This is a genomic window from Sporichthya polymorpha DSM 43042, from assembly GCF_000384115.1.
Lineage (GTDB): Bacteria > Actinomycetota > Actinomycetes > Sporichthyales > Sporichthyaceae > Sporichthya > Sporichthya polymorpha.
This window is the reverse complement of the sequence record NZ_KB913029.1, coordinates 2,092,945-2,516,956: the sequence shown is the minus strand read 5'-3', so window position 1 is coordinate 2,516,956 and position 424,012 is coordinate 2,092,945. Positions and strand designations below refer to the sequence as shown.

Annotated in this window: 400 protein-coding genes, 1 tRNA gene, 3 pseudogenes and 1 riboswitch (1 of these 405 cut by a window edge); of the genes and pseudogenes, 162 read left to right on the top strand and 242 right to left on the bottom strand. The window is 71.7% G+C overall.

Annotated elements, in window-relative coordinates:
- The 3 genes from SPOPO_RS29270 to SPOPO_RS0112400 all read right to left on the bottom strand — a co-directional run.
- The coding region (locus SPOPO_RS29270; protein ID WP_019875107.1) for a phytoene desaturase family protein at positions 1-1,258 on the bottom strand (1,258 nt) is incomplete at its 3' end.
- Positions 1,258-2,463 carry a cytochrome P450 gene (locus SPOPO_RS0112405; protein ID WP_019875106.1) on the bottom strand — a complete coding sequence of 402 codons (1,206 nt, stop codon included), beginning with the start codon at positions 2,461-2,463 and terminating at the stop codon, positions 1,258-1,260. The genes SPOPO_RS0112405 and SPOPO_RS29270, both read right to left, overlap by 1 nt.
- Entirely contained in the window at positions 2,460-3,563 is a 1,104-nt protein-coding gene (locus tag SPOPO_RS0112400; RefSeq protein ID WP_019875104.1) for a homogentisate 1,2-dioxygenase, read from the bottom strand. The genes SPOPO_RS0112405 and SPOPO_RS0112400 overlap by 4 nt, the downstream gene beginning before the upstream one ends.
- An 80-nt stretch (positions 3,564-3,643) precedes the next feature.
- Here SPOPO_RS0112400 and SPOPO_RS0112395 point away from each other — a divergent pair, with 80 nt between their 5' ends.
- Complete coding sequence (locus SPOPO_RS0112395; RefSeq protein WP_019875103.1) at positions 3,644-4,777, top strand: CaiB/BaiF CoA transferase family protein; 1,134 nt, start codon at positions 3,644-3,646, stop codon at positions 4,775-4,777.
- A gap of 55 nt (positions 4,778-4,832) precedes the next feature.
- Here SPOPO_RS0112395 and SPOPO_RS0112390 read toward each other — a convergent pair whose 3' ends face one another.
- The gene (locus tag SPOPO_RS0112390) at positions 4,833-6,095 is read right to left on the bottom strand and encodes a cytochrome P450 (protein ID WP_019875102.1); all 1,263 of its coding nucleotides are present in this window, start codon (positions 6,093-6,095) and stop codon (positions 4,833-4,835) included.
- A 4-nt stretch (positions 6,096-6,099) separates the two neighbouring features.
- Positions 6,100-6,291: a ferredoxin gene (locus SPOPO_RS0112385; protein WP_019875101.1), complete on the bottom strand. Its 192-nt coding sequence runs from the start codon at positions 6,289-6,291 to the stop codon at positions 6,100-6,102.
- Between the two features lie 91 nt (positions 6,292-6,382).
- Between SPOPO_RS0112385 and SPOPO_RS0112380 the strand changes: the two genes are divergently transcribed.
- The 10 genes from SPOPO_RS0112380 (at position 6,383) to SPOPO_RS0112335 (ending at position 17,606) form a co-directional block, all read left to right on the top strand.
- Entirely contained in the window at positions 6,383-6,802 is a 420-nt protein-coding gene (locus SPOPO_RS0112380) for an SCP2 sterol-binding domain-containing protein (protein WP_019875100.1), read from the top strand.
- 24 nt (positions 6,803-6,826) lie between these two features.
- The gene (locus SPOPO_RS0112375; RefSeq protein ID WP_019875099.1) at positions 6,827-8,353 is read left to right on the top strand and encodes an AMP-binding protein; all 1,527 of its coding nucleotides are present in this window, start codon (positions 6,827-6,829) and stop codon (positions 8,351-8,353) included.
- 18 nt (positions 8,354-8,371) lie between these two features.
- Entirely contained in the window at positions 8,372-9,163 is a 792-nt protein-coding gene (locus SPOPO_RS0112370; RefSeq protein ID WP_019875098.1) for an enoyl-CoA hydratase-related protein, read from the top strand.
- Positions 9,160-11,508 carry an acyl-CoA dehydrogenase family protein gene (locus SPOPO_RS33760; protein ID WP_019875097.1) on the top strand — a complete coding sequence of 783 codons (2,349 nt, stop codon included), beginning with the start codon at positions 9,160-9,162 and terminating at the stop codon, positions 11,506-11,508. The genes SPOPO_RS0112370 and SPOPO_RS33760 overlap by 4 nt, the downstream gene beginning before the upstream one ends.
- Before the next feature lie 40 nt (positions 11,509-11,548).
- Positions 11,549-12,211 carry a TetR/AcrR family transcriptional regulator gene (locus SPOPO_RS0112360; protein ID WP_019875095.1) on the top strand — a complete coding sequence of 221 codons (663 nt, stop codon included), beginning with the start codon at positions 11,549-11,551 and terminating at the stop codon, positions 12,209-12,211.
- A gap of 145 nt (positions 12,212-12,356) precedes the next feature.
- Positions 12,357-13,550, top strand: a complete 1,194-nt coding sequence (locus SPOPO_RS0112355; protein WP_019875093.1) for an alpha/beta hydrolase family protein — start codon at positions 12,357-12,359, stop codon at positions 13,548-13,550.
- On the top strand, positions 13,547-14,584 hold the full coding sequence (locus tag SPOPO_RS0112350) for an LLM class flavin-dependent oxidoreductase (RefSeq protein ID WP_019875090.1): 1,038 nt from the start codon (positions 13,547-13,549) through the stop codon (positions 14,582-14,584). The genes SPOPO_RS0112355 and SPOPO_RS0112350 overlap by 4 nt, the downstream gene beginning before the upstream one ends.
- A 459-nt stretch (positions 14,585-15,043) precedes the next feature.
- Positions 15,044-16,165: an o-succinylbenzoate--CoA ligase gene (gene menE, locus SPOPO_RS0112345; protein ID WP_028984734.1), complete on the top strand. Its 1,122-nt coding sequence runs from the start codon at positions 15,044-15,046 to the stop codon at positions 16,163-16,165.
- Between the two features lie 16 nt (positions 16,166-16,181).
- On the top strand, positions 16,182-16,616 hold the full coding sequence (locus tag SPOPO_RS0112340; protein WP_019875088.1) for a VOC family protein: 435 nt from the start codon (positions 16,182-16,184) through the stop codon (positions 16,614-16,616).
- Between the two features lie 117 nt (positions 16,617-16,733).
- Positions 16,734-17,606 carry a 1,4-dihydroxy-2-naphthoate polyprenyltransferase gene (locus SPOPO_RS0112335; RefSeq protein ID WP_019875087.1) on the top strand — a complete coding sequence of 291 codons (873 nt, stop codon included), beginning with the start codon at positions 16,734-16,736 and terminating at the stop codon, positions 17,604-17,606.
- Between the two features lies 1 nt (position 17,607).
- On the opposite strand, the gene SPOPO_RS0112330 is transcribed toward SPOPO_RS0112335, so the two are convergent.
- Positions 17,608-18,303: a hypothetical protein gene (locus tag SPOPO_RS0112330; protein WP_028984733.1), complete on the bottom strand. Its 696-nt coding sequence runs from the start codon at positions 18,301-18,303 to the stop codon at positions 17,608-17,610.
- 145 nt (positions 18,304-18,448) lie between these two features.
- On the bottom strand, positions 18,449-18,754 hold the full coding sequence (locus tag SPOPO_RS29265) for a DUF4229 domain-containing protein (protein ID WP_245541783.1): 306 nt from the start codon (positions 18,752-18,754) through the stop codon (positions 18,449-18,451).
- Between the two features lie 132 nt (positions 18,755-18,886).
- Between SPOPO_RS29265 and SPOPO_RS0112320 the strand changes: the two genes are divergently transcribed.
- Positions 18,887-19,297 (top strand): PLD nuclease N-terminal domain-containing protein, encoded by a 411-nt coding sequence (locus SPOPO_RS0112320; protein WP_019875085.1) that lies wholly within the window; start codon positions 18,887-18,889, stop codon positions 19,295-19,297.
- A gap of 9 nt (positions 19,298-19,306) precedes the next feature.
- Here SPOPO_RS0112320 and ccsB read toward each other — a convergent pair whose 3' ends face one another.
- The 7 genes from ccsB to SPOPO_RS0112285 all read right to left on the bottom strand — a co-directional run bounded on the left by ccsB (position 19,307) and on the right by SPOPO_RS0112285 (position 26,147).
- Positions 19,307-20,254, bottom strand: coding sequence for a c-type cytochrome biogenesis protein CcsB (ccsB, locus tag SPOPO_RS0112315; protein WP_019875084.1), 948 nt, complete (start codon positions 20,252-20,254; stop codon positions 19,307-19,309).
- Positions 20,251-21,888: a cytochrome c biogenesis protein ResB gene (resB, locus tag SPOPO_RS29260; RefSeq protein WP_019875083.1), complete on the bottom strand. Its 1,638-nt coding sequence runs from the start codon at positions 21,886-21,888 to the stop codon at positions 20,251-20,253. The genes ccsB and resB overlap by 4 nt, the downstream gene beginning before the upstream one ends.
- 4 nt (positions 21,889-21,892) lie before the next feature.
- A complete protein-coding gene (locus SPOPO_RS0112305; protein WP_019875082.1) occupies positions 21,893-22,672 on the bottom strand; it encodes a cytochrome c biogenesis CcdA family protein in 780 nt (259 codons plus the stop codon).
- Positions 22,672-23,322, bottom strand: coding sequence for a histidine phosphatase family protein (locus tag SPOPO_RS29255; protein ID WP_019875081.1), 651 nt, complete (start codon positions 23,320-23,322; stop codon positions 22,672-22,674). Before SPOPO_RS29255 ends, SPOPO_RS0112305 begins: the two co-directional genes overlap by 1 nt.
- Positions 23,319-24,641: a glutamate-1-semialdehyde 2,1-aminomutase gene (hemL, locus tag SPOPO_RS0112295; protein ID WP_019875080.1), complete on the bottom strand. Its 1,323-nt coding sequence runs from the start codon at positions 24,639-24,641 to the stop codon at positions 23,319-23,321. Before hemL ends, SPOPO_RS29255 begins: the two co-directional genes overlap by 4 nt.
- Before the next feature lie 126 nt (positions 24,642-24,767).
- The gene (locus SPOPO_RS0112290) at positions 24,768-25,226 is read right to left on the bottom strand and encodes an Hsp20/alpha crystallin family protein (RefSeq protein WP_019875079.1); all 459 of its coding nucleotides are present in this window, start codon (positions 25,224-25,226) and stop codon (positions 24,768-24,770) included.
- A 210-nt stretch (positions 25,227-25,436) separates the two neighbouring features.
- Positions 25,437-26,147, bottom strand: coding sequence for a hypothetical protein (locus SPOPO_RS0112285; protein ID WP_019875078.1), 711 nt, complete (start codon positions 26,145-26,147; stop codon positions 25,437-25,439).
- Positions 26,148-26,451: 304 nt separating this feature from the next.
- Between SPOPO_RS0112285 and SPOPO_RS0112280 the strand changes: the two genes are divergently transcribed.
- Genes SPOPO_RS0112280 through SPOPO_RS0112270 form a run of 3 tightly spaced genes read left to right on the top strand, consistent with a single transcriptional unit; the run spans position 26,452 to position 29,263 of the window.
- Positions 26,452-27,228: a hypothetical protein gene (locus SPOPO_RS0112280; protein WP_019875077.1), complete on the top strand. Its 777-nt coding sequence runs from the start codon at positions 26,452-26,454 to the stop codon at positions 27,226-27,228.
- 8 nt (positions 27,229-27,236) lie between these two features.
- Positions 27,237-28,631, top strand: coding sequence for an MFS transporter (locus SPOPO_RS0112275; RefSeq protein ID WP_019875076.1), 1,395 nt, complete (start codon positions 27,237-27,239; stop codon positions 28,629-28,631).
- Positions 28,628-29,263: a hypothetical protein gene (locus SPOPO_RS0112270; RefSeq protein ID WP_019875075.1), complete on the top strand. Its 636-nt coding sequence runs from the start codon at positions 28,628-28,630 to the stop codon at positions 29,261-29,263. The genes SPOPO_RS0112275 and SPOPO_RS0112270 overlap by 4 nt, the downstream gene beginning before the upstream one ends.
- Positions 29,264-29,357: 94 nt before the next feature.
- On the opposite strand, the gene SPOPO_RS32760 is transcribed toward SPOPO_RS0112270, so the two are convergent.
- The 8 genes from SPOPO_RS32760 to SPOPO_RS29245 all read right to left on the bottom strand — a co-directional run bounded on the left by SPOPO_RS32760 (position 29,358) and on the right by SPOPO_RS29245 (position 37,735).
- Positions 29,358-29,963, bottom strand: coding sequence for a hypothetical protein (locus SPOPO_RS32760; RefSeq protein WP_019875074.1), 606 nt, complete (start codon positions 29,961-29,963; stop codon positions 29,358-29,360).
- Between the two features lie 166 nt (positions 29,964-30,129).
- Positions 30,130-31,095 (bottom strand): porphobilinogen synthase, encoded by a 966-nt coding sequence (gene hemB / locus SPOPO_RS0112260; RefSeq protein WP_019875073.1) that lies wholly within the window; start codon positions 31,093-31,095, stop codon positions 30,130-30,132.
- A gap of 14 nt (positions 31,096-31,109) precedes the next feature.
- Positions 31,110-32,828: a bifunctional uroporphyrinogen-III C-methyltransferase/uroporphyrinogen-III synthase gene (locus SPOPO_RS0112255; protein ID WP_019875072.1), complete on the bottom strand. Its 1,719-nt coding sequence runs from the start codon at positions 32,826-32,828 to the stop codon at positions 31,110-31,112.
- Positions 32,825-33,778 carry a hydroxymethylbilane synthase gene (gene hemC, locus SPOPO_RS0112250; protein ID WP_019875071.1) on the bottom strand — a complete coding sequence of 318 codons (954 nt, stop codon included), beginning with the start codon at positions 33,776-33,778 and terminating at the stop codon, positions 32,825-32,827. The genes SPOPO_RS0112255 and hemC overlap by 4 nt, the downstream gene beginning before the upstream one ends.
- Positions 33,775-35,106 carry a glutamyl-tRNA reductase gene (locus SPOPO_RS0112245; RefSeq protein WP_019875070.1) on the bottom strand — a complete coding sequence of 444 codons (1,332 nt, stop codon included), beginning with the start codon at positions 35,104-35,106 and terminating at the stop codon, positions 33,775-33,777. Before SPOPO_RS0112245 ends, hemC begins: the two co-directional genes overlap by 4 nt.
- On the bottom strand, positions 35,103-35,879 hold the full coding sequence (locus SPOPO_RS0112240) for a redox-sensing transcriptional repressor Rex (RefSeq protein ID WP_019875069.1): 777 nt from the start codon (positions 35,877-35,879) through the stop codon (positions 35,103-35,105). Before SPOPO_RS0112240 ends, SPOPO_RS0112245 begins: the two co-directional genes overlap by 4 nt.
- A gap of 135 nt (positions 35,880-36,014) precedes the next feature.
- Positions 36,015-36,272 carry a glutaredoxin family protein gene (locus tag SPOPO_RS0112235; protein WP_019875068.1) on the bottom strand — a complete coding sequence of 86 codons (258 nt, stop codon included), beginning with the start codon at positions 36,270-36,272 and terminating at the stop codon, positions 36,015-36,017.
- On the bottom strand, positions 36,269-37,735 hold the full coding sequence (locus SPOPO_RS29245) for a class I adenylate-forming enzyme family protein (RefSeq protein ID WP_019875067.1): 1,467 nt from the start codon (positions 37,733-37,735) through the stop codon (positions 36,269-36,271). Before SPOPO_RS29245 ends, SPOPO_RS0112235 begins: the two co-directional genes overlap by 4 nt.
- Before the next feature lie 57 nt (positions 37,736-37,792).
- Here SPOPO_RS29245 and SPOPO_RS0112225 point away from each other — a divergent pair, with 57 nt between their 5' ends.
- The 3 genes from SPOPO_RS0112225 (at position 37,793) to SPOPO_RS0112215 (ending at position 41,061) form a co-directional block, all read left to right on the top strand.
- Positions 37,793-38,596, top strand: coding sequence for an HAD family hydrolase (locus SPOPO_RS0112225; protein WP_019875066.1), 804 nt, complete (start codon positions 37,793-37,795; stop codon positions 38,594-38,596).
- A gap of 280 nt (positions 38,597-38,876) precedes the next feature.
- Entirely contained in the window at positions 38,877-39,671 is a 795-nt protein-coding gene (locus SPOPO_RS0112220) for an ECF subfamily RNA polymerase sigma factor, BldN family (RefSeq protein ID WP_019875065.1), read from the top strand.
- Positions 39,672-39,807: 136 nt separating this feature from the next.
- Positions 39,808-41,061: a DUF5667 domain-containing protein gene (locus SPOPO_RS0112215; RefSeq protein ID WP_211210891.1), complete on the top strand. Its 1,254-nt coding sequence runs from the start codon at positions 39,808-39,810 to the stop codon at positions 41,059-41,061.
- A 666-nt stretch (positions 41,062-41,727) separates the two neighbouring features.
- Here SPOPO_RS0112215 and SPOPO_RS0112210 read toward each other — a convergent pair.
- From SPOPO_RS0112210 to SPOPO_RS29240, 7 genes are all read right to left on the bottom strand, one after another.
- On the bottom strand, positions 41,728-42,699 hold the full coding sequence (locus SPOPO_RS0112210; RefSeq protein ID WP_019875064.1) for a lysophospholipid acyltransferase family protein: 972 nt from the start codon (positions 42,697-42,699) through the stop codon (positions 41,728-41,730).
- A complete protein-coding gene (locus SPOPO_RS0112205; RefSeq protein ID WP_019875063.1) occupies positions 42,692-43,726 on the bottom strand; it encodes an NAD-dependent epimerase/dehydratase family protein in 1,035 nt (344 codons plus the stop codon). The genes SPOPO_RS0112210 and SPOPO_RS0112205 overlap by 8 nt, the downstream gene beginning before the upstream one ends.
- Positions 43,727-43,756: 30 nt before the next feature.
- Positions 43,757-43,855 carry a 30S ribosomal protein bS22 gene (locus SPOPO_RS33750; protein ID WP_003948845.1) on the bottom strand — a complete coding sequence of 33 codons (99 nt, stop codon included), beginning with the start codon at positions 43,853-43,855 and terminating at the stop codon, positions 43,757-43,759.
- A 175-nt stretch (positions 43,856-44,030) separates the two neighbouring features.
- Positions 44,031-44,240 carry a helix-turn-helix domain-containing protein gene (locus tag SPOPO_RS0112195; RefSeq protein ID WP_019875062.1) on the bottom strand — a complete coding sequence of 70 codons (210 nt, stop codon included), beginning with the start codon at positions 44,238-44,240 and terminating at the stop codon, positions 44,031-44,033.
- Between the two features lie 235 nt (positions 44,241-44,475).
- Positions 44,476-45,273 carry a phosphatase gene (locus SPOPO_RS0112190; protein ID WP_019875061.1) on the bottom strand — a complete coding sequence of 266 codons (798 nt, stop codon included), beginning with the start codon at positions 45,271-45,273 and terminating at the stop codon, positions 44,476-44,478.
- The gene (locus SPOPO_RS0112185) at positions 45,270-46,445 is read right to left on the bottom strand and encodes an acetoin utilization protein AcuC (RefSeq protein WP_028984730.1); all 1,176 of its coding nucleotides are present in this window, start codon (positions 46,443-46,445) and stop codon (positions 45,270-45,272) included. The genes SPOPO_RS0112190 and SPOPO_RS0112185 overlap by 4 nt, the downstream gene beginning before the upstream one ends.
- A gap of 10 nt (positions 46,446-46,455) precedes the next feature.
- Positions 46,456-46,983 carry a hypothetical protein gene (locus SPOPO_RS29240; protein WP_019875058.1) on the bottom strand — a complete coding sequence of 176 codons (528 nt, stop codon included), beginning with the start codon at positions 46,981-46,983 and terminating at the stop codon, positions 46,456-46,458.
- 116 nt (positions 46,984-47,099) lie between these two features.
- Here SPOPO_RS29240 and SPOPO_RS0112175 point away from each other — a divergent pair, with 116 nt between their 5' ends.
- Positions 47,100-48,380: a DUF445 domain-containing protein gene (locus SPOPO_RS0112175; RefSeq protein WP_019875057.1), complete on the top strand. Its 1,281-nt coding sequence runs from the start codon at positions 47,100-47,102 to the stop codon at positions 48,378-48,380.
- A gap of 153 nt (positions 48,381-48,533) precedes the next feature.
- Here the strand turns inward: SPOPO_RS0112175 and SPOPO_RS0112170 are convergent, their stop codons facing one another.
- From SPOPO_RS0112170 to SPOPO_RS0112150, 5 genes are all read right to left on the bottom strand, one after another.
- A complete protein-coding gene (locus SPOPO_RS0112170) occupies positions 48,534-49,718 on the bottom strand; it encodes an ABC transporter permease (protein WP_019875056.1) in 1,185 nt (394 codons plus the stop codon).
- Positions 49,715-50,431, bottom strand: a complete 717-nt coding sequence (locus tag SPOPO_RS0112165) for an ABC transporter ATP-binding protein (RefSeq protein WP_019875055.1) — start codon at positions 50,429-50,431, stop codon at positions 49,715-49,717. Before SPOPO_RS0112165 ends, SPOPO_RS0112170 begins: the two co-directional genes overlap by 4 nt.
- 9 nt (positions 50,432-50,440) lie before the next feature.
- A complete protein-coding gene (locus SPOPO_RS0112160; protein WP_028984729.1) occupies positions 50,441-51,799 on the bottom strand; it encodes an efflux RND transporter periplasmic adaptor subunit in 1,359 nt (452 codons plus the stop codon).
- 158 nt (positions 51,800-51,957) lie between these two features.
- A complete protein-coding gene (proC, locus tag SPOPO_RS0112155; RefSeq protein ID WP_028984728.1) occupies positions 51,958-52,767 on the bottom strand; it encodes a pyrroline-5-carboxylate reductase in 810 nt (269 codons plus the stop codon).
- Between the two features lie 5 nt (positions 52,768-52,772).
- Entirely contained in the window at positions 52,773-53,702 is a 930-nt protein-coding gene (locus SPOPO_RS0112150; RefSeq protein ID WP_019875052.1) for a proline dehydrogenase family protein, read from the bottom strand.
- 158 nt (positions 53,703-53,860) lie between these two features.
- Between SPOPO_RS0112150 and SPOPO_RS32755 the strand changes: the two genes are divergently transcribed.
- On the top strand, positions 53,861-54,829 hold the full coding sequence (locus SPOPO_RS32755) for a transglycosylase SLT domain-containing protein (RefSeq protein ID WP_019875051.1): 969 nt from the start codon (positions 53,861-53,863) through the stop codon (positions 54,827-54,829).
- A gap of 2 nt (positions 54,830-54,831) precedes the next feature.
- On the opposite strand, the gene SPOPO_RS0112140 is transcribed toward SPOPO_RS32755, so the two are convergent.
- Positions 54,832-55,683, bottom strand: coding sequence for a sugar phosphate isomerase/epimerase family protein (locus tag SPOPO_RS0112140; RefSeq protein WP_019875050.1), 852 nt, complete (start codon positions 55,681-55,683; stop codon positions 54,832-54,834).
- A gap of 120 nt (positions 55,684-55,803) precedes the next feature.
- Between SPOPO_RS0112140 and SPOPO_RS0112135 the strand changes: the two genes are divergently transcribed.
- The 4 genes from SPOPO_RS0112135 to SPOPO_RS0112120 are packed head-to-tail and all read left to right on the top strand — an operon-like array spanning position 55,804 to position 59,376.
- Positions 55,804-56,754, top strand: a complete 951-nt coding sequence (locus SPOPO_RS0112135) for an ABC transporter ATP-binding protein (protein ID WP_019875049.1) — start codon at positions 55,804-55,806, stop codon at positions 56,752-56,754.
- Entirely contained in the window at positions 56,751-57,530 is a 780-nt protein-coding gene (locus tag SPOPO_RS0112130; protein WP_019875048.1) for an ABC transporter permease, read from the top strand. Before SPOPO_RS0112135 ends, SPOPO_RS0112130 begins: the two co-directional genes overlap by 4 nt.
- Before the next feature lie 56 nt (positions 57,531-57,586).
- Entirely contained in the window at positions 57,587-58,726 is a 1,140-nt protein-coding gene (locus tag SPOPO_RS0112125) for a sensor histidine kinase (RefSeq protein WP_028984726.1), read from the top strand.
- Entirely contained in the window at positions 58,723-59,376 is a 654-nt protein-coding gene (locus SPOPO_RS0112120) for a response regulator transcription factor (protein WP_019875045.1), read from the top strand. Before SPOPO_RS0112125 ends, SPOPO_RS0112120 begins: the two co-directional genes overlap by 4 nt.
- Positions 59,377-59,383: 7 nt before the next feature.
- Here the strand turns inward: SPOPO_RS0112120 and SPOPO_RS0112115 are convergent, their stop codons facing one another.
- Complete coding sequence (locus SPOPO_RS0112115) at positions 59,384-60,283, bottom strand: DUF3109 family protein (RefSeq protein ID WP_019875044.1); 900 nt, start codon at positions 60,281-60,283, stop codon at positions 59,384-59,386.
- Between the two features lie 59 nt (positions 60,284-60,342).
- Between SPOPO_RS0112115 and SPOPO_RS0112110 the strand changes: the two genes are divergently transcribed.
- Positions 60,343-61,314 (top strand): Ppx/GppA family phosphatase, encoded by a 972-nt coding sequence (locus SPOPO_RS0112110; protein ID WP_033385004.1) that lies wholly within the window; start codon positions 60,343-60,345, stop codon positions 61,312-61,314.
- Positions 61,315-61,320: 6 nt separating this feature from the next.
- Here the strand turns inward: SPOPO_RS0112110 and SPOPO_RS0112105 are convergent, their stop codons facing one another.
- Together SPOPO_RS0112105 and SPOPO_RS0112100 are read right to left on the bottom strand one after the other, a co-directional pair.
- Positions 61,321-62,064, bottom strand: a complete 744-nt coding sequence (locus tag SPOPO_RS0112105; RefSeq protein WP_019875042.1) for a class I SAM-dependent methyltransferase — start codon at positions 62,062-62,064, stop codon at positions 61,321-61,323.
- Positions 62,061-62,900 carry a phosphoribosylaminoimidazolesuccinocarboxamide synthase gene (locus tag SPOPO_RS0112100; protein ID WP_019875041.1) on the bottom strand — a complete coding sequence of 280 codons (840 nt, stop codon included), beginning with the start codon at positions 62,898-62,900 and terminating at the stop codon, positions 62,061-62,063. The genes SPOPO_RS0112105 and SPOPO_RS0112100 overlap by 4 nt, the downstream gene beginning before the upstream one ends.
- Before the next feature lie 382 nt (positions 62,901-63,282).
- Here SPOPO_RS0112100 and radA point away from each other — a divergent pair, with 382 nt between their 5' ends.
- Both radA and disA read left to right on the top strand, forming a co-directional pair.
- Positions 63,283-64,689, top strand: coding sequence for a DNA repair protein RadA (gene radA / locus SPOPO_RS0112095; RefSeq protein ID WP_019875040.1), 1,407 nt, complete (start codon positions 63,283-63,285; stop codon positions 64,687-64,689).
- A gap of 226 nt (positions 64,690-64,915) precedes the next feature.
- Complete coding sequence (disA, locus tag SPOPO_RS0112090) at positions 64,916-65,974, top strand: DNA integrity scanning diadenylate cyclase DisA (protein ID WP_028984725.1); 1,059 nt, start codon at positions 64,916-64,918, stop codon at positions 65,972-65,974.
- 88 nt (positions 65,975-66,062) lie between these two features.
- On the opposite strand, the gene SPOPO_RS0112085 is transcribed toward disA, so the two are convergent.
- Positions 66,063-66,950 (bottom strand): hypothetical protein, encoded by an 888-nt coding sequence (locus SPOPO_RS0112085; protein ID WP_156869839.1) that lies wholly within the window; start codon positions 66,948-66,950, stop codon positions 66,063-66,065.
- On the opposite strand from SPOPO_RS0112085, the gene SPOPO_RS0112080 reads away from it, so the two are divergent.
- Complete coding sequence (locus tag SPOPO_RS0112080; RefSeq protein ID WP_019875038.1) at positions 66,940-67,887, top strand: HhH-GPD family protein; 948 nt, start codon at positions 66,940-66,942, stop codon at positions 67,885-67,887. The genes SPOPO_RS0112085 and SPOPO_RS0112080 overlap by 11 nt on opposite strands.
- Here the strand turns inward: SPOPO_RS0112080 and SPOPO_RS0112075 are convergent.
- The 11 genes from SPOPO_RS0112075 to SPOPO_RS35890 form a co-directional block, all read right to left on the bottom strand.
- Positions 67,877-70,378, bottom strand: coding sequence for an ATP-dependent Clp protease ATP-binding subunit (locus tag SPOPO_RS0112075; RefSeq protein ID WP_028984722.1), 2,502 nt, complete (start codon positions 70,376-70,378; stop codon positions 67,877-67,879). The two genes, SPOPO_RS0112080 and SPOPO_RS0112075, sit on opposite strands and share 11 nt — an antisense overlap.
- A 213-nt stretch (positions 70,379-70,591) precedes the next feature.
- Positions 70,592-70,918, bottom strand: a complete 327-nt coding sequence (locus SPOPO_RS0112070; protein ID WP_019875036.1) for an Lsr2 dimerization domain-containing protein — start codon at positions 70,916-70,918, stop codon at positions 70,592-70,594.
- Between the two features lie 100 nt (positions 70,919-71,018).
- A complete protein-coding gene (locus SPOPO_RS35165; protein ID WP_019875035.1) occupies positions 71,019-71,522 on the bottom strand; it encodes an amino-acid N-acetyltransferase in 504 nt (167 codons plus the stop codon).
- Between the two features lie 2 nt (positions 71,523-71,524).
- Positions 71,525-72,976, bottom strand: a complete 1,452-nt coding sequence (gene lysX, locus SPOPO_RS35160; protein WP_033386361.1) for a bifunctional lysylphosphatidylglycerol synthetase/lysine--tRNA ligase LysX — start codon at positions 72,974-72,976, stop codon at positions 71,525-71,527.
- Between the two features lie 60 nt (positions 72,977-73,036).
- The gene (locus tag SPOPO_RS0112055) at positions 73,037-73,834 is read right to left on the bottom strand and encodes a type III pantothenate kinase (RefSeq protein WP_019875033.1); all 798 of its coding nucleotides are present in this window, start codon (positions 73,832-73,834) and stop codon (positions 73,037-73,039) included.
- Positions 73,834-76,380 carry an L-aspartate oxidase gene (locus SPOPO_RS0112050; protein ID WP_019875032.1) on the bottom strand — a complete coding sequence of 849 codons (2,547 nt, stop codon included), beginning with the start codon at positions 76,378-76,380 and terminating at the stop codon, positions 73,834-73,836. Before SPOPO_RS0112050 ends, SPOPO_RS0112055 begins: the two co-directional genes overlap by 1 nt.
- Positions 76,381-76,399: 19 nt before the next feature.
- Complete coding sequence (gene panD / locus SPOPO_RS0112045) at positions 76,400-76,861, bottom strand: aspartate 1-decarboxylase (RefSeq protein ID WP_019875031.1); 462 nt, start codon at positions 76,859-76,861, stop codon at positions 76,400-76,402.
- Between the two features lie 15 nt (positions 76,862-76,876).
- Complete coding sequence (gene panC / locus SPOPO_RS0112040; protein ID WP_019875030.1) at positions 76,877-77,788, bottom strand: pantoate--beta-alanine ligase; 912 nt, start codon at positions 77,786-77,788, stop codon at positions 76,877-76,879.
- Between the two features lie 362 nt (positions 77,789-78,150).
- Positions 78,151-79,074: a Rossmann-like and DUF2520 domain-containing protein gene (locus SPOPO_RS0112035; RefSeq protein ID WP_019875029.1), complete on the bottom strand. Its 924-nt coding sequence runs from the start codon at positions 79,072-79,074 to the stop codon at positions 78,151-78,153.
- A 95-nt stretch (positions 79,075-79,169) separates the two neighbouring features.
- On the bottom strand, positions 79,170-79,670 hold the full coding sequence (locus SPOPO_RS0112030; protein WP_019875028.1) for a hypothetical protein: 501 nt from the start codon (positions 79,668-79,670) through the stop codon (positions 79,170-79,172).
- 181 nt (positions 79,671-79,851) lie between these two features.
- Entirely contained in the window at positions 79,852-80,532 is a 681-nt protein-coding gene (locus tag SPOPO_RS35890) for a collagen-like protein (RefSeq protein WP_019875027.1), read from the bottom strand.
- A gap of 414 nt (positions 80,533-80,946) precedes the next feature.
- Between SPOPO_RS35890 and SPOPO_RS0112020 the strand changes: the two genes are divergently transcribed.
- The gene (locus SPOPO_RS0112020) at positions 80,947-82,470 is read left to right on the top strand and encodes a hypothetical protein (protein ID WP_156869837.1); all 1,524 of its coding nucleotides are present in this window, start codon (positions 80,947-80,949) and stop codon (positions 82,468-82,470) included.
- 7 nt (positions 82,471-82,477) lie between these two features.
- Here the strand turns inward: SPOPO_RS0112020 and SPOPO_RS0112015 are convergent, their stop codons facing one another.
- Positions 82,478-83,878, bottom strand: a complete 1,401-nt coding sequence (locus tag SPOPO_RS0112015; protein ID WP_019875025.1) for a PH domain-containing protein — start codon at positions 83,876-83,878, stop codon at positions 82,478-82,480.
- On the bottom strand, positions 83,875-84,378 hold the full coding sequence (locus tag SPOPO_RS0112010) for a PH domain-containing protein (protein WP_019875024.1): 504 nt from the start codon (positions 84,376-84,378) through the stop codon (positions 83,875-83,877). Before SPOPO_RS0112010 ends, SPOPO_RS0112015 begins: the two co-directional genes overlap by 4 nt.
- Before the next feature lie 201 nt (positions 84,379-84,579).
- Here SPOPO_RS0112010 and SPOPO_RS29230 point away from each other — a divergent pair, with 201 nt between their 5' ends.
- The gene (locus SPOPO_RS29230; protein ID WP_019875023.1) at positions 84,580-87,297 is read left to right on the top strand and encodes a LuxR C-terminal-related transcriptional regulator; all 2,718 of its coding nucleotides are present in this window, start codon (positions 84,580-84,582) and stop codon (positions 87,295-87,297) included.
- Positions 87,298-87,345: 48 nt separating this feature from the next.
- Here the strand turns inward: SPOPO_RS29230 and SPOPO_RS0112000 are convergent, their stop codons facing one another.
- The 4 genes from SPOPO_RS0112000 to SPOPO_RS0111985 form a co-directional block, all read right to left on the bottom strand.
- Entirely contained in the window at positions 87,346-89,052 is a 1,707-nt protein-coding gene (locus tag SPOPO_RS0112000; protein ID WP_019875022.1) for a dynamin family protein, read from the bottom strand.
- Complete coding sequence (locus SPOPO_RS0111995) at positions 89,049-90,893, bottom strand: dynamin family protein (RefSeq protein ID WP_211210890.1); 1,845 nt, start codon at positions 90,891-90,893, stop codon at positions 89,049-89,051. Before SPOPO_RS0111995 ends, SPOPO_RS0112000 begins: the two co-directional genes overlap by 4 nt.
- A 210-nt stretch (positions 90,894-91,103) precedes the next feature.
- Positions 91,104-91,799 carry a hypothetical protein gene (locus SPOPO_RS0111990; protein WP_028984719.1) on the bottom strand — a complete coding sequence of 232 codons (696 nt, stop codon included), beginning with the start codon at positions 91,797-91,799 and terminating at the stop codon, positions 91,104-91,106.
- A 49-nt stretch (positions 91,800-91,848) separates the two neighbouring features.
- The gene (locus tag SPOPO_RS0111985) at positions 91,849-92,550 is read right to left on the bottom strand and encodes an IniB N-terminal domain-containing protein (RefSeq protein WP_019875020.1); all 702 of its coding nucleotides are present in this window, start codon (positions 92,548-92,550) and stop codon (positions 91,849-91,851) included.
- A gap of 425 nt (positions 92,551-92,975) precedes the next feature.
- Between SPOPO_RS0111985 and SPOPO_RS32750 the strand changes: the two genes are divergently transcribed.
- Positions 92,976-94,931 (top strand): Hsp70 family protein, encoded by a 1,956-nt coding sequence (locus SPOPO_RS32750; RefSeq protein WP_019875019.1) that lies wholly within the window; start codon positions 92,976-92,978, stop codon positions 94,929-94,931.
- A 129-nt stretch (positions 94,932-95,060) separates the two neighbouring features.
- Here SPOPO_RS32750 and SPOPO_RS32745 read toward each other — a convergent pair whose 3' ends face one another.
- From SPOPO_RS32745 to SPOPO_RS0111955, 5 genes are all read right to left on the bottom strand, one after another.
- A complete protein-coding gene (locus SPOPO_RS32745) occupies positions 95,061-96,779 on the bottom strand; it encodes a hypothetical protein (protein ID WP_019875018.1) in 1,719 nt (572 codons plus the stop codon).
- A 468-nt stretch (positions 96,780-97,247) separates the two neighbouring features.
- Complete coding sequence (locus tag SPOPO_RS0111970) at positions 97,248-98,960, bottom strand: NEL-type E3 ubiquitin ligase domain-containing protein (RefSeq protein WP_019875017.1); 1,713 nt, start codon at positions 98,958-98,960, stop codon at positions 97,248-97,250.
- A gap of 181 nt (positions 98,961-99,141) precedes the next feature.
- The gene (locus tag SPOPO_RS34355; protein ID WP_211210889.1) at positions 99,142-99,303 is read right to left on the bottom strand and encodes a hypothetical protein; all 162 of its coding nucleotides are present in this window, start codon (positions 99,301-99,303) and stop codon (positions 99,142-99,144) included.
- Positions 99,291-100,091 carry a hypothetical protein gene (locus SPOPO_RS0111960; RefSeq protein ID WP_028984718.1) on the bottom strand — a complete coding sequence of 267 codons (801 nt, stop codon included), beginning with the start codon at positions 100,089-100,091 and terminating at the stop codon, positions 99,291-99,293. Before SPOPO_RS0111960 ends, SPOPO_RS34355 begins: the two co-directional genes overlap by 13 nt.
- Positions 100,092-100,283: 192 nt before the next feature.
- A complete protein-coding gene (locus SPOPO_RS0111955) occupies positions 100,284-104,930 on the bottom strand; it encodes a beta strand repeat-containing protein (RefSeq protein ID WP_156869835.1) in 4,647 nt (1,548 codons plus the stop codon).
- A 555-nt stretch (positions 104,931-105,485) separates the two neighbouring features.
- Here SPOPO_RS0111955 and SPOPO_RS29215 point away from each other — a divergent pair.
- Positions 105,486-107,126: an Hsp70 family protein gene (locus SPOPO_RS29215; RefSeq protein ID WP_051098355.1), complete on the top strand. Its 1,641-nt coding sequence runs from the start codon at positions 105,486-105,488 to the stop codon at positions 107,124-107,126.
- Positions 107,127-107,129: 3 nt separating this feature from the next.
- On the opposite strand, the gene SPOPO_RS29210 is transcribed toward SPOPO_RS29215, so the two are convergent.
- A complete protein-coding gene (locus SPOPO_RS29210; protein WP_019875014.1) occupies positions 107,130-107,858 on the bottom strand; it encodes a DUF4184 family protein in 729 nt (242 codons plus the stop codon).
- 267 nt (positions 107,859-108,125) lie between these two features.
- On the bottom strand, positions 108,126-108,638 hold the full coding sequence (locus SPOPO_RS0111940; RefSeq protein WP_084671033.1) for an LPXTG cell wall anchor domain-containing protein: 513 nt from the start codon (positions 108,636-108,638) through the stop codon (positions 108,126-108,128).
- 364 nt (positions 108,639-109,002) lie between these two features.
- Here SPOPO_RS0111940 and SPOPO_RS0111935 point away from each other — a divergent pair, with 364 nt between their 5' ends.
- Both SPOPO_RS0111935 and SPOPO_RS0111930 read left to right on the top strand, forming a co-directional pair.
- A complete protein-coding gene (locus SPOPO_RS0111935; protein ID WP_019875012.1) occupies positions 109,003-109,635 on the top strand; it encodes a pentapeptide repeat-containing protein in 633 nt (210 codons plus the stop codon).
- A 237-nt stretch (positions 109,636-109,872) separates the two neighbouring features.
- Positions 109,873-110,412, top strand: coding sequence for a hypothetical protein (locus SPOPO_RS0111930; RefSeq protein WP_019875011.1), 540 nt, complete (start codon positions 109,873-109,875; stop codon positions 110,410-110,412).
- A 189-nt stretch (positions 110,413-110,601) separates the two neighbouring features.
- Here SPOPO_RS0111930 and SPOPO_RS0111925 read toward each other — a convergent pair whose 3' ends face one another.
- Complete coding sequence (locus SPOPO_RS0111925; protein ID WP_033384999.1) at positions 110,602-112,323, bottom strand: DUF4012 domain-containing protein; 1,722 nt, start codon at positions 112,321-112,323, stop codon at positions 110,602-110,604.
- 177 nt (positions 112,324-112,500) lie between these two features.
- On the opposite strand from SPOPO_RS0111925, the gene SPOPO_RS0111920 reads away from it, so the two are divergent.
- Positions 112,501-112,884 (top strand): hypothetical protein, encoded by a 384-nt coding sequence (locus SPOPO_RS0111920; protein WP_019875009.1) that lies wholly within the window; start codon positions 112,501-112,503, stop codon positions 112,882-112,884.
- Between the two features lie 105 nt (positions 112,885-112,989).
- Here SPOPO_RS0111920 and SPOPO_RS29205 read toward each other — a convergent pair whose 3' ends face one another.
- Complete coding sequence (locus tag SPOPO_RS29205) at positions 112,990-114,627, bottom strand: Hsp70 family protein (RefSeq protein WP_019875008.1); 1,638 nt, start codon at positions 114,625-114,627, stop codon at positions 112,990-112,992.
- A 385-nt stretch (positions 114,628-115,012) separates the two neighbouring features.
- Between SPOPO_RS29205 and SPOPO_RS29200 the strand changes: the two genes are divergently transcribed.
- From SPOPO_RS29200 to SPOPO_RS33730, 7 genes are all read left to right on the top strand, one after another.
- The gene (locus SPOPO_RS29200; protein ID WP_051098353.1) at positions 115,013-116,680 is read left to right on the top strand and encodes a tyrosine-protein kinase domain-containing protein; all 1,668 of its coding nucleotides are present in this window, start codon (positions 115,013-115,015) and stop codon (positions 116,678-116,680) included.
- A 51-nt stretch (positions 116,681-116,731) separates the two neighbouring features.
- Positions 116,732-117,880: a glycosyltransferase family protein gene (locus tag SPOPO_RS0111905; RefSeq protein WP_156869833.1), complete on the top strand. Its 1,149-nt coding sequence runs from the start codon at positions 116,732-116,734 to the stop codon at positions 117,878-117,880.
- Positions 117,822-119,024 (top strand): glycosyltransferase, encoded by a 1,203-nt coding sequence (locus SPOPO_RS29195; protein ID WP_084671032.1) that lies wholly within the window; start codon positions 117,822-117,824, stop codon positions 119,022-119,024. The genes SPOPO_RS0111905 and SPOPO_RS29195 overlap by 59 nt, the downstream gene beginning before the upstream one ends.
- A gap of 197 nt (positions 119,025-119,221) precedes the next feature.
- Positions 119,222-120,175 carry a glycosyltransferase family 4 protein gene (locus SPOPO_RS33745; RefSeq protein WP_169577192.1) on the top strand — a complete coding sequence of 318 codons (954 nt, stop codon included), beginning with the start codon at positions 119,222-119,224 and terminating at the stop codon, positions 120,173-120,175.
- A complete protein-coding gene (locus tag SPOPO_RS33740; protein WP_084671029.1) occupies positions 120,172-121,635 on the top strand; it encodes a lipid II flippase MurJ in 1,464 nt (487 codons plus the stop codon). Before SPOPO_RS33745 ends, SPOPO_RS33740 begins: the two co-directional genes overlap by 4 nt.
- An 84-nt stretch (positions 121,636-121,719) precedes the next feature.
- Positions 121,720-122,910, top strand: coding sequence for an O-antigen ligase family protein (locus SPOPO_RS33735; protein WP_169577191.1), 1,191 nt, complete (start codon positions 121,720-121,722; stop codon positions 122,908-122,910).
- Positions 122,911-123,025: 115 nt separating this feature from the next.
- Positions 123,026-123,805 carry an FkbM family methyltransferase gene (locus SPOPO_RS33730; protein ID WP_156869831.1) on the top strand — a complete coding sequence of 260 codons (780 nt, stop codon included), beginning with the start codon at positions 123,026-123,028 and terminating at the stop codon, positions 123,803-123,805.
- Between the two features lie 48 nt (positions 123,806-123,853).
- Here SPOPO_RS33730 and SPOPO_RS33725 read toward each other — a convergent pair whose 3' ends face one another.
- From SPOPO_RS33725 to folE, 11 genes are all read right to left on the bottom strand, one after another.
- Positions 123,854-124,933 carry a glycosyltransferase gene (locus SPOPO_RS33725; RefSeq protein WP_084671023.1) on the bottom strand — a complete coding sequence of 360 codons (1,080 nt, stop codon included), beginning with the start codon at positions 124,931-124,933 and terminating at the stop codon, positions 123,854-123,856.
- A 71-nt stretch (positions 124,934-125,004) separates the two neighbouring features.
- On the bottom strand, positions 125,005-126,486 hold the full coding sequence (locus tag SPOPO_RS0111880; RefSeq protein WP_019875002.1) for a sugar transferase: 1,482 nt from the start codon (positions 126,484-126,486) through the stop codon (positions 125,005-125,007).
- A gap of 451 nt (positions 126,487-126,937) precedes the next feature.
- Positions 126,938-127,558, bottom strand: coding sequence for an arsenate reductase/protein-tyrosine-phosphatase family protein (locus SPOPO_RS29185; protein ID WP_169577190.1), 621 nt, complete (start codon positions 127,556-127,558; stop codon positions 126,938-126,940).
- 65 nt (positions 127,559-127,623) lie between these two features.
- Positions 127,624-129,042, bottom strand: a complete 1,419-nt coding sequence (locus SPOPO_RS0111870; protein ID WP_211210887.1) for an ATP-binding protein — start codon at positions 129,040-129,042, stop codon at positions 127,624-127,626.
- A gap of 126 nt (positions 129,043-129,168) precedes the next feature.
- Positions 129,169-129,792: a hypothetical protein gene (locus tag SPOPO_RS0111865; RefSeq protein ID WP_156869827.1), complete on the bottom strand. Its 624-nt coding sequence runs from the start codon at positions 129,790-129,792 to the stop codon at positions 129,169-129,171.
- Between the two features lie 440 nt (positions 129,793-130,232).
- Positions 130,233-130,748: a DUF3180 family protein gene (locus SPOPO_RS29180; RefSeq protein ID WP_019874998.1), complete on the bottom strand. Its 516-nt coding sequence runs from the start codon at positions 130,746-130,748 to the stop codon at positions 130,233-130,235.
- Between the two features lie 7 nt (positions 130,749-130,755).
- The gene (gene folK / locus SPOPO_RS0111855; protein WP_019874997.1) at positions 130,756-131,316 is read right to left on the bottom strand and encodes a 2-amino-4-hydroxy-6-hydroxymethyldihydropteridine diphosphokinase; all 561 of its coding nucleotides are present in this window, start codon (positions 131,314-131,316) and stop codon (positions 130,756-130,758) included.
- Positions 131,313-131,681, bottom strand: coding sequence for a dihydroneopterin aldolase (gene folB, locus SPOPO_RS0111850; RefSeq protein WP_019874996.1), 369 nt, complete (start codon positions 131,679-131,681; stop codon positions 131,313-131,315). The genes folK and folB overlap by 4 nt, the downstream gene beginning before the upstream one ends.
- Positions 131,682-131,794: 113 nt before the next feature.
- Positions 131,795-132,226, bottom strand: coding sequence for a nuclear transport factor 2 family protein (locus SPOPO_RS0111845; RefSeq protein WP_019874995.1), 432 nt, complete (start codon positions 132,224-132,226; stop codon positions 131,795-131,797).
- Entirely contained in the window at positions 132,223-133,020 is a 798-nt protein-coding gene (gene folP, locus SPOPO_RS0111840; RefSeq protein ID WP_019874994.1) for a dihydropteroate synthase, read from the bottom strand. Before folP ends, SPOPO_RS0111845 begins: the two co-directional genes overlap by 4 nt.
- A 52-nt stretch (positions 133,021-133,072) precedes the next feature.
- Positions 133,073-133,696: a GTP cyclohydrolase I FolE gene (gene folE / locus SPOPO_RS0111835; protein ID WP_019874993.1), complete on the bottom strand. Its 624-nt coding sequence runs from the start codon at positions 133,694-133,696 to the stop codon at positions 133,073-133,075.
- Between the two features lie 283 nt (positions 133,697-133,979).
- Between folE and SPOPO_RS0111830 the strand changes: the two genes are divergently transcribed.
- A complete protein-coding gene (locus tag SPOPO_RS0111830) occupies positions 133,980-134,900 on the top strand; it encodes a hypothetical protein (protein ID WP_156869825.1) in 921 nt (306 codons plus the stop codon).
- A 114-nt stretch (positions 134,901-135,014) separates the two neighbouring features.
- Here SPOPO_RS0111830 and ftsH read toward each other — a convergent pair whose 3' ends face one another.
- From ftsH to dacB, 5 genes are all read right to left on the bottom strand, one after another.
- Positions 135,015-137,066, bottom strand: coding sequence for an ATP-dependent zinc metalloprotease FtsH (gene ftsH / locus SPOPO_RS0111825; protein WP_019874991.1), 2,052 nt, complete (start codon positions 137,064-137,066; stop codon positions 135,015-135,017).
- A gap of 61 nt (positions 137,067-137,127) precedes the next feature.
- A complete protein-coding gene (gene hpt / locus SPOPO_RS0111820) occupies positions 137,128-137,679 on the bottom strand; it encodes a hypoxanthine phosphoribosyltransferase (RefSeq protein ID WP_019874990.1) in 552 nt (183 codons plus the stop codon).
- Between the two features lie 16 nt (positions 137,680-137,695).
- Positions 137,696-138,727: a tRNA lysidine(34) synthetase TilS gene (tilS, locus tag SPOPO_RS0111815; RefSeq protein ID WP_028984712.1), complete on the bottom strand. Its 1,032-nt coding sequence runs from the start codon at positions 138,725-138,727 to the stop codon at positions 137,696-137,698.
- A 132-nt stretch (positions 138,728-138,859) separates the two neighbouring features.
- The gene (locus tag SPOPO_RS0111810) at positions 138,860-139,924 is read right to left on the bottom strand and encodes a zinc-dependent metalloprotease (RefSeq protein WP_028984711.1); all 1,065 of its coding nucleotides are present in this window, start codon (positions 139,922-139,924) and stop codon (positions 138,860-138,862) included.
- 47 nt (positions 139,925-139,971) lie between these two features.
- On the bottom strand, positions 139,972-141,417 hold the full coding sequence (gene dacB, locus SPOPO_RS0111805) for a D-alanyl-D-alanine carboxypeptidase/D-alanyl-D-alanine endopeptidase (RefSeq protein WP_019874987.1): 1,446 nt from the start codon (positions 141,415-141,417) through the stop codon (positions 139,972-139,974).
- A gap of 130 nt (positions 141,418-141,547) precedes the next feature.
- Here dacB and SPOPO_RS0111800 point away from each other — a divergent pair, with 130 nt between their 5' ends.
- From SPOPO_RS0111800 to SPOPO_RS29175, 7 genes are all read left to right on the top strand, one after another.
- Positions 141,548-142,045: an inorganic diphosphatase gene (locus SPOPO_RS0111800; RefSeq protein WP_028984710.1), complete on the top strand. Its 498-nt coding sequence runs from the start codon at positions 141,548-141,550 to the stop codon at positions 142,043-142,045.
- 158 nt (positions 142,046-142,203) lie between these two features.
- Complete coding sequence (locus SPOPO_RS0111795; protein WP_019874985.1) at positions 142,204-143,580, top strand: nitrate/nitrite transporter; 1,377 nt, start codon at positions 142,204-142,206, stop codon at positions 143,578-143,580.
- A gap of 115 nt (positions 143,581-143,695) precedes the next feature.
- Positions 143,696-144,085, top strand: coding sequence for a VOC family protein (locus tag SPOPO_RS0111790; RefSeq protein WP_019874984.1), 390 nt, complete (start codon positions 143,696-143,698; stop codon positions 144,083-144,085).
- Between the two features lie 46 nt (positions 144,086-144,131).
- Complete coding sequence (locus SPOPO_RS0111785; RefSeq protein ID WP_019874983.1) at positions 144,132-144,377, top strand: hypothetical protein; 246 nt, start codon at positions 144,132-144,134, stop codon at positions 144,375-144,377.
- A 186-nt stretch (positions 144,378-144,563) separates the two neighbouring features.
- Positions 144,564-145,016: a hypothetical protein gene (locus tag SPOPO_RS0111780; RefSeq protein ID WP_019874982.1), complete on the top strand. Its 453-nt coding sequence runs from the start codon at positions 144,564-144,566 to the stop codon at positions 145,014-145,016.
- A 96-nt stretch (positions 145,017-145,112) separates the two neighbouring features.
- Positions 145,113-145,571, top strand: a complete 459-nt coding sequence (locus tag SPOPO_RS0111775; protein WP_019874981.1) for an SRPBCC family protein — start codon at positions 145,113-145,115, stop codon at positions 145,569-145,571.
- A 43-nt stretch (positions 145,572-145,614) separates the two neighbouring features.
- Positions 145,615-145,821, top strand: coding sequence for a hypothetical protein (locus SPOPO_RS29175; protein WP_019874980.1), 207 nt, complete (start codon positions 145,615-145,617; stop codon positions 145,819-145,821).
- Positions 145,822-145,883: 62 nt separating this feature from the next.
- Here the strand turns inward: SPOPO_RS29175 and SPOPO_RS0111765 are convergent, their stop codons facing one another.
- A complete protein-coding gene (locus SPOPO_RS0111765; RefSeq protein ID WP_019874979.1) occupies positions 145,884-146,606 on the bottom strand; it encodes a PIG-L deacetylase family protein in 723 nt (240 codons plus the stop codon).
- Positions 146,607-146,685: 79 nt separating this feature from the next.
- Here SPOPO_RS0111765 and SPOPO_RS0111760 point away from each other — a divergent pair, with 79 nt between their 5' ends.
- The 4 genes from SPOPO_RS0111760 to SPOPO_RS32735 all read left to right on the top strand — a co-directional run bounded on the left by SPOPO_RS0111760 (position 146,686) and on the right by SPOPO_RS32735 (position 150,710).
- Positions 146,686-146,937 (top strand): hypothetical protein, encoded by a 252-nt coding sequence (locus SPOPO_RS0111760; RefSeq protein WP_019874978.1) that lies wholly within the window; start codon positions 146,686-146,688, stop codon positions 146,935-146,937.
- A 13-nt stretch (positions 146,938-146,950) separates the two neighbouring features.
- Complete coding sequence (locus tag SPOPO_RS0111755; protein ID WP_019874977.1) at positions 146,951-147,217, top strand: ANTAR domain-containing protein; 267 nt, start codon at positions 146,951-146,953, stop codon at positions 147,215-147,217.
- A 68-nt stretch (positions 147,218-147,285) separates the two neighbouring features.
- Positions 147,286-147,849: a DUF5709 domain-containing protein gene (locus tag SPOPO_RS0111750; protein WP_019874976.1), complete on the top strand. Its 564-nt coding sequence runs from the start codon at positions 147,286-147,288 to the stop codon at positions 147,847-147,849.
- A 137-nt stretch (positions 147,850-147,986) separates the two neighbouring features.
- Entirely contained in the window at positions 147,987-150,710 is a 2,724-nt protein-coding gene (locus tag SPOPO_RS32735; protein WP_019874975.1) for a SpoIIE family protein phosphatase, read from the top strand.
- Between the two features lie 134 nt (positions 150,711-150,844).
- Here SPOPO_RS32735 and SPOPO_RS29165 read toward each other — a convergent pair whose 3' ends face one another.
- From SPOPO_RS29165 to SPOPO_RS0111720, 5 genes are all read right to left on the bottom strand, one after another.
- Positions 150,845-151,660: a hypothetical protein gene (locus SPOPO_RS29165; RefSeq protein WP_019874974.1), complete on the bottom strand. Its 816-nt coding sequence runs from the start codon at positions 151,658-151,660 to the stop codon at positions 150,845-150,847.
- 11 nt (positions 151,661-151,671) lie between these two features.
- Complete coding sequence (locus SPOPO_RS0111735; protein ID WP_019874973.1) at positions 151,672-152,397, bottom strand: metallophosphoesterase family protein; 726 nt, start codon at positions 152,395-152,397, stop codon at positions 151,672-151,674.
- Entirely contained in the window at positions 152,394-152,648 is a 255-nt protein-coding gene (locus SPOPO_RS35150) for a BON domain-containing protein (protein WP_019874972.1), read from the bottom strand. The genes SPOPO_RS0111735 and SPOPO_RS35150 overlap by 4 nt, the downstream gene beginning before the upstream one ends.
- Positions 152,641-153,261 (bottom strand): nucleotidyltransferase family protein, encoded by a 621-nt coding sequence (locus SPOPO_RS34350; RefSeq protein ID WP_019874971.1) that lies wholly within the window; start codon positions 153,259-153,261, stop codon positions 152,641-152,643. The genes SPOPO_RS35150 and SPOPO_RS34350 overlap by 8 nt, the downstream gene beginning before the upstream one ends.
- Positions 153,262-153,497: 236 nt before the next feature.
- On the bottom strand, positions 153,498-154,739 hold the full coding sequence (locus SPOPO_RS0111720) for a hypothetical protein (protein ID WP_019874970.1): 1,242 nt from the start codon (positions 154,737-154,739) through the stop codon (positions 153,498-153,500).
- Between the two features lie 56 nt (positions 154,740-154,795).
- On the opposite strand from SPOPO_RS0111720, the gene SPOPO_RS29160 reads away from it, so the two are divergent.
- Together SPOPO_RS29160 and SPOPO_RS29155 are read left to right on the top strand one after the other, a co-directional pair.
- On the top strand, positions 154,796-155,734 hold the full coding sequence (locus SPOPO_RS29160) for a patatin-like phospholipase family protein (RefSeq protein WP_084671016.1): 939 nt from the start codon (positions 154,796-154,798) through the stop codon (positions 155,732-155,734).
- 1 nt (position 155,735) lies between these two features.
- Entirely contained in the window at positions 155,736-157,367 is a 1,632-nt protein-coding gene (locus tag SPOPO_RS29155; RefSeq protein ID WP_019874968.1) for a RecQ family ATP-dependent DNA helicase, read from the top strand.
- A 24-nt stretch (positions 157,368-157,391) separates the two neighbouring features.
- Here the strand turns inward: SPOPO_RS29155 and SPOPO_RS32730 are convergent, their stop codons facing one another.
- Positions 157,392-157,724, bottom strand: a complete 333-nt coding sequence (locus SPOPO_RS32730; protein WP_019874967.1) for a cytochrome P450 — start codon at positions 157,722-157,724, stop codon at positions 157,392-157,394.
- Between the two features lie 230 nt (positions 157,725-157,954).
- On the opposite strand from SPOPO_RS32730, the gene SPOPO_RS29145 reads away from it, so the two are divergent.
- Positions 157,955-158,518 (top strand): PP2C family protein-serine/threonine phosphatase, encoded by a 564-nt coding sequence (locus tag SPOPO_RS29145; RefSeq protein WP_019874966.1) that lies wholly within the window; start codon positions 157,955-157,957, stop codon positions 158,516-158,518.
- A 7-nt stretch (positions 158,519-158,525) separates the two neighbouring features.
- Here the strand turns inward: SPOPO_RS29145 and SPOPO_RS29140 are convergent, their stop codons facing one another.
- The 3 genes from SPOPO_RS29140 to SPOPO_RS35145 are packed head-to-tail and all read right to left on the bottom strand — an operon-like array spanning position 158,526 to position 161,187.
- Positions 158,526-159,026, bottom strand: coding sequence for a hypothetical protein (locus SPOPO_RS29140; protein WP_019874965.1), 501 nt, complete (start codon positions 159,024-159,026; stop codon positions 158,526-158,528).
- A 24-nt stretch (positions 159,027-159,050) separates the two neighbouring features.
- Complete coding sequence (locus tag SPOPO_RS0111690) at positions 159,051-159,566, bottom strand: DUF4383 domain-containing protein (protein WP_156869819.1); 516 nt, start codon at positions 159,564-159,566, stop codon at positions 159,051-159,053.
- A gap of 49 nt (positions 159,567-159,615) precedes the next feature.
- Positions 159,616-161,187, bottom strand: a complete 1,572-nt coding sequence (locus tag SPOPO_RS35145; protein WP_211210886.1) for an MSMEG_6728 family protein — start codon at positions 161,185-161,187, stop codon at positions 159,616-159,618.
- On the opposite strand from SPOPO_RS35145, the gene SPOPO_RS0111680 reads away from it, so the two are divergent.
- The gene (locus tag SPOPO_RS0111680) at positions 161,173-161,946 is read left to right on the top strand and encodes an Fpg/Nei family DNA glycosylase (RefSeq protein ID WP_019874962.1); all 774 of its coding nucleotides are present in this window, start codon (positions 161,173-161,175) and stop codon (positions 161,944-161,946) included. The two genes, SPOPO_RS35145 and SPOPO_RS0111680, sit on opposite strands and share 15 nt — an antisense overlap.
- 23 nt (positions 161,947-161,969) lie before the next feature.
- The gene (locus SPOPO_RS0111675) at positions 161,970-162,806 is read left to right on the top strand and encodes an MBL fold metallo-hydrolase (RefSeq protein ID WP_019874961.1); all 837 of its coding nucleotides are present in this window, start codon (positions 161,970-161,972) and stop codon (positions 162,804-162,806) included.
- On the opposite strand, the gene SPOPO_RS0111670 is transcribed toward SPOPO_RS0111675, so the two are convergent.
- The 6 genes and pseudogenes from SPOPO_RS0111670 to SPOPO_RS0111645 form a co-directional block, all read right to left on the bottom strand.
- Positions 162,767-163,288: a DUF1360 domain-containing protein gene (locus tag SPOPO_RS0111670; RefSeq protein WP_019874960.1), complete on the bottom strand. Its 522-nt coding sequence runs from the start codon at positions 163,286-163,288 to the stop codon at positions 162,767-162,769. The two genes, SPOPO_RS0111675 and SPOPO_RS0111670, sit on opposite strands and share 40 nt — an antisense overlap.
- Positions 163,285-163,854 carry a hypothetical protein gene (locus SPOPO_RS0111665; protein WP_019874959.1) on the bottom strand — a complete coding sequence of 190 codons (570 nt, stop codon included), beginning with the start codon at positions 163,852-163,854 and terminating at the stop codon, positions 163,285-163,287. Before SPOPO_RS0111665 ends, SPOPO_RS0111670 begins: the two co-directional genes overlap by 4 nt.
- 10 nt (positions 163,855-163,864) lie before the next feature.
- Positions 163,865-165,013 (bottom strand): alcohol dehydrogenase catalytic domain-containing protein, encoded by a 1,149-nt coding sequence (locus tag SPOPO_RS0111660; RefSeq protein WP_028984708.1) that lies wholly within the window; start codon positions 165,011-165,013, stop codon positions 163,865-163,867.
- 9 nt (positions 165,014-165,022) lie between these two features.
- Positions 165,023-165,678: pseudogene (locus SPOPO_RS35640) on the bottom strand (SDR family NAD(P)-dependent oxidoreductase).
- Positions 165,675-166,187, bottom strand: coding sequence for a hypothetical protein (locus SPOPO_RS0111650; protein WP_019874956.1), 513 nt, complete (start codon positions 166,185-166,187; stop codon positions 165,675-165,677). The pseudogene SPOPO_RS35640 and the gene SPOPO_RS0111650 overlap by 4 nt, the downstream one beginning before the upstream one ends.
- A gap of 89 nt (positions 166,188-166,276) precedes the next feature.
- Positions 166,277-166,648, bottom strand: a complete 372-nt coding sequence (locus tag SPOPO_RS0111645; protein ID WP_156869817.1) for an ATP-binding protein — start codon at positions 166,646-166,648, stop codon at positions 166,277-166,279.
- A 393-nt stretch (positions 166,649-167,041) separates the two neighbouring features.
- Here SPOPO_RS0111645 and SPOPO_RS0111640 point away from each other — a divergent pair, with 393 nt between their 5' ends.
- Together SPOPO_RS0111640 and SPOPO_RS0111635 are read left to right on the top strand one after the other, a co-directional pair.
- A complete protein-coding gene (locus tag SPOPO_RS0111640; RefSeq protein WP_019874954.1) occupies positions 167,042-167,308 on the top strand; it encodes a GlsB/YeaQ/YmgE family stress response membrane protein in 267 nt (88 codons plus the stop codon).
- 225 nt (positions 167,309-167,533) lie between these two features.
- Positions 167,534-169,102, top strand: a complete 1,569-nt coding sequence (locus tag SPOPO_RS0111635; protein WP_019874953.1) for a long-chain-fatty-acid--CoA ligase — start codon at positions 167,534-167,536, stop codon at positions 169,100-169,102.
- 90 nt (positions 169,103-169,192) lie between these two features.
- On the opposite strand, the gene SPOPO_RS29125 is transcribed toward SPOPO_RS0111635, so the two are convergent.
- Positions 169,193-170,869 carry an MFS transporter gene (locus SPOPO_RS29125; RefSeq protein ID WP_019874952.1) on the bottom strand — a complete coding sequence of 559 codons (1,677 nt, stop codon included), beginning with the start codon at positions 170,867-170,869 and terminating at the stop codon, positions 169,193-169,195.
- A gap of 136 nt (positions 170,870-171,005) precedes the next feature.
- Between SPOPO_RS29125 and SPOPO_RS0111625 the strand changes: the two genes are divergently transcribed.
- Genes SPOPO_RS0111625 through SPOPO_RS0111610 form a run of 4 tightly spaced genes read left to right on the top strand, consistent with a single transcriptional unit; the run spans position 171,006 to position 174,947 of the window.
- Positions 171,006-171,914, top strand: coding sequence for a metal ABC transporter permease (locus SPOPO_RS0111625; RefSeq protein ID WP_019874951.1), 909 nt, complete (start codon positions 171,006-171,008; stop codon positions 171,912-171,914).
- Between the two features lie 52 nt (positions 171,915-171,966).
- Positions 171,967-173,061, top strand: a complete 1,095-nt coding sequence (locus SPOPO_RS0111620; RefSeq protein WP_019874950.1) for a metal ABC transporter solute-binding protein, Zn/Mn family — start codon at positions 171,967-171,969, stop codon at positions 173,059-173,061.
- A complete protein-coding gene (locus tag SPOPO_RS0111615; protein WP_019874949.1) occupies positions 173,058-173,879 on the top strand; it encodes a metal ABC transporter ATP-binding protein in 822 nt (273 codons plus the stop codon). The genes SPOPO_RS0111620 and SPOPO_RS0111615 overlap by 4 nt, the downstream gene beginning before the upstream one ends.
- 45 nt (positions 173,880-173,924) lie before the next feature.
- Positions 173,925-174,947, top strand: a complete 1,023-nt coding sequence (locus SPOPO_RS0111610; RefSeq protein WP_019874948.1) for a cation diffusion facilitator family transporter — start codon at positions 173,925-173,927, stop codon at positions 174,945-174,947.
- A 35-nt stretch (positions 174,948-174,982) separates the two neighbouring features.
- Here the strand turns inward: SPOPO_RS0111610 and SPOPO_RS0111605 are convergent, their stop codons facing one another.
- The gene (locus tag SPOPO_RS0111605) at positions 174,983-175,825 is read right to left on the bottom strand and encodes a hypothetical protein (protein WP_156869813.1); all 843 of its coding nucleotides are present in this window, start codon (positions 175,823-175,825) and stop codon (positions 174,983-174,985) included.
- Between the two features lie 139 nt (positions 175,826-175,964).
- On the opposite strand from SPOPO_RS0111605, the gene SPOPO_RS0111600 reads away from it, so the two are divergent.
- From SPOPO_RS0111600 to meaB, 4 genes are all read left to right on the top strand, one after another.
- On the top strand, positions 175,965-176,840 hold the full coding sequence (locus SPOPO_RS0111600) for an exodeoxyribonuclease III (RefSeq protein WP_019874947.1): 876 nt from the start codon (positions 175,965-175,967) through the stop codon (positions 176,838-176,840).
- Between the two features lie 134 nt (positions 176,841-176,974).
- Entirely contained in the window at positions 176,975-178,456 is a 1,482-nt protein-coding gene (locus SPOPO_RS29120) for a methylmalonyl-CoA mutase subunit beta (RefSeq protein WP_019874946.1), read from the top strand.
- The gene (gene scpA / locus SPOPO_RS31985) at positions 178,443-180,695 is read left to right on the top strand and encodes a methylmalonyl-CoA mutase (protein ID WP_019874945.1); all 2,253 of its coding nucleotides are present in this window, start codon (positions 178,443-178,445) and stop codon (positions 180,693-180,695) included. The genes SPOPO_RS29120 and scpA overlap by 14 nt, the downstream gene beginning before the upstream one ends.
- A 19-nt stretch (positions 180,696-180,714) precedes the next feature.
- Positions 180,715-181,695: a methylmalonyl Co-A mutase-associated GTPase MeaB gene (meaB, locus tag SPOPO_RS0111585; protein ID WP_019874944.1), complete on the top strand. Its 981-nt coding sequence runs from the start codon at positions 180,715-180,717 to the stop codon at positions 181,693-181,695.
- 87 nt (positions 181,696-181,782) lie between these two features.
- Here meaB and SPOPO_RS0111580 read toward each other — a convergent pair whose 3' ends face one another.
- Positions 181,783-183,429 (bottom strand): CocE/NonD family hydrolase, encoded by a 1,647-nt coding sequence (locus SPOPO_RS0111580; RefSeq protein ID WP_019874943.1) that lies wholly within the window; start codon positions 183,427-183,429, stop codon positions 181,783-181,785.
- A gap of 183 nt (positions 183,430-183,612) precedes the next feature.
- Between SPOPO_RS0111580 and SPOPO_RS0111575 the strand changes: the two genes are divergently transcribed.
- The gene (locus SPOPO_RS0111575; protein ID WP_019874942.1) at positions 183,613-183,918 is read left to right on the top strand and encodes an EthD family reductase; all 306 of its coding nucleotides are present in this window, start codon (positions 183,613-183,615) and stop codon (positions 183,916-183,918) included.
- 300 nt (positions 183,919-184,218) lie between these two features.
- The gene (locus SPOPO_RS32725; protein ID WP_019874941.1) at positions 184,219-184,932 is read left to right on the top strand and encodes a hypothetical protein; all 714 of its coding nucleotides are present in this window, start codon (positions 184,219-184,221) and stop codon (positions 184,930-184,932) included.
- Positions 184,933-184,946: 14 nt separating this feature from the next.
- Here SPOPO_RS32725 and SPOPO_RS0111565 read toward each other — a convergent pair whose 3' ends face one another.
- A complete protein-coding gene (locus tag SPOPO_RS0111565) occupies positions 184,947-185,735 on the bottom strand; it encodes an enoyl-CoA hydratase/isomerase family protein (RefSeq protein ID WP_019874940.1) in 789 nt (262 codons plus the stop codon).
- Positions 185,736-185,945: 210 nt separating this feature from the next.
- Here SPOPO_RS0111565 and SPOPO_RS0111560 point away from each other — a divergent pair, with 210 nt between their 5' ends.
- Positions 185,946-186,278, top strand: a complete 333-nt coding sequence (locus tag SPOPO_RS0111560) for a MerR family transcriptional regulator (RefSeq protein WP_019874939.1) — start codon at positions 185,946-185,948, stop codon at positions 186,276-186,278.
- A 361-nt stretch (positions 186,279-186,639) separates the two neighbouring features.
- Here the strand turns inward: SPOPO_RS0111560 and SPOPO_RS0111555 are convergent, their stop codons facing one another.
- Both SPOPO_RS0111555 and SPOPO_RS29110 read right to left on the bottom strand, forming a co-directional pair.
- Positions 186,640-187,086, bottom strand: a complete 447-nt coding sequence (locus SPOPO_RS0111555) for an Hsp20 family protein (RefSeq protein WP_019874938.1) — start codon at positions 187,084-187,086, stop codon at positions 186,640-186,642.
- A gap of 196 nt (positions 187,087-187,282) precedes the next feature.
- Positions 187,283-188,089, bottom strand: a complete 807-nt coding sequence (locus tag SPOPO_RS29110; protein ID WP_019874937.1) for a SigB/SigF/SigG family RNA polymerase sigma factor — start codon at positions 188,087-188,089, stop codon at positions 187,283-187,285.
- A gap of 119 nt (positions 188,090-188,208) precedes the next feature.
- Here SPOPO_RS29110 and SPOPO_RS0111545 point away from each other — a divergent pair, with 119 nt between their 5' ends.
- Entirely contained in the window at positions 188,209-189,078 is an 870-nt protein-coding gene (locus SPOPO_RS0111545; protein WP_019874936.1) for an LLM class F420-dependent oxidoreductase, read from the top strand.
- Positions 189,079-189,204: 126 nt separating this feature from the next.
- Here SPOPO_RS0111545 and SPOPO_RS0111540 read toward each other — a convergent pair whose 3' ends face one another.
- Positions 189,205-190,770, bottom strand: a complete 1,566-nt coding sequence (locus SPOPO_RS0111540) for an AMP-binding protein (protein WP_019874935.1) — start codon at positions 190,768-190,770, stop codon at positions 189,205-189,207.
- Positions 190,771-190,923: 153 nt separating this feature from the next.
- On the opposite strand from SPOPO_RS0111540, the gene SPOPO_RS0111535 reads away from it, so the two are divergent.
- Both SPOPO_RS0111535 and SPOPO_RS0111530 read left to right on the top strand, forming a co-directional pair.
- Positions 190,924-191,682, top strand: coding sequence for a glucose 1-dehydrogenase (locus tag SPOPO_RS0111535; protein ID WP_028984703.1), 759 nt, complete (start codon positions 190,924-190,926; stop codon positions 191,680-191,682).
- Positions 191,679-192,449 carry an SDR family oxidoreductase gene (locus SPOPO_RS0111530; protein WP_019874933.1) on the top strand — a complete coding sequence of 257 codons (771 nt, stop codon included), beginning with the start codon at positions 191,679-191,681 and terminating at the stop codon, positions 192,447-192,449. The genes SPOPO_RS0111535 and SPOPO_RS0111530 overlap by 4 nt, the downstream gene beginning before the upstream one ends.
- A gap of 78 nt (positions 192,450-192,527) precedes the next feature.
- Here SPOPO_RS0111530 and SPOPO_RS0111525 read toward each other — a convergent pair whose 3' ends face one another.
- Complete coding sequence (locus SPOPO_RS0111525) at positions 192,528-193,754, bottom strand: PucR family transcriptional regulator (RefSeq protein WP_019874932.1); 1,227 nt, start codon at positions 193,752-193,754, stop codon at positions 192,528-192,530.
- 65 nt (positions 193,755-193,819) lie between these two features.
- Between SPOPO_RS0111525 and SPOPO_RS0111520 the strand changes: the two genes are divergently transcribed.
- The 6 genes from SPOPO_RS0111520 to SPOPO_RS0111495 all read left to right on the top strand — a co-directional run bounded on the left by SPOPO_RS0111520 (position 193,820) and on the right by SPOPO_RS0111495 (position 198,638).
- Positions 193,820-194,869 (top strand): alpha-hydroxy acid oxidase, encoded by a 1,050-nt coding sequence (locus SPOPO_RS0111520; protein ID WP_019874931.1) that lies wholly within the window; start codon positions 193,820-193,822, stop codon positions 194,867-194,869.
- A gap of 9 nt (positions 194,870-194,878) precedes the next feature.
- A complete protein-coding gene (locus SPOPO_RS32720) occupies positions 194,879-195,544 on the top strand; it encodes a phytanoyl-CoA dioxygenase family protein (RefSeq protein WP_019874930.1) in 666 nt (221 codons plus the stop codon).
- Positions 195,545-195,633: 89 nt separating this feature from the next.
- Positions 195,634-197,133, top strand: a complete 1,500-nt coding sequence (locus tag SPOPO_RS0111510; protein WP_019874929.1) for an AlkA N-terminal domain-containing protein — start codon at positions 195,634-195,636, stop codon at positions 197,131-197,133.
- A complete protein-coding gene (locus SPOPO_RS0111505) occupies positions 197,130-197,627 on the top strand; it encodes a methylated-DNA--[protein]-cysteine S-methyltransferase (RefSeq protein ID WP_019874928.1) in 498 nt (165 codons plus the stop codon). The genes SPOPO_RS0111510 and SPOPO_RS0111505 overlap by 4 nt, the downstream gene beginning before the upstream one ends.
- A gap of 98 nt (positions 197,628-197,725) precedes the next feature.
- Positions 197,726-198,163, top strand: coding sequence for a hypothetical protein (locus tag SPOPO_RS0111500; protein ID WP_019874927.1), 438 nt, complete (start codon positions 197,726-197,728; stop codon positions 198,161-198,163).
- A 22-nt stretch (positions 198,164-198,185) separates the two neighbouring features.
- Positions 198,186-198,638: a flavodoxin family protein gene (locus SPOPO_RS0111495; protein ID WP_019874926.1), complete on the top strand. Its 453-nt coding sequence runs from the start codon at positions 198,186-198,188 to the stop codon at positions 198,636-198,638.
- Between the two features lie 77 nt (positions 198,639-198,715).
- Here the strand turns inward: SPOPO_RS0111495 and SPOPO_RS0111490 are convergent, their stop codons facing one another.
- The 14 genes from SPOPO_RS0111490 to SPOPO_RS0111425 all read right to left on the bottom strand — a co-directional run bounded on the left by SPOPO_RS0111490 (position 198,716) and on the right by SPOPO_RS0111425 (position 213,957).
- Positions 198,716-199,450: an SDR family oxidoreductase gene (locus SPOPO_RS0111490; RefSeq protein ID WP_019874925.1), complete on the bottom strand. Its 735-nt coding sequence runs from the start codon at positions 199,448-199,450 to the stop codon at positions 198,716-198,718.
- Positions 199,447-200,088 carry a class I SAM-dependent methyltransferase gene (locus tag SPOPO_RS0111485; protein WP_019874924.1) on the bottom strand — a complete coding sequence of 214 codons (642 nt, stop codon included), beginning with the start codon at positions 200,086-200,088 and terminating at the stop codon, positions 199,447-199,449. Before SPOPO_RS0111485 ends, SPOPO_RS0111490 begins: the two co-directional genes overlap by 4 nt.
- Positions 200,089-200,091: 3 nt before the next feature.
- The gene (locus SPOPO_RS0111480; protein ID WP_019874923.1) at positions 200,092-200,856 is read right to left on the bottom strand and encodes an SDR family NAD(P)-dependent oxidoreductase; all 765 of its coding nucleotides are present in this window, start codon (positions 200,854-200,856) and stop codon (positions 200,092-200,094) included.
- Positions 200,857-200,919: 63 nt separating this feature from the next.
- The gene (locus SPOPO_RS32715; RefSeq protein WP_019874922.1) at positions 200,920-201,420 is read right to left on the bottom strand and encodes a hypothetical protein; all 501 of its coding nucleotides are present in this window, start codon (positions 201,418-201,420) and stop codon (positions 200,920-200,922) included.
- 19 nt (positions 201,421-201,439) lie between these two features.
- Complete coding sequence (gene gcvP / locus SPOPO_RS0111470; RefSeq protein ID WP_019874921.1) at positions 201,440-204,304, bottom strand: aminomethyl-transferring glycine dehydrogenase; 2,865 nt, start codon at positions 204,302-204,304, stop codon at positions 201,440-201,442.
- A 28-nt stretch (positions 204,305-204,332) separates the two neighbouring features.
- Positions 204,333-204,932, bottom strand: coding sequence for a DUF6318 family protein (locus SPOPO_RS0111465; RefSeq protein WP_019874920.1), 600 nt, complete (start codon positions 204,930-204,932; stop codon positions 204,333-204,335).
- Positions 204,933-204,942: 10 nt separating this feature from the next.
- Complete coding sequence (locus SPOPO_RS29095; protein ID WP_019874919.1) at positions 204,943-205,560, bottom strand: class II aldolase/adducin family protein; 618 nt, start codon at positions 205,558-205,560, stop codon at positions 204,943-204,945.
- A gap of 23 nt (positions 205,561-205,583) precedes the next feature.
- Entirely contained in the window at positions 205,584-206,285 is a 702-nt protein-coding gene (locus tag SPOPO_RS0111455) for an iron-dependent transcriptional repressor DtxR (protein ID WP_019874918.1), read from the bottom strand.
- Positions 206,286-206,334: 49 nt separating this feature from the next.
- Entirely contained in the window at positions 206,335-207,339 is a 1,005-nt protein-coding gene (locus tag SPOPO_RS0111450) for an ABC transporter ATP-binding protein (protein WP_019874917.1), read from the bottom strand.
- Positions 207,336-208,409 carry an ABC transporter ATP-binding protein gene (locus SPOPO_RS0111445; RefSeq protein WP_019874916.1) on the bottom strand — a complete coding sequence of 358 codons (1,074 nt, stop codon included), beginning with the start codon at positions 208,407-208,409 and terminating at the stop codon, positions 207,336-207,338. The genes SPOPO_RS0111450 and SPOPO_RS0111445 overlap by 4 nt, the downstream gene beginning before the upstream one ends.
- Positions 208,406-209,395, bottom strand: a complete 990-nt coding sequence (locus SPOPO_RS0111440; RefSeq protein ID WP_019874915.1) for an ABC transporter permease — start codon at positions 209,393-209,395, stop codon at positions 208,406-208,408. The genes SPOPO_RS0111445 and SPOPO_RS0111440 overlap by 4 nt, the downstream gene beginning before the upstream one ends.
- Positions 209,396-209,440: 45 nt before the next feature.
- Positions 209,441-211,201 (bottom strand): ABC transporter substrate-binding protein, encoded by a 1,761-nt coding sequence (locus tag SPOPO_RS0111435; RefSeq protein ID WP_156869811.1) that lies wholly within the window; start codon positions 211,199-211,201, stop codon positions 209,441-209,443.
- Entirely contained in the window at positions 211,198-212,199 is a 1,002-nt protein-coding gene (locus tag SPOPO_RS0111430) for an ABC transporter permease (protein WP_019874913.1), read from the bottom strand. Before SPOPO_RS0111430 ends, SPOPO_RS0111435 begins: the two co-directional genes overlap by 4 nt.
- 6 nt (positions 212,200-212,205) lie before the next feature.
- The gene (locus SPOPO_RS0111425; RefSeq protein WP_019874912.1) at positions 212,206-213,957 is read right to left on the bottom strand and encodes an ABC transporter substrate-binding protein; all 1,752 of its coding nucleotides are present in this window, start codon (positions 213,955-213,957) and stop codon (positions 212,206-212,208) included.
- 136 nt (positions 213,958-214,093) lie between these two features.
- On the opposite strand from SPOPO_RS0111425, the gene SPOPO_RS0111420 reads away from it, so the two are divergent.
- The 4 genes from SPOPO_RS0111420 to SPOPO_RS0111405 all read left to right on the top strand — a co-directional run bounded on the left by SPOPO_RS0111420 (position 214,094) and on the right by SPOPO_RS0111405 (position 217,402).
- Complete coding sequence (locus SPOPO_RS0111420; protein WP_019874911.1) at positions 214,094-215,467, top strand: cryptochrome/photolyase family protein; 1,374 nt, start codon at positions 214,094-214,096, stop codon at positions 215,465-215,467.
- A 131-nt stretch (positions 215,468-215,598) separates the two neighbouring features.
- Complete coding sequence (locus SPOPO_RS0111415) at positions 215,599-216,279, top strand: UdgX family uracil-DNA binding protein (RefSeq protein ID WP_019874910.1); 681 nt, start codon at positions 215,599-215,601, stop codon at positions 216,277-216,279.
- A gap of 558 nt (positions 216,280-216,837) precedes the next feature.
- Positions 216,838-217,068 (top strand): ribbon-helix-helix domain-containing protein, encoded by a 231-nt coding sequence (locus tag SPOPO_RS0111410; protein ID WP_019874909.1) that lies wholly within the window; start codon positions 216,838-216,840, stop codon positions 217,066-217,068.
- Complete coding sequence (locus SPOPO_RS0111405) at positions 217,055-217,402, top strand: type II toxin-antitoxin system PemK/MazF family toxin (protein WP_019874908.1); 348 nt, start codon at positions 217,055-217,057, stop codon at positions 217,400-217,402. The genes SPOPO_RS0111410 and SPOPO_RS0111405 overlap by 14 nt, the downstream gene beginning before the upstream one ends.
- A gap of 11 nt (positions 217,403-217,413) precedes the next feature.
- On the opposite strand, the gene pdxH is transcribed toward SPOPO_RS0111405, so the two are convergent.
- Both pdxH and SPOPO_RS0111395 read right to left on the bottom strand, forming a co-directional pair.
- The gene (gene pdxH, locus SPOPO_RS0111400; protein ID WP_028984701.1) at positions 217,414-218,049 is read right to left on the bottom strand and encodes a pyridoxamine 5'-phosphate oxidase; all 636 of its coding nucleotides are present in this window, start codon (positions 218,047-218,049) and stop codon (positions 217,414-217,416) included.
- A gap of 8 nt (positions 218,050-218,057) precedes the next feature.
- Entirely contained in the window at positions 218,058-218,759 is a 702-nt protein-coding gene (locus SPOPO_RS0111395) for a dienelactone hydrolase family protein (RefSeq protein WP_019874906.1), read from the bottom strand.
- A 190-nt stretch (positions 218,760-218,949) separates the two neighbouring features.
- Between SPOPO_RS0111395 and SPOPO_RS0111390 the strand changes: the two genes are divergently transcribed.
- From SPOPO_RS0111390 to SPOPO_RS0111375, 4 genes are all read left to right on the top strand, one after another.
- Positions 218,950-220,065: a citrate synthase 2 gene (locus SPOPO_RS0111390; protein WP_019874905.1), complete on the top strand. Its 1,116-nt coding sequence runs from the start codon at positions 218,950-218,952 to the stop codon at positions 220,063-220,065.
- A gap of 124 nt (positions 220,066-220,189) precedes the next feature.
- Positions 220,190-221,308, top strand: coding sequence for a phosphoserine transaminase (gene serC / locus SPOPO_RS0111385; protein ID WP_019874904.1), 1,119 nt, complete (start codon positions 220,190-220,192; stop codon positions 221,306-221,308).
- A 77-nt stretch (positions 221,309-221,385) separates the two neighbouring features.
- Positions 221,386-222,534: an MFS transporter gene (locus SPOPO_RS29090; RefSeq protein WP_019874903.1), complete on the top strand. Its 1,149-nt coding sequence runs from the start codon at positions 221,386-221,388 to the stop codon at positions 222,532-222,534.
- Between the two features lie 38 nt (positions 222,535-222,572).
- Positions 222,573-223,496, top strand: coding sequence for a cation diffusion facilitator family transporter (locus SPOPO_RS0111375; RefSeq protein ID WP_019874902.1), 924 nt, complete (start codon positions 222,573-222,575; stop codon positions 223,494-223,496).
- 70 nt (positions 223,497-223,566) lie between these two features.
- Here the strand turns inward: SPOPO_RS0111375 and SPOPO_RS29085 are convergent, their stop codons facing one another.
- Together SPOPO_RS29085 and SPOPO_RS29080 are read right to left on the bottom strand one after the other, a co-directional pair.
- Positions 223,567-224,637, bottom strand: coding sequence for a hypothetical protein (locus SPOPO_RS29085; RefSeq protein ID WP_156869809.1), 1,071 nt, complete (start codon positions 224,635-224,637; stop codon positions 223,567-223,569).
- Positions 224,634-225,809, bottom strand: a complete 1,176-nt coding sequence (locus tag SPOPO_RS29080; RefSeq protein ID WP_019874900.1) for an SAM-dependent methyltransferase — start codon at positions 225,807-225,809, stop codon at positions 224,634-224,636. Before SPOPO_RS29080 ends, SPOPO_RS29085 begins: the two co-directional genes overlap by 4 nt.
- A 66-nt stretch (positions 225,810-225,875) precedes the next feature.
- On the opposite strand from SPOPO_RS29080, the gene SPOPO_RS29075 reads away from it, so the two are divergent.
- The 3 genes from SPOPO_RS29075 to SPOPO_RS0111350 are packed head-to-tail and all read left to right on the top strand — an operon-like array spanning position 225,876 to position 229,752.
- Entirely contained in the window at positions 225,876-226,412 is a 537-nt protein-coding gene (locus tag SPOPO_RS29075; RefSeq protein WP_051098550.1) for a PadR family transcriptional regulator, read from the top strand.
- Positions 226,409-227,128 carry an ABC transporter ATP-binding protein gene (locus SPOPO_RS0111355; RefSeq protein WP_019874898.1) on the top strand — a complete coding sequence of 240 codons (720 nt, stop codon included), beginning with the start codon at positions 226,409-226,411 and terminating at the stop codon, positions 227,126-227,128. Before SPOPO_RS29075 ends, SPOPO_RS0111355 begins: the two co-directional genes overlap by 4 nt.
- On the top strand, positions 227,125-229,752 hold the full coding sequence (locus tag SPOPO_RS0111350; RefSeq protein ID WP_019874897.1) for an ABC transporter permease: 2,628 nt from the start codon (positions 227,125-227,127) through the stop codon (positions 229,750-229,752). The genes SPOPO_RS0111355 and SPOPO_RS0111350 overlap by 4 nt, the downstream gene beginning before the upstream one ends.
- 145 nt (positions 229,753-229,897) lie before the next feature.
- On the opposite strand, the gene thpR is transcribed toward SPOPO_RS0111350, so the two are convergent.
- From thpR to SPOPO_RS0111325, 4 genes are all read right to left on the bottom strand, one after another.
- On the bottom strand, positions 229,898-230,461 hold the full coding sequence (gene thpR, locus SPOPO_RS29070) for an RNA 2',3'-cyclic phosphodiesterase (protein WP_019874895.1): 564 nt from the start codon (positions 230,459-230,461) through the stop codon (positions 229,898-229,900).
- A gap of 69 nt (positions 230,462-230,530) precedes the next feature.
- Positions 230,531-231,808, bottom strand: coding sequence for an MFS transporter (locus tag SPOPO_RS0111335; protein WP_019874894.1), 1,278 nt, complete (start codon positions 231,806-231,808; stop codon positions 230,531-230,533).
- Positions 231,805-232,239, bottom strand: a complete 435-nt coding sequence (locus SPOPO_RS0111330) for a MarR family winged helix-turn-helix transcriptional regulator (RefSeq protein ID WP_019874893.1) — start codon at positions 232,237-232,239, stop codon at positions 231,805-231,807. Before SPOPO_RS0111330 ends, SPOPO_RS0111335 begins: the two co-directional genes overlap by 4 nt.
- 222 nt (positions 232,240-232,461) lie before the next feature.
- Positions 232,462-233,031 carry a phosphoribosyltransferase family protein gene (locus SPOPO_RS0111325; protein WP_019874892.1) on the bottom strand — a complete coding sequence of 190 codons (570 nt, stop codon included), beginning with the start codon at positions 233,029-233,031 and terminating at the stop codon, positions 232,462-232,464.
- A gap of 73 nt (positions 233,032-233,104) precedes the next feature.
- On the opposite strand from SPOPO_RS0111325, the gene SPOPO_RS29065 reads away from it, so the two are divergent.
- The gene (locus SPOPO_RS29065) at positions 233,105-233,392 is read left to right on the top strand and encodes a DUF2530 domain-containing protein (protein WP_019874891.1); all 288 of its coding nucleotides are present in this window, start codon (positions 233,105-233,107) and stop codon (positions 233,390-233,392) included.
- A 3-nt stretch (positions 233,393-233,395) separates the two neighbouring features.
- Here SPOPO_RS29065 and SPOPO_RS29060 read toward each other — a convergent pair whose 3' ends face one another.
- Complete coding sequence (locus SPOPO_RS29060) at positions 233,396-234,253, bottom strand: DUF3027 domain-containing protein (RefSeq protein WP_019874890.1); 858 nt, start codon at positions 234,251-234,253, stop codon at positions 233,396-233,398.
- 82 nt (positions 234,254-234,335) lie between these two features.
- Between SPOPO_RS29060 and SPOPO_RS29055 the strand changes: the two genes are divergently transcribed.
- A complete protein-coding gene (locus tag SPOPO_RS29055; RefSeq protein WP_156869805.1) occupies positions 234,336-235,901 on the top strand; it encodes an MFS transporter in 1,566 nt (521 codons plus the stop codon).
- Positions 235,902-235,910: 9 nt separating this feature from the next.
- Here the strand turns inward: SPOPO_RS29055 and SPOPO_RS36045 are convergent, their stop codons facing one another.
- Positions 235,911-236,294, bottom strand: coding sequence for a cold shock domain-containing protein (locus SPOPO_RS36045; protein ID WP_019874888.1), 384 nt, complete (start codon positions 236,292-236,294; stop codon positions 235,911-235,913).
- A gap of 204 nt (positions 236,295-236,498) precedes the next feature.
- Between SPOPO_RS36045 and SPOPO_RS29050 the strand changes: the two genes are divergently transcribed.
- On the top strand, positions 236,499-237,398 hold the full coding sequence (locus SPOPO_RS29050; protein ID WP_051098352.1) for a sucrase ferredoxin: 900 nt from the start codon (positions 236,499-236,501) through the stop codon (positions 237,396-237,398).
- Positions 237,399-237,413: 15 nt separating this feature from the next.
- Here the strand turns inward: SPOPO_RS29050 and SPOPO_RS0111295 are convergent, their stop codons facing one another.
- The gene (locus tag SPOPO_RS0111295) at positions 237,414-238,280 is read right to left on the bottom strand and encodes a hypothetical protein (RefSeq protein WP_019874886.1); all 867 of its coding nucleotides are present in this window, start codon (positions 238,278-238,280) and stop codon (positions 237,414-237,416) included.
- A gap of 88 nt (positions 238,281-238,368) precedes the next feature.
- Here SPOPO_RS0111295 and SPOPO_RS0111290 point away from each other — a divergent pair, with 88 nt between their 5' ends.
- A complete protein-coding gene (locus SPOPO_RS0111290; protein WP_019874885.1) occupies positions 238,369-240,768 on the top strand; it encodes a helicase-associated domain-containing protein in 2,400 nt (799 codons plus the stop codon).
- Positions 240,769-240,973: 205 nt separating this feature from the next.
- Here SPOPO_RS0111290 and SPOPO_RS0111285 read toward each other — a convergent pair whose 3' ends face one another.
- Positions 240,974-242,095 (bottom strand): epoxide hydrolase family protein, encoded by a 1,122-nt coding sequence (locus SPOPO_RS0111285; RefSeq protein WP_019874884.1) that lies wholly within the window; start codon positions 242,093-242,095, stop codon positions 240,974-240,976.
- A gap of 35 nt (positions 242,096-242,130) precedes the next feature.
- Positions 242,131-242,307 carry a hypothetical protein gene (locus SPOPO_RS34345; protein ID WP_019874883.1) on the bottom strand — a complete coding sequence of 59 codons (177 nt, stop codon included), beginning with the start codon at positions 242,305-242,307 and terminating at the stop codon, positions 242,131-242,133.
- A gap of 112 nt (positions 242,308-242,419) precedes the next feature.
- Here SPOPO_RS34345 and SPOPO_RS0111275 point away from each other — a divergent pair, with 112 nt between their 5' ends.
- Positions 242,420-244,084: a DNA repair helicase XPB gene (locus SPOPO_RS0111275; RefSeq protein ID WP_028984699.1), complete on the top strand. Its 1,665-nt coding sequence runs from the start codon at positions 242,420-242,422 to the stop codon at positions 244,082-244,084.
- Between the two features lie 4 nt (positions 244,085-244,088).
- Positions 244,089-244,718: an HD domain-containing protein gene (locus SPOPO_RS0111270; RefSeq protein WP_019874881.1), complete on the top strand. Its 630-nt coding sequence runs from the start codon at positions 244,089-244,091 to the stop codon at positions 244,716-244,718.
- On the opposite strand, the gene SPOPO_RS0111265 is transcribed toward SPOPO_RS0111270, so the two are convergent.
- Complete coding sequence (locus SPOPO_RS0111265) at positions 244,706-244,987, bottom strand: DUF4031 domain-containing protein (protein WP_019874880.1); 282 nt, start codon at positions 244,985-244,987, stop codon at positions 244,706-244,708. The genes SPOPO_RS0111270 and SPOPO_RS0111265 overlap by 13 nt on opposite strands.
- Before the next feature lie 238 nt (positions 244,988-245,225).
- Here SPOPO_RS0111265 and SPOPO_RS0111260 point away from each other — a divergent pair, with 238 nt between their 5' ends.
- Entirely contained in the window at positions 245,226-245,585 is a 360-nt protein-coding gene (locus SPOPO_RS0111260; protein WP_019874879.1) for a hypothetical protein, read from the top strand.
- 36 nt (positions 245,586-245,621) lie between these two features.
- Here the strand turns inward: SPOPO_RS0111260 and SPOPO_RS0111255 are convergent, their stop codons facing one another.
- Together SPOPO_RS0111255 and SPOPO_RS0111250 are read right to left on the bottom strand one after the other, a co-directional pair.
- Positions 245,622-247,013 carry an alkaline phosphatase PhoX gene (locus SPOPO_RS0111255; RefSeq protein ID WP_028984698.1) on the bottom strand — a complete coding sequence of 464 codons (1,392 nt, stop codon included), beginning with the start codon at positions 247,011-247,013 and terminating at the stop codon, positions 245,622-245,624.
- Positions 247,014-247,148: 135 nt separating this feature from the next.
- Positions 247,149-247,649, bottom strand: coding sequence for an SRPBCC family protein (locus SPOPO_RS0111250; protein WP_019874877.1), 501 nt, complete (start codon positions 247,647-247,649; stop codon positions 247,149-247,151).
- Positions 247,650-247,735: 86 nt separating this feature from the next.
- On the opposite strand from SPOPO_RS0111250, the gene SPOPO_RS29045 reads away from it, so the two are divergent.
- Together SPOPO_RS29045 and SPOPO_RS0111240 are read left to right on the top strand one after the other, a co-directional pair.
- Complete coding sequence (locus SPOPO_RS29045; protein ID WP_019874876.1) at positions 247,736-248,395, top strand: TetR/AcrR family transcriptional regulator; 660 nt, start codon at positions 247,736-247,738, stop codon at positions 248,393-248,395.
- Positions 248,396-248,645: 250 nt separating this feature from the next.
- Entirely contained in the window at positions 248,646-249,629 is a 984-nt protein-coding gene (locus SPOPO_RS0111240) for an NAD(P)H-dependent flavin oxidoreductase (RefSeq protein WP_019874875.1), read from the top strand.
- 86 nt (positions 249,630-249,715) lie between these two features.
- Here SPOPO_RS0111240 and groL read toward each other — a convergent pair whose 3' ends face one another.
- Complete coding sequence (groL, locus tag SPOPO_RS0111235; protein ID WP_019874874.1) at positions 249,716-251,350, bottom strand: chaperonin GroEL; 1,635 nt, start codon at positions 251,348-251,350, stop codon at positions 249,716-249,718.
- A gap of 247 nt (positions 251,351-251,597) precedes the next feature.
- Between groL and SPOPO_RS0111230 the strand changes: the two genes are divergently transcribed.
- Positions 251,598-252,089, top strand: a complete 492-nt coding sequence (locus tag SPOPO_RS0111230) for a hypothetical protein (protein ID WP_019874873.1) — start codon at positions 251,598-251,600, stop codon at positions 252,087-252,089.
- A gap of 82 nt (positions 252,090-252,171) precedes the next feature.
- On the opposite strand, the gene SPOPO_RS0111220 is transcribed toward SPOPO_RS0111230, so the two are convergent.
- A complete protein-coding gene (locus SPOPO_RS0111220; RefSeq protein WP_019874872.1) occupies positions 252,172-253,023 on the bottom strand; it encodes a class I SAM-dependent methyltransferase in 852 nt (283 codons plus the stop codon).
- A 133-nt stretch (positions 253,024-253,156) separates the two neighbouring features.
- On the opposite strand from SPOPO_RS0111220, the gene SPOPO_RS0111215 reads away from it, so the two are divergent.
- On the top strand, positions 253,157-255,970 hold the full coding sequence (locus SPOPO_RS0111215; RefSeq protein WP_019874871.1) for an AfsR/SARP family transcriptional regulator: 2,814 nt from the start codon (positions 253,157-253,159) through the stop codon (positions 255,968-255,970).
- A 22-nt stretch (positions 255,971-255,992) separates the two neighbouring features.
- On the opposite strand, the gene SPOPO_RS0111210 is transcribed toward SPOPO_RS0111215, so the two are convergent.
- The 3 genes from SPOPO_RS0111210 to thrC form a co-directional block, all read right to left on the bottom strand.
- Positions 255,993-256,643 carry a pyridoxamine 5'-phosphate oxidase family protein gene (locus SPOPO_RS0111210; RefSeq protein WP_019874870.1) on the bottom strand — a complete coding sequence of 217 codons (651 nt, stop codon included), beginning with the start codon at positions 256,641-256,643 and terminating at the stop codon, positions 255,993-255,995.
- A gap of 61 nt (positions 256,644-256,704) precedes the next feature.
- Complete coding sequence (locus tag SPOPO_RS0111205; protein WP_019874869.1) at positions 256,705-256,908, bottom strand: cold-shock protein; 204 nt, start codon at positions 256,906-256,908, stop codon at positions 256,705-256,707.
- A 132-nt stretch (positions 256,909-257,040) separates the two neighbouring features.
- Positions 257,041-258,288 (bottom strand): threonine synthase, encoded by a 1,248-nt coding sequence (gene thrC, locus SPOPO_RS0111200; RefSeq protein WP_019874868.1) that lies wholly within the window; start codon positions 258,286-258,288, stop codon positions 257,041-257,043.
- A gap of 16 nt (positions 258,289-258,304) precedes the next feature.
- Positions 258,305-258,450, bottom strand: a riboswitch (SAM riboswitch).
- Positions 258,451-258,543: 93 nt separating this feature from the next.
- Here thrC and SPOPO_RS0111195 point away from each other — a divergent pair.
- Both SPOPO_RS0111195 and SPOPO_RS0111190 read left to right on the top strand, forming a co-directional pair.
- Positions 258,544-259,542 carry a glucosyl-3-phosphoglycerate synthase gene (locus tag SPOPO_RS0111195; RefSeq protein ID WP_019874867.1) on the top strand — a complete coding sequence of 333 codons (999 nt, stop codon included), beginning with the start codon at positions 258,544-258,546 and terminating at the stop codon, positions 259,540-259,542.
- A complete protein-coding gene (locus SPOPO_RS0111190) occupies positions 259,539-260,345 on the top strand; it encodes an HAD family hydrolase (protein ID WP_019874866.1) in 807 nt (268 codons plus the stop codon). The genes SPOPO_RS0111195 and SPOPO_RS0111190 overlap by 4 nt, the downstream gene beginning before the upstream one ends.
- 148 nt (positions 260,346-260,493) lie before the next feature.
- On the opposite strand, the gene SPOPO_RS0111185 is transcribed toward SPOPO_RS0111190, so the two are convergent.
- From SPOPO_RS0111185 to SPOPO_RS29030, 7 genes are all read right to left on the bottom strand, one after another.
- The gene (locus SPOPO_RS0111185; protein WP_019874865.1) at positions 260,494-261,135 is read right to left on the bottom strand and encodes an SRPBCC family protein; all 642 of its coding nucleotides are present in this window, start codon (positions 261,133-261,135) and stop codon (positions 260,494-260,496) included.
- A complete protein-coding gene (locus SPOPO_RS0111180; RefSeq protein WP_019874864.1) occupies positions 261,132-261,479 on the bottom strand; it encodes an ArsR/SmtB family transcription factor in 348 nt (115 codons plus the stop codon). The genes SPOPO_RS0111185 and SPOPO_RS0111180 overlap by 4 nt, the downstream gene beginning before the upstream one ends.
- Positions 261,480-261,521: 42 nt before the next feature.
- Positions 261,522-263,807, bottom strand: coding sequence for a molybdopterin-dependent oxidoreductase (locus SPOPO_RS29040; RefSeq protein WP_084671009.1), 2,286 nt, complete (start codon positions 263,805-263,807; stop codon positions 261,522-261,524).
- A gap of 64 nt (positions 263,808-263,871) precedes the next feature.
- The gene (locus tag SPOPO_RS29035) at positions 263,872-264,399 is read right to left on the bottom strand and encodes a LytR C-terminal domain-containing protein (protein WP_019874862.1); all 528 of its coding nucleotides are present in this window, start codon (positions 264,397-264,399) and stop codon (positions 263,872-263,874) included.
- Positions 264,400-264,417: 18 nt separating this feature from the next.
- Positions 264,418-264,765 carry a DUF3263 domain-containing protein gene (locus SPOPO_RS0111165; protein WP_028984696.1) on the bottom strand — a complete coding sequence of 116 codons (348 nt, stop codon included), beginning with the start codon at positions 264,763-264,765 and terminating at the stop codon, positions 264,418-264,420.
- 249 nt (positions 264,766-265,014) lie between these two features.
- Positions 265,015-265,710, bottom strand: coding sequence for a hypothetical protein (locus SPOPO_RS0111160; RefSeq protein ID WP_156869801.1), 696 nt, complete (start codon positions 265,708-265,710; stop codon positions 265,015-265,017).
- Between the two features lie 292 nt (positions 265,711-266,002).
- Positions 266,003-266,584, bottom strand: coding sequence for a TlpA family protein disulfide reductase (locus tag SPOPO_RS29030; RefSeq protein ID WP_033384988.1), 582 nt, complete (start codon positions 266,582-266,584; stop codon positions 266,003-266,005).
- Positions 266,585-266,921: 337 nt separating this feature from the next.
- On the opposite strand from SPOPO_RS29030, the gene SPOPO_RS33720 reads away from it, so the two are divergent.
- The 3 genes from SPOPO_RS33720 to SPOPO_RS0111135 all read left to right on the top strand — a co-directional run bounded on the left by SPOPO_RS33720 (position 266,922) and on the right by SPOPO_RS0111135 (position 269,217).
- The gene (locus SPOPO_RS33720) at positions 266,922-267,371 is read left to right on the top strand and encodes an SRPBCC family protein (protein ID WP_028984695.1); all 450 of its coding nucleotides are present in this window, start codon (positions 266,922-266,924) and stop codon (positions 267,369-267,371) included.
- A 150-nt stretch (positions 267,372-267,521) separates the two neighbouring features.
- Positions 267,522-267,959 carry a DUF4234 domain-containing protein gene (locus SPOPO_RS29025; protein ID WP_019874856.1) on the top strand — a complete coding sequence of 146 codons (438 nt, stop codon included), beginning with the start codon at positions 267,522-267,524 and terminating at the stop codon, positions 267,957-267,959.
- Between the two features lie 52 nt (positions 267,960-268,011).
- The gene (locus tag SPOPO_RS0111135; RefSeq protein WP_019874855.1) at positions 268,012-269,217 is read left to right on the top strand and encodes a DUF1015 family protein; all 1,206 of its coding nucleotides are present in this window, start codon (positions 268,012-268,014) and stop codon (positions 269,215-269,217) included.
- Between the two features lie 268 nt (positions 269,218-269,485).
- Here the strand turns inward: SPOPO_RS0111135 and SPOPO_RS0111130 are convergent, their stop codons facing one another.
- A complete protein-coding gene (locus SPOPO_RS0111130) occupies positions 269,486-270,301 on the bottom strand; it encodes a helix-turn-helix transcriptional regulator (protein ID WP_019874854.1) in 816 nt (271 codons plus the stop codon).
- Between the two features lie 136 nt (positions 270,302-270,437).
- Here SPOPO_RS0111130 and SPOPO_RS0111125 point away from each other — a divergent pair, with 136 nt between their 5' ends.
- A complete protein-coding gene (locus SPOPO_RS0111125; RefSeq protein WP_019874853.1) occupies positions 270,438-270,818 on the top strand; it encodes a nuclear transport factor 2 family protein in 381 nt (126 codons plus the stop codon).
- Between the two features lie 231 nt (positions 270,819-271,049).
- Here the strand turns inward: SPOPO_RS0111125 and SPOPO_RS0111120 are convergent, their stop codons facing one another.
- Both SPOPO_RS0111120 and SPOPO_RS0111115 read right to left on the bottom strand, forming a co-directional pair.
- Positions 271,050-272,174, bottom strand: coding sequence for a magnesium and cobalt transport protein CorA (locus SPOPO_RS0111120; protein WP_019874852.1), 1,125 nt, complete (start codon positions 272,172-272,174; stop codon positions 271,050-271,052).
- Positions 272,175-272,202: 28 nt separating this feature from the next.
- Positions 272,203-272,652 (bottom strand): ArsI/CadI family heavy metal resistance metalloenzyme, encoded by a 450-nt coding sequence (locus SPOPO_RS0111115; RefSeq protein WP_019874851.1) that lies wholly within the window; start codon positions 272,650-272,652, stop codon positions 272,203-272,205.
- A 94-nt stretch (positions 272,653-272,746) separates the two neighbouring features.
- Here SPOPO_RS0111115 and SPOPO_RS0111110 point away from each other — a divergent pair, with 94 nt between their 5' ends.
- From SPOPO_RS0111110 to SPOPO_RS0111095, 4 genes are read left to right on the top strand one after another with little or no spacing between them, the layout of a single operon-like run.
- Positions 272,747-273,082, top strand: coding sequence for an ArsR/SmtB family transcription factor (locus tag SPOPO_RS0111110; protein ID WP_019874850.1), 336 nt, complete (start codon positions 272,747-272,749; stop codon positions 273,080-273,082).
- Positions 273,079-273,771 carry an aquaporin gene (locus tag SPOPO_RS0111105; protein WP_019874849.1) on the top strand — a complete coding sequence of 231 codons (693 nt, stop codon included), beginning with the start codon at positions 273,079-273,081 and terminating at the stop codon, positions 273,769-273,771. The genes SPOPO_RS0111110 and SPOPO_RS0111105 overlap by 4 nt, the downstream gene beginning before the upstream one ends.
- A gap of 44 nt (positions 273,772-273,815) precedes the next feature.
- Positions 273,816-274,991 carry a sulfotransferase family protein gene (locus SPOPO_RS0111100; protein ID WP_019874848.1) on the top strand — a complete coding sequence of 392 codons (1,176 nt, stop codon included), beginning with the start codon at positions 273,816-273,818 and terminating at the stop codon, positions 274,989-274,991.
- Between the two features lie 2 nt (positions 274,992-274,993).
- Positions 274,994-275,659, top strand: a complete 666-nt coding sequence (locus SPOPO_RS0111095; RefSeq protein ID WP_019874847.1) for a GNAT family protein — start codon at positions 274,994-274,996, stop codon at positions 275,657-275,659.
- Between the two features lie 20 nt (positions 275,660-275,679).
- Here the strand turns inward: SPOPO_RS0111095 and nhaA are convergent, their stop codons facing one another.
- Together nhaA and paaZ are read right to left on the bottom strand one after the other, a co-directional pair.
- Positions 275,680-277,491 (bottom strand): Na+/H+ antiporter NhaA, encoded by a 1,812-nt coding sequence (gene nhaA, locus SPOPO_RS0111090; protein ID WP_084671718.1) that lies wholly within the window; start codon positions 277,489-277,491, stop codon positions 275,680-275,682.
- A gap of 96 nt (positions 277,492-277,587) precedes the next feature.
- Positions 277,588-279,132, bottom strand: a pseudogene (paaZ, locus tag SPOPO_RS0111085) (phenylacetic acid degradation bifunctional protein PaaZ); the annotation flags it as partial.
- A 133-nt stretch (positions 279,133-279,265) separates the two neighbouring features.
- Here paaZ and SPOPO_RS29020 point away from each other — a divergent pair.
- Together SPOPO_RS29020 and SPOPO_RS0111075 are read left to right on the top strand one after the other, a co-directional pair.
- A complete protein-coding gene (locus SPOPO_RS29020; RefSeq protein WP_019874844.1) occupies positions 279,266-279,616 on the top strand; it encodes a hypothetical protein in 351 nt (116 codons plus the stop codon).
- A gap of 20 nt (positions 279,617-279,636) precedes the next feature.
- The gene (locus tag SPOPO_RS0111075) at positions 279,637-280,518 is read left to right on the top strand and encodes a TroA family protein (RefSeq protein ID WP_019874843.1); all 882 of its coding nucleotides are present in this window, start codon (positions 279,637-279,639) and stop codon (positions 280,516-280,518) included.
- 38 nt (positions 280,519-280,556) lie between these two features.
- On the opposite strand, the gene SPOPO_RS29015 is transcribed toward SPOPO_RS0111075, so the two are convergent.
- The 13 genes from SPOPO_RS29015 to SPOPO_RS0111010 all read right to left on the bottom strand — a co-directional run bounded on the left by SPOPO_RS29015 (position 280,557) and on the right by SPOPO_RS0111010 (position 296,573).
- Positions 280,557-280,958 (bottom strand): nitroreductase family deazaflavin-dependent oxidoreductase, encoded by a 402-nt coding sequence (locus SPOPO_RS29015; protein ID WP_019874842.1) that lies wholly within the window; start codon positions 280,956-280,958, stop codon positions 280,557-280,559.
- A 10-nt stretch (positions 280,959-280,968) separates the two neighbouring features.
- On the bottom strand, positions 280,969-282,171 hold the full coding sequence (locus SPOPO_RS0111065) for an acetoin utilization protein AcuC (protein ID WP_019874841.1): 1,203 nt from the start codon (positions 282,169-282,171) through the stop codon (positions 280,969-280,971).
- A 16-nt stretch (positions 282,172-282,187) separates the two neighbouring features.
- Positions 282,188-284,896, bottom strand: coding sequence for a bifunctional acetate--CoA ligase family protein/GNAT family N-acetyltransferase (locus SPOPO_RS0111060; protein ID WP_211210884.1), 2,709 nt, complete (start codon positions 284,894-284,896; stop codon positions 282,188-282,190).
- A gap of 75 nt (positions 284,897-284,971) precedes the next feature.
- Entirely contained in the window at positions 284,972-285,430 is a 459-nt protein-coding gene (locus tag SPOPO_RS0111055) for a universal stress protein (RefSeq protein ID WP_019874839.1), read from the bottom strand.
- 192 nt (positions 285,431-285,622) lie between these two features.
- Complete coding sequence (gene glgX / locus SPOPO_RS0111050; RefSeq protein WP_019874838.1) at positions 285,623-287,683, bottom strand: glycogen debranching protein GlgX; 2,061 nt, start codon at positions 287,681-287,683, stop codon at positions 285,623-285,625.
- 220 nt (positions 287,684-287,903) lie between these two features.
- A complete protein-coding gene (locus tag SPOPO_RS29010; RefSeq protein ID WP_281168192.1) occupies positions 287,904-288,284 on the bottom strand; it encodes an HAD family hydrolase in 381 nt (126 codons plus the stop codon).
- Positions 288,285-288,357: 73 nt separating this feature from the next.
- Positions 288,358-290,637, bottom strand: coding sequence for a heavy metal translocating P-type ATPase (locus SPOPO_RS0111040; RefSeq protein WP_019874836.1), 2,280 nt, complete (start codon positions 290,635-290,637; stop codon positions 288,358-288,360).
- A gap of 22 nt (positions 290,638-290,659) precedes the next feature.
- Positions 290,660-291,604 (bottom strand): hypothetical protein, encoded by a 945-nt coding sequence (locus SPOPO_RS0111035; RefSeq protein ID WP_019874835.1) that lies wholly within the window; start codon positions 291,602-291,604, stop codon positions 290,660-290,662.
- 19 nt (positions 291,605-291,623) lie between these two features.
- Entirely contained in the window at positions 291,624-291,908 is a 285-nt protein-coding gene (locus SPOPO_RS0111030; RefSeq protein ID WP_019874834.1) for a metal-sensitive transcriptional regulator, read from the bottom strand.
- Positions 291,905-292,114: a heavy-metal-associated domain-containing protein gene (locus SPOPO_RS0111025; protein WP_019874833.1), complete on the bottom strand. Its 210-nt coding sequence runs from the start codon at positions 292,112-292,114 to the stop codon at positions 291,905-291,907. Before SPOPO_RS0111025 ends, SPOPO_RS0111030 begins: the two co-directional genes overlap by 4 nt.
- Positions 292,115-292,192: 78 nt before the next feature.
- Entirely contained in the window at positions 292,193-292,981 is a 789-nt protein-coding gene (locus SPOPO_RS0111020) for a methyltransferase domain-containing protein (RefSeq protein WP_019874832.1), read from the bottom strand.
- Positions 292,982-292,991: 10 nt separating this feature from the next.
- On the bottom strand, positions 292,992-295,694 hold the full coding sequence (locus SPOPO_RS32705) for a SpoIIE family protein phosphatase (RefSeq protein ID WP_019874831.1): 2,703 nt from the start codon (positions 295,692-295,694) through the stop codon (positions 292,992-292,994).
- A gap of 126 nt (positions 295,695-295,820) precedes the next feature.
- Positions 295,821-296,573, bottom strand: a complete 753-nt coding sequence (locus SPOPO_RS0111010) for an SDR family NAD(P)-dependent oxidoreductase (protein ID WP_019874830.1) — start codon at positions 296,571-296,573, stop codon at positions 295,821-295,823.
- Positions 296,574-296,766: 193 nt separating this feature from the next.
- Here SPOPO_RS0111010 and SPOPO_RS0111005 point away from each other — a divergent pair, with 193 nt between their 5' ends.
- Positions 296,767-297,774 carry a hypothetical protein gene (locus SPOPO_RS0111005; protein ID WP_019874829.1) on the top strand — a complete coding sequence of 336 codons (1,008 nt, stop codon included), beginning with the start codon at positions 296,767-296,769 and terminating at the stop codon, positions 297,772-297,774.
- A gap of 14 nt (positions 297,775-297,788) precedes the next feature.
- On the opposite strand, the gene SPOPO_RS0111000 is transcribed toward SPOPO_RS0111005, so the two are convergent.
- Positions 297,789-298,391: a TetR/AcrR family transcriptional regulator gene (locus SPOPO_RS0111000; RefSeq protein WP_019874828.1), complete on the bottom strand. Its 603-nt coding sequence runs from the start codon at positions 298,389-298,391 to the stop codon at positions 297,789-297,791.
- Between the two features lie 48 nt (positions 298,392-298,439).
- On the opposite strand from SPOPO_RS0111000, the gene SPOPO_RS0110995 reads away from it, so the two are divergent.
- Positions 298,440-299,048 carry a TetR/AcrR family transcriptional regulator gene (locus SPOPO_RS0110995; protein ID WP_028984689.1) on the top strand — a complete coding sequence of 203 codons (609 nt, stop codon included), beginning with the start codon at positions 298,440-298,442 and terminating at the stop codon, positions 299,046-299,048.
- Between the two features lie 9 nt (positions 299,049-299,057).
- Here SPOPO_RS0110995 and SPOPO_RS29000 read toward each other — a convergent pair whose 3' ends face one another.
- Entirely contained in the window at positions 299,058-299,588 is a 531-nt protein-coding gene (locus SPOPO_RS29000; protein WP_019874826.1) for a sortase domain-containing protein, read from the bottom strand.
- Between the two features lie 185 nt (positions 299,589-299,773).
- Entirely contained in the window at positions 299,774-300,052 is a 279-nt protein-coding gene (locus SPOPO_RS0110985; protein ID WP_019874825.1) for a hypothetical protein, read from the bottom strand.
- Between the two features lie 326 nt (positions 300,053-300,378).
- Here SPOPO_RS0110985 and SPOPO_RS0110980 point away from each other — a divergent pair, with 326 nt between their 5' ends.
- Positions 300,379-300,579 (top strand): cold-shock protein, encoded by a 201-nt coding sequence (locus SPOPO_RS0110980; protein ID WP_019874824.1) that lies wholly within the window; start codon positions 300,379-300,381, stop codon positions 300,577-300,579.
- Positions 300,580-300,586: 7 nt separating this feature from the next.
- Here SPOPO_RS0110980 and SPOPO_RS0110975 read toward each other — a convergent pair whose 3' ends face one another.
- Both SPOPO_RS0110975 and SPOPO_RS0110970 read right to left on the bottom strand, forming a co-directional pair.
- A complete protein-coding gene (locus SPOPO_RS0110975; RefSeq protein WP_084670996.1) occupies positions 300,587-301,669 on the bottom strand; it encodes an alpha/beta fold hydrolase in 1,083 nt (360 codons plus the stop codon).
- Complete coding sequence (locus SPOPO_RS0110970; RefSeq protein WP_169577189.1) at positions 301,666-301,953, bottom strand: tetratricopeptide repeat protein; 288 nt, start codon at positions 301,951-301,953, stop codon at positions 301,666-301,668. Before SPOPO_RS0110970 ends, SPOPO_RS0110975 begins: the two co-directional genes overlap by 4 nt.
- A gap of 65 nt (positions 301,954-302,018) precedes the next feature.
- Here SPOPO_RS0110970 and SPOPO_RS33715 point away from each other — a divergent pair, with 65 nt between their 5' ends.
- Positions 302,019-302,573, top strand: coding sequence for a CHRD domain-containing protein (locus SPOPO_RS33715; protein ID WP_084670994.1), 555 nt, complete (start codon positions 302,019-302,021; stop codon positions 302,571-302,573).
- A gap of 511 nt (positions 302,574-303,084) precedes the next feature.
- Here SPOPO_RS33715 and SPOPO_RS0110960 read toward each other — a convergent pair.
- From SPOPO_RS0110960 to SPOPO_RS0110930, 8 genes are all read right to left on the bottom strand, one after another.
- Entirely contained in the window at positions 303,085-305,538 is a 2,454-nt protein-coding gene (locus SPOPO_RS0110960) for a choice-of-anchor D domain-containing protein (RefSeq protein ID WP_156869799.1), read from the bottom strand.
- An 875-nt stretch (positions 305,539-306,413) separates the two neighbouring features.
- Positions 306,414-307,733: a hypothetical protein gene (locus SPOPO_RS0110955; RefSeq protein ID WP_084670993.1), complete on the bottom strand. Its 1,320-nt coding sequence runs from the start codon at positions 307,731-307,733 to the stop codon at positions 306,414-306,416.
- Positions 307,730-308,431, bottom strand: coding sequence for an ABC transporter ATP-binding protein (locus tag SPOPO_RS0110950; RefSeq protein WP_019874818.1), 702 nt, complete (start codon positions 308,429-308,431; stop codon positions 307,730-307,732). Before SPOPO_RS0110950 ends, SPOPO_RS0110955 begins: the two co-directional genes overlap by 4 nt.
- A complete protein-coding gene (locus SPOPO_RS32700) occupies positions 308,424-309,206 on the bottom strand; it encodes an ABC transporter ATP-binding protein (RefSeq protein ID WP_051098350.1) in 783 nt (260 codons plus the stop codon). Before SPOPO_RS32700 ends, SPOPO_RS0110950 begins: the two co-directional genes overlap by 8 nt.
- A 2-nt stretch (positions 309,207-309,208) precedes the next feature.
- The gene (locus SPOPO_RS31980; RefSeq protein ID WP_156869797.1) at positions 309,209-311,263 is read right to left on the bottom strand and encodes a branched-chain amino acid ABC transporter permease; all 2,055 of its coding nucleotides are present in this window, start codon (positions 311,261-311,263) and stop codon (positions 309,209-309,211) included.
- Positions 311,260-311,643: a hypothetical protein gene (locus SPOPO_RS0110940; protein ID WP_019874817.1), complete on the bottom strand. Its 384-nt coding sequence runs from the start codon at positions 311,641-311,643 to the stop codon at positions 311,260-311,262. The genes SPOPO_RS31980 and SPOPO_RS0110940 overlap by 4 nt, the downstream gene beginning before the upstream one ends.
- Positions 311,644-311,687: 44 nt before the next feature.
- The gene (locus SPOPO_RS32695; RefSeq protein ID WP_019874816.1) at positions 311,688-312,068 is read right to left on the bottom strand and encodes a hypothetical protein; all 381 of its coding nucleotides are present in this window, start codon (positions 312,066-312,068) and stop codon (positions 311,688-311,690) included.
- Between the two features lie 95 nt (positions 312,069-312,163).
- Positions 312,164-313,204, bottom strand: coding sequence for a phosphotransferase family protein (locus SPOPO_RS0110930; RefSeq protein WP_019874815.1), 1,041 nt, complete (start codon positions 313,202-313,204; stop codon positions 312,164-312,166).
- Between the two features lie 86 nt (positions 313,205-313,290).
- On the opposite strand from SPOPO_RS0110930, the gene SPOPO_RS0110925 reads away from it, so the two are divergent.
- Both SPOPO_RS0110925 and SPOPO_RS0110920 read left to right on the top strand, forming a co-directional pair.
- Positions 313,291-313,914, top strand: a complete 624-nt coding sequence (locus SPOPO_RS0110925) for a histidine phosphatase family protein (protein ID WP_028984688.1) — start codon at positions 313,291-313,293, stop codon at positions 313,912-313,914.
- A complete protein-coding gene (locus tag SPOPO_RS0110920; protein WP_028984687.1) occupies positions 313,911-314,633 on the top strand; it encodes an SDR family NAD(P)-dependent oxidoreductase in 723 nt (240 codons plus the stop codon). The genes SPOPO_RS0110925 and SPOPO_RS0110920 overlap by 4 nt, the downstream gene beginning before the upstream one ends.
- A gap of 12 nt (positions 314,634-314,645) precedes the next feature.
- Here SPOPO_RS0110920 and SPOPO_RS0110915 read toward each other — a convergent pair whose 3' ends face one another.
- Positions 314,646-315,392 (bottom strand): SDR family NAD(P)-dependent oxidoreductase, encoded by a 747-nt coding sequence (locus tag SPOPO_RS0110915; RefSeq protein ID WP_019874812.1) that lies wholly within the window; start codon positions 315,390-315,392, stop codon positions 314,646-314,648.
- Positions 315,383-315,679 carry a putative quinol monooxygenase gene (locus SPOPO_RS0110910; protein WP_019874811.1) on the bottom strand — a complete coding sequence of 99 codons (297 nt, stop codon included), beginning with the start codon at positions 315,677-315,679 and terminating at the stop codon, positions 315,383-315,385. The genes SPOPO_RS0110915 and SPOPO_RS0110910 overlap by 10 nt, the downstream gene beginning before the upstream one ends.
- A gap of 120 nt (positions 315,680-315,799) precedes the next feature.
- On the opposite strand from SPOPO_RS0110910, the gene SPOPO_RS0110900 reads away from it, so the two are divergent.
- Positions 315,800-316,750 (top strand): hypothetical protein, encoded by a 951-nt coding sequence (locus SPOPO_RS0110900; RefSeq protein ID WP_156869795.1) that lies wholly within the window; start codon positions 315,800-315,802, stop codon positions 316,748-316,750.
- 78 nt (positions 316,751-316,828) lie between these two features.
- Positions 316,829-319,546, top strand: coding sequence for a PEP/pyruvate-binding domain-containing protein (locus tag SPOPO_RS0110895; RefSeq protein WP_156869793.1), 2,718 nt, complete (start codon positions 316,829-316,831; stop codon positions 319,544-319,546).
- An 8-nt stretch (positions 319,547-319,554) separates the two neighbouring features.
- Here SPOPO_RS0110895 and SPOPO_RS0110890 read toward each other — a convergent pair whose 3' ends face one another.
- From SPOPO_RS0110890 to SPOPO_RS28980, 5 genes are all read right to left on the bottom strand, one after another.
- Entirely contained in the window at positions 319,555-322,197 is a 2,643-nt protein-coding gene (locus SPOPO_RS0110890; protein WP_156869791.1) for an AAA family ATPase, read from the bottom strand.
- 58 nt (positions 322,198-322,255) lie between these two features.
- Positions 322,256-323,692 (bottom strand): ABC transporter substrate-binding protein, encoded by a 1,437-nt coding sequence (locus SPOPO_RS0110885; RefSeq protein WP_019874806.1) that lies wholly within the window; start codon positions 323,690-323,692, stop codon positions 322,256-322,258.
- Between the two features lie 77 nt (positions 323,693-323,769).
- Positions 323,770-324,210, bottom strand: coding sequence for a hypothetical protein (locus SPOPO_RS0110880; RefSeq protein WP_019874805.1), 441 nt, complete (start codon positions 324,208-324,210; stop codon positions 323,770-323,772).
- A complete protein-coding gene (locus tag SPOPO_RS0110875; RefSeq protein WP_084670985.1) occupies positions 324,207-325,259 on the bottom strand; it encodes a phosphotransferase family protein in 1,053 nt (350 codons plus the stop codon). The genes SPOPO_RS0110880 and SPOPO_RS0110875 overlap by 4 nt, the downstream gene beginning before the upstream one ends.
- Positions 325,260-325,304: 45 nt before the next feature.
- Complete coding sequence (locus SPOPO_RS28980) at positions 325,305-327,944, bottom strand: AAA family ATPase (RefSeq protein ID WP_019874803.1); 2,640 nt, start codon at positions 327,942-327,944, stop codon at positions 325,305-325,307.
- Positions 327,945-328,047: 103 nt separating this feature from the next.
- On the opposite strand from SPOPO_RS28980, the gene SPOPO_RS0110865 reads away from it, so the two are divergent.
- Together SPOPO_RS0110865 and SPOPO_RS0110860 are read left to right on the top strand one after the other, a co-directional pair.
- Positions 328,048-329,535: an aldehyde dehydrogenase gene (locus tag SPOPO_RS0110865; RefSeq protein ID WP_028984686.1), complete on the top strand. Its 1,488-nt coding sequence runs from the start codon at positions 328,048-328,050 to the stop codon at positions 329,533-329,535.
- Between the two features lie 7 nt (positions 329,536-329,542).
- Positions 329,543-331,204 carry a flavin-containing monooxygenase gene (locus tag SPOPO_RS0110860; protein ID WP_019874801.1) on the top strand — a complete coding sequence of 554 codons (1,662 nt, stop codon included), beginning with the start codon at positions 329,543-329,545 and terminating at the stop codon, positions 331,202-331,204.
- 3 nt (positions 331,205-331,207) lie between these two features.
- On the opposite strand, the gene SPOPO_RS0110855 is transcribed toward SPOPO_RS0110860, so the two are convergent.
- Positions 331,208-332,674: an AMP-binding protein gene (locus tag SPOPO_RS0110855; protein WP_033386261.1), complete on the bottom strand. Its 1,467-nt coding sequence runs from the start codon at positions 332,672-332,674 to the stop codon at positions 331,208-331,210.
- 147 nt (positions 332,675-332,821) lie between these two features.
- On the opposite strand from SPOPO_RS0110855, the gene SPOPO_RS0110850 reads away from it, so the two are divergent.
- The 5 genes from SPOPO_RS0110850 to SPOPO_RS0110830 are packed head-to-tail and all read left to right on the top strand — an operon-like array spanning position 332,822 to position 336,940.
- A complete protein-coding gene (locus SPOPO_RS0110850) occupies positions 332,822-334,039 on the top strand; it encodes an acyl-CoA dehydrogenase family protein (RefSeq protein ID WP_019874799.1) in 1,218 nt (405 codons plus the stop codon).
- A complete protein-coding gene (locus tag SPOPO_RS0110845; RefSeq protein WP_019874798.1) occupies positions 334,032-335,222 on the top strand; it encodes a lipid-transfer protein in 1,191 nt (396 codons plus the stop codon). The genes SPOPO_RS0110850 and SPOPO_RS0110845 overlap by 8 nt, the downstream gene beginning before the upstream one ends.
- Positions 335,219-335,680, top strand: coding sequence for a MaoC family dehydratase N-terminal domain-containing protein (locus SPOPO_RS0110840; RefSeq protein ID WP_019874797.1), 462 nt, complete (start codon positions 335,219-335,221; stop codon positions 335,678-335,680). Before SPOPO_RS0110845 ends, SPOPO_RS0110840 begins: the two co-directional genes overlap by 4 nt.
- A complete protein-coding gene (locus SPOPO_RS0110835; protein ID WP_019874796.1) occupies positions 335,677-336,087 on the top strand; it encodes a MaoC/PaaZ C-terminal domain-containing protein in 411 nt (136 codons plus the stop codon). Before SPOPO_RS0110840 ends, SPOPO_RS0110835 begins: the two co-directional genes overlap by 4 nt.
- A 25-nt stretch (positions 336,088-336,112) precedes the next feature.
- Positions 336,113-336,940: an SDR family NAD(P)-dependent oxidoreductase gene (locus SPOPO_RS0110830; RefSeq protein WP_019874795.1), complete on the top strand. Its 828-nt coding sequence runs from the start codon at positions 336,113-336,115 to the stop codon at positions 336,938-336,940.
- 323 nt (positions 336,941-337,263) lie between these two features.
- On the opposite strand, the gene SPOPO_RS0110825 is transcribed toward SPOPO_RS0110830, so the two are convergent.
- The 5 genes from SPOPO_RS0110825 to cysS form a co-directional block, all read right to left on the bottom strand.
- Positions 337,264-338,439: a Fic family protein gene (locus SPOPO_RS0110825; RefSeq protein WP_019874794.1), complete on the bottom strand. Its 1,176-nt coding sequence runs from the start codon at positions 338,437-338,439 to the stop codon at positions 337,264-337,266.
- A 244-nt stretch (positions 338,440-338,683) separates the two neighbouring features.
- Positions 338,684-338,756 (bottom strand) — tRNA-Thr (locus tag SPOPO_RS0110820).
- Between the two features lie 28 nt (positions 338,757-338,784).
- Positions 338,785-339,219, bottom strand: a complete 435-nt coding sequence (locus SPOPO_RS0110815; protein ID WP_019874793.1) for a CBS domain-containing protein — start codon at positions 339,217-339,219, stop codon at positions 338,785-338,787.
- Between the two features lie 127 nt (positions 339,220-339,346).
- On the bottom strand, positions 339,347-340,330 hold the full coding sequence (gene rlmB, locus SPOPO_RS0110810; protein ID WP_019874792.1) for a 23S rRNA (guanosine(2251)-2'-O)-methyltransferase RlmB: 984 nt from the start codon (positions 340,328-340,330) through the stop codon (positions 339,347-339,349).
- Complete coding sequence (gene cysS, locus SPOPO_RS0110805) at positions 340,330-341,721, bottom strand: cysteine--tRNA ligase (protein WP_028984683.1); 1,392 nt, start codon at positions 341,719-341,721, stop codon at positions 340,330-340,332. The genes rlmB and cysS overlap by 1 nt, the downstream gene beginning before the upstream one ends.
- Before the next feature lie 86 nt (positions 341,722-341,807).
- Here cysS and SPOPO_RS36155 point away from each other — a divergent pair.
- From SPOPO_RS36155 to SPOPO_RS28975, 3 genes and pseudogenes are all read left to right on the top strand, one after another.
- Positions 341,808-341,978, top strand: a pseudogene (locus tag SPOPO_RS36155) (winged helix-turn-helix domain-containing protein); the annotation flags it as partial.
- 262 nt (positions 341,979-342,240) lie between these two features.
- Positions 342,241-342,435, top strand: coding sequence for a hypothetical protein (locus tag SPOPO_RS34810; protein ID WP_019874790.1), 195 nt, complete (start codon positions 342,241-342,243; stop codon positions 342,433-342,435).
- Positions 342,436-342,438: 3 nt separating this feature from the next.
- A complete protein-coding gene (locus tag SPOPO_RS28975) occupies positions 342,439-343,746 on the top strand; it encodes an MFS transporter (protein WP_019874789.1) in 1,308 nt (435 codons plus the stop codon).
- Here SPOPO_RS28975 and SPOPO_RS0110790 read toward each other — a convergent pair.
- Positions 343,654-344,616: a helix-turn-helix transcriptional regulator gene (locus SPOPO_RS0110790; RefSeq protein ID WP_028984682.1), complete on the bottom strand. Its 963-nt coding sequence runs from the start codon at positions 344,614-344,616 to the stop codon at positions 343,654-343,656. The two genes, SPOPO_RS28975 and SPOPO_RS0110790, sit on opposite strands and share 93 nt — an antisense overlap.
- Positions 344,617-344,716: 100 nt before the next feature.
- Between SPOPO_RS0110790 and SPOPO_RS0110785 the strand changes: the two genes are divergently transcribed.
- Positions 344,717-345,271: a DinB family protein gene (locus SPOPO_RS0110785; protein WP_019874787.1), complete on the top strand. Its 555-nt coding sequence runs from the start codon at positions 344,717-344,719 to the stop codon at positions 345,269-345,271.
- Here SPOPO_RS0110785 and SPOPO_RS28970 read toward each other — a convergent pair.
- The 9 genes from SPOPO_RS28970 to SPOPO_RS0110740 all read right to left on the bottom strand — a co-directional run bounded on the left by SPOPO_RS28970 (position 345,231) and on the right by SPOPO_RS0110740 (position 354,018).
- Complete coding sequence (locus SPOPO_RS28970) at positions 345,231-346,025, bottom strand: sirohydrochlorin chelatase (protein ID WP_084670984.1); 795 nt, start codon at positions 346,023-346,025, stop codon at positions 345,231-345,233. The two genes, SPOPO_RS0110785 and SPOPO_RS28970, sit on opposite strands and share 41 nt — an antisense overlap.
- Entirely contained in the window at positions 346,022-347,173 is a 1,152-nt protein-coding gene (locus SPOPO_RS0110775; RefSeq protein WP_019874785.1) for a uroporphyrinogen-III synthase, read from the bottom strand. The genes SPOPO_RS28970 and SPOPO_RS0110775 overlap by 4 nt, the downstream gene beginning before the upstream one ends.
- Positions 347,170-347,550 (bottom strand): nitrite reductase small subunit NirD, encoded by a 381-nt coding sequence (nirD, locus tag SPOPO_RS0110770; protein ID WP_019874784.1) that lies wholly within the window; start codon positions 347,548-347,550, stop codon positions 347,170-347,172. Before nirD ends, SPOPO_RS0110775 begins: the two co-directional genes overlap by 4 nt.
- On the bottom strand, positions 347,547-350,141 hold the full coding sequence (nirB, locus tag SPOPO_RS0110765; RefSeq protein WP_245541708.1) for a nitrite reductase large subunit NirB: 2,595 nt from the start codon (positions 350,139-350,141) through the stop codon (positions 347,547-347,549). Before nirB ends, nirD begins: the two co-directional genes overlap by 4 nt.
- Before the next feature lie 141 nt (positions 350,142-350,282).
- Positions 350,283-350,759: a 2-C-methyl-D-erythritol 2,4-cyclodiphosphate synthase gene (gene ispF / locus SPOPO_RS0110760; RefSeq protein ID WP_019874782.1), complete on the bottom strand. Its 477-nt coding sequence runs from the start codon at positions 350,757-350,759 to the stop codon at positions 350,283-350,285.
- Positions 350,756-351,466: a 2-C-methyl-D-erythritol 4-phosphate cytidylyltransferase gene (gene ispD, locus SPOPO_RS0110755; protein WP_028984679.1), complete on the bottom strand. Its 711-nt coding sequence runs from the start codon at positions 351,464-351,466 to the stop codon at positions 350,756-350,758. The genes ispF and ispD overlap by 4 nt, the downstream gene beginning before the upstream one ends.
- 22 nt (positions 351,467-351,488) lie before the next feature.
- A complete protein-coding gene (locus tag SPOPO_RS0110750) occupies positions 351,489-351,971 on the bottom strand; it encodes a CarD family transcriptional regulator (RefSeq protein WP_019874780.1) in 483 nt (160 codons plus the stop codon).
- 206 nt (positions 351,972-352,177) lie between these two features.
- Complete coding sequence (locus SPOPO_RS0110745; RefSeq protein WP_019874779.1) at positions 352,178-352,858, bottom strand: response regulator transcription factor; 681 nt, start codon at positions 352,856-352,858, stop codon at positions 352,178-352,180.
- Positions 352,855-354,018, bottom strand: a complete 1,164-nt coding sequence (locus SPOPO_RS0110740; RefSeq protein ID WP_019874778.1) for a sensor histidine kinase — start codon at positions 354,016-354,018, stop codon at positions 352,855-352,857. The genes SPOPO_RS0110745 and SPOPO_RS0110740 overlap by 4 nt, the downstream gene beginning before the upstream one ends.
- A 150-nt stretch (positions 354,019-354,168) precedes the next feature.
- Between SPOPO_RS0110740 and phoU the strand changes: the two genes are divergently transcribed.
- Positions 354,169-354,864: a phosphate signaling complex protein PhoU gene (phoU, locus tag SPOPO_RS0110735; RefSeq protein WP_019874777.1), complete on the top strand. Its 696-nt coding sequence runs from the start codon at positions 354,169-354,171 to the stop codon at positions 354,862-354,864.
- A gap of 33 nt (positions 354,865-354,897) precedes the next feature.
- Here phoU and SPOPO_RS0110730 read toward each other — a convergent pair whose 3' ends face one another.
- The 3 genes from SPOPO_RS0110730 to mshA are packed head-to-tail and all read right to left on the bottom strand — an operon-like array spanning position 354,898 to position 357,450.
- Positions 354,898-355,653 (bottom strand): phosphoglyceromutase, encoded by a 756-nt coding sequence (locus SPOPO_RS0110730; RefSeq protein WP_019874776.1) that lies wholly within the window; start codon positions 355,651-355,653, stop codon positions 354,898-354,900.
- 10 nt (positions 355,654-355,663) lie between these two features.
- Positions 355,664-356,185, bottom strand: a complete 522-nt coding sequence (locus SPOPO_RS0110725; protein ID WP_019874775.1) for a type III secretion system chaperone family protein — start codon at positions 356,183-356,185, stop codon at positions 355,664-355,666.
- Complete coding sequence (gene mshA / locus SPOPO_RS0110720) at positions 356,182-357,450, bottom strand: D-inositol-3-phosphate glycosyltransferase (protein ID WP_033386249.1); 1,269 nt, start codon at positions 357,448-357,450, stop codon at positions 356,182-356,184. The genes SPOPO_RS0110725 and mshA overlap by 4 nt, the downstream gene beginning before the upstream one ends.
- A gap of 233 nt (positions 357,451-357,683) precedes the next feature.
- Here mshA and SPOPO_RS28965 point away from each other — a divergent pair, with 233 nt between their 5' ends.
- The 3 genes from SPOPO_RS28965 to SPOPO_RS28955 all read left to right on the top strand — a co-directional run bounded on the left by SPOPO_RS28965 (position 357,684) and on the right by SPOPO_RS28955 (position 359,781).
- The gene (locus SPOPO_RS28965) at positions 357,684-358,148 is read left to right on the top strand and encodes a L,D-transpeptidase (RefSeq protein WP_019874773.1); all 465 of its coding nucleotides are present in this window, start codon (positions 357,684-357,686) and stop codon (positions 358,146-358,148) included.
- A gap of 134 nt (positions 358,149-358,282) precedes the next feature.
- On the top strand, positions 358,283-358,753 hold the full coding sequence (locus tag SPOPO_RS28960) for a L,D-transpeptidase (RefSeq protein ID WP_019874772.1): 471 nt from the start codon (positions 358,283-358,285) through the stop codon (positions 358,751-358,753).
- A 146-nt stretch (positions 358,754-358,899) separates the two neighbouring features.
- Entirely contained in the window at positions 358,900-359,781 is an 882-nt protein-coding gene (locus SPOPO_RS28955; RefSeq protein WP_019874771.1) for a L,D-transpeptidase family protein, read from the top strand.
- On the opposite strand, the gene SPOPO_RS28950 is transcribed toward SPOPO_RS28955, so the two are convergent.
- From SPOPO_RS28950 to SPOPO_RS0110685, 4 genes are all read right to left on the bottom strand, one after another.
- The gene (locus tag SPOPO_RS28950) at positions 359,782-360,114 is read right to left on the bottom strand and encodes a DUF2516 family protein (RefSeq protein WP_019874770.1); all 333 of its coding nucleotides are present in this window, start codon (positions 360,112-360,114) and stop codon (positions 359,782-359,784) included.
- Positions 360,115-360,290: 176 nt separating this feature from the next.
- Entirely contained in the window at positions 360,291-360,812 is a 522-nt protein-coding gene (locus SPOPO_RS0110695) for a hypothetical protein (protein WP_019874769.1), read from the bottom strand.
- Between the two features lie 13 nt (positions 360,813-360,825).
- A complete protein-coding gene (locus SPOPO_RS0110690; RefSeq protein WP_019874768.1) occupies positions 360,826-361,224 on the bottom strand; it encodes a helix-turn-helix domain-containing protein in 399 nt (132 codons plus the stop codon).
- A 105-nt stretch (positions 361,225-361,329) separates the two neighbouring features.
- A complete protein-coding gene (locus SPOPO_RS0110685; protein WP_019874767.1) occupies positions 361,330-362,190 on the bottom strand; it encodes a beta-keto acid cleavage family enzyme in 861 nt (286 codons plus the stop codon).
- An 18-nt stretch (positions 362,191-362,208) separates the two neighbouring features.
- On the opposite strand from SPOPO_RS0110685, the gene dtd reads away from it, so the two are divergent.
- Positions 362,209-362,634, top strand: coding sequence for a D-aminoacyl-tRNA deacylase (gene dtd, locus SPOPO_RS0110680; RefSeq protein ID WP_028984675.1), 426 nt, complete (start codon positions 362,209-362,211; stop codon positions 362,632-362,634).
- 63 nt (positions 362,635-362,697) lie between these two features.
- Here the strand turns inward: dtd and SPOPO_RS0110675 are convergent, their stop codons facing one another.
- The 5 genes from SPOPO_RS0110675 to SPOPO_RS0110655 are packed head-to-tail and all read right to left on the bottom strand — an operon-like array spanning position 362,698 to position 366,651.
- Complete coding sequence (locus SPOPO_RS0110675) at positions 362,698-364,164, bottom strand: RNB domain-containing ribonuclease (protein WP_019874765.1); 1,467 nt, start codon at positions 364,162-364,164, stop codon at positions 362,698-362,700.
- Between the two features lie 18 nt (positions 364,165-364,182).
- Positions 364,183-365,163, bottom strand: coding sequence for a CAF17-like 4Fe-4S cluster assembly/insertion protein YgfZ (gene ygfZ / locus SPOPO_RS0110670; protein WP_019874764.1), 981 nt, complete (start codon positions 365,161-365,163; stop codon positions 364,183-364,185).
- A gap of 43 nt (positions 365,164-365,206) precedes the next feature.
- On the bottom strand, positions 365,207-365,689 hold the full coding sequence (locus tag SPOPO_RS28945; protein WP_051098346.1) for a GNAT family N-acetyltransferase: 483 nt from the start codon (positions 365,687-365,689) through the stop codon (positions 365,207-365,209).
- Complete coding sequence (locus tag SPOPO_RS0110660; RefSeq protein ID WP_019874762.1) at positions 365,682-366,122, bottom strand: Fur family transcriptional regulator; 441 nt, start codon at positions 366,120-366,122, stop codon at positions 365,682-365,684. Before SPOPO_RS0110660 ends, SPOPO_RS28945 begins: the two co-directional genes overlap by 8 nt.
- Before the next feature lie 4 nt (positions 366,123-366,126).
- Positions 366,127-366,651: a heme-binding beta-barrel domain-containing protein gene (locus tag SPOPO_RS0110655; protein ID WP_019874761.1), complete on the bottom strand. Its 525-nt coding sequence runs from the start codon at positions 366,649-366,651 to the stop codon at positions 366,127-366,129.
- 42 nt (positions 366,652-366,693) lie between these two features.
- On the opposite strand from SPOPO_RS0110655, the gene SPOPO_RS0110650 reads away from it, so the two are divergent.
- Both SPOPO_RS0110650 and SPOPO_RS28940 read left to right on the top strand, forming a co-directional pair.
- Positions 366,694-367,056 (top strand): DsrE family protein, encoded by a 363-nt coding sequence (locus tag SPOPO_RS0110650; protein ID WP_019874760.1) that lies wholly within the window; start codon positions 366,694-366,696, stop codon positions 367,054-367,056.
- A 182-nt stretch (positions 367,057-367,238) separates the two neighbouring features.
- Positions 367,239-368,144 carry a hypothetical protein gene (locus SPOPO_RS28940; RefSeq protein WP_156869789.1) on the top strand — a complete coding sequence of 302 codons (906 nt, stop codon included), beginning with the start codon at positions 367,239-367,241 and terminating at the stop codon, positions 368,142-368,144.
- Between the two features lie 116 nt (positions 368,145-368,260).
- Here the strand turns inward: SPOPO_RS28940 and SPOPO_RS0110640 are convergent, their stop codons facing one another.
- The 6 genes from SPOPO_RS0110640 to SPOPO_RS0110620 form a co-directional block, all read right to left on the bottom strand.
- On the bottom strand, positions 368,261-368,557 hold the full coding sequence (locus tag SPOPO_RS0110640) for a DUF1416 domain-containing protein (protein WP_019874758.1): 297 nt from the start codon (positions 368,555-368,557) through the stop codon (positions 368,261-368,263).
- Entirely contained in the window at positions 368,557-369,420 is an 864-nt protein-coding gene (locus tag SPOPO_RS0110635) for a sulfurtransferase (RefSeq protein ID WP_019874757.1), read from the bottom strand. Before SPOPO_RS0110635 ends, SPOPO_RS0110640 begins: the two co-directional genes overlap by 1 nt.
- 102 nt (positions 369,421-369,522) lie before the next feature.
- Positions 369,523-369,612 carry a putative leader peptide gene (locus tag SPOPO_RS36150; RefSeq protein WP_425424128.1) on the bottom strand — a complete coding sequence of 30 codons (90 nt, stop codon included), beginning with the start codon at positions 369,610-369,612 and terminating at the stop codon, positions 369,523-369,525.
- 1 nt (position 369,613) lies between these two features.
- Positions 369,614-370,345 carry an LmeA family phospholipid-binding protein gene (locus tag SPOPO_RS32690; protein ID WP_019874756.1) on the bottom strand — a complete coding sequence of 244 codons (732 nt, stop codon included), beginning with the start codon at positions 370,343-370,345 and terminating at the stop codon, positions 369,614-369,616.
- A gap of 4 nt (positions 370,346-370,349) precedes the next feature.
- The gene (locus SPOPO_RS0110625) at positions 370,350-371,177 is read right to left on the bottom strand and encodes a hypothetical protein (RefSeq protein WP_019874755.1); all 828 of its coding nucleotides are present in this window, start codon (positions 371,175-371,177) and stop codon (positions 370,350-370,352) included.
- Positions 371,174-371,428 carry a MoaD/ThiS family protein gene (locus SPOPO_RS0110620; protein ID WP_019874754.1) on the bottom strand — a complete coding sequence of 85 codons (255 nt, stop codon included), beginning with the start codon at positions 371,426-371,428 and terminating at the stop codon, positions 371,174-371,176. The genes SPOPO_RS0110625 and SPOPO_RS0110620 overlap by 4 nt, the downstream gene beginning before the upstream one ends.
- A 204-nt stretch (positions 371,429-371,632) precedes the next feature.
- On the opposite strand from SPOPO_RS0110620, the gene SPOPO_RS0110615 reads away from it, so the two are divergent.
- From SPOPO_RS0110615 to pstB, 7 genes are all read left to right on the top strand, one after another.
- Positions 371,633-372,454 carry a winged helix-turn-helix transcriptional regulator gene (locus SPOPO_RS0110615; protein WP_019874753.1) on the top strand — a complete coding sequence of 274 codons (822 nt, stop codon included), beginning with the start codon at positions 371,633-371,635 and terminating at the stop codon, positions 372,452-372,454.
- A 46-nt stretch (positions 372,455-372,500) separates the two neighbouring features.
- Complete coding sequence (gene mshD, locus SPOPO_RS0110610) at positions 372,501-373,460, top strand: mycothiol synthase (protein ID WP_019874752.1); 960 nt, start codon at positions 372,501-372,503, stop codon at positions 373,458-373,460.
- An 80-nt stretch (positions 373,461-373,540) separates the two neighbouring features.
- Positions 373,541-375,688, top strand: a complete 2,148-nt coding sequence (locus SPOPO_RS0110605) for an RNA degradosome polyphosphate kinase (RefSeq protein ID WP_019874751.1) — start codon at positions 373,541-373,543, stop codon at positions 375,686-375,688.
- A gap of 179 nt (positions 375,689-375,867) precedes the next feature.
- Positions 375,868-376,995 (top strand): phosphate ABC transporter substrate-binding protein PstS, encoded by a 1,128-nt coding sequence (pstS, locus tag SPOPO_RS0110600; RefSeq protein WP_019874750.1) that lies wholly within the window; start codon positions 375,868-375,870, stop codon positions 376,993-376,995.
- A 7-nt stretch (positions 376,996-377,002) separates the two neighbouring features.
- Positions 377,003-377,965: a phosphate ABC transporter permease subunit PstC gene (pstC, locus tag SPOPO_RS0110595; protein WP_019874749.1), complete on the top strand. Its 963-nt coding sequence runs from the start codon at positions 377,003-377,005 to the stop codon at positions 377,963-377,965.
- Positions 377,965-379,170, top strand: a complete 1,206-nt coding sequence (gene pstA, locus SPOPO_RS0110590) for a phosphate ABC transporter permease PstA (protein ID WP_019874748.1) — start codon at positions 377,965-377,967, stop codon at positions 379,168-379,170. The genes pstC and pstA overlap by 1 nt, the downstream gene beginning before the upstream one ends.
- Before the next feature lie 11 nt (positions 379,171-379,181).
- Positions 379,182-379,961, top strand: a complete 780-nt coding sequence (pstB, locus tag SPOPO_RS0110585) for a phosphate ABC transporter ATP-binding protein PstB (protein WP_019874747.1) — start codon at positions 379,182-379,184, stop codon at positions 379,959-379,961.
- Here the strand turns inward: pstB and SPOPO_RS0110580 are convergent.
- Together SPOPO_RS0110580 and SPOPO_RS0110575 are read right to left on the bottom strand one after the other, a co-directional pair.
- Positions 379,958-380,956 (bottom strand): inorganic phosphate transporter, encoded by a 999-nt coding sequence (locus SPOPO_RS0110580; RefSeq protein ID WP_019874746.1) that lies wholly within the window; start codon positions 380,954-380,956, stop codon positions 379,958-379,960. The genes pstB and SPOPO_RS0110580 overlap by 4 nt on opposite strands.
- A 4-nt stretch (positions 380,957-380,960) precedes the next feature.
- Positions 380,961-381,581, bottom strand: coding sequence for a DUF47 domain-containing protein (locus SPOPO_RS0110575; RefSeq protein ID WP_019874745.1), 621 nt, complete (start codon positions 381,579-381,581; stop codon positions 380,961-380,963).
- 387 nt (positions 381,582-381,968) lie between these two features.
- On the opposite strand from SPOPO_RS0110575, the gene SPOPO_RS0110570 reads away from it, so the two are divergent.
- Positions 381,969-383,027 carry a hypothetical protein gene (locus SPOPO_RS0110570; RefSeq protein WP_156869787.1) on the top strand — a complete coding sequence of 353 codons (1,059 nt, stop codon included), beginning with the start codon at positions 381,969-381,971 and terminating at the stop codon, positions 383,025-383,027.
- A gap of 122 nt (positions 383,028-383,149) precedes the next feature.
- On the opposite strand, the gene SPOPO_RS0110565 is transcribed toward SPOPO_RS0110570, so the two are convergent.
- Positions 383,150-384,268, bottom strand: coding sequence for a globin domain-containing protein (locus tag SPOPO_RS0110565; protein WP_019874743.1), 1,119 nt, complete (start codon positions 384,266-384,268; stop codon positions 383,150-383,152).
- Positions 384,269-384,385: 117 nt separating this feature from the next.
- The gene (locus tag SPOPO_RS0110560) at positions 384,386-385,258 is read right to left on the bottom strand and encodes an alpha/beta fold hydrolase (RefSeq protein ID WP_019874742.1); all 873 of its coding nucleotides are present in this window, start codon (positions 385,256-385,258) and stop codon (positions 384,386-384,388) included.
- Between the two features lie 193 nt (positions 385,259-385,451).
- Here SPOPO_RS0110560 and SPOPO_RS28930 point away from each other — a divergent pair, with 193 nt between their 5' ends.
- Together SPOPO_RS28930 and SPOPO_RS0110550 are read left to right on the top strand one after the other, a co-directional pair.
- Positions 385,452-386,273 carry a PGAP1-like alpha/beta domain-containing protein gene (locus SPOPO_RS28930; RefSeq protein WP_019874741.1) on the top strand — a complete coding sequence of 274 codons (822 nt, stop codon included), beginning with the start codon at positions 385,452-385,454 and terminating at the stop codon, positions 386,271-386,273.
- A 251-nt stretch (positions 386,274-386,524) separates the two neighbouring features.
- A complete protein-coding gene (locus SPOPO_RS0110550) occupies positions 386,525-388,135 on the top strand; it encodes a M4 family metallopeptidase (protein WP_019874740.1) in 1,611 nt (536 codons plus the stop codon).
- A gap of 5 nt (positions 388,136-388,140) precedes the next feature.
- Here SPOPO_RS0110550 and SPOPO_RS0110545 read toward each other — a convergent pair whose 3' ends face one another.
- Positions 388,141-389,268, bottom strand: coding sequence for an XdhC family protein (locus tag SPOPO_RS0110545; RefSeq protein ID WP_019874739.1), 1,128 nt, complete (start codon positions 389,266-389,268; stop codon positions 388,141-388,143).
- Between the two features lie 131 nt (positions 389,269-389,399).
- Here SPOPO_RS0110545 and SPOPO_RS0110540 point away from each other — a divergent pair, with 131 nt between their 5' ends.
- Together SPOPO_RS0110540 and SPOPO_RS0110535 are read left to right on the top strand one after the other, a co-directional pair.
- Positions 389,400-390,104, top strand: coding sequence for a response regulator transcription factor (locus SPOPO_RS0110540; RefSeq protein WP_019874738.1), 705 nt, complete (start codon positions 389,400-389,402; stop codon positions 390,102-390,104).
- Positions 390,105-390,174: 70 nt separating this feature from the next.
- The gene (locus SPOPO_RS0110535; protein ID WP_245541706.1) at positions 390,175-391,653 is read left to right on the top strand and encodes a sensor histidine kinase; all 1,479 of its coding nucleotides are present in this window, start codon (positions 390,175-390,177) and stop codon (positions 391,651-391,653) included.
- Positions 391,654-391,665: 12 nt separating this feature from the next.
- Here the strand turns inward: SPOPO_RS0110535 and SPOPO_RS0110530 are convergent, their stop codons facing one another.
- From SPOPO_RS0110530 to SPOPO_RS32685, 3 genes are read right to left on the bottom strand one after another with little or no spacing between them, the layout of a single operon-like run.
- On the bottom strand, positions 391,666-392,448 hold the full coding sequence (locus tag SPOPO_RS0110530; RefSeq protein WP_019874736.1) for a YcnI family copper-binding membrane protein: 783 nt from the start codon (positions 392,446-392,448) through the stop codon (positions 391,666-391,668).
- 31 nt (positions 392,449-392,479) lie between these two features.
- Entirely contained in the window at positions 392,480-394,276 is a 1,797-nt protein-coding gene (locus SPOPO_RS0110525; RefSeq protein WP_084670982.1) for a copper resistance CopC/CopD family protein, read from the bottom strand.
- Positions 394,273-394,914: a zf-HC2 domain-containing protein gene (locus tag SPOPO_RS32685; protein ID WP_019874734.1), complete on the bottom strand. Its 642-nt coding sequence runs from the start codon at positions 394,912-394,914 to the stop codon at positions 394,273-394,275. Before SPOPO_RS32685 ends, SPOPO_RS0110525 begins: the two co-directional genes overlap by 4 nt.
- Positions 394,915-395,098: 184 nt before the next feature.
- Between SPOPO_RS32685 and SPOPO_RS0110515 the strand changes: the two genes are divergently transcribed.
- Positions 395,099-395,686, top strand: coding sequence for a sigma-70 family RNA polymerase sigma factor (locus SPOPO_RS0110515; RefSeq protein WP_019874733.1), 588 nt, complete (start codon positions 395,099-395,101; stop codon positions 395,684-395,686).
- 88 nt (positions 395,687-395,774) lie between these two features.
- On the opposite strand, the gene SPOPO_RS0110510 is transcribed toward SPOPO_RS0110515, so the two are convergent.
- The 4 genes from SPOPO_RS0110510 to SPOPO_RS0110495 all read right to left on the bottom strand — a co-directional run bounded on the left by SPOPO_RS0110510 (position 395,775) and on the right by SPOPO_RS0110495 (position 399,406).
- Positions 395,775-397,121: a hypothetical protein gene (locus SPOPO_RS0110510; protein ID WP_019874732.1), complete on the bottom strand. Its 1,347-nt coding sequence runs from the start codon at positions 397,119-397,121 to the stop codon at positions 395,775-395,777.
- Between the two features lie 6 nt (positions 397,122-397,127).
- Positions 397,128-397,604: a hypothetical protein gene (locus SPOPO_RS28920; protein WP_019874731.1), complete on the bottom strand. Its 477-nt coding sequence runs from the start codon at positions 397,602-397,604 to the stop codon at positions 397,128-397,130.
- Between the two features lie 123 nt (positions 397,605-397,727).
- The gene (locus SPOPO_RS28915) at positions 397,728-398,393 is read right to left on the bottom strand and encodes a TetR/AcrR family transcriptional regulator (RefSeq protein ID WP_019874730.1); all 666 of its coding nucleotides are present in this window, start codon (positions 398,391-398,393) and stop codon (positions 397,728-397,730) included.
- 143 nt (positions 398,394-398,536) lie between these two features.
- Complete coding sequence (locus SPOPO_RS0110495) at positions 398,537-399,406, bottom strand: hypothetical protein (protein WP_156869785.1); 870 nt, start codon at positions 399,404-399,406, stop codon at positions 398,537-398,539.
- Positions 399,407-399,577: 171 nt separating this feature from the next.
- Here SPOPO_RS0110495 and SPOPO_RS35885 point away from each other — a divergent pair, with 171 nt between their 5' ends.
- Positions 399,578-400,870: a serine/threonine-protein kinase gene (locus SPOPO_RS35885; protein ID WP_019874728.1), complete on the top strand. Its 1,293-nt coding sequence runs from the start codon at positions 399,578-399,580 to the stop codon at positions 400,868-400,870.
- A gap of 67 nt (positions 400,871-400,937) precedes the next feature.
- Here SPOPO_RS35885 and SPOPO_RS0110485 read toward each other — a convergent pair whose 3' ends face one another.
- Both SPOPO_RS0110485 and SPOPO_RS0110480 read right to left on the bottom strand, forming a co-directional pair.
- Positions 400,938-401,567 carry an MBL fold metallo-hydrolase gene (locus SPOPO_RS0110485; protein WP_019874727.1) on the bottom strand — a complete coding sequence of 210 codons (630 nt, stop codon included), beginning with the start codon at positions 401,565-401,567 and terminating at the stop codon, positions 400,938-400,940.
- Positions 401,568-401,608: 41 nt separating this feature from the next.
- Positions 401,609-402,691: an S-(hydroxymethyl)mycothiol dehydrogenase gene (locus SPOPO_RS0110480; RefSeq protein WP_019874726.1), complete on the bottom strand. Its 1,083-nt coding sequence runs from the start codon at positions 402,689-402,691 to the stop codon at positions 401,609-401,611.
- A 248-nt stretch (positions 402,692-402,939) separates the two neighbouring features.
- Between SPOPO_RS0110480 and SPOPO_RS32675 the strand changes: the two genes are divergently transcribed.
- Complete coding sequence (locus SPOPO_RS32675; protein ID WP_019874725.1) at positions 402,940-404,391, top strand: calcium-binding protein; 1,452 nt, start codon at positions 402,940-402,942, stop codon at positions 404,389-404,391.
- Between the two features lie 99 nt (positions 404,392-404,490).
- Here the strand turns inward: SPOPO_RS32675 and SPOPO_RS0110470 are convergent, their stop codons facing one another.
- Positions 404,491-407,469: a glycine--tRNA ligase gene (locus SPOPO_RS0110470; protein WP_028984669.1), complete on the bottom strand. Its 2,979-nt coding sequence runs from the start codon at positions 407,467-407,469 to the stop codon at positions 404,491-404,493.
- Between the two features lie 157 nt (positions 407,470-407,626).
- Between SPOPO_RS0110470 and SPOPO_RS32670 the strand changes: the two genes are divergently transcribed.
- Positions 407,627-408,469: a calcium-binding protein gene (locus SPOPO_RS32670; protein ID WP_019874723.1), complete on the top strand. Its 843-nt coding sequence runs from the start codon at positions 407,627-407,629 to the stop codon at positions 408,467-408,469.
- 225 nt (positions 408,470-408,694) lie between these two features.
- Positions 408,695-409,750 carry a calcium-binding protein gene (locus tag SPOPO_RS35880; RefSeq protein WP_019874722.1) on the top strand — a complete coding sequence of 352 codons (1,056 nt, stop codon included), beginning with the start codon at positions 408,695-408,697 and terminating at the stop codon, positions 409,748-409,750.
- Between the two features lie 131 nt (positions 409,751-409,881).
- On the opposite strand, the gene SPOPO_RS32665 is transcribed toward SPOPO_RS35880, so the two are convergent.
- Positions 409,882-410,301 (bottom strand): DUF2470 domain-containing protein, encoded by a 420-nt coding sequence (locus tag SPOPO_RS32665; RefSeq protein ID WP_019874721.1) that lies wholly within the window; start codon positions 410,299-410,301, stop codon positions 409,882-409,884.
- 365 nt (positions 410,302-410,666) lie between these two features.
- On the opposite strand from SPOPO_RS32665, the gene rpsD reads away from it, so the two are divergent.
- The 3 genes from rpsD to asnS all read left to right on the top strand — a co-directional run bounded on the left by rpsD (position 410,667) and on the right by asnS (position 413,894).
- On the top strand, positions 410,667-411,275 hold the full coding sequence (gene rpsD / locus SPOPO_RS0110450; RefSeq protein ID WP_019874720.1) for a 30S ribosomal protein S4: 609 nt from the start codon (positions 410,667-410,669) through the stop codon (positions 411,273-411,275).
- A gap of 177 nt (positions 411,276-411,452) precedes the next feature.
- Complete coding sequence (locus tag SPOPO_RS0110445; protein ID WP_019874719.1) at positions 411,453-412,484, top strand: WD40 repeat domain-containing protein; 1,032 nt, start codon at positions 411,453-411,455, stop codon at positions 412,482-412,484.
- A 9-nt stretch (positions 412,485-412,493) separates the two neighbouring features.
- On the top strand, positions 412,494-413,894 hold the full coding sequence (gene asnS, locus SPOPO_RS0110440) for an asparagine--tRNA ligase (protein WP_019874718.1): 1,401 nt from the start codon (positions 412,494-412,496) through the stop codon (positions 413,892-413,894).
- A gap of 27 nt (positions 413,895-413,921) precedes the next feature.
- Here asnS and SPOPO_RS0110435 read toward each other — a convergent pair whose 3' ends face one another.
- Positions 413,922-414,146 carry a helix-turn-helix domain-containing protein gene (locus tag SPOPO_RS0110435; RefSeq protein WP_019874717.1) on the bottom strand — a complete coding sequence of 75 codons (225 nt, stop codon included), beginning with the start codon at positions 414,144-414,146 and terminating at the stop codon, positions 413,922-413,924.
- On the bottom strand, positions 414,147-414,626 hold the full coding sequence (locus tag SPOPO_RS0110430) for a DUF2975 domain-containing protein (RefSeq protein ID WP_019874716.1): 480 nt from the start codon (positions 414,624-414,626) through the stop codon (positions 414,147-414,149).
- A gap of 120 nt (positions 414,627-414,746) precedes the next feature.
- Here SPOPO_RS0110430 and SPOPO_RS0110425 point away from each other — a divergent pair, with 120 nt between their 5' ends.
- On the top strand, positions 414,747-415,346 hold the full coding sequence (locus SPOPO_RS0110425) for a TIGR00645 family protein (protein WP_019874715.1): 600 nt from the start codon (positions 414,747-414,749) through the stop codon (positions 415,344-415,346).
- A gap of 18 nt (positions 415,347-415,364) precedes the next feature.
- Here the strand turns inward: SPOPO_RS0110425 and SPOPO_RS0110420 are convergent, their stop codons facing one another.
- From SPOPO_RS0110420 to SPOPO_RS28885, 5 genes are all read right to left on the bottom strand, one after another.
- Positions 415,365-416,231 carry a crotonase/enoyl-CoA hydratase family protein gene (locus tag SPOPO_RS0110420; protein ID WP_019874714.1) on the bottom strand — a complete coding sequence of 289 codons (867 nt, stop codon included), beginning with the start codon at positions 416,229-416,231 and terminating at the stop codon, positions 415,365-415,367.
- Positions 416,231-420,034 carry an ATP-binding cassette domain-containing protein gene (locus SPOPO_RS0110415; RefSeq protein ID WP_019874713.1) on the bottom strand — a complete coding sequence of 1,268 codons (3,804 nt, stop codon included), beginning with the start codon at positions 420,032-420,034 and terminating at the stop codon, positions 416,231-416,233. Before SPOPO_RS0110415 ends, SPOPO_RS0110420 begins: the two co-directional genes overlap by 1 nt.
- Positions 420,031-421,767, bottom strand: coding sequence for a type 1 periplasmic-binding domain-containing protein (locus SPOPO_RS0110410; RefSeq protein WP_019874712.1), 1,737 nt, complete (start codon positions 421,765-421,767; stop codon positions 420,031-420,033). Before SPOPO_RS0110410 ends, SPOPO_RS0110415 begins: the two co-directional genes overlap by 4 nt.
- 80 nt (positions 421,768-421,847) lie before the next feature.
- On the bottom strand, positions 421,848-423,149 hold the full coding sequence (locus SPOPO_RS0110405) for a hypothetical protein (RefSeq protein ID WP_019874711.1): 1,302 nt from the start codon (positions 423,147-423,149) through the stop codon (positions 421,848-421,850).
- Positions 423,150-423,265: 116 nt separating this feature from the next.
- Positions 423,266-424,012 carry the end of an ABC1 kinase family protein gene (locus SPOPO_RS28885; protein ID WP_019874710.1) on the bottom strand. Its footprint extends 864 nt past the window's final position, so only the last 747 of its 1,611 coding nucleotides appear in the window; its start codon lies beyond the right edge, outside the window; its stop codon occupies positions 423,266-423,268.

Below are 424,012 nucleotides of genomic sequence, written 5' to 3'. Positions count from 1 at the left end.
GACGGGCGGACTCGACGCAGCCGCTCTGGCCGGCGCCGGCCCAGGGGCGGGCGCCGTCGCCGACGTTCCAGAGATTCGCCACCGGGGTCGACTGCGGTTCGTCCTTGCCCGGGACGGCGCGCTGGGCGGGCCAGTCCTTCCCGGCGCAGACCTCGACGGAGAGTTCGCGAGCGCCGTCGAAGCCGGGGAAGTGCTCGCGGAGGTCGGCGCGGAGCAGGGCGAGTTCGGCGTCGAGGTCGAACTCCCCCGTCGCGGGGCTCGGAGCGCAGGCACCGACGTAGAGGTGCCAGCCCGGCGGGGCCATCTCCGGGCACGTGCCCGTCACCTCGCAGGCGTAGGCAAGCCGGCGCGTGGTCGAGAAGAAGAACAACCCGTCGATCGGGCCCAGGCGCGTCCGGCTCGCGAAGTTGATCGTGATCAGGGCACCAGTTCTCGACCACGTCCGCAGCCGGTCGAGATACCCCGCCGGCAGGGCGTCCGGCGGGCACAATTCGGCGGTCTGCAGCGGGCCGGCGTTGCTGATCACGGCGCGGACGTCGATGTCGACGACCTCGGCATCTTCGCCGGAGCCGCGCCGCACGGTCGCCCCGCTCACGCGACCGTCGGTGAAGCTCAGGCCCTGCACGTCGCTGCTGGACCACAACGTCCCGCCGCGGCGGACGAAGTCGTCGGCGACGACGCGCCACGGGCCGATCGCCCCCTCCGGGTGGATCGCGTACGGCGACATTCCACCGGGCTTCGTCAGGTAGTCCCAGAACAGCACGAGCTCGACGTCCGCGGGCTCCGCCGCGTACAGCGCCGACGTGAGGTTCCGCGCGAGGCTGCGCAGCGCGGGCTTGGCCTTGCGCCGGTCCAGCCAGTCGGCGAGCGTCGGACCCGGCGCGGGTCGCTTGCCCGTCCGCCGCGAGACCGCCCCCACCGCCGACAGCAACCGCTGCGCGACGAACCCGGTCGGTCCGCTCATCAGCGGGACGTCCCGCTTGCCCAGCCGCAGCACCACCGGACGGCGCGGCATCCGCAGCCCCGGGTCGACGCCGAGGTCCGCGAACAGCCGACCGTTCTCCCCGCCGGTCTCGGTGACGAGCGCCCCGGTGTTCACGCGGAACCCGTCGATCTCGACCGTGGACGCCCGGCCGCCGACGCGGTCGCACCGCTCGACCAGCAGCGTCCGGTACCCGAGCAGCTGCAACCGCGCAGCCGCGGCCATCCCGCCGGCGCCGGCGCCGATCACCAGCGCGTCGAACTCCTGACGCTCCATCACAGCACCCGGTCGAAGCGGAGCGGGACGGCGTGCGGGCAGTTCGCGATGCCCGGCGCCCAGCTGATCTCCTCCGGTGCCACCGCGAGCTTGAAGTTCGTGACGCGGGCGAAGATCTCCTCCATCGCGACCGCGATCTGCACCCGCGCCAGGTGCATGCCGATGCAGCGGTGGATGCCGAGGCCGAAGCCGGCGGTGCCGGTCCGCGGCGGCTCGAACTGCAGCTGGTCGGCGTTCGGGAACTTGGTCTCGTCCCGGTTCGCGGAGTCGAAGCGGAGCAGCAGGTGCTCTCCCTGCTTCACGGGGCACCCGCCGACCTCGGTGTCCCTCGTCGCGATGCGGCCCAACGACGCGACCGGCGAGATCAGGCGGATGAACTCGTCCATGTCGTTGCGGATCCAGCGCGGGTCGCGGACCCGCGCCTCGAGCTCGGGCTGCTGCGCGATCAACAGGCAGATCGCCGCGATCGCCGACCGCGACGTGTCGAGCCCACCGAGGAACGTCGAGGCGATGGCGCCCATCGCCTGATCCTCCGTCATCGGCTTCCCGTCGAGGAACTCGCCGGTGACGAGCTGGCGCAGCATCCCCTCGCGCTCCGGCGGGTTGTCGATCGCGGCGGCGAGGTACTCCGCGGAGAGCACCGCGAGGTCGAAGAACCCCTCGTCGTCCGGGCGCTCCGCGACGCGGATGACGACCTGCTTCGCCCGCTCCATCTTGGCCATGTCGGTCTCGTCGAAGACCATCCGCGCGAGGATGCGCGCGACGTAGGGGCTCGCGAACTCGCCGAGCATCTCGACCTCGCCGCGGTCGACCCACGCGTCGATCAGCTCGCGGGCGTAGGCGCGCATGTCCGGCTCGAACTGCAGCGCGAACTGCCGGGTGAACACCGGGTTGAGCAGGCGGCGGAACGCCGTGTGCTCCGGCGGATCCGCGTCGAGGGCCCCGAGGCGGATGGGGGCCGGGACCGGCGGCGACCCGGCGGAGGAGAAGGTCTCGGGGTCCTCGAGGATCTGCCGGACGTCGGCGTACCGCGTGACGATCGACCGCGGACCGGTCGAGGGCGGGCTGCCGTGGATGACCGGGCAGTGCTCCCGCGCCCAGGCGAAGCCTTCGTACTTCCAGTCCTCGTGCTCCGGGTCGAACATGTCGAACGTCGGCACGAGTGACGCCCAGTCACGTTCGACGCCGTCACCCCCGGCGCTCATGCCGGCGACCCCAGGAGCACCGGGTCCAGCTTCAGCGGCCGCGCCGCCTCGACCATGATGATCTCCCACTCGATCCGGGCGTGCTCGTCCCACTCCCGGCGGGCCTTGATCCGCGCCCGGTCCGGGAAGCCGTGGTGAATGCCCTGGGGGTCGTGACTGATCAGGCCCGCCTTCATCGGCCGCCCCAGCGACTTCCCGCCGTGGATCAGCGCGACCTCGTCGTAGTCGGCGTTGCGGTGGTACCAGGGGATGCGCTCGACCCCCTCGACGGTCTCGAACGGCCGCGGCAGCAGGTTGATGATGTTCACGCCCTCGGCCACGAGAAACACGTGCATCGACGGCGGCAGGTGCAGGCTGTCGCTCATGATGACGTTCCAGTCGCGGATGTGAAACGCGAACGGGAAGTAGTCGCCCTTCCAGCCCTCGACGTCGCACGGGTGGTGGTCGACGAAGATCGCCGAGTACTCGCCGTCGTACTTCACCGCGATCTCGTACTCGGCCGCGGACGAGTCGACCGGCTGTGGTTCCGGCACCCGAATCACGTCGGGGTCGAACGGCGCGTGCCGGCCGAGCCCGACGTAGGTCGGCGCGCGCAGCTCGCCGACCGTCTCGATGCCGAACAGGTACGTCTCGCCGGGGTCGACGACGAACCGGTGCGTGATCGCCTTCGGGATGACGACGTAGTCACCCGGCTCATAGGCGATCGGGCCGAACTCGGTCTCGACGGTCCCGGTGCCGCGGTGGACGAACCAGCACTCGTCGCCGTCGACGTTGCGCCGGAAGAACGGCATCGGCTCGGAGCGACGCGAGAGCCAGGTCGTCACGTCGCCGTTGTAGTGCAGGCGTTGCGCCTGCCCCCGGGGGTCGGTGAGGTCCGACGGTTTGAGATCGCTCAGCAGCGCGGTCGTCGACCGGAACCGGCCCTCGGCGCGGAAGACCGTCGGGTCGTTCGCGCGGTAGAGCACGGCCTCGCGGCCGTCGAACCCACCCCGCGTCAGTTCGTCGTCCTTGAGCGGGGACCCGTCGGGTGCCGGGCCGGGCAGGTCGCGGTGCGCCTGCCTGCTCGTCCGGCCCTTGCTGAACTGGATGAGCGACCTCATGGCGCCGACCGTACACCGGCGAGACTGCCGATACCTAACGTTGATTGGTAATATCCGGGTCCGACCTTCCGAGGAGCACCGTGGACGACGCGCCGAGCCACCGCCCCCTGCACGGCATCCGCGTCCTCGACCTGTCGACGCTCGGCCCCGGACCCTTCTGCTCGATGCTGCTGGCCGACTTCGGCGCCGACGTGCTGCACGTCGAGCGCCCCTCGGTGGCACCGTTCGACCCGGCCGCCCACCTGAGCCGGGGCAAGCGCTCCGCCGTCGTCGACCTGCGCAGCCCTCGCGGCGCCGAGGTGATCGCCCGGCTCGCGGACCGCGCCGACGTCCTGCTCGAGTCGAACCGGCCGGGGACGATGGAGCGCCGCGGCCTCGGCCCCGACGTGCTGTGCGAACGCAACCCGCGGCTGATCTACGCCCGCCTCACCGGCTGGGGCCAGGACGGTCCGTACGCCGACCGCGCCGGACACGACATCAACTACCTCGCGATCTCCGGCGCGCTCGGCGTGATCGGGGAAGACCGGCCCGTCCCCCCGCTCGCGATGCTCGGTGACCTCGCTGCGGGATCGGTGCTCACCGCGTTCGGCATTGTGACGGCGTTGCTGGAACGCGCGAGCACCGGTCGCGGCCAGGTTCTCGACGCCGCGATCGCCGACGGTGCCGCCCTGTTGAGCAGCGCGTGGCTCGCCGAGCTGAACGCGGGGATGTGGGCCGGCCGGGGCCGGCATCTGCTCTCCGGCGTCGCGCCGTTCTACGGCGTCTACGCCTGCTCGGACGGCCGCTGGTTCGCGGTCGGCGCGATCGAGGAGAAGTTCTACGCGCAGTTCCTCGACGTCCTCGGCCTCGCCGACGTCGACCGCTCCACGCAGCTGAACCCGAAGACCTGGCCGGCCCTGCGCGCCCGCGTCGCCGGCGCGTTCGCCACGCACCCCCGCGCGCACTGGGAGAGCGTCTTCGCCGGCGTCGACGGCTGCGGCACCCCCGTCCTCGACCTCGACGAGCTCCCCGACGACCCCCACCTCGCCGCGCGCGGCACCGTCGTCCGCGACGGCGACCGGATCTGGGCCGCCCCCGCCCCGCGGCTGTCCCGCACCCCCGCGAGCGCCGGCTCCCCCGCCGTCCGCGGCGCCGACACCGCCGGCGCCCTCGCGGACGCCGGCTACACCGAGACCGAGATCGCCGCCCTCCTCGCCGACGGGACGGTCGCCTGACTTCTTGCGTCCGACGATGTGGTCGCTATTGCAGCCATATCGTCGGACGTCAGCACTACACGGCTGCGGGAGCGCGCACCGGCAGGGTCGGGTCGAAGCCCTTCAGCACCCGAGGGCCCGGGGGAAACGTGGCGGGCATCGCGATCCAGCCGTTGATCAGCGGGATCGTCGGGTAGTGGACGACGGCGCTGACGTCGATCTCGTAGTCCGGCAGCCGGCGCAGGACCGCCTCGAGGAGCAGCCGCATCTCGGCCGGGGCGAGGAAGGCACCGAGGCACCGGTGCAGCCCGTGGCCGAAGGCGAGGTGCTTGCCGGCGTTGTCGCGGTCGAGGCGGACGGACTCCGGGTCGTCGAAGACCTCCTCGTCGTGGTTCGCCGAGCCCAGCGCGAGGAGCAGCCGGTCCCCCGGCCGCAACGACACTCCGCCGAGCTCGACGGGCCGCGTCACCGTGCGCGCGACGCCCGGACCGGGCGTGAAGTACCGCAGCATCTCGTCGACCGCGGCCGGTATCCGGGACGGGTCGGCGGCGAGGGCGGTGCGGTCGTCCGGGTGCTGCGCGAGGTGCAGGAACATCGACGCGATCAGCGCCGTCGAGGTGTCGATCCCGCCGTTGAGCAGCATGAAGACCTGGTTGACGACGTCCTCGTCGGGCAGCGGGGCGCCGTTCACCTCGGCGGTCAGCAACCGGTCGAGGACGTCGCCACCCCGCGGCCCGGACGCCTTGCGCTCCGCCACCACCGCGCGAACGTCGTCGACCAGCGCCAGCACGGCCCGCGCCGAGCCCTTCTCCCGGTACGCCGCGCGGTGCAGGGCAGTCGCGTACTCGTCCCACTTCTGCAGCGGCAGCCCGAAGTAGTCGAGAGAGACCAGCGCCGGCAGCGGATTCGCGAGGTCGTCGACGAAGTCGAGGTGCCCGCGCTCGATGACCCGGTCGACGACCCAGGTCACGATCTCCGCCATCCGCGGCTCGTAGGCCGCAACCGCCTTCGCGGTGAACAGGTTCGCCAGCGGCCGCCGGTACGCCTGCGACAACGGCGGGTCCGTCTCCATCATCCCCATGCGCACGGGGTTGATCGGGATCGTCACCCCACCCGTCGTGATCGGCCCGTCCGCGCCGTCGAACGTCAGGTCCCGCCCGCACGCGAACGTCTCCGGGTCCGACATCACCCGCTTGACGTCGGCGTACCGCGTGACGACCTGGTAGCCGCCGTGCGCCTCGGTGTGCGCGACGGGGCACGTCGCCCGCAGTTCGGCGTAGATCTGCGGCCACCGCGCGGCGAAGTCCTCGGAGTGGTGGTCGAACACCGGCGCACTCACGCGGTCACTCCCCCACCGCGATCGCCTGCTCCGGGCAACAGAACCGCGCCTCGTCGACGTCGGCCCGGTCCGCGTCGGCGACCTCGGGGCGCAGCACCTGACCCACCCCGGCGTCGTCGACGAAGAAGTAGTCCGGCGCAATCAACTCGCACCGCCCGTGACCCTGACAGCGGTCGACGTCGATCCGCACCCGCACGCCCCGCCTCCCTCGTACCGTTGCGCCGCACCCTCCGTCTCACTAACCTAACGCTGTTTGGTGCAGGCCACAACGGCGAAGGGACCCGCCCGTGCCCGTCTTCGACTCCGCCGACGAGGCCGAGAAGGTCTACGCCGCCTTCTTCACCCACATCACCACGCACCCGGACCTGCGGCCGAAGTTCGTCGAGGCCGGCGCGTCTTTCCGCGCGAACTACACCGACCCCGACTCCGCGGTCAGCATCGACGCCTCGGTGGACCCGCCCGAGGTGAAGGTCGGCGACGAGGCCCGCGCCGCGCGCGTCGACGTCCAGTTGTTCATGTCCGCCGACGACGGGCACAAGTTCTGGCTCGGTGACCTGAACATCCCGATGGCGATGGCCCGCCGCAAGGTGAAGATCGACGGATCCGTCGGGACCCTCCTCAAGCTCCTGCCCGCGATGCAGCCCGCGTTCGGGATGTACCGCGAGTTCCTCACCCAGCAGGGCATGGCCGACAAACTGGCCGACTGACCGACCGAACTGAGAGGCCGTCAGATGGATGTCGCCGCCCACGACTGGGTCGCCTACTCGGCGCAGCACCGCCCCGCCGCCCCCGCCCTGCGCCGCGGCGAGGACGGCTGGACCACCACCTGGGCCGAACTGGAGACGCGCGTCGCCCGGGCCGCCGGCGCCCTGCAGGCCCGCGGCGTTGGGCGGGGCGACCGGGTCGCACTGCTCGCGGAGAACGACCCGCGGGTCTTCGAGGTCCAGTTCGCAGCGATGCGGCTCGGGGCGCTGTTCGTCCCGCTGAACTGGCGTCTGACGGTCCATGAGCTCGCCGAGATCTGTCTCGACGCCGAACCCACGGTGCTGGTGCACGACGACGTCTGGGCCGAGGCGGCCGGGCAGGTCGCGGAGAAGGCGCAGGTCCCGCAGCGGCTGGCCTGGACCGTCGAGGGCCCGGTCGCCGAGACCGACGGCGACCTCGCCGCCGGGGAGCCCGTCGCCCCGCGCACCGACGCCACCCACGCCGACCCGACGCACATCCTCTACACCTCCGGCACGACCGGCCGCCCGAAGGGCGCACTCTCGACCCACGGCACGCTGGTCTGGCAGGCGCTGAACACCGCGCACACCACCGGCTACAGCGCGCCTGGTTGCCACCACCTGAACCCGATGCCGCTGTTCCACGCGGGCGGGCTGAACGTGATGGCGAACCCAATCCTCTACTTCGGTGGCATGGTCACGACCCTGCGCCGCTTCGACCCCGCGGCGATCCTCGCCGCGATGACCGACAGCACCCCGCCGGTCACGCACTTCGCCGCGATCCCACTGATGTACCAGGCGATCGCGGCCCAGCCGGGTTTCGCGGACGCGGACCTGTCGCACCTGCGGCACCTGATCGTCGCCGGCGCGATCGGGACTCCGGAACTCTTCCGCACGTGGTCCGGACGCGGCCTGCCGCTGCAGCCCCAGTACGGCGGGACCGAGATGGGACCAATGGCGTTCGCGCTCGACCACGAGGCGGACCATCAGAATCTCGCCGAGACGGGCTCGGCCGGCCGGGGTGCGATGCACACGCAGATCCGCCTGGTCGATCCCGAGGGCACCGACGTCCCCGACGGCGAGGTCGGGGAGATCTGGCTGCGCGGGCCCAGCGTCACCGTCGGGTACTGGCGCAAGGACCGGGCGGACTTCTTCACGGGCGACTGGTTCCGCACGGGCGACGCCGCCCGCCGCGACCCGGACGGGTTCTACTTCCTCGCCGGCCGGACGAAGGAGATGTACAAGTCCGGCGGCGAGAACGTGTACCCGGCCGAGGTCGAGAACGTGCTGACGCTGCATCCGGCGGTCGCGGACGTCGCGGTCGTCGGGGTGCCGGACTCCACGTGGGGCGAGGTCGGGATGGCCGTCGTCGTCGCCGCTCCCGGCACCGAGCCGACGCTGGAGGACCTCACCGCGTTCGCCGCCGACCGCCTCGCGCGGTTCAAGCTGCCGAAGCGGCTCGCGGTCGTCGACGAGCTGCCGCGCAACGTCACCGGCAAGGTCAACCGGGACGCCTTGCGGGAGCAGTACGCGTGACGCGGGGATGATCGACGGGTGATCACCGAATCCGTCGACGACGCCGGCATCGCGGAACTGGTCCTCGACGCCCCGCCGGTCAACGCGCTGAACCTCAAGGACATTGCGACCCTCGCCGGGCACCTGCGCTCCTACGCCGACGACGAGCGGGTGCGCGTCGTCGTGCTCCGCGGGGCCGGGCACGGGTTCTGCGGGGGCGGGGACGTCAAGGAGGTGCAGTCGCTCCCCGGCTTCGAGGGCATCCTCGGCCAGACCCACGGGTCGATGGAGCTCACGACCGCGATCGCGGAGTGCGCGGTGCCCGTGATCGGCGCGGTGCACGGCTGGTGCATCGGGCTCGGGGTGCTGGTCGCGGGCGTCTGCGACGTCCTGCTCGCCGCGCCGGGAACGCCGTTCGTCCTCGCGGAGGCCGACAACGGCGCCGCCAGCGGGATGATCCAGGCGATCGGCCTGATGCCCGAGAAGCGGCTGCGCGCGGCGCTGTTCACCGCCGAGCCGGTGACCGCGGAGGAGCTGCACCACTTCGGGTCGGTGCTGCGGCTCGTGCCGGCCGAGGAGCTCCCCGCTTCGGCCCGCGACCTGGCCGGCCGGGTCGCGGCGAAGAACCCCGCCGTGCTCCGCGCCCTCAAGGCCGCGACCGACGAGAGCATCGGCCGCGACATCCGCGGCGTCTTCCGCCGGGAGCTCGCCCACACCCTCGACCTGAACCTGCGCGGTGAATCGGCACCGCTACGGGAGAACTTCGTGCGTGGCACGCGGGGTAGTTACCTGCAGACTGGTCGCACCGCCGACGAACAGGACGCGCCATGACCTTCGCACCGGGTCGGGACGCCGAGGACCTCCGCGCCGTGGTCCGCGACTTCCTGGACAAGCACTGCACGGAGCACGACGTCCGCCGCTGGATGGAGACCGACCCCGGCTGGGACCGGGCGGTCTGGAACCAACTGGCGACCGAGCTGGGGCTGCACGGCCTCGCGGTGCCGGAGCACTTCGGGGGCAGCGGAGCGGGGCTGGTCGAGCTCGGCGTCGTGTTCGAGGAACTGGGCGCCGCGCTCTACGGCGGTCCGTTTCTCGCCTCGGTCGGGCTCGCGACCTCGGCCCTGCTGGCGGTCGGCGGCCCGGACGCCGACGCCCTCGTCCCCCGCCTGGCCGACGGCAGCACCGTCGCGACGCTCGCGTGGGCCGGCCGCGAGCCGGCGGAGTCCACCCTCACGGCCACCGACAGCGGCGGGTGGCGCATCTCCGGCGACGCGGACGTGGTCGTCGACGGCGTCGCCGCGGACCTCGTCCTCGTCGCCGCGGCGACGCCCGGCGGTCCGGCGCTGTTCGCCGTCCCGGGCGACGCCCCTGGCCTGACGCGTCATCAGCTGACGGCGCTGGACTCGACCCGGCGCCTGGCCGCACTGCACTTCGACGGCGTCCCCGCGCGCCTGCTCGGAACTGGCGCGGATCCGTTGCGCCGGGCCTGGCAGGCCGGGCTGCTCTACCTCGCCGCCGAACAACTCGGGGGCGCGGCGCGCATGCTCGCGCTCACCGTCGAGTACGCGCGGACCCGGATCCAGTTCGGCCGCGCGATCGGCTCGTTCTCGGTCATCAAGCACCGCTGCGCCGACCTGCTCGTCGAGGTGGAGTCGGCGCGGTCCGTGGTCTGGCACGGGCTGTGGAGCGCCGTCCACGACCCCGACACGCTGCCCGCCGCCGCGGGGCTCGCACGGGCCGTCGCGTCGGACGCGTACCGAACGGTGACCACCGCCGCCGTCCAGATCCACGGCGGCATCGGCTTCACCTGGGAGCACCCGACGCACCTGTACCTCAAGCGCGCGAAGAGCACGCAGCTGCTGCTCGGCTCGCCCGCGTCGCACCGGGCCGACCTGGCCGCGCTGATCGGCGTCACCGGGCCGGCGGTCGTGCCGCTGCCCGCCGAGGTGCCGGCGGAGGATCGGGGTCCCGAGGTCGCGGAGCTCGACGCCGCCATCGACGAGTTCCTCGCCGCGCACCCGGTCCCCGACCCCGACGACGTCGAGGCGGACCGGGCCTTCCGCGAGGCGCGGTTCGACGCCGGGCTCACGAAGGTCGACTTCCCCGTCGGACACGGCGGACGCGGTCTGGACTCCTCGCTGCAGCCGCACGTCGAGGCGCGCTTCCTGGCCGCGGGCGCCGCCGACCACTCCGCGCGCAACGTCATCGGGCTGGGCATGGCGATGGCCACGATCCTCGTCCACGGCACCGAGGAGCAGCGGCGCCGCTACCTGCGGCCGTGCTTCTCCGGCGAGGAGATCTACTGCCAGCTGTTCTCCGAACCCGGCGCCGGCTCCGACCTCGCCGCGCTCGCGACCCGCGCCGTGCGTGACGGCTCCGAACCCGACGCCGACTGGATCGTCAACGGGCAGAAGGTCTGGACCTCCCTCGCGCACACTGCACGCCGCGGGATCCTCGTCACGCGCACCGACCCGGACGTGCCCAAGCACAAGGGGCTGTCGTACTTCGTGCTCGACATGACCTCCCCCGGCGTCGAGGTGCGCCCGCTGCGACAGATCACCGGCGAGGACGAGTTCAACGAGGTCTACCTGACCGACGTCCGCGTCCCGGCCGACTGCCTGCTCGGCGACGTCGGCGACGGCTGGAAGGTCGCGATGACGACACTGGCGAACGAACGCGTCGCGCTCGGCCGCAAGTTCGTCCGGCGTGGGGACGGGGCGATCGGACGGGCCGTCGAGACCTACCGGGCGGCCGCGGCGGAGGGCCGCGCCGACGCGGCGACGCTCGAGCGGTTGATGCTGCTGTGGACCCGCGCGGAGGCGGCGCGTCTGACCAGTCTGCGCGCCGCGGCCGCGGACCGCGGCGGACCCGGGCCCGAGGGCTCGATCGCCAAGCTGCAGATGGCCGAGCTCAACCAGGCCGTGTTCGAGTTCTGCGTCGACCTGCTCGGAACCGAGGGCCTCCTCATCGACACCTACGAACGCTTCGCCCCGACCGGCACCGCGCTCGACGGCAGCCGCGACCCGCGCAAGTCGTGGCTGCGGTCGTTGGCGAACTCGATCGAGGGCGGGACGTCTGAGGTGCAGCGCACCATCCTCGGCGAGCGGGTGCTCGGCCTGCCCGGCGAACCACGGGTCGACAAGGACGTGCCGTGGAGGGACGTGCGCCGCTCCTGACGCGCGTCCCTACGATCGACCTCAGGAAGAGGGGGAGTACGTGGCACGACCGAAGGTTCCGTTGATCTCCAAGCGCGCCGCGCTCGAGGCGGCGCTCGACATCATCGACACCGAGGGCATCGACGCGCTCAGCATCCGGCGCCTCGCCGACCGGCTCGGCGTCAACGGGGCCTCGCTGTACCACCACTTCCAGAACAAGGACGAGATCGTCGTCGGCGCCGCGAAGCTCGCGCTCGAGGAGGTCCGCGTTCCCCAGGGGCACGAGGAGCCCTGGCAGGTCTGGCTGCTGCGCAACGCCCGCCGGCTGCGCGCCGCGTTCCGCGACCACCCCGACCTCGTGCCGGTCATGCTCCGCCGGGAGCCGCTCGGCATCGGCACCTCGCAGCTCGAGCAGACCTTCGCGATGCTCGCCGAGGAGGGCGTCCCCCTCGGCGCCATCGCCCCGATGATGGAGGCCCTCGAGCTCTACGCGATCGGCAGCGCCCTCCACGAGTCCGCCGCCGGGTCCACGAAGCCCGACCGCAAACGCGCCCCCCACATGGCCGAGGCCGACGCCGCCCGCGCCCTCACCCCCGACGAGATCTTCGACCTCGTCTGCGAACAGATCGTCGCCACCACCGTCGCGGTCGCGACCGAGAAGTCCGGCGCGAAGCCCAACAGCCAGAAGAAGCCCCCGGCCAAGCGCACCCGCCGCTCCGCCTGACCCGCCGCCGCCCCTGTCAAGAAAGAAAGGGTGACACCCCTTACTGCGCAGTAAGGGGTGTCACCCTTTCTTGACAAACACGGTGTCCGGACGGCGACTCCGGCGGGGATCGACGAAACCAAACACCATTTGGTATGGTCCGGGCATGGCCGGCGCGGAGGTTCCTCGGGTCCGGTACCGGCGCACGCCGCTGCTCGTCGTGACGCAGGAATCGTCGGTACGCAAGGACGTCTACGGCTCGGTCGGGGACTCCGTCGTGCGGCAGGCGCAACTGCTGCGCGGGGACGCGGACTCGGACACCGTGATCGTCTGCATGCACCCGATCGGGTCGCCTGCGTACCTGCCGCTGTTCCCCGAACTGGCGCGGACAGGGCTGCACGTGCTCGGCTCCACGAGCCGCTACACGGTCGGGGACGCGGCGCTGCAGATGGAGAACGTGCTGCTCGACATCGCCGCCTGCGTGCGCGACGCCCGGGAGCGCCTGGGCTACCGCCGGGTGGTCCTCGCCGGCTGGAGCGGCGGGGGCTCGCCGATGATGGGGTATCAGGCCGAGGCGGAGAAACCGACGATCACCCAGACCGCGGCCGGTGAGCCCACACTTCTGACGGAGAATCAGCTTCTGCCCGCCGACGCCGTGATGCTGCTCGCCGCCCCGCGGAGCCGGCACCGGCTGCTGACCGACTTCCTCGACGCCTCGGTCACCGACGAGCTCGACCCGGACCGCAACCGGGACCGCGAGTTCGACCTCTACGACCCCGCGAACCCGAACCAGCCGCCGTACTCGGCGGACTTCGTGGCGGCGTACCGCGAGCGGCAACGTCGACGGAACGAGCGGATCACCGACTTCGCGGTGGAGAAGCTCGCCGCGTTCCGCGCCGCGGGTCGGCCGCACGACGAGCACGGCTTCGTCGTCCACGGCACGATGGCCGACCCGCGCTGGCTGGACCCGACGATCGACCCCAACGGGCGCCGCCCCCGCTGGAGCTATCTCGGCGACCCGGCGATCGCCAACAACAGCCCCGGTGCGTTGCTGCGGTTCACCACGACACGGAGCTGGCTCTCGCAGTGGTCGCTGCGCACCGCGCAGGTCGACGCGGCCGACGCGGCTCCGCGCGTCGGCGTCCCCGTCCTCGTGCTGCAGAACGGGTGCGACGACGCCGTACCCGTCCCCCACCCGCACCAGGTGTTCGACGCCGTCGCGCACCCGGACAAGCGCCTGGTCGAACTGCCCGGCGCGAACCACTACTTCAGCGGCGCGGACCAGAGCTCGCACCTGGCCGCAGCCGCCGATCTCGTCCACTCCTGGCTGGCCGAGCACGACCTCGGAGGCGCCGCATGAACGTCGGACTGATGTCGCTGGGCGACCAGGTCACCGACCCCGTCACCGGCACGCGGCAGACCGCCGCCGAACGGCACCGCGCGATCGTCGAGGCCGCCGCGGTCGCCGACGAGGTCGGCTTCTCCGGGGTCTACGTCGGGGAGCACCACGGGCTGGAGTACACGACGTCCGCCCCGCCGGTCGTGCTCGCCGCGATCGGGGAGCGCACGCGACGGCTGACGCTCTCGACGGCCGTCACGCTCGCCGCCAACCTCGACCCGGTGCGGGTGGCCGAGGACTACGCGACCGTCGACGCCCTCTCCGGCGGCCGCTGCGAGATCGTCGTCGGCCGCGGCAACTTCTTCGTCTCGACCTACGACCTGTTCGGCCGCGACATCGAGGACTCGCACGAGCTGTTCGGCGAGAACGTCGAGCTCCTCGTCCAGCTGTGCAGCGGCAAGTCGGTGACGTGGCCGGGCTCGGAGTTCCGCGCCCCGATCGTCGACTTCACCGTCCAACCGCCGCCGGTCGGGCCGATGCCGATCTGGATCGGCGGCGGCGCCTCCCCGTCGAGTCTCGAGCTCGCCGCGCGCCTCGGCCTGGACCTGATGCTCCCCAGCGCCTTCGGCAACCCCGCGCAGTTCGGGCCCATTGTCGAGCAGTACCGCGAGCGGTACGCCTCCTACGGCCACTCGCGGACGCCGCGCATCGGCGCGTGCTGGCACGTCAACGTCGCCGAGACCTCGCAGGCCGCGCGCACCCGCTGGGAACCGCGGTACCGCGCGTACTTCGAGCTGATGAAGGAAATCATCCCGCGGGTGAACCCCGACCCCCCGCCGTTCATCCGCAAGCCCTTCAACTTCGAGCTCCTGACGACCAAGGGCCCCGCCCTCGTCGGCAGCCCCGCCGAGGTCACCGAGCGCCTCGCCGTCAGCGCCGCGATGCTCTCCGCCGACACCAACCTCCTCTACCTCGACATGGGCGGCCAGCCGGCGGCCGAGTTCCTCGAGATGGTCGAACTGATCGGGGAACAGGTTCTCCCCTGCCTCCCCTGACGCCACGCCCAGCCCCGCCGTCACCCCCCCGCTTCACCAGCTCCCCCGCGCGCTTCACCAGCTGAGCCCTCTCTTCACTCGCCCCGCCCGGCTGGTGAAGGTGGCCTCAGCCGGTGAAGGCGTGCCCAGCGCCTCACTTGCGCGGCGAGGACGAGCCGAGGCGCGGATCCCCCAGCCCGCCGGCCCTCCAGCCCGACGGACCACCCCGTCGCGCTTCACCAGCTCCCCGTCGCGCTTCACCAGCTCCCGTCGCGCTCCACCAGCTCCCGTCGCGCTCCACCAGCTCCCGTCGCGCTCCACCAGCCCCGTCGCGCTTCACCAGTCGAGCCCACCTTCACCGGCCCGGCCCGGCTGGTGAAGCGAGGGCTCGGCGAGTGAAGGCGTCCGGGGCCCGTCGGCACAGCTGGTGAAGGTGGCCTCAGCCGGTGAAGACGTCGGCGCGTCCGTACGCTGACGGGGGTGAGCCACGACCTGATCCCCGTCCCGGTGCCGGTGGGGAGCGCGGAGATCCCTGGGCTTCAGGCGGCAATGGACGGCAGCGGACCCGCGCTGCTGCTCGTGCCCCCGGGGTCGGAGGGGGCGCGGCTGGTCGGGGCGCTCGGGCCCGCGGCCGCGACGGGGGTGCCGAAGGGGACGGCGGTCGTGATCGCGACGTCGGGATCGACGGGGACACCGAAGGGCGTCCGGATCTCCGCGAAGGCGCTGCGCCACTCGGCCCGGGCGACGCATGCCCACCTCGGCGGGCCGGGGCAGTGGTTGCTCGCGATGTCGGCGGCGCGCATCGCGGGGCTGCAGGTCGTGCTCCGCTCCCGCGCGGCGGGCGAGACCCCGGTCGTCCTCGAGACCACCGGCGGCTTCCGGCCCGACGCCTTCGCGGCGGCGCTCGCGACGATGACCGGCGAACGCCGCTACGTCTCCCTCGTGCCGACCCAGTTGATCCGGCTCCTCGACGCGGACGTCGACCTCACGAGCCTCGACGCGATCCTGCTCGGCGGCGGGCCGATCCCCGGGGGGCTGGTCGAACGCGCGGCGACGGTGGGGGCGAACGTCGTCCGCACCTACGGCATGACCGAGACCTGCGGCGGCTGCGTCTACGACGGCCGGCCACTCGACCGCGTCGGGGTGCGGATCACCGACGACGGCCTGGTCGCGATCACCGGCCCGGTCCTCGCCCGCGGCTACCTCGGCGGGCCGGACTTCGGCGGCGAGTTCGTCAGCTCCGACCTCGGGCGCCTCGACGACGACGGCGTCCTGACCGTCCTCGGCCGCGCCGACGACGTGATCCTCTCCGGCGGCGTGAACGTCCCCGCGCAGAGCGTCGAGCAGGTGCTCGCCGGCCACCCCGGCGTCGCGGAGGTCGTGGTCGTCGGCCGTCCCGATCCCGAGTGGGGCGAGGCGGTCGTCGCCGTCGTCGTCCCGTCGGGGCCGGTGCCGCTCGCCGAGCTGCGCGACCTCGCCGCCGGCGCTCTCGACAAGGCCTGGGCCCCGCGCGACGTCGTCACCGTCGACCGCTTTCCGTCACTGCCGTCCGGCAAGGTGGACCGCGACGCCCTGCGCGCGCTCGTGCGGGGCACGGACTGACGCCCGGAGGAGCCCCATGCGCGGCGCGATCAACTTCATCACCCTCGCCGTCGAGGACCTGAACCGCTCGCTCGCCTTCTACCGCGACGGGCTCGGCTGGAAGACCGACGGCATCGTCGGCACCGAGTTCCGGGACGAGGAGGCCGGCGTCGACTACAGCGTCGTGATCTTCGAGCTCGAGCAGGGCGTCGGGCTCGCGTTGTGGGAGCGCCGCAACCTCGCCGCCGACGCGCGGGTGGAGCCCGGTGTCCCCGGCGGCGCGGGCTTCAGCCTCGGCGTCCCCGCCGCCTCGCCGGAGGAGGTCGACGCGATGCTCGCCGAGGCCGCCGCGGCCGGGGCCCGCATCACCGCCCCCGCGAAGCTGGCGCCCTTCGGCGTCTACTCCGGCTACTTCACCGACCCGGACGGCCACCTCTGGGAGGTCGCCTGGAACCCCGCCCGCACCGGCTGACACCCCACCCCTGCGGGATGACGTCCCGCAGACACCCCTGTCAGCCCGCACCAGGGCCGACACGGGGGGCGTGGGGGACGTCATCCCGCAGGAGAGGGGTTTGGGAGACTGCCCCCCGTGGCGACTCCGGGACAGTGGCTGGCCGGCGCGCGGCCCCGGACCCTGCCGGCAGCCGTGGTGCCGGTCGCGGTCGGCACGGGCGTCGCGGTCGAGGCTGGCGACGCGGTGTGGTGGAAGGCGCTGCTCGCCCTGGTGGTCTCCCTCGCGATGCAGGTCGGCGTCAACTACGCCAACGACTACTCCGACGGCGTGCGCGGGACGGACGACGTCCGCGTCGGACCTCTGCGCCTCGTCGGCTCGAAGGTGGCCGCCCCGCAGCAGGTGAAGCTCGCGGCGTTCGCGGCTCTCGGGGTCGGCGGCGCGGCCGGTCTCGTCCTGGCCGCGACCACGACGTGGTGGCTGCTCACCGTCGGCATCGCCGCGATGGCGGCCGCCTGGGGCTACACCGGCGGGAAGAAGCCGTACGGCTACCGCGCCCTCGGCGAGGTGTCGGTGTTCGTCTTCTTCGGCCTGGTCGCGGTCGTCGGCACGGCCTACGTGCAGATGGAGAAGGTCACCGGGCTCGCGCTCGCGGCGTCAATCCCGATCGGGATGCTGGCCTGCGCCCTGCTCGTCGTGAACAACCTGCGCGACGCCCCCGCGGACGCCGAGGTCGGCAAGCGCACCCTCGCCGTCGTGCTCGGAGACTCGCGCACCCGCTGGCTCTACACCGTCCTGCTCTTCGGCCCGCTGCTGATCGCCCTCGGGCTCGCGGTCGCCCACCCGTGGACGGTGCTCGCGTTCGCCGCCCTGCCCGTCGCGGCGCCGGCGGTCCGCGCCGTTCGCAACCACGCGGCCGGCCCGGCGTTGATCCCGGTCCTCGGCCGGACGGGGATGACCCAGCTCGCCTACGGCGCCCTGCTCACCCTCGCCCTCTGCCTGCCGGCCTGACTCAGCTCGTCGCGGCCGGCGTCGTCGTCGGAGTCGGGGTCGGCGTGGCCGGCGGGGTCGGAGTCGGCGTGGCCGGAGGCGTCGGAGTGGGCGTCGGCGTGACCGTCGGGGTCGGCGTCGGCGTCGGAGGCGCCGGCTCGTCGTCACCGCAGCCGGGCTGAGCCGGGTCGGAGCACGGCGCCTTGGGCGTCGGCTTCGGCTTCGGCGTCTTGTCGGGCTTCGGGGTCGCCTTGGGAGTCGGGTCCGGCCGGTTCGGCTGCGAGGGCTGGTTCGGCTGCGACGGCTCGGAGACCACCGGGGTCGGGGTGGGAGTCGTGGTCGCGTCCGGCGTGGGAGCCGGGAGGTCGACACCGGCGACCTCGGGACTCGGGGTCGGGGTCTCGTCCGCGGCGCCGCCGAGGGGGTCCCCGGCGCCCGCGGGCTCGGCCTCGACGTAGCCGGGCGGCTGGCCACCGAGGCTGGACGGGTCGCCGTTGTGGGCCGAGGGCGCGGTCAGCGCGCTCACGACGGCCCAGGTCGGGACGGTCACGAGCAGCAGGAGGCCCGCGAGGACGACGCCGGCCTTACGCCGGGACGCCGCCCGCGTGGCGGCGGCCCGTTCCTCGGCCCGCCGCTGTTGCTCCACCTCCGCCGAGGCGAGCCGGCCCATCTCCCGACGCTGCTGCAGCTGCCGGAAGGAGCCCCCCAGGGCCTGCATCCAGAGATCGAACTCCGACCGCAGGCGAGATGTCCTTTTTCCACCATTCATCGCGTCGTCCCCCTCCACCCCACGTTCCACCGTAGGGCGTCTGTCATGCCCGGGTCGTGCGTTTTGCGGAACCCGGGTGAACAAGTCCCAGGGGTCACTCTGGTTTCGGAGCACCCGTTTCTGGGTAGCGACGGGCCTGCTCAGCGGCATCCAACGCCGCATCCTCGGCGGTCGCACCGGCGTCCAGACGCTCCCCCAGACGCTGCATCCGACCGGCGACCCGAGCCGCCATCTGCTCCCGCGACCTCGCCAGGACGAAGTAGGAGAGCACCCCCGAGATCACCGTCGCGATCGCCAGCACCAGCAGGAACGAGGTGCCGCGCAGGATCGCCGCGCAGAGCACGAGCGTTCCGAGGAACAACGCGAGCCGCTGCAGCGTGTACGTCAGCGTCGGGGACATCTTCACCGGACCAGTCAAACATCGCCCGGCCCGAGGTCGGACGCCCGGGTACATAACGGCTTGGCCGTCCGGGCACACGTCCAAGAGTCCGCAGCTACTCTGAAGCGAGATCGTTTTCGAGGGAGAGGGTCCGTGCGCGTGCCTATCACGCTCATCGTCCTGACGGTGATGATCGTCGTCTGGGCCCTCGTCGAGGTCGTGCAGGCCGACAAGGCCCAGATCCGGCGACTGCCCAAGTGGGCATGGCTGGTGCTGTGCGTCTTCCCCCTGCCGCCGACGGGCGCGATCGCCTGGTTCTTCCTCGGCCGCCCGAAGGCCGGCGTCGCCGGCGTGGGCAACGCCGGCAGCCTGAACCTGCCGAACCTCCCCCGCCGGACGCGCTACGTCTCCCGCCCCGCGCCGGACGACGACCCCGACTTCCTGCGCCGGCTGAACGAGGAGGCCGAGCGCCAGCGCATGCTCCGGCGCCTGGAGGACGACCTCAAGTCGCCCAACCCCTCCGAGCCCAACGACAAGCCCGGCGAGTCGGCGCCCCGCGACTGATCAGATCCGTCAGGTCCCCGCATAACTGTGGAGGCCGGTGACGACGAGGTTGATCACGAAGTAGTTGATCAGGATCGTGCTGTAGCCGACGAGCGCGACGGTGGCGGCGCGGCGGCCCTTCCAGCCGGCGGTGGCGCGGGCGTGGAGGTAGGCGGCGTAGCAGACCCAGGTGATGAACGCCCAGGTCTCCTTGGGGTCCCAGCCCCAGTAGCGGCCCCAGGCGTTCTCGGCCCAGATGGCGCCGGCAATGACGGCGAACGTCCACAGCGGGAACACGAACGCGTGGACGCGGTACGCGAGCCGGTCGACGGCGTCCGCGGACGGCAGGCGGCTCGGGGCGCCCGGCCGCAGCCGCTCGGCGCGCTCGCGGACCAGGTACAAAACGCTCAGCGCGGCGCCGACGGTGAAGATGCCCATCGAGACGGCCGCGGCGATGACGTGGATGACCAGCCAGTACGACTGCAGCGCGGGCTGCAGCTGCTGGGCGTCGGTGTACAGGACGGTGACGGCGAGGCCGAGCGTGAGCAGCACCGGGGTGACGACGAAGACGCCGAGCCAGCGGATGTCGTACTTGCGGGTCAGCGCGAGGTACACGCCCATCGTCGCGAGCGCCGACGTGGCGGAGAACTCGTACATGTTCCCCCACGGCACGCGCTCGACGGCGAGGCCGCGGCAGGTCATGCCGGCGAGGTGGAGCAGGAACGCCAGCGTCGCGAGCGAGAGGCCGACGCGGCCGAAGCGCTCGGCGCGGTCCCGGGTCGGCGGCGGGGCGTCCGTGGTGGCGACGGGCGCGCCGGCGCCGACGAGTGCGCGCTCGGAGACGGTCGCGCCGGTGAAGCGGCGGCTCCCGAACGCCCACTCGGCCCCCAGCGCCAGCATCGCCAGCGAATAGACGGCCATGGCGGCGTAGACCAGCCGGTCGCTGGTCTCGGCCAGGCTCTCGTGGACCACGGTCACTCCCTCGCGGATGCTGGATCGGCAGGTCCAGCGGGTTTCTCAGCACTGTCGTCGGCGGCGCTGTCGTCGGAGTCCGCAGCCAGCGCGGCGCGGACCCGCTCGACGTCGGCGGCCAGGTCCGGCCCCTCGGATCGGGCCAGCGCGGCTACCTCGACCACGGTACGTCCCGCCTCGTCGGCCCTCGCACGCACCCACACCCGACGGGGACGGACGAACAGCGAGGCCAGGAGCCCGGCGAGGGCGAGCGCGCCGCCGGCGAGCGCCGGGCCACGGCCCGGGTCCTCGGCGATCTGCAGCACGACCCACTCGCGGTAGCCCTCGAACGTGATGCTGCCGAGCCCGCCGGGGACCTTCATCGTGTCCCCCACGGCGAGCGACTGCGTGAACGGCGGGGCGTCCGCGCGGGAATTCGTCCGCACCTGCTCCATGTCGGTCGTGTCGAGGCGGTAGACCGACTGCGGGACGCCGTCGTCGAGCCCCAGGTCGCCGGACCAGACGTTGAGCACCAGCCGCGGCAGGCGCGGCTCGGGGAAGGTGGAGAACGGCCCGAGGTCGAGGTCGAACGCGGCGGTCGGGAGGAAGAAGCCCTGGAAGCCGAGCTGGGTCGGCGCGGCGTCGGGCACCTTCACGACCCCGCGCGAGGACAGCCCGACGGGGTCGACGGGGAGGAACGGCACCGCGCCGGAGAAGACGAGGTCGCCCCGGCCGTCCCGCACCGTGACGACCGGCGCGTACCCGTGCGGGCCGAGAAAGACCTTCGATCCGCCGAGCTTGAGCGGGTGGTTGACGCGGATGCTCTCCGGCCGCGGATCGGCGCCCGGCTCGTCGCGGATGCTGACGCGCGCCTCGAACTCGCGGGCCGCGCCGCGCTGGCTGCCGGTCTCCTCGTAGCGGGCGTTGAAGTCGTCGAGCGTGATCGTGAACGGCGCGAGGTCGTCGACGTCGAACCGCGCGCCGGTGCGCAGGTTGTCGTACTGCGTGACGGTGTTGGCGAAGCCCTCGCCCTCGACGACCAGCGCGCTGCCGCGCATCCCGTTCAGGTGCCCGACCGCGATGCCGACCAGCACGACCACCAAGGAGAGGTGGAAGACGAGGTTGCCGGTGTCGCGCAGGTAGCCGCGCTCGGCGGAGACCGAGTTCTCGTAGGCCTGGACGCGGAACCGGCCACGGCGCAGGGCGGCGGTCGCCTTCCCCAACGCGACGTCGGGGGCGTCGTCGACGACGAACTGCGCGTGCTCGGGCAACCGGTTCAGGTTGCGCGGCGTCGCCGGCGGCCGCGCGCGCACGGCCTTGAGGTAGACCTTCGACCGCGGGACCAGGCAGCCGATGAGCGAGATCATCAGCAGGATGTAGACCGCAGAGAACCACGGCGAGGAGAAGACCTCGAACAGCGAGAGCTTGTCGTACCACTTCGAGAGTTCGGGGTGCCGGTTGCGGAAGTCCGCGACCGCGACCGGGTCGACGCCCTGCTGCGGGACCAGCGAGCCCGGGATCGCCGCCACCGCCAGCAGGAAGAGCAGCAGCAGCGCGGTCCGCATACTCGTCAGTTGCCGCCACGCCCAGCGGGCCATCCCGATCGGGCCCAGGGGCGGGGGAACCGGCGCGGCGTCGACGTCGGACTCGGTGACGGTCATCGACTCAGATCGCCGTCTCGAAGTTGGACGTCCAGATCCGCATCTGGATCGACATCTCCGTCCACGCGCCCGTGACGAGCAGGACGCCGAGCAGGCAGAGCATCGCGCCGCCGACCCGCGTGACCAACAGGTGATGCGCCTTCACCCACTCGACGGTGCCGAGCAGCCGCCGCAGACCGAGCGCGATGCCGATGAACGGCAGCCCCAGCCCGAGGCAGTAGACGAAGGTCAGCAGCGCCCCGCGCTCCTCGCTCGCCGAGGAGAACGCGAGCGCCTGCACCGCACCGAGCGTCGGGCCGATGCACGGCGCCCAGCCGATGCCGAACAGGACGCCGAGCATCGGCGCGGCCAGCAACCCGGCCGACGGCGCGTGGCGCAGCAGGCGGTACTCGCGCTGCAGGAACGGCAGAAAGCCGAGGAAGCCCAGGCCCAGCAGGATCGTCATCACGCCGAGGACGCGGTTGATCGTCGACTCGTGCTCGACCAGCTCCGCGCCGAAGTAGCCGAACAATGCACCGAACGAGACGAACACCGCGGTGAAGCCGAGGACGAACAACGTCGTGCCGAGCAGCACGCGGCCGCGCTTGGCCTCGGCGAGGTCGGTGCCGGTCAGCCCGGTGACGTAGGCGAGGTAGCCCGGCACCAGCGGGAGCACGCACGGCGAGGCGAACGCGACCAGCCCGGCAAGCAGCGCGACCGGGATCGCGAGCAGCAGCGACCCGTCGGTCACCGTTCCCGAGAACGAGTCACCGGACGCCGCGAGCCAGACCTCGGCAGTACGCATCACGCGCCTGCGCTGAAACCCTTGCCCGGCTTGGTCGGCACGAGGTCGGCCGCCGGCTCGGAGTAGGAGAGCCCGCGGATCTTCTCGCCCTCGTAGCGGATCGACGTCACGCTCGCGAGCCCGCACTGCCGCTTGCGCGGGTCGTGCCAGAGGCGCCTGCCCTCGATGCGCGAACGCGCGATCCAGATCGGCAACTGGTGGCTGACGCAGACGATCTCGCGGCCGGGCGCGAGGTCCCGCGCGGCCGCCGCGGCGTCGAGCATCCGCTGCGCGACCTGGACGTACGGCTCGCCCCACGACGGCCGGAACGGGTTCCACAGCCGCGGCCAGTGCTCGGGGCGGCGCAGCGACCCGTCGCCGACGCCGAACGTCTTGCCCTCGAAGTAGTTCTCGGTCTCGATGAGCCGCTCGTCGATGTGAATCGGCAGGTCGAACGCCGCGGCGATGGGTGCAGCCGTCTCCTGCGCGCGCTCGAGCGGCGAGCTCACGACGGCCGCAATGTCCTTGCCCGCAAAGGATTCCGCCACCCGCTCGGCCATCTTGCGGCCAAGGTCGGAGAGGTGGAAGTCCGGCAGCCGGCCGTAGAGCACGCCGTCGGGGTTGTGGACCTCCCCGTGGCGGACGAGATGAACGATGGTGTGCGTGCTCATGCCGGTGCGACCTCCGCGGCGGCCCGCGCGGCGTGCGGCAGCGCGTCGAGAATGCGGTTGACGGCCTCGTCGTCGTGGGCCGCGGACAGGAACCATGCCTCGAACGCCGACGGCGGCAGGTACACACCACGGTCGAGCATCGCGTGGAAGAACGCGTTGAACGCCGGCACGTTCTGCGCGCGGGCGTCGTCGTAGTTGCGGACCGGCGCATCGGTGAAGAAGACGGAGAACATCGTCCCCGCGAACTGGACGCGGTGCGGGACACCCGCCGCGGACAGGGCGTCGGACGCCGCGGACGCGACGGCCTCGCCGGCCTTCGTCAGGTGCTCGTAGACCTCGGGAGTGCAGCCGCGCAGCGTCGCGAGCCCGGCCGCGACGGCGACGGGATTTCCCGACAGCGTCCCGGCCTGGTAGACCGGCCCGGCCGGCGCGAGGTGCCCCATCACGTCGGCGCGACCGCCGAACGCCGCGGCCGGGAAGCCGCCGCCCATGACCTTGCCGAAGGTGAACAGGTCGGCGTCGACGCCCTCGAGGCCCCACCAACCGGCGGGCCCGGCGCGGAAGCCGGTCATCACCTCGTCGGAGATCAGCAGCGCGCCGTGCGCCTGGCACAGCCGCTTCAGACCGGCGGTGAACCCCGGCGCCGGCGGGACGACGCCCATGTTGCCGGGCGCGGCCTCGGTGATCACGGCGGCGATCTGGCCCTCGTTGGCGGCGAACGCGCCGGCGACCTCGTCGAGGTCGTTGTAGGGCAGCACGATCGTGTCGCCGGTCTGAGCCCCCGTCACTCCGGGGGTGTCCGGCAGCGCGAACGTCGCGAGCCCGGAGCCGGCCGCAGCGAGCAGCGCGTCGACGTGACCGTGGTAGCAGCCCGCGAACTTGATCACCTTCGGGCGGCCGGTGACCCCGCGCGCGAGGCGAACCGCGGACATCGTCGCCTCGGTGCCCGACGACACGAGCCGGACCTGCTCGACCGGCGCGACCCGCGCGACGATCTCCTCCGCGAGCAGCACCTCACCCTCGGTGGGGGCGCCGAACGAGGTTCCGGTCGCGGCCGCGGCCTGCACGGCGGCGAGGACGTCCGGGTGCGCGTGACCCAGGATCAGCGGACCCCACGAGCAGATCAGGTCGACGTAGTCCCGGCCGTCCGCGTCGATCAGGTACGGCCCACGGCCGGCGGCCATGAACCGGGGCGTCCCGCCGACCGCGCCGAACGCGCGCACCGGCGAGTTCACGCCGCCCGGAATCACCGCGCGGGCGCGCTCGAACAGCGCTGCTGACGCGGGTGCGGTGGTGGCGTCGTCCTTCGGGGCACTCACCCCGGCATCGTTTCAGACGTCCCTTGGTGCCCCGACCCCGCAGCCGCGCAGGTAACCGAGGCCACACACGCGTACGTCCGACGATGTGGCCGCTATCGCAGCCACATCGTCGGACGCAACGGACGGTCAGGCCTCGACAGCGGCCGGGGCCGTGCCCGTGACCGGGATCCGGACCGGCTCGGAGCCGGCGTAGACCCCGGCGACCCTCACGGTCAGGACGCCCGCGTCGTACGAGGCGCTGATCGCGCTCTCGGAGATCCGCGCCGGGAGCGCGAAGCTCCGCCGGAAGGTGCCGTACCGGATCTCGCGGACGGTCCGCCCGTCCTGCTCCTCGGCGCGCTCGTCGCGCCGTTCCCCGGAGACGACGAGGCGGCCGTCGGCCACCTCGACGGTGATGTCCTCGGGCGTCAGGCCCGGGACCTCGAGACGGACCAGCGCGTCGTCACCCTCGCGCACGACCTCGGCCGACGGCGACCACGTCGCGCTCGGACGGGCAGTCGGGACGGCCGGGAAGACCGTGCGGAACGGGGCGTTGAACCACTCCGAGAGCGGATCGCGGCGACGGGAAGCAACCAGGTAACTCATCGACTCACTCCTCCTGCGACCGCCGATGTCCGGCGGAACTTCACTGTCTGTACCGCAGAAAACTTGAGTCGAAGGCGCTCTATTCCGGACAGTCGAAACCCCCGGTGGAGATGACATCTCCACCGGGGGTCCCGGGGCGGCGCGCCGGGTGCACGGGCGCCGGTGCTGCGACGGGAAGCTGCGGGAAGTCGGTGAGGTGCGTGCCCGGGACTACAGCGCCTGGCGGAGCGCGGTGGCGCCGGCGGTCGTGAACTTGCCGACCGGGGCCTTGGCCTTGCCGCCGGGGACGCCGAGGTGGAGGACGACGACCATCGCGCCGTCGCGGCCGACCGCGTAGAGGTGGGTGGTCTTCACGAACCCCTTCGGGGGGACGGTGAAGACGCCGATGATGGTCATCCCGTCCTCGACGGCGTAGGTGCCGTAGCGCTTCCAGGAGGCGCTGCGCTTGCCGTCGCGGTACTGCGGGATGTCCGCGTCGAGCCACGCGGAGTAGCAGCCCTGGATCTGGCTGCGGAGCTTCGAGACCAACGCCGCGGCGGCGGCGTCGTTGTCGGCGATCGTCACGAACTCCTCGGCGGCGACGTTCTTCTTCCCGCGGTAGGTGCGGTAGCGGGTCTCAGCGGCCGGGAGCACGTCGTTCCCGAGGCAGAACTTGGGGTTCCGGGGCGTGCCCGTGTAGACGCCGCCCGCCTTCCACGTGCCGTAGCGGCTGCCCTGCGGGAGCTGCGAGGTCTTGAGGAACGACGGCAGGCGCGAGACGCCGACGCCGATCTCCTGCTTCTCCGACGGCGCCGGAGCCGCGACGTCGGTCGCGGCGGCCGGGACACCGAGGCCGGCCACGAGTCCACCGAACGCGGTGCCGGCGGCGCAGAGCGCGAGCGCGGCGGTCGCGATCCGGCCTCGGATTCGCAGCGTCGTCATTTGTGTCTCACTCCTGGCGGTGGTGCGGCGGGCGGTGGTTCGGCGGGCGGTGGATCGGCGGGCGCGGAACCCGAATGCGGGGTCAGACGCATCGTGCGCCGGGTCCGGTTGCCCGTGTGCGCCGTTCGGGAACACCTGCTCGGCAAAATCGGCGGACCGTAACGGTGCGGATACCGCGCGTCGAACACCCAAGTCGGGACGATACGCCAGCACCCCGCCCCGGGCGGGCATATCGGGCGGCACCTTTTCCTCACCGTCCGGGTCGGTCGATCGGACGATGTCGCCACCTCACTACCGTTGCCGGATGCGCACCCTGATCGGCCTGCTCTCCGTGCTCACCGGGTCCTTCCTGGCGATCATCGGCCTGCTGGGCGCCATGGGCTCGGCGCTGACGCTCAAGCTGCTTCCCGGCCGCGGCGTGGAGGAGATCGCCAAGCTCCCGGAGCGGGCCGCCCGGTCGGCGAAATCCAAGTACGGGGCGCCGCGGGTCGTCGTCCGCGGAACGGTCGCCGCCGGCCCCGACGGGCTGTACCGCGCGCCGCTGTCGGAGTCCGAATGCGTCTGGTTCCTCGCGACGCAGACGGTCTCCGCCAACGGCCGCCGCGCGACCGTCGACCGCTACGCCCCCGCCCCGTTCGCGCTGCAGGACGCCGAGGGCAACCGGGTCCTGATCGGGCCCGAGTGCCCGGCGCTGGAGCAGATCCCGCCCTCGTTCCGGGAGACCCGTGCCGAGTCGCACCCGTGGTTCGACGAGAGCCCCCAGCTCCCCGGCACCAACACGGCCGGGGAGATCGACGTCTTCGAGTTCGTCCTCACCGAGGGCTCGGACCTGCTCGCCGCCGGCGACCTGACGCAGACCCCGGACGGCACTCCCGCCCTCGCGGGGGAGGTCACCCTCTCGGCCGGCGGTGACGCTGCGGCCTCCGGCGACCCGGCCCGCCGTCGCCTCCCGCGGGACGTCGCGATGGCCGTCGCCGGGATCGCGCTCTGCGTGATGGGGGCGATCATCCTGTCCTACGTGGACGAGGACGACTTCGCGCCCGACCGCAACATCCGACCCGGCTTCGTCACCCCGCAGTAGCGCCGCAGATGCCGACCCTGGCCCGGCGCGCCGTCGTCCCGCTGCTGGCGTTCACGGTCGGGACCGTCCTCGCCGACTCGGCGATCGTCACCCTCGCGCTGCCGGAGATCCTGCGCGAACTCGACGGCACGGTCTCCGAGGTCGCGTGGGTGCTGATCGCCTACAACCTCGTCCTCGCGATCGCCGCCGTCCCCGCCGCGTGGGTCCTCAGCCACCGCAACCCGACGCCGCTGACGGCCGTCGGCATCGCCGTCTTCGCCCTCGCCTCCGCCGCCTGCGCGCTCGCGTCGACGATGGAGGTCCTGATCGCCGCGCGCTCGATCCAGGCCCTCGGCGGCGCGTTCGCGCTGGTGGGATGCCTGGAGCTGCTGGTCGCGGCGCTCGACGAATCCCGCGGCCTGGCCCGCTGGACCGCGGCGGGCGTGGTCGGGACGGCGGCCGGGCCGTTCGCCGGTGGCCTGCTCACCGAGGCGATCTCGTGGCAGTCGATCTTCGTCGTCCAGGTGCCGATCGCGGTGCTCGCGGTACCGGCGGCGCTGACGATCCGCGCGCCCCGGGCTCCCTCCCCGACCCGGGAACGCCCGGCCGGGGCGCCGAACGTCGCACTGATCCTGCTCTCCGCGGCGCTGACCGCCGCCCTGTTCCTCGTCGTGCTGCTGCTGGTCGAGGGCTGGCGCCGCTCCCCCGCGACCGCCGCGCTCGCGGTCTCGGTGGTGCCGGTCGCCGCGTTCGTCGCCCCGCCGCTCGCGCGGTTCGTCCGCGGCGGGCCCCGGTCGGAGACCGCCGCCGGGTGCGTCCTGGTCGCCGGCGGGCTGGCCGCGCTCGCCTGGCCGCCGTCCGCGCACCTGGGCTGGACGATCGCGCCGCAGGCCCTGATCGGCCTCGGTCTCGGGCTGACCGTCGACTCCCTCACCTTCGCCGCGATGCGCGACCGCTTCCCCCGCGCCCTGCACGGCGGCTGGACGATCGGTGCCCGGCACGCCGGCGTCGTCCTCGGCCTCGTGTTGCTCACGCCCGTGTTCACCGCCGACCTGCGTGACGCCGAGCAACCGGCGACCGAGGCCATCACCGGGTTGATCCTCGACGCGCCCCTGCAGCCCGACGACAAGATCGCGCTCGCGAGCAGCCTCGGTGAGCGGCTGCAGGCCGAGCGCGGCCGGGTGCCCGACCTCCACCCCGCGTTCGCCGAGCTGCGGCTCACCGACGCCGAGCGCGCGGAGGCCGACCGGCTCGAGGCGGCCCTGAACAACCAGCTCGAGCGCGCCGCCACCCGGGCGTTCCGCGACTCGTTCCTGATCGCCGCCGGCCTCGCCCTCGCCGCCCTGCTGGCGCTGATCCCGCTCCCGCGCCGCCGCCCGGCAGTGGAGATGACATCTCTTGTGCAGCAAGGGGGCGGACGGTGAACCAGCGCGCGCTGGTCCTGCCCGCGGTCTCGCTCGCCCTGGTCGCCGGACTGCTCGGGGTGCAGACCGCGAACGGGGGCGGGGACTTCGTCCCGGCCCGGGCGGCGGACCCCTGCGTCCCGCGGGTGGTCACCGCGGCGTCGACGACCTCGATCGACGCGCTCGGCGAGGTCCTGGTGCTCTACGGGATCGACGCCACCGCCTGCCGGATCGGCGTCAGCCGCGAGCAGCTCGTGCTGACTCTCGGCATCGGCACCGACCACACCGAGGCGCTCTACTCCGAACTCCGGGCCGGGCTGCTCGACGCCGTCGAGCGGATGAAGCGCGAGAACCTGCTCCCGCCGGCGTCCGCCCTCGCGGACGAGGCCCTCGCGGACGCCGACCTCAACCGCTTCCTTCAGGCCGCGATCCGGGCGCTGCCCGACCGCGTCGTCGACGCCGCCCTGAAGACCGACGACGTCCTGCGGCGGGCGATCACCGACCTCGACCTACGCCGCCTGCTCGACGACCTCGACCAGCCGAACCAGCTTCAGCAGCAGATCAGCGCGGCCGTCACCCAGGCGGTCAAGGACTCCCTGACCGCCCGGCTCCGCTCGATCGTCCCCGACCTCCCCGACCTCCCCGGCTTCTGACCCGTCCCCCGCGGAAAGCACGCGAAAGCGCCCCGGGGGATTGGGGGTCCCGGGGCGCTTCGGTTCGCGGATCGCTCGACTCTCTGAGGAGGGGTCAGAAGGCCTTCTCGAGCGCCCGCTTGGCGGTGGTGGAGAACGCTGCGATCGGAGCGTCCTTCTTCTTGCCCATGTCGCCGAACGTGGTCACGACGACCTTCTTGCCGTCGCGGCCGATGCCGAAGAGCGTGAAGTTGTACTCCGACCCGGGAGGCGCGTAGTAGACGGCGTGCAGGGTCAGGCCGTCCTCGACCTGGTCCCACTTGCCGACGCGCTCGATGCCGGTGACGTCCGAGACCTTGTTGTCGCAGTCCCGGACGGCCGCGCGGAGCTTGTTGACGACCTTCTTGGCCGCCTTCGTGTTCTTCGTGATCGTGATGATCTCGCGCGCCTCGGCGCTGCCGTCCGAGGTGAACGACTGGTACGAGGACGAGCCGGCCGGGAGGATCCCCTTGATGCAGGTGTACATCGGGGTCGGCAGGCCGGCCTTGGGCTTGGCCGCCGCCCACGGCGTGTACTGCGAGGCCTGCGGCAGGTCGCTCTTCGGGATGAAGCGGCCGGTGTGGTCGGCGCTGGCCGAGGTGACCGCGACGCCGGTGAGGGCGACGCCGGCGATCACGGCACCGACGAGGGCGCGGCGGCGGGTCTTGGTGGAGAGGGTCATGGCCGTAAGTCCTTTGTGATGAGTCGTCGCCGGGAGGCTCCCGGCGGCGGCCCGTGCCCCGGTCCGCACGATGAAGACGCCATACCTGCTCCGGCGGTTTACGCCGATCGCCGAGAATTTTCGGCGGCCACCCGAACGGAGCAGCGCACGCCCCTGACCAGGGGAATCAGCGCAGGCGGCGCGCGGCCTCGACGGCCCAGTAGGTGAGGACGATGTCCGCGCCGGCCCGGCGGATCGAGGCGAGGGTCTCGTCGATGACCCGCTCCCGGTCGAGAACGCCGGCGGCGGCCGCGGCCTCGACCATCGCGTACTCACCGGACACCTGGTAGGCCGCGACGGGGACGTCGACCGCGTCGCGGACCTGGCGGAGCACGTCGAGGTAGCCGAGCGCCGGCTTCACCAGAACGATGTCGGCGCCCTCGGCGACGTCGAGCGCGACCTCGCGCAGGGCCTCCCGGCCGTTTCGCGGGTCCTGCTGGTAGCTCTTGCGGTCGCCGGTGAGGGAGGACTGCACGGCGTCCCGGAACGGCCCGTAGAAGGCCGAGGCGTACTTGGCGGCGTAGGCGAGCAGGACGGTGTCGGAGAAGCCCTCGGCGTCCAGAGCCCTTCGCACGTAAGCAATCTGACCGTCCATCATCCCGGACGGGCCGAGCACGTGCGCCCCGGCGCGAACCTGCGCCAGCGCCCCGGCGGCGTAGCGCTCCAGGGTCGCGTCGTTGTCCACCGCGCCGTCCGGGGTCAGCACCCCGCAGTGGCCGTGGTCGGTGAACTCGTCCAGGCACAGGTCGGCCATCAGGACGGTGGCGTCCCCGACCTCGGCCGCGAGCTCGCGCAGCGTGACGTTGAGGATCCCGTCCGGGTCGTCGATGCCGGAGCCGGTCGCGTCCTTCTCCAGCGGGACGCCGAACAGCATCAGCCCGCCGACGCCGGCCTCGACCGCCTCGACGGCGGCCTTGCGCAGCGAGTCCAGCGAGTGCTGGACGACGCCGGGCATGGACGCGATCGGCCGGGGCTCGGTCGCGCCCTCGGCGACGAACATCGGCAGCACCAGCTGCCGCGGCTCCACGGTGGTCTCGGCGACGAGTCGCCGGATGGCCGGGGTCCGCCGCAGCCGGCGCGGCCGGATGTCCATCGGTCCGTCCTGTCCTACCGCCGGCGACGTGCCGCGGTGCGCTTCTCGGAGGGTCGCAGCACGGGCTCGCCGGCCTCCTCGGCCGACGCCCGACGGGCCTCGCCGAAGTCGGCGAGGGCGTCCGCGAGCTCACGCGCCGACGGGGTCGGGGCGAGGACGTCGACGCGCAGGCCGTGCTCGGTCGCCTCGGCCGCGGTGGACGGGCCGATGCAGGCGATCACGGTCGAAGCGTGCGGCTTGCCCGCGATGCCGACGAGGTTGCGTACCGTCGAGGCCGAGGTGAAGACGACGGCGTCGAAGCCGCCACCCTTGATGGCCTCGCGCACCGGAGCGGGCGGCGGCGCGGCCCGCACGGTCCGGTAGGCGGTGACGTCGTCGACCTCCCAGCCCAGGTTCACCAGGCCGGCGACGAGGACGTCGGTCGCGATGTCCGCCCGCGGCAGGAAGACGCGGTTGATCGGGTCGAAGACCTCGTCGAACGGCGGCCAGTCCTCAAGGAGGCCCTTGGCCGACTGCTCGCCGGAGGGGACGAGGTCGGCGCGGATGCCCCACGCCGCGAGGTCCGCGGCGGTCTGCTCCCCGACCGCCGCGACCTTGATCCCGGAGAAGGCACGCGCGTCGAGGCCGTACTCCTCGAACTTCTCCCGCACCGCACGGACGGCGTTGCGCGAGGTGAACGCGACCCACTCGTAGCGGCCGGTGACCAGGCCCTTGATGGCCCGCTCCATCTGCTGCGGGGTCCGCGGCGGCTCGACGGAGATCGTGGGGACCTCCTCCGGCACCGCGCCGTAGGACCGCAGGCGCGCGGAGAGGGCGCCGGACTGCTCCTTGGTCCGCGGGACGAGGACGCGCCAGCCGAACAGCGGCCGCGTCTCGAACCAGGACAGCGTCTCGCGCAGGTTCACGACCTCACCGACGACGGTGACCGCGCTCGGCGCGAGCGTGCCGGCGGGCAGCGCGGCGGCGATGTCGGCGAGCGTCCCGGCGACGGTCCGCTGCTCGGTGGTCGTGCCGTTCCACGTCGTGATGACCGGGGTGGCGGGGTCGAGCCCGACCTCGATCAGCTTCGCGACGGCGCTGCCGACCAGCGAACGGTCGGTCGTGCCCGACAGCACGAGCGTCGCGTCCTTGCTGGCGAGGGACGCCCAGTCGATCTTGGTGTCCGCCACGTCGACGACGCGCACCTCGCGCACCGACTTGTTCGTCAGCGGGACGCCGGCGAACGCCGGGACCGCGGCGACCGGGGAGACACCGGGCACGACCTGGAACGGCCAGCCGGCCTTCACGCAGGCGGCGGCCTCGTCGGCCAGGTGACCGGTCATCGCACCGTCGCCGTCGACGAGGCGGACCACGCGCTTGCCGCCCTTGACGGCGTTGGTGATCGCCTTCGCGCGGCCGGCGGGGGTCAGCGGGGAACCTTCGGCGTCGAACGCACCGTCGACGACGGCGACGTCGGCCGGGCAGTGCGAGAGCAGCTGCTCGCGGCCGTTCTCGGAGAGCACGACGACCTCGGCGTCGCGCAGGAGCTCGAGCGCACGCACCGTCAGCAGGCCCGGGTCACCCGGGCCGATGCCGACGAAGGCCACGGACCCGGACACGCGCTTCGCCGGCTCGGCCGGCGTCGTCTTCGTCGGGGTCTTCACCGCCTTTACCTTCGCGGCGGGCTTCGCCGCGGGCTTCGCGGCGGTCGCAGCGGGGGCGGCCGGGGTGGTCGTCTTTCGCGTCGGGCTCATGCCGACTCCTCCTGCATCAACAAGTCGGCCCCGTCGGCGAGCATCTCGGCCGCAAGCTTGCGGCCGATCATCTCCGCCTCGACGAGGGGGCCGGTCGTGGACTGCCGCACGGCGGCAGTCCCATCGGTTGCGAGCACCGTCGCCCGCAGGTACAGCTCGTCTTCCTCGCCCGCCTCGGGGTCCCCCTCGACCGGCTCCCCGAGCGCCCCGACGGGCGCCGAGCAACCGGCCTCGAGGGTGGCGAGCAGGGCTCGTTCCGCGGCGACGGCGGCCCGGGTCCACGGGTCGTCGAGGCTCCGGAGCGCGGCGAACACGTCGGCCGCCGCGGGATCGGTGTCGGGGTCGCGGCACTCCACCGCGAGCGCCCCCTGCCCGGGAGCGGGCAGCATCTGGATCGGGTCGAGGGTCTCGGTGATCTCGTCCGCGCGGCCGAGCCGGACCAGGCCGGCGCGCGCCAGGACGACCGCGTCGAGCTCACCGTCAGCAACCTTGCGCAGGCGGGTGTCCACGTTGCCGCGGATCTCGACGATCTCGTGGCCGAGGCCGAGGGCGCGCAGCTGCGCGGCCCGCCGGGGCGAACCGGTGCCGACCTTCGACCCGGGCGGCAGCTCGCCGAGGACGAGGCCGTCGCGGGCGACGAGCGCGTCGCGCGGGTCCTCCCGCGGCGGGACGGCCGCGACGACCAGACCGGCGGCGTCCCCGGTCGGGAGGTCCTTGAGCGAGTGGACGGCGAAGTCGATCTCGCCGGCGAGCAGCGCCTCGCGCAGCGCACTGACGAACACGCCCACGCCACCCATCGACGCCAGCGGCGCTGTCGAGACGTCGCCGTCGGTGGTGATGCGGACCAGCTCGACCTGACGCCCCGTCAGTTCGGTGAGGCGGTCGGCGACCCACTGGGACTGACTGGTCGCCAGCTTGCTGGCCCGGGTGCCCAGACGCAGCGGAATCATGAGGCGCCCCCTTCGAGGTCGCCCATCACGTCGTCGGTCAAGTCGGCACTCATGACCGCCTCGACCGCGGTGCGGTCCAGGTTGAACAGCTCGCGGAGAGCGGCGGTGTAGGTCTCGCCGTCGGGGCCGCTGGCCAGTTCCTTCACCCGGACCGTCGGGCCGTGCATGAGCTTGTCGACGACCCGCTTGACGGTCTTCGCGATCTCGGCGCGCTCGCGGGCGTCCAGGCCGGGGAGCTTGCCCTCGAGCCGCAGCATCTCCGCATGGACGACGTCGTCCGCCATCGTCCGCAGCGCGACGACCGTCGGCGCTATCTGGTTCGCCCGCTGGCCGGCCGCGAACGCGGCGACCTCCGCGGCGACGATCCGCCGGACCGCCTCGACCTCGGCGGGCACCCCGTTCTCGGGGTCGGCGTCGGCGAGGGCCTCGAGGTCCACGAGGGTGACGCCGGGCAGCGCGGCCGCCGCCGGGTCGATGTCGCGCGGCAGCGCGAGGTCGAGCAGGAACTGAGCCCGCCCGCCGCGGGCGTCCGCGGCGGCGCTCAGCATCGCGGCGTCGAGCACGAGCTCGCTCGCCCCGGTGCAGGACACGACGAGGTCGGCGTCGGACAGCGCCGCGGCGACCTGCTCCATGCGGATCGCGCGGCCACCGAGGCCGGCCGCGAGACGCTGGGCCCGCGAGTAGGTGCGGTTGGCGACGACGAGCTCGCCGAGATCCTGGTCGGCGAGCACGGTCGCGGCGAGCGCGCTCATCGAGCCCGCGCCGACGACGAGCGCCGTGCGCCCGGCGAGACCGTCGAGCTCCGCGCGCGCCCGGTCGAGCCCGACGCTGACCAGCGAACGGCCGGCGCGGTCGATCCCGGTCTCGGTGCGGGCGCGCTTGCCCACGCGCAGCGCGCGCTGGACGAGCTCGTTGAGCACCCGCCCGGCGCCGCCCTGGTCCTGCGCCACCGCGAGCGCGGCGCGGACCTGACCGAGGATCTGGCTCTCGCCGACCACCATCGAGTCCAGGCCGCAGGCGACGGAGAACAGGTGCTGGACGGCCCGGTCCTCGTAGTGCACGTACAGGTGCGGACGCAGCTGCTCCAGGCCGATCGCGGTGTGCCGGCAGAGCACCTCCGACAGGTCCGCGAGACCGCCGTGGAACTTGTCGACCACCGCGTAGACCTCGACGCGGTTGCAGGTCGAGAGCACCGTCACCTCGGCGACGTGCTCCGAGGCGAGCGCGTCCGAGAGCAGCTTGTTCAGCGCGTCCCCGGTGAGGGCGACGCGCTCCAGCAGGCGGACCGGCGCGGTGCGGTGCGACAGTCCGATGACGAGGACGTTCATCCGGGCATCGCCCCCGTCAGGGCGGCGGCGTCACTCGTCGCGTCCGCAGCCCCGTTGGCGGAGCCGTTGGCCGCGACCCGGCGACGGCGGGGACGCGGGGTCCCGGTCTCGCGCGGCGACTTGCGCTGGGCGTGGAAGGCGAGGATCTGCAGCTCGACGGACAGGTCGACCTTGCGGACGTCGACACCGTCGGGGACGGTCAGCACGACCGGCGCGAAGTTCAGGATGCTGGTGACGCCGGCGGCCACGAGGCGGTCGCAGACCTCCTGCGCGGCGCTGCCGGGCGTCGCGATGACGCCGATCGTGACTCCCCGGGCGGCGATGATCGACTCGAGGTCGGAGAGCGGGTTGATGACGACGCCGGCGAGCGTCTCCCCGACGCGCGCCGGGTCGGCGTCGACGAGCGCGACGATGCGGAACCCACGGGAGGAGAAGCCCCCGTAGTTCGCGAGCGCGTGGCCGAGGGAACCGACACCGACGATCACGCAGGCCCAGTCCTGGGTCAGGCCGAGCTCACGGGAGATCTGGTAGACGAGGTACGCGACGTCGTACCCCACTCCGCGGGTCCCGTAGGAGCCGAGGTAGGAAAGGTCCTTGCGGAGTTTCGCGGAGTTCACGCCGGCCGCGGCCGCGAGTTCCTCGGACGAGACCGTGGCCGTGCCGCGCTCGGAGTACGCGAGCAGCGCGCGGAGATACACCGGGAGCCGTGCCACGGTGGCGTCCGGGATCCCGTCGCGGCTGCGGGCCGCGCGCGGTGATCGTGCAGCGCTCATGGCACTCCTGGGCGGGAAAAATGAGGCGCTTTTCTGGGGGCGTGCGCACCAGCGAGGGTAAGCGCTTGTGAACGCGCGAACAAACTCGGAGCGACGGTTCGTCTCACCTGGTGAGACCTGAGGGTTTCGTCTACCTCACCGGGTCAGCGCCGCACGCAGGCGGTCCGGGTCGACGCGCCAGAAGGTGTGCTGCACGCCATCCACCAGCGTGACGGGGATCTGCTCCCACCATTTCGCGAACAGATCCTCGTCCTTCGTGATGTCGATCTCGGTCCACCCGACGCCCAGGTCGGTGCAGACCTCCTCGATCACGACCATCGCCTTCTCGCACAGACCGCAGCCCGGCTTGGTCAGCACCGTCACGCGCGGCTGCGCCGGTCCCGGCTGGGTCACCGCGTCTCCTCCCGTTCGCCCGGGGCGGGCGGCCGCAACTGTCCGCGGGCGATCTTGCCCGACATCGAGCGCGGCAACCCCGGAACCAGCTCGACCTGCTGCGGAACCTTGAACCGCGCGAGCCGGCTCGCGCAGAACTCCCGCACCTGATCCTCCGTCAGCTCCGCGCCGGGGGCGGGAACGAGCAGCGCGCGGATCCCGCGCTCCCCCGCGGGCGCACCGACGACGACCGCCTCCGCGACGCCGGGCAGCGCGAGCAGCACCTCCTCGATCTCGTGCGGGTACACGGCGAAGCCGTCGACCTCAAGCACGTCGTGGCGGGTGCTGACCATGAACAGGTCCCCGTCCGGGTCGCGGATCGCGACGTCGCCGGTCGCGAACCAGCCCGCGGCGTCCGGGGCGTTGCGCCCGTCGGGCCAGTACCCGGAGAACAGGTTCGCCCCGCGGATCCACAGTTCCCCCGGGTCGCCGTCGTCGGCGTCGGAGCCGTCGCGGTCGACGACGCGGACGTCGATGCCCGGCAGCGGCCGGCCCACCGACCCCTCCCGGGCGCGCATCGACGCGGTGACGACCGGGCCGGCCTCGGTGAGCCCGTAGCCCTGCCAGACCCGGCGGCCGGTCGCCTCCCGGAACGCCGCCGCCTCCGCCGGCCGCAGCGGCGCGGAGCCGCTGACCAGCACGCGGACCGCGGCGAGGGCGTCCCGCGCGCCGGGGTTCGCCGTCCACGCGGCGTACATCTCCGGGGTGCCCGCGACGCTGGTGACGCCGGTGGACGCGACGAGGTCCAGGACCGCGGCGGGGTCCGGATCGAGGGCGAGAACCGTCGTCGCGCCGGCATTCAGGGCCTGGCCGAGGACGGCGTTGAGGCCGAAGACGTGGAACAGCGGCAGCGCGAGCAGGACGACGTCGCCGCGCTGGACCGGCGCCGGGTCGAGGGCGGCGAGCTGGGACAGGTTCGCGAGCAGCGCCCGGTGGGAGAGCATCGCCCGCTTCGGCGGGCCGCCGGTGCCCGCCGTCAGCAGCAGCGCGGCCAGGGCCTCCCCACCGGGGACCGGCCCCGGCGCCGGGGCGCCGCCGGCCGCGCGGCCCGCGACGATCAGGTCGTCCACGCCCGCCGCGTCGGTGACGTGCAGGCGGGCCCCGACCTCGGCGACGGCGGCCCCGGCCGACACGGGCGAGCCGGTCGGGTCCAGCGGCGCGACCACGAGACCGGCCCGCAGCGCGCCCAGGTAGGCGGCGACGAATTCGGCGCTGTTCGGCAGCGAGAGCGCCACCCGGTCGCCGAAGCGCAGGTCCCGGGCCTGCAGCCCGGCGGCGACGACGTCGACCTCGGCGTCCAGGTCGGCCCAGGTGCGGGCGGACCCCCCGGCGACCAGCGCGAGCCCGGCGGGGTCCCGGGCGGCGGCCGCGGCGACCAGGCCGGCGAGGTTCGCCGGGCCCGGCGCGGAGGTGGCGTTTCCCACGGCCCGGAGTCTGCCACGGCACGCCCCACAGCCTTCGCGCGTCGATAGGGTCGAGACATGTCGGCCGAGGCGGACACCGGGGGTGGTGCGGCGGCCTTTTTCGACGTCGACAACACGATCGTCCGCGGCGCCTCGATCTTCCATCTCGCGCGCGGCCTCTATGCGCGGAGATTCTTCTCGACCCGCGACATCGCCCGCTTCGCGGTGATGCAGCTGAAATTCGTGATCGGCGGGTCCGAGGACCTCAACGACATGGATTCGGCGAAAACCATGGCGCTGTCGTTCATCGACGGTCACTCCGTGGAGGAATTGGTCGCCGTCGGTGAAGAGATATTCGACGAATTGATCGCCCGGCGGATCTGGCCGGGCACCCGCGCGCTGACGCAAATGCACCTCTACGCCGGCCAGCAGGTGTGGCTGGTGACCGCGACGCCGGTCGAGCTCGCGACGACGATCGCCAACCGGCTCGGCCTCACCGGCGCGCTCGGGACGGTGGCCGAGGTCCGCAACGGCGTCTACACCGGACGCCTCGTCGGGGAGCCGCTGCACGGGCTCGCGAAGGCGCGCGCCGTCGAGGCGCTGGCCGAGCGCGAGAACCTCGATCTGGCACGGTGTTCGGCCTACAGCGACTCGGCGAACGACATCCCGTTGCTCTCCCTCGTCGGGCACCCGTGCGCGGTGAACCCGGACGCGAAACTGCGCGCGCACGCGAAGGCGCACGGCTGGCGGATCCGCGACTACCGGACCGGCCGCAAGGCCGCCAAGATCGGCGTCCCCACCGCCGCCGGGGCGGGCGCGATGGCGGGCGGGATCGCGGCCGCGATCTCGGTCCACCGGCGGCACCTGCGCGGGTCGGGCTGACGGCACAATCGCGCGATTTCGGACAAATGTGCGACAAATGCCGGACGCGTCGGCGACCGCGGTCCTTTGGCCGATTGCACAGACCTTGGACATCCGCACGAAACAGGCGCAGATCGGGTGCGGAGGTGGCTCCAGGTTCACCCGATCGGTGGTGTTGAGTGCGATGCAGGCGGGAAGGTCAAGGTTCGTCCACAACACCTGTCCTGTCCTGGTTTCCGTGTCTACGATTGCCACACCTTCGGAATAACGCCCCTCCCGTCCGCCGCCGCCCGGGGAGCCGATGTCCCGTCCGCCGTTCACCGACGTGTCAGGCCTCGCACGCCTGCGCGATGCCGTGCTGGCGCCACCCGCACTCGCGGTCGCCGGCGGGTTCGACGGTGCTGCGCCGCGCGGACCCTTCGCGGGCACCGGACGCCACCGTGCCGAGTCCTCGCCCCACACCCTGCTGAGTGTCGCGGCGAACGCGGCCGGCAATGTCCTCGGGCTCCCGGGCCAGGCCAGCGCGCCGGCCGAGCTCGACGACCCGGAGGCGCGCCGCCTCACCGCGCTGGTCAACCGCGCGAAGGACGGCGACACCGAGGCGTTCGCCCGGCTCTACGACCACTACGTCGACACGATCTACCGGTACGTCTACTACCGCGTCGGCTCCAAGCAGCTGGCCGAGGACCTCACCAGCGAGACGTTCCTGCGCGCGCTGCGCCGCATCGAGACCTTCACCTGGCAGGGCCGGGACTTCGGCGCGTGGCTCGTCACCATCTCCCGGAACCTGGTCGCGGACCACTTCAAGTCCAGCCGGTTCCGTCTCGAGGTCACCACGGCGGACATGGTCGACTCCGACCACGTCGAGGAGAGCCCCGAGGGCGAGGTCATGGCGACCTTCACCAACACCGCCCTGCTGGAGGCCCTGCAACGTCTGAACGCGCAGCAGCAGGAATGCCTCGTCCTGAGATTCCTTCAGGGTCTGTCGGTCGCCGAGACGGCGAAGGTCATGGGGAAGAACGAGGGCGCGATCAAGACGCTGCAGTACCGGGCGATCCGGGCCCTCGCCGCTCTGCTGCCGGAGGAGATCCGATGAGCGCGATTTCCCTCCTGCCCCTCTTCTCGGGAGTTTGGGCACGTTCCTCGCGCGAATGCGTAACTTCCTCGGCCAACCCTCGTTATGCCGGGCGACAACCCAACGCCGTGGAAAGGTATGGCCGGGGGTGGGATCGGTGACCGTGGGTCCGCGGAAGCGGCAGCGCGTGCGGCAGTTCGCCCTCGCGCTGGACGGCGCGGCTGTCGAGGAGACGGCCGCGGTCCCCCTGGCGCGCCTCGCGACCTCCCTGCAGGGCGTCGGCACCGCGCTGACCGCGGCCGCCCCCGCGGACGACTTCAAGGCCGCCCTCCGCAACCGCATCCTCGCCGTCGGGGCCGTCACGACCCCGCCGCCCGCGGTCGCCGCCCCGGCCCCGTGGCGCCGGCGCCTGGTCGCCGCGAGCGCCGTCCTCGCCGTCTCGACCGGCAGCGGCGCCGGCCTGGCCGTCGCCAGCGGCAACGCGCTGCCCGGCGATCGCCTCTACGAGGTCAAGCTCGCGATCGAGAACATGCGCCTCGCGCTCGCCCCGAACGACATCGCGAAGGCCGAGCGGTACCTTGCGATCGCGTCCACGCGTCTGAGCGAGATCAAGGCGATGCTCGCCGAGAACCCGAACGCCGCCGCCGACCCGGCGCTGGTGCAGGAGCTCCGCGAGACGATGCTCGCGATGGCCGAGGCCGTGAACGCCGGGAGCGCCCTGTTCTTCGAGGTCTTCGAGCGCACCGGCGACGCCGCCGTCCTCGCGACGCTGGAGCAGTTCCTCGCCGAGCGCGCCGAGGGCCTGTCCGCGGTCCGCGACCTGCTCCCGGTCGAGCTGCGGATGAACTCCGCCTCGCTGCTCGTCGAGCTCGAGGGCCTCGCCGCCAAGGTCGCGTATGTGACCGGCCGCTCGGCCGACCTCGCCCGTCCGATCGCCCTCGTCGGCGACACCGACCGCGACCGCGCCGACCGCCACGCGGACCGGACCGTCCTCGACAGCTCCGCCGCCGCGATCGCCCAGGCGCTCGAGGCCATGCGCGCCGCCGCCCAGGCCGCGCAGCAGCAGGCCGCTCCGGCCGCCGCCGAGACCGAGGCCGCCGCCGAGCAGCAGGAGCCCGCGACCGAGACCTTCAAGCGGGACGTCAGCAAGTACATCGAGGTCGACGTCGCCGGCAGCGACGGCAGCTTCGACCACGTCGCCGTCACGAGCATGCCCAACACCGACCGCGAGCGTCAGGTCACCACCGGCTCGCTCAAGGGCAGCCCCGTCCGCGAGGCCGGCAGCTCCGCCGACCACCTCCTCTGGAGCCTCCCGGTCCCGAGCAACGAGATCAACGCCTCGGTCCCCGGCAGCCTCTCCGCGAGCTTCAGCCCCTCCGGCGCCCGGTACGCCCACCTCGCCGCCGAGTAGCTCCCCGCCCCGCCCTTCCCTCGCCGCAGTGCGCCCTCCCTCACCGAACCGCGCGAGGAAGCTGACTTCTGCCGAGGGAAGCGACCCATCCGCGCGCAGCTTCACCAGCCACCCCGCGCACTTCACCAGGCGAGCACCCGCTTCACCAGCCAGGCAGACCCGGTGAGGACGGGCTCAGCTGGTGAAGCCGCAGTCCGCGCGGACCCGCCCACCCCGTCGCACCGCATCCCTCGCCCCGTCGCACCGCATCCCTCGCCCCGTCGCACGCTTCCCTCGCCCCAGCACGGCCTCCCCCGCCGGATCCCGCGAGGGAAGTGGGGTTCCGCCGAGGGAAGCCGGCCCCCGCAGGCACCTTCACCAGCCGAACCCACCTCCACCAGCCCGGCAGACCCGGTGAAGCACGGCCTCAGCTGGTGAAGCCTCAGCGCCCGCCGGCCCCCGCGGGCACCTTCACCAGCCGAACCCACCTCCACCAGCCCGGCAGGCCCGGTGAAGCAGGGCCTCAGCTGGTGAAGCCGCAACGCCCGCCGGCCCCCTCGCCGTCGCGCACAGCTTCACCAGCCACCCCGCCCACTTCACCAGCCGAGCACCCGCTTCACCAGCCAGGCAGGCCCGGTGAAGATGGCCCCGGCCAGTGAAGCCGCGGGGCGAGTCAGGGCGAGCGGGTCAGGTGAAGACGCTGCGGCGCTGCATGAGCAGGCGGTAGAGGGTCTGCTGGATGACCTCGCGGACCTGGTCGGCGACCTCGAAGACGAGGGCGGGGTCGTCGGCGGAGCCCTCGGGGTAGTGGTCGGTCGGGATGGGGCGGCCGAACTCGATGAGCCACTTCGACGGGAGCGGGACGAGGCCGAGGGGGCCGAGCCACGGGAACGTCGGGGTCAGCGGGAGGTACGGGACGCCGAGGACGCGGGCGAGGGTCCGGGAGTTGCCGATCACCGGGTAGGTCTCCTCGGCGCCGACGACGGCGGTCGGAAGAATCGGGGCGCCGGTACGCAGGGCGGCGGCGACGAACCCGCCCCGGCCGAAGCGCTGGAGCTTGTACCGGTCGCGGAACGGCTTGCCGATGCCCTTGTAGCCCTCGGGCCAGACGCCGACGAGCTCGCCGCCGGTGAGCAGGCGCTCGGCGTCGGGCGCGCAGGCGAGGGTGACGCCCGCCTTGCGGGCGTACTCGCCGACGAACGGGAGCCCGAAGACCAGATCGGCCCCCAGCGGACGCAGACGCCGCTGGGCGGGGTGGTGGTCGCGCAGGGCGAGCATGGTCATGATCGCGTCGAGCGGGATCGTGCCGGAGTGGTTGCCCACCACGAGCCCGGCACCCTCGGCGGGGACGTTCTCCTCGCCCCGCATCTCGACGCGGAACCAGTGGTCGTACAGCGGCCGGAACGGCGCGAGCAGGACGTGGTCGGTCAGGTCGGGGTCCGCGCCGAACTCGTCGACCTCGTACTCGCCGCTGACCCGCCGCCGCAGGAACGCCAGGGCCCCGGCGGCCTTGCGGTCCAGGTCCCGGCCGCGGGCTCCGATCGCGTCGCGCAGGGCGTCGGAGAGGCCAGGCTCCTCGGATCCCGAGGCGGCGGACTCGGCGCCGGCCGGGCCGGAGCGGTCCTCGGGCGGGAACGGGATCACGCGGGCGTCAGACATCGGCACCTCCGGGGGTCCCGCCGGCGCCCACAAGCCCGAGGCCGGCCGGCGGCAGGGGGTCGTCGTCCGGGCGGTCCGCGTCGACGGTGGCGCCCGCGAGGAACGCCTCGAACGCGGCGGCGGTCGAGTAACGCGGGGAGTACCCGAACTGCGCGCGGAGCTTGGTCGTGTCCACGACGCGGCCGTGGGTGAGCAGGCCGATCAGCTCCGGCGTCAGCGACACCCCGACGGCCTTGCGCAGGACCGGCGCCGCGAACTTCGCCGCAACCCCCGCGACCGGCACCGTCGGACGCCCCGCCCGCCGCGCGGCCTGGGACAACAGCAGGACGCCGTCGCCGGCCACGTTGTACGTCCCCCGGTGCTGCCCGGTCGCGGCCTCCCGGAGGACCGCCAGGGCGTCGGAGGGGTGCAGGAACTGCAGCCGGGCGTCGTAGCCGAGGATCGACGGGATCACCGGCAGCCGGAACAGCGACGCGACCGGCGACTCGATCCCCGGCCCGAGGATGTTCGCGAACCGCAGCACCGTGGTGTCGACGTCGCTGCGCCGGCGGACGAAGCCGCGCAGGTACGCCTCGACCTCGGAGGCGTCCTTCGCGAATCCGGACCGGGGCGCCACCTTGGGCTGCGTGCCCTCCGTGAACAGCGCGGGGTCGGCCGGCGACGCTCCGTAGACAGCTGTCGAAGATTTGACCACCAGACGACGCAAGCTGGGCGCCTTCTGACAGGCCGCGAGCAGCTGCATCGTCCCGATGACGTTGAGCTCCTTCATCGCCGCCCGGCCGCCGACCCCCGGCGCCGAGGTCACCGACAGGTGCACGACGGTGTCGACCTCCGCAGCCCCGATCACCTTGGCGATGATCGGGTTGCGGATGTCGGCCCGGACGAACTCGGCGCGGCCCAGATCGGACCGCGGCGGAACGACGTCAACGCCGATCACCCGGTCGACACCGGGTGCGGCGTTGAGTTCGTGGACGAGGGCACCCCCCAGGGTGCGGGCAACCCCGGTGACGAGAACGACTCGTCCCATGCCGGCCCCCGCCCTGGAAAGTCCCGCTGCCTACTTCTTGTTGCGACGCTGGACGCGCGTCCGCTTCAGCAGCTTGCGGTGCTTCTTCTTCGCCATGCGCTTACGGCGCTTCTTGATGACAGAGCCCACTGCAGACCTTTTTTCAGACGAGGGGGGCGGCCTGGAGACGGGCGCGCCTGACGGTGTTCAGGTGGGAAAGCCTACCCGGCGGCTCGGAGAGCCGAACCGCCCCCACAACCGGCCCTACAGACACCGAACGCCGGGTCCGCAGCAGCGGGCCCGGCGCAGGGGTTGCGACGGCAGGTCAGCCGGTGTCGGCGTCGAAGAACGACTGGCGCAGGTAGGTCTGCACCGCGTTCTCGGGGACACGGAAAGACCGGCCGACGCGCACGGCAGGGAGCTCGCCGTTGTGGACGAGCCGGTAGACCGTCATCTTCGACACCCTCATCTTGGTGGCGACTTCCGCCACCGTGAGGAACGAGACGTCGGAGAGCGGCTGCTCGTTCGAAGCCATGGGCGCACCGGACCTTTCAGCCCGCGTCGGTCACCGGAGAGGTCCGATGGACGAGTTCGGGGATGCTGCGTTTCGTTAAGTAGACACTAGTGGCGGGTGGTACGGGTGGGGAAGGGGCCGCATTGTGCCCGATCTTGATCTACCTGCGGGAACGCGACACACCTAAGCGTCTTTTGGCGGTTTCCGAGGGAAATGTCACCCGTCCGGGTGGTCAGAACTTTGCCCGAACGGACCATCAGATTCCGGACTTGTCCAGCAGGTAGGCCGTCATCGGCTCGTAGAGGTGCGGCGCGACGTTGTCGTCGAGGGGGACGACGACCGCCACCTTCCCCTCCTCGGCCCCCAGGAACAGCGCCGGGTCGTTGCTGTCGGCGAAGCCCACGACGGTCGCGCCGGCCCCCGCCCACCCGTGGTCGGCAACCACGAGATCGGGCGGCGGCTCCCCAGCCCGCTCGAGGTCGTCGAGCATCGCCCGCATCGGGTAGGCGGAGTGCGTGTGGCAGAGCTCCCCGCGGTTGGACACCATCGCGACGTCCGCGACGTACCGGATCTCCCGGTACTCCTCCCCGTGCCGGCGCCACTCCTCGTAGCGCCACCCCGCGGCCGGGGTCAGCACGGTGCAGCCGGCGGTCCGCAGCCCCGCGACGACGGCCAGGTGCACGGGCAGCAGCCCGGCGGGGTGGCCGGTCGCGACGATCACGCGGGCGCGGTCGGCCGCGGCGCGGGCGATCAGCTCGGCGGCGTCGTCGAGGGCGTCGATCGTGCGGTCGGGGTCGATGGTGTCCGGGCCGTGCGTGATCAGGTCGTCGGGCGAGACGCCGCAGCGCTCGGCCATGACCTCCAGGACCTGCGCGAACGTCCAGTCCGGGTCCAGGTCGAGACCGAACCCGGCGTACTCGTCGCCGGTGACCACGCGGCGGTAGCTGCGCAGGTTGTTGTCGCGCGGGGTCGCGACGTCTCCCGCGATGCGCGCCTCGCACAGGTGCTTGCGCAGCTCGTCGCGGGTCGGGACGGGGACGCTCGGCCGGGTCACGCCGTCAGTCCGTGCCGGGGGAAGACCGCGGCGCGGGTGGCGAGCACGGTGGAGTCGAGCGGGTCGTCGGGGTCGCCGCCGTCCCAGGGGACGAAGGCCGCGGCCGACCCGTCGGTCATACGCGCCGGCGGGGTGCCGCCGAGGCTCTTCACGTGCGCCTGCCAGCCGGGGGCGGTCGCGGTCTCCGGGTCGATCGGGACGCCGCACGCCTCGGCGAGCAGGTGCGTCCACGCCCGCGGGACGACGCCGACCAGGTCGTAGCCCCCGCCGCCGGTCGCGAGCCAGCGCCCGCCGGCGACCTCGTGGGCGAGCTCGTGCAGCCGGCGGTAGGACGTCCGCTGCCCGTCGACGGTGAGCGCGAGGTGCGCGAGCGGGTCGTTCACGTGGCTGTCGCAGCCGTGCTGGGTCACCAGCACCTCGGGCGAGAAGGCACGGAGCAGCGGCGGGACGACGGCGTCGAAGGCGCGCAGCCAGCGGGCGTCGTCGGTCGCGGGCGGGAGCGCGACGTTGACCGCCCGCCCCTCGGCGCCGGGGCCGCCGATCTCGTCCGGGAAGCCGGTGCCGGGAAACAGGTACCGGCCGGACTCGTGCAGCGAGATCGTGAGCACGCGCGGGTCGTCCCAGAACAGGGCCTGGGTGCCGTCGCCGTGGTGGACGTCGACGTCGACGTACGCGACGCGGGTCGCGCCGAGCTCGAGCAGGCGCGCGATACCGAGCGCGACGTCGTTGAAGACGCAGAACCCGCTCGCGGTGTGGGCCATCGCGTGGTGGAGCCCGCCGGCGATGTTCACCGCGTGGGAGACCTCGCCGGACCAGACCACCTCCGCGGCGGCGACCGACTGCCCGACGACCAGCGCGGACGCGTCGTACATGCCCGCGAAGGTGGGGACGTCGCCGGTGCCGAGGCCCCGGTACAGGTCGACCTGGGACGGGTCCTCCCCCGCGCGGCGCACCGCGGCGAGGAACTCGGCCTGGTGCAGGAGCAGCAGCGTCCGCTCGTCGGCGGGGGCGGCGGCCGCGACGCGCACGTTCGGGGCGTCGAGGACGCCGAACTCGCGCGCGAGACGCATCGTGAGGTCGACGCGGATGGGAGCGAGCGGGTGGTCGCGGCCGAAGTCGTAGCCGATCAGCTTCGGGTCCCACATCACCTGGATCGGACCCGAACACTCCACGTCGATCACGCTACCCCGCGGCGCCGCCGGCGGACGTGAGCGCACCGATGGGGGCGACCTCGTGCGGGCCGTTGCGGCAGACCCAGGCCGGCCGCGACCGGGCCTCGGCCATCAGCGCGCGGTCGTGCTCGGGGCACTGGGGCCAGGCGACCCACAGGCCGGTGAGGAGGTCCTGGACGGTCGTCGCGACCTCGAGCAGCGCCTGGTCCGCGCCGAAGGCGAGCATCCGCCCGCCGTCGTGGTCGGAGAACTTGCCGTCGCAGCTGATGCGCACGACGTACCCGACGATCTCCGGCGCGATGACCAGCGACCGGTCGGTGAGGGTGGCGTTGAGGTCGGCGTAGATCGCGAGGACGGCGTCCTTGGCCAACTCGAACTGGTGGGTGGCGGCCGCGCGCCAGAGGTCCTCGCCGGTGAGCGGACCGGCCTTCGCGTACAGCTGGGAGAACCAGGCGCGCGCGGTGTCGTCGTAGACCACCTGGGGCCCGAAGTCCGGCAGGACGGTGTCGGACAGCCAGGCCTCGACCTCAGCGTCCATCTGGTCAGGTTAGGTCGGGGGCCGACGGTGCGACGGCGGTGTCACCGGAACCGCCGTGCGCTCGCACGCAGCGTGACGGGCGTTTCCGCCGCGCCCGGGCCGGATAGCGTGACGCCGTGGTGATCACCGGGGTTCTCGCCGGCTACGACGACCCGGTGTCCCGACGCCGGTTGCGTCGGATGAAGCTCGCGGCGACGGGGCTGCTCGCTCTCGCGGCGGGGCTGTTCCTGCTGACGTTCGCGCTGCCGGACAACACCGCGACCGGCTACCTGCGCGCCGCGGCCGAGGCGGGCATGGTCGGCGGGCTCGCGGACTGGTTCGCCGTCACCGCGCTGTTCCGGCACCCGCTCGGGCTGCCGATCCCCCACACCGCGCTGGTCCCGAAGAAGAAGGACGACCTCGCGACCAAGCTCGGCGAGTTCGTCTCGGGCAACTTCCTCACCCCCGACGCCGTGGCCGAGCGGGTCCGCGCCGCCGACCCCGTCCGCAAGGTCGGCGAGCGGCTGCTGGAGCCGGCGACCGCCGACGCCGTCGGCCGCGAGCTCTCGCGGGCGATCGCCGCGGTGGTCGGGACCCTCGACGAGCGACTGGTCTCCTCGATGGTGCTGGAGCACGTCCGGCGCGACCTGGACCGGCGCTCCTACGCCCGCGAGGTCGGGCAGCTGCTGACGACGGCTGTGCAGAACCGCGCCCAGGACCCGATCATCGAACTGAGCCTCCCGCGCCTGCGCGCGCAGATCGTCGCGAACCGCGACACCGTGCACCGGGAGCTCTCGCGCTTCCTCGACAGCCTCGGGGTGTTCGCGCGGCTGTGGTCCACCGACCGGCGCGTGGACAAGATCATCGACCGGGTTATCGACCTCTCGTTCGAGATCGAGCGCGTCGGCCGGGACCACCCGCTGCGCCGGCAGTTCGACGAGGTCCTCGCCCGCCTCGCCGACGGCCTCGCGAACGACCCGCGCGCCGCCGATGGCATCGACGAGGTCCTCCGCGACATCGCCGCGAACCCCGCCGTGGAGTCCTGGCTGCGCGACGTCGTCGCCCGCTACCTCGGCTCCGCCCGAGAACTGCTCGACAACCCGACCGTCAGCCTCGAGCAGCAGCTCGGCCGATTCGTCCAGGACCTCGGCCGCCGCGTCGTCACCGACGACGAGTTCGCCGCCAAGCTCGACCGCGGCCTCGACCAGGCCGTCCGCTACGCCGTCACCCACTACGCGGACCAGGTCGTCGCCCTCATCCGCGACCAGGTCGCCCGCTGGCCCGCCGCCGAGGCCGCGGAGAAGATCGAGACCGCCGTCGGCCGCGACCTCCAGTTCATCCGGATCAACGGCACCGTCGTCGGCGCCCTCGCCGGCGTCGTCATCTACACCGTCGCCGTCGCCGCCGGCCACGGCTGACCCGCCGCCCCGCGCCGTCCGCGCCGTCCCACGGGACGCGCTTCACTCGCTGCAGCCAGGCCTCACTCGCCAGGCCGGGCGAGTAAGGGCTGTTCCCAACGAGTGAAGCGCGATTCCTGGGGCGGCGGGGCGGCTGCGGGGGCGGCAGAACGGCTAGTCGGTGCGGAGGGCGACGACGGGGTCGAGGCGGGCGGCGCGGCGGGCGGGGGCGACGCCGAAGAAGACGCCGACGCCGGCGGAGACGGCGAAGGCCATCGCCGGGGACCACCAGGTGATGACGGCGGGGACGGGGGAAAGCAGGTCGATCAGCAGGGAGCCGCCGATCCCGATCGCGATGCCGATGCAACCGCCGACGGCGGTGAGCAGGACGGCCTCGATGAGGAACTGGAGCAGGACGTCGCGCTGGCGGGCGCCGAGGGCCTTGCGCAGGCCGATCTCCTTGGTCCGTTCGCGGACGCTGACGAGCATGATGTTCGAGACGCCGACGCCGCCGACGAGCAGCGAGATCGCCGCGATGGCGGCGAGCACGAGGGTGAGCAGCCCGAGGATCTTGCCGATCGTCCCGAGGATCTCGGACTGGGTGACGGCGGAGAACTCCTCGCCGGGGTACCGGTCGACGAGCGCCTCGACGAGCTTGGGCTGCAACTCGTCGACGCGGTCGGAGCTCGGGGCCTTGACGACGATCGCGTCGATCCGGTCGGTGCCGAGCATGCGCTGGGCCGTGGTGACCGGGACGTGGATCTCCCCGTCACGGCTGACGCCGAACGCCGACCCCCGCTCGTCGTACACGCCGATGACGCGGAACCGGACACCGGCCAGCGTGAGCTGACGGCCGATCGGGTCGACGTCGCCGAACAGGTTCTCCGCCGCCTGCGACCCGAGCACGGCGACCCGGCGTCGGGTGTCGACGTCGGTCTTCGAGATCGCCTGCCCGCGGGCCAGGGGGCGCTCGAAGACCTTCGTCAGCGACTCGGTGACGCCCTGCATCGACGTGAAGGTCTCGCGGGTGCCGACGCGGGCGCTCTCGCCCGAGGTGAGCGACGCGGTGACGGCCTCGCGGTTGCCGACGACCCGCCCGAGCAGGTCGACGTCGTCGAGCGAGAGCCGGCTGACGGTGGGCGCCGATCCGAGCTCGAACTTGCCGGGGACGACGACGAGCAGGTTCGACCCCAGACCCTCGACCTGGCCGGTGACCTCCTTCTTCGCCCCGCCGCCGATGCCGACGAGCAGCACGACGGCCGCGACGCCGATGATGACGCCGAGCATCGTCAGCAGGCTGCGGAGCCGGTTCGCGCGCAGCGCCTCGAACGCGACGCGGAAGCCCTCGAGGAAGGTCATGCCGCCTCGCCCGGGGCCGCGGAGTCGAACGCGATCCGGCCGTCGCGGATCGTGATCTGCCGCGCGGCGTGGGCGGCGATGTCGGGCTCGTGGGTGACGAGCACGATCGCGACGCCGGACGCGTTGAGCTCGCCGAGCAGCTTCATCACCTCGTCGCCGTTGCGGGTGTCGAGGTTGCCGGTGGGCTCGTCGGCGAAGACGACGGTCGGCTGCCCGACCAGCGCCCGCGCGATCGCGACGCGCTGCTGCTCACCGCCGGAGAGCTGGTTCGGCCGGTGGTCGAGCCGGTGCCCGAGCCCGACGCGGCCGAGCGCCTCCTCGGCCAGCTTGCGTCGCGCGGACTTGCGCATCCCCCGGTACAGCAACGGCATCGCGACGTTGTCGACCGCGGACGTCCGCGCCAGCAGCGCGAACGACTGGAAGACAAACCCGATCGTCGCGTTGCGGAGCTCCGCGAGCTCCCCGTCGTTGAGCGTGTTCACGTCGCGGCCGGCGATGCGGACGATCCCGGCGGTCGGCCGGTCCAGCGCTCCGAGGACGTGCATCAGCGTCGACTTGCCCGAGCCCGACGGCCCGGTCACCGCGACGTAGTCCCCCGCCGCGACGGTCAACGAGACGCCGCGCAGCGCACCGACGTCGCTGTCCCCCAGCGTGTAGGTCCGCTGGAGGTCGACGGCCTCGATGAGGGGCGGCGGAGATCCGGAGGCTGACATGACGGCCCGTCAGACCTTGTCGCCCTCGCGGATCTCGTCGGCGCCGCGGACGACCACGGTGCTTCCGACCGAGACTCCGCTGAGGACCTCCACGTACTCCTCGCCCTCGGCGCCGAGCTTCACCTCACGCCGGACGGCCTTGCCGTTCTCGACCACCCAGACGGTGTCGCGGTCCCCGTCGCGGACGAGGGCGGAGGCGGGCACCGACATCGTGTTCGCGGCCTCGGCGACCTTGAGCCCGACGACCGCGCTCATGCCCGGCCGCGGCCGCGGGGCCTCCTCGCCGCCCGCGAAGCGGCCGGTCTCCAGCGCGAGCGTGACGGCGTAGCTGACGCCGCCGCGGGCGGAGGTCGTCGGCGCGAGGTCGATGAACGTCACCGACGCCGGGTAGACCGCGCCGGGGACGGCGTCGAGCTCGATCTCGGCCCCGATGCCCTCGGTGACCGTGAGGATGTCGGTCTCGTCGACCTCCGCCCGGAGCGTGAGCTCGGAGTCGTCGATGATCGTCGCGAGCAGACCCCCGGCCTCGACCGGCGACCCGACGCCGACCGGCCCGCCGGCGGCCGATCCCCCGCCGCCACCACCGGCCGCGCCGAGCAGCGCCGAGGCCTGCCCCGCCGCCTCGGGCGGGAGCGCACCGAGCAGCGCGGACGGGTCGGCGCCGCCGCCCCCGCCGTTGCCGGAGCCGAGCGTGACGATGCCGTCGGCCGGCGCCTTGATCGTGAGCGCCTCGACCGTGCGCCGCGCGGCCGCGACCGCGGCCTGGGTCTGCAGCCGGCCCGCGGCGGAGATCGAGGACAGCGCCTCGCCGAGGCTGCCGAGCCCGGCGGTGAAGCGGTCGATCGCGGCCTGGGCCTGCGCCTGCGCGGCGGTGAACGAGGCGCGGAGGCTGGCGGTCTGGGCGAGGGCGGCGTCGCGCGCCGGGCCCTCGGGCAGCAGGCGGGCGACGGCCTCGGCGTCGTCGAACGCCTTCATCGCGGCCTGCGCCGACTCGCCGTCGGACAGGTTGCCCCCGGCCGGGATCTCGATCCTGGCGTCGCCCACCTCGGCGGCCGCGGCCTGCGCGGCGGCGAGGGCGTCCTCGGCGGCGGGCGAGTCGAGCGTGAGGAGGATGTCGCCCTTCTTCACCTTCTCGCCGGACTTCACGAGCAGGGTGTCGACGGTCGCCGTGGCGGGCGCGCGCAGCGTCACCTGCGTCCGCGCGACGACGGAACCCGCGGCCTCGACGACCTCCGCCACCGACCGGCGTTCGACCGTGCCGAGCTCGACGTTCTTCCCGTCACCCCCGCACGCGGACAGGCCGGTCAAGCACAGGCCCGCAGCCAGCACCGCCCCGGCGGCCCGCCCCCGCCCGGACCAAGATCGCATGTCGCCATGCTAGGAACGGTTCGCCCCCGCGTCAGGCGATTAATAGAACCCGAGGTCGGATTAATCCGCCCGGACCCCGACCCTGTCGACAAGGGGTGACACCCTTTATCGACACAACCCCACCCGCCACAGTGGGGGTGACACCCCTTGTCGACGGGTCAGCCGAGGCCGGAGGCGAGTTCGCGGGACCGGTCCCGAGCCGCCTCGAGGGCCCCGATCATCGCGGCCCGGACGCCGTGGTTCTCCATCTCCCGGATGGCGGCGATGGTGGTCCCCGCCGGGGACATCACGGCCTCGCGGAGCTTGACCGGGTGCTCACCGGTCTCCTTGAGCATGGTGGCCGCGCCGATCGCGGTCTGGACGATCAGCCGGTGCGCGACCTCGCGCGGGAGGCCGAGCAGGATCCCGGCGTCGGTCATGGCCTCGACGAGGTAGAAAAAGTAGGCCGGACCGGACCCGGACAGCGCGGTGACGGCGTCGAGCTGCGACTCCGGGACCCGGATCACCTCGCCGACCGGGGAGAGCAGGTCCTCGGCGAGCTTCATGTGGTCGGCCGTCGCGTGGGTGCCCGGCGAGATCGCGCTCATCGCCTGGTCGACGAACACGGCGGTGTTCGACATGACGCGGACGACGGGGACGTCACCCGACAGGTGCCGCTCCAGGAAAGCGGCCGGGATGCCGGCGGCGACCGAGATGACCAGCTGGCCCGGGTGCACGGCGGGGCCGATCTCGGTCAGCAGCGCCCCCATGTCCTGCGGCTTCACCGCGACGATGAGGACGTCCGCGGACTTCACCGCGTCACCGGCGTCCGGCGTCGCGACCCCGTACCGGTCGCGCAGTTCGGCCGCGCGCTCCGGGTGGCGCTCGGTGACGACGACGTCGGCCGCCGTCCGCCCCGCGCGCAGCATCCCGGCGAGGAGCGCCTCACCCATCTTGCCGCCGCCGAGCAGGGCCACCCGCTGGCTCATGTGCTTCACCCTCTCGTCAGCAGCGCCCGTGCGAAGAAGGCCACGTTGGCCGGGCGCTCGGCGAGCCTACGCATGAGGTAGCCGTACCACTCCTCGCCGAACGGGACGTACACGCGCACGGCCTGGCCGGACGCGGCCAGGCGACGCTGCTCGTCCGGGCGCACACCGTAGAGCATCTGGTACTCGAAGTCGCCCGGGTTCCGGCCGGCGCGGGCGGCGAGCTCGGCGGCGATGGCGATCATCCGCGGGTCGTGGGACGCCACCATCGGGTAGCCCTCACCCGCCATCAGGACCTTCAGACAGCGGACGTAGGACCGGTCGACCTCGTGCGGGTCCTGGTACGCCACGCTCGCGGGCTCCCGGTACGCGCCCTTGCACAGCCGCACCCGGGATCCGGCGGTCGCGAGGACCCGGCAGTCGCCTTCGGTCCGGCGCAGGTAGGCCTGCAGGACCGCCCCGACCCACGGGAAGTCCGCGCGCAGGTCACGCAGCACCTCCAGCGTCGCGTCGGTGGTGGTGTGGTCCTCCATGTCGAGCGTGACGGTCGTGCCGTGGGACGCCGCGGCCGCGCACACCTTGGCCGCGTTCTCGTAGGCGATCCGGTTCCCGTCGGCGCCGAGCGCCTGCCCCAGCGAGGAGAGCTTCAGCGAGATCTCCGCCCCGCCGGTCAGCCCGGCCGTGCCGAGCGCATCGAGGGCCTGCAGGCAGACGTCACGCATGTGGTCGGCCTGGACGCGGTCGAGGGTGTCCTCGCCGAGGTGGTCGAGGGAGACCCGCAGACCCGACCCGACGAGATCCCCGGCGACCCGAATGGCGGCGTCCAGGCTGCGGCCCGCGACGAACCGCCGGACGACCTCACGGGTGCCGGGGGCGGAGGTGATCAGGTCCCGGACCCGGTCCGACCGGGAGGCGGCGAGAAGCGCGGTGCGCAGCACGAGCCCATCGTGACGGACAGTCGGGGGCTCCGCCCCCGACGACCCCCGAAAGACAGACTTTGACCTGCGTAAAACCGGAAACCCCGCACGATCATGAGACCGATTCGTACGATTTCGCCCTCTGCAGGCCCGCGGTACGACCCAGCAAGGAGCCCGTCATGCGCTACCGGCGCGTTGCCGCCGTTGTCGGAGGTGCGGTGCTGCCGCTGATCGCCGGGGTCCTCGGCGTCGCGTCCTCCGCGCCCGCCGCGACGAGTGCCACCGGCGCTCCGGCGCGCTTCCACGCGGCTCTCGCGGACGCGTCCTACACGTGCCCGCACTTTCCGGCCGGGATGCAGGCGGCGCTCATCGACGTCGAGAGCGGCTGGGACGCCGTCAAGGAGGGTCCGAACGGCACGCTCGGCCTCGCGCAACTCTCCCCGCGCATGTGGGAGGCCTGGGGCCGGGACGCGGACGGCGACGGCACCAACAGCCCGCTGGACTCCTGGGACGCGATCGACACCCAGGCCCGGATGCTCTGCAGCTTCTACTCCCAGGCCGTGCAGTCCAACCTCCCCGGCGACCGGCTCTCCCTGGCGCTGGCCGCGTACCGGCTCGGCTGGAAGCGCCTGAACCAGGTCGGCGGGCTCGCGCAGCTGCCCGTCACCCGCGAGTACATCGCCGAGATCAAGGCGCGCACGCCGAAGTACGCGAAGGGTCTCGGCGTCGCGAACTCCTCGCGCTCGCTGTACACGCCGGTGCCGAACCCGCGCACCCCGGCGTCCGCGGTGAAGTGGGCCCGATCGATGGCCGGCGACTACGGCTGGCTGAACCTGTGCCTGAACTTCACCGCCCAGGCGTACGGCTGGGACCACTCGGGCACCCGCTACGCGATCGACCACTGGCTGTTCACCCCCGGCGGCCTGCGCCACCACCGCGAGCGCAACGCCCCCGCCGGCGCGCTGATGTTCTGGGACACCGGCAAGCGCGCGGGCCACGTCGCCCTCTCGCTCGGCAACGGCTACGTCGCCAGCAACGACATCGTCACGCCGGGCCGGATCAGCATCGTCCCCGCGTGGACGATCGACGAGCGCTGGAACGCCCGCTACCTCGGCTGGACCGCCCCCTACTTCCCCGACGGGGTCTGACCTCAGCGGTCGCGGTCGAGCTCGACGGCGGCGGCGAGGTGAAGGCGGGTGAAGGCGAGGGCCTCGGCGAGGTCGGCCTCGCGCTCGCGGCGGTTGGAGCAGCGGCGGGTGTTCACCTCGAGGACGACGTTGCCGGTGAACCCGCGGCGGGCGAGGGACTCGAGGACCTCGGCGCACGGCTGGCTGCCGCGGCCCGGGATGAGGTGCTCGTCCTTGTTCGACCCCGACCCGTCGGCCATGTGCAGGTGGCGCAGGCGGTCGCCGAGGGCGTCGATCATCGCCAGCGGGTCCGAGCCCGAGACCGCGGTGTGCGAGAGGTCCAGGGTGACCTGGGGGTAGTCGCGGTCGACGATGTCCCAGTCCGGCGCGTAGGCCTTGACCTCGCGACCGCGGGCGCGCCAGGGGTACATGTTCTCGACCGCGAACGCGATGTCGGTCTCCTCGGCCAGTGACGCGAGGCCGGCCTCGAACGCCTTCGCGTAGTCGCGCTGCCAGCGGAACGGCGGGTGGACGACGACGGTCTCCGCGCCGAGACGCTCAGCCACCTCGCGGGCCCGGTCGAGCTTCACCCACGGCTCGGTCCCCCACACCCGCTGCGTGATCAGCAGGCACGGGGCGTGGATCGCGATGATCGGCATCTGGTGGTAGTCCGACAGGTGGCGCAGGGCGTCGGCGTCCTGGCTGACCGGGTCGACGCCGACCATGACCTCGATGCCGTCGAAGCCCAGGTTGGCGGCCATCTCGAACGCCGCCCCGGTCGACTCGGGGTAGGTCGAGGACGTGGACAGGCAGACCTTGGCGTCGGGTACCTGGACGCCTCGGATCGGGGGAACTGCGGTTTCCCCAGCGGTCATGGGACAAGCGTAGGCGGCATCTCCGGACCGTGCCGGAGTGACGGGTACGTCGGATTGCGTAGCCGCGAAGCCGCTTCTCCGCGGACGCCGGAGACGCCCGAGATCGCGACCGTTGGATCCATGACGACGACTGTTTCCGGCACCCCGGCCGTGAGCGTGGCCGGGCTGACCAAGACCTACGGGCACGGCTCCGCCGCACGGACCGTGGTCGACGCCCTGTCCTTCGAGATCCCGCGCGGGGTGGTGGCCGGCTTCGTCGGCCCGAACGGCGCGGGCAAGACGACGACGATGGCGATGTTGCTCGGCCTGGTCCGCCCGTCCGCGGGGACGGGGACCGTGCTGGGCGCGCCGCTGGCCGACCCCAGCGCGTACCTCGGCCGGGTCGGCGCGCTGATCGACGGGCCGGCGCTGTGGCCGGGCCTGACCGGCGAGCAGAACCTCCGGGCGCTCGCGGCCCTCGGCGGGCACGACGCCGCCGCGGTGCCGGGCCTGCTCGAGCTCGTCGGCCTCGGCGACCGCGGCCGCGACCGGTTCCGCAGCTACTCGCTCGGCATGAAGCAGCGCCTCGCGATCGCCGCCACGCTGCTCGGCGACCCCCGGCTGCTGATCCTCGACGAGCCGTCCAACGGCCTCGACCCGGTCGGCATGCGGGACATGCGCGAGCTCGTCGCCCGCGTCGCCGACGGCGGGCGGACGGTGTTCGTCTCCTCGCACCTGCTCGGCGACCTGGAGCAGATCTGCGACTGGCTGCTCGTTCTCGACCGCGGCGTCCTGCTGTACCAGGGCCCGACGGCGGGCTTCCTCGCCCAGGCCGTCCCGCAGGTGTTCGCCACCCCCGAGGACGTCACCGACCTGGCCCGGCTCGTCGAGCTGGCGAAGCGCAGCGGCGAGGACGTCACCGCGACGACCGACGGGGTCCTGATCCCGGTGCCGCGCGGGGACGCGCGGGCCGTCGCGGTGGCCGTCAACCGGGCCGCCATCGGTGAGGGGATCGTCCTCGCCGAACTCGCCGTTCGCCGTCCCGACCTCGAGGCGCACTACCTCGCCCAGGTGGAAGGAATCTCCCGATGACCCGCGCACTGCGCTTCGAACTGGTCAAGCTCTGGCGGCGCCGGACGGTGCTGCTCGCGCTGGCCGTCACCGCCGTCTTCGCCGTCGGGGCGACGGCGCTGCTGGTCGCCGCCGCCGAACCCGGACCGGCCCGCGGCCCGGGGCTGAGCGTCGACGAACTCGCCGCCGCCGGCGGCGGGACGCAGGCGTTCGCGACCGCCCTCGCGTTCGCGGGGTTCTTCGTCCTCGTGCTGTTCACCGGCGCGATGGCGGCGGAGTTCTCCCGCGGCAACGTGCGCACGATGGTGCTGCGTCAGCCCGACCGGCTGCGGCTGCTCGCGGGCAAGTTCGCGGCGCTGCTGGCGTCGGCGGCGGTGCTGCTCGCGATCGCGGAGGTCCTCGGGTGGACGACCGCGCGGCTGCTCGCCGACGGTCAGGGCATCGACGCCTCGGCGTGGACCAGCGGCGCCGCGCTCACGGCCGCGCTCGGCGACTACGGCACCGTGCTGGTCTGGGTGACCGGCTACGCGCTGCTCGGGACCGCCCTGGCGGTCGTCATCCGGTCGGTGCCGATCGCGCTCGCGGTGGGCATCGCGTGGGCCGGCCCGTTCGAGCACATCCTCGCCGACGCGTGGAACGGCGCCAACGCCGTCTTCCCCGGCCTGCTGCTCGAGGCGTTCGTCGCCGGCGGTCGGGAGGACGTCTCCGCGACGCAGGCCCTCGCGACCAGCGCGGTCTACGGCGTCCTCGCCGCGACCGTCGCCGGCACCGTCTTCACCCGCCGGGACGTCGCGTGACGCCGTCGAACAGCGCGGCCGTGACGGCACCGCGCTCCGGCGCCTACGGTCGGGGCGTGGACCAGTGCAGGAGGCGGCCGCCGGGCCTCGACATCCTGCTGACGGTGCCGCTGATGGTCTTCGTCCTCGTCGGCACCGCCGGCGCGGCCTCCGGGCAGGAGGACGCACTCCGGGACCTCGACTTCGGCGGTTTCCTGCTCGCCTCGCTGGCCGCGCTTCCGTTTATGTTCCGCCGCGTCGCGCCGGTCCCCGCCGCGGTGGTGTCGGCGACCGCGGTCGCGGTCTACACGGCCGCGGGGTACGCGTTCGGGCCGGTGCTGGTCGCCCTGGCGATCGTCACCGCGTCGATGGCGGCCTCGCTCCCGCTGTCGCGCTCGATCCCGCCCGGGGTCCTGCTGCTCGGGATCGTCACGACCGGTCTGGTCGTCCGCTTCGCCCGCGAGCCCGACGAGTCGGGGATGGTCGGCCTGATCGTCGGCCCGACGTGGTTGGTCGTGCCGTTCGCGATCGGCGTCGTCGTCGGGCAGCGGCACGAGGTCCGCATCCGCAACCGGCGCGCGGAGGCCGACCGGGCCACCCACGCCGAGCGGCTGCGCATCGCGGCCGAGGTGCACGACGTCGCCGGCCACGGGCTCGCGGTGATCGCGATGCAGGCCGGGGTCGCGCTGCACGTCCTCGACCGCAAGCCGGAGCAGGCGCGCATCGCCCTGGAGGAGATCCGCGCCGCGAGCACCGAGGCGCTCGACGGCCTGCGCGCGACGCTCGACACCCTGCGCGCCACCGACGCGCCGCTCACCCCCGGGCTGCCCGGGCTCGCGGACCTGCCGGCGCTCGCCGAGCGGATCGGCCGGGCCGGGGTCGCGGTGGATCTGACGACGACGGGGCAGGCTGGTGCCGTGAGCCCGGCCGTCGACCACGCCGCGTACCGGATCGTGCAGGAGTCGCTGACGAACGTTCTGCGCCATGCCGACGCCGCGCGCGTCCGCGTCACGACGACGTGGACGCCGGGCGGGCTGCGCCTCGACGTGACCGACGACGGCGCCGGCACCCCCGGCCCCGCGGGCGGCGGCATCGGCGGGATGCGCGCCCGCGCGACCGCGGTCGGCGGGACGCTGACGGCGGGCCCGGCCGCCGGGGGCGGGTTCACGGTGACGGCGGTGCTGCCCGCCGAGCTGCCGGCCCAGGGGCCGCAGTGATCCGGGTCGCGATCGCGGACGACCAGGCGCTGGTCCGGATGGGGCTGCGCGTCCTGCTCGACGACGCCGAGGACATCGAGCTCGTCGCCGAGGCCGAGGACGGCGTGGCCGCGCTGGAGGCGGTGCGGCGGACGCGGCCGGACGTCGTCCTGCTCGACATCCGGATGCCCGGGAAGGACGGGCTCTCCGTCCTCGCCGACATCACCGCGGACCCCGAGCTGGCCGCGACCCGCGTCGTGCTGCTGACGACGTTCTCCCTCGACCAGTACGTGTTCACCGCGCTCTCGTCGGGGGCGAGCGGGTTCCTGGTGAAGGACTCCGACCCGGCGGAGCTGCTGCGCGCGATCCGCGTCGTCGCCGACGGCGGGTCGCTGCTCTCGCCCGAGGTCACGCGCCGGGTGATCGAGGAGTTCGGCGTCCGCCGCTCGGGGGCCGGGACTCCGCACCCGCAGCTGCACCTGCTCACCGATCGGGAGAAGGAGATCGCCGGCTGGGTCGCGACCGGGGCGTCCAACGACGAGATCGCCGCGGCGCTGGTGGTCTCCCCCGCGACCGTCCGCACCCACGTCGGGCGGGCGATGATCAAGCTCGGCGCCCGGGACCGGGCTCAGCTCGTCGTGTTCGCCATGCAGTCAGGGCTCGCGCCCTGACGGACCGTCAGAGCCCTTCGATCTTCCTCGGCCGGCTCTTCGCCCTGGTCGCCTTGGCCGGCTTGTTCGGCTTCTTCACCCCGGGCTTGTCGGTCTTCTTCGCGCGCGGGCGCGGAACGGGCGCCGGTTCGGTCGTGTAGGGGTTCTTGGTGATCTGCAGCAGGAACGGCTCCGACGCCGGGTGCGGCGCGATCGGGTGCGCCTCGGCCTCACGGGCGCGACAGAGCTCGGCCAGGACCTCGTAGGCGGCGGCGCCCATCAGCTCGCGGAGCTCCGGCGCCGAGTGCACGTAGACCGGCTCGTGCGACTGGTGCGCCTCGGTGGCCGAGGTGCAGTACCAGTCCAGGTCGTGGCCGCCCGGGCCCCAGCCCCGGCGGTCGTACTCGGTGATCGTGATCTCGAGGTACCGGGTGTCGTCGACGCGGTCCACCCACCGGTAGGAGCGGCGGATCGGGAGCTGCCAGCAGACCTCGGGCTTGGTCTCCAGGGGCTCCATCCCGTTGCGGAGCGCGAGCCCGTGCAGGGAGCACCCCTCGCCCCCGGGGAAGCCGGGGCGGTTCAGCAGGACACAGGCGCCCTTGTGCCGCAGGGTGATCGGGTCGCCGTCGGGGCCCTTGCCGATGATCCCCTTCTTCAGCCCGACCTTGCGGAACTGCCAGGTCTCGTCGGTGAGCTGGTCCACGTACTTCTGGACCCGCTTGATGTCCTTCTTGTCGGCGAAGTGCGCACCCATCGAGCAGCAGCCGTCGGACGCGCGGCCCGCCTTGATCCCCTGGCAGCCGTTGCCGAAGATGCAGCGGTAGTTCGACGTCAACCAGGTCAGGTCGCAGCGAAAGATCTGGTCGGGGTTGTCGGGGTCGGGGAACTCCGCCCACGCACGCGGGAAATCAAGACCTACCTCGGGCATCCGCCCAGACTAGGTGCTTCCACCGCATCGCCATGCATTCGCCGCGATAGCGTCGGCACATGCGCTTGGGGGTGCTCGACGTCGGTTCGAACACTGTTCACCTGTTGGTCATGGACGCCCATCCCGGCGCTCGCCCGTCGGCCGCCCACTCGCACAAGTTCGAGCTGCGACTCGTCGACCATCTCGACGACGCCGGGCACATCACCGAGGTCGGCATCGACGCGCTCGCCGTCGCCGTCGCCGAGTGCGTGGCTGTCGCCTCCGACGCCGGCGTCGAGTCGGTGATGGCGTTCGCGACGTCCGCGATCCGCGAGGCGCCCAACGGGGAGACCGTGCTCGCCGAGGTGCACCGGCGCACCGGCGTCACGCTCGAGGTGCTCGACGGCGGGGCCGAGGCGCGGCTGACGTTCCTCGCGGTCCGGCGCTGGTTCGGCTGGTCCGCGGGGCGGTTGCTGCTGTTCGACATCGGCGGCGGTTCGCTCGAGCTCGCGACCGGCATCGACTCCGAGCCCGACACCGCGACCTCGCTCCCCCTCGGCGCTGCGCGCCTGACCCGGGACTGGTTTTCCGCCGACCCTCCTCCGGAGGAGGAGGTCACCGCGTTGCGCAAGCACGTCCGCGCGGAGATCGCGCGGGTGGCCGGGCCGTTGCTGCGCTTCGGGCCCCCCGACCTCGCCGTCGCGACGTCGAAGACGTTCAAGCAGCTGGCCCGCATCGCCGGCGCGGCCCCGTCGGCGGAAGGGCTCTACGTCCGGCGGACCCTCGCCCACGCCGATGTCGTGCGGTGGACGCAACAGATGGCGTCGATGACCGCCGCCGAGCGCGCCGAGCTGCCGGGGGTGTCGGTCGGCCGGGCCGAGCAGCTGCTCGCCGGCGCCGTCGTCGCCGAGGCGGCGATGGACCTGTTCTCGGTCCCCCAGCTGACGATCTGCCCGTGGGCCCTGCGCGAGGGGCTGATCCTGCGGTGGTTCGACCACCTCATCGACTCCGCGGACGGGGTGGCGTGGGCGGCTGGTAGCGGCGGTCAGTAGCGCCGGTCAGTAGCGCCGGAACCAGAGGTTGACGGCGGCCTGGAGCTCGAGGCGGTCGCCGATCTCGGCGAGGGCGCGGAGCACGGTCTCGGCCGGGAACTCGATGCGCAGCACGGCGGCGAGGTCCTCGGCGTTCTCGAACTGCCAGCGGATGTCGAGGGACCGGCGGGCGAACCCGTGCCGGACCCAGAACCGCTCGTAGGCGCCGACATCCCGCGGGATGCCGTCGAGGGCGAGGCCGTCGGTGAACCAGCGCCCGAGTTCGGAGCGCGTCGAGTCGTGGTCGAGGAAGACCGCGAGCCCGCCACGACGGACGACGCGATCGATCTCCCGCAGGCCCGGTTCGCAGCCAGGGCCGAAGAAGTAGGCCCAGCGCGCGTGGGCGAGGTCGACGGAGCCGGAGGGCACGGGGAGGTCCTGCGCCACGCCCTGACGGATCGTCACATTGCTCAGGTGCCGGGTGCGGTGCTGGGCCGCGGCGGCGAGGGAGGCGCGGGGCTCGACGCCGGTGACGCGCTCCGCGACCTCGGCCAGCCGGGGCAGGTGGAACCCGTTGCCGCAGCCGACGTCGAGGACGTGCCCCCAGGTGGTGTCGCCCCCGAGCAGCCCGGCGCGGGACTCCGCGACCAGCTCGGCGATCGCGGCCTCGATGACCCGGTCGGGGTCGACGGCCCGGTTCTCGACCTCGTAGATCTCGGGGAAGTCCCAGATGTTCGGGCTGGGGATCGCGCCGGGGTAGGCCCCGCTCACGCCCAGGGCTTCCCCGTCAGCCGCTCGTAGACCTCGACGTAGCGGGCCCGCGTCGCGGCGACGACGTCGTCGGGGACCGGCGGTGCCGGCGGCTTCTTGTCCCAGCCCGTGCCGGCCGCCCAGTCGCGGACGAACTGCTTGTCGAGGCTGGGTTGCGCGCGCCCCGGCTCCCAGGTGTCGGCGGGCCAGAACCGCGACGAGTCCGGCGTCAGGAGCTCGTCGCCGAGCGTCAGTTTGCCGTGCTCGTCGAGGCCGAGCTCGATCTTGGTGTCGGCGATGATCACACCCCGCTCCGCGGCGAGGTCCCCCCCGCGGCGGTAGATCTGCATCGTCACGTCGACGAGTTCGTCGGCGAGGTGCGGCCCGACCTGCTCGCGGACCTGCTCCAGCGTCATCGGCTCGTCGTGGTCGCCGACCGCGGCCTTCGTCGTCGGCGTGAAGATCGGCTCGGGCAGCTTCGAGCCCTCGACCAGCCCCGGCGGCAGCGGCACCCCGCTGACGGCCCCGGTCTGTTGGTACTGCGTCGTCCCGGAGCCGGCGAGGTACCCGCGCGCCACGCACTCGACGGGGACCATCCGCAACCGCTTGCACCGGATCGCCCGCCCCGCCCACTCCGCCGGCACGTCCGTCGCCGAGACCACGTGGTCGGGCACGATCCCCGCCAGCTGCTCGAACCACCACAGCGACAGCTGCGTCAGGATCGCCCCCTTGTCGGGGATCGGCGTCGGCAACACCACGTCGTAGACCGAGATCCGGTCCGACGCCACCAGGATCAGCTCGTCCGTCCCCGGGTCGACGTAGACGTCACGCACCTTGCCCGAATGCAGAAGCTCCACCCGTCCATCCTCCCCCGCCCCCGCCGCCCCGCTTCACCAGGCACCCCGCGCTGCTTCACCAGGCACCCCGCTCTGCTCCACCAGGCACTCCCGCTGCTTCACCAGGCACCCCGCTCATGCATGACCGGGTGGTCGAAAATCGGGCGCGCCATGTCCGAATATCGACCCCCTGCTCATGCATGAGCAGTCGGACACGGCCGACGGGACGCGCACCCCGCTCATGCATGACCGGGTGGTCGAAAATCGGGCGCGCCATGTCCGAATTTCGACTCTCTGCTCATGCATGAGCGGAGCGACGGGGTCGGCGGACGGCGGCGGGGGGCGAGGGGGGCGAGGGCGCGCCTGCCGGGGATTGTCGGGGGTACGAACTAGTGTTCGAAGCATGGCGAAGGCGACAGGGTCCCGGGTGGCGTACCGGTGCGGCGAGTGCGGCTGGCAGACGGCGAAGTGGGTCGGCCGGTGCGGGGAGTGCCACGCGTGGAGCTCGATGAGCGAGGTCGTGGCCGCGCCGGGGACGACGCGGCGGACGGCCGGGCGGATCGTGCCGCGGTCGACGCCGCAGCCGATCGCCGAGATCAGCGCCGAGGACGCGAGGTCGACTCCCAGCGGCGTCGGTGAGCTCGACCGGGTGCTCGGCGGCGGGCTCGTCGCCGGAGCGGTCGTGCTGCTCGCCGGCGAGCCCGGCGTCGGCAAGTCGACGCTGCTGCTCGAGGTCGCGGCCCGGTTCGCCCGGACGGGCGCGAAGGTCCTCTACGTCACCGGCGAGGAGTCCGCGGCCCAGGTGCGCCTGCGCGCCGGCCGCGTGAACGCGCTGGAGCAGACCCTCTACCTCGCCGCCGAGACCGACCTCGGCGCGGTCGCGGAGCACGTCGCGGAGGTCGATCCGGCGCTGCTGATCGTCGACTCCGTCCAGACGATCGCGACCGCCGACGCCGAGGGCAGCGCGGGCGGCGTCACGCAGGTGCGCGAGGTCGCCGCCGGCCTGACGCGCCTGGCGAAGGACCGTGGGATGACGACGGTGCTCGTCGGCCACGTCACCAAGGACGGCAGCATCGCCGGGCCGCGGGTGCTGGAGCACCTCGTCGACGTCGTCCTGCACTTCGAGGGCGAGCGCACCGGCCGGCTGCGCATGGTGCGCGGCGTGAAGAACCGCTACGGCCCCTCCGACGAGGTCGGCTGCTTCGGCCTGCGCGACGACGGGATCGAGGAACTCCCCGACCCCAGCGGGCTGTTCCTCTCCCGCACCGCGGCGGGAATCCCTGGCCAGTGCGTCACCGTCACCGTCGAGGGCCGACGTCCGCTGGTCGCGGAGATCCAGGCGCTCGTCGGGCCGGCGATCGGCAACCACCCGCGCCGGACGAGCTCGGGGCTCGACTCCTCCCGCGTCGCTCTCGCGCTGGCGGTGCTCGAACGTCGCGGCGGGGTGCGGCTGAGCCAGAGCGACGTGTTCACCGCGACCGTCGGTGGGGTCCGGATCACCGACCCCACGGCGGATCTGGCGGTGTGTCTGGCGGTCGCGAGCGGCGCGACCGACGAGGCGCTCCCAGGTGACCTCGTCGCACTCGGGGAGGTCGGCCTGACCGGCGAGATCCGCCCCGTCACCGGCGTGGCGCGGCGCCTGGCCGAGGCGCAGCGGCTCGGGTTCAAGCGCGCGATCGTCCCGCCCGGGAATTCGGACGCGGCACCGAAGGGCATGGCCGTCATCGAGTGCTCGACACTCGCCCTGGCCTGGGCCGCCGCGGTCGCTCCGGAACCGCCCGTGCCGTTGCGAACCCTGCACCGCGCCTGACGCCCCGTGTGCGACGGAGCGTGAAAACGGCTCAGAAGCACCAGAAACCGTTGTGGTTCACGCAAAGGGTCGGTGACGAACCGGTCGCGTTCTGTTGCCAGGTCGTGCGAATCCGCAGGTTGCGGCGTTTACACTCGCTGGGACGACTGCAGCTGCGCAGGCCAGGTGGGGGAGTGTGACCACGATCGAGCGTCCCGATCGATCGGGAGCCGAACACGAGGCGCTTCTGCGCGCCACGCTGGCCGCCGTCGCCCCGGGGACGCAACTGCGCGAGGGCCTCGAACGCATCCTTCGCGGCCACACCGGCGCGCTGATCGTGTTCGGCCACGACAAGACCGTCGAGTCGATGTGCACCGGCGGGTTCGTGCTGGACGTCGAGTTCTCCGCGACGCGCCTGCGTGAGCTGGCGAAGATGGACGGCGCGATCGTCCTCGACCGCGACGCCACGAAGATTCTGCGCGCGGCCGTGCACCTGATGCCGGACTCGTCGATCCCCACCGAGGAGTCGGGTACCCGGCACCGCACCGCGGACCGCGTCTCACGCCAGGTCGGGCTGCCGGTCATCTCGGTCAGCCAGTCGATGAATCTGATTGCCCTTTACATCCAGGGGCAGCGGCACGTCCTCGAGGAGTCGCGCTCGATCCTCGACCGCGCGAACCAGGCCCTCGCCACGCTCGAGCGGTACAAGCTCCGCCTCGACGAGGTCTCCGGCACCCTGTCGGCGCTGGAGATCGAGGACCTCGTGACGATCCGCGACGTCGCCGCCGTCGCCCAGCGCCTGGAGATGGTGCGCCGCATCGCCCGCGAGATCGAGGGCTACGTCGTCGAACTCGGCACCGACGGCCGCCTGCTCGCGCTGCAGCTGGACGAGCTCATCTCCGGCGTCGAGCCGGACCGTCAGCAGGTCGCCCGCGACTACCTCCCGCCGATCACCGGCCGGAACCCGTACACGGTCGAGGACTCGCTCGAGGCGCTGAACTCCCTCACCGCGACCGACCTGCTCGACCTCCCGACCGTCGCCCGCGCCCTCGGCCACTCCGGCAGCCCGGAGGCCCTCGACGCCGCCGTCAGCCCCCGCGGCTTCCGGCTGCTCGCGAAGGTCCCGCGTCTGCCCTCGGCCGTCATCGACCGCCTCGTCGAGCACTTCGGCGGCCTGCAGAAGCTCCTCGCGGCGAGCATCGACGACCTCCAGCGCGTGGAAGGCGTGGGCGAGTCCCGCGCCCGCTCCGTCCGCGAAGGCCTCTCCCGCCTCGCCGAGTCCTCGATCCTCGAGCGCTACGTCTGACCCCGGCCCCGGTTGACAAAGGGTGACACCCCATATCAACGGCCAGCCCCCGGTCGACAAAGGGTGACACCCCTTATCAACGGGGGGGTCAGCGGAGGTCGATGACGGCGCGCTTGCGGGCCTGAACGCCGCCGGCGGAGCCCTCCACGACGTAGGTGCCGGGCTTCGCGGCGGCCATGCCCTTCGGGCAGCCGGGCTGGGAGCGGACCTTGCCCCAGATGGAGCGGGCCCAGAGGGTCTGACCCGGCTTCAGGAGACGGACGTCGCTGGTGCCCTTGCCCTGGCAGTCGTCGGAGGACCAGATGCGGTCCTTGCCGGAGATGATCGTGATCGACAGCGCCTTCGAGCCCATGTCGACCAGGCACGCGACGTCGCCGGTGTTCTGGACGCCGAGGTAGAGCTTCGGCTTCTGCTTGCCGGAGTACACGCGCTGGTCGGTCTTGAGCTTGACGGCGAGCGCGGACTTGGCGCACGAGTTCGGGCCCGCGGCCTCGCTGTCGGAGGTCGGGGTCGCGGTCACCGACGGGGTCGGCTTCGCGGTCTTCGTCGGCTTGGCTGTCGGACCGACCGTCGGACCCACGGTCGCGGCGGTGGCGGTCGGAGTCGCGGTCGCCGGGGTCACGGTCTCGTCGCAGAGCGGCTGACCGTCCTCGCCGACCATGTCCGCGACGTTCGGGTCGGAGCACGGGGCCGCGGGCGTACCGCCGGGCTCGTAGGGGTTGTTCGGGTCGTCAGCGACTCCGGGGTCGCTGGACGGCGCCTCGGTCGGGACTGGCGTCGCTTTCGGGGTCGGCGTGAAGGTCGAGACGAGCGGGACCTCCCGCTGCACCACGGTCTTCGACAGGTCGGGCCCATCCCCGCCGCAGGCCTTCGCCATCAGGAGCACCACGACCGCGAACGCAGCAAACACCATCGCCCGTCGACGCCAGTACACCGCCGAGGGCCGTTCACCGGCTGGATCGAGAATGGAGTTCATGACTGCTCGCCACGGTAGGCCGGACCCGTCGCCGGACCTGGAAGCCACGCCGGGAACGCGACTGGTCTCACAGGTCCTGCAGTGGTATGCCGCCAACGCGCGGGACCTGCCCTGGCGCGCGCCCGGCATCGACGGCTGGTCGGTCCTCGTCAGCGAAGTGATGCTCCAACAGACCCCGGTCGCGCGGGTCCGGCCCGTGTACGAGGCGTGGATGACGCGCTGGCCGACGCCGGACGCGCTCGCCGCCGACTCCCCCGGCGAGGCGGTGGCCGCCTGGGGCCGGCTCGGGTACCCGCGCCGGGCGCTGCGCCTGCACGAGGCGGCGGTCGCCATCACCGAACGCCACGACGGCGTCGTCCCCGCCGACTACGAGGCGCTGCGAGCCCTCCCCGGCATCGGCGACTACACGGCAGCCGCGGTCGCGTCCTTCGCCTACGGACGGCGCCACGTCGTCCTCGACACGAACGTGCGTCGCGTTCTCGCGCGCACCGTCGACGGGCGCGAGCTCCCGGGCACCTCGATCACCGCCGCCGAGCGCGCCCGGGCGACGGCACTGCTGCCCGAGGACCCCGCCACCGCCGCCCGCTGGGCCGTCGCGTCCATGGAGCTCGGGGCGCTGGTCTGCACCGCTCGCTCCCCCCGCTGCGAGCTCTGCCCCGTCGTCGCCAACTGCGCCTGGCACGCCGCGGGCCGGCCCGCCGACGACGGCCCGCCCCGCAGGGTCCAGACCTACGCCGGCACCGACCGCCAGGTCCGCGGCCGGCTGCTGGCCGTCCTGCGCGACGCGTTCCCGGACGCCGTCCCCGCCGACGTCCTCGCCGCCTGCTGGGACAGGGCCGAGCAGCGCGAACGGGCCTTTAACGGGCTCGTCGCCGACGGCCTCATCGAGGCCGCCGGCGACGAGATGTTCCGTCTACCGGGTGTGGCTACTCCGTAGAGCCGAGCTCCACCGGCGGGGAGTCGGGGACGGTGATCGGCTTCGGCTCACCGCGGAAGGTGAACTTGGCCGAGTCGCCCTCGCCCTCGACGTCCACGACGACGATCTGGCCCGGACGCAGCTCGGAGTAGAGGATCTTCTCCGAGAGGGCGTCCTCGACCTCGCGCTGAATCGCACGACGCAGGGGCCGGGCGCCGAGGACCGGGTCGAAGCCCCGCTTCGCGAGCAGCTGCTTCGCCGCCGGCGTGACCTCGACGGCCATGTCCTTGTCCTTCAGCCGCTCGTCGAGCTTGGCGACCATCAGATCCACGATCTGGATGATCTCCTCCTCGAACAGCTGGTGGAACACGACGATGTCGTCGACGCGGTTGAGGAACTCGGGCCGGAAGTGCTGCTTGAGCTCGTCCTGGACCTTGAGCTTCATCCGCTCGTAGCCGGTCTGCTGGTTGCCGTCGGCCGCGAAGCCCAGGTTGATGCCCTTGGAGATGTCCCGGGTACCCAGGTTCGTCGTCATGATGATGACGGTGTTCTTGAAGTCGACGACCCGACCCTGGGCGTCGGTCAGGCGACCGTCCTCCAGGATCTGCAGCAGCGAGTTGAAGATGTCCGGGTGGGCCTTCTCGACCTCGTCGAACAGGACCACCGAGAACGGCTTGCGCCGCACCTTCTCAGTCAGCTGGCCGCCCTCTTCGTAGCCCACGTAGCCGGGGGGCGAACCGAACAGGCGCGAGACCGTGTGCTTCTCGGAGAACTCGGACATGTCCAGGGCGATGAGGGCGTCCTCGTCGCCGAACAGGAACTCCGCGAGGGTCTTGGACAGCTCGGTCTTACCGACACCGGACGGGCCGGCGAAGATGAACGAACCACCCGGACGCTTCGGGTCCTTCAGACCGGCGCGGGTACGGCGGATCGCCTGCGAGAGGGCCTTGATGGCTTCCTTCTGACCGATGACGCGCTTGTGCAGCTCGTCCTCCATGCGGAGCAGTCGGGTCGACTCCTCCTCGGTCAGCTTGAAGACCGGGATGCCCGTCGCGGTCGCGAGGACCTCGGCGATGAGCTCCTCGTCCACCTCGGCGACGACGTCCATGTCGCCGGCCTTCCACTCCTTCTCGCGCGTCGACTTCTCGGCGAGGAGCTGCTTCTCCTTGTCGCGGAGCGAGGCAGCCTTCTCGAAGTCCTGCGCGTCGATCGCCGACTCCTTGTCCCGGCGGACCGAGGCGATGCGCTCGTCGAACTCGCGCAGGTCCGGCGGCGCGGTCATGCGACGGATGCGCATGCGCGAGCCGGCCTCGTCGATGAGGTCGATCGCCTTGTCCGGCAGGAACCGGTCGGAGATGTAGCGGTCGGCCAGGGTGGCGGCCGCGACCAGCGCGGAGTCGGTGATCGAGACGCGGTGGTGCGCCTCGTACCGGTCGCGCAGGCCCTTGAGGATCTCGATGGTGTGCGCCAGCGACGGCTCCGCGACCTGGATCGGCTGGAAGCGGCGCTCGAGCGCGGCGTCCTTCTCCAGGTGCTTGCGGTACTCGTCCAGCGTCGTCGCGCCGATGGTCTGCAGCTCACCGCGGGCGAGCATCGGCTTCAGGATCGACGCGGCGTCGATGGCTCCTTCAGCAGCGCCGGCACCGACCAGCGTGTGCAGCTCGTCGATGAACAGGATGATGTCGCCGCGGGTGCGGATCTCCTTGAGGACCTTCTTCAGCCGCTCCTCGAAGTCACCGCGGTAGCGGGAACCGGCGACCAGGGCGCCGAGGTCGAGGGTGTACAGCTGCTTGTCCTTGAGGGTCTCGGGGACCTCGCCGCGGACGATCTTCTGGGACAGGCCCTCGACGACGGCGGTCTTGCCGACGCCGGGCTCGCCGATCAGCACCGGGTTGTTCTTGGTGCGCCGCGAGAGGACCTGCATGACCCGCTCGATCTCCTTCTCGCGCCCGATGACCGGGTCGAGCTTGCCCTCCCGGGCGGCCTGCGTGAGGTTGCGGCCGAACTGGTCGAGCACGAGCGAGGTGGACGGCGTGCCTTCCTGGGGACCGCCGGCGGCCGCCGGCTCCTTGCCCTGGTAGCCGGACAGGAGCTGGATGACCTGCTGGCGGACACGGTTGAGGTCCGCGCCGAGCTTGACCAGCACCTGGGCGGCGACGCCCTCACCCTCGCGGATGAGACCGAGCAGGATGTGCTCGGTGCCGATGTAGTTGTGGCCGAGCTGCAGCGCCTCGCGCAGCGACAGCTCCAGGACCTTCTTGGCGCGCGGAGTGAAGGGGATGTGCCCGGACGGGGCCTGCTGGCCCTGGCCGATGATCTCCTCGACCTGCTGGCGGACGGCCTCCAGCGAAATGCCCAGGCTCTCCAGGGCCTTCGCAGCGACACCCTCGCCCTCGTGGATGAGGCCGAGCAGGATGTGCTCGGTCCCGATGTAGTTGTGGTTGAGCATCCGGGCCTCTTCCTGGGCCAGGACGACCACCCGACGGGCTCTGTCGGTGAATCTCTCGAACATGTTCTGCGCTCCCCTACGGCCTTTACGTGCGAGGGCCTAACGCCGTCCTTCGCCACTCTAGTCCCGGGGACCTGGTCATGACGGGCGAGGACCACAGCCGTTACCTGCCCTGAACAACGCCCAGAACGCTCCCGCAACAACGAGGGCCCCGCACCTCTCATCGGTGCGGGGCCGCTGCAGCTGAAGCGTTGTTCGGTTCGGGGACCGGATGTCCTATTTGTGAACCTTCTCGTACTGCTCGACGATCGACGCGGGAATACGACCGCGTTCGCTCACGTCGAGACCGTTCGTCCGCGCCCATTCCCGGATGTCGGCAGTGCGCGCGTTTCCGGTGCGGGCCTTCGCCTTACCGCGGGCGGCGCGGCCACCCACACGGCGGGCGGAGCCCACATAGAGGGCCATCGCGTCGCGCAACTTCGCGGCGTTCTTGGCGGAAAGATCGATCTCGTAGGCGACGCCGTCGAGCGAGAAGGAAACCGTCTCAGCGGCCTCACCGCCGTCCAGGTCGTCCTCAAGAATGACCAGCGTCTTTTGCGCCATGGTGGGCATTCCCCTGTCTGCAACGGTTCGATACGCGGAAAAGCAAAGCAGGAATTCCCCGGCCTCGCAATCCGGCTCAGTCGTTCCAGCTTAGAGGAATCTATAAGGTCAGCAGCATCCGGGAGTTACCCAAGGTGTTCGGCTTCACCCGTTCGAGATCCAGGAACTCGGCGACACCTTCGTCGTACGACTGCAGAATCTGCGCGTACACCTCTTGATCGACCGGGACGCCGTCGATCTGCTGGAATCCGTGCTTGGTGAAGAACTCGACCTCGAAGGTCAGGCAGAACACCCGCGCGACGCCGAGTTCCCGCGCGACTTCGATCAGCTTCGCCAGCAGCAGGTGCCCGACGCCGGTGCCGCGCTCGTCCGGGGTGACGGCCAGGGTGCGGACCTCGGCGAGGTCCTCCCACATCACGTGCAGCGCCCCGCAGCCGACGACCCGGGGGCCGGTCTCGGTCGTCCGCTCGGCGATCCAGAACTCCTGCACGTCCTCGTACAGCTGGACGGTCGGCTTCGAGAGCAGGATCTTGTCGTCGGCGTAGACGTCGATGAAGCGCTGGATCTCCCGCACGTCCGCGGTGCGAGCGCGCCGGATCTGCACGCTCACTCCGGACGGACGAACGGGAACAGCACGGTCTGCCGGATGCTGGCGCCGGTCATCATCATGAGCAGCCGGTCGACGCCCATGCCCATGCCGCCGGTCGGGGGCATCGCGTACTCGAGGGCGCGGAGGAAGTCCTCGTCGAGCTGCATCGCCTCCGCGTCGCCGCCGGCGGCCTGCAACGACTGCGCGGTGAGCCGGGCGCGCTGTTCCACCGGGTCGATGAGTTCGGAATAAGCAGTGCCGATCTCGGTGCCGAATGCGACGAGATCCCACCGTTCCGCCAATCGCGGATCCTCCCGGTGAGCCCGCGTCAGCGGCGAGACCTCGGTGGGGAAATCGCGGTAGAACGTCGGCAGAACCGTGCGTTCCTCCAGCAGGTGCTCGTACATCTCCAGAACAATCTGGCCGCGGTTCCAGTCGGGGTTGTACGGGATGTCCGCCTTCTGGCACAACGCGATCAGGTCCGCGACCGGAGTGTCGGCGGTGATCTCGGTTCCGAGGGCCTCGGACAATCCCTCGTTCACCGTGACCGTGCGCCATTCGCCGCCGATGTCGAATTCCTCGCCACCGCGGTTGATGACGGTGCTTCCGACGGCGTCGCGCGTCGCGTTCAGGATGAGACGTCGCGTCAGGTCGGCCATCGTGTTGTAGTCGCCGTAGGCCTCATACGCCTCGAGCATCGTGAACTCCGGATTGTGCGTCGCGTCGACGCCTTCGTTCCGGAAGTTGCGGTTGATCTCGAAAACCTTCTCGACACCGCCGACCGCAAGTCGCTTCAGATACAACTCGGGCGCGATACGCAGATACAGGTCCGCGTCGTAGGCATTGATGTGCGTGACGAACGGACGCGCATTCGCGCCGCCGTGAATGGCCTGGAGCATCGGCGTCTCGACCTCGAGAAAGCCCGCCTCGGCCAACGTGTTTCGCAGAGAGCGAACCATCTCCGAGCGCATCGTGAGCATCCGCCGGGCCTCGGGGTTCACGATCAGGTCGACGTAACGCTGTCGGACCAACGCCTCCGGGTCGGACAGACCCTTGTGCTTGTCCGGCAGCGGGCGCAGGCACTTGGCGGTCAGCGTCCAGGAGTCGGCGAGGACCGAGAGCTCACCCCGCTTGGAGGTGATGACCTCGCCGGTGATGCCGACGTGATCCCCGAGGTCGACGTCGGACTTCCAGGCCGCGAGCGCGTCCGGCCCGAGCTTGTCGAGGGAGAGCATCACCTGGATGTCGCCGCTGCCGTCCCGCAGCGTCGCGAAGCAGAGCTTGCCGCCGACCCGCGAGAGCAGGACCCGGCCGGTCACCCCGGCGGTTTCCCCCGTGTGGGTGTCGGGCTCGAGGCCCGTGTGCTTCGCCGCGAGCTCGGCCGCCGTCGCGGTCCGCTCGAAGGTCACCGGGTACGGGTCGACTCCCGTCGCCCGCAGCCGCTCCAACTTCTCCCGCCGGACCCGCATCTGCTCCGGCAGTTCGTTCTCCTCGATCACCCGCAGAGATTACTTCCCGCGGGAGGACGCCTACGCAGGCGTATTCCGCTCGAAGATGAGGCGCAGGCCGACGAGGGTGAGCCAGGGCTCGTGGACGTCGATGGTGGAGGCCTCGGCGAGGATGATCGTCGCGAGGCCGCCGGTGGCGACGACGGTGACGGTGTCGGGGTCGTCGGAGAGCTCGGCGGCCATGCGCTCGACGATCCCGTCGATCTGGCCGGCGAAGCCGTAGAGGATGCCGGCTTGCATGGCCTCGACGGTCGACTTGCCGATGACCGAGCGGGGGCGGGCGAGCTCGACCTTGCGGAGCTGGGCGCCGCGGGAGCCGAGGGCCTCGACGGAGATCTCGATGCCGGGGGCGATCGCGCCGCCGATGTACTCGCCGCGGGCGCTGACGGCGTCGAAGGTGGTCGCGGTGCCGAGGTCGACGACGATGCACGGGCCGCCGTAGAGGTGCGCGGCGGCCAGGGAGTTCACGACGCGGTCGGCGCCGACCTCCTTCGGGTTGTCCATGAGGACGGGGACGCCGGTGCGCACGCCGGGCTCGACGACGACGGACGGCACGTCGGGGTAGTACCGGCGGAACATCTCGCGCATCTCGTGCAGGACCGAGGGGACGGTCGAGCACATCGAGATGCCGGTGACGAGGTCGCCCTCGGGCGCACCGCCGGGCGGGACGTACCGCTCGAGCAGCGACCGGAACGTCACGGCGAGCTCGTCGGCGGTCCGGCGGGCGTCGGTGGCGATCCGCCAGTGCTCGACGATCTCCTTGTCGTCGAACAGCCCCAGGACGGTGTGGGTGTTGCCGACGTCGATGGTGAGCAGCATCAGCTGGACTCCTCGCGCAGGTCCAGAGCAATGTCGAGGATCGGCGCCGAGTGGGTGAGCGCGCCGACGGAGATGTAGTCAACACCGGTGGCCGCGACGGCGGCAGCGTCGGCGAACGTCAGCCCGCCGCTGGCCTCGAGCCGCGCCCGGCCGTTGTTCAGGGCAACCGCCTTCCGCATCTGATCGGGCGTGAAGTTGTCGAGCAGGACGAGCTCCGCACCGGCTTCGAGCACGGCCTGAAGCTGCGTCAGGGAGTCGACCTCGACCTCGACCGGGAGGTCCGGGTACCGGGAGCGCACGGCCTCGAACGCCTCGACGATCCCGCCCGCGGCGATGACGTGGTTGTCCTTGATCAGCGCCTCGTCCCACAGCGACAGGCGGTGGTTCACGCCGCCCCCGGCGCGGACGGCGTACTTCTCCAGCGCGCGCAGGCCGGGCGTGGTCTTGCGGGTGTCGCGGACGCGGGCGCGGGTGCCGGCGAGGGCGTCGGCCCAGGCGCGGGTCGCGGTCGCGATGCCGGAGAGGTGGCACAGGAAGTTCAGCGCGGTCCGCTCGGCGACGAGCAGGTCCACCGTCCGACCCGAGACCGACATCAGCACGTCGCCGCGACGGACGCGCTCGCCGTCCTTCGCCAGCAGGTCGACCAGCGCCGCGCCCCGCGTCACGGTCTCGAACACCGCGCGGGCGACGGAGAGGCCGGCGACGACCCCGTCCGCGCGGGCGACGACGTCGGCGGTGCTGCGCTGCTCGGCGGGGACGGTCGCGGTGCTGGTGACGTCCGCGCGGCCGGGGGCGAGATCCTCGGCCAAGGCGCGGGAGACGATGTCGAGCACCTCCGCGACCGGGAGCCCGGCCTCGCCGAGCTCGGCTGAGAGCAGCGCGGAGGGGACGCCGAGGTGCCCCGCGGTGTGCACCATCGAGACCCCCTCGTCGGTGAGGCGGCAGTCCAGATGACCGAGCCACTCGGCATCGTCGCGGTCGGGGTAGTCCTCGCGCCAGTGGGAGCCGCGGGTCTCGGCGCGCTCGGCGGCGGCCGCGACGAGGAACCGCGCGACCGTCAGCAGGTTCGTCGTCTCCCAGGACTCGACGCACGGCTCGCCGGGGTGCGAGCGGCCGAGGAAGATCAGCGCGCTCTCGGTCTCGCGCAGGCCGCGGTCGTTGCGGAGCACGCCGGCGCCGGCGCTCATCAGCTGCTGGATCTCCCGCCGGACGCTGCCCGCGATGACGCCGGGCTCCCGGCGGTCCTTGATCGGCTCGCGACGGGCGGGGCGGCCGGTGCGGAACGTGCGCTCGAGGTCCTCGGCGATCCGCTCGGCGAAGACCAGGCCCTCGAGGAGGGAGTTCGACGCGAGGCGGTTCGCCCCGTGCACGCCGGAGCACGCGGCCTCGCCGCAGGCGTACAGGCCGGGGACCGTCGAGCGGCCCGCGAGGTCCGTGCGGACCCCGCCGGAGGCGTAGTGGCACGCGGGCACGACCGGGATCAGGTCGGTCACCGGGTCGATGCCGTGCTCGCGGCACTTGGCGAGGATCGTCGGGAAGCGCGCCTCCCACGTCTGCGCGCCGAGGCCGCGGGCGTCGAGCCACACGTGCGGGACGCCGGTCGCGTTCATCCGGCGCAGGATCGCCTTGGCGACGACGCTGCGCGGCGCGAGGTCGCCGAGCTCGTGCTCGCCGGCCATGAACGGCTGGCCCTTCGCGTCGACGAGCACCGCGCCCTCGCCGCGGACCGCCTCAGAGATCAGCGGCTGCTGGCCGGCGGCGCCGGGGCCGAGCCAGAGGACGGTCGGGTGGAACTGGACGAACTCCAGGTCGCGCACGACCGCGCCGGCGCGCAGCGCCATCGCGGTGCCGTCGCCGGTGGAGACGAGCGGGTTCGTCGTCGCCTCGTAGACCTGGCCGAGGCCGCCGGTGGCGAGGACGACGATCGGGGCGTGCACCGCGCCGACACCGTCGCGCTGGCCCTCCCCCATCACGTGCAGCGTCAGGCCGGCGACGCCGCCGTCGGCCCCGAGCAGCAGGTCGAGACCGAGAGCGTGCTCGATGACCTCGATGCGCGAGTCGGCGCGGACGGCGTCGACGAGTGCGCGCTGGATCTCCGCGCCGGTGGCGTCCCCGCCGGCGTGGGCGATGCGGTCACGACGATGACCGCCCTCGCGGCCGAGGGCGAGTTCCCCGTCGGCCGCGAGGTCGAACACGGCGCCGCCCGCGATCAGGCGGCGAACAGCAGCCGGGCCCTCGTGGACGAGGAGCCGAACCGCATCGGGGTCGCACAAGCCGTCCCCCGCGAGGAGGGTGTCGCGCTCGTGCTCGGCGGGGCTGTCCTCCGGGCCGAGGGCGGCGGCGATGCCACCCTGCGCCCACTGGGTCGAGCCCGCCGCGAGGACGTCCTTGGTGACGAGCAGGACGCGGCCACCGAACTCCGCGAGGGAGTTCGCCGCGCGGAGCGCGATCGTCAGCCCGGCGATGCCGGACCCGACGACGACGACGTCGGCCTCCGCAACCCATCCGGGCTCCGGTGCAGCGAGCCGCCGCGGCAACCCGCTCATGGCCTGGTCGTCGCTCCGCTCAGCGGCCGACGTGCACGGGCGCAGCGGCGTGACGGTTCATCAGAACGTCGCCACGCAGGTCGCCGCGGTCCTCGCCGTCGCCGGGGACGGGAGCGGCCGGGTCGCCGTCGATGTGCACGATGTTGTTGCGGCCGTCGACGTGCACGACCTTCGGCTTCAGCTCGCGGGCCTCGGCGTCGGTGACGCCCATGTAGCTGATGATGATGACGAGGTCGCCGGGCTGGACCAGGCGCGCAGCGGCACCGTTGATGCCGATGATGCCGGTCCCACGCGGGCCCGGGATCACGTAGGTCTCGAGGCGGGCGCCGTTGTCGATGTCGACGATCGCGACCTGCTCGCCGGCGAGGAGATCGGCGGCGTCGAGGAGGTCCTCGTCGATGGTGATCGAGCCGACGTAGTGCAGGTCGGCCTGCGTCACGGTGGCGCGGTGGATCTTGGACTTCAGCATGGTGCGGAACACGGTGGCGGCGTCCCTTCAGTTCCGGGCGGTCTGCACGGTCGGACCGAGCAGCACGGGCAGGTTGTCGATCAGCCGCGTTGTTCCGGCTTTCGCAGCTACCAGCAGGCGGGTCTCGCCGGTGTCTGGTGCAGGGGCTAGTTCGGGGTCGCGCAGCGCAACGTAATCCACGACCAGGCCGGGTTCGGCAGCCAGGGTCGCCTTCGCGGCCGCGAGGACGGCGTCCGGGCCGTCGGGACCGGCCGCGGCTCCGGCGCGCAGCGCGCGGGAGATCGCGAGGGCCCCGGCGCGCTCGGCGTCGGAGAGGTAGCGGTTCCGGCTGGAGCGGGCGAGCCCGTCCGCCTCCCGCACCGTCGGGACGGGCGCGATCCGGACGTCGAGGTCGAGGTCGGTGACCATCTGCCGGATCAGGGTCAGCTGCTGGTAGTCCTTCTCGCCGAAATAAGCGATCTGAGGGCCAGTCAGGTGCAGCAGCTTCAGCACGACGGTGAGGACACCGTCGAAGTGGCCGGGCCGGGATGCACCCTCCAGGTCATCGCCGAGCGGGCCGGCGGTGACCACGGTGGCCGGGCGGCCGTGCGGGTACATCTCGGCCTCGCCCGGATGGAAGAGCACGTCCACCCCGGCCTCCGCGCACAGCGCGAGGTCGGCCTCGAAGGTGCGCGGGTACTTGTCGAGATCCTCGTTCGCCCCGAACTGCAGGGGGTTGACGAAGATCGTCGCGACGACGCTGGCGCACTCCCGACGGGCGGTGCGCATCAGCTCGGCGTGCCCGTCGTGCAGGGCACCCATCGTCATCACGACGCCGCGGGGCCCGGGCCTCGTGAGTTCGAGTTCGGCCAGGGCGGCGTTCAGTTCCGCACGGGTGCGCGCCACCACGGGGGTGGTCGTCGTCGGGCGTGCGGGATCGAGCAGGGCGGTTGAGGTCATTGCCTTCGTTCCAGTCCTCGTCGGGTACCGGACGTGCAGTGGCGCCACGAGTGTAAACGCCCCCGTCATCTCCGTGTAATCCCGATCCGCGGTGACGCAGGACTCACGAACCTGTGCGTTGGCTGGACGAGTTGAAAGAGGTGGGGCGCCTGAGGCGGCTCAGTTGCCCCAGGTGTTGCAACTCGTCCAACCAGTCCATGACCGCCGGTTCGGCCCGACCGCCGTGCCGGGAGGCCGCCGGGGCGGGGCTCCGGACGGGCGCCCCAGTCAGCGACAGGGTTGAAACGGGTGGGGCGACTGGCGGACGTCAGGGCACCCCACTGGTTGCAACTCTGTCGCTCACTGGGGCCGCGACGGCCGGCTCAGGGCTCGAACGGGTGGCGCTTGCCCAGGACCGCGAGCAGGGAGGACGCGGCGTCGGGGGTGAGCAGGCCCGCGACGAGCGCGCGGTCGGCGGTAAGGCGGGCCATCGCGACGTACGCAGCGGCGGCCTCCGGGGAGACCTTGGCGATCTCCTCGATGTGGACGGCCACGGTCCCGGCGTCCCCGCGGGCGACGGGGCCGGTGAGCGCGTGGTCGCCGGAGCGCAGGGCGTTGTCGAGGGCGGCGCCGAGCAGGGGCCCGAGCAGGCGGGACGGGTTCTCGACCCCGGCCTTCGCGAGCAGCGCGCCCGACTGCGCGACCAGCGTGACCAGGTGATTCGCGCCGTTGGCGAGGGCCGCGTGGTAGAGCCCGCGCTTGTCCTCCTCGACCCACTGAGGGTCCGACCCCATCTCGACGACGAGGGCCTCCGCGACGGGGCGCAGCGGCTCCGGGGCGGTGACACCGAAGCAGGCGCCGGCGAGCCGGGCAAGGTCGACGCGGGTCCCGGTGAAGGTCATGACGGGGTGCAGCGCGAGCGGCAGGCACCCGATCCGGGTCAGCGGCTCCAGGACGTCGGTGCCGTACCGGCCCGAGGTGTGCGCGACGAGGGTCCCGGCGGGGACGGCGTGCCCGTCCGCGAGGCCGGTGGTCAGCGGCGGGAGCGCGTCGTCGGGGACCGCGACCAGCAGCAGGTCCGCCTTGCCGGCGACGTCGAAGGGGTCGGTGAGCGCGACGCCGTCGAGAAGGTCGTGCGCGCGGTCCTGACTCTTACGGCTGACCCCGGAGGCCGCGACCACCCGGTGCCCGGCCTGCATCAGCGCGGCCCCGAGGACCGCCCCCACCTTCCCCGCCCCGATCACCCCGACCTTCAGCCGGGCGGGGCGGCCGGACTTCCCCGGGCGACCAGGTTCGAGCGCGCTCACGCGGTGATCGTCTCAGGGCTCGCCCCCGAGACGGCCGACCGGCCCGGCCCGCGAGGTCATACCGATCGCATCGAGCTGTTTCCGGTGTCAGCCGCCTACGAGGCGATGTAGTGCCACGTCGTACCTGAGGGGGCGAAGCTTGTCCCCAGCGGCTGGAACCAATAGAAGTTTCCGGCGGGGACGGCCAGGCTCTCGGGAGCCACGCACCTCGTCCCGGCGACCGGCACCTTGCAGGTGATCGAAGAGACCGGCCCTTGTGCCTTCCCGGTGTTCGGGTCGGTCGCCACGGTCGCCAGGGTGAATGAGAACCCGGAGATACGGGTGTCGCCGGCGACCCGGAAGTCCGACAGCGTCATGTCCTTGAGTGAGCGCACCGCAATCGGCGAACCGGTTAATCCGAACGGGCTGTAGGCGACGCCGCCCAAGTCGTCTCCGAGCATCTCCCTCGCCGAGGCGCCGACGAACAAGGTGGTGTCGATGCTCGACGGACCGGCTGTCTCGACGACGGGAGAGGCGACTGCGATCTGCATGCCGGCGACCCCGAGAACGGCAGCGGCACCGAAGAACATGAAACTCCGCAACGCGTTGTCACGCATTCGCTGTCACCTCTTTCGCGTGCCAACCGACTCGGCCGGGCACGCGGTATCAGTCATGTCGATTGACGGTGATCCACTCCTTTGGCTGCCGAGCCAACGGACCGGCCCGTGCGGCTCGAGCGCGCCAGGAACGGCCCGGCCCCGCAGGGCCGGGCCGTCCGAAGGGTCTCGCAGCGGTGCCTTACGAGACGTAGTAGCTGAACGTGCCGTTCTCGGGCAGGGCGCTGCCCCCATTGATTCCCTGGAACCAGTAGGCGGCCCCGGCCGGAACGTTGAGCGTTCCGGTCGAAAGACAACTGCGACCGTTCACGGGGACCTGACATTCGATGGACGTGACCGGACCGATGAGGTTCCCGGTGTTCGGGTCCACGTTCTGCCAGGCCAACGCGTAGGTGTCGCCACTGAGGGTGACGTTGTCGGCCGCCTGAACCCTGAAAGCGCTGATCGTCATGGAAGACGTCGCGAAGGCGTAATCGCCTCCCCCTCCCGCGACCGGACCGAACGGAATGACACCGTCGGTCGCGTTGAGCGGGAAACCGGGGATCGAAGCCGTCGCCGTGCCCACAACCAGGGTGACGCCCTGGCCGGGCGGGCCTTGAATGCCCTGCGGACCCATCGGACCTGTCGCACCACGCGGACCCGCCGGGCCGCGAGGACCGGTGAAACCACGCGGACCACGAGGACCACGCTTGCCGTGGGCGGCGACATTCTCGCCGGTGTCCGCCTGACTGAAACTGGAGCCGGTCTGGTTCGCCGCGCCGGCGTTGACGGAAGGTGCCGCGGTGGCGACCTGCATGCCCGCGACCCCGAGAACGGCAGCGGCACCGAAGAACGCGGCGCCGCGCAGGATTTGCTTGCTCATATGGGTTCCCCACTTCCTCCCGGCGCACCTATCCAGCGCTGCTGCTGGAGAGATCTCGGATATGCCGTGGGGAAACCGTCTTTGCTCTGACTTGACTAATCAATGGGACATAGGTGGTCTTGGGTCGCTTTGGTGTCGAAAGTCCCACCTGTCACAGGAGTTATTTCCGCAGGTCAGAGCCCTGTCGGTGCCACAAAAGGGACAAAGTGAATGGCACTCTGTTAACACCAGTCTCAGTGGTCGCTGTCAGCAGCCTCGAAACATAAGTCGCTCAATTCACCCGAGTGGATCACGTCACACGGCTCACATCTTGTTGAGCCCTGCTCGCTTGCGGTAGCCCCGCCCTTTCGGTTGAGGCCGATCTCCCCCATTGGTTGATGCGCAGACCGGGCAAACCGCACCAAACTGCCCTTCGTGACGACACGACGACTCCTGACGGTCCCGCTTCTCGCCGCCCTCGCGACCACGGGGCTGGTGGCGATGCCCGCGCAGGCGGCCTCGCACACGATCTCCCTCGGCGCGATCGCGCGGACGGGGGCGCCGATCGGGGTGACCGGGTCGCTGGTCAGCCTCTCCTCGACGAAGCGGTACACGGTCACAACCGGCCGACCGGCCACGGTGCCGGCCGGGAAGTACGCGCTGGTCGCGGCCATCACCGAGTCGCCGGCGAAGACGCTGGCGGCGCGGGTCCTGGACGTGAAGGCCAACAGCGCGGTCACGTTCGACGCGCGGCAGGGCAAGTCGGTGAGCTTCCGCGTCGACGATCCGACGGCCCGTCAGACCGCGCTGGCGGTGAAGATCAGCGCCGGGAAGAAGGCCGTGCTGAGCCCGGAGTTCCTGCCGGCCGACGCGACCTACGCGATCCCGACCGCGAGCAAGGATCTGAAGTTCGCGGTGCACTCGGTGCTCGCCAACACCGCGGCCGCGGAGACCTCCTACCGCTACGACCTCGTCAAGACCACGACCGGCATCCCGAGCAAGCTCCCGTTCTCCACCACGCGCAAGAAGCTCGCGAAGGTGACGATGAGCCTCGGGGTGCTCGACCCGGATCAGCAGGTCGCGCTCCGGCTCAGCCCGCGCAAGGCCGACAGCACCCTCGTCGTCACGCACGACGGGCCGTGGGTCGAGCACCCGCCCGCCGCGGCGCTGACCTCCTACCGGACGCCAGACCTGGTGTGGCGGACGGACCTGTTCGTCGCGGGCGCGCACGGCACGGCGTCGCTGTCGATGCAGGCGCCGGTGAAGAACAACCGGCTCGTCCGCTACGCCGCCGGCAAGAGCTACCGCGAGGACTGGGGCGGCGGGGTCTGGGCGGTCACCCCGGAGAGCGTGAACATCGCGGTCGACCGGCGCACCCTCGAGGTGGGCGGGCGCTCGCCGATCTGCGCGCCGTCCACGGGCGCCGTCCGCGTCGACTCCTGCGAGCTCACGCCGGTCAGCGTCACCTACTCGCTGTTCAGCGGCGGCAAGCTGCTCAAGAGCGGGACGAACATCAAGTACCGGATCCCGACGGCGCGCAAGACCTACGTCGTCGAGATGGTCGCGCGGCGACCGGAGGGTGCCGGGCGTTCGGCGGTCGTGACCGCGCGCTGGTCGTTCAAGGCCGACGGCACGTTCAACGGCGTGCGGCCGGCCGAGGCCGGGCGCATCCGGCTCGTCCCCGCGGGCATGGACCTGCGTGGCCTGGTCAAGCCCGGCGCGCTCACGAAGATCACGATGGGCGTGGAGGAGCTGGCCTCGGTCAAGTCGGTGAAGCTGGAGTACTCCACCGACGGTGGGGCGACCTGGCGGACCGTTCCGGTGACCAAGTCGGGCTCGTCGTGGCGCGCGAACGTGCCCGCGCCGGCGAGCGGTTGGTTGAGCCTGCGGGCGACGGCGAAGTCGAAGTCCGGAGCGAGCGTCGTCCAGACGGTGACCAACGCCTACGGCGTCCGCTGACGCGTCGTCAGGTTCCCGCCATCCAGCGCTCGGGGCCGGCGGAGCGGCGGCCCTCGCGGGCGCGGGCGGCCTGAGTCTCGGCGAGCTCGCGGGCCTCGGCGGCGTCGCGGTGCGCGACCTCGACCACGACCGGGCCGGGGACGCTGTCGAGCCGGACGGTCGCGAGACCGAGGCGTCGCTGCCACGGGCCCTGAGTCAGGCGGACGGACTGGGTCTTGCCGTGCGGGACGACGTCGAGGTTGCGGCGGAAAAGGCCGCTCGTCGCGACGAAGACGCGGTCGTCGGCGCCCCAGGCCAGGCCGCGCCACCAGAACGGGCGGGCGCGGCCGGCGCGACGCGGGGCGGGGTTGAGCGGGATCGTCCCCGGATCGACGCCGGGCAGGATGCGGCCGATCACCGCGAGCGCCGTGGCACGCGGGGCGACCGGGAGCAGGACCGACGTCGACTTCTGCGCGGCGTCGTTGCCGCCCGCGTAGCCGGCGACGTTGATGAGGACGCGGACCCAGTCGCGGTTGCGCCAGAACAGGGGCTGGATGATCCGCAGCGCCTGGACCCGGCCGGGCGGGACGGTCTGGCTGTGCCGGGCGAGGAGGCCGTGACGGAGCCTCAGACCGTCGGGTGACTCGGCGACGGTGAAGTCGAAGCCGCTCTCCAGCTCGCGCCAGGCGAGGGTGCCGAAGGCGAGCAGGACCGGGATCGCGGGGAAGATCAGCGCCGGCTCGCGCTGCCAGATCGCGACGCCGATCAGCACCGAGCCGCCGACCACGAGCAGCGGCACCCAGACCGTCAGCAGCAGCGACGTCATCAGCGCGGCGACCGGGACGCGGACCAGGACCTGCTCGGGCGCCTCGGGGGCGTCCGGGCGCACGCCCGCGGCCCGGGCGAGCAGCTCGGCCCGCAGCGTCCGGGCCTTGTCCTCGGAGAGGTAGGCCAGGCGTCCCTCGGCCGCTCCCCCGCCGGCGACCTCGAGACGGAGCTCGGCGAGGCCGAGGATCCGCGCCACCAACGGCTGGACGACGTCGATCGCCTGCAGCCGGGAGAGTCGGATGTGCCGGCTCTTGCGGAACAGCAGGCCGGAGTCGACGCGCAGGTCGTCGCCCTCGATGACGTAGCGGGTGAACCACCACGTCCAGAACCCGAACGCCAGCGCCGCGACCGTGACCGCGGCGAGGATCAGCAGGATCTGGACCACGTCCGCCTCGCGGACCGCGTCCTGGCCCGCGACCACCGTCGCCCCGATCATCGCCGCCCAGCCCCGGGCGAACGGGGTCAGCGGGTGCAGCCGGGCCGCGAGCCGGGGCTCCTCGGGCGGATCGACCGGGAGGGACGTCGGGTCGGGCGGAGGCTCCGGCGGCGGCGGGAACCCCGCGGGGGCGTAGGCGGGGTCGGGCGGATGGAACTCGGTCACAGGCCCGCCGACCGGGCCTCGCCGAGGCGGGCCAGGGTGTCGCGGAGGCGCTGGGCCTCGTCCGGGGGCAGCCCCGGGATCCGGGCGTCGGACGCCGCGGCGGCGGTGTGGAGCTGGACCGTCGCGAGGTTGAACCGGCGCTCCAGCGGCCCGGCCGTCACGTCGACGAACTGCATCCGCCCGTAGGGGACGACGACGAGCCGGCGGAACAGCCAGCCGCGGACGACGAGGAGGTCCTCGTCCCGCTCCGAGTACCCCCAGGCCTCGTAGTTGCGGCGGATCAGCCGCCGGCCGAGCGCGTAGAGCCCGCCGAGGACGACCAGCGCCACCCCGGCGCCGATCAGCCCCGGCGTCGGGTCGTCCAGGACGGCCGTCAGCGCCCCGACCCCCACCGCGAGCAGGGCGAACGTCCCGAGGACCCCCGTCAGCACCGTCAGCCGCAGCGACCGCAGCCGGGGCGAGACCGGGGTCCACCGGTCCTCGAGCGCGAACGGGTCCATGCCCCCACGCTAGGCGGCCCCGAGTGTCACCCCAACGGAGGCGGGTGGGGATGTCAGCGACGCAACGCAAAGCGAACGCGTGTCGTGTGGGTTTGGTGTTACTCGAGAGACAGAATCGTCGTGAGGCAGGTTCACGTCGGAACCAGTCTTCTTGATCCAGCGTCCGAACCCCTGGACGGTTGTCCCTACGGTGGTCGTGGGGTGACCGCGGGCGGGGTCGGCGACCGCCAACCAGGCAGCGACAACGGGGGCAAACGCGTGGTGCAGGCCAGCGCTCAATCGGCCCGGGTTCCCGGTCCCGGTTCGCGCGGCTCCGCGTCCGGCCTCACGGCCCCGCGGAACCCGAACTCGACGTTCTCGGGCTCGCACGCCGCCGTCGCGCTCTGCGCGGACGCCGCGGCCGACCCGTCCGGGCCGCTGGTCGGCGTCATCGTCGGGCGCGGGGGCACCGGCAAGACGGCGATGCTCGACGCGCTGGCCTCGATCTACTCCGCCGCCGGCGTGACGGTCCACCGCGACGCGTCGGCCTGGCCGCCGCCGGAGGACGCCGTCCTCCTCATCGACGACGCCCGCAACCTGCCCGACGAGGTCCTTCTCGACCTGCGCCGGATGGTCGAGGCGGGCCGGCAGCGGATCGTCGTCGCGACGCGGCCGGGTCCGGACCTCCCGAACGTGGACGCCCTCGCCGCGGCCCTCGGCCGCCAGCGGGCGCCGATCGTGCTCGGCCGGCTCTCGCGGGCCGAGGTGACGGCGCGCGTCGAGGGCCTGTGCTCCGGCTCGGGCAGCGCCGCGCTCGCCGCGTTCGTCCACGAGCAGACCGCCGGGACGCCGAAGCTGGTCGACGCCCTCGCCTCTGCGCTGTGCGCCGCCGGGCTCGTGCCCGACGGGCCGGGGCACGCGGGCTGGGCGCCGGCGAAGATCCCGACGAGCGTCCTCGAACTGCTGCGCCTGGACCTGAGCGCCCTCGGGCCGGAGCCGCTGAGCCTGCTGCTCGCGCTCGCCGTCGGGGCGGAGCTGAACCCGCAACTGCTGGCCGACGTCCTGAACTCCGAGCCCGCGTCCGTCGAGCACGCCGCCGAGGTGGCGCGCGCGAGCGGCCTGCTCACCGAGACCGGCGCGCTGCTGCCGCTGGCCCGGCACGCGCTGCTCACCCTCGCGCCGCCGATGCGCATCCAGGCGATGCGGACCGGTTGGGTCGCCGCCGTCCACCGGCGCGGCGGCTCGATGCTCGAGCACGCCCGCGCGCTCGCGGGGGCAGGGATGACCGGGCCCGAGGTCGGGGCCGTGCTCGCCGCCGGCGCCGCGGAGGCTCCGACGCCGACCGAGGCCGTCAAGCTCTACGCCGCCGCCGTGCAGGCGGGAACCCCGATCGCCTCCGTCGCCGCGAAGCTGGGCCGCGCGAGCGCGCTCGTCGGCGACCTGAACACCGCGCTGCGCCTGGCCGACATCGCGATCTCCGACGCGAACGCGCCCGACCGGGACGTTGCCGTCGCGGTCGCTGCGACCGTCCTCGCGACGCGCGGCATGCTCAGCCGAACCGCGCAGCTCTACCGCTGGTGGGCCAACACGACCGGCGAGCCGCCCGTGCTCGCGGTGCCGGCGCTGCTCGGCGTCGGCGACCTGCCCGGCGCGCGCGCCGCGCTGGAGCACGGCCTGCTGCCGGCGCCGACGCTGTCCGACGGCGTCGAGACGCTGCTCGCCGAGGGCGTGCTGGAGAGCGTGACGGGGACGCCGAGCCTCGCGCTCTCGCTCCTCGCCCGCGCCGCGATGCTGCTCGAACCCGCCGCCGAGCGGACCCTGATGCCCGACACCCCCGCCGCGCTCGCCGCGATCGTCGCGCTGAACTGCGGGGAGTTCGACGTCGCCGAGTCGGTGCTGACCCGCGCGGTGGCGTCCCGCCTCGGTGGCGAGCCTGCGATGTCGCGCTACCGGCTGCTGCAGGCCTGGACCGCGATGCAGCGCGGCGACCTCGAGACCGCCCGCGCCCTCGTCGGCTCCGCCGGCCCGGGTGGTGGCGCACTCGAGCCCCGCGAGGAACTGACCGCCGCCGCCATCGAGGTCGGGCTCGCCCGACGCGAGGGCGACCTCGGCGCGCTGAACACCGCGTGGCAGCGGGCCCGCCAGGCGATCGTCCGGCACCCCGTCGACCTGTTCGCGCTGCACGCGGTCGGCGAGCTCGCCGTCGCCGCCGCGCGGCTGCAGGAGGAGAGCTGGATCCGTCCGCACCTGTCCGAGGCGTGGGCGCTGCTCGACCGCCTCGGCCAGCCCGCGCTGTGGGCGACCCCGATGCACTGGTACGCCGTCCAGGCCGCTTCTCTGGCGGACCGTCCGGCTGACGCTGAGTCACATATTGCTGTACTCGAAGCCGCGGCACCCACCTACCCGCAGGCGGCGGTCCTCGCCGCGGCGGCGCGGTCCTGGCTGCGCGTGATGGCGGGTCAGGTCGACGCCACCGAGGTCGAGGCCGCGGCGCGGCGTCTGCACTCGATCGGCCACGCGTGGGACGCCTCCCGCCTCGCCGGCCAGGCCGCCGTCCGCACCGGTGACCGCCAGATGATGTCGGCGCTGATGAGCGTCGCCCGTTCGCTGCGTCCGGCCGCCGGGGGTTCGGTCTCCGCCGAGACCGCGGGCCTGGACCTCCCCGCCGAGACTCCGGCCTTCCCGTCCCCGACGCGTCCCGCGGACTCGGCGCCGGCCCCGTCGTCCTCGTCGTCGAGCGGGGTCAGCCTCTCCGAGCGCGAGCGCGAGGTCGCCGCTCTTCTCGTCACCGGCCTGACGTACAAGGAGATCGGCGAGCGGCTGTTCATCTCCGCGAAGACCGTCGAGCACCACGTCGCCCGCATGCGTCAGCGCCTCGGCGCCGGCAGCCGCGGCGAGCTGTTCTCCCAGCTCCGCGCCGCCCTCGACAACGACGCCTAACCGTCGTTGATAAGGGGTGACACCCCTTATCAACGCGGGGGTCGCAGGTCAGGGGAGCGAGGCGATGATGCCTTCGCAGGTGCGGACGATGACGCGGGCGGCGTCGGCGACGGGGCGGGTCGAGGCGGGGTTCTCGGCGCGGCGGCGCCAGCGGCCCATCGCGTCGGTGGCGGCGTCGCGGATCTCGTCGGGGGTCGCCTCGGGCGGGAGGCCGAGGCGGACGAACTGGGCCTGACCGGTCCCGCCGAGGAGGCGCTCGGCCTCGGCGCGCTGGTCGGCGGGGAGGACGACGGCGCCGGTGCGCAGCGACCCCAGCAGCCCGAGCTCGACGAACTCGTGCGCACCGGAGGAGATCTTCTCGACCTGCGCGAAGAGCATCTCCGACTCAGGCAGCGGCGTGGAACGCAGGATCGAGTCCAGCGCCATCAGCGCCGACCGCGCCTTCAGCAGGTCGCCGCGCTCGGTGAACAGTGCGGTCAGGGCCTCGCGCAGCTCCTCCAGCCCGGAGCGGCGGACGAGCTCGGCCGACAGCGCGGTCGAGTCCGTGATGCCCTGTCGGATCAGCGGCAGTGCGAGCCGGACGCCGAAGAGCCCGAACCGCTCGAGCAGCCGGCGGCGCACCTCGGCCGAGGGTAGGTCCGGCGACCCCTCGGGCAGCTCGCGCGCGAAGCGGTCGGCGGAGAGCAGCATCCCGTCGACGAACTCACGGTCCGCGGCGGCGATCTTCGCGAGCGCGTTGAACTCCGACTGACGGAGCGTCCGACCGGTCTCGGCCAGCAGACCCGCGACGGGGACGACGGTCTGACACAGCGACCGGATCTTCTCCTCGCCACGCAGCCGGGACGCGATCGCGCGCGCGGACTGCAGCGCGTCGACGCGGCCGGCGCCGATCTCGTCCGCCCGGGAGAGCACCGCGACGGTGTTCACCGGTGACGACCCGATCGCCGCGTGGGCGTGGAAGGCCTCGAGGAACCCGACGTCGTCGGCGTGCACGTGGCGCATCAGGTAGACGATCGCGTCGGCGGCGCCCTGCTCCTCGTCCGGGGTCAGCAGCGCCTCGGTCCGCGCGGACACCTCCGCCGACGCCGACGCGATACCCGGGGTGTCGATCAGCGTCATCGTCGCGAGGTCGCCGGAGGGCCAGTCGACGGTGAGGCGGTCGACGTCCTCGGGCGCCGCGCCGAGCAGGTCGAGCTCGAGCTTCCCGTTCTGCCGGACGATCGGGAGGTCCGCCGCGTCGCCGTCCTTGCGCCGCATCACGATCCGCGGCGCCTGAGCGTTGCGGTACCAGGTGACGATGCGGGTGCACTCCCCCGCGTCGGTCGGCGCGATGATCTCGCCGACGAGCGCGTTCAGCAGTGTCGACTTGCCCGCCTTCACCTTGCCGGCGATCGCGATCCGGACCGGGGAGTCGAGCCGGTCGAGGTGGGCCTCGATCCGCTCCGCCTCCTCGGGGTGGTCGGCGTAGACCTCCGCGGCCTGCTGCAGCACCGCCCGGACCTGGTCGCAGATGTCCGTCGACGCCGGCGTGATCCGTGACCGGGCCGCGGGGACCGGCGTCTCTCGGGCGACCGGGGCGGACGGAGCGACCGGCGCCGCCGGCGCTTCAACCGGAGCCGGGGCCGGAGCCGGCGGCTCCAGCGGAGCGGTGCCGGGCATCGGGCCGGAGCCCGGGGCGGACTGGGCGGGGACGGCGGAGGTCGCCGTCTCGTCCGTTTCCGCCGCGCCCTTCTTGTTCTTGCGGCGAAGGATCACACCGCACCCGCCTTCGCGGCGACGGCGACGAGGTCGCGAGCCTGCTTCTGCAGCGCGGCGACTCCGGCGAGCTCGCGCTTGAGCTCCCCGATCCGGGCCTCGCGGTCCTTGGCGTTGGTGCGGGCGCCGGCCTCGGCGACTTTCAGCGAGTCCTGCAGCGACGTCTCCAGCTCCGTAGCTACCTGCGTGAAGTGGTCGCGCAGCTGACGCTGGACCCGGCGCAGCATGTCGCGCGAGTCCTTCCCGACGTGGAAGGTCACATCGTCGGTGTAACGACGCACAGCGTTCTTCGCCTCCGCCTGACGGCGCTGCAGCAAGCGCTTCTTCTCCTCCCGCAGGGTACGTCCACCGAGGAGGAGACCGGCGCCGACCGAGAACGGGTTCAGCAGAGCCATCCCCGCGAAGGTGGAGAACATGCCGAACATGAGCGTCCCGATGTAACCGCCGCGGACGGCGATCAGCGCCTGCTCGCCGAGGCCCGGGTCGCCCTCGTCGTTCAGGTACATCGGACGGACGGCCTGCATCGACCCGCCGGCGTCGACGTCGAGGTCAGGCAGCGAGAGCTGACCGTCCTCCGCGAAGTGCTCGGCGACCAGCGCGGCCAGGTACCGCGCGCGCTCGTTCGCCCAGACGAAGTTCGCCGACGTCGCGCCCGCGACCTGCTCCTCGACCCACGGGGCGAACTCGACCCACACGACGGCGGGGTCGCCGAGGACGTCGATCTCCTCCTCGGCGTTGCGCTGGATGTCGCGCATGCGGTCGCGGAGGTCGTAGTCGATGTCGGCGGCGAGGTCCGCGACGCCGTCCGACAGCGTCTGCTGCCACCGCGCGGAGCGGTCGCGCAGGGCGGCCATGCGTTCCTTGGCCGCGCGCAGGTCGGTGACCGTCGACTGCACCGTCTCCGGGTGCTCCTGCACCCCGAGCTCGGACTGCAGCCCCCGCGCCAGCTGCTCGGCCACACCAGCGACGGTGTTCGCGACCGCGCGCCGCACCAGCAGCTCGGCCTGGCCGACGGTGTTCGTCAGCATCGTCGCGAGCACCGGGAAGCCGGACTCGATGTTGAGGTCGTTGTCGTTGCGGTCGAGCGCGTGCCAGCGCAGCACGGACGAGACGGGGATCAGCTGGGCCGTGATGCCCGCCTGGGTCAGGTGCGCCTGGTTCAGCTCGTAGATGCGCCGCCACTCGGGGTAGAGGTCGATCTTCGTCAGGATGCAGGCGATGTTCGGACACAGCTTCACCGCGTGCTTGAGGAACTCGAGCTCGGCGGCGGTGTACTCCTGCGCGGCGTCAGAAACGAGGAGGACGGCGTCGGCGCCGGGCAGCGCGGCGAGGGTCGCGGTGGCACGGACGGACCCGAGGCCACCGACGCCCGGAGTGTCCACGAGCTCAAGACCCGATTGGAGCAACGGCGTGGGCAGGCCGACCTCGACGTGGCTGAGCCCCTCACGGTTCGCGGGGTTGCCCATCTCGGTCACGAAGCGCTGGATGTCCTCCAGGCTCGCCTCGGTGCGTTCCGTGCGAACCGGACGTGACTCGTCGTCGGGATCCGCGCCCGGCTCCTCCTTCACCAGCGTCACGACCGGGTTCTCGGAGTAGTACACGGCGGTCGGGACGGAGGTGGCGATGTCGTCGTCGACGGGGCAGACGCGTGCCCGGACCAGGGCGTTCACCAGCTGGGACTTCCCCTGCTTGAACTCCCCGATCACCAGGACCCGCACGCGGTCGTCGTGGAGGCGGTCCTTGGTCTTGCGCAGACGTGCCGCGAGGTCGGTGCGGCCGCGCGCAGTGACCATGCGCAGCGCCTCGTCGACCGTCTGGATCACCGCTTCGGGTGCCGGCACGTACCTCTCCTGACCCTGGTGTTCGCGACCGCCCCCACAGGCGCCCTGAGCCACGGTAAGTCCGCAACCCGGTCCGCACAGGCAGCGGCCCCGCCCCGGTGTACCCGGGACGGGGCCGATCCTCTCACCTCGACGGGTGCGTGTCGGGGGATCTGGCGCGACACGACCGGCACGGAATCCGTCGAGATGTCCCCTCCTGAGGCGTTGCCGTCAGCCCAGGATGCTGATCAGGTCGTCGGCGTCATCGAGCAGGTTGTAGCCGACCTGGTTGAGGCTGTCGTCGACGAGCCGGTTCAGGCTCTCGTTGAGGATCGGCGACTCCTCGATGTCGACCACGTCCGCCAGCGTGATGACGTTGAGGTTGTCGCTGCCCGACATGCCCTCGCCGACGTCCTCGATGCCGCCCGCGATCTGGTTGCCGCCGGCCGAGTTGTCCCCGGTCACGACGTTGTCCGCGTCGCTGTCGGTGTTGGTGCTCGAGTCGGTCGTGGTGTCGTCGTCCGAGGAGCTCTGGTCGGTCGTGTTCTCCTGGTTGCTGCTGACGGTGTTCCCGTCGCCGTCGACGACGGTGTCCTGGTCCTCGACGTCGTTCGGGCCGGGGCTGTCGACGATCGACGTCGGGCCGGTGACGTTCGAGCCGGCGACGTCCGCCGCCTCGATCGTGTAGTTGTTGATGACGTACTCCACGCGGTCCGCGCTCTCGACGTCGCTGTCCGGGAGCGAGACGCCCTGGACCTCGCGGAAGCTGGTGTCGGCCGGGACGAACGCCGGCGAGACCTCCCCGGAGCCGCAGGACTGCGTGAAGCCGGCGGACGCCATGGCGAGCTGCGGCTGCGCGGCGAACGCCTCGCGGGCGCCGGCGTCACGCATCAGGTTGGCGATCCAGTCGAGCAGGGTGATGGCCATTTCCGTGACCCTTCCTCAGGTGATGGTGCTGGCTGGTGGTTGACGAGGGTCAGCCGAGAATGCTGATCAGGTTGTCCGCGTCCTGAAGGGCGTTGTAGGCGACCTCGTTCAGGCTGTCGTCGACGAGCCGGTTCAGGCTCTCGTTGAGGATCGGCGACTCCTCGATGTCGACCACGTCGGCCAGGGTGATGATGTTCGTGTTGTCGTCGCCCGACAGGCCCTCGCCGAGGTCGTCGATGCCACCGGCGATCTGGTTCTCACCGGCCGAGTTGTCACCGTTGACGACGTTGTCGGCGTCGCTGTCGGTGTTGGTGCTGGAGTCCTCGACCGTGTCGTCGTCCGACGAGGTCTGGTCGGTGGTGTTCGCCTGGTTGCTGCTGACGGTGTTCCCGTCGCCGTCGACGACGGTGTCCTGGTCGTCGACGTCGTTCGGGCCCGGGGTGTCGACGATCGTGGTGGGGCCGGTGACGTTGCTGCCGGCCGCGGCGGGCTGCTCGATCGTGTAGTTGTTGATGATGTAGCGGATCTGCTCCGCCGCGTCCGCGTCGTCGGTCGCCGGGCGGTCGACGCCGCCGACCTCGCGGATCGAGGGGTTGTCGAAGAGGAACGCGCGGGAGTCCGCCACGTCCGCGCCGCACACGTTGGTGAAGCCGGCGGACGCCATCGAGAGCTGCGGGTTCGTGTTGAACGCCTCGCGGGCGCCGCCGTCCCGCATCAGGTCCATGATCCAGTCGAGCAGGGAGGTAGCCATTGGGGTGACCCTTCGTCAGATTCGTCCGAGTGGTGGGCTCGGGGCCCCGCACCGGAGCCGCTGTGGTGCCGAACCTAGGCAGTCGGGCGAATCGGACGGATCGGGGAAAACCCCCAAATCACGATCACCGGATTGGGGGATTGCGATCTTGGTCCGCACCCCCGCGTTGGGGGATTCCCCGGCGTGTCGCGTGTGACTGGTGTTCAAGAAGTGGTAACAACCGTCACACCAGACATCACCAGTCACAGTGGTTCAAGCAGTGGTAAACCGCCTCCGACCTGCACGAACGGGCGAAATCGGACGTTCCCTCGGGTCCTTTGCTGCGCTCGCGGTCAAACGATCTTGTCCTCGTTTAGGGCGACCCGACGGGTGTCGCTCCGGTCGTATTGCCCCCGTTGAACCACGACCAAGGGGGCTGGCGCGCCATGGGTTACCGACTGAGTGTCGATCTCGGCACCACCAACACCGCGGCGGTGGTGCACCGTCCGGGCACCGGGTCCGCGCCGACCGTCGTCCGGCTGGGCGACCGGTCCGCGACCGTGCCCTCGGTCCTGTTCCTGGGCGCCGACGGCACCGTCCTGATGGGCGAGGCGGCTGAGCGCCGCGCGCTGACCGACCCGGACCGCGTGGTCCGTCGGTTCAAGCGCCGCATCGGGGACGAAACCCCGCTGCTCGTCGGCACCTCCGGCGACGGACTCACCGCCCACGCGCTCGCGGCGAAGATGATCGGCCTCGTCGCCGACCGCGTCGCCGAGCAGGAGGGCGGGGCACCCGACGCCGTCGCCGTCACCGTGCCGGCGGCGTGGGGTTCCCACAAGAAGGATCTGCTCGCCGGCGCGCTCGCCGGCGAGGGCCTGCTCGACGTGACGATGATCAGCGAGCCCGCCGCCGCGGCCCTGGCCTACGCGCAGGCCGGGAAGCTCGTGGCCGGTGCGACCGTCGCGGTCTACGACCTCGGGGGCGGGACGTTCGACGCGGCGGTCCTGCGCGCGGAGTCCGGCAACCGCTTCACCGCGCTCGGCACCCCGACGGGGATCCCGAACCTCGGTGGCGTCGACTTCGACGACGCGGTGCTCGCCTACGTGCTCGGCGTCGCCGGGCCGCAGACCCCGGGCGTCGAGGCCGACGACCCGATGCACCTGACGGCGATGGGCCGCCTCCGGCGCGAGTGCGTCGAGGCGAAGGAGGCGCTGTCCGCCGACACCGCGGCGACGGTGCCGGTCCTGCTCGGCGGCGCGCAGACCTCCGTCCGCGTCACCCGCGCCGACTTCGAGGCGATGATCGCCGGCGCGCTCGAGGAGACGTGCACCTTCGTCGAGGCGGCGCTGGTCTCGGCCAATCTGACGCGCAAGAACCTCGACCGCATCCTGCTCACCGGCGGGTCCTCGCGGATCCCGCTCGTGACGCAGCTGCTCTCCGCCCGGTACCCGGGCGTCCCGCTCGAGCGGGACATCGACCCCAAGCTCGCGGTCGCGATCGGCGGCGTCCTGGCCCTGGAGAAGTCCGGCCGCCACGCCCGCCCCGCGCTCGCCCTCATCGCCGGCCTGACCGCCGCCGCGGCCGTCGCTCCTTCGGCCGCGGCGGTGGCGGCCTCCCCCGCTCCGGCTGCGGGTGCTCCGGCCGCGGCTGTCGTCGACCGGCCCGCGCGCCCGGCACTCACGACCGAGAAGTTCGACGGCCGGGAGGCGGAGGTGCGCGAGGGGCGGCGGCTGAAGGACGAGCCCAAGCCGCAGCGGAAGGCGCACAAGGTCGTGACCGCTGCGGCGGGCGTGATCCTGCTCGGCGGGTTCGGACTCGCGTCGCTCGGTGTGCTCGACCTCGGCGACGCCGTCCCCGCCGGCTCGGTGCAGGAGGCGCGGGCCGGGGTCGGCGACGACGGCGCGCAGCTCCAGGTCGAGGAGACCGGCAAGGCCAAGGACAAGGCCCGCGGGGAGCGGGCCAAGGAGAAGGCCGCCGAGGAGGAGACGTCCACGTCGTCCTCCGACGCGACCACGGGCTCGGCGGGCGGGTCCGCGAGTGGGCACGTGGAGGGGAGTGCCGACTCGCGGTCCGCCTCGGCCGGGTCGTCGTCGTCGGAGTCATCTGACGGGGTGGCAGATTCTGCGCGCGAGGCCGAGGACGACGACGTCGTCGTCGAGCGGCCCGCGAAGACCGAGCGCAAGGCGACGGCGCGTCGCAGCACGGAGGCCGTCACGCCGACGAAGGCCACGACCCCCGAGGCGGCGCCGGTCGACGCCGTCGCTGCTCCGTCGGCCGTCGAGGCGGCTCCCGCCGAGGAGGCGGCACCCGCCCCGGCCGCCGAGGTCGAGGAGGACACCTCGACCGAGTCCGGTTCCGTCGAGTTCGGCGACGCTGGTGAGGAGTCTCCCCCCGCGCCGTAATTCCTCGCGGAACCTCCCCTGCGTCCGGCCAACTGTGGCCAATAGGCCACCCCTCGCCGGACGCAAGGAAGGGCCCCACCGCCGGCGCGGTGGGGCCCTTCGTCTTCTTACTGTTTAGCTGACTATCCGTCAGGCAGCGCCGCCGAGGAGGCCGCCGAGCAGGCCACCCTCCTCGCCGCCGAGCACGCCACCGAGGAGGCCGCCGACCGGGTCGGTGCCCTCGGTGCCGCCCGTGAGGCCGCCCAGGATGTCGTTGACCGGAGCCAGCGGGTCGCTGCCCTCGGTGCCGCCGGTCAGGCCGCCGACGATGCTGGTGACCGGGGCCAGCAGGCCACCGTCCTCCGAGCCGCCGGTGACGCCGCCGAGCAGGCCACCCACGATGCCGTCCTCGCCGAGGATCCCGTCGACCGGGCTCTCCTCGCCGCCGGTGACACCGCCGAGGAGACCACCGACCAGGCCCTCCTCGCCGAGGATCCCGTCGACCGGGCTCTCCTCGCCGCCCGTGACCCCACCGAGCAGACCACCGACCAGGCCCTCCTCGCCGAGAATCCCGTCGAGCGGGCTCTCCGTGCCGCCCGTGACCCCACCGAGGAGGCCACCGACAACACCCTCCGGCCCGAGGAGCCCGCCGAGCAGGTCGCCCTCGCCACCGGTCGCGCCGCCGAGCAGGCCACCCACGATGCCCTCGGGGCCGAGGAGGCCGCCGAGGAGGTCGCCCTCTCCACCGGTCACGCCACCGAGCAGGCCACCGAGGAGGTCGCCCTCGCCACCGGTCACGCCGCCGAGCAGGCCACCGACCAGGCCCTCGGGTCCGAGGATCCCGCCGAGCAGGTCACCCTCGCCACCGGTGACGCCACCGAGCAGGTCGCCCAGGGGCAGGGTGTCGAGCAGCTCGGTGCCGGGCAGGCCACCGAGGCCGCCGAGGACACCGTCGGTCGCACCGGTCGCGCCGGTGACCACGCCGAGGACCGGGTCGACAACGCCGGTGGTGGCGCCGAGGACCTGGTTGACGAACCCGAGCGAGCTACCGGGCGCGAGGTAGTGCAGCGCGCCGGACGGGCCGAGCAGCAGCGGCGCGAGCCCGGAGCCGGGCAGGACGGCGGTGCCGATCGAGTTCACCAGGGTGTTGACGACGCCGAGCTCGGCCGTCGTGTTCGTGACCGCGTGGATCGCGCCGGCCAGCGCCGCGACCTCACCCAGCGGCAGGGCCGGGTTGACCGCGGTGCGGACCGCGTTCGCGATCTGGTTGACCGTGGTGAGCGGGCCCGAGTTGCTCAGGAGCCCACCGGCGAGGGTCGTCGTGTTGGTGTTGAAGACGACGTCCTGCAGGTTCTCGACAGCGTCGAACACGTCGCCCAGGGCGCCGGTCGCGTCGAGCGCGCCGGTCACCGAGCCCACGATGTCGCCGACGCCGGGGACCGGCGCCAGGCCGGTCGCCAGCGGGAGCGCGATGCCGGTGACGAGGCCGGCGGTGCCGAGCGCGCCCTGGACGGTGTCGACCACGTCGCTGATCGGGAGCTGGTTACCGGCGGTGACCACCGACGTGACCGCCGCGGTCAGCGGGGCCATCGCGAGCGAGGTGGTGGCGGCGTTGTACACGCCGGTGACCGCCGTGTTGACCGCGCCCAGCGGGCCGGTCGGGCTGGTGACGTTGGTGATGCCGCCGGCCACGGAGCCGACGGACTGCAGGGTGCCCTTGACGGTGTCGAACACGTCGGCAACCTGCGGGACGGCCGAAGCCTCGGCCAGCAGGGCCAGGGCCGGGACGGCAGAGACGATGCCGGCAACGCCTTCAACGGTGCCGATCACGTCCTCGACCGGCGCGAGGATGTCCTCAGGAAAAGCCATGGGTGGGTGCCTCCAGATATGGCGGGGAAGGGGTCCCGCGCAGGTGTCAGATCTCTGTGTCGATCAGGTCGAGCGTGCGAACCGAATCGCCCCGTAAATGCAGAGCAGACGAAGTCGTTCTCACCGGCGACGCAGCGGTGGTTGGTGGGCCCGTTGCGTCCCTGCATCGAAAGTAGGGACGTCGGCGCAAGATCCAATCGGGGTCGGCACCTAACGGATCTTGCTGTCATTAGGGAGATGTGACGGTCTCACTAGGGCCGCGCAGTGACATTCCCCATCCGCGGTCGTGATGGTCTTCATTCACCCTGACCGAAAGGAAAGGTGGACCTTTCCGCTATGAAGTTCCCACGTGCCGTTGCGGGCACAGGAAAGGGCCCCGTCCAGGTGGGGGGAGTGGACGGGGCCCTTTCGGCCGCACGGGCGGCCGGGACCTCGGGGGCCGGCGGACCGGTCCCCGAGGGGTCTGACTCAGAGCAGCCCGAGGCCGCTCACGGTGTCGAGTACGTCGGAGGTCACCGGCAGCAGTTCCTCGACGGGCTCAGTCAGACCGGTGGACTGCGTGGTGAACACCGGCTCGGCCAGTCCGAGGTTCGCCAGCGTGTTCTGGACGAATGCCTGCGGGTCGTCGAGGTCGTGGAGCGGGACGACGGTGCTGACCGTCGCCTGAGTCTGGGTCAGAACGTCGCTGACCATCGTCTCCGTGCCGAGCACCTTGTTCGTGACGTCGTCACCGAGCTCGCCGACCGCCGCGGTCGCCGCGGCGCCGGTCCCGGCCCCGGCCGTGGTGGCCTCGGCGCCGGCGATCTCGACGGTCTCCACGACACCGGCGACCAGGGTCCCCGTCGCGGTCAGGGTGCCGTCGACGATCCCCGCGATGCCCGGGGGCAGCGGCAGCTCGGGCACCGGCGTCGGCAGCGGCACCGGACCGCCGGGGAGGGGGAGCGGCAGCTGGCCGATGACGTCACCGAGGCCCGGGAGCCCAGGGACGCCGGGCGGCGGCCACGGGAGCACGAGCTCCGGGACCGACTCCAGAATGTCCGTCAGTTCCGGCAGCAGCGGCAGGTTCGGCAGGCCGGGAATGGGGCTCGGGTCCGGAGGCAGCGGGCCGGGGTTGGGGTTCGGCAGCTGGATCAGTCCGAGGACACCCTCGACCAGACCGAGCGCCGCGGTCGGGTCGCCCACGATCTCGGTCACCGCCGGCACGTGGTCGAGGAACTCCCCCGCCGAGGCGAAGGTCGTCTCGACCAGCGACTCCGCCGCCGCGACCGTCGTCGCCACGAATCCGCCGGCGGCGTTGAACGTCGTCCCGATCACCTGCTGGACCGGCGTGGTGTCCGGCAGCGCCGGGATCCCGGGCAGGCCGGGCAGGCCGGGCAGGATCTCGCCCAGCGCGGGGACGATCTGAGTGAGCGTCGGAATCACGGCGAGCAGGTCACCGAGCTCGGGCAGGCCCGGGGTCCCCGGATTCGGCTCGCCCGGCAGCACCGGGAGCGACGGCAGCGACGGGAGCACCAGCCCCGGCAGGATGTTCGCGACGACGTCCAGGGCGGCGGTGATGTCCGGCAGCGCCGGGAGCTCCGGCACGATCTCGCCGAGTGCGGGCAGCAGCTCGGGCAGGGCCGGGAGAATCTCCGGCAGCGCCGGCAGGAGCTCCGTCAGAACCGGGACGATCTCCCCCAACGCCGGCAGCACCGCGAGCAGGTCGCCGAGCTCGGGCAGGCCCGGGGTCCCCGGGTTCGGCTCCCCCGGCAGCACCGGCAGTGACGGCAGCGACGGGAGCACCAGCCCCGGCAGGATGTTCGCGACCACACCCAGCACCGCAGTGACGTCCGGCAGCGCGGGAAGTTCGGTCAGGTTCGGGAGGACGTTGACGTCCCCGACGAGGTCGGTCACCGTCACCGCGAGCTGGTTCACGATCTCGGGCGAGACGTCCGGCAGCGCGGGGATGGCGGGCAGGACCTCGCCGAGGTTCGGCAGGTCACCGAGGCCACCGCTGAGCGGGTTCGCGACCGCGATGCCGGCCCGGAGGAAGCCGGTGGCGTCGCCCAGCTGGGGCGTGCCGAGCCGAAGAGCGTCGGCGCCGGGCTCGTCACCGAGGCCGAACCCGAACTCGTACTCCTCGTCCGCGTCACCGGCCCCGAGGCCGATGCGGAAGCCGGGAACCCCGTCGAAAATGGACATGCCGGTAGAACCTCCCCGTCGTGCGCGGTCAGGTGTCGGTCACCGCGTCTGCTGTTCACGATCTCCGCGCGAAGCCCCTGTTCCATCGGGGATTTGGCGGGTGCGCCTCGTGATCACTAGGGGGACGTGAAGATCGCACTAGGGCCCGCAGTTCTCTCCATAACGTCAGCGAGATCGAGCGCTATAGCGCGCGCTTTCGCTGACGTTGTGAGGGTTTGTAGGCCCTTGCCGCCAAAACGGACTGGATCTGGTCGAGGAACGGGTCCGGGTTCGTCCGGACCGCGAAGTTGGTGATCTGGATGACGGCGCGTCCGGCCATCGAGGCCGCGTTCATCTTGAGCATGTCGCGCGTCGCCATCGCGGCGTCGAGGTGTTGGACTCCGTGGATCTCCACGACCAGGACGTCGCCCCAGTAGTTGTCGTAGCGGACTCGGCCCGTGGGGAGTTGGACCACGACCTGCCGGTCGGGCTTGGGGTCCCTCGTCTGCGGCAGGCCGCGGCGAAGGCGCGCTCATCAATGGACTCGATGCCATCGCTGACGTCGATCAGCAGGCCCTTCAAGAGTGCTCGGCGCTTGTCGCGCTTCACGAGAGCGACAGCATCCGCGAGCTCGGAAACCGCGACCAGACGCTGCTGGACGGAGGCGATGACGAAGAGGGCGGCCTCGCGGTTGGTGCGTGCCCACAGTGCCGCGTGCACGGCAGCCGTCGCGGGCTTCATGCGCGGGAGCCCGTTCCGGAGGACATCCACCTCGCGGAAGCGCCGCGTCTCGTGCACGCGGACCCGCTTGCACCGGCGGTACCAGGCCCCCTGCGGGACGGCGACGTGGATCTCGGCCGACGTGATCGTCCGCAGGCCGGCGAGGATCAGAGCGCTGGCGCCGTCGATCACCGCCGTCGGCCCGACCTCCAACACTGCGCGCCAGTAGGGAGTCGTCTCATCGGCGTCGCCGATCTGGACGCACTGGTAGCCGCGCTTCTTCCAGCGCCGCGCCTGCACCTCCGCGCGCACCTGGCTGCGCGTCACGCCCAGGGCGTAGAGCTGCCGTCGACCGATGAGATTGCCCTGCCGCCTCGCGGCGGCTTCGATGGCGGCGCGCCGCGAGATCCGGTCCCTTCGGGTGTGGCTCATGAGGCCGCATCGTCGGGGATCTTGCTGTGGGCCCCGCCCCGCCCTGTGGATAAGGCCCCAAAACCCCCGGGACGTCAGCGGGATCGAGCGCTATAGCGCTCGATCTCGCTGACGTTAGAGGGGTGTTGGGGCCCCAGGAATGCCGACGGCCCCACCCTCGCGAGGAGGGTGGGGCCGCCGGGTGTTGCGGAGTTACAGGATGACGTCGGTGACGTCAGCCGCGACCGTGCTGGTGATGGTGTCCAGCGAGTCGAGAACATCGACGTCGGTGCCGAGAACATCCTCGATCACCGGGTCCACCGTCGCGTCGACCACGGGGCTGACCGCGTCGCGCAGAGCGTTCGGGCCGGTCAGCGCGTCGACGGTGTCGTCCACCGTCGGGCTGATCGCGTCGCGCAGCGCGTTCGGGCCGGTGAGGGCGTCGACGGTGTCGGTCACGTTGCCGACGACGCTCGTGTCGCCGACGACGTTGTTCAGCAGGCCGTCGTCGCTGTTGAGGATGCCGCCGACGCCGTCGCCCAGGACGCCGTTGAGCACGCCGTCCTCGCCGTTGAGGACGCCACCCACGCCGCCACCGAGGACGTTGCCCACGATGCCGGTGTCGCCCACGACGTTGTTCAGCAGGCCGTCCTCGCTGTTGAGGATGCCGTCGTCGAGGACGCCGTTGAGGACGCCGTCCTCGCCGGTGAGGATCCCGCCGACACCGCCGGTGCCGAGGAGGCCACCGTCGCCGCCGAGCAGGTCGGCCACGACGTTGTTGTTGCCGCCCAGGATGTCGTTCAGCAGACCGCCGCCGTTGCCGACGCCGCCGAGACCGCCGTTCAGGATCCCGCCCTGGCCGAGGAGACCGTTGAGCAGGCCCCCGTTACCGGCGAGGACGTCGTCCACGAGCTGGTTGCCGACGATCGGAGCGAGGACACCCGTCTCCGGGTTCAGCAGCTCGTTGCCGACGATCGGAGCCAGGACACCGGTCTCCGGGTTCAGCAGCTCGTTGCCGACGATCGGAGCCACGACGTCCAGCGCGTTGTCCGACAGGCCGCCGGCGAGGGCGCCGCCGAGGATGTCCCCGGTCAGCAGGTCGTCGAGCTCGTTGCCGGTCAGCAGGTCGCCCACGGTGGTCGCCGGGTTCAGCGCCGCGAGCACGGTCGTGATCGCGGGGAGCGTGTTGCCCGACGCGACATCGCCGAGCGCGGTCCCGAGCACGTCGCCGATGGTGTTGTCGGCCAGCACGGCGCCCAGCGCGTTGTCCGTGAGCAGGTCACCCACGGTCGTGGCCGGGTCGAAGTCCGCGAGGATCGACGTGATCGCACCGAGCGTAAGCCCGTTCAGCACGTTCCCGACGTCGTTGCCGCCGAGCACGTCGCCGACCGCCGCACCCTCCAGGACGTCGCCGACGACCGCGAGAACGTCGTTGTCGGACAGCAGGTCGCCCGCCGCCGCAGCGATGCCCTCGTCGAGGATGTCCCCGGTCAGCGCGTCCACCGGAGCGAACACCCCGTCCTCCAGGATGTCCCCGGTCAGGGCGTCCACGCCGGCCGCGATGCCCTCGTCGAGGATGTCCCCGGTCAGCGCGTCCACCGGAGCGAACACCCCGTCCTCGAGGATGTCGCCGGTCAGGGCGTCGATCGGGGCGAACACGTCCGCGCTCTCGAGGATGTCGCCGGTCAGGGCGTCGATCGGGGCGAACACGTCCGCGCCCTCGAGGATGTCGCCGGTCAGGGCGTCGATCGGGGCGAACACGTCCGCGCCCTCGAGGATGTCGCCGGTCAGGGCGTCGATCGGCGCGAAGACGTCCGCACCGTTCAGGATGTCGCCGAGCACCGCGGTCACCGGGTTGCCGGAGAGGATCGCGGCGGTGAGGTCGTCGAGCACCTCGGCGCCGATGGCCCCGGTGGTGATGCCACCGATGACGTCGGACAGGACGTCCGCGTCCAGCGCACCGGTCGTCAGCCCGTTGAGCAGAGCCGGGATGACGGTGACCGGGGCCGTGATGGCACCCGCCGCGACGGTGTCGAGCAGGTCGGCGACGATCGCCGGGGACAGGACGTCACCGGTGACCGCGTCGACCAGGCCGCCGATGATCGCCGGCGAGAGGACGTCGCCGGTGGCGGCATCGACCAGGTCGGTGAGCAGCTCGGCCCCGATGGCGTTGCCTGTCACCCCGGCGACGATGTCGCTGAGGATCTCGGGCGAGATGGTGTTGCCCACGACGCCGTTGAGCAGGGTCGTGACCACCGCGGGCGAGATGGCGCCCGTGGTGATGCCGTCGATCAGGTCCGCGACCACCGTCGGGGCGACGCCGATGGCCCCGGCGTCGATCAGGTCGGTCAGCAGCTCCGGGGTGATGGCGCCGGTGCCGATCCCGCTGAGCAGGGTCGGAACGACGTCCACCGGAATGATGTTGCCGTTGAGCAGCGGTGCGATGACGTCGACCGGGATCACGTTGCCGCTGAGCAGCGCCGGGATGACGTCGACCGGAATGACGTTGCCGGTGAGCAGGTCCGCCAGGATGGCCGGCGAGAGGACGTCGCCGGTGGCGATGGCGTCGACCAGGTCGGCCGCGACGGCCGGCGAGATGTTCGTGACGCCACCGAGGAGGTCGGCCACGACCGCCGGGGTGATGGCCCCGGTGGTGATCAGGTCGGTCAGCACGTCCGGAGCGATGGCCCCGGTCGCGACGTCGACCAGGCCGTTCAGGATGTCGGCGTCGATGGCGCCGGCGGTGATCCCGTTCAGCAGGTTGGCCGCGAGCGCGGGCGACAGGGCGCCGGCCGCGATCCCGTTGAGCAGCGGCGCGATGACGTTGACCGGGATGACGTTGCCGTTGAGGACGTCAGCGACCGCCGCGGTCGGGTCGATGTCGGCCACGCTCGCGAAGATCGGCCCGAACGCGTCGTTGAGGATGCCCGCGTCGAGCACGTCGCCGACCAGGGCGGTCGGGTTCAGGACGTCGGTCAGGATCGCCGTGACGTCGGTGCCGTTGAGCAGGTCACCGATCGCGGCGTCCGGGTTCAGCACGCTCAGGAGCGGGGCCACGTTGGCGAGCACGTCGCCGGAGAGGATCCCGCCCTCGAGAAGCTCGCCGACCGTGGTGACGGGCGAGACGTCGTCGAGCACCGCAGTGATCGCGCCGATGTTCAGCGCGTTCAGGCCGCCACCGAGGATGTCGCCGTTGAGAACGCCCTCCTCGCCGGTCAGCGCGTCGAGGGCGAGACCGCCACCGAGCAGGCCGTTGAGCAGGCCCTCGTCGCCGGTCAGCAGGGCGAGACCGTTGAGGATGCCCTCCTCGCCGGTGAGCGCGTCGACGTCGAGGCCGTTGAGCAGGCCCTCCTCGCCGGTGAGCGCGTCGATGGCGAGGCCGTTGAGGACGCCCTCCTCGCCGGTCAGCGCGGCGAGGCCGTTGAGCACACCCTCGTCGCCGTTCAGGAGCCCGCCGAGCAGGGCCTGGCCAGCGAGGTTGTTGAGCAGGCCGCCCTCGTTGGCGAGGTTGAGGATGTCCGCCTGACCGAGGACGTTCGCGAGCGCGTTGTCGCCGGTGAGGATGCCGCCGACGCCCGCGCCGCCGAGCAGGTTGAGGGCCGTGTCGGGGTTCAGCGTCCCGTTGAGAATGCCGCCGGCGAGGCCGTTGAGGACCGCCGGTGCCACGCCGAGGACGGCGCCGTTGCCGATGCCGTTGAGGATGCCGTTGAGGACGGTGACGTCACCGATCTCGTCGATGCCGCCGCCGAGCAGACCGTTCAGCACACCCGCGTCGAGGCCGTTCAGCACACCGCCGACGACGTCCGCGTCGACGTCCGCGCCGCCGAGGAGCCCGCCGAGGGCGCCGTTCAGCACCGGGGCGAAGACGAACGGGTTGAGCTCGTTGATCAGACCGACGTCGAGGCCGTTCAGCAGCGGAGCGACGACGTCCGCGCCGTTCAGGCTGCCCGCGAGCAGGCCGCCGAGGACGTCGTTGCCGTTGAGCAGGCCGGCGCCGTTGAGGATGCCGCCGAGGCCGTTCGCGACGCCTCCGTCGATGACGTCGGTGACGTCGAGGCCGTTGAGCAGACCTCCGGCCAGCAGACCGTTGAGGGCACCGTTCAGGGTGCCGTTGGCTACGTCGGTGCCGTTGAGCAGGCCGCTGAGCACGTCGGCGCCGTTGGCGACGTCGGTGCCGTTGAGCAGGCCGCTGAGCACGTCGTTGCCGTTGAGCGCGCCGTTGAGAACGCCGTTCAGCAGGCCGCCGTTGACGAGGCCGCCGTTGAGCAGGCCGATGTTGTTCAGGATGCTCTGGTCCCCGTTCGGGCTGAGGATGCCGGAGAGGAGGTCGCCGCCGATCAGGTCGCCACCGATGACGTCCCCGCCGATGAGGCCACCGTTGTTCACGGTGTTGCCGTCGCCGTTGACGATGGTCCCGGTGTTGCCGTTCTGGTCGCCGTTGTTGATGACGTTGCCGTCACCGGTGTTCACGACGCCGCTGTTGTTCGGGGCGTTGACGTTGTCGTCACCGGTCTGCACCGCACCGTTGCCGGTGTTGGTGTTCGTGGTGTCGTTGTCCTCGGTCAGCTCGTAGTTGTTGATGATGTAGATGATCTGGCTGACGCCGTCCTCCGCGGGCGGAAGCGTGACGCCGCCCACCTGGCCGCCGGGGACGTCGATGTCAGGAATCGAGACCCCCGCGACCTCCCGGATGCACGGGTTGTCCGCCAGCGCGAGGCGCGCCTGCTGGACCTCCTCGCCGCAGCGGGCCGAGAAGCCGGCGGCCGCCAGGGCGGCTTCCGGGTTCCGACTGAAGGCGGTGCGCGCGTCGCTGTCGCGCAGCAGATCCATGATCCACTCGAGCATCGAAGGTGCTGCCATGCCGGGCTCCCCCACCAAAATTGGTCAGTGTGACCGATCCACATCGGACCGGTTCTTCTGATCACGTTAGAAATTCACTGGAGCCGTCCATCGGGCACCATCCCCAATGCTCGGCCGGGGCCTTAGGGGCTCTCACGACACCCCCCAATCGGCGATTAGGGGGTCCGCGGGTCACAGGCCACCATCGGCGATATCCCTTGTCAAGAACGCGCAAAGCCGCTGGTCGCAGGCCTGAAGGCACGATGCGGTCACCAAATCGGACGAAGCCGGGAACTAACCGCCCAAAGGCAAGTTCGCCCGTTCGGGTGACTCTCGGTAACGGCCTTTCCGTCCGGTCAGGGTGCCAATTCGGCGCCCTCCGGGAAACAAACGGACATTCCGCCACAACGGGCCGTTAGGCCCCGCGCCGGTGCTTTTGGCAGCGATTCCGGCGGTGTGCGAATACGCACGGTCTCCATTCAGCAAACCCCGGCAGGCAACCAAACGGGCCGTGGTCCCCTCTAAGGGGTAGCAGGGGGACAGCTGGGGGGCTGACGAGTGGGTTACCGACTGGGCGTGGACCTGGGCACGTCATACACAGCCGCGACGATCGCGCGCGACGGTGGAGCCGGCGGCTCCTCGCTCGGCGCCGACTCCGCGGTGGTGCCGTCCGTGGTCTACATCGGCACGGACGGGGCCCGGCTTTACGGCCACGCCGTGGCGGATGTCGCGACGGCGGAGGCCGATCGCGTCCTGCGCGGCTTCGTGCGCCGGATCGGCGACGAGACGCCGATGATCCCGGCCGTCGGGGCGGCCTCGGCCGCGCACCGCGTGGCCGCGGAGCTCGTCGCGTGGGTCGTCGACCAGGCGAGCGTGCAGGAGGGCCGTGCGCCCGACGCCGTCGCCGTCACGCACCCCGCGACCTGGGGCCCGCACAAGCGTGAGCTCTTCGCCGCCGCCCTCGCCGAGGCCGGCGTCGCCAACGCGACGCTCGTCGCCGAGCCCGTCGCCGCCGCTGCGCTCGGTGCGCAGGACGCGGCCTACGAGCCCGGCACGAAGCTCGCGATCTACGACCTCGGCGGCCGCACGTTCGACGCGGCGGTCGTCCAGCTCGACGCGGCGGGGCAGACCTGGTCCGTCCTCGGCCGGCCGGCCGAGCTCGCCGACTTCGGCGGCGCGGACTTCGACGACCTCGTCCTCGCGCACGTCGTCTCCGGTCTGACGCCGGATCAGCAGGCTGCCTTCGCCGCCCTCGACGCCGAGGACGCCGCGACCGGCGCCGCCCTGTCCGCGCTGCGCGCCTCGTGCGTCGCGGCCAAGGAGAAGTTGTCGACCGAGACCGCCGTGACCGTGAAGGTCGCCCTGCCCGGCATCGCCGGCTCGGTGCGCCTGACCCGGTCCGAGCTCGAGGGCCTGATCGCCGGGCCGCTCGAGACGACCGTCGACGTGCTCGACTCGGTGCTGGAGAACGCCGGCGTCGCGGCCGCGGACCTCGCCGCGGTGCTGACAATCGGCGGCTCGGCCCGGATCCCGTTCGTGACCCAGCTGGTCTCGCGTCAGTTCCAGCGCCCGGTCGTCCGCGCCGGTGGGGCCACCCCCGCCACCGCGATCGCCGCGGGTGCGGTCCTCGCGCTCGGCGAGACCCCGGCCGCCGCGCCGGCCCCAGTGCTCGCCGCCGCGAAGCAGGTCGTGAAGACCGCCCGGAAGATCAAGGCCGCCCCGGTCGCCGAGGCGCCCGTGGCCGAGGCGCCCGTGGCTCCGGCGCTCCCGCTCCCGGCCCCGAGTGGCCCGAGCAGCAAGCCGATCCGTCCCCGCCGGGGTGCCCGTCGCCCCGAGGTGGTCGGGCTGGAGGGGATCGCGGTCGCGACCCCCATCGCTCCGCGTCCGGCGGTGATCCCGGCCCGGGCGGTCCGGTCGGTCGAGGCGCTCCTCGTCGAGGACGCCCCCGCCCCGATCCGCGCCGCGGAGACGCTGCCCCCGCCGCGACCGGCGCTGGAGGACCAGCTGTTCTCCGCCGTCGACGACGTCGAGCTCGAGGCCCTGCAGGCGAGCTGGACGTGGCGCTCGCTGGTGAGCGTCCGCCGCTCGATGGCGCTGACGGTCCTGACCGCCGCGATCTTCGTCGGCGCGACGGCGTGGAACCCCGCGACCCCGGCCATCACCGACAAGCCGGTGAAGGATCTGAAGGTCGCCTCCGCCCCGCGCGCGGCGAAGTAACTCCTAGGCCGAGAGGCGGTCCGGCGGCGCGAACGCGCGGCGCAGGTGCCAGGCCGCGGCCAGGAGCAGGACGGCCGCGAGCAGGGCGGCGGACGCGCGGGTGACCGCGTAGTACGCGATCGTCCGCAGGTCGCCGGAGCTGACCGCGCCGTGGAGGCCGATCAGTCCGCCGACGGCGGCGGCGCTGGCGATCACGAGCGTCCAGGACTGGCCGGGGCCGCGCCACGCGCGCAGCAGCACCGCGCCGACGACGGCGAGCCCGAGCACGCTCCCGCCGTACTGGAGCCAGGAGTACCCGGCGTGCCCGGCGTAGGTCTCGTTCAGCGCCGGGACGAGCGAGGTCCCCCACCGGTCGACGTGGGTGAACGAGTCGAGCAGGACGTGCAGCGCGGAGCCGAGCAGCAGGGCGACGACGACGAGCCCGAGTTCACGGACGTCCCGGAGCCGGCAACCGAGCCCCAGCCGGACGCCGGCCGCGCGGGCCCGCACCGCCGCCGGCGCCCCGGCGAGGACGGGGGCCGCGAGCAGCCCGTGCCAGAGCGCCCAGCCGGCGAGGCCCATCGCGAGGTCCTGGCCGAACACTCCGCTCCAGGAGTGGGTGGTCTCCGTCGGCCGGTGCGCGAGGTGGACCGGCAGGTCCGGCACCGTCGACCCGATCACCAGCGCCGACGCCGGCAGCGGCGTCCGCATCAGCGGCAGCACGACGGCCACGTGGCTGACCGTGAACGGCACCGCGCGCTCCCTCCCGAGGCCGGGCGGGTCCCCGGCCGTTCGAGGTAAGCACGCGAATCGGACGTGATCGCCCAAATCAGGGCGCACAGATCGCAAAAGTCACCCCCGCCCCACTGGGGGTGACACCCCTTGTTGGCGCCACTGGGGTGACACCCTTTCTGGCGCCAGAAAGGGTGTCACCCCCTCTCGGCGGCGCAACGTCAGCGGGACCGGGCGCTATAGCGCTCGGTCCCGCTGACGTAAGGGGCTAAAGGTGGCGCTGGCTGCTCAGGAGGAGCGGCGGCGACGGACCAGGGCGACACCGCCGAGGGTCAGGAAAGCGCCGGCGGCGGCGAGGCCACCGACCGCGGCACCGGTCTTCGGGAGGTCGGTGCCGTCGTCCTCGCCGGGAGCGTCGGCGTCGCGGCAATCGGCCGGGTCGCCGATGACGATGTTCACCCGGGTCACCAGGCCACTGGTGAGCCCGGTGGACTCGATGTAGTGCTCGCAGGTGAAGCCGGCGGGCATCCGGACCGTGACGGTCGCGGCGCCCTGCGCGTCGGCGCGGACGGTCGCGACGCGGACGACCTTGGAGTGCACGTCGACGCCGATCTGCTCGAGCGGCTCGTAGCCGTCGAGGTTCAGCGTGACCGAACCGCCGACCTCGGGGTTGGTGTCACTGGCGGAGGCGACGGGCTCGTCGAGGTACGGCGCCGCGGTGGCGGCGGTCGCTCCGAACAGCAGCGCGCCGGCCGCGACGGCGGGCGCCAGCACAGCGGCTCCGCGCAGTGAAACAGACATGACAAGTCCTCCCCGGTTTCTCCCCTGCGAAGCAACCTAAGGGCCGAGATCGGCGCGCGTCCGGGGAATCTGAGATCTTGCGGGCCCCGATTACGTGATCTTGACGAGGCGCTCCGGACGAATCGCCCGTCGCCTCCCAAAACTCCTGACGACCCGTCAGCAGCAGGCGCGATGATTCGGCCATTCCGGTGATTTCCGGACGCAGACCGCCGGATGCCCCATCGCTCACCACACGCGTCGAAACCGGTCATACCGGGACACACCCGGACAGCGCCGCAGTCACAGGCGTCCCCCTGATCAACTAGCGTCCCGCGGCACCCGGGCAAAGCGGACCTCGCAGCCCTGAGCCCCCGAGGGAGGCCCCGTGTCACCGACGCGCTCCGCGTTCGCCGCCCTCGTGGCCGCGGCGACCCTGACCCTGACCGGCGCCGCGACCGCAGCGGCCGCCCCCTACACCGACGAGCCCGAGGTCGCGGCCGGCCCGTACAACCCGTCCGTCGGCGGGATCCTGCGGCTCGACCTGTTCGGGTTCGCGCCGCTCGAGCTCGTCGAACTGGAGCTGCACTCCGACCCGGTCGCGCTCGGCTCGGTCACGACCGACGACGACGGCGAGGCCACCAAGCGCGTCCAGCTGCCGCCGTCGGCGCGCTGCCTGCACGAGGTCGTCGCGACCGGCACGACGTCGGGGTTCGTCGCGACCACGCAGATCGTCATCGGCGGCCGGGACGCGTGCGACTCGGGCTCGGGCGGCAACCTCGGCTCCGGCAACACGGGCTCCGGGAACATCGGCGAGAACAACACCGGCAACGGGAACGTCGGCAGCAACAACACGGGCGACGGCAACGTAGGGGACGACAGCACCGGGTGGGGCAACGTGGCCCACAGCGCGACGCTGACCGGCGACGCCCCCGGCCAGGTCGCGGCGGCCCTGCTGCTCGGCCTGACCGTCACCGGCGGCGTCGGGTTCCTCTGCACGCGGGGACGCCGCAGAGCCTGACGCCCCGACAGATTCGGCGCGGGCGACAAAAGCGGGTTGGTCCGATTCGGTGATCTTTCGATCACGGGTTGTGGCCCGGAAGTGGCTGGACAACTCGGACATTTCCGCACGAAGGGGGCCAAGTCGTCGCGTCCGGCAGAGCATCACGAAACGCGCGCGTACTGCGGACCTCACTAACGTCCGCCGCACGGGGGCCAAGCCGGACAACGCGGGCCCATTGCGAAGGGGCATTCCGCCATGCGCACGACCACACGCGCCGTTCTCGCCGGGGTGTGCAGCGCCACCGCGCTCGCGATCCCGGCGGCGGCCCCGGCGACGGCTGCGCCGTACACGCCGGATGCACTGCTTCAGATCAGTCTGTTCAACCCGATTCTCGGCGGGACGATCACCATCACGGTTCTCAACTTCGAGACCGGCGAGCTCATCGACATCACCCTCTCCGGCGTGGATCTCCCGCTCGGAACCCTGACGGCGAACTCGGACGGCACGGCCACCGGCGTCATCAAGCTTCCGAAGAGCGCGCTGTGCGAGCAGACGCTCACCGCGACGGGGCGCAACTCCGGCTCGGTGGCGACGTCGAGCCTCCTCATCGGTGGCCTCAACCTCTGCGGTGAGCGGACCGCGACCGAGCGGACCCTCCAGCCGACGATGCTCGCCACCCCGACGACGGGGTCGGGCAACTCCTCCCCCGCCGTCGCGACCGCGGCGGCCGCCGGCCTGGCCGTCGTCGCCGGTGCGGGCTTCCTCGCCCGGCGTCGCAAGTCGTACCACTACTGAGCCCGCGGGCCTGACCCGCCGTCAGGCCTGCGCCGGCTGCCGCTACAGCCACCCCCTCCGTCGGGACGATCTCCCGGCGGAGGGGGTCTCGGCGCGTCCGGAGCCGGAAACGTGAACCCGTTTCTTTGGAGATGACATCTCCAGTGGAAAGGGGCCGATCCCGGTGGAGATGTCATCTCCAGTGGGGGGTCAGCAGGGGGTGTCGCGGACCTCGACGGCGAGGTCGCGGACCAGCGGCTGGCGGAAGACGATCGGGTCCCCGGCCCGGTGGGGTTCGTCGAGGTTAAGGACGACCGTGCGCGGCTTCCCGCGGGGCAGCTCGACGTCGACGATGAACACCGGGTGCCCCCGCTCCCGGCCGGCGGAGACGCCGACCTCCTTGCCGTCGATCGTCGCCGACTCCAGCACGGCGCCGGAGGTCGCGGCGTAGTAGATCGTCACCCGGTGGTCGCCAGGCTGAATCGGGTAGTCCGGGCCGTCCGACCGCGAGGTCACGTACGGCGAGAGGCCGGCCGGGGCCGTGTTGGCGAGGCGGACGGTCGCGGTGACCGGCCGGTCCTCCCCGCACGCCCCGCGCTCCCAGGTCAGCGAGCGGTCGAGGTAGTAGTCGAGCTTGTTCCCGCCCTCGTTGATGATCGTCAGCCCGACGTACGGCGCGTCCGTGACCGGCACGGCGCCTGAGAGCTCGGTCTGCTCGATCAACGCCTGCAGGTCCTTGTTCGCACTCCAGACGAGCAGCCGGCGTTCGTCGGCGGCGCGGGCCAGGGCGCGGGCGAGCGCGACGGGGTCACCGACCGACCCGGTGACCTTGTCGGCCGCCGCGGCGGCGATCTCGATGAGGAACTGCTTGCGGGCCGCGTTGTCATCGGCGAAGCGGTTGTAGGCCGTGCTCTGCGTCAGCTCGACGACGTTCGCGGCGGTGAGCTGGGTGCCGTCGCGCAGTTTCGCCGGGCCGGTCACCGCGAGCAGGTAGCTGAGCACCTCCGGGTCGACGGCGACCGCGCCGTCGACGCGCTGGCCGGAGTGCCGCTGCCACATGTCGGCCCAGATCGCGGCCGCGTAGGGGAAGTGGGGCGAGAGGTTGCTGTTGAGGAACAGCGTCTTGGTGGCGGCGTTGCGGTAGAGCTCCTCGTACTCGGTGTCGAACCGGATCTTCGCGGTGACGCCCTTCAGCTCGTCGTCGTTGTGGAACCCGACGAAGTCGATCTTCCCCTTCGACGCCTTCACGATCGCGAACGCGCCGGGGAGGCCGCCGGTCCCCCGGGCCTCGGCGTTGTTCTGAAACCCGAGGAAGTAGGTCTGCGGTTTGGCCGAGCCGAGCATCGGCGGCAGCAGCTGCGCCGCCTGCTGGGAAGCTTCAGCCATATGGGCCAACGGACGCAGCTCGTCGAGGAGGTCGACGCGGGCGTCGTCGACGACCGGGAGGTACGTCGAGGCGGGCAGCTGCTCGGTGCGCGCGATGGCGCGGTCGATCGACGCGGCGGCCGAGTCGAGGGCCGGAGTCACGCGCTGCAGGGCGGCGATGTCGATGCGGCCGTCGTCCCCGCGGACGGCGGACGGGTCGATCGTCGTGCCCGCCTCGACCAGCTCCGGCAGCGCGTTGCGACCGAGCTCGTTCGCGACCCCGGTGATGCCCCGCGCCGTCTCGAACGGGTCGCCGAGCACCGGGATGCGGCTGATCACCGCCCACGCGGGGCCGCTCGTGAGTTTGTGGGACCGAGTAGCCTGACGCGCAATCAGATCTGCGGACGCGGTGGCGGACGGGATGTCGGCCGCGAGCAGTTGCGCGCGCAGCTGCGGGGCGCCGGCGCGGACCTTGTTCAGCTCACTGCGCGCCATCATCGCGGTGACGCCGACCCACACGAGACCGAGCACGCCGAGCACGACGGCGCCGACCACACCCAGCTGCAACGCACGCCAGCGACGCGGGTGCCGCCGCCGTAACCGGCGTAGCGATCTCCGCACCTTCCGACCCCCGTGCCTCACCCGTACGTCCGTTGCTCAGCTCTTCGATCTTGCCTTACCGTCCAGCACTAATCAGATCCGGCGCACCACGCGCCCGTGGTGCGCCCCACGAGGGGGCACAACATGAACTGGACCAAGAGCGTCTGCGCAATCGCGACCGCGACCGCCATCGGCCTGGGGACGGTGGGCGCCGCGCCCGCTGAGGCCGCGCCCGCCCCCTACACGCCACAGCCCACGGTGACGGTCTCCAAGACGAACCCGGGGCGGGGCGCCACGATCACGATCAAGGGGGCGAAGTTCAAGCCGCGTGAGCAGATCGTCGTCAAGATCCGCTCGAAGGCCGAGACCCTCAAGACCTTCAAGGCCAACCGCAAGGGCGGGTTCACGAGCAAGATCACGATCCCGCGCAAGTACAAGTGCGAGCACACGCTCGTCGTGCGGGGGAAGTCCTCGAAGCTGGTCGTGCTGACCCAGCTCTTCATCGGCAAGCGGCGGGCGTGCCGCTGATCCCCCGGCCGCGAATTCACTGACACAGCACGAAGTCCGGGTCCCTTCGGGGGCCCGGACTTCTGTGTTCGCTCGTTACGCCGATCGGGTGAAGTTGAGCCCCGGTCAGGGCGTGGTGTTGGACACGGTCGTGGCCTTCGGCTTCTTCTTCGGCTTCGCGGCCTTGGCGGGCTTGTCGTCGGCAGCCGCCGGGGTGTCGGTGGTGACGCTCGTCGGCGTCGTGACCGCGGGCGGCGGCGTGGTCGCGTCGTCGGTCAGGTAGTACGCACCCCCGGCGAGGACGCCGGCGGCGACGACCACGGCCGCAGCACGGGGCCAGGTGAGCAGGCGCCGACGCGGGGCCGGGACGATCGGGACGGTCTCGTCCGGGAGCGTCTCGGGCGTGCGCGGGGTCGGGACCTTCTGCGGCGCCGGGGCGTCGTCCAGCGACGGCGGGGCGGCCGGGATCAGCGGCGGCGTCGCGGGCGGGCCGCCGGCAGCGACCGCTGCGGCCGCGGGGACCGCGGCGGCGGCCGTGGCGACCGGAGCCGAGCCGCCGGTGCGGGCGGCCGGGATCGTGGCCGACGCGGCCTGGGAGTCGAAGAACGCTCGCGCGTGGGCGACCGCGAGGTCGGCGCCGCGCCGCGGAGCGGGGGCGGTGACGGCCATCGGGGCGGCGAGCGAGAGCACGGCCCCGGCGGCGACCATCGCCTTGGGGTCGAGCGCGCGCAGGATCGTGATGCCCTCGGGCAGGTCCTCGGCGAGCATCTCGGTCACGAGCGGGATCTGCACCGAGCCGCCGGTGAGGAGGACGGCGCTCAGGTCCTCGACGCCGTAGCCGGCGGACGCGATGGCGTCGACGAAGAAGGCGACCGACTGACCGATCTTGTCGGCGATGAGGCCGTCGAAGGTCTCGCGCTCGAGCGGGACGGTCACGGTCTCGCCGTCGAGCAGGACCGAGACGGAAGCGGTCGGCTCGCTGCTCAGCGTTTCCTTGGCGGCGACGCTGGCCGCGCGCAGTTTCGCGAGCGCGCGCAGGACCTCGGGCGTCACGTCGGAGCCGTCGAGGCCGGCCCAGGACGCCGCGTCGACGGCGTCGAGGACGCGCTTGAGGACGGCGTCGTCGAAGTCGATGCCCCCGAGCCCGTCGAGCCCGGCGGCCGCGCCGACGCGGGTGAACCGACCGTCGGCGGAGGTCGTCAGGATCGCGACGTCGAGCGTGCCGCCGCCGAGGTCGTAGACCGCGAGCGTCGCGGGGTGGCTGATCAGGCCGGTACCGGCGTAGCCGACGGCGACCGCCTCGGGCTCGGTGATCAGCGTGACCGGCGGGAGCTGCTGCGCGGCGAGGGCGCCGAGCAGGAGGTCGAGCTTGCGGCGGGTCCAGGAGGCGGGGTGGGTCACGGCGATCTCGGCCGGGCGCTCGCCCTCGCGGGCGGTGGCGACGGCGACGACCCAGGCGAGAATCGCGGCGGCGAGGTCGTGGGCGTAGCACTCGACGCGGTCCGCGGCGGTGGCGCCGAGGACCAGCGGGACCTCGTCGCCGATGCGGCGCTTGAAGTGCCGGGCGACGCGCTCGGGCGCCTCCGGGGCGCGGTCCTCCGCGGCCTCGCCGAACAGGACCTTGCCGTCGGGGGCGAGGAACACGACCGACGGCACCGCGGCGGATCGCGACCCCAGCACCAACGGCTCCGGGCGTCCGCCCGCACGGAGCACGGCCGCGGCCGTGAAGGTCGTGCCCAGGTCAATGCCGAGCCGGTACGTCATTCGTTCCCCCCATGAAGACGCGGCCCCCGCCGCATCTTCCGTCCGGTTTTCGCCCCGAGGGGTAAACCGGTCCCCGCGGCAGACGATAGGTCTGCGTGTGCGGTCAGACGAGGCGATGCGTCCGTCCGTTCCCCTCCCCTCTGTGCCCGTTTGATGTTGGGCCGTTCGGGTGAGACCGAAATGGTCCGTTCAGATCGGATCGGCGAGGGTTGGTCCGGCGCGCAATTCGGGCGGAACCGGCGCGCGGGGCACACCGTCGTAGGGGAGCGACCGTGGCGGTCATACCACACACTGTCGTCACATCTGTCACATCAACACCAGCAGCGCTAGCCTGCAACAGCTTGGCCGGTCTCCCAGCCGGCCGCCGCGGACGACGGGGGATCTCGTGACTTTCCAGGACTACGTGCGGGTGCTCCGCGAGCGCTGGCTGCTGGTGGTGTTCGGCCTCATCCTCGGCGTCACCGGCGCCGGCGCCCACGCCTTCCTCGCGACCGAGCAGTACTCGACGAGCGCGACCTTCTTCATCGCGACCACGGACCTGGGCGACGACGTCACCAAGGCCTATCAGGGCAGCCTGCTCTCGGAGCAGAAGATCAAGTCCTACACCGAGCTCGCGACCGGTCGCCGGATGAAGGAGCAGGTCGAGCAGGTCCTCGGCGCTCCGCTGGGCAGCGCCTCGCTCGGGGCGAGCGCACGCCCGGACACCGTTCTGCTCACGATCTCCGTCACCGACCCGTCGCCGCAGCGCGCGCAGCGCATCGCGCAGATCGCCTCGACCGAGTTCGTCGCGTTGGTGAACGAGGTCGAGAAGCCGGTCGCCGGCGGCACGCCCGCCGTCACCGCGAAGATCGTGCAGACCCCGACGCTGCCGGATGCCCCCGTCTCGCCGAAGCCCGCGCGCGACTTCGCGCTCGGCATCGTCCTCGGCGCGATGCTCGGCGTCGGCCTGGCCGTCCTGCGCCACACCCTCGACCGCTCGGTGAAGACCACCGACGCTCTCTCCGCGCTCGTCGAGGCCCCGGTCATGGGCGCGACCTCGTTCGACCCGGACGTCAAGACCAGCCCGCTCGTCGTCTTCGACGCCCCGCAGTCCGGTCTCGCCGAGTCGTTCCGCCAGCTGCGGACGAACCTACAGTACGTCGACCTCGACAACACCGCGAAGCTGATCGTGGTCACGAGCTCGCTGCCATCGGAGGGCAAGACCACGACGAGTTGCAACCTCGCGATCGCGCTCGCGCAGGGCGGCGCCCGGGTCGCGCTGGTCGAGGCGGACCTGCGCCGGCCGAAGGCCGCGCATGTGCTCGGTCTGGACAACGCCGTCGGCCTGACGAACGTGCTGACCGGTCAGCTCCCGCTGGCGTCCGCGATCCAGCCGTGGGGCGACGGGCTCTTCGACTTCCTCGGCAGCGGTCCGCTGCCGCCGAACCCGAGCGAGCTGTTGGCCTCACGCCAGATGGGCGATGTGCTCGACGAGCTCGGCCGCAACTACGACATCGTGCTCTTCGACGCCCCGCCGACCCTGCCGGTCGCCGACGCGGCCGTGCTCACCGCGCAGTGCCACGGTGCGCTGTTCATCGCCCGCCACGGCAAGGTGACCCTCGATCAGGTCCGGGCCGCTGCAGACACGCTGCACCGGGTCTCGGCGAACGTCTTCGGCGTCATCCTCACGATGGCCCCGCGCTCGAAGGGCAAGGGCGGCTACTACTACGAGTACGGCTACTCCGCCGCTCCCGGCACCGTGGTGTCGAGTGGGCTGCAGTCGTCGATGAAGGTCCAGTCCGGCAAGCTCCGCTCGCCCCGGACCCGCAAGGCCATCGAGGCCCAGCAGGCCGGCAACATCTCCGAGGCCGAGACCCTCCTCCGCGCCGCCGGCGGCGCGATGACGTCCAACGGCGTCGTCGACTGGGTCGAAACGCCGGTCCCCGCAGCCGAGACCCCTTTCGTCCCGGCCTCTCGGAACGGCGGGACCGTTACGCAAGGCAGCGCGGACGACATTGTCGTTATCACGACAGGCAGGAAGCCCGATGCGGCTTCGCAGCGAACGCAGCCGTAGTTATGGGTTTCGAGGCAGCGCATCATGCGCTGGCGGTCAGTGGAGTGCGCTGTGGCTGAGATTCTCGTCCTCGGAACCGCTGACTGGCACCAGCCGATCGCGACAAATCAGCATTACGCCGTGCGCGAGTTGTCCCGAAGCCGTCCTGTCACGTACATCGAATCGATGGGACTGCGTCAGCCCGAGTTAAGTCTGCGCGATCTTCGCCGCGTAGCCAAGCGGCTATCACCACGCCAGTCAGCCGTGTCTGTCCGCCGGCCGTGTCCGCCCAATGTCCGCGTGGTCACCCCATTAGTCCTCCCGCGGCACACCGGTCTTGCACGGCGAATCAACCGGCCGCGCGTTCACGCTTTGGCGCAGTCGTGGTTTGAGTCAGCGGAACCGCGCCTGCTGTGGACCTACACCCCCGTCACCTACGGATTGGAAGAGCACGCGACCGCAACGGTCTACCACTGCGTCGACCTCCTAGGAGAGGTCGAGGGCATTCCCCGCGATCTGATCTGGCGAGAAGAAGAGCGCATGGCGGCGCTAGGCGTCCATGCCTTTGGCACCAGCGAGCACGTTGTGGCGCATCTTCGTGATCGAGGCTTTATCCGAGTTGGTTATTGGCCGAACGTGGCCGACACCGAGGTGATCGCAGCGGCTAGGCCGAGCCAGTCGAACCGCGTGCCTCGGCGAGCAGTCTTCGCCGGGAACTTGTCGCCCCAGAAGATTGATTTTGACCTCCTTCTGGGCCTTGTGGGCGCGGGCTTCGATGTACACCTCGCTGGACCTGTGGCGGAAGGCGGAGGCTCGGCCCGATCCGCGCTCTCCGAGCTCAGAGACGCTGGCGCGACTTACCACGGGCTTCTCGAACCCCTGCAACTTGCCAAGCTGTACTGGACGGCCGAGGTCGGGCTGATCCCGTACCTCGATAATCCGTATACCCGCGGCGTGAACCCACTAAAAACTTTCGAATACCTCGCCGCCGGACTCGCTGTGGTGTCCACCCCGTTGCCCTCCGTCACACCGATTTCCAATCACGTCGTTATGGCTGCCGGCAGAGACGCGTTCATACGAGCGGTGGAAGAACTCGCTCACCCAGCGGACCCCGAGCCCCGGCTCAAAATCGCCCAGGCGCATAGCTGGACTCAGCGCGGCGATGAGATCCGGGCGACGGCGGACCGTCTGCTCCGCGGACTGCACCATGCCGAGCTGTGACGTCACCGTTTGCGTGAGAGCTATCTCCTTCGGCGAGGGGACTGGAGGCCTCGAGCGCGCGGCAGCGCAGCATGTAGCGGGACTCATCGAGGCCGGATTGGAAGTACGGCTAATCACTCCCATAGGCCTTCCCGACGGCCTGCCTCGCGCAGTGTCCTATGTCTCCCTTCCTTGGCCGCGACGATCGCCGTCGCGCGGACCGCTTTTCTCAATCGCGTACTGGGCTTGGTGTCGGCGGCTCGCCCGCGAACTCCATCGGACGGAGTCTCCTCTCGTCCACTTCCACGGTGCCTCGGCTGGGGCTCTCCGTTGGTGGCAGCCGCCTCCGGCGACCGCTGTGGTCGTGAACCCACACGGGATGGAGGAATTTGCGAAGTGCAGCCCGTTCCGCCGGCTGGGCCGAGCGCCGCTGAGGCATCTGTCGCGCGGGGCGCAGCGCGCCGACGCCGTGATCTCGACCGACGACTCGTTGACGCCTGCGGTTGTCCGGAACCTCGGAGTCCAACCCGAGAAGGTCGTCGTAATCCCGAATGCTGTAGATGTCGAGCGGCTCGCCGCACTCTCGCTAGGCGCGCCGCTTCCCGATCACTTCCGTATCGTGACCGTCGGCCGGCTGGTCCTCAACAAGGGCTATGACCTTCTGCTAGAAGCGTTGAAAGACGCCACCGTTCGTCGCGTTCTGCCCCACGGGTGGCGCTGGGACCACTACGGGAGCGGGCCGCTCTTCCCAGATCTACAACAACGCGCCGCGGAGGAGCCCGTCGTCCCGCTGAAGATGCACACCGCACAGCCCGATCTAGTGGTCCAGCAAGCACTGGCCTCCTGCGACCTGTTCATCCAGCCCTCGCGATACGAGGGCAGCAGCTTGACCACTTTGGAAGCGATGGCGCACGGTCGACTAGTCGTCGGGACCCCAGTTGGCGGCATCCCCGACAAAATTGTTGATGGCAGAACCGGAATCCTGGCTTCCGCGGCAACGGCTCCGGGCATCAGCGAGGCGATCGAGCGAGCTCTGCGGGCAGACCGTGAAGCGATTTCCAGCGCGGCATGCGCGCTGGTTTACGAACGTTTCAGCCAGGCGGCGTCGGTCGGTGCCCATCTTGCGCTTTATGACAAAATGCGCGTCAACGGAAACCCGCAATGATCGGGGATCGCTCGAGCGCACCGAAGGTAGTGCACATTGTCCGTGAGTACGGCCACGGAACTGGAGTGGGCAGCGTTGTGGCCTCCGTTGACTCCGCCCTCAAGATACTGGGCTATGAGTCCTCAGTTCACGCGCTCGATAGACCTCTCCGCACTCGTGTTCGAAGGGGGCGCCTCACCACAAAACTTGCCCTTTTGGTGGACCTGCTGCGATTCGGCTCCGTCGAAAGCGCGCGCGTTTGGTGGCGGTTCGGCCGAGATACAAACACCGTCGTCATCAGTCACAACGACTGCTTAGTCGGCGACATCTTCGTGAATCACGGTCTCCTCGCGGAGGCGCTGCGCCGACGGTATCCGACGGGTTTTTCGGGTCGCAATCCGATTCACTGGTACCTTCTCCCCCGGGATTGGATCAAGTATTCGCGCTTGAGCGGCCGGCACGCGGTGGTGTGCCTAAATTCCCTCGATGCCGAACTCCTTACTTCACACTACCCGCGGTGTGGGGCGCCGATAAGTGTTATTCCGAACGGCGTAGAGTTGACCAGGTTCTCGCCACCGACTCCGTCGGAACGCATCGCTGCTCGTTCCGCGCTCGGTTTCAACAATGAGCTTACCGCTCTTTTCGTCGGTCACGAGTTCGAACGCAAGGGGCTCCACGTGGTCCTGCAGGCGCTCCGCGATGCACCCAGCTGGCGGCTGGTGGTCGTCGGTGGCGACGCGGAACAGATAAGGGCCGCACAGGCGAGCCCCGCTTTTCGACATGTGGCTGATCGCGTTGTGTACGTTGGAAGCCAGTCGGATGCCCGCCCCTTCTACATAGCAGCGGACGCCCTCGTTCTCCCGACTCAGTACGAAACTGCCCCGCTGGTGCTCTTGGAGGCGCTGGCCTGCGGCATCCCTTGTTTGATGACCGAAACAGGTCTCGCTCGGGATCTAATTGGGGACGACCTTACTGGTTATGTAGTCGCCCCGAACCCGTCAGAGATCGCACGGCGCTTGCAGGATCTGCAAGAGACCTTTGAGACCTCATCACGCGAAGTGGTCGCCGAGCAATGCCGCGACCGAGTCATGGAGTACTCCTGGCTCAGTATCGGTAAGCGCTACGCGGATCTGATCGACAGCGTCCACCGCACGAAATCCGGTCGTGTATGAAGGGCTTTCGGTCACTCTTGCTGGGCGGAATTGCCGGCAAGGCCCTCGGCGTGGTGCGAGAGGTGCAACTTGCCTACTTCTTCGGCACCTCGAGCGAGGCTGCGGCGTACCGAATTGCCCAAGCAGCAACCCTCGTTCCAGTAAATTTCTTCACTGCCGACGCACTGTCATCAGGATTCTTGCCCAACTATTCGCGCTTGCACGCCGAGAATCTTCTTAGGGCCTATGCGTTTTATCGTGCGATCAATCGCCTGACGCTTATGCTCTCTGTTGCGATCGCTGCAGGGTTGGCTCTCGTGCCAACTCTCCTGGTTAGTCTGCTCGCTCCTGGAGTTCGCGAGGACACCGCGCGACTGGCCGCTTCGATGCTGGTTGTCATGGCGGTGGGTGTGCCGTTCTACGTCTCCACCGCGCTCGCCTCGTATCTGCTGATGGCGCATGAACAGTTTCACCTGTCGTCCGTACGCGCGTCGGTGCAAAGCCTCGGCTTGATCGCAGGCACGACTGCCGCGGTTTGGTTCAACAGACCCGCATTCCTGGCCTGGGGGTTTACTGGGGCCTACATCGCACTGGCGCTGGCAAGTTATATAAGGGTCCGACCGCTACGGCCGGCGGAGTTTGCTCGTTCTGATCGCCAAACGATGCGTGCATTGGCACGGTTCTGGCGAACAATGCGACCGATGTTGGTAGTGCCGGTCGCGTTCCAAGGGGCCTACGTCGTCGAGCGGGTCTGTTCCAGTTGGATCAGCGACACTGCTGTTGCGTCGGTGGATTATGCACGGCTGGTTACTGACACTGCCGTTGTACTTGCGGCGGGCCCACTGGGCATGGCGGTGCTCGTCGCACATTCGAAAAAACGGAACGACGAGCTCCGCTCGGAATTGGCGGCCCTTGCCGCCACCTGTACTGTCGTTCTACTGCCCGCGGCAGTCCTGCTTCTCACGCTGGCTGAGCCACTGACAAAGCTCCTTTTTGAACGCGGCGAGTACGACGCTCGCTCGACCGATACTACTGCCGCAATTCTGGCCGCGTCGGGTGCTTCGCTCTGGGCACAGGTCGCTGGTTACGTGATCGTGAAATCTCTGAGCGCTCAGGAACGGACCGGTACCGCTGGTCTCGTCATCGGGGTTTCGTGCCTTGGCAGCGCGGCCACAAACCTCGCGTTGCACAACGCTCTCGGGCCGACCAGCCTCGGCTTAGCAGTGACTGTTGGCGCGCTTCTGCTGTTCGGGGGCGGCCTACTGACGAACGGCATCCTCATCGAGACTGCCATGCTTTCGGCACCGGCTGGACGCGCGGCTCTCTGCGCCGCCGGTGTCCACCTTGTATTGACACTCGGTACTGATCTGCCAGCATCCGCCGTGGGCGTCGCGGCCTGCGCAGCCTGTGTGGTTGCCGTGATCGGAGATAAGAATGGCGTACTTCGTCTTCGCCACGCGGTCGCCCTGGTGCGAGGCTAGGAGGGGGAAGTGGTCATGATGGGGACACATAGAGCCGCGGGAAGTCGCGGCGCGCCCACGCCCTTCAACTCCCACCCACCAGCCGTGACGAACTCGACGCCCCGCCGTCTCGGGGATGGACTCCTGGTGTCCGTTCTCGTTCTGACGACAATCAGTTTCTCCTGGAAATTCGGTGGCTTTCACCTCGGGGTTGCGGAGATCTTCTTAGCGCTAGCCGCCGTTGTGCTCGTTCCCGTGCTGATCAAGAATCCGCTGCCAGCAGGGTACCTAGCGTTCGCATACCTGTACTTCACGTGGTGTGTCACATCGCAGTTCTGGACCGAAGACAACCGCGCGAGTCTCGGCCCTATGATTCAATACATACAGTTTATTCTTATTGCAACACTAGTATTCTCGACCGCATCGAGCGAACAGTCAGTGGCGAGATGCCTTAGAGGGTACATAGCTGCTTCATGCCTCCTCGCAACAGCGGTGGTCATCTACGCAGCGAAGAGCGGATCTTTTTCCTATGTCTATTTTCTGGACTACCAAAAGAATCTGCTCGGCGCGATCGTCGGAAACTCGATTCCCCTGATCGTCGCACTGATGACACTTCCACGGAATCGTCCCTGGCTGCTTCGGGCCGCTTTGGTGCTGAATATCTGTGTGCTTTTCATGAGTACATCGCGTGGGTCAATGATTGGCGCAGTTGTTGGTACGGTCATCACTCTCGCGCTCTGTAACCAGTTGCGCCGCTCAGTCCAAATCCTGGCCACCGGCGCGGTCGTATTCTTCCTGTACATCACCTACCTCGCGCCTGGCTACACACAAGGATTAACGGATTTCTCCAGAGAGTCGTCAGCGTACAGTCGCATCGTCATCTTCAAGGATGCAATCGAACAGATCCGCGATAACTTCTTCCTCGGTTCCGGTATCGGTTCGTACCATATCGAGCTGCCACACATTGGATTTAGCCAGGACGATCCGAGCAACCTCTTTCTCTTGACCATGGTCGAGGTCGGTGTCATCGGAACCTTCTTCTTTGTAGGAATTCTCGGCGCCATAGCTTCGCGCGCCCTCCGGAATCGAGAGCTGTTCCGAGCGGATCCGGCAAAGCGCGCGCTCTCGGCCGGACTCGCTGGCGCCTTCGCGTCCCACTTAGCCCACATTCAGATGGACGTGTCATGGGTTCGAGGAGCTGGCACATTTATGTTCGCCTGTGTAGGTCTCATGTTCGCCCTCGCCAGGCTCGCGACAGACGACGGCCGCAACGAGCGTTCGAGCCCCGCCGTTTAGGTCAACTGCGCCATCCAAATCACGCCGGCAGGGCTAGGGTGGATCCCGCCAAGGCGACACAGGTGCAGGGCTGCGGACTCGGCGAGCCCGAGTGGCTCGGAAGGTGGGTGCGTAGGTGCTACAGGCCCTGTCGGGAAGAGCTTATCTCGCCGTTAATCGGCTGCTCGATAAGCGTGGTTTTCAAGTAACGCGGGTTGTGCCGAATCCGCATCGGCGGCTTACCTATCTCGACCTCGTTCTCGATAGCATCATGAGGCGATACGAGGAGAGCCCTACAGTCGTACAGGTCGGAGCCAACGATGGTCGCCTCGCTGATCCCCTAACGCAGATTCTTCGGGACGCTCGTATTCAAGCGCTGCTGATCGAGCCGCTCCCAGCCCGATTCGATGAGCTTCGCCGACTCCACGCCGAGTCAGCCCCCCGTATACGACTAGCTCAGACTGCGATCGGTCGCAAGGAAGGCGAACTGGACCTGTTCTATATCGACGACGAAGCTCTAGCAGCCCATGGCCTGCCGGCTGAGATGCGGGGAATGGCCTCGGCTCAGCGTAGCGTCCTGGCCAAAGCCGAGAAACACCACCCGGGTGTGGGCCAGCACGTGCGTAAACTCACCGTGCCGATGCGCACGCTCGCCTCTGTTCTCTTGGAGCACGCGATCACAAACGTGATGTTGCTCCAGGTCGATACTGAAGGATACGACGCAGAGATTGTTGGTGCCGCGCTGGACGAAGGCCTGGTGCCCGCCGTTATTCAGTTTGAGTTTCGCCACCTAAGTGCGGTAGCACTGAAGGCCCTCATCGCCCGCTTGGAGAAACTCGGATACTTCGTCTCGGTTTCATCGCCGGACGACATGCTAGCCGTACGTGCAGATCTCGCCTCGCCTTTTGCGAGATGAGATGGGTCGCTCTGGACCAGAGAGACGAAGGTGCGCAACGCCCGCGGGTCAGTTCCCGCCGACAACTGCTTGCAAGTGCATCAGGATGTTCTCGGCAAAGGTGTCCGGACTAAACCGATCACTATACTCGCGGATCTTACTCGAATCGTAGTCGCTCGAACGGAAATTCGTCAGAGCGCGGCAAATTTGATCCGCCGTAGGCCGATCAAAAAACTGGCCGGTCACACCTTCCTCAACGGAATCGAGATATCCGCCGGCCCGTAGCGCCAAAGTAGGCTTTCCGAAGGCGAAGCCTTCGACAGGTGAAAGGCCAAAGTCTTCGAAGGACGACGCGACCACCGCGGAACAGTTCGCATAGAGCCAGCGCAGTTGGGCGTCGGTTATGTCCGTAAGGCCGACAACATTCGGTGGCCAGTGGTGGGCGGCATTTGGCAGTCCTCCGACTACGACCAGGGGCGCCCTAGTGGTCGCAGCGGCCTGGCAGACTTGAGAGACATTCTTGTAGCCACGCCGGCGCGCAACGGTCAGGAAGAAGCCAGGAGCCAGGCCAGCCACCGGGAGTTGCGCACCCTGAGGTTCGACACCATAGGGGGGATGAACAACCGTGGCTTCGATGCCGTATGCAGAGTGGATCCGGTTTTTCACGCTCGTCGAGTTTGCGAGGTAGCGGTCCGACGACCGGGCCGCTTCCTGATCAGCCTTCAGGAGATACCGACGCATGGCCACATAGACCATTCGGACATGTATCCCCTGGTCGGTGAAGTAGTCGTCTGGCTGGTACAACCAGCGTGGTGGGTTGTGGCAATAGACCAGCTTCGGCGCCAGCGTACGCACGCCGTGAGCCCATCCAGCACTGCTGCACAGGACGACATCCGCGTCTTGGACGTTGGTCCGGGCGAAGCTGCTCGCCAAGAATGGAAACGCGAACCGTTGGTCTCGGCGCAGCACCGTCACCCGGTTCAGAGGGAGCGGCCTCACATCGTAGGCCGCGAACTCCGGGAATGTCCTGGAGGGATCATAAAGGCTCGTAATCACGTAGGCGTCGGGAAGCGCTTGCAGAAGACGCAATACGACTCTTTCCGCGCCCGCTCTCGCGGTGAGGAAATCCTGGGCGATCGCGACCCTCATCCAAAGCCCTAACGTACCGAGGAAAATTCAACCAATGGTTCGTGCCCGCATACGGGCCGAGTCGACCGGGGCTAGTACGCGCCCGATCCGGCGATCACGGCGCGCGCAGTCTTGCAGAGAATTGCGACATCGTGGGTGAGCGACCAGTTCTCGACGTAGCGAATGTCGAGGGCTTCGCGCTCGCCTGGAGTTACGTCCGAGCGGCCACTAACTTGCCACAGCCCCGTCATACCCGGCTTCACCAGCAACTTGCGGCGGTAGTCGCTGCTGAACGCGTCGAACTCATGCGCCGGCTGCGGCCGGGGGCCAACGAGCGACATCGTGCCGTTGAGGACATTCAGCAACTGCGGGAGCTCGTCGACCGAGTACTTGCGCAGGAACCGGCCGATCGGCGTGATGCGCGGGTCGTGGCCGCCCTTCGCGAGGGCGAGGTCGCCGTCCTCGGTGAAGCGGAGCTGGTCAGCGTTCGGGACCATCGTCCGGAACTTGTAGACGTGGAACGCCTTGCCGTTCAAGCCGAGGCGCTGCTGCTTGAACAATGGGTTCTTGCGGTCGCCGGCCCAGATGATGAGGGCCACCGGGATGAGGATCGGCGAAATCAGGACCAGACCGACCAGGGCGGCCGTCCGGTCGAAAATTCCCTTCACGACCCGGGCGGGGCCGCTCAGCCGAGGTCGAGCCACCTGCAGCATCGGGGAGTTGCCCGCCGAGCGGATCGTCACCCGCGCGCCGCTGATGTCGCTCAGACCCGAGCAGACAACCAGGTCCGTGCCGAGGTGCTCCAGGCGCCAGCTCAGCCGGCGCATGTCATCGCCGTTCAGGAGCGCGCTGGACAGGACAGTCACGACCTCGGCTTCGCTCTTCGCGACGGCGTCGACGATGTCGTCCAGATTCCCGTAGGCCTGCAGGCCGGTGTCGAACAGCTCGGTCGGGTCGCCCTCGGTCAGGCACGCACCGACGACGTCCATGCCGTGGGTCTTGTCCGCGCGGAGCCGGGTCAGGGTCCACCGCACGGCGCCGGGCGACCCGACGAGCAAGGTGCGCTGCACACAGCTTCCCGAGGCCCGCTGGCGGGCCAGCCACACCCGCTGCACCCCGCGGCCCAGGAGGCTGAGCGCCACCGTGCCCGGGATCGCCATGACCACCCAGCCGCGGCTGATCTCCGCTTTGAAGGCGTAGGACACGAACGCGACCGTGGCCATCATGAGCACGCCCGCGTGCAGGACCCGGCGGCACGCCTCGGTACCGACGCCGATGAACCGGTGCTCGTAGGCACGGCTCATGGTCACCAGGAGCACCCACAGCGGGGCGAGGGCGAGCGAGCCGGCGATGTAGAGGGTGGGGGCCGCCTCGCCGAAGCGAAGGGCCACCGCGAGCCCCGCCGCCCCAAGGGCGGCGGTGATGTCGATGAGGACCGAGACCGCGATGTAGGTGGTCTGCCACTCGCGGCGGCGGGTGCGGGTCCGGGTCGGGGCTGGGGCGGCGAGGTCGAGGGCGAGGTCGTCGACGGGCCGGCGCATCTCCGGCAGGCCGTGCCCCGCCAGGACGCTCATCGGAGCCCGTCCGAGGTGGTGAAGTACTGAACTAACAAGTGGTGCCGCCTCCCCCGCGACAAGCCCGCCCCCGCGGGTGGTGCCCAACCTCTGACTCAGGCGCTGTCCGATTGGTTCCACCGTGAGGCGAGCCGTCGAAAAATCTCTGAGCTCGGCTATTAAGCGCCCGTATTCCCCTCACTGTCTGTACTGAATTCGGTGGAACTTCGAATTCATCCGTTTGGCGCAGCGGAGTGGAATCTTCAGCTATTCACGGTGTTTCGTGTGTCCGATTCGCCCAGGTAGACCCAGGTTTGCCGGGTCAATCGGCCGCGCGAACGCGCCCCGGACAGGGGTAGTGGCGTGAACCTCCACGCGGGTTAATGTCGGCTACCGCAGGTGATTTGTGAGAGGTGCTCCACGTCTCACGCAAGACGCACAGAGAGTCCCCAGAAAAGAGCCCCCGACGGGCTCAGATCGCGACGATCTCCGCGATCGTCTGGACCGCCTCGGCGATCTGCGTGGCGGCCTGGTGGTGGATCTTCTGCGGCCGGCCGATGGGGTCGACGATCGCGTCGTCGTCCGCGCTCTTGGGCCGGATCGTCCCCCGCTTGCGGCGGGCGCGGTCGACGAGGGCGTGGGCGCGCTCGACGGGGTCGAGCGGGAGGTCGCCGGGGTCGATCGAGGCGGCGAGGCGCGCGAACTCGCGCAGCGCGAACGCCTTCGGCAGGGCCTGCGGGGCGAGGGTCAGGACCGCGACCCGGTGCTCCGGGGTGGCGGTGAGGACGACGTCGGCCCAGTCGACCAGCCAGGCCTCCAGCTGCCGGGAGACGAACCGGTCCGCGTAGGGGCCGTCGAGCTTCCACGGCTCCAGCTCGCGGCGGGTGTCGGGGTGGATCTGGCGCCCGACGATCGCCTGCGTCCCCGCGCTCCCGAGCGCGAAGCGGGTCACCCCGTCCCCCAGCCGCTCGGCCAGGAAGTGAGCCGTCAGCAGCTCCGCGAACGCCGACCGGCAGATGTTCCCCGTGCAGACGAACAGGATCCGGAACCCGGGGTCGAGCACCCCCGCCGCCTCACCGTCCGTCCCTCCCACGGCCGAAACCCTAGTGGGGCGGCCCGGCCACCCCGTTGAGGCCGGGCCGGGTGAGCGCGGCCGGGTCACTCCCAGGCGGCCAGCAGCGCCGCGGGCTCGACCGCGATCACGTTCTCGACCGCGCAGCCGGCGCGGCTCACGACCACCAGCGGGGTCTCGTCGCTCGCACCGGGGACCTGGGCGCGGTGCCGCACAAGCTGTGACAGGTCCCGCGCGTCGAAAGGAGCCTTCTCCCGCCACTTGATCGCCCCGACCGCGTGCACGACCCGCGCCACGGGCTCCCGGTCGGCGAACACGAGGTCGACCTCGGGATCGTTGGTCCGCGTCCAGTAGCCGCCGACGGCGCCGACGTCAGCGGCGGCCAGCAGCTCTGCGAGTGGCAGTCGCAGCACGGACTCGCGCAGCACGGGCTCGATCGCCCGGCCGCGCCAGGCGGCCCATCCCGCCTCGATCCGGCGATGGACACGGTCGCCGCGCCCGCGCTCGATCTCCGGCATGCCCGGCCCCAGGAAGGCGAGCCAGAACCGCAGGTACGGATCGCTCACGCGGTAGCGCTTGTCCTTCGGACTGGCCTTCGTGGAGAGCGGTTGGTCGACGGAGATCATGCGCTTCTCGGCCAGCAGCCGCAGGGATCGGTTCAGCGACGCCTGCTGCAGATCGCCCGCCGCGCGGCCGATGTTGGAGAAGGTCCGCTCCCCACGTCCCACCGCGGAGAGCACCGTTCGCGCCTGGGCCTCGACGGGAAACTCCGCCGCCAGCGCGCGTTCGGCGGACACGAGCAGTGCGGAGGTCGGCTCGGCCAGCGCGCCGGCGAGATACCCCGTTCGATCGAGGCCGGGCGGCCACTCGGCGCAGATCAGCGGCAGTCCGCCGGTCACCAGGAAGGCGTCGAACGCTTCCGCGGAAGCGAGTGACAGCATCGCCCCGACTTCGGCCGGGGACAGAGGGGGGACCACCATCTCGGTCGCCCGCTGGTGGAAGGGCCGTCCGTAGGAGTTGAGCGCCTCCATCATCGCGAGGTCCGAACCGATCCCGATGAGCAGCACCCGCCGTCGGGAGAGCTCCCGGTCGAACATCTTCTGCAGCGTGCCCTCGAACCCCGGATCACTGGCCGTCAGATACGGCAGTTCGTCCACGACCACGACAGACCCACTGTCCGGCAGGACGGACGCCAGCAGTCGCAGCGCGGCGTCCCACGACGCCAGCTCGACACCGTCGAAGACCTCAGCGCCCGGCAGATCGGACGCGGCCACCTCGGCGGCGAACAATCGGAGTTCCTCGCGCGGCGGCCTCCCGGAGGCCGTGAAGTAGACGGAGGGCACCCCCGCGCCCGCGACGAACTCCTCCACCAGCCGCGACTTGCCCACCCGTCGCCGGCCACGGATCAGCACTGCTGCCCCCGGCCTGGCGTCGGCCGCGGACGTCGCCCGAGCGAGCAGCTCCGTCAGCCGCCGGAGCTGAGCCGTTCTCCCGATGAACGCCACGGGCGCCACCTGTCGTCGACGATACTGACATTCAGGATAGTATCTTGAATGTTACATCCCGGCCGAGTCCGGAAAAGGGAAGGGCCCGGCTGGATGCCGGGCCCTTCGTCGAGGTGAAGCCCTCGGTCAGGCGATCTTGACGATCGGGAGGTTGTCGACCTCGTCGACGGCGATCTCGTCGGAGTCGAGGTCGATCTCGATCGTGTCGTCGTGCATGGTGAGGTCCAGCTCGCCGGAGGTGCGGAGGCTGGCGACCCAGGCGTCGATCCAGTCGCCGGAGTCCTCGGTCTCGCCGTTGCCGAAGCTCTGGAGCACGGCGGCGGCGGCCTCGAAGGCGGCGGCGGTGAGCAGACGCTGGTCCGCGGCCTCGCGCTCGGCCAGCTGGGCCTTCGCGCGCTCGGCGCGGGCCTGGCGGACGATCTCGTCGGCCTCGGCCTTCTCGACCCGCAGCTGGGCGACCTCGGCCCGCAGCTCGGCGGACTCGGCGCTCATCGTCTCGATCTGCGTCTGCAGCGACTTGATGCTCTCGCTCAGGACGGACAGCTGCTGGGTGAACAGCGACTCGTCCCGGCGGCGCATCGATTCCTGCAGCGCCAGTTCACGGGAGTAGCGCCGGCTGCGGCGGACCGAGTCCGCGACCAGACCGAGCGCGATCAACCAGGACGCGACCACGGCCAGCCGCAGCACCTGGGTGTCTCCGGAAACGACGGCGAGTACGACCCCCGCAGTCGCGACCGTTCCGACGCTCACGCCGGACACGGTCTTGACGGTGGGGAGCTGCTGGCGATGGCGTCCACGTGTCATGGGCGAAAAAGTAACTGGTGTGACTCGCGATTCCGATGAGGCACGCCGAGACGTGAGAGGCGTGTCGCGACTTGTGTGACGAAACGGGCGAATCGCCCGCCGTCCGCCCGCGCGGTCGGCGCCGGGAGGGGCCGATCTGCGCACTCGGTGGAGGTGAGCACGGGTCGCCGGGCACGAACCGGGGCCGATCTGCGCACTCAGCGCAGGTAGGCCCCAGGGTCAGGCGTCCACCCGGCCGGCGCCCGTCAGCCCCGCGAGGCCGGCCTGCGGGGCCGATCTGCACACTCGGTGGAGGTGAGCACGGGTCGCCGGGCACCGACCGGGGCCGATCTGCGCACTCAGCGCAGGTAGGCCCGAGGGTCAGGCGTCCACCAGGCCGGCGCCCGTCAGCCCGCGTGATCGGCGCGGGGGCCGGGGAGGCCGGGGCGGTCGGGGCCGTCACCGTTGCCGCCGGGAACCCGGCAGACGTGCTCGAGGAACAGCGCCCCCGCGACGACGGCCACCGAGGCGACGGCGGCCGCCAGCGCGTTCGTCCCCAGGTCGGAGCGGCCGGGCTCGCCCCAGTCCCCGGCGAGGAAGAGCGTGTAGCCGCCGTAACCCCCGGCCATCGCGGCCCCGACCGGGGAGCTCGCCCGGGCCAGGACGACGTACCGCGCCGTCTGCAGCGCGTTCAGCGCCCGGGCGTCGGGGCGGCGCTCGGCGATCGCCCGCAGCCGGCCCCGGGTGCTCACGGCGAGACCGACCAGCACCGCGGCGAGCAGCGCGAGCACGCCCGCGGCCGTCGGCGGGACGCGCGGCAGCGTCCGGCCGGAGCCGTCGATCAGCAGCCCGGCCGAGTACCCGACCGAGCCGGCCAGCACCGCGACCGCGGCGAGGACCGGCGGTCGCGTCGGTCGCAGCACGCCCGCGTCAGGCGGGGAGTTCCAGGACGACGTCCGTGCGGCGCAGCGTCGAGGTGTCCAGGTCGGTCAGCAGGTCGGCGATCTTGCCGTGGGTGACGAGCTCGGCGTCGGGCTCGACGTCCCGCCACGGCAGCAGCACGAACGCCCGCTTGTGCGCACGCGGGTGCGGCAGCGTGATCGCGGGGTCGTCGAGCACGCGGTCGGCGAGCGCGACGACGTCGACGTCCAGGCGGCGCGGCCCCGAGCGATCCTCGCCCACGCGCGGGCGGCCGAACGCCTCCTCGACGGCGTGGCAGCGCTCGAGCAGCGTGGCGCCGGACATCTCGGTGTCGACCAGCAGGACCGCGTTGAAGAACTTCCCGCCGTCCTCGGGCTTCTCCGGCTCGGACTCGTACACCGGGGAGACGCTCAGCCCCCAGATGCCGGGGGCGTCGAGGATCGCGTCGATCGCGTTCTGCAGGTTCGTCTCACGGTCGCCGGTGTTCGAGCCGAGCGAGAGCACGGCCCGCCGGATGGGGCGCAGCTGGCCGGTGAGGGTGTCGTCGACGCCGGGCGAGGTGTCAGTCATGAGCGGCTCCGCATGATCGTCACGGATACGTCCTCGAACGCGACGGAGACCGGCGCTTCGGGTTTGTGGACGGTGATCTGCACCTGCTCGACCCCGGAATCCTCCAGGCACATCGCAGCGATGCGCTCGGCCAGGGTCTCGATCAGGTTGACGGGCTCTCCCTCCACGAGGGCCACGACGCGGTCGGCGAGACCGGCGTAGTCCACGGTGTCGGACAGGTCGTCGCTCTTGGCGGCGCGGCGGGTGTCGACCCCGAGTTCCACGTCGATCAGGAACGGCTGCCCGTTCGCCCGTTCCGAGGCCAGGACGCCGTGCCGCCCGAAGCCGCGCAGGCCCCGGAGGGCGATGCGGTCGAGCTGCTGCATACGGCGGGTGTCCTCACTACTCGGCGGGAGAGCGGTACGTGCAACCTACCTGCCCTGGTCTTTCCACCGCACCGGGCAGTTGAGACCCGGCGAAGGGTTAAGTAATCCCTCAGCTACCCCTCGTCGTCGTCCGACGTGTCCGAGATGACCGGCGATCCGTGGCGGACCCACAGCTGCCAGCCGTTCTCGGTCCGCCGGAAGATGTTCGTGGCCACGCCTTTTGCGCCGGCGAAGGTGGTCGCGTCGTCCTCGTCGTCGTCGGTGAGGATGTTCTCGACGCAGGTGAGCACCGCGAAGTCCGTCCCGAGGTGGACCTCGACGTCGGTCAGGACGAACTGGATGTACGTCGTGTTCGCCATGATCATCGCCCAGGACCGCAGCACCTCGTCCCGGCCCCGCAGCGCCGGCCAGCCCGGGTGCACGCAGGTGACGGAGGCCGCGAGCTCGCCGTTGACCCAGATCCGGTCCATGCGGTCCAGGTCGCCGGCCTCGAAGGCGGCGTAGAAGTCCTCGTTGAGCTCGATCAGCCGCTGTTCGTCGCTCATCGCGCTCCTGCCCAGGCGGCCGCCACGCGGACGGCGTCGGCGGTCGGCGCGGCCTCGTGGACGCGGACGCAGTACGCCCCCTGGGCGGCCGCGAGCGCGGAGACGGCGGTGGTGGCGTCCTCGCGCCGGTCGACCGGGCGCGGGTGGCCGTCGGCGTCGGGCAGCAGGCGGCCGAGGAAGGCCTTGCGGGACGCCGCGAGGAGGATCGGGCGGCCGAGCGCGTGCAGCTCGTGCAGCCGGGCCAGCAGGGCCCAGTTGTGCTCGGCGGTCTTCGCGAAACCCAGCCCCGGATCGAGGATGACGTGCTCGGGGTCGACCCCCGCGGCCGTGACCTCGTCGAGGCGGGTCTGCAGCTCGCGGCAGACGTCGGTCACCACGTCGTCGTAGACGGCGCGGGACTGCATGTCGACGCTCGGTCCGCGCCAGTGCATGAGGACGTACGGTACGCCCGCCGCCGCGACCAGCCCGACCATCTCGGGGTCCGACAGGCCGCCGGAGACGTCGTTGACCAGCCGCGCGCCGGCCGCGAGGGCGTCGGCCGCGACCTCGGCCCGCGTGGTGTCGACCGCGACCGGGATGCCGTCGTTCGCCAGCGCCGCGACGACGGGGATGACGCGGCGCAGCTCCTCGGCGGCGTCGATCCGGACCGCGCCCGGGCGGGTCGACTCGCCCCCGACGTCGATCAGGTCCGCGCCGGTGCGCATGAGGTGGCGGCCGCGGTGGACGGCGGTCTCGGCGTCGAAGAACTCGCCACCGTCGGAGAACGAGTCCGGGGTGACGTTGACGACGCCCATGACCAGGCACCGGTCCCGGACCGGCAGGCCGGGGACTGCCCTGTTCACCTGGTCACCGGCGGGGCCCGGACTCCATGATCAGGGCCATCGCCTCGGCCCGCGTGGTGGCGTTGAGCAGGCTCCCGCGGACCGCGGACGTGATCGTCCGCGACCCCGGCTTGCGGACCCCGCGCATCGTCATGCACAGGTGCTCGGCCTCGATGACCACGATCGCGCCCCGCGGCTCGAGGATCCGCATCAGGGAGTCGGCGACCTGGGTGGTGAGCCGCTCCTGGACCTGGGGCCGCTTCGCGAAGACGTCGACGAGGCGGGCCAGCTTGGAGAGCCCGGTGATCCGGCCTTCGGGGGCCGGGATGTACCCGATGTGCGCGAGCCCGTGGAACGGCACGAGGTGGTGCTCGCAGCAGGAGTACATCTCGATGTCCCGGACCAGGATCATCTCGTCGTGCCCGAGGTCGAAGGTCGTGGTCAGCACGTCCTCCGGCCGCTGCCAGAGCCCGGAGAACATCTCCGCGTACGCCCGCGCCACCCGGGCCGGCGTGTCCCGCAGCCCGTCCCGCTCCGGGTCCTCCCCGATCGCGATCAGCAGTTCCCGGACGGCATCCTCCGCCCGCTTCGCGTCGTAGGGACGCCTCGCGCCCCCGTTGTCCTCAGGCAGGGAGGTGGGTTGGACCATCCCGTCAGCCTAGGCACTGCCCGGGGACGCTGGGATGAGGCCCTCGCGGCACCCTCTTCCGGGGCTGCGTCGACCCGCGCTCGGGGCCCAGCTGCGCCCGGTGCGCAGATCAGCACCGGTCCGCGGCCGTAACCCCGGGCCCAGCTGCGCCCGGTGCGCAGAAGAGCACCTCAGCGCCTGGGCCGGCCAGCGCGTTCGGGCGAGTTTTGCACAGGGACGCACACACACGGAGTTGTCCACAGCCCGGGATCGGCGGCCTCCGCGAGGAGGCAGAGTCCGCGCCATGACTTCTTCCGACTTCAGAGAACCTCGCGGCTCCACGGGGCCGTCCGACTTCAGCGATTCCCGCCCGTTCCGGAACTCGGACGCGATGGCGGCGGGGCTGACGCGGCGTCAGCTGCAAGGCAAGCAATTCCGTTCGGTGTCGCGGGGGGTGCGGATCGCGGCCGACGCGCGCCTGGACCTCCGCGCGCGGTGCGAGGCGGCGCGGCTCGTACTGCCGGACGACGCCGCCTTCAGCCACCACACCGCAGCCAAGATCTTCGACGCCCCGGTGGCTGCGGACACCCGGGTGCACGCGAGCGTGGTGGCGGCGGTCGAGCCGCGGATCAAGGGCGTCGTCGCGCACCGCGTCCGGAACGTCGGCGAGGTGTGGGACTACGGCGGCCTGCGGACGACCTCGCCCGGCCGGACGTTCGTCGACCTCGCCGCGCATCTCGACTTCCCCAACCTCGTCGCCGCCGGGGACGCGTTGCTGCGCGTGCCCTCGGCGCGGCCGTCCTTCGTGACGGCACTGGAGTCCGGCACCGGGAGGCCGGGCATCCGCACGGCCCGGCGTGCCTTCCCCCTGCTCAACCCCAAGGCCGACTCGGCGCCCGAGAGCCACCTGCGGCTCCTCGTCGTCGAGCACGGCTTTGTCCCGGACACCGTCAACGAGCCCCTCTACGACGAGGACGGCCACCAGTGGGCGAAGCCCGACCTGGGCTACCGCGTCGGCCTCGCCCTCGAGTACGAGGGCGCCCACCACCGGAACCTGCCCCGGCAATGGGGGTCGGACATCAACCGTGACAACGAGTACGCGAGCCGCGGCTGGTACGTCATCAAGGTGAACGCCTGGCTGCTCTACCAGCATCCGGAACGCCTGCTCGCCGAGATCGCCCGCGTCCTCGACCTCCTCCGCCGGCGCGGCGCTCACGTGCGCTGAGTGCGCAGATCGGCACCGGTGCGAGGCCCCACACCGGGGCCCAACTGCGCACTCGGTGCAGCTGAGCCCGGCGGCTGGGGCCGGCAGCCCGGGCCCGTGGCCCGGGGGCGCGGGTCAGGCGGTCGGGGGGTCCCAGAGGGGGCGGCCAGGACGGCCGGGGTTGGCCTCGGGCTCGTAGGCGGGGCGGTTGTCCGCGGGGATCGACGGCGGCGGGGTGGAGGCGTCGTCGACGGGGGCGCCGTTGGCGAGCGCGATCTCCTTCGGCGTCATGACCGGGGCGCGGTTGGACGGGATGCGCAGGTCCGAACCCGTCCACGCCGGACGCTGGGGACGCCGGTTGAGGTCGCGGAAGATCTCGGCGACCTCCTCCTTGTTCAGCGTCTCCTTCTCCAGCAGCGCGACGACGAGGTTGTCGAGGATGTCGCGGTTGTCGGCGAGGATCTGGAAGGCCTCGTTGTGCGCGGTCTCGATGAGCTTCTTGACCTCGGCGTCGACGATCGCCGCGATCTCCTCGGAGTAGTCGCGCTGGTGGCCCATGTCGCGGCCGAGGAAGACCTCGCCGTTGTCCTGGCCGAGCTTGATCGCGCCGAGACGCTCGGTCATGCCGTACTGGGTGACCATCGCGCGGGCGAGACCGGTCGCCTTCTCGATGTCGTTCGCGGCGCCCGTCGTCGGGTCGTGGAAGATCAGCTCCTCCGCCGCGCGGCCGCCCATCATGTAGGCGAGCTGGTCGAGCATCTGGTTGCGGGTCGTCGAGTACTTGTCCTCGTCCGGCAGCACCATCGTGTAGCCGAGCGCCCGGCCGCGGCTCAGGATCGTGATCTTGTGCACCGGGTCGGTGTTCGGCAGCGCCGCGGCCACCAGGGCGTGCCCGCCCTCGTGGTAGGCGGTGATCTTCTTCTCCTTCTCGTTCATCAGGCGAGAGGACTTCTGCGGGCCGGCGACGACGCGGTCGATCGCCTCGTCGAGGGCCTTGTAGTCGATCAGCTTGCCGTCGCTGCGGGCCGTCAACAGGGCAGCCTCGTTGAGGACGTTCGCGAGGTCCGCACCGGTGAAGCCGGGGGTGCGGCGGGCGATCGAGAGCAGGTCGATGTCCGGCGCGACGGGCTTGCCGCGGGCGTGGACCTTGAGGATCTCGTGCCGGCCCTGCAGGTCCGGACGCTCGACCGCGATCTGCCGGTCGAAACGGCCCGGCCGCAGGAGCGCCGGGTCGAGGATGTCGGGACGGTTCGTCGCCGCGATGAGGATGACGCCGCCCTTGACGTCGAAGCCGTCCATCTCGACGAGGAGCTGGTTCAGCGTCTGCTCGCGCTCGTCGTGACCACCGCCGAGGCCGGCGCCGCGGTGGCGACCGACGGCGTCGATCTCGTCGACGAAGACGATCGCGGGGGCGTTGGCCTTGGCCTGCTCGAACAGGTCGCGGACGCGGGAGGCGCCGACACCGACGAACATCTCGACGAAGTCGGAACCGGAGATCGAGTAGAACGGCACGCCCGCCTCGCCGGCGACGGCGCGCGCGAGCAGGGTCTTGCCGGTGCCGGGCGGGCCGTAGAGCAGGACGCCCTTGGGGATCTTCGCGCCCATCGCCTGGAACTTGCCGGGGGCCTCGAGGAACTCCTTGATCTCGTGGAGCTCCTGCACCGCCTCGCCGGCGCCGGCGACGTCGGCGAACGTCGTCTTCGGGGTGTCCTTGGAAATGAGCTTCGCCTTGGACTTCCCGAACTGCATGACGCGGGAGCCGCCGCCCTGCATCTGGTTCATCAGGAACAGGAAGATGACGACGATCAGCACGAACGGCAGCAGCGTCACCAGCAGCGAGACGAAGAAGTTCTGTCGCGGGTTCGAGATGTCGTAGGTCTCGATCGCGCCGGCGTTCTTCTTGTCCTGCAGGAGCTTGCCGAGCTCGGCGCCCTGGCGCTCGAGGTAGGACGCCTGGATCTTGTCGTTCTTGACGTCGCCCTTGAGCTCGAGCTGGATGCGCGGCGAGCCGCCGCCGATCAGCTCGGCCTTCTGGACCTGATCCTTGGAGATGGCGTCAATGACGGTCGCGGTGTCGACCTTCTTGTAGCCGTTCGCCGCGTCGAACACCCGGCTCACCAGGATCACGGCGAGAACGGCCACGATGATCCAGACCACCGGGCCGCGCAGATAACGCTTGACGTCCATCACTGTGACGATACCTGTCGCGGGCCCCCCGAGATGCGAGCCGGCCGATCAAGGGGTGTGGCTACTGATACACGTGCTGCGCGAGCGTCCCCACGAACGGGAGGTTCCGGTAGCGCTGGCGGTAGTCCAGGCCGTACCCGACGACGAACTCGTTGGGGATGTCGAAACCGACATATCGGACATTGATCTCGACCTGCACGGCGTCCGGCTTCCGGAGCAGCGTGAAGACCTCCAGGCTCGCCGGCTGGCGCATCTTGAGGTTGCGCAGGAGCCAGGAGAGCGTCAGGCCGGAGTCGATGATGTCCTCGACGACCAGGACGTGCTTGCCGGCCAGATCGATGTCGAGGTCCTTGAGGATCCGGACCACGCCCGAGGACTTGGTCCCGGAGCCGTAGGAGCTGACCGCCATCCAGTCCATCTCGACCGGCGACGACAGCGCCCGCGCGAGGTCGGCCATGACCATGACCGCGCCCTTGAGGACTCCGACGAGGAGGAGGTCCTGGCCGGTGTAGTCGGCGTCGATCTGCTTCGCGAGCTGGTGGAGCTTCGCCTGGATCTCCGCCTCGGTGATGAGGACCCGATCCAGGTCGGACCCGAGATCGCCCTCGTTCACGCCACGTCCTCTTCGCTCACGGGGTGCTGCTCTCCTCCGGGGGGCCGACAAAGACGAGCGTCCCACACGACCGGAGCGCGCGGACCGCTCCCGGCAGATCTACCCAGCGCTGTCCACGCCAGGCGAGAACCAGGGCGTCCAGCGCCTCGACGTGCCCCGCCGTCAGGTCCCCCGCCGGCGACCCCGCCCCGATCGCCGCGCTCCGCAGCACCCGGGTCCGGATCGCCGCCGGCTGCTCGGCGAGCTTCGCGCAGTCGAGCCCCCGTTCCGGTGGAGATGACATCTCCAGGGAAACGGCCGAATCCGGTGGAGATGACATCTCCACCGAGACGGCGGCGGCGAGGGCGTCGAGGGCGTCGGCGTCGGCGCGGAGGAGGGCCGCGGTCCGGGCGAGGGCGTCGACGATGCCGGGGCCGAGCGCGGCCTCGAGGGCGGGCAGGGCCTCGTGGCGGACCCGGGACCGGGCGTAGGCCGGGTCGGCGTTGTGGGGGTCGTGCCAGGGCTGGAGGTGCTCGGCCTGGCAGGCGAGGGCGACGGTGGCGCGGGTGACGTCGAGGAGCGGACGCCGGTAGCGGCCCGAGCGGGGCGCCATGCCGGCGAGGGAGCGGGCCCCGGACCCGCGGGCGAGACCGAGCAGGACCGTCTCGGCCTGCTCGTCCCGGGTGTGGGCGAGCAGGACGGCCGCCGCGTTGAGCTTCTCGGCCGCGGCGTCGAGGGCGGCGTAGCGGGCGGTCCGGGCGGCGGCCTCGGGCCCGCCGTCGGTCCCGACGTCGACGGCGATCGCCTCGGCCGGGTCGAACCCCCACTCGCGTCCCGTCGCGGCGACCGCGGCCGCCCGCTCCGCCGACCCGGGCTGCAGCCCGTGGTCGACGGTGATCAACCCCGCCCGCAGCCCGGCGCGCGGGGCCTCGAACGCGGTCGCCTTCGCGAGCGCGAGCGAGTCCGGCCCCCCGCTGCACGCGACGAGGACGAGGTCCCCGGGCTCGAGGTCCGTCAGCGCCGTCCGGACCGCCCGTCGGATCTCCGCCACCGCCGGGTGGGGGCCCACCTCAGCCCGCCCCCGTTGAACAAGGGGTGACACCCCTCGGTGCGGCGCGATGTGAAAAAAGGGTGACACCCCTTACTGCGCAGTAAGGGGTGTCACCCTTTTTTGACAGCGGGGGCATCAGGGGGCCGCCCATCAGGGGGCCGGGGCGGGGTGGACCCGGGCGACCCAGGCGGCGGGGTCGTGGAGCTCGGCGAGGGTCGGGAGGGTCGCCGGGGAGTCCCAGACCCGGTTGAACCCCGCCATCCCGACGGCGTCGACGACGGCGGAGACGAACTTGACCCCGTCGGCGTACTGCTTGAGCTTCGCCTCGAGGCCGAGGAGCCGGCGCATCAGGGCGTCGAGACCGGTCGCGGACTCGCGGCGGCGCTGGAACGCCGAGCGGATCTCCGCGACCGACGGGATGACCTCCGGTCCGACGCCGTCCATCACGAAGTCGGCGTGGCCCTCGAGCAGGGACATGACGGCGGTGATGCGGTCGAGCGCGACCTTCTGGTCCGGCGTCGCGACGAGGTCGAGAACCGAGCCCTGCCCCCGGGCGACGTCGCCGAGGCCCTGCACCGCGCGGCCGATCTGACGGAGCATCGCGGCGGGGTCGACGTCGGTCGCGTCGAGGAACCCGCGAATCTCGCCGCGCATGTGCTCGGCCAGCCAGGGGACCGCGGTGAACTGCGTCCGGTGCGTCTCCTCGTGCAGGCACACCCAGAGACGGAAGTCGGTCGGGTCGACCTGCAGTTCCCGCTCGACGGCGACGATGTTCGGCGCGACGAGCAGCAGGCTCCCCCGCTCCCCCTCCTTCGCGCCCGCGGCCGGCAGGAACGGCTCGTACTGCCCGAGCACCCTGGAGCCGACGAACGCCAGCAGCGCCCCGAGCTCCGCGCCGGTCACCCGCGAGCCGAACGCGCTCATCACCGCGCCGGTCGCGCCCTGGCGCTCCTCGGCCATCCGCTCCAGCAGCGGGGCGGAGAGCTCGGAGAACGACCCGACGTTGACGTCCAGCCAACGATGCCGGTCGACGACGAGCACCGGCGGCTCCGGCCCGGCCGGAATCATCCCGGTGAAGTCGCGGACGTACGCCCGGGAGTCGAGCGCCAGCGTCCGCAGCTGCGCGACCACCTGCCCGATCTCGATCTCGGTCCGCCGCGGCGGCGCCGGCATCAGGCGCTTCCCGGTGGCCCGGGCCACGCCCCAGTCGATCATCGCGCCACCGCTGCTCATGCCCGCAACGGTACGGCCGCCCGCAGACCTCAGCTGCACCCGCACTTGGCGAGGACGCCGGCGACGCGGTCCCAGGTGGTGCGAACGGCGATGCCGGCGCCAGGGCGGACGGCGTCGGCGGCGACGTCGAACGCGAGCAGCCGGCCGGAGGCGTCGAGGACGACGCCGGAGAGGGAGACGACGCCGGTCAGGTAGCCGCTCTTCCCGCGGAGGACGCCGCGGGCGGGGACGGCGGCGCCGGAGGTGAACCGCTGGCCGAGGGTCCCGTTGGTCCCGGCGATCGCGAGGCCGGCGATCAGGGGCCGCAGCTCCACACGCGGGCCCGCGGCGGCGACGGCGAGGGTCTTCGCGATCACCTGCGGCGGGATCCGGTTGTCGCGGGAGAGGCCGGAGCCGTCGTGGAGCGTCACGCCGGTGACGTCGACGCCGAGCGCGGTCAGCTCCGCCAGCAGGGTGGCGACGCCGTCGGTGAACGTCCCCGGCTTGCCGCGGGCGATCGCGATCTGCCGCAACAGCGCCTCGGCGACGTCGTTGTCCGACTCGACGAGCATGTGCTCGACCAGCGCCGCGATCGGCGCGGACGTCACCTCGGCGACGGTCGGTGCCTCGGCCGGCGCGACCCCGGCCACCGGCGAGCCCAGGACGTCGACGCCCCGCCGCTCGAGCTCGGCGGCGAACAGCTGCGCCGTCCGCAGCGCGGGGTCGTTGACGCGTCCCCCGTTCAGCGGGCCGTTGCGTCCCTGGTCCGCGGACAGGCCCATGACCGGCCCGACCACGTCGCCGGTGTAGGTCCGCACCCAGTGCGGCGAGGCCGCCGGGCCGGGGAAGATCCCGCCGTCGTACTGCAGGCGCGCCGCGGTGATGCCCTCGTCGTTGAGCTCCCGGACGGTCTGCACCGCCAGGTCCACCAGCGACGCCCGCCGCGGGTACTCCGGCAGCTTGTCCGACCCCTTCGGCAGCGAGGACAGCAACGGGTCCCCGCCGCCGACGAGCACGAGCTTCGCCGGCGGCGCGGGTGGGGCCACCGCCCCCGGCGAGGGGGACGGCGTCGGCGCCGCGGTCTCGGCGCCCGGCTCGATCACCCGCTGCACCCGGGTCCGGAGGACGGCGTCGGGGCCCATGGCGGCGAGGATCCCGGCCCCGGTGAGGACCTTGGTCGTGGAGGCGGGGGTGATCGGGCGGGAGCCGTCGGCCTCGTAGAGGAGGGCGCCGGTCGCGACGTCGACGACGGCGATCCCGCGGACCCCGCCGATCGGGCCGGGCCGAAGGAGGTCGGCGAGCGCGGAGCTCAGGCCCGTCGCGGTCGGCCCGGTCCCGGACGCGGGGTCGACGGGGGCGAGGACCTGCGGGACGTCCTCCGGAGCCGTCGGGGACGGTGTGATCTCGGCCGCACCGACAGTGCCGCCGACCAACGCCGGCAGCAACGCGAGCGCAGCGGCCCCCGCGAGCGTGCGGTACCGCAGCGGAACCCCCACCTGGCCTCCACTCGTACGACGGCCCGTCGACCCGACCCCACCATGATCAAGCCCCTGCGAGATTATCGAGACATCCCGCCCCACCCCTGCGATTCCGCCACCTGAGGAATTACCTGCGATGAGCCAGCCCCTGCAGTTCGACGTGACGATCGAGATCCCCAAGGGGCAGCGCAACAAGTACGAGGTCGACCACGTGAGCGGCCGCATCCGGCTCGACCGGATGCTCTTCACCTCGACCCGGTACCCGGCCGACTACGGCTTCGTCGAGGAGACCCTCGGCGAGGACGGCGACCCGCTGGACGCGCTCGTCCTCGTGGAGGAGCCCACCTTCCCCGGCTGCCTCATCCTCTGCCGCGCGATCGGCATGTTCCGCATGACCGACGAGAAGGGCGGGGACGACAAGGTTCTCTGCGTCGTCGCGAACGACCCCCGCGTCGAGCACATCCGGGACATCCACCACCTCTCGGAGTTCGACCGCCTCGAGATCCAGCACTTCTTCGAGGTCTACAAGGACCTCGAGCCCGGCAAGTCCGTCGAGGGCGCGACCTGGGTCGACCGCGCCGGCGCGGAGGCCGAGATCCTCGCCTCGCGCAAGCGCCTCGTCGAGCACGGTGACGCAGCTCACTGACGGTGCGTTCGCGCTGATCACGGGCGTTCAAGAGCGCTTCTCACGGCCCGCGGTGAGGCGGGTGCGGCTTCGCGTGCGTTTCGGTTAACACGGCACACACAGGGCGGCAACAACCGTGCCGGACTCTGCAGGAGTCCACCGCACGAGCAGGAGCCCCGATGACGATTGCCGCGGAGAGCCCGGGCACCAGCCCCGAGACCACCACCGCCCGGCCGCACTGGATCGACGACTGGCGGCCGGAGGACGTCGAGTTCTGGGAGTCGACGGGCAAGCACATCGCCCGTCGGAACCTGATCTTCTCGATCTTCTCCGAGCACATCGGGTTCTCGGTCTGGACGATGTGGTCGACGCTGGTGCTGTTCCTCGGCCCGGCCTACGGCCTGACGCCGGCGGAGAAGTTCACGATCGTCTCGGTCGCCGCCGGGTGCGGGTCGTTCCTGCGCCTGCCGTACACCTTCGCGGTCGCGAAGTTCGGCGGCCGGAACTGGACGATCGTCTCCGCGGCCCTGCTCCTGCTCCCGACGCTGGCGACGTTCTTCCTGCTCGAGCCCGGCATCTCCTACTCCACGCTGCTGATCCTCTCGGCGATCGCGGGTGTCGGTGGTGGCAACTTCGCCTCGTCGATGGCGAACATCAACGTCTTCTACCCGGCCCGGCTCAAGGGCCGCGCGCTCGGGCTCAACGCCGCCGGCGGCAACCTCGGCGTCGCGACGATCCAGATCGTCGGCCTGATCATCCTCGCCACCGCCGGCGTGAACCACCCGAAGATGGTCGTCGGCATCTACATCCCGTTCATCGTCGTCGCCGCCGTGCTCTCGGCGCTGTACATGGACAACATCACCAGCGCCGCGAACGAGAAGGGCGCGATGCGGGAGGTCTGCAAGGACGCGCAGACCTGGATCATGTCCTTCCTCTACATCGGCACCTTCGGCTCGTTCATCGGCTTCGGCTTCGCCTTCGGCCAGGTCCTGCTGACGCAGTTCCCGGACCAGTTCCCGACCGCCCGTGACGCCGCCGAGATCACCTTCATCGGCGCGCTGATCGGCTCGATCGCCCGGCCCCTCGGCGGCGTCCTCGCCGACCGGATCGGCGGCGCGCTGGTGACGTTCTGGAACTTCGTCGGGATGGCCGTCTTCGCCTCGCTGGTGTGGATCGCCTCGATGCAGGAGTCACTGCCGCTGCACCTGTGCGGCTTCGTCGGCCTCTTCATCACCTCGGGCATCGGCAACGGCTCGACGTACAAGATGATCCCGATGATCTTCCGGGCCAAGGCCCAGCTCGCGGTCGCCGCGGGCGAGGACTCGGCCGCCGCCGACCGGCACGCGCGACGGATGTCCGGCGCCCTCATCGGCATCGCCGGTGCGATCGGAGCCTTCGGTGGCGTGCTCGTCAACATCGCGTTCCGCGAGTCGTTCCTCCGCAACGGCACCGGCGACGCGGCCTACCTGAGCTTCCTGCTCTTCTACGCGGCCTGCTTCGTCGTCACCTGGTGGGTCTACCTCCGGCCGCGCGACGGCAAGCTGCTCGGGGTCTGACGCCCCGTCACAAACAATCTCACTCCGGGCGAGTCGGCCCCGGGACCGGGAGTTCCCTCCCCCGGTCCCGGGGCCGTTCTCCGTCCTCCCAGCCGGGTCGGAAAGAATCCCGGGCATGGACGTCCTGAGCAGTCGCGTACTCCTGCGCCCGACGGACCACGCCCGGTCCCGCCACTTCTACGAGGAGACCCTGGGCCTCGCGGTGTTCCGCGAGTTCGGGCCGGCGGACCACCCCGGCGTGGTGTTCCACCTGGGCAACGGGCTGCTCGAGCTCTCCGGCTCCTCGGCGGACGGCCCGAACGACGCGATCGCCATGTGGATCCAGGTCCGCAACGTCCACAAGCAGCACGAACGCCTCGAACGGGCGGGCGTCCCGGTCCTCCGGCCGCCGGTCCAGGAGCCGTGGGGGCTCATCGAGTGCTGGATCGCGGACCCGGACGGGATGAAGATCGTCCTGGTCGAGGTCCCGGCCGACCATCCGCTTCGCCGGGACCAACGTCCGTAGTGCCGGTAACCTGAGAGAGTTCCCGACTTCGTCCGAGGTGTTTCTCATGGCGGTGCCGATCATCAGAGTCGCCCAGATCCTCGCGTCCCCGCAGGGTCGCCGGGCGATCAAGGTCGCGAACGAGCAGGTCCGCAAGCAGCTCGCGGACCCGAAGAACCAGGAGCGCATCGCGAAGGCCAAGGAGCAGGTGCAGAAGCAGCTCCAGGACCCGAAGAACAAGGAACGCGTCGAGACGCTCAAGAGCAAAATCACCGGTAAGGCTGGCTCAGGCGGCGACACGCCGAGCAAGTGACAGGGCGTCAGCTAAGAGTTCGGCCCGCCGGGCCCAAGACTCTTGACACACCCCCCGGGACCCAGAGGATTGTCCTTCGGACATGCATCAAACCGGTGACGCTCCGTTCGTGATTCGTCACATGATCACAAGCTTCTGTCACGTCTTGATCCGCCCCGCCGCTCCGGAAGATGGGACGTCGTTCTCGTGTCCGGTAACCCCGCCGAACCAGGTCTGAACCCCTCCGTCGCCGACGCGCGCGCCCGGCTGCAACGGCTGGCGTTTCTCGTGCTCAGCCCGAGCCTCGGACGCCGTCGGCGGGCGTTGATCGCCCACGTCGCGGTGGACCGGACCTACAACCCCGAGGCCCCGTACGCCGTCCTGCGCGAGCTCGTCCTGCGCCGCACGCTGGCCACCGGCCGCCGCCGCGCCGTCCTCGCCTCCTGCGGCGCCCGGCCGCGCGCCTCCGCCCCCGACCTCGTCGGCCTGTTCCCGGCCGCCCGCGCCGCGTACGCGCTCCGTCACCTCGAGGGCCTCGACCGGTCCGAGACGTACGCCACGCTCGCCGCCGCCGGCGTCGGCGACCCCGCCGCGGCGACCACGCTCGCGGACCGCCTCCTCACCCACGAGCGGCCGGGGCTGCCGGGCCGGCTCCGCTAGCTGCTCCCGAGTTTCCGGCCCCGGCCCGGGTAGGGCTCTCTCCGAGTGATCACGGCGCGCCCGAAACGGGTTGTGCCCGAAACGAAGGAGAGCGACATGACGCTGCTCAAGACGGTCGACGTCGCCGTCCCCGTGTCGACGGCCTACAACCAGTGGACGCAGCTCGAGGAGTTCCCCCGGTTCATGGACGGCGTCGAGTCGGTCGAGCAGATCGACGACACCCGCAGCCGCTGGAAGACCAACGTGATGGGCGCCGAGCGCGAGTTCGAGACCCGCATCACCGAGCAGATCCCGGACGAGCGGATCGCGTGGACCACGACCAACGGCGAGACCGAGCAGGCCGGCGTCGTCACGTTCCACCGCCTCGACGAGGCCCAGACCCGCCTCACCCTTCAGATGGACATCGAGGGCGGGATGCTCGAGAAGCTCGGCCTCGCGACCGGCATGATCGGCCGCCAGATCGACGGCGACCTCGGCCGGTTCAAGGAGTTCATCGAGGAGCGCGGCGCCGAGACCGGCGCCTGGCGCGGCGAGGTCGACCGGCCGAAGCCCTGACCGGGTTCGCCGGGTCGCGTCGTCGCGTCGAGAGGAGAGCGCCATGAGCGGACGCCAGAAGACCGAGTCCGACGTCGAGCCCGACGAGGCGCGCGTCGACTCCCGGGCCACCGGGGGTGACCCGGACCGCCGGGACACCGAGGGCGGCACGACCGGGACCAGCAAGGCCGAGGAGTTCGTCGGCCGGGTCGCCGGCGACGAGGACTTCTCCGGCGAGACCGGAGCCGAGCGCCGCGCCGCCGCGGACTGAGCTGAGCTCGTAACGTCCGGCCAACTGTGGGCTATTGGCCTCAGTTGGCCGGACGCAACGTCTTAACGGGTGTCGAGCACGACGAACGACTCGCCGAGGCGTCCCGACGGAAGGTTCCCCGCCACCGCCTGGGCGGCGCCCCACTCGCGCATGCGCTGCTCGAGGTCGGGAAGGTGGGCCGTCTGGGAGACGTGCGCCCACAGCGCGGCCATCTTGCGGTCGAAGGTGTCGGTGATGTCGACGGTGACGTCGCCCCCGCCCGGGGAGAGAACCCAGATCTCGGAGACGGTGTGGGGCGCGAGGCCGTCGACGGCGAGCAGCTCGGGGTGGGCGAACTCGTTGCGGGCGTCGGGGTAGACGGCGCAGAACGCGGCCTCGCCGGTCGCCGTGTGGTCCGGGTGGCTGCCGTACATGCTGCGCAGGTCGCGGACCGGGTGCTGCGTGATCACGCGGGTCGGGCGGAACTGTCGGATCACGCGCGAGATGTCGCGGCGCAGCTCCAGGCTCACCGTCAGGCGGCCGTCGGGGTAGCCGAGGAACTCGACCTGCCGGACGCCGACCACGGACGCGGCCTTGAGCTGCTCCTCCCGGCGCTGCGCGGCCATCTCGGCGCGGCTGATCGAGGGATCGTTCCCACCGGCGTCACCGTCGGTGACGATGCAGTAGGCCACCTCGATGCCCTCCGCGGTCCAGCGGGCGATCGAGCCGGCGACGCCGTAGTCGACGTCGTCGGGGTGGGCGGTGACGACGAGGACGCGGGTCTGTTCGGGCGTGACGTCGGACATGCCCGGTGCAACGGCCTCGCCCGGGGGGGAATTCCGCGCGGGCCTCGGGGTAGTGCGGCCACGAGCCGAAGGAGAGTCCATGTCCCTGCCCCGTTCCGCCCCCGCCGTTCTGACCGCCGTGCTCGTGCTCGGCAGCGCCGCCGCCTGCGGGGAGGACGAGGTCTACGACGACGACGGCCCGCTCAGCCCGGGGACGCAGACGACCGCGCCGGCGCAGAGCGCCGAGCCGGGGCTCGCGGACGCCGGCACCGCGTCGCCCATCCCGACCCGGGGGGACGACGTCGGCATCGGCGGCCAGGAGCGCTCCGACGGCCAGGACGCGGAGCAGTAGCCCCCAGGGACCCGTGATCGAGGTCGAGCAGGAGACTCCGGAGACCGCCGAGGACCCCCACCTGACGCAGCTTCAGGCCGAGGTGGAGGGCCTGCGCCTCGCCATGCGCAACCGCGGCGTGATCGAGCAGGCGAAGGGCATGTTGATGCTCCGGCTGGACCTCGACGAGGACGCCGCGTTCGACCACCTCCGCGTGCAGTCCAACCGCTCGAACCGCAAGCTCATCGACGTCGCGGCCGAGGTGGTGCGCACCCGCGCCGGAGAGGTCACGCCTGGCTGATCGACGTGTGCCGGCGGCCGGGGTGGGAAGCCTCGAGAAGGTAAGCCCGTCCACGAGGAGGTGCCCCGATGTCGCAGCCGTCGGAGGAGAACGAGATCTACAACGGCTACAGCGTCGACGACGAGGACCAGCCGCAGTCGATGGGTGACAGCCTGGTCGACGAGCGCGGGCTCAAGGAACCCCTCGACGAGGGGTACTCCCCGCCCGAGAAGTGGTCGGCGGGCCAGCGCTACGGAAACACCGAGTGGGAGGAGTCCCACGGGGAGTCCCTGGACCAGCGGCTCGCGCAGGAGGAACCTGAGACCGGCGACGACGACCGCGAGTCCGTCGGCGGTGAGGTCGGCGCCCAGCGGGCCGGTCGTCTCGTCGAGGACGACGCCGGGTCGCGGAGCGACACTGACAAGGACCTGTTCGCCACGGACGTCGGCATCGACGGTGCCGGCGCATCGGCCGAGGAGGCAGCTGTGCATGTGATCCCGGATCCGGACGAGGTTCCCGACGCCGAGCGCGTCGTCGACGAGGTGGGCGCGGACGTGCTGGACGACGCTGACCCCACCGAACTCGCACTGTCCGACGAGGAGTTGCTCGACGCGGAACGCCGCGTCGCCCTGCCGGAGGACAGCAAGCTCTAGCACTTCTCCAGCACTCGCCGGCGCTTCGATCGCCCGCCGCCCGGCCGCGCCCCTCCCACGGGCCAGCGGTCGGGCGGTGCGCGTCCTGAGCAGGCAGAATGAGGCGTGACCCGCGTCGTTCTGCGAGGAGGCCCCCCGTGCCGGCTGCGTCCGAGCTGGTGCTCGCGGCCGAGCCGGACGCCGCCACCAAGGCCCGCCGGTTCGTCGCCACGGAGCTGGCCGACGCCCCCGGCGACACGGTCGGCACCGCGGAGCTCGTCGTCACCGAGCTCGTCACGAACTCGGTCCTGCACGCCGCAGCGCCGATCGTCGTACGGGTCAAGCGCACGGACGGTGGCGCGCGGATCGAGGTCGAGGACGGCGGCCGGGACCTGCCGATCGCGCCACCGCTGAACCCGCACTCGATGACCGGCCGCGGCCTCGCCCTCGTCGCCGCGACGACCGCCGGCTGGGGTGTCGAACCGGCGGCGGACGGGCGCAAGATCGTGTGGGCCGAGGTGAGCTCCGGGCCCAGCGGAGCGAGCCTGCACAGCCTCGCCGGCCTCGACCTGAGCCAGTTCGAGATCCCCGGGGCGGACTCGGACGAGCCGGTGTTCACGGTGCGGCTCGGGTCCGTGCCGACCGACCTGCTGCTCGCGGCCAAGGGGCACGTCGACAACGTCCTGCGGGAGTTCCACCTCGTGACCGCGGGGTCGGACGTCACGGAGAGCCGGCCGCCGCCCGAGCTCGTCGAGCTCATCGACACCATGGCGGAGGACTTCGCCCTCGCCCGGACCGAGATCAAGCGGCAGGCCGTCGCCGCCGCTGACCGGGGTGACGTCGAGACCGACCTGGTGCTGACGCTGCCCGTCTCCGCGGCCGCGGCGGGCGAGCGGTACCTGGCGGCGCTGGACAAGGTCGACGCGTACGCGCGCAACGCAGCCTTGCTGACGCTCGAGACGCCGCCCGCGCACCGCGTGTTCCGGCAGTGGTACGTGCAGGGGCTCATCGACCGGCTGCGCGCCCTCGCCGCCGGTGGCCCGCTGCCGGTCGTGCCGAGCTTCCCGCAGGCGCTCGCGGCCGAGGTCACGCGACTGTCGACGCTCCGCGACGTCTCGGACCGGCTCAGCCGCCTGCAGCTGATCACCGGCGAGCTCAGCCAGGCCCGGGGCGTCGCGGACATCGCCGAGACCCTGACCTCCAGCGCGGCCCGTCACCTCGACGCGACCGGGTCGGCGATCCATCTGCTCCGCGGCGCGGTTCTGGAGCCCCTTGCGGCCGGGGGCGAGGCGGCCGCGCACGTGGTCGACCTCGCCGGCGAGGACCCCCTCGCCGAGGTGGCGCGGTCCCGGCGGCCGATGGAGCTCCGCGGCCGCGCCGCCGGCGAGCGCTTCCCCGGCCTCGCGGCCCGCTTCGCCGAGGACCGGACGGTGCACATCGCACCCCTCGTCGTCGGCGCGGAGTGCATCGGCGTCCTGACCGTGACGTTCCCACTCGTCGGCCTCGACGAGGAGAGCCGCAGCTCGATCGTCACCACGTTGGCGGACACCCTCGCGCAGGCGCTCGAGCGGGCGATCAGTTCGGAGCGCGTCGCCGAGGCGAACGCGAAGCTCGCCGCGGCGAACGAGCGGCTGGCGTTCATCGCGGACGCGTCGATCGTCCTGTCCGGGACCCTCGACTACGACGCGACCCTGCAGGCGACGCTGGAACTGATGGTCCCTCGGTTCGCCGACTGGTGCTCGGTTCAGCTCGCCGAGGACGGGGCGCTGCGCATGGCCGCGATCGCGCACGTCGATCCCGAGCGGAACGTCATCGCGCAGGAGATGATGCGGCGGTACCCGGTGCAGCCGAACACCGACATCGGGACCGGGCGCGCGATCCGCACCATGCAGCCGGAGCTGTTCGACGACGTCACGGCGGACATGCTCGCGACCGCCGCGGTGGACCTGGGCCACCTGGAGCTGCTGCACCAGCTCGGCAGCTCGAGCGCGCTGGTCGTGCCGTTCGCGTTCGAGGACGAGATCTCCGGCGTCCTGACGCTCGTGTACGCGGACGACTCGCGGCGCTACGTCGCCAGTGACGTGCCGTTCGCGCAGGACATCGCGCGCCGGGTCGCCGCGGCGCTGCGGTCGGCCGCGGCCTACCGGGAGAAGACCGGGCAGCTCGCGGACATCCGTCGGGTCGCCGACGCCGCGCAGCGCGCGATCCTCGCCCCGCCGCCCGCCCGGATCGGGCCGGTCGCCCTCGCCGCGCGGTACATCGGCGCGGCCGCCGAGGCCCAGGTCGGCGGGGACCTGTACGAGGTCGTCGCCCGGCGCGGGTCGGTGCGGCTGCTGATCGGCGACGTCCGCGGCAAGGGCCTGTCCGCGGTGCGGATGGCGACGATCGTGCTCGGGGAGTTCAGAGCCGTCGCGGCGGAGCTGGCGGACCTGCCGGCCGTCGCGACCCAGCTCGACCGGCGGTTGCGTCCGCACCTCGGGGAGGAGGACTTCGTCACCGCGTTGCTGGCCGAGATCGCGGACGACGGCAGCTTCTCCGTCACGTCCTGCGGGCATCCGCCGGCGCTCTTGCTGACAGGCAGTCAGGTGACCGAGGTCGGGTCGCAGTACACCGTCCCCCTCGGGCTCGGCGTCCAGCCGGGCGTCGACACCGGCCGCCTCTCCCCCGGCGACCGGCTCCTGCTCTACACCGACGGTGCCATCGAGACCCGCGACCCCCAGGGCCGGTTCCTCGACTTCGTCGCTCTCCTCCGCCCCGAGCTCGGCCGCGACCACCTCGGGCTCCTCGACGCCGTCCTCACCTCGCTCCGCGCCCGCGCCGGCCGCTCCCGCCTCAACGACGACCTCGCCCTCCTGATCGCCGAGTACCGCGGCCCCGCCTGAGCCGGCCCGCCCGCCCGCCCGCCCGCCCGCCCGGCCGGACCCTGTGCGCCGCCTGTGCCGATGTCAAGAAAGGGTGACACCCCTTACTGCGCAGTAAGGGGTGTCACCCTTTTGTCACACGGGGGCGGCGGGGGTCAGGAGAGGTCGCGGACGAGGCGGGCAGCGGACTTGGCCTCGCGGCGGGCGGAGGTGAGCTGCTTCTTCGCCCACTCCAGCTGCTGGGTGAGGTCGTCGACGGTCGCGGTGAGCTCCTCGACCCGGCGGTCGGCCTCGGCGGCGGCCTCCCGCGCCTCGGTGAGCTCCCGCTCCCGCTCCTCCGCGGCGCGGCGCTCGGCCTCGGCGGCCGCGGCGGCCTCGCGCTCGGCTCCCTCGGCGGCGGCTTTCGCGGCGGCGTCGTCCTTGCTCTTGCCCTTCGCGGCGGGCTTGGGCCTCGCCGCCGGGGACGGGACGGCGACGAGGGACGCGAGGGCGGGCATCTCGCCGAACCCGGCCCAGACGAGGGCCTTGGTGAGGCGGCCACTGCGGACCGCCGTCCCGAACTCCTCGGTCGCGAGGGCGGCGGTGAGGGTGCTCTCGATCTCCTCGGCGACCGACGCACTCACCGGCTGCCCGCGCTCCTCGGCGAGGGCCTTCGCCTGCCGCGTCAGGGCCGGGACGCGGAGGTTGCGCTCGCGGCTCAGCGAGCGGATGCGGTCGGGGTCACGGGCGCGCTCAGCGGAGCGGAGGTCGTCGCCGAGCTCGAGGAGCGCGTCGACGTCGTCGGGGTGCTGGCGCACCAGCTGGTTGACGACCCAGGCGGACGTCGAGGGCTTCGGCAGCGCGGTGATCGCGGCGGCGAGGTCGCGGTCCTTCGCCTTCGCCGTCTTCGCGGCGGCGTTGCGGGCGGCGGTGAAGTCGGACGCCGGCAGGCCGTACAGCTCGTCGGCGACGGCACCCAGTTCGTCGGCCATGCCTGCCGACGTTAGAGCACGTCCGGGTGCGGAAGCTCGAACACCGAGAAGGCCGTGCCGATCACCGGGTGCGCGACGTTCCGGACGCGGACCCCGCCCGCCGTGAGACCGCGTGGGCTACCGGCGTGCGCGTGGCCGTGCACGGCGAGGTCGGCCTGGGCGTTGTCGAGGGCCTCGGCGAGGTGGTAGTCGCCGAGGAAGGCGTGGATCTCCGGCGGCTCCCCGGCGAGGGTGTCCTTCACCGGCGAGTAGTGGGTCAGCCCGACGCGGATGTCGCACTCCAACTGGAGCAGCGCGTCGCCGAACGCCTCGGCCAGGTTGCGCGCGTGGGCGACGAAGGCCCGCATCTCCGGTTCGCCGAACTCCGACGCCTGGCGGCCGGGGAAGCCGCAGCAGAACCCCTTCGTCCCGGCGACGCCGAGGCGGCAGCCGTCGATCTCGAGCACCGTCCCGGTGCCCTCGAGCACCTGGACGCCCACGTCATACAGGGCGCCCGTCACCTGGTCGGCGGCGTCGCTGTGCCAGTCGTGGTTGCCGAGGACGGCGATGACGGGCACCCCGAGGTCGGCGACCTCGTCGGCGAGAACCTTCGCCTCGGCGGCGGTCCCGTGCCGGGTCAGGTCGCCCGCGAGCAGCAGGACGTCCGCGCAGTTCGGGAGTTCCTCGAACGCCGGGCGGAACGCACCGCGGCTCTTCTCGCCGAGGTGGATGTCGCCGACGGCGGCGATGCGGATCACGACAGTTCCTCCGACGTCGTCGGCGCCGCCGCGGACGGCACGTGGGTCTCGTCGTGCACGCGCAGACCGGGCGCGGTCTCGGCGACGACCGCGCGGATCGCCGCCTGGTGGTCCGCGTCGGCGACCGGGCCGTCGAGGTACACCTCGTCATTGCGGACCCGGACCCGCACGCCCTGCTCGGTCGTGCGCTCGTCGGACGCGAGCGCCTCGCGCAGTCGGGCGACGAGGTAGACGGGCGGGCTGTCAGTCATCGGCTCCCCCGGTGATCTCGAGGCGGCCGAGCAGGTCGAGAAACACGGCCGCGAACGGGGACTCCGCGGTGTGGGCAGCGACCACGTCCCAGTCCACCTGCTCGCGCAGGGCCCGGGCGGTCGGGATCGCTGACGCGAAGTCACATGTGTGCTCGTTGAACGTCAGCAGCTTGTAGACGACGAGATCCGTCGCCGAGAGAACCGGCATGCGCAGCGCGGCGACGTCCATCTCGTCGGCGCGGTCCAGCAGCGCGAGGTCGACGGGACGGCGCATCGGCGCGTGAATGAGGTCGACGAGCCGGTCGCCGTCGTAGGCCTTGAACAGCCAGTCCAGTGGGGGCTGCTCCACGCGCAGTCCGGTCGACGCGAGCGCCGCCGCCGCGGCGTCGCGGTCCTGCGGCTGGAGGAAGAAGTCGACGTCGTGCTCGGGCAGCGGGCCCCCGCGGGCGTGGACCGCGAAGCTGCCGGCGAGCGCGAACCGGATACCGGCGCGCTTGAGGGCGAAGGCCGCCGTCCGCAGCGAGGTCAGGAGCCCCAGATCCTCGGTCGAGCTGATCGTGCCGACCGGAGGCTCCGGCGTCTCGGGGGCGGCGGCCGCGGTCAGAGTCTCCATTTCGAGGCTCTACCCGCGCCCGCCTTTCCTCACCCCACGAGAGGATCCCGGACGTCCGACGATGTGGTCGCAATAGCAGCCACATCGTCGGACGCAACTGGGCCCTATCACCTCGGTGAACAGGTCGCGGATCATCATGTGCTGTCCGATCAGAAACGCGACCGGGTCCTTCTCGGACGCCAGGGCGCCGAGGTCGACGCCGGGTTCCGACATCTGTGCAGTCATCTGATGTCCCCTCAGCTCGCCGCACCGGGGGCGACCGCGAGCTGATCGAGCGCCGATTGACGCAGCTCGGGCCGCGGGTGCTCGCCGTCGGTCTGCATGCGGTAGTCGCTGCCGCCGAACATCTCCTCGTGCTGGGCGATGACGGCGTCGCTCGCCGGCAGCTCGCCACCGAGCAGAGCGTCCTGCATCGCCTGGAAGCGCTCGTGCGCGTCCTTGACGAAGCCGGTCCCGAGCGTCGTCAGGTCGATCTGCGTGTCGAGCAGCTCGCGCAGGTAGGCCTTGTTCGGCTCGAACGTCATCGGCGGGGCGAGCTCGGCCGGGAGCATCTCGACCGGGTCGCGACCCTCGTGCTTGCGCATGAGCTCAATGGCCTCGTGCAGCTGCCCGAGCTCCTGGTTCAGGTGCAGTTCCCAGATCGCCTTCACGCGGCGGTCGGACTCCTGCTCCATGAACGACCAGTAGAGCCAGCACTCGTTGTACTCGTGCAGGACGAGACGCTCGAACCAGGTCTCGGTCGGGTCGAGGAGCGAGCCGTAGTGCGTGACGTGCTCCTCCTCCACCATCGCGATCTCCTGGTAGAGCTGGCGCGCGATCGGCTCCATGTACTGCGGGCCGACGTTCATGTAGAAGTTCATCGTCTGCTGCTCGGCCGCGACCAGCGTCAGCGAGTGCAGCTTCGAGCGCGGGTCCGTCGTCTTCGCGTTGTAGGGCTCGCGGACGTTGTCGATCGGGTGCCGGTGGTGGTAGCGCGTCGGGCGTCCGGGCATGACCTCGGTGAGCGAGTCGACGATCCGCTCCGCCTTGCGGTGCTGGATCATCTCGTAGAGGTTGGCGTACCGGTACAGGTGGTCGAAGTCCTCGAGGACACCGAACTCGTAGGCCTGTCGCAGATACGGATCGGGCTCCTGGCGCGCCAGCCACGCCGTCAGGTCGATCGCGACCTGCTCGTAGGAGATCGTCGTCTCCAACGCGGAGCTGGACCCGGGGAGCAGCCAGTTCACGACCTTCTGCTGCTGCTGCTCGATGTACCGCGTCTGCGCGAGCGCGTGCTTGAGTGCCATGTCCGGGCAGTTCCGGTGGAACTGGTGGCTGAACAGGATCGACTCGACCTCGATGCCGTTCATCACGATGATGCGGCACTTGGTGTACGGGTCGGCGAGATCCGGGTCGACCGGTTCCACATCCAGCTCGCGCCAGTTGCGCAACTGGTCAGCGACGGGGATGCCCTTGTGGTCGAGGGGGTTGAAACCCATGACGGTCCTTTCGGGCGGGAGGTGCTGGATCGCCCACCGCCGGGTAGCGGTCGGGCATGACACGACGACGTGCGCTGGTGCTGGGGAGCAGCGGCGTCCTGGGCATCGCCTGGACGCTGGGGACGCTCGCCGGCATCGAGGAGGAGACCGGATGGGACGCCCGTGAGGCGGACCTCATCGTCGGGACCTCGGGGGGATCACTGATCGCGACGCTGCTGCGGGCCGGGTACTCGGTGCCCGAGTTGTGCGAGGCGCACCTGGCCGAGATCGAGGGCGTGCTGCCCGACGAGATGGCCGAGGACGTTCCGACCAAGCTCGCGGCGACTCTCGCCACCCAGCCGGCTCGGCCGCCACTGCCGTGGCCGACGCCCGGGTCCGTCCGGCTCGCCGCGCGTGGTCTGCTGACGCCGTGGCGGACGCCGCCCCTGGCGACGCTCGCGGGCCTGCTGCCCCGTGGCCGCGGATCGCTCGACCACGCCGAGGAATTCGTCGCCAAGCTGCAGGGCGGTCCGGCCCGCGAGGACACCCAGGTCGTCGCCATGAATCACCGCACCGGGGAGCGAACCGTTTTCGGCCGTCCCGGTGAGCCGGAGGCCGAGCACGCCCGCGCGGTCATCGCGTCGATGGCGTTCCCGGGCTGGTTCACGCCGGTGCGCGTCGGCCGCGACCGGTACGTCGACGGCGGGCTCTGCTCACCCTGCAGCGCCGACCTCGCCGACGACGCGGACGAGGTGTTCGTCCTCGCCCCGCTGGCCGGCGTCGCGCTGACGCGTCCGCGTTCCCCGCTGGCACTCGCCGACTGGGCCTACCGTTGCGCGGCCGCCCGCATGGTCGAGCGGGAGGCTTCGATGTTGCAAGCGGGCGGGGCGGAGGTGCGCGCCTTCGCGCCCGACGCCGAGGCGCTCGCCGTGCTCGGGCGGAACATGATGAACGGCGCCGCCCGGTGCGAGGCGCTGCGGTTCGCCCACGACCACCCGACCGAACTCGTCGCCTGAGGTGGCATCCACTCCCTCGGCGGCGACGATCCAGAAGACCGCCGCCCGGTTGCTCGGCTTCGAGCTCCGGGACCCGCAGCTGCGCGCGGTGCGCGCCGTCCTGTCCGGCCGCGACACCCTCGCCCTGCTCCCGACCGGGGCCGGCAAGTCCGCGATCTATCAGGTCGCCGGAGCGCTCATCCCCGGCCCGACGGTCGTGGTCTCGCCGCTGATCGCCCTGCAGCAGGACCAGGTCGCGTCCCTCGCCGACACCGGTCTGGGGGCGGTCGGCCACAACTCCGCCGCCAGTGCGGCCGAGCGCCGCGAGGCGATGGCGGACCTCGCCGACGGCGACCTCGAGTTCCTCTTCGTCGCCCCGGAGCAGTTCGCCAGCACGGAGACGATGGAACGACTGAAGGCCGCGAAGCCTTCGTTGTTCGTCGTCGACGAGGCGCACTGCGTCAGCACGTGGGGCCATGACTTCCGGCCCGACTACCGGCGCATCGATGCGGCACTCGCGGAGCTCGGCCATCCTCCGGTGCTCGCCCTGACCGCGACGGCCGCGCCGCCGGTGCGGCGGGAGATCGTCGAGACCCTCGGACTAGAGGACGCCGCCGTGATCGTCGGCGGGTTCGACCGGCCCGAACTGGATCTGACGGTACGTCGGTTCACCGAGGAGGAAGCGAAGCGGCGGGCACTGCTGGAGGCGGCGACCGAGGTGTCGGGGTCCGGGATCGTCTACGCCGCGACCCGCAAGCGCGTCGAGGAACTGGTCGACGCACTGCGCGACGCCGGCCTCGGCGGCGTCGAGGGTTACCACGCCGGTCTCGCGAAGGGCCGCCGCGAGGCCGCGCACGAGGCGTTCACCGCGGGCGAGTGCCGGATCATGGTCGCGACGACCGCGTTCGGGATGGGGATCGACAAGCCGGACGTCCGGTTCGTCTGGCACTACGACGTTGCCGACTCGATCGACTCGTACTACCAGGAGATCGGCCGCGCCGGCCGCGACGGCGATCCCGCGGAGATCGTGCTGTTCTGGCGCGCCGAGGACCTCGGGCTGCGCCGCTTCTTCGCCGCGGGCGAGATCCCCGCCGAGGTGTTCGAGCAGGTCGCGGGGATCGTGGCCGCGGACGGTGCGTTGCCGGTCGCGGACCTCGCCGCCCGGACCGAGCTGTCGGACACCCGTCTCACGGCGGTGCTGAACCGGTTGAGCGAGGCGGGCGTGGTGGTCGTCGACGGGGACTCGGTGCGGGTCGTGACGTCGGACGTCGACGCCGGCGTCGCGCAGGCCGCCGCCGCGGAGCACGCGCACGGCGAGCTCGTCCGCTCCCGCGTCGAGATGATGCGCGCCTACGCCGAGACCCCCGGCTGCCGCCGCGAGTTCCTGCTCACCTACTTCGGCGAGACGTTCTCCGGCCCCTGCGGCGGGTGCGACAACTGCCGCGACACCGAGGCCGTCGCCGAGGCCGCGGCGGAGGCCGACCCCGACGCCCCGTATCCGCCCGGCTGCGCCGTCGAGCACCCCGAGTGGGGCCGGGGCTCCGTACTCCGGATCGAGGACGGCGAGCGCCTGGTCGTCCTGTTCGACACCGTCGGCTACAAGACCCTTTCTCTCGCCGTCGTCACCGACTCCGACCTCCTGGCCCGCCGCTGAACCTTGCGTCCGAAGAAGTGGTCGCTATCGCAGCCACTTCTTCGGACGCAAGGAGAGGCGGAGGCCGGCGCTGAACGGCACGACCCCGGCGGGTCGGTCGCCCGCGAGCCACTGGTCGGGGTTGAGCGCGTGCGCGTCGGGGCGGTGCGGACCGCGATGGAGGTAGGAACTCGGCAGCACCACGAGCGTGCCGACCGGGAGGGCACGGTCGGCCCAGGCGGTCGGCTCGGTGGTCTCGCGAAGGATCGAGAGCGTCGTCGGGAACAGCCGGATCGAGTCCTCGACGACCGCGCGCAGGAACGGGTCGTCGGCGCGCGCACGCGCGGCAACGCCCGGCCGCGCGGCGACCAGTGCCAAGGCTCGGAACGTCGCGATGCCCGCCGCGTCGAACGCAAACAGCCAATGCGGGGCCTGCGCCGCCAGACCTGACGGTCCCTCAATCGGAGTCCCGTGCGCCGCCGCGTGCGCGAACAGGCCACCGCACTCACGCGCCCGGGCGAAGTGAACGAGGTGCCGGTGCAGCGCGTCGCGCTCGGTCCGGGCGCGCGGCGCGGCAAAGGCCCAGTTCGCCCGACGCGGGCGCGGCGGTGACGTCCTCCGTCGCCGTCTCGGCGTACCGGAACGCGCGGCGCCGCTCGCTCGACCTGGCGGGGACCTACGCCACGGTCGACGCCGCGGTCGCCGCCGAGTACGCCGGGGCGCGGTACGCGACCGCCGTCCTCGCCCGCCTCGACGTGGCGACCGGCGTGCTGACGTGGATCAGTGCCGGCCACCCGCCCCCGCTGCTCCTGCGCCACGGTCGCGCGAAGGCGCTCGAGACCACGATGAGCACCCCGCTCGGCCTGCAGCTGAGCACCGATCCCCCGACGGTCGGCACCGAGCAGCTGCAACCCGGTGACAGGCTCCTGCTCTACACGGACGGCCTCACCGAGGCCCGGACGGCCGAGGGCGAATTCTTCACGACGGAACGGCTCGCCGAGTTCCTCGAACGGCAGTCCGCCGCCGGTCTCCCCACACCGGAGACCCTGCGCCGACTCCGGCACGCGGTCCTGGAGTACCAGGCCGGCGCCCTCCAGGACGACGCGACGGCGCTCCTCGTCGAGTGGCACCGCGGTACCGAGCGGGATCTCGTGCCGGAGACGATTCTCTGACGTCGCGTCAGTGACTGAAGCGTCCGAAGCGGCGGCGCACGCGCGGCGCGACGGCGCCGCGGAGGCGGTCCCACACCGCGAGGAACGGCCCCGCGACCGCGTTGCCCGGTGGCCGTCGCGACACCCGCGGGTGGGGGCGGATCGGGGCCGCGACCCGAGCCGCCTGCCACGCGGAGCCCAACCGCCGCAGCGCGTCGGGATCGAGCTCGGCCAGCAGCCGCGGGAGCAGGACGTCCTCCTCCTCACGGGCGTCGGCGCGGATCAGCGCGCAGACGCGGTCGACCGCGGCACGGGTCCGCGCGTCGTCCGAGGCGCCGTCGATCTGCACCAGCAGATCGTTGATCTCCTGGTGCTTGGACTCGACGTCCGCGGTCAGCTCGTCGGCTCGGTCGCGGTCCAGCACCGCGTGATCGAGCCGCTGCCGGACCAGGATGCTGTCCGGACCGCCGAGCTCGTCGAACGTCTTACCGGCCACCGAGTGGCCGGCCTCCGACCAGTGCATCGCCATGCCCCCTCCCTCCGGACGGAGGCGTCAGTCGTTGGCGTCCTCGCGGCGGACGATGGAGCTCCGCCGGCTCGGGGTGAGCGCCAGCGCGAGGGCGAGCATCCCGACGACGAGGCCGCCGTGCAGCCAGTTGTCCGCAGTGTTGACCGGGAGGAAGTTGGCGTCGCTCTCCTGGTCGACGACGACGCCGTAGACCAGCACGAGCGCGTAGATGATTGCGCCGCCGACCAGGTAGGTCGAGGCGCCGCGCACCGATCGAGCCATGGCCAGGCCCACCGCACCGAAGGCGAGGTGGACGATGTTGTGCAGCACGGAGACATGGAAGATGCCGAGCAGTTCGGCCTGCTCGCCCATGTTCGCGTGGTCGTGACCCACGATCTCGAGGTTGTCGACGTTCGTCGTGAGCCCGGGGATGAACCCCGCCACCCCCACGAGCAGGAACGTCGCCGCAACGACGGTGGTCGCGAGCTTGAGAAGGTGCGCCTTGCGGTCCTGCTCGCTCCCCGGCCGGTCGACCGTGGGCGACGAGGTGCCGTGTCGCATCGTGACCTCCATCCATCGGGCCGGGACGATCCCGGCCGACGTCTGGGGACTACCCGGGTTCGCCGAAGTGATCGAGCAGGGCGGCCCGCAATTCCGGGCCCGCGTCGGCGAGACGAAGCAGGTCCGGGTCGGCGTCGGGGTCGAGCACCGCGACGGAGACTTCGGCCCGCGCGGTCTCGATCTCCGCGCGCCAACTCTCCAGCGACGGCGGGTTCTCCGAGATCAGCAGCGCCAGGCGGGCGCGGGGCAGCGGCGGCAACGCGTCGACGGAGACCACCAGCGCGGCGAGGCGCCGGCTCCGGAACGCACCGAGGGCCGCCTCGGCCCGCGAGGGGCGCATCGGCGGCGGGGACCACACCTGGGCGGGAAGCCCGTCGGCGCTGAGCCGCTCGGCGCGGCGCCGTGCGGCCTCGCGGGTCGGGCAGACGACCAGTGCGGGCTTCCGCTCGGCGACCAGGGCGGAGACCGCACCGCCCCGGGCGCGGGCGCTGCCGACCCGGCGGATGCTCAGCGCACTGCCGGGATCCCAACCCCCACCGGCGTGGAGCGGGTCGGTCAGGCCGTACGCGGCGACGATCGCCTCCCGCTCGGCCGGGTCGGCCCGCGGGACGATCACCAGCAGCGGCGGGTCCCCGAGGCGACGGCGGACGGCGGCGGTCTGCGCCGCCTGCTCGGCGGTCAGCCGGTGCGCACCGTCGACGACGACCAGCCCGATCGGGTGTTCCGACGGACCGCCGGCAATGCGGTCCGCCGGGGTGAACAGGAACTCCGGCGGTTGGGCCTCCGCGCGCATCGCGACGAGGTCCGCCGGGCCGGGCGGACGGGCCGTCAGGGGCGCCGGCTCCCCGGGCGGGACGTCGCGCGGCGGCGGCCCGACGACCGCCGGCACCGCCGGTGACCGCGGGAGGAACGGCGGGTGCACCCACCAGGTCAGACCCTTCGTGGCGAGTCCGGCGGCGAGTCCGGTCGTCGACCCACCGGTGCCGGAGCGCATCACGAGCAGGACGTCACGCCCGGCGGCGGCCGCCTCGGCCGCGGCGAGCTGGCCCGGCCGGGGGTCGTCGATGCCCAGCGTCCGGAACGCCGTTGGCACCGCGAGCCCGTCGCCGCGCACCGGCCAGGCTGGGAAGACGTCGGGCGGCCAGAGGTAGCCGGCGTCGTCGCCGGGGTCCGCGGCGGCCTCGGCGGGGAAGCGCTCGGCGTACCACTCGGGTTCCTTGCGCAGCAGCGCGAACCGGTGCGAGCGGTGCAGCGGCTCCCAGCCGAACCACGGGGGCAGCGGGGGGTCGTCGGGCTCGACACCGTCGCTCCACTCCAGGAACTTGTCGGCGAGCGTGTCGGCGTAACCCCGGCGCTGCCACTCCCGGCAGTTCTCGCGCCCGTAGCGGACCAGGCCCGGGACGAACCCGCGCCACATCCGCACGGCGGGGTGGTTGCGCCAGGCGTACGTCTCGAACGTCAACGCCCGCAGGATCTGGAACGTCTCGACGCGTTGCTTGCCGAGCCGGCGGTCGTCGAGCACCACACTGCTCGCCCGCAGGTCCGGATAGGGCAGGAACGTCTGCACCCTGAGGTTCTGCCCGGCTCGGGCGGGCAGAACCTCAGCGTGCCCGAGGGACACCTGATCCACCATTTCGCCGACCGGATCCGCGCCGACCTGGGCGGGGCGGAGGTCCGTGCGACCTCGCCGCAGGGCCGGTTCGACGCCGGCGTCGTCGACGGCCGGCGCCTGCTCGACGTCCGCGCCGCCGGCAAGCATCTGTTCTACGACGTCGAGGACGCGCCCGCCGTCCACGTCCACCTCGGGATGCGCGGGCTCTTCCTGCACCACCCCGACCCCGCGACGCCGCCGCGGACCGGCACCCGCCTGCGCCTCGCCGGCCCGACGGCGGCGTGGGACCTGATCGCCCCGTCCGCCTGCGATCTGCTCGACCCCGCCGAGGTGGCGCGGATCCTCGCCAAGCTCGGGCCCGACCCGCTCGGCCCCGACGATCCCACCGCGGCGGTCACCGCCCTGCGGTCCTTCCGCGGCCCCGTCGGCGCGGCCCTGCTCGACCAGTCCGTCTGGGCCGGAGTCGGGAACGCGTGGCGCGCCGAGCTGCTGTTCCTCGCGCGCCTGCACCCGCGCACTCCCTGCGCGGACCTCAGCGTCGACCAGGCCACCGCGCTCTGGGGACTGACGCGCCGTCTGATGGCCCTCGGCCGTGACGCCGGCCAGGTCGTCAGCGACCCGTCCGCCCCCGACGAGCGCTGGGTCTACAAACGCGCGAGCTGCCGCAGTTGCGGCGCGGCGGTCGCCACCGCCGCGATCACGGGCCGGATTGCCCACTGGTGCCCGGTCGAGCAGCACGAGCAGGTTCACGCCTTGCACACCCGGTGACGCGACCCGATCTGGAGGGACCGATGGAGAGCGACCGTACGGCCGAGCTGACGTTCGGCGGGACCGCGACGACCCTGCTCCGCCTCGGGCCGTTCACGCTGCTCACCGACCCGAACTTCCTGCACCGGGGCCAGCGGGCGTACCTCGGATACGGACTCTGGAGCAAGCGACGGACCGAGCCCGCCCTGCTGCCCGCGGACCTCCCGGCGTGCGACGCCGTCCTGCTCTCGCACCTGCACGGCGACCACTTCGACCGCGTCGCGAAGCGCGAACTGGACCACCAGTTACCAGTGCTGACCACCCGTCAGGCGGCGAAGCGGTTGCACCGGTGGGGCTTCGGTGCCGCCGACGGGCTGGAGCCCTGGGCGAAGCGCACGCTGGCCCGGGACGGCGAGCAGCTGACCGTCACCGCGGTCCCCGGCACGCACGGCCCGGGCCCGATGGGCGCGATCCTGCCACCGGTCCAGGGCCACGTCCTCGAACTGGGGGCCGGCAGCGACCGACTCCGCGTCTACGTCACCGGCGACGTGCTCTTCCGCCCGCAGTTGCGCGAGGTCGTCGAGCGCTGCGGACGCCTGGACACCATGGTGATTCACCTCGGCGGGACCCGGGTGCTCGGCATCCTCGTCACGATGGACGCCCGGCAGGGGACAGATCTCGTCGAGCTCCTGGAGCCCACCGTCACCGTCCCGATCCACTACGACGACTACGGCGTCTTCCACTCGCCGTTGTCGGAGTTCCTCGCGCAGATGCAGATGCGGCGACCCCACTCCGAGATCCGGGTCGTCCGCCGGGGTGACGCCGTCCCGCTGGACCCGGGTCAGTCGGCGCGCACTTCGAGCGCGCCGGGGAGTTGCTGAGCCGCGCAGTAGGCGTGGTGGAGGAAGTCCGCGCCCGCAGCGGCGGCGAGCGTGCTCGCGACCAGTCGCGTCGGGCCCGGGGCGAGGACGAGCCCCACGGCCAGCCCCGTCGCGATCCACTGCCCCAGGCAGAACGGGCAGGACACCAGCTCCCCGACGGTGTGCCGCGCCCCCTCGCCGCGCGGAGCGTCGTTGACCTCGTTGGCCTCGCCCGGCCCGGAGCGCCGCGTGAACGGCGCGCGCAGCGGAGCGGTCACCTTGTCCTTCGTCAGCAGGCGCGCGCCCTTGTAGGTGGCCAGTGCCAGTCGCGCCGTGTCCCAGGCCGAGATGCTCGGCACCGTCGCGCCGCGCCGGCGCGCGACCAGGGCGGCGACGGCGACCAGCCCGCTGTACGCGGTCATCGTCGCGAGGTGCGCACCCTCGTCGGCCTCCGAGCCGTATTCCTGACGGACCGTCCGATCCAGGACTTCGCCGACGCTCACAGGCGGCCCGCGATCTTCCGCAGCGCGCGACGGCCGACGAGAGCGGCGAGCACCCACGGTCCCGCGACGATCAGCGGGTCCATCCAGTGGTGGTTCACGTCCGCGCGGCCACGGCCGCGGCGGGAGCCCAGGCCGTCGTGGGTGAACTCGGCGCGGACGCCGGTCTGCGTCACCGGGTTGTCCGGTCGGGTGGTCGCGAACGAGCGCAGGTGGCTCTCGACGGCGTCGACGCGGTCGGCGGCGAGCAGCACCAACCAGTGCGCGGCACGGCCTTCGCTCCAGCGTCGGTAGGCGAGCTTGCGCATCGCGCCGGACAGGCCGCGCGGCGGGCAGGACGTCCCGAAGACCGGCGGCAGCATCAGGTGCTCGATCGACCGCTCGCGCGGCCACACCTCCGGCTGCCGGTCGGGGAAGTGCCAGTGGGCGCCGGTCTCGATCTCGGGCACCTCCCGGCGGCTGCCGGACGGGCGGTCGGCGGGGTTCAGATCCGCGCCCCAGCCGGGGATGCGCGCCCGCAGTTCGTCGGCGCTCGCAGCGGTCTGCGGCTTCTCCGCGGTGTAGGTCACGACTTTCCTCTCACGCGGCGGACGGGACGACGATCGGCTTGATGCAGTTGTCGAGCTTCGCGGAGAAGATGTGGTAGCCCTCCGCGACCTCGTCGAGCGGGATCCGGTGCGTGACGATGTCGCTCGGTTTGAAGTACCCGTTCCGGATGTGCTCGAGCAGCCGTGGCCACTGCCGCTTCACCGGGCACTGGTTCATCCGCAGCGTCAGGCCTTTGTTCAGGGCGTCACCGAACTTCACGGCGCTGAACATCGGCCCGTAGGCGCCGACGACCGAGACCGTCCCGCCCTTCCGGACCGAGTCGATCGCCCAGTTCAGCGCGATCGGCGAACCACCCTGCAGCTTGAGCTTCGCGGACGTGACGTGCATCAGCAGGTTGCCGTCGGCCTCCGCGCCGACGGCGTCGATGCAGACGTCCGCCCCGAGACCGCCGGTCTCGCGTTTCATCGTCACGACGATGTCGTCGTGGGAGACGAAGTTGAACGTCTCGGCGTGCGCGAAGGCGCGCGCCTTCTCCAGCCGGTAGTCGAGGTGGTCGATGACGATCACGCGACCCGCGCCCATCAGCCACGCCGACCGCGCGGCGAACAGCCCGACCGGGCCGGCCCCGAACACCACGACGACGTCTCCCTCGGCGATGTCGCCGAGTTGCGCACCGAAGTAGCCCGTGGGCAGCGCGTCGGTCAGCATCACCGCGTCGTCGTCGTCGAGCCAGTCGGGAATGACCATCGGCCCGACGTCCGCGAAGGGCACGCGCACCAGCTCCGCCTGCCCGCCGTCGTAGCCACCGCAGGTGTGGGAGTAGCCGTAGATCCCGCCGACCGCCGTCGCGTTCGGGTTCACGTTGTGACAGTTCGAGTACAGCCCGCGGGCGCAGAAGAAGCACGACCCGCAGAAGACGTTGAACGGCACCATGACCCGGTCACCCACGCGCAGGTTCTCGACCGAGGATCCGACCTGGTCGACCACCCCGATGAACTCGTGACCGAACGTGTGCCCGACCCGGGTGTCCGGCATCATCCCGTGATACAGGTGCAGGTCCGAGCCGCAGATCGCGGCTCGCGTCACACGCACGATCGCGTCGTTCGGGTGCTCGATCGTCGGTTCCGGCTTCTCCTCGACGCGGACCTTGTACGGCCCGCGGTAGACCATCGCCTTCACCACGTCCCCCTAGGAGCCCGAGCCGGGCTCGGCCATCTTGCTGTGGACCTTCGCCTTGATCTGATCAGGCAACACTTTGTTGGCCGCCTCGGAGAATCGCGTCTTCAGCGACCCGCCGACGAGGCGCCGCTCGCCGGACATCAGCGCCGCGAACGCCTGCTCCGCGACCTGAGCCGGGTCGTCCTTCTTGCCGGTGCCGACGCGGGTGTCGAGCATGTCCGCGCGCCGGAAGAAGTCGGTGTCGGTCGGGCCCGGCATCAGCGAGGTGACGACGACCTCGGTGTCCGCGAGCTCCTCCGACAGCGCCTCCGCGAACGACTGCAGGAACGACTTCGAGGCGTTGTAGGTCGCCTGATAGGTCCCCGGCATCGTCGACGCGATCGAGGTCCGACACCGGCGTTCAACGCCGCGATCTCCAGCGGACGGCCGTCACGCATCGTCTCGGTGTGAAGTCGGATCACGGCTTGCGGATCGCGCAGGTCGGCCAGGACCGTCCGCACCTGCGCGCCCTCGGCACGCAGGCGCGCGCCGGCCGCCTCCAGCCGCGCCCCGTCCTCGGAGTTGATGACGAGGTCGTAGCCGTGGGCGGCGCACTGCACCGCGAACTCGAGCCCGATCCCGCTCGACGCCCCGGTGACGAGCGCCAGCGGGCGAGGGCTCGTCACGAGCGAACCGAGCGCTCGAGCGCGGTGAGGTGCGTCCGCGCCGCGCTCAGCACGGTGGTGCGCTTGCCGTTCTCGGTCTCGAAGTCCAGCACCGTCCGGACCTCCTCCGGCGCGGTCAGCTCGCGGATCGCGGTGACCGCGTCCTTGGCCGAGAGCGCGTCGTAGGCGCGGATCGGGAGCTCGGAGGGGAGGGTGACGGCGACGTCGAGGTCCACCGCCGGCTCGGCCAGCGGCACCGGTTCGATGACGACCTCGGGTTCACGCTCGGTGCCTTCGGGCCCACGCGTCGCCGTCGGTCGGGTCGGCACGGCGACCGGACGCGCGCGCTCGGCGGCGGGCGCGTCGCCGGGGAAGGCATCGAGATCGGCGGTCCCGCTCGGCTCGGCGCGGTGCACCTTGCGGTAGACGACCGCTGCGGCACCGGCGAGCACCGGCCAGGTCAGGCGAGTGGCCAGCTTCCGTCCCGTCCGGAGAGCGGTGAAGGGAAGGGCGAGCACCGAGCGAGTCATGACGGGTCCTCCGGGTCGTGAAGTGTTGACCCTGTGCTGCCCCTCAGACCGGGGCCCATTCACCGGGTTCGGGTCGGCGAGATCACCCGTCAGACGCGGAGCGTGAACCAGACCGCCTTGCCGTCGCCGTCGTCCTCGTGGCCCCAGGCGTCGCTGACCAGGTCGACGAGCATCAGCCCACGTCCGCCCTCGGCGTCGGGGTCGGCGTCGCGGGGCTCGGGAACGCGGCGTTCCGAGTCACGCACCCGGATCTGCAGCCGGTCCTCGCCGGCGCAGCGCACCTGCAGCTCGATCGGCGGCGCGCCGTGCCGGACCGCGTTCGTGACCAACTCGGAGACGAGCAGCTGCGCCTCTTCGATCACCGCCGCCTCGTGACTCCCGCAGCAGGACTCGGCGAGAAACTCCCGCGCGACCCGCGGCGCGGTGGCGTCCGCCGGCAGCACGATCTGGCGAGGACTCATCGTGCACGGCACTGGGGACCTCCTACTCCGGGATTGCGGCGGAGCTACCCGGGCCCGAGCCTGGGCGAAACCTGGCCGGGATGAGGCGCAGAGAACGCCGGATCGCAGGTTTGACCTCACCGAGCGCCCGTGCCGCCGATGTCCGTTTTCGCGCGGTCCGGGCGGGTACCACTGCGGTACCTGGGGGCGGCCGAGGAGAGAGCAGAGCGGCGGACGTCAGACACCCCGAGTGCCGGGCGCACGCCACGTTCGGCCGCCCTCAGGACCAGATGGGGCACTCCCGGGAAACCGTTGCCGTGACCGGAATCTCCGCGTCACCCGTGCGTGATCGCGAAGGCCACGGGAACACTCTCGTCAGTGGCCCGCCCGGGCCCGTGGTACGGAGGTTCTCTCGTGATCGGTTTCATCGTCGCCGGACTCGTGATCGGTGCGCTTGCGCGCCTGCTCAAGCCCGGGAAGCAGAACCTCGGACTGCTCGCGACCTTGGGTCTCGGCCTGGTGGGTTCGATCATCGGAGGTTCGGTCGCCGCCGCGATCGGCACCGGTGACATCTGGGAGCTCGACATGCTCGGCTTCATCGTTGCCGTGGTGGCCGCCATCGCCCTCATCGGTGTCGCCGAGGCCATTGCTCCCAAGCGCAAGGATCTCGCACATCGCTGATCGAGTACGGCACCACCGCAAACCGTTCCACGAGGACGCCGCCCACGCCATGGGCGGCGTCCTTCGTCGTGTTCGGGGGGTTGTGTCCGGGGCGTGCGGCCGGGATTGTGCCGAGGGCACAGGAATCGGGGACGATTCGCGGCCGTGCTCCGTTGCCCTGGTGCCGGATTCCGCAGCACGATGACGGCAGAGCCCACACCCGTCCCGGCCGACGAAGGACGCATCATGACCGTGACCGCGCCACCCGCCCGTCTGATCTCCGACCGCCTGGCCCACTGGGCCTCCGAGCTGCCGGACACCCCGGCGTTGCGCTATCAGGGCACGGACCTGACGTGGAGCCAGTGGAACGAGCGGTGCGAGCGCCTCGCGGGCGCGCTCCGCTCCCTCGGGGTGGGCCGCGGGTCGGTCGTCGCGACCTATGACAAGAACTCCCCCGCGTGCCTGGACCTGACGCTGACCGCGAGCGGGATCGGCGCCGCGCACGCGATCCCGAACTGGCGGCTCTCGGCCGAGGAGGTCGCGTACGTCCTCAACGACTCCGGGGCCGAGGTCGTCTTCGTCGGCGCCGAGTTTATGAAGACGTTCGAGTCGATCCGCGACCAGCTGCCGGCCGTCCGCGAGGTGGTCGTCCTCGGGTCCGACGGCGACTTCGAGGACCAGTTCGACGCACTGCTCGCCGCCGCGACCCCCGCGCCCGTCGCCGGCGCCGAGCCGACCGACACCGCGCTGATCCTCTACACCTCGGGGACCACCGGTTTCCCGAAGGGCGCGATGATCACGCACGCGAACATGGTCGCGCACTCCGAGGCACTGTCGGACTACTTCCAAATCGGCCACGAGCACCGCTACCTGCTGGCGATGCCGATGTTCCACGTCGGCGGGACGAGCCCGGGCATCGGCTGCGTCTACGTCGGCGCCCCGATCACCATCACCCGCGAGGCGACGCCCGAGCACCTCATGGGCGGCCTGCCCGGCGCGACGCACGCGTTCTTCGTCCCGGCGATCTTCGCGGCACTGCTGCAAGCCGGTGAGGTCGGCGCGAAGGCGCTCTCGCAACTGCAGCTCCTCTGCTACGGCGCGGCTCCGATGCCGGCGCCGGTCCTGCGCGCGTCCCTCGCCACGTGGCCGAACGCGCGCTTCCTCCAGGTCTACGGGATGACCGAACTCTCCGGCGCCGTCGTCGCCCTCGACGACGCGGCCCACCGCGACCCCGCCCACCCCGAGCGCCAGGCCGCGGCCGGCGTCCCCATGCGGGGCACCGAGATCCAGGTCGTCGACCCGACCACGCTCGAGCCCGTCCCCGCGAACACTCCGGGCGAGGTGTGGGTCCGCGGCGGCACGGTCATGGCCGGCTATCTGAACAAGCCCGAGGCGACCGCCGAGACGATCCGCCCCGACGGCTGGCTCCGCACCGGCGACGTCGGCCACCTCGACGACGACGGCTTCCTGTTCATCTCCGACCGCGTGAAGGACATGATCATCACCGGCGGCGAGAACGTGTACTGCCCCGAGGTCGAGCGCGTCCTCGCCGAGTACCCCGACGTTCTCGAGGCCGCCGTCATCGGCATCCCCGACGACCAGTGGGGTGAGTCGGTCAAGGCCGTCGTCGTCCCGAAACCGGGCTCGACCGTCGACCCCGACGCCGTCATCTCCTACGCCCGCGAGCGCCTCGCCCACTTCAAGGCACCCCGGACCGTCGACGTCGTTTCCGAACTCCCCCGCAACGGCGCGGGCAAGATCCTCAAGACCGTCCTCCGCAAGCCCTACTGGGAGGGCCGCGACCGCCAGGTCTGACGCCGCCGCCCCGCACCCCTTGTCAAGAAAGGGTGACACCCCTTACTGCGCAGTAAGGGGTGTCACCCTTTCTTGACGACGGATAAGGGGTCAGCGGGCGACGGCGGCGACGGGGGCCGGGGCGGCGGCGGGGATCGGGGACCCGCAGTCGGCGCAGTGGAGGATCCCGACGTCCCCGGCGACGGCGACGGCGAGGCCGGCGGTGCCCGCGGGGACCCCGGTCGGAACCGCAGGGATCGCCTCGGCCGCGTCCGGGCCGTCGGCGGCGGCGTCCGTCCCGGGGAGCACCGGGTGGTTCGGGAGGTACCGGAGCGCGAGGAAGAGCCCGGCGACGCAGACGCACGCCGCGACCCAGCACCCGAACTCCATCGCATCGGTGAAGGACTGCTGGGCGGCGAGGGCAATGCCGCCGTCCCCGGTCTGGGCGGCGACGGCGAGGGCGGCGCCGACGGAGTCCCGCGCCGGCTCCAGCAGGGCGGGGTTGGTGATCTCGTCGGCGAGGGCCTCGCGGTAGACCGAGAGCGAGACGCTGCCGATGACCGCGACGCCGAGGGTGCCGCCGAGCTCGCGGGTCGCGTCGTTGACGGCGGACCCGATGCCGGCCTTCGCGGCCGGGACGACGCCCATGATCGCCTCGGTCGCGGGGGCGCTGGTCAGGCCCATGCCGAGGCCGATGGTCATCATCTGGCCGGCGATCGTCGGGTAGGTCGTCGTGCTGTCGCACGTGGAGACCCAGTAGAAGCCGGCGACGAGGAACACCAGGCCGCTGCAGACCACGACCTTGGTGCCGACGCGGACCGCCAGCGGCACCCCGAGCAGCGAGCCGCCGGCGACGGCGATCGCGACCGGCGTCTGCCGGAGACCCGCCTCGAGCACGCCCCAGCCGAGGACGAACTGCGAGAACTGCGTGATCAGGAAGACGAAGCCGAACAGCGCGAAGAACGAGAGCGTGACCGCACCGGAGGCCGCGGTGAAGCGCAGGTTCCGGAACAGGCGGACGTCGAGCATCGGCTGCGGGACGTGGGCCTCCCACAGCCCGAACGCGAACAGCAGGCAGGCGGCGGCGCCGAAGTCACCGAGGCTGGCCGGCGATCCCCAGCCGCGCTCGGGGGCCTGGATGATCGCGTAGACCAGCGTCCCGAGCGCCGCGGTCGACAGGACGAGACCGACGTAGTCGAGCCGGGGCACCTCGGGGTCACGGCTGGTCGGGACGAACGGGATCGCCAACCCCAGCGTGAGCACCCCGACGCCGGCGCAGAACAAGAACGCGGCGCCCCACTCGGACGCCTCGACCATCGCGCCACCGATGATCGGCCCCACCGCGACCGACGCCCCGGTGGCCGCGCCCCAGATCCCGATGGCCTTCGCGCGCTCGACCCGGTCGGGGAAGACGTTGGAGATGATCGACAACGTCGTCGGGAACACGACGGCGGCGCCGACACCGGCGACGGCCCGCCACAGGATCAGCATCTCCGGGTTCGGCGCGAACGCGGACAGCGTCGACGCGGCGATGTAGATGACCAGGCCGGTCATCAGCGCGCCCTTGCGGCCGAAGCGGTCCGACAGCGACCCCGCCGCCAGGACGAGCGCCGCGAAGACGAGGTTGAAGGCGTCGACGATCCAGAGCAGGTCCTTGGTCGACGCCTGGAGGTCGCGGTTCAGCGTCGGCAGCAGGATGTTCACGATCATCGTCGCGACCATCACGCAGAAGACCGCGAGGCACAGGACCGCGAGCGTGAGCCAGCGGTTGACCACCCGCTGCTGCATGCGCGTCACCGTTCGCCGGAATCGTCCGTTGTGGAACGTAGTTCCACAGTTGGCCAGGGGTCAACCAAACGGCTGCCTGCATACCGTCGGTGCTACGTTGATGACAACGGTTCCCATTTTCGACTGCGCGTGAGGGGTGAGCGGGCTGATCTCCACCGACGCCGACCTCTCGCGGGTCATCAACTTCGACGACTACGGCGCGTTGTTCGAGCTGGCGCGCAACTCGCTCATCGCCGGGATCGCGGTCGCACTGATCGCCGGGCTGATGTCGCCGTTCGTCATGAACCGGGAGCTGCCGTTCGCGGTCCACGGGATCAGCGAGCTGTCCTTCGCCGGCGCCGCCGGCGCGCTGCTGCTCGGCACCAGCGTCGTGATGGGCTCGGTGGTCGGGTCGCTGCTCGCGGCTCTGCTCATCGGGCTGCTCGGCACCCGCGCGCGCGACCGGAACTCCCTCGTCGGCGTCCTCATGCCGTTCGGGCTCGGGCTCGGCGTCCTGTTCCTCGCGCTCTACGAGGGCCGCGCCGCCAACAAGTTCGGCCTGCTGACGGGTCAGATCATCGCCGTCGACGACACCAAGCTCGGCGCGCTGCTGACGATCTGCGTGATCGTCGCCGCGGTCATGGCGGCGATCTGGCGCCCCCTCACCTTTGCCAGCGTCGACCCGGACGTCGCGGTCGCGCGTGGCATCAACGTCCGCCTGCTCTCGATCGTGTTCATGCTGCTGCTCGGCCTGACGATCGCCGCCGCGATCCAGATCATCGGCGCCCTGCTCGTCCTGGCGCTGCTGTGCACGCCGGCTGCGGCGGCCATGCAGGTGAGCGCCTCCGCCCGCACGATCACCCTGCTCTCGGTGACGTTCGCCACGGTCTCGATGGCCGGCGGGATCCTGCTCGCCCTCGGCAGCGAGGTGCCGATCAGCCCGTACGTGACAACGTTGTCGTTCGCGATCTGGGGGGTCTGCCGGGTCCTCGGGGCCCGCCGAACCCGACGCGGCTGGGCGCCCCGCCCGACGGCGTCGATTGCCCCGGCGGCCGTCGGCACCTAAGGTGCTTATCGATAACGGTTCTCATTTCCAATTCGCCCTGAAGGTAGGTTCTGTGCGCCGGGTTGCCCTCGCCACCGGGCTGACCGCCCTGCTCGCCCTCACCGGGTGCGCGGACGACTCCGACTCCCTGCGACCGGCGAGCCCGTCGGCCGCGACCGACGCCACCCCCGCCGCCAACTCCACCGGCGACCGCGTCCAGGTCGTGACGTCGATCGACGTCTACGCCGACATCGCCCGCACGATCGGCGGCGATGCGGTCGAGGTCCGGTCCCTGCTCGCCTCCGACAGCGGCGCCGACCCCCACAGCTACGAGGCCACCGCCCGCGACCAGCTCGCGGTGCGGGACGCCGACCTCGTCATCGCCAACGGCGGCCACTACGACGAGTTCCTCACCCGCGCCCTCTCCGCCGCCGGCGGGGACCGGGCCGTGATCACCGTCGTCCCCTCCGAAGCAGACGAGCACGCGGACGAGACTCCCGAGGAACACGCCGAGCACACCGACGAGAGCGACGACCACGAGGGCGAGACCCCCGAGGAGCACGCCGAGCACGCCGGCGAGGGCGCCGAGCACGAGGGCGCCGAGCACGAGGACGAGGGTCACGACGAGGGCCACGACCACGGCCGGGACGGGAACGAGCACGTCTGGTACGACCTGCAGCTGATGGGGACCCTCGCGGGCCGGATCGCGGAGGAGCTCGCCCAGCTGCACCCCGCCGACCGGGACGGGTTCACGGCCCGGGCGACCGAGTTCGAGAACGGCATCGCGGAGCTGAGGCAGCGTCAGGAGTCCATGTTCTCCGTGCACGACGGCACTCCCGTGGCCGTCACGGAGCCGCTGCCACTGTTCCTGCTCACCGACTGCGGCCTCGTCGACAGGACCCCGCCCGCGTTCAGCCAGGCGATCGAGGAGGGCACCGACGTCCCCGTGCGCGTCCTGCAGGACACGCTGAACCTGTTCTCGGACGGCGCCGTCGAGCTCCTCGTCTACAACGAGCAGACGACCGGCCCGCAGACCGAACGGATCCGCTCGGCCGCCGAGGACGCGGACATCCCCGTCGTCGCGATGTCCGAGACCCTCCCGACGGGTCAGGACTTCCTGAGCTGGATGCGCACCAACCTCGACGCGCTTGAGGGAGCCCTCGCGTGACGATCCCGGCTCCGGTGCTGCCGTGGTCCCTTAATGTCGACCCGGTGACGTCGGTCCTCTCCCTGCGGGACGCCTCGCTGCACTTCGGCGACCGACACCTGTGGGAACACCTCGACCTCGAGCTGGCGCCGGGTGAGTTTCTCGCCGTGCTCGGGCCCAACGGCGCGGGCAAGACCAGCCTGCTGCGCGTCGTCCTCGGGCTGACGCCCCTGACCGCCGGCTCGGTGATGATCGCGGGGGAGCCGGTCCGGCGCGGGCACCGGCTCGTGGGCTACGTCCCCCAGCAGCACGCCCTGAGCGCGGCCTCCGGGCTGCGGCCGCGGGACCTGGTGCGCCTCGGGATCGACGGTCACCGCTGGGGCTTCGGCGGCGCGGCGCGGACGCGGGCGCGCGTCGACGAGCTGCTCGCGGCCGTCGGCGCCACCAGCTACGCGGACGCCCCGCTCGGCCTGCTCTCGGGCGGCGAGCAGCAGCGCGTGCGCATCGCCCAGGCGCTCGCCACGGACCCGCAGCTGCTGCTCTGCGACGAGCCGCTGCTCTCGCTCGACATCGCCCACCAGCGGGGCGTCGTGGCGCTCCTGGACGCGCGCCGGCGGCAGCACGGCACCGCGGTCGTGATGGTGACCCACGAGATCAACCCGATCCTGCCGTACGTCGACCGGGTTTTGTTTGTGGCTCCGCACGGTGTTCGATTGGGTACTCCGGGTGAGATCCTTACCTCCGTTGTGTTGACAGAGCTCTACCGAACGCCGGTGGAGGTCGTTCGCACGGCGCACGGGATCGCCATCCTCGGGCTGCACACCCTGCCCGAGCACTGACACCCGGAACCTGTCCGACCGACTCACGACTGCACGGGGGAGGCCATGGGCCACGGACACGGCCATGGGCACGGCCACGGACACGGACACGGGCACGGGCCCCGTCCCGACGACCCCGTCGGCGGCGCGCGCTACGCGCGCCGGCTGACGATCGCGTTCACCGTCGCGCTCACGTACTTCGTCGTCGAGGCCGTCTTCGCGATGCTGACCGGCTCGCTGACGCTGACCGCCGACGCCGGCCACATGCTCACCGACACCGTCGGGCTCGGGTTGGCCCTCGGCGCGATCTCCGTCGCGTCCCGCGGCCGCCGCTCCCCGCACCACACCTTCGGCCTGTACCGGCTCGAGGTGCTCGCGGCGCTGGCCAACGCGGCGCTGCTGCTGGCCGTCGGGATCTACGTCCTGTGGAGCGCGTTCAGCCGCCTCGACGACCCGCCGCACCTGCCGACGCACCAGCTGATGTTGGTCGCAGCGATCGGGCTGGCGGCGAATCTGGGCTGCTTCCTGCTGCTGCGGGAGGGCGCGCAGGAGAACATCAACATGCGCGGCGCGTACCTGGAGGTCGTCGCCGACGCGATCGGCTCGGTCGCGGTCCTGCTGGCCGCGGTGCTGATCCTCACCACCGGCTGGGCCTGGGTCGACCCCGCCTTCGCCGTCGCCCTCGCGGTCTTCATCATCCCGCGCACCCTGCGGCTCGCGGCCCACGCGCTGCGCGTCCTGCTGCAGATCGCGCCGCGCGAGGTGGACCTCCAGCAGGTGGAGGCCGACCTCGCAGCCCTCGACGGGGTCACGGGCGTCGACGACCTCCACGTCTGGACGCTCAGCTCCGGCATGCACGTCGCGACCGCGCACCTGCGCGTCCGGTCCGACGCCCCGCCGGACCTGCTCGAGTCCGCGCAGACCCTGCTCACCGAACGCCACGGCCTCGGGCACGCGACGCTCCAGCTCGACACAAGCACCCGGCGCGCCACCCCCGCCCCGTGGTGCGCGGGCCGCCGCATCCCGGAGCAGCAGTCCCGGACCTCCGCCACCACCCGGCCCCCGCGCGGCCGGCACCGGCGGTACTGACCCCCACGATGCCCGCGGGATGACGTCCCGCAGGATCAGGCGGTGTCCGCGAGCTCGATGATCTCCGCCTCCGCGGCGAGGTAGTCGGCCTCGCTCATGATCCCGCAGTTGCGCAGGACCTCCAGCCGCGCGAGCCGGCGGGCCAGCTCGTCCGGGATCTCCTCGGGCCACTCGGCCCGGGCGGGCCCGACGGCGAGCTCAGCGGCGGGCTCGGCGGCGGGCTCGGCGGCGGGCTCGAGGTCGTCCTCGATCGCGACGACCTCGTCGACCGTCGGCCCGGTCCCCGGGTCCGCGACCGCGGGGGCGAAGGTCAGCACCGGCTCCGGGGTCGCCGGCGCGGGGGCGATCAGCTCGGCCGGCTCCTCCGGGAGCGGGGTCCACTCCGGCATCCGGATCTCGGGGATCTCAACCGGCGGGACCTCGAAGATCGAGGCGAACTCCCGGGTCTCGACGACCGGCGCAGGCTCGGAGACCGGCGCGGGCGCCGGGGCCGCGTACGGCCACGCGTCGGCGACCGGGGCCGCGGTGACCGGGGCCTCGGACACCGGCGCCCCGTAGGCCGGGGGCTCGGCGGACTCGGCGAGCTGCTCGATCAGGGCGACGACGCGGAGGGCGTCGGCGGCCGGGAACTTCAGCTCGACGCGCCGGTTCGGCGCGCCGTGCTCGATCACGACGGCGGTGAACAGGCGCCCGGTGCGGGTCGTGGTGATCGCGTTGATGTCGTACGCGGCGATCGGCTCGACCCCGCCGCGGCGGCCGGAGCGGATCAGCTCCAGGCAGTCGCTGCGCAGCTGCACGTACCCGGCCCGGCCGTCGATCCGGCAGCTCACGGGTGCCTGAGAAAGAATCCCCATCGCAAGCGTCTCGGCATTCGTCATCGAAGGATCTCCCCGTTCCCCGATTGCACGGCCCCCCGACCGCGAGTCCATCCTGACCCAGATGACCCGCCCCCGGGGCGGAGTTCGCGAGGACGAAGCGGACAAACCGCGCCTTCCGGACCCGATTAGGGTCTTTCGAGTGCGTATCGCGACCTGGAACGTCAACTCGGTCAAACAACGCGTCCCGCGGCTGCTCCCCTGGCTGGACCAGCGGGCGCCGGACGTCGTGTGCCTCCAGGAGCTCAAACTCACCGAGGACGCCTTCGGCGAGCTGCTCGGCGCCGAGCTGGCGGCCCGCGGCTACGAGTGGGCCGCGCTCGGCGAGAAGAGCTGGAACGGCGTCGCGATCCTGTCCAGGGTCGGGCTGACCGACGTCACGCCCGGGCTGGAGGGCGGGCCCGGATTCCCGCACCAGGAGGCCCGGGCGATCGCCGCGACCTGCGGCGGGGTGCGGGTGCACTCGCTCTACGTCCCGAACGGGCGGGTCCCGGACTCGGACCACTACGTCTACAAGCTGCAGTGGCTGGCGCGGCTGCGCGAGGTCGTCGCGGCCGGCCCGGCCGACGCGGTCGTCTGCGGGGACATGAACATCGCCCCGGCCGACGCGGACGTCTTCGACCCGGCGGCGTACGTCGGGCACACGCACGTCACGACCCCCGAGCGGGAGGCCCTGAATGCCCTGCTTGCGTGCGGTCTGCGGGACGTCGTCCGCGAGCGGTGGCCCGAGAACCGCGTTTTCACCTATTGGGACTACCGCGCCGGCATGTTCCACAAGGACTGCGGAATGCGGATCGACCTGATCCTGGCCTCGGAGCCGGTCGCGAAGCGCGTCGAGGCGGCCTGGGTGGACCGGCAGGCCCGCAAGGGCACCGGGCCGTCCGACCACGCGCCGGTGATCGTCGACCTCGACACCGCCCCCGACGGCGACATCGGGCCGATGGTGCCGCCGCCGTCGGCCGGGGCGCCCCGGGGGCGGACGAAGCTGCCGCAGGCCAAGATCGTCGAAGGTGGCTGACGTCACGCCGTCCCGGGCGGATTCGGGGCGGACCGGACCCCTGTCTTACGCTGACCTGCGCTGCTTCCGCACGCCCCTGCTGCACCCCCGGCGGAAGAGCGCCGCGACACACCGCATCTGACGAGGAGCGCCCCGTGCCCGACGATCTCGTCCTCGCCGCCGAGTTCCCCTCCGCGACGATGGAGGACTGGCGGGCCCTGGTCTCCAAGATCGTCGCCCGCTCCGGCGCCGAGTTCCCCGCCGACGCGCCCGAGCAGGCCCTGGCCTCGACGACGCGCGACGGCATCGAGATCTCGCCGCTGTACGTCCCCGACCCGAACGCCGAGCTCGGCCTGCCCGGCCAGGCGCCGTACCTGCGCGGCCGCACCGCCGAGGGCCTGCGCACCGGCTGGGACATCGTGGCCCGCCAGACCAGCCCGGATCCCAAGACCGCCAATGAGCAAGCCCTCGAGGACCTGGCCGGGGGCGCGACGTCGCTGTGGCTGACCCTCGGCGAGGGCGGCCTGCCGGTCGCCGACCTGCCGCAGGTGCTCGACGAGGTGATGCTCGACGTCGCCGGCGTCCACCTCGACGCCGGGACCGAGTATCAGGCCGCGGCCCAGGCGTTCCTCGACCTCGCGATGGAGCGCCGCCACCCGTTCGAGGTGCTCACCGGGACGCTCGGCTTCGACCCGATCGGGCTGATCGCGCGGACCGGCGACGCCGAGCACTTCTCGATGCCCGAGCAGGAGGCGGTGAGCGCACAGGGCCTGAAGACGGCGTACGCGTACCGCAACATGCGGACGGTCACCGTCGACGCGCTGATCTACCACGAGGCCGGCGCCACCGACGCCCAGGAACTCGGCATCGCGCTCGCGACCGGCGCGGAGTACCTGCGCTCGTTCACCGAGGTCGGCGGGATGCCCACCGGGATCGCGTTCTCGCAGATCGACTTCCGCCTCGGCGTGACGGTCGATCAGTTCGCGACGATCGCGAAGCTCCGCGCGGGCCGCCGCTGCTGGTCCCGGGTCGCCGAGCTGTCCCGCCTCGACGCCCCCACCGCGGGTATGCGCCAGCACGCCGTCACGTCCTGGCCGATGATGACGCGCAAGGACCCGTGGACGAACATGCTCCGCACGACGGTGGCCACGTTCGCCGCGGCCGTCGCGGGCGCGGACTCGATCACCGTCCTTCCCTTCGACGCCGCGCTCGGCCTGCCGGACACGCTGGCCCGCCGCGTCGCGCGGAACATCCCGCACCTGCTGATCGAGGAGTCGCACGTCGCGGCGGTCGTCGACCCCGCGGGTGGCTCCGGCTACGTCGAGGCACTGTCCGAGCGGCTCGCGCAGGAGGCCTGGAAGGTCTTCACCGAGATCGAGGCCGCCGGCGGCATCCTCGCCGTCCTGGCCGACGGGTCGCTCGCCGAGCGCGTCGCCGCGGCGCGGGAGCAGCGCCTCGCGGCCGTGGCCGCCGGCGAGGAGACCGTCCTCGGCGTCAACGCCTTCCCACTGGAGGGCGAACAACTGCTGGAGCGCGCCCCGGCCCCGGTGCGGCCGGCGGGCGACGCGTTCCCGCGCATCCGTTGGTCCGAAGCCCTGGAGAACGCCACCCTGGAGGCCCCCGATGGCGGTAGGTAAGCGGCCGGTCGTCGTACCGGGCCACGACTGGCGGATCCGCCGCAAGCCGATCCCGGAGTCGTTCGCGGAGGAGACGCTCGGCGAGCTGCCGGCTCCGATCCCGGACCGCTACCGCGACCTGTTCATGGCCGCGACGGCGGAGTTCCCCGACGAGGCGGCCTGGTCGACGCCCGAGGGCATCGACGTCAAGCCGCTGTACGGCAAGGACGACCTCGCCGGGCTCGACTTCCTCGGCACGTACCCGGGCGTCGCTCCGTTCCTGCGCGGGCCGTACCCGACGATGTACGTGAACCAGCCGTGGACGATCCGTCAGTACGCCGGTTTCTCCACCGCCGAGGAGTCGAACGCCTTCTACCGCCGCAATCTGGCGGCGGGTCAGAAGGGCCTGTCGATCGCCTTCGACCTCCCGACGCACCGCGGCTACGACTCGGACCACCCGCGCGTCGTCGGTGACGTCGGCATGGCCGGCGTCGCGATCGACTCGATCTACGACATGCGCACGCTCTTCGACGGCATCCCGCTCGACACGATGAGCGTCTCGATGACCATGAACGGCGCCGTGCTGCCGGTGCTCGCGCTCTACGTCGTCGCGGCCGAGGAGCAGGGGGTGAAGCAGGGCCAGCTCACGGGGACGATCCAGAACGACATCCTCAAGGAGTTCATGGTCCGCAACACCTACATCTACCCGCCGGCGCCGTCGATGCGGATCATCTCCGACATCTTCGGTTACACCTCGCGGCACATGCCGAAGTTCAACTCGATCTCGATCTCGGGATACCACATCCAGGAGGCCGGGGCGACGGCCGACCTCGAGCTCGCGTACACCCTCGCCGACGGCATGGAGTACCTGCGGGCCGGCGTGAACTCCGGGCTCGACATCGACGCCTTCGCGCCGCGGCTGAGCTTCTTCTGGGCGATCGGCATGAACTTCTTCATGGAGGTCGCCAAGATGCGGGCCGGGCGCCTGCTCTGGGCCAAGATCGTGAAGGAGTTCGGGCCGAAGAGCGACAAGTCGCTCTCGCTGCGGACCCACTCGCAGACCTCGGGCTGGTCGCTGACCGCGCAGGACGTGTTCAACAACGTCGCGCGCACGATGATCGAGGCCATGGCCGCAACGCAGGGCCACACGCAGTCGCTGCACACCAACGCCCTCGACGAGGCGCTCGCGTTGCCGACGGACTTCTCCGCCCGCATCGCGCGCAACACGCAGATCCTGCTGCAGCGCGAGTCGAACACCACGAAGGTCATCGACCCGTGGGGCGGCTCCGCGTACGTCGAGCGCCTCACCCACGAGCTCGCGACCCGCGCCTGGGCGCGGATCCAGGAGGTCGAGGCCGCGGGCGGCATGGCCAAGGCCATCGAGGAGGGCATCCCGAAGATGCGCATCGAGGAGGCGGCCGCGCGCACCCAGGCGCGGATCGACTCCGGCACGCAGACCGTCGTCGGCGTCAACAAGTACCTGGCGCCGGGGGCGGACGACATCGAGGTCCTCAAGGTCGACAACGCCGCCGTCCGTGCCGCGCAGATCGAGAAGCTGCGCCGGCTCCGCTCCGAGCGCGACGAGGCCGCGTGTCAGGCCGCGCTGGAGAAGCTGACCTGGGCCGCGGGCCAGGCCGGCGGCAACAGCGACGACACCAACCTGCTCGCGTTCGCGATCGAGGCGGCCCGGGCGAAGGCCAGCGTCGGCGAGATCTCGGACGCCATGGAGAAGGTGTTCGGCCGCTACTCGGGCGCGATCCGTACGATCAGTGGTGTGTACCGCGCCGAGGCCGGGGCCAACCCCCGGGTCGCCGAGGTTCGTGAGGCCTCGTCAGAATTCGAGACCCTCCACGGCCGGCGTCCCCGCATCCTGGTCGCCAAGATGGGCCAGGACGGGCACGACCGCGGCCAGAAGGTGATCGCGTCCGCGTTCGCCGACCTCGGCTTCGACGTCGACGTCGGCCCCCTGTTCCAGACGCCGGAGGAGGTCGCCCGCCAGGCGATCGAGGCCGACGTCCACATCGTCGGCGTCTCCTCGCTCGCGGCCGGGCACCTCACCCTGGTGCCGGCGCTGCGCGAGGCCCTGGCGGAGGCGGGCCGCGACGACATCATGATCGTCGTCGGTGGCGTCATCCCGCCGGGTGACTTCGACGAGCTCCGCCGGCTCGGCGCCGCCGCGATCTTCGCGCCCGGCACCGTGATCCCGGACGCGGCCCTCGAGCTGATCCGCGCGCTGAACAACGCCGCCGACGCCGCCTGATGCGGTCCGTTCCGCAGCGGTGAAGGTCGACGTCGAGGACCTCGCGGGCCGCGTGCGCGCGGGGGAACGCGCCGCGGTCGGACGGGCGATCACGCTCGTCGAGTCGACCCGGGCCGACCACCGCCGGCTCGCGGGCGAACTGCTGGACCGGCTGACCCCGCACGCCCAGGACGCGCGGCGGATCGGGATCACCGGCGTCCCCGGGGTCGGCAAGTCGACATTCATCGACGCGATGGGCACCTGGCTGACCGGGCAGGGGCACCGCGTCGCGGTCGTCGCCGTCGACCCGTCGAGCACCCGCAGCGGCGGCTCGATCCTCGGCGACAAGACGCGCATGGCGCGCCTCGCGGTCGACGAGAACGCTTTCATCCGGCCGTCCCCGACCGCGGGGACCCTCGGCGGCGTCGCGCGGGCGACGCGGTCGGCGATGGTCGTCCTCGCGGCCGCGGGCTACGACGTGATCCTCGTCGAGACGGTCGGCGTCGGGCAGTCGGAGATCACCGTCGCGGAGATGACCGACAGCTTCCTGCTGCTCGCGCTCGCCCGCACCGGCGACCAGCTGCAGGGCATCAAGAAGGGGGTCCTGGAGCTCGCGGACGTCATCGCGGTGAACAAGGCCGACGGCGAGCACGCGATGGAGGCCAAGAAGGCCGCCCGCGAGCTCGAGGGCGCCTTGCGGCTGATGGGCCCCGGGGACAGCGGCTGGAACGCGCCCGTCCTCACCTGCTCCGGCCTGACCGATCAGGGCCTGGACACCGTCTGGGAGGGCCTGGAGTCCCACCTCAAGCACCTGCACAGCACCGGCCGCTTCGAGCGGATGCGTGCCGACCAGCAGGTCGCCTGGATGTGGGCCACCGTCCGCGACGACCTCGACTCCCGGCTCCGGTCCGCGGAGTCCGTCCAGACCCTCCGCGCCGAGCTCGAAAACGCCGTCCGGACCGGGGACCTCTCCCCCGTCCACGCCGCGGACCGCATCGTCGCCGCGTTCCTCAACCTCTGACCGCGTCGCCGGCACGCCTGTCAAAAAAGGGTGTCACCCCTTACTGCGCAGTAAGGGGTGACACCCTTTTTTGACAGGGGCCGCCGCTCAGAGGAGCGGGAGCTCGAAGGTGGAGCCGCCCTTGCCGGCGAAGATCGTGACGGTCGAGCCGGGCTCGGCGACCGGCTCGATGTTCTGGACGTCGCCGCTGGAGATCGTGATCCGGAACGAGTGGCCGACGGGCAGGCGCCAGTGCGTCGGCAGCAGCTCGACCTTGTACATCCCCGGCTGGCCCGGGCTCACCGCGATCGACGAGCCGTGCCCGAGCCGGTGGCTGGCGCGCAGCCAGCCGGTCGTGATGACGGTCGAGCTTCCGTCGGGACCCACGTCCTCGAGCCGGACGACCAGCACGCCGTCGCGCGCCGAGAAGGCGGCCTTGATGTGCGCGACGGGGGCGCCCCCGATGACGACGCTGCCGTCGGACGGAGCGCCGTTGAACTGGACGCGCTGGGTGTCCCAGAGCGCCTGGTTGTTCTGCGGGTAGTCGTGGGAGTTGTAGAGCCCGTGGTCGGTGCACAGGCAGCCGTTGTCGAACGGGTTCGCGGTGTAGGTGAACTGCGTCGCGACCCCGGCGCCCTGCGGGCCGGCGAGGGCGAGCACCGCGGGCCGCTCGGCCGGGTACTCGTTCAGCTGGACCCAGTGGCCCGCGCCGCGCGGCAGTTCCCAGCTGGTGACCTTCGAGTCGGGCAGGCGCGCGTCCTTACGCCCCATCAGAAGGTTGTCGAAGAAGGCGAGCATGCCGCCGCGCATCTCGTCGAACTGCGGGACGCCGGGGACAAACTCGACGTGCGCGCCCGGGCCCATCAGCAACCAGCTCTGGTCCTTGGTGCCGAGGTAGTTGCGCACGGTGCCCTCGGGGAACAGGTCGTTCCACCCGCCGACGTGCAGCATCGGGATCTTGGTCCGGTTCGCGGCCGCGATGTCGATCGTGAGCGACTTCCAGTACGAGTCGTAGTTCGGGTGCGCGTTCACCCGGTCCTCGAACGCCGTGTACTGCGGGAGCGTCGCGAGCGAGACGTCCGGCGTCTGGTCGCCGATCGAGCTGCCCCAGGTGAAGTACGGCCACCAGCGCATCTTCGTGCTACGGATGCCGCCCGGGTACGCGAACTCCCGGTACGGGTCCTGGTAGGCGACGATCGGCACCGCGGCCTTCAGGTGCGGCGGATTGGCGGCGACGGCCTTCATCGTCGAGATGCCGCCGTAGCTGATGCCAGTCTGGCCGACCTTGCCGCTGCTCCAGGGCTGGGTGCCGGCCCACTCGATCAGGTCGTAGTTGTCCTGCTGCTCCTGAGCCTCGAACGGGCGCCAGGTACCGGGCGTCCCGCCCGAGCCGCGCGGCGAGCACGAGAGGGCGACGTAGCCACGCTCGGCGTAGTACTCGGCCATCTGCATGACCGGCTGCAGCACCCGGTAGGCGAAGAAGTTGACGACGATCACCGGACGCTGGTCGGACAGCGGCAGGCCCCCGACGGCGGGACGCGTCAGCGTGCAGCGCATCGGCGTGAAGTCGCGCATCGGGACGCGGATCTCGGTGCTGATCGTCTGGTAGTCCGGCAGGCGGTCGTAGCCGAGCCAGACCGGGACCGGACCCGAGACCGCCGGGGCGTTCGCGGCGGCGTCGGCGGCCGGGGAGGACACCAGGGCGGATCCCGCCACCAGCGCCAGGGCGCACGCCGCGCCCACCATCCGACCCATTCGAGGCATGCGTCCTCCGCCGTCCCAATCGTCTGACTTGCCGGTGCAGGCTACCTAGGCCCGCTGTGCCCCCATCGACAAATCGGCCGAACAGGTCGATCTCGTTACTCTTCCCGGGTCATACCGGCCCCGGATAGCGTCGCGGCATCCCCGTCGTCCCGACCCCGAGAGGCACCTTCAGCCATGGCCATCAAGATCAACGTCCAGTACGGGCACCCCACCGACCCGGACGCGTTCGAGAAGTACTACGCGGAGACCCATCTGCCCCTCGCGGCTCAGATGACCGGCATCAGCCGCATGGAGCTCTGCAAGGTCGTCGGCACCCCCGACGGCTCCCCGTCGGACGTGTACCGCACCGCCGAGCTCTGGTGGGACAGCCCCGAGGACATGGAGAAGACCATGAGCTCCCCCGAGGGCCAGGCCACCGTCGCCGACCTCGCGAACTTCGCCACCGGCGGCGTGAACGTCTTCATCTCGACCGTCGACTAGACCACGTAGCCACTGGACGAGTTGCAACGACTGAGGCGATCTGGACGCCTCACCGGTACTCCGGTGTTGCAACTCGTCCACTGGCTTCATGGGGCGCGGTTGTCCACAGGCCGCACACCCCCGAAGTTGTCCCCAGGCCGAGCCGAGCGACCGCGCCGCGGGCCGATGCTGCGGGGATGGATCTTGTCGACGCCCTGAAGTTCTGCGGCGGAGCCGCGCGCTGGAGCCGACTCGTTGAGCTCGAGGTGCCGCGGCGTCAACTCGAACTGGCTCCGCCGGAGCTCCGTTCCGGGCCATGGCGTGTATGCCCTGTCCGACGCGTCGCCGGCGTTCGTCGCCGCGGTGAAACTGCGCGGCGTCGTCTCCCACACCACGGCCGCCGCGGTGCACGGGTTCGCCCTGTGGCGCACCGCTCCCGGCCTGCACGTGACAGTCTCGTCCGGGCGCAACCGGGCTCCCGGGGTGACGGTTCACCGCAGCCGGCTCGCTCCGGCCGACCTCGACGAGGACCGGCCGCTGACCTCGCCCCTGCGGACCGTGCTCGACTGCGGCCGCACGCTTCAGCTCGGCCAGTCGGTGGTGATCCTCGAGTCGGCCTGCCTCGCCCGCCTGGTCGACCTGCGCTCGGTGCGAGCCGCCGCGTCCGAAGCCCGCGGCGCCGGCGCGGTGGCGCTGCGCCAGGCAGTGGCGTGGGTGGACGAGCGCTCGGAGTCCTCGCTCGAGTCGGGACTGCGGATGCTGGTGACGCTGCTCGGCCGCGTCACCACGCAGGCGTGGGTCCCCGGCGTGGGTCACGTGGACATCGTTCTCGACGGCTGGCTCGCACTGGAAGGAGACGGCTTCGAGTTCCACTCCGACCGGCGGGCCTATCGCGAGGACCGGCGACGGGGCAACGCGCTTGTCGTCGGGCGCCACGTCCTGCTGCGGTTCACGTGGGAGGACGTGTTCCTCCGCCCGCACTACGTGCTGCAGGTGGTGACGGAGACCCTCGCCGCCGGGCCGCCCTGGCGCTGACTACCTGGACCCCGTCAACGGCCGTGGAAGACCGGGGCGGTCCTGGTCCCGAAGGCGGCGCGGGCGGCGAGGTGGTCCTCGGTGGTGAAGGCGGTGCCGATGGCGAAGGCCTCGAGCTCGGCGAGGTCGCGGGAGGACAGGCGCATCGAGCGGTCGAGGAGGGTCTTCGCGAGGCCGAGGGCGACGGTGGGGCCCGCGGCGAGCTCGGCGGCGAGGGCGCCGGCGTTCTCCTCCAGCTCCGCGGCGGGGACGACGCGGTTGACCAGGCCGAGCTCCTTGGCCTCGGCGGCACCGAACCGGCGGCCGGTGAAGATCAGCTCCTTCGCCACGTTCAGCGGCACCCGGCGCGGGAGGAAGTAGAGCGTCCCGCAGTCGGGGACGAGCCCGATCTTCGTGAACGCGCACGAGAACGTGGCGTCGTCGGCGACGACCGCAAGGTCGCACGCCATCATCAGCGCCAGCCCGGAGCCGTGGCAGTGCCCGTTGACGGCGGCGATCGTCGGCTTCTCGATCTCCGCGAGCGGGAGGAACACCGTCGTCAGCAGCGTGCGCAGGCGCGAGCGGCTGGTGACCGGGTCGGAGTTGAGGTCCATCTCCTTGACGTCACCGCCGGCGGAGAAGGCGCCGCCGCTGCCGGTGAGCACGACGGCTCGGACGTCCGGGTCGGTCGCGACCCGCTCGACGACCTCGGCGAGCTCGCGCTTGGCGGTCATGTCGAGGGAGTTGCGGGCCTCGGCCCGCGTCAGACGGATCGTCGCGACCGCGTCAGCGACGGTGTAGGAGAGACGCTCGTAGTCGGCCATGGGCGGCAGCTTCCCAGGTCCGGACTTCGGGGCGCACAACGACCCGGCGGTGGAGACCACCTGCCGGGGCTGCGGCAGATACTCTGGATTCGTCAAGGCAAGGCCGTTTTCCAACTTCTGCCGCACGGCGCGCCCATCCCGGGCCAGGAATGGGCGCACCGCGCCGACGAAGTCGGGGGTGGTTGGCATGGAATCCGGAGAGGAGGCGATGTGAGCGGGATCGACCGGCTCGACAACGAGGACTACCCCTCCGTGACGATGGGCCGCGCGGCCGAGCTGCTCGGCGTCCAGCCCGCTTTCCTGCGCCGGCTCGACGCGGCCGGGGTCCTCTCGCCCAGCCGCACCGACGGCAACCACCGCCTCTACTCCCGGCGCCAGCTCGAGACCGCGACGCGCATGCGCGCGCTCGTCGACGAAGGTCTCTCCCTCGACGCCGCGGCCCGGATCGTCGGCCTCCAGGACGACCTCGGCGCCGCCGAGGCCCGGATCTCCGAGCTCGAGGACGAACTCGGCTCCCGGCCCCGGACGAAGTCCCGCCGCTGAAAAGCCCCGCCGCTGAGCGCGACAGGGCCCCGGCCGGATCGGCCGGGGCCCTGAACCAGTGGTCGGACTCCTTTCACGTTCTCGAATCGGGCAGTACACGGGCGGAGGGCCGCGCTCCCGCTCCGCTCTGCGCTCCGCGGGAGCGATACCGACCGGCTCCGCGATCCGGTCCCGACGCCGCGCGCAGCGCTCGGGTCCGGGACGCCCCGCCGCCCGGGGCGGGCCGCCGCTGGTACCCGGCGGCTCGGCGGCGAAGTTCTCGGCAATCAGGGCGTCGAACTCCGCCCGCACGACGTCGGAGTCGTCGAGCCACGCGTCCGTACGCTCGGGGAGATCGAGGACGCCACCGCAGGTGGGCATGTCACGCCTGCAGCTGCTTGGCTCCGTTCTCGGCGGAGTCGACCGCACTCGCCGCGGCGACGGCGATCCGGCGCGGCTTCGCCTTCTCCGCGACGGGGATGCGCAACGTGAGCACACCGGCGTCGTAGCTCGCGGCGATGCGGTCGAGGTCGAGGGCGTCGCCGAGGAACAGCTGGCGCGAGAAGACACCGAGCGGACGCTCGGAGACCTGCATCTCGGCGTTCGCGCAGATCGGCCGACGCTCGGCCTTGACGGTGAGCACGTTGCGCTCGACGTTGATCTCGATGCCGTCCGGCTGGACGCCCGGAAGGTCGAAGCAGGCGACGAACTCGTCGCCCTCGCGGTAGGCGTCCATCGGCATCGCGGCCGGGCGGCTCCACGTGCCCGGGGCGGTCAGGGCCGACGCGATCCGGTCGAGTTCACGGAAGGGATCGGTACGCATCAGCATCGCTCGTGCTTCCTTTCTGTCTCGTCAGGCGATGCACCGCAGTGAGATCGGGTCGGGAACCCGGTCTCCTGATATCTGTCACCATAGCGACAGGTTTTCTGTCGCGCAACTAGTTGGTTCCCTGTTGTGACGCGCGCAAAACCGGGCCGGCCCGCGCGTGTGCGCGACCGGCCCGGTGAGAGCTACGTACGCCCCGTCAGTCCGCCTGCATCTGCTGGCGGAGGCCGGCGAGGGTCCGGCTGAGGAGCCGGGAGACGTGCATCTGCGAGATGCCGAGTTCCTTGCCGATCTCCGCCTGGGTCTTGTCGGCGAAGAAGCGCAGGTGCAGGATTCGCTGCTCCCGCGGCGGGAGCGCCGCGATCAGGGGGCGGACGGTCTCGCAGTCGACCATCACGTCGATCGAGTTGTCCTCCGCACCGAGCGTGTCGGCGATCGTGAAGGTGTCGTCGCCGTCGGAACCCACGGCCGCGTCCAGGGAGGTGGGCGCGAAGGCGTCGTCGGCGGTCAGGGCCTCCAGCACCAGTTCCGGGCTGACGGCGAGGCGCTCGGCGAGCTCGTCGACCGTCGGGGCCCGGCCGAGCTCGTGCGTGAGGGACTCGGTGGCGTCGCGCAGGACGGCCTTGGTCTCCTGAAGCCGGCGGGGCAGCCGGATCCACCGCCGCTTGTCCCGGAAGTACCGGCGGATCTCGCCCTGCACGGTGGGCTTGGCGAAGCTCGCGAAATCGGTCCCGCGTTCGGGGTCGAAGCGCTGAATCGCGAGGACCAGCCCCACGTACCCCACCTGGCACAGTTCGGCGGTCTCCACGGCGCGGCCGGCGTAGCGGCTCGCGAGCCAGCGGACCAGCCCGTCGTAACGGCGGACCAGGATCTCCTGGATCCGCTCCTTCTCCTGCGCGTTGTCCTCAACAGTCGCGACGGCGAGAGCGCGGAAGAGCTCGGCGTCGGTGGCATCGGCTGTCAGCGTGCTGACCTGGATCTTCGTCCGGTTCTTCGTCGCTGTCATGTCTGTTGTTATTTCTGGCCCGGGGGGAGATAACCCCGCTGTGGGGGAATGTGACACTCCACACCGGAGGTTTGGCCGGGGAAGCACTCAGCGGAGCATCCAGCGAACTAGGAGCAAATGTGCAGCTAGGCATCCACAACGCGAGCTTCTCCTGGCCGGGCGGACCGGCGGCAATCGCGCCGACCATCGCCGACCTGGGACAGGCGGCCGAAGCCGCGGGCGTCGCTCACGTCTCGTTCATGGACCACTTCTTCCAGATCCCCCCGGTCGGCCCCGCCGAGGAGCCGATGCTGGAGGGCTACACCGCGCTGGGCTTCCTCGCCGCGCACACCTCGACGGTCAAACTGCAGCTGCTCTGCACGGGTGTGACGTACCGTCACCCCGGCCTGCTGGCCAAGACGGTCACGACGCTGGACGTCCTCTCCGGCGGCCGCGCGGTGCTCGGCATCGGCGCCGCCTGGTTCGACCGCGAGCACGAGGGCCTCGGCGTCCCGTTCCCGCCGGTCGCCGAGCGCTTCGAGCGTCTGGAGGAGACGCTGCAGATCTGCCTGCAGATGTGGAGCGACAACAACGGCCCGTACGAGGGCAAGCACTACCACCTGGCGGAGACGCTCAACTCGCCCCCGCCGGTCTCCTCGCCCCGGCCGGAGATCATGGTCGCCGGCAGCGGCGAGAAGAAGACGCTCAAGCTCGTCGCCCGCTACGCCGACTCCAACAACCTCTTCGGCGGCCCGGACGAGATCAAGTCGAAGCTCGACATTCTCCGGCAGCACTGCGAGAACGAGGGCCGGGACTTCTCGTCGATCACCACGACGACCCTCGCCCGCGTCGACCCGGAGACCGACACCGACGCGTTCCTCCGCGAGGCCGAGGCGCTCCACGCCGTCGGGGTGAAGGTGATCTTCGTCGTCCCCCGCGGCGACAACCCCGCGCGGCTCGCGGACAAGCTCGGCAAGGACGTCATCCCGCGGCTCGCCGAACTGGGCTGACGCCTGGTCAAGAAGTCGGACCCTGCGGTGATCCGACGGGATGCCCCGCAAGGCGGAGGACGAAGCCGTGTACGCAGTACCGGCGAGGACGACAACGCCGCGAGGCGCCCGTCGGGCGCCGCAGGGCTAGTTGACCGCGCGGGTCTTGCCACCCCAGTACTGCTTGCGCAGCGCGGGCTTGTCGTGCTTGCCGACGGCGGTGAGCGGGATCGCCTCGACGAAGTCGACGGTCTTCGGGCAGTTCACCGAGCCCTTGCGCTCCTTGACCCAGGCGATGAGCTCCTCGGCCGTGACCTGCGTGTCGGGGTCGGCGACGACGACGGCCTTCACCGACTCGCCCCACTTCTCGTCCGGGACGCCGATGACGGCGACGTCACGCACAGCCGGGTGGGCGAACAGCGCCGCCTCGACCTCCTTCGGGTACACGTTGTACCCGCCGGAGATGATCATGTCCTTCTTGCGGTCGACGATGTAGAGGAACCCGCGCTCGTCGGCCTTCGCGATGTCGCCGGTGCAGAGCCAGCCGTCGCGCAACGTCGAGGCGGTCTCCTCCGGGCGGTTCCAGTAGCCCGTCATGACGTGCGGGCCACGGGCGCAGATCTCGCCCGGCTCGCCCATCGGGACCTCGTTGAGGTCGTCGTCGAGCAGCCGCACGTCCGCGATGAGGACCGGCCGGCCACAGGAGCTCAGCGGCTCGAACTGACGGGTCCTCAGAGCCTCCGCGTGGTCGTCCTTCGTCAGGACGGTGAGCTGGTTGGGGGCCTCGGTCTGGCCGTAGAGCTGGGCGAAGATCGGGCCGAAGCGCTCGAGGCCCTCGATCAGCCGCTCCAGGCCCATCGGGGCCGCGCCGTAGACGATCGTCCTGAGCGAGGACAGATCCGCCGTCTTCGTCGCAGGGTGGTCGAGCAGGACGTAGATCATCGTCGGCACGAGCAGAGTTGCGGTGACCTTCTCGGTCTCGATCGCCGCCAGCAGCTTGTCCGGGTCGAAGCCGCCGAGGACGACGTTCGTGCCACCGCGCATCCACACCGGCAGCACGAACCCGCCACTGGCGTGTGTCAGCGGCGCGCAGTGCGCGAACACGTCCGCCTCACCGAGACCGAGCTCGAGGAGTTCGGAGAGGAGGGCGGAGATGAACGTGCGATGCGTGTGCGCCACACCCTTGGGGCGCCCGGTCGTGCCACCGGTGTAGTAGATGCCGAACAAGTCGTCCGGCGCGACGGCCGGGACACCCGCCGCGTCGGACTCCTTGTCCGCGAGCAGACCCAGGGGCGATCCGCCGTCGAGGATCGCGTCCTCGTCGACGCCCAGGCGATGCTCGATCGAGGTCCGGCCCAGGATGCCGGAAAGCCGCTCCGCGTACGCGCGGTCGTGGACGACCGCCTTCGCGCCGGAGTCGGCGAGGATGTACTCCTGGTCCTCGGCGCCCAGCCGGGCGTTCAGGGGGACGACGGCGAGGCCGGCCCACAGGGCGCCGTAGTAGGCGTAGAGCAGTTCCGGCCGGTCGGGCATGAGCAGCGCGACGCGGTCCCCGGGACGAAGGCCGGTCGCGAGCAAGGCCCGCCCGTGGCGGCGGACGGTGGAGATGAGCTCGGAGTAGGTGATCCGGCGGTCCCCGTCGACGACGGCGGTGCGGGGCCCGTACGAGCGGCAGGCCCGCTCCAGAAGGGTGCCGATCGTGTAGTCGTGCATCGCCCGCGTCCTCTCCGGATTCCACCTGTGGCGGGAGACACTAAGGGCCTGATCATGCGGGGTCGAGGGCGAATTCGCACGATCTGAGCCCGACCCGGTGTTGGTTTCCAACATGTTGCGTGTGACCCACGTCGCTCTAGGGTAGGGCCCATGCTGGCTGACCTGCAGGGCAAGAGGGCCCTCGTCACCGGCGCCGCGCAGGGCCTGGGGCACGCGATTGCGGTGCTCTTCGCCGAGCGGGGTGCCCGCGTGCTCCTCACCGACATCGACGCCGAGGGGGCCGCCAAGGCCGCCGCGGCACTTCCCGGCGCGGCCTCCCTGGCCTGCGACGTGACCAAGGCCGACGACGTCCAGGCGGCCGTCGACGCGACCGTCTCCGAGTTCGGCGGACTCGACATCGTCGTGAACAACGCCGGTATCGAGATCGGCAAGCCGCTCCACGAACACACCGAGGCCGACATCGACAAGCTCCTGGCGGTCAACGTCAAGGGCGTGTTCTTCGGCATCAAGCACGCCGTGCCGGCGCTGCTGGCCTCGGGCGGCGGCTCGATCGTCAACATGGCCTCGGTGGCCGGCCTCGGCGGCGCCCCGCTGCTCGGCGGCTACTGCGCGACCAAGGGCGCGGTGCTCCGTCTGACCGAGACTGCCGCGATCGAGCTGCGCGACCACGGGATCCGCGTCAACGCCGTCTGCCCGTCGTTCATCGACACGCAGATGGTGGCGCGCCTGGTCGACCCGTTCACCGCGGCCGTCGGCCTGCCGTTCAGCGACGTCGTCGCCCTCAAGCAGCAGCGGCTCGGCACGCCGGAGGAGGTCGCGGAGACCACCGCGTTCCTCGCCTCCGACGACGCGCGGTTCATCACCGGCGCGCACTTCATCCTCGACGGCGGACTGACCGGGAGCCTGCTGTGACGACTGCTCAGGGCGAACTTCAGGACAAGGTCGCGGTCATCACCGGCGCCGCGCGCGGCATCGGAGCAGCCATCGCGGAGGCCTACGACAAAGAAGGCGCGATCGTCGTCGTCTCCGACATCGACGGCGAGGGCGCGGAGCGCGTGGCCAAGGGCCTCTCGCGTGGGTCGGCGATCCAGTGCGACGTGACGGACGAGGCATCCGTCCAGGCGCTGTTCGACGGTGCCGTCGCGCAGCACGGGCGCGTCGACATCGCGGTCGCGAACGCCGGAGTCGGGCGCCCGATGGCCCTCGCCGAGATGAACCTCGCGGAGTGGCGGAAGGTCACGTCGGTCAACCTCGACGGCGTCTTCCTGACGATCCGTTCGGCGGCGCTCGCGATGGCGGCCACCGGCGGCGGCTCGATCATCGGCATGGCCTCGATCACCGGCTTCAAGGGCTCCGCCCTCATCGGTGACTACGCGGCCGCCAAGGCCGGCGTCATCAACCTCTGCAAGACGGCGGCGACCGAGTTCCGCGCGCACAACGTCCGCGTCAACGCGATGTGCCCGACGTTCCTGGACACCGTCCTGGTCCAGGAGGCGGTGCCGACGTTCGAGGCGGCGCTCGGCGTCCCGTTCGACCAGATCATCAGCCAGAAGCAGGGCCGCATGGGCCAGGTCTCCGACGTCACCCCGCTGGCGGTCTTCCTCGCCAGCGAGCGGTCCCGGTTCTCCACCGGCTCCGCGTTCGTCGTCGACCACGGCTGGCTCGCCTCACTCGTCTGACGCGCGCCCCCGACCAAGAAAGAAAGGGTGACACCCCTTACTCCGCAGTAAGGGGTGTCACCCTTTCTTTTCCACAGGTCAGCGGGCGCTGGGCGGGCCGAGGAGCTGGCGGAGGCGGAGGGCGGCGAGGACCTCGGCGCGGCGCTCGGACAGACCCTGGGCGAGGACCTCCTCCGCGTGGCGGATCCGGATCCGGACGGTGTTCTCGTGGACGCCGAGGCGAGTGGCGGCGCGGGACTGGGAACCCGTGGTCAGCCAGGCGAGCAGGGTCTCGCAGGTGCGGACGGCACGCTCGTCGGCGCCGGCGAGCTCGCCGAGCTCGTCGGCGACGAACTGCAGCGCGGCGTCCTCGTCGTGGAGCATCAGCAGCTCGAGGCGGACGTCGGAGAACCACAGCACCGGAGGCTGCTTCCCGATCCGGCGGTGGAGTCGCGCGGCGTCGAGGGCCTGCTCGTAGGTCCGGCGCAGACCGTCCAGCCCGGTGCCCGGGGCCCCGATCGCCATCGTCGCTCCGGTCGCGGCCGCGGCCCGCGCGACGGCGGCGGTCTCCTTCGGCCCGACGGCGCCGGCGTAGCCGAGCCAGAGCATCCACGTCCCCGGCGCGTGCAGGAGCATCAGCGAGCCGAGGGCGCCGGAGGTCTCGGTCAGCGTCGACGCGACCCGCTCGGCCTGGGCACGCTCGTCGACCTCCAGCGCGAGCGCGAGGTGCGTCCCGCGGAGGCGGTAGCCCAGCAGGTTCTCCAGCTCGCTCGTCGGCGTCGTGATCGCGTGGGCGAGGATCTGGCCGAGGAGCGCGCGCCGGCGGTCCTCCTGGTTGCGGAGGATCTCCGCGCGCACCGCGTCGTAGCGCGCGACGACAATCCCGACGATGTGAATGATGTAGTCGAGCAGCTCGATCGTCGCCGGCCCGACCAGCTCCTCGAGGGTGCCCTCGCCCTTCGCGGCCTCGATGCGCGCGAGGCGGAACCACTCCCGCCAGAAGCCGCGGACACCGACCCAGTACCCGCGCTCCAGCTCGCTGACCGGGATGCCGAGCTCGGCGGTCAGGTCCGCGAAAGCGAGCGCGCCGGTGGGGTTGACGTCCTCCAGCCGCAGGCGGCCGGCGAGGACGTCGACGATCGCGCGGACGTTGTCGCGGCCGGACTTGCGCAACGCGTCCAGGAAGATCGGGTCGCGGACGTGCTCGGGCCAGACGTGGGTCGCGGTGTCGCGACTGACGGCGGCGGCGAGTTCGTCCGGGTCCGTCCGCGCCGCCATGGCACGCATGGCCGCGGTGGAGAGTTCGTCCGCGCCCGGGGCCGTCATTCGCGACATCGTAGGCGCGGCCGGGGCCCGTGGCGCCCCGGCAGCCGGGACGCCAGAATCCGCACATGGACTTCGAGCCCCTGGAAGCCGCCGCGCGTGAGGCGTTGGCACCGATGGCCTTCGACTACTTCGCCGGCGGGTCCGACGACGAGGCGACCCTGCGCGACAACGTCGCCGCCTGGCGCCGGATCCGGCTCCGGCCGCGGGTGCTGCGCGACGTCTCGGTGGTCGACACGTCGACGACCGTGCTCGGGACGCCGGTGGCGCTGCCGGTGCTCGTCGCGCCGGTCGGGTACCAGGCGATGGCCCACCCCGGCGGGGAGTGCGACGCCGCCCGCGGCACCGCGGCGGCGGGGAGTCTGTACATCGCCAGCACGGTGGCGACGACGAAGCTCGAGGACATCGCCGCGGTCGCCGGGCCCCGCTGGATGCAGGTGTACGTCCAGAAGGACCGCGCGCAGACCGAGGCGATGGTTCAGCGCGCCGCCGAGGCCGGGTACAGCGCGCTGGTCCTGACCGTCGACCTCCCCGTCGTCGGGCGGCGGCGGCGCGACGAGCGGAACTCGTTCACGCTCGCCCCCGGTCTGACGGTCGCGAACTTCGGCCTCGAGATGCCGTCGGTCGCGGGGCAGTCCGGGCTCGCGGCCCAGGTCGGCCGGGACATGGACCCGAATCTGACGCCCAGTGACATCGGCTGGCTGCACGAGGTTTCCGGGCTGCCGGTGCTCGTCAAGGGCATCCTGCGCGGCGACGACGCCCGCGCCGCGGTGGACGCCGGGGCCGACGGTGTCGTCGTCTCCAACCACGGCGGCCGGCAGCTCGACACCGCGATCGCCGGGGCCGACGCGTTGCCCGACGTCGTCGCCGCCGTCGGGCGCGATGCCGAGATCTACGTCGACGGCGGCGTGCGGTCCGGGACCGACGTCCTCAAGGCCCTGGCGATGGGCGCGCGGGCCGTGCTGATCGGGCGGCCGATGGTGTGGAGCCTCGCGACCGGCGGGGCGGCCGGGGTCGAGGCGATGCTGCGAGAGCTGCAGGTGGAGCTCGCGAACTCGATGGCCCTGTGCGGCGCCCGGTCGGTCGCGGAGCTGACCCGCGACCTCATCGTCGCCTAGGCTCCGCGAATGTCCTCCACGGTGCTGCCCGTCGCCGGTCTGACCCGCGCGCTGAGCGAGGCCGAGCGCGACGACCTCCGGCGCGACGGCGTCACGATCGTGCGCGGCATCCTCACCGACGAGTGGATCGCGACGATGGCCGCCACCGTGGCCCGCGTGATGACCGAGGTCGCCGCCTCCGACGAGCCCCGCGAGCTGCCCGGCTTCCGCGCCTGGGCCCTCGACGCCCCGCTCGTCGGCCTGACCCGCCAGGCGCTGCCGGGCGCCAGCTGCGTGACCGTCTACGTGGACCAGATGGTCGGCGGCCGCCCCGGGTCGGCAGAGCTGATGACCGTCAACCGCGAGGCGCCGTACGTCCCGGTGATGGGCTCGCAGGTCGTCCGGCTCTGGGTGCCGCTCGACGCCGTCAAGGCCGACGGCGGGGCCGTCCGGTACCTGCGCGGTTCCCACCGCGGTGCCGGCGCCGGGACCGACTGGCTGGTCGCCGAGTGCGGCGTCGGCGACGTCGTCCTGCACCACCCGCGAACGATCCACGGCGCGTTCTCCGACGCCGACCACCGCCGGATCGTCGCCAGCGTGTACGGCGCGGACCTCCGTCGCGGTCCCCAGCCCGCCGACGACCTGCTGCGCGAGTGGGAGTCCTTCCACCCCACCCTGAACCCGCAGACCTCCTGACCGCCCCCACTGGAGATGTCATCTCCAGTGGGGGGTTGATGTCGTTTTTCGGCTAGCAATCGCCGCCGGCGGGGCGCAGGCTGGACGGCATGGACATCGATCGGGACGCCTGCCTGCGGGCGGTGGCGGCGAAGGACCCGCGGTTCGACGGGTGGTTCTTCGTCGCGGTCCGGACCACGGGGATCTACTGCCGGCCCTCCTGCCCGGCGAACCCGCTGGCCCGGAACCTGGAGTTCTTCCCGAGCGCGGCGGCGGCACAGTCGGCCGGGTACCGCGCCTGCAAGCGGTGCCGGCCCGACGCGAGCCCCGGCTCCCCCGAGTGGAACTTCCGCACCGACGCGGTGGCCCGCGCGATGCGCCTGATCGCGGACGGCGTCGTCGACCGCGAGGGCGTGCCGGGGCTCGCGGCGCGACTCGGCTACAGCGTCCGGCAGGTACAGCGGCAGCTGCTGACCGAGCTCGGCGCGGGGCCGCTGGCGATCGCCCGCGCGCAGCGGGCCCAGACCGCGCGGCTGCTGATCGAGACCGCCGACCTGCCGATGACCGACGTCGCCGCGGCGGCGGGGTTCGCGAGCATCCGCGCGTTCAACACCACCGTCGCGGAGGTCTTCGCCCTCTCCCCGACCGAGTTGCGGCGGCGGGCGCAGGGACGCCCCGCGGTCGGCGCCCCCGGCGCGCTCAGCCTGCGCCTGCCGTACCGCGGACCGTTGTTCCCCGACAACCTCTTCGGTCACCTGGCCGCGACCGGCGTCCCCGGCGTCGAGGAGTGGCGCGGCGGCGCGTACCGGCGGACGCTCCGCCTGCCCCACGGCCCGGGCATCGTAGAACTGACGCCCCCTCAGGACGGCGAGCTTCCCGTCACCGGGCACATCCCGGCCCGGCTGCGCCTGACCGATCTGCGCGACCTGCAGGTCGCGATCAACCGGTGCCGCTGGCTGCTCGACCTCGACGCCGACCCGGTGGCGATCGACGCCGCCCTGTCCACCGACCCGCTGCTCGCGCCGCTGGTCGCGGCCGCTCCCGGGCGCCGCGTCCCGCGCACGACCGACGGGGAGGAGTTCGCCGTCCGGGCGGTGCTCGGCCAGCAGGTCTCGACGGCCGCGGCGCGCACGCACGCCGCCCGGCTGGTCGCCGCGCTCGGCGAGCCGGTCGACGACCCGGCCGGCGGCCTGACCCACCTGTTCCCGTCGACGAAGGCCCTGGCCGACCTCGACCCGGCGACCCTCGCCATGCCCGAGACCCGGCGCCGCACCCTGGCCGGGCTCGTCTCCGCCCTCGCCGACGGCCGGCTCGACCTCGGCCTCGGCGCCGACCACGCCGCCGCCCGCGCCGAGCTCACGGCTCTGCCCGGCGTCGGACCCTGGACCGTCGAGGTGATCGCCATGCGCGTCCTCGGCGACCCGGACGCCTTCCCCGCCACCGACCTCGGCGTCCGTCAGGCCGCCGCCGGTCTCGGGCTGCCGGCGGCCCCCGGGGCGCTGGCCCTGCGCTCGGCCGCCTGGCGACCCTGGCGCGCCTATGCCGTCCAGCACCTGTGGGCGACCGGCACCCACCCCGTCAACGTCCTGCCGCGAGAGGATTCGGTATGACCCGCACGCACGTCGTCGTCGACTCACCCATCGGCCCGATGACCGTCGTCGCCGACGGCGAGACCGTCGTCGGGATCTACATGGACGACGCGAGACACCTCCCGCCCGCCGAGCGCTTCGGCCCGCCGGACGACGGCAGCAGCGTCGTCCTCAAGGAGGCCGACCTGCAGCTCGGCGAGTACTTCGCCGGCGAGCGGACGGTTTTCGACCTCCCGCTCGCCGCGGAGGGGACTCCGTTCCAGCGCCGTGTGTGGGACGCGCTGTGCGAGATCCCGTACGGCGAGACGATCTCCTACGGCGAACTCGCGCGACGGATCGGCCAGCCCACCGCCTCTCGCGCGGTCGGGCTCGCGAACGGGCGCAATCCCATCTCCGTGGTCGTGCCGTGTCACCGCGTGATCGGGTCGTCGGGGAAGCTCGTCGGCTACGGCGGCGGCCTGTCCCGCAAGCAGACGCTGCTGGAGCTCGAACAGGGGCGGGATCGCCTGCTCTGACCGTTTCTGACGCCCCGATCGCCCCGCTCTCGGTCGGCATTGCACCAAGCCGGTCTCAAGCACGGATCCTCCGCCGCATCCTGACGGCGGAGGACCCCATGCGAACCCCGATTGCTCTGCTCGCCGGCGCGGCCCTGCTGGCGCCCGCCCTCGTCGTCGTCGCCTCGCCCGCCGAGGCGGCGTCCCGCAAACACCCGACCATCACCAACTGCGCAATGACCAAGCACGGTGTGAAGGTTCGAATCAAGGTGCGCGACGAGGGCCGGTCCGGCCTGAACGTCCGCGTCAGCCACCGCGACGCCGCCCGCAACTTCCGTGAGCCTCGCGTGACGGCGACTCTCACGAGCATCTATCGCGAGAGCAAGCCGCCGCCACCCAACCCGAACGGCGGCGAGATCGGCAGCGCGGTCAGCATGGACCGCGCTACCCCTGCCCACTCGTTCCGCACCGGCCCGCGGGCGTACATCACGATCATCGGGACGACCTTCACCCTCCGCAGCGGCAAGAAGATCCGGATGGCGTGCCAGCTCTCCTGAGCCCTGCGGTAGGAAAGGGCCCATGGCCCGGTTGCTGATCGTCCACCACACCCCGTCGCCGGCGACGTCGGAGCTGCTCGACGCCGTCATCCGCGGCGCGACGGACCCGGAGATCACCGGGGTGGAGGTCGTCCGCCGGGCGGCGCTGGCCGCGACGGCGTCGGACGTCCTCGAGTGTGACGGCCTCGTTCTCGGCACCCCGGCGAACATCGGCTACATGTCCGGAGCCCTGAAGCACTTCTTCGACCAGATCTACTACCCCGTCCTCGACGATACGAAGGGCCGCCCGTACGGCCTCTACGTCCACGGCAACCTCGGGACCGAGGGCGCGGTCCGGGCCGTCGAGTCGATCGCCGACGGTCTCGGCTGGACGAAGGCCGCCGCGACCGTCGAGGTCTCCGGCTCCCCGACCAAGGACGACCTCGAGGCCTGCTGGGAGCTCGGCGGCACCCTCGCCGCCACCCTCATGGCGTGATGTGAAAAAAGGGTGACACCCCTTACTGCGGAGTAAGGGGTGTCACCCTTTCTTTTCCACAGGCCGAGGGGGAGGGGTCAGCGGCCGCCGCCGATGTCGAGGAACGCGCCGGTGACGTAGGAGGCGGCCGGGGAGAGGAGCCAGACGATCGCGCCGGCGACCTCGGCGGCGGTGCCGGGGCGGCCGAGGGGGACGGTGGGGGCGAGTTCGACGAGCCGCTCCGGACGGCCGACGGAGGCGTGGATCTCCGTCTCGATCAGGCCCGGCCGGACGGCGTTGACGCGAATCCCGTCGCCGGCGACCTCCTTCGCGAGCCCGGTCGTCAGCGCGTCCACGGCGGCCTTCGACGCCGCGTAGTCGACGTACTCCCCCGGGGACCCGAGGACCGCGGCACGGGAGGAGACGTTGACGATCGCACCGCCCTCGCCGTCGCGCTGCATCAGCCGCACGGCCTCGCGGGCGCAGAAGAACGCCCCGAAGACGTTGACGCCGAAGACCTCCTCGAGGTCCTCCGACTCCAGCTCAGCCACGGTCTTACGGGGCGTCACAATGCCCGCGTTGTTGACGAGTCCGCGCACCGGGCCGAGTTCTTCGGCCTGGACGAACAGGTCGATGACGTCCATCTCCATGGCGACGTCGGCCTGCACGACGGCGGTCCGCACCCCGAGCTCCGCACAGTCGGCGGCGACCGACTCGGCCGCCTCCCGATCGGCGCGGTACCCCAGGCAGAGGTCCCACCCGGCCGCCGCGGCCGCGCGGGCGGTGGCGGCGCCGATGCCGCGCCCGCCGCCGGTGACGACGAGGACGCTCACGGCGCGGGCGGCTTGAGGTGGCCGGGGTCCGGATTCCCCGCGGCCTCGACGGTGTCCCAGGTCGTGACGTCGAGCAGGATGTCGACCGCCGTCCCGGCCTCGGTCTCGCGCAACAGGTGTTGCAGCGCGAGGACCCGCAGACCCGCGGCGGCGCCGGCGAGGTCAGCGATCTCCGCAAGCACGTCGGGGTTCGAGGGCCCGCCCACACCCCGCGTCAGATTCGTGCGCGAGTGGCCGACGTACAGCAGCCGCCCTCCCGGGCGCAGCCACGTCGCGGCCCGCGCGAGAACGCCGGTCAGCTCGGGCATCTCCATGTGCAGGTACACGACCAGGACGAGGTCCAGCGGCTCGGCCGGCGACCAGGCCAGGACGTCGCCGACCTCCCAGTCCACGTGCACGCCGGCGCGCTCGGACCGCTGGTGCGCCTGCTCGATCGCGACCGACGAGATGTCGATCGCCTCGACGTGCCAGCCCCGCCGCGCGAGCCACACCGCGTTACGGCCGTTGCCGCAGGCGAGGTCGACCGCCCGTCCGGGCTCCGCGTCGGCGACGCGGGCCCGGACGAACTGGTTCGGCTGTTCCCCCCACAACGCCGGATCCGCGGCGTACCGCGCGTCCCAGTCGATGTCCTTGGCCAAGGCTCAGACGCCCCACTTACCGCCGTGCACGTAGATCGTCTGGCCGACGATGTGGCGGGCGTCCTCCGAGGCGAGGAACGCGATGACCGAGGCGATGTCGCCGGGCTGGGCGACGCGGCCGATCGGGGTCGCGGCGGCACCGGCGGCGACGAACTCCTCCGGGTCCAGGCCCATGCGGACCGCGGTCGCGCGGGTCATCGCGGTGTCGACGAAGCCGGGGGCGACCGCGTTGACGTTGATGTTGTACCGGGCGAGCTCGAGGGCCATCGTCGCGGTCAGGCCCTGGATGCCGGCCTTGGCCGCGGAGTAGTTCGACTGGCCGCGGTTGCCGAGCGCCGAGATCGACGACAGCGAGACGATCTTGCCGGACTGCTTCGGCACCATGTGGCGCTGCGCGGCCTGCGCCATGAGGAACGCGCCCTTGAGGCTGACGTCGACCGCGAGGTCCCAGTCCTCCTCGGTCATCTTGAACAGCATGTTGTCGCGGGTGACGCCCGCGTTGTTGACGAGGATGTCGACGCCGCCGAGCTGGGCGACGATCTCCTCGACGCCCGCGGTGACCGACGCGGAGTTCGAGACGTCGATGCCGAACGCGACGGCCTTGCCGCCGCCCTTCTCGATCTCGGCGACGGTGTCCGCGCCACGCTCCGCGGTGATGTCGACGACCGCGACGGTCGCGCCCTCGAACGCGAAGCGCGTCGCCGTGGCCGCACCGATCCCCTGCGCCGCACCGGTCACGATCGCGACCTTGCCGTCGAACCTGCTCATGCACGAACTCCTTCTCGGGTCACCTCTGCCGGCCACGCCGGGCACTGCGAGAACCCTAGGACCTCACTCCGCCGGAGCTTCGGGGAGCGGGCTCGAGCGGGTCGTCGGCTCGCCGAACGCGGCGCCGTCCCAGCGGTACGTGTGGGAAATCTCCAGGTCAGGGCAGCAGCGCGGGGCGTCGGGGCCGAACCCGAAGGTCGTGACCACCGCGTTCGGCCCGACCGCCGACAGGTCCTTCACGACCTCGCCGTCGTCGGCGTCGAGCAGCTCGTCGACCACCTCCGGCCCGTCCGGGCCGGCCGCGACCGCGAACACCGCCGACGGCGGGGCCCCGGCGCCGGAGTCGCAGCGGACCGCGACCAGCGCGTCCTCGACCCCGTCGGTGGTGAAGTCGTAGCGGTGCTGGCGGACCTGGACCAGCGGGGCGCCGGCGCAGTCGACCTGCGTCGTGAGGACCTCGAGCAGTTCCGGCGGCAGCGCGGCCGCGACGCGGGGGCCACCTTCCCCACCGCACCCGGCGAGGGCGACGAGCCCGAGTGCTGCGAGGGTCGCCCAGAACTTCATGTCGCCGACAGCCTAAGGACTACTCGGCCGCCAGTTCCTCGACGCTCGGGCAGGAGCAGACCAAATTCCGGTCGCCGTACGCCCCGTCGATCCGGCCGACCGGCGGCCAGTACTTGTCGGCCCGGACCGCCGGGTTCGGGAACACCGCCTCCTCGCGGGAGTACGGGCGGGTCCACTCGGCGGTGGCGAGGACGTCCGCGGTGTGCGGGGCGTTGCGCAACGGGTTGTCGTCGGCCGGCCACTCGCCGGCGGCGACGCGGTCGATCTCCCCGGCGATCGCGATCATCGCGTCGCAGAAGCGGTCGAGCTCACCGAGGTCCTCGCTCTCGGTCGGCTCGACCATGAGCGTGCCCGCGACGGGGAACGAGACCGTCGGTGCGTGGAAGCCGTAGTCGATCAGCCGCTTCGCGACGTCGTCGACGGTGACGCCGGTGGCCTTGGTGATCGGGCGCAGGTCGAGGATGCACTCGTGCGCGACCAGGCCGTTGCGGCCGGTGTAGAGCACCGGGAAGTGCTTGCCGAGCCGCGCCGCCACGTAGTTCGCGGCGAGGATCGCGACCTGCGTCGCGCGCAGCAGACCGTCGGGCCCCATCAGACGGATGTACGCCCACGGGATCGGCAGAATCCCCGCGCTGCCGAACGGCGCGGCCGAGATCGGGCCAACGCCGGTGGCCGGGCCCGCCTCCGCCACCAGCGGGTGGTTCGGCAGGTACGGCGCGAGGTGGGACTTCACCGCGACGGGGCCGACGCCCGGACCACCGCCGCCGTGCGGGATGCAGAAGGTCTTGTGCAGGTTCAGGTGCGAGACGTCGCCGCCGAACTCGCCGGGCTTGGCCAGCCCGAGCAGCGCGTTGAAGTTCGCGCCGTCGATGTAGACCTGGCCGCCCGCGGAGTGCACGAGGTCGCACAGTTCGCGGATGCCGTCCTCGAACACGCCGTGCGTCGAGGGGTAGGTGACCATGATCACCGCGAGCCGCTCGCGGTGGTCGCCGATCTTCGCCCGCAGGTCGTCGAGGTCGACCTCGCCGGCATTGTTCGCCGCGACCACGACGACGCGCATGCCGGCCATCACCGCGGACGCCGCGTTCGTGCCGTGCGCCGAGGCGGGGATCAGGCAGACGTCGCGCTCCGCGTGGCCGTTCGCCTTGTGGAAGGCACGGATCGCCAGCAGGCCGGCGAGCTCGCCCTGCGACCCGGCGTTCGGCTGCAGCGAGACGCGGTCGTAGCCGGTGAGCTCGGCGAGCCAGTACTCCAGGTCGCGGATCAGCGTCAGGTAGCCCGGCCAGTCCTCGGCCGGCGCGAACGGGTGGATCGCACCGAAGCGGGGCCAGGTGATCGGCTCCATCTCGGTCGTCGCGTTGAGCTTCATCGTGCAGGAGCCCAGCGGGATCATCCCGCGGTCGAGCGCGTAGTCCTTGTTCGCGAGCTTGCGGACGTAGCGCAGCATCGCCGTCTCGCTGCGGTGGGAGTGGAACACCGGTGCGGTGAGGAACTCCGTCGTCCGGCCGAGGTCCTCCGGGTAGAGGTCGCCGACCGTGACGTCGTCGCCCGTCACGGGGACCGCGCCGAACGCGGCGAGCACGGCCGCGACGTGGGCGAAGGTCGTGGTCTCGCCGCAGGCGATGCGGACGCGGTCGGGTCCGTCCAGGCCGAGGTTGATGTCGGCCCGCCGGGCGTTGGCGACGACGGTCGACGCGCGTCCCGGCACCGAGACCAGCAGGGTGTCGAAGAAGTGGTCGTGGACGAGGCGGATGCCCGCGTGCCGCAGCCCGTCGGCGATGGCCTTGGCCCGGCCGTGGACCTGCCGCGCGATCGCGGTCAGCCCCTCCGGCCCGTGGTAGATCGCGTACAGCGCGGCGATGACGGCCAGCAGCACCTGCGCGGTACAGATGTTGGACGTCGCCTTCTCACGCCGGATGTGCTGCTCGCGCGTCTGCAGCGCGAGCCGGTAGGCCGGACGACCGGCGGAGTCCACCGACTGCCCGACGAGCCGGCCGGGCAGCGCGCGCTCCAGACCGGCCCGCACCGCGACGAACCCCGCGTGCGGGCCGCCGAAACCGAGCGGGACGCCGAAGCGCTGCGCGCTGCCGACGGCGATGTCCACGCCCCACGACCCGGGCGCCTCGATCAGCGTGCAGGCCAGCAGATCGGCGGCCGCGGTGACCATCGCGCCGCGGGAGTGCGCCGCGTCCGCGAGCGCCGCGTAGTCCGCGCGGGGCCGCAGGCGGCCGCTCGCGCCCGGGTACTGCACGACGACACCGAACACGTCCCCGTCCGGGATGCCCGCCGTCAGGTCCGCGACCTCGACGTCGATCCCCAGCGCCTCACAGCGCGTGCGGACGACCTCGACGGTCTGCGGGAGGCAGTCGGCGTCGAGCACCACGCGCGCGTCGGGCATCCCGCGCACCGAGCGGCGCATCAGCGTCACGGCCTCGGCGACCGCGGTGCCCTCGTCGAGCAGCGACGCGTTGGCGATCGCGAGACCCATCAGGTCCGAGACCACGGTCTGGAACGCGAGCAGGACCTCGAGCCGGCCCTGCGAGATCTCCGGCTGGTACGGCGTGTAGGCCGTGTACCAACCGGGGTTCTCCAGCACCTTGCGCAGGATCACGCCGGGAGTTGCGGTCTCGTAGTAGCCGAGACCGATCATCTGCTGACGCACCGTGTTGCGGCTCGACAGCGCGCGGATCTCGGCGAGGACCTCGTCCTCGGACAGGGCCGGTGGCACCGCGAGCGGCGCCCCGTCCTCGAAGGGCAGCCGGATCGAGTCCGGCACGGCCGCGGTGGCAAGGGCCGTCAGCGAGTCGTAGCCGAGCGCGGCGAGCATCGTCGCCTGTTCGGCATCGGAGGGGCCGACGTGACGGGCGACGAAAGGACCGAGCACGCCGAAGAGCTTATGGGGTCGGGAACCCTTACGGCGTCGGGGTCGGCGACGCGCTGCCGCCCTTGCGCAGCGCCGGCGGAACGATCTCCCGCACGACCCAGCTCTTCTCGGCGTTGCTCCACTGCAGCTGGACCAGGAAGCTCAGGTTGTTCTGCGCCGGCGTGGAGAAGACGTTCTTGCCGTCGCGGTCGAGCTCGACGTAGCGGGTCTTGGCGAGTTTGAGCTCGACGTTGGTGACGTTCTGGGCCTTGGACGCGTCGACCGAGCTGACCGTGACCTGCCCGCCGTCGCTCTTCCCGCGGGCCCAGGCGGTGGAGATGTCGCCGACCGTGGCGCGGCAGATGATGCACTGCGGGTGCGTGTACTTGATCAGCGTCGAGATGTTGCCGGACGAGTAGGCCTTGTTCAGGACCTCCTCGAAGTAGTACTTCGCGAACGCCTCGGCCCCGGCGTCGGTGTTCTTGGTCGCCGCGTCCGGGATCGTCGCGACGCCGCCGATGCCACCGGCCGCGGGGCTGCTCGCCGGACCACCCAGCGGATCGGAGTCGTCGCCCCCGCAGGCGGTCAGGGCGAGCACGGCAGCGGCGGACAGGGCGGCGGCGCGCAGGGCGCGGGACGTCGTCGACATGCGGAAAAGCCTATTCGGGACGCGGGCGCGCCGCTTGGTACGCCGCGAGTGCGGCGTCCGCCCGGGCCAGCGCGGCGGGCGGCAGGACGCGCGGCGTCCCGGCCGCGGCGGCGCGGAGATACACGTCAGCGAGCCATTCGAGGACGATCGCGAGCTCGAGCGCCTGCGCGACGTCGGCCCCGATCGTGACCGCACCGTGATGTGCGAGCAGCGCCCCACGCCGCCCGTCGAGGGCCGCGGCGGTCGCCGCGGCGAGCTCGTCCGACCCGAACGGGTGGTACGGCGCGACGCGGACCGGACCGCCGAACATCGCGACGTAGTAGTGGACGGCCGGCAGCTCGTCGACCAGCAGCGTCAACGCGGTCGCCGCCGGCGAGTGGGTGTGCACGACCGCCCCGGCGTCGGTGGCCGCATACACCGCGAGGTGCAGCGGCAGCTCCGACGACGGCCGGTGCCGGGCGTCGAGCGCCGTGCCGTCGAGGGCGTGCAGCCCGACGTCGGCCGGGGTCAGGCGGGCGTAGTCGAGCCCACTCGGGGTGACGGCGACCACGTCGCCGTCACGCACGCTGACGTTCCCCGCGGTGCCCACGACGAGCCCGGCGGCGACCATCCCGGCCACCGCCGACACGACGTCGGCGCGAGCGCGCTCGCTCAGGCGGGAGCCCCCGCGAGGACCTCCACGAACACGTGCGAGGCGATGTGTGGGTCGAGTTCGATCGTCTCCCCGGCCTGGCCGACGAGCACGCCGCCCGGCGCGGTCCGCGCCACGACGGACCCACCCGGACGGACGCCGGCGCGGAACATGCCGCGCACCACGGCGAGGTCGTCCTGCGCCGGCTCCGCGATGCGGCGCACCACGACGGAGACGCCGTCGGCGGTGGCCACGCGGTCGAGGGACTGCAGGCCCTCGAGGAAGTCGTCGTCGGGGCGGTTGTCGCCGAGCTCGTCCAACCCCGGGATCGGGTTGCCGTACGGCGACTCGGTCGGGTGGTTCAGCAGATCGAGGATCTTGCGCTCGACCGACTCCGAGAGGACGTGCTCCCACTTGCACGCCTCGGCGTGCACCTCGGCGGGCTCGATGCCGATGACCGAGACCAGCAGGCACTCCGCGAGACGGTGCTTCCGCATGACGCGGACCGCGTACTCGCGGCCGCGCTCGGTCAGCTCCAGGTGCCGGTCACCCTGCACGGTGACGAGACCGTCGCGCTGCATGCGCGCGACCGTCTGGCTGACCGTCGGGCCGCTCTGGCTCAGCCGCTCCGCGATCCGGGCACGCAGCGGCACCACACCCTCTTCCTCCAGCTCGAAGATCGTCCGGAGGTACATCTCGGTGGTGTCGATCAGATCGCCCATGGGGAAGCCATCCTTTCTGCGGGCCCTGCCCAAACCGCCACTCTAGCCGTCAGAACCGAACGGGGGCGGTGAGCGGAAAGTGGCAGGCCACACGGTGCGGCGCGCCACCCACTGCGCGCAACACAGGCTCCTGCTCGGCGCACCGGTCCTGGGCGATCGGGCACCGGGTGCGGAACCGGCACCCCGACGGCGGCGAGATCGGGCTGGGCACCTCGCCGGCCAGGCGGACCCGGGCCCGCGGCGCGGGGTCGTCGCTGTGGTCGAGCTCCGGCACCGCCGAGAGCAGGGCGTGCGTGTACGGGTGGAGCGGTGCGGCGTAGAGGGCGGACGCCGGAGCGGTCTCGACGATCTTGCCCAGGTACATCACCGCGACCCGGTGTGAGACGTGCCGCACGACCGCGAGGTCGTGGGCGATGAAGACGTAGGTGAGGCCGAGGTCCCGCTGCAGCTGCCGGAGCAGGTTCACGATCTGCGCCTGGATGGAGACGTCCAGGGCCGAGACCGGCTCGTCGGCGACGATCAGGCTCGGGTTCAGCGCCAGCGCCCGCGCGATGCCGATCCGCTGCCGCTGCCCGCCGGAGAACTGGTGCGGGTAGCGGTTGTAGTGCTCGGGGTTGAGGCCGACGGTCTCCAGCAGCTCCTGCACCCGGCGCTTGCGCCCGCCGGGCGGGTCGATGCCGTTGACCTCCAGCGGCGCGGCGACGATCGCGCCGACCGTGTGCCGCGGGTTCAGCGACGCGTACGGGTCCTGGAAGATCATCTGGATCTTCGGTCGGAGCGGACGCAGCTCCTTCGTCGACAGGTGCGCGATGTCCCGGCCCTCGAACTCGATCGTGCCGGCGGTGGGCTCGAGCAGCCGCGCGACCAGCCGGCCCGTCGTCGTCTTGCCGCAGCCGGACTCCCCCACCAGCCCGAGCGTCTCGCCGGAGTCGACGTCGAAGTCGATCCCGTCGACGGCGTGCACGGCCGCGACCGGGCGCTGCCCCCACAGCCGACCCGACCGCACCGGGAAGTGCTTCACCAGCCCCTCGACGCGGAGCAGCGGCCCGGTCACCGGACACCCTCCACGTCGCTCGCACCGGCCTCGCCGCGCCACAACGGCAGCAGGCGCTCGACGACGATCCGTTCGCGCTCGCCGGTGCGCAGGTGGCAGGCGGCGACGGTGCCCAGCGCGGGGGTGAGCGCCGGCACCTCGGTCGCGCACCGGTCGTCCGGGACCAGGGGCGAGTAGTCGCACCGCGGCCGGAACGCGCAGCCGGGCGGCAGGTCGATCAGGCTCGGCGGGGTGCCGCGGATCGCGAGCAGGTCGGAGTCCACCGCCGCCGTCAGGCGGGGGACCGAGGAGAGCAGTCCCCAGGTGTACGGGTGGCCGGGGCGGGTGAGCACGGCGCGGGTCGGGCCGCGCTCTGCCGCGCGCCCCGCGTACAGAACCAGCACCTCGTCGGCCACCTGCGAGACCACCCCGAGGTCGTGGGTGATGAGGATGATCGCGGAGGAGAACTCGGCCTGGAGGTCGGCGAGGAGGTCGAGGATCTGCGCCTGGACGGTGACGTCGAGCGCGGTCGTCGGCTCGTCGGCGATCAGCAGGTCCGGGTCGCACGCGAGCGCCATCGCGATCATCGCGCGCTGACGCATCCCCCCGGAGAACTCGTGCGGGTAGGAGTCGACCCGTTCCTCCGGCCGCGGGATGCCGACGCGGCCGAGCAGATCGATCGCACGCTGCCGTGCCTGCTTCTTGGTCACCTGGTTGTGGAGGCGGTAGCCCTCGGCGATCTGGTGGCCCACCGAGTAGTAGGGCGAGAGCGCGGTCAGCGCGTCCTGGAACACCATCGCCATCGCCGGGCCACGCAGCCGGTTCAGCGCCGGCTCACCGAGCCCGACGAGGTCCTGTCCACGCAGCCGGATCTCGCCGGTCACCGTGGTCCGGCGCCGATCGTGCAGCCCCAGGATCGCCAGCCCGGTGACCGTCTTGCCGGACCCCGACTCACCGACGATGCCGAGCGTGCGTCCGCGCTCGAGCGTGAACGACAGGCCGTCGACGGCGCGCACCACGCCGTCGTCGGTCCCGAAGCTGACGTGGAGGTCGCGAACCTCGAGGAAGGGCGGCTCGGGGGTGGTGGTCATGTGATCCGCACCCGCGGGTCGATGACGGCGTACAGCAGGTCCACGATCAGGTTGCCGATGACGATGAACGCCGCGGCGATCAGGACCGTCGCCATGATCAACGGCAGGTCGTCGGAGTTGATCGCGGTCAGCGCGAGCTTCCCGACGCCCTGGATGTTGAACACCGTCTCGGTGATGATCGCGCCGCCGAGCAGGGTGGCGAGGTCGAGACCGAAGACGGTGAGGACGGGGGTGACCGTCGCGCGGCCGGTGTGCTTGAGGTGCAACGTGCGCGACGGGAGACCGCGGGCCCGGCCGGCCCGGACGAAGTCCTCGCCGAGCGCCTCGATCGCGCTCGCCCGCGTCAGCCGCGCGTACACCGCGATGCTGACGAAGGCGAGCACGATCCACGGCAGCAGCAGGCCCTGGAACCAGCCGATCGGGTCGTCGGTCAACGGGACGTACCGCGCCTGGGGCATCCACCCGAGCTGGTTGACGAAGATGTTCGACAGCAGCGGGCCCAGGAAGAAGATCTGCACCGACGCGCCGACCAGGCTGAACGAGATGCCGGCCCGGTCGAGCAGGCTCCCGGCCCGCAGGGCGGAGATCGCGCCGAGACCGACCCCCACGGCGAGGAACAGCACCGCGGCTCCGAGCGCCAGCGAGAGCGTCGCGGGATAACGGTCGACGACCGTGTCCCACACCGGCTGCTGGTTGCTGAAGGAGTACCCGAAGCAGGGGACGTCGCAGTGCACGAGCTCACCGGCCTGGGTGAAGTCCCGCCCGACGAAGATCCCTTTCATGAACGCCCCGTACTGCACCAGCACCGGGTCGTCGATGCCGAGGCCGGCCCGGATGTCGGCCAGGCGCTCGGGCGTGCAGGTCTTGCCGCACGAGAGCCGGGCCGGGTCACCCGGGATCGCGAAGAACAGCAGGAACGTCGTGAAGCTGACCACGGCCAGGATCACCACCGCGCCGATCAAGCGGCGGATCACGTATCGCAGCACCGGGCCGACCTTCCGTCGGGACTGTCGCTCTGACGGGAGGTCAGGTCAGGGCTTGACGAAGATCGTGTTGAGCGAGACGCGCCCGTGGAGCGTGTCCTGGAAGACGCCGCCGATCTTCGGACCGTAGAGCTGCATGCTCTTGACGTAGATGTCCGGGATCACCGGCACGAGCTCCATGATCTTGCGGTCCAGGGCCGCCCACCGCTTGCCCGCCTCCTCGGGGTCGGTGATCAGCTCGATCTCGTCGATCTCGGAGTTGATGGCGGGGTCGTTCAGGAAGGACCAGTTGAACCCGCCGCGACCGATGCGCCGGCCGTCGAACAGCACCGGGTAGACCGTCGCCCCGCTCGGCCAGTCCGCGCCCCAGGCGAGGCTGTACAGGTCGAACTTGTTGTTCGGGTCGCTGAGCTCGTCCGAGGCCGTCTTCGGGTTGATCGGCTTCTTCACGACCTCGAAGCCGGCGCGCTCCAGCCCGGCGACGACCGCCACCGCGATCTGCTCACCGCGCGGGAGGTTGCCGTAGGCGTAGACGATCCGCTGGTTGGGCTTGCCGGCCTCGGCGAGCAGCTGCTTCGCCTTCTCCGGGTCGCCCTCCGGCGGGACGTTCCACATGTCGTTGGGCTCCCAGCCGACCAGGGTCGGGGAGCCGATGGTGGACGAGAAGTCACCGTGGCTCGGACCGCCGAGGATCTGCCGGATCTGCTGGCGGGGGAAGGCGTACATCAGCGCCTGACGCACCTTCAGGTCCGTGATGCGCTTGGTGTTGATCACCTCGGTCGCGGCGTACGGGGTGTAGCCGGAGATCGTGCGGGCCAGCAGGTCCGGGGTGCTGACGACCTGCTGCAGAACCTCGGGCGAGACGTTGTCGATGACGGTCATCGCCGCCTGGTCCTCGCCGTTGGCGGCGATCAGACGTTGATTGGTCTGCAGCGGGAGCTCACCGAAGCTGAACTCCCACCGGTCCGGGAACGCGGTGCGGATCGGGTCCGACTCGGCCTTCCACGCGTCGTTGCGGACCAGCGTCATCGACTTGTCGACCTTGTGCGACTCGATCTTGTAGGGCCCGGAGGCGAAGGGGTCGAGCGTGTACTTGCCCCGGGTGTCCTTGGCCTTCTTCACCGGCGCTCCGGCCGGCATTGCGAGTGCGAAGGGCACGTCCGGCCGGGGGCGGTTGAACTTCAGCACGACCGTCTTCGGGTTCGGCGCCGTGACGTTCTTCAGCGACTTCCCGCCGTACGGGCCGTCGTAGTGCTTGCGGTAGTTCTCGCTGTCCGCGAACCAGGACTGCAGGTAGGTCGGGCCCTCGGTGTACTCCTTGGCGAACGTGCGCTCGAGGCCGTACTTGACGTCGGCGGCCGTGATCGGCGTCCCGTCCTCCCACGTCACGCCGTCGCGCAGCGTGTAGGTCCAGGTCTTGCCCTTGTCCTTCGTGACACCGGTGTTGGTCGCCAGGTCGCCGACGAGGTCGATCTTGTCGCCGTTCTGCCGGTAGCCGGTCAGCGTGCGGGTGATCAGCTGGGAGACCACGCCCTCGTGGCTGGAGTAGATCCGGGCCGGGTCGAGGTGCTGGTAGTCGATGACGTCGTAGACGCGCACGGTGCCGCCCGCGACCGCGCCCTCGGGCGCCGGCGCCGGCCCCGCCGCGGAGTCGTCGAACCCGTAGGCGAAGACCGGCGGTTTGCCGTCGAGGTTGTCCAGCCCGGCCGAGGCCGCCGAGTCGTCGTCGTTCCCGCCTCCCCCGCAGCCGGTCACCAGGAGCGCGGCGGCGAGGAGGACGGGCATCCGGGACCGCGTCAGTCGTTTCATCGGAGCCCCTTGGGGTCGAGGGCGTCGCGGACCGCGTCGCCCAGCAGGTTGAACGCCAGCACCATCACCAGCAGCGCGCCGCCGGGGATGAGCATGTAGGCCGGGTCGGCCAGGTACACCTGGGCACCGCGGTTGACCATGCGGCCCCAGTCCGGGATCGGTTCGGTGATCCCGATGTTCAGGTAGGCCAGCGCCGCCTCGGCGGTGATGATCGTGGGCACCGCCATCGAGAACACCACGAGGATCGGCGACCAGAGGTTCGGCAGCAGCTCCTTGCGGACGATCCGCCACGTCCCCGCGCCCGACATCCGGGCGGCGTCGACGAACTCGCGCTCGCGCAGCGAGAGCACCTGACCCCGGATCAGGCGGGCCTGGAACACCCACCCGAACAGCGAGAACAGGACGATGACGGTGACGAAGCGCAACGCCGTCGACGCCTCCTCCTCGTCGCCGACGAACACGTCCTCGACGACGACGCTGAGCGCGATCAGCATCATCAGCCCGGGGAGGGCGAGCACGACGTCAATGATCCAGACGCCGAGCGCGTCGACCCGACCGCCGAGGTAGCCGGTGACGATGCCGAAGACGACGCCGATCGTCGAGGTGATCAGCGCGACCGAGAACGCGATGAACAACGACGTCCGCGCGCCGTAGACGAGCTGCATGAACACGTCGCGGCCGAGGCTGGGTTCGAGCCCGAGCCAGTGCTCACCGCTCATCCCGCCACCGGCGCCGATCGGGAAGCCGAAGGTGTTGAGGAGGCCGGGTTCGTTGAGTCCGTACGTGGTGTCCGCGTCCTTGCCGTAGAGCCAGGAGATCACCGGCGCCAGGGCGGCGACCGCGAGAAAGAACAGCACCACGCAGGCCGCGGCGACCCCGACGCGGTCGCGCCGGAACCGCTGCCACGCGATCTGCCGCGGGGAGCGTCCGACGTCCCGGGCCCGCAGCTCCGCCCCGTCGCTGTCCGCCGGGGGCGGAGGGATCACGATCGAGGCCACGGGAGATCAGGGCTTCACGAAGAGTCCGTTGAGGTTCACGATCCCGAAGATCGCGTCGAGCGTCGCGTTGCCGACCCGAGGCCCGGCCAACTGGGCCGCCCGGTCGTACCGGTACGGGATCATCGGCACGAGCGCCATCACCTTGCGGTCGAGTTCCGCCCACTCCTTGCCGGCGACGATCGGGTCAGTGAGCTGGGAGATCCGATCGATCTCGGCGTCGATCTCCTGATTCCGGAAGTGGGCGAAGTTCGTGCCCAGCTCGACGGCCCGGCTGCTGTGGAGCAGCGGCGGGTAGACCGTCGACCCGCCGGGCCAGTCCCAGCCCCACCCGCCCTGGAAGAGGTCGAGCTTGGCGTCGAGCTTGCCGATCTCGTCGTAGTAGTTCTTCGCGGACAGCCGCTTGGTGACGACCTCGAACCCGGCCTCGGAGAGCGCACGCTCGAGGACGACCGCACCCCGCTCGTGGTCGTCGGTCTGCGGGTACGCGTAGACGATCTTCTGGCCGACCTTGCCGGCTGCCTCCAGGATCGCCTTCGCCTTGGCGGGGTCGCCCTCCGGCGTCGCGCCGTGGACGTTCGAGTCCTCGTGCCCGACCAGGGTCGGGCCGGAGATGGTGTTGGCGAAGTCGCCGACGATCGGACCGCCGGCGATCTGGCGCAGCTGCTGCCGCGGCAACGCGTGGAGCAGCGCCTTGCGCACCTCGACGTCGGGAATCCGCAGGGTGTTGATCGCGAAGTAGAAGACGAACGGCGTGTAGCCCGCGATCATCCGCTGACTCAGCTCGGGAGTGCTGGTCACCTGCGCCAGCAGTTCGGTCGCGATGTTCTGCAGCAACGGGACCGCCGCCGCGTCCCCGCCGTTGCCCGCGATGATCCGCTGGTACTGCGCGAGGCGCTGGTCGCCCCAGAGGAACTCGTACCTGTCGGGGTACTGGTAGCGGATCGGGTCCGACTCCGGCTTCCACGCCTCGTTGCGGACCAGCGTCATCGACTTGTCGATCTGCCGCGAGCCGATCTTGTACGGCCCGGAGGCGAACGGCCGCTGGTCGTACTTGCCGCGGGTGTCCTTGCTCTTCTTCACCGGGCCGGTCGAGACCATCGTCAGCGCGAACGGGACGTCGGCCTGCGCCTTCGGGAACTTGAGGACGACGGTCTTCTCGTCCGGCGTGGAGATCGCCTTGAGGGACTGCCCGTCGTACGGGCCGGCGTAGACCTTGCGGAAGTCGGTACGCCCGGCCAGCCACTCCTGCAGGTACGTGGGGCCCTCGGCGTAACCGGAGAAGAACGTGCGCTCGATGCCGTACTTGACGTCGGCGGACGTGATCGGCGACCCGTCCTCCCACGTCACGCCGTCGCGCAGCGTGTAGGTCCAGGTCTTGCCGTTGTCCTTCATAACGCCGGTGTTGGTCGCCAGGTCGCCGACGAGCTCGACCTTGCCGCCGACCTGCCGGTAGCCGGTCAGCGTGCGCATCATCAGGCCGGCGACCATGCCCGCGGTGTTGACGTAGATCCGCGCCGGGTCGAGGTGGGAGATGTCCGAGTCGTCGAGCACCCGGAGCGTGCCGCCCGGGGTGGCGCCCTCGACCGGCGGCGCCGGGCCGACCGCGTCGTCGTCCACGCTGAACGAGACCGCCGCGGGCTTCTCCTCCGGGTTCGTGGTCTGCGCCGACGAGTCGTCGCCGCCGTCCCCGCAGGCGGACAGGGCCAGCGCGAGGACCAGGGTCAACGCCGAAGCGGACCGGTAACGGCGAGACGCCATACGGACCTCCGGGGACGGTGTCACCGGACGGCAGATCCCGGCGACTCGGCCCAACCTAAAGCCTCCACCGACGCCGTCGAAGTACCGATTTGTTTCCAATTTCCGACAGCGTCCGGCCGCGGCATAGCCTCGGCCGATGAGCGCGAACGTTCTGTGGTTCCGCCGCGACCTTCGGTTGCGGGACAACCCCGCGCTCCTGGCCGCGGCCGGGCAGGCCGGCTTCGGTGACCGGCCGTCAGCGGTCGTTCCGCTGTTCGTGGTCGATCCCGCGCTCTGGCAGCCGTCGGGCGCGGTGCGCCGTGCGTACCTCGTGGCGTCGTTGGGCGCTCTGGGTGACCGCATCGGCGGCGACGGCCTGCTGATCCGGCGGGGCGACCCGGTGGCGGAGGTCGTCTCCGTGGCCCGCGCGGCGGACGCCCCGGTCGTGTACGCGGCGGCGGACTTCGGCCCGTACGGACGCGCGCGGGACTCCCGGGTCGCGGCGGCCCTCGAGGCCCACGGCATCCGGTTGGAGTTCGTCGGCTCGCCCTACGCCGTCGCCCCGGGCCGGGTCACCAAGGACTCGGGCGAGCCGTACCAGGTGTTCTCCCCGTTCTTCCGGGCCTGGTGTGCGCACGGGTGGCGGGAGCCGGCGGGCTCGCCGCGCTCGGTCCGCTGGGAGTACCCGCTGGTCTCGTCCGAGCTGCCGGCCGCGCCGGTGCCGGAGGGGCTGCGGCTGCCGACCGCGGGCGAGGACGCGGCGCTGCGCCGGTGGCGGGCCTTCCGTGACCGGTCGCTGCCCGACTACGCCGACGCCCGCAACCGCCCGGACCTCGACGGGACCTCGCAGTTGTCCCACGCGCTGAAGTGGGGCGAGATCCACCCGCGGACCCTGCTGGCCGACCTCGACCCCGAGGGCGACGAGACGTACCTCAAGGAGCTGGCCTGGCGGGAGTTCTACGCCGACGTCCTGTTCCACCGTCCCGAGAGCGCCCGCGAGTACCTGCGGGCCGAGTACGCCCGCATGCGGTACGCGGAGCCCGACGAGGCCTTCGAGGCGTGGTGCTCCGGCCGCACCGGCTTCCCGTTCGTCGACGCAGGGATGCGCCAGCTCCGCGCCGAGGGGTGGGTGCACAACCGGGTGCGGATGGTCGTCGCGTCGTTCCTCGTGAAGGACCTGCACGTCGAGTGGCAGCACGGCGCGCGGCACTTCCTGCGCTGGCTCCGCGACGGCGACCTCGCGTCGAACCAGCACGGGTGGCAGTGGGTCGCGGGGTGCGGTACCGACGCCGCGCCGTACTTCCGGGTGTTCAACCCGGTGACCCAGGGGCTGAAGTTCGACCCGACCGGCGACTACGTCCGGCGCTACGTCCCGGAGCTCGCGCACCTCGACGGCAAGGCCGCCCACACCCCGTGGGAGGTCCTCGACGGGTACGCCCACGGCTACCCGGAGCGGATCGTCGACCACGCCGCCGAGCGCGCCGAGGCCCTGGCCCGGCTGGCGGAGATCTCCCCACCCCGACCCCGTTGACAAGGGGTGACACCCTCTCCGGACACGTCGACCCCGGACACGTTGACAAGGGGTGACACCCTCTCCGGACACGTCGACCCCGACCCCGTCGACAAGGGGTGACACCCTTTGTCGACGGGCAGGGAATCGGCATGGCGACACGGACCCGGCCGGACCGTCCCGGCGCCGAGGCCTGGGTCCCGGACGACGGGGACCTGGGCGCCCTGGCCGCCGCGGCCGAGGAGTGCCGGGGCTGCGAGCTGTACGCCCCCGCGACCCAGGTCGTCTTCGGTGCCGGCGACCCCCGCGCCCGCTGCCTGATGGTCGGCGAGCAGCCCGGCGACCGTGAGGACGTCGAGGGCGAACCGTTCGTCGGCCCCGCCGGGCGGCTGCTCGATGCGGCAATGGCGGAGGCCGGACTGCCGCGGGAATCGGTGTGGCTGACGAACGCCGTCAAGCATTTTCGGTTTTCCGAGCGGGGCAAGCGCCGGCTGCACCAGTCCCCGGACGCCGGCCACATCACCGCCTGCCGCCCGTGGCTGGCGGCCGAGCTCGAGCGCGTCCGGCCCGAGCTGATCGTCGCCCTCGGGGCGATCGCCGGCCGGGCCCTGGCCGGTCCCGCGTTCCGGGTGACGAAGGAGCGCGGCGTCCTCCTCCCGTGGCCGGACCGCGCCGCCCGCGGCCTGGTGCCGGCGGACGTTCCCGAGGGCTCCCCCGCGGCGCAGCTGCTCGCGACCGTGCACCCCTCCGCGGTCCTCCGCTCCGACGACCGCGAGACCGCCTTCGCCGCCCTCGTCGCGGACCTTCGCGTCGCCGCCGACGCCCTCGGATAGGGCGCCCACGTAGACGGGCCGAAGTGCGCCGAGTGCGCAGCTGAGCCCCGGTTCGACGGGCCCAACCGGGGCCGATCTGCGCACTCGGTTGAGTTGAAGCGCGACCACGACACCCGACCAGCCCGAGCCGACTGTCCCCTCCGCCGACCTCCGGGTCGCCGCCGACGCCCTTTCCTGAAAGCCAACCTGAGAGCTTCGCGACCCGGCCCGAAATCCCTCGACACGATTCCCGGCCGCGACGTACCGTCGTCAGTACACGGAAGGGAGGTGGTCCACGCTTTGAGTAGCTGTCGGACGCGTGAGGTGGCTGCAAGCTAGCCGCATTGACTAGGTGCCTTCACCGGACCGCAGGTCTGCGGCCAGGCGAATCCACTGCAGTCACCGGAGCCCGTGGGTGCTCGGGGTTACGTCCCTCCGAGCAGCCGGTCATTCGACCGGCAGCCCGCGGGCTCTTTTCTGTCCGGAGCCCGGACCCGCCACCGCCGCGACCCGCGCACGATCAAACCCCAGGGCTCGCTGAACTCCCGAACGGGAGTACTACTCGGGTAGGATACGGGTATGAAGATCAGCGTCAGCCTGCCGGACGAGGACGTCGAACTGCTCGACAACTACGCCCGTACATCCGGGCTCGGGTCTCGTTCGGCTGCGCTGGCCCATGCCGTCCACCTGCTCCGGCACGAGTCGCTCGGCGACGAGTACGAGGCTGCTTGGGCCGAGTGGGAGGACGGCTCCGACGCCGAGGTGTGGCAGGCCGCTGTCGGCGACGGGCTGCCCGATGCGTCGCGGTGAGATCCGCCTCGTCGACCTCACTCCCACACGCGGCAGCGAGGCCAGCAAGGTCCGGCCCGCAGTAGTCGTGAGCAACGACCGCGCGAACGCCACGGCCGCGCGCCTCGGGCGCGGCGTGGTCACCGTCGTGCCCGTGACGAGCAACGTCGAGACGCTGTATTCGTTCCAGGTCCTGCTACCGAAGGCGGAGACCGGTCTTCGACTCGACAGCAAGGCGCAGGCAGAGCAGGTGCGCGCGGTGGCCGTGGAGCGAGTCGGCCCAGCGATAGCACGGCTGGGACCCGATCTGCTCCGCGCTGTGGACGACGCGCTCCGGCTCCACCTCGAACTCTGACGACTCGTCAGCTAAGGCGCGAGGCGCTCGACGAGCCAGCCGTCCCCGGCGCGGGTGTAGCGGAGCCGGTCGTGGAGGCGGGAGGGGCGGCCCTGCCAGAACTCGACGGCTTGGGGGGTGACGACATACCCGCCCCAGAAGTCGGGGCAAGGGACGGCGCCGGGCCAGCGGCGTTCGAGCTCGGCGTAGCGGTCGTCGAGCTCGGCCCGGTTCGCGACGACGGTGGACTGGCGACTCGCCCAGGCGCCGATCTGGGAGCCGCGGGGGCGGGTCGCGAAGTAGGCCTCGGTCTCCGCGCGGGGGACGCGGGCTGCGGAGCCGTTCACGATCACCTGCCGCCGCAGGCCGTGCCACGGGAACAGCAGCGAGCACCGCGGGTTCGCGTCGAGCTCGCGAGCCTTGCGCGAGGTGTAGTTCGTGAAGAACACGAACCCGCGGGAGTCGACGCTCTTGAGCAGCGTCATCCGCGAGGACGGGCCGGCCGTCGAGACCACCATCGCGTTGGGCTCGGCCAGGCCGGCGTCGACGACCTCGTCGAACCACTTCCGGAACGCGGCGACCGGGTCGGCCGGCAGGTCCGCCGGCTCGAGCCCGGTCTCCATGTACTCGCGGCGCATGGCCGCGAGATCTGACGCTTCGTCAGGCAACCGCGTCGTCAGCCGAGCTGGGTGTGGAGGAAGGAGGTGGCCTCGGCCCAGCAGCGGGCGGCGAGCTCGTCGTCCTTGGTACCGAGGGCGTTCATCGGGTTCATGAACGCGTGACCCGAGCCCGGGTGGACGGTCAGCTCGACGTCCTTGCCGAGGTCGCGCAGCTTCTTCTCCAGGGCCTGCGCGCCCTCGGGGGTGAAGAAGTCGTCGTTCTCCGCCATGTGACCCCGGACCACGGCGGTCAGGCCGGACCAGTCGGGCTCGGAGTCCGGACCCGGGAAGCCGTAGAACGGCACCGCGGCCTTGATCTTGTCGCCGCGGCCGGCGGCGAGCAGGAACGTGAGCATTCCGCCCATGCAGAAACCCAGAACGCCGAGACCGTCGCCGGTGACGGCGTCGTGGCCGGCGAGGAAGTCGACGGCCCCGCTCATGTCCGTCGCGGCGCGGTCCGCCGGCAGGGACTGCATGAGGTGGCCGGCCTTGTCCATCTCGTCGTGGGCCGCGAGCTCACCGTGGTACAGGTCGGGCGCCAGGGCGACGAAGCCCGCGTCGGCGAGCCGCTCGACCATGATCTTCAGCGAGGGGTCGAGCCCCCACCACTCCTGGACGACGACCACTCCAGGGCCGCTGCCGCTCTCGGGAAGAGCCAGGTAGCCACCCGCCGTGCCGCCGTTGCTGGGGAACTCCACCGTCTGCGTCGTGATCGCCATGCGGCCAACCCTATGCACGCCGCGTACCCGCCCGGGAGCCCCGTGGACCAGGAAGGATCGCCGGCCGGCCGAGCCCGGCTGGACCGTCCGGGTGAGGCGTGGGCCACGCCCCGGGCGGACCGGCGGGGTCGCCCACGGGTACAGAATGGGAGGTCACGGCCCCCGTCCGACCTGCTGAAAGGCGGCCCCCATGTCCGACTTCGTCCCCGGCCTCGAAGGTGTCGTCGCGTTCGAGAGCGAGATCGCCGAGCCGGACAAGGAGGGCGGCGCGCTCCGCTACCGCGGCGTCGACATCGAGGACCTGGTCGGCCGGATGACCTTCGGGCACGTCTGGGGCCTGCTGGTCGACAACTCGTTCAACCCGGGCCTGCCCCCGGCCGAGCCGTTCCCGATCCCGATCCACTCGGGCGACATCCGCGTCGACGTCCAGTCGGCGCTGGCGATGCTCGCCCCGGCGTGGGGCCTGCAGCCGCTGCTCGACATCGACGACGCCCAGGCCCGCGACGACCTGGCCCGCGCAGCGGTCATGGCGCTGTCCTACGTCGCGCAGTCCGCCCGCGGCCAGGGCAAGCCGATGGTCCCGCAGCGGGAGATCGACAAGGCCAAGACCGTCGTCGAGCGGTTCATGATCCGCTGGCAGGGCGAGCCCGACCCCCGCCACGTCAAGGCCGTCGACGCCTACTGGACCTCCGCCGCCGAGCACGGCATGAACGCCTCGACGTTCACCGCCCGCGTCATCGCCTCGACCGGCGCGGACGTCGCCGCGGCCCTGTCCGGCGCCGTCGGCGCGATGTCCGGCCCGCTGCACGGCGGCGCCCCCTCGCGCGTGCTGTACATGATCGAGGACATCGAGAAGACCGGCGACGCCACCAAGTACGTCAAGAACATCCTCGACAAGGGCGAGCGCCTGATGGGCTTCGGCCACCGGGTGTACCGCGCCGAGGACCCCCGCGCCCGCGTCCTGCGCCGTACGGCCAAGGAGCTCGGCGCCCCGCGCTACGAGGTCGCCGCCGCGCTGGAGAAGGCGGCGCTGGAGGAGCTGCGCGCCCGCCGTCCCGACCGGGTCCTGGAGACCAACGTCGAGTTCTGGGCCGCGATCGTCCTCGACTTCGCCGAGGTCCCGCCGCACATGTTCACGGCGATGTTCACCTGCGCCCGCACCGCCGGCTGGGCCGCCCACATCCTCGAGCAGAAGCGCACCGGGCGCCTGGTCCGGCCCTCCGCGCGCTACATCGGCCCGTCCACCCGCAAGCCCGAGGACGTCGACGGCTGGTCCGACATCCCGAAGGACCTGCTGCTCGGCTGACCCCCGGCACGGCGCCCCCACCGATACTCCGGCGCGAGCACCGACCGGGGTACGGAACAATGGACGACGGTCGACAGCGGCGCCGGCCCGGTCCCCCAACCTCTCGATCAGAGGACATACGCGCGTGAGCGACATCAAGATCCCCGCTGACCTCCTTCCCGCCGACGGACGCTTCGGCTGCGGTCCGTCCAAGGTCCGGCCCGAGGCCGTGGCCGCCCTGGCCGCCGCCGGGGACTCGATCCTCGGCACCTCGCACCGGCAGAAGCCGGTCAAGAGCCTCGTCGGCCGCGTCCGCTCCGGCATCTCCGACCTGTTCTCCCTCCCCGAGGGCTACGAGGTCGTCCTCGGCAACGGCGGCGCGACCGCGTTCTGGGACATCGCGGCCTTCGGCCTCGTCCGGTCCCGCAGCCAGCACCTGCACTTCGGCGAGTTCTCCTCGAAGTTCGCCTCGGTCTGCAAGGCCGCGCCGTGGCTGGGCGAGCCCAGCGTCATCAAGTCCGAGCCCGGGACGCACCCGCTGCCCGTGGCCGAGGAGGGCATCGACGTCTACGGCCTGACCCACAACGAGACCTCGACCGGCGTCGCGATGCCGATCCTGCGTCCGGCCGGGGCCGACGCCGACGCGCTCGTCCTCGTCGACGCGACCTCGGGCGCCGGCGGTCTGCCCGTCGACATCACCCAGACCGACTGCTACTACTTCGCGCCGCAGAAGTGCTTCGCCTCCGACGGCGGGCTCTGGATCGCGGTCATGTCGCCGGCGGCGCTCGCGCGGGTCACCGAGATCTCCGGCTCGGGCCGCTACATCCCGACCTTCTTCGACCTGCCGACCGCGATCGACAACTCGGTCAAGGACCAGACCTACAACACCCCCGCGCTCGCGACCCTGTTCCTGCTCGCCGAGCAGCTCGACTGGATCAACGGCCAGGGCGGTCTCGGCTGGGCCGTCGACCGGACCACCGCGTCCTCCTCGCACCTGTACGGCTGGGCGGAGAAGTCGGAGTTCGCGACGCCGTTCGTGGCGGACCCGGCCATGCGCTCCGCGGTCGTCGGCACGATCGACTTCGCCGATTCCGTCGACGCCGCCGCGGTCGCCAAGGTCCTGCGCGCCAACGGGATCGTCGACACCGAGCCCTACCGCAAGCTCGGCCGCAACCAGCTCCGCATCGCCATGTTCCCGTCGATCGACCCCGCCGACGTCGAGGCGCTCACCGCCTGCATCGACCACGTCGTCGCGGCGCTCTAGCCAGCTCGAACGTCCGAAGAAGTGGTCGCAATAGCAGCCACTTCTTCGGACGTTCGGCGTTGAGACGCGGAGGGGCGATGCCGCGCGACCGCCTCACCCTGCTGGTCTACGGCCAGCTCGGGCTGTGGGGGTACTTCCTCTTCGGCTTCGGGCCCGTCGTGCCGATGCTGCGGGACGAGCTCGACGTCTCGAACACCGTCGCGAGCCTGCACGCGACGATGATCTCGGTGGGGTCGATCCTCGCCTCGCTGCTGTACCCGCTGCTCGCCCGGCACCTCGGCCGGGGCCGGACGGCGCGGATGGCCATGGCCGGCATCGCGGTCGGCGTCGCGATCCTGTGCTCGGTCGACCTGCTCGCCGTGACCCTGACGGGCGCGTTCGTCGCCGGCGGGTTCGGGTCGCTCCTGGTGACCGGCTCGGCGGTGATCCTGCGCGAGCGGCACGAGGAGAACGCGCCGGCGGCGATCACCGAGGCCAACGCGGTCGCGGCGGCGTTCGGACTGGTCGGACCCGGGTTGATCGCGGCGTCCGCGGCGCTCGACCTCGGCTGGCGGCCGGTGCTGCTCGGGCTGATCCTTCTCGTCGTCGCGCTCGGCCTGACGCTCGGCCGCGAGCCGATCCCCGACGGCGTCGCCTCGACGCGGGGTTCGAAGGGCAAGCTCCCGCGCAACTACTGGGGCGCCTGGCTGGTCGTGGCGATGACGATCGGGGTCGAGGCCTCGATGACCGTCTGGTCCTCGGACCTGCTGCGGGACTCGGCCGGGATGTCCGAGGGCGCCGCGGCGGCCGGGGTCAGCGTGCTGCTCGGCGGGATGTTCGTCGGCCGGGTCGCGGGGGCGAAGATCGCGCGCCGCAAGCCCGAGGGCGCGCTGCTCGGCGCGCTGTCCCTGGCCGGGGTCGGGTTCGCGGTGTTCTGGACGTCCCAGACCCCCGTCCAGGGTCTGCTCGGGCTCGCGGCCATGGGGCTGGGGATGTCGCTGCACTACCCGCTGGCGGTCACCCGGGCCATCGAGGCCGGCGGCGGGCACCCCGACCTCGCCGCGGGCCGCGCCGCGCTCGGGGTCGGCGGGGCGGCCGCGCTCTCGCCGCTGCTGATGGGCGTGATGTCGGACGCCCTCAACGTCCAGGCGGCCTTCGCGCTGGTCCCGCTGCTGCTCGCCGTGGCCGTGACCTCGCTCATCGTCTCGGGCCGACGCCCGGCGGGGGTCGCTACGCTCGACCGCTGAGCCGCCGTCGGGGCGGGACGACGGGCGGAGGGGCGCGCGTGGGACACGGCCACGGCCATGGGCACGGCCACGGCCATGCCTCGGCCCGCGCCGGGGAGCGCCACCGCGGCCGGCTGACGATCGCGTTCGCGCTGGCGCTCGCGTTCCTCGTCGTCGAGGTCGTCGTCGCGCTCGCGACCGACTCGCTCGCCCTGCTCTCCGACGCCGGGCACATGCTCACCGACACCGCCGGGCTCGGCATGGCGCTCGCCGCGATCGCCGCCGCCACCCGCGCCCAGACCGGCAACCGCCGCACGTTCGGGCTCTACCGGCTCGAGGTCCTGGCCGCCCTCGCGAACGCCGTCCTGCTGTTCGGGGTCTCGGCCTACGTCCTGTGGGAGGGGTTGGACCGCCTGTCGGACCCGGTCGAGATCTCCTCCGCCGCGGTCCTCGCCGTCGGGTGCGCGGGCCTGGCCGTCAACCTCGTCGGGTTCTGGCTGCTGCGCGAGGGGGCGAAGGAGAGCCTCAATCTCCGCGGCGCGTACCTGGAGGTCCTCGCCGACGCGGTCGGCTCGGCGGCGGTCATCGTCGCCGCGCTGCTCATCGCGATCACCGGCGAGGACTGGATCGACCCCGCCCTCGCGATCGCCCTCGGCCTGTGGATCCTCCCCCGGACCTACCGGCTCGGGGCCTCCGCGCTGCGGGTGCTCCTCGAGGCCGCGCCCCCGCACATCGACCTCGTCGCCCTGCAGGCCGATCTCGCTGCGCTCCCGGGCGTCGTCGACGTCCACGACCTCCACGTCTGGACGCTGACCTCCGAGATGGAGGTCGCGACCGCCCACCTCGTCGTCGCCGTCGACGCCGACACCCACGCGGTCCTCGACCAGGCCCGCGAGCTCCTCTCCGTCACCCACAAGCTCGAGCACGCCACCCTCCAGGTCGAGCCCGCCGACCACACCGGGTGCGAACAGGTCGGCTGGTGACCCGCATCTTCTGCGGCGCGGCGCGCCCTTCCCGGGCCGGGGATGGGCGCGGCGCGCAGGAGAAGTTGGGTCAGTCCCGACGGGTGGCCAACACGAGAACGAGGAGCCCGAGGCCGAGGGCGGAGAACAGGGCGACCATCTGACCGTCGATGCCGGGGATGCCCTCGTCGTTGACGCGTTTGATGTCGTCGGAGGTGTCCTTCGCCGCGTCCCGGCCGGCCTTCTTCGCGTCGTCGGCGGCCTTTTTGCCCTTGTCCTTGGCGTCCTTCGCGGCGTCCTTCGCGTCCTGGGCGGAGACCGAGGAGTTGGGGAGCTTCTTCACGTCCTCGGGGATCGGGACGCGCCAGACCGTCGAGCCGATTCCCTCGCTGCCGAAGAGCAGGTCCTCGCCGTCGGCGGACTCGGCGACCGACTCCCCCTGCATCTGGATCGGCGGGGTGAACTTCACGACCGACTTCCAGTCCGCGTTCGGGCTGACGATGCGCGCCTCGAAGTAGCCGCGGAGGACGGCGAAGCGGCCGCCGGCGAAGAACGCGCCGTCGGTGACGCCGGCCGGGGCGGAGGCGATCCGCGTGAACGTGTTCACCGCCCCCGCCTTCATCGTCGCGGGCCCCCGGTAGACGGCGGCCTGAGACTCGTTCTCCTTGGAGACGATGTAGAGCCGACCGTTGCGCGGGTCGCAGAGCAGGGCCTCGGCGTCGCGGGCCCGGCCGTCGGCGTAGCGGATGTCGTACTGGGTGAACTCGACGTTGCCGGTCCTCAGGGTGTCCGGCTCCGGAACCCGGTAGAGCCGGTAGGTCTTCCAGGCGTCGATGTTGTCGCCGATGTCGCCGACCCACAGCGTCTCGTCGTTCTCGCAGCGGGTCATCGCCTCCCAGTCCCGGGCCGGGGCGCCGTTCAGGGTGAGCACCGCGACGGTCTCGCCGGACGAGTCGTCGACGGCGAAGAGGTCCGGGCCGGCGTCGGAGTCGTTGTGGGTGTAGACGATCCCGTCGTGCTTGGTGCTGGCGGCCAGCCCGCTGGACTCGGTGATCCGGTCGTCCTGGAACTGGAACATCCGCTCCTGGTCGGCGGCGTCGGCGACGCCCGCGGCGAGGCCGACCATCGTCAGGGCCGCGAGGCCCACGAGCGCGCGCCTCACCACTCACCACCGTGACGGTTCGTCAGTTCGTAGGAGAGCAGGGCAGCCAGCTGCGGTCGTAGCGACCATGCCGACGTCAGCGCCCGGTACTGCTCCACGAGACCAGCATCGGCGGGCGCTCCGGTCCGCACCGCGCGAATCGCCAGATTGCGTGCTGTGTGTTCACTGCTCACGAACTCCACGACGTCGACGCGGTAGCCCAGCAGGCGTAGCAACGTGGCGCGGAGGGAGTCGGTGAGGACGTCCGCCATCCGCTCGCGGAGGATGCCGTGCCTCCCGACGAGCCCGTAGGGCTCGGGCGGGCCGGCGGCGCGGATCGCCGCGGCGGTCTCGTGGTGGCAGCAGGGGGCGGCGATCACCACCGGAGCCTCCCACCGCACGGCCCGCGCGAGCGCGTCGTCGGTGGCCGTGTCGCAGGCATGGAGGGCGAGGACGACGTCACCGGGCGGGACGTCGGCGTCGGCGATCGTGCCCGCGACGAACTCGACGCCCGTCGCGCCGAGGCGCTCGGCGATCGCGATGTTCCGGGCCCGGGCCGCGTCGCGCAGGTCGACGCCGGTCAGCGTCGCCTTGCCCCGGCCGGACAGGAACCGGTGCGCCGCGAACGAGAGGTAGGCGTTGCCGCACCCGAGGTCGACGACGTGGAGCGGGTCGCGCCCGGCGACGGCGTCCAGGGTCGGCTCGAGGAGCCGGAGGAAGGCGTCGACCTGCCGGCGCTTGGCCGCGTCCGCGCCGAGGACGTCGAACAGCGGGTCGCCGGGATCGATCAGCCGGGGCTTCTCGCGGTCGTGCTTCGCGGCCGGGGTCGTCACCGGCACCGCGGCCGCGCTCGCTCGGTGGACCTGGGCCTGACCCTTCTTGGTGACGCGCAGCTGCACCGTCCGGCCGGCGGCCTCGACGTGCCAGTTGCCGTAGGGCTCGGCGAGGAGGGCGTCGACCCCGTCGGCGGCCTCGGTGGGGTAGGCGAGGTTCGTCGTGTGCGCCGCTCGCTCGTCATAGCAGACCCGCTGGAGGCGGCGACCGCCCTTGAGGTCGACCGGACGGAGCTCCGCGCGGCGCCACTGCGGGCGGGGCGCGCCGTGGCGCCGGCCGGCCGCGACGGCGCGGCGCAGGTCGGCGTCCAGCAGCAGCGCACGCACCTCGGCGAGGGCGTCGGCGAGCGGCTCGGGCATGGGCTCAGTCTCCTGGATGGCGATCCGGGTGGCGGGACGCATACTCAGTATGCATACTCAGTATCCATGAGCATCCGGAACGGCCTTCTCGCTCTCCTGGAGGGTGGCCCGAAGTACGGCTACCAGCTCCGGGTCGAGTTCGAGGCCGCGACGGGAGCGACCTGGCCGCTGAACGTCGGGCAGGTCTACACGACGCTGAACCGACTCGACCGGGACGGCCTCGTCGAGCCCGCCGGCACCGCCGACGAGTCCGGCAAGGTCGTCTACCGGATCACCGAGGCCGGGCGCGCCGAGCTCGCGGCCTGGTTCGACGAGCCCATCGAGCACGACGCCCGACCCCGGGACGAACTCGTCATCAAGGTCGCGATGGCCGTTGCGACCCCGACCGTCGACGCCCTCGCGGTGATCGACGCCCAGCGAACCGCTGCCCACCGTGCGATCCGGGCCGCCACCCGGCGCAAGGCGAGTGGCGACCTCGCGGCCGAACTCGTGGCCGAGGCCGCGATCTTCGCCGCCGAGGCCGAGATCCGCTGGCTCGACCACTGCGAGCAGGTGCTGCTCACCCGACCCGCCAACCCTGATCTGACCCGGAGCGTGACATGACACCCGTCCTCGAACTTCGCGGCGTGAGCCGCGTGCACGGCAGCGGCCCGACCGCGGTGCACGCCCTGCGCGAGGTCGACCTCGCGGTCGAGGCCGGCGAACTCGTCGCCGTCATGGGGCCGTCGGGCTCCGGCAAGTCGACGCTGCTCAACGTCGCCGGCGGGCTCGACGCCGCCACGTCCGGCGACGTCATCGTCGAGGGGACGACGATGCGCGGGCAGCCCGCCGCCGCGCTGGCCGCCCTGCGCCGCCGCGCGATCGGGTACGTCTTCCAGGACCTGAACCTGATCCCGGCGCTGACCGCGGCCGAGAACGTCGCGCTGCCCCGCGAGCTGGACGGGATCCGTTCGAGGGCTGCGCTGGCCGAGGCGGTCGCGGCGCTCGCCGAGGTCGACCTCACCGGATACGCGAACTCGTTCCCGGACCAGATGTCCGGCGGTCAGCGCCAGCGCGTGGCGATCGCCCGCGCCCTGATCGGGCCGCGTCGGCTCGTGCTCGCGGACGAGCCGACCGGCGCGCTGGACTCCGTCACCGGCGAGGCGATCCTCAAGCTGCTGCGCGCCCGCTGCGACGCCGGCGCGGCCGGGATCGTCGTCACCCACGACGCGCGGATGGCCGGTTGGGCCGACCGCATCGTGACCCTGCGCGACGGCGCTCTGGTCAGCGACGGCACCGGCGTCCCGCGCTCGCGCTCCACCCTGCGGACCTCGTCGTGACCGCCTGGCGCGCCGCGCTCCGGCTCGCTCGCCGGGACGCGCTGCGGCACAAGTGGCGCTCGTTGCTCATCGTCGTCCTGATCCTCGCCCCGGTCGCCGCCGCGACCGGCGTCGACGTCCTCTACCGGACCCAGACCTCGCCGGCGCTGGAGCGGGAACGGGCTTTCGGCGGGGCGGACGCGGTCCTCTACCCGAACTACACCCAAGACAGCACTGGCGTTGCCACAACAGGTCTGACGCAGGATCAGGTCGAACGCGCCCTACCTGCGGGCAGCCGAGTGGTCTTCGAGCAGACCAAGGGCGAAGCGATTTTCGCCGCACCGGGACACCTCGCGGAGGCCTCGTACCTGATCACGAATCACCTCGGTGACCCGCTGACCCGGGCCAACGCACACCTGAAGTCCGGCCGCGCACCCAAAACGGGCGAGGTGGCGATCAGTCCCAAGCTCGCTGACAAGCTCGGACTGGCCGGCGACGGCATCGGAGCGACGATCTCACTGCGCGACGGGGCATCGGCGAAGGTCTCCGGCATCGCGCGGGACCCGTTCTGCCTGAGTTGCGCCCTGGTCGTCGTCCCCGGCAACTCGGACCTGGCGAGAGACCTCAACGCCGACGCCGGCAACGTCGACGGCGCGTACTACATCGACCTGCCGAAGCAGTTCGAGAACGCGTCGATCGAGCAGCTGCGGGACCTGCGCGAGCTCGACCTGTACGTCCAGCTGCGGAGCCAGTCCTCGTCGTACGAGATCGGTCTCGGCGACCTCAGCCGGGCGAGCGGCGAGGACCTCAAGGCGGCCGCGCTGGTGACGCTGGTCGCGGGTCTGGGCCTGCTCGAGGTGGTGCTCCTGGCCGGGACCGCCTTTGCCGTCGGCGCGCGGCGCCAGACCCGCGACCTCGGGATGATCGCCGCCCAGGGCGGGTCGCCCGGCGACCTGCGCCGGGTCGTGCTCGCGCAGGGCCTGCTGCTCGGGCTCGTCGGCGCGGTCGCCGGTGTGGCCGCGGGCATCGGGGGCGTGGTCGCTGCGCGACCGCTGCTCGAGCGCATCAACAACGAGGTGATGATCGGCATCCACTTCGGCTGGACCGAACTGCTCGTCGTCGCGCTGGTCGGGGTCGGGTCGGGCCTCGCGGCCGCGATGTTCCCCGCGATCACCGCGGGCCGGCGCCGGATCGTCGACGCCCTGGCCGCGCGCTTCCCCGTCCCGACCGCGCGGTCGCGCTGGGCGCCGCTGTTCGGCGGGGTTCTCATCGCCGGCGGCGTGACGCTGAGCCTGATCGCGTCCTCGCTGATGTCGAGCGGTCCGTCGCAGTGGTTCGAGTACGGGCCATCGGACCGGCTCTCGGAGTTCACCGGCAGTTCCGAGGGCCGTCTGGACGACACCACCGGTTCGATCGCGATCCTCGTCGGCGTCTTCGTGGTCGTCGCGGGTCTGCTGTTGCTCGCGCCCGCGCTGCTCGCGGCGCTGGCGAAGCTGGCCGGACGGCTGCCCGTCACGCTGCGCCTCGCCACCCGCGACGCCGCGCGGCACCGGCACCGCACCGGGCCGGCGACCGCCGCAATCGCGGTGGCCGTCGGCGGTGCGGTCGCGATCTCGTGCCTGATCGCCTCCGACCGCGAGGGCACGGAGCGTTTTGAGGCCGACGCTGTCCCCGACCGCGTCATCGCGCTCGACGACCAGAGCGCCGTCGATCGAGCTCAGCTCGCGCAGGCGACCGCCGCCGTGCAGCAGGTGATCCCGGGCGCGACCGTTCTCCCGATCGAGCTGGCGGCCTCCCCGCCGGACGCCTCGGCGGTGGACAACTACTTCTCGCCGCTGCAGGTGGTGAACCCCGAGGGCGGCACCTGGGCGATTGTGGGCATCGGCAACCCCGACGTCGTGGCGCTCGCCTCCGGCCGGGTCGCCGGCGCCGACGTCGCGAAGGACGCGCTCGACGACGGTAAGGCCGTGGTGTTCGACCGGGACCTCGTCGAGACCGACGGCCGGATCGCGATCCAGGGCACCGACGCCGACGGCGAGGAGCGCACCGTTCGCCTCGCGGCCGTCGTCCTGCCCCGCGACCAGGCCTACACCCAACTACCGGGGGCCTTTGTGCCCCGCTCCTTCGCCGAGTCGCAGGGCTGGGAGATCGAGCAGAGCATGACGCTGCTGTCCTACCCCGCGGAGTCGCGGGAGCAGGCGGGCGCCGCGATCGCCGCAGCCGAGGCGCTCGGCATTCCCGTCATCAGCTCGAACGAGGAGAAGGACTACACCCGGATGATCCGGGTCGGCCTGACCGCGGCGGCGGCGCTGATCGCGCTGCTCGGGGTCGCGATGTGCGTCGCGCTCTCGGCGGCGGAGGGCCGGCCGGACCTGGCGACGCTCTCCGCGATCGGGGCTCCCCCGAGCCGCCGGCGCCGGCTCGCCGGGGCGCAGGCCCTGGTCCTCGCGGTCCTCGGCGTCGCCCTGGGCCTCGGGTTCGGGTTCTACTTCGCCCACGCCGCCCGACCGGCCACCGGGGCGAGCGAGACGATCGTCCCCTGGGGCGACCTGCTGCTCACCGTCGCCGCGGTCCCCCTCCTCGCGGTCCTGGTCGCGATGCTCGGCTCGGTCGGCCGGGTCCCCCTCACCCGCCGCGCCGACTGACCCCCACTGGAGATGACATCTCCAGTGCAGGCTCAGCCGGAGAAGTAGTCGACGACGGTCGAGGCGACGACCGAGAGGACGAGCACGACGAGGACCGCCGTCACCAGCGTCCGCGCACGTCCAGGCCCACCCACGCCGGGCAACGCTACGCAGGCCCGCGGCGGCGCCGCGGCCAGGTGGCGATCGGGACGTGCGCGGCGCTGCCGCCGGGGCCCTGGCCGAGGCGGCTGGACATGAGGTGGACGGCGTCGACGTCCCAGCTCGGGCCGACGACCTGGGCCAGTTCACCGGCGGCGTGGCGCAGGTCGGCGGAGGCCTTCCCTGCCCGGGCGAGGGTGAGGTGCGGGCGGTAGGGCCGGTCGTCGAGCTCGACCGCGACGCCGCGGGCGGCGGCGGTCACGGCCTCGGCGAGGGTCCGCAGGGCGTGGACGTCCCCCGCGAGCCCGACCCAGAGCACGTTCGTCCCGAAGCAGCCGCCGCCGGCGAGGCGGAGGGTCATCGGGGCGTCGGACATGACGGCGTCGAGGGCCGCGGTCAGGGCGGGCACCGTGTCGTCGGCGACCTCGCCGAGGAACGCGAGCGTCAGGTGCCACTGCTCGGGCCGGGTCCAGCGCAGGCCGTGGGGCGCGATCGCCCGCACCCGGCCGAGCTCGGCGTCCAGCGCCGCGAGGGCCTCCGCCGGCGGCTGCACGCTGACGAACAGCCTCACGGCGTCTCCGCCACGGACTTCGTCCTCGCGGAGCCGCGTTCAGTGCTCACGGTGAGCTCCTGCGCTCGCTCACGGCACAGGCTCGCTCACCGGGTACTCCAGGCTCAGACGCGGACGGGGGAAGACGCTGGCGCGGACGGTGATCTGCGCGCGCCGGGCCAGGTACGAGCCCGCCAGCGCGGCGGAGGCGGCCGTGACGAGCCCACCCACGACGAGCGACCAGCGTGGACCGTACTCCTCGGCCAGCCAGCCGACGACGGGCGCACCGACGGGCGTCCCGCCGAACAGGACCGTGATGTACAGCGCCATCACGCGGCCTCGCATCGCGGGCGCGACCGAGAGCTGCATGACCGAGTTCGCGGCGGTGGTCGTCAGCAGCGCCGCCACGCCGACGGCGGGAAGTGACGCCGCGTAAAGCCCGTAGTTCGGCATCACGCCCGACACGATCTCGAGCAGTCCGAAGGCGAGCGCGCCCCCGATCACGAGCCGGACGCGGACCTCCGAGCGCCGGGCGCCGAGCAGCGCGCCCGTCAGCGATCCGACGGCGATCGCGGACCCGAGCAGACCGAACTCTCCCGCGCCCTTGTCGAACTCAGCCGTGGCCATCAGAGCGTTCGTGATCTGGAAGTTCAGGCCGAACGTGCCGAGGCAGAAGACGACGAACAGGACGGCCATCAGGTCCGGCCGGCCGCGGACGTAGCGGATGCCCTCGCGCAACTGGCCCCGGCCACGGGGGGCGAGTTCGCTGCGCTGCAGCTCGGCGACCCGCATGCGGTGCAGCGCGATCACCGGGGCGAGATAGGTCAGCGCGTTGATCAGGAAGACCCAGCCGGTGTCGCCGTCGAACGCCTCGATCAGGAGGCCGGCGACCGCCGGGCCGACGATCCGGCCCCCGTTGAACGACGCGGAGTTCAGGCCGACGGCGTTGGGAAGGTCCTCGCGCCCGACCATCTCGACGACGAACGCCTGCCGGGTCGGGGTGTCGAGCGCCGCGACCACGCCCAGCCCCGCGGCGAGGACGTACACGTGCCAGACCGCCGCGAGGTCGGTGAGCACGAGCGCGCCGAGGATCAGCGCGAGCAGCCCCATCACCGTGTTCGTGACGAACAGCAGCCGGCGCTTGTCGTAGCGGTCGGCGAGGACGCCGCCGAGCGAGGACAGCAGGACGATCGGCCCGAACTGCAGCGCCGTCGTGATGCCGAGCGTCACCGCGCTGCCGCTCGAGAGCTGCAGCACCAGCCAGTCCTGCGCCACCCGCTGCATCCAGGAGCCCGTGTTGGACACGGCCATCCCGGTGAAGTACCGGCGGTAGTTGGGGACGGAGAGGCTCTTGAAGGTCGGGCTCACGGCGCGATCAGCTTCTCCAGGACGGGAGTCGCCGCCCGCAGGGCCGCGACCTCGGCGGAGCTGAGCTCAGCCATCCGGCTCGCGAGCCACTCCTCCCGCGCGCGCCGGTCCGCGACCAGCATCGCGTGGGCGGCCGAGGTCACCTCGACGACCTTCTGCCGCCCGTCGGTCGGGTGCGGAGTGCTCACCACGAGACCCTTCTCCTCCAGCACCCCGAGCACACGCGTCATCGACGGGGGCTGGACCTTCTCGTGGTCGGCGAGCTGCCCCGGCGTGATCGGGCCGTGCTTGTCCAGCGCCGCGAGCGCCGAGAGCTGGCTCGGCGTCAGGGACAGGTCGGAGCGCTGGTTCCGCAACCGGCGGGCGAGGCGCGTGACCGCCATCCGCACGCCGTGGGCCAGTTCGAGGTCGGCAGCGGAGAGCGTCGTCATGCGAGGATCGTAACTCATTACTTAGGCTAACGAAATTCTTTTCGCGCCATTCCCACCCGCGGGGCTCAACTTCTCCTGCCTGGCGCGCCCATCCCAGGGTCGGGATACCCGCGGCGCGCAGGAGATGACGCGGACCCAGCTCAACTTCTCCGGCGCGGCGCGCCCTTCCCGGGATCGGGATAGGCGCGGCGCGCAGGAGAAGACGCGCCGCCGGCCCCCGGCTCAGGCGGAGGCGGCGCCGCCGACGGGCTTGATTCCGAGGTCGGCGTAGGTGAGGAGCGGGGAGTAGGGGATCCCACGGTCGGCGAACTTGATCCGGCCGACGTCGCCGCGGTCGACGAGGGTGACGGCGAGGACGACCTCCGCGCCGAGCTCGGTCACGACGTCGAGGGACTGGAGGATCGAGCCCGCGGTGGTGACGACGTCGTCGACGAGCAGGACGCGGACACCCGGGCCGAGCTCGGCGCCCTCGACGCGCTTCTGGGCGCCGTGGTCCTTCTGCTGCTTACGGACGACGAACCAGTCCTTGCCGGTGAGCATCGCGATCCCGTACGCGTAGCAGTCGGCGCCGAGGGTGAGCCCGCCGACGGCGTCGAACTCCACCCCCCGCTCGGCGACCATCTCGACGATCGCCTCGCACGCGGTCTTGAGCCGGTCACCGGAGGCGAGGGCCTTCTTGCCGTTCATGTAGTCGTGGGACAGCTCACCCGAGGCGAGGCGGAACGGCTCCTCGCGATGCACCAGGCCGTAGGTCTTGACGATGTCGATGGTGCGTTCGCGCAGGTCAGACACGGTGTCGGCTCCGGGGCGTGGGGATCGGATCGGCCCTCATCGTGTCACGGCGCCCCTGGTTAGGCTGACGGCCATGGCAGGCAGACGGGCACGGGCCGCGAAGCCGGCTCGGCGTCCGGACCCCGAGCCGCTGGAGGTCGACGAGTCGCTCGTCGTCGCCCTCGGGACCGCGGCCTGGTTCGTCGCCTGGGCCGTCCTGCTCGTCTTCCACGGCCGCCTCGAGGACAACGGCAACGAGTGGTACCTGTGGACCGCCGCCGCCGGGTTCGGCCTCGGCTGCTGGGGCTGGTGGCTCACCCGTCGCCGCGTCGAGGCCCGCCGCGCGAGCCGGCGCCGCCGGGCGGCCGACCCGACCGCGTAGCGGCTATTCCGGGTCGGGCTCGGTGACGACCTCGACGACGACCTCGTCCGTCTCGTCCTGCGGACCGCCCCGCTCGACCAGGTCGTACTCGACGTGGTCGAGGACCGGCGGGGGCCGCTCGCCGAGGGAGGCCGCGGTGGCGACGATCTCGGAGTGGGCGCCGCAGCCGTGGTCGTAGGAGACGACGCGGCCGTCGTCGGGGGCCTGCTCGTTGGCGCAGACGCCGAAGACGCGGGCGATCGAACCCGCGAGCGGGAGCAGGAAGCCGCAGGTCGCGCACTGCGCTGGCGCGGCGGCGGCGAGGGGAGCCTCGGGGCCGCGGTCGCCGGAGTACCAGCGGTCGACGGTGTCCGCGCGGCCGACGGGCGAGAGCACGCGCGCCCGGCCGAGGCCGAGCTCGTCGGCGACGGACGCGACCGTGTCGGCGTACGCGCCGCCGTCGGCCGGGTCGTAGGGGGCGTCGGTCTCGCCGGTCCAGCCGGGGACGAGGCGATCGTCGTTCTCCGGCGGCGGAAGGATGTCGCCCGGGCCGAGGTCGGAGGGCTGGAAACGCTCGGCCCACGGCACCCACGGCGGCGCGAGGACGGCCGTCTCGCCGGGCAGCAGCACGACCTCGGAGACCGTCACCTCCTTGGCGCGCGACGCGCGGACGACCGTGACGGCCCAGTGCCACCCCACGTAGGCGGGGTTGGTGGTCGCGAAACGGTGGGTGACGAGGCGCTCGTCCTCGCTGTCGAAGCCGAGGTGGTCACCGATCTCCCCCGGTGCCGCCTCGGCGGCCGCCGCCCGCGCGAGATCGACCGCCTCGACGCACGCAGGGTCGGGTCCGGTGGATCGGCGGGATCGGGTCGTGGCGGTCACCCGTGAATTCAACCTCATGCCGCGCCGCGCGGGCGTCCGGTGTCACGGTTGTCGGAGTTGCGGCCCGGGGCAGGATAGGGCCGTGAGCCCCGGAGACCCGCCCCCGCCGTACGGGGCACCCCCGCCCCCGTACGGGTCCGAGGCCGGCCCGGGGCCGACCCCCTCGAACACCGGACCGAACGGGGGGCCGCCCCCGCCGACCGACGAGATGGGCCTGTTCGCGGCCTGGCGGCTCGCGGCGCGCAGCACCGCTCGGGCCAGCGCGAAGACCGCAGGCGCCACGCGTCGCACGGTCCGGCGCGCGACGAACGCGCAGGGTGCGGGCGAGTCCGGGATGGCGAAACTGACCGAGCTGAGCGGCCTCAACGCCGCCGGCGACATCCTGGTCACGATCGCGCTGGCCGGGACGCTGTTCTTCAACCCCAGCGACGCCGACCAGGCGCGTGGGCGCGTCGCCCTGTTCCTGCTGATCACGATGGTGCCGTTCGCGCTGCTGGCTCCGCTGATCGGCCCGCTGCTCGACAAGTTCCGCTCCGGGCGCCGCTGGGCCCTCGCGACGACGTTCCTCACCCGCGCGGTCCTCGCGTGGACGATCGCCGGCGGCGTCCAGGACGCCGACCTGTTCATCTACGCCGGCGCGTTCGGCTGTCTCATGGCGTCGAAGGCCTACGTCCTGATCAAGGCCGCCGGCGTGCCCCGGCTGCTGCCCCCGGGCATCCCGCTCGTCCGTGCGAACTCCTGGACGAACATGGCCGGCCTGGCCGCCGCGACGGTCGCGACCGCCGCGGTCGCGCCGATCCAGAGCGTCGCCGGCCCGGAGTGGACGCTGCGGATCGCGACCGTCCTGTTCGCGATCGGCGTCGTGCTCTCCCTGCGCCTGCCCGCGCGCATCGACTCCGACGCGGCCGACTCCCCCGCCTCGTTCGAGGCCCGCTCCGGACTCGGCAAGGGCCGGTACGTCGGGGCGGCGGTCGACACGGGCGTCCGCGCCAACGCCGCGTTCCGCGGGCTGTCCGGCTTCCTGACGCTGTACCTGGCGTTCCTGCTCCGGGAACATCCGATCGGCGACATGAACGGCAACGTCCAGCTCGGCCTGGTGATCGGCGCGGCCGGCGTCGGCAGCGCGGCCGGGACCGCCGTCGGCAGCGCGATCAAGACCCGCGGCCCGGAGATCGTCATCGTCGCGCTGCTCGTCGCCGACGTGGCCGCGATCTTCGCCGCCGCGATCTGGTACGGCATCACGATCGTGCTCGCGGCCGGCTTCGTCGTCGGCTTCGCCCAGACCCTCGGCAAGCTGTCGCTGGACTCGATGATCCAGCGGGACGTCGAGGAGGCCGTCCAGAGCTCCGCCTTCGCCCGCAGCGAGACGCGCCTGCAGCTCGCCTGGGTCATCGGCGGCGCGATCGGCATCGCGCTGCCGCTGCGCGGCGGGCTCGCGTTCGCCGTCGCGGGGATCGCCATCGTCGGCCTGACGCTGGAGATGCTCCGCCACGGCAAGGTCAGCCGCGACCAGGTGAAGGCCCGCAAGCAGGGCCCGCCCGCGCCCGCCCCGCCGCGCGCGGACGCAAACCCACCGACGACCCCGCCGACGGAGCCCCGGCCGCGCGACTTCCCGCCGACCCGGTACCGGGGCGACGACAGCTACTGAGCTCGGGACTCAGGCCTCGACGTCGTCAGCGACGGCGCGGAGCACCGCGGCGACCTTCTTGGCCTCCGCGGGCGCCGGGCGCCGACCGCGGCGGTAGGAGTTCGAGACGCTGTCGAGCAGCTTGATCAGGTCCTCGAGGAGGATCGCGATCTCGTCGGGGTCCTTGCGCATGGCCTTGGCCACCGACGGCAGCGGGTCCAGGAGGCGCACGGACAGCGCCTGGTCACCCCGCCGCCCCTGGGCGATGCCGAACTCGACGCGCGTCCCCGGCTTGAGCGTCGCCACCCCCGCCGGGAGGGCGTCCTTGTGCACGAAGACGTCGGGGCCGCTGTCCTGCGCGAGAAAGCCGAAGCCCTTCTCGTTGTCGAACCACTTGACCTTGCCGGTGGGCACGCTGACCTCGCTGCTGGACCGAAAGCTGCTGGACCGAAACTGGAAAACGCCGAGGCTACCCGGGCGCCGAACTTCATGCGTCATGAGTTCCGGCGGGCATTTCTCACGACTCTCCGTGGTCGGCCGCCAAGCCGAACGTGCCCGCCGTTAGCCTGAATCGGTGGCCTGCCTCGCCGGCGGCTGGGCACATTCGGTAGGGACGACATGAGCGATCTGCGCTGCGGTGTGTTGCGTGCCGCCCTCGAAGAGCCCCTGCACGGTTCGGCGCCGACCAAACCCAGGGGCTGGCTCGTCATGGAACACCCCGGGCCGTGGCCGGCCAACGAGGACGACACCGACCTCGCGCCGGGCGTCGCGGAGTTCATGGCGCGCGCCCGCAAGCTCGCGGTCCGGCCCCAGCTGATCCGTCGCACGCGCGGGCGCCGGCGCAGCCCGCACCAGGTCTACCTGGGCTTCAGCGGCCCCCAGCCGTGGCTGCGCGGGGCGGAGGTCGGGGATTTGCGCGACCTGCTCGACCTCGACCTCGAGGCGATCGCCGCCGGGATCCACGGCGGCTTCGGGGCGCCGGTGCGCGAGCGGATCCTGCTGATCTGCGCGCACGGCCGGCACGACGCCTGCTGCGCCCACTCCGGCCGGCCGGCCGCCGACGCGCTGGCTCGCGACCTCGGCGACGCCATCTGGGAGACCACCCACCTCGGCGGGCACCGGTTCGCCGCCACGACCGTCACGCTCCCGGAGGCGACCTACCACGGGGCGCTGAACGCGGAGAACGCTCCGGCCGTCGGCCTCGCCTCGCTGCGGGGCGAGGTCGTGCTGCCCCACTACCGCGGGCGGGCCGGGCTCCCCGGCGCCGCGCAGTCCGCGGAGTGGTTCGCCCGCGCGGAGTTCGGCGTCCTCGACGTCGCCGCCGTCGCGCACCAGGGCGAGGTCAAGCTCGACGAGGACACCACCCGCGTCGACCTGCTCGTCGCCGGGCGGATGCTGGCGGTCACCGTTCAACGCCGCCTGGCCGCGTGCGCCCGGGCGCTGTCCTGCGACGCCGCCGAGGTCGAGCGGCCGGACCACCACGTGCTCGTCGCGATCGAGTCCCGCGCCGCCGCCTGACGCTCGGCCCCACGCTCAGCCCGTGTGGTGGTCCCGCACCAGGGCGTACCCGAGGTAGACCGCGCCGAGGACGCCGCAGATCTGCGGCAGGACCGCCAGGGTGTCGGCGAAGGAGTGCCCGGCCTCGGACAGGCGCGTCCCGGAGTTGTCGGACTCCTGGATCTGCGTCGCCTGCAGCCACGCCCAGAGCACGGCGAAGCCGAGTCCGGCGGCCGGCATCCCCGCGAGGACGCGGACCTTGTCGGAGATCTCCCAGTACCGGGACCGCATGACGAGCAGTGCGCCGAGCAGCCAGCCCAGGAAGGCGAACGGGAACACCGCGATCGCGAGGACGGCCAGGGCGGCGAGCTCCCATCCGAGTCGGCCCATCCCCGACAGCGGGGTGTCGCGGGCGACGGACTCGTCGGCCGCGATCGGCCGGATCCGCGGGGGCTCGCTGGTTTCGTCGGTCTCGTCGCGGAACATCGGGCGGAACATCGGGGTCGCCCGGCCGGTGTACGCGGACTGGGCCGACCGGTCCGCCTGGTTCGGCAGCCGCGGGACCGGCGGGACCGCGCCGAGGTCGAGCGTGGGGTAGTCGGTGTCGGGCTCGGGTTCCGGCTCGCGCTCGGGCTCCGGGGCCTTCGCGTGACCCGGGATCAGCTCGGCGGCGACGGTCTCGACCAGGTCCTCGGGGTCCCCGAGCTCGGCCAGTTGCGTCTCGGTGCCGCGCAGGTCCCACCGGGGCGGGGCGCCGACGCGGGCGCGGACCCGGCGGCCGATCTCCTCGACGACGACGACACTGTCGGCCGGCGCCAGCGCGTCGGCCGCCACGCGCCCGGCGCGGGCGAGGTAGTCCGCGACGAGTTCGTCGCCCGGCAACATGCCCACGACGACGATCATGGCCCTCCCGACCGCACGGAAACCGCATTGCCCCCCGCGAACCGCGCGCGTTCCGCGCCCGCCACCCGCGCGGCGTAACGTGGAGCGGATGAGCGCGGGGTACTCCACCGGCGTGCGCACGCTGGCCGACGAGCTGCGCGCGCGGGACGACGACGGGCTCGCCGCGCTGCTCGGCGCACGCCCGGACCTCGTCGCCCCGGTTCCCACCGACATGACCAACCTGGTCGCCCGTGCGACGACGCGAACCTCGGTCGCCCGGGCCCTCGACGCCCTCGACCGCTTCACGCTGCAGGTGCTCGACGGCGTCGCGCACCAGAGCGACCCGGGGACGCTCGACGCCCTCGAGCGACTCGTGCCCGCCCCGGCGGCCGCGGTGCGGACGGCCCTGGACGTCCTGCGCGAACGCGCCCTGGTGTGGGGCCCGGACGACGGCCTGCGGGTGGTCCGGACGGTCCGGGAACTCCTCGGCGCCGGCCCCGGCGGGACCGGCCCGCCGCTGGCCCAGGCCGCCGCGGGGTACCGCCCGTCGCGGCTGGCGCAGACCCTCGCCGACCTCGGGCTGCCCGGGGAGCCGGACCCGCCCGCGGCCCTCGCCGCCCTGACCCGGCACCTGTCGGACCCGGCGACGCTGGCGTCGTTGTTGGAGCAGGCCCCGGCGGGCGCCCGGCAGCTGCTCGCCGAGCTCGACGCCGGCGGCGGCGTGGGAGCGATCGGGCGCGCGGACCGTGACGTCACCGCCGCGACCGCCAACGGCCCGATCGAGTGGCTGCTCGCGCGCGGGATCCTGATCGCCCTCGACGCGGAGCGCGCCGTGCTGCCGGCGGAGGTGGCGGTCGCATTCCGGGGCGGGGCGCTGTACCCCGACCCGCAGCTGAACCCGCCTGAGCTGACGCCATCTCAGATCGGCGCGGAGGCGGCGGACCGTGGCGGCGCCGGGGCGGCCATGACGTTCGTGCGCCGCGTCGAGGACCTGCTCGACGAGTGGGCGCTCGACCCGCCCGTGGCGCTGCGGACCGGCGGCGGTGGCCTCGGGGTCCGAGACCTCAAGCATGTGCAGGCCGCCGTGGACGGCGATGCCTTCGCCGCGGCGCTGCTGGTCGAGACGGCCTTCGTCGCGGGTCTCGTGGCGACCGAGAGCTCCGGCACCTCGGAGATCTTCCTGCCGACGCCGGAGTTCGACCGGTGGCGTGCGTTCGGCACCGGCCGGCGCTGGGCCGCCCTCGCCGGGGCCTGGCTGGGCAGCAGCCGCGTCGTCGGGCTCGTCGGGTCGCGGCCGGACGGGAAGGACAAGTCGGTCGCGGCGCTCGGCCGCGAGCTGGACCGGGGCACCGCGCCGGAGATCCGGCTCGCCGTCCTCTCGGAGCTCGCGTCCCTGACGCCGGGTCAGACCACCGGCGCCGTCGACATTCTGGCTCGGCTGGCGTGGCTCCGGCCGCGGCGCGGCGGGGCCCTGCGTCCCGACCTGGTGCGGTGGACGCTGACGGAGGCCGAGATGCTCGGCGTCACCGGTCGCGGGGCGCTGACCTCATTCGGGCGCGCCCTGATCGCGGGCGAGGCCGAGGACGCCACGAACCGGCTCTCGGCCGAACTCCCCCAGCCGCTGGACCACGTGATGCTGCAGGCGGACCTGACCGCGATCGCACCCGGGCCGCTGGTGCGGTCGCTCGCGGCGGACCTCTCCCTCGTGGCCGACGTCGAGTCCACCGGTGGCGCGACGGTCTTCCGCTTCACCGACGCGTCGATCCGTCGCGCGCTCGACGCGGGCCGCAGCGCGGCGGATCTGCACGAGCTGTTCGCGCGAGCCTCCCGGACCCCGGTCCCGCAGCCGCTGACGTACCTCGTCGACGACGTCGCCCGCCGGCACGGCCGGATCCGCGTCGGGACCGCGGACGCGTACCTGCGCTGCGACGACGAGACCGTCGTCTCGGAGCTGGTCTCCGACCGGCGCGCGGCAAAGCTCGGGCTGCGCAAGCTCGCCCCGACCGTCGCGATCGCGTCGGTGGCCGTCGACACCGTGCTCTCGACGCTGCGGGAGCTCGGCTACGCCCCGGCGGCGGAGTCCGCGACGGGGGCGGTCGTGCTGCGGCGTGCCGACGCGCGGCGGACCGGCCCGCGGACGGCCCCGAAGCCGGTGCTGTCGGACCGCGCCGCCCCCACGCCCCAGCTGCGGGCGGCCGCCGTCCGCGCCCTGCGGGCCGGGGACCGCGCCGCCGCCGTCGGCGCCCGCCGATCCGCCGAGGAGGCCGAGCGCCCCTCGACGCTGACCGAGAAGCCGACCTCCACCAGCGCCCTGATCACCCGCCTCCGTTCCGCCGCCGACGCCCAGACCTCGCTCTGGCTCGGTTACGTCGGCGACGACGGCACCGCCACCGACCGGATCGTCGACCCCATCGCCGTCGAGGGCGGCGTCCTCAAGGCCTTCGACCACCGCCAGGCCCGGGTCCGCTCCTTCGCCCTCTCCCGCATCTCCGCCGTCGCCGACGCGTAAGCCCCCCGCCGGGCGCCACTTCTTCTGCGCGCCGCGCCTGTCCCGCGGCCGTCGAGCGCAACTTCTCCTGCGCGCCGCGCCTATCCCGGGCCAAGGATGGGCGCGCCACGCGGGAGTAGTTGGCCAGCCCCGCCCCTGTCAAGAAAGGGTGACACCCCTTACTGCGGAGTAAGGGGTGTCACCCTTTCTTCTCCACAGGTCGGGGTCAGGGCATCAGGCGGAAGCAGGCGCGGACCTCGGCGACGAAGGCTTTGGGGACCTCGAGGGACGGGAAGTGACCGCCCCGGGCGAGGTCGGTATTGAAGTAGCGGATGTCGGAGAAGCGCCGCTCGAGCCAGGGGCGCGGGGTCTTCACGACCTCGCGGGGGAAGAACGAGGCCCCCATGGGGACGCGGACCGGGTCGTGGCCGAGGTGGCGGGGGAAGTTCTCCCAGTAGATCCGGGCCGAGGAGACGCCGGCGCCAGGGAGCCAGTACAGCATCACGTTGTCGAGCAGGACGTCCCGCGAGATGACCGACTCCAAGTCTCCGCGGTTGTCGGTCCAGGCCCAGAACTTGTCGAGGATCCAGGTCAGCTGCGCGGCCGGGGAGTCGACGAGCCCGTAGCCGATCGTCTGCGGCCGGGTGCTCTGCTGCGCCGAGTACCCCTGGCCGCGGGCACGCCACTCCTCGGCGTCGGCGAGCCACTGCCGGTCGAGGTCGCTGAGCTCGGCGTCCGGGACGCTCGGAGCGCGCGGCAGGGTCATGTGGATGCCGGCGACGTGGTCGGGGTCGACGGCGCCGAGGTCACCGGTGACGAACGAGCCCCAGTCCCCGCCCTGGGCCCAGTAGCGGTCGTAGCCGAGCTCGGCCATCACCTGCGCCCACGCCCGCGCGATGCGCTGGACGGTCCATCCCGTCTCCGTCGGCTTGCCGCTGAACCCGAAGCCGGGCAGCGTCGGGCACACGACATGGAAGGCGTCCGCGGGGTCCGGCGGGTCGGTCAGCATCGGGATCACGTCGAGGAACTCGACGACCGACCCCGGCCACCCGTGGGTGATCACCAGCGGCCGGGCCTGCGCGTGCGGCGACCGGGCATGCAGGACGTGGATCTCGACGCCGTCGATCTCGACCAGGAACTGCGGGTGGACGTTGATCCGCTCCGCGACGCGGTTCATGTCGTAACCGTGGACCCAGTAGCTCGCGACGTCCTTCGCGTAGTCGAGCGGGACGCCCTGCGACCAGTCGTCCACGGGCTCCGGCGCCGCCCAGCGGGTCCGGAGCAGACGCTCGCGAAGGTCGTCGATCTCCTTCGGGTCGATCTCGACCCGGAACTCGGTGCCGATCATCCGCGGGACGTTACCGGCCCGCGATTCCGTCCCGGTCAGGCGGCGCCGGTCGCGAGGGGGAGGCGGGTGGTGGAGGTGACCCAGCCCTTGCCGGGTTCGAAGGTGGAGACCATCGAGGAGGTGACGGCCCCGTCCTCGTTGAGGAAGTCGATCCGCAGGTGACGGGCGAACGGCAGCGGGCGGTCGTAGACATACCGGACGGTGGCGGACATCGTTCCTCCTGCTGGTCGCGCTGCAGTTCGAGCGTTCGCAGCACAGACGCCGGAGCGGGGCCGAACGTTCACGCCCCGACACGATTCCCAGGGATCAAGCAGAATGGGTCGGATGACCGACGGCCCGCTGATCGTGCAGTCCGACAAGACCCTCCTGCTCGAGGTCGACCACGAGCAGGCGGAGGCCTGTCGGCGGGCGATCGCGCCCTTCGCCGAGCTGGAGCGCTCGCCCGAGCACGTCCACACCTACCGGCTCACGCCGCTGGGGCTGTGGAACGCCCGGGCGGCCGGGCACGACGCCGAGCAGGTCGTCGACACCCTGCTCACGTACTCGCGCTACGCCGTCCCGCACTCGCTGCTGGTCGACGTCGCGGAGACGATGGCCCGCTACGGCCGGCTGCGGCTGGAGAAGCACCCGGTCCACGGCCTGGTGCTCTCGACCACCGACCGCCCGGTGCTCGAAGAGGTGCTGCGGTCGAAGAAGGTCGCCCCCCTGGTCGGGGAGCGCATCGACCCCGACACCGTCGCCGTGCACCCGTCCGAGCGCGGGCACCTCAAGCAGGTCCTGCTCAAGGTCGGCTGGCCGGCGGAGGACTTCGCCGGGTACGTCGACGGCGAGGCGCACCCGATCTTCCTCGACGAGTCCGACTGGACGCTGCGGCCCTACCAGCGCGAGGCCGTGACCGGGTTCTGGCACGGGGGCTCCGGCGTGGTCGTCCTCCCCTGCGGCGCGGGCAAGACGCTCGTCGGCGCGGCGGCGATGGCCGAGGCGAAGGCGACGACCCTGATCCTCGTCACCAACACGGTCTCCGCGCACCAGTGGCGTACCGAGCTGCTCAAGCGCACGTCGCTGACCGAGAACGAGATCGGCGAGTACTCCGGACAGCGCAAGGAGATCCGGCCCGTCACGATCGCGACGTACCAGGTCCTGACGACCAAGCGGAAGGGCGTGTACGCGCACCTCGAGCTCTTCGACGCCCGCGACTGGGGCCTGATCGTCTACGACGAGGTGCACCTGCTGCCGGCGCCGATCTTCCGGCTGACGGCGGACCTGCAGGCCCGGCGTCGCCTCGGTCTGACGGCCACTCTGATCCGCGAGGACGGCCGCGAGGGCGACGTGTTCTCCCTGATCGGGCCGAAGCGGTACGACGCCCCGTGGAAGGACATCGAGTCCCAGGGCTACATCGCGCCGGCGGACTGCGTCGAGGTCCGCGTGACGCTGACCGACCACGAGCGGCTGCTCACCGCGACCGCCGAGGCGGAGGAGCGCTACAAGCTCGCCTCCACCGCGCGGTCGAAGGCACGGGTGGTCGAGGCGCTCGTCCAGCAGCACGCGGGCGAGCAGGTCCTCGTCATCGGCCAGTACCTCGACCAGCTCGACGACCTCGGCGCGCGCCTCGATGCCCCGGTCATCAAGGGCGAGACGACGGTCAAGGAGCGCGAGCGCCTGTTCGACCTGTTCCGCACCGGGGAGATTCACGTCCTCGTGGTGTCGAAGGTCGCGAACTTCTCCATCGACCTGCCCGAGGCCGCGGTCGCGATCCAGGTGTCCGGCACGTTCGGCTCCCGGCAGGAGGAGGCGCAGCGTCTCGGCCGCGTCCTGCGCCCCAAGAGCGACGGCCGGACCGCCCGGTTCTACGCGATCGTCTCCCGCGACACCGTCGACCAGGAGTTCGCCGCCCACCGCCAGCGCTTCCTCGCCGAGCAGGGCTACGCGTACCGGATCCTCGACGCCGAGGACGTTCTCGGCGGGGTCGAGGACCCCGGCACCGGCTGATCCCGTGGAGCTCGCCGAGCGCTGGGACGCATTGCTGCGCGAGTTCGGCGCGGCGGACGCGGCCGTCACCGGCGCGCAACTGCTCGGCCGGTGGGCCGAACCGCACCGGCGCTACCACGACCTCGCCCACCTCGCGGCGGTGCTCGACGGCGTCGACGCCCTCGCCGCGCACGCCGACGACGCGACGGCCGTCCGGCTCGCGGCCTGGTACCACGACGCGGTCTACGCCGGCGCGCCCGACGACGAGGAGCAGAGCGCGCGGCTCGCGGAGGCCGAGCTGTCCGCGCTCGGACTGCCGGCCGGACTGGTCGCCGAGGTCGGGCGCCTGGTGCGTCTGACGACCAGTCACGACCCCGCGCCGGGCGACCGGAACGGTGAGGTCCTCTGCGACGCGGACCTCGCGGTCCTCGCCGGGTCCCCGGCGGACTACCGCCGCTACACCGACGCGGTGCGGGCCGAGTACGCGCACGTCCCCGACGACGAGTTCCGCGCCGGCCGCGCCCGCATCCTGATCTCACTGCTCGCGATGCCCGCGCTGTTCCGCACCCCAGCGGGAAGGGATCGCTGGGAAGCGGACGCGCGAGCGAACGTCACCGCCGAACTAGCGGAGCTGACAGGGCGTCAGGACGCCTGACGCAGGTACGACGGCACCTTCGGGGTGCGCAGACCGACGGCCCGCAGGGCGCGCACGATGTCCCGGGGCGACACCGGCCGGGCCCCGGCGGCGACGATCCGGTCGTACCACTCGACCGGGACGTCGTAGTGGTCCCGGTCGAACGCCTCGGCCGGGATCCCCGCGACCGCGGCGAACGCGTGCAGCTCGTCCAGCGACGTGTCCGAGGCGACGTGCGACCACAGTCGCCCGTGCCCCGCCCAGGTCGGAGGATCGATCAGCATCGCCACGTCAGTCAGGTTATGCACCCCGCTCCCCCGGTGCCGCGGACTTGACGCTCACCACACCAACGGCGTACCCAGACCTCCGCAGCCCCGCCCGCGGCGCCCCTCGGGAGGCCGCGCACTCCGCTCATGCATGAGCAGAGTGTCGATTCGTGTCCGATTTGTCCCGATTCCATCGACCACCCGCTCATGCATGAGCAGCGTGCGGGGGGGTCGGGGGCGGGGAGGCGGGGAGAATCGGGGCGTGCGGACGACGGACGAGGCGCTCCTGGACGCCCGGGCGCGGGTGTTGGCGGACCTGACGGCGACGGGGGCGGCGACGGCCGATTCGGTGTCGGTCCTGGAGGAGAAGCTCGCCGAGCGCCGCTGGTGGGCCGACGAGTGGCCCGAGGGCACCGCCTACGTCGCCGGACAGGTCGCGCAGGACGTCCAGGACGCGCTGCTCGACTCCGGCATCGGCCGCTGGCCGCTGTGCCGGCGCTGCGCCCCCGACGAGGAGCCCCACGAGCTCCGGATCAGCCCCGAGCTCGGCCCCGACCCGGAGTGGGTCTGCGAGCAGTCCGGGACGCCGATCGCGCCGCTCGGCACCCTCCCGGCGACCTGACGACCCGACGACCCGACGACCTGACCGCTCAGCGGCCTAACCGCTCAGCGCGCCGAACGGGCCCCGGATCGCGAACACCGTCCCGGGGGTCTGCACGTTCGCGAACAGGAACTTCCGGTCGGAGCTGAAGTTCGGGCCGGTGAACTCGGAGTACTCGCCGCCGGAGCGGACCTCGTTGCGGGCGAGGAACATCCGCGACCCGTCCGCGGCGGCGGCGACCAGGTGCTGCGCGCCCGCGCCGTCCTCGGCCAGGATCACGCCCCCGAACGGGTTGGCGGTGATGTTGTCCGGGCCGTCGATGCGCTTGCGCGGAGCGAACCAGAGGACGAGCGAGATCGTGTTCCGCCGCGGGTCGAGGAACCACACCTGGCCCTCGTGCGCCGCGGCGCTGCCGTCCTCGACCGGCTTCGCGAACGACGCGACGAGGTACGCGCCGCCGCGACTCCACCAGGCGCCTTCGAGCTTGTGACTGCGGGTCACGGCTCCGCCCGTGCGGGAGCCGGCGTGCCGGAACTGCTTGCGCGTCGAGACCCGGGCGGCGTCCCGGTCGGGCACGTCGACCCACTCGAGCCGGTACGTGGTCCCCGGCCGGCGCGCGACCGCGAGGTCCCGCACGACGCGGCCGCGCCGGTCGAGCGCCCGCATCGCCTGGAGCCGGCCGGCCTCGTCGCCGAGCTTGCCCAGCACCCCGGACCCGAGGCCGCGGTACCGCCGCGGCGGCGTGAACCGGTAGACGAGACCGAAGGGGTCGTCCGCGTCCTCGGTCAGGTAGATCCGGCCGGTCGCCGGGTCGACCGCGCAGGCCTCGTGCGCGAACCGACCGAGCGCCTTGACCGGCCGCGGGTCCCGGTTCGCCGCCAGCCGGCGCGGGTCCACCTCGAAGACGTAGCCGTGGTCCTTGGTGCGCCCGTCCTCACCGGCGCGACCCTCGGACTCCTCGCACGTCAGCCACGTCCCCCACGGGGTCGGCCCGCCGGCGCAGTTGGTGTCGGTGCCGGCGAGCGAGACGTACTCCGCGACCCGGCGCCCCCGCTCGTCGACGTGAATGGCGGTCGTCCCGCCGTGGCACCCCGGGTCGTAGGTGAACCCGGGCACCGCCGGGACGAAGTGCTGCGTGTGCCGTTGGTTGACCTCGTGGTTCGTCACGAGGACGTGCCCGCCGCCCGGACGCCGAAAGCTCGCCGACCCGTCCTGGTAGCCGGGCGTCTTCTCGCCCGCCGCCGCGCCGGAGAGCTCGGTGACCCCGGCCTCCGCGACGATCCGGTACGAGAAGCCGCGCGGCAGCGACAGCCGCTTCCGCGGATCCGGGACGAGGCCGCCGAGCGCGGCCGGCGCAGCCGCCGCCGGGGCCGAGACCCCACCGGTCAGCGCGAGCCCGAGCCCGATGCCCGCGCCGCCGAGCAGGAAGGTCCGTCGCGTCGTCGGCAGCCCCTGCGGGCCGAGCAGCTCACCGACGTCCAGCCGCGCCGCGTCGCGCCAGCTGCCGTCGTCGGTCTCGACGAGGTCGAGGGATCCGGTGTCCACGTCCGCGACGGTACGTGCCGGACGTGAACGCGGGACGGACTACTCGGGAACGGATCGGTTCGCCTCGGCGGCGGTCTTGAGCTTGCCGAGCGTGGACGTCATGCCCTCGATCAGTTCCTTGTGCCGGTTGAGCGGGACGTCCAGGATCCGCGCCCACACCGGGATCTTCTCGACGGCGTAGGACTCGGTCACGCGCGTTCCGCCCGCCACCGGCTCGAAGGTGTACGTCCAGATCGTCCCCTCGACGCCGCCCTCCTCGGTGGCGAAGGAGAACTCGCGGCCCGGGTCGGCGGTACGCACCGTGCCGCGCCGCTTCCACTTGATCCGCTTGCCGGGCCCGGTCATGTTGTGGCCGAGGAAACGGGCGCCCACGGCGGGACCGGTCGCCCCCTCGATCCAGTCGAGCCGTTCCTGCTCCGGGCTCCACTCCGGCATCCGCGGCAGGTCCGCGACCATCGCGTAGAGCTCCTCGGGCGAGGCGGCGATATCCGTCGAGACGCTGTCCGTCGTGAGCCACCAACGCTGGTTCCTCGGTGCCATCTCCGGCCTCCCTGCGTGTGGTGATAGCGAGAAGCTACGGCTATTAGCTCTAGCTGTCAACAGGTGCTCTTGCTAGTCTCACGCGGGTGTCCGTACCGCAGATCCGCCCCGACCGTCGCGCGCTGCGCCGGCAGCAGACGATCGCCGAGATCCTCGACATCGCGGTCGACGTGATGACCGTCGAGGGCGTCAACGGATTGAGCATCGCCGAGATCGCGCGCCGCCTGGGCGTGCAGCCACCCTCGCTCTACAAGTACTTCCCGTCGCTGCTGGCGGTCTACGACGCCCTCTTCGAGCGCGGCATGCGCGAACACCTGGAGGTGCTGCGGGCCGCGATGGCGGACGCCGAGCCCGGCCTGGAGGCCCTGATCACCGGGCTGGAGGCGAGCGGTCGCTGGTGCCTGGAGAACCGCGCCCTCGCCCAGATGCTGTTCTGGCGCCCGATCCCCGGCTTCGAGCCCTCCCCCGAGGCGTTCGCGGCGAGCGTCGACATGGTCGAGCTCCAACGCGCCGCGCTGGCCGAGGCCGTCCGCCGCGGCGAGCTCGGCCCCTCCGCCGACGACGAGGACGCCGTGTTCGTCATCTCCGTCTTCATCTCCGGCGTCCTCACGATGGCCATCGCCAACGAACCCGACGTCCGCTGGGGCGAGGGCCGCTTCACTCCCCACTTCCGCCGGCTGATGCGCACGCTGCCGACGCTGTTCCCGGTCGGGGACGACGGGCGGGCGCCGGCGCTCGGCCCCTGACGTCGGGAACGTCGATCGACGGCCGCGCGTCCCGGCCGCCCGGGCCCACCTGCACCCCGTGCGCAGATCAGCCCCGCTCCCGCGCCCCTCTTCGGGGCTCAGCTGCACCCCGTGCGCAGATCAGCACCGACGCGCGCGACGACCGCACCGCGACAGCGCGCGCATGCGCCCTGGGAGAGGTCCATGCTGGAGCATCACGCGCACTCACGGAGGCAGGACGCGAGATACGACGAAGGACGGAGAGTCCGAGATGGTGAAGACCCGGTTCACCGAGATGTTCGAGCTCGACCACCCGATCATGTCGGCGCCGATGGCGCTGCACAGCGGAGGATCGCTGGCCGCCGCGGTGTCGGCGGCCGGGGGGCTGGGGTCATTCGGCGGGATCCATCCCGCGCGGGGGCCGGAGTGGATCGAGGCGGAGATCCTCCGGATCCACGGGAAGACGGACCGGCCGTTCGGGGTGGGGTTCATCACCGCGTTCCTCCCGATGTTCGGGGTGCTGCTCGACGCGACGCTCGCCGCCCGCCCGCAGGTGGTCGCGTTCTCCTTCGGCGACCCCGCGCCCTACGTCGCGCAGGCGAAGGATGTCGGCGCCACGGTGATGTGCCAGGTCCAGAACCTGACGGACGCTCAGATCGCCGTCGACGCCGGCGCCGACATCCTCGTCGCGCAGGGGACGGAGGCCGGCGGCCACACCGGCACCCGCGGGCTCCTCCCGCTGCTCGGCGCGGTCCTCGACCGCTACCCCGATCTCCCGGTCCTCGCCGCGGGCGGCATCTCCGACGGCCGCAGCCTCGCCGCCGTCCTCGCCGCGGGCGCGGACGGCGCGTGGGTCGGAACGGCGTTCCTCGCCACCGACGAGGCCGTCGAGGTGCACGACATCCACAAGCAGCTCATCGTCGCCAGCGACGGCGACGACACGGTCTGGACGCGGGTGTACGACATCGCGTCGGGGCTGCCGTGGCCCGAGGGCGTCGGGGAGCGGGTGCGGCGCAACGCCCACGTCGACCGCTGGACCGGCCGGGAGTCCGAGCTTCAGCCCGTGCCGCGGCCCGAAGGTGCACCGGTCGAGAACCCGTTCGCGAAGCCGCCGGACCCGGCGACCGACGCGGTCCTCTACGGCCAGGGCGCCCACGCGGTCACCGCCGTACGGCCCGCGGCCGAGGTGCTGCGCTCGATCTCCGGCGACGCCGAGGCGCTGCTGCGCGACCGCGGCCGGGCCCTCCTGGGCTGAGAACGGCCGAAGGCCCCGGCGGGGATTCCCGCCGGGGCCTTCGGATGAGTTAATGCTGGTCGTGCTGGTGGCGCGAGGAGCTGGACTCAGAAGTCCATGCCGCCCATGCCACCCATGCCACCGGCGGCAGCCGCGGCGGCGTTCTCCTTCTCCGGCTTGTCGGCGATGACGGCCTCGGTGGTGAGGAAGAGGCCGGCGATCGACGCGGCGTTCTGCAGCGCGGAGCGGGTGACCTTGGCCGGGTCGATGATCCCGGCGGCGATCAGGTCGACGTACTCGCCGGTCGCGGCGTTGAGGCCGTGGCCGATCTCGAGGTTGCTGACCTTCTCCGCCACGACGCCGCCCTCAAGGCCGGCGTTCACGGCGATCTGCTTCAGCGGAGCCGAGAGCGCAACCTTGACGATGTTGGCGCCCGTGGCCTCGTCGCCCTCGAGGTCAAGCTTCTCGAACGCGGTCTTGCCGGCCTGGAGCAGGGCCACGCCACCACCGGCGACGATGCCCTCCTCGACGGCCGCCTTCGCGTTGCGAACGGCGTCCTCGATGCGGTGCTTGCGCTCCTTGAGCTCGACCTCGGTCGCAGCGCCGGCCTTGATGACCGCAACACCGCCGGCCAGCTTGGCCAGGCGCTCCTGCAGCTTCTCGCGGTCGTAGTCGCTGTCCGAGCGCTCGATCTCGGCGCGGATCTGGTTGACGCGACCCGCGATCTGGTCGGCGTCGCCGGCACCCTCGACGATCGTCGTCTCGTCCTTGGTGACGACGACCTTGCGAGCGCGGCCGAGCAGGTCCAGGCCGGCGGTCTCGAGCTTGAGGCCGACGGTCTCGCTGATGACCTGACCACCCGTCAGGGTGGCGATGTCCTGGAGCATGGCCTTGCGGCGGTCGCCGAAGCCCGGGGCCTTGACGGCGACGGACTTGAACGTGCCCCGGACCTTGTTCACGACGAGGGTCGCGAGGGCCTCACCCTCGACGTCCTCGGCGATGATCGCCAGCGGCTTGCCGGACTGCATGACCTTCTCCAGCAGCGGGAGCAGGTCCTTCACCGAGCTGATCTTGGACTCGACGAGGAGGACGTACGGGTCCTCGAGGACCGCCTCCATGCGCTCCGGGTCGGTCCAGAAGTACGGGCTGATGTAGCCCTTGTCGAAGCGCATGCCCTCGGTGAGCTCGAGCTCAAGGCCGAAGGTGTTGCTCTCCTCGACGGTGATGACGCCTTCCTTGCCGACCTTGTCCATCGCCTCGGCGATCATCTCGCCGATGGTGTTGTCGGCCGCCGAGATGGAGGCGGTAGCAGCGATCTGCTCCTTGGTCTCCACCGGCTTGGCGATGTTGATGAGCTCTTCGCTGACGCGCTCGACAGCGGCCTCGATGCCCTTCTTCAGGGACATCGGGTTCGCGCCGGCGGCGACGTTGCGCAGACCCTCGCGCACGAGCGCCTGGGCCAGCACGGTCGCCGTGGTGGTGCCGTCACCAGCAACGTCGTCGGTCTTCTTCGCGACCTCCTTGACGAGCTCGGCGCCGATCTTCTCCCACGGGTCCTCGAGGTCGATCTCCTTGGCGATGGAGACACCGTCGTTGGTGATCGTCGGCGCTCCCCACTTCTTCTCGAGGACGACGTTGCGGCCCTTGGGGCCCAGCGTCACCTTGACGGCGTCCGCGAGGGCGTTCATGCCGCGCTCGAGACCGCGCCGCGCCTCCTCGTCGAAGGCGATGATCTTGGCCATGCTGTTGGGTCCTCCCAGATGGGGTGGATGCAGAGCCGGGCGGTGCCCGCGACGGACGACCGGAGCGCCGGCGACCCCTTTCGCGCCGGACCCTCCGGCCTCACCGGCCGGTCTGTGGTGCTGTCACTCTCATGACACGAGTGCTAGCCCCATGATTAGCACTCGCCACCCGAGAGTGCAAGCTTGGGATCCGGGCTCAGCCTCCCGGAGCGAGACACCAAGATCAACGCGGGTCTAGGCTCCGGCCGTGGCCACGACCGAGGTCACCCCAGCGCGGACATCGGCGGCCTGGATCGGAGCCGGTGCGATCGGCGCGCTGCTCGTCCTGGGCGGCATCCTCCCCGGCTACGCCGCCGTCCTGCATTCCGGCGGTCGGAGCCCGGACCACACCCTGCTCGGGAGCGGGGCCTGGCCCTACTTTCTCGCGCTGGCCCTGGCGCTCGCCGGCCTCACCGCCGCCGCGGCGGTGCACGGGCGCGGACCCGCCTGGGCGACGCCGGCCTTGCTCACCGCGACCGGCGTCCCTGCGTTCGCCCTCGTCACCGAGCTCGCCGACCCGCCCGAGGCCTACCGGCCGTACTCGGCGGCCGCCGACTTCGACGACATCCGCGACATCGACGTCGGCCCGGGCGGCTGGATCACCTTCGCGACGCTGCTGTGCCTCGCCGTCGCGGCGGCGGTGTGGCGGCCGGGATCGGGGCGATCACTCGCCGCCGGTTCCTCAGCGGAGTCGTGCTGATCGCCGCGGCCGCTGTCGCCCTGACCGGGCTCCTGCTCGTCGGGCTCGAGCTGAGCGGCCCCTGCCTCGCCTGACGGCGGGCTCAGGCCCGGGTCGCGGTCACCGTGAGGTACTCCCACTGCATGCCGGGGCCGACTGAGGTCGCGAGGTGCCGCGACGCGAGTTCAACCAGGGCGGCGTCGAGGGCCGCAATGCGGTCCGGGTGCTCGGCGTTGGCCTTGTAGACCGCGATCGTCGGGCCGTAGCAGGCCTTGAAGTACTCGCGGAAGCTCACCGCGTCGCGGAACCGGGTGACGTCGAGGTGCTCGCGGTGGGCCTCGACGCCGGTGACCCGGTCGCCGAACAGCGCGCGGACGTGGGCCTCGTCGCCCCACAGCGGGGCCGGGGAGGCCCCGGGCGGGGGCGGGGCGAACGGCTTCATCGCCGCGAACATCTCGCCGATGAAACCGGTCGGGGTCCAGGACAGGACGCCGATCCGCCCGCCGGGGCGCACGACGCGGAGCAGCTCGTCGGCCGCCTGCTGATGGTGCGGCGCGAACATGACGCCGACGCAGGAGATCGCGGCGTCGAACTCGCCGGTCGCGAACGGCAGGTGCTCCGCGTCGGCCTCGACCCACGCGAGCTCCACGCCCGCGGCCCGGGCGGCGATGCGGCCGGCGTCGAACAGTTCGGGCGTCAGGTCGGAGGCGGTGACCGACGCCCCGGCCAGCGCCGCCGGGATCGAGGCGTTGCCGCTGCCCGCGGCGACGTCGAGCACGCGGGTGCCCGCCGTGATGCCGGTGCGGCGGACGAGGGCCGCACCGAGGGAGGGGATGACCTCCGCCGCGACGGCGGCATAGTCGCCGGAGGCCCACAGGGCCCGGTGCTTGGCCTTGAGCGCGGCGTCCGCCGCCGCGGCGTCGGCCGGTGTCTGGCTCGGGAGCGTTGCAGTCATGGTGGTGGTGTCCTCTGGGGTGGTCGCGTCTTTTACTGATCGCGTCTGGCGGTGAACGGGCCCTACGCTCACGCCACCGGCTTGCACCCGCGTTGCAATCGACTGACACCCTGACCCGTCGGAGGAACGGCGCATGTTCTTCCGCGTGCTCGGCCCGCTCGACCTGCTGATGGATGGTCAGGTCGTCGGCGTCGGGGGCCCGAAGCCGCGCGCGTTGATCACGGCGCTGCTGCTGCGCCGCGGGACGGTCGTCCCCACGGACGCCCTGGCCGACGCCGTCTGGGGCGACGAAGTCCCGCCCGGGGCCGCGAGCGCGCTGCGGGCGCACGTCTCGCGCATCCGCGGCGTGCTCGACGACGCGAGCCGGCTGGACTTCCGCGCCGGCGGCTACGTGCTGTGCGTCGAGGAGGGCGAGTACGACGTGGCCGAGGCCGAACGGGTGATCGCGGCGGCCCGGACGGCCGAACCCGCCGACGCGCTGGAGCTCTACGACCGCGCGCTCGCCCTGTGGCGGGGCGACGCCCTCGCCGAGTTCGCCGACCGCGACTTCGCCGAGGCCGAGGCGGCGCGGCTCGCCGAACTGCGCCGGACGGCCGAGGAGGAGCGGGTCGACGCCCTGCTCGCGCTCGGCCGCGGGTCCGAGGCCGTCGCCGATCTGGAGGCGACCGTCCGGCGCTTCCCGAACCGGGAACGACCCGCGGTGCAGCTGATGCAGGCGCTCTACGCGGCCGGCCGGCAGTCCGACGCCCTCGCCGCCTTCCACGCGCTGCGCGAACGGCTCGACGAGGAGATGGGCGTCGAGCCCTCCGAACCCGCGCGGTCGCTGTACCTGCGGATCCTGGAGCAGGACCCCGCACTGACCCCGGCCCGCCCGGCCCCGGGAAACCTCCCTCGCCGGGCGACCTCGTTCATCGGCCGCGGTGCCGAGGTCGAGGCCGTCCGGGAGGCGCTGGCCAAGGCGCCGTTGGTGACCATCACCGGGCCCGGGGGCGTCGGCAAGTCGCGCCTGGCGTTGCAGGCGGCCGCCCGGGACCGCGACGCCGCGCCCGACGGGGTCTGGCTGTGCGAACTCGCGCCGCTCTCCGACGGCAGCCCGATCGGGCACGCCGTAGCCGCCGCGCTCGGGATCCGGCAGCGCGCCGGGCTCAGCATCGAGGAGCGGGTCGTCGAGTATCTGAGCACCCGTCGGTTACTGCTGATCCTCGACAACTGCGAGCACGTCCTGGACTCCGCCGCCGCCCTCGCGGCCCGGCTCCTGGCCCACTGCCCCGACGTCTCCGTCCTCGCGACGAGCCGCGAACGCCTCGGCGTCGACGGCGAGCAGGTCTGGCCCGTCCCCGCCCTGTCGGCGGCGGACGCCGCCGAGCTGTTCGCCCACCGGGCCCGGGCGCAGCGACCGGACTTCCCCGCCGACGACCCGGACGTCGCCGCCGCGGTGACGGGGATCTGCGGGCGCCTCGACGGGCTTCCGCTCGCGATCGAGCTCGCGGCCGCCCGGACCGGCGCGATGAGCGCGGTGGAGATCGCCGAGCGACTCGACGCCGGCGGTCTGCTCTCGGGCGGCCCACGGGCCGCCGAACCGCGCCACCGCAGCCTCGACGCGGCGATCGGCTGGTCCTACGACCTGCTCGCCCCGCCCGAGCGTGACCTGTTCCGGCGGCTCTCGGTGTTCGCGGGCGGCTTCGACCTCGAGGCCGCGCACGGCGTCTGCGGCCAGCCCGGCGGCTCGGACCTTCACACGCTCGACGCCCTGACCGCGCTCGTGGACCGGTCGATGGTCGTCACCAACGGCGCCACGCGGCGGACGCGCTACCGCGTCCTGGAGACCCTGCGCGCGTTCGGGCGCGACCGAATCCGAGAGGACGGCGCCGCCGCCGACCTCGCCCGCCGGCACGCCGAGTACTACGCCGACCTCGCGAACCGTGCCGCGCGCGGCGCGCACGGTCCGGCCGAGCGGGAGTGGATCGAGCGCGTCCTGCCCGACTCGGACAACTTCCGCGTCGCGTTCGGGTACGCCGAGCGGACCGGGGACGCCGACCTCGCGCTGCGCATCGTCGCCGCGACGCCGGAGGTCCTCCACGTCCGCGTCGGCTTCGAGTCCGGCGAGTGGGCCGAGCGCGCACTGAGCTTCGCCGACCCCGCCCACCCGCTCTACGTCGTCGCCGTCGGCGCCGCCGCCCGCGCGGCCTGGAACAAGGGCGCGCTCGGGCGGGCGCGGGCCCCGGCCGGACTGGCCGAGGACCGCGTCCCCGCGCCGGGCACCGCCCGCGTCGCGTACGCCGTCGACGTGCGGGCCGACGTCGCGCTCGTCGAGGGCGACGCCGAGTTCGCCCGCCGGCACTACGAGGCCGAGTGCGCCCGGGCTCGGGAGACGGGTGAGCCCGTCCGCCTGGTGTGGACGCTGTACTACCTGGCGGTGTGTTCCGCCGTGCTCCGGAACCCGGAGGCCGGGCGCGTGGCGGCCGAGGAGAGCGTCGAGGTCGCCGAGCGGTGCGGGAACCCGACCGCCCGATCGATGGGCCAGTACGCCCTCGGGCTCGTGCAGAAGAAGTCGGAGCCGCAACTCGCCCTGGCCCGGTTCGACGAGGCCGCGCGTCTCGCCGCGGAGGTGCACAACTTCTGGTGGGAGGGCATCGCCCTGATGGAGGCCGCCGCCACCCGCGGGGTGCACGGCGACCCGGCCGCGGCGGCCCGGGCCTTCCTCGCCGTGCTCGACCACTGGGACCGCGTCGGCGACTGGACCCAGCAGTGGCTCAACCTGCGCTACGTCGCGCGCTTACTGGCCCGGATCGGGGCGGACGAGGCGGCCGGCACCGTCCACCGGGCGCTGGTCGCCGCCGGGAGGCCGTCACCGCTGACCGGCCGACCGGACGGGGACGGGCCCGTTCCCACCGGACCCCAGGCCGTCGCGTTCGCCCGGTCGGTGCTGGCGCGCGCCGCCGGGTGAGGGACCCTCATCTGGCAGGGAGTCAGGCTTCGACGTTCGGGGACGCCTCGCGCTTGGTCTCGCCGACTTTGAAGTAGTCCCCGCCCTTGCGCTTGGTGTCGTCGGTGCCCCAGTCGAGCTGACGGTCCAGCTTCGCCAGGCGTGGGATGTGCTTCGAGCAGTGGATGTACGCCTCGTGGACGTGCACCGCGACCCAGCGCTCCGGCCGGCGGCCGCCCTGACGGGTCAGCATCTCCAGCAGCGGGACCGTCACGCGCTCGTCGGCGAGGAGGTCCTCATGCTCGAGGATCGTGGCGGCACCGTTGACGTGAAGCCCGATCAGATCGTCGAAGAAGTCGACGAACATCAGCCCGACGTGGGCGTTCTCGGTGATGTTGCCGAGGCTGGCGTAGACGCCGTTGCCGCGCAGTTCGGGGTAGACGAGCGTCCGCTCGTCGAGCGCGACGACGAAGCCGGGCTCACCGGCCCGGAACGAGGAGTCGCACTCACCGCGGGCGTCGGCGGTGGCGAGAAAGACCATCTCCTGGCGCGCGATGAACTCGCGCATGGCCTCGTTGAGGTGGTCGAGCATCTGACGGTCGTAGAACGTGCGGGCCCGATCGACCGCGTCCCAGCGCTCCTGGGCTGCGTGCTCGCCGTCGGAGCCGGGCAGACTTGAGTCGTCCGTGGACATCTGGACACCGTACAGACGACCGGCGGACCTCCGGGACGAATCCCGGCCTTACAGGTTCGATCTAGGCGATGGCGCGAACCGCGTCCGCCTGGGGGCCCTTGGCGCCCTGGGCGATCTCGAACTCGACCCGCTGGCCCTCGTCGAGGGAGCGGTAACCATCAGCCTGAATTGCCGAGTAGTGCACGAACACGTCCGCGCCACCGTCGACCGCGATGAAGCCGTAACCCTTCTCCGCGTTGAACCATTTGACGGTGCCTTGAGGCATCGGTCTCTCCTGGTGCCGAGCTGAACTTGATGTGACGCCGCTGACATTAGCGTTCAGCACAAGCCCAGAACAGAGGTTTCGCACGCGAGAGTGAGCCCGCTTCGGACGCCCGGAGCCGCCCGCGACCCCGCGTCAGATCCCGGCGGAGCGGTACGACGCCATCGTCGGCTTGATGGTGGCGGTCGGCCCGACGTGGGCGGCGATCGCGTCGAGCGTCTTGAGCCCGTCACCGGTGTTGAACACGACGGTCTCGACGTCCGGATCGAGCTGGCCGGTCGCGAGGAGCTTGCGCAGCGTCGCGATCGTGACACCGCCCGCAGTCTCGCCGAAGATGCCCTCGGTCCGGGCGAGGAGCTTCATGCCCTCGACGACCTCGTCGTCGGAGACGTCCTCGACCGTGCCACCGGTGCGCCGGCAGACGTCGAGCACGTACGGACCGTCGGCCGGATTGCCGATCGCGAGCGACTTGGCGATGGTGTCGGGCCGGACCGGGGCGACGAAGTCGCGGCCGTCCTTGAACGCCACCGAGACCGGGGAGCACCCGGTCGCCTGGGCGCCGAAGATCTTGTACGGCGTCTCCTCGACCAAGCCGAGCTTCGCGAACTCGGTGTAGGCCTTGTCGACCTTCGTCAGCTGCGAGCCGGACGCGATCGGGATGACCGTCTGCGGCGGGATGCGCCAGCCGAGCTGCTCGGCGACCTCGTACCCGAGCGTCTTCGAACCCTCGGCGTAGTACGGGCGGACGTTGACGTTCACGAACGCCCAGTCCTCCTCCTCGCCGGCGAGTTCGGAGGCGAGGCGGTTGACGTCGTCGTAGTTGCCCTCGACGGCGAGCAGCGTGCCCGCGTAGACGGCGGTCGTGAGGATCTTCTGCTGCTCGAGGTCGGCCGGGATCATCACGACCGACTTGATGCCGGCGCGGGCGGCGGCCGCGGCAACGGCGTTGGCCAGGTTGCCGGTCGACGGGCAGGCGAGGACGGTGAAGCCGAGCTCGCGGGCCGCGGCCAGCGCGACGGCGACGACGCGGTCCTTGAACGAGTGCGTCGGGTTGCCGGAGTCGTCCTTCACCCACAGCCGCTTCATGCCGAGCTCGGCGGCGAGGTTGTCGGCGCGGATCAGCTTCGTCCAGCCCGGGTCGAGCGTCTTGGTCTCGGCGACGTGGGACGGGACCGGGAGCAGGTCCTTGTAGCGCCAGATGTTGGTGGGGCCGGCCTCGATGGTGGCGCGCGTGATCGTCGGGAAGTCGTACGCGACCTCGAGCGGGCCGAAACACTCGCCGCAGGCGTAGAGGGGGCCGATCTCGTAGGCGGAGCCGCATTCGCGACAGCTCAGGCCGGTGGCACTGCCCAGGAGACGGGGGGCCGGGGGTGCAGACGTCATGGCTAGGGAGTTCCTCTCCTCATCTTCCCCGGCGGCGGATTCACGACCGGGACGGAGTTGGCACCGTCTCCCGCGCACCGGATCCGAACGGATCGCGGCGGAGTTAGCGGGTGGTTGCCGGGGCTTCACCGAGCCGTATCTCTCAGCCCCTCTGGATGAGCGTGTTCAGTTGTGGTGTTCATCGTAGACGAAGATGGAGAGTGCCCTGTCGGGTAGACGGCCCGGCAGGACGGAGCGCGAGCGGCGAGGAGCGGCGTGCAGGCCCAGGTCAGGGAGTGGTTCGAGCGCCGCACCAGCGGGCTCGCGGACTGGTCACCGACGCAGGTGCTGGCCGCGAAAAATGCGGCGGACGTCACGGTGAGCGTCGTCCTCCCCGCGCTCAACGAGGAGGCGACGGTCGGCGCGATCGTCGAGGCGATCGGCCGCGAACTCGTCGAGCGGACCCCGCTGGTCGACGAGCTGCTGGTGATCGACTCCGGCAGCACCGACCGCACCGCGGAGCGGGCCTTCGCCGCCGGGGCGCGCGTCGTCCCCCGCGACGACGTCCTGCCGCGGATCCCGTCCGTCCCGGGCAAGGGCGAGGTGCTCTGGCGGTCACTGCTCGTGAGCACCGGCGACCTCGTCGTGTTCGTCGACGCGGACCTCGAGCGGTTCCGGCCCGAGATCGTCGTCGGGCTGCTCGGACCGCTGCTCGCGGACCCGGACGTCGCGCTCGTCAAGGGCCTCTACGACCGGCCGCTGACCAACGGCGGCTCGGTGCTGCCCGCCGGTGGGGGACGCGTCACCGAACTCGTCGCGCGGCCGCTGCTGAACCTGCACTGGCCGGAGCTCGCGGGCGTCGTCCAGCCGCTCGCGGGCGAGTACGCCGCCCGCCGCGAGCTGCTCGAACAGCTGCCGTTCCCGTGCGGCTACGGCGTCGAGATCGCGCTGCTCGTCGACACCCTCGCGCTGCGCGGGCTCGACGCGATCGCGCAGGTCGACCTCGGCAGCCGGCACCACCGGCACCAGGACGACGCCGCGCTCGGGCGCATGGCCGCGCAGATCTGGCAGGCGGCGTCCGCGCGGTTCGGGCGATCGGTCCCCGGCCGGGCGCACCCCGCGCCGCCGGCGACGCTGACGCAGTTCACGCGCATCGACGGCGAGATCGAGGTCGCGACCCACGACGTGACCGGGCGCGAACGGCCGCCGGTGATGACGTTGCCCGAGTACCGCGCGCACCGCGCCGTCCTGGACGCGAGGACCCGTACGGCGTGAGCATTCGGATCGTCTACAGCGACCTGGACGGCACGATGGTCGGGGCGCGGGGTTGCTTCCTGCGACGCGCGGACCTGGAGCCGACCCTCGAACCCGCGGCGGCGCTGCACGACCTGCTGCGCGCGGACGTCACGCTCGTGCTGGTGTCGGGGCGGACGCGCCTGCAGCTCTCCGAGGCCGCGCGCATCTTCGGCGCGGACGGGTTCGTCGGCGAGCTCGGCGCCGTCATCGGCTGGCGCTACGGCATCGAGCACGAGGTCCTCCGCGGCGCCATGCCGCCCGAGTTCGACGGCAATCTCTACGACGTCGTCATGGAGATCGGGCTGGTCGAGGAGATCGCGGCGGCCTTCCCCGGCCAGCTCGAGCTCTACGACCCCTGGCACCTCGGCCACGAGGCGGACGTGATGCTCCGTGGCCGCGCCGACGTCGCCGAGGTCGAGAAGTGGCTCGCCGAGCGGGACCTGCCGTGGCTGCGGCTGCACGACAACGGCCGGCTCCCCGCCGCCGCCGGCCTGACCCCCGACGGCCACCAGCTGCACGTCTACCACCTGATGGCCGACGGCATCACCAAGGGAACCGGCATCGCCGCCGACCTCGCCCGTCGCGGTCTGACGCCGGATCAGGCGATCGCGATCGGCGACTCCCGCAGCGACCTCGAGATGGCCCCGTTCGTCCGGCGGTTCTTCCTCACCGCGAACGGCGCCCATGTCGTCGAGCACGGCGTCCCCGACAACCTGACGGTCTGTCAGGGCGAGAACGGCCTCGGCTGGGTCGAGGCCGTCCGCTGGGCCCTCGACTCCTGACCCACCCGCACCGACCCCAACGGCCCCAACGACCCCACTCGTTTCACCAGGGGTGACACCCCTTCTTTTCCACCGGCCGACGTCCAGAAAGGGTGACACCCCTTACTGCGCAGTAAGGGGTGTCACCCTTTCTTTTCCACAGGCGGGGTCAGGCGGGCGGGGCGAAGGCGTCGGCGGTGGCCTGGGCGGAGCGGGTGGCGACCTCGGCAGGGGCGCCGGCGGCCTGATGGGCCTCGCCCCAGGACGTCGCGGCGCCGCGGATGAAGTCGCGGCCCTCGGGGTGGGCCAGAAAGGCGGCGGCGGTGTCCTCGCCGCGCTCCCCGCCTTCGAGGTGCCAGGCGAGGCCGAGCAGCGAGAGGTCCCAACCGACGCCGGTCGCGCCGGGACCGTAGGTCACCCAGTGCTCGTCCCGGACGTGCCGGTGGCGCAGCCGGAGCTCGCAGCGGTCGCCGGCGACCGGCGCGAGGTCGACGGTGACCCAGCTGGTCGTGTCGCCGAACTCCCAGTCGAGTGCGAGGCGCGCGGGCGGGTCGCACTCGGTGATCGCGCCCGAGGCATTGCCCTCGATCGCGTAGCGCCCACCGCGACGCAGGTCCCCGCTCACCTTGGCGAACCACCGGACGATCCGCTCGGGGTTGGTGATCGCCTCCCAGACGTCCGCGGGATCGGCGTCGTAGGTGCGCGTGAGTTCGACGACGTAAACGTCTCCCTCCTGCCCGGGCCCGGCGTGGTCGCCCTCCCGCTCGACGCGGCGCGCGACGGTGTTCAGCTCGGCGATCAGGTCCTTCACGATGTCTCCTCCGGGGTCGTGCGACGTTGGCGACGGCCGCGAGCCAGCTCGGTGCCGAGGGCGTCCAGGCGCTGTTCCCACTTGGCGCGCAGGCGTCCGAGCCAGGCCTCGACGTCCCGGAGCCCGGCGTCCTGCAGCGCGTACAACCGCCGCGTCCCCTCGGGCCGGACGACCGCGAACCCGCTCTCACGCAGGATCCGCAGCTGCCGCGACACCGCGGGCTGCGTCAACCCGAACTCCGCGGCGATCACCGCGACGACCTCCCCGGCCGTCCGCTCCCCGCCGGCGAGCAGCTCCAGGATCCGTCGCCGCACCGGGTCCCCGAGCACGTCGAACGCTTCCATGGCGCTACTATATGAGCTGCTCGTTATATAAACCAGAAATCATCAGGCGGGGCCGAAGGACTCGGGGCCGATGCCCCCGGGGCCGCGGGGGGTGCGGCGCCGCTCGAAGCCCTGGCGGCGGTTGGGCATGGGCTGTTCCTCGTCGGGGGCGTCGCCGGCATGGGCGACGACGGTGACGCGGACGCCGTTGAAGACCGCATTGCCGGTGAGCGGGTCGATGTCGGCGTCGTCGGTCAGGAGATTGACGTTGACGCCCGGCCGCTCGGCCGCGACGGTCATGCGGGCCTGAGGCTCGTCGTGGCCCCAGCCGTGCGGCAGGGAGACGACGCCGGGAAGGACCTCGTCGGTGATCTCGACGCTGGCGACGAGGCGGCCCGCGGCGGAGGTCACGAGCGCGCGGCCGCCGTTGCGCAGGCCCAGACGGTAAGCGTCCTCCTCGTTGACCTGCAACGTGCACCGCCGCGGCCCGGTGACCATCGCCGAGAGGTTGTGCAGCCACGAGTTCTTCGACCGCAGGTGCCGCCGGCCGACAAGCAGCATCCCTTCACCGGCAGGGGCGTCGAGCAGCGCCCGCACTCGCTGAGCATCCGTCAGAAACTCTTGGGGCGCGAGATGGATGCGGCGGTCCTCGGTCAGCAACGCCTCCGGCAGCCGTGGCTCGAGATCCCCGAGCTCGAGCCCGTTCGGACTCAGCTGCAGGTGCTCCATCGTCAGCCCGTACTCCCCCGCCTGCAGCAGGATGTCGAGCAACCGCTCCGGGCCGCGCAGACCCTCGCCGACCTGGTCGAGCGGAATCCCCTCGCGCACCGCGAGCGCGGCAGCGAGTCGGTCGTCGAACTCCTCGACACCCTCGTACGACCCGTTCGCCGCGATCAGCGCGAGGCGGGCGATCGTCTCCCACTCCGGGTACATGCCGATCGGCAGGTCCAGCACCGGCGGCGAGTACTTCGCGACGTTGCGGTACGCGTAGTTGTAGTGGATCAGCTCGTAGTGCGACCGCTCGAGAATCGACGGCACCGGCAGCACGACGTCCGCGAGGGCGGAGGTCTCGTTCAGGTACGTGTCGACGCTGATCATCAGGTCGAGCGAGTTCAGCGCCGCGTACAGCCGCTTGGAGTTCGGGATCGACCGCGCCGGGTTGCCGCCGATCGTGATCAGGCCGCGGACCTGACCGAAACCCGGGGTGTCGATCTCCTCGGCGAGCGCCGCCGCCGGCACCTCGCCGAGCAGGACCGGCCGCCGGCTCACCCGGCTGCGCGGCCCGTCGAGGGTGAACGGCTCCGGCGGCACGCCCTTGCGCGGCGAGTTCGGCAGCCCGCCGTGGCCGGGCTGGGGGAACATCGCGCCGCCGGGGCGGTCGAGGTTGCCGGTCAGCACGTTGAGGACGTCGATCAGCCACGTCGTCACCGTCGCGAACGACGTCGTCGACGCCCCGATCCGCCCGTAGACGACGCCGGCGTCCGCCCGCGCGAACTCCCGCACGACCCGGCGGATGCTCCCCGCGTCGACCTCGGTGCGCCGCTCGACGCGTTCGGGCGTGATGCCCTCGGCCAGGGACGCGATCCCGTCGACGCCGTCGACGAAGTCCGCGAGGTCGCCGAGGTTCACCAGCCCCTCGGTGAGCAGGACGTTCAGCATCGCGAGCAGCAGCAGCCCGTCGGTGCCGGGCCGGACGCGCAGGTGCTCGTCGGCGCCGTCGGCGGACTCGGTGCGCCGCGGGTCCACAACGACGATGCGCCCGCCGCGGCGCCGCAGCGCGCGCAGCTTCGAGCGCAGGTCCGGCGCGGTCAGCATGCTGCCGTTCGAGACGACCGGGTTCGCGCCGATCATGATCACGAAGTCGCTGCGGTCGATGTCCGGCACCGGCGTCGTGAACGGGTTGCCGTAGAGCATCCCGGAGACCACGTGCCGCGGCCGCGAGTTCAGCGACGCCGCCGAGAAGACGTTCCGCGTGCCGAGGGCCTGAATCAGCGACTCGGTGTAGAGCAGCGGCCCGAGCGCGTGGTCGGCGGAGACGCCGGAGAAGACCGCGATGCAGTCCCGCCCGTGCCGCTCCTGCAGCGCCGGGAGTCGGTGCGCGATCTCGTCGAAGGCCTCCGTCCAGGTCGCCTCGCGGAGCATCCCGCCCCAGCGGACCATCGGCGTGCGCAGGCGGTCGGGGTCGGTGTGGAGGCTCTTGACCGCGACGCCCTTGGGGCACAGAAAGCCCTGGGACAGGACGTCGTCCGGGTCTCCCCGGATCTCCAGGACGGACCCGTCGTCGTCCACGCTGACCAGCAACCCACAACTGGCCTCGCAGAGCGGGCAGGTGTGGGGGACGGCGGGCACCTGACGAGTTCTACCGCAGGGTGCGAAACGGTCCGGTCACGCGCTCCCCAAGCCCGCCGACATCTCATCCAGACGTGGGGAAGTCCTTACTCAGGATGACGGTCAGTTGGGTGCTCGAGATGCCGGCGAATGCCGGGCGAATCCTCCCGATCTGGGGGAATTGCCCCATCAGGGCCTTCGCCACGGGTCGCAGCCCCGGCGGGAAGTAGACCGTCGTCGCCGGCACGTTGCCGCGCCAGTCGTCGACGCCGGCCACGGTCCAGCCCCCGGCGGTCAGGTCGTCGGCGAAGGTCTGGCCGAGGCCGCGGACCGTCGTCTGGTTGAACACGACGACGGGCACCTTCGCCGCCGGCCGCGGGGTCGGGCGCGGCGTGGGGGTGGCCGACGCGGGCGTCGGGGTCGGCGCGGCGGGCTGCCCGGGCGCGGGCGAGGCGGTCGCGACCGGGGCGGCCTGCTCGGCCTCGGGGTCGTCGTCGGTGCCGAACGCGAGGATCAGCACCCCCACCAGCACGATCACGGCCAGGGCGGCCAGCGCCGAGGAGGCGAGGATGCTCAGCAGCGAGGCGCCGCGCCGGGGCTCGCCGGGGGCCATGTCAGACGGCCGGGGACCTCAGGCGTCGAGGCCGAGGCGGCGCGCGGACCGCGCGCGCTGCCGGGCCGAACGCAGCCGGCGCAGGCGCTTGACCAGCATCGGGTCGTAGGCCATGGCGTCCGGGTGGTCGATCAGGGCGTTGAGGATCTGGTAGTACCGGTTCGCGGACATCCCGAACAGCTCACGGATGGCCTGCTCCTTGGCCCCCGCGTAGCGCCACCACTGGCGCTCGAAGGCGAGGATCTCGCGGTCCCGCTCCGGAAGCGCGCCGGCCGGACCGTCGAACGTCACCGATCCCGGCTCCGCGAGCTCAAGCTCGGCGGCGACCTGGGCGCTGCGCTCCGACGCGGCTGCTGCGGCTTCCATCGAGTAGACCTCCGAAGCGTCCGAGGGGTTCTTCCGACCGCCCGCTTTCGACGGCGGCATCGCCAGTCTACGGCTGAATGACACTGCTGTCATTCCCTACGCGGGCGCTACCGCCGGTAAGTCCGGCCAGCATCGCACACGCCCCGCGACACCGACGAAACGCCCGCCACCGCGGTGCGGTGACGGGCGTTCGCGACGTTCAGTCCGGGGTCAGCGCATCGACCTCTGCCCCGAGTTCGAGCCCGGAGTTCAGGCGGCGCCGAGGATGCTGCCGCGGCGGCGGGTCACCAGGGTGACACCGGTGCCGGCGACGGCCAGGCCCGCGCAGAGGAGCAGCGCGGTCAGGTCGGCGTTGCCACCGGTCGCGGGCAGCGCGCCGGCCTCGACGGTGGCGGGCTTGGCGGCCTTCGTGGTCTTCGTGGTCTTCGCGGGCTTCGCCGCGCCCTTGACCTCACCGGCCGGCTTGGTGACCTTGACCGGCAGGCCGAGCAGCTCGTCCAGGTTCAGCGCGTCGGTGACGGAGCCGACCAGGTCGGTGACGGTCTTGATGATGCCGTCGAGGTCGACGAGGTTCGTGACGGTCTCGAGGACGTTCTCCAGGTCGACCAGGTCGGTGACGGTGGAGAGGACGTCGGCGCCGAGGACGTCGCCGAGCGGCAGGGTCTCGACGACCGACAGCGGGTCGGCCGCCACGCCGGTGACCGTGTTGACCGGGTCGAGGCCGGTGCCGCCGAGCACGCCGCCGACGGTACCGGTGGCCGTGCCGAGGACGCCGCCGACGAGGTCGCCGCCGAGCAGGCCGCCGCCGGCACCACCGAGGAGGCTGTCGACCGCGGCGACGTCGCCGACGATCGGGGCCTCGACGGCCGAGGCGGAGCCGCCCATCAGGGCGAACGGGGCGACGATCGCGCCGGAGACGGCGACGGTGAGAACGCGGGTACGCATGGAAAGACCGGACATTGGTGGATCCCCCTGGTGTGAAGTGTGCGAAGCACCGGTCATGGTCTGGGCAACCCCCCAGCCGCATCAGTCCGTGACCCCTGCGGTGCTTCTGCTCTTGTCCGCGGTGAGACGCAGGCCGCTGACCTGCGGTTCCGTGAGTTCTTCATAACTTTAGGGACGCCGGCAATTACTTTCCGTCACAGGCTCCTCACCCTCCGAGGGTGGGTTGCCGGCGTTTGTCCGCTATTGCCGACGGGCAAATCGGGCGGGCGGCTGGGGGCGCCTCAGCCGGGCGTCACGCCTCGGATCGGATCTGGTCAACCAGACCCACGAAAGTCGCGCGAGAACCCTCACCGATGATGCGCGCGGCGACCCGGCCCTGCCGGTCGAGCACGATCGTCGACGGGATCGCCCGCGGCGGCAGCGTCGCCCGGAACACCAACTGCAGGCGGCCGTCGTTGTCGCGCAGGCTCGGATAGGTGATACCGAAGCGGCGTTCGAAGGCCTCCGCGGCGCCGACGGCGTCGTCGCGCGTGTTCAGTCCGACGAACTGGACGTCCCCGAGCTTGCGGGTCTGGTCCCACGCCGCCTGCAGGTAGGGAGCCTCCTTGCGGCACGGCGCGCACCAGGAGCCCCAGACGTTGAGCAGAACGATCTTGCCCCGCAGCGCGGCCAGGTCCAGCGTCCCGCCGCCGACCTTCTCGCCGGCCAGCGCGATCGGCTCGCCCCGGTCCTGCGGGGCGATGATCGTGACGGCGCCGGTTCCGGAGACGAACCCGCGGTCACCGCCGGGCGTCGCGGGGCCGTCCTCGGCGCCGCACGCGGTCAGCGCGACGAGGGTCGCCGCCACAGCGGCGAGAAGACGGCCGGCTCGCACGCGACCATCGTAGGAAGTGTGGTGGAGGAACTTGCGCGGGCCTCAGGAGCCGAGGTGCGCGCGACGGTCGCGCTGGGCCGGGATGAACGCCAGACGGTCACCGACCGTGGGGGCGGGGATCCGGGCCTGCGACGCGGCCACGGGGACCGGCTCCGACACGTGATGCGAAGGACGCATCCGGGAGAACCACCGGCGCATTCGAACCTCCATCGACACTGCGGACCGTGGGCCGCTGTGGGCCCGCCGCGTGCCGTCCCCCGACTCGCAGCAAAGGTGAGACGTGCACTGATCCGGTCCGGTTCCGTCCAATTTCACTGGCGTCGCCACACTTGATCGGGTGAGCCGACACTTCTACGTGTTCCGCAGTCACTGGCTGGTGGACGCGCCCGCACCGCGAGTGTTCGAGACCCTCGCAAAGCTGGACGAATACCCCCATTGGTGGCCGCAGGTCCGCAGTACCCGTCCTATCGACGAACAGACCTGTGAAGTTGAGGTTCGGTCGACACTTCCGTACTCGCTGCGCATGACCGCGCACCACTCGCAGAAGGATCCGGACGCCGGCGTCCTGGAGGCGCGCCTGACCGGGGACCTCGTCGGGCACAGCCGCTGGCGGCTGCGCCCGGCCCCGGACGGCGGGACGATCCTGGAGTTCGGCGAGGAGGTCGAGGTGCGCCGTGCCCTGCTCCGCGCCTTCTCCTTCGCCCGGCCCGCGCTGCGGGCCAACCACGCGCTGATGATGCGCGCCGGCGAGCGGGGGCTGCGCCGGCACCTGCAGTCCGCACGCTGAGGATCGGCCGTCCGGGTGCACTTCGTGACGACGTCCCGGCGCGGCGCGTGAATTTCTCACGATTTCTCTGCGGACGGACTGAAATCGCCCTAGCGTTTCGGTGGACCGCGGCCGTTCTGGGGAGGCCGGCCGCGTTCGGGGGGATGCGCGATGACACCGGACACGTCGGTACTGCTCAGCCGGGAGATCCTGACGTACGGCCCGGCGCCGAAACGGCGCCGACCGGCGGCGGTGTGGTTCCTCGGCGTCGCCACGTTGGGCGTCTACTGGGTCGTGTGGTTCCTGCGCGCGAACCGGGAGCTCGCCCGGTTCGACGAGCGGATCCCCGGGTCGTACCGGGTCGACACCACCGCCTTCGCCCTCGGGTGGCCGATCGGCATCCCGCAGTTCCTCGCCCTCCACCGCATGGCCCGCCGCATCGAGTCCGCCCAACGCGCCGCCGGACTCCCGGTCACCTGCGACCCCGCCACCGGCGTCCTGATGTGGGTCTGCTTCGGCGTCGGCCTCCTGTACCTCCAGGACGAGTTGAACAAGGTCGTCGACCGCTACGGCGCCCCCGCCGGCACCGAGGTCTTCCACTACGCCTGACGCCCCTGCACAAGAGATGTCATCTCCAGTGCAGGGCTGACAGGATCGCGGCATGCCGCGATTCGAGCCGTTCGCCGGGATCCGTTACGCCACCGACGACCTCGCGGCGGTGACGGCGCCGCCCTACGACGTCATCGACGCGGAGGAGCGGGCCGCGCTCGTCGCGCAGCACCCGCACAACGTCGTGCTCGTCGACATGCCGACCGACCCCGAGGACTCGGGCGGTCTCGGCGCCTACGCCGGGGCGGCGGCGCTGTTCGCGCGGTGGCGGGCGGAGGGTGTCCTCGTCGACGACGCGCCCGCGCTCTACCCGTACCGGATGACGTTCACCGACGAGGCGGGGACCCGGCGGCACACCCTCGGCGTGCTCGGCGCGCTCGGCATCGACGCGGAGTCGCGGGCGGACGTCCTGCCCCACGAGCACACGACGCCGAAGGCGCACAGCGACCGGCTGGAGCTCCTGCGCGCGACCCGGGCGAACCTGTCGGCGATCTGGGGTCTGTCGCTGACGTCCGGCCTCACCGACCTGATCGACCTCGACGCCGCCGAGCCCCTCGGCCGCTGGGACGACCCCGACGGCGTCACCCACGAGCTCTGGCGCCTCGACTCTCCCGCCGCCGTGAAGGCCGTGACCGACGCGGTGTCGTCGAACCCCGTCGTCGTCGCGGACGGGCATCACCGGTACTCGACCTGTCAGATCTTCGCCGGCGAGGACGGCGCCCCCGCGGGCGCGAACGCGACGCTGTGCCTGGTCGTCGAGCTGGACGCCGAGCAGCTGACGGTCCAACCGATCCACCGGCTGATCTCCGGGCTCGGGGCGGACGTCGACCTCGCCGGGGCCCTCGCGGTCGACTTCGAGATCGGGGAGCTGGAGCCGCTCCCGGGGCCGGACGTCGTCGCGCGGTTGGTCGCCGAGCGGGCGCTCGCGCTGGTGACCCCCGACGGGCTGCGGCTGCTGCATCCCGTCGACGGCCCCGGGCCCGACGGTGCCGAACCGCACGCGGTCGAGCCGTTGGACTCGGTCCGCGTCGCCGATGCCCTCGACGGCCTCGGCGCCGAGGTGAAGTACCAGCACGGGGTCGGGCACGCCGTCGCCGCCGTCACCGGCGGGCGCGCTCAGGCGGCGATCCTGCTCCGTCCCGTCTCGGTCGAGCAGATCCGCGCCACCGCCGACGCCCGCGGCCTGATGCCCCCGAAGTCGACGTTCTTCTGGCCCAAGCCCCGGACCGGGACCGTCTTCCGCTCCCTCGAGCCCTGATCCTCGGGCGCCCCGCGGCCCGCCACGCATTTCACCACGCACCCCGCTCATGCATGAGCGGGTGGTCGATTTGTGTCCGATTTGTCCGGCGAAATCGACACTCTGCTCATGCATGAGCAGCGGGCCACGGGGGCGTCCGGGTGGACGCGATCTGCGCTCAGTGCGCAGATGAGCACCGGCCGAGGGGCCGCCGGCGGTGCTCAACTGCGCACTCGGTGGAGAACAGCCCAGCCGGCGCGGGCTGGGGGCGGCGAGCCGCACCCGGGCGTCAGTTGAGGGCCGAGGCGGTGGAGCCGCGGCCGCCGAGGAGGCGGGCGGACTCGTCGTCGGCGGGGTAGAACAGCTCGACCGCGAGCTCGTCGAGGGTGACGTCGCGGGGGGTGCCGAAGGTCGTCAGGGTCGTGAACAGCGAGAGCTCGGTCCCGTTGCCGAGGTCGAGGCGGAACGGCAGGAGCAGGGGCGCGCGCTCCAGCGGTGAGGCGGGGACGGAGGCGACAGCCTCCTCGACCCCCGGGTACGCGCGGACCTCGGCCTCCAGCGCCGCCAGCCCCGGATCGCCGGTGAGGACGACCGAGCGACGCAGTTGCTGCAGCAGGTGGGCGGCCCACTCGCCGAAGTTTCGCGTCCGCTTCGCGAGGCCCTCGGGGTGCAGGCTCAGCCGGTAGACGTTCGCGGGCGGGCCGAGCAGCTCGTCCGGGAGCCCGGCCGTGATCGCGGCGGCGGAAGTGTTCGCGAGCACGATGTTCCACGCCCGATCGACGACGATGCCGGGGTACGGGTCGTGGGCGTCGAGCATGCGCTGGACGGCCTCGCGGGCGGGATCCATCGCGGTGTCCTCCAGGGGCCGGACCGGGTACCGCGGCGCGTAGCCCGCGGCGAGCAGCAGCGTGTTCCGCTCCCGCAGCGGGATGTCCAGGCCGTCGGCGAGAGCCAGCACGAGCTCGGCGCTCGGCCGGGAGCGGCCGGTCTCGACGAAGCTCAGGTGCCGCGTCGAGACGTTGACGGCCAGCGCGAGGTCCAGCTGGCTCAGCCGGCGCCGCCGGCGCCAGTCGCGCAGCAACGCGCCCACGGTCAGCTCGGTCATCCCGTGACGCTAACCGCGCGCGGTCATGCCCGCGATTACCTGCGAGGTCATGGCCGGTCATGACCTCGGACGTAATTGAGAACGCCCGCGCCGGACCCGACGGTGGTGCCACCCGAACCGGCCGAAAGGACACCTGATGACCACCACCGTCACCCTCGAGCTCACCGTCGACACCTGGCTGCAGGCCTACGGCGACCCGGACGAGGCCGCGCGGGCCGCGCTGATCGCCGAAGTCTGGGCGCCCGACGGCGTGCTCGCCGACCCGCCGTTCACCGGGACCGGCCACGCGGAGATCCTCGCGTTGACCGGCGCCGCGCAAAGCCAGTTCCCCGGCCACACGTTCCGCCGGACCAGCGAGCTCGACGCGCACCACGACCTGGCGCGCTACACGTGGGAGCTCGTCGCCCCGGACGGGACGGCGGTCCTCACCGGCACCGACGTCGTCCTGGTCGACGACGCCGGCCGGCTCCGCTACGTCGCCGGATTCTTCGGCGAACCGGCCACGCGGGCGGCTTGAGTTCGGCCGCCCGGGTCAGGTCGGCGGCGGTGCGGCCGATAGGGGTCCATCGTTCGGTTGATCTCTGACCGAACGGCTCCCGCACGGGAGTTCGGAGCTCTACCGTCGAAGCACGATCGGCACGCACCGCCGCGTGCGCAAGTCCGGGGGGACGAAGACGATGGATCTGCACCACGGCCTGTTCGAGGGACCGCCGCCGCCGCAGTCGCGCACCGCGCCGGTGTGGCCGGGTTACGACCAGGAGCCGAAGCGGGCCGTCCGTCGCAGCTTTCTCGCCCGGCTCTTCAGCTCGCGCCGCACGCGGCCCGCTCCGTCCGCCTGACTCTCCGCCGACGCCGGCGCGCCCAGCCAGTGGCGCGCCCGGAAGTTGAAGTACAGCGCGAGGCAGATCGTCAGGATCACGCCGAGCACCAGCGGGTACCCGTACTGCCAGTCCAGCTCGGGCATGTGCTCGAAGTTCATGCCGTAGATGCCGGCGACCGCGGTGGGCACCAGCGCGATCGCGGCCCAGGCACTGATCCGCCGCATGTCCTCGTTCTGGCGCAGCTGGATCTGTGACTGACGGACACTCACCTGCGCGACGTTCGCCTGCAGGACGTCGGAGAGCAGCCGGTCGATGGCCTCGACGTTGTCGGCCGCCCGCAGCAGGTGGTCGTGGACGCCGCGGAAGTACGGCTCGGCCGCGGGCGTCAGCACCGGGTGCCGGCCGTCGGCGAGGGTCTCCAGCGTCCGACTCAGGGGTGAGACCGCGCGCCGGAAGTCGGCGACCTCGCGCTTGAGGCTGTAGATCCGTTCGGAGCGGTCCTGATCACCGCCGCCGAAGACCTGCTCCTCGATGTCGTCGACGTCGTCGTAGATGTAGTCGATCGCTTCCCGGTAGCCGTCGACGACGCGGTCCGCGACTCGGTACAGCACGCCGGCCACGCCGAACTCGGGGTGCTCGCCGGAGTCGAGGTCGCGGCGCACGCGGTCGAGCACGTCGTTGTCGCCGTGGCGGATCGTCACGACGAAACTCGGCCCGAGGAACAGCGCTACCTCGGTGACTTCGACGACCTCGTAGCTGTCGACGTAGTGCACCGGCTTGAGGACGACGAGCAGGATGTCGCCGTGCACCTCGAGCTTCGGCCGCTGGTGCGCGGCGACGGCGTCGGCGACCGCGAGCTCGGGCAGCCGGAACTCGGTGGCGACCGCGGCGATGTCCTCCCGCGTCGGGTCGGTGCACTCGATCCAGACGAAGCCTTCGGCGGAGCAGGCCGCGAACGCGCCGTCGAGGGTCAGGTCGACCCGGCGGCCGCCGACGTAGCGGGCGCAGCGCACCGGACCGGAGCGTCCGGGTCGCTGCGCCAGCTCGGTCACGCGCTCAGCGTAGGACCGGGACGCGCGGTCAGCAGCACCCCGCGCGGCACGGCTCGGCTCCCGCGGGGCTGAGGGTGTCGGCGTCCGCCTTTACCGTGTAGATCTCCCACGGCTCCTTGCCGGGCGCCTCGACCCAGACCTTGTCCTGGACGGCGTAGCAGCAGGCGCGGTCCTGCTCCTCCTCCGTCGCGAGGCCGGACGCGGCCAGACGCGCGGCGGCTGCGGACACCTCCGCGCTGGTGGGCACCTCGACGCCGAGGTGGTCGAGCACCGTGTCCCGGCCGGGCTCGCCCTCGATCAGGACGAGCTTGAGCGGCGGCGAGGCGATCGCGAAGTTGGCGTACCCCGGGCGGCGCTTGGCCGGCTCGGCCCCGAACAGCCGGCCGTAGAAATCCACGGCGGCCTCGAGGTCGGCGACCCGGAGGGCGAGCTGGACGCGGCTGGTGTCGATGGCAGTACGAGCGGCAGTGCTGGTCATGACGGTGCTCCGTTCTCTCGGAATGGTCGAAGGTTGCGCCTTGTTTCGATAGCTGTCAATATCGATACCTGTCGAATTCATTCCCGGGACGGTCATGGAACTTCTGGACGTGAACTGCTGCGCACCGCTGAGCCGCGAGCCGCTGACGGCGCGTCAGGCCGTGGATCTGGCCGCGGCGTTCAAGGCCCTCGGCGACCCGGTGCGGCTGCGCCTGTTCTCCCTGATCGCATCGCACGAGGACCAGGAGGCGTGCGTCTGCGAGCTCACGGGCGAGTTCGACGTCTCCCAACCGACGATCAGTCACCACCTCAAGGTGCTGCGCGAGGCGGGCCTGCTGACCTCCGAGCGCCGGGCGAGCTGGGTGTACTACCGCGTCCGGGCCGAGGCCCTCGACGCGCTGGGCCGCCTACTCGGCACTCCGGTCGGATGACGGCGGAGCTACGGCGCCGCGCCCTGGCCGAGTTCGTCGGCACGGGCGGGCTGGTCACGGTCGTCGTCGGTTCCGGCATTGCGGCCCAGCGACTTTCGCCCGACGACGTCGGCCTCCAGCTGCTGCAGAACTCGATGGCCACCGCCCTCGGGCTGACGGTGCTGATCCTCGTCCTCGCGCCGGTCAGCGGGGCCCACCTCAACCCCGCCGTCACCCTCTCGGCGTGGGCCCTCGACCGGCGTTCGTTCCGCGGGCCGGAGGTGGCCGCGTACGTCTCCGCCCAGACCGCGGGGGCGATCGCCGGCACCTGGCTCGCCCACGGGATGTTCGACGTCGGGGTGCTCACCACCTCGACGCACGCACGGGACGGCGGTCCGACGCTCGTGGCGGAGGGCGTCGCCACGGCCGGCCTGGTCCTGGTGATCTTCGCGCTCGTGCGCAGCTCGCAGCGTCCCCTGTGCGCCCCCGCCGTCGGCGCGTACATCGGGGCGGCGTACTGGTTCACCTCGTCGACCTCGTTCGCGAACCCGGCCGTGACGATCGGCCGCGCCTTCACCGACACCTTCGCCGGGATCGCGCCCTCGTCGGTCCCCGGCTTCGTCGCCGCGCAGTTGGTCGGCGCCGCGCTCGGCCTGGTTCTGCTGCTCGCCCTCTACCCGGTGCCGGCGAGGGACACGGTCGACATCTGAGCGGCCCGGCCCACCCTTCCGCCACTCTGTGATGTGCTGGACCGATGACCCCGAGCCTGCGCGCGGCCGCCCTGATGTCGGCGGCCGGGGACCTGCTCGGGCTGCGCGACTTCGGTGACCCGGCGTTCCGGGAGCCGTTCGAGAAGCTCGTCGAGGCCGTCGACTCGGCCGGAACCCTGGACGCGACGTGGGCCGCGGCGTTCGACGCCGACATGACGCGGCTGCTGTGCACGCGCCTCGCGATCGCGGCCGCGTTCGCCGAGCACCCGGAGATCGCCGACGAGGAGCTCGACGACCCGATCGTCATCACCGGCCTGGCCCGCACCGGAACGACGAAGCTGCACCGCGCACTCGCGGTCGTGCCGGACTTCCAGCGGCTCCTGCTGTGGCAGGCGCTGTTCCCGACGCCGTGGGGCCCGCCCGGCCCCGGCCCGGACCCGCGCATCGCCGTCACCGAGCAGCAGCTCGCGGTCCTGCGCGAGCAGCACCCGGACATGATGGCGGTGCATCCGGTTGAGGCGACCGAGCCGGAGGAGGAGGTGCTGCTCCTCCAGCTCAGCTTCCGCACCGTCGGCACACCGTGGGTCTGCCACGGGTACTCGTTCATCGACTGGGTCGTGCAGCAGGACCAGACCCCCGCCTACGCCGACCTCAAGCGGGCACTGCAGTACCTGCAGTGGCAGGACGGCGGGCGCCGAGGCCGGCCCTGGGTGCTCAAGGCCCCGATCCACCTGCACGCGCTCGAGACCCTGCTCAAGACCTTTCCCCGCGCGACCGTGGTGCACTGCCACCGCGACCCGCAGCAGGTCGTGCCGTCCAGCGCGCACATGCAGGAGATCTTCCACCGGGCCTACGGCGCGGACCACGTCCCGCTGGAGCAGATCGGCCGCAACGTCCTGCTCAGCGCCCAGAGCTGGGACGCCAACATCGAGCAGCGGGCCCGGGTCGACGCCGCCCAGGTGCTCGACGTCGACTACGCGGAGACGTGCTCCGACGTCAGTGCGGTGGTGGCGCGCATCCTGCGCAGCCGCGGCACCGAACCCGCGCCCGCGCTGCTCGCCGCCATCACCGCATGGGAACGCTCGCACCCGCCCGGCCGTACCGGGGCCCCCGACTACACCCTCGACCGTTACGGCCTGACGCCCCATCAGGTCGATGAGGCATTCGCCGCGTACCGAGCGTTCGTCTCCGGCCCCGACAGCCCCCTGCGTCGAGGTTGACGATGAGCGAACATCCGCTCGCGACGCTGATCCGCGCCGCGGCGGCCGGCGAGTTCCCGGCCGCCGACGCCGGCTGGCGACGCGTCCCGCCGTGGCGCGACGGAGTCGAGGCCGTCGTCGCGTTCACCGGGCACGCGGTGCTCGCGATCTCCGACCGGGTCGCCGACGACGAGCTCACCAAGCTCGGCGTCGACGGGCTCGGCGGGGCGCACCACCCCGCCGTGATCGCGGCCCTCGCCGACGGCGGCTGGATCGACAGCCTCGACTCGCTGCTCGTCGGCGTCGGCACCGGGGCCTGGGAGGCCCGCGGGACCGGCGGACACCTGATCACGCGGCCCGACCTCGCCGGGCACCCCCGGGTGGGGTTCGCGCAGCGGGTCCGCGACGACGTCCGCGTCCTCGGCCGGACCGACGCGACCGACACCTCCGTGGTCGTCCTCGCCCGCGGCATCGGCGGCCTGACCGAGCTGAGCTTCGAGCTCGATCAGTCGCGCCGCGGCGCCGGCGGTGGCACCGCGCTGGTCCGGGCCGGCCTCGCCGCCGTCCCCGCCGGGGAGCTCGTCGTCGCCGCCTGCGCCCCCGGCAACGCCGCGAGCATGCGGGCCCTGCTCCGCGCCGGCTGCTCCCCCGTCGGCTCGATCCAGCTGTTCACTCCCGGCCGCCCCTGACCCTTCCTGCCCCTCGGTCGCTAGTGCACCGGGGCGGTCTCGAGGAGGCGGGCGGCGAGGGTCTCGGCGTCGAACGGGCCGACGTGGCGGACCCCGTTGACGAAGAACGTGGGGGTGCCGCCGACGCCGCTGGCCTCGGCGGAGAGAACGTGGTCGCGGACGATCGGGGCGTACCTGCTCTCGACCAGCTCGCGGGCGAACTCCTCGACGTTCAGGCCGAGCTCGTAGGCGTGGACGATCAGGTCGCGCTCGCTCAGCTGGTCCTGTCGCTCGTAGAGCCGGTCGTACATCTCCCAGAACCGACCCTGCGCGGCGGCGGCCTCGGAGGCCTCGGCGGCGAGCGGGGCGTGGGGGTGGACGTCGAGCGGGAGGTGGCGGAAGACGTAGCGCAACTGGTCACCCAGGCGGTCCTGCAACTCGTGCACGGACCCCGTCGCCGTGCTGCAGAACGGGCACTCGAAGTCGCCGTACTCGACGAGGGTGAGCGGAGCGTCGACCGGGCCGCGGATGTGGTCGCGCGCCGGGTCGACGGGCGGGTCGAGCTTGAGCGGCCGGCCGGGCATCTCGCCCTGCCGCGCCTGCGCGACGCGGAACAGGCCCCACCCGAGCGCGGTCGCGAGCACGGAGGCGGCCAGAACGCCGATGCGCGCCTCGTCGGCGAGCTGCGGGTCGTCGAGCGCGAGGTCGACGATGAACAGCGAGATCGTGAACCCGATGCCCGACAGCGCCGCGCCCGCGGCGAGGCCGAGGCCGGTGATGCCGGGCGCGAACTCGCCCAGCCGGAAGCGGACGGCGGCGTAGGCACCGGCCCAGATGCCGATCAGCTTGCCGAGCACGAGACCGACGACGATGCCGATCGTCACCGGCGAGGAGGAGGCGTCGCTGATCGTGTCGCCGTCGAGGCGGACACCGGCGTTGGCCAGGGCGAAGATCGGGACGATGACGTAGCTCGTCCACGGGTGGTAGAGCCGCGTCATCCGTTCGTTCAGCGAGACCGAGCGCTCGATGCTCAGGCGCGCGGCGCGGGCGTACTCCGGGTTCGGCGACTGCCGGAACGCCCGCGTCAGGCGCTCAGCCTCCTCGACCTGCTCGCGGCGGGCCGGGTACGCGGGAGTGAACATCGCGATGACGACACCGGCCAGGGTCGGGTGCACCCCGGACTCGTACATCGCGATCCAGACCCCGATGGCGAGGACGAAGTACCCGGGCCCGCGCCACACGTGCAGGTAACGGAGCAACAGCATCGCGGCGATGCCGAGCGCCGCGAGCGCGAGCGCGACGAGGTCGAGGTCCTCGGTGTAGAAGAGCGCGATGATCGTCAGCGCGCCGATGTCGTCGGCGACGGCGAGGGTGAGAAGGAACAGCCGCAGCCCGGTCGAGACGTGCGAGCCGACGAGGGCGAGCACCCCGAGCAGGAACGCGGTGTCCGTGGAGATCACGACGCCCCACGCGGACGCGGCTTCGCCGGAGGGGTTGATCGCGAGGAACAGCAGCGCCGGTGCCACCAGCCCGAGCAGGGCGGCGGCGAGCGGGACGGCGGCGCGTCGACGGTCCGTGAGCTCGCCCATCGCGAGCTCACGTTTGACCTCGAGACCGACGACGAGGAAGAAGAACACCATCAGGCCGTCGTTGACCCAGTGCTTCAGGTCGAGGTTCAGCGTGTGGGTGTCGAGGGTGATCGACAGCTCGGTGTGCCAGAACCGGTCGTAGCTGTCCGGCCAGGGCGAATTCGCCCACGCCAGGGCCGCGAGCGTCGCGAGCAGCAGCAGGCCCGCGCTGCCGGCCTCGGTGTCCAGGTACCGACGCGCCGGAGCCGCCAGCCGGGTCATCATTGCCCGACCGGTCGACGCGCCGGACGTCGGGGAGTTCGCCACGGGGGTCAACAATGCCGGTTCGGTCGGGTTTCTTCCCCGCGGCTCGACTCAGGCGCCGGTGATCGCGTCCAGCATGGCGGGTGATCCCTGGATCGCCGTCCGCTGCATGTGGTGCAGGACGCCGCGGATGCCCCCGAGTTCCTCGCCGCCGCCGGCGCGGCCGGGGCCGCCGTGGACCAGCGTCGGCAGCGGGGTGCCGTGGCCGGTGCTGTCCGGCGCGGCGACGGCGTCGAGGACGAGGACCCGCCCGTGCCACGGGGCGACGCCGCGCACGACCTGCCGCGCGATCGCGGGATCGGCGGTGACCAGCGAGCCCGCGAGGCTGCCCCGGCCGCGGGCGGCGAGCGCGATCGCGTCGTCGACGGAGTCGTAGGTCAGCACCGTCGAGACCGGGCCGAACGGCTCGACGTCGTGCGGTTCGACGGCGCCGGGGCGGGCGCGCAGCAGCACCGGGGAGAGGAAGGCCCCGCGCTCGGCGTCCGCGTCGACGACGTCGACGGCGTCCGGGCTGCCGAACACGATCTCGGCGGAGGACCGCAGGGCCTCGATCGCCTTGCGGACCTCCTCGCGCTGGCCGAGGCTCGCGAGCGCACCCATGCGGACCTCGTCGTTGGCCGGGTTGCCGACGGTGACCTTCGCGAGCTTCGCGGCGATCGCCTCCGTGACCGCGTCGGCCGTCGCCGTCGGCACCAGGCAGCGGCGGATCGCCGTGCACTTCTGACCCGCCTTCACCGTCATCTCGGTGACGACGCCCTTGACGAACAGGTCGAACTCGGCGGAACCGGCCTCGACGTCCGGCCCAAGGATCGAGCAGTTCAGCGAGTCGGCCTCGACCTGCAGCCGCACCCCGCGGTGCTGCACCGCCGGGTTGGCGCGCAGGACACCGGCGGTGTGCGCGGAGCCGGTGAACGCGACGGAGTCCTGCTCGTCGAGGACGTCGAGCAGCGCGCCGGCGCTGCCGCACAGCAGCTGCAGCGAGCCCTCGGGCAGGATCCCGCTCCCGACAATCTTCCGGACGACGGCCTCGGTCAGGTACGCGGTCTGGCTCGCGGGCTTCACGATCGACGGCAGGCCGGCGAGGAAGGCCGGGGCGAACTTCTCCAACATCCCCCAGGTCGGGAAGTTGAAGGCGTTGATCTGCACCGCGACGCCGGGCCGCGAGGTGTAGAGGTGCCGGCCCTCGAAGACGCCGTTCTTGCCGATGCGCTCGGTGTTGCCGTCTACGAGAACGTCGCCCTCGGGCAGTTCCTTCGCGCCCTTGCTCGCGTAGACGAAGACGGTGCCGAACCCGCCGTCGATGTCGACCATCGAGTCGCGCCTGGTCGCACCGGTGCGGGCGGAGAGTGCGTACAGGTCGTCCTTGTTCTCGTTGAGGAACCCGGCCAGCTGCTTGAGGATCGCGGCGCGCTCATGGAAGCTCAGTGCCCGGATCGCGGGGCCGCCGGCGGTGCGCGCGTGCTCGGCCATCGCGGCGAGGTCGAGGCCGCGGGCGGAGATCCGCGCGACCTCCTCGCCGGTCGCGGCGTCGAGCAGCGGGTCGCCCTCGTCGTCGGCGCGGAACCACGTCCCCGCGGCGTAGCTCTCCAGCAGTGCGCTCATCGGGACGTCCCTTCCTCGGCGACTCGGGCCCATCCTGCCGGGGCGGGCCCATCCGGCGATACGCTACGCGTTTCCCGCGTCACGTCAAGAACGTGTAGTACATGGACGGGCCGTCCTGCGGAAGTGTTCCGCCATGGCCGAACCACTCGTGACCCCCGACGACCGGTACGTCGTCGTGCGCGGGCGGCTGTGGCGGCGGTCGAACCCGGCGCTGTCCGAGGACGCCCGCGAGCGCCTGGTCTCCGACCTGATGGCGGCCCGGCGGGCCAAGCAGGCCGCGATGCAGGCCGGGGACGACGACGCCCGCACGCGGGCGCGGGAGCAGGTCGACGCTGCCAAGCGCGCCCTCGGCGAGCGGGGGCCGGTGTGGTGGACCGACGGGGCGCCGGACTGGAACCGGCATCTCGCGAAGAACACCCCCTACGCGGACTGGTACGCCGGGCACTCCGCGCACGCCGAGCACACCGAAGAACCCGACGACTGATCGCTGCCTACCCTGGGGTCATGCCCCGGATCGCCTCTCTGCTGCCCGCGGCGACCGAGATCGTGCGGGCGCTGGGCCTTGCGGACGACCTGGTCGCGGTGACGTTCGAGTGCTCGCTGCGGGACCGGGTGCCGGTCGTGGTCGACACCGCGATCCCGGACGGGCTCAGTCCCGCCGAGATCGACGCGTGGGTCCGCGACCGAACGGCGGCCGGGCTGCCGATGTACGAACTGGACCGGGCCGCGCTCGCCGCGCTGAAACCGGATCTGATCCTCACTCAGGACCTGTGCCGGGTGTGCGCGCTCCCGGCCGGGACCGTCGAGGACGCGTGCCGCGCGATCGGCACCGACGCCGCGGTCGTCTCCCTCGACCCGCGCTACCTCTCCGACGTCTTCTTCGACGTCGAGACCGTCGCCGCCGCGGCGGGGGTCCCGCAGGTCGGCCGCGAACTCGCGTGGTCCCTGCGCCGCCGCGTCGACGTCGTCTCCCACGGCGTCGGCGACCGGCCGCGGCCGCGGGTCCTCGTTTTGGAGTGGACCGACCCGCCGTTCCTGCCCGGGCACTGGGTTCCCGAGTTCGTCCGGCACGCCGGGGGGATTCCGGTCGGCTCGATCGACGGCGGCCGCAGCGTCAGCATCCCGTGGGAGGACCTGCCCGCGGCCGACGTCGTCGTGGTCGCGCCCTGCGGCTTCGGCCTCGACGCCGCGATCGAGCAGAGCGCCGCGGTCGCCGAGCGCCTCCCCGGCCTCCCGATCGTCGCGATCGACTCCGCGAACTACGTCGTCCAGGCGGGTCCCGGCCTCGTCGACGGCATCGAGGCCCTTGCCTGGGCCCTCCACCCCGACGCCTTCGCCGCTCCCCCGCCGGGCCGCATCGCCCGCCCATTCGTTGATAAGGGGTGACACCCCTTATCAACGAAGTAGAGGGTGTCACCCCAGATTCACCGGGTCCGTAGGCGGAGGCGGAGGGCAAGGTCGACGCCGAAGCGGCGGTGGACGCGCTGGTCCCCGGGGTCGAAGCAGTCCGCGACGTCGGCCATCGGGACGACCTCCGGGTCCCGGACGACGTGCTCGACCCCCTCACGGATCAGCGTCGCCTCCCCGGCGGCGAGGACGTTGCGGACCCAGTCCGCGCGGTCACCGAAGGGCAGGGCGATGAGGAAGCCGTCGTCAATCGGGGTCGGGGTCACCGGGGTCTCGTAGGTCCGGCCGGAGCGGCGGCCCCGGTGCCGGATCAGCGCCGCCCGCGCGCCGGGGCCACCCGCGGTCCGGAGCTGGTGGCGGTTGACCGTCGCCCGGGCGAGCGGGCGCAGGATGTCGGGGAGGCGTGGCGGCGGACGCACTGACGATCCGTCAGAACAGCTCGCCGACCATCGGCACGATCCCGGCGTTCCGGTGGGCGGCCTTGGTCTGGAGGATCGCGGCGTCGAGGGCGTGCTCGGGGTCGGCGCCGGTCTCCCAGCCCCGCCACGTCGGGTCCGCACCGTCGCCGAGGACGGTCGGGGCCGCGCGACCCACCAGGGTCTCGGACTGCGCGCGCCAGTCCCCGGGAAGCTCCGTGTCCGGGGCCACCGCCGAACCGCTGACGACCGCGAGCAGCTGGGCCCACGACCGCGGGACCGCGTCGCCGAGGTCGTAACCCCCGCCGCCGAGGACGACCCAGCGCCCGGCGCTGGTCTCGTGGGCGAGGTCGTGCATCGCCTCGTACGCGACCGTGAAGCCCTCGACCGAGATCTGCAGGTCCGAGAGCGGGTCGTTGCGGTGGGCGTCGCACCCGCACTGGGTGACGATCACGTCGGGGCCGAAGGCGCGGATCCGCTCGGGCACCACGGCGTGGAAGGCGCGCAGCCAGCCGGCGTCGTCGGTCCCGGGCGGGAGCGCGACGTTCACCGCACTGCCGGGCGCCGTGTCGCCGCCGGTGTCGTGGGCCGCCCCGGTGCCGGGGAACAGCGTCCGCCCGTCCTGGTGCAGTGAGATCGTGAGCACGCGGGGGTCGTCGACGAAGCACCTCTCGACGCCGTCGCCGTGATGCGCGTCGAGGTCGACGTACGCGACGCGGCGCGCACCGGCGGCGAGCAGCGTCGCGATGCCGATGGCCGCGTCGTTGTAGACGCAGAAGCCGCTGGCGTGGCCGGGCATCGCGTGGTGGAGGCCGCCCGCGAGGTTGACCGCGTGCCGCGTCGTTCCGGACCACACGGCCTCGCAGGCCGCGATCGTCGCGCCGGCCACCGCAGCCGCGGCCTGGTGCAGACCCGGGATCACCGGGGTGTCCTCGGTGCCGAGCCCGAACCCGGCGAGGATCGCCTCCGGCAATCGCTCGGCCTGCCGCACGAGCGCGACGTAGGTCTCGGTGTGCACGAGCCGCAGCTGCTCGTCGGCGGCGGGCGGGGCGACGACCTCGGTCCAGCCGGCGCGTTCCGCGACCCCGAGCGCCCGCGCGAGCTCGACCGCGAGCGCCGCCCGCACCGCGCGCATCGGATGCCCGTCGCCGAGGTCGTAGGCCGCGGCGCCGTCGCCGGCGACGAGCAGGGTGGGGCAGGAACGCTCGTCGGGCATCGGGTCTCCTGTCGGGTCAGCGGGCGGGCGAGAGGCGCCGGCGGTAGGGGTCGGGCTCGGGGCCGGCGGGGATGACGCGGATCCGCGCGTCGACCACGGTCGCGCCGTCGGGTCCGGTCATGACCGGGTTGAGGTCGAGCTCGGCGATCTCCGGGAAGCGTTCGGCCAGCACCGCGACCCGGTGCAGCACGTCGGTCACCGCGGGGATGGCGACGGGCGGCGCGCCACGGTACCCGGCGAGCAGCCGGGCGATCCGCGGCCCGGCGATCATCTCCGTCGCGTCGACGTCGGTGAGCGGCAGGCCCCGGTACACCCGGTCGCCGACGAGGTCGGTGAGGACGCCACCGCTGCCGGCGGCGACGACCGGGCCGAAGTCCGGGTCGCGGGCGAGGCCGATCAGCAGTTCCGTACCCGTCACGAGCGGCTGCACGAGGACGCGCGGATCCTCCGCCGCGCGCACGACCGCCGCGTAGGCGGCGCGGACCTCCCACGGGGCGCGCAGGTCGGTGCGCACCGCGCCCCGGTCGGTCTTGTGCACGAGGTCGGGGACCGCACTCTTCAGGACGACGGGGTACTCGAGCTGCGTCGCCGCCGCCTCGGCCGCGTCGGGGTCGGTGACGACGACGCCGGGCGCGACGTCGATGCCGATCGCGCGCAGGAACGTCGCGGCCTCGACCGGCGGGAGCCACCCGCCCTCGCGGTTCGCGCCCAGGAACTCGTCGAGCAGCGTGCGGGCGGCGGCGAGGTCGACGCCGGCCAACTGGGGCACCTCACCCTGTGGCCGCCGGCGCCAGGCCGCGTACCGGGCGACGTGCCCGAGCGCGCGCACAGCCGTCTCGGGGAACTCGAAGATCGGGATGCGGACGCCATCGGTCTCGATGCGCTGCGGGCCGGTCACCGCGCCGAGCGCGACGACGGTCACCGGCACCTCGGGGCATTCCGCGGCCGCGCGGGCGATGGCGTCGAGGGCGCCCGGGGCGTCGTTGTCGCCGGTGGAGGCCACGACCGCGACCACCAGATCGACCTCCCCGGACCCGGCGACGATGCGCAGGGCCTCGGCGAGCGCCGCCGCGGACGCGGTCGCGCCGAGATCGAGCGGGTTGCCGTCGGTGTCGACCGGGCCGAGGGCCCGCAACGCCTCGATCGTCGGCGCCGTCAGCGGGGGCACCTCGAGGCCGGCCGCGGACGCCACGTCGGCCGCAAGCACCCCGCCGCCACCGGCGTTCCCGAGGACGGCGAGCCGCGACCCCTGCGGCAGCGGGCGCCCGGCGAGCAGGCGCGCGACGTCGAGCAGTTCGGGCAGCGAGTCCAACCGCACGACGCCGGCCGAGGCACAGAGGGCGTCGAGCACGCGGTCCGGCGTCGCCGCGGCCGCGGTGTGGGAAGCCCCGGCCCGACTGCCCCGGCTCGACCGGCCGCCCTTGACGACGAGCACGGGCTTGTCCGAGGCGACCAGCCGCGCAATACGGGCGAAGCGACGCGGGTTGCCGAACGACTCCAGGTACAGACCGATGACGTCGGCCCGCGGGTCGCGCCACCACTCCAGCAGCAGGTCGTTGCCGGAGACGTCGGCCTTGTTGCCGAGCGAGACGAACTCCGCGACGCCGAGCCCGTTGCGGCTCGCCGCGTCGAGCACGGCGATCCCGACGGCCCCGGACTGCGAGGCCAGACACAGCCCCCCGGGCGGCGGCATCTCGAGTCCGAACGACGCGTTGAGCCGCACGTCAGGGCCGGTGTTCACGACGCCGAGGCAGTTCGGCCCGACCAGGCGCATCCCGTAGCGGCGGACGACCGAAAGCAGCTCGGCCTCGGCCTGCCGGCCCTCGGGCCCCGCCTCGGCGAACCCGGCGGAGATCACGAGCACCGCGGCGACCCCGGCCTGGCCGCACTCGGCGACGACGTCGAGCACCGCGGGCGCGGGGACCGCGATCACGGCAAGGTCCACCGGCGGCGAGATGTCCCCGATCTTCGCGACCGCGGGCACGCCGCGCACCGCGCGGGCCGTCGGGTTCACCGGGTGCACGGAGCCGGTGAAGCCGGCGGCGAGCAGGTTGCGGACGACGCGGTGACCCGGACCCTCGAGCCGCCCGGCCCCCACGACCGCGACGCTGCGCGGGGCGAGCAGACGGTCCAGCGACCGGTTCTCGGCCATCCGCTCGCGGTCGAGGATGCGGCGCAGCGCCCGGTCGTCGAGGGCGGTGTCGAGGAGAATCGACGTCGTCGGCCCGTCGGGCTCGCTGCGCTCGGCGAACCCGGAGTCGACGAGGACCCCGACCATCGCCCGGTTCTCCAGCAGCACCTCGGCCCGGAACCGCCGGATGCCCCGCTCGCGGGCGACGGCGGCGAGCTGCTCCAACAGCAGCGTCCCGAGGCCGAGGCCGTGGCAGGAGTCCGCGACCAGGAACGCGACCTCGGCCTCGACCGCCGACGAGGGCAGGTAAGCGCCCATCGCGACCACGGCCCCGCTGCGCTCGGCGAGCAGGACGACCGGCGGCTGCTCCCCCGCGGCCGGCGGTGCCATCAGGTGCGTGACGAAGCGGCGACCGGCGTTCGCGTCGTTGGTGAAGAACCGCAGGTAGCGCGACCGGGCCGAGGCCTGGTCGTGCAGCTCGACGAGCGCATCGGTGTCCCCCGGCCCGGCCGGCCGGATCCGGACGTAGGAGCCGTCAGCCGCCAGCGCGTCCACCGGGTCCGGTGGTCCAAGAGTCAACGTGTGCTCGCCCACGTCTCCTCCGTACCCCGCAACGTCAGCGGAATCGCGCGCCATAGCGCTCGGTCCCGCTGACGTTACGCGCGAAGGTCAGGCGGCAACAGCCACGCGCGCCAGCGCGGGCACCACGAGGACGGGGGTGCTGCCCCGGCGGACGACGGACTCGCTCACCGAGCCGAACAGCGTGGAGGCGAGGAAGCCGCGGCCGTTGCTGCCGAGCACGAGCAGCTCCGAGCCCTTCGAGGCCGCGACGAGCACCGCCGTCGGGTGTCCCTCCACGACCCGCGTCGTGATCACCGGCACCGGGCCGTCGATCTCGCTGAGCACCTTGTCGATGTCGGTGCGCTGGACCTTCTCGGCGTAGGCGCGCGCCTCGTGCGGGCCACCGGTGTTGCCGGCGGCGAAGGCCATCCCGTCCCACGACCAGGCGGTGACGACCTGAACGTCCGCGCCGACGGCGACCGCGTGCCGGATCGCCCAGGACAGGGCCCGACGGCCCCCTTCCGAACCATCGACTCCGACGGTGATGTAACGCTGCTGGTCAGCCATTTTCCCTCCTCAGCATTACATCTGATTCTAGTTCAGAAAAATGAAAAGGGGCCGGAAACGACGGTCGACCCGGTCACATCGAAGGATCGTTCAGGCCGACGGGACGCGGATCGCGACGGCCGCGATGTCGTCACGGGTCGTGCCCACGAGCTCTACGCCGATCGCATCGAGGCGCTCTACGCCTGACGGAGCTCAGTCGCTGTGCAGCAGGAGCAGTGAGCGGTCCCGGACGGCGATGACGTCTCCCGCGCTGAGGGGATCGAGAGGGTCGGGGTCGTCCGTGGTGAGCACGACCCGCCAGGAGCCGCGGCCGGTGGGGATCGTGAACTCCACCGGTTCGAAGTGGGCGTTGATGAGGAGCAGCAGGCGGTCGCGGGTGGTCTCGCCGTCGGCGTCGGAGATGAGGCGGCCGTCGAGCGCGACCGCGAGGGTCTTTGCGATCGGGTTCTGCCAGTCCTCGGCCTGCATCTGTTTGCCGTCGGGCCGGTAGAGGACCATCTGCGCGACCCCGCCCTCCGGGGTGCGCAGGTACTCGCGGGGACGCAGGGCCGGGTGGTCGCGGCGCAGCGCGATCGCGGTCTTGGTGAACGCGAACAGGTGCTCGTCGACGTTGTCCCAGTCGTACCAGGAGATCTCGTTGTCCTGGCAGTAGGCGTTGTTGTTCCCGCCCTGGGTGCGGCCCATCTCGTCGCCGCCGAGGATCATCGGCACCCCGGCGGAGAGCAGCAGTGTTCCGAGCAAATTGCGGCGCATGCGCTCACGCAGCTCGAGGATGTCGGCGTCGTCGGTGTCGCCCTCAGCGCCGCAGTTCCACGAGCGGTTGTGGGACTCGCCGTCGTTGTTGTCCTCGCCGTTGGCCTCGTTGTGCTTGTCGTTGTAGGCCGTGAGGTCGGCGAGGGTGAACCCGTCGTGCGCGGTGACGAAGTTGACGCTCGCGGTGGGCGTCCGCCGGTCGCTGGAGTAGATGTCGCCGCTGCCGGTCAGGCGCAGGCCGAACTCGCCGAGCTCGCCGTCGGCGCCCCGCCAGAAGTCCCGGACCGAGTCGCGGTACTTGCCGTTCCACTCGGCCCATCGGGCGGGGAACCCGCCGACCTGGTAACCCGCGATGTCCCACGGTTCGGCGATGAGCTTCACCGGCGCGAGGACCGGGTCCTGGTGGACGAGGTTGAGGAACGCGGAGTGGATGTCCTCGCGGCCGTCCTGGCGGGTCAGGGTCGTCGCGAGGTCGAAGCGGAACCCGTCGACGTGCATCTCGGTGACCCAGTAGCGCAGGGAGTCCAGGATCAGCCGGAGCGGGATCGGGTGCCCGACGTTGACGCTGTTCCCCGTGCCGGTGGTGTCGAAGAAGTGTGCGGCATCGCCCTCGACGAGGCGGTAGTACGACGGGTTGTCGATGCCCTTGAGCGAGAGCGTCGGGCCGAGGTGGTTGCCCTCGGCGGTGTGGTTGTAGACGACGTCGAGGATCACCTCGAGGCCCGCGGCGTGCAGGGCCTTCACCATCTCCTTGAACTCGTTCACCTGCCCGCCCGCCGTGCCCGCCGAGCTGTACTCCCCGTGCGGGGCGAGGAAGCCGATGCTGTTGTAGCCCCAGTAGTTCCGGAGCCCCTTCTCCAGCAGGTGGCTGTCCTGGACGAACTGGTGCACCGGCAGCAGCTCGACGGCCGTCACACCGAGGTCGGTGAGGTAGTCGACGATCGCCGGGTGCGCGAGCCCGGCGTAGGTGCCGGCGATCTCCTTCGGCACGTCCGGGTGCCGCGCCGAGATGCCCTTGACGTGGGTCTCGTAGATCACCGACTCCGCCAGCGGGATCCGCGGCGGCGCGTCGTCGCCCCAGTCGAAGGCCCGGTCGGTGACGACGCACTTGGGCATCGAGGCCGCCGAGTCCTCGTCGTTCCGGCGGCCCGGGTCGTCGAAGGTGTGGCCGAAGACCGCCTCGCCCCAGACGACCTCGCCGTCCACCGCCGTCGCATGGGGGTCGAGCAGGAGCTTGTTCGGGTTGCACCGCAGCCCGTTCGCCGGGTCCCAGGGGCCGTGCACCCGGAGCCCGTACCGCTGCCCCGGCCCGACCTCGGGGAGGAACCCGTGGAAGACGTGCGCCGTCCGCTCCGGCAGCTCGACGCGCGTCTCGCCCCCGCCCTCGTCGAACAGGCAGACCTCGACGGAGTCCGCCACCTCCGAGGCGACGGCGAAGTTCGTGCCCCCGGGCCTCGGCGTGGCACCGAGCGGGAACGGCAGACCGGCGGTGGTGTCCATGGCGCGCACCTGCCCCCTGCGGGGCCCGTCCAACCCCCGCCTGCTCCGTTGGAGATGTCATCTTCACCGTGGCGTGGTTGTGCGTCGCGCGGCCAGTACACAGAGGTCCGCTGACCCGGGTGACCCTGACCGCCCTTGCGTCCGTGAAAGTGGTTGCCCGGGCGACCACTTTCACGGACGCAAGGCGTGCAGTGGAGATGTCATCTCCAGTGCAGGGGGGTCACCAGCGGAGCTCGTCGAGGGAGCGGATCCGGGGGACCTCGGCGCCGAGGTCCGGATGGGCGCCGTTGCGATCCAGCAGCACCGCGTCGAGCCCGGCGGCCAGGGCGCCGCGGGCGTCGATCTCCAGCGAGTCCCCGACCATGAGGGCCTCGGCGGGCGCGACGCCGAGCAGGTCGATCGCCTCGGCAAAGGCGCGCGGATCCGGTTTGCCGACCGAGAGGGTCGACGACGCGATCAGGTGATCCACGGCGTCGGCCAGCCCCGTCCTGGCGAGCTTGGCGCGCTGCTGCTCCTCGTCGCCGTTGGTGAACGCCACGACCGTCAGCCCGGCGGCGTGGGCTCGCTGCAATGCCGAGGACGGCCCTGAGCACGGCCCGATCCTCCCCCAACACCCCCGTAGCGTCAGCGGGATCGTGCGCTATAGCGCGCGATCCCGCTGACGTTACGGGGTTTCAGGAGGCGTTGAGGGGGCGGAAGCGGCGGAGCCGGAGGCTGTTGGAGACGACGAAGACCGAGGAGAGCGCCATCGCGGCGCCGGCGATCATCGGGTTCAGCAGGCCCGCGGCGGCGAGCGGGAGGGCCCCGACGTTGTAGGCGAAGGCCCAGAACAGGTTCCCCTTGATCGTCGCGAGGGTGCGACGGGAGAGGCGGATCGCGTCGGCGGCGGCGCGGAGGTCGCCGCGGACCAGGGTCAGGTCCCCGGCCTCGATGGCGACGTCGGTGCCGGTGCCCATGGCAAGGCCGAGGTCGGCCTGGGCGAGGGCGGGGGCGTCGTTGACGCCGTCGCCGACCATCGCCACCGTGCGGCCCTCGCTCTGGAGCCGGCGGACGACGTCGACCTTCTCCGCGGGGAGGACCTCGGCGATGACCTCCTCGATCCCGACCTGCGCTGCGACCGAGCGGGCGACGACGGCGTTGTCACCGGTCAGCAGCACCGGGGTCAGGCCGAGCTCGCGGAGCTGGGAGACGGCCTCGGCGGAGGTCTCCTTCACCGCGTCGGCGACGACGAGGAGGCCGCGCGGGGCCCCGTCCCAGCCGACGGCGACGACGGTGCGGCCGCTCTGCTGCGCCGCGGCGCGAGCCTGCTCCAGCTCGGGGGTCAGGTGCTGCGCCCAGTCGGCGAGCAGCCGGGGGCGGCCGACCACCACGGAGTGCCCGTCGACCATGCCCTGCACGCCCAGGCCCTCGACGTTGGTGAACTGCTGCACCGAGGGCAGGTCGCCGACCTCGTCGACGGCACCGGCCGCGATCGCCTGCGCGATCGGGTGCTCGGACGCCTGCTCCAGCGCGCCCGCGAAGGCGAGCACCTGCGACCGGCTCTCGCCCGTCGCGACGACAACGTCGAGCAGGCTCATCCGCCCCGTCGTGACCGTGCCCGTCTTGTCGAGGACGACGGTGTCGACGCGACGCGTGTTCTCCAGGACCTCCGGGCCCTTGATGAGGATGCCGAGCTGGGCGCCGCGTCCGGTGCCGACCATCAGCGCGGTGGGGGTCGCGAGCCCGAGTGCGCAGGGGCAGGCGATGATCAGCACCGCCACAGCGGCGGTGAACGCAGGTGACACCCCGTCACCCGTGCCGAGCCAGAAACCGAACGTCGCCACGGCGAGCGCGATCACGACCGGGACGAAGATGCCCGAGATCCGGTCGGCGAGGCGCTGGGCCTCGGCCTTGCCGTTCTGGGCGTCCTCGACCATGCGCGCCATCTGCGCAAGCTGGGTGTCCGCGCCGATCCGCGTCGCGCGGACGACGAGCCGGCCGCCCGCGTTGACGGTCGCGCCGACGACGACGTCGCCCGGCCCGACCTCCACGGGCACGGACTCCCCCGTCAGCATCGAGGCGTCCACGGCCGAAGAACCCTCGGTCACGACGCCGTCGGTCGCGATCTTCTCGCCGGGGCGGACGACGAACTCGTCACCGACGACCAGGTGCCCGATCGGGATCCGCTGCTCGCGGCCGTCACGCAGCAGCGAGACCTCCTTCGCGCCGAGCTCGAGCAGTGCGCGCAGCGCCGCTCCCGCCTGCCGCTTCGCGCGGGCCTCGAAGTACCGCCCCGCGAGGATGAACGTCGTGACGCCGGCCGCGGCCTCGAAGTAGATGTTCCCGGAGCCGTCGGTGCGTTCGACGGTGAAGTCGAAGCCGTGCTTCATGCCGGGCTCGCCGGCCGCCCCCCAGAACAGGGCGTAGATCGACCACGCGAACGCGGCGAGTGTGCCCATCGAGATCAGGGTGTCCATCGTCGACGTGCCGTGGCGCAGGTTCGTCCACGCGGCCTTGTGGAACGGCCACGCGCCCCACACGACCACGGGCGCGGCGAGCGTCAGCGAGAGCCACTGCCAGTTCGTGAACTGCAGCGCCGGGATCATCGCCATCGCGACGACGGGGATCGTCAGCGCGGTCGAGACCAGCAGTCGCTGGCGACGGCTGCGGAGCTCCACGTCGGCGTCGGACTCGAGCACGACCTCTCCGCCCTCGGGAGCCGGCGGCTCCGGCAGCTTCGCCGTGTAGCCGGCCTTCTCGACGACGGCGACCAGGTCCTCGGGTGCGATCTCGCCGGTCCAGCTGACTTTCGCCTTCTCGGTCGCGTAGTTGACCGTCGCGGTGACGCCCTCGAGCTTGTTGAGCTTCTTCTCGATGCGCGCCGCGCACGACGCGCAGGTCATGCCGCCGATCGCCAGTTCGACCTGGCCCTCGGCGGATACCGGGGGGGTCGTGCTCTGCTTCGCAGTGCTCATCGTTCTGTCCTGTCAGCGATTCTCAGTGCGCGTGGTCGTCGTCGGCGTGCTCGCCGGAACTGTCGGCCGCGGGACCCGGCGCGACCCTCACGGTGAACGCAGCGGTGCGGACGACGCCGACGTGGCGGAAGTCGAGGAACAGCCGGAAGTCCCCGGCGGAGGGAGCGGTGGCGATGAAGGTGACCGGGCCGGCCGGGGTGGTGCCGTCGCCGGGCGTCCCGTCCGGGTGGACGTGCAGATACGCCAGGTCCCCGGCCCGGAGGGCGACGAGGTGCCCGTACGCGCCCAGGTAGGGCTGCAGGTCCGTCACCTCGGTGCCGTCGCGGCTCACCGAGAACCGCAGCGGACCCTCCTGACCCGCGACCAGCGTGCCCTCCAGATTGACGGTGTAGCCGTCGACCTTGGTCCGCAGGCGGGGCACAGGCAACGCGGCCGGCGTGTACTCGCCCGCGACCGCGACATCGGTGCCAAGCACCAGCGCCCCGCCAGCGCCGGCCGGGTCGAAGTCGGCGAACAGGCGCCACGTCCCGGCGGAGAGGTTCAGCGGGACCGACCAGGTGCCGTCCGGCGCCAACGTCGGGTGGACGTGCTGAAAGCCGGTCAGATCGCGACGCACCGCGATCAGGTGCAGCTTCTTGTCGTGCACGACCTCGTAGTCCGTCAGCGCAGTTCCGTCGGGCCCGAGGATCCGCAGCGAGACCGGGACGGCCGGTCCGGCCGCGACTTCCCGCGCCACCTCGAGCGTGTACCCGGCCTCGGAGATCTGCAGCCCACCCGGCGCGTGCGCCGCCGGGGCGTGCGTCGCGCTTCCTTCGGCGGCCGGCGCCGGCGACTGCTCGCCGTGCGCGACGGTGTGGGAGACGGGCTCCGAGCCCACCGGCCCGACCGCGGCACCAACCCCGGCAGCGGCGCCGAAGACGCCGCACAGGCCGAGCACGTACGCGCCGAGTTTGACAGGTGTGTTCATGACGGATGCTCCGAGATTCCTAGGACCGGACGAGCCGGGCGATCGCCTCGGACGCCTCGCGCACCTTCGCGTCGGCGTCGGGGCCACCGCGCTGGGCGGCGTCGACGACGCAGCCGGCGAGGTGCTCCTCCAACAGGGCCAGGGAGAACGACTGCAGCGCGCGGGTCGCGGCGGACACCTGGGTGAGGATGTCGATGCAGTACTTGTCCTCCTCCACCATGCGCTGCAGGCCGCGGACCTGACCCTCGATGCGCCGCAGCCGGCGCAGGTGCTCGTCCTTGGCGTGGGTGTAGCCGTGCGTCACGCCGTCACGACCTCGTAGCCGGCCTCATCGACCGCCGCCACGACGTCCGGGTCGGCAAGCGGCGCGTCCGACTGGACGGTCACGCGGCCCGACGCGAGGTCGACCTGCACGTCCGTCACGCCGGGAAGCTTGGTCAGCTCCTCGGTCACGGCGCTGACGCAGTGACCGCAGGTCATGCCCTGGACCTTGTACTCGCTGGTGCTCATGATCGCCTCCGTTCGGATACCCCCTGCGGGTACCTGGTCCAAGACGGTACCACTGGGGGGTATTCCCGGAAACGGGCGTCAATCTTGCCGGGTGGCCAGGAACAGGTAGCGGTTGAGGCTGAAAAAGGCGTCCGGGCCGAGTCCACGCACGTCGGCGGCCCAGGCCGCGACGTCGTCCGCGGTCAGGCCGTCGCGGCCCGGGACGAACGCCTCGACCAGCCCGAGCAGCCCCGCGGCGAACGAGTGCTCGTCCCAGCCCGCGCGGACCAGGGGCAGGACGCGCACCTCCGGCTCCGCGAAGCCGGCCGCGCGCAGCAGCTGCGGGAGCCGGCGCGGCAGGAACGGGTCGACCAGGTGGGCGTCCCACGCGGTGAGGACGCGCCGCGCCCGCTCCGGGTCGTTGCTGCGCCAGACGAGGGAGTCCCAGTCCGTGTCGAGCACGTGCACCCGCCCACCCGGACGCAGCACGCGGCGCGCCTCGGCGAGGGCGGCCGGGACATCGGCGACGTACTCCAGCACCTGGGTCGAGACCACGACGTCGACCGACGCGTCGGGCGCCGGCAGCTCGGTCGCGTCGCCGGCGAGGTGCTCGACGGCGCCGGCGTTCGGCGGCAGCTCCCGGCTCTGCGCGAGGGCCCGCATCGTGTCGCTCGGGTCGACGGCGAGGACGCGCCCGGTCGGCCCGACGGCCGCGGCCATCTCGGCGGCGAGGAACCCCGGGCCCGACCCGACGTCCAGCACGACCTCGCCGGGCTGCAGCGCCAGCAGATCGAGGGTCGCCCGGCGCTGGGCGATCAGCTCGGGACTCGTGTAGGCGGCTTCGATCCGCCGGGAGGTGGCCTCGTCGAAGCCCATCGCGTTGCTCATACGCGCGACGTTACGCCGGGCCCGTCCCCCGGTATTCGGCGACCAGCAGGGCCAGGTCGTCGTTCAGCCGCTCCTGGCCCACGCGTCGGTGCAGGCCGGATACGACGGTCTCGAGCAGACCCGCCGGGTCCTGGCCCAGGCCGGGCTCCAGCACCGCGGCGAGCTCGATGAAGCGGCGCCGGGCGTCGCGGGCCTCGATAGCGCCGTCGGTGTAGAGCAGGAGACGGTCGCCGGGCTCCAACTGGGTGTGCGTGACCTCCGGCTCGGCGCCGAGGCCCAGTGGCAGGTCGGCGGACACGGTGAGCTCGACGATCTGACCCGGCGTCAGCACCAAGGGCGGCGGATGGCCGCACGACACGAGCTCGACGCGGCCGTCGTCGTGGATGTCGGCGATCAGAGCGGTGACGAAATCCTCGTCCTCCAGGTACGGCCGCATCCGCCGGTCGAGCCGCGCCGCCACCTCGGGCAGGCTGTCGTCGCGCCGGGCGGCGCGGAACTCGCCGAGCACCAGCGTCGCCGTTCGCACCGCAGCCAGGCCCTTGCCCCGGACGTCGCCGATCAGCAGCCGCGCGCCGGCGCCTCCGGAGACGACCTCGTAGAAGTCGCCGCCGACCTGGGCCTCCGCGGCGGCAGCCACGTACCGGGCGGCGAGGGCGAGGGGCCCGAGCCGCGCGGGCGGCGGCGCGAGGATCGCGCGCTGCGCCGCGTCGGCGACCCGCTGGACCTCGGCGAGCCGCCCGGTCTGGGCGCGGTACGTCACCGCGGACCGCAACGCGAGCGCCGCGCGCCGGGCCACGTCCTCGGCGAACGCGACGTCGGCGGGGGCGTACCGGCGGCCCGACTCCGCGAACGTCAGGGTGAGCGCCCCGAGGACCTCGTCGTCGGCGGCCAGCGGCACGACGAGAGCACTGGAGAGCGCGAACTCGCGGATGATCTCGCGGTGTTCGTCGTCCTCGACCGCCGACTCGATGAGCTCGGTGGGCAGTTCCGCGTACAGCTCCGAACGACCGGTGCGGACGACGTTCGCGGCACCGAACGCCGCGTCCATGCGCGTCGGGTACCGACGCCCGACCTCGTGCGCCCAGGCGACGCGGTCAGGGTCGACGTGGGAGAGCGCGACCGTGTGGAGCTGGCCGTCCTCCTTCAGCAACTGGATGAAGCACCAGTCCGCGAGCCGCGGGACCATGTAGTTCACGATCGCGTCGACGGTCTCCTGATAGTCCAGGCTCCCGGACAGCGCGGCCGAGGCGTCGGCGAGGAAGGTGAGCCGGTCGTTCGCGGCGCCCAGCGCGGCGTTCGCCTCGGCGAGGCGCTCGATGACGAGCGCACGGTCCAGGGCCTGCGCCAAGGTGTCGGCGAGCGTGGCGACGAAGTCGTTCTGCGTGGCGTCGTCGACGCCGAGCAGCGGAAAGGTGAGTCCGAGGACGCCGATGCAACGGGAGTCGACGATCAGCGGCGCGAGGTGGACGGCGCGCTCGTCCTCGTAGACAGCGGCCAGCGCCGGGAAACGGTCCGTCAGTTGTGCGTGTCCGCGTAGAACCAGCGGTCGGCCGGTGCGCACGACCTCCGCGGCGGGCAGGTGGGAGTCGAGCGGGATCTCGTCGAAGTCCGGCACCCAGCCGGGCACGTCTCCCCCGACGGCCAGCACCTGAAGCCGGTCCCCGCGCAGCAGGTACGCGCGGGCAGAGAGCGCGTGCAGTTCCGCCGCGGCCTCCATCGTCACGGTCCGCGCGATGTCGGAGAGGCTGTGGGCGTGGGCGAGCGCACCGGTCACGCGTTGCAGGGCCGAGAGCCGTTCGGCGGCCTCGGAGAGGCTCGCCAGACGGGAGACCTCCTTCGCCAGCGCCGCCTCGAAGGAGAGCTGCACCGGCATCGGCTCCGGCTCGATCTGCGCCCGGACGGCGGAGATCACCGACTCCCCCAGCCAACGGCGGAAGACCCGCAGCACCGCCGAGGCCGGAGGACTGAGCAACTGGGCGGAACGCGCGAACCGGTCGGCCTCGTCGAGGGCCTCGAGGTGACGGTGCGCCTTCGCGATGGAGTCGGGCGTCGCGTGCAGGACGAGGGTGAAGGAGCCGTCGGCGTTCGCGGCCTGGCGCGCCGTCTCGTCGCGGTACTCCGCCACCACCAGCGTCAGGTCGTCGAGGAGCCGCTGGACGATCTCGACCGTCGACGGCTCGAACGACCCGGCGGCCAGCGCGAGCTGCAGGTCGCGCACGAGTCCGTCGGTGTGCGCCCGCACCGCGAGCACGAGGTCGGCGCGGACCCCGGGGATCCGCACCTCGATGGGCGACTCGAGCTCGTCGTCGGGCCAGTCGAACTCGCCGTCGTCGATCGCGATCGGGGCGACGTCGTGGGGGTCCGGCCGCAGTTCGACCCAGACCGTCTTGCCGCCGTCGACGGGCGCGATGCCCCAGGCGGAGGCGTAGGCGGCGACGAGACCGAGCCCGCGGCCGGTCATGCCCATCGGCAGGTCGCGCGGCGCCAGGGCGAACGATCCGCCGCCGTCGGTGACCTCGACGCGGACCGCGTCCCCGTCCGTCCGGAGCTGAAGCACCACCGGTCCGGCCGCGTGCAGCACCGCGTTGGTGACGAGTTCGGTGACGACGAGCTCGACGCCGTCCTGGAAGTCCGGCAGGTCGCGCGTGACCTCCGCCGCGAAGCGTCGGGCCTTCGGAACGGCGTCCGGCTGCGCGGCGAGCACGAGTTGCACGTCAGAGTCTCCGCGCCCGGCCCGTGCCCACGCGTCCATTCTGTCGGTCCACGGGTGCTCCGTTCGGGTGTCCTTGGCCCCGTGTCGGAGGTACGGAGGTCCCGGAAAACGCGAATTTCGGTCGAGTCAGCGGGGGTCGAACGCCGGCGGAGGGAACTGCGGGGTCTGGGCGGTGATGCCGCCGTCGACCGGGATCGCGGCCCCGGTGATGAAGCTTGCCGCCGGGGAGAGCAGGAAGCAGATCAACTCCGCGACCTCCTCGGGCTCGCCCCATCGTTGGGCGGGAATCTGCCGGCGGAGCGCCTCGTACCGCTCGGGGCTCTTCTCCCGCAGCGGCGTCGTGAGCTGGGTGTGGACGGGCCCGGGGCAGACGGTGTTGACGCGGATCCCCTTCTGCGCGAGGTCGACGGCCGCGCACCGGGCGAGGTTGATCGCACCCGCCTTCGCCGCGCCGTACGCGCCGTGGCGGGGTTCGCCGCCGAGGGCGGAGACCGAGGAGACGACGACGACCGAGCCAGCGCCGCTGCGTTCCAGCAGCGGGGTCGCGGCCTGCATCCCGACCACGAGGCCGACCAGGTTGACCTCGAGGACGCGGCGCAGCCGGTCGAGCTCGACGACGTCGACGGACTCCGAGCCGGTGATGCCCGCGTTGAGGACGAGCCCGTCGAGCCGCCCGAACCGGCTGTCGGCGAGCTCGACCGCCGCGGCCAGCACCGCGGGGTCCGCGGCGTCGCCCTGGACCGTCGCGGCGCGGTCGGCCGGCAGCCCCGCGCACTCCGCAAGGTCGACGAGGACCACCGAACCGCCGCGGTCGAGACACATCTGCGCCGTCGCCCGACCGATCCCGGCCGCACCGCCGGTGATCAGCGTGACCGTCATCCGAACCTCCTGTCGCGCCGCCCCGCCACGAAACCGTGTCGCTGGATGTCGAGTCAAGTATTTCCGCGAACCCTGGCCCGTGCGAGCCTGCCTGAGCGTGCCGTTGGCCGGCCGCGCGAGGAGTTTCTTGACTCACCAAATCCTCGGAGCTAGCGTCCGAGACACCGCTCCCCCGCAGAAGGGACCCTGACGCATGTCCACCGCGCAGCCGTTCGACCACTTCCCGGACTCGACGTTGACCGGCACCTACACGCCGGACCTCGGGGAGTTCCTCAACGAGCACCCGCGTCTCGGGGTGAACCTGCAGAGCATGTACGCCTACGGAGGCGGACGGGCCGAGGACGGCTCGCTGTTCGTCGTCCACCGCAAGTTCCTGGCGTCGATGACCGGCGGGCTGACGGTGATGTCGTCGCAGAGCGGCAGCATGCAGATGCTCCCGGGCACGCCGTACAGCGCACGCGGTGAGGTGCGTCGGGTGCGGACGCCCGAGGAGTTCCGCTGGTTCGAGCCGCTCATGCAACGCATTCCCGAGGACCTGCGCCTGCCCGGCGAGCAGCCGCTCGACCTGTCGGTGACCAACGACGCGCTGCGGTGGGACGAGGGCAACCTGCTCAACCTCAGCGGCTCGATCTGCGCGACCGGCGTGAAACTGTACTGCTCGCTGGAGAAGGCCGGGATGCTCTACACGAGCCAGCCGTACGCGGTCGAGGGCGTCATCGACGGACGCCGGATGCAGGGCACGATCTTCCTCGACGCCATCTACTTCCGCCCCCACGGAGCGGAGTGGAAGGAGACCGAGTTCTACACGGACCGTCAGGTCTTCTGGAACCTCTACGCGAACCAGCTTCAGGACGGCACCACGCAATTCGGTCACCTCGTGCGGTGCACCAACGGCATGAACCTGGTCTGCATGGTCGAGGGCGACCGCGTGGTCGCGTCGACCGACCAGATGGAGGCCTCGTTCCAGCTCGACGACGACGGCAACATCGACCGGGGCGCGTACCGGGTCGACGACACCGAGATCGAGTTCAGCGGGGTGCCGGACGGCCGCATGGAGGGCCACTCGAAGGCGCGCTGGGGCGGCTACAAGTCGCAGGCCGGCGAGGTCCGCATCAAGGGCGACGACCGGCCGGTCAAGGTCGGCTTCAGCTGGATGGAGTTCTTCTCGGACCGCATCCGCTCCGAGGGTCTCGCCCGCTAGTTCCTGATGCTGCGTCAGCCGCCGCGGAGCATGCGCTCGACGAGGTGCTCGATCTCGGCGAGGAACCCGCGGCGGCCGAGGCCCCGGTAGATCTCGTCGCGCTCGATCCACGACGTCACCGCGGTCTCGTAGACGCCGAGGACGCTGGCGCCGACGATCAGGCTCTGGGCGGGCGAGAGGTCGGCGTTCGCCCGGGCGGCGGCCGCGCCGAGGATCGGCACCAACTGGTGACGCGTCGTGCGCCGGGCCTCCTCGACCTCGTGGTGCGCGGCGACCGAGGACACGAAGAACACCGTCGCGTCGGGGTCGCAGTCGTCGAGCCAGACGACGAGGCGCGCGATCGCCGGCCCGAGGGCGGTGGCGGGGCTGGTCGTCGGGTCGCCGAGTTCGGTGGCGAACCGCTCGACCAGACGGGTCCCGAAGGCGCGGAAGCCTTCGAGCAGGATCTGTTCCTTGCTCTTGAAGTGGTAGTAGAGCGCGGCGGTCGTGACCCCGGCGGAGCGCGCGATGTCGGCGACCGGGATCTCGTCCGGGGTGCCGGTGGCGAACAGTTCCATGCCGGCGCGGATGACGTCGTTCCGCCGGGACGGACGTCCCACCGCAGCACCGGTCGCCATGGATCGCGACGGTAACGTACGGATCGCACGCGAGTACGAGGTGACGCAGTGACGGAAGCGGTGGGGACCGGCCCCGGATCGCGTCGGCCGGAGGTCCTCGCGGCGGCCATCAAGGTCTTCGCCCAACGCGGACTCGCGGGCACCTCGTTCCCCGACGTCGCCGAAGCTGCAGGCGTCACCGTCGCGACCGTGACGTACCACTTCGCGAGCAAGGAAGCGCTGTTCGAGAGCGCGATGGAGCAGGTCCTGGACGAGCTCAACGCCGTCATCGAGGCCGCGCGCCCGACCGACGAGGTGACCGACGTCGAGGGGCTCGGCCGCGTCGTCGACGCGGTGTGGGGCTGGTTCGAGTCCCACCCCGACTCGGCGCGGCTCTACCGCACCCATCTGCAGGCCGCGACCGGCTCGACCCGCGATCTCCGGGACCGCTTCGTCGCCCTCCACGTCCGCCGCGCGTTCCAGTACCTCCCCGCCGGCCGGCCGTCCGCGAAGCGCCGCCTCGCCGCCCAGACCCTCGCCCTGCGGTCCCTGATCGCCGCGCTGAACATGGTCGCCGGCGCCCAGTCCGACGACGGTCCCCTCGCCGGCGAGGACAACAACCTCGTCCGCCGCTCGATGCGCGGCATCGCCCAGCAACTCGTGGCCGCCGAGCCCTGACCGGCGTTCTCAGCGGCGAGCCTCCGTGCGGACCAGTAGACCGATCTTGTCGATCCGGTGCTCGTAGTTGCCGAACTCGTCGTGCCAGAAGTTGCCGGCGGCGCGGTCCTCGGCGGTCGCGCAGGTGGAGAGGGTGAGGAACGCTTCGCGGGGCTCGGCTCCAGGTCGTCCCGGGACGGCTGCGCGCTGTTCGGCCAGCGACTGTTCGGACCGGAACGACGTGCGACGCGTACTGCGGATCTCGTAGACGTAGCGGGTGTCCTCGACGTCGACGTACACCACGTCACCGCGGCGGAGATCGGGGAGGAACTCGAAGACCCGCGTGGACGACGTGCGATGCGCGGTGACCTGGTAGTTGCCGATGCCGCCGGGCCCGACCCCGCCCCGCGGACCGTGCGGGCTCGCCGCGCGACCCCGGTCCTGGATCGCCGTCCCGGGGGCGTCGTCGGTCCAGCCCCGGTAGGGCTCGACCGGCAGGTCCCGGATGTCGAGCGTCGGGATCGTCAGCCTCGCGAGCCGCGGGCGTCCGTCGCTCGGCACGGCCTCCGACTCAGGTTCCGGGGTCGGCGCCGGCTCCGCGGTACCCGTCGGCGAGGCCGGGACCGTGGGCAACGGGTCCCGCGCCGTAGGGTCGCCGGCCCCGTAGCAGCCAGCCAGAACCGCAGCAGCCAGAACAGTCGCCGCCGCGGGGCTCCTCCACTTCTGACACCCGTGGGCCATACCCCTCAGTGTGCAGAAGAGCGGACGCGACTCAGGTCGAGGTGGACCCGCACCACAGCCGCGAAGTTGCGTGCCGGCACCGCCTTCGCGGCGGCGAACTCGACATCGCGGCGGACGAGGCCGTCGTGGCCGCGGCCGACGAACAGCTCGTCCTCGGCGGCGGCGAGGGTAAGGTCGACGGTGATCGCGCCGGCCTCGGCCCCGGCCCCGCCGACGTCCAAGCGTTCGGGCCGCGCGTCCCCCGCGTACGGGTGCAGCGTCCGGACCGTGACGCCCGCGCCCATGAGTCAGGTCTCAAATCGACCCAAACCGGTCTTCGGATCCGACCGGACGACGCGAATCTTTCCCACAGCGCCGACTGAAGTGAGCGCATTCCTGCAGGTCAGCGGCTCGGCCTCCGGGTCGCGCAGATCACATGACGGTTCGTCAGGCTGGGGCCGGTTCGGTGACTGCTATCGTGGTCCGCAGTTGCAAGTGTTTACGATCCACGCCGTTCCTGACGTCCGCGGATTTGTAGATCCGCAGGGCGCACAACGCATCACGAACGACGGAGCCCAGCACGCCCATCCGGGGCAGGCGACTCACCGTCGGATGCGGCAGGAGGAACACCATGGTTCAGGGCACTGTGAAGTGGTTCAACGGCGAGAAGGGCTTCGGCTTCATCGCCGTCGAGGGCCAGCCCGACGTCTTCGTCCACTACTCGGCGATCAACGCCAGTGGCTACCGCTCGCTCGACGAGAACCAGCGCGTCGAGCTCGAGATCACCCAGGGCCCCAAGGGCCCGCAGGCGGAGAACGTCCGCCCGGTCTGACCTCGCACTACCCGAACGGGCTCCGGGCACCACGTCCGGGGCCCGTTCGGCGTTTCGGCCGGCGCCACGGCAGGTCGAGACGGACCCACGACGGCAGTTCGTAACTCACGGCGACGCCACATCGCGCGTCGTCGGCCAACGCCTCGTACCCGCCGAGATATCCACCGGCGTAGAACTCCTGCTCCACCGTGAGATCGAGCCTCGGCGGCACCAGGGTCAGCGGAATGCGGTAGTGCAGGTCGCCGGCGAACTCCGGCGGGAGGTAGCGACCGAAGAACATCGTCAGCAGGTCCGCCGTCGCCCGCGCCACGTGAGGACAGGGCCCCCGGCCCGGGTTGCCGGGAAGGCGGACGGTGGCGTCGAGGTAGTCCCAGTGCTCGCCCTCGGCGAAGATCACCCGATGCCGAGGCCGTCTCATGGTCTCCCAGATCCCGTCCGGCAGCGGACTGTTCCGATCCATGCCCTCCCCCCAGACGAGCAGGTTCGGGATGTCGAGCAGCGGCAGCGGGAAGGGTTCCGCACCGAACCACTCCTGCCAGCCGCCGCTCAGGCCGGCGTAGGCGGACACCGGCCGATCGACCGCGAACCGAGCGCCCATCATCGCGCCGTAGCTGTGCCCGACCACTCCGGTCGCGGGCGGCGGCAGAACCAGGTCGGCGTGCACCCACCCGGACCGCACCCAGGACAGGACGGCCTCGAGCGTCGCCTCGTCCGGATGGGCCGGCTGCGAGGGATGGAACTGGCCCCCGGCATTGCCCGGGAGGTGGGGGACCACGACGACGTAGCCCGCCCGCGCGAGTTGCGCCGGGATCGTGAACCATCGGCGGTAATGCTCGCGGTCACCCGCACAGTGGCCGTGCGCGAACAGCACGACGGGGTACCGCCCACATCCTTTGAGGATGGGCGCGGTCTCAACCGCGCCGTCCAGGCTGGGGTAGAAGATCCGCAGCGGGACCGGGGGTGCGCTGGGGTCCGACCTGCGAGAGGTGGTCCCGCCGGAAGGCAGCGTGGTGTCCCCGAAAGCGAGACTGCGAGCGCCGTAGAACACGGGCGCGAGGGCGTGCGGTTGCCACGCGATGGGACACGTCATCGCGCACCTCGCGTCCCGGTGATGCTGAGCGCCCGGCGGAACAGCACCTCGGCGTCGTCGAACCGGCCGGCGCGCGTGAACGTCACGGCCAGCGCTTGAGCGGTGACCGCGGCGTCGTGCGGATCCCCGAAGGTCGTCTCCGCCAGCGCGACCGCGCGCAGATGCGCCTCCACCGCCCTGCCGCACGAACCGCGGACGAGATCGATTCCGTCGTCGACGGTGAGCAGTCGCGCGCGGGCCGAACCGACCAGCACCGCGGCCCACGCCGCGAACACGGCTGTCATGATCGCCGGACCTCGGCGACCGCCTCGCCGCATCGGGCGAAAGCACAAGCGGTGCCGGCCTCGTGATGACGGGGACGGGGATCGACGACAACGCTCATCGGAGGCTCCTCACGGTGGTCGGCTCTCAACCGATTCCGCGCCAGTTCCGGATCCGAGAAGCCAGAACCCACCTGGCGATCTGCTCGAGACGGAGCCCAGCCACCCGTCACCAATCCGGACCACCCACACGAACGGCGTCGCCGCGGCGAAGCTCAGCGGCGCCCAGGGTCAAGAGGGGTGACCCCGACGGCTTCGGTTCGATCTCCGAGTTCGGGATCGACGGTGACCCGAAGACCCTGTGCTACGTCCTGCGTGTCAAGAAGGTCGACTTCGCCGCCGAAGGCATGGCCGCGCACATCCACCGGGGCGCTAAGGGCAAGAACGGTCCGGTGCTGATCAACCTGGCCGCCCCGTTCGACGGGAACTCCGCCGACTGCCTCACCGAGGGCGAGACGCTGGCCAGCGGCGTGAAAGCCGTTCCCGGCAAGGTCAAGGTCGCCGAGATCCTCGCGAACCCGGCCCGCTTCTACGTCAACGTCCACACCCCCGCATACCCCGACGGCGCCGTTCGCGGCAGCTGAGCAGGGGTAGCGGACCGGCCCGCGACTCGCCATTCCGTCGACGACGCAGCGGATGTCGACCGGTCAGGACGGCGCCTCACCGGTCGATTCTGCGCAGCGGAGAGAGCCGGCGGCCGGACTTGAACCGGCAACCTTTCGATTACAAGGCGCCCGAGGGGCACCGCACCTCGCCCCACCAGCGGACGGGAGTTTCAGCTGGAGCCTCACGACCCCCTGGAACCACGCCGATCGCATCCTGCTTATCGTGAGATTTAACATGACGCGACTGGCCCTCCGGGCCGCGGCTCGGGGGAAGGCCCCCACGCCTCGTAGTTCGACGACCAACCAGCCGCAACCACCTGCGGTTGCCGCGTTTGGTACGGCCGAGCTGAAAGCCGCTGACGAATGGTCCGCACGTGCCGGAGACGACCGACCGCATAAGCAGCCTGTTGTCGCCCTCGAACAGATTCGCCGGAGCGTTCATCACGTCATCGCTGATGCATCCACGCACCGAGGGCCTGACCAAGCGTTCTCACTTCACTCGGAAGGTGTGTACCGCGGGGGTCGGGTCGAGGTTGCCTGATCGATCCACCGCCCGGACGCGGAAGGTGTGCTTGCCTTTGGTGAGCCGGGGCGATGTCCATACCGAGTTGCACGCCTTCCACTGACCGCGGTCCATCCGGCACTGAAAGCGCACCGGATGTTCGTTGGCGCTGAATTTGAAGGTCGGGGTCCGGTCCTTGGTGTTCGTGAACCGCTTCGAGGTCAGCGTGGTGCGCGGCGGTGTCCGGTCGACGACTGATGCCGCCGCCGTGAAGTGGTGGGTCGCGCTGGCGGCGTTGGCGCCCATGACGTCTCCGACGTAGACGGTCAGGGTGTGGGCTCCGGGTAAGACAGTGCCGGACCAGCTGGTCGGCCCGCAGGGCTGAGCGAGGTAGTTATCGAGTGCGCAGCTGTACCTCAGCCCGCTGCTTGGGGTGATGTTGTCCGCGGCGGTGAAGGTGATGGTGGGGTTCAGTCCGGTGTTCACCGGACCGTTGATGGATAGCTGAGGAGGAGTCAGGTCGCGCAGACGAAGTAGCGCGTTCTGCAGCCGATCCACCGTGGTGAACAGCGTCGCCGTCGCGCCGGTGGCCACGTTGACCGACACCACCTCCGAGCCGCCGCCCGCTGCGGCGCGGGTCACGACGACCGCCGATCCGTCCGGCGTCCAGCTCACGCCGCGCAGGTCACCCCCGGGCAGCACCGTGGTCGGTGCGCCGCCGGCGAGCCGGATGACCCGAAGCGCCGTGCCGCCAGCGGCCGGTGCCAGGTACGCGACGCGGCTGTTGTCCGGACTGACAGCAGGCTTGCGGGCACCCTCGGTGCCGGGAAGCGGGGCCGCCGTTCCGACGTCGCGCTCCTCGCCGGACAGGAGGACTCGGCGCAGGGCCGCGCCGACCGGGGACGCGACGACGAGGCCGGAGCTGTCGCGCAGCCAGGACGGTTCGGCGACGCCCGACACCCCGGAAACGACGCGCAAATCATCCGCAAGGCTCTGGTGCCAGAGCAGCAGCGCGCCGGTGGGTGACACCAGCGCGACGCGGTTCGAGTCCGGCGAGTAGGCGGGATCCGCGCCGTGAATGTCGTCGTGGCAGCTGACGCACTCCGTCAGGGTTCCGTACTGTCCACCTAAGAGGTCATAGCGCCACACCTCGGCCGTAGCGCCGGTTCCCTTCGTGTAATAGATCATGCGTCCGCCGGGTGCCATCGTGGGGGCGCTGGTGACCACACCGCCCGGGCCATCGGGAGTGATGGACGTACTCGACCCCACCGACCCGATCATTAGGTGGGTCTGGCCGCTGCCGTCGTCGCCGACCAGGATGAGCTCACGGTCCGCCGCTTCGACCGACACTCTTGGAGCCGCGGCAGTCTGGTCATTCATCTTCTCGTCGGCCGGGTAGGCCACGACCTCGTAAGTCTTCCTGCCTTCTCCCGGGAGGTCATCGAGGTAGGAGGTAGCACCGGCCGGCGCCTTGAAGGTGATGCTCGGATTCAGACCACCGGTCCTCACGATCTCGTACCGGTCCGGCAGGCGACCTGGACCCGGCTGCCAAGTGATCACATTGCGGCCCTGCAGCGCCGCGACCTTGACATTGGTCGGCGCGCTCACGCCCTTGACGTCGATCTGGAACTCGACGCTGGGGCTACGCCTGGTGTCGTCGGTGAAGCGCAGAAGGGCATCCCGGTTGCCGGTTGTGGTGGGCGTGACCGCCACGGCCGCGGTGCAGGACTGTCCTGACCCCAAGGTCGTGAGGCAGTCGGTGGACAGGACGGACCAGTCCGCGGCGCCTGGGCCGGCGAAGTCCAGTCTGGTGATCGTGACGGCGCTGGTCCCGGCGTTGCGGTAGGTCACCGTCCGCGTCCGGGTGGTTCCGACGACCACGCTCCATAGTTCGAGCCAGTCCGGTGACACCTCGACGGCCTCGAACGGCATTGAGCTGTTCCAACGCAACTCCCCGTGAGTGGTCGACCCGCCGGCTCCGGGGCACGTGATGTCGAAGGAGATCGCCATCTGCGAGGGTCGACCGTCCTCGGCGAAGGCGAGCTCATGGACCGTGAAGCTGCCCGTTCCCTGGCAGCCCGAGGAGTTCACTGAGCGGGATAGACCCGCGTGCGTCTCGTCCGCGAGTGAGGCGACCTGGTAGGTGCGCCCCGCCTCCAGCCGATCTTCACCAACGGGCGGATACAGCGTGACGCTCGCGCTGTCGAAATCACTGCTGTTCGGGTACTGCCGCGTGCCAGAAAGCCCGATTATGCCCGTGGTCGCGGCGTAGTTCCGCCTCCATACGGAGTCACCAGATTTCTCGCCGTACGCGAGCGCCCAGGTATCGGACCCGTTGTGCGAGCCGGTCATCGTCAGCACGTCGTAGGGCGCTGCGGGCCCGACCTCGACAGCCTCGGCCGAGCCGACCGGTGTCAGCAACGCCAACAGAGCCGCTGACACGGCGAGCAGGACACCTCGGCGCACGACAAATACCAACCCCTTCCCAAGCGAGGTTAGGAACGAAACGCACCGCCCGGCATCGGCCAAAAGCACTGGCCACCGCGGCCGATCGACCGATACTCACCGCTCGTCACGCCGCACCCAATTGCGCCGCGATATTTGCGGCTCGACAAACGCTCCGTCGCGCCTCGACCTTGGAGCACCGCCAGAGTGAAGGGGCTTGCGTCGTACCCGCCTCGCTCGTGGGGCCGGCCCGCCAGGCCGCCTTCGATCACAGCTGCGCCGGGTCGAGGTCCAATGCCAGACGCCGCGAGTCGTGATCTAGCCGTGCTGCTTAGCGGTCGTTCGAGCGGGGCCGGCCAGAACCCCGTGCGCCACCACGTCACTCATCGACAGGTTTCGCAGACAGCGAGCCTCCCGATGCGAGCAGAGTCGCGCGCAGGCGTCCGGAGTGAACCGAACCACTCGATGATGACGTCAACTTTCTTAACGTCATCGATGTCGCAAACGGCGAGAACCGCGCGTTTCCGCAGGTCAGAAGGGCCGGCGGCCGGACTTGAACCGGCAACCTTTCGATTACAAGGCGGACGCAGAACGTTGCACCTGCCTCCACGAGCGTACAGAAACCTCGCGTTGGGCCTCTGCAGCGTCTGCAACCACGACGGTCGCCACGATTTGGCCGCAGATTGGCTGGCAACGCGAGGACCTCTCGCGGGCTCACACAGTCTTCCTGCTAGTCCCCGATTTGGCCGCGGGCCGGCCAACTGCACCAAGGTGGTCGCACCGAGCGACCCGCTCGCGCAGGGCTGACCTCTGAGAAGACGCCCGGACCGTGGTTGCCGGGACACGCGGCGGCGCTCAGGAGTAGGAGCCTCTCAGCGTCCCCGCACCGCCAACAGGCGGACGACCTGGGCACCGGCGAGAGCGGACGCGGCGGCGACCGCGAGGATCAGGTAGAAGCTCTCCCACGAGGTGGTGCCCTCGGGGAGGATCGAGCCCACCGCGGCCGGTATGAACGTCTGGGCCGGAGCCTGAGCCGCCGTCGGAGCAGTCGAGGTGGGGAGCGCGCCCAGGCCCGCAGCGCCGAGACCGGCAGCGTCGATCCCGGTGGTTCCGGTGGACGGCAGCGCGGTGCCGCCCGTGGCGCCGGCCGCTGCGGCGGGGGCCGCGCCGGCGACTCCCCCGGCCAGCGAGTTGCTCGTGGCGGTCAGGGAGACCCGGCCGATCGTGACGGTCTCGGTGGTGGTGCCGCGCTCGGAAGTGTTGGAGAAGAAGATCTGCAGCGCGCCGGACATCACGCCGGAGACGTCCTTCTTCGCGTCGACCGCCGGGCCTGTACTCGTCGATCCGTCGGTGTAGGCGTAGATCTCCGGCAGGTAGGTCAGGGTGATGCCCGCCGGCTTGAGGGCGCCGTTGAGGGCTGCGAGGCCGGCGGTGTCGAGCGGCACCGGCGCTGACCCCAGCGCGGTGAAACCATCGCCGGTCAGGCCGGACTTCAGCCCGGCGAAGCTGATCGTGCCGAGGTCGGTCGTGGTCACGGGGGTGGTGCGTCCGTCGGGGCCGCGGGTCAGGCTCGCGAAGGACGAGACGTTGAAGACGTCGAGAATGCCGTCGAAGGACAGGGCATGGACGCCGGCCGAGCCCCGGGTGACGATCCCGTCCTCGCCGGCCACGCTGTCCGCGAAGGCGAAGGCATTGTTCTCCTCCGACGTTGCGGACTGACCGCCGATATTGACCCGGCCGGACGACTTGCCCGGCACCGCGTCCGCGACCAGTTCGTAGCCGCCCGCGTTCTGCTTGTTACTGGGCAGCACCGGGTCCTTGGCACTGACGTACCCGGGAAAGGTCGGCACGACCGGGAGGCCGGTACCGAACGTCGACTGCGCGACGCCGTTGCCGGTGTTCGGCAGCGACGACACGAGCGGCGAGTACGGCGCTCCGGCGTCGGCAGAGCTCTCCCCGTTGCTGTTGAGAATCGAGCTGGCGCCGTAGGACCCGACCGAGAAGGGGATGCCGAGCGGCACCCCGGGGTCGGTGAGCGTGGTCTGCAGCGCCACCGCTTCCGCGCTCATGTCGTAGATGTCGGGAGCGGCCGCGCTCGCGGTACCGGTCCACACCAATGCGCTCGCGCTGAGGGTGAGTATCGCGGCGGCGCCGAGACTCGTCGCACGGACGATTCGATGGAGCGAGCTCATGACGCCAGGCCTCCCAGGTACGAGTGCGCGATTGCTTCTTCACTGATCTCGGACGGTTCGCCGACGTAGGTCAACCGGCCGCGGTCGAGGATGTAGACGTAGTCGGCGAGTTCGAGCGCCCGCGCGACGTACTGCTCGACGACGAGCAGCGAGATTCCCGTCGCCGCCAACTGCCGCAGGTAGACGAAGATCTCGTCGACGATCTTCGGGGCGAGGCCCATCGAGACCTCGTCGAGCAGGACCACCTGCGGCTCGCACACGTAGGCGCGAGCGAGCGCGAGCATCTGTTGCTCACCACCGGACATGGTCCCGGCGCGCTGCTCGAGACGCTCACCGAGACGCGGGAAGGCCTCGACGGCCTGCTTCAGGGCCTTGCGCCGGTCCACCCCGGGCGGAGCCTGCAGGCGGATGTTGTCGGCGACGGTGAGCGAGGGGAAGATGCCGCGGCCCTCCGGCACATGGCACACCCCACGGCGGGCCAGCTTCTCCGACCGCTTGCCGGTCAGGTCCTCCCCGCCGAGGCGGACCTGTCCGCTCACCGGACTCAGCTGGCCCGAGGCGACCCGCAGCAAGGTGGTCTTGCCGGCGCCGTTCGCGCCGAGCAGCGCCACGACCGAAGCCTTGGGCACCGTCAGGGAGACGTTCCGCAGCACCAGACCCGTCTCGTAGCCGGCCGACACGTTGCGCAGCTCAAGCATGCGACTCGACCTCCGGGTTCACGTCGCCGCCGAGATAGGCGGCGCGGACCGTCTCCGAGGTCATCGCCTCGGTCGTGGGACCGGTCCAGATCAGCCGACCGAAGTCGAGGACGTAGACGGTCGAGCTGACGTCGGCGATCAGCGCCATGTCGTGCTCGACGAGCAGCACGCCGACGCCGGTGTCGCGGACGTGCTCGGACAGGACGCGGCCGAACTCCTCGGTCTCGTGCACGTCGAGACCCGACGACGGTTCGTCGAGCAGCAGGAAACGGAACGGACTGGCGATCGCCCGGGCCAGCTCGACGAGGCGCCGCTGCCCCGTGGAGAGGTCACGCACCCGGCGGTTCGTCACCGCCTCCAACCCACAACGGTGCAACGCCTGCCGGGTCCGCTCCGCGATCTCGCGGCGCTCGGACATCGGCGCCCAGAACTGACCCCAGGGCCGCCGCGAAGACAGGACGCCCTCGGGGCCCATGGAGACGTTCTCGATCACCGACATGGAGTCGAACAGCTCCATGCGTTGGAAGGTCCGGCCCAGTCCGGCCGCCGCCCGCGCCGGCGTGGACAGCTTGTCCAACCTCCGGTCGCCGAGCCGGACCCGACCGGTCGCGGTCCGGACCACGCCGGTGCAGGCGTTGAAGGTCGTCGTCTTCCCAGCGCCGTTCGGGCCGATCAGGGCGGTGATTCTGCCCGGCTCGGCGTGAAGGGACAACTGCGAGACCGCGGTCAGGCCGCCGAACTTGACGGTGACGTCGTCGATCTGGAGAGCAGGCATGCTCATCGGGTCGTCGCCCCCACGAGTTCGTTCTCGGATCGCTCTGCGGACTCGTGCGCCCGTGCCGACACCGGCGAACTCTCCCCGCGCTCGGCCCCGCGTTCCCGCAGCTGGGGCAGGCGGATGCCGGGCCACAGCGCCACCGCCAGGGCGAGCCCGCCGAAGATCGCGCCGCGGTAGTCGAGGAGGAAGCCGGAGTCCATCGGCGGGTAGATCTTCGCGACCGAGAACAGGAACGCGGCCAGCACCGGTCCGAGGATCGGACGGCGAGAGCAGAAGACCAGCACGGCGATGAGGACGAGGGAGTTGAAGTACCCGAACGGGCCGCCCGCGTCGCCGCCGGCACCGGTGGTGGCGCCACCGATCAGAGCGCCGCCGATGGCCGCGACGAAGGCCGAGAGGCAGAACACCGAGATCCGGGTCACCTTGGTCCGCACGGCGTGCGCGTCGAGGGCCGCCGGCGAGTCCGCCAGCGCCCGCAGGATGCGGCCGAGGCGGCTGCGGCGCACCATCAGCACGAGTCCGGCCATCAGTCCGGCGATGACGACGACGAGGTAGTAGTAGCCGGTGTCGCCCTGCGTCTCCAGGCCCGGCAGGTCGGGGCGGGCGATGATCTCGGAGTTGTCGAGGCCGAACATCAGGCCGGAGGTGTAGAGCAGGTTCTGCGCGAGCAGCCCGAACCCGAAGGTCGCGACGGCGAGGTACACCCCGGACAGCCGGAACGACGGAATCGCGACGATGGCCCCGGCCGGCACTGCGGCCAGGCCCGCGAGCAGCAGACACATCAGCCAGGGGAAGCCGGCCTGCTGCAGATGCGCGAAGGTCGAAGCCCCGATGGCGGCGAAGGCCATCTGGCACAGGGAGATCTGACCGGAGGACCACAGCAGCAGGGCCAGCGAGAGCAGGACGATCGCGAAGCCGAGGCCGACCGTGAACTGGTTGAGGTCGGAGGCCGCCACGATCTGAGGCAGCATCAGGAACAGCGCGGCCGTCGCAACCGCCATGCCGACGTTCACCCGGGCCGGGAACTCACGGATCGGGGGGAGCTTGCGGGCGCGCTTGCTGCCGCGCTCGATCAGCCGGGCGCGGGGCACGAAGAGTAGCGCCGCGACCAGCGCGATGAACGGAACCTGCGTGTAGAGGCCGGTCACCCAGGTGCTGCCCGCGCCGGCGAGTTCGTTGCCGAGCACATTGGTGGCGACGCCGATGCCGATGGAGGCGATGAAGGCGACCGCGAGGTTGTCGAAGGCGCCGAGCGCGGCCGCGCCGAAAGCGGTGATGTAGAGCAGCAGCATCAGGTTGACGTCGATGCCGAGCACCGGTGCGATCAGCATCCCGGAGATCGAGACGAAGCACGACCCGATCGCCCAGGCGTAGCGGCGGACGGTGATCGGGCTGGTCCCCTCGGAGGCCAGGAGCTCAGGATCGTCGACCAGGGCCTGCATGGCCAGACCGATGCGGTTGCGGCGGAAGAACAGGGTCAGCCCGATCGTGGCCACCAGTGCGAGGGCGACAACGATGATCTGACTCATCAGGACCTGGGTGCCGGCGATGGTCACCTGCTCCTGGGACAGGTACGGCGGGAACTGCAGCGTGGCGGTGCCGTAGGCCCCGGTGAGCACGGACTGCAGCAGCACGATGAGGCCGATGGTCGCGACGACCTTCATCACCGCGGGCGCCTCTTCGAGCCAGAACGCGATCCGCTCCAGGACGAACGAGCCGAGCAGGCCGACCAGCACCAGCGAGAGCAGGAAGGCGAGTGGCCACGACAGACCGGCGTCGATGCGGAAGGAGTAGAAGACGTACGCGGATGCGGCAGCCTGCGCGCCGATGGCGAAGTTGAAGATGCCCGAGGTCTTGAACGTCAGCACCAGGCCGAGGGCGGCGAAGGAGTAGATCGCCCCGTCGGAGATGCCGGTCAGCACGAACGGCCACATGTTGCGGGCCTCGGCGACCGGCGCCCCGATGATCACGACCAGCAGCGCGCCGGCGATCCAGCAGCCGGTGTAGCCGAGTCGACCGGTCAGGTCGGAGAAACGTTGCTTGACGGCGGTCACGGCGCACACACCCCACACGGAGTCCGGCCGACTCGCTCGTGCGTGGCCCGTGGGCTCGGGGCCCAGTCCCGGTCGTCGACCATCGCGCAGTCGAGCCGGTGGTAGAAGCGCTCGGTGCCGGCGAAGGAGTCGGTGTCCTCGACCGCGGCGGAGATCACGGCAGGAGCAGCGTCCGCGCCCAGGAGGAGTCGACGCCGGTCACTGCACGCGCGGCGGCCGCGCAGGAACCACAGGCCCTGCCCGGCACCGATCAGCACCAGGCCCAGGACAGCGATGTTGAAGGCCGGGATCTGAGACTCCATCGAGGCCCGGTCGGAGACCTCCCACCAGCCGGCGACGAGGACGATCGCGCCGACCGCCATCAGGACCGCCGACGTCACGGCGTCGGTCCGTTTCCAGGGGGTGCTTGCAGCGGTGGAGGACATCAGGACCGACCGACCGCCACGGTCGGTCGCGCTGCGCCGCGGTGGCCGGCGTGCCCGTTGGACTGCTCGGTCGCGGTCGCGCCGTTCTCGGCGGTGGGCAGGACGCCGGCGCCGGACTCCCGGATGGCCTGCTCGATCCGGTCCAGCTTGCGCCACTCGTCACGGAGGTCCGCCGACAGCCACAGCATCGCGCCGACGCCGATCAGCGCCATCCCCCCGAGCCCGCAGCCGGCGATGTACGGCAGCTGCTTGGCCGTGTACGCCGTCTCGCTGACCCCCAGCCACCCGATGAACAGGGTGACGGCGCCGGCGAGCACGCAGCCCCAGGCCCCCGCCCGGTCCCACTGCAGCCGAAGCCAACCGAGAATGTCAGTCCTCACGTCTCACTCCTGCACTCGAAAATCGGTGACGGCGAGGTGCCGCGGACGTTGCCATCAGTGCACACCCGGCGTGACGACGTTCACAGCGGTAGTCGCTACGGTCCCGTCCGGGCGAGCGCCCGCCCGCGTTCGACCAGCGCGTCGAACCCCTCTCCGATCAGGTCCCAGGTGGCGTCGGGCCGCTTCCCACTGCGGTGCAGGTGCACGTTCAGGGCCGTGATCGCAGCGAAGCGCCAGCAGGCCAGCGCCTGGTACCAGGCCAGGTCTGCGAGCGGCCGGCCCACAGCCGCCTGATAGCCGTCCGCGATCTCCGCCGGCGACGGCCCCCAGGTCATCCACGCCCGCCGGGTCGGGCCCCAGCAGGAGGGGTCGTACATCATCATCAGCCAGCCGACGTCCAGCAGCGGCGGTCCGATCGACGCGATCTCCCAGTCGACGACCCCCAACAGACGCGCGCCGTCGCTGACCCAGTTGTTCGAGTAGAAGTCGCCGTGGAGAACCGCCGGCTCCGGCTCAGCCGGACGGGTCCGCAGGAGCGTCTGCGCAAGCTCGAGCCCCACCGCCGTCCAGGCGTCGTTGCGGCCCTTGCGCAGAATCGGCTCCCAGGCTCGGATCTCCGTCTCCAGGGAGCGCGGGGCGGACCAGCCCACGAGCCGCTCGCGCCAGTCGATCCGGTGGATCGCCGCGAGCGCACGCACGGCCTCCTCGAAGACCTTGCCGGCATCAGCCCCACTCCCGGTCAGTGGCTCCCACGCACTGACCGACGCTCCGGGCAGTCGCTCCACCACGAAATAGGGCGAGCCGAACCAGGTCTCGTCATCGCCCCACCACCGCACCGCCGGGACCGGCACGCCGGCTTCCTTCGCGGCCTGCAGCACAGGAACCTGGCGCAGGACATCAGCCGGGCCTACGCGACGGAGGCCCGGCGGAGCGACGCGGACGACGAGGCGCTCCACCGTTCCGCCCGAACAGACGTCGAAGCCGAAGCTGATGCCGGCGTGCCCGGGCATCGGCGCGACCCGGGCCACGCTCGCCGCCGAGCCGTAGTGCGCTGCGGCCCAGCGGGAGAGCAGCGCAGTGCTCGCTCCGAGGTCGGAGACGGCGAGGCGGGGCACGGGGATGTCGTCGTCGGGCATATCGCCATCGCAGCGCGTGACCGTGTCCGGGTCAGCCGTACTCCCTACTGCTGCGCAGCGCCCCCGGTCCCGCGTGGGATGAGCCCATGGAATTCGTGATTGTCAGGCACGCCGAACCGTCAGCCATGCGGGTGGAGTCCGGCGCCGCCGACCCCGGCCTGACGTCCCTCGGTCGAGCGCAGGCGCAGGCGTTGGCGGACTGCCCCGCGCTGGACGCCGTGGACGTCATCGTCCAGAGCCCGTCGCGACGGGCGACCGAGACCGCGCGGCCGATCGCGGAGCGGTTCGGGATCGACCCGGTGACCGTTCCCGGCCTGGCCGAGTTCGACCATGGCCAGGCCGAGTACGTCCCGGTGGAGCAACTGCGCGAGCTCCGCGACGGACGCTGGGACGCGATGGTGCGCGGGGAGGCCTACGGCGAGGTCGACGTGCCTGCGTTCCGCGCACGCGTGGAGCAGTCGTTCGCCGAGCTGGCCGCCGCAAATCCCGGGCGGCGCCGGGTAGTGGTGGTCTGCCACTCCGGCGTCATCAACGCCTACACCGGAGGCGTGATCGGCATGGCGAAGCTGCTCTGGTTCGCTCCGGCCTACAGCAGCTTCAGCCGGGTCGCGGCGGCGCGCGACGGACGCCGCGGGATCGTCTCCCTCAACGAGACCCCGCACCTGCTGGGGCTCGACCACGCGACGCCGAGGCTGGCGGCGGGCGCATGACGCTCCGACTGGGCGGCCGAACTGCGCTGGTGGTCGGCGGATCGAGCGGCATCGGGCTGGGCATTGCACGACGCCTGCAGGCTGCCGACGTGACGGTGCACATCACCGGCACCCGAGAGGCTGCCCGCTACGGGGACGACATCGACGGGCTGAGCTATCACCGCCTCGACGTGGTCGACGGCGCGGCCGTGGCGGATCTCGCGTCGCGTCTGGAGTCCTTGAACGTCCTCGTCTACAGCGCCGGCATCGTCGCGTACCGGCGTGCCGAGTACGACATCGCGACCTTCCGGAACGTCGTCGAGGTGAACCTGGTCGGCGCCATGTCGTGCTGCTCAGCGTTCCACCGGTCGCTGGCCGCTACGGACGAGGCCGCTGTGCTGCTCATCGGATCGACCTCGAGTTTCATCGCCACGCCCGGGCAGCCGGCCTACGGGGCCAGCAAGGGCGCCCTCGTCACGCTCGTGAAGTCACTCGCCAAGGCCTGGGCCCGCGACGGCATCCGCGTCAACGGCCTGGCTCCCGGTCTCGTCGAAACGAAGTTGACCTCCGCGAGCCGCGACAATCCGGCGGCCTACGCGGCCTCACTGGAGCGGATCCCGCTGGGCCGGTGGGGAACGACCGAGGAGATGGGCGACGCCGCGGCGTTCCTCGTCTCGCCGCTCGCGTCGTACATCACCGGCCAGATGTTGTTGGCCGATGGCGGGGCGACCCTGCTCTAGAGCCGGCGTGGATCAGAGAGCGGTGCAGCCGCCGTCGACCGTCAGAACGGCGCCGGTGGTCCATCGGCTCTCGTCCGCGGCCAGGTACACGAACGCCCCGGTGACGTCCAGGGCGTTCCCCAGACCGAGAGGATGGCGCTGCGCCATCAAGGCCATCGCCTCGGCACCGTTCTCGGCGTGGATGGCGGAGGGGAACACCCCGGGGCACACGCAGTTCACGCGGACCTTGTCCTCGGCGTACTCGACGGCGGCGACCTTGGTGAGCTGGATGACCGCCGCCTTGCTCACCCCGTAGGGGGCCGCGAAGGCCCAGGAGGTCAGCCCGGCGATCGAGGCGGTGTTGATGATGACGCCTCCCCGCTGGGGGCGCATGACCCGCAGCGCGCTCTCCACGCCGTGGAGAGCGCCGAAGAAGTTGACGTCGAGCACGCGTCGCCAGTTGGTCGCCGTTTGCCGGTGGATCCGGGCGGTCGGTCCCAGCACGCCGGCGTTGTTGATCATCACGTCCAGCCGCCCGTGCGTCTCCGCCGCGAGGTCGACCACGGCGTCCACGGCGGCCCGGTCACTGACGTCGGCGACGAGGGTGGACACCTTGGTACCCGCCCCCTCCACGGCGTCGGCGGCCGCGTCCAGCGCCGCCGGGTCGCGGTCGCTCAGCACGAGCCCGGCCACACCCTCGGCCGCGAAACGCTGAGCCAATGCCCGCCCCAGGTCCCCGGCCGCACCGGTGATGACCGCGGTCTTCCCGGTCAGTCGCACGACCGGCCCGAGAAGAAGCGGGTGGAGGGACGGCCCGCCAGGATGTCACCCAGTCCGGCGAGATCTCCCCGCTCGGACCGCCAGGCCTTGTAGGCGTCGAAGTGCGCCCGGGAGATCCAGCGCTCGCAGAGCAACACCGTGGTGGGTTCGTCGAGGTCCTGCTCGACGAGGACTTCCTTGCACCCGTCGAACGAGCGGGTATCAGGCAGGATCTGGTGCAGGAGATCAAGCAGGTCGTCGACCCGATCGGGTCGCGCCCGGAACTCCACGAGGACGAAGACACTCACGACGAACGTCCCTCCGGTTGCCGACAGGCAGGTCAGACCAGGTTCTCCTCGCCGAAGGCCGGGCCGCACGCGTAGTCACTACGGTCGATCGCCGGCACCCACCCGGGTTCAGTGATCCCCGTGAGACAGCCACAGTCAGCGCAGTGCCGGGTCGACGCGACACCGGCGATCGACGCGAGGCCGGAGCAGTTGTTCGCCCCGATCAACGACCTCCCCCTGTCGATGGTCTACACGATCGGGATCCTGGACGCGGAAGACGGGAGCAGTTGGTTCCCGGTCCGCGGGTTCTTCACCGACGTCACCCGGAGCGCGCGCCCGATGGTGGCTCCGCCGGGCGGCGACTACACGCTCGCTCCCGAGGCGGCCGACTGTTACAGCGGACCGGTGGAATCGGGTCGGCGCGACGCCTCGTGGGGCTTCCGGCAACCGGACGGAACCTCTCTGCTGACCCTGAACGGATCTGACGTCGAACTGACCGAGGGCGGGTTCCTGGCCATCGGCGGCGACGCGGTCGGTCCCGCCTGCCGCCTCTCGGTCGACCACCGCGACCATCCGCTCGTGTACACCTCGCGAGCCTTCCGGGTCCGCGGACGGATCCGCGACTGCGCCGTCGACGGCGTGCTGTTCGTCGACGCCATCCACACCCTGCCGGGCCGATCGCTGTTCCCCAGCCCCTACGTGGAGTCGCTCCAGGTGGCCTGGTGCAGCTTCGCCAACGAGTTCGTCGACGGCAGCTGGGAATCCGGGCTCCTGCTGGCGGGCCGGGACGGCTACAGCGCACTCTGCGTCCAGCACGACGGACAGCCCCTCGCCGCGACAGGCCGACTCGATTCGGCCGCCTACGACGTCGAGGCCACCGAGCCGGGATTCCCGCGGCGCGTCACCGTGAGCGGCGCCGGCCAGAGCTTCGACTGGCGAGCGCCGGACGCGGGACGCTGGCCCGTGATGAGCCACTACGCGCCGGACCACCGGATGCGGCGCGGAACGCTCCAGCGGATGGGGGCCGGGCCGGTCCGGCGCTCCCTTGCGCTCGTCGAGGGCTACGTGGATCGAATGGCCGAACACCCCTAGGCCGTAGCGGTTACTGCTGTGAGTCGTATCGCACCGCGTGAGGCTGAACTGAACAGCTCACCTCGCGTGGAGGTCACGATGTCGCAGCCCAACTACACCATCGATTTTCGGGCGATCGAGTCCGCGGAACAGGACCTGGTCGGCGGGAAGGGTGCCAACCTCGGACGGCTCACCTCGGCAGGGTTCGAGGTCCCGCCGGGGTTCACGGTGTCGACGACGGCGTACCGGGACTTCCTCCGGCTGACGGGACTCGATGCGGTCGTCGAGCAGTACTGCCAGGAGTTCGACTACGACGACCCGTCCGGTCTCGACGACCTGACCACCAAGCTGCGCAGTGAGCTGACCTCGGCGAGCGTGCCGCCCGAGATCGCCGGCGCCATCGCGGCCGCCTACGGCGGTCTCGGCGTGGATGCCTTCGTGGCCGTCCGGTCCTCGGGCACGGCGGAGGACCTGGCCGAGGCCTCCTTCGCCGGGCAGCACGACACCTACCTGGACATCAGCGGCGAGGATGCCGTCATCAGTGCGGTGAAGCGGTGCTGGGCCTCGCTGTGGACCGCCCGCGCCACCGCCTACCGGGCCAGGAACGGGATCGACCACGGCGGTGTGGCCATCGCGATCGTCGTCCAGACGATGGTCCCGTCCCAGGTCGCGGGCGTGCTGTTCACCGGGAACCCGATGACGGCGGCCACGGACGAGATGGTCATCAACGCCTCCTGGGGTCTCGGCGAGGGCGTCGTCTCGGGGATCACCCAGCCGGACGAGTTCGTCGTGGCGGCGGACACCCTGCAGATCCTCACCAAGCGCCTCGGCGAGAAGGCCGTCATGGTGGTGCGCGACCCGGCCGCCGGGGTCGGCACGGTCGAAGCCGACGTTCCCGGCGTCGACCGGTCGCGGTTCTGCCTCACCGACGCCGAGGTCGCGCGGCTCGCCCAGCTGGGACGACGGGTCACGGAGTACTACGACCGGATCCCGCAGGACATCGAGTGGGCGCTGGTCGACGGGCGGTTGTTCCTGCTCCAGTCCCGGCCCATCACCGGGGTGCCGTTCGCCTGGCCCGAGGACCTCGAGCCCTGGCAGAAGTACTCCGACCCCGACGCGGTGTGGTCGCGCGCCTGGTCCGACGCCTTCTGGACCGGGGCCATCACGCCGATGATGTACTCCTACCGGGCGAAGTGCTTCAACGAGATGTACAGCTTCGCGATGAAGACCTACGGCGTGACCGAGCTCGTCAAGATCCCGTGGATGAAGTACTACAAGGGCGAGGCCTACTACAACGCGGCCGCCGAACCGATCATCGCGCGCACCTTCCCCCGGGCCCTGCGCAACGGCCTGTTGGAGACCGCAACGCCGCCGGAGAAGGAGCGCGCGGCCACGGAGCCGATGAACGTGCGCGGCTTCCTCAAGTGGCACGCCCGCAGCCTGCTCGACCCCACGATGAACCCGATCCAGTACGTCAACGTGATGATGGAGAAGATCAGCGGCGACACGAGCCGCGTCGACGGCCTGACGGCAGATCAGCTGAGTGCGCTCTCCGATCGGGCGCTACGGCGCTACTGCGATGACCTCGTCGATTTCGAGATCGAGTTCTGCCTCCAGAACGTCTCCATGATGTGGATCGCGCCCTACCTGATGAACTCCCTCGCCCACATGGTGGAGAAGTGGGCCGGGATGGGCCCGGAGACCTTCGGAGCGCTCGTCACCGGCAACCCGGAGCGCAGCGCCACCTCGGACGAGAACCTCTGGCTGTGGCGGTTGGCGCGCAAGCTGCACGCAGATCCGGAACTCCGTGCGCTGTTCGCCGACAACCCCGACGGCGCCTTCTTCGCTGCGGCGCAGACGCACCCGACCGGGGCGACCTGGCTGGCGGAGTACCGCGAGTTCGCGGCGGTGCACCACCACCGCGGGCACGCCGACCGGGACATCTGCCTGCCGCGTCGCTGCGAGGACCCGAGCATCGACTACAACTCGCTCAAGGCCTTCCTCACGGCCGACGACACCCACGACCCGGAGTCGACCGAGCAGGAGAACACCCGGCGCCGTGAGGCCGCGTACGCCCAGGTCCTCAGCAAGCTGCGTGGGAACTTCCTCGGGGCGGTGAAGGCCGAGGCCTTCAAGGGCGTCCACGCGGAGATCATGCGCGTCTACGTCTACCGCGACCACATGCGGTACTACATCGACCGGTCCACCTACTCGCTACGGCGGGGAATCCTGGAACTCGCGGACCGGCTCGTCCAGCGTGGTCTGTTGAACAGCGTCGACCAGATCTGGTTCCTCGGCTTCGACGAGGTGTACGACCTCCTGGAGGGCCGGGTGAACCTGGCGCTGACGCAGGCGAAGATCGCGACGCGCAAGGCGGACTTCGACGCCATCGACAGCCAGGACGTGGTGCGGCCGGCCTTCCTGCAGCAGAACCGCGAACTGACGTTCGCTCAGGAGAGCCGCGACGACTCCACCGGTGTGCTGCACGGCTACGGGACCAGTCCGGGCACGGTCATCGGCACCGCGCGTGTCGTGAAGAGCCTCAAGGAGATCGGCAAGCTCAGCCAGGGCGACATCCTGGTCTGCCACGCGACCGACCCCGGCTGGACACCGGTGTTCCTGGTCATCGCCGGCGCGGTCATCGAGACCGGCGGCATGCTGGCCCACGCCTCCTGCCTCGCGCGGGAGTACGGCTTCCCCGCGATCCAGTTGGAGTCCGCGATGCAGCGCATCCCCGACGGCGCCACCATCCAGCTCGACGGGAACACCGGTCAGGTGACGATCCTCGAGGAGCGGTCCGCCACTCCGGCGGCGTAGTCGCACGGTCAGGGCGCGAGAGTGCCGGGCCCGGCCGCCGCCTCCTCCGGGAGGGCGGCGGCCAGGTCCTTCCGCCCGGAGACACCGAGCTTCAGATAGACCCCTTGGAGCCTGGTCTCCACGGTCCGGACGGAGAGCTGCAGGCGCGCCGCGATCGACTTGTTCGACTCACCGCGGGCCGCGGCCCAAGCGGTCAGGAGCTCGGCCCCGGTCAGGGGCTCACGCCGGCCGAGTCCGGACAGGGCCGGCGTCCGCGCGCCCTCGCAGTGCTCGGCCAGCCCCAGTGCGTAGTTGCGCGCCGCGGTCTCCCGCCTGGCGTCGCCGGCGGCCTGCCAGGCGGCGCGGGCATCGGCGGCGGTCTCCGCGCCGAGCAGCATCGCGCCGAGCCCTTCGAATTCCCGGGCCGTCCGCTCGAGCAGATCAGGATCCCCGTCGACGACCCCGCGGGCGTGATCGGCGTAGAGCCCGACCCAGACCCCGTCGATCTCGGTCCGCAGCCCCTCCAGAGCCGCGGCCGCGTCCGCGGCGTGCCCGATCCGCACCAGCGCGTGCAGCGCCGACGCCTCGTGCACGTGGTCACCGATCGCGCGGCAGCGGTCGGCCGTCTCGCGCAGAATCCGGGCCCCCTGTTCGGTCTCGCCCTCGGCCACGGCCAGCCACGCCCGCGCCTCCCCGGCCAGGCCCTCGGAAAAGGCATGCGTGACCGCGCCGGCAATCGAATCGAGAGCACGGCGCGCGGCCGCCGGTCGACCGAGCATCGCTTCGATCAGCGCGATCATCCGCGCCGACTCCTGACCGACCAGGTCGTAGGAAAGTTCGGCGGCGAGGGCCTCGGCCTCGTGGACCAGCTTGAGTGCGCTGCTCAGCCGCCCGGCCTGCATCTGACGGCGGCCCAACGCTGAGGCGAAGGCCATCTGCATCTCGGACGACCCGATCTCGGCGGCCCGCCGGTACTGCTCCTGCAGGCCGTCAATGCTCTCCAGGAGGCGGCCGGTGTAGACGAGATGCTGATTCGTGGCGGTGCTGGTGGGGATCTGCCACCAACCGAGCCGTGCCTCGTCGCTGCCGTCGACGTCCCGCCGCGCCAGGTCCTGCTCAGCGAGTCGATGCTGCCCGGCGCGCGAGTGCGCGATCGCGCGGGACTCGAAGAAGGGGTAGGCGGCCGCTGCATCCGCCGTCCCGAACGAAGGAACGGGGAGGTCGAGCGCGGCCCGCGGCCCTTCCAGGATCAGTGCTGCCGTGCAGGCGCGCGCGGCGACGGCCGCCCGGAGGCCGGGATCGCGGAGATCGGAACCCAGGGAGCGCAGGAGACGTCGCATCTCCTCCGGCCGCCCGCGACCCTGCGCGATGTCAACCCGCGCCAGCGTCGCGCGGACGCGGTTCGCCTGATCCTCGTCGGTGCACAGGCGGGCGAAGAGAAGGTCCGCCTCATCGGGTTTCCCCAGCCGCAGCAGCAGCTGCGCGGTCATGAGCTCGGCCTCGAACCCGGCCCCCGCCTCGACCGCAGCCGAAGCCAGGCGGTGCGCAACGTCGAGGTCGAGCCGCCACCGGGCGGCCGTGGCCGCGGTCAGCAGATGGTCGGGGGACGCACCGCCGGCGCGCAGGCGCCACATCGCGACCCGCAGGATGTCGTCGTGCCGGCGGAGCCCGGTGGATTCCACAGCCTGCGCCAGCGACCGGCAGAGCCGTTGCTCCTGCTCCTCGCTCATCTGGGCGGACAGGACCTCACCGTAGAGCGGGTGGGACAGCCGCAGCTCCAGTCGTCGCCCGTGATCGCGGCTGGCGATCAGGCCGACGTCCTCCAGCCGCTCGGCCACGGCGAACGACGAGAGCAGGTCCAGTTCGCGGGTCCCCAGCGGCTCGCCCACCGCCAGCAGGTCGAGCAGCCAGCGCTCGGCAGCGGTCAGCCGCCCCAACCGGGCCTGGACCAGCTCGGCCAAGCGGGCCGAGGGCCGGGACAGGCCGACCATCCGCCACAGGTCGTGCTCGAAGCGCAACGTCCCGTCCATGCGCGCGGCCTCGACCAGCTCGCGCAGGTACAGCAGGTTTCCCTGGCTGCGGGCGGTCAGCGCGGCCAGCGCGGCCCCGTCGATCGGTCCGCCCAGGACCGACCCGAGCAACTGCTCGATCGCGGGTTCCGCCAACTCGGTCAGGTCGACCCGATCGAGGAGTCCGTCCTTCCACAACGCCGTCACCGCATCCGGGGCCGGCACGCGGTTGCGGATGGTCACGACCAGGAACGTCGCCGCGCTCTGGGCCAGCTGCTGGAGCAACAGTGCGGAGGCGTTGTCGAGCAGGTGGGCATCGTCGACCACGACGAAGATCCGCTCGGACCCGGCCTGGTCGATCACGTGCTGGACGACGTCCTGCAGGAGCGTGAACGGGTCGTTGCCGCGGAGCGGCATCGTGCCCAGGGCCGAGAGCGCCGACGTCATCGCTCCGAGCGGCACGTGGGCCGCTCCGGTGGTGCCGGTCGCGACCAGCGTCGGGATACCAGCGTGGGCGACGCTGCGCCTCAGTTCGGCGGCCAGTCGGCTCTTGCCGACGCCGGCCGACGCCGCCAGAACCACACCGCGACTGGTCGGATCCTCTACGCGTGCACGTATGAACGCCATCTCTCGATCGCGCCCGACGAGCGGCCACTCAGCCATGCGTCGACGCTAGATCGGGGGTCACCCGCGCACAGCAGTAGCCACTACCGTGGAGGTCTCAGCAGAAGAGCTTCGCACCCTGGGGCGCACTGAACTTGTTGTTGGCCACGCCCCACAGGAACGTGCAGGGCTTCGCGACCGCGTTCTTGCCCTTGGCGTAGGTCAGGGGGACGGTCAGCCCGCCCAGGGTCTCGTTCTTCACCGTCCACAGCCCGGCGAACAGGTCCGCCGAGGTCGGAGCGGCGGGGAGGTTCTTGCCGGCGAGAGCCAGCATCTCGCCGGCTACCCAGGCGAGCATCCCGGTCCCGCTCTCACCCACGGTCGGCCCGTAGGTCGCCATCGCGCGCCGGTAGTTCTCGACGGCGGGCAGTCCCTGACCCGTCGCGGGCGACGCGGTCGCCCCGGGCACCAAGGTGTCCTTGAGCGCAGGGATGGTCGGCATGTCCTTGGTGGCGTCGAGGCCGAGCAACATCACCTTCGGCCTGAAGCCCTGCACGGCGCAGTCCTGCACCAGGCGCGCGGCACCGGCGGTGTCCATCAGCAGGTAGATCGCGTCGATGTTCGCCTGCTTCATGCGCAGGCACTGGCTGGTGTAGCTCGGCGCAACCAGGGAGACCTGGTAGTTCTGGACGATGTACTTGCCCATCGGCGAGGCGAGCGTCTTGTCCCGGAAGTAGGTGCAGAGCGCAGCGACTTCGAGGCAGTAGAGCATCCCCATCTTGGAGGTGCCGCTGGACACCAGGAGCTGCAGTCCGGCCAGGATCTGATCGCCCAGGTGCGAGGTCACGGGAAACGAGACCGGCGAGGAGTACCAGCCGGGGTCGATGCCGTCCCCGAGCATGGGAACGTTCTTGCTGCGCATGTAGCTCTCGAGCTGGGGGAACCCGAACAGGTTGATGTTCCCGGCCATCGCCAGGATCTTGTCGCTCTCCACCAGACGCCGGGCCAGGGTGAGCGTGGTGGCCGGGTCGCCCTGGTCGTCAGCGACGATCAGTTTGATCGGGTGGCCGTTGAGCCCACCCTTGGCGTTCTGGTTCGCGACCCAGGCCTGGAGGGTCTTGGGCGCGCTCGCGGTCACCGCGCCCAGCACGCCCGACCACGGCCCGAGCATGCCGATCTTGACCTCGGACTTGTCGGCCACCTTCGGCGCCGTGGCCGCCGGGGCCGCCGCCGAACTCGGTGTGGCCGCTCCGCCCGGGGTCACACCAGCAGCAGGTTTGCCGGCCTTCGACCCCGCAGTGGTCGATCCGGGTGCTGCCGCCGCGTCGGGAACTGCCGGCGCCGCGACGCTGCCGACCGGGCCGGCCGCACTCGTGTCCACCGTCGCCGCGCCGGCGGCGCCGGTGGTGCTCGGGCCCCGCAGCGCCTCGGCGATCTCGGTGTCCGAGGCGCGGCTACCGCAGCCGCTGCCGACGATCAGCACCGCCGTGGTGACGGCGGTGGCGCGCAGCCACAGCGAGGGGCGCTTGGTCGTCGCGGAGGGGCGAGTCCTCATCGGAGCATCCTCACAGGAGGTCAACGGTGCATCGGGATCAGTCAACGCCGGTCGCAAGCGGCCGGCTGCAGTAATCGCTACCTGCGCGCCAACTCGGCGGCGATGTCTCTGCCCAGGGCGGCGAGGAAATCGCTGCGGAGGTGCTCGAGGAGGGGATCCGTGTCCTCGATCCCCGCCGGTGGTGTCGTCCAGAGAGCCGCCGCGGTGGCCTCGCACGCCGCCAGCACCTCGATCCGCCGCTCGTCCGCCCGGCCCTCAGGGTCAGCCGGCAGAGTTCCGAGCTCGGGGAGTGTCGCCGGCAGCAAGGCGTGCCACGCCGTCGCCGCACGGGCCAACTCTGCGGTGGGCGCCACTGTCCAGGCGTCGTCCTCGATCACCCGCGGGGCGAGTTCGCCGAGTACGCCGATGGCGGCGACGAGGACGGAGCGCCCGTAGTCGTCATCCTCGGCCAGGCGGGGCAGCACGCAGGAGCGCAGCTCCTCCCGCACCAGATTGAGCGCCGCGGCCGGGCTGATCATGAGACCTCCCGCAAGGCATCGAGCAACAACTGACGCATCGTCGGAAGGGTGTAGCTCCACCGGAGCAGGCGTAGGTCCGAGCTCACCCCGTGCGCGACGTTGTGCGCGGCGTTCACCCAGCCCACCGCGTTCATCGTCTGGAAGTAGACCTGCCAGAACCGGACGGCATCCCACCGCACACCCCGGCCCGAGTACTCCTCGTACAGGGCGACCAAGCGTTCGGGCTCCAGGATGTAGCTCGCGAGCGGAGAACCCATCCGGTTGGACGGGGCGAGGACCCAGGCGAGGTCCATCATCGGATCGCCGGGGGACGCGAGTTCCCAATCCAGTACACCGCTGATCGTGTGGTCGCCGAACAGCAGGTTCCCGGTCCGGTAGTCGCCGTGCACGAGCACGGTCTCGGCTGCATCCGGTGCGTGCGCGGTCAGCCAGCCGAGGGCGTAGGTCAGCAGCGGCTCAGGGCGCGCGGGGTGTGCCTCGATCGTGGTCCTCAGCGTCTCGACCCGGTCGCGCGCACCCTGGCCCGGGCCGGACCGGTCTCCCAGCCCCAGTCCCCTCCAGTCGAGGGCGTGGATCTCGGCGAGGAGCGCCACGAAGCGCTCCCCCAGCGGGCCCTCACCGGCCTGCCGCAGGAAGTCGCGACCGGCCGGCGACCACGGAACCAGCGCCGCGCCCTCCAGGCGGCTCATCCCGATGGTCGGTCCTCCGAGCTCGCCGCCGTCCGGGTCGTGCCAGAGCGGCAGCGGCGCCGGCACGGTCGTCCGCTCCAGCGCCTGCAGGGTCCGGAAGTGGCGCTCCGGGTCGGTCATCGCCCGGAGGATCCCGTCGTGGCGGTACCGACGAATGGCCACCGCGTAGTCCGAACCGCGGGAGTCGAGCCCGTCGACGAGGATCGTGTCGTCGGACATGCCCTGGCCGGCCACGCGCACCGAGCGAAGATCAAGTCCCTCAACACCCAGTCGTTCTTCCAGGTAACGGGTGAGTCCGGGGACCGAGACACCGGGCAGCACCTGCCGGTCGGTCCTCCGGGATTCCAGGCGGGTGGTCATGGTCGGAACGCTCCCGCGGAGCGAGGGTCCGGCCAGCCGTAATCGCTACTGGTCCTTGCCCACCGTGTCCATCGGGCCCGCGAGTACGTGGGCGGCCAGGTCCTCGCGGCGGCGGATGCCGAGTTTGTAGTAGATGCTCTGCAGCCGGGCCTCGACGGTTCGGACCGACAACCCGAGCCGCTCGGCGATGGCCTTGTTCGCATGGCCGGCGGCCGCGTAGCGCGCGGTCTCCTGCTCCGCCGGCGTCAACTGCTCACGCACCGAAAGGCCCTGCAACGCGGGTGTCTGCGCGCCCTCGCACTGCTCGGCCAGCAGCGCCGCCCGGCGCGTCGCCCCGGCCGCGCGCCGCGAGTCCCCGGCTCGTTGCCAGAGCATGCTGGCATCGCCCGAGGCCTCGGCGGCGAGCAGCAGCGCGCCGATGCTTTCGAAGTCCTCGCTGACCTGCGCAACGCCGGCGGCGTCGTGTGCAGCCACCGCCACGCCGTGCCGGGTGTACAGCGCCACCCAGGGGTTGTCGACCTCGGCGGCGAGCTCCGACAGTGGCTCGACGGCCTGCCGCGCGTGTCCGATGCGCACCAGGCCGTGCAGCGCTGCTGCGGCGGCGAGCACGTCACCACTGGCGCGGCCCTCCTCGGCCGTCTCGATGAACCGGTCGCGGGCCTGCAGGAGGTCGCCCTCGGCGACCGCCGTCCACCCCGCCGCCTGACCGATCAGACCGGCCGTGAACCCGTTGGGGCTGATCCCGGCGCGCTCGTTCGCGGCCAGGGACTCCCGCGCCTCGGCCGGCCGCTGACACAGCGCGTGGATCAGCGCGAGCAGTGGGGTCGCGTAGGCCCAACAGACGTCGTAACCCAGCTGCTCGCACAGCGCGATCGCCTCGTGCGTGACCTTCTCGGCCTTCGCCAGCCGTCCCTCTCGCAGGTGGTGGCCACCGAGCTGCCACGCCGCGAAGAGCTGCATCTCGGCGGACCCCCGGGCCAGACCCTCGTCGTACTGACGTCGGCACAGCTCGATGCTGTCGGCCAGCCGTCCGCTGTTGGCCACGATCTCGCTCAGGGTCGCCTCGTGGGCGAACCGCCACCACCCGAGATCGCCGGCCGCGCGGGCGCTGGATTCGACAAGGTCGATCTCCGCGTCGGCGAGATCCGCCTGTCCCATCCGGCTGAAGCACATCGCCCGGCCGATCCTGGCCGCGGCCATCGCCGCGGTCTCACCCTCGTCGATCGTCGGCACCGGAACCTCGACCGCTGCCCGCGGACCGGCGAGCAGCAGCGTGTTGATGACGCCGAGTCCTTGTCGGGCGGCCTCCAGTTCGGGATCTGGGGATTCCGCCTCCGCCAGGAGTTGCTTCATCTCCTCGGGACGGGCTCGCATGTACGCGATGCGCGCTCGTTCCAGGACGGCGCGCACCCGGTCGGGTCCCGAGACGTCAGCCGACAGCTCGGCGAGGAGCGCATCGGCCTCGTCGGGTTTGCCGTGCAGGAGCAGCAGTCCGGCCATGAGCAGCGAAGCCTCCGGCCCGGCGCCCGCCGACCGGGCCGCGGAGGCGAGACGCAGCGCCAGCGGCAGGTCCCACTGCCAGCGCGCGGCGTCGGCGGCCGCAAGCAACTGGTCGGCCCGACCGCCGCCCCCGGCCAGGCGCCAGGTGGCAACGCGGAGGACGTCGGTGCGACGACGCATCCCCGTCGCCTCGACCGTCTCGGCCAACACCCGGGCCAGACGACGCGACTGCAGTCCGCTCAATCGACTGCGCAGCACCTCTCCGTAGATCGGATGCGCCAGACGTAGTTCCAGGCGCTGTCCGTCGCTCCGGCTCGCGACCAGACCGAGCGCCTCCAGTCGGTCCGCGGTCTCGACGTCGGAGAGGGTCTCCAGCTCTCGAGCTCCCAGCGGCTCGCCGATCGCCAGGAGTTCCAGCAGGGTGCGTTCCTCGCCGTCGAGGCGGGTGAGCCGGGCTTCCACGAGCTCGACGAGGCGGTCGGAGGGGGCAGACTCGCCGACCAACCGCCAGAGGCCGTGCTCGTGCCGCAAACTCCCGTCGGCCAGACCGGCCGTCACCAACTCGCGCAGGAAGAGCATGTTGTTCTGGCTTCGCTGGATGAGGGTGGTGAGTGCGGCGCTGTCCACCGGCCCGCCCAGGACCGTGGTCAGCAGCTGCTCCAGTGCGGCCGGCGCAAGGTCGGTGATGTCCAACCGTTCGAGCAGCCCGTCCTTCCACAAGCCGGTGATGGCGTCCGGCGCGATCTCCCGTGGCCGCAGCGTCAGCAGCAGGAACACCTCGGGGCGCTGCGCGAGCTGGGCGATCAGAGCGGCCGAGGCGACATCCAGCAGGTGGGCGTCATCCACCAGCACACAGACGCGGCCCGATCCTGCCTGCGCAACGATGTGACGCACCGCGTGCGGCATGAAGGCGCTGGGTTCGTCGGCCGGGGCATCGACGCCGCCGGACGCCGAGAGCATCGAGGCCATCGCGCCCAAGGGGACGGCCGCGGCCGCCTGACTCGCGCTCGCGACGAACGTGGTCATTCCCCGGTGTTGCAGCGAAAGCAGGAACTCACGGGCCAGGCGGGTCTTGCCCGAACCGGCCGGGGCCACCAGGACCGCGCCGGGCCGGCCGCGGTCGGCAGCGAGACGACGCAGCAGCGCCTGCTCCTCGTCGCGCCCCACCAGCGGCCATTCGGTCATCGTGCGACGTTACCGCCCGCAACGGCCCGCCCGTAGCGACTACTGCTGACCAGGTGCCGCGGACGAGGTCGACTGCTGTCATCCGACTTCGGAGGCGTTCGACGTGACTGTGACAACCCAGCTTCCTTCGCTGCGCAACAGCGGGCGATTCTTCATCGGCGGAGAGTGGGTCGAACCCTCGTCGTCGTCGATGATCGAGGTGATCGACTCCGGGACCGAGGAGCCGTTCTTCCAGGTGGCGGAGGCCCAGGCCGCCGACATGGATCGCGCCGTCGGTGCCGCGCGCGCCGCCTTCGACCACGGCCCCTGGCCGCGGCTCTCCCACGCCGAGCGGGCGGAGTACCTGCGCGCCTTCGGCGACCGCCTGCGCGAACGGGCGGACGAGATCGCCGAGATCTGGCCGCGCGAGTCCGGCATCCTCGCCCCGCACGCACGGGGCTCTGTCCCCAAGTCCGCGAACGCCTGGAACTTCTACGCCGACCTGGCCACCAGCTACGCGTTCGAGGACGTCGTCAAGCCCAGCGCAGGCGCCTTCGGGCTCCTGGTCCGTGAACCGGTCGGCGTGGTGGGCGCGATCATCCCGTGGAACTCCGCCATCACGATGATCACCTACAAGGTGGCGCCGGCCCTGCTGGCCGGCTGCACGGTCGTGCTCAAGTGCTCGCCCGAGGCTCCCGGCGAAGGTTACGTCTGCGCCGAGATCGCCCGCGAGATCGGGCTTCCGCCCGGGGTGCTCAATGTGGTGACCGCCGATCGAGCGGTGTCGGAGTTGCTGGTCACCGACCCGCGCGTCGACAAGATCACGTTCACCGGCTCCACCGCCGCGGGACGACGGATCGCGAGCCTGTGCGGCGACCGGATCGCGCGCTGCACCCTCGAGCTGGGCGGCAAGTCCGCGGCGGTCGTCCTCGACGACGCCGACCTCTCCGCCGCCGCCAAGGCCCTCGCCATGGCCGAGTGCATCCTCAGCGGCCAGGTCTGCTCCTCGCTGACCCGGGTCGTCGTCACCCGGGCCCGGCACGACGAACTCGTCGACGCTCTGGCCGCCCAGTTCGCCTCGGTCATCGTCGGCAGCCCCTTCGATCCGCAGTCGCAGATGGGTCCCCTCGCCGCGAGCCGGCACCGCGACCGGGTCGAGAGCCACATCGCGACGGGCATCGCCGAGGGCGCGCAACTCGTCGTGGGCGGCAAACGGCCGCCCCACCTCGATCGCGGCTGGTTCGTCGAACCCACGCTGTTCAGCCACGTCGACAACCGCGCCTCCCTCGCCCGGGAGGAGACATTCGGTCCCGTGCTCAGCGTGATCCCCGCCGGCGACGAGGCGGAGGCTGTCCGGATCGCCAACGACACCGTCTACGGGCTGAACGCGTCGGTCTTCACCGCGGACGTCGACCGGGCCCGTGCGGTGGCCGGCGAGCTCCGAGCCGGAACGGTCGGCCACAACGCCTTCCGGACGGATTTCGGGATGGCGTTCGGTGGCTTCAAGCAGTCGGGCATCGGACGGGAGGGCGGCACCGAGGGCGTGCTCCCGTTCCTGGAGACGAAGTCCGTGATTCTGGACGGGCCGCCCGCCCGCTACCGGGCCGAGTGAGGTCGTCGTGAGCACGGAATCCCCGACCCCGCCGGCCGAGTTCGCCCCGTTGCCCACGCGTTGCGAGGTCCTGATCGTGGGCGCCGGGTTCGGTGGCATCTATGCCCTGCACCGGCTGCGCGGTCTGGGTTTCGACGCCCATGTCGTGGAGGCCGGCGGCGGGGTGGGCGGAACCTGGTACTGGAACCGCTACCCCGGAGCCCGTTGCGACGTCCCGAGCGTCCAGTACTCCTACTCCTTCGACGAGGACCTGCAGCAGGACTGGGTGTGGACCGAGCGGTACGCCGCGCAACCGGAGATCCTCGCCTACATCGAACACGTCGTGGACAGGTTCGACCTGGCCTCGGGCATCACCCTGAACACCCGGGTCGCCGCGGCCGATCTGGACGAGTCGGGGACCTCGTGGACCGTCCGCACCGATTCCGGAGCGGTCGTGCAGGCGAAGTTCCTGATCGCCGCCGTGGGCGGACTGTCGTCCCCGCAGATCCCCGACCTGCCCGGGATCGAAAGCTTCCAGGGTGAGATCCACCATCCCGGAGCGTGGCCGCACGACGGCGTCGACCTGGCGGGCAAGCGGGTCGGCATCATCGGAACCGGGTCCTCAGGCGTCCAGATGATTCCCCTGGTCGCTCAGGAAGCCGATCATCTGACGGTGTTTCAGCGCACGCCGTGCTATTCCATCCCGGCGGGCAACCGACCTCTCACGGAAGAGGAGCTCGCCCAGGTCAAGGCCACCTACCCGGAGCTGCGCCAGGCCGGGTTGAGGGCGAGCAACAGCCAGGTCTATCCGACCGAGGGTCGCCCGATGCTCGCGGATCCGCCGGAGCTGCGGCAGGAAGTCCTGCGGCGCTATTGGGCGGACGGCGGCCTGGGCATCGCACGGGCCTACACCGACACCTCGACCGACCCCGTCGCCGGCGAGTACCTGTCCCAGTTCATCCGCGACCGGATCGCGGACATCGTCAGCGATCCGGACAAGCGGGAAGCCCTGACGCCGCGGTCGTTCCCGTTCAACGGGCGCCGACCGACCCTGGACACCAACTACTACCGCACCTTCAACCTTCCGCACGTCGACCTCGTCGACGTCCGCGCGCACCCGATCACCGGCCTGACCCCGACCGGGCTACGGACCGACGAGGCGGAGTACGACCTCGACCTCATCGTGTTCGCCACCGGCTACGACGCGATGACCGGTTCGCTGTTCCGGTTGAACGTCAGCGGACGGGACGGGCGCAACCTGCGCGACGCCTGGGCCGACGGCCCCCAGACCTTTCTGGGTCTTGCGGTGCACCAGTTCCCGAACTTCTTCGTCATCGCGGGTCCGGGCAGTCCCTCCGTTCTCGCCACCGTCGTCCTGGCCATCGAGCAGCAGGTCGAATGGCTCGGAGACCTGCTCGTGCACGCCCGGACCGTGGGAGCCGATTCGATCGAGGCCACCCCGGACGCGCAGGAGGACTGGATGCACGAGGTCCGGACGGCGTACGAGAAGTCGGCCTTCAACGGCGTCGACTCCTGGTACGTCGGTGCGAACATTCCCGGCAAGCCGCGGGTGATCCTGCCGTACGCGGGGGGAGCGACGACGTATCGCGCCGTGTGCGACGAGGTCGCCGCGCAGGGATATCGGGGTCTACGACTCGCCTCGGTCGTCCAGCCGTCCACCAACGCGTAGGGCTCACGCTCCCAGGCGTTCGGCCCGCAGCGCGGACCGGCGTACCTTGCCGGCATCGTCGCGAAGCGGCGCCTCCGTGCGTTCGAGCGACCGCGGAACCTTGTACGGGGCCAGGCGATCCCGGACGTGGGCGAACAACTCGGCGTCCTCCACCGGCATCGCGAGCTGGATGAGAGCGTGCGGGACCGAACCCAGGTCCTCGTGCGGCAGCCCGATGACACAGCTCGACCGGACCGCCGGATGCTCGTCCAGCACCGCCTCGATCTCGGCCGGGTACACGTTCGCTCCACCGACGACGAACATGTCGGTCCGCCGGTCGGTGATGTACACGTAGCCGTCGGAGTCCACCCGACCCATGTCCCCCAGCGACTCCCATCCGTCGGCCGACGCTCGCGCCTCCGCGCCGATGTAGCGGTACGGCGACGGGGCGCCGGCACCGCGGCGCAGCCAGAGCTCGCCGACCAGCCCTGGCTCGAGGGGGTCACCGCTCTCGTCCCTCACCTCGATCTCGCCGACGGCCGGGCGTCCCACCGACCCGGGGTGTTCCAGCCACTCGTCGCCGCGGATCACGCACATCGCCTGACCCTCGGACCCGCCGTACATCTCCCAGATCCGATCGGCGCCGAGCCAGTCGATCCACGCCCGCTTCAACCACGCCGGGCACGGCGCCGCCATGTGGAACACGATCTCGACCGATCCGACGTCGCGGCCGAGCCGCTCGGCATCCGGCAGCCGCAGGATCCGCTGCATCATGGTCGGCACCAGATAGCACCACCCGATCCGGTGCCGCTCGATCAGCTCAAGTACCCCGTCGGGGTCGAAGCGGGTCATGAGCACGACGTGACTTCCCCGCAGCAGGCTGTTGACGGTGATCGAGAACGGGGCGCTGTGCGACAGCGGCGCCGGCATCAGCACGCAGCCGCCGTAGGGCAGGCCCATCAGCTTGGCCGCGGTGCTGGCGTCCTCGGCCACTGCAGCCTTGCTCGACACGATCAGCTTCGGCCGACCGGTGCTGCCGCCGCTGGTAATGATCTTCCAGACCGGAGACACCAGGGCGGGGCCCGGTTCACGGTCGGCCCGGTCGGCTCGGTCAGCCGCGGACATCTGTTCAACCGTGAGATCGGTGCCCTCCGCACCGGCCTCGCCCACCACCAGGGCGGGTGCGGCCAGCTCGAGGATCTGCCGTCGTTCGGCGGCGGGAAGCCGGTGCGAGAAGGGCGCGGGGGTGGCTCCGATCCACCAGGTCGCGAACAGCGCCTGCACGAGTTCGATGCAGTTCGGCAGCCCGATGCTGACGACGTCGCCGCGCCGCACGCCGCGGGCCGAGAACTCGGCCGCGACGGCGCGCACGCCGGCGAGGAGTTCCGCCCGGCTCACCGTCCGGTCCTCGCACGTCACCGCCGGACGATCCGGCTCCGCCAGGGCAAGAGCCTCCAGCGCCGAGCCGAACGGCGTGCCTGTCTCGCGCATCGTCACTGGTGCCTCCGTCGATGTCGTGGACCCGACATCACGCTAGGAAGGACGCCCACGGTCGACACGCGTAAGCGCTACTGGACGTCCCAAGCCCAGTAGTGATTGCGGTGGGCGGCCTGCCGACGCGGCTGCAGAGTTCATCGCATGACGACGACATTCGCCTCCCCCGGGCTGACCGATCGCGTGCGCGAGTTACGCGGCACCATGCTCGATTTCATCGACAACGAGGTCTGCCCCGCCGAGCACCTCATCGACGCCGGCGGCGAGCAACGGGCCAAGGTGGTGGCCGAACTGCGCGCCGAGGCCCAACGCCGCGGCCTGTGGGCGCTCGGCCACCCGGTCGCCCTCGGCGGACAGGGTCTGTCGTTCATGGAGTTCGTCCACCTGAACGAGATCATCGGCCGCTCCGAGCACGGCATGCTCGCCGTCGGCTCCATGACCCAGCACGACACGATCATGTGGGACCGCTACGGAACCGAGGCCCAGAAGGAGCGGTGGCTCACGGGCCTGGTCAACGGCGACTACCCCTGGATCGCCATCGGCCTGACCGAACCGGACGCGGCCGGCTCCGACCCCACCCAGATGCAGACCACGGCCGTGCTCGACGGCGACGAGTGGGTTATCAACGGGGCCAAGTGGTTCACCTCCTGGGCCAACCTCGCGCCCGCCGTCCTGGTCTGGGCCAAGACCGATCCGGACGCGCCGCCCCACCGTCAGTTCTCGGCGATCATCGTGCCGACCGACACACCGGGCTACGAGCTCGTCCGCGTCATCCGCACGATGGGGCACGAAGGCGGCAACCACTGCGAGCTGCGCTTCACCGATGTCCGGGTGCCGAAGGAGAACCTGTTCGGCCCGCGCGGCAACGCCTTCGCGGTGGCGCAGGGCCGGCTCGGGCCGGGTCGCATCTTCCACTGCATGCGCTGGCTCGGTCAGATGCAGCGCGCGTTCGAGTTGATGTGCGAGCGCGCCCGAACGCGCTACGCCCACGGGTCCTACCTGCACGAGAAGGGCGAGATCCGCCGCTACATCGCCGAGTCCGCCGCCGACATCCAGGCCCATCGGCTCATGACCCTGGAGGCCGCCCGCGTGGTCGACCAGGGCGGTGACGACCGGGTGGCCATCAGCCTCATCAAGTTCCGCGGCGCGGAGTACCTGCACAACGTCATCGACCGGGCGATTCAGGTCTACGGAGCCATGGGGGTCACCGAGGACACCCCGCTGGCCAAGATGTATCGCGACGCTCGCTACGCCCGTCTCTACGACGGCCCTGACGAAGTTCACCGCATGGTCGTCGCCCGCCGCCTGGTCCAACCCGGGGCGGCTGCGCCCTGGTCCTTCGAGGGAGTGAGCAATGTCTGACGTCGTTGTTGCCGGGGTCGGCATGATCCCGTTCGCCAAGCCGGGCACATCGGATTCCTACGACGTGATGGGGGAAGCGGCGGCACGCGCGGCCCTCGCGGACTCCGGTCTGGACTACCAACGGGTCCAGCAGGCGTACGTGGGCTACGTGTACGGGGACTCGACATCGGGCCAGGCCGCGCTCTACGGCGTCGGCCTGTCGGGGGTGCCGATCGTCAACGTCAACAACAACTGCTCGACCGGCTCGTCCGCGCTGTGGCTGGCGCGGCAGGCCGTCGCGTCCGGCATGGTGGATTGCGTTCTGGCGCTGGGCTTCGAACAGATGCGCAAGGGCGCCCTCAACGCGGTGTTCGACGACCGGCCCGACGCGCTCGGCCGGACCAACCAGGCGATGGACCGCATCCAGACCCGCACGGAGGCCCCGCAGGCCGCCCAGATGTTCGGCGGTGCCGGAGCGGAGTACGCCGAGCGCTACGGGGTCAACCCGGCGCTATTCGCGAAGATCTCGGTCAAGGCCCGCCGGCACGCCGCCAACAACCCGTACGCGGTGTTCCGCAATCTCGTCACCGAGGACGAGGTGCTGAACTCCCCCCACATCTACGGTCCGCTGACGCGGCTGCAGTGCTGCCCGCCCACCTGCGGCGCCGCGGCCGCGGTCATCTGCAGCGCGGAGTTCGCCGCCCGTCACGGCGTGCGGGCACCGGTCCGCATTCGCGCGCAGGCGATGACCACCGACGGGCCAGGCACCTTCGACGACGGCACCTCCATGATCAACCTCGTCGGCTACGAGATGGCCAAGCGCGCCGCCGATCAGGTCTACGCAGAGTCCGGCGTCGATCCCCTGGACATCCGGGTGGCCGAGCTGCACGACTGCTTCTCCACCAACGAAGTCCTCAGCTACGAGTCGTTGGGCCTGGTCGAGGAGGGCGGGGCGGAGAAGTTCGTTCTCGCCGGCGACAACACCTACGGCGGTCGCGTCGTCACCAACCCGTCCGGGGGGCTGCTGTCCAAGGGCCACCCCCTGGGCGCGACCGGGCTCGCCCAGTGCGCGGAACTGGTGTGGCAACTGCGCGGCGAAGCCGGGGCGCGCCAGGTCGAAGGGAACCTCCCGCTCGCCCTTCAGCACAACCTCGGTCTGGGCGGCGCCTGCGTCGTCACGCTCTACGAACGGGCCGGCCGATGAGCTTCGCCCACGCGGTCGGACTGACGACCCCACCGGTCGAAATGACGGTCGAACGCGGCCGGCTGCGGTTGTTCGCGCAGTCGACCGGTGAGACGGACCCGGTGTACACCGACGTCGACGCGGCGCGACGGGCCGGGTTCCCCGACCTTCTCGTCCCGCCGACCTATCTGTTCGGGGTCGAACTGGAAGGACCCGCACCGACGGGGTGGCTCGATGAGCTCGGCGTCGACCTGCGGGCGCTCCTGCACGGCGGGCAGGAGTTCACCTACCTCTCCCCGGTGTTCGCCGGCGACGTCGTCCAGGCGCGGAGCACCCTCGTCGACACGTACGAGAAGAAGGGCGGCGCCCTGAAGTTCCTCGTCCGGGAGACCGAGGTCACCCGTGCCGGCGAGGTGGTCGCCTGCCTGCGCACGACGCTGGTCGTGCGTGAGCTCGAGACGGCGGGAGAATCACGATGACCGTCCTCGAGCTGGCCCCCGGCACCACGCTGCCGCCGTTGCAGGGCCCCGACCTGACGAGAACAGTGCTCGCGCTGTTCGCCGGCGGCTCCGGCGATCTCAACCCGATCCATCTCGACCTCGACGTCGCCCGGTCCGCCGGCCTCGACGACGTCTTCGCGCAAGGAATGCTCTCGATGGCCGTGCTCGGCCGTCTGCTCACCGGCTGGACCGATCAGCGCAACCTGCGGGCGTTCCGCGTGCGCTTCGCGTCCATCACGCCGGTCAACGCGCAGCCGCTCTGCACCGGAACCGTGGTCGCCGTCGACGAAAGAGACGGCGAACGGCAGGCCACGGTCGAACTCACCGTGACCCTGGCCGACGGGACCGTCACCCTCACCGGTGACGCCGTCGTCGCCCTCCCCTGAACGCAACCCGATCAAGGAGCAACTCGTGGGAAAGCTCGACAGCAAGGTGGCAATCGTCTCCGGCTCCGGTCGCGGGATCGGCCGGGAGATCGCGCTGAAGCTGGCGTCGGACGGGGCGTCGGTCGTGGTCAACGACCTCGATGCGGAGCCGGCGAAGGAAACCGCCGCTGCGATCGAGGCCCTCGGCGGGCAAGCCGTGACCTGCGTGGGCAGTGTGACCGAGGCGGGCTTCGCGGACCGGTTCGTCCAGACCGCGGAAGAGGCTTTCGGCGGGCTCGACATCATCGTCAACAACGCCGGCTACACCTGGGACTCCGTGATCCAGAAGATGACGGACGAGCAGTGGGACGCGATCCTGGACCTCCACCTCAAGGCGCCGTTCCAGATCCTGCGAGCCGCGCAGCCCGTGATCTCCCGAGCCGTGAAGGCAGCACAGCAGGCCGGTGAGCCCGTGCCGTGCCGCAAGGTCGTCAACATCTCCTCGGTCGCGGGTCTGGGCGGCAACGTCGGCCAGAGCAACTACGCGGCCGCCAAGGCGGGCATCGTCGGCCTGACGAAGACGCTGGCCAAGGAGTGGGGCCGCTACAACGTGACGGTGAACTGCGTCGCGTACGGGTTCATCCTGACCCGGCTGACCGAGGTGGCCGCCGGCGGCGCGACGCTCGAGGTCGACGGTCGCGAGCTCAAGGTCGGAGTCAACCCGGAGTTCCTGGAGCAGGCCAAGACGCTCATTCCGCTCGGGCGGCCGGGAACGCCGGCCGAGGCGGCCGGCGCCGCCTACCTGTTCTGCCAACCGGAGTCCGACTACGTCAGCGGCGAGGTCCTCCTCTGCGGCGGGGGATACCGGATCTGACGTGGAGATCCGGCACCTGACGGTGCCGGGTCGGGACGGCACGGGAGTGCCCGTCCGGGTGTACGTGCCGGCGGATCGCTCCCGTCCGTCCCCCGGACTCGGGTACTGCCAGGGGGCCCTCCATGCCTTCAGCAACGGCACGGGATGATTGTGCTCCGAAAGCCGACAGCACCGCGTCGAGGTCCGCCCCGCGCACAACCGTGATGCAACCGCCGGCGTCGCGGGGCAGCCTGAGGGTGTCGAGCAGGGTCTTTTCCTGGTCGGACTGGCTGTTCAACGATTCCCCCAATGAAGGTGTCACATCTGTGATCATGGCCGTTCCGTCATCGACGAGCGATCACCTCGAGGACCTGCCGGCAGACGAAAATCCGGCCGTAGGTGCCGCCGGTGAGCTCGCGGATGACGCCGAGTTCTTCGAGCTTGCGTAGGGCATTGTTGGCCGGCGGGTAGGTGACGTTGTGGCGGTGGGCGGCCTCGCTCGGGGTGATGTACGGGTAGCCGATCAGGTCTTCGGCGATGTCGAGGATCACTCCGCGTGCCTTGTTGACTCGGATCAGGTCCAGGATCTGCTGACGGATCGTCAGTAGATCATCGGTGCGGTTGATCATGTCGCGAGCTTGGGCGACGACGGCGTGACAGAAGAACTGGATCCACTCGTCGTACTGCCCGGTGAGGGAGACGTTGAGGAGGTGATCCTTGTACTGCTCCTTGCGGTCTTCGAACCACGGAGAGATGTTCAGTAGCGGGAAGCTGAGCGCCTGCTCCTGCACCAGCTGCAGCACCACGATGAGGCGGCCGATGCGGCCGTTGCCGTCACTGAACGGGTGCAAGGTCTCGAACTGGTAGTGCCCCAGGGCGCACTTCACCACCAGTGCGAGATCGTCCTCGGCGTTGATCCAGGACTCCCACGCGCTCACTCCGTCGATCAGGACCGCCCCAGGGGGAGGGGGCACAAAGCGGGCGTGCTGGACACCGCGACCTTCGTCGCCGATCGCGACATGACGTTGTCTAAGTTGCCCGGCGTCGTAGTGATCGCCACGGGTTCCCTTGACCAGGATCCCCTGCAACTCGTTGATGACGGTCACACAGATCGGCTTCTTGGCGATCAGCTCCAGCCCGCGTTCGGCGGCGCGGACGAAGTTCATGACTTCGCGGACCTCGGGGCTGCGGCGGGAATCCTCGACGAAGTCGGCCTCCAGCACCTCGGCGATGGGCGCGTAGGTGCCTTCCAACGCCGAGGTGCTCTGGGCTTCGCGGCGCAGCGCCGGCCGGACCAACAGGCTCGGGTTGGGCAAGCGGCGTACGCCGGCTTCCAACTCGCCGATCGCCTGATGCGCGGCCGCGACTGCCTTGTGCGTCCGACTGGACAAGGTGACGTCCGCGGGCAACGGCGCCGGGACGAACGCGAACGTGTTCATCTGCTGGTCCGACAGCGCGTCGTGCAGCGTGACCGGCTGCAGCGCCCCGATCGGGGACTTTCGAAGCTGCTTGACCTGCACGGCTCCCCCAGTTCGCGGGCACTGGGTCGGATCCTTCCAGTCCAAGCCCACAATTTATAGGACAACGGCACTTCCTATAAATTCACGATCGAGATTTATAGGATGCGGATTCCCTGAAGTCCACGGCGCCAGCAGACCCGACAGGCCATGGCGGTCACCCGCGGTGACCGATGCGTTGGCCATGAATTGGCTGGCATGAGTCGGACTCAACTCATCGAGTAAGCACGTTTCCGCAGGTCAGAAGAGCCGGCGGCCGGACTTGAACCGGCAACCTTTCGATTACAAGTCGAGTGCGCTACCAATTGCGCCACGCCGGCGAAGGGCCCAGCGTACCGGGGGCCGGAGTCAGCCGGCGGAGGAGATGTAGTCGACGAGAGCCTGGCGTTCGGTTTCGAGTTCGTCCATCCGATGCTTGACGATGTCGCCGATGCTGACGAGCCCGGCGAGGCGGCCGTCGACCAGGACCGGGATGTGCCGGACGCGGCGTTCGGTCATCACGCGGGTGAGGTCGTCGAGGCTCTCCTCGGGGTGACAGGTGTGGACCTCGGCGGTCGCGATCGCCGAGACCGGGGCGGCGAGGATGTCGGCCCCGCCCTCGTGGAGCGCTCGGGCGATGTCGCGCTCGGAGACGATGCCGACGACGGTCACACCGTCGGCGGAGAGGACGCACGCACCGATTCGGCGCTCGACCATCACGGACAGAAAGTCCCGCACCGGGGTGTCGGGCTGCACCGTGAAGACTTCGGTGCCCTTGTTACGCAACACGTCGGAGATCCGCATGACGTCCTCCTTGCTCCCGCGGACGAGCCGGTAAACGCAGAGTAGGCCGATCGGGTTCGCGAAGAAATGCCCGCTGAGCTCGGGAAATAGTTCACGAGCTCGACCGGGGTCAGTGCCTGAGCACCTCTCAGGAGGAGCGGCGGCGCGAGATCTCGTAGAGCGCGATCCCGGCCGCCACGCCCGCGTTCAGCGATTCCGTCGCACCCGGCATCGGAATCCGGACCCGCACGTCGGCCGCCTCGGACACCAGCCGCGAGACGCCCTTGCCCTCCGCGCCGATCACGAGCACCAGCGGATCGCCCGCGAGTTCGAGGTCCCCGATCGTGACGTCGCCGTCACCGTCGAGCGCCGCGACCATCAAGCCCGCCTTCTGGTACGCGACCAGCGCGCGGGTCAGGTTCGTGCAGCGCGCCACGGGGAGCCGGGCCGCGGCACCGGCGGCGGTCTTCCACGCCCCCGCGGTCATGCCCGCGGCGCGACGTTCCGGGATGAGCACGCCGTGCGCACCGAACGCCTCCGCCGACCGCAGCACCGCGCCGAGGTTCCGCGGGTCGGTGACGCCGTCGAGCGCCACGATCAGCGGCGCCGCCCGCCCCGCGCGCGCCAGCAGGTCGTCCGCGTGCGCGTACTCGTACGGCGGCACCTGCAGCACCAGCCCCTGGTGCAACGCCCGGGCCGTCATCTTGTCGAGCTCGGCGCGCGGCGCCTCCAGCAGCGGGATGCCGTTCTGCGCGCAGTACTTCAACGCCTCCCGCACCCGGTCGTCGGAGTCGATGCGCTCGGCCACGAACAGCGCCGACGCCGGGATTCCGGCCTCCAACGCCTCCAGCACCGAGTTGCGTCCGATGACGAGCTCGCCGGAGTCTTTCGGTGCCTTGCCCGACGGCTTGCCCGTGCGCGAGGGACCGGTCGCCGGTCGTCGCCCCGCGGCCTCCCGCTTCGCCGCCGCGGCAGCGCGGCGCGCGGCCGGGTGCCCGGTGCGCTCGGTCGCCTTCGGCGTCGGCCCCTTCGGCGCGAGCGCCCGGCGGGCCTGGCCGCCCGACCCGACCGTCGCGCCCTTCTTCGACGCGCCCTTGCGGACCGCGCCCTGTCGCTTGCTGTTGCCCGCCATCAGGCCTCCGGGTTGCCGACGGTCCAGCGCGGGCCGTGGGGGGTGTCCTCGATGACCACGCCGGCGGCGCGGAGGCGATCACGGATCGCGTCCGCCGCGGCGTAGTCCTTGCGTTCGCGGGCCGCGGCCCGCTGCTCAAGCGCCAACGCGACGAGGCCGTCGACGACCGCGTGCAGGTCACTGCCGGAGGAGTCCGCCCACGCAACCGGGTCGAGCCCGAGCACCCCGAGCATCGCCCGCGCCTCGGCCAGCCGGGCCGTCACGGTGTCCTTGTCCCCGGCCGCGATGGCGGTGTTGCCCTCCCGCACCGCGGTGTGCACGGCCGCGAGCGCCAGCGGAGTCCCGAGGTCGTCGTTCATCGCGTCCGCGAACGCGGCAGGAACCTGACCCGGCGTCACGTCGCCGACCAGGTCAGTCGCGTTGCGGACGAACGTCTCGATGCGGCCGTAGGCGGTGGCCGCCTCGGCGAGCGACTCCTCCGAGTACTCGACCATCGAGCGGTAGTGCGGCGCGGCCAGGAAGTACCGCAGCTCGACGGGCCGCACCCGCTTCACGATCTCCGAGACCAGCAGGGAGTTGCCGAGCGACTTGCTCATCTTCTCGCCCGACATCGTCACCCAGCCGTTGTGCAGCCAGTACCGGGCGAACTCCTCCCCGGCGGCCTTCGACTGAGCGATCTCGTTCTCGTGGTGCGGGAACACCAGGTCCAGACCACCGCCGTGAATGTCGAAGCGGTCCCCGAGGTACTTCCCGGCCATGGCCGAGCACTCCAGGTGCCAACCCGGCCGGCCCGGCCCCCACGGGGTCTCCCAGAACGGCTCCCCCGGCTTCGCCGACTTCCACAACGCGAAGTCGCGCGGGTCCCGCTTGTGCGTCTCGGCGTCGGTGTCGCCGGCGGCCTGCATCGCGTCCGGCTTCTGCCCCGACAGCGCGCCGTAGTCGGCGAAGGACCCGACGGAGAAGTAGACGTCACCCCCAGCGGCGTAGGCGGCGCCCCGCTCGATCAGCCGGCGCATCAGCACGATCATCTCCGGCACGTGCCCCGTCGCCCGCGGCTCCACCGTCGGGCGCAGGCAGCCGAGGACGTCGTACGCCCAGGCGAACGCGTTCTCGTTCGTCTGCGCCACCTGCCACCACGGCACGCCCTGCTCGTCGGCCTTGCGGAGGATCTTGTCGTCGATGTCGGTGACGTTCCGGACGAACGTGACCGTGCAGCCGGTGTGCTCCAGCCACCGCCGCAGGATGTCGAAGTTGACGCCGGACCGGATGTGCCCGATGTGCGGCGGGGCCTGGACGGTCGCCCCACACAGATAGATCGACGCCCGGCCGGGCTCGGCGGGCACAAAATCCCTGGTCGAACGGGTCGCGGTGTCGTACAAACGCAGCGTCACACGTCCCAGCCTAACGGCGGGCGCCAATCGCAGATTTTCTCTGCAGAATTCTTGTGCAGAATTGTTCTGCGATCTACCGTGAGGTCATGACCGACGTGCCGCACCCGACCCAGAAGCGTCTCGACGCCGAGTCCGTCCGTGCGCTCGCCCACCCGCTGCGCAACCGGCTCGTCGGGGCGCTGCGCTCGCACGGACCGGCGACGGCGACCGGCCTCGCGGCCCGCCTCGGCACGAACAGCGGAACGACGAGCTACCACCTGCGCAAGCTCGCCGAGATCGGCATGGTCTCCGAGGTCCCCGACTCCGGGGACGGCCGCGACCGCTGGTGGCGGGCCGTCCACGAGTTTCACGTCCTGGTCGAGCTCGGAGTTCCGCGACGACCCCGACGCCCGCGCCGCCGCCGACTGGCTCGTCGGCTACCACCTGCGCACGAACACCGACAAGACCCAGGCCTGGCTCGACGTCCACAACGACTGGCCGCGGCCATGGCTGGAACTCTCCGACCTCTCGGACTACCGCTTGTACCTGACGGTGGATCAGACCAAGGAGATGCTGGCCGAGCTCCACGCGGTCGTCCTGCGCTACCGCGCACTCGGGGAGACCGCCCGCGCCGCGGGCGAGCCGGTCATCGACGTCAACGACCCGCCGGCCGACGGTGCCGGACTCGCCCCGGTGGCCGCGATGCTGCACGTGCACCCGGACGTGTCGGGCTGACTCGTGTCCCTCGACGACGCACGGCGCGTCCGCCGGCGCTTCCTCGTGCTGAGCGCGACGCGCTGGTTCCCCGTCGGGCTGCTGATCCCGGTCCTCACGGTGCTGCTGCAGGAGCGCGGCCTGTCGGTCGCGACGATCGGCCTGCTGTCCGGGCTGTCCAGCGCGATGGTTGTCCTGTTCGAGCTGCCGACCGGCGGGCTCGCGGACACGATCGGGCGCCGGCCTGTCCTGCTGATCGCCGGCCTGATCAGCCTGGTCTCGATGGCGTTGATCTCGTTCTCCGAGGCGACGTGGTTGTTCGTCGCCGCCTGGGCGATCGAGGGTGTCTACCGCGCGTTGGACTCCGGCCCGCTCGAGTCTTGGTTCGTCGACGCCGCCCAGGCCGCCGACCCCGACGCCGACATCGAGTCCGGGCTCGCCGCCGAGAGCGTCGTCATCTCCGCCGCGCTCGGCGGCGGTGCCCTGCTCGGCGGCGTACTGGCGCTCGTCCCCACACCGGCGGCGTGGCCGGCGCTGGCCCTGCCGATCGTCGTGGCGATCGCGCTGCGGATCGTGGACCTCGCCTTCCTGTGGCACCTGCTCGACGAGAGCCGGCCTCGCACGGCCGGACGCGGATGGGCCCCCGTCCGCGACTCCGCGCGCACGATCCGCGAGGCGGTCGGGCTGCTGCGCGTCAGCGGAGCCCTGTGCGCACTCGCCGCGGTCGAACTGCTCTGGGGGGCGGGCATGGCCGGGGTCGAGGTCCTCTCGGGCCTGCGCATGGTCGATCTCGTCGGCGACACCGAACAAGGCGTCCTCGCCTACGCCGTCACCGCCGCGGTGGCGTGGGCCGTCAGCGGCGCCGGCGCCGCGGCCGCGCCGTGGGTCGCCCGGCGGACCGGCTCGTGGGTCCGCGCGGCGATCGTCGCGCGCGTCGCCCAGGGCGTGGGAGTCGCGCTCGCCGTCGTCATCGCCGGGCCGATCGGGCTGGTGCTCGGGTACCTCGGCTTCTATCTGGTCCACGGCACCGCGAACGTCGCCCACTACGGCCTCGTGCACCGACACACGACGGCCACGCACCGCGCGACGATGGTCAGCGTCAACAGCCTGACCTCCCGGATGGGTGGCATGATCGCCGCCCCGGCCCTCGGCGCGCTCGCCGGCGGCCAAGGCCTGGTCGCCGGGTTCGCGGTCTCCGCCGTCCTGCTCGTGCTCCCCGCTCCCCTCTACCTGCTCGCCTCACGCGGTCGCCCGACCGAAGCGGTCGGACCACTCACGCAGGTAGACACGCAGCTCGTGGGGCTCGACCACACGAAACTCGGCCCCGAGTGAGCCGAGCGCCATGGCCGGCCACTCGAACTGATCCGCCGTCATCTCGACCCGGCACCGCGCGTCGTCGACGGGGGTGACCAGCGCCCACCGGCCGATCCTGGCCTGCACCCGGTCGGCCGGCGCCTCGACCTCGGCGACCACGCGTTGCGGTTCCCGCAGCCCGACGATCGAGGACTTCACGTACTCGGCCGCGTCCCCGCCCGGCGGGGTGCGGGGTACGAACCGGGCGCCGGTGCTGCGCGGACCGCGCAGACGGTCGAGCCGGAAGCTGCGCCAGTCCGCACGGTCGACGTCCCACGCCGCGAGGTACCAACGCCGGCCGAGCTTGACGACCCGGTGCGGCTCCACGTGCCGGGCGGTCTCCTCTCCTTCACGCGCGGTGTAGTCGAAGCGCAGACGCTCGCCGTCGCGGCACGCCTGCGCAACGACGACGAGCGCTTCGGTGTCGACGCTCGGCCCACCGCTGCTCGGGCCCCAGGTCGCGGGCACGGTCATCGCACGCAACGTCTCGACGCGACGACGCAGCCGCGGTGGCAGGACCTGGACGACCTTGCCGAGCGCCCGGACCGAGACCTCCTCCAGCCCCGGCACCGCGCCGTCGGTCGCGGCCTGCATTCCGACGGCGAGCGCGACCGCTTCCTCGTCGTCGACGACCAGCGGCGGCAGCGCGGACCCGGCCCGCAGCTGGTACCCACCGTCCACACCGGGCGTTGCGTCGACGTCGTAGCCGAGCTCGCGGAGCCGGTCGACGTCGCGCCGCAGCGTCCGCTCCGAGACGCCGAGCCGCTCGGCCAGCTCGCTCCCCCGCCAGTGCCGGTGCGCCTGCAGGAGGGAGAGCAACCGCAGCGTCCGGGAACTCGTGTTCGCCATGCCGGAAGTCTGCCCCGGCATTGCGGACAGAAACTGACCGCAATCTCCCTAACGTGGTTCTCACGAGCCCGGCAGCACCGACACCGACCAGGAGAACGAGATGACCACGATCGAGGAGTACAAGGCCATGACCACCCCCGCGCCGGCCACCGACGACCCCACCGCGATCGAGCGCGCCGACCTGCTCGACCTCCTGACCACGCACCGCTTCTTCCTGCGCACCACCGTCGACGGCCTGGACGACGCCGCCGCGACCAAGCGGGCCACCGTCAGCGAGCTCACCCTGGGCGGGCTGATCAAGCACGTCAGCTTCGCCGAGAACGGGTGGGCCGAGTTCATCCGCCGCGGCCCAGCGGCGATGGAGATGACCGAGGAGTCCTACGCCGCGCACAGCGACTCCTTCCGCCTGCTGCCCGGCGAGACGCTCGAGGGTGTGCTCGCCGCCTACGCCGAGATCGCGGCGCGCACCGACGCGATCCTCGCCGAGGTGGACCTCAACTCCTCGCACCCGCTGCCCGAGGCTCCGTGGTTCGCCCCGGGTGCCCGCTGGACCGCGCGCCGCGTGATCACGCACATCGTGGCCGAGACCGCGCAGCACGCCGGCCACGCCGACATCATCCGCGAGGCACTCGACGGGAAGAAGACGATGGGCTGAGGACGCGTTCGACCCGCGCCGCGTCGTAGCGCTCGAGCACGAGGTCGACGAGGGCCGGGTGCACGCCGAGCGGAGCTGACACCACGTCAGCTCCGCAGGCCTGTACCTCGGTCGCGAAGCGGCCCGGCGAGAGCAGGTACGTCGCGACCGACACCGAGTCGTACGCTGCGGCCCGAGCCGCCGCGACCGCGTCCCGCACCGACGGCGTCGTCGCCGAGTTGTAGGCCGGGATCACCGGGCGCCCCAGCCGCCGTTCCAGCAGCACGGCCATCGCATCGACGTCCGCGTGCGACCGCGGGTCCGACGACCCCGCCGCCGCGAGCACCACCGGCCCTCGTCGGAAAAGGGTGACACCCCTTACTCCGCAGTAAGGGGTGTCACCCTTTCTTGACACAGCGGCGGCCGCGGCGGCGGACTCGGCGGCGGCGAGGCGGTCGGCGAGGGCGGCGGCGAGGAGGGGGGAAGGGCCGAGGGCCGGGGCGCAGGGCGTGCCGGGGCGGTGGCAGTCGGCGACGCCGGCGACGTCGTGCGCGACGTGGTACCCGTTGCCGAGGAGCAGCGGGACGACGACGGCCTCCCCGTCGACCGCGCGGAGCGCCTCGGGGAGCGAGGGGACGGCGAGTTCGACGTACGCCTCGCGGACGTCCAGGCCCGGGCGGGCGGCGCGGACCGCGGCCAGCAGCGCGCGGATGTTCTCCTGGGCAGCTGGATTGCGGCTGCCGTGCGCGACGGCCACCAACGTGGGAGCACTCATTCGACGCGCAACCGGTATCCACGCTTGACGACGGTCTGCACGCACTGGCCGTCACCCAGCGCCGCGCGGAGCCGGGTCACCGCCATCTCCACGGCGTGCTCTGACGCCGCGTCACCCGAGGGCAGCCGGGGCACCAGTTGCGCCCGGGACATCACGCGACCCGGCTGCTCGGCGAGCGCGCGCAGCACGGCCATCGGCGCCGGCGGCAGATCCACCATGCGCTGATCGACCAGCACCGCGTGGCCGCGGATCTCCAGCCGGTGCCCTCCGACCATGAGGCCCTCGGGTCGCCGCCGGGGCAGCTCCTCGGCGATGACGCGCACGAGCGCACCGAGCCGAGGCCGGTCCGGCTGCAGCGTCTTGACGCCGATCAGTTCCAGCGGCTCCGCGGTCACCATCCCCACGCACGCGGGCACGACGTCGCCCCGGAAGGCGGCGAGCACCGCCTCGCGGCGGCCCACCTGGTCGGCGAGATCGAGCAGCGCCTGCACCGCGGGTTTGCTCGTGAACGCGACGGCGTCCACGTTCCGCGTCGCCACGAGCTCGACGAGCTTCATCAGCGGGCCGACGTCCTCCGGCGGCCGCCAGCGGTAGACCGGCACGGGAATGACGTCGGCCCCGGTGGCCCGCAACCCCTCGATCAGCTCCGGCTCGGGATCGCCGTGGAGCTGGACCGCGATGCGCACCCCGCGGATGTCCCCGGCCCGCAGGTGGTCGAGCACCTCCCGCAGCGACTCGGACACGGGCGACCACGACTCGCGCAGGCCCGCCGCACGGATCGCACCCATCGCCTTCGGCCCGCGCGCGAGCACGTTCGCCGAGTCGAGCACCCGCCGCAGGGCGTCACCGAGCCCCCAGCCGTCGGCCGCCTCCATCCACCCGCGGAAGCCCACACCGGTGCTCGCGATCACGATCGCCGGCGGTGCGGCGATGCACGCCCGCGTCGCCGCGACGAGCTCGGTGTCGTCGGCCAGCGGACGGATCTGCACGGCCGGCGCCGAGATGACCCGCGCACCCCGGCGCTCCAGCAGACCGGCGAGTTCCTCCCGCCGCCGGCACGCGGTGATGGCCACGCTGAACCCCGTGAGCACCGTCGCCTGGCTGGGCAACGAGGCACCCCCGACCTCGCGGTCGCCCAGCACGGTCATCCGGCTGCACGCACCTGGATCACACCCTCACGCACGCGCGCCTGGTAGCGCGCGAGCGCGAGCGAGTCGTCGTCCAGGCACCGCCCGGTGCGCAGGTCGAACACGTGCTTGTAGAGCGGCGACGCCACGGTCGGCACGTCCCCGCGGGTGCCGACGATGCCGCGCGCCATCACCGACGCCCCGGTCTTCGGGTCGAGGTTCGACACCGCGTGCACGTCGCCGTCCCAGGTCCGGAAGACCGCGACCGGCGCGGTGCCGACGAGGGCCGGAACGCCGATCTCCGCGGGCAGTTCGGCGTCCGGGAGGACGTCCACCCAGGTGTCGATCTCGGTGGACGTGAGCTCGCGGGAGTCCCTCCGCGCATCCAGAGCAGTCATACCGCACCTACTTTCAGGGTCGGACCGGCGACGAGCTGTGGCCCTCCGGACTCACCCGGCTGGGCGGGTCGGATCTGGCCGCGCTCGTCGACGAACGTGATCGTCGGATCGGGGACGTCGGGGGCGTTGACGAAGGACACGAAGCGCTTGAGCTTCTCCGGGTCCGCGATGGTGGCCGCCCACTCGTCGGCGTACGTGGCGACGTGACGCGCCATGTCCGCCTCGAGGTCGGCACAGATGCCGAGCGAGTCCTCGATCAGCACCTGCTTCAGGTACTCGATCCCGCCGTCGAGGGCCTCCAGCCACGGCGCCGTGCGCTGCAGCCGGTCGGCGGTGCGGATGTAGAACATCAGGAACCGGTCGATGTAACGGATCAACGTCTCGTCGTCGAGGTCGCGAGCGAGCTCGATCGCGTGCTTCGGCGTCATGCCGCCGTTGCCGCCGACGTAGAGGTTCCAGCCCTTCTCGGTCGCGATGATCCCGAAGTCCTTCCCGCGCGCCTCGGCGCACTCACGCGCGCACCCGGAGACCGCGGACTTCAGCTTGTGCGGCGCCCGCAGCCCGCGGTACCGCAGCTCCAGCGCGATCGCCATGCCGACCGAGTCCTGCACGCCGTACCGGCACCACGTCGAGCCGACGCACGACTTGATCGTCCGCAGCGACTTCCCGTACGCGTGCCCCGACTCGAAGCCGCCGTCCACGAGCCGCTTCCAGATCAGCGGCAGCTGCTCCGCGCGCGCACCGAACAGATCGATCCGCTGACCACCCGTGATCTTCGTGTAGAGCCCGAACTCCTTCGCGACCTCGCCGATGAGGATCAGGCCCTCCGGCGTGATCTCCCCACCGGGGATCCGTGGCACCACCGAGTACGTGCCGTTGCGCTGCATGTTCGCGAGCAGGTGGTCGTTGGTGTCCTGCAGCTTCCCGCGCTCGCCCTCGAGGACGTGCTCGTTGTAACGGCTCGCGAGGATCGAGGCGATCACCGGCTTGCAGATGTCGCAGCCGCGGCCCGTGCCGTGCGAGGCGAGGATGTCGGAGAAGCTCCGCGCACCCGTGACGCGCACGATGTCGAACAGCTCCGCCCGGCTGTAGGCGAAGTGCTCACAGATCGCCTTGCTCACCGTCACACCGAGCTTGGTCAACTCGTGGTCCAGCAGCGTCTTCAGCAGCGGGACGCAGGAGCCGCAGCCGGTGCCGGCCTTCGTGCAGCCCTTGACGTCGGGGATCGTCGTGCAGCCGTGCGCAGTCACGGCCCCGACGATCGTGCCCTTCTCCACGTTCTCGCAGGAACAGATCGTCGCCTCGTCCGGCAGCGCCACCGGGCCGATCCCCCCGCCGGACCCCGATCGCGGCGGGAGGATCAGGTCTTCCGGGTTGGCGGGGAGAGCGATGTCGGAACCGGCCATCGGACGGAGCGTCAGATACGCGGAGGCGTCGCCGACGAGCACACCGCCGAGCAGCCGCGACCCGTCGGAACTCACGACCAGCTTCTTGTACACGCGGGTGATCGGGTCCGCGTAGGTGAGCTCGAGAGCGTCCGGTGTCGTCGCGAACGCGTCGCCGAAGCTGGCGACGTCGACGCCCATCAGCTTCAGCTTGGTCGACAGGTCCGCGCCCGTGAACGGCCGGGAGTCTCCGGCGATCGCCGTCGCGGCCGTCTCCGCCATCGCGTAACCCGGCGCGACGAGACCGTAGACCACTCCCTGCGCGCAGGCGACCTCGCCGACCGCGAAGATCGCCGGGTCCGAGGTCCGGCAGTTCTCGTCCACGACGACGCCGCCGCGCGGCCCGATCTCCAGGCCGCAGGCCCGGGCGAGCTCGTCCCGCGGCCGGATGCCGGCGGAGAACACCAGCACGCCGATGTCGAGCGGCTCCGCGTCGGTCAGTTTGAGCTGCGCGACCCGGCCCCGTTCGTCGGCCACGATCTCCTCGGTCGTCGCACCGAGGTGGACGTGCACGCCGAGGTCGCGGATGTGCCGGGCGAGCATGGCGCCGCCGGCCTCGTCGACCTGAAGCGGCATCAGACGCGGCGCCATCTCGACGACGTGCGTCGTGAGGCCGAGGTTGAGCAGCGCGTTGGCCGCCTCCAGCCCGAGCAGGCCACCACCGATCACCGCGCCGGCGCTCGCGTCGACCGCAGCGGCGCGAATCGCGTCGAGGTCGTCGATCGTCCGGTAGACGAAGCAGTTCTCCGCCTCGCGCCCCGGCACCGGCGGCACGAACGGGTACGACCCCGTCGCCAGCACGAGGACGTCGTAGTCGACGACGCGGCCGTCGGCGAGGGTGACCGTACGCGCGGCCCGGTCGATCCCGGTGACCTGCGCCCGCAGCTCCAGCGTCACCGCCGGGTCGGGGTAGTGACCGTCGGGGAGCAGCGAGAGGTCCTCGGCGCTGCTGCCCGCGAAGACCGTCGACAGCGCGACCCGGTCGTAGGCCGGCCGCGACTCCTCGCCGAGAACGGTGATCTCGTAGTCGGCCGTCAGGCCGCGGTCGATCGCCGCGGTGACGAACTTGTGGCCGACCATGCCATGGCCGAGGACCACGAGAGAGCGGCGATCGGGGGCCAACGCCGACTCCTTCCACTGGGTCACGTCGTGATGGTGACCCCATGGCAACGCAGTGGCGTTTCCCGGTTGCGTCGGGATTGTTACAAGCGGCGCACCGGTCTCATCACAAGATCTCACAGCGCCGGTGCGCGCGAATTTCCCCAGGTCAGAGGCGTTTGAGTGGGCTCAGGCGGGGAACACGAGCGCGGTTGCGATCGCCGCCACGCCCTCGCCACGGCCCGTCAGACCCAGGCCGTCGGTGGTCGTGGCCGACACCGACACCGGGGCTCCGACCGCCGCCGAGAGCGCCTCCGCGGCCTCCGCCCGGCGCGGCCCGAGGCGGGGCCGGTTGCCGATCACCTGCACCGCGACGTTGCCGATCTCGAACCCGGCCTCCCGCACCCGCCGCGCGGCCTCCGCGAGCAGCGCGGAGCCCGAGGCCCCGGCCCACTCGGGCTCGGCGGTGCCGAACTGGGCCCCGAGGTCGGCGAGGCCCGCCGCGGAGAACAACGCGTCGCAACAGGCGTGCGCCGCGACGTCCGCGTCCGAATGACCGAGCAGCGCGTGCTCACCCGGCCAGCACAGCCCGGCCAGCCACAGATCGCGGCCGGGCGTCGGCAGCGTCGCGAACGCGTGGACGTCGACGCCGATACCGACCCTCATCGGATCCGGTCCGCCCGCCGCCGCGCCAGGATCGCCTCGGCGAAGACCAGGTCCAGCGGACGCGTGACCTTGAAGGCCTCCTCGCTGCCCGGCACGGTCCGGACCGCGACGCCGATCCGCTCCACCAGGCCGGCGTCGTCGGTCGCAGTGGCGTCGGTCGCCGCGGCGTCGGTCGCGGCGGCGTGGGCCTTCTCCAGCACGGCGCGCGAGAACCCCTGCGGCGTCTGGACCGCCACCAGCCCGGCCCGGTCCGGCGTCGCGACGACGATGCCGTCGTCGACCTGCTTCACGGTGTCGGTCACCGCCAGGGCGGGGATCACCGCCTCGGCGCCGGCGCGGATCGCCGCAGCGACCGCGTCGACGAGCTCGACCGGCACCAGCGGGCGCGCCGCGTCGTGCACGAGCACGCCGGTGAACTCCGGCGGCAGGCTCGCGACCGCGCGCCGCACCGATTCCTGACGCGTCGCGCCGCCAGCGACGACGGTCAGCTCGGCCGGCACGTCGTGGTCGGCCAGCATCGAGGCGACCAGGCTGACCCCGTCCGGGGGCGCGGCGACGACCACGAGTTCGACGCTTCGCGACGCCGCGACGGCCCGGACGGCGTGCACCAGGATCGGCACGCCGGACAGCTCACGCAGCGCCTTTGGCCCGCCGGGACCCAGACGTTCACCACGTCCCGCGGCGGGGACGACGGCCGCTATCCGCATGGCGGACAGCTTGCCAGTCAGGTCAGCTGGCGAGAACCTCGTCGAGAATCGCCTCGGCCTTGTCCTCATTCGTGTTCTCGGCGAGCGCGAGCTCGGAGACCAGAATCTGACGGGCCTTCGCCAACATGCGCTTCTCGCCCGCGGACAGACCGCGGTCGCGCTCACGACGCCACAGGTCGCGGACGACCTCGGCGACCTTGATGACGTCACCGGACGCCAGCTTCTCGAGGTTCGCCTTGTAGCGGCGCGACCAGTTCGTGGGCTCCTCGGTGTGCGGGGCGCGAAGCACCTCGAACACGCGGTCCAGCCCTTCCTGGCCCACCACGTCACGAACGCCGACCAGATCGACGTTGTCGGCAGGTACGCGCACTGTCAGGTCGCCCTGGGCAACCTTCAGGACGAGGTACGTCCGGTCAACGCCCTTGATCTGGCGGGTTTCGATAGCCTCGATGAGCGCTGCGCCATGGTGCGGGTACACCACCGTCTCGCCGACCTTGAACGCCATTGGTGTCGTTCCCCTTCCTTTGGCAATCCAAGAATACCACGCGCCGGAGATGGCCCCTCGGACGTTTGCGCAGGTCAGGGCCATACACAGCCGCTGATAGGTACTTGACAACCGAGAAGTGCTCGTACTCCCGCAGGTCAGCTGGACCCTGCAGCGACACGCCGAATCGTTATGACGCCGGGCACATGACCGATTCCGGGACCGATTCAGGGCTCGAATTTGTACCCGAGTCCGCGCACCGTGACGAGGTGCTTCGGGGAGCCTGGATCGGGCTCGATCTTGGACCGCAACCGCTTCACGTGGACGTCGAGCGTCTTGGTGTCGCCGACGTAGTCCGCGCCCCAGATCCGGTCGATCAACTGCCCGCGGGTGAGCACCCGACCGGCGTTGCGCAGCAACAGTTCGAGCAGCTCGAACTCCTTGAGCGGCAGCGCGACGGGTTCGCCGTTCACGGTGACCACGTGCCGGTCCACGTCCATCCGGACCGGTCCCGCGACCAGCGCCGTGGACGCCGGCTCCTCGACGTCGCCCTGCCGGCGCAGCACCGCCCGGATCCGCGCGAGCAGCTCGCGGTGCGAGAACGGCTTGGTCACGTAGTCGTCGGCGCCCATCTCCAGCCCGACGACCTTGTCGATCTCGCTGTCCTTGGCGGTCAGCATGATCACCGGCACGTTCGACTTCTGCCGCAGCGCGCGGCAGACCTCGGTGCCCGGTAGACCGGGCAGCATCAGGTCGAGCAGGACGAGGTCGGCGCCGCTGCGGTCGAACTCCTCCAGCGCGTCGGGCCCGGTGGCGGCGACGGCGACCTCGAACCCCTCCTTGCGGAGCATGTAGGACAGCGCGTCGGAGAACGATTCCTCGTCCTCGACCACCAGCAGACGGGTCACGGATACTCCTCCTCCGGAAGCCGCCGGCCGGTGCCGGAGGCCGACGTCAACAGCGGCAGACGCAGGGTGAACACCGAGCCCGAACCCTCCGAGCTCCGCACCCGGACGTCGCCGCCGTGGTTCTGGGCGATGTGCTTGACGATCGAGAGCCCGAGGCCGGTCCCACCCGTGACCCGCGAGCGGGCCGGGTCGACGCGGTAGAACCGCTCGAAGATCCGCTCGAGCTCGGAGCCGGGGATCCCGATGCCCTGGTCGGTGACGGTGATCTCGGCGAGATCGCGAGCCCGACGGACCGTCACCTCGACCCGGGTCCGCTCCGGGCTGTAGTTCACGGCGTTCTCGATGAGGTTGCCGACGGCCATGACGAGCTGAACCTCGCTGCCCCAGACCTTGAGCCCGTGCTCGCCGCCGTTGCTGATCCCGATGCCCTTCGCGGCCGCGAGTTCGAGCGTGCGGTCGATCGCCGCGTCGACGACCGTGTCGATCCCGACCGCGGCTGCGCCCTTGAGCGGGTCGTTGCTCTCCAGGCGGGACAGGTCGATCAGTTCCTGCACGAGGTGCGAGAGGCGCATCGACTCGTGCTGCATCCGGCCGGCGAACCGCACGACCGCCTCGGGGTCGTCGGAGGCGTCCTGCACCGCCTCGGCGAGCAGGCGCAGCGCCCCCACAGGGGTCTTGAGCTCGTGGCTGACGTTGGCGACGAAGTCGCGGCGGATCGCATCGACGCGGCGGGCGTCGGTCTGATCCTCGATCAGGATCAGGACGTGATCCGCGCCGAGGGGCGCGACCCGGGCACGGGCCGCGAGCGTCCCCTCGCCGACCGGACCACGCGGCAGCTCGAGCTCGGTGTTGCGGATCCGGCCGTCCCGGCGGGTGTTCCCCACGAGGTCGACGAGATCGTCGACGACGAGCCGCCCGTCCTTGACGATTCCGAACGCGTACGCGGCGGGACTGGCGCGCTGAACCTTGTCCTCGGCGTCGACGACGACCGCGAGCGACTGCAGCACCGACAGCACCTGCGCGACGCCCTGCGGCAGGCCGGACCCGGTCTCCGGCAGCGGTGGGTGGTACGCGCGGTCGCTGAACCGGTGGGCCAGCCCGGCGGCCAGGCCGATGACGAGCCCGACGAGGGCACCCAGCGCGATCAGCGAGGCGTCCACCCGGCGGCTCCCGGTCGGGGCGTCATGACACCGATGGTAGGTGGCCGGAGGAGCCCCACCGACGTGCTGAGTCCGCCGTCACGCCGCCCGCGCCCAGAGTTCACCTTGGCGACGACGGGCGTTCACCGCGGGCAGGGCAGCCTGGGAAGCATGCGGGACGCCTTCCAGGGAGAGCTCGACCATCTGCGTAACGGCCTGGTCGAGATGACCCAGCTCGTCGGGTTCGCCATGGCCCGCGCGACCACCGCCCTGTTGGAGGCGGACCTGGCCCTCGCGGAGAGCGTCATCTCGCACGACAAGACGATCGACCAGCGCCGCGACGAGCTCGAGGAGAAGGCCTGCGACCTGTTGGTCCGTCAGCAGCCCGTCGTCGCGACGGATCTGCGCACCGTGATCACCAGCCTGCAGATGACCGCGGACATCGAGCGGATGGGTGACCTCGCGCTGCACGTCGCGAAGGTCGCCCGGATGCGTTACCCGTCCTCCGCGGTGCCGCCGGAGATGGTCGCGCTGCTGATGGAGATGGGCCACCTCGCCCAACGGATCGTCACCAAGGCCGGCAGCGTCGTCGCCTCGCGCGACGTCTCGGCGGCGCTGGCGCTGGAGGCCAGCGACGACCAGATGGACCGCCTGCACGCGCAGATGTTCCGCGCGCTGATGTCACCGGACTGGCCGCACGGCATCCAGACCGCGGTCGACCTCTCGCAGCTCGCCCGCTTCTACGAGCGGTACGCCGACCACGCGGTCTCGGTCGCCCGGCGCGTGGTCTTCCTCGTCACCGGCGAGTGGCCGAACACCCCCGAGACGGAGGGGCCGGACGCGTTCACCGCCGGCCCCACGGACTGACAACTCGGACCGACCACGTGAACTGACGGTCGGTCAGCGACCCTGGTTCGCGACGGCGTTGATCGCCGCGGCGGCCGCGTCCGGGTCGAGGTACCGGCCGCCGGGCTGCACCGGGCGGAGGTCCGCGTCGAGCTCGTAGAGCAGCGGGATGCCGGTCGGGATGTTGAGGCCGACGACGGCCTCCTCGCTCATCCCGTCGAGGTGCTTGACCATCGCCCGCAGCGAGTTGCCGTGCGCCGCGACCGCGACGGTCAGCCCGGCGCGCAGGTCGGGGACGATCGCGTCGTACCAGTACGGCAGCAGCCGCTCGACGACGTCGGCGAGGCACTCGGTCCGCGGCACGATCTCCGGCGCGAGGGCCGCGTAGCGCGGGTCGTGCACCTGCGAGTACTCGTCGTCGTCCGGCAGCGGCGGGGGCGGGGTGTCGTAGGACCGGCGCCAGAGCAGAAACTGCTCCTCGCCGAACGCCTCCAGCGTCGCCTTCTTGTCCTTGCCCTGCAGCCCGCCGTAGTGGCGCTCGTTGAGACGCCAGCTGCGCCGGACCGGGATCCAGTGCCGGTCCGCGGCGTGCAGCGCGATCTCCGACGTCCGGATCGCCCGCCGCAGCAGCGAGGTGTGCACGACGTCCGGCAGGACGTCCGCCTCCGTCAGCAGGCGGCCACCTTTGGCGGCCTCCGTCTCCCCCTTGGCCGACAGATCGACGTCGACCCAGCCGGTGAAGAGGTTCTTCGCATTCCACTCGGACTCGCCGTGCCGGAGCAGGACGAGTCGATACATCGCCTCGGGCATGGCCCGCAGCCTAGGACTCGCTCGGATCCGCGGCGTCGAGGAGGTGGCGGAAGGCGTCGAGATTGTGTGTGGACTCGCCCCGCGAGACCCGCCAGGCGTGCTCCTTGCGGATCGAGGAGGCGAAGCCCCGCTCGAGGATCGGGTTGAAGCTGCCGTCCGCGTACTCGAGCACCGAGCCGAGCAGCCGGTCGAGCTCGTCGGCATCGAGGGCCTTCAGCGCGACCCGGCCGGAGAGGTAGATGTCACCGAGCTGGTCGATCATGAACGCGACCCCGTACATGCGGGCGTTGCGCTCCAGCAGCCAGCGGTAGACCTCCTCGTGGTTCTCGTCCGGCCGGCGCGCGACGAAGGCGTTGATCGTCAGGGCGTGCGGCCCGACCGCGAGCGCGCAGGTCGTCGAGAGCTTCTTCGTCCCCGGCAGGGTGACGACGAACAGGCCCGGGCGCGCCTCGGTCCAGTCGAGCTCCATCGCGTCGAGCTCCCGGCGCAGGAGCCCGCAGACCGCGGCCTGGTCGGTCGAGGAGCCCGTCATCCGCGCGCCCGCAGGGCCGCGGCGGCCGGGGAGCCGGTCATCGCGTTGGCGTAGACGCCGAGCAGGCGGGCGGCCGTCGCCGACCAGCCGAACCGGCCGGCGTGCTCGACCGCCCCGTCACCGAGGCGGCGGCGCAGGTCGTGGTCGGTGATCAGGCGGTGCAGGGCCGCGGCGTAGTCGTCGGGGTCGTGGCCGGTCACCAGCAGGCCGGACTCGCCCGCCGACACCGCGGTCCGCAGCCCGCCGACCGACGCGGCGACCACGGGCGTCCCGCAGGCCTGCGACTCGACGGCCACCAGCCCGAAGGACTCCGAGTACGAGGGGACGACGGTGACGTCCGCCGCCTGGTACCAGCGCGCCAGCTCGCGCTGCGGCAGCGCCGGGGAGAAGTGGACGAGGTCGCTGATGCCGAGTTCGACGGCCATCTTCTGCAGCTGCTCGGGCTCGGCGGTGCCGGACCCGCTCGGGCCGCCGACGACGGCGACCATCGTCCGCTGCCGGCGCGCGAGGTTACCCGCGACGAGCTTCGCGACCGCGGCGAGGAGGACGTCCGGGGCCTTGAGCGGCTGAATGCGGCCCACGAACAGGATCACGTCGTCGGTGTCCGCGATGCCGAGCTCGACGCGCGCGGCGGAGCGGCGACCGGGGACGAAGACGTCGAGGTCGACGCCGGGCGGGACCACGTCGACGCGGCCCGGGTCCGCGCCGTAGAGGTCGACGAGCTGCTCCGCCTCCTCGGCGGTGTTGGCCACGAGCCGGTCCGCGGCGTCGACCACCTGGGTCTCGCCGATGATCCGCGCCGCCGGCTCCGGGATGTCGCCCTCGGCGAGTGTGGCGTTCTTCACCTTCGCCATCGTGTGCATCGAGTGCACGAGGGGGATTCCCCACCGCTCGGCGGCCAGCCAGCCGACCTGACCGGAGAGCCAGTAGTGCGAGTGGACGAGGTCGTAGTGCCCCGGATCGCGGGTCGCCTCGGCCCGCAGGACGCCGGTCGTGAAGGCGCACAGCTGGGCCGGGAGGTCCTCCTTCGCGAGGCCCTCGAACGGCCCGGCGGTGACGTGCCGGACGGTGACTCCCGGCGCCGTCTCGACCACGGGCGGTAAGTCCGACGAGGTCGTACGCGTGAAGATCTCGACCTCGACGCCCGCCTGGGCGAGCCGTTTGGCGACCTCGACGACATAGACGTTCATCCCGCCGGCGTCACCCGTGCCCGGTTGGTCCAGGGGCGAGGTGTGCACGGAGAGAGTCGCGACGCGGCGCGGCATGACGCCGGCGACCGGCAGGACGCGCACTCGAGAACCTCCCCGATCGATCCGGAACCCCGGCTACGGCAACCGCCGCAGATCTTCCCGCATTCCGGTCAACCGAACAGCATCGCAAGGCGTCGTACGTGATGTGGACGAAATCGCACATCTGGTGCAAATCGCATATTCCGCATAGCGTGCCTCCCACTAGAGGTGAACATCGCTCTGGTTAGCAAGCGTCAAGGAGTCGGCAAATGGCCACAAACCGTAAGCGCGCTGCCCTCGTCGGGCTCGCATCGAGCACCCTGCTGGGCGCGACGCTGATCGCCCTCCCCTCGGAGGCGTCGGCCCGCCCGAGCGCCTGCAACAAGGGGCGCGTCATCTGCGTGAACAAGTCGACCCGCCAGCTGGCGTTCGTGGTCAACGGCCGGACGGTCATCGCGATGTCGGCGCGGTTCGGGTCCTCCCGTACCCCGACGCGCAACGGGATGTTCTCCGTCTACTGGAAGAACCGGAACCACGTGTCGAGCCTCTACGGCAGCGCGATGCCGTTCTCGATGTTCTTCAGCGGCGGCCAGGCGATCCACTACTCGTCGGACTTCGCCCGCCGCGGCTACTCCGGCGCCTCCCACGGCTGCGTGAACACCCGCGACTACGCCGCCACCCGCGCGCTGTTCAACTCGGTGCGGGTCGGCGACAAGGTGTACGTGCACTACTAGGCCGAAGGCCCGGTTCTGCGGCGACACGCCGATGATCGTTAAAACCGGACCGGAGAAATGGCAATAAAGGCTGAGGGCTTCTCACCTTCTGCCGAACACTTCGGGGTACTGCACAGTCCCCGAAAGGTTCCCCGATGGCGTCGAAGTCTCTCCGCGCGACCCTTGCCGGCGCGCTCTGCACGACCTTGCTCGGCGCCGGTCTGGTGACGGCGAGCCCGGCCGAGGCCAAGCGCGCCATGCCGCGCACCTGCTACACCGGCAAGATCATCTGCGTCGACAAGTCGAAGCGCGTGGTCCGGCTGGTGAACAACGGCAAGATCAGCGTCCGCCTCGACGCGCGCTTCGGGTCCTCGCGCACGCCGACCCGCAACGGGATGTTCCGCGTGTACTGGAAGAGCCGGAACCACGTCTCGTCCCTGTACGGCAGCGCAATGCCGTTCTCGCTGTTCTTCAGCGGCGGCCAGGCGATCCACTACTCGTCGGACTTCGCCCGTCGCGGCTACTCCGGCGCCTCGCACGGCTGCGTGAACACCCGCGACTACTCGCGGATGCGCAAGCTGTTCGACCGCACCCCGACCGGGACGCGGGTCTACATCTACTGGTGATTCCTGGTGCCGCCCCGCGGGCCGGTGCGTCCAGAAAGCTCTCAGTAGGTGCCCCGCGCAACGCCACGTAGAATCGGCGTCGGCCGTCCGTTGCATTCCCACGGGCGGCCGACGTCGTCTTCCGAGGGCGGGGGATTTCGCCACTTATGCGTCGGGTGCAGCATCACCACGTCCGGCTCAGCGCTGTGCTGGCGCTGCTCACCGCCGCGTCCCTGACCGGCGGCCTCGCGCTGGCCGGTCCGGCCGCGGCCGATCCGCTCCCGCCGCCGCTGGGCCCGTCGCAGTCCGAGCCCGCGGAGCCAACGCCGTCGCAGGTCGACACGACCGAGGACAAGCCGATCCGTCCCGGTGAGGGTGAGCCGATCCTCGCCGCCGGCGACGAGGGCAGGGCGGTCAAGGTCCTGCAGGTCCGGCTGCAGCGCGTCGGCGTGCGGGACATGCCGACGACCGGTCTCTACGGCAAGGAGACCGTCGCGCAGGTGAAGTCGTTCCAGAAGCAGCTGAAGTTCGCCCGTACCGGGGCCGTCGACGAGGCGACGCTGAAGGCACTCGAGGCGCGCACCGGCAAGGTCGACCAGATCGCCCTCGCCACCGGCGCGGACAAGCCCTACGGCGGCCGGCTGCCGGCGAGCTGCCTGCGCGGCAAGGTCGTCTGCGTCGACCAGCGCGCGCGGACCGTGCGCTGGGTCGTGAACGGCAAGGTGAAGATGCGCCTCGACGCCCGGTTCGGGTCGACCGAGACCCCGACGCGGGAGGGCGTCTTCGTCGTCCAGCGCAAGAGCCGCGACCACGTCTCGTCGCTGTACCACACGTCGATGCCGTTCGCGCTGTTCTTCGACGGCGGCCAGGCCGTGCACTACTCGCCGGACTTCGCCCGCCGCGGCTACGCCGGCGCCTCGCACGGGTGCGTGAACACACGCGACTACAACTCGATGGAGACGCTGTTCGGCCGCGCGAAGCTCGGCGACCGCGTCGTCGTCTACACGAGCCGCTCGCCGGAGCAGCTTCAGAAGAACAAGAAGAAGTAGCTACCAGCCGCCGGTGCCGCGGGGCTTGCGGCCGCCGCCGCCACCGCGGGGGCCGCGGTAGGTCTGGACGGCCGGGCGGACGTCGAGGATGTAGATCAGCGCGATCACGGTTGCCGCGATGACGAACGTGAACGTCACGCTCGAGAGCAGCAGGGTCGTGCCCGCCGCGACGCCGGTGAGGATCATCCAGAACTGCTTGGTCTTCTTGCCGGCCGCGACGAAGGCGTTCGTCGGGCGGATCAGGCAGTCGACGAACGCGTAGAGGTGCAGCGCGAACAGGGCCAGGGTCCCGAGGCCGGCCGCCGATTCCGGAGGTAGGAACCAGATATCCACGCCCACACCCTTCCGGTCCCGCCCGCCGTGGCCGCTGCGGCCGCAGCACCCGTCGCGGGAAGCCTAACGAAACACCCGGTCGGGAGCCGGGTGCGGCTCCCGACCGGGTGTCGGGTCGTACATCTGACCCCTGGTCAGGGGTCGGGGGATCGATCAGGTGATCGGTCCGGAATGCGTCAGTCGCCGACCTTGTCCGCGGTCGCGTTGGCAGCGCTGCGGGCCTTGGTGGCCGTCTTGCGGGCCGAGGTGGCCGTGCTCTTGGCCGCGGTGGCGGTCTTCTTGGCGCCCTCGGTGGCGGTGCCACGGACGTTGCGGGCCTTGCTGATCGTGGTCTTGGCCTGGTCGACCAGGTCCTTGGTGGACTTCTGGGTGCGGACGCGCTTGAGGATGTCCTCGCCGCGCTTGGCGAGCTCCTCGTAACGCTCGTCAGCGGCCTTGACCTGGGTGTCGACGCGGTCGGTCAGCTTGTCGCCGATCTTGCGGGCCTCCTTGGGGAGGTCGACGAGCTTCTCGGCGAACTGCTTCGGCAGCTTGGTGGCGCGCTCGCGCAGGCCCGCGTCCTCGGCGGTCGGACGGAGGCTCTTGACCTTCTCGACGGCCAGGTCGCCGACGCCGGCGAAGGCGTAGAGCGGCTTCGGGCCGGTCAGGGTCTTGGCGAAGTCGGTGTAGGTCTTGCGGATCTCGGCGGTGCTGGCCATGACTGGCTCCCTCTCACTTCGGTTCGGCCGGCTCGGCACCGGCTGCGGTGTCGGACTCGGGTCCGGCCGTCAGCTCGTTCTCTCTGCGGAACGAGTCGTACACGTCCAGGAGCACGCTCTTCTGTCGCTCGGACAGGTGCGGATCCGCGAGGACGACCGTGGCGTACTCACTGCTGGAGTCGTCCCGTTCGTCGAGGATTCCGGCGTGCATGTAGAGCTGCTCCGCCGAGATCCGCAGCCCCTTGGCGAGCTGCTGCAGGATCTCCGCGGACGGCTTGCGCAGCCCACGTTCGATCTGACTGAGGTAGGGGTTGGAGACCCCCGCAACCGCCGCCAGCTGACGGATCGACAGCTTGGCGCTCTTGCGTTGCTCCCTCAGGTACTCCCCGAGGCCGCCGGGAAGCGTTGCCATGTCGCCATGCTTGCGCAGGGTGCTAACAATTGCAAGCACACAGGCAGCACCAGGCCGGTGACCTGCATCTCAGGCCGAATTGGCCGGCTTTCTGTTGGGTCCGACTCAGCCGGCGAACCCGAGGAACCGGCGCGCGTCCGAGCCGGTGATCGGGGGCCGTTGGGCGAGCTGCGCGAGCGTCGCGGCGCGCTCGACGAGCTCGGCGTTGTCCCGGACCGGGCGCCCCTTCGCGAACGTCACCGTGTCCTCGAGCCCGACGCGCAGGTGGCCGCCGGCCGCGAGCGCGGCGAACGCGACGGGCAGCGCGGTGCGCCCGATGCCGGTGGCGGTGAACGTCGCCTCCGCGGGCAGCGCGCCCGCGACCGTGACGAGCGTCGCCGCGTCGCCCGGCATGCCGCCGGGGACGCCCATCACGAGGTCGGCGTGGACGCGGCCGTTCGGCGGCGGACCGTAGGTGTCGAGCAGGCGGCGCATCGTCGCGACGTGGCCGAGGTCGAACAGCTCGAACTCCGGGACGACGCCGAGGTCCTGCGCCTTGCGGTAAAGCTCGACGATCAGCGACCACGGGTTCGAGAAGACGTCGTCGCCGAAGTTCACCGTGCCGCAGGTGAGCGAGCAGGAGTCGGGCTGCGCGTCGAGGACGGCGAGGCGTTGCTCGAACGAGTCGGTGACCCCGCCGCCGGTCGAGAGTTGGACGAGCAGGTCGGTCTCGGCGCGGATCGCGGCCACCGCCTCGGACAGCTTCCCGACGTCGAGGCAGGAGCGGTCCTGCTCGTCGCGCAGGTGGACGTGGATCATCCCCGCGCCGGCCGCGGCGCACGCCTTCGCGGTCGTCACGAGTTCATCGAGGGTCGTCGGCAGGTTCGGGTGCTCGGCCTTGGCCAGCTCCGCACCCGTGGGCGCGACGGTGATCAGGGTGCCGGTGGGAAGGGCCTGGACTGAGGCCTGGAGTGGCTGCGCGGACATGTGAACCACAATCGCAGGATGCGAGCAGTGGTGCAGCGGGTCAGCCGCGCGAGTGTCACCGTCGACGGCCGGATCGTCGGCGCGATCGAGCAGCCCGGCCTGTGCGCCCTCGTGGGCGTCACCCACGACGACAGCCCGGCGATCGCGGACAAACTGGCCGAAAAGCTCTGGGGGCTGCGGATCCTGGACGGCGAGAAGTCCTGTTCCGACCTCGACGCGCCCCTGCTCGTCGTCAGCCAGTTCACGCTCTACGGCGACGCGCGCAAGGGCCGCCGCCCGACCTGGATCGCGGCCGCCCCCAGCCCCGTCGCCGAGCCCCTGGTCGACGCCGTCGTCGCCGGCCTCCGCTCCCGCGGCGCCACCGTCGCGACCGGCGTCTTCGGCGCGGACATGAAGGTCGAGCTCGTCAACGACGGCCCCTTCACCGTCCTCCTCGACCTCTGACCCAGCCCCGCCCCGCCCGTCACACTGGGGGTGTCACCCTTTGTTCGCTGTTGATAAGGGGTGTCACCCCTTATCAACGGCTGATGCGGATGAGGCGACGGCGAAGCGGATCTGACGGGTCATCGGGTCGGCGGTGACGAGGCGGGCGTCGACGGGCTCGCCGAGGGGGAGGCCGGGGCCCTCGACCTTCGCCTCGACGTAGGGGTCGGCGACGACGAGGGTGCCGGCGGTCCGGTCGTTGTTGGTCGCGACGACGGTGCCACCGAACGTCTCGCCGACGCGCTGGGCGAGCAGGCCCGCCTCGACGAGGTTGAGCACCTCGGCGGAGAAGGAATTGACCGCGCGGCCGCCCTCACGCATCCGCTCGGGCAGGCCGGGCAGGGCGGCACGGACCCACTCCGGGACCTCGGCGTCCGCACAGACCGCGAGGCAGACCTCGGCGGCGTAGCGGTCCGCGAGCCGGCGCAGCGGGGCGGTGACGTGCGTGTAGGGCGCGGCGATCGCGGCGTGCTCCGCGTCGGCCGGGGCTCCGACGCCGGCCGCGGCGTCGAAGGCGACGTAGCCGGCGCCGCGGAACAGCGTCGTGCACGCGCGCAGCATGGCGGGGGCCCGTGGCGCGCTCGGGTCGATCGCGCGGACGAACTCCGGGTACGGCTGTCCGGCCGGCCACTCGAACCCGAGGGCGTGGGCGCGGCGGCGCAGCTCCGCGACCGCGTCGTCCGCCGGCGGCGGGAGCGTCCGCAGGACGCCGATCCCGGCGTCGAGCATCAGCCGCGCGGCGGCGGTGCCGGTCAGCAGGGAGAGCTGCGCGTTCCACGTCTCGACCGGCGTCTGCAGCCGCGCGCGCAGGCGCCACCCGTCCCCGTTCGCGACGTCGACGACCTGCTCGGGCAGCGGCAGGCTCACCCCGCCCCGTCGGCGTTCGGCCGCCAGTCGCAGCTCGCCGAGAGTCCGCAGCCGCTCGATTCCGGGGGCGGCGACACCGGCGTCCACCTGCTCCTGGACGGCGTCGTAGGCCAGCTTCGCCCGCGAGCGCACCAGGGCGCGCTCAACCCGGGTCTCGACGAGCTCACCGGCGTCGTCGAGGTCGAGGGTCCAGAGCACGGCCGGCCGGTCGACGTCCGGAAGCAGGCTGGCCGCGCCCTCGGAGAGCTCGGGCGGGTGCAGCGGCAGCCGCCGGTCCGGGGCGTAGCGGGTCTCCACGCGGCGCTGGGACTCGACGTCGACCGGGTCACCGGCGCGGACGAACGCGGCGACGTCCGCGATCGCGTAGTGCAGCCGGAATCCGGAGCCTCGGATCTCGATCGCGAAGGCCTGGTCAAGGTCCTGCGAGGACTCCGGGTCGAGGGTCACGAGCTCGATGTCACGGCGGTCGGCGCGCGCCCCGCCGTCGGCCGCACCGGCCCGCTCGGCCGCGGCGAGCACCTCGGGCGGGAACGCCACGGGAGCCTGCAGGTCCTCCGTCAGCTTCTCGAACGCCGGCGGGTACCAGGGCGGCAGGGCCGCGACGGCAATCTTCGGTCGTGGCACCTGACAGTCCGTCAGACCTCAGGCCTCGACGACGACTTCGGCGGCCGCGGGAACGCCGCCGGCCAGCAGGGTCGCGTCGTGCGGGGTGTTCCGCTTGATCACGCCGAGCGCGATCGGCCCGAGCTCGTAGTGCCGGGCGGAGCTCCCGACGAACCCGATCGCCCGACCGTCGAGGGTGATCTCGGCGCCGTGGGGCGGCAGCTCCAGGTCGCTGCCGTCGAGGTGGAGGAAGACCATCCGCCGCGGCGGCCGGCCGAGGTTGTGGACGCGCGCCACCGTCTCCTGCCCGCGGTAGCAGCCCTTGTTCAGGTGCACGGCCGGTTCGAGCAGGCCGAGCTCGTGTGGGATCGTCCGGTGGTCGGTCTCGAAGCCGAGGCGCGGCACGCGCGCCGCGATCCGGAGCGCCTCGTGCGCCCACACCCCGGCGAGCGGTCCGACGGCGTCGGCCAGCCGGCCGCGCGGAACCAGGACCTCCCGGCCGGCGTACTCGCCGAGCGCCTCGGTCGGGCGGGCGTGGTGCCAGGCGTGCTCCTTGCCGGGGACGTCCGCCCCGCCCGCGGGGACCCAGACCGCGGCCCACTCCGCGGTCACGTCGGCGACCTCGACGCGGAGCAGAAAACGCATCTTGTCGAGGAACGCGACGAGCTCCGGCGCCGTCCCGGGCTCGACGGTGATCCACGCGGCCTCGCCGTCGTCGACGACGTGCAGGTCGTGCTCGATGTGCCCGTGCGGGCTCAGGACCAGCGCCTGGGCGGCCGCGCGCGGCGCGAGGTCGGACAGGTGCTGGGTCGTCAGCGAGTGCAGCCAGGTCAGGCGGTCCGGGCCGGAGACCCGGACGACCCCACGGTGCGAGAGGTCGACCGCGGCTTTCCCGAGCGCGAGGTCGCGCTGCTCCCCGTAGGGGTCGCCGTAGTGGGCCGCGACGCCGGCGTCCGGGCCGTCCGCGGCCACGGCCCCGGGGCGGGTCAGCAGCGGCGAGGTGAGCACATCGGTCGACACGCCTCCCACTGTATGCAGCACCCGCTCGCGGTGCCGGGGCGCGTCAGAGGTCGCGGGCGAGGATCTGCTCGGTACGGGTGGCGTCGTACGGGAACGGGCCGGGTTCGGACTCGAGCGTGAAGCCGTGTCGCGCGTACAGCGCACGGGAGGCCACCAGACCACTGCAGGTCCACAGCATCATCCGCCGGTAGCCGACCTCGGTCGCGAACTCCAGACAGGCCCGGATCAGCGCCAGCCCGACGCCGCGACCGCGCGCGTCCGGCTCGGCGAGGAAGAAGCGCAGCTGCGCCGTCTCCTCGTCCTTGCGGGCGCACGCGATCGACCCGACGGGCCGGTCGTCGAGCTCGGCGATCCAGACCGCCTCGCGGGCCGGGTCGAAGTGCTCGGCGAGCTCGCCCACCGCGTGGGCGACGTACGCCTCGTAGTCGGTGCCCCAGCCGTACTCGGCGAAGTACAGCGCGCCGTGGCGGGAGATGATCCAACCCCAGTCCCCGGGCCGCGGCCCGCGCAGCCGCACATCACTCATGGTGATGGTCCGTCAGGCCTTGCTGACGGCAGTCCCGGCACCGGCCGTAGATCGCGAAGTGCTCCAGGTCGACCTCGAAACCCTCCGTCTCCTGCAGGGTCGCGGTCAGCGACGTCGCAACCGTCGACTCGACCTGCGACACCGCCCCGCAGTCCCGGCACACCAGGTGCAGGTGGTGGGAGTGCCCGGCCGGGTGGTACGACGGCGCCCCGTGCCCGAGGTGCGCGTGGCGCACCAGGCCGAGCTCCTCGAGCAGTTCCAGCGTCCGGTACACCGTCGAGATGTTGATCCCGCTCGCGGTCTCCTGCACACGCGCGCAGACCTGCTCGGGCGTCGCGTGCTCGAGCTCGGTGACCGCGGCCAGGACGAGTTCGCGCTGCGGCGTCAGGCGGTAGCCCTTCTCCCGCAGCATCGTGCGCCAGTCCTGGCTCATGGCCTCACCCCGCCGGAGCCCGCTGAAGCGCGGCGGAGATGTGCGGCTGGAGCTGCTCGCCCATCGCCTCCATCTCGTAGACCCACATCAGCTCGCCGTTCACCAGTCCGTAGAGCCGGTGGCCGCGGCGGTAGTCCTTGGCGGACTCGACCTTCATCACGCCGGTCGTCGCGAACTCGATCCGCGGACCGCGGATCTCCCCGATCATCGCCTCCAGGAAGCCGGTCGGGTGGGAGAGCAGCACCTCGAGCGGGGTGCCCTCCTGGTCGTCGCGCTTGTCGTCGGGGCGGGGACGCCAGAAGCCGGTCTCCATGTTCAACGGCCCGAGCTCGTTGCCGGCCTGGTCGATCTCCCAGGAGCGCGAGATGTAGTGCAGGAACGGCTTGCCGTTCTGCGCGAACTCGACGCGCTGCTTGAACAGCCGGCGCTGGATCGTCGGGTACTCGACGACGCCCTCGCCCTCCCAGGCGCCGAGCAGGAACGCCAAGGGCATGTTGGCCGGGTGGAGGTTCGGCGGAATCTCGAACACCGCGCGAGTCTACGGTCGCCGCCCGCTCAGTAGGTTGGCCGTATGGCTCGTTCCCTGGTCGTCAAGGTCACCGCCGGCGCCGACGCCCCTGAGCGGTGCGCCCAGGCCTTCACCGTCGCCTCCGTCGCCGCCGCCTCGGGCCTCGACGTCTCGCTCTGGCTCACCGGCGAGAGCTCGTGGTTCGCCCTCCCGGGCAGGGCCGCGGAGTTCGAGCTGCCCCACTCCGAGCCGCTGGAGGACCTGCTCGCGACGGTCCTGGAGCTCGGCCGCGTCACCCTGTGCACCCAGTGCGCGGCCCGCCGGGACATCGGCCCCGACGACGTGCTGGACGGTGTCCGCATCGCCGGGGCCGCCGTCTTCGTCTCCGAAGCCTGCGCCGACGACGCCCAGGCCCTCGTCTACTGACCGCCCCTCCCCTACTGACCCACCCCCTCCCCCACGAAAGCGCACATCCGTACGCGATTTCGCCGGATTAGGCGTACGCAACTGCGCTTTCGTGGGACCGCTGGACGGGTGGGCGCACCGTTATCCACAGATCGTGGGTGGGGGCGAGCGGGAGGCGACGAAATCGGCGACGCTTCCGCGCCATGTGGATCCCCCGCGAGCCAACGCCGGCCGAAGCACCCGTCGAGGCCGTGAGAAGGAACGACGCCCTCGGCGCCGGGATGAAGCGGCGTCAACTGGAGGACCGGCGTCGGCATCGCCGCGTCGCGCGGGGGTTGTGGGTCCCCGCCGACGTGCCCGACAACCTGTGGCAGCGATGCGGGGCGCTCCGCGCCGGGCTGCCCCGAGATGCCGTGTTCAGCCACTACACGGCCGCGTCGCTGTACCGGGTGACGGTGCCCGACGAGCCGCTGATCCACGTCTGCACGATGCAGCCCGTCGAGCCGCGGATCGGGGGCGTGGTCGCCCACCGCATTCTCACTCTCGGCGACGGCGACTCCTGCTGGTTGCGCGGTCTCCGTGTGACGACGCCAGGCCGTACGTTCCTGGACCTGGCGGCCCGTCTTGACCTGCTCTCCCTCGTCATCGCGGGTGACGGACTCGCGGCGCGGGCCGAGAACGGCGTTTCGGACCTGCGGGTGACGGTCGAAGCCGGAGTCGGCCGCCGCGGCGTCAAGCTCGCGCGCACCGCGCTCCCACTGCTCGATCCGGCGTCGAAGTCCCCGATGGAATCGCGGCTGCGCTTCCTCGTCGTCACGGCCCTGCTCGGCCCGGTGCTGGTGAACAAGCCCGTCTTCGACGACGCCGGCGAGATGTTCGCCGAACCGGATCTGCAGTTCGCCGACTTCAAGATCGCGATCGAGTACGAAGGGGATCACCACCACCTCGACGAGGGGCAGTGGCGACGCGACATCAAACGCGACGAGCTCTACCGCGTCCACGGTTGGATCCTGATCAAGGTCACGAAGATGGACCTGCTGGTCCGGCCGGCGACCGTGATCGAGCGCATCCGCGACGCGCTCATCAGCCGCGGCTGGCGTCGCCCGTAGACCCGCCGCGCCACCGTGCCCCGCGCCCACCTGAGGACGCACGAAAGCGCAGTCCCGTACGGAAAAATTGGCGAATACGCGTACGCAACTGCGCTTTCGTGGGAGAGCCGGGAGCCCTAGAGGACGACCTCGACCTCGGCGATCTCGCCCCGGGCGGCGACGACCGGGCGGTCGACGGAGGCGCCGGGGGCGAGGGTGCGGAGGGTCCAGTCCCCCGGGCCCGCGAAGAAGCGGAACTGCCCGGTGGCGGAGGTCGGGACTTCGGCGGTGAACTCACCGGTGCGGTCGAGGAGCCGGACGTAGGCGTTCGGGACGCCGATGCCGTCGCGGGTGACGATCCCCTGGATGATCGCCTCCTTGCCGACGTCGACGTTCGCCGGCAGCGCCGGGCCGCCCGGGGTCGCGCCGCACATCAGGCGACCCCGCCGTCCGGGCCACCGGGCTCGTCGCCGAGCGCGATCGGGACGCCGACGAGCGCGCCGTACTCGGTCCACGAGCCGTCGTAGTTCCGGACGCTCGGCTGCTCGAGGATCTCGTGCAGCACGAACCACGTGTGGGCCGAGCGCTCGCCGATGCGGCAGTACACGACCGTGTCCTTGCCGAAGTCCAGCCCCGCGTCCCCGTAGAGCTCCCGCAGTTCCTCGTCGGACCGGAAGCTGCCGTCGTCCTTCGCGGTCTTCGACCACGGGACGTTGACCGCCGTCGGGATGTGGCCCGGGCGCTGCGAACCCTCCTGGGGCAGGTGCGCCGGGGCGAGGATCCGCCCGGCGTACTCGTCCGGAGACCGGACGTCGATGAGGTTCAGCGTGCCGATCGCGTTGACCGCGTCGTCCCGGTACGCCCGGATCGACGGGTCCTGCTCCTGCGCCACGTAGGTGGTGACCGGACGCGTCGGCACCTCGGTGACGAGCTCGCGGGAGTCCAGCTCCCACTTCTTGCGACCGCCGTCGAGGAGCTTGACGTCCGCGTGGCCGTACAGCTTGAAGTACCAGTACGCGTAGGCGGCGAACCAGTTGTTGTTCCCGCCGTACAGGACGACGGTGTGCTCGTTGCCGATGCCACGCTCGGAGAGCAGCTTCTCGAACTGCTCCTTGTTCACGAAGTCACGGCGGACCGGGTCCTGGAGGTCGTCCTTCCAGTCGATCCGGACGGCGTTACGGATGTGGCCCTTGTCGTAGGCGGCGGTGTCCTCGTCGACCTCGACGATAACGACGTTGGGGTCGTCGATCCGGGCCTCGACCCAGTCGGCGTCGACGAGCGCGTCAGCGCGGCTCATGGCAATAATCCTTCCACAGCGGAGTACAGGAAATGTCGCGGCAGCGCGCCAGAGCGAATCGGCGCGCGATGTGGAGAGCGCGAGAAGAGAACGGAGGCGGCGTCAGGCGCAGCGACACAAGCACGTGGCCACGCGGCACAGGTCGACCGCGCGCCGTTTGGTCAGAACTGCAGGCCGGCACACAGGCTCCATGCTACGTACCGGCGCGGCGGAGTGCGGACGTGACCTCCGGCACGGGACCCCAGAGCCCCCACGCCGCGGTCATGTCCTCGCTGGAGAGCTGCAGGTCCTCGCCGTCGAAGCTGAACTCGATGCCCGCCTCGGTCGGCTTGATCCGGATGTTCAGGCCCTCGGGGATCTCGCGCAGCGGGTACCGGATGTCCGGGATCAACCCGGACACGGGGGCCGCCACCCCGTCGACGGCCACCTTCTCGGCGCGGATCAGCAGTTCATTGCCGACGATCCGCGGCTTGCCGGTCGCCGACGCGGTCCGCGTCTGCCCGGCGAACCGGACGTCCCCGCTGACCTTCACCAGGTTGTCCCCGCCGTAGGACACCCGGAACCCGCGGGCGGCCTCGGTCGCGGCCTCGTAGGAGATCCGCCCGCCACCGGACAGCGACTCGACGTGCGCCCCGGAACCCTTGCGCTGGACCCCCGTCAGGACCGCGCTGATGCGCTCGACGCGGATCTGCCCGGCGTCGGCGTCGCGGATGTCGACCTCGACGTCGTCGAACTTCTGGCTGATCAGTTGCGGCAGGAACGGGAAGCCTTTGATGTCGACCGACGGCTCGTCGGGCGTCGACAGGCTGGTCTGGATCTGACCGGCGACGATCCGCTGCACGACGTACTGACCACCGCGGTCCGCGACGAGCAGGAGCACGACGAGGACGAGGCCGCTGACGAGCCAGAACCGGGGACGGAACATCGGGCTATCCCACCAGCAGGCGGCCGAGCACGTACGCAGCAGGGGCGGCGAGGACCAGCGGGAGGGCGGAGCCCATCACCAGAACGGCCTCCCCCGACCGCCGCGCCTGCCGGGAGGCCTGCCGCCGGGCCTGCCGGCTCGCGGCCCGTCCGGTCGCGGCGGGAGCGCCCGCCGCGGCGCGCGCGGCCTCGGCGGCGACGTCGTAGGCGGTGAACGTGGCGGCACGCCGGCCCATCACCGCGAGCACCGCGGCGCCGGCGGCGATGCCGACGGTGTACCCCGCGTCCATGTCCCCGGCGACGAAGCCGGCGCCGGCGCCCGCGGCGGTCCCGACGACCAGGGCGAGCGGGTCGGCGACCGCGGCCGCCAAGGGCGACGCGACGACGGCCGACGCCGCCCCGGCGGCCACGATCGCGGTGATCGTCACCGCCTCCCCGTGGGTGGCGGCGCGTTCGGCGACCAGCGCCGCGGCGACCACCGAGAGCGTGATCGCCATCAGGATCGCGGTCAGGGACGCGGTGACCCGGCCCTTCTTGTCCTTGCGCGTGAACTGGTGGATCAGGGCCAGCACGAGCGCCGGGCCGAGCACCCCGGCCAGCGGGCCGAGCGAGATGTCCGAGCCGCGCTCGATCATCGCGGCGTCCGCCGTCGCGCCCGCCCCGATCGCGAGCAACGCCCCGACCTCCTTGCCGGGGACGTCGACGATCGCGAACCAGCCGAGCACGAGCAGGATCTGGGCGAGCAGGACGGCGACCCCGAGCGCGGTCTGCCCGAGCAGTGAGGCACCGACGCCGACGGCAGCGGCCAGCACGGCCAGCAGCGGGCCGGTCACCCGCCGGCGAAGGGGGGCAGGACCTCGACGACGCCGCCCTCGGGCAGCTTCACCTCGGCGTGGTCCCGGGTGCCGACGGGGTCGGAGTCCACCACGAACGAGCAGACGCCGATCACCCGGGCGAAGTCGGGCCCGTGGGCCGCGCGGGCGGCGTCGAGCGCCTCCGCCAGCGTCGCCGCGTCGTACGGCTCACTGTCGGTGCCGGCCGCCGCCTTGGCAGCGGCCCAGTAGCGGATCGTCCCCTGTGCCATTTCCCCATCCTGCCTGGCGCGGGCCACTCCGGCGAGAGCCACCCCACAGGCACCACGCCCCGGATGGACGGCGCAGTTCACACCAACGAAACACGGAGCGTGTTCCCTGGTCTCTTCCAGCGGCAACGGCGCCCCACGGATGTGGGATTCTTGAATTCGGTCACCTGCGCGTAACAGCGCCGCCCCGGAGGAGGCCACTCACCGGTGAGCACCCTGTTGCTGCTGTCGAACTCGATGCAGCCCTCCGCCGAGGTGCTGCCTGCCCTCGGGCTCCTGCTGCACAACGTGCGGGTCGCCCCCGCGGAGGTCAGCGCCCTCCTCGACACCCCGCCCGTGGACGCCGTGCTCATCGACGGCCGCCGCGACCTGCCCCAGGTCCGCAGCCTGTGCCGGCTGATCCGGACGACCGGCATCGACTGCCCCCTCCTGCTCGTTGCCACCGAGGGCGGCCTGGCCGCCGTCACGGCCGACTGGGGCGTGGACGACGTCGTGCTGAACACCGCCGGCCCGGCCGAGGTGGAGGCCCGGCTGCGGCTCGCGATCGGCCGCCTCGCCGCCGCGGCCGCCGACGACGGCCCGGACGAGATCCGCAGCGGCGACCTCGTCATCGACGAGGCGACGTACACCGCCAAGGTCCGCAACCGTTTCCTCGACCTCACGTTCAAGGAGTTCGAGCTCCTGAAGTTCCTCGCCCAGCACCCCGGCCGCGTGTTCACGCGCGCCCAGCTGCTGCAGGAGGTCTGGGGCTACGACTACTTCGGCGGCACCCGCACGGTCGACGTCCACGTCCGGCGCCTGCGGGCCAAGCTCGGCAGCGAGCACGAGTCGCTGATCGGGACGGTCCGCAACGTCGGTTACCGGTTCGTCGTGCCGAACTCGCCCTCGGGCCGCGGCAACGACATCCCGACCGACCTCGACCTCGATCTGACCGGCGACTCCGACGGCGGGGACGACGACCCCGACCCGGCTCCCGGCCGGACCGCGGTGGCCCCGCCCGAGCAGCGTGGGGGCGGCGGGCCCTCCTGACCCGGCGGGCCGCCAACCCCGGCGGGGCGATCTAGGGTGACGGCCCATGGCCGGAACCACCGAGCTCGGACCCCCGGACGCCCCCACCCGCGCCGCGATCGCGGAGCTGGCGGCCGCGGCCGGGGCCGTCGACGGGCGTGAGCCGTTCACCGAGCAGACCCGGCTGGTGCTCGCCGCCGTCGGTGCCGGCCGAGCCGCCGGCTCCGAGCGGGTCGTCCACGTCGTCCGGCGGGACGGGTCCGGCCGCGTCGTCGGGTACGCCCAGCGCGACGCCGCGGGGACCACGGAACTCGCCGTCCACCCCGACGCCCGGCGCGCCGGTCACGGGCACGCGCTGCTGACGGCCCTGCTGGGCGGCCCGGACCTCCGGGTCTGGGCGCACGGGCCCCACCCGGCCGCGGGGCCCCTGGCCGCCGCGGTCGGCCTGACCCCGGTCCGGGAGTTGTGGCGGATGCGCCGCCCGCTCCCCCTCGGCCCCGACGCCGACGCGCCCGGCGCCGTGCCGCTGCCCGACGGCGTCCGGGTCCGGACCTTCGAGGTCGGCCGCGACGAGGACGCCTGGCTCGCCCTGAACGCGACCGCGTTCGCGGCCCACGGCGAGCAGGGCCGCCTGACCCGCGCGGACCTCGACGCCCGGATCGCCACCGACTGGTTCTCCGCCGCCGGGTTCTTCCTGGCCGAACGCGGCGAACTCGGCGCCCCGGACGGCACCGGTCGGCTGGTCGGCTTTCACTGGACGAAGGTCCACCTGGCCGCGGGCGGGGAACCGGCCGCCGGCGAGATCTACGTCCTCGGCGTCGACCCCGGCGAGCAGGGCAACGGGCTGGGCCGCTCGCTGTCCCGGATCGGGCTGCGCCACCTGGCCGACCAGGGCCTGACCTCGGTCCTGCTGTACGTCGACGCGGACAACACCTCCGCCGTCGCCGTCTACACCCGCCTCGGGTTCCGCACCGAGGCCGTGAGCGTCATGTACGCGGCCACCGGACCCGACAACTCCCACAGCTGACCGAACCCTGGCGGGGACTGCTCCGGCCGGCCGCCTGCCGGTCACCTGTTGTTCACCCGTCACCGAAACCGTGTGACGCTATGACCGTGACTGCCGCGTCGGCCTCCGACCCCAGCCCCGCCGCCTTGCGCAGCGTGCCGGCGCCGGTGCCCGACGAGCTCGAACTCGGCCCCGACGCGTTCCTCGACCGCGAGGCGAGCTGGCTGGAGTTCAACTCCCGGGTCCTGGAGCTCGCGGAGGACCAGAGCCTCCCGCTGCTCGAGCGCATCCGCTTCCTCGCGATCTTCGCCTCGAACCTCGACGAGTTCTTCATGGTCCGCGTGGCCGGGCTCAAGCGCCGGATCGCGGCCGGCGTCGCCGTGACCTCGACGAGCGGCCAGGCGCCGCTGGAGATCCTCGAGCAGATCTGGGCGCGGTCCGGTGAGCTCGCCCAGCGGGCGGCCCGCTGCTTCCGCCGCGACCTGCTGGTCCGGCTCGCCGACGAGAACATCTCCATCCTGCGGTGGGACGAACTCACCGACGAGGAGCAGAACACCCTCCACGGGCTGTTCCGGGACAAGGTGTTCCCGGTGCTGACGCCGCTCGCGGTCGACCCGGCGCACCCGTTCCCCTACATCTCGGGGCTCTCGCTCAACCTCGCGGTCGTCGTCCGCAACCCGGCCACCGACCGCGAGAACTTCGCCCGCGTCAAGGTGCCGCCGCTGCTGCCCCGGTTCATCGCCGCCTCGGACTCCCGGTTCGTCCCGCTCGAGGACCTGATCTCCGCGCACCTGCAGGAGCTCTTCCCCGGCATGGTGATCGAGGCCCACCACGCGTTCCGCGTCACGCGCAACGAGGACTTCGAGGTCGAGGAGGACGACGCCGAGAACCTCCTCCAGGCGATCGAGCGGGAACTGATGCGGCGTCGGTTCGGCCCGCCCGTCCGGCTCGAGGTCGACGCGAGCATCGACGAGGACGCCCTCGACCTGCTCGTGCGCGAGCTCGGCGTCAGCCCCGCCGAGGTCGTGGCCTCGCCCGGTCCGCTCGACCTGTCGGGGCTGCACGCGATCGCCGACATCCCCCGCGCCGACCTGCACTTCCCGACGTTCGTGCCCACCACCCACCCGCACCTCGCGGCCGTCGAGAGCGCGAAGGCGGCCGACGTGTTCGCCGCGATGCGCGCCCGGGACGTCCTGCTCCACCACCCGTACGACTCGTTCTCCACGAGCGTCCAGGCCTTCATCGAGCAGGCCGCCGCGGACCCGCACGTCCTGGCGATCAAGCAGACGCTGTACCGGACCAGCGGTGACTCCCCGATCGTCGACGCCCTGATCGACGCCGCCGAGGCCGGCAAGCAGGTCGTGGTCCTGGTCGAGCTCAAGGCCCGCTTCGACGAGCAGGCCAACATCACCTGGGCCCGCAAGCTGGAGCAGGCCGGCTGCCACGTGGTCTACGGCCAGGTGGGCCTCAAGACCCACTGCAAGCTCGCGCTGGTCGTGCGCGAGGAGGGCGAGCGGTTGCGCCGCTACTGCCACATCGGGACCGGCAACTACAACCCGAAGACGGCCCGTCAGTACGAGGACTTCGGCCTGCTCACCACAGATCCGGTGGTGGGCGAGGACGTCGCGAACCTGTTCAACCAGCTCTCCGGCTACGCCCGGGGCACCTCGTTCCGGCGGCTGCTGGTCGCGCCGCACTCGGTGCGCAACGGGATCGTGGCGCGGATCGAGCACGAGATCGACAACCACCGCGCGGGGCGGCCGGCCCGGATCCGGTTCAAGGTGAACTCGATCGTCGACGAGGTGACGATCGAGGCGCTCTACCGCGCCTCGGCCGCGGGGGTGCCCGTCGACATCTGGACCCGCGGCATCTGCGCACTGCGCCCCGGCGTCCCCGGGCTGTCCGAGACCATCCGCGTCCGCAGCATCCTCGGCCGGTTCCTGGAGCACTCCCGGATCTTCTGGTTCGCCAACGGCGGTGAACCCCAGGTCTGGATCGGCAGCGCGGATCTGATGCACCGTAACCTCGACCGTCGCGTCGAGGCCCTGGTGCGACTGTCCAGCGCGGACCACGTCCAGGAATTGACGGACCTGATGGATCTCGCGTTCGCGGACACCACCGCCGCCTGGTGGCTGGGCCAGGACGGGACCTGGAACCGGCACCACCGCGCCCCCGACGGTTCGGATCTCGCCGACCTGCAGGAACACCTGATCCGGGCGAAGGCCCGACGCCGCGTCGACCCGGACTGACGCTCGCGGCCACTGCAGTGTGACCTCGAACAGTTAACGCAGCGCCCACCCCGCACGGCACCTGGGGTTCACCGCGCGTTCACCCCGTCCACGTTCTCTGAGGAGCGGCGCGGCCTTCCGGCTCGCACCACGCCGCCCGTCCGCGCGAGTGCGGACACGAGGAGAACCAGAGGACTTCGATGATCCTTCGCACGCCGCGCCGGCTGGCCGCGGCCGTCGTCGCCACCGCCCTGTGCGCCGGGCTTGCCGCCTGCGGCGACGACGAGAACACCCTGACGCCGACGAGCAACGCCGGCGCGTCCGACACTGCGACCGACACTGCGACCGAAACACGGCTCAGCGGCACGGTCTCCGGCGCCGGGGCTAGCTCCCAGGCCGCCGCGATGGAGGCGTGGATCGCCGCGTTCACCGACCAGCACTCCGGCGTCACCATCAACTACGAGCCGACCGGCTCCGGCGCCGGCCGCGAGCAGTTCTCCGCCGGCGCGATCCGCTTCGCCGGCAGCGACGCGCCGCTTCAGGAGGACGAACTGACGAAGGCGAAGAGCACCTGCGTCGACGTGATCCAGATTCCCGTCTACGTCTCGCCGATCGCCATCGCGTTCAACCTCGACGGCGTCGAGGAGCTCAACCTGAAGGCCGAGACGGTCGCGAAGATCTTCGATCAGAAGATCACCCGCTGGAACGACGCGGCCATCGCCGCCGACAACCCCGACGTCGAGCTGCCCGACCTGGAGATCACGCCGGTCAACCGCTCCGACGAGTCCGGCACGACCGAGAACTTCACCGAGTACCTTCACGCCGCGGCCCCCGACGCCTGGCCCCACGAGCCGAGCGGGGACTGGCCGGTCTCCGGCGGCGAGGCCGCGCAGGGCACCTCGGGCGTCATCGGGGCGATCAGCGCCGGCGAGGGCACCATCGGCTACGCCGACGCCAGCCAGGCCGGCGAGCTGGGCCAGGTTTCCGTCGCGGTCGGCGAGGACTTCGTCGGGCCGTCCCCGGAGGCCGCGGCCTCGATCCTCGGGGCGTCCGAGCGCGTTGCGGACTCCGGCGAGTTCGGCTTCGTCTACGAGCTCGACCGCGCGACCGACGAGGCCGGCACCTACCCGGTCGTCCTGGTCTCGTACGCGCTGGCCTGCACCAAGTACGGCTCGCAGGGCGACGTCGACCTCGTGAAGGCGTTCCTCGGCTACATCCTGAGCGAGGAGGGTCAGAAGACCGCCCAGGAGGCGGCCGGTTCCGCCCCGCTGTCCGCCGAGCAGCGCACCGAGTTCTCGGCCGCCATCGACGCCATCGGGCTGAAGTGAGCTGGGCGTGAGCACCCTTCAGATCGACCGGGCGGCGGGGGAACGGGGGCCCGCCTCCCGGTCCCCCGTTCGCCTCGGCGACCGGCTCTTCTCCGGCGCCGCGACCGGCGCGGGGATCGCAATCCTCGTCGTCCTCGCCGGGGTCGCGCTCTTCCTGATCCTCGAGGCGTGGCCGGCGTTCACCGCCGACTCCGCCGAGCTGCCGGACGGCAAGAACCTCGTCGCGTGGATCGCGCCGCTCGCGTTCGGGACGATCCTCGGCGCGACGATCGCGGTTCTGCTCGCGGCACCGATGGCGGTCGCGATCGCGCTCTACATCACGCACTTCGCACCGCGGCGGCTCGCCGGGCCGCTGGGTCTGGCGATCGACCTGCTCGCCGCGGTCCCGAGCATCATCTACGGACTCTGGGGCATCGCGGTCCTGGCGCCGCACTCGGTGGGCCTGTCCCGCTGGCTGGAGAATCACCTCGGGTTCGTCCCGTTCTTCGACGGGCCCGCGACCTCGACCGGCCGCACGATGCTGGTCGTCGGGATCGTGCTCGGCGTGATGATCCTGCCGGTCATCACCGCCGTCTCCCGCGAGGTCTTCAAGCAGACGCCGCCGTTGCACCAGGAGGCTGCGCTCGCCCTCGGCGCCACGCGCTGGGAGATGATCCGCATGACGGTGCTGCCGTTCGGTCGCTCCGGCGTCGTCAGCGGCGCGATGCTCGGTCTCGGGCGCGCGCTCGGCGAGACGATGGCGGTCGCCATCATCCTGTCCGCGTCCGGCGCGGTCACCTTCGACCTGATCAGCCGGGAGAACTCCGGGACGATCGCGGCCAACATCGCGCTCGACTTCCCCGAGTCCAGCGGCGTCAAGGTCAACGCCCTCATCGCGAGCGGTCTGGTGCTGTTCGCGATCACCCTCGCCGTCAACGTCGTCGCCCGGGCGATCGTCAACCGGCGGCGCGAGTTCTCGGGAGCCGACTGATGACGACGCCCACGCCGATCCCCCCGGCCCCGGTGACGCCGACGTCGCTGACGCCGACCTCAGCGACGCAGACCGCGGTCGCACCGGCGCCGTGGACCGACTACCCGGCCGACCCGATCGCGCTGCTCGAGCCCGAGCCGCCGCGGGGGGACGGCCGCACCCTGATCCGCCCGGCGCGGCGCATCACCGGCCGGCGACTGCCGCGGACGGCGGGCTGGGCGGTCCCGGCGGGGTTCGCCGGCGGCGGTGCGATTGCGCTGCCCTCGGGCGTCTCGCCCGGGCTTGTCGTGCTCGCGGTGCTCGTCGCCTCCGCGGCGTTCGTCTACGCGTGGGCGCGCGCCGTCGAGGGCCCGCGGTACGCCGTCGACCGTCTCGCCACCGCCGTCGTCACGTCCGCCTTCCTGCTCGCCCTGATCCCCCTCGCATCGGTGGGCTGGACGGTCGCGAAGAACGGCTCCGACCGGTTCGACAGCGCCTTCTTCACCGACTCGATGCGCGGCATCGTCGGCGCCGGCGGCGGGGCATCCCACGCCGTCCAGGGCACGCTGATCGTCACCGCCCTCGCGTGCCTGATCTCGATCCCGATCGGGCTGCTGGCCGCGATCTACCTCGTCGAGTACGGCAAGGGCGACCGGTTGTCGAAGGCGCTGACCTTCTTCGTCGACGTCATGACGGGCATCCCCTCGATCGTCGCCGGTCTGTTCGCCTACTCGCTGTTCGCGATGATCGTCGGCCCCGGCGTCCGTATGGGCATCGTGGGCGCCGTCGCCCTGTCGGTGCTGATGATCCCGGTCGTCGTGCGGGCGACCGAGGAGATGCTCAAGATCGTCCCCAACGAGCTGCGCGAGGCCTCGCTGGCGCTCGGTGTCCCGCCGTGGCGCACGATCCTCAAGGTCGTGCTCCCGACCGCACTCGGCGGCATCGCGGCCGGCGTGACGCTCGCGATCGCCCGCGTCGTCGGGGAGACGGCACCGCTGCTCATCACCGTCGGCATCACGACCGGCGTCAACCTCAACCCGTTCGACGAGCGCATGGCGACGCTGCCGGTGTTCGCGTACACGCAGTACGCCAACCCGGGCGTGAACCGCGAGGCGTACCTCGACCGCGCGTGGACCGCCGCGCTGATCCTGATCCTGATCGTTCTGACGCTGAACCTGCTGGGCCGGCTGATCGCCCGCCTGTTCGCGCCGCAGACCGGCCGCTGAAAGGACTTCCGATGGCCAAGCGCATCGACGTCGACTCACTGAACATCTACTACCGGGACTTCCTCGCCGTGGAGGACGTCACGATGACGATCGAGGCGCGCTCGGTGACCGCCTTCATCGGCCCGTCCGGGTGCGGCAAGTCCACCTTCCTGCGGTCGCTGAACCGCATGCACGAGGTGATCCCCGGCGCGCGCGTCCAGGGCCGCGTCGTCATCGACGGCCAGGACCTCTACGCCCCCGAGGTCGATCCCGTCCGCGTTCGCGCGTCGGTCGGCATGGTGTTCCAGAAGCCGAACCCGTTCCCCACGATGTCGATCCGGGAGAACGTCGCCGCCGGTCTGAAGCTCAACGGCAAGCGGCGGAACAAGGCCACCCTCGACGAGGTCGTCGAGCGGTCGCTGCGCGGGGCGAACCTCTGGAACGAGGTCAAGGACCGCCTCGACAAGCCGGGCGCCGGCCTGTCGGGCGGGCAGCAGCAGCGGCTGTGCATCGCCCGCGCCATCGCCGTGCAGCCGGACGTGCTGCTGATGGACGAGCCGTGCTCCGCCCTCGACCCGATCTCCACCCTCGCGATCGAGGAGCTGATCGCCGAGCTCAAGGCGAACTACACGATCGTCATCGTCACGCACAACATGCAGCAGGCCGCCCGGGTCAGCGACAGCTGCGCGTTCTTCAACATCGCCGGCACCGGCAAGCCCGGCAAGCTGATCGAGGTCGGCCCGACCGCGAAGGTCTTCTCCACCCCGGCCCAGCAGGCCACCGAGGACTACATCTCCGGCCGGTTCGGCTAACCCAGAACGGGGTTGAGCAGGTAGTACGAGCAGGCCGCGACGACGCCGGCGGCGGGGATCGTGAAGACCCACGCGAGCACGATGTTCCCGGCGACGCCCCAGCGGACCGCGGAGACCCGCTTGGTCGCGCCGGCGCCCATGACCGCCGAGGTGATCGTGTGCGTCGTCGAGATCGGCGCCGCGTACACGTAGGCGGTCGTGTAGAGCACGCCGGCCGCGACGGTCTCGGAGGCGAACCCGCGGGGCGGGTCGAGGTCGATGATCCGGCGGCCGAGCGTTCGCATGATCCGCCAGCCGCCGGCGTAGGTGCCGAGCGAGATCGCGGCGGCCGAGGACACGGTCACCCAGATCGGGATCCCGCCGTCGGCGTCGACGTGATTCGTCGTCAGCAGGGCCAGGAAGATGACACCCATCGTCTTCTGGACGTCCTGGATGCCGTGCCCGAGCGCCATCGCGGTGGCCGACACCGTCTGGGCGACCCGGAAGCCCCGGTTCAGCGGGTTCGGCTTCCCCTTGCGGAAGATCCAGAGGATCGCGGTCATCAGCGCGAACGCCGCGAAGAACCCGAAGACCGGGGAGATGACCATCGGGATCAGGATCTTGTCCCGGATCCCGGCCCACTTCACGTCGATCCCGCCCGCGAGGGCCGCGCCGATCAGGCCGCCGAACAGGGCGTGCGAGGACGAGCTCGGGAGCCCGAAGTACCAGGTGATCAGGTTCCAGGCGATCGCGCCGACCAGCGCCCCGAGCACCACGACGAGGCCGTGCTGGCCCTCGGGGGTGGCGATGATGCCCTTCCCGACCGTGCTCGCGACCTGGGTCCCGAGGAAGGCGCCGATGAAGTTCATGACGGCGGCCATGAGCAGGGCGACGCGCGGGGTGAGGGCGCGCGTGGAGATCGAGGTCGCGATCGCGTTCGCGGAGTCGTGGAACCCGTTGGTGTAGCCGAAGCCCAGCGCGAACAGGACGACGCAGACCGTCGTGACGTCCTCCACCGGGTCAGGACTCCTTGACGGCGATGCTCTCGACGGTGTTGGCCACGTTCTCGAACGCGTCCGCGGCCGCCTCGAGCTGGTCGACGACCTCCTTGAGCTTGAGGACCATCAGAGCGTCGTACTCACCGCTGTAGAGCTTCGCGAGCAGCCGGCGGTAGATCGCGTCGCCCGTGTTCTCCAGACGGTTGATCTCGATCCAGTACTCGCGCAGGTTCTTCATGACACGCAGGCGGGGCATCGCCTCCGCCGTCACCTCGGCCGCGCGCTCCAGCATCTCGACCTGGTCGGCCAGACCGGCCGGCAACTCGACGATGTTGTAGAGCACGACGAGGTCGACGGCCGCCTCCATGGCGTCCATGACGTCGTCGAGGCTCGACGCGAGGCGGTAGATGTCCTCACGGTCGAACGGCGTGATGAACGAGGAGTTGACCTCGTTCATGATCGCGTGGGTGATCTCGTCGCTCGCGTGCTCGGCGACCTTCATGCGGTCACCGATCGCGGCCCGCTCCGCCGGGCTGGAGCCCAGCAGCTCGGTCAGGATCTTGACGCCGACCAGCAGGTTCGCCGCCGAGGCCGCGAACATGTCGTAGAACGCGTTCGCCCGGGGGGTGACGCGAAACTTCACGAGGAACTCCGGTCCGGATCGAGAAGGGGGACCTGCCGCCGGAATGCTACGCACCCTGGGCGACCGGACGGTGCGGCGGCTCCGGCACGCACGCTCACGCTGTGGCGAGGCTCTCGCGGTCGCGGCCGCGCCCCCGCTCCGGATTCCGGCCTGTCTCTTAGTGAATCCACAGCCTGCGCAGCGTGACGCATGCCCGGAATCGGCGTTGATGTGCGTAGAGCACGTTTGTGTCCCGAATCCCAGGGCGGAGAGGTGCTCACGAACAGTCACCGTGCGGTTACAGAATCGGCCTGCCCGCTACGGTGTGAAACGTCCCCGCAATTCGGGCCGATAGTGCGATCAGGTCCTACATCCCCACGCACGGATCACACCCGCAGGAGTTCTCCAGTGCCCAAGTCCCTTCGCAGCAGCCTTGTCCCGGGTCTCGCTGTCGCCGCTACGCTCGCTCTGACCGGTGGGGTGCTCGCTACCCCCGCCGCTGCGGCGGAAACGGCCAAGAAGCCCAAGTTCGACATCAACCAGATCGGCTACAACGAGGCGATGCGCTCCGGCGCCATCGAGTGGTACGCCGAGATCCCCCGCCAGCTCCCGCAGAACATGGGCTACGCCCGTGTGGCGCTGGTCAAGGACATCCAGGAGGCGTCGCCGCGCTGCATCGCCGACGGTGCCGGGTACTGGCTCGACGACATCCTGGAGGAAGGCGTCCTCAAGGGCGGTGCCGCGCCGATCGGCGAGGGCCAGACCGCCACCGACGCCAGCCCGTACGACAACCCGACCATTCACCGCGAGTTCCGCCCGGCCGGCGCAGCCGCGGGTGGGGCGTCGTCCGACCGGACGCCGAAGTTCCCGGCGAACGGCAACGGCCCGCTGTGGACCTCGAAGTGCAACCCGGACTACTTCGGCGGCTCCGGCACCGGCGACACGATCAACGCCTCCGGCGTCCGGATCGCGGGCAGCTCGGTGACCTCGCAGGTCGACCCGGCCACCGGCATCTACACGAGCACCGGCCGCGCCTACATCACCGGCATCAACGGCGCGTTCGACACGATCACCTCGCTCATGCAGGTCACGCACGTGCCCAGCCAGGAGCCGAAGGTCACCTACCGGATGTCCTTCTTCGACTCCTCGGCGAGCAACAGCGCCTTCGCGAGCGACGGCGTGACGTTCTTCGGTTCCGCGGTCCCGGCCAGCGAGCTCGTCGACCAGTTCAACAGCCAGTCGGCCTCGTTCTCGCAGTCGGCCTCGGCCCTCGGCCCGGCGGGCCTGCAGATCCTGTCCCCGCAGGTCTACGCGGACCAGGACAACGGCCTGACGACGATCACCGCCCCCGCGGCGGCCGGCAACCTGGGCTTCGCCGCCCGCGCCGGCACGGTCGGCCAGAACTTCGGCGCCCGCTTCGCCACCATCACCTGGTGGGGCGACAACGTCAGCGCCGACGCCCTGTAACTCACGCGCTGCAGGTCCCAGCACCACACGACCGGCGCGGTCCCTCCCGGGGCCGCGCCGGCCGCTGTTTCAGACCCCACCCGCAACGGCGAGCGCAACGCGCGCGGAGCGCGCCAACCAACTCAGTAGCGAATATCGCCGAAGGTGTCGAACTTGACCCGGGAGACGGAGATGCCGCGGGCGAGGAGGCGGTCGATGGTGCCGCGGACCATGTCCGGGGAGCCGGCGACGAAGACGTCGTGGTCGGTCCAGTCGCCGTGGGCGAGGGCGATGTCGCCGATCATGCCCTGCTCACCGTCGTACCGGTCGTCGTGGGAGACGGCGGGGACGAGGTTGAGCCAACTGTTCTCGGCGGCGAGGGCCTGCATCGCCTCGAGGTCGTAGAGCCCCTCGGGGCGGCGGGCGCCGAAGAAGAGGTGGACGCGGCGGTACCAGTTCCACCGGGCCATGTCCTCGATGATCGCCTTCATCGGGGCGAGGCCGGTGCCGCCGGCGATGCAGACGAGGTCGCGGGTCGAGGTGCGGTCGGCGACCATCGTCCCGGTCGAGTGCCCGAGCCGGACGACGTCGCCGAGGCGGGCCTTGTTGACCAGCGCCTGGCTGACCCACCCGGCGTCGACGCCGTGGACGTGGAGCTCGATCAGGCCGTCCTTGCGGGGCGCGTTGGCCATCGAGTAGTTGCGCCAGACGCGGGGCCACCACGGGGTCTCGACCGAGACGTACTGCCCGGCCTCGTACGGGTAAGGCTGGTCGGGCTTGAGCCACATCACGGCGACGTCGCTGGAACGCTGCTCGTGGGCGACGATCTCGGCGAGCCACCAGTCCGGGGTGTCGAGCGCGGCGCGACGGGAGGCCTCGATCATCGCCTCGGCGGCGACGCTGTAGGCGGAGACCCAGGCGGCCTCGACCTCGGGGGTCCAGGCGTCCCCGGCGTACCGCTTGAGCGCGGCGATCAGAGCGCGGCCGACGGCCTCGTAGTGGGCCGGCTTCGCACCGAACTTGCGGTGGTCGCGACCGAGCTGCTCGAGGAAGTTCGTGAGGAACTCGGGCCGGTCGATGCCCTGGACGATGCGGATGATCGCGCCGAGGAGGCGGTCGCGCTGGATGTCCATGTAGGGCGGGAACATCTCGCGGACACCGGGGTTCTCGATGAACAGGCGCGCGTAGAAGTACCCGGCGACCTTGTCGGCAACCGGCTCGACCGCTTCGAAGCTTTCCTTGATCAGCCGCGGATCCAGCACGGATCGACGATACCCCTCGGATTTGTCGTAGCGATCACGAACGAGCCATTCAGGGCAACCCCGAATGGCGGTGTCGGTGCAATCTGATGGGTCGTAACCCGGACAAACCCGCTGCAATCACGTCGCGCGGGCGGCGGTCCGGTCGATCGCGTCGAGTAGGACAGGCCACAGTTCGCGCGGCATGTCGTGCCCCATGCCCGGGATGAGGACGAGCTCGGCGCCCGGGATCGCGCGTGCCGTGGCCTTCCCGCCGGAGACGTGCACCAGGGGGTCGGCGGTGCCGTGGACGACGGTGGTGGGGACGCGGATCCGGCCCAGGTCGGCGGTTCGGTCCGGCGCGGAGACGATCGCGGCGAGCTGGCGCATCGTCCCGGCCGGGTTGAGGCCGTAGGCGTAGGTCCGGCGCGCGCGGGCGGTCTGCCGCTCGAGGTTGGACTCGTAGTACCGGGGCGAGCCGATGCGTTTGAAGCCCTCGAGGTTGCGCGCGACGTAGGCGTCCTCACCCTCGGGGATCGTGCGGAACATCGAGACCAGCACCTTCGCCGAGATGCGCCCGACCTTGCGCGAGCCGGTCGTCGACATGATCGACACGAGGGAGGCGACGCGCTCCGGGTGCCGGATCGCGAGCAGCTGCGCGATCATCCCGCCCATCGAGACCCCGACGACGTGAGCGCGCTCGACGCCGAGGTGCTGCAGCAGACCGGCGGCGTCGGCGGCCATGTCCTCGAGCGTGTACTCGGGCACGACCCGGCGCAGGTAGGCCGGGACGAGCCGCGCCGGGGCGGTGCCGGCGCTGGAGCGCCCGCAGTCCCGGTTGTCGAAGCGGATGACGCGGAAGCCGCGCTCGGCCAGCTCGGTGCAGAAGTCGTCCTCCCACCAGAACATGGGGCCGCCCAGGCCCATGACCAGCAGAACGGTCGGATCGGTGGGCTTTCCGAACTCCTCGTAACAGAGCTCGATCTCGTTGACACGCGCTGTAGTCGGCGCCACGGACAAACTCCCCCTCCCGGACACTCTGCTCCCCAGAGGCCCCACAAGTTTCCCCGAAAAATGCTCACTTCCCGGCGCCGATTCACGCTCGGTGACCTAGCCTCCAAATTACGGGAACGTGTCCGTTGTCTCCCGCGTCACAGCACCGACCAGCACCACCCCGGCACCACCGCCCGACCGCAAGGAGGCCGCGATGAAGTTCGTGAGCCGTATCCCGACCGGCTTCGGCACGCTCCTGTGCCCCGAAGGGTTCGCCGGCCCGCGCGGAACGCGCGCCCTGCTGGACGAACGCCGCACGGTCGCCGAGGGCCGCACGCTGCTGCGCGACCCGATCTGGACCGACCCGGGCACGCCTCACGGTGAGCACCGCCCGGTGATGCTGCTCCCCGGCTTCATGAGCGGCGACTACTCGATGAGCCTGCTCTCCCGCTGGCTGCGGCGCGCGGGCTACGCCCCGCTGCGCTCGCAGGTCCGCCTGAACGTCGAATGCTCACGGAACACGCTCGAGCGCCTGACGCGCCGCGTGGAGATCGCGGCGCTGCACGAGAACCGCCCGATCACTCTGATCGGCCACAGCCTCGGCGGCATCTACGCCAAGACGATCGCCATGCGCCGGCCCGAGCTGGTGAACGGCGTCGTCGCGCTCGGCAGTCCGCTGCTCGCCCCGACGGCCAGTCACAAGCTGCTGCTCGCGGACGTCGCGTTGCTGTCCGCGCTGAACCGCGCGGGCCTGAAGAAGCTGATGAACGCGGACTGCGTCCACGGCGAGTGCGCGGCCGACTCCCGAGCGGAGCTGGCCGGACCCTTCCCCGCGCACATCCCGTTCCTGTCGGTGTACTCCCGCTCCGACGGGATCATCGACTTCAAGGCGGCGCAGGACCCCACCGCCCAGCACGTCGAGGTCGACGGCAGCCACTGCGGCATGACCGTCAACCCGGGCGTCTACCGCGCGCTGGCCGAGCACCTGCCGGCGCTGACCGGGCTCCGGCCCGCGAAGCCGGGGGCCGCCGCCTAGGAGCCGCCTAGTTGCGTGCGCGGGGTCCGGCGGGGTACTACGAAATCAGCCCGTTCCACGCCGGGGCGGGCGATTTAACCGGAATGCCCCCGGGAGCCGTCATCATGGTCCAGGATGAGCCCAATCCAGGCCGGGGGGCTGCGATGACCAGGGGACGGTTCCGCTCCGCATCGTGGGCGCTGTTGGGCGCTCTGCTGATCACCGCGGGGGCGGGGCTGGGGTCGGCCTCCTCCGCCTCCGGATCCACTTCCTTGAGCCCAGCGGAGCAGCTCCGCTCGGACACTCTCACCGCCGCCGTCGATGCGCTTCGCGCGCACGGCGGCGGTCTTGGTTTCGGGCGCGGTGGGCCCCAGGACCTCGGGCCCGAACTCGGCGTCGTCGTCAGCGACGTCGTGACCGAGGCGTCCGGCGCGAGCCACGTCCGGATGCACCGCACCTACGCCGGCCTCCCCGTGCTCGGCGGCGATCTCGTCGTGCACCGCACCGCGGACGGCGCGTGGGACGACGCGAGCGCGACCTTCCGCTCGCCGATCTCGCTCGACCTGACCCCGGTGGTCAGCCCGGCGGCGGCGACCACGACCGTCCTCACGACGACGCGGGGCATCACCGGCCTGCTGCCCGTGACGACGCCGACGCTGGTCGTCGACGCGGTGACGACGCGCGCCGCCGCGGATCGCAGCGGAACTGACGCCGCCTCACCTGCGCTCGCGTGGGACGTCCTCACCGCCGGCACCCAGGCGGACGGCACGCCCTCGCTGCGCCACACGTACGTCGACGCGGTGACCGGCAAGGTCCGGCTCGTCGACGAGGAGATCCACACCGCCGACGGCGTGGGGTCCAGTCTCTACTCCGGGCGGGTGCCGCTGAGCACCGTCCTCAACACGGACGCCTACGAGCTGCGCGACCTCACCCGCGGCGGCAACTACGTCGGGGACGTCGACAACCGCACCGACGACTGCCTGCCGATCCTGCTGCCGTTGTGCACGTCGACCGCCCCGGGCAAGACGTTCACCGATCCGGACAACGACTGGGGCAACGGCAGCGTCCTCGACCGCCAGACCGTCGCGGTCGACGCGCAGTACGGCGCGGCGGTCACGTGGGACTACTTCGCCAAGATCCACAACCGCCTCGGCAACGCCAACGACGGCGTCGGGGTCTACAGCCGCGTGCACTACGGCAACAACTACGCGAACGCGTTCTGGAACGACAACTGCCGGTGCATGACGTTCGGCGACGGCGACGGCAAGGAACTGGGCGCCCTGGTCTCGCTCGACATCGCCGGGCACGAGATCACCCACGGCCTCACCTCGCGGACCGCGGCGTTGATGAACAGCGGCGAGTCCGGCGGCCTCAACGAGGCGACCAGCGACATCTTCGGCACGATGATCGAGTTCTACGCGCGGAACACCAAGGACGTCGCCGACTACCTCGTCGGCGAGATGCCGCAGCGGAGGACCACCCCGAAGGCGATCCGGTACATGTACCGGCCGAGTCTCGACAAGTCGTCACCTGACTGCTGGTCAGCCAAGGTCCAGAACCTCGGTGTCCACAACGCCGCGGGCATCGGCAACCACTTCTTCTACCTGCTCGCCGAAGGCAGCAAGGCCAAGAACATCCTCAGCGTCGAGTACCGCAGCCCGACCTGCAACGACGAGCGCCTGACCGGCATCGGCCGGGAGAAGGCCGCCGCGATCTGGTACCGCGCCCTCACGCTCTACTTCACGAGCGCGACGGACTACTTCGACGCCCGCACCGCGACCCTCAAGGCCGCCGAGGACCTGCATGGCCCCCGCAGCGACGAGGCCGCCGCCGTCGCCGCCAGCTGGGACGCCGTCAACGTCGTCCCGAGCATCCGTCGCTAGGGCCCTCAGGCGTCGACGGCGAGGGACTCGCGGTGGATCGCGCCCTCGACCTGGCGGAGTTCCTTGCCGGTGCCGCCCCAGCGCTTGCTGATCATCTCGGCGGCGATGGAGATCGCGGTCTCCTCCGGCGTCCGGGCGCCGATGTCGAGGCCGATCGGGGAGTACAGCCGAGCGAGCTCGTCCTCGGTGACGCCCTCGGCGCGCAGCCGCGCGAGCCGGTCCTCGTGGGTCCGGCGTGAGCCCATCGCGCCGATGTAGGCGGCGTCGGTCCGCAGCGCGAGCTTGAGGACCGGGACGTCGAACTTCGGGTCGTGCGTGAGGACGCAGATGACGGTCCGCTCGTCGACCTTGCCGGCGGCGAGTTGGGCCTCCAGGTAACGGTGGGGCCACTCGACGACGACCTCGTCGGCCTCCTTGAACCGCTTCGCGGTGGCGAACACGGGCCGGGCGTCGCAGACGGTCACGTGGTAGCCGAGGAACTTCCCGGCGCGGGTGACGGCGGCGGCGAAGTCGATCGCGCCGAAGACCAGCATCCGCGGGGCCGGCGAGAACGACTGGACGAACACGGCGAGCTCGATACCGAGGCGCTCGCCGTCCGGCCCGTAGCGGAGCAGACCCGAGTGGCCCTGGGAGAGCTGGCCACGGCCGTCGTCGAGCACAGCGGCGTCGAGGCGCTCGGAGCCGAGGGAGCCGCTGTGCCGGTCCGGCCAGATGATCATCCGCGCGCCGACCTGGCCGGGGCCGTACACGACGGTCGCGACGGCGATCGGGGAGTCGGCGTCGATGGCCGCGACGACCTCGTCGAACTCGGGGTACTCCGTGGGCGAGACCCGCTCGACGAACATGTCGATGATCCCGCCGCAGGTCAGGCCGACCGCGAAGGCGTCGTCGTCGGAGTAGCCGTAGGTCTGGAAGACCGGCGCGCCGGAGCCCAGGACCTCCTGGCCGAGCTCGTAGACCGCGCCCTCGACACACCCGCCGGACACACTTCCCACCGCCTCGCCGCCGGCGGAGATGGCCATCGCGGCGCCGGGTTGGCGGGGGGCGCTCTTGGAGATGTTCACGACCGTGGCCAGCGCAAATGACTCACCGGCGGTGTACCAGCGCCGGATCTCGTCGAGAACGTCCCGCATGAAAACTGAGGTTACCTAAGCAACGCGCCGAAAGATTTGGCCGCGCGGACAGGGTGTCTCGGGGACCTCCCAGGAAACGTTCAGTTCCACCACATGAGATGGACCCTGCAGTCGATCGCGGAGGGGAAACCATGAGCGACGAGGACGGCCCGCAGCGCTTGCTGGTGGTGGACGACGAGGAGAACATCGTCGAGCTGTTGAGCACGTCGCTGCGCTACGCCGGGTTCGAGGTCGCAACGGCCCGCAACGGCGAGGAGGCCCTCGAGGCCGTCGGCAGCTTCGACCCCGACCTGCTCGTGCTCGACGTGATGATGCCGGACATCTCCGGCTTCGGCGTCGTGAAGAAGCTGCGGGCGCAGGGCTCGACGGTGCCGGTCGTCTTCCTGACCGCCCGGGACGCGACCGAGGACCGGATCTCCGGCCTCACGCTCGGCGGCGACGACTACGTCACCAAGCCGTTCAGCCTCGACGAGGTCATCGCCCGCATCCGCGCCGTGCTGCGCCGGACCGCGCGGCCGGAGCCGGCGGCCCCGCCGCGGCTGGTCTTCGCCGACCTGGAGCTCGACACCGAGACCCACGAGGTGTGGCGGGCCGGGCAGAGCGTCATGCTGTCCCCGACGGAGTTCAAGCTCCTGCGCTACTTCATGACCAACCCGCGCCGGGTGCTGTCGAAGGCTCAGATCCTGGACCACGTCTGGAACTACGACTTCAACGGCGAAGTGAACATCGTGGAGTCCTACGTGTCGTACCTGCGACGCAAGATCGACACCGTCGAGCCCCGCCTGCTGCACACCTTGCGGGGCGTCGGGTACGTGCTGCGCCTGCCTCCGTCGTGAGCGAGCGCAGCGAGCTCACCCTCGGCACTGAGCCCGGCTCCGCGAGGACGAAGTCCGTGGCGGAGACGAGGTGAGTCCCCGGGCCCGGCTGCGCGGGATGTCCGCGCAGGTCCCACTCCGGGTCAAGCTGATGGCCGCGCTGCTGGTCCTCACCACGGCGGCCGTCGGCATCACCGGCGCGACCGCGACCGCGGTGCTCCGCGACTACCTCGTCGACCGCCTCGACAACCGGCTGGAGCTCTACACGAACACGGCGATGCCGTACATGAGCCAGCCCGTGCCGGCCCCGGCCACCTCGGCGCTGACGCTGCCGCGGCTGCCCAACCCGTACTTCCTCATCACCTGGGACGCCGAGGGCAACGAACTGCGGCGCGAGAACGCGCAGTTCGAGGCGCCCGGCGCGGCGCCCCGGCTGAAGCCGGTCAGTCTGGCCGAGGCCGAGGCCAAGGCCGGCGCGCCGTACGACGTCGAGTCCCTCGGCGGCAACCAGCCCGACTGGCGCGCGCTGCTGACGCCGCTGCCCGACGGCCAGGGCAGCTTGATGGTCGCGGTCAGCCTCAACGAGGTCGACATCACCGTCTCCCGGCTGACGCGCATCCTGATCGCGGTCGGGCTGTCCGTCCTCACCCTCGTCGCGGTGCTGGCGTACGCCATCGTGCGCAGCAGCCTGCGCCCGCTCCGTGAGGTGGAGACCACCGCGCAGGCGATCGCCGCCGGCGACCTGTCCCGCCGCGTCCCCGACCACCCCCACCGGACCGAGGTCGGGCAGCTCTCCTCGGCGGTCAACGGCATGCTCACGCAGATCGAGTCCGCGGTCCGCGAGCGGGAGAGCGCGGCCGCCGAGGCGCGCACGTCGGAGAAGCGGATGCGGCAGTTCGTCACCGACGCGAGCCACGAGCTCCGGACGCCGCTGACGTCGATCCGCGGCTTCGCCGAGCTCTACCGCCAGGGTGCCGCCGGCCCGGACCAGATGCCGTCGCTGCTGCGCCGGATCGAGGACGAGGCGACCCGCATGGGTCTGCTCGTCGAGGACCTCCTCCTGCTCGCCCGGCTCGACCAGCAGCGGCCGCTGCGGCAGGAGCCCGTCGACCTCGTCACCGTCGCGACCGACGCCGTCCACGCCGCCCGGGCCGCGGACCCGGACCGGCCGATCGAGGTGGGCATGCTGGGCGGCGACGAGCCGCCCGGCGTCATCGGCGACGAGGGCCGGCTGCGCCAGATCGCGGACAATCTCGTCTCCAACGCGTGCACCCACACCCCGCCCGGGACGCCGGTCCGGGTCGGGGTCGGCGCCGAGGTGGTCGACGGGCAGCACTGGGCGATCCTCGAGGTCGCCGACTCCGGGCCGGGGCTCTCCGAGGAGGAACGGGACCGCGTCTTCGAGCGCTTCTACCGGACCGACTCCTCCCGTGCCCGGAGCACGGGAGGAACCGGTCTCGGTCTGTCGATCGTCGCCGCCCTCGTCGCCGCCCACGGCGGGGAGGTCACCGTCGACTCCGCCCCCGGCCGGGGCGCGACGTTCCGGGTCCGGATCCCCGCCCTGTCCTGACCCGACGGTCCGTCAGAACGCCGGCGGGGCCGAGGAATTGCTGCGGCGACCGAGCGCCATCCCGGCGATGCCGCCGGCGATCAGGGCGAGGACGATGCCGGCGATCGCGAGCCCGATCGCGGCATTGACCTGACCGTTGGACGGGCCGTCCTCGACCTCGCTCGCCGCGGTGCGCGCCTCGAGCGCGACGGTCTTCGCCTCCTCGGCGGCGGCCTTGGCCTCGTCGATCTTCGCGGTGTCGCCCGCCGCCGGGGCGCCGGTGGAGCCGGCCGGGGTCAGCGTGAGAACGGGCGCCGGCTTCTCGGGCTCCTCGGTCGAGCCCTCGGCCGCCTCCTCGATCCAGCGGACGACCTCGCCGCCCTCGTAGGTCTGCAGCGCCTTGAACACCATCTGATCGGTGGTGGGCAGCGGGCCGACGCTGACCGGGAAGACGTCGAACTCGCCGGGCGCGATGCGCGTGCCCTGCGCGGCGGTCCAGGTCACCTTCGCGACGCGCTCGGAGACCTCCTCGCCGTGCACGGTCAGCGGCTGGTCCGTCGCGGCCTTCTCCACGGCCACCGTCCAGCCCGGCTTCGGCTGGTACGACACGCTCGCCAGCGGCTGATCGGCGGGGAACTCGACCTCGAGCTTGGTCGTCCCGGCGTCGTCCCGCTCGTTGGGGACCTTGAACGTCAGCGTCGCGTAGCCGCCCTGCTGGGCCGTACCCGGCTGGACGGTGACGTGCGCGGCCGCGGGGAGGGCGGCCGCGGCGAGGCCGGCGAGGGCCAGGGCGGCGGTGGTGAGGACTCGGCGCATCGTGGGGTTCTCTTTCTGCAGTGGTGCGGAATCAGGCGGGGGCGAGGGGGATCTCCACCGACCCGACGCCGGCGTCGGTCTCGGTGGTGCGGACCGTCACGGTGATCTTCCAGGTACCGGACAGGAGCATCGGCGTCGCGTCCACGGTGAACCGGCCGGGCTCCGCCCGGACGGCCGACAGGGTGATGGGGGCGATGCCCCCGGACGGCAGCGCGGCGGTGACGTTGACCTCGGGCGGGTCGACGATCTCGCCGTCCAGCGAGCGCACGGTGAGGGTGAGGACCGCGGAGCCCGCGCGGGCCGGATCGGCGACCACCTCCACCCGGACGTCGTTGGGAAGCTCGATCGAGGCGGACGCCGGGCCCACCGTCGCCGGGGATTCGGAGCCGTGGCCGGCATGGCCTGCCGCGCCGCCGGTCACGTGGTTGTCGTAGTGGTCCTCGCCGTGCTCGGCGTGCCCGCCACCCGGGGTCGTGACGACCAGGGCCGAGGTCGCGGCGAGGACGGCGGCGGCGAGACCGAGCTCGAGGGCGACGGAGCGGCGCAGCGTCCGGACGTCGGCGTCGGGACGCTCGGCGAGCGCCGCCCCGAGCGAGGCGCTGACGAGCGGCGCCGGCGTGGCGGCGCCCATCGCCCGGACCCGGCGACGGCCGAACTCCGCCACGGCGAGGAGCAGCACGAGGCCGACGGCCTTCGCGAGCACCCAGCGGCCGTACTCGGTGTCGTAGAGCGCCTCGATCGACCGCAGTTCGCGCCAGGCCTGGATGCTGCCGGCGACCGCGAGCACTCCGACCGCGGTCATCGCCACCGGCGACCAGCGCGCCAGCACGGCCGGGCAGTCCGCCGGCGGACGGGGGAGCAGGTGCACGGCGAGCACGAGCAGGCCCCCGACCCACAGCGCGACCGCGCCGAAGTGCACGGCGTCGAGGGCCGTGGTCGCCCACGGGTACTCCCCGACCGCCGGGTGCCCCGAGCGCGCGTAGGTGAGCAGCACCCCGAACCCGGCCAGGCCCGCGACCACCAGGGCGACGGGCGAACGGCGCGCGAGCAGCAGCCCCGCCCCGAGGACCACGAGGAGCGCGAGGCGGGCGAGCGCCGCCTCGCCGTAGGTCGTGTCGAGGACGGTGTCGATCTCGTCGAAGCCGTCGGCCAGCCCCCCGCCGACGCTGCGGGCCGACTGCAGCGGCAGGCTCGCGAGCGTGGTGACGAGGACCAGTGCCCCACCGGCGGCGGTCAGCCCGCGCAGGACGGGGTCGCCCGCACTCTCGCGGCGGCAGAGCACGACGAAGGCGGGGACGCCGAGCAGCAGAACGACCCCGGCGTACCCGGCCCAGCGGTTGACGCCGGCCACCGCCGAGACGACCGAGTCCCCCCCGCCGCCCACGGCCTCCGCGACGCGGTCCGCGGACGCGGCGGTCGCGGTCTCGCCGAGCGTGAACGTGATGGCGCCGGCGATCGGATGCGAGTCGGCGGAGATCACCCGGTAGACGAAGACGTAGCCGGCGTCGGGCAGCGGCCCCGGGATCGGTACCCGGAGGGTGTTGCCCTCGACGACGGTCCGGCCGAGCGCCGCCTCGGTGCCGTCGGCCGCGATCAGCTTCATCGCGCCGGGCACCTGGGTGATCGACTCGGTGAACCGCAGCGTGAGTTCCTCCGGCGCGGTGTCGAGCGCGGCCCCGGACGTAGGGCTGGAGGAGATCAGTTCGGCGTGCGCCGCGGCCGGGCCGGCGGCTCCCACGCCGGCCGCGAACCACGTCAGCAGAAAAAGCAACAGGGCGGCGAGGCGCCCTGTGCGCCTGCCGCCCGCCCCGAGCGGGGCCGGTCTCATGCGGCCCGCCGGACCCGGGCCGGGCGTCCGTCCGCGCCGACGGTGTCGGCCGACCGTGGGCCGGGGTGGTCCGCGGTCCGCTCGAGGCGGGAGATCGCCACGAGCACAACCACCCCGGCCAGCACGATCCCGTGCGGCCACTCCTCCGAGAGCTGGGCGGCGCCGTCCAGGAGGTGACGTGTCGTCACCAGTGCGGTCAGCAGGCCGGCGATGCCCAGCATCGGCACCAGCGCGGCCGCCCGCGCCGGCTTTCTCGCGACCGAGAGGAAGCCGACACCGACCGCGATGCTCCACGTGCCGAGCTCGCTGCCGGTGTGCCAGCGTCCGAGCAGGTCCGGCGAGGCCAGACCGATCTCCACCGCCGCGATCACGACCAGCACCCAGCGCAGCACGAGCGTCGGGACGACCCGCCGGCGGCGGGGGTCGGCCGCCGCCGCGGCCAGGATCGCGGAGGTGAGGTCCGGAACCTCGTCGGCCGGTCGCAGCCGGAGACTCCGGTGGAGTGCGGCCAGCGCTTCGGCGTGGTCGCAGCACGCCGAGCACGTGGCCAGGTGGGCGTCGAGCATCGCCTCGTCCACCCCGAGCGGCTCGGAGTCGAGCCGCGCCGAGAGGGCCGTGCGCCAGCGCTCGCAGTCCATGCCGAAGGAGTCGCCGGCGCGAGCGGGCCAGTTCCCGGGGGCCGCCGAAATTTCTCCGGGCGGGCGTCCTGCGGCATAATCTTGACCAACTTACTTTGGAAACAAATCGCGACACTCTGGAAACCGAGCGCTTACATGCGCCGAATAGGGTCGGCACCGTACGCGGCTCAGGAGGCCCCCACTCATGCGCGACGACGAGATCACCGCCCACGCCCTCGCGGCGGGACGCGGCGACGCCGACGCGACGACGGCCTTCGTCCGCGCGACGCAGGCGGACGTCTGGCGCTACGTCGCCTACCTCGTCGACCGTGAGCACGCCGACGACCTGACGCAGGAGACGTTCCTGCGCGCCCTGCGCGGCCTCCGGACCTACCGCGGGGACGTCCCCGCCCGCGTGTGGCTGCTCTCGATCGCCCGCCGCGCCGTCGTCGACCACTTCCGCAAGCAGGGCCGGACCCCCACCGTCGCCGCGAGCCTCGACGCCGACACCACCGTCGCCGACCGCATCGCCCCCGCGACCCCGGACCCCGCCAACGCGGTCAGCCTGCAGACCCTCGTCGCGGGCCTCGACCCCGACCGCCGCGCCGCCTTCGTCCTCACCCAGATCAACGGCCTCTCCTACGACGAGGCCGCCGCCGCCTGCGGCGTCCCGATCGGCACGATCCGCTCCCGCGTCGCCCGCGCCCGCGAGGACCTCCTCGCCGCGATGCAGTCCGACTCCCCCGCCGCCCCCGCCGCGAAGCCCGCCCGCCGCCTCCGCCGCTCCCGCTGACGCACGGCCGCATCACCGCAACCACCGGACAACGCGGCCCGCGCGGCCGGGAGGTCAGCGACGGAGGACACCCCGACCTCCGGCTCCGTCAGTCCGAGAACAGCAGCGAGAGCCCGCCGACGGTGTAGGAGACCATCAGGACCATCATCGGGATCTGCCCCATCACCGCGGCCCGCGTCGGGAACAGGCGGACCGAGCGGTCGTGGGCGGCGAAGACGCCGAGGACGTGGCCGACGACGATCGCGAGCACCTGGATCGTAGCGATCTGACCCACCGTCACGACCTCGTAGTTCACGGTCCAGTTCGCGGTGCCGAACAGGTTCGAGCCGTCGACCATCGGGTCCGAGGCGTAGATGACCGTCTGCTGGCCGACGAACACCAGCAGCGAGAAGTAGTGCGCGATCAGGTAGCCGACCGCGATCGGGATCAGCGAGTGCGAGAACGCGGTCGCGATACCGGCCGGGCCGCGGCGGGAGAGGACGCCGGCGAGCCAGGAGGCGATGCCGAACGCGAGGGTGACGCCGCCGATGGAGACCGCCAGCGCGATGGTCGAGAGCGTCTGCGGCGACATGTTCGACTCGAAGGTCCGGTCGTACCACCAGGTCGTCGAGGTGAACGAGTCGAACGCGGTGGAGCCGAGCATGACGCCGAGGACGGCGACGAGGCCGCGGTCCTCGGGGGTCGAGTCGAGGTTGTTCAGCGGGTTCCGCAGGACGATCGCGCCGTCCTCGCGCCGGCCCAGCGGGGCGAGGCGGCCGATCAGGGCGGAGAAGACCTCGAAGCCGTCGCACTTGGCGAACCACTGCTGGCCGTAGGCCATGGCGCCGAGCAGATTCGCGCCGGCGTAGAGCGAGAAGTAGGTCGTGAGCGTGCCGGTGGAGTCGCGTTCGTTGGCGCACAACTCGAGCCAGACGAACGACGCGAGCCCCACGGCGGCGGGCCAGTAGCCCAGCCACCGCGGCAATGCGAACGGCGGGTCGTGCGGGTCGAGGCGCAGGGCCAGACAAACGAGCAGATGGATCGTCCGCAGCGGGTTGAGCACCCGCCAGACCGGACCGAACAGCAGCGACGCGGGGACCAGACCGACCCAGAAGATGACGTAGACGAACCCCGCGGTGGGGTTCTTCGCGAGATCCGGCCCGGCCACCGCGCACCAGGCGACGAAGCCGGTGATCGCGAGGCCGAACAGACGCAGGGCCCAACGGAGCTCGCCGGAGTCCGCGAACTCCCCCAGCGATCCGGGCAGTTCGCGGCCGGACGCCGCCCCGGTGAGTTTCGACTGCCGCCAGCGCAGGGCGAGCACACCGAACGACACCGCGAGCGCGAGAACGGCTCCGGTGAGGGCGTACCCGAAGGGCAGGGGCAGATCCTGGCGCGATCCGACTCCGTGTGCGAGCAGCACGTCGGTCGCAACCGCCGGGGCGGGCGTTCCCATGCCGACTTACTTGACCTGCAGGTTGAACAGCAGGACCGAGCCCTCGTGGACCTCGACCTCGTAGGAGCCCGCCGCGAGGTCGACGGTGAAGGTCTTGGTCACGGTCTCGCCGGCGCCGACCTCGATGTACTCGTCCAGGCCGTGGACGTGGATCTCCTGCGCCTTGTCCGAGGTGATGACGAGGGTGAGCTTCTCGCCCTTCGCGACCGAGACCGTCGGCCCGACCTTCTCGGTCGGCTTGCCGTCGACGAGGTTGATCTCGATCCGCTTCCCCTCCTCGGCGTCGGCGGACGCGCTCGGGCTCGCGGAGGCGTCCGCGGATGCGGAGGCGGACGGCGAGGCGGACGGGGTTCCGCTCGCGACCGGGGTGGGCGTCGGGTCCTGGGCCGCGGTGTCGTCGTCATCGTCGCCGCAGGCGGTGAGCACGAGCAGCAGCGACGCCGCGAGGGCAGCGGCGGCGGTCCGGTACGCGGGGCGGTTCATGGATGGTCCTTCCACACGGTGCTGGGGGCGGCGGGCGTGTGCCACGGCGAGATGCGCAGCCACTCCCGTCTGACCGGTCGTCGGGCGACCGGGCCGAGTTCCGACCCGATCATGTCGGGACGGTCACAGTTGCCAGACCTCGCCCCGGGCCATGCCGGACATTCCGGTCCACAGCAGCTGCATCAGGTGGCGGGCGGTCAGTTCGGGCGTCAGGTCCGGACGCCGGGCCCGCCAGCGGGTGATGCGTTCGCCGGCGCCGCTGATCGCCGCCGCGACGAGCTCCACCTCGAGCGTGTCCGCGTGCCCGGGCGGGGACTGCGCCAGGATCAGCGCCGCGATCAGCTCGGTGTGCTCGGCGCGGATCGACTCGATCTCCTCGGCCGCCGGGCCGAACTCCAGCAGGCCCTCGTCGACCATCATCGTCCAGAGCGCCGGGTGCGCGTCGATGAACCGGAACCAGTGCACGAGGCCGAGGTAGAGCTGCTCGTCCGGCCGCGATCCGCCGCCGACGCCGTCAAGGATCGCGGCGCGCATCCCGTCCCGCGCCCGCCGCAGGCAGGCGAGGAACAGCCGCTCCTTCGAGCCGTAGTAGTGGTAGAGCATCGGCTTCGAGACGCCCGCCCGCGCCGCAATCTCGTCCATCGACGAGGCCTGGTAGCCCTGCTCGCCGAAGATCTGCTCGGCGACGTCGAGCATGAGGGCCTCGCGCTCGGCCCGCGGCATCCGCCGCCGCGGCGCGGGGCCGTCCGGCGCGGGACCGTCCGGCGCGCGGTCGTGGCTGGCGCTCACGCAGACCTACCTCCCTGCGGAGCGGGACACGAAACCTACCGACTCAACTTACCCCAGGTAAGGACGCCCCCGTAAAGAAAGGGTGACACCCCTTACTGCGCAGTAAGGGGTGTCACCCTTTCTTGACAGCCTTTCTGACAGCGTCAGGGCCTCGAGGCGGACGTCGGGCCGGGGGACGGGGACGAGGTGGGGGACGGGGACGACGTCGGGGACGAGGGCAGGTTCACCGGAACGTCCTTGGCCTTGGTCGACGGGCCGTAGTTCGGGTGGCCGGCGAAGACGACGCGCCAGGAGCCGGTCTTGCTCGCGGTCACCTTGTCGAAGCTGACCACGCCCTTGTCGTCGGTGCTCGCGGTCGTGACCGGCTTGTAGGTCTCGCTTCCCTTCGGGGCGAACTCCAGCGCGATCTCGCGGGCGGTGAACGGCTCCCACTTGCCGTTGCGGAAACGCTCGAGGAAGGCGCTCGCGGTCAGGGCGCCGGTCTTGGGGTCGACGGTGATCTTGAAGCTCGACAGCCGCGTCTTGTTGACCACGCGGAAGTTCGTGTAGACGAGGTCCGGGTTGGTCGAATTGCTCGACAGGTCGGTCGCGAACGCGCGCACCGCGTACATGCCGGTCTTGGCGTTGTTCGGCAGCGACAGCGATCCGGTCCACACGCCGGAGGCGGCGGTGCCCGAGGTCCGGGCGAGCCGGTACGCGCGGCCGTCGCGGTCGCTCGGGTCGTAGAGGCCGATCGTGATGCGGTCGACGCCCCGCTCGTCGGTGGCGCGCACGGTGACCTTGAACGAGGTCTTGCCGCCGTTCTTCACCGCGAGGATCAGCGGCGAGGGGTTGATCGCCATCGAGGAGATCACCGGCGCGGTCCGGTCGGCCGGCTTCCTGGCCTTCGCGTCCGCCGCGGACGTGGAGGTGACCAGGACGAGCGCGGTCGCGGCCGCCGCGACGGGGACGACGAGCGCCGCCGGATGCGACGGGCCGAGTCGGCGCACGAACTGGGGCAAAGGCGGACGCATGTGACAGACCTCCGGGGCGCGGGCCGGGCGAGCCGGACCTCCGTGCAGTATCAGTATACAACTCCATTCACTTTGACCTCAGCAGGCCACTTCTGCAACTGATCCAGAGAATCCGCAGCACAATCGCGCCGATGTCCACGGCGGCGGGGGCGGGTTGGAAGAATGCCTGGCGTGTCCAGCCCACCGAGCCACATCGCCAACCGCTACCGCTTCGTCGAGACGCTCGGCCGCGGAGGGATGGGTGAGGTCTGGAAGGCGTTCGACGAGCGACTCAACCGTTTCTGCGCGATCAAGGTCCTGCGCCAGACCCAGGACGCCGCGACCGTCGAGCGGTTCTCCCGCGAGGCCCGCACGCTGGCCTCGATCCGGCACCCCGGCGTCGTCATCGTCTACGACTACGGCGTCGACAACGACCGGCCCTACCTGGTCATGGAGCTGCTCCCCGGGCCGTCGCTGGCCGAGCTGCTGCGCGCGGACGGTCCGCTGCCGGTCGAGAGCGTCCGCCGCTACGGCACCCAGGCGGCGTCCGCGCTCCAGGCGGTCCACGACGCCGGTGTGGTGCACCGCGACATCAAGCCCGCCAACCTGGTCATCGACTCCTCCGGCAACTGCCGGCTCGTCGACTTCGGCATCGCGCTCGGCTCGGTCGCCGACCACACGCTGACCGAGCACGGCGCGATCATCGGCAGCGCCGCCTACCTCGCGCCCGAGCAGGCCGTCGGCGGCCGCGCGGACATGCGCTCGGACCTGTACGGCTTCGGCTGCCTGCTGGTGACGCTGCTAACAGGCCGTCCACCGTTCGACGACGACTCACCCGTCGAGATCCTGACCCGGCACCTCAACGACGCCCCGGTCCGCCCGTCGGACCGCCGGCCCGACGTGCCGCCGGACCTCGACGACCTCGTTCTGCAGCTGCTGTCGAAGCAGCCCGAGCTCCGGCCGGCCAGCGCGGCCGAGGTCGCCGACCGACTCGGCGGCGCGACCGGCACGCGGCCGCTCCCCGGCCCCGTGCCCCTGCCGCCGCGCGGCGCCTACGCGCCCCCGCCGCCGATCTACGCAGAGGCCGGCCCCACGGCGGCGATGCCGGCGTACAGCCACGCCGCCGAGCGGAACCGGGTCAAGCCGCTGCTGATCGTGCTCGGCGTCGTCGCGCTGCTCGCCGCCGGCGGCGTGGGCTGGGCGCTCACGCAGGAGAGCGACGACTCCCCCGGCACCCGGATCCCGTTCGTACCGGACACCCCGACGCCGACGCCCTCGCCGACGCCGGAGGCCACGATCGAGCCGACGACGACGCCGACGTTCGGCCCGCCGCCGACCCCGAACCCGCTGGCGACGCCGGTCCCGACCCCGACGCCCACGCCGACCCCGAGGCCGATCATCGTGCTGCCGACCCCGGTCGTGACGCCGGAGCCGACCCCGGAACCGACGCCCGAGCCGACCCCGGCGGAGACGCCCGCCCCCTGACCACGCATTGAACAAGGGGTGACACCCCTTGTTCGACGCACCAGGGGGACAGCCCCGTCTGGCGTGGTCAGTGGCCCCGTGCGATCCACTCCTCGAGGTGCGGGGCCTCGCCACCGATCGTGGTGGCCTCGCCGTGGCCGGTGTGGACCTGAATGTCCCCCGGCAGGACGAGCAGCTGGTCGCGGATCGAGGTGATGATCGTGCCGAAGTCGCTGTACGAGCGGCCGGTCGCGCCGGGCCCACCCTGGAACAGGGTGTCGCCGGAGAACAGCGCCCCGAGCTCCGGCGCGTAGAGGCACACGGCCCCGGGCGCGTGGCCCGGGGTGTGCATCACCTCGAGCACGGTGTCGGCGACGGTGATCACGTCGCCGCCGTGCAGCGTGCGGTCCGGCTTGCGGTCGGCGTAGACCATGCGCCAGAGGACGTCGTCGTCCGGGTGCAGGAGGATCGGCGCCCCGGTGTTGTCGGCGAGCTCCGCCGCCGCGTTGACGTGATCGTTGTGCGCGTGGGTGCAGACGATGCCGAGCAGCTGCCGGCCGGCCACGGCCTCCTCGATGGCCGCCGCGTCGTGCGCCGCGTCGATCACCACCACTTCGCGCTCGTCGCCGACGAGCCAGACGTTGTTGTCCACGTCCCAGGTCCCGCCGTCGAGGGTGAACTGACCGGAGGTGACGAGGCGTTCGATGCGAGCGGCCATCAGAAGGAGTCCTTGGTCGGAGTGGCGAAGCGGACGGTGCGTCAGAAGACGACGACCGAGCGGAGCACGTCGCCGTGGTGCATGCGCTCGAAGGCCTTCTCCACGTCGTCGATACCGATGGTCTCGGACACGAACGCATCGAGGTCCAGCCGCTTCTGCAGGTACAGGTCGATGAGCATCGGGAAGTCCCGCGAGGGCAGGCAGTCGCCGTACCAGGACGACTTGAGCGAACCGCCGCGGCCGAAGACCTCGATCATCGGCAGGTCCAGCACCATGTCCGGCGTCGGGACACCGACCAGCACCACCGTGCCCGCGAGGTCGCGACCGAAGAAGGCCTGCTTGTAGGTCTCGGGCCGGCCGACGGCCTCGATGACGACGTCCGCGCCGTTGCCCTCGGTCGCCGCACGGATGCCCTCGACGGCGTCGGTGTTCTTCGAGTTGACCGTGTGCGTGGCACCGAGCTTGACGGCCATGTCGAGCTTGCGGTCGTCGATGTCGACGGCGATGATCTTGCGCGCGCCGGCCAGGCGGGCACCCGCGATCGCCGCGTTGCCGACCCCACCGCAGCCGATGACCGCGACCGAGTCCCCGCGCGTGACGTTGCCGGTGTTGATCGCCGCACCGATGCCCGCCATGACGCCGCAGCCGAGCAGGCCCGCCGCGGTGGCCGGGGCCGCCGGGTCGACCTTCGTGCACTGCCCCGCGGCGACCAGCGTCTTCTCCGCGAAGGCACCGATGCCGAGCGCCGGCGAGAGTTCGGTGCCGTCGGTGAGCGTCATCTTCTGCTTCGCGTTGTGCGTGGCGAAGCAGTACCAGGGCCGGCCACGCTTGCAGGAGCGGCACTCGCCGCACACCGCGCGCCAGTTGAGGATGACGAAGTCACCCGGGGCCAGGTCCGTCACGCCGTCCCCGACGGCCTCGACGCGGCCGGCGGCCTCGTGACCGAGCAGGAACGGGAAGTCGTCGTTGATTCCGCCCTCGCGGTAGTGCAGGTCGGTGTGGCAGACCCCACAGGCCTCGACCTTGACCAGCGCCTCACCGGGGCCGGGATCGGGAACCAGGATCGTCTCGACCGAGACCGGAGCACCCTTGCTCCTGGCAACGACCGCGCGTACTTCGTGCATCTTCTGGACTCCTCGTCGTGCCGGGACGGACCTGTCTCGATTTCTACCTGATCGCGTCGTCCGACACGCGCGACCCGAACGGCGGCTTTCGCTCGACCCGTCGACGCGGGCGACCTAGCCTCACCCACTCGGGGGGACGCGGTGGGCCAACGGGGGTCCGGTCGCGGACTCGCCGTGCGCGGCCATCGGTCCGCACCCGGGCAGGCGCCGGACGGCGCTGCCCGCCACTGCACAGAAGGAACACACATATGCAACGAGCACGATCCGGCCGCGCCCTGCTCGGGCTCGCCGCCGGGGTCCTCGCCCTCAGCGGGCTGACCTCGCTCAACTCGACCGCCACCGCCGCGGCCCCGGGCTTCGTGCCCAGGTCCGCGTTGATCAACGGCGACACCGTCACGACCGGTGTCGGCATCACCAAGGGTGAGACGCCGATCAGCCTCGAGCAGTACGCCGCCGAACGAGCCGGCTTCACCGTCACCGTCGTCGACGGGGAGACCTGGGCCGGCATGAGCGCCGCCGCCTTCGCGAAGTACCAACTGCTGATCGTCGGCGACAACGAATGCGGCGATCTCAGCGAGTCCGTCGCCAACTGGGACACCTGGGCGCCGGTCGTCATGGGGGCCACGCCGGCGAACAAGATCGTCGGCAACCGGGTCCTGTCCGGCCTCGACCCGTCGTACCACTACACGGGCGGTGCGAGTCCGACCGAGGAGGGGAACCCGGCCACGGCCCCGGCCGAGCACTTCGTCGAGGCTGCACTCACCTTCGCCGGCGCGAAGCCCGGCGCGACCGGGCTCTACTTCGGCCCGGGGTGCTTCGACAGCGACGAAGCCTGGACGACCCTGAGCAACAAACTCAGCTCGGCCGGCACCGGGTTCACCGTCGTGCCGGACACCCACATGGACGACGTCCACCTGGTCCGGACACCCGGCGCGAGCTTCCCCGGTCTGGTGCCCGCCGACCTGCCGGACTGGGAGAACACGGCCCACACCTACTTCGACACGTTCCCGGCCGACTACCGGCCGTTGGCGATCGCCACCGATGCCGTTGACGACGACGAGGGCGACGTGGACGTGATGGCCGCGAGCGAGCCGGAGCCGCGGAACCGTCCGGCCTCGGAGAAGTCCGAGGGCCGCGTCGCGGCCGCGTCCGACAACTCGACGTGCGGGGCGAAGACGCTCGACGGCGCGAACGTCTGCGGCGAGGCCGTGGCGGTCTTCGCGGGCGCCGACCCGGTCGTGCCGACCCCGCCGGCGGCCACCGGCACCTGCCGGGGCGAGAAGGCCACGATCGTCGGCACCCCGGGCGACGACGTCCTGACCGGGACCGCCGGCCGCGACGTCATCGTCGGCCTCGGTGGCAACGACGTCATCCGTGGCCGCGGCGGCAACGACCTGATCTGCGCCGGCGACGGCAACGACAAGGTCCGCGGCGGCGGAGGTGACGACCGCATTTACGGCGGCGCGGGCGACGACCGTCTGTACGGCGGCGCGGGCAGCGACCGCGTGTTCGGCCAGCAGGGCAACGACACGGTTCGCGGCGGCAACGGGGCGGACCGGGTCAGCGGCGGCCGCGGCGACGACAAGCTGTACGGCAACCGCGGCGACGACGTCCTGCGCGGCGGCCGCGGCAAGGACACGGGCTTCGGTGGCCCGGGCATCGACACCTACGTCGGCGTCGAGACCCACACCGTGCCGTAGCCGCCGGTCTCCACCGGACGGGATGACGTCCCGCCGGGGCGAGTGTCGGCCCTCCTGCGGGCTGACACGACCCCCGTGCGGGACGTCATCCCGCAGTGGTCAGGCCAGGGCCTCCCAGCCGACCAGGCCCTCGGAGAGGTCCCGGACGCCGGCGAGCAGACCGAGCCGGTTGGCTTTGACCGCGGGGTCCGGGGCCATGACCAGCACCGCGTCGAAGAACGTATTGATCGGGGCGACCAGGCCAGTCCCGACGGCCACGAAGGCCGGCAGATCTGACGGCTTGTCACCCAACTCGGCCTGTGCCTTCGCGAGGGCGTCGGCGAGGGCGTTCTCCGCCGGGTCCTCGAACTTCGCCGCGTCGTGGCCGGCGGTGACGTCGGCCGGCACCAGGCGACGGATCCGGAGCACGGCCTCGACCAGCGCCGCGAAGTTCGGGTCGTCGACCAGCGCCGGAAGCTCCGCGAGCGTGGCGTCCGCGCGCGCCGGGGAATCGGCCAGCGGCAGCACCGCCTGGACGAGCTTGTGCGGGTGCCCGGCGTCGAGCAGGGCCTGCTCGTAGCGGCCGGTGGTGAAGGCTGCGGCCTTCTCCATCGCGTCGGCCGGGATCTCGACCGGCTGCTGCGCCGCGGCGAGCGCGAGCCCGGCCGGGATCGTGATCGACGCGAGCCGCGGGTGCGCGCGCAGCACGGCGAGGGCGCCGAGGGCCGCGCGGCGGAGGCCGAACGGGTCCGAGGACCCCTTCGGCTCGGCGCCCGTGGCGAACAGGCCGGCCAGCAGGTCGAGCCGGTCCGCGAGCGAGAGCAACGCGCCCGGGATCGTCGTCGGCAGCGCCGCGCCGGCCGAGCGCGGCATCTCCATCTCGTGCAGCGCGGTCGCGACCTCGGGGGTCTCACCGGCGCGCACGGCGTACTCGCGCGCCATGATCCCGGCGAGCTTCGAGAGCTCGACGACCATCTCCGTCGCCAGGTCGAACTTCGCCAGCTCACCGGCGCGGGTCAGCGTGGCGAGCTCGTCCGCGGAGAGGTCGGCCGACTTCGCGAGCTCGAGCGCGAGCTTCTGGATGCGCGTCGCACGGTCGTCCATCGAGCCGAGCTTGTCCGCGAAGGTGAGCTTGTCCAGGCGCGTGCGGAACTCGGCCGGCGGCACCTGCAGGTCCGCGCGCCAGAAGAACGACGCGTCCTCGTACCGCGCCCGGAGCACGGCCTCGTTGCCCGCGCGCACGACGTCGCGGTCGCACTCGCCGTTCGCGACGGCGACGAAGTGGTTCCGCAGCTCCCCCTCTGCGTTGCGCACCGGTAGGTAGCGCTGGTGCTTGCGCATGACGGTGACGAGGATGTCCGGCGGCAGCTCGAGGTAGCGCTCCTCGAACTCACCGAGGATCGGGTTCGGCGACTCGACGAGGTTGGTCACCTCGTCGACGACGTCGGTTTCGCCCTCGATGTCGACGACGCCACCGACCGACGCGGCGAGTTCCTGAGCCCCCGTCACGATCTGGGCGCGGCGGGCCGCGGTGTCGAGCACGATGTTGTTGTCGGTGAGCACCTGCGCGTACTCGGCGGCGGAGCGCACGCCCACGATCGGGGCGTCCGCGTTGCGGTGCACCCAGGTCTCGCGGCCGCTCGCCATGTTCGCGACCTGGAAGGGCACGACGGCCTCGCCGAGCAGCGCGAGCATCCAGCGGATCGGCCGGGTGAACGAGAGCCCGGGCGCGTTCCAGCGCATGTTCTTCTCGGACCGCAGGCCGGTCACGATCTTCGGGAGGATCTCGGCGAGCACCTCGACCGCCGGGCGGCCCTGGACCTCGCTGCTGACGCCGACGTACTCGACGCCGTCGATCGTGATCCGCTCGAGCGCGTCGGCCTCGACGCCCTGGCCCTTGGCGAAGCCCTGCGCGGCCTTGGTGAGGTTGCCGTCGGCGTCGTAGGCGGCGGCGACCTTCGGGCCCTTGACCGTCCTGCGCGAGTCCTCCTCGCGGGCGGCGACGTCGGCGACGGTCGCGACCACGCGGCGCGGGGTCGCGTCGACGGTGATCTCGCCGTGCACGAGCCCGGTCCCGGCGAGCGCGGTGGTCAGCGCCTCGCGGACCGCGGCCACGGTGTTCCCGCACTCGTGCGGCGGCATCTCCTCGACGCCGATCTCGAACACCAACGGCGCGGGCCCGGTCGGGACGGTGCCGGTCGCGGGCAGCGGCGGTGGCGTCGACTCGGTGGGCAGACCCAGCGGGTGCCCGAGCTCGGCCCGCTTCTCGATCCAGAGTTCCGCGACCTCGCGGGCGAGTCGCTGCATGGTCCGGAACGCGGCGGCGCGGTCGGTCGTCGACACGGCCCCGCGGGCGTCCATGACGTTGAACGCGTGCGAGCACTTGAGCACGTAGATCTGCGCGGGCACGGGCAGCTTCGCCTCGACCATGCGCTTGGCCTCGGAGGCGTAGTCCTCGAACAGGCGGCGGTTGGTCGCGACGTCCGCGTCGTCGAGGTAGTAGCGGCTCATCTCGTACTCGGCCTGACCGAAGGCCTCGCCGTAGGAGATGCCCGGCGCATAGGCGATCTCCTTGAAGTGGCCGACGCCCTGCAGCGCCATGAGGATGCGCTCCATGCCGTAGGTCAGCTCGACGCAGACCGGGTCGAGCGTCTGACCGCCGACGGCCTGGAAGTAGGTGAACTGCGTGATCTCCATGCCGTTCAGCCAGACTTCCCAGCCCAACCCCCAGGCGCCGATGGCCGGCTGCGCCCAGTTGTCCTCGACGAACCGGATGTCGTTGGCCCGGGTGTCGACACCGAGGGCCTCGAGGCTGCCCAGGTAGAGCTGCTGCGGGTCGCCCGGCTCCGGCTTGAGGATGACCTGGTACTGCGTGTGCATCTGGATGCGGTTCGGGTTCTCGCCGTACCGCGCGTCGTCCGGACGGACCGACGGTTCGACGTAGGCGACCTTCCACGGCTCCGGGCCGAGGACACGCAGCATCGTCGCGGGGTTCGCGGTACCGGCGCCGACCTCGGTGTTCATCGGCTGCACGATCATCGCGCCGCGCTCGGTCCAGTAGCTGGTCAGCGCCAGCAGCGCGTCCTGCATTGTCAACATGCGAACAGTCCCGTCCCCATAAGCTCTGACCAGCGAGTCCTGGTCAGCCTTGATCGGCTTGGCGAGTCTAGTGAGCCGATGTGCTCCGCTCGGGCGCCCCGAGATGGCAGGCTTCGCCCCGGTATCAGGAATCTTGTCCGTTCCACGGAGGCCGCTCGTGACCCTCAAGACCTTTTCCCGCTCCGGAGTGGTCCTGACGACCATGGCCTGCGTGGGCGCGTTCGCGGCCCCCGGGGCGCACGCTGCCGAGCTCACCTACACCACCGCGGACGGCGTCGTCGGCGGCAAGATCGCCGTCACGGTGAAGATCACCTCGGACGTGGCAAAGCCCGCGACGGTGCAGATCCACCTGTTCCAGAACGGCACCTGCGCCGGCAACCCGATGCAGAACAACGGCACCCCGCTCTCGAGCAAGGTCTTCGAGGGCGCGGACAAGGGTTCGCAGTACACCTTCACCGTGAACAACATCAGCCCCGCCGGGACCTACTCGTGGGGCGTGGACGTGAAGGAGTCCGGCCAGGAACCCGAGCGCAAGTGCTCGCCGGCCATCACGGTGAAGGAGGGCAACACCCCGCCTCCGCCGCCCGCGAAGTACACCTGCGGTGGCAAGGCGGCGACGTTCGTCGGCTCCAGCAAGGCCGAGCGGATCATCGGCTCCCCCGGTGACGACGTGATCGTCGCCCGCGGTGGCAACGACATCATCGAGGGCCGCGGCGGCAACGACATCATCTGCGGCGGCGCGGGCAACGACATCATCGTCGGCGGCGCCGGCCACGACCGCCTGTTCGGCGACGACGGCGCCGACACCATCGCCGGCGGCTCGGGCAACGACGAGATTCGCGGCGGCGCCGGCAACGACGACCTCCGCGGCAGCACCGGCAACGACCGGCTCTACGGCGGCGGCGGCAACGACATCCTCAACGGTGGCGCGGGCACGGACCGCGGCAACGGCAACTCCGGCCGCAACACCCTGCGGAACATCGAGCTGAAGGCCTCCTGACGCTCCACCCGACCCGCCCGAACCGCCCGGTACCGGTGGGGCTCGTGGGGTGATATCGAACGGAGTACGCCGCTTGGCACGGATGTGCCTTTGGTGAATTCATGGTGGCGCCTTTACTGAATGCGCCCCATGTGGCCTTTGGGACGGACTGGGCGTCGCGCCCGCAAGCACGGACCGCGCCCGTCGTCCGCGGCTGCTGCGAGCGCCTTGCTGCCTGGAGTTCTCATGCACGTCAAGCGCATCGCCGCACTCGCGGCTCCCGTACTCGCGATCCCTGGCGCTGTCCTGCTCTTCTCCCCGGCCGCGAAGGCCGCGCTGCCGGCAGGCTGCACGAACGCCGGCACCACCGTGACGTGCGTGTACACCGCGGACACGACCTTCAACGTCCCCGCCGGAATTCCGGCGGTCACCATCGCCGCGCAGGGCGAGGCCGGCGAAACCGCCCAGGGCGCCCTCGGCGGCGGCGGAGCCATCGCGACCGCGACGTTCAACCCGGCCGCAGCGGCCTACACCCTTGATGTGGGCGGCAACGGCATGGACGGCTCGGCCGGCGGCACCGGGAACGGCGACGGCGGCGACGGCGGCGCCGGCTCTCTCGTCAGCGCCGGCGGCACCGTGCTCCTCGCCGGCGGCGGGGGCGGCGGAGCCGGCCACCCGCAGGCCAACGGAGGCGCGGGCGGCGTGGGGGCGGCAGGGCCTCTCGCACCGGGCGGCCCGGGGACCAACGGCGCACTCGGCGGCAACGTCAACGCCGGCGCAGGGTCACGCGCGGGCGAGAACGCCGACCTGGCCAACGCGGGCGGCGGCGGGGGCGGCGCGGTGAGCGCCGCCAACAACGCCCGCGGCGGCGGTGACAACGGCGCGGTGGTCGGCGGAAGCGGCGCCGGCGGCGCGAGCTTCGGCCCGACCACCACCACCTACGCCGCAGCGCCGCAGGGCGCCCCCGGCCGGATCACGATCACCTACACCGACCCGACCTTGGCACCGTCGAGCCCGGGCGCCTCGGCCTGTGACGTGCCCGGCGCGATTCAGGGCGGATCCGGCGGGGGCGTCATCAACGGCACGGACGGTCCCGACGTCATCAACGCCGGCAGCGGGCACCACACGATCTACGGCAACGGCGGCGACGACGTCATCTGCGCCGGGTCGGGCAACGACGTGGTCCACGGCGGCGACGGGAACGACACGATCTTCGGCGGATCCGGGAACGACACCCTGAACGGTGACGCCGGCGACGACGTCATCGACGGCGGGTCCGGGACGGACACCGAGAACCCGTAAGCCCCTCCGAAGCGGCTCCCCTCAGGCAGTCGGTCGCACTCCTCCACCCGACTGTGCCGCGCGACGAGCGCCGCCACCCCCCGCGGGTGACGGCGCTCCGTCGTTGCGCCCGAACCTGGTCGCGTCCGGAGTCAGTGCTGGGCGCGACAGCGGCGGGCGCGGCGGCCCGCCTCGGCGAGGAGGGCGCCGAGACCGCGCTGGGCGGAGACGGTGTCGACCGCGCGGTGGGGGAACGGGAGCCGGACGTCGCGGTGGCCGGAGAGGCGCTCGATGCGCAGGACGATCCCGTAGCGGTCGAGGGCGAGCGGGAGGACCCGCGTCGCGGACTGCAGGACGTCGGGGTGGACGAGTCGGGTGAGCTGGTCGACGGCCTCGGGATGGGCGTCGGCCAGGTGCATCAGGACGTCCGCCTCCTGGACCGCCAGCGGGTCGACGTCGGCGCGCACGAGTTCGTCCGGAGTGAGCACACTCACCCGGCCCCGCTCGGTCAGGTGGACGCTGTCCAGCTCCAGGACCAGCTCGGGGGTGCCGTAGCACTCGTCGCGGTGCATTAGGCTTAGCCAGCCGTGTGCCGTCAAACGCGCACGGACCCGGTCTCGGACAGCCACTGCGGCAACGTCCGTGATCTCGATGCAGGCCTCGACGTCGCCTCCGGTGACTTCGAGAACCTGTGTCACGCAGGAATGCGCAGGCGCCCAGAGGAGAAGTCGTCCGACGGCGTCGAGGGAGTGCAGCCCGGCGAACTCTTCGCGAGCTTCGCCGGTGGCCACCGTCAGGGAATGGGCGGCGGCGAGTAGGGTCACAACCCGCTCGGCGCTGGTGGGCCCCGGCGGGCCGCCGCTGCACTTGTTCGTCTGCGTCACGACAGGCTCCATTAGGTTAGGCTCACCTAAGTTACTACGCACGGAGTGGTTCTGTGAACTCATCTCGACCGAAGGCCAAGCGTTCGCGGGCGCTGGGCATCCCGCTGACGCCGAAGTGCGTCAAGTACTTCGAGGCGCGCCCCTACCCGCCGGGCGTCCACGGCCGCGGCCGCAAGCAGAACTCGGACTACAAGGTCCGTCTGCTGGAGAAGCAGCGCCTGCGCGCGCAGTACGACATCTCCGAGACCCAGCTGCGTCGCGCCTACGAGCAGGCGAACGCGCACCCCGGCAAGACCGGTGAGGTCCTGCTGGCCGACCTGGAGACCCGCCTGGACGCCCTCGTCCTGCGCTCCGGCCTGGCCCGCACGATCTACCAGGCGCGCCAGATGGTCACCCACCAGCACATGACCGTGAACGGCGCCCGCGTGGACCGGCCGTCCTACCGCGTGCAGCCGGGCGACGTCGTCGCGGTGTCCGACCGCAGCCGCAACAAGAAGAACTTCCAGGTCGCGGCCGCCGGCGCCAACGCGCCGGAGATGATCCCGCCGTACCTGCAGGTCAACCACGGCGACCTGAAGTTCCGCCTCGAGCGGCCCCCGGTCCGCAGCGAGATCCCGGTCATCTGCGACGAGCAGCTCGTCGTCGAGTACTACTCGCGCTAACCGCTCGGGCGGCTCGCCGCCCCGGCCGATCAACGTCCGACCACCGTGGCTCATGGGCCACGTTTGGTCGGACGTTGTGCGTTAAGCGGGTGAACTGCGGTCGGACGGCGGGTCAAGATCATCGCGACAAGATCAACGTCGCGGCGGCCCTCGCGGTCGACCGAACAGGAGCCGCGGATGACGCCCAATCCGGACCTCCCCGCGACCCGCGCCGCCGCGGTGCGGGCGCCCAGCCTCGTCCTGCCGGGGCTCGCGGTGGACGACCTGTGGCTCGCCCCGGACGGTGCGGTGGTCGCGGTGCTCACCGGGGCGGACTCGACCGGCACGGGGTCGGTGCTGTTCCTCGACACCGCCACCGGCGCCGAGCGCGGAGCGATCCCCGTCGGTCCGGGTGAGGTGGCAGTCGTGACCACGGAGTGGACCGCGGTGGCCGGGCAGGAGGATTCCGCGGGCGAGATCGTGGTGCGGCGGACGATCACCGGCGAGTTCGTCGCGCAGCTGAACCCGCACGGCCCCGGCGGGGTGCACGCCCTCGCGATCGCGGACCGGGGCGACCTCGGCGCCAGCATCGGCGAGGACGGCGAGGTCGCGCTCTGGCAGCCGGCCAACGGCGCCGTGTTCGCGACGCTGCGCCCCACCGCCGAGGTGGACCTGGAGTGCGCCGCGTTGACGTTCTCGCCCAACGGGCGCGTGCTGGCGATCCGGACCGGCCCGGACAGCCTGGAGCTCTGGACCACCGCGCCACGACGGTTCCTCGAGACCCTGCGCGAGACCGGGCTCCCCGTCTTCAGCCCCGACGGCCGTTGGGTGGCCGCCGCCGGCGCCGCGATCCGGCTCTACGACCTCCACGGCCTCCTCGAGCCGGAGGCCCTGCTCGGCCGCGGGCCGCTGGCGTTCACTCCCGACGGGACGCTGATGGTCGCGGTCACCCCCGACGGCAGCACCGAGATCTGGCGGACCGACCCGCCGCAGCCGGCCACCCACCTCCGCGGCCGGCACCCGCGGTTGAGCCCGGACGGTTCCGCGGTCGCGGTCGTGGCGACCGACACCGAACTCCTGCTCGCCGAGCCCGCCACCGGCCGCGTGACGGCCCGTCTGACCGGGATCCGCGGCGAGGTCCAGTCGCTGACGGTGGGTCCGGCCGGAGCGGTGGTGGTCGCGGCCTGCTCGGACGCGGCGATTCGGGTGTGGCGCGGCGACACCGCCTAAGGTCGGGCCGTGCGGATTCTGCGAATCTCCGAGGTGCTGCGCGGGGATGCCGCGCTCGGTTCGACCGTGACCGTCCAGGGCTGGGTGCGCACCCGCCGGGACTCGAAGGCGGGGTTGTCCTTCGTCGCGGTCCACGACGGGTCGTGCTTCGCGACGCTGCAGGTCGTCGCCAAGCCGGATCTGCCGAACTACGCCGACGAGGTGGCCCACCTGACCACCGGCTGCTCGGTGTCGGTGACGGGCACCGTGGTCGAGTCCAAGGGCAAGGGGCAGGCGGTCGAGCTGCAGGCCACCGAGTTCGAGGTGCTCGGTTGGGTCGAGGACCCGGAGAACTACCCGGCCGCCGCGAAGCAGCACACGTTCGAGTACCTGCGCGAGATCGCGCACCTGCGGCCGCGCACGAACACGTTCGGCGCCGTCACGCGCGTGCGGCATTGTCTGGCGATGGCGGTGCACCGCTTCTTCGACTCACGCGGGTTCTCCTGGATCCACACACCGATCATCACCGCCAACGACGCCGAGGGCGCCGGCGCGATGTTCCGCGTCTCGACCCTCGACCTGGCGAACCTGCCCCGCACCCCGGACGGTGCCGTCGACCACAGCCAGGACTTCTTCGGCCGTGAGGCGCACCTGACGGTCTCGGGCCAGCTGAACGTCGAGACCTACTGCATGGCGATGTCGAAGGTCTACACGTTCGGCCCCACGTTCCGCGCCGAGAACTCCAACACCGCGCGGCACCTCGCCGAGTTCTGGATGGTCGAGCCCGAGATCGCCTTCGCGGACCTGGCCGCCGACGCCGACCTCGCCGAGGACTTCCTCAAGTACCTGTTCCGCGCCGTGCTCGACGAGCGCGCGGACGACCTCGCGTTCTTCGCCGAGCGCATCGACCCCGGCTGCATCGAGCGGCTGGAGACCTTCGTCGAGTCCAGCTTCGAGCGGATGGACTACACCGACGCGATCGACGCGCTGCAGCGCTCGGGCAAGGCGTTCGAGTTCCCGGTCAGCTGGGGCGCGGACCTGCAGTCCGAGCACGAGCGCTACCTGACCGAGGAACTCGTCGGCCGTCCCGTGGTCGTCCTGAACTACCCGCGCGAGATCAAGGCGTTCTACATGCGGGCCAACGACGACGGGCGCACCGTCGCCGCGATGGACGTCCTCGCCCCCGGCATCGGCGAGATCATCGGCGGTTCGCAGCGCGAGGAGCGGCTCGACGTCCTCGACGCGCGCCTCGACGAGATGGGGCTGAACAAGGACGACTACTGGTGGTACCGCGACCTGCGCCGCTACGGCACGGTCCCGCACGCCGGGTTCGGCCTGGGCTTCGAGCGGACCATCGTCTACGCCACCGGGATGGCGAACATCCGCGACGTCATCCCGTTCCCCCGCACCCCGCGGAACGCGGACTTCTGAACGAGGCCCGCGTGAGCTGACGTCCCGTCAGACCCGTTCGAGCTCGTTGTCGGGGACGTACTCGAGCAGGTCGCCGGGCTGGCACTCCAGCACCCGGCACATCGCCTCGAGGGTGGAGAAGCGGACCGCCTTGGCCCGGCCGTTCTTCAGGACCGCGACGTTCGCCGGCGTCAGCCCGACGGCCTCGGCGAACTCCCCGACGCTCATCTTGCGCTTGGCGAGCTCGACGTCGATGCGGACGACGATCGCCACTCAGATCACCGCCTCGAGATCGGTCCGCAGTGCGGTGGCCTGGCGCAGCAGCGCCCGCATCACGATCATCAGCAGGCCGACGACCGTGACGCCGACAGTCAGCAGGAACAGCACGACCGGCGCCCCGGGGTCGTCGGCGTGGAAGGCGACGGTGACGTCGATGCCGACCAGCACCACCCAGCCCGCCGCGATCGCGTAGATGATCGCGTCGACCCACGCGAAGGACTCGGGGCTGAAGATCCGGTCGTGCACGACGCGCGTGAGCAACTTCCAGATCGCGACGATCACCACCTGGACGCACGCGATCAGCACGAACACCGCGGCCGTCGCCGGCCACCGCCAGTCCGCGTGCTCCGGGTGCTCGGACGCCATGTGCCGGAACTGGCCGGGGAACGACAGGGTCTGGAGCATCACCAGGAGCGCGAACATCACCAGGAGGAAGACGCGCAGGCCCGTGACCGCGCGACGCTCAAGCAACATGCATTGAGAATCGCTCGGTATCTATCGAAAGTCAATCGGTATCGCCGAAGTCACGTCCCCGGGTCCGGAATGTCCCCTCCCGCGCGGAACTCGGCCGCCCGGTCACTAGTTTTGTCGCCCGTGGATGCCGACGTTCCTCCCCCGACCCCGCCGCAGATCCCGCCGCCGCCCCCGCCGGCTCCCCCGGCCCGCCCCGTGCGGCCGCGGACCCTGGACCAGGCCGAGCGGGTCATCGAGTTCAGCCTGCTCGCCAGCCGATGGCTGCTGCTGCCGCTGTACGTGATCCTCATGGCCGTCCTGGCGATCTTCGGCATCAACGCCGCCGAGGAGCTCTGGCACCTCGCCGAGGACATCGGGCACATCTCCGAGGCCGAGCTGATCCTCTCGGCGCTCTCGCTGATCGACCTCGCCCTGGTGGCGAGCCTGATCGTGATGGTGGCCCTGTCCGGCTACGAGACCTTCGTGTCCCGTTTCGACACCACCGGCGAGATGGAGCAGCCCCAGTGGCTCGGCAAGCTCGACCTCGGCACGGTCAAGCTCAAGCTCGCCGCGTCCATCGTCGCCATCTCCGGCATCCACCTGCTCAAGCAGTACATGACGACCGAACCACTCCCCAACGAGCGGCTGCTGACCCTCGCCGGCGTCCACCTCGCGTTCGTCGCGTCCGCGCTGCTGCTCGCCTGGGTCGACCGGATGTCGTTCTCCGGCCACCGGCACTGACCGTCAAGAGGTCCTGGATCAGAGATCCTCGGCCCGCGGGACCGGGCCGCCACCCTCCGGGATCGGGCGGCCCGAGTCGCGCCACTTCACGGCCTCCCCGAAACCGTGCTCGGCCGCGAACGCCTGGAACCACCGGCCTTCCGGGGAATGGCGGGTGATGCCGTCGAAGAGCGTGGCCAACAACTGTGTACCGGCCAGGCCCATGTTGTCGTAGGCCTGATTGATCATCAGTTTCTGCATCGCGAGCTGGTTGGTCGGGACGCCCGCGATCCGCTCGGCCAGCGCGTCGACGGCGGCGTCGAGCTCGTCGGCCGGGACCGCCTCCACGACCAGGCCCCACTCCGCGGCCTGGCGCCCGTCGATGGTGTCGCCGGTGAACAGCATCCGCTTCGCCCGCTCGACCCCGAGCCGGTAGACCCACATCGCCGTCGTGGGGCAACCCCACACCCGTGAGGGCATGTACCCGATACGCGCGTCGGAGGCCATGACGACCAGATCGCACGAGAGCGCGATGTCGCTGCCGCCGGCGACGGCGTAGCCGTGGACCTTGGCGATCGTCGGCTTGAGCGAGCGGAACAGCGTGAAGAACTGGTCGGTGTTGCGCTTCATCATCCGGAAGTCCGCGATCGGGTCCCAGACGACGTCCTGCGTCTGGTGCCCCGCCTCGGCGTAGTCCTTGAGGTCGTAGCCCGCGCAGAAGGCCCGACCCGCCCCGGCGACGACGAGAACGTGCACGCCCGGGTCGTCGTTCGCCCGCTCCACCGCGGCCGCGATCTCGCCCGGCATGACGTCGTCGATCGCGTTCAGCCGCTCCGGCCGGTTCAGCGTCAGGTACGCGACGCGGTCCCGCGTCCCGTAGGTGATCGAGCGAAACTCCTTCGCCATCAGCGCGAGCCGGACCGAGCCAGGAAGGCCTCGTCGGTACCGAGGTAGGAGCTGATGACGTCCGGGTGGGCGAGGACCTCGGCGGGGGTGCCCGTCGCGATCACGGCGCCGGTCTCGAGCGCGACGAGCTCGTCGCACAGGTTCGACATCAGCGCCATGTCGTGCTCGACGACAACCATCGCGCAGTCGAGATCGGCCTGGACCCGCTTGAGCACCGGGACCAGCGCCTCCGCCTCGCGCTGGGCGACACCGGCCGACGGCTCGTCGAGCAGAACTACGTCGGGCCGCTGCGCCAGCACGCACGCGAGCTCCACGATGCGGCGCGTACCGGTCGAGAGCTCACCGGTCAGGTGATCCCGGTACCGCGTCAGGCCGAGCGTCTCGAGCAGCTCCTCGACGCGCACCTGCACGGCGTCGTGGACGTCGAAGGCTGCGGGCAGCCACAGCGCGACCGCGAGCGGGTCACGACTCGCGAGGTGCCGGTCCAGCGCCACCGCGATCGTCTCCGAGACCGTGAGCCCCGGGTACAGCCGCGCGTCCTGGAACGACCGGCCGAGCCCGCCGAGCGCCCGCTGGTACGGCGGTAACTCGGTCACGTCGTGGCCGGACAGGTACACCGCGCCCGCATCGGGGACGAGGAAGCCGGAGAGCAGGTCGAAGATCGTCGTCTTGCCGGCACCGTTGTGGCCGATGAGCCCGACGATCCTCCCCTTCGGCACGACCAGGTCGACGCCGTTGATGACCCGGACACCGCCGAAGCTCTTGTAGAGCCCCTTCGCCTCCAGGGCCGGCACCGATTCCTCCGTAACGTCAGCGGGATCGGTCGCTGTAGCGCGCGCTTTCGCTGACGTTGCGGGGGGTGGGGGGGCAGCGGCACCCTCAGCAGCGGCACCGAGAAACACCGCGCGGAGGATGTCCGGGCGGTCGAGGAGCTCGGCGGTGGGGCCGGCGAAGCGGACCCGGCCCTTCTCGAGGAACACCGCGCGCTCGGCGAGCAGCAGCGCGACGTTGACCGACTGCTCGACGACGAGGACGGTGACGCCGCTCGCGTTGATCTCCCGGACGACGTCGACGAGCTCGCCGACGACGACCGGCGAGAGACCGAGCGAGAGCTCGTCGATGCAGAGCACCTTCGGGCGGACGGCCATCGCCATGGCCATCGAGAGCATCTGCTGCTCACCGCCGGAGAGGTCGCCGGCGCGGGTGTCGATGCGCCGGGCCAGGGGCGGGAACAGCGCCAGCGCGCGGCGGCGGGCGTCGGCGACGGCCTCGGCGTCACGGCGGACCATCCAGGTCGCGAGGCGCAGGTTCTCGGCGACCGTCAGCGTCGGGAAGATGCCGCGGCCACCGGGCATCATCGCGAGGCCGCGGGCCGCGATCTTCTCCGGCGCGAGCTTGTCGATCGAGGAGCCCTCGAGCGCAGCGGTGCCGTGCGTCGGCGGCAGCAGGCCGCACAGGGCGCGCAGGACGGTCGACTTGCCGGCGCCGTTGGTGCCGAGCAGCGCGACGACCTCGCCCCGGCTGACGTCGAGGTCGACGCCGAACAGCACCTGGTTCGGGCCGTAGGAGGCCTCGATCCCGCGGCACCCCAGCGCGACGTCCGCGCCGGCGAGGGTGGCGTCCGCCCCGGAGCGGGCGTGCGCACGTTCGGCCGCCTCCTGCTCGGCGGCCGCCTCGGCCTCGGCGACCGCGAGCGCGGCGGCCGCGGCCGGGTCGGTCTCGACGTCCACCTCGGGCGCCGCGGCCGCCTGACTGAACGCGTCGTCGTGGTCCCACTCGACGCCGTGCCGCTTCGCGGCCCACATCGCGTACCGGTCGCGGATCGTCGTCCCGGCCTGCGCCAGACCACCCGGCAGGAGGAGCAGGACGACGAGGACACCGACACCGGTCGCGACCAGTTGCAGCTGCGGGACCCAGTAGATGAGCAGGTGCAGCGCCACCGTGGCGGCGAGCGCACCGCCGATCGAGGCGACGCCGCCGATGACCACCGTCGTGAACGCCAGCAGCGACAGCGACGTGTTGTACGTGCGGAGGCCGACCGCGCCGAGGGCGGTGGCGTGCACGGCGCCCGCCATGCCGGCGAGCACACCGCAGATGACGAACGCGGTGAGCTTCGAGCGCACTCCGTCGACCCCCGCGGCCGCGGCCGAGCGTGGGTTGTCGCGGGTGGCGACCATCGTGCGCCGCGTCCGCGCGCGGGCGAGGTTGCGGGCGACGACGACGGAGAACAGCACGAGCGCCAGGCCGACCAGGTAGAGCGTGCGGTCCTCGCGCATGTCCCACCGCTGGAACAGCACGGGCCGGTCGAACGCGCCCGGCACCAGCCACGGGAAGTTCGTCGGGTTGAAGAAGAACTGGTCGACGGCGACGGCGAAGGTCAGCGTCGTGACGGCGAGCAGCTGGCCGCTGACCCGCAACGCGGGGATCGCGACCAGCAGCGCCACCGCTGCACCCGCGGCACCACCGGCGATCATCGCGACGAAGAAGTCGACGTTCCACTTGGCCATCAGGTCACCGGCAACGACGCCACCGGTACCGAGGATGGCGATCTGACCCAGACTCACGGTCCCGGCCCAGCCGGTGAGGACCACGAGCGAGACCGCGACGACGGCGTAGCAGGACGCGACGGTCGCGATGTTCAGCTGGCTCGGCGAACCGACCCACGCGAGCCCGACCAGCGCCGCGATGCAGGCGATCCCGAGGACGAGCTGCGCGATCCGGATCTCGGGCAGCACCTTGACACGGTGCGGCAGCCCGCGGACGGAGCCGGTGGTGAGCCAGGTGCCCTCGGCCGCAGCAGCCTCGGCGCGGCCCTTGTCGCCGCGCCTCAGCAGCAGCGCCGCACACAGCACGATCAGCAGCACGACCGAGGTGACCGACTGCTTGTCGGAGTTCCACCGGACGAGCTGGTCCAGGATGCCGAGCGCGACGCCGGCGACGAACGCCCGCGGCAGCGACGACAGACCGGCCACGACGGCGGCAGCGAGCGCGGGGAGCATGACCTGCGGACCCGACGAGGCGATCGAGAGGTTCAGGCCCTCCGACGGCGAGCGCAGGGTGACGGTCAGCGCGGCGAGACCGCCGGCGATCGTCCACACCAACAGGGAGAGCCGGTTGGCCGGGATGCCGAGCAGCCGGGCGCGGTCACCGTTCTCCGCGATGCCGCGGATCGCGATGCCGGCGTCGGTGCGCAGCAGGAACCAGGTGAGCGCCGCGAGCACGAACGGGACGACGAAGACCAGCGCGAAGTCGTTGCCGGAGATCAGCAGCGGGTCGACGTCCCAGGTGTACTCCGACAGCGGGGTCTTGAACGACCCGACGAGCACGGGGCCGTCCATCAGCGCCGGGGTCGCCGCCTGACCGGCTGCGAACAGCTGCGCGAGACCGATCGTGGCGACGGTGACGACGAGGCGCGGTGACTTGTCGAGGCTCCGCATCACGACGCGCTCGACCAGGGCACCGCAGAGCAGACCGACGGCGATGCCCGGGATGATCGCGATCGGCCAGGGCACGCCCTTGCCGAGGTGCAGCCCGATCGCGACCGAGGCCCCGAACCCACCGATCCCGGCGAGCGCGAAGTTCACGACCCGATGGCTGCGGTAGGTCAGGACGAGGCCGACCGCGAGCAGGCCGGTGCCGGTGCCGATCAGCGCGCCGAGGAAGACGACGCCGAGCGGGACGGTGTCCGGCGCGACCTGCGTCGCCACGAGCAGCGCCAGCACCGCGCCGACACCGACCGTCGTCGGCCCCTGCGGGAGCCGCGCCCAGACGCCCGACGGGGCGTCAGACTTGTGGGTGCTCACGCGTTCTCACGGATCGCGGCGGGCTCACGCGCGAACGCCTGCAGCTGCGCCGGAGCGGCGGGGCCCTTCGGCCACTTGCCCGGCTTGTAGCGCTTGTTGTCCGAGCGGTAGGCGCCCTTCGCGCCGTTGTACACCGAGACCGCCTCCGGGTCCCACCAGATCTCACGGGCGTCCCGGTACGGGGCCCAGGTGTTCTTCGGGTACGACCAGGTGCCCGCCGGCCCGGTGCCGCCCGGGTACGCGCGCAGACCGTCGGAGAACGTCTGCGGCGTCAGGTTCGGCCCGGCCATCTGCAGGCCCGTCGCCAGCTGGTACAGGAAGTAGTAGAAGATGTCGACGCCGAAGATCGGCTCGTGGTTCGGGTCCACGGACTTCGCGGCGGCGTAGGCGTAGCTCGCCTGCTGCGGCTGCTCCTCGCCGATCATCGAGAGCCCGAACGCGTGCTTCCACTGACTCGAGTCGTAGAGCTGGCCGAGGACCGAGGAGTCCATCAGCCCGACACCGGTGACCACGTACTCCGGGTAGTAGTTCTGCTGACTGAAGCGCGAGATCAGCAGCAGCGGGAGCAGCGGGTCGGAGGCGAGCACGATCGTCGTGATGCCGTCGGCCTTCATCTTGGCCGCGATGTTGTTGGCCTGGTCCGAGAGCGTCGCGAGGTCGAGCGTGTAGTTGTACCGGGTGACCTTGTGGCCGTTGGCCTCGATCTGCTTCTGCCCGGTGTTCGCGCACTGCTGATACTCGGGGTTGTCCGGGGTGATCAGGCCGACCTTGCGCTCCTTGCCCTTGATGCCCTCACCGGCGTGGTCCGCGGGGTAGCCGAAGACGCGCTTGTTCATGTACTCGGCGATGGTCTCCGAGAGCGAGGTGCAGTCCGGGAACGGGCTCCACGCGTACGGCGCGCGCTGGGCGAACCACTCGCGCGACATGTAGAGGGCGCCGATCGAGAGGACCTTCTGCCGCGACAGCGCGTCGGCGTAGGGCTGGGTGAAGGCGCTGATGTCGGCGAAGATGTTGAGCTCCTTGGCCGCGCGGATCGCGTCCGCGTTCGCGGCCTCCTGCCCGGCACCGACGATCTCGTTGAAGACCGAGCCCTTCCCCTGCCACTCCACGAGTTCGATCTTGCGCCCGTAGAACTGGAAGTTCTTCTCGAAGTACTTGACCAGGTTCTCCATCGTGCGACGGAAGTCCTCCTCCGTCGCCTGCGGGATCTGGTTCGCCTTCTCGCCGGCGAGGTCGCCGATCGTGGACTGGAAGTCCTTGATGTCCTCGACCGGGATGCGGAACCCGATGCGGATCTTGTCCTTGGTGACGCCGCGGTAGGTCGCGCCGCCGTTGTCCTTGCCGGCCGGCCAGGTCATGCACGGCGGGGAGTACGGATCACCGGAGACCTGCTGCTTGCGGTCCGCACACGCGTCCGCGGCACCGGAGGCGGGCTTGCCGGTGCCCGCGCTCTGGGTCGTCGCCTTGCCGGGCTGCTGCGGCGTGCCGGGCGTCGTGACGCCGGGCACGACCGGCTCGCCGGGGGTGCCAACCGCCTGGCCACCGAGGTCGGAGGACTGGCCCGGCGCAAGCCCGGTGTCGCCGCCGGAGACCACGGTCTCCTCGCGCGCGATCGTCGGCACCAGCGTCACGACGAGCACGAAGGCGATCGCCAGCGCCAGCAGGGGGCCGTAGCCGCCGAGGATGCGGCGCGGCGCTGCCCCCAGCGTGCGAGCGGGGCGGGAGAGCTTCATCGAGAACGTTCCTCCTGGCCGGCGGTGACCGGGACGGGCGGGCGAACGACTGGACTGACGACCCGTCAGACGACGAGCCGTCAGCTCAATCTGGCTCGCAGTCGGTCGGCGGCGGCGAGCAGCACCACCAGCGCGAGGATCAGCCCGGCGGCGAGTCCCCCGCGTTCGGAGACGCAGCTGCCACCGTCGGCGTGGGTGGAGCGGCACGCGATCGAGAGCGGGCTCGCCTCACCGACGGTGGGGACGAGGTTGGCGCCGCCCGCGACCGTCGGCACCGCGCCCGGCGCGAGCGGGCCCGTGCCGGGCGCGGCGCCGAGGTCCGGCGGGACGACCCCGGGCGCGACACCGGTCGGGTCGAGCAGGCCACCGAGGCCGTCGCCGGTGCCGAAGGGGTTGTCGTAGACCGTCGCGTCGGTGCCGGCGCGGGCACCACCGAGGTCGATGTCGATGCCGCCGTTGTCGCCCATGGCGATCAGGGCGAGGTCGGCGACGAGGTAGCCGAAGCCGATCGCCTTGGCGAAGCCGCAGTCCGGCGAGGCCTGCAGCGGCTTGACCAGGTCGAGCAGCTGGGTGCGCAGCGGCTGCACGGCCTCCAGGGCCGGGCCGAGGACCGCGCGCATCTCCGGCGTCGTCGAGATCGTCAGCCGCAGCGGGCTGACGGAGACGAGGGTGTCGGTCTTCGAGACCGCCGGTGCGTTCAGCGAGAGGCCGAGCGGCTGAAGGACCTGGTTCGCGGCGTCGAGCGCCGTCTTCAGCTCGTTCGCGCCCTCGGTCGGGTAGTACTGCCCGGCGACGCGGATCGAGCCGACCCGGAACGCGGCCGAGTTGTCGTTCTTCGCGCCGGTGAGGTGCGAGGCCGTCCACTCCAGGCCCTGCAGGACGACGGCGCCGTCGGCGAGGCTGAGCCGGCTCATCCCGCTGCTGGCGGTGGCCGCGCGCTGGACGTTCGGCCGAAGCTCCGACGTGGCCGTGGAGATACCGCCGGCGGCGCTGAGGATGCCGGTCAGGTCGATCCGGGTGCCCTCGACGGTGGCGTCGGCCCTGGCGTTCGGTTTCGCGGCGCCGTACTGGCTGCCGAGCTCGATCGGGGTGCCGGCGCCCACGGAGGCCGTGCGCAACTCCGCCGGACCACCGCCGGAGGAGACCGCGACGCCCTCGGGCATCGAGCCCTCGGGGAACAGCGTCCCCGGCGCGACGCCGCAGGCCACGGGCGCCTTGGACAGCGTCCCGAGCATGCCGGTGTCGACACTCTCGGCCGAGGCGTTGCCCTGCGGCCCGGCGAACCGAGTACGGGTCTGACCGAAGCCGACGCCGACCCCGAGACCGGACGATCGGATCGTCACCCGGGCCAGGCTCGCGGATGCGGCGCCGGTGCCGGGCACGAAGGTCTCCTTCGCCGCAACGGGGGCGGCAAAGGCAGCGGACAGCGGGACCACAGCTGCCCCCGACAGCACGACTGCGGAAACGAGGGCCGGCACCGAAAGCGGTTGTCGACGCATCAGGATTCCACCGCCGCCTCTCTGGACTCGGCCGCCGGCGGGGCGGCTGGTCTGATCAGAGCACCCATCATGATGGTTGTCAGCTCGACTGGGTATTTACCGGTCATATGGGCCAGCAAAGCTTCCAGTTCGGCCAGCATGTTGGCCTCGGGCGCCAGGGCTGCGGCGAATCCCTGCAGGTAGAGCATGTTGCGGCTGAACAAGGCGAGTTCCTTGGGCGTCTGGAACCCGATCTTCATCAGGGACCCGATCATCGCCTTCATCTGACGCGTGATCAGCGTCAGATCGAGCTGACTGAACGACGCGTCGGTGAACTCGGTCATCAGCGACTGGTACTTCTCGACCTCGGCGACCGCGGCCTCGATGTCCGCACCCTCGGGCAGCGCGCCCATCTCCACCGCCGCCATCACCTGACCGCGCGAGTCCTGCTGCATCGAGGCGACGAGCATGCGCACGAGCAGCGCGCGTTCCCGAGAGTCAATACGGCCGCACACTCCGTAGTCGACGAGCGAGATCGTGCCGTTCTCGGTGATGAGGACGTTCCCGGAGTGCAGGTCGCCGTGGAAGACGCCGTAGATCAGCGCGTGCTCCAGCACGCCGGCCGCGGCGAGGCGGAGCAGCTTCGCCCCGTCGATCGCGTCGCCGTAGCGCTCGCGGGCCGCGGTGTAGGGCACGCCGTCGACGCGCTCCATGACCAGGACGTCGGAAGTGATCAGGCCGGGGATCGGACGCGGGACGCGGACGAA

What these genes read in the sequence shown, in the direction of transcription:
- SPOPO_RS0110790 (WP_028984682.1), bottom strand. Translation starts at nt 344,616, where the DNA reads ATGGCGAACACGAGTTCCCGGACGCTGCGGTTGCTCTCCCTCCTGCAG.
- SPOPO_RS0112355 (WP_019875093.1), top strand. Translation starts at nt 12,357, where the DNA reads ATGGCCGGCGCGGAGGTTCCTCGGGTCCGGTACCGGCGCACGCCGCTG.
- SPOPO_RS29050 (WP_051098352.1), top strand. Translation starts at nt 236,499, where the DNA reads ATGAGCGATCTGCGCTGCGGTGTGTTGCGTGCCGCCCTCGAAGAGCCC.
- SPOPO_RS0111765 (WP_019874979.1), bottom strand. Translation starts at nt 146,606, where the DNA reads ATGTCCGACGTCACGCCCGAACAGACCCGCGTCCTCGTCGTCACCGCC.
- SPOPO_RS0110855 (WP_033386261.1), bottom strand. Translation starts at nt 332,674, where the DNA reads ATGCGCGAGACAGGCACGCCGTTCGGCTCGGCGCTGGAGGCTCTTGCC.
- SPOPO_RS0111105 (WP_019874849.1), top strand. Translation starts at nt 273,079, where the DNA reads ATGACGGCGGAGCTACGGCGCCGCGCCCTGGCCGAGTTCGTCGGCACG.
- thrC (WP_019874868.1), bottom strand. Translation starts at nt 258,288, where the DNA reads ATGACGTCTGCACCCCCGGCCCCCCGTCTCCTGGGCAGTGCCACCGGC.
- SPOPO_RS0111290 (WP_019874885.1), top strand. Translation starts at nt 238,369, where the DNA reads ATGAGCGCGGGGTACTCCACCGGCGTGCGCACGCTGGCCGACGAGCTG.
- SPOPO_RS0110925 (WP_028984688.1), top strand. Translation starts at nt 313,291, where the DNA reads ATGGAATTCGTGATTGTCAGGCACGCCGAACCGTCAGCCATGCGGGTG.
- SPOPO_RS0111970 (WP_019875017.1), bottom strand. Translation starts at nt 98,960, where the DNA reads ATGTCCATTTTCGACGGGGTTCCCGGCTTCCGCATCGGCCTCGGGGCC.
- SPOPO_RS0111040 (WP_019874836.1), bottom strand. Translation starts at nt 290,637, where the DNA reads ATGAGCACTGCGAAGCAGAGCACGACCCCCCCGGTATCCGCCGAGGGC.
- SPOPO_RS28970 (WP_084670984.1), bottom strand. Translation starts at nt 346,025, where the DNA reads ATGAGTGCTCCCACGTTGGTGGCCGTCGCGCACGGCAGCCGCAATCCA.
- SPOPO_RS0111510 (WP_019874929.1), top strand. Translation starts at nt 195,634, where the DNA reads ATGGACATCGATCGGGACGCCTGCCTGCGGGCGGTGGCGGCGAAGGAC.
- rlmB (WP_019874792.1), bottom strand. Translation starts at nt 340,330, where the DNA reads ATGGCGGGCAACAGCAAGCGACAGGGCGCGGTCCGCAAGGGCGCGTCG.
- SPOPO_RS0111540 (WP_019874935.1), bottom strand. Translation starts at nt 190,770, where the DNA reads ATGCACGACTACACGATCGGCACCCTTCTGGAGCGGGCCTGCCGCTCG.
- SPOPO_RS0111810 (WP_028984711.1), bottom strand. Translation starts at nt 139,924, where the DNA reads ATGATCGACTGGGGCGTGGCCCGGGCCACCGGGAAGCGCCTGATGCCG.
- SPOPO_RS0111565 (WP_019874940.1), bottom strand. Translation starts at nt 185,735, where the DNA reads ATGGCCGACTACGAGCGTCTCTCCTACACCGTCGCTGACGCGGTCGCG.
- SPOPO_RS0111480 (WP_019874923.1), bottom strand. Translation starts at nt 200,856, where the DNA reads ATGAGCAGGTTCGACGGCAAGGTCGCGATCGTGACCGGTGCGGCGCAG.
- SPOPO_RS0110840 (WP_019874797.1), top strand. Translation starts at nt 335,219, where the DNA reads ATGAGCTTCGCCCACGCGGTCGGACTGACGACCCCACCGGTCGAAATG.
- SPOPO_RS34350 (WP_019874971.1), bottom strand. Translation starts at nt 153,261, where the DNA reads ATGGAGACTCTGACCGCGGCCGCCGCCCCCGAGACGCCGGAGCCTCCG.
- SPOPO_RS0111000 (WP_019874828.1), bottom strand. Translation starts at nt 298,391, where the DNA reads ATGGCGACCGGTGCTGCGGTGGGACGTCCGTCCCGGCGGAACGACGTC.
- SPOPO_RS0111275 (WP_028984699.1), top strand. Translation starts at nt 242,420, where the DNA reads ATGACCGACGGCCCGCTGATCGTGCAGTCCGACAAGACCCTCCTGCTC.
- SPOPO_RS0111395 (WP_019874906.1), bottom strand. Translation starts at nt 218,759, where the DNA reads ATGGCGATCACGACGCAGACGGTGGAGTTCCCCAGCAACGGCGGCACG.
- SPOPO_RS28940 (WP_156869789.1), top strand. Translation starts at nt 367,239, where the DNA reads ATGTGGATCCCCCGCGAGCCAACGCCGGCCGAAGCACCCGTCGAGGCC.
- groL (WP_019874874.1), bottom strand. Translation starts at nt 251,350, where the DNA reads ATGGCCAAGATCATCGCCTTCGACGAGGAGGCGCGGCGCGGTCTCGAG.
- SPOPO_RS0111720 (WP_019874970.1), bottom strand. Translation starts at nt 154,739, where the DNA reads ATGGGTTTCAACCCCCTCGACCACAAGGGCATCCCCGTCGCTGACCAG.
- SPOPO_RS0110495 (WP_156869785.1), bottom strand. Translation starts at nt 399,406, where the DNA reads ATGCGTCCGCCTTTGCCCCAGTTCGTGCGCCGACTCGGCCCGTCGCAT.
- pstA (WP_019874748.1), top strand. Translation starts at nt 377,965, where the DNA reads ATGACGACGCCCACGCCGATCCCCCCGGCCCCGGTGACGCCGACGTCG.
- ispD (WP_028984679.1), bottom strand. Translation starts at nt 351,466, where the DNA reads ATGCGGATAGCGGCCGTCGTCCCCGCCGCGGGACGTGGTGAACGTCTG.
- SPOPO_RS35890 (WP_019875027.1), bottom strand. Translation starts at nt 80,532, where the DNA reads ATGAGCAAGCAAATCCTGCGCGGCGCCGCGTTCTTCGGTGCCGCTGCC.
- SPOPO_RS0110420 (WP_019874714.1), bottom strand. Translation starts at nt 416,231, where the DNA reads ATGGCGAAGGAGTTTCGCTCGATCACCTACGGGACGCGGGACCGCGTC.
- SPOPO_RS0110920 (WP_028984687.1), top strand. Translation starts at nt 313,911, where the DNA reads ATGACGCTCCGACTGGGCGGCCGAACTGCGCTGGTGGTCGGCGGATCG.
- panC (WP_019875030.1), bottom strand. Translation starts at nt 77,788, where the DNA reads ATGACCTCAACCGCCCTGCTCGATCCCGCACGCCCGACGACGACCACC.
- SPOPO_RS0111785 (WP_019874983.1), top strand. Translation starts at nt 144,132, where the DNA reads ATGGCGGTGCCGATCATCAGAGTCGCCCAGATCCTCGCGTCCCCGCAG.
- SPOPO_RS0111465 (WP_019874920.1), bottom strand. Translation starts at nt 204,932, where the DNA reads ATGTCGACGACGTCCCGCGCCCTGCGCGCCGCCGCCCTGTCCGCCGCT.
- dtd (WP_028984675.1), top strand. Translation starts at nt 362,209, where the DNA reads ATGCGAGCAGTGGTGCAGCGGGTCAGCCGCGCGAGTGTCACCGTCGAC.
- SPOPO_RS0111020 (WP_019874832.1), bottom strand. Translation starts at nt 292,981, where the DNA reads ATGAGCAACGCGATGGGCTTCGACGAGGCCACCTCCCGGCGGATCGAA.
- SPOPO_RS0112135 (WP_019875049.1), top strand. Translation starts at nt 55,804, where the DNA reads ATGACGACGACTGTTTCCGGCACCCCGGCCGTGAGCGTGGCCGGGCTG.
- SPOPO_RS0111750 (WP_019874976.1), top strand. Translation starts at nt 147,286, where the DNA reads ATGTCGCAGCCGTCGGAGGAGAACGAGATCTACAACGGCTACAGCGTC.
- SPOPO_RS0112375 (WP_019875099.1), top strand. Translation starts at nt 6,827, where the DNA reads ATGGATGTCGCCGCCCACGACTGGGTCGCCTACTCGGCGCAGCACCGC.
- SPOPO_RS0110635 (WP_019874757.1), bottom strand. Translation starts at nt 369,420, where the DNA reads ATGAGCCGCGCTGACGCGCTCGTCGACGCCGACTGGGTCGAGGCCCGG.
- SPOPO_RS0110605 (WP_019874751.1), top strand. Translation starts at nt 373,541, where the DNA reads ATGACCGTGACTGCCGCGTCGGCCTCCGACCCCAGCCCCGCCGCCTTG.
- SPOPO_RS0111125 (WP_019874853.1), top strand. Translation starts at nt 270,438, where the DNA reads ATGACCACCACCGTCACCCTCGAGCTCACCGTCGACACCTGGCTGCAG.
- SPOPO_RS0110480 (WP_019874726.1), bottom strand. Translation starts at nt 402,691, where the DNA reads ATGCACGAAGTACGCGCGGTCGTTGCCAGGAGCAAGGGTGCTCCGGTC.
- SPOPO_RS33725 (WP_084671023.1), bottom strand. Translation starts at nt 124,933, where the DNA reads ATGAGGGTCGCGATCGCCCAGGATTTCCTCACCGCGAGAGCGGGCGCG.
- mshA (WP_033386249.1), bottom strand. Translation starts at nt 357,450, where the DNA reads ATGCCGCGCCGCGTCGCGACTCTCTCCGTGCACACCTCGCCCCTGGAC.
- SPOPO_RS0110725 (WP_019874775.1), bottom strand. Translation starts at nt 356,185, where the DNA reads ATGACGGGCTCCTCGACCGACCAGGCCGCGGTCTGCGGGCTCCTGCGC.
- SPOPO_RS0110620 (WP_019874754.1), bottom strand. Translation starts at nt 371,428, where the DNA reads ATGGCACAGGGGACGATCCGCTACTGGGCCGCTGCCAAGGCGGCGGCC.
- SPOPO_RS0111215 (WP_019874871.1), top strand. Translation starts at nt 253,157, where the DNA reads ATGTTCTTCCGCGTGCTCGGCCCGCTCGACCTGCTGATGGATGGTCAG.
- SPOPO_RS0110640 (WP_019874758.1), bottom strand. Translation starts at nt 368,557, where the DNA reads ATGTGCGGCGCGACCCCGGGCGGCCCGGCGCTGCCGGCGAACGTCGAC.
- folB (WP_019874996.1), bottom strand. Translation starts at nt 131,681, where the DNA reads ATGCAGCAGCTCGACCGCATCGCCCTCCGGGGCCTGCGCGGCTTCGGG.
- SPOPO_RS29160 (WP_084671016.1), top strand. Translation starts at nt 154,796, where the DNA reads ATGACACGACGACGTGCGCTGGTGCTGGGGAGCAGCGGCGTCCTGGGC.
- SPOPO_RS0110430 (WP_019874716.1), bottom strand. Translation starts at nt 414,626, where the DNA reads ATGTTGCTTGAGCGTCGCGCGGTCACGGGCCTGCGCGTCTTCCTCCTG.
- SPOPO_RS0111405 (WP_019874908.1), top strand. Translation starts at nt 217,055, where the DNA reads ATGCGTCGCGGTGAGATCCGCCTCGTCGACCTCACTCCCACACGCGGC.
- SPOPO_RS32690 (WP_019874756.1), bottom strand. Translation starts at nt 370,345, where the DNA reads ATGTTCCGTCCCCGGTTCTGGCTCGTCAGCGGCCTCGTCCTCGTCGTG.
- SPOPO_RS28960 (WP_019874772.1), top strand. Translation starts at nt 358,283, where the DNA reads ATGGCGTCGAAGTCTCTCCGCGCGACCCTTGCCGGCGCGCTCTGCACG.
- nirD (WP_019874784.1), bottom strand. Translation starts at nt 347,550, where the DNA reads ATGACTGCTCTGGATGCGCGGAGGGACTCCCGCGAGCTCACGTCCACC.
- SPOPO_RS0110955 (WP_084670993.1), bottom strand. Translation starts at nt 307,733, where the DNA reads ATGAGCTCGCTCCATCGAATCGTCCGTGCGACGAGTCTCGGCGCCGCC.
- scpA (WP_019874945.1), top strand. Translation starts at nt 178,443, where the DNA reads ATGGCGGTAGGTAAGCGGCCGGTCGTCGTACCGGGCCACGACTGGCGG.
- SPOPO_RS0111005 (WP_019874829.1), top strand. Translation starts at nt 296,767, where the DNA reads ATGTCCACCGCGCAGCCGTTCGACCACTTCCCGGACTCGACGTTGACC.
- SPOPO_RS0111985 (WP_019875020.1), bottom strand. Translation starts at nt 92,550, where the DNA reads ATGGCTACCTCCCTGCTCGACTGGATCATGGACCTGATGCGGGACGGC.
- SPOPO_RS28955 (WP_019874771.1), top strand. Translation starts at nt 358,900, where the DNA reads ATGCGTCGGGTGCAGCATCACCACGTCCGGCTCAGCGCTGTGCTGGCG.
- SPOPO_RS0111410 (WP_019874909.1), top strand. Translation starts at nt 216,838, where the DNA reads ATGAAGATCAGCGTCAGCCTGCCGGACGAGGACGTCGAACTGCTCGAC.
- SPOPO_RS0112140 (WP_019875050.1), bottom strand. Translation starts at nt 55,683, where the DNA reads ATGACCGCTGGGGAAACCGCAGTTCCCCCGATCCGAGGCGTCCAGGTA.
- SPOPO_RS0111635 (WP_019874953.1), top strand. Translation starts at nt 167,534, where the DNA reads ATGACCGTGACCGCGCCACCCGCCCGTCTGATCTCCGACCGCCTGGCC.
- SPOPO_RS0111845 (WP_019874995.1), bottom strand. Translation starts at nt 132,226, where the DNA reads ATGAGCGACGAACAGCGGCTGATCGAGCTCAACGAGGACTTCTACGCC.
- SPOPO_RS34355 (WP_211210889.1), bottom strand. Translation starts at nt 99,303, where the DNA reads ATGCTCAAGATGAACGCGGCCTCGATGGCCGGACGCGCCGTCATCCAG.
- SPOPO_RS0110750 (WP_019874780.1), bottom strand. Translation starts at nt 351,971, where the DNA reads ATGGCGTTCAAGGTCGGCGAGACGGTGGTGTACCCGCACCATGGCGCA.
- SPOPO_RS32665 (WP_019874721.1), bottom strand. Translation starts at nt 410,301, where the DNA reads ATGCACCGCGACGAGTGCTACGGCACCCCCGAGCTGGTCCTGGAGCTG.
- SPOPO_RS0111955 (WP_156869835.1), bottom strand. Translation starts at nt 104,930, where the DNA reads ATGGCAGCACCTTCGATGCTCGAGTGGATCATGGATCTGCTGCGCGAC.
- SPOPO_RS32685 (WP_019874734.1), bottom strand. Translation starts at nt 394,914, where the DNA reads ATGGACTGCGAGCGCTGGCGCACGGCCCTCTCGGCGCGGCTCGACTCC.
- SPOPO_RS0110980 (WP_019874824.1), top strand. Translation starts at nt 300,379, where the DNA reads ATGGTTCAGGGCACTGTGAAGTGGTTCAACGGCGAGAAGGGCTTCGGC.
- phoU (WP_019874777.1), top strand. Translation starts at nt 354,169, where the DNA reads ATGCGGGACGCCTTCCAGGGAGAGCTCGACCATCTGCGTAACGGCCTG.
- SPOPO_RS32700 (WP_051098350.1), bottom strand. Translation starts at nt 309,206, where the DNA reads ATGCCTGCTCTCCAGATCGACGACGTCACCGTCAAGTTCGGCGGCCTG.
- SPOPO_RS0112055 (WP_019875033.1), bottom strand. Translation starts at nt 73,834, where the DNA reads ATGCTGCTCACCATCGACGTCGGCAACACCCACACCGTCCTGGGGCTG.
- SPOPO_RS0112210 (WP_019875064.1), bottom strand. Translation starts at nt 42,699, where the DNA reads ATGTCTGACGCCCGCGTGATCCCGTTCCCGCCCGAGGACCGCTCCGGC.
- SPOPO_RS0111130 (WP_019874854.1), bottom strand. Translation starts at nt 270,301, where the DNA reads ATGACCGAGCTGACCGTGGGCGCGTTGCTGCGCGACTGGCGCCGGCGG.
- SPOPO_RS29080 (WP_019874900.1), bottom strand. Translation starts at nt 225,809, where the DNA reads ATGCCCGAGCCGCTCGCCGACGCCCTCGCCGAGGTGCGTGCGCTGCTG.
- glgX (WP_019874838.1), bottom strand. Translation starts at nt 287,683, where the DNA reads ATGGACACCACCGCCGGTCTGCCGTTCCCGCTCGGTGCCACGCCGAGG.
- SPOPO_RS0111220 (WP_019874872.1), bottom strand. Translation starts at nt 253,023, where the DNA reads ATGACTGCAACGCTCCCGAGCCAGACACCGGCCGACGCCGCGGCGGCG.
- SPOPO_RS0111425 (WP_019874912.1), bottom strand. Translation starts at nt 213,957, where the DNA reads ATGGCGTCTCGCCGTTACCGGTCCGCTTCGGCGTTGACCCTGGTCCTC.
- SPOPO_RS0111495 (WP_019874926.1), top strand. Translation starts at nt 198,186, where the DNA reads ATGGCCCGGTTGCTGATCGTCCACCACACCCCGTCGCCGGCGACGTCG.
- SPOPO_RS0111990 (WP_028984719.1), bottom strand. Translation starts at nt 91,799, where the DNA reads ATGGCCATCACCCTGCTCGACTGGATCGCCAACCTGATGCGTGACGCC.
- SPOPO_RS0110880 (WP_019874805.1), bottom strand. Translation starts at nt 324,210, where the DNA reads ATGATCAGCCCGGCCGCGGCGCTCAATCTGGTGCGGGAGGAGCTGCGC.
- SPOPO_RS0110850 (WP_019874799.1), top strand. Translation starts at nt 332,822, where the DNA reads ATGACGACGACATTCGCCTCCCCCGGGCTGACCGATCGCGTGCGCGAG.
- SPOPO_RS32750 (WP_019875019.1), top strand. Translation starts at nt 92,976, where the DNA reads ATGGGTTACCGACTGAGTGTCGATCTCGGCACCACCAACACCGCGGCG.
- SPOPO_RS0111165 (WP_028984696.1), bottom strand. Translation starts at nt 264,765, where the DNA reads ATGGAAGCCGCAGCAGCCGCGTCGGAGCGCAGCGCCCAGGTCGCCGCC.
- SPOPO_RS0111795 (WP_019874985.1), top strand. Translation starts at nt 142,204, where the DNA reads ATGACGATTGCCGCGGAGAGCCCGGGCACCAGCCCCGAGACCACCACC.
- SPOPO_RS0110875 (WP_084670985.1), bottom strand. Translation starts at nt 325,259, where the DNA reads ATGACCACCCGCCTGGAATCCCGGAGGACCGACCGGCAGGTGCTGCCC.
- SPOPO_RS0112290 (WP_019875079.1), bottom strand. Translation starts at nt 25,226, where the DNA reads ATGAGTTACCTGGTTGCTTCCCGTCGCCGCGATCCGCTCTCGGAGTGG.
- SPOPO_RS32715 (WP_019874922.1), bottom strand. Translation starts at nt 201,420, where the DNA reads ATGAAGTTCTGGGCGACCCTCGCAGCACTCGGGCTCGTCGCCCTCGCC.
- SPOPO_RS0110970 (WP_169577189.1), bottom strand. Translation starts at nt 301,953, where the DNA reads ATGACAGCCGTGTTCGCGGCGTGGGCCGCGGTGCTGGTCGGTTCGGCC.
- SPOPO_RS28920 (WP_019874731.1), bottom strand. Translation starts at nt 397,604, where the DNA reads ATGAACCGCCCCGCGTACCGGACCGCCGCCGCTGCCCTCGCGGCGTCG.
- SPOPO_RS0111205 (WP_019874869.1), bottom strand. Translation starts at nt 256,908, where the DNA reads ATGCCTCAAGGCACCGTCAAATGGTTCAACGCGGAGAAGGGTTACGGC.
- SPOPO_RS29195 (WP_084671032.1), top strand. Translation starts at nt 117,822, where the DNA reads ATGAGATCCGGGCGACGGCGGACCGTCTGCTCCGCGGACTGCACCATG.
- SPOPO_RS0110730 (WP_019874776.1), bottom strand. Translation starts at nt 355,653, where the DNA reads ATGCCCGAGGCGATGTATCGACTCGTCCTGCTCCGGCACGGCGAGTCC.
- SPOPO_RS0111355 (WP_019874898.1), top strand. Translation starts at nt 226,409, where the DNA reads ATGACACCCGTCCTCGAACTTCGCGGCGTGAGCCGCGTGCACGGCAGC.
- SPOPO_RS0110845 (WP_019874798.1), top strand. Translation starts at nt 334,032, where the DNA reads ATGTCTGACGTCGTTGTTGCCGGGGTCGGCATGATCCCGTTCGCCAAG.
- SPOPO_RS0111580 (WP_019874943.1), bottom strand. Translation starts at nt 183,429, where the DNA reads ATGGGTCGGATGGTGGGCGCGGCGTGCGCCCTGGCGCTGGTGGCGGGA.
- SPOPO_RS0111075 (WP_019874843.1), top strand. Translation starts at nt 279,637, where the DNA reads ATGCCCCGGATCGCCTCTCTGCTGCCCGCGGCGACCGAGATCGTGCGG.
- SPOPO_RS0111180 (WP_019874864.1), bottom strand. Translation starts at nt 261,479, where the DNA reads ATGGAAGCGTTCGACGTGCTCGGGGACCCGGTGCGGCGACGGATCCTG.
- SPOPO_RS0110835 (WP_019874796.1), top strand. Translation starts at nt 335,677, where the DNA reads ATGACCGTCCTCGAGCTGGCCCCCGGCACCACGCTGCCGCCGTTGCAG.
- SPOPO_RS29125 (WP_019874952.1), bottom strand. Translation starts at nt 170,869, where the DNA reads ATGCAGCAGCGGGTGGTCAACCGCTGGCTCACGCTCGCGGTCCTGTGC.
- SPOPO_RS0111880 (WP_019875002.1), bottom strand. Translation starts at nt 126,486, where the DNA reads ATGAGCGTCCTGGCGGGGCACGGCCTGCCGGAGATGCGCCGGCCCGTC.
- SPOPO_RS0110950 (WP_019874818.1), bottom strand. Translation starts at nt 308,431, where the DNA reads ATGCTTGAGCTGCGCAACGTGTCGGCCGGCTACGAGACGGGTCTGGTG.
- SPOPO_RS0112030 (WP_019875028.1), bottom strand. Translation starts at nt 79,670, where the DNA reads ATGCGTGACAACGCGTTGCGGAGTTTCATGTTCTTCGGTGCCGCTGCC.
- SPOPO_RS0111435 (WP_156869811.1), bottom strand. Translation starts at nt 211,201, where the DNA reads ATGAAACGACTGACGCGGTCCCGGATGCCCGTCCTCCTCGCCGCCGCG.
- SPOPO_RS33760 (WP_019875097.1), top strand. Translation starts at nt 9,160, where the DNA reads ATGACCTTCGCACCGGGTCGGGACGCCGAGGACCTCCGCGCCGTGGTC.
- SPOPO_RS0110650 (WP_019874760.1), top strand. Translation starts at nt 366,694, where the DNA reads ATGGCTCGTTCCCTGGTCGTCAAGGTCACCGCCGGCGCCGACGCCCCT.
- SPOPO_RS0112195 (WP_019875062.1), bottom strand. Translation starts at nt 44,240, where the DNA reads ATGGCTTCGAACGAGCAGCCGCTCTCCGACGTCTCGTTCCTCACGGTG.
- SPOPO_RS29020 (WP_019874844.1), top strand. Translation starts at nt 279,266, where the DNA reads ATGGCCGAACCACTCGTGACCCCCGACGACCGGTACGTCGTCGTGCGC.
- SPOPO_RS0111390 (WP_019874905.1), top strand. Translation starts at nt 218,950, where the DNA reads ATGTCCGACTTCGTCCCCGGCCTCGAAGGTGTCGTCGCGTTCGAGAGC.
- SPOPO_RS32745 (WP_019875018.1), bottom strand. Translation starts at nt 96,779, where the DNA reads ATGGCTTTTCCTGAGGACATCCTCGCGCCGGTCGAGGACGTGATCGGC.
- SPOPO_RS29165 (WP_019874974.1), bottom strand. Translation starts at nt 151,660, where the DNA reads ATGGCCGACGAACTGGGTGCCGTCGCCGACGAGCTGTACGGCCTGCCG.
- SPOPO_RS0112245 (WP_019875070.1), bottom strand. Translation starts at nt 35,106, where the DNA reads ATGAACGTCCTCGTCATCGGACTGTCGCACCGCACCGCGCCGGTCCGC.
- SPOPO_RS0111690 (WP_156869819.1), bottom strand. Translation starts at nt 159,566, where the DNA reads ATGCGACACGGCACCTCGTCGCCCACGGTCGACCGGCCGGGGAGCGAG.
- SPOPO_RS0110470 (WP_028984669.1), bottom strand. Translation starts at nt 407,469, where the DNA reads ATGTTGACAATGCAGGACGCGCTGCTGGCGCTGACCAGCTACTGGACC.
- SPOPO_RS0112280 (WP_019875077.1), top strand. Translation starts at nt 26,452, where the DNA reads ATGCGCACCCTGATCGGCCTGCTCTCCGTGCTCACCGGGTCCTTCCTG.
- SPOPO_RS0111110 (WP_019874850.1), top strand. Translation starts at nt 272,747, where the DNA reads ATGGAACTTCTGGACGTGAACTGCTGCGCACCGCTGAGCCGCGAGCCG.
- SPOPO_RS0112050 (WP_019875032.1), bottom strand. Translation starts at nt 76,380, where the DNA reads ATGAGCGGGTTGCCGCGGCGGCTCGCTGCACCGGAGCCCGGATGGGTT.
- hemC (WP_019875071.1), bottom strand. Translation starts at nt 33,778, where the DNA reads ATGATTCCGCTGCGTCTGGGCACCCGGGCCAGCAAGCTGGCGACCAGT.
- SPOPO_RS0110690 (WP_019874768.1), bottom strand. Translation starts at nt 361,224, where the DNA reads ATGGCAACGCTTCCCGGCGGCCTCGGGGAGTACCTGAGGGAGCAACGC.
- SPOPO_RS0110695 (WP_019874769.1), bottom strand. Translation starts at nt 360,812, where the DNA reads ATGGCCAGCACCGCCGAGATCCGCAAGACCTACACCGACTTCGCCAAG.
- lysX (WP_033386361.1), bottom strand. Translation starts at nt 72,976, where the DNA reads ATGCGGGTCCGGCGGGAGAAGTTGGAGCGGCTGCGGGCGACGGGAGTC.
- SPOPO_RS0110485 (WP_019874727.1), bottom strand. Translation starts at nt 401,567, where the DNA reads ATGGCCGCTCGCATCGAACGCCTCGTCACCTCCGGTCAGTTCACCCTC.
- SPOPO_RS29090 (WP_019874903.1), top strand. Translation starts at nt 221,386, where the DNA reads ATGCCGCGCGACCGCCTCACCCTGCTGGTCTACGGCCAGCTCGGGCTG.
- SPOPO_RS0111210 (WP_019874870.1), bottom strand. Translation starts at nt 256,643, where the DNA reads ATGTCCACGGACGACTCAAGTCTGCCCGGCTCCGACGGCGAGCACGCA.
- folK (WP_019874997.1), bottom strand. Translation starts at nt 131,316, where the DNA reads ATGACTGACACCTCGCCCGGCGTCGACGACACCCTCACCGGCCAGCTG.
- resB (WP_019875083.1), bottom strand. Translation starts at nt 21,888, where the DNA reads ATGACCGTCACCGAGTCCGACGTCGACGCCGCGCCGGTTCCCCCGCCC.
- SPOPO_RS0112220 (WP_019875065.1), top strand. Translation starts at nt 38,877, where the DNA reads ATGTCCCGTCCGCCGTTCACCGACGTGTCAGGCCTCGCACGCCTGCGC.
- SPOPO_RS0111605 (WP_156869813.1), bottom strand. Translation starts at nt 175,825, where the DNA reads ATGACGAATGCCGAGACGCTTGCGATGGGGATTCTTTCTCAGGCACCC.
- SPOPO_RS0110895 (WP_156869793.1), top strand. Translation starts at nt 316,829, where the DNA reads ATGTCGCAGCCCAACTACACCATCGATTTTCGGGCGATCGAGTCCGCG.
- SPOPO_RS0110815 (WP_019874793.1), bottom strand. Translation starts at nt 339,219, where the DNA reads ATGCGGATCTCCGACGTGTTGCGTAACAAGGGCACCGAAGTCTTCACG.
- SPOPO_RS0111415 (WP_019874910.1), top strand. Translation starts at nt 215,599, where the DNA reads ATGGCGACACGGACCCGGCCGGACCGTCCCGGCGCCGAGGCCTGGGTC.
- SPOPO_RS0110530 (WP_019874736.1), bottom strand. Translation starts at nt 392,448, where the DNA reads ATGCGCCGAGTCCTCACCACCGCCGCCCTGGCCCTCGCCGGCCTCGCC.
- hemB (WP_019875073.1), bottom strand. Translation starts at nt 31,095, where the DNA reads ATGGACATCCGGCCGCGCCGGCTGCGGCGGACCCCGGCCATCCGGCGA.
- SPOPO_RS0111285 (WP_019874884.1), bottom strand. Translation starts at nt 242,095, where the DNA reads ATGATCGGCACCGAGTTCCGGGTCGAGATCGACCCGAAGGAGATCGAC.
- SPOPO_RS0111575 (WP_019874942.1), top strand. Translation starts at nt 183,613, where the DNA reads ATGGCCATCAAGATCAACGTCCAGTACGGGCACCCCACCGACCCGGAC.
- SPOPO_RS0110775 (WP_019874785.1), bottom strand. Translation starts at nt 347,173, where the DNA reads ATGACCGTGCTGGGCGACCGCGAGGTCGGGGGTGCCTCGTTGCCCAGC.
- SPOPO_RS0111650 (WP_019874956.1), bottom strand. Translation starts at nt 166,187, where the DNA reads ATGACTCGCTCGGTGCTCGCCCTTCCCTTCACCGCTCTCCGGACGGGA.
- SPOPO_RS0111775 (WP_019874981.1), top strand. Translation starts at nt 145,113, where the DNA reads ATGACGCTGCTCAAGACGGTCGACGTCGCCGTCCCCGTGTCGACGGCC.
- SPOPO_RS0112285 (WP_019875078.1), bottom strand. Translation starts at nt 26,147, where the DNA reads ATGACGACGCTGCGAATCCGAGGCCGGATCGCGACCGCCGCGCTCGCG.
- SPOPO_RS32720 (WP_019874930.1), top strand. Translation starts at nt 194,879, where the DNA reads ATGTCCTCCACGGTGCTGCCCGTCGCCGGTCTGACCCGCGCGCTGAGC.
- SPOPO_RS0110410 (WP_019874712.1), bottom strand. Translation starts at nt 421,767, where the DNA reads ATGAAGCTCTCCCGCCCCGCTCGCACGCTGGGGGCAGCGCCGCGCCGC.
- SPOPO_RS0111095 (WP_019874847.1), top strand. Translation starts at nt 274,994, where the DNA reads ATGAGCGAACATCCGCTCGCGACGCTGATCCGCGCCGCGGCGGCCGGC.
- SPOPO_RS0110545 (WP_019874739.1), bottom strand. Translation starts at nt 389,268, where the DNA reads ATGCGGGACGTTCTCGACGAGATCCGGCGCTGGTACACCGCCGGTGAG.
- SPOPO_RS0112075 (WP_028984722.1), bottom strand. Translation starts at nt 70,378, where the DNA reads ATGTTCGAGAGATTCACCGACAGAGCCCGTCGGGTGGTCGTCCTGGCC.
- SPOPO_RS0110975 (WP_084670996.1), bottom strand. Translation starts at nt 301,669, where the DNA reads ATGACGTGTCCCATCGCGTGGCAACCGCACGCCCTCGCGCCCGTGTTC.
- SPOPO_RS0111420 (WP_019874911.1), top strand. Translation starts at nt 214,094, where the DNA reads ATGAGCGCGAACGTTCTGTGGTTCCGCCGCGACCTTCGGTTGCGGGAC.
- SPOPO_RS0111160 (WP_156869801.1), bottom strand. Translation starts at nt 265,710, where the DNA reads ATGCGTACCCGCGTTCTCACCGTCGCCGTCTCCGGCGCGATCGTCGCC.
- SPOPO_RS0110510 (WP_019874732.1), bottom strand. Translation starts at nt 397,121, where the DNA reads ATGGGAACGCCCGCCCCGGCGGTTGCGACCGACGTGCTGCTCGCACAC.
- SPOPO_RS0111455 (WP_019874918.1), bottom strand. Translation starts at nt 206,285, where the DNA reads ATGGGCGATCTGATCGACACCACCGAGATGTACCTCCGGACGATCTTC.
- SPOPO_RS0112330 (WP_028984733.1), bottom strand. Translation starts at nt 18,303, where the DNA reads ATGCAGGCCCTGGGGGGCTCCTTCCGGCAGCTGCAGCAGCGTCGGGAG.
- SPOPO_RS29075 (WP_051098550.1), top strand. Translation starts at nt 225,876, where the DNA reads ATGAGCATCCGGAACGGCCTTCTCGCTCTCCTGGAGGGTGGCCCGAAG.
- proC (WP_028984728.1), bottom strand. Translation starts at nt 52,767, where the DNA reads ATGAGCCAGCGGGTGGCCCTGCTCGGCGGCGGCAAGATGGGTGAGGCG.
- SPOPO_RS0110985 (WP_019874825.1), bottom strand. Translation starts at nt 300,052, where the DNA reads ATGGGCGCGGGCGTCACGGTCCGGACGCTGCACCCGTACGCGGGGGAC.
- ispF (WP_019874782.1), bottom strand. Translation starts at nt 350,759, where the DNA reads ATGAGGGTCGGTATCGGCGTCGACGTCCACGCGTTCGCGACGCTGCCG.
- SPOPO_RS0110525 (WP_084670982.1), bottom strand. Translation starts at nt 394,276, where the DNA reads ATGAGACCGGCCCCGCTCGGGGCGGGCGGCAGGCGCACAGGGCGCCTC.
- SPOPO_RS32760 (WP_019875074.1), bottom strand. Translation starts at nt 29,963, where the DNA reads ATGACCCTCTCCACCAAGACCCGCCGCCGCGCCCTCGTCGGTGCCGTG.
- SPOPO_RS29265 (WP_245541783.1), bottom strand. Translation starts at nt 18,754, where the DNA reads ATGTCCCCGACGCTGACGTACACGCTGCAGCGGCTCGCGTTGTTCCTC.
- SPOPO_RS0110660 (WP_019874762.1), bottom strand. Translation starts at nt 366,122, where the DNA reads ATGAGCCAGGACTGGCGCACGATGCTGCGGGAGAAGGGCTACCGCCTG.
- SPOPO_RS29065 (WP_019874891.1), top strand. Translation starts at nt 233,105, where the DNA reads ATGGCAGGCAGACGGGCACGGGCCGCGAAGCCGGCTCGGCGTCCGGAC.
- SPOPO_RS32755 (WP_019875051.1), top strand. Translation starts at nt 53,861, where the DNA reads ATGCGCTACCGGCGCGTTGCCGCCGTTGTCGGAGGTGCGGTGCTGCCG.
- SPOPO_RS0112305 (WP_019875082.1), bottom strand. Translation starts at nt 22,672, where the DNA reads ATGCGTACTGCCGAGGTCTGGCTCGCGGCGTCCGGTGACTCGTTCTCG.
- SPOPO_RS0111445 (WP_019874916.1), bottom strand. Translation starts at nt 208,409, where the DNA reads ATGACCACCACCCCCGAGCCGCCCTTCCTCGAGGTTCGCGACCTCCAC.
- SPOPO_RS0111525 (WP_019874932.1), bottom strand. Translation starts at nt 193,754, where the DNA reads ATGACGGCCCCGGGCGCGGACGAACTCTCCACCGCGGCCATGCGTGCC.
- SPOPO_RS29255 (WP_019875081.1), bottom strand. Translation starts at nt 23,322, where the DNA reads ATGAGCACGCACACCATCGTTCATCTCGTCCGCCACGGGGAGGTCCAC.
- SPOPO_RS0111830 (WP_156869825.1), top strand. Translation starts at nt 133,980, where the DNA reads ATGACTTCTTCCGACTTCAGAGAACCTCGCGGCTCCACGGGGCCGTCC.
- SPOPO_RS0110890 (WP_156869791.1), bottom strand. Translation starts at nt 322,197, where the DNA reads ATGGCTGAGTGGCCGCTCGTCGGGCGCGATCGAGAGATGGCGTTCATA.
- SPOPO_RS33715 (WP_084670994.1), top strand. Translation starts at nt 302,019, where the DNA reads ATGACGGGGACGGGGATCGACGACAACGCTCATCGGAGGCTCCTCACG.
- SPOPO_RS0111115 (WP_019874851.1), bottom strand. Translation starts at nt 272,652, where the DNA reads ATGACCAGCACTGCCGCTCGTACTGCCATCGACACCAGCCGCGTCCAG.
- SPOPO_RS0112225 (WP_019875066.1), top strand. Translation starts at nt 37,793, where the DNA reads ATGTCGGCCGAGGCGGACACCGGGGGTGGTGCGGCGGCCTTTTTCGAC.
- SPOPO_RS0112160 (WP_028984729.1), bottom strand. Translation starts at nt 51,799, where the DNA reads ATGCGATCTTGGTCCGGGCGGGGGCGGGCCGCCGGGGCGGTGCTGGCT.
- SPOPO_RS36150 (WP_425424128.1), bottom strand. Translation starts at nt 369,612, where the DNA reads ATGGAGCCTGTGTGCCGGCCTGCAGTTCTGACCAAACGGCGCGCGGTC.
- SPOPO_RS0110540 (WP_019874738.1), top strand. Translation starts at nt 389,400, where the DNA reads ATGAGCGACGAGGACGGCCCGCAGCGCTTGCTGGTGGTGGACGACGAG.
- SPOPO_RS0112170 (WP_019875056.1), bottom strand. Translation starts at nt 49,718, where the DNA reads ATGACCTTCCTCGAGGGCTTCCGCGTCGCGTTCGAGGCGCTGCGCGCG.
- SPOPO_RS29240 (WP_019875058.1), bottom strand. Translation starts at nt 46,983, where the DNA reads ATGGACGCTGAGGTCGAGGCCTGGCTGTCCGACACCGTCCTGCCGGAC.
- SPOPO_RS0112070 (WP_019875036.1), bottom strand. Translation starts at nt 70,918, where the DNA reads ATGGCGCAAAAGACGCTGGTCATTCTTGAGGACGACCTGGACGGCGGT.
- folP (WP_019874994.1), bottom strand. Translation starts at nt 133,020, where the DNA reads ATGGGCGTCGTCAACGTCACCCCGGACTCGTTCTCCGACGGTGGCGAG.
- SPOPO_RS33740 (WP_084671029.1), top strand. Translation starts at nt 120,172, where the DNA reads ATGAAGGGCTTTCGGTCACTCTTGCTGGGCGGAATTGCCGGCAAGGCC.
- SPOPO_RS0111790 (WP_019874984.1), top strand. Translation starts at nt 143,696, where the DNA reads ATGGACGTCCTGAGCAGTCGCGTACTCCTGCGCCCGACGGACCACGCC.
- SPOPO_RS0111135 (WP_019874855.1), top strand. Translation starts at nt 268,012, where the DNA reads ATGCCGCGATTCGAGCCGTTCGCCGGGATCCGTTACGCCACCGACGAC.
- SPOPO_RS29205 (WP_019875008.1), bottom strand. Translation starts at nt 114,627, where the DNA reads ATGACGTACCGGCTCGGCATTGACCTGGGCACGACCTTCACGGCCGCG.
- pstB (WP_019874747.1), top strand. Translation starts at nt 379,182, where the DNA reads ATGGCCAAGCGCATCGACGTCGACTCACTGAACATCTACTACCGGGAC.
- SPOPO_RS0112165 (WP_019875055.1), bottom strand. Translation starts at nt 50,431, where the DNA reads ATGTCAGCCTCCGGATCTCCGCCGCCCCTCATCGAGGCCGTCGACCTC.
- SPOPO_RS0111555 (WP_019874938.1), bottom strand. Translation starts at nt 187,086, where the DNA reads ATGCTGATGCGTACCGATCCCTTCCGTGAACTCGACCGGATCGCGTCG.
- folE (WP_019874993.1), bottom strand. Translation starts at nt 133,696, where the DNA reads ATGGTCCAACCCACCTCCCTGCCTGAGGACAACGGGGGCGCGAGGCGT.
- SPOPO_RS0111500 (WP_019874927.1), top strand. Translation starts at nt 197,726, where the DNA reads ATGCGAACCCCGATTGCTCTGCTCGCCGGCGCGGCCCTGCTGGCGCCC.
- pstS (WP_019874750.1), top strand. Translation starts at nt 375,868, where the DNA reads ATGATCCTTCGCACGCCGCGCCGGCTGGCCGCGGCCGTCGTCGCCACC.
- SPOPO_RS28930 (WP_019874741.1), top strand. Translation starts at nt 385,452, where the DNA reads ATGAAGTTCGTGAGCCGTATCCCGACCGGCTTCGGCACGCTCCTGTGC.
- SPOPO_RS0111940 (WP_084671033.1), bottom strand. Translation starts at nt 108,638, where the DNA reads ATGTCTGTTTCACTGCGCGGAGCCGCTGTGCTGGCGCCCGCCGTCGCG.
- SPOPO_RS0111330 (WP_019874893.1), bottom strand. Translation starts at nt 232,239, where the DNA reads ATGACGACGCTCTCCGCTGCCGACCTCGAACTGGCCCACGGCGTGCGG.
- ftsH (WP_019874991.1), bottom strand. Translation starts at nt 137,066, where the DNA reads ATGGACGTCAAGCGTTATCTGCGCGGCCCGGTGGTCTGGATCATCGTG.
- SPOPO_RS0110885 (WP_019874806.1), bottom strand. Translation starts at nt 323,692, where the DNA reads ATGAGGACTCGCCCCTCCGCGACGACCAAGCGCCCCTCGCTGTGGCTG.
- SPOPO_RS29025 (WP_019874856.1), top strand. Translation starts at nt 267,522, where the DNA reads ATGACACCGGACACGTCGGTACTGCTCAGCCGGGAGATCCTGACGTAC.
- SPOPO_RS0110930 (WP_019874815.1), bottom strand. Translation starts at nt 313,204, where the DNA reads ATGCCCGACGACGACATCCCCGTGCCCCGCCTCGCCGTCTCCGACCTC.
- SPOPO_RS0111930 (WP_019875011.1), top strand. Translation starts at nt 109,873, where the DNA reads ATGCGCACGACCACACGCGCCGTTCTCGCCGGGGTGTGCAGCGCCACC.
- SPOPO_RS0112085 (WP_156869839.1), bottom strand. Translation starts at nt 66,950, where the DNA reads ATGAACTCCATTCTCGATCCAGCCGGTGAACGGCCCTCGGCGGTGTAC.
- SPOPO_RS0111010 (WP_019874830.1), bottom strand. Translation starts at nt 296,573, where the DNA reads ATGACGGTCACGCTGATCACCGGCGGTGCGGCCGGGATCGGTCGGGCG.
- SPOPO_RS0112340 (WP_019875088.1), top strand. Translation starts at nt 16,182, where the DNA reads ATGCGCGGCGCGATCAACTTCATCACCCTCGCCGTCGAGGACCTGAAC.
- SPOPO_RS0111645 (WP_156869817.1), bottom strand. Translation starts at nt 166,648, where the DNA reads ATGAGTCCTCGCCAGATCGTGCTGCCGGCGGACGCCACCGCGCCGCGG.
- SPOPO_RS0111055 (WP_019874839.1), bottom strand. Translation starts at nt 285,430, where the DNA reads ATGGCTGACCAGCAGCGTTACATCACCGTCGGAGTCGATGGTTCGGAA.
- nhaA (WP_084671718.1), bottom strand. Translation starts at nt 277,491, where the DNA reads ATGATGACCCGGCTGGCGGCTCCGGCGCGTCGGTACCTGGACACCGAG.
- SPOPO_RS0112110 (WP_033385004.1), top strand. Translation starts at nt 60,343, where the DNA reads ATGCGCTTGGGGGTGCTCGACGTCGGTTCGAACACTGTTCACCTGTTG.
- SPOPO_RS29140 (WP_019874965.1), bottom strand. Translation starts at nt 159,026, where the DNA reads ATGGCGATGCACTGGTCGGAGGCCGGCCACTCGGTGGCCGGTAAGACG.
- SPOPO_RS0110785 (WP_019874787.1), top strand. Translation starts at nt 344,717, where the DNA reads ATGACCACGATCGAGGAGTACAAGGCCATGACCACCCCCGCGCCGGCC.
- SPOPO_RS0111240 (WP_019874875.1), top strand. Translation starts at nt 248,646, where the DNA reads ATGGTGAAGACCCGGTTCACCGAGATGTTCGAGCTCGACCACCCGATC.
- SPOPO_RS0111675 (WP_019874961.1), top strand. Translation starts at nt 161,970, where the DNA reads ATGGAGAGCGACCGTACGGCCGAGCTGACGTTCGGCGGGACCGCGACG.
- SPOPO_RS0111100 (WP_019874848.1), top strand. Translation starts at nt 273,816, where the DNA reads ATGACCCCGAGCCTGCGCGCGGCCGCCCTGATGTCGGCGGCCGGGGAC.
- SPOPO_RS0112080 (WP_019875038.1), top strand. Translation starts at nt 66,940, where the DNA reads ATGGAGTTCATGACTGCTCGCCACGGTAGGCCGGACCCGTCGCCGGAC.
- SPOPO_RS0111295 (WP_019874886.1), bottom strand. Translation starts at nt 238,280, where the DNA reads ATGATCGTCGTCGTGGGCATGTTGCCGGGCGACGAACTCGTCGCGGAC.
- SPOPO_RS28980 (WP_019874803.1), bottom strand. Translation starts at nt 327,944, where the DNA reads ATGACCGAATGGCCGCTGGTGGGGCGCGACGAGGAGCAGGCGCTGCTG.
- SPOPO_RS0112255 (WP_019875072.1), bottom strand. Translation starts at nt 32,828, where the DNA reads ATGAGCCCGACGCGAAAGACGACCACCCCGGCCGCCCCCGCTGCGACC.
- SPOPO_RS35880 (WP_019874722.1), top strand. Translation starts at nt 408,695, where the DNA reads ATGCACGTCAAGCGCATCGCCGCACTCGCGGCTCCCGTACTCGCGATC.
- SPOPO_RS0111505 (WP_019874928.1), top strand. Translation starts at nt 197,130, where the DNA reads ATGACCCGCACGCACGTCGTCGTCGACTCACCCATCGGCCCGATGACC.
- SPOPO_RS0111025 (WP_019874833.1), bottom strand. Translation starts at nt 292,114, where the DNA reads ATGAGCACCAGCGAGTACAAGGTCCAGGGCATGACCTGCGGTCACTGC.
- SPOPO_RS0111960 (WP_028984718.1), bottom strand. Translation starts at nt 100,091, where the DNA reads ATGAGCCACACCCGAAGGGACCGGATCTCGCGGCGCGCCGCCATCGAA.
- SPOPO_RS0111250 (WP_019874877.1), bottom strand. Translation starts at nt 247,649, where the DNA reads ATGGCACCGAGGAACCAGCGTTGGTGGCTCACGACGGACAGCGTCTCG.
- SPOPO_RS32675 (WP_019874725.1), top strand. Translation starts at nt 402,940, where the DNA reads ATGCAACGAGCACGATCCGGCCGCGCCCTGCTCGGGCTCGCCGCCGGG.
- SPOPO_RS0112205 (WP_019875063.1), bottom strand. Translation starts at nt 43,726, where the DNA reads ATGGGACGAGTCGTTCTCGTCACCGGGGTTGCCCGCACCCTGGGGGGT.
- SPOPO_RS0112010 (WP_019875024.1), bottom strand. Translation starts at nt 84,378, where the DNA reads ATGGACCCGTTCGCGCTCGAGGACCGGTGGACCCCGGTCTCGCCCCGG.
- SPOPO_RS0110685 (WP_019874767.1), bottom strand. Translation starts at nt 362,190, where the DNA reads ATGTCCGCGCAGCCACTCCAGGCCTCAGTCCAGGCCCTTCCCACCGGC.
- SPOPO_RS0112115 (WP_019875044.1), bottom strand. Translation starts at nt 60,283, where the DNA reads ATGCCCGAGGTAGGTCTTGATTTCCCGCGTGCGTGGGCGGAGTTCCCC.
- SPOPO_RS28945 (WP_051098346.1), bottom strand. Translation starts at nt 365,689, where the DNA reads ATGAGTGATGTGCGGCTGCGCGGGCCGCGGCCCGGGGACTGGGGTTGG.
- SPOPO_RS34345 (WP_019874883.1), bottom strand. Translation starts at nt 242,307, where the DNA reads ATGTCCGCCACCGTCCGGTATGTCTACGACCGCCCGCTGCCGTTCGCC.
- radA (WP_019875040.1), top strand. Translation starts at nt 63,283, where the DNA reads ATGGCGAAGGCGACAGGGTCCCGGGTGGCGTACCGGTGCGGCGAGTGC.
- SPOPO_RS29175 (WP_019874980.1), top strand. Translation starts at nt 145,615, where the DNA reads ATGAGCGGACGCCAGAAGACCGAGTCCGACGTCGAGCCCGACGAGGCG.
- SPOPO_RS0112400 (WP_019875104.1), bottom strand. Translation starts at nt 3,563, where the DNA reads ATGAGGTCGCTCATCCAGTTCAGCAAGGGCCGGACGAGCAGGCAGGCG.
- SPOPO_RS0111065 (WP_019874841.1), bottom strand. Translation starts at nt 282,171, where the DNA reads ATGCCCGACGAGCGTTCCTGCCCCACCCTGCTCGTCGCCGGCGACGGC.
- SPOPO_RS0110515 (WP_019874733.1), top strand. Translation starts at nt 395,099, where the DNA reads ATGCGCGACGACGAGATCACCGCCCACGCCCTCGCGGCGGGACGCGGC.
- SPOPO_RS0111920 (WP_019875009.1), top strand. Translation starts at nt 112,501, where the DNA reads ATGAACTGGACCAAGAGCGTCTGCGCAATCGCGACCGCGACCGCCATC.
- SPOPO_RS0112240 (WP_019875069.1), bottom strand. Translation starts at nt 35,879, where the DNA reads ATGAGCGCTGCACGATCACCGCGCGCGGCCCGCAGCCGCGACGGGATC.
- SPOPO_RS0112405 (WP_019875106.1), bottom strand. Translation starts at nt 2,463, where the DNA reads ATGAGCGCCGGGGGTGACGGCGTCGAACGTGACTGGGCGTCACTCGTG.
- SPOPO_RS0112350 (WP_019875090.1), top strand. Translation starts at nt 13,547, where the DNA reads ATGAACGTCGGACTGATGTCGCTGGGCGACCAGGTCACCGACCCCGTC.
- SPOPO_RS29110 (WP_019874937.1), bottom strand. Translation starts at nt 188,089, where the DNA reads ATGACAGCGACGAAGAACCGGACGAAGATCCAGGTCAGCACGCTGACA.
- SPOPO_RS0111760 (WP_019874978.1), top strand. Translation starts at nt 146,686, where the DNA reads ATGTCCCTGCCCCGTTCCGCCCCCGCCGTTCTGACCGCCGTGCTCGTG.
- SPOPO_RS0112130 (WP_019875048.1), top strand. Translation starts at nt 56,751, where the DNA reads ATGACCCGCGCACTGCGCTTCGAACTGGTCAAGCTCTGGCGGCGCCGG.
- SPOPO_RS35150 (WP_019874972.1), bottom strand. Translation starts at nt 152,648, where the DNA reads ATGACTGACAGCCCGCCCGTCTACCTCGTCGCCCGACTGCGCGAGGCG.
- mshD (WP_019874752.1), top strand. Translation starts at nt 372,501, where the DNA reads ATGGCCGGAACCACCGAGCTCGGACCCCCGGACGCCCCCACCCGCGCC.
- SPOPO_RS0111035 (WP_019874835.1), bottom strand. Translation starts at nt 291,604, where the DNA reads ATGAACACACCTGTCAAACTCGGCGCGTACGTGCTCGGCCTGTGCGGC.
- SPOPO_RS0111610 (WP_019874948.1), top strand. Translation starts at nt 173,925, where the DNA reads ATGGGCCACGGACACGGCCATGGGCACGGCCACGGACACGGACACGGG.
- SPOPO_RS0112275 (WP_019875076.1), top strand. Translation starts at nt 27,237, where the DNA reads ATGCCGACCCTGGCCCGGCGCGCCGTCGTCCCGCTGCTGGCGTTCACG.
- SPOPO_RS28965 (WP_019874773.1), top strand. Translation starts at nt 357,684, where the DNA reads ATGGCCACAAACCGTAAGCGCGCTGCCCTCGTCGGGCTCGCATCGAGC.
- SPOPO_RS29035 (WP_019874862.1), bottom strand. Translation starts at nt 264,399, where the DNA reads ATGGCCCCCGGCGAGCCCCGGCGCGGCGCCTCGCTGCTGAGCATCCTC.
- SPOPO_RS0110445 (WP_019874719.1), top strand. Translation starts at nt 411,453, where the DNA reads ATGACGCCCAATCCGGACCTCCCCGCGACCCGCGCCGCCGCGGTGCGG.
- SPOPO_RS0111520 (WP_019874931.1), top strand. Translation starts at nt 193,820, where the DNA reads ATGGACTTCGAGCCCCTGGAAGCCGCCGCGCGTGAGGCGTTGGCACCG.